This window comes from Mycobacterium sp. NGS27 (assembly GCF_059813005.1).
In genome coordinates, this window is record NZ_JCALDT010000001.1 from 631,798 (window position 1) to 999,520 (window position 367,723).

Annotated in this window: 348 protein-coding genes, 10 pseudogenes and 2 riboswitches (1 of these 360 cut by a window edge); of the genes and pseudogenes, 186 read left to right on the forward strand and 172 right to left on the reverse strand. The window is 67.0% G+C overall.

Features of this window, described 5'->3' with window-relative positions:
* The 8 genes in view from AC5Y30_RS02690 to AC5Y30_RS02725 are tightly spaced (at most 11 nt apart) and all read right to left on the reverse strand, a layout consistent with a single transcriptional unit that may run on beyond the window.
* On the reverse strand, window positions 1-1,086 hold the 5' portion of the coding sequence (locus AC5Y30_RS02690; protein WP_499916061.1) for an MlaD family protein. The gene continues 174 nt to the left of window position 1, outside the view; only the first 1,086 of its 1,260 coding nucleotides appear in the window; the start codon lies at window positions 1,084-1,086; the stop codon falls past the left edge of the window.
* A complete protein-coding gene (locus AC5Y30_RS02695) occupies window positions 1,083-2,312 on the reverse strand; it encodes an MlaD family protein (RefSeq protein ID WP_499916063.1) in 1,230 nt (409 codons plus the stop codon). The genes AC5Y30_RS02690 and AC5Y30_RS02695 overlap by 4 nt, the downstream gene beginning before the upstream one ends.
* On the reverse strand, window positions 2,309-3,424 hold the full coding sequence (locus AC5Y30_RS02700; protein ID WP_499916065.1) for an MCE family protein: 1,116 nt from the start codon (window positions 3,422-3,424) through the stop codon (window positions 2,309-2,311). Before AC5Y30_RS02700 ends, AC5Y30_RS02695 begins: the two co-directional genes overlap by 4 nt.
* Entirely contained in the window at window positions 3,421-4,476 is a 1,056-nt protein-coding gene (locus AC5Y30_RS02705; RefSeq protein ID WP_499916066.1) for an MCE family protein, read from the reverse strand. Before AC5Y30_RS02705 ends, AC5Y30_RS02700 begins: the two co-directional genes overlap by 4 nt.
* Window positions 4,469-5,524, reverse strand: coding sequence for an MlaD family protein (locus tag AC5Y30_RS02710; RefSeq protein ID WP_499916068.1), 1,056 nt, complete (start codon window positions 5,522-5,524; stop codon window positions 4,469-4,471). The genes AC5Y30_RS02705 and AC5Y30_RS02710 overlap by 8 nt, the downstream gene beginning before the upstream one ends.
* The gene (locus tag AC5Y30_RS02715) at window positions 5,521-7,089 is read right to left on the reverse strand and encodes an MlaD family protein (protein ID WP_499916070.1); all 1,569 of its coding nucleotides are present in this window, start codon (window positions 7,087-7,089) and stop codon (window positions 5,521-5,523) included. The genes AC5Y30_RS02710 and AC5Y30_RS02715 overlap by 4 nt, the downstream gene beginning before the upstream one ends.
* Window positions 7,090-7,100: 11 nt before the next feature.
* Window positions 7,101-7,964 carry an ABC transporter permease gene (locus AC5Y30_RS02720; protein ID WP_499916071.1) on the reverse strand — a complete coding sequence of 288 codons (864 nt, stop codon included), beginning with the start codon at window positions 7,962-7,964 and terminating at the stop codon, window positions 7,101-7,103.
* A gap of 1 nt (window position 7,965) precedes the next feature.
* A complete protein-coding gene (locus AC5Y30_RS02725) occupies window positions 7,966-8,808 on the reverse strand; it encodes an MlaE family ABC transporter permease (RefSeq protein WP_499916073.1) in 843 nt (280 codons plus the stop codon).
* Window positions 8,809-9,113: 305 nt separating this feature from the next.
* On the opposite strand from AC5Y30_RS02725, the gene AC5Y30_RS02730 reads away from it, so the two are divergent.
* The 5 genes from AC5Y30_RS02730 (at window position 9,114) to AC5Y30_RS02750 (ending at window position 12,907) form a co-directional block, all read left to right on the forward strand.
* Window positions 9,114-9,743, forward strand: a complete 630-nt coding sequence (locus AC5Y30_RS02730) for a TetR family transcriptional regulator (protein ID WP_499916075.1) — start codon at window positions 9,114-9,116, stop codon at window positions 9,741-9,743.
* Between the two features lie 26 nt (window positions 9,744-9,769).
* Window positions 9,770-10,051 (forward strand): phosphoribosyl-ATP diphosphatase, encoded by a 282-nt coding sequence (locus AC5Y30_RS02735; protein ID WP_499916077.1) that lies wholly within the window; start codon window positions 9,770-9,772, stop codon window positions 10,049-10,051.
* A 2-nt stretch (window positions 10,052-10,053) separates the two neighbouring features.
* A complete protein-coding gene (gene hisG / locus AC5Y30_RS02740; RefSeq protein ID WP_499916079.1) occupies window positions 10,054-10,908 on the forward strand; it encodes an ATP phosphoribosyltransferase in 855 nt (284 codons plus the stop codon).
* A gap of 119 nt (window positions 10,909-11,027) precedes the next feature.
* A complete protein-coding gene (locus tag AC5Y30_RS02745; protein ID WP_499916081.1) occupies window positions 11,028-11,540 on the forward strand; it encodes a DUF4126 domain-containing protein in 513 nt (170 codons plus the stop codon).
* Window positions 11,537-12,907: an FAD-containing oxidoreductase gene (locus tag AC5Y30_RS02750; RefSeq protein WP_499916083.1), complete on the forward strand. Its 1,371-nt coding sequence runs from the start codon at window positions 11,537-11,539 to the stop codon at window positions 12,905-12,907. The genes AC5Y30_RS02745 and AC5Y30_RS02750 overlap by 4 nt, the downstream gene beginning before the upstream one ends.
* 31 nt (window positions 12,908-12,938) lie before the next feature.
* On the opposite strand, the gene AC5Y30_RS02755 is transcribed toward AC5Y30_RS02750, so the two are convergent.
* The gene (locus tag AC5Y30_RS02755) at window positions 12,939-13,835 is read right to left on the reverse strand and encodes a RecB family exonuclease (protein ID WP_499916085.1); all 897 of its coding nucleotides are present in this window, start codon (window positions 13,833-13,835) and stop codon (window positions 12,939-12,941) included.
* A 74-nt stretch (window positions 13,836-13,909) separates the two neighbouring features.
* Between AC5Y30_RS02755 and trmI the strand changes: the two genes are divergently transcribed.
* A complete protein-coding gene (gene trmI, locus AC5Y30_RS02760; protein ID WP_499916086.1) occupies window positions 13,910-14,755 on the forward strand; it encodes a tRNA (adenine(58)-N(1))-methyltransferase TrmI in 846 nt (281 codons plus the stop codon).
* A 162-nt stretch (window positions 14,756-14,917) separates the two neighbouring features.
* On the opposite strand, the gene AC5Y30_RS02765 is transcribed toward trmI, so the two are convergent.
* Window positions 14,918-15,217 (reverse strand): DUF503 domain-containing protein, encoded by a 300-nt coding sequence (locus AC5Y30_RS02765; RefSeq protein WP_007770839.1) that lies wholly within the window; start codon window positions 15,215-15,217, stop codon window positions 14,918-14,920.
* Between the two features lie 137 nt (window positions 15,218-15,354).
* Window positions 15,355-15,960 (reverse strand): annotated as a pseudogene (gene lppK, locus AC5Y30_RS02770) (lipoprotein LppK); the annotation flags it as partial.
* A gap of 306 nt (window positions 15,961-16,266) precedes the next feature.
* Here lppK and arc point away from each other — a divergent pair.
* Complete coding sequence (arc, locus tag AC5Y30_RS02775; RefSeq protein ID WP_499916089.1) at window positions 16,267-18,096, forward strand: proteasome ATPase; 1,830 nt, start codon at window positions 16,267-16,269, stop codon at window positions 18,094-18,096.
* A gap of 161 nt (window positions 18,097-18,257) precedes the next feature.
* Here arc and AC5Y30_RS02780 read toward each other — a convergent pair whose 3' ends face one another.
* Window positions 18,258-18,902: a hypothetical protein gene (locus tag AC5Y30_RS02780; RefSeq protein ID WP_499916091.1), complete on the reverse strand. Its 645-nt coding sequence runs from the start codon at window positions 18,900-18,902 to the stop codon at window positions 18,258-18,260.
* A gap of 215 nt (window positions 18,903-19,117) precedes the next feature.
* Here AC5Y30_RS02780 and dop point away from each other — a divergent pair, with 215 nt between their 5' ends.
* The 11 genes from dop to AC5Y30_RS02835 all read left to right on the forward strand — a co-directional run bounded on the left by dop (window position 19,118) and on the right by AC5Y30_RS02835 (window position 31,335).
* Window positions 19,118-20,626 (forward strand): pup deamidase/depupylase, encoded by a 1,509-nt coding sequence (gene dop, locus AC5Y30_RS02785; RefSeq protein ID WP_499916093.1) that lies wholly within the window; start codon window positions 19,118-19,120, stop codon window positions 20,624-20,626.
* Between the two features lie 118 nt (window positions 20,627-20,744).
* On the forward strand, window positions 20,745-20,939 hold the full coding sequence (locus tag AC5Y30_RS02790; RefSeq protein ID WP_067352126.1) for a ubiquitin-like protein Pup: 195 nt from the start codon (window positions 20,745-20,747) through the stop codon (window positions 20,937-20,939).
* On the forward strand, window positions 20,936-21,826 hold the full coding sequence (prcB, locus tag AC5Y30_RS02795; RefSeq protein WP_499916094.1) for a proteasome subunit beta: 891 nt from the start codon (window positions 20,936-20,938) through the stop codon (window positions 21,824-21,826). Before AC5Y30_RS02790 ends, prcB begins: the two co-directional genes overlap by 4 nt.
* Entirely contained in the window at window positions 21,823-22,593 is a 771-nt protein-coding gene (gene prcA / locus AC5Y30_RS02800; RefSeq protein ID WP_499916096.1) for a proteasome subunit alpha, read from the forward strand. Before prcB ends, prcA begins: the two co-directional genes overlap by 4 nt.
* Before the next feature lie 204 nt (window positions 22,594-22,797).
* Window positions 22,798-24,156 (forward strand): Pup--protein ligase, encoded by a 1,359-nt coding sequence (gene pafA, locus AC5Y30_RS02805; protein WP_156656176.1) that lies wholly within the window; start codon window positions 22,798-22,800, stop codon window positions 24,154-24,156.
* 112 nt (window positions 24,157-24,268) lie between these two features.
* Window positions 24,269-25,309 carry a helix-turn-helix transcriptional regulator gene (locus AC5Y30_RS02810; protein ID WP_499916098.1) on the forward strand — a complete coding sequence of 347 codons (1,041 nt, stop codon included), beginning with the start codon at window positions 24,269-24,271 and terminating at the stop codon, window positions 25,307-25,309.
* Window positions 25,310-25,382: 73 nt separating this feature from the next.
* A complete protein-coding gene (locus AC5Y30_RS02815) occupies window positions 25,383-26,351 on the forward strand; it encodes a helix-turn-helix transcriptional regulator (RefSeq protein WP_499916100.1) in 969 nt (322 codons plus the stop codon).
* Between the two features lie 96 nt (window positions 26,352-26,447).
* Window positions 26,448-26,738 (forward strand): Sec-independent protein translocase subunit TatA, encoded by a 291-nt coding sequence (gene tatA / locus AC5Y30_RS02820; protein WP_499916102.1) that lies wholly within the window; start codon window positions 26,448-26,450, stop codon window positions 26,736-26,738.
* Window positions 26,739-26,782: 44 nt separating this feature from the next.
* Entirely contained in the window at window positions 26,783-27,739 is a 957-nt protein-coding gene (tatC, locus tag AC5Y30_RS02825; RefSeq protein ID WP_499916104.1) for a twin-arginine translocase subunit TatC, read from the forward strand.
* Complete coding sequence (locus AC5Y30_RS02830) at window positions 27,729-30,527, forward strand: DEAD/DEAH box helicase (protein WP_499916106.1); 2,799 nt, start codon at window positions 27,729-27,731, stop codon at window positions 30,525-30,527. The genes tatC and AC5Y30_RS02830 overlap by 11 nt, the downstream gene beginning before the upstream one ends.
* 64 nt (window positions 30,528-30,591) lie before the next feature.
* The gene (locus AC5Y30_RS02835; protein ID WP_499916108.1) at window positions 30,592-31,335 is read left to right on the forward strand and encodes a DUF4333 domain-containing protein; all 744 of its coding nucleotides are present in this window, start codon (window positions 30,592-30,594) and stop codon (window positions 31,333-31,335) included.
* A 12-nt stretch (window positions 31,336-31,347) separates the two neighbouring features.
* On the opposite strand, the gene AC5Y30_RS02840 is transcribed toward AC5Y30_RS02835, so the two are convergent.
* Window positions 31,348-32,301, reverse strand: coding sequence for a 5'-3' exonuclease (locus tag AC5Y30_RS02840; protein ID WP_499916110.1), 954 nt, complete (start codon window positions 32,299-32,301; stop codon window positions 31,348-31,350).
* 60 nt (window positions 32,302-32,361) lie between these two features.
* On the opposite strand from AC5Y30_RS02840, the gene AC5Y30_RS02845 reads away from it, so the two are divergent.
* Together AC5Y30_RS02845 and AC5Y30_RS02850 are read left to right on the forward strand one after the other, a co-directional pair.
* Window positions 32,362-33,489 carry a M24 family metallopeptidase gene (locus AC5Y30_RS02845; protein ID WP_499916112.1) on the forward strand — a complete coding sequence of 376 codons (1,128 nt, stop codon included), beginning with the start codon at window positions 32,362-32,364 and terminating at the stop codon, window positions 33,487-33,489.
* A gap of 36 nt (window positions 33,490-33,525) precedes the next feature.
* Window positions 33,526-35,829 carry an alpha/beta hydrolase-fold protein gene (locus AC5Y30_RS02850; protein ID WP_499916114.1) on the forward strand — a complete coding sequence of 768 codons (2,304 nt, stop codon included), beginning with the start codon at window positions 33,526-33,528 and terminating at the stop codon, window positions 35,827-35,829.
* A 41-nt stretch (window positions 35,830-35,870) separates the two neighbouring features.
* On the opposite strand, the gene AC5Y30_RS02855 is transcribed toward AC5Y30_RS02850, so the two are convergent.
* Entirely contained in the window at window positions 35,871-36,281 is a 411-nt protein-coding gene (locus tag AC5Y30_RS02855; RefSeq protein WP_064954310.1) for a F420-dependent biliverdin reductase, read from the reverse strand.
* Window positions 36,282-36,316: 35 nt separating this feature from the next.
* Between AC5Y30_RS02855 and AC5Y30_RS02860 the strand changes: the two genes are divergently transcribed.
* From AC5Y30_RS02860 to AC5Y30_RS02875, 4 genes are all read left to right on the forward strand, one after another.
* Window positions 36,317-37,066, forward strand: coding sequence for an SDR family NAD(P)-dependent oxidoreductase (locus AC5Y30_RS02860; RefSeq protein WP_499916116.1), 750 nt, complete (start codon window positions 36,317-36,319; stop codon window positions 37,064-37,066).
* A gap of 73 nt (window positions 37,067-37,139) precedes the next feature.
* A complete protein-coding gene (gene cbiE, locus AC5Y30_RS02865; protein ID WP_499916118.1) occupies window positions 37,140-38,306 on the forward strand; it encodes a precorrin-6y C5,15-methyltransferase (decarboxylating) subunit CbiE in 1,167 nt (388 codons plus the stop codon).
* Complete coding sequence (cobM, locus tag AC5Y30_RS02870) at window positions 38,303-39,058, forward strand: precorrin-4 C(11)-methyltransferase (protein WP_499916755.1); 756 nt, start codon at window positions 38,303-38,305, stop codon at window positions 39,056-39,058. The genes cbiE and cobM overlap by 4 nt, the downstream gene beginning before the upstream one ends.
* Entirely contained in the window at window positions 39,058-39,786 is a 729-nt protein-coding gene (locus AC5Y30_RS02875; protein WP_499916120.1) for a cobalt-precorrin-6A reductase, read from the forward strand. The genes cobM and AC5Y30_RS02875 overlap by 1 nt, the downstream gene beginning before the upstream one ends.
* Here AC5Y30_RS02875 and sigC read toward each other — a convergent pair.
* Window positions 39,775-40,329 (reverse strand): RNA polymerase sigma factor SigC, encoded by a 555-nt coding sequence (gene sigC / locus AC5Y30_RS02880; protein ID WP_499916757.1) that lies wholly within the window; start codon window positions 40,327-40,329, stop codon window positions 39,775-39,777. The genes AC5Y30_RS02875 and sigC overlap by 12 nt on opposite strands.
* 114 nt (window positions 40,330-40,443) lie before the next feature.
* A pseudogene (locus AC5Y30_RS02885) lies at window positions 40,444-41,154 on the reverse strand (DUF2275 domain-containing protein); the annotation flags it as partial.
* Between the two features lie 157 nt (window positions 41,155-41,311).
* Here AC5Y30_RS02885 and AC5Y30_RS02890 point away from each other — a divergent pair.
* The gene (locus tag AC5Y30_RS02890; protein ID WP_499916121.1) at window positions 41,312-42,859 is read left to right on the forward strand and encodes a PPE family protein; all 1,548 of its coding nucleotides are present in this window, start codon (window positions 41,312-41,314) and stop codon (window positions 42,857-42,859) included.
* A 1-nt stretch (window position 42,860) separates the two neighbouring features.
* On the opposite strand, the gene AC5Y30_RS02895 is transcribed toward AC5Y30_RS02890, so the two are convergent.
* The 3 genes from AC5Y30_RS02895 to cobG are packed head-to-tail and all read right to left on the reverse strand — an operon-like array spanning window position 42,861 to window position 46,117.
* Window positions 42,861-44,342, reverse strand: a complete 1,482-nt coding sequence (locus tag AC5Y30_RS02895; RefSeq protein WP_499916122.1) for a precorrin-2 C(20)-methyltransferase — start codon at window positions 44,340-44,342, stop codon at window positions 42,861-42,863.
* Window positions 44,339-44,965 (reverse strand): precorrin-8X methylmutase, encoded by a 627-nt coding sequence (locus AC5Y30_RS02900; protein WP_499916124.1) that lies wholly within the window; start codon window positions 44,963-44,965, stop codon window positions 44,339-44,341. Before AC5Y30_RS02900 ends, AC5Y30_RS02895 begins: the two co-directional genes overlap by 4 nt.
* Window positions 44,966-45,010: 45 nt before the next feature.
* Window positions 45,011-46,117 carry a precorrin-3B synthase gene (cobG, locus tag AC5Y30_RS02905; RefSeq protein WP_499916126.1) on the reverse strand — a complete coding sequence of 369 codons (1,107 nt, stop codon included), beginning with the start codon at window positions 46,115-46,117 and terminating at the stop codon, window positions 45,011-45,013.
* Between the two features lie 101 nt (window positions 46,118-46,218).
* Between cobG and AC5Y30_RS02910 the strand changes: the two genes are divergently transcribed.
* Genes AC5Y30_RS02910 through cobN form a run of 5 tightly spaced genes read left to right on the forward strand, consistent with a single transcriptional unit; the run spans window position 46,219 to window position 53,131 of the window.
* Window positions 46,219-47,052 (forward strand): ABC transporter permease, encoded by an 834-nt coding sequence (locus tag AC5Y30_RS02910; RefSeq protein ID WP_499916128.1) that lies wholly within the window; start codon window positions 46,219-46,221, stop codon window positions 47,050-47,052.
* A gap of 12 nt (window positions 47,053-47,064) precedes the next feature.
* Window positions 47,065-47,820, forward strand: a complete 756-nt coding sequence (locus tag AC5Y30_RS02915) for an ABC transporter ATP-binding protein (protein ID WP_499916130.1) — start codon at window positions 47,065-47,067, stop codon at window positions 47,818-47,820.
* Window positions 47,817-48,827 carry an ABC transporter substrate-binding protein gene (locus AC5Y30_RS02920; protein WP_499916132.1) on the forward strand — a complete coding sequence of 337 codons (1,011 nt, stop codon included), beginning with the start codon at window positions 47,817-47,819 and terminating at the stop codon, window positions 48,825-48,827. The genes AC5Y30_RS02915 and AC5Y30_RS02920 overlap by 4 nt, the downstream gene beginning before the upstream one ends.
* A 47-nt stretch (window positions 48,828-48,874) precedes the next feature.
* A complete protein-coding gene (locus tag AC5Y30_RS02925; RefSeq protein WP_499916134.1) occupies window positions 48,875-49,552 on the forward strand; it encodes an alpha/beta hydrolase family protein in 678 nt (225 codons plus the stop codon).
* 3 nt (window positions 49,553-49,555) lie between these two features.
* The gene (gene cobN, locus AC5Y30_RS02930) at window positions 49,556-53,131 is read left to right on the forward strand and encodes a cobaltochelatase subunit CobN (RefSeq protein WP_499916136.1); all 3,576 of its coding nucleotides are present in this window, start codon (window positions 49,556-49,558) and stop codon (window positions 53,129-53,131) included.
* An 81-nt stretch (window positions 53,132-53,212) separates the two neighbouring features.
* Here the strand turns inward: cobN and AC5Y30_RS02935 are convergent, their stop codons facing one another.
* The 4 genes from AC5Y30_RS02935 to AC5Y30_RS02950 are packed head-to-tail and all read right to left on the reverse strand — an operon-like array spanning window position 53,213 to window position 57,009.
* Window positions 53,213-54,016 carry an SDR family NAD(P)-dependent oxidoreductase gene (locus AC5Y30_RS02935; RefSeq protein WP_499916138.1) on the reverse strand — a complete coding sequence of 268 codons (804 nt, stop codon included), beginning with the start codon at window positions 54,014-54,016 and terminating at the stop codon, window positions 53,213-53,215.
* A 2-nt stretch (window positions 54,017-54,018) separates the two neighbouring features.
* Complete coding sequence (locus AC5Y30_RS02940; RefSeq protein ID WP_499916140.1) at window positions 54,019-54,627, reverse strand: TetR/AcrR family transcriptional regulator; 609 nt, start codon at window positions 54,625-54,627, stop codon at window positions 54,019-54,021.
* A gap of 1 nt (window position 54,628) precedes the next feature.
* Window positions 54,629-55,774, reverse strand: a complete 1,146-nt coding sequence (locus AC5Y30_RS02945; protein ID WP_499916142.1) for a sulfotransferase family protein — start codon at window positions 55,772-55,774, stop codon at window positions 54,629-54,631.
* On the reverse strand, window positions 55,771-57,009 hold the full coding sequence (locus tag AC5Y30_RS02950) for a DUF1214 domain-containing protein (protein ID WP_499916144.1): 1,239 nt from the start codon (window positions 57,007-57,009) through the stop codon (window positions 55,771-55,773). Before AC5Y30_RS02950 ends, AC5Y30_RS02945 begins: the two co-directional genes overlap by 4 nt.
* A gap of 127 nt (window positions 57,010-57,136) precedes the next feature.
* On the opposite strand from AC5Y30_RS02950, the gene AC5Y30_RS02955 reads away from it, so the two are divergent.
* Window positions 57,137-57,526, forward strand: coding sequence for a PPOX class F420-dependent oxidoreductase (locus AC5Y30_RS02955; RefSeq protein WP_499916146.1), 390 nt, complete (start codon window positions 57,137-57,139; stop codon window positions 57,524-57,526).
* Between the two features lie 13 nt (window positions 57,527-57,539).
* Entirely contained in the window at window positions 57,540-58,403 is an 864-nt protein-coding gene (locus AC5Y30_RS02960) for a type 1 glutamine amidotransferase domain-containing protein (RefSeq protein ID WP_499916148.1), read from the forward strand.
* A gap of 4 nt (window positions 58,404-58,407) precedes the next feature.
* On the opposite strand, the gene AC5Y30_RS02965 is transcribed toward AC5Y30_RS02960, so the two are convergent.
* Window positions 58,408-59,115: a dienelactone hydrolase family protein gene (locus AC5Y30_RS02965; RefSeq protein ID WP_499916150.1), complete on the reverse strand. Its 708-nt coding sequence runs from the start codon at window positions 59,113-59,115 to the stop codon at window positions 58,408-58,410.
* 73 nt (window positions 59,116-59,188) lie between these two features.
* Here AC5Y30_RS02965 and AC5Y30_RS02970 point away from each other — a divergent pair, with 73 nt between their 5' ends.
* The 4 genes and pseudogenes from AC5Y30_RS02970 to AC5Y30_RS02985 form a co-directional block, all read left to right on the forward strand.
* Window positions 59,189-59,722 (forward strand): FxsA family protein, encoded by a 534-nt coding sequence (locus tag AC5Y30_RS02970; protein WP_499916759.1) that lies wholly within the window; start codon window positions 59,189-59,191, stop codon window positions 59,720-59,722.
* A 142-nt stretch (window positions 59,723-59,864) separates the two neighbouring features.
* Window positions 59,865-61,397: an amidohydrolase gene (locus AC5Y30_RS02975; RefSeq protein WP_499916761.1), complete on the forward strand. Its 1,533-nt coding sequence runs from the start codon at window positions 59,865-59,867 to the stop codon at window positions 61,395-61,397.
* 283 nt (window positions 61,398-61,680) lie between these two features.
* Window positions 61,681-63,405: an apolipoprotein N-acyltransferase gene (gene lnt / locus AC5Y30_RS02980; protein WP_499916763.1), complete on the forward strand. Its 1,725-nt coding sequence runs from the start codon at window positions 61,681-61,683 to the stop codon at window positions 63,403-63,405.
* Window positions 63,406-63,442: 37 nt separating this feature from the next.
* Window positions 63,443-64,264: pseudogene (locus AC5Y30_RS02985) on the forward strand (polyprenol monophosphomannose synthase); the annotation flags it as partial.
* Between the two features lie 28 nt (window positions 64,265-64,292).
* On the opposite strand, the gene AC5Y30_RS02990 reads toward AC5Y30_RS02985, so the two are convergent.
* Window positions 64,293-64,628, reverse strand: coding sequence for an RNA polymerase-binding protein RbpA (locus AC5Y30_RS02990; RefSeq protein WP_007770897.1), 336 nt, complete (start codon window positions 64,626-64,628; stop codon window positions 64,293-64,295).
* Window positions 64,629-64,807: 179 nt separating this feature from the next.
* Between AC5Y30_RS02990 and AC5Y30_RS02995 the strand changes: the two genes are divergently transcribed.
* The 3 genes from AC5Y30_RS02995 (at window position 64,808) to AC5Y30_RS03005 (ending at window position 80,767) form a co-directional block, all read left to right on the forward strand.
* Window positions 64,808-65,158, forward strand: a complete 351-nt coding sequence (locus tag AC5Y30_RS02995; protein ID WP_499916152.1) for a hypothetical protein — start codon at window positions 64,808-64,810, stop codon at window positions 65,156-65,158.
* A 405-nt stretch (window positions 65,159-65,563) separates the two neighbouring features.
* Complete coding sequence (locus AC5Y30_RS03000) at window positions 65,564-78,097, forward strand: type I polyketide synthase (RefSeq protein WP_499916155.1); 12,534 nt, start codon at window positions 65,564-65,566, stop codon at window positions 78,095-78,097.
* Between the two features lie 72 nt (window positions 78,098-78,169).
* Window positions 78,170-80,767 (forward strand): sugar epimerase family protein, encoded by a 2,598-nt coding sequence (locus AC5Y30_RS03005; protein WP_499916156.1) that lies wholly within the window; start codon window positions 78,170-78,172, stop codon window positions 80,765-80,767.
* Here AC5Y30_RS03005 and AC5Y30_RS03010 read toward each other — a convergent pair.
* The 9 genes and pseudogenes from AC5Y30_RS03010 to AC5Y30_RS03050 form a co-directional block, all read right to left on the reverse strand.
* A pseudogene (locus AC5Y30_RS03010) lies at window positions 80,764-81,990 on the reverse strand (cytochrome P450). The gene AC5Y30_RS03005 and the pseudogene AC5Y30_RS03010 sit on opposite strands and share 4 nt — an antisense overlap.
* 11 nt (window positions 81,991-82,001) lie before the next feature.
* Window positions 82,002-82,418 carry a hypothetical protein gene (locus AC5Y30_RS03015; protein ID WP_499916157.1) on the reverse strand — a complete coding sequence of 139 codons (417 nt, stop codon included), beginning with the start codon at window positions 82,416-82,418 and terminating at the stop codon, window positions 82,002-82,004.
* Window positions 82,419-82,428: 10 nt separating this feature from the next.
* Window positions 82,429-82,942, reverse strand: a pseudogene (locus tag AC5Y30_RS03020) (hypothetical protein).
* A 13-nt stretch (window positions 82,943-82,955) separates the two neighbouring features.
* Window positions 82,956-83,375: a hypothetical protein gene (locus tag AC5Y30_RS03025; RefSeq protein WP_499916159.1), complete on the reverse strand. Its 420-nt coding sequence runs from the start codon at window positions 83,373-83,375 to the stop codon at window positions 82,956-82,958.
* Window positions 83,376-83,389: 14 nt separating this feature from the next.
* Window positions 83,390-84,085: a hypothetical protein gene (locus AC5Y30_RS03030; protein WP_499916161.1), complete on the reverse strand. Its 696-nt coding sequence runs from the start codon at window positions 84,083-84,085 to the stop codon at window positions 83,390-83,392.
* Entirely contained in the window at window positions 84,082-84,210 is a 129-nt protein-coding gene (locus tag AC5Y30_RS03035) for a hypothetical protein (RefSeq protein ID WP_011724800.1), read from the reverse strand. The genes AC5Y30_RS03030 and AC5Y30_RS03035 overlap by 4 nt, the downstream gene beginning before the upstream one ends.
* A 15-nt stretch (window positions 84,211-84,225) precedes the next feature.
* Window positions 84,226-85,026 (reverse strand): CbbQ/NirQ/NorQ/GpvN family protein, encoded by an 801-nt coding sequence (locus tag AC5Y30_RS03040; RefSeq protein WP_499916164.1) that lies wholly within the window; start codon window positions 85,024-85,026, stop codon window positions 84,226-84,228.
* A gap of 22 nt (window positions 85,027-85,048) precedes the next feature.
* Window positions 85,049-86,587 (reverse strand): nitric oxide reductase activation protein NorD, encoded by a 1,539-nt coding sequence (locus tag AC5Y30_RS03045; RefSeq protein WP_499916166.1) that lies wholly within the window; start codon window positions 86,585-86,587, stop codon window positions 85,049-85,051.
* A gap of 188 nt (window positions 86,588-86,775) precedes the next feature.
* Window positions 86,776-87,423 (reverse strand): hypothetical protein, encoded by a 648-nt coding sequence (locus tag AC5Y30_RS03050; RefSeq protein WP_499916765.1) that lies wholly within the window; start codon window positions 87,421-87,423, stop codon window positions 86,776-86,778.
* Between the two features lie 308 nt (window positions 87,424-87,731).
* Between AC5Y30_RS03050 and AC5Y30_RS03055 the strand changes: the two genes are divergently transcribed.
* Window positions 87,732-88,832: an NAD(P)H-dependent amine dehydrogenase family protein gene (locus AC5Y30_RS03055; protein ID WP_499916168.1), complete on the forward strand. Its 1,101-nt coding sequence runs from the start codon at window positions 87,732-87,734 to the stop codon at window positions 88,830-88,832.
* 19 nt (window positions 88,833-88,851) lie between these two features.
* Here the strand turns inward: AC5Y30_RS03055 and AC5Y30_RS03060 are convergent, their stop codons facing one another.
* Window positions 88,852-89,451: a TetR family transcriptional regulator gene (locus AC5Y30_RS03060; RefSeq protein ID WP_499916170.1), complete on the reverse strand. Its 600-nt coding sequence runs from the start codon at window positions 89,449-89,451 to the stop codon at window positions 88,852-88,854.
* A gap of 207 nt (window positions 89,452-89,658) precedes the next feature.
* On the opposite strand from AC5Y30_RS03060, the gene AC5Y30_RS03065 reads away from it, so the two are divergent.
* The 4 genes from AC5Y30_RS03065 to AC5Y30_RS03080 all read left to right on the forward strand — a co-directional run bounded on the left by AC5Y30_RS03065 (window position 89,659) and on the right by AC5Y30_RS03080 (window position 93,224).
* A complete protein-coding gene (locus AC5Y30_RS03065; protein ID WP_499916172.1) occupies window positions 89,659-90,447 on the forward strand; it encodes an SDR family NAD(P)-dependent oxidoreductase in 789 nt (262 codons plus the stop codon).
* Window positions 90,448-90,509: 62 nt separating this feature from the next.
* Window positions 90,510-91,592 carry an NAD(P)H-dependent amine dehydrogenase family protein gene (locus tag AC5Y30_RS03070; RefSeq protein ID WP_499916174.1) on the forward strand — a complete coding sequence of 361 codons (1,083 nt, stop codon included), beginning with the start codon at window positions 90,510-90,512 and terminating at the stop codon, window positions 91,590-91,592.
* A 13-nt stretch (window positions 91,593-91,605) separates the two neighbouring features.
* The gene (locus tag AC5Y30_RS03075) at window positions 91,606-92,424 is read left to right on the forward strand and encodes a mycofactocin-coupled SDR family oxidoreductase (protein ID WP_499916176.1); all 819 of its coding nucleotides are present in this window, start codon (window positions 91,606-91,608) and stop codon (window positions 92,422-92,424) included.
* Between the two features lie 173 nt (window positions 92,425-92,597).
* Window positions 92,598-93,224 carry a hypothetical protein gene (locus AC5Y30_RS03080; RefSeq protein ID WP_499916178.1) on the forward strand — a complete coding sequence of 209 codons (627 nt, stop codon included), beginning with the start codon at window positions 92,598-92,600 and terminating at the stop codon, window positions 93,222-93,224.
* 12 nt (window positions 93,225-93,236) lie between these two features.
* On the opposite strand, the gene AC5Y30_RS03085 is transcribed toward AC5Y30_RS03080, so the two are convergent.
* Window positions 93,237-93,866: a TetR/AcrR family transcriptional regulator gene (locus AC5Y30_RS03085; RefSeq protein ID WP_499916180.1), complete on the reverse strand. Its 630-nt coding sequence runs from the start codon at window positions 93,864-93,866 to the stop codon at window positions 93,237-93,239.
* A 93-nt stretch (window positions 93,867-93,959) separates the two neighbouring features.
* On the opposite strand from AC5Y30_RS03085, the gene AC5Y30_RS03090 reads away from it, so the two are divergent.
* Together AC5Y30_RS03090 and AC5Y30_RS03095 are read left to right on the forward strand one after the other, a co-directional pair.
* The gene (locus AC5Y30_RS03090; protein ID WP_499916181.1) at window positions 93,960-95,174 is read left to right on the forward strand and encodes a cytochrome P450; all 1,215 of its coding nucleotides are present in this window, start codon (window positions 93,960-93,962) and stop codon (window positions 95,172-95,174) included.
* Window positions 95,171-96,139, forward strand: a complete 969-nt coding sequence (locus tag AC5Y30_RS03095) for an SDR family NAD(P)-dependent oxidoreductase (protein ID WP_499916183.1) — start codon at window positions 95,171-95,173, stop codon at window positions 96,137-96,139. Before AC5Y30_RS03090 ends, AC5Y30_RS03095 begins: the two co-directional genes overlap by 4 nt.
* On the opposite strand, the gene AC5Y30_RS03100 is transcribed toward AC5Y30_RS03095, so the two are convergent.
* Window positions 96,129-96,797 carry a hypothetical protein gene (locus AC5Y30_RS03100; protein WP_499916185.1) on the reverse strand — a complete coding sequence of 223 codons (669 nt, stop codon included), beginning with the start codon at window positions 96,795-96,797 and terminating at the stop codon, window positions 96,129-96,131. The two genes, AC5Y30_RS03095 and AC5Y30_RS03100, sit on opposite strands and share 11 nt — an antisense overlap.
* Before the next feature lie 79 nt (window positions 96,798-96,876).
* Between AC5Y30_RS03100 and AC5Y30_RS03105 the strand changes: the two genes are divergently transcribed.
* The 5 genes from AC5Y30_RS03105 (at window position 96,877) to AC5Y30_RS03125 (ending at window position 101,988) form a co-directional block, all read left to right on the forward strand.
* Window positions 96,877-98,394, forward strand: coding sequence for a carboxylesterase/lipase family protein (locus tag AC5Y30_RS03105; protein WP_499916187.1), 1,518 nt, complete (start codon window positions 96,877-96,879; stop codon window positions 98,392-98,394).
* Between the two features lie 17 nt (window positions 98,395-98,411).
* Window positions 98,412-100,427, forward strand: a complete 2,016-nt coding sequence (locus AC5Y30_RS03110) for a DUF7064 domain-containing protein (RefSeq protein ID WP_499916189.1) — start codon at window positions 98,412-98,414, stop codon at window positions 100,425-100,427.
* A complete protein-coding gene (locus tag AC5Y30_RS03115) occupies window positions 100,428-100,922 on the forward strand; it encodes a gluconokinase (protein ID WP_499916190.1) in 495 nt (164 codons plus the stop codon). It abuts the gene before it with no gap.
* Window positions 100,923-100,989: 67 nt separating this feature from the next.
* Window positions 100,990-101,379 carry a TA system antitoxin ParD family protein gene (locus AC5Y30_RS03120; RefSeq protein WP_499916767.1) on the forward strand — a complete coding sequence of 130 codons (390 nt, stop codon included), beginning with the start codon at window positions 100,990-100,992 and terminating at the stop codon, window positions 101,377-101,379.
* 30 nt (window positions 101,380-101,409) lie between these two features.
* On the forward strand, window positions 101,410-101,988 hold the full coding sequence (locus AC5Y30_RS03125; RefSeq protein WP_499916192.1) for an ATPase: 579 nt from the start codon (window positions 101,410-101,412) through the stop codon (window positions 101,986-101,988).
* A 21-nt stretch (window positions 101,989-102,009) separates the two neighbouring features.
* Here the strand turns inward: AC5Y30_RS03125 and AC5Y30_RS03130 are convergent, their stop codons facing one another.
* Window positions 102,010-103,065: a DoxX family protein gene (locus tag AC5Y30_RS03130; RefSeq protein ID WP_499916194.1), complete on the reverse strand. Its 1,056-nt coding sequence runs from the start codon at window positions 103,063-103,065 to the stop codon at window positions 102,010-102,012.
* A gap of 101 nt (window positions 103,066-103,166) precedes the next feature.
* Here AC5Y30_RS03130 and pncA point away from each other — a divergent pair, with 101 nt between their 5' ends.
* Together pncA and AC5Y30_RS03140 are read left to right on the forward strand one after the other, a co-directional pair.
* A complete protein-coding gene (gene pncA / locus AC5Y30_RS03135) occupies window positions 103,167-103,727 on the forward strand; it encodes a pyrazinamidase PncA (RefSeq protein ID WP_499916196.1) in 561 nt (186 codons plus the stop codon).
* Window positions 103,727-104,527, forward strand: a complete 801-nt coding sequence (locus tag AC5Y30_RS03140; RefSeq protein ID WP_499916197.1) for a ketosteroid isomerase family protein — start codon at window positions 103,727-103,729, stop codon at window positions 104,525-104,527. Before pncA ends, AC5Y30_RS03140 begins: the two co-directional genes overlap by 1 nt.
* Before the next feature lie 10 nt (window positions 104,528-104,537).
* On the opposite strand, the gene AC5Y30_RS03145 is transcribed toward AC5Y30_RS03140, so the two are convergent.
* Entirely contained in the window at window positions 104,538-104,897 is a 360-nt protein-coding gene (locus AC5Y30_RS03145) for a DoxX family protein (RefSeq protein ID WP_499916198.1), read from the reverse strand.
* A gap of 168 nt (window positions 104,898-105,065) precedes the next feature.
* On the opposite strand from AC5Y30_RS03145, the pseudogene AC5Y30_RS03150 reads away from it, so the two are divergent.
* The 5 genes and pseudogenes from AC5Y30_RS03150 to AC5Y30_RS03170 all read left to right on the forward strand — a co-directional run.
* Window positions 105,066-105,989: pseudogene (locus AC5Y30_RS03150) on the forward strand (sigma-70 family RNA polymerase sigma factor); the annotation flags it as partial.
* Between the two features lie 61 nt (window positions 105,990-106,050).
* Entirely contained in the window at window positions 106,051-107,376 is a 1,326-nt protein-coding gene (locus AC5Y30_RS03155) for an ABC transporter substrate-binding protein (RefSeq protein ID WP_499916200.1), read from the forward strand.
* Between the two features lie 54 nt (window positions 107,377-107,430).
* Window positions 107,431-108,338: pseudogene (locus tag AC5Y30_RS03160) on the forward strand (carbohydrate ABC transporter permease).
* 7 nt (window positions 108,339-108,345) lie between these two features.
* A complete protein-coding gene (locus tag AC5Y30_RS03165; protein WP_499916769.1) occupies window positions 108,346-109,167 on the forward strand; it encodes a carbohydrate ABC transporter permease in 822 nt (273 codons plus the stop codon).
* Between the two features lie 2 nt (window positions 109,168-109,169).
* Complete coding sequence (locus AC5Y30_RS03170; RefSeq protein ID WP_499916203.1) at window positions 109,170-110,240, forward strand: ABC transporter ATP-binding protein; 1,071 nt, start codon at window positions 109,170-109,172, stop codon at window positions 110,238-110,240.
* Between the two features lie 23 nt (window positions 110,241-110,263).
* Here the strand turns inward: AC5Y30_RS03170 and AC5Y30_RS03175 are convergent, their stop codons facing one another.
* Entirely contained in the window at window positions 110,264-110,551 is a 288-nt protein-coding gene (locus tag AC5Y30_RS03175; protein ID WP_499916205.1) for a DUF3349 domain-containing protein, read from the reverse strand.
* A 217-nt stretch (window positions 110,552-110,768) separates the two neighbouring features.
* On the opposite strand from AC5Y30_RS03175, the gene AC5Y30_RS03180 reads away from it, so the two are divergent.
* The 9 genes from AC5Y30_RS03180 (at window position 110,769) to AC5Y30_RS03220 (ending at window position 119,463) form a co-directional block, all read left to right on the forward strand.
* Window positions 110,769-111,602, forward strand: coding sequence for a DUF3097 domain-containing protein (locus tag AC5Y30_RS03180; RefSeq protein WP_499916207.1), 834 nt, complete (start codon window positions 110,769-110,771; stop codon window positions 111,600-111,602).
* A gap of 90 nt (window positions 111,603-111,692) precedes the next feature.
* A complete protein-coding gene (gene efeU, locus AC5Y30_RS03185; protein ID WP_499916209.1) occupies window positions 111,693-113,303 on the forward strand; it encodes an iron uptake transporter permease EfeU in 1,611 nt (536 codons plus the stop codon).
* 37 nt (window positions 113,304-113,340) lie between these two features.
* Window positions 113,341-114,516, forward strand: a complete 1,176-nt coding sequence (efeO, locus tag AC5Y30_RS03190) for an iron uptake system protein EfeO (protein ID WP_499916771.1) — start codon at window positions 113,341-113,343, stop codon at window positions 114,514-114,516.
* A gap of 2 nt (window positions 114,517-114,518) precedes the next feature.
* Window positions 114,519-115,835: an iron uptake transporter deferrochelatase/peroxidase subunit gene (efeB, locus tag AC5Y30_RS03195; RefSeq protein WP_499916210.1), complete on the forward strand. Its 1,317-nt coding sequence runs from the start codon at window positions 114,519-114,521 to the stop codon at window positions 115,833-115,835.
* Between the two features lie 163 nt (window positions 115,836-115,998).
* Entirely contained in the window at window positions 115,999-116,523 is a 525-nt protein-coding gene (locus AC5Y30_RS03200; protein WP_499916212.1) for an OsmC family protein, read from the forward strand.
* 58 nt (window positions 116,524-116,581) lie between these two features.
* Window positions 116,582-117,649 (forward strand): acyl-CoA dehydrogenase family protein, encoded by a 1,068-nt coding sequence (locus AC5Y30_RS03205; protein WP_499916214.1) that lies wholly within the window; start codon window positions 116,582-116,584, stop codon window positions 117,647-117,649.
* Window positions 117,650-117,659: 10 nt separating this feature from the next.
* Window positions 117,660-118,286, forward strand: a complete 627-nt coding sequence (locus tag AC5Y30_RS03210; protein WP_499916216.1) for an RNA polymerase sigma factor — start codon at window positions 117,660-117,662, stop codon at window positions 118,284-118,286.
* Window positions 118,283-118,552, forward strand: a complete 270-nt coding sequence (locus tag AC5Y30_RS03215) for a hypothetical protein (protein WP_499916218.1) — start codon at window positions 118,283-118,285, stop codon at window positions 118,550-118,552. Before AC5Y30_RS03210 ends, AC5Y30_RS03215 begins: the two co-directional genes overlap by 4 nt.
* Complete coding sequence (locus AC5Y30_RS03220) at window positions 118,549-119,463, forward strand: formate/nitrite transporter family protein (RefSeq protein WP_499916220.1); 915 nt, start codon at window positions 118,549-118,551, stop codon at window positions 119,461-119,463. Before AC5Y30_RS03215 ends, AC5Y30_RS03220 begins: the two co-directional genes overlap by 4 nt.
* On the opposite strand, the gene mhpA is transcribed toward AC5Y30_RS03220, so the two are convergent.
* The 3 genes from mhpA to AC5Y30_RS03235 are packed head-to-tail and all read right to left on the reverse strand — an operon-like array spanning window position 119,460 to window position 123,054.
* Complete coding sequence (gene mhpA / locus AC5Y30_RS03225; protein WP_499916222.1) at window positions 119,460-120,992, reverse strand: bifunctional 3-(3-hydroxy-phenyl)propionate/3-hydroxycinnamic acid hydroxylase MhpA; 1,533 nt, start codon at window positions 120,990-120,992, stop codon at window positions 119,460-119,462. The two genes, AC5Y30_RS03220 and mhpA, sit on opposite strands and share 4 nt — an antisense overlap.
* The gene (locus tag AC5Y30_RS03230; RefSeq protein WP_499916224.1) at window positions 120,989-121,927 is read right to left on the reverse strand and encodes a fumarylacetoacetate hydrolase family protein; all 939 of its coding nucleotides are present in this window, start codon (window positions 121,925-121,927) and stop codon (window positions 120,989-120,991) included. Before AC5Y30_RS03230 ends, mhpA begins: the two co-directional genes overlap by 4 nt.
* Complete coding sequence (locus AC5Y30_RS03235) at window positions 121,924-123,054, reverse strand: VOC family protein (protein WP_499916226.1); 1,131 nt, start codon at window positions 123,052-123,054, stop codon at window positions 121,924-121,926. The genes AC5Y30_RS03230 and AC5Y30_RS03235 overlap by 4 nt, the downstream gene beginning before the upstream one ends.
* 98 nt (window positions 123,055-123,152) lie before the next feature.
* On the opposite strand from AC5Y30_RS03235, the gene AC5Y30_RS03240 reads away from it, so the two are divergent.
* Complete coding sequence (locus tag AC5Y30_RS03240; protein WP_499916228.1) at window positions 123,153-123,797, forward strand: TetR/AcrR family transcriptional regulator; 645 nt, start codon at window positions 123,153-123,155, stop codon at window positions 123,795-123,797.
* 11 nt (window positions 123,798-123,808) lie between these two features.
* On the opposite strand, the gene AC5Y30_RS03245 is transcribed toward AC5Y30_RS03240, so the two are convergent.
* A complete protein-coding gene (locus AC5Y30_RS03245; RefSeq protein ID WP_499916230.1) occupies window positions 123,809-125,110 on the reverse strand; it encodes an acyltransferase family protein in 1,302 nt (433 codons plus the stop codon).
* A 93-nt stretch (window positions 125,111-125,203) separates the two neighbouring features.
* On the opposite strand from AC5Y30_RS03245, the gene AC5Y30_RS03250 reads away from it, so the two are divergent.
* On the forward strand, window positions 125,204-126,175 hold the full coding sequence (locus tag AC5Y30_RS03250; RefSeq protein ID WP_499916232.1) for an aldo/keto reductase: 972 nt from the start codon (window positions 125,204-125,206) through the stop codon (window positions 126,173-126,175).
* Between the two features lie 19 nt (window positions 126,176-126,194).
* On the opposite strand, the gene AC5Y30_RS03255 is transcribed toward AC5Y30_RS03250, so the two are convergent.
* From AC5Y30_RS03255 to AC5Y30_RS03265, 3 genes are all read right to left on the reverse strand, one after another.
* A complete protein-coding gene (locus AC5Y30_RS03255; protein WP_499916234.1) occupies window positions 126,195-127,295 on the reverse strand; it encodes an NAD-dependent epimerase/dehydratase family protein in 1,101 nt (366 codons plus the stop codon).
* Window positions 127,296-127,302: 7 nt separating this feature from the next.
* The gene (locus AC5Y30_RS03260; protein ID WP_499916236.1) at window positions 127,303-127,815 is read right to left on the reverse strand and encodes a nuclear transport factor 2 family protein; all 513 of its coding nucleotides are present in this window, start codon (window positions 127,813-127,815) and stop codon (window positions 127,303-127,305) included.
* 62 nt (window positions 127,816-127,877) lie between these two features.
* Window positions 127,878-128,684 carry an acyl-CoA thioesterase gene (locus tag AC5Y30_RS03265; protein WP_499916237.1) on the reverse strand — a complete coding sequence of 269 codons (807 nt, stop codon included), beginning with the start codon at window positions 128,682-128,684 and terminating at the stop codon, window positions 127,878-127,880.
* Between the two features lie 217 nt (window positions 128,685-128,901).
* Here AC5Y30_RS03265 and AC5Y30_RS03270 point away from each other — a divergent pair, with 217 nt between their 5' ends.
* The 4 genes from AC5Y30_RS03270 to AC5Y30_RS03285 all read left to right on the forward strand — a co-directional run bounded on the left by AC5Y30_RS03270 (window position 128,902) and on the right by AC5Y30_RS03285 (window position 132,907).
* Entirely contained in the window at window positions 128,902-130,131 is a 1,230-nt protein-coding gene (locus tag AC5Y30_RS03270) for an acyl-CoA dehydrogenase family protein (protein WP_499916238.1), read from the forward strand.
* 14 nt (window positions 130,132-130,145) lie between these two features.
* Window positions 130,146-131,012: a hypothetical protein gene (locus tag AC5Y30_RS03275; protein WP_499916240.1), complete on the forward strand. Its 867-nt coding sequence runs from the start codon at window positions 130,146-130,148 to the stop codon at window positions 131,010-131,012.
* A gap of 98 nt (window positions 131,013-131,110) precedes the next feature.
* Window positions 131,111-132,034 (forward strand): TIGR03564 family F420-dependent LLM class oxidoreductase, encoded by a 924-nt coding sequence (locus tag AC5Y30_RS03280; protein WP_499916241.1) that lies wholly within the window; start codon window positions 131,111-131,113, stop codon window positions 132,032-132,034.
* Between the two features lie 90 nt (window positions 132,035-132,124).
* Window positions 132,125-132,907: an SDR family oxidoreductase gene (locus tag AC5Y30_RS03285; protein ID WP_499916243.1), complete on the forward strand. Its 783-nt coding sequence runs from the start codon at window positions 132,125-132,127 to the stop codon at window positions 132,905-132,907.
* On the opposite strand, the gene AC5Y30_RS03290 is transcribed toward AC5Y30_RS03285, so the two are convergent.
* The 6 genes from AC5Y30_RS03290 to AC5Y30_RS03315 form a co-directional block, all read right to left on the reverse strand.
* The gene (locus AC5Y30_RS03290; protein WP_499916245.1) at window positions 132,900-135,800 is read right to left on the reverse strand and encodes an MMPL/RND family transporter; all 2,901 of its coding nucleotides are present in this window, start codon (window positions 135,798-135,800) and stop codon (window positions 132,900-132,902) included. The genes AC5Y30_RS03285 and AC5Y30_RS03290 overlap by 8 nt on opposite strands.
* Window positions 135,797-136,231: an MmpS family transport accessory protein gene (locus AC5Y30_RS03295; RefSeq protein ID WP_499916247.1), complete on the reverse strand. Its 435-nt coding sequence runs from the start codon at window positions 136,229-136,231 to the stop codon at window positions 135,797-135,799. Before AC5Y30_RS03295 ends, AC5Y30_RS03290 begins: the two co-directional genes overlap by 4 nt.
* 303 nt (window positions 136,232-136,534) lie before the next feature.
* Window positions 136,535-137,143, reverse strand: a complete 609-nt coding sequence (locus AC5Y30_RS03300; protein ID WP_499916249.1) for a TetR family transcriptional regulator — start codon at window positions 137,141-137,143, stop codon at window positions 136,535-136,537.
* A gap of 210 nt (window positions 137,144-137,353) precedes the next feature.
* Window positions 137,354-138,280 (reverse strand): alpha/beta hydrolase, encoded by a 927-nt coding sequence (locus AC5Y30_RS03305; RefSeq protein ID WP_499916251.1) that lies wholly within the window; start codon window positions 138,278-138,280, stop codon window positions 137,354-137,356.
* A 71-nt stretch (window positions 138,281-138,351) separates the two neighbouring features.
* On the reverse strand, window positions 138,352-139,023 hold the full coding sequence (locus AC5Y30_RS03310; RefSeq protein WP_499916253.1) for an enoyl-CoA hydratase-related protein: 672 nt from the start codon (window positions 139,021-139,023) through the stop codon (window positions 138,352-138,354).
* Window positions 139,020-139,664, reverse strand: coding sequence for a TetR/AcrR family transcriptional regulator (locus AC5Y30_RS03315; RefSeq protein ID WP_499916255.1), 645 nt, complete (start codon window positions 139,662-139,664; stop codon window positions 139,020-139,022). Before AC5Y30_RS03315 ends, AC5Y30_RS03310 begins: the two co-directional genes overlap by 4 nt.
* Window positions 139,665-139,888: 224 nt before the next feature.
* Between AC5Y30_RS03315 and AC5Y30_RS03320 the strand changes: the two genes are divergently transcribed.
* The 3 genes from AC5Y30_RS03320 (at window position 139,889) to AC5Y30_RS03330 (ending at window position 142,291) form a co-directional block, all read left to right on the forward strand.
* Window positions 139,889-140,896 (forward strand): CobW family GTP-binding protein, encoded by a 1,008-nt coding sequence (locus AC5Y30_RS03320; protein WP_499916257.1) that lies wholly within the window; start codon window positions 139,889-139,891, stop codon window positions 140,894-140,896.
* A 27-nt stretch (window positions 140,897-140,923) separates the two neighbouring features.
* The gene (locus tag AC5Y30_RS03325) at window positions 140,924-141,751 is read left to right on the forward strand and encodes an acyl-CoA thioesterase (RefSeq protein ID WP_499916259.1); all 828 of its coding nucleotides are present in this window, start codon (window positions 140,924-140,926) and stop codon (window positions 141,749-141,751) included.
* Between the two features lie 309 nt (window positions 141,752-142,060).
* The gene (locus AC5Y30_RS03330) at window positions 142,061-142,291 is read left to right on the forward strand and encodes a DUF6400 family protein (RefSeq protein ID WP_499916261.1); all 231 of its coding nucleotides are present in this window, start codon (window positions 142,061-142,063) and stop codon (window positions 142,289-142,291) included.
* Between the two features lie 833 nt (window positions 142,292-143,124).
* On the opposite strand, the gene AC5Y30_RS03335 is transcribed toward AC5Y30_RS03330, so the two are convergent.
* From AC5Y30_RS03335 to AC5Y30_RS03350, 4 genes are all read right to left on the reverse strand, one after another.
* Window positions 143,125-143,931, reverse strand: coding sequence for an SDR family NAD(P)-dependent oxidoreductase (locus AC5Y30_RS03335; protein ID WP_499916263.1), 807 nt, complete (start codon window positions 143,929-143,931; stop codon window positions 143,125-143,127).
* A gap of 19 nt (window positions 143,932-143,950) precedes the next feature.
* Complete coding sequence (locus AC5Y30_RS03340) at window positions 143,951-144,580, reverse strand: VOC family protein (protein WP_499916265.1); 630 nt, start codon at window positions 144,578-144,580, stop codon at window positions 143,951-143,953.
* A 78-nt stretch (window positions 144,581-144,658) separates the two neighbouring features.
* Entirely contained in the window at window positions 144,659-145,408 is a 750-nt protein-coding gene (locus AC5Y30_RS03345; RefSeq protein ID WP_499916267.1) for an SDR family NAD(P)-dependent oxidoreductase, read from the reverse strand.
* 110 nt (window positions 145,409-145,518) lie between these two features.
* Entirely contained in the window at window positions 145,519-145,950 is a 432-nt protein-coding gene (locus tag AC5Y30_RS03350) for a nuclear transport factor 2 family protein (protein ID WP_499916268.1), read from the reverse strand.
* Window positions 145,951-146,056: 106 nt separating this feature from the next.
* Here AC5Y30_RS03350 and AC5Y30_RS03355 point away from each other — a divergent pair, with 106 nt between their 5' ends.
* Entirely contained in the window at window positions 146,057-146,695 is a 639-nt protein-coding gene (locus tag AC5Y30_RS03355) for an NAD(P)-dependent oxidoreductase (RefSeq protein WP_499916270.1), read from the forward strand.
* A 184-nt stretch (window positions 146,696-146,879) separates the two neighbouring features.
* Window positions 146,880-147,536 carry a TetR/AcrR family transcriptional regulator gene (locus tag AC5Y30_RS03360; RefSeq protein WP_499916272.1) on the forward strand — a complete coding sequence of 219 codons (657 nt, stop codon included), beginning with the start codon at window positions 146,880-146,882 and terminating at the stop codon, window positions 147,534-147,536.
* Between the two features lie 55 nt (window positions 147,537-147,591).
* On the opposite strand, the gene arr is transcribed toward AC5Y30_RS03360, so the two are convergent.
* Together arr and AC5Y30_RS03370 are read right to left on the reverse strand one after the other, a co-directional pair.
* Window positions 147,592-148,005, reverse strand: a complete 414-nt coding sequence (arr, locus tag AC5Y30_RS03365; protein ID WP_499916274.1) for an NAD(+)--rifampin ADP-ribosyltransferase — start codon at window positions 148,003-148,005, stop codon at window positions 147,592-147,594.
* Window positions 148,006-148,015: 10 nt separating this feature from the next.
* Complete coding sequence (locus tag AC5Y30_RS03370) at window positions 148,016-148,147, reverse strand: hypothetical protein (protein WP_499916801.1); 132 nt, start codon at window positions 148,145-148,147, stop codon at window positions 148,016-148,018.
* Window positions 148,148-148,197: 50 nt separating this feature from the next.
* Between AC5Y30_RS03370 and AC5Y30_RS03375 the strand changes: the two genes are divergently transcribed.
* Together AC5Y30_RS03375 and AC5Y30_RS03380 are read left to right on the forward strand one after the other, a co-directional pair.
* Entirely contained in the window at window positions 148,198-149,883 is a 1,686-nt protein-coding gene (locus AC5Y30_RS03375; RefSeq protein WP_499916275.1) for a GMC family oxidoreductase, read from the forward strand.
* A gap of 130 nt (window positions 149,884-150,013) precedes the next feature.
* Window positions 150,014-150,841 (forward strand): DUF1906 domain-containing protein, encoded by an 828-nt coding sequence (locus AC5Y30_RS03380; RefSeq protein WP_499916277.1) that lies wholly within the window; start codon window positions 150,014-150,016, stop codon window positions 150,839-150,841.
* Window positions 150,842-150,924: 83 nt separating this feature from the next.
* On the opposite strand, the gene AC5Y30_RS03385 is transcribed toward AC5Y30_RS03380, so the two are convergent.
* Together AC5Y30_RS03385 and AC5Y30_RS03390 are read right to left on the reverse strand one after the other, a co-directional pair.
* The gene (locus AC5Y30_RS03385; RefSeq protein ID WP_499916279.1) at window positions 150,925-151,323 is read right to left on the reverse strand and encodes a VOC family protein; all 399 of its coding nucleotides are present in this window, start codon (window positions 151,321-151,323) and stop codon (window positions 150,925-150,927) included.
* Complete coding sequence (locus AC5Y30_RS03390; protein WP_499916281.1) at window positions 151,320-151,706, reverse strand: MerR family transcriptional regulator; 387 nt, start codon at window positions 151,704-151,706, stop codon at window positions 151,320-151,322. Before AC5Y30_RS03390 ends, AC5Y30_RS03385 begins: the two co-directional genes overlap by 4 nt.
* 165 nt (window positions 151,707-151,871) lie before the next feature.
* On the opposite strand from AC5Y30_RS03390, the gene AC5Y30_RS03395 reads away from it, so the two are divergent.
* Entirely contained in the window at window positions 151,872-152,153 is a 282-nt protein-coding gene (locus tag AC5Y30_RS03395) for a hypothetical protein (protein ID WP_499916283.1), read from the forward strand.
* A gap of 43 nt (window positions 152,154-152,196) precedes the next feature.
* On the opposite strand, the gene AC5Y30_RS03400 is transcribed toward AC5Y30_RS03395, so the two are convergent.
* Together AC5Y30_RS03400 and AC5Y30_RS03405 are read right to left on the reverse strand one after the other, a co-directional pair.
* Entirely contained in the window at window positions 152,197-152,352 is a 156-nt protein-coding gene (locus AC5Y30_RS03400) for a hypothetical protein (RefSeq protein WP_499916285.1), read from the reverse strand.
* A 123-nt stretch (window positions 152,353-152,475) separates the two neighbouring features.
* Entirely contained in the window at window positions 152,476-153,078 is a 603-nt protein-coding gene (locus tag AC5Y30_RS03405) for an LGFP repeat-containing protein (RefSeq protein WP_499916287.1), read from the reverse strand.
* A 307-nt stretch (window positions 153,079-153,385) separates the two neighbouring features.
* On the opposite strand from AC5Y30_RS03405, the gene AC5Y30_RS03410 reads away from it, so the two are divergent.
* Window positions 153,386-153,841 carry an MPT63 family protein gene (locus AC5Y30_RS03410; protein ID WP_499916289.1) on the forward strand — a complete coding sequence of 152 codons (456 nt, stop codon included), beginning with the start codon at window positions 153,386-153,388 and terminating at the stop codon, window positions 153,839-153,841.
* 110 nt (window positions 153,842-153,951) lie between these two features.
* Here the strand turns inward: AC5Y30_RS03410 and AC5Y30_RS03415 are convergent, their stop codons facing one another.
* Window positions 153,952-154,752, reverse strand: coding sequence for a PPOX class F420-dependent oxidoreductase (locus tag AC5Y30_RS03415; protein WP_499916292.1), 801 nt, complete (start codon window positions 154,750-154,752; stop codon window positions 153,952-153,954).
* Window positions 154,753-154,886: 134 nt separating this feature from the next.
* On the reverse strand, window positions 154,887-155,468 hold the full coding sequence (locus AC5Y30_RS03420; protein ID WP_499916294.1) for a dihydrofolate reductase family protein: 582 nt from the start codon (window positions 155,466-155,468) through the stop codon (window positions 154,887-154,889).
* Window positions 155,469-155,611: 143 nt separating this feature from the next.
* On the opposite strand from AC5Y30_RS03420, the gene AC5Y30_RS03425 reads away from it, so the two are divergent.
* Window positions 155,612-156,322, forward strand: a complete 711-nt coding sequence (locus AC5Y30_RS03425; RefSeq protein WP_499916773.1) for a cutinase family protein — start codon at window positions 155,612-155,614, stop codon at window positions 156,320-156,322.
* 51 nt (window positions 156,323-156,373) lie between these two features.
* A complete protein-coding gene (locus AC5Y30_RS03430) occupies window positions 156,374-156,823 on the forward strand; it encodes a hypothetical protein (protein ID WP_499916296.1) in 450 nt (149 codons plus the stop codon).
* Here the strand turns inward: AC5Y30_RS03430 and AC5Y30_RS03435 are convergent.
* Complete coding sequence (locus AC5Y30_RS03435) at window positions 156,820-157,056, reverse strand: hypothetical protein (protein WP_499916298.1); 237 nt, start codon at window positions 157,054-157,056, stop codon at window positions 156,820-156,822. The two genes, AC5Y30_RS03430 and AC5Y30_RS03435, sit on opposite strands and share 4 nt — an antisense overlap.
* A 221-nt stretch (window positions 157,057-157,277) precedes the next feature.
* On the opposite strand from AC5Y30_RS03435, the gene AC5Y30_RS03440 reads away from it, so the two are divergent.
* From AC5Y30_RS03440 to AC5Y30_RS03460, 5 genes are all read left to right on the forward strand, one after another.
* Window positions 157,278-158,747 (forward strand): DUF3375 family protein, encoded by a 1,470-nt coding sequence (locus AC5Y30_RS03440; RefSeq protein WP_499916775.1) that lies wholly within the window; start codon window positions 157,278-157,280, stop codon window positions 158,745-158,747.
* Complete coding sequence (locus AC5Y30_RS03445; protein WP_499916300.1) at window positions 158,744-159,478, forward strand: DUF4194 domain-containing protein; 735 nt, start codon at window positions 158,744-158,746, stop codon at window positions 159,476-159,478. The genes AC5Y30_RS03440 and AC5Y30_RS03445 overlap by 4 nt, the downstream gene beginning before the upstream one ends.
* Entirely contained in the window at window positions 159,471-162,833 is a 3,363-nt protein-coding gene (locus AC5Y30_RS03450; RefSeq protein ID WP_499916302.1) for an ATP-binding protein, read from the forward strand. The genes AC5Y30_RS03445 and AC5Y30_RS03450 overlap by 8 nt, the downstream gene beginning before the upstream one ends.
* Window positions 162,834-163,486: 653 nt before the next feature.
* Window positions 163,487-164,194: a DUF899 domain-containing protein gene (locus AC5Y30_RS03455; protein WP_499916304.1), complete on the forward strand. Its 708-nt coding sequence runs from the start codon at window positions 163,487-163,489 to the stop codon at window positions 164,192-164,194.
* Window positions 164,191-164,667, forward strand: a complete 477-nt coding sequence (locus tag AC5Y30_RS03460) for an SRPBCC family protein (protein WP_499916306.1) — start codon at window positions 164,191-164,193, stop codon at window positions 164,665-164,667. The genes AC5Y30_RS03455 and AC5Y30_RS03460 overlap by 4 nt, the downstream gene beginning before the upstream one ends.
* Window positions 164,668-164,672: 5 nt before the next feature.
* Here the strand turns inward: AC5Y30_RS03460 and AC5Y30_RS03465 are convergent, their stop codons facing one another.
* Window positions 164,673-165,104 carry a MarR family winged helix-turn-helix transcriptional regulator gene (locus tag AC5Y30_RS03465; RefSeq protein ID WP_499916308.1) on the reverse strand — a complete coding sequence of 144 codons (432 nt, stop codon included), beginning with the start codon at window positions 165,102-165,104 and terminating at the stop codon, window positions 164,673-164,675.
* A 51-nt stretch (window positions 165,105-165,155) separates the two neighbouring features.
* Here AC5Y30_RS03465 and AC5Y30_RS03470 point away from each other — a divergent pair, with 51 nt between their 5' ends.
* From AC5Y30_RS03470 to AC5Y30_RS03490, 5 genes are all read left to right on the forward strand, one after another.
* Window positions 165,156-165,791 carry a TIGR03086 family metal-binding protein gene (locus tag AC5Y30_RS03470; RefSeq protein WP_499916309.1) on the forward strand — a complete coding sequence of 212 codons (636 nt, stop codon included), beginning with the start codon at window positions 165,156-165,158 and terminating at the stop codon, window positions 165,789-165,791.
* A 193-nt stretch (window positions 165,792-165,984) separates the two neighbouring features.
* Window positions 165,985-167,451 carry a biotin carboxylase gene (locus tag AC5Y30_RS03475; protein ID WP_499916311.1) on the forward strand — a complete coding sequence of 489 codons (1,467 nt, stop codon included), beginning with the start codon at window positions 165,985-165,987 and terminating at the stop codon, window positions 167,449-167,451.
* Complete coding sequence (locus AC5Y30_RS03480) at window positions 167,448-168,614, forward strand: serine hydrolase domain-containing protein (RefSeq protein WP_499916313.1); 1,167 nt, start codon at window positions 167,448-167,450, stop codon at window positions 168,612-168,614. Before AC5Y30_RS03475 ends, AC5Y30_RS03480 begins: the two co-directional genes overlap by 4 nt.
* A gap of 139 nt (window positions 168,615-168,753) precedes the next feature.
* Window positions 168,754-169,107, forward strand: coding sequence for a DUF732 domain-containing protein (locus AC5Y30_RS03485; RefSeq protein WP_499916315.1), 354 nt, complete (start codon window positions 168,754-168,756; stop codon window positions 169,105-169,107).
* Between the two features lie 73 nt (window positions 169,108-169,180).
* Window positions 169,181-169,723, forward strand: a complete 543-nt coding sequence (locus tag AC5Y30_RS03490) for an FKBP-type peptidyl-prolyl cis-trans isomerase (RefSeq protein ID WP_499916776.1) — start codon at window positions 169,181-169,183, stop codon at window positions 169,721-169,723.
* A 29-nt stretch (window positions 169,724-169,752) separates the two neighbouring features.
* Here the strand turns inward: AC5Y30_RS03490 and AC5Y30_RS03495 are convergent, their stop codons facing one another.
* The 3 genes and pseudogenes from AC5Y30_RS03495 to AC5Y30_RS03505 all read right to left on the reverse strand — a co-directional run bounded on the left by AC5Y30_RS03495 (window position 169,753) and on the right by AC5Y30_RS03505 (window position 172,573).
* Window positions 169,753-169,944: a nuclear transport factor 2 family protein gene (locus tag AC5Y30_RS03495; protein WP_499916317.1), complete on the reverse strand. Its 192-nt coding sequence runs from the start codon at window positions 169,942-169,944 to the stop codon at window positions 169,753-169,755.
* Between the two features lie 10 nt (window positions 169,945-169,954).
* Window positions 169,955-170,194: pseudogene (locus tag AC5Y30_RS03500) on the reverse strand (nuclear transport factor 2 family protein); the annotation flags it as partial.
* A 93-nt stretch (window positions 170,195-170,287) separates the two neighbouring features.
* Entirely contained in the window at window positions 170,288-172,573 is a 2,286-nt protein-coding gene (locus tag AC5Y30_RS03505; protein WP_499916319.1) for a SpoIIE family protein phosphatase, read from the reverse strand.
* Between the two features lie 141 nt (window positions 172,574-172,714).
* On the opposite strand from AC5Y30_RS03505, the gene AC5Y30_RS03510 reads away from it, so the two are divergent.
* Window positions 172,715-173,368, forward strand: a complete 654-nt coding sequence (locus AC5Y30_RS03510) for a biliverdin-producing heme oxygenase (RefSeq protein ID WP_499916321.1) — start codon at window positions 172,715-172,717, stop codon at window positions 173,366-173,368.
* Window positions 173,369-173,399: 31 nt separating this feature from the next.
* Here AC5Y30_RS03510 and AC5Y30_RS03515 read toward each other — a convergent pair whose 3' ends face one another.
* Window positions 173,400-174,161, reverse strand: a complete 762-nt coding sequence (locus AC5Y30_RS03515; protein WP_499916323.1) for an SDR family NAD(P)-dependent oxidoreductase — start codon at window positions 174,159-174,161, stop codon at window positions 173,400-173,402.
* A 268-nt stretch (window positions 174,162-174,429) separates the two neighbouring features.
* On the opposite strand from AC5Y30_RS03515, the gene AC5Y30_RS03520 reads away from it, so the two are divergent.
* The gene (locus AC5Y30_RS03520) at window positions 174,430-175,113 is read left to right on the forward strand and encodes a GAP family protein (protein ID WP_499916325.1); all 684 of its coding nucleotides are present in this window, start codon (window positions 174,430-174,432) and stop codon (window positions 175,111-175,113) included.
* A gap of 191 nt (window positions 175,114-175,304) precedes the next feature.
* A complete protein-coding gene (locus tag AC5Y30_RS03525) occupies window positions 175,305-176,552 on the forward strand; it encodes a pentapeptide repeat-containing protein (protein ID WP_499916327.1) in 1,248 nt (415 codons plus the stop codon).
* 148 nt (window positions 176,553-176,700) lie between these two features.
* Here AC5Y30_RS03525 and AC5Y30_RS03530 read toward each other — a convergent pair whose 3' ends face one another.
* Entirely contained in the window at window positions 176,701-177,933 is a 1,233-nt protein-coding gene (locus AC5Y30_RS03530; RefSeq protein WP_499916329.1) for an osmoprotectant NAGGN system M42 family peptidase, read from the reverse strand.
* 115 nt (window positions 177,934-178,048) lie between these two features.
* Window positions 178,049-178,930: an HpcH/HpaI aldolase/citrate lyase family protein gene (locus AC5Y30_RS03535; protein WP_499916778.1), complete on the reverse strand. Its 882-nt coding sequence runs from the start codon at window positions 178,928-178,930 to the stop codon at window positions 178,049-178,051.
* Between the two features lie 118 nt (window positions 178,931-179,048).
* On the opposite strand from AC5Y30_RS03535, the gene AC5Y30_RS03540 reads away from it, so the two are divergent.
* Window positions 179,049-179,972 (forward strand): class I SAM-dependent methyltransferase, encoded by a 924-nt coding sequence (locus AC5Y30_RS03540; RefSeq protein WP_499916780.1) that lies wholly within the window; start codon window positions 179,049-179,051, stop codon window positions 179,970-179,972.
* A 25-nt stretch (window positions 179,973-179,997) separates the two neighbouring features.
* Here AC5Y30_RS03540 and zwf read toward each other — a convergent pair whose 3' ends face one another.
* A complete protein-coding gene (gene zwf, locus AC5Y30_RS03545) occupies window positions 179,998-181,497 on the reverse strand; it encodes a glucose-6-phosphate dehydrogenase (RefSeq protein ID WP_499916331.1) in 1,500 nt (499 codons plus the stop codon).
* 134 nt (window positions 181,498-181,631) lie between these two features.
* On the opposite strand from zwf, the gene AC5Y30_RS03550 reads away from it, so the two are divergent.
* The gene (locus AC5Y30_RS03550; RefSeq protein ID WP_499916333.1) at window positions 181,632-181,814 is read left to right on the forward strand and encodes a hypothetical protein; all 183 of its coding nucleotides are present in this window, start codon (window positions 181,632-181,634) and stop codon (window positions 181,812-181,814) included.
* Window positions 181,815-181,845: 31 nt separating this feature from the next.
* Here AC5Y30_RS03550 and AC5Y30_RS03555 read toward each other — a convergent pair whose 3' ends face one another.
* The 3 genes and pseudogenes from AC5Y30_RS03555 to hrpA form a co-directional block, all read right to left on the reverse strand.
* Window positions 181,846-182,823, reverse strand: a complete 978-nt coding sequence (locus AC5Y30_RS03555) for a DUF1444 domain-containing protein (RefSeq protein WP_499916782.1) — start codon at window positions 182,821-182,823, stop codon at window positions 181,846-181,848.
* Between the two features lie 59 nt (window positions 182,824-182,882).
* Window positions 182,883-183,440 (reverse strand): annotated as a pseudogene (locus tag AC5Y30_RS03560) (aromatic-ring hydroxylase C-terminal domain-containing protein); the annotation flags it as partial.
* Between the two features lie 25 nt (window positions 183,441-183,465).
* The gene (hrpA, locus tag AC5Y30_RS03565) at window positions 183,466-187,392 is read right to left on the reverse strand and encodes an ATP-dependent RNA helicase HrpA (protein WP_499916335.1); all 3,927 of its coding nucleotides are present in this window, start codon (window positions 187,390-187,392) and stop codon (window positions 183,466-183,468) included.
* 119 nt (window positions 187,393-187,511) lie between these two features.
* On the opposite strand from hrpA, the gene AC5Y30_RS03570 reads away from it, so the two are divergent.
* Window positions 187,512-188,534: a YhjD/YihY/BrkB family envelope integrity protein gene (locus tag AC5Y30_RS03570; RefSeq protein WP_499916337.1), complete on the forward strand. Its 1,023-nt coding sequence runs from the start codon at window positions 187,512-187,514 to the stop codon at window positions 188,532-188,534.
* Between the two features lie 60 nt (window positions 188,535-188,594).
* Window positions 188,595-189,368, forward strand: a complete 774-nt coding sequence (locus tag AC5Y30_RS03575; RefSeq protein WP_499916339.1) for an enoyl-CoA hydratase/isomerase family protein — start codon at window positions 188,595-188,597, stop codon at window positions 189,366-189,368.
* A 15-nt stretch (window positions 189,369-189,383) separates the two neighbouring features.
* On the opposite strand, the gene AC5Y30_RS03580 is transcribed toward AC5Y30_RS03575, so the two are convergent.
* A complete protein-coding gene (locus tag AC5Y30_RS03580; RefSeq protein WP_499916341.1) occupies window positions 189,384-190,499 on the reverse strand; it encodes a spore photoproduct lyase family protein in 1,116 nt (371 codons plus the stop codon).
* Here AC5Y30_RS03580 and AC5Y30_RS03585 point away from each other — a divergent pair.
* From AC5Y30_RS03585 to AC5Y30_RS03620, 8 genes are all read left to right on the forward strand, one after another.
* The gene (locus tag AC5Y30_RS03585) at window positions 190,498-190,914 is read left to right on the forward strand and encodes a DUF3253 domain-containing protein (protein ID WP_499916343.1); all 417 of its coding nucleotides are present in this window, start codon (window positions 190,498-190,500) and stop codon (window positions 190,912-190,914) included. The genes AC5Y30_RS03580 and AC5Y30_RS03585 overlap by 2 nt on opposite strands.
* A gap of 61 nt (window positions 190,915-190,975) precedes the next feature.
* On the forward strand, window positions 190,976-191,638 hold the full coding sequence (locus tag AC5Y30_RS03590; protein WP_499916345.1) for a cutinase family protein: 663 nt from the start codon (window positions 190,976-190,978) through the stop codon (window positions 191,636-191,638).
* Window positions 191,639-191,692: 54 nt separating this feature from the next.
* Window positions 191,693-191,947 (forward strand): hypothetical protein, encoded by a 255-nt coding sequence (locus AC5Y30_RS03595; RefSeq protein WP_499916347.1) that lies wholly within the window; start codon window positions 191,693-191,695, stop codon window positions 191,945-191,947.
* Window positions 191,948-192,150: 203 nt separating this feature from the next.
* Window positions 192,151-192,639, forward strand: coding sequence for a hypothetical protein (locus tag AC5Y30_RS03600; RefSeq protein ID WP_499916349.1), 489 nt, complete (start codon window positions 192,151-192,153; stop codon window positions 192,637-192,639).
* Window positions 192,640-192,653: 14 nt separating this feature from the next.
* A complete protein-coding gene (locus AC5Y30_RS03605) occupies window positions 192,654-193,889 on the forward strand; it encodes a zinc-dependent alcohol dehydrogenase (RefSeq protein ID WP_499916351.1) in 1,236 nt (411 codons plus the stop codon).
* Window positions 193,864-194,112, forward strand: a complete 249-nt coding sequence (locus AC5Y30_RS03610) for a DUF6480 family protein (protein WP_499916353.1) — start codon at window positions 193,864-193,866, stop codon at window positions 194,110-194,112. The genes AC5Y30_RS03605 and AC5Y30_RS03610 overlap by 26 nt, the downstream gene beginning before the upstream one ends.
* Before the next feature lie 58 nt (window positions 194,113-194,170).
* The gene (locus tag AC5Y30_RS03615; RefSeq protein WP_499916355.1) at window positions 194,171-194,386 is read left to right on the forward strand and encodes a DUF3072 domain-containing protein; all 216 of its coding nucleotides are present in this window, start codon (window positions 194,171-194,173) and stop codon (window positions 194,384-194,386) included.
* On the forward strand, window positions 194,383-194,634 hold the full coding sequence (locus tag AC5Y30_RS03620; RefSeq protein WP_499916357.1) for a hypothetical protein: 252 nt from the start codon (window positions 194,383-194,385) through the stop codon (window positions 194,632-194,634). Before AC5Y30_RS03615 ends, AC5Y30_RS03620 begins: the two co-directional genes overlap by 4 nt.
* A 30-nt stretch (window positions 194,635-194,664) precedes the next feature.
* On the opposite strand, the gene AC5Y30_RS03625 is transcribed toward AC5Y30_RS03620, so the two are convergent.
* Window positions 194,665-195,507, reverse strand: coding sequence for an MOSC domain-containing protein (locus tag AC5Y30_RS03625; RefSeq protein WP_499916359.1), 843 nt, complete (start codon window positions 195,505-195,507; stop codon window positions 194,665-194,667).
* Window positions 195,508-195,563: 56 nt separating this feature from the next.
* Window positions 195,564-196,955 carry a PPE family protein, SVP subgroup gene (locus tag AC5Y30_RS03630; protein WP_499916361.1) on the reverse strand — a complete coding sequence of 464 codons (1,392 nt, stop codon included), beginning with the start codon at window positions 196,953-196,955 and terminating at the stop codon, window positions 195,564-195,566.
* Between the two features lie 465 nt (window positions 196,956-197,420).
* Here AC5Y30_RS03630 and AC5Y30_RS03635 point away from each other — a divergent pair, with 465 nt between their 5' ends.
* Window positions 197,421-198,608: a glycosyltransferase gene (locus tag AC5Y30_RS03635; protein ID WP_499916363.1), complete on the forward strand. Its 1,188-nt coding sequence runs from the start codon at window positions 197,421-197,423 to the stop codon at window positions 198,606-198,608.
* 70 nt (window positions 198,609-198,678) lie between these two features.
* Complete coding sequence (locus tag AC5Y30_RS03640; protein ID WP_499916364.1) at window positions 198,679-199,722, forward strand: class I SAM-dependent methyltransferase; 1,044 nt, start codon at window positions 198,679-198,681, stop codon at window positions 199,720-199,722.
* A 9-nt stretch (window positions 199,723-199,731) separates the two neighbouring features.
* On the opposite strand, the gene AC5Y30_RS03645 is transcribed toward AC5Y30_RS03640, so the two are convergent.
* A complete protein-coding gene (locus AC5Y30_RS03645) occupies window positions 199,732-201,222 on the reverse strand; it encodes an FAD-dependent oxidoreductase (protein ID WP_499916366.1) in 1,491 nt (496 codons plus the stop codon).
* A 62-nt stretch (window positions 201,223-201,284) separates the two neighbouring features.
* Entirely contained in the window at window positions 201,285-202,064 is a 780-nt protein-coding gene (locus tag AC5Y30_RS03650; protein WP_499916368.1) for a hypothetical protein, read from the reverse strand.
* A 156-nt stretch (window positions 202,065-202,220) separates the two neighbouring features.
* Here AC5Y30_RS03650 and AC5Y30_RS03655 point away from each other — a divergent pair, with 156 nt between their 5' ends.
* From AC5Y30_RS03655 to katG, 3 genes are all read left to right on the forward strand, one after another.
* On the forward strand, window positions 202,221-203,504 hold the full coding sequence (locus tag AC5Y30_RS03655; protein WP_499916370.1) for a L,D-transpeptidase: 1,284 nt from the start codon (window positions 202,221-202,223) through the stop codon (window positions 203,502-203,504).
* A gap of 95 nt (window positions 203,505-203,599) precedes the next feature.
* The gene (locus tag AC5Y30_RS03660; RefSeq protein ID WP_499916372.1) at window positions 203,600-204,040 is read left to right on the forward strand and encodes a Fur family transcriptional regulator; all 441 of its coding nucleotides are present in this window, start codon (window positions 203,600-203,602) and stop codon (window positions 204,038-204,040) included.
* A 50-nt stretch (window positions 204,041-204,090) separates the two neighbouring features.
* Entirely contained in the window at window positions 204,091-206,331 is a 2,241-nt protein-coding gene (gene katG / locus AC5Y30_RS03665) for a catalase/peroxidase HPI (protein WP_499916374.1), read from the forward strand.
* Between the two features lie 161 nt (window positions 206,332-206,492).
* Here the strand turns inward: katG and AC5Y30_RS03670 are convergent, their stop codons facing one another.
* On the reverse strand, window positions 206,493-207,299 hold the full coding sequence (locus tag AC5Y30_RS03670; RefSeq protein WP_499916376.1) for a DUF1906 domain-containing protein: 807 nt from the start codon (window positions 207,297-207,299) through the stop codon (window positions 206,493-206,495).
* Between the two features lie 312 nt (window positions 207,300-207,611).
* On the opposite strand from AC5Y30_RS03670, the gene manT reads away from it, so the two are divergent.
* From manT to mmpH, 3 genes are read left to right on the forward strand one after another with little or no spacing between them, the layout of a single operon-like run.
* Window positions 207,612-208,862 (forward strand): MMP alpha-(1->4)-mannosyltransferase, encoded by a 1,251-nt coding sequence (gene manT / locus AC5Y30_RS03675; protein WP_499916378.1) that lies wholly within the window; start codon window positions 207,612-207,614, stop codon window positions 208,860-208,862.
* Window positions 208,856-209,614 (forward strand): class I SAM-dependent methyltransferase, encoded by a 759-nt coding sequence (locus AC5Y30_RS03680; RefSeq protein ID WP_499916380.1) that lies wholly within the window; start codon window positions 208,856-208,858, stop codon window positions 209,612-209,614. Before manT ends, AC5Y30_RS03680 begins: the two co-directional genes overlap by 7 nt.
* Entirely contained in the window at window positions 209,601-210,677 is a 1,077-nt protein-coding gene (mmpH, locus tag AC5Y30_RS03685) for an MMP endo-(1,4)-3-O-methyl-alpha-D-mannosidase (RefSeq protein WP_499916381.1), read from the forward strand. Before AC5Y30_RS03680 ends, mmpH begins: the two co-directional genes overlap by 14 nt.
* A gap of 4 nt (window positions 210,678-210,681) precedes the next feature.
* Here mmpH and AC5Y30_RS03690 read toward each other — a convergent pair whose 3' ends face one another.
* A complete protein-coding gene (locus tag AC5Y30_RS03690; RefSeq protein ID WP_499916383.1) occupies window positions 210,682-211,344 on the reverse strand; it encodes a class I SAM-dependent methyltransferase in 663 nt (220 codons plus the stop codon).
* A 125-nt stretch (window positions 211,345-211,469) separates the two neighbouring features.
* Here AC5Y30_RS03690 and AC5Y30_RS03695 point away from each other — a divergent pair, with 125 nt between their 5' ends.
* Both AC5Y30_RS03695 and AC5Y30_RS03700 read left to right on the forward strand, forming a co-directional pair.
* A complete protein-coding gene (locus tag AC5Y30_RS03695; RefSeq protein WP_499916385.1) occupies window positions 211,470-212,162 on the forward strand; it encodes a cutinase family protein in 693 nt (230 codons plus the stop codon).
* Window positions 212,163-212,213: 51 nt separating this feature from the next.
* A complete protein-coding gene (locus AC5Y30_RS03700; protein ID WP_499916387.1) occupies window positions 212,214-212,855 on the forward strand; it encodes a carboxymuconolactone decarboxylase family protein in 642 nt (213 codons plus the stop codon).
* A gap of 150 nt (window positions 212,856-213,005) precedes the next feature.
* Here the strand turns inward: AC5Y30_RS03700 and AC5Y30_RS03705 are convergent, their stop codons facing one another.
* Entirely contained in the window at window positions 213,006-213,221 is a 216-nt protein-coding gene (locus AC5Y30_RS03705) for a hypothetical protein (protein WP_499916803.1), read from the reverse strand.
* 249 nt (window positions 213,222-213,470) lie between these two features.
* On the opposite strand from AC5Y30_RS03705, the gene AC5Y30_RS03710 reads away from it, so the two are divergent.
* Entirely contained in the window at window positions 213,471-214,319 is an 849-nt protein-coding gene (locus AC5Y30_RS03710; RefSeq protein ID WP_499916388.1) for a glycoside hydrolase family 16 protein, read from the forward strand.
* A gap of 29 nt (window positions 214,320-214,348) precedes the next feature.
* On the opposite strand, the gene AC5Y30_RS03715 is transcribed toward AC5Y30_RS03710, so the two are convergent.
* Window positions 214,349-215,191: a class I SAM-dependent methyltransferase gene (locus tag AC5Y30_RS03715; protein WP_499916389.1), complete on the reverse strand. Its 843-nt coding sequence runs from the start codon at window positions 215,189-215,191 to the stop codon at window positions 214,349-214,351.
* Between the two features lie 30 nt (window positions 215,192-215,221).
* Window positions 215,222-215,899 carry a hypothetical protein gene (locus AC5Y30_RS03720; protein ID WP_499916391.1) on the reverse strand — a complete coding sequence of 226 codons (678 nt, stop codon included), beginning with the start codon at window positions 215,897-215,899 and terminating at the stop codon, window positions 215,222-215,224.
* A 175-nt stretch (window positions 215,900-216,074) separates the two neighbouring features.
* Between AC5Y30_RS03720 and AC5Y30_RS03725 the strand changes: the two genes are divergently transcribed.
* Window positions 216,075-216,329: a hypothetical protein gene (locus AC5Y30_RS03725; protein WP_499916393.1), complete on the forward strand. Its 255-nt coding sequence runs from the start codon at window positions 216,075-216,077 to the stop codon at window positions 216,327-216,329.
* Between the two features lie 68 nt (window positions 216,330-216,397).
* Here AC5Y30_RS03725 and AC5Y30_RS03730 read toward each other — a convergent pair whose 3' ends face one another.
* From AC5Y30_RS03730 to AC5Y30_RS03740, 3 genes are all read right to left on the reverse strand, one after another.
* Window positions 216,398-217,852, reverse strand: coding sequence for an aldehyde dehydrogenase family protein (locus AC5Y30_RS03730; RefSeq protein ID WP_499916395.1), 1,455 nt, complete (start codon window positions 217,850-217,852; stop codon window positions 216,398-216,400).
* A 174-nt stretch (window positions 217,853-218,026) separates the two neighbouring features.
* The gene (locus AC5Y30_RS03735; RefSeq protein ID WP_499916397.1) at window positions 218,027-218,926 is read right to left on the reverse strand and encodes an NAD-dependent epimerase/dehydratase family protein; all 900 of its coding nucleotides are present in this window, start codon (window positions 218,924-218,926) and stop codon (window positions 218,027-218,029) included.
* A gap of 21 nt (window positions 218,927-218,947) precedes the next feature.
* Window positions 218,948-220,132, reverse strand: coding sequence for an acyl-CoA dehydrogenase family protein (locus tag AC5Y30_RS03740; protein WP_499916399.1), 1,185 nt, complete (start codon window positions 220,130-220,132; stop codon window positions 218,948-218,950).
* A gap of 75 nt (window positions 220,133-220,207) precedes the next feature.
* On the opposite strand from AC5Y30_RS03740, the gene AC5Y30_RS03745 reads away from it, so the two are divergent.
* Together AC5Y30_RS03745 and AC5Y30_RS03750 are read left to right on the forward strand one after the other, a co-directional pair.
* Entirely contained in the window at window positions 220,208-220,588 is a 381-nt protein-coding gene (locus AC5Y30_RS03745; RefSeq protein WP_499916401.1) for an NYN domain-containing protein, read from the forward strand.
* A complete protein-coding gene (locus AC5Y30_RS03750; protein WP_499916403.1) occupies window positions 220,585-221,538 on the forward strand; it encodes an NAD(P)H-dependent flavin oxidoreductase in 954 nt (317 codons plus the stop codon). Before AC5Y30_RS03745 ends, AC5Y30_RS03750 begins: the two co-directional genes overlap by 4 nt.
* Before the next feature lie 21 nt (window positions 221,539-221,559).
* On the opposite strand, the gene tpx is transcribed toward AC5Y30_RS03750, so the two are convergent.
* On the reverse strand, window positions 221,560-222,054 hold the full coding sequence (gene tpx, locus AC5Y30_RS03755) for a thiol peroxidase (RefSeq protein WP_499916405.1): 495 nt from the start codon (window positions 222,052-222,054) through the stop codon (window positions 221,560-221,562).
* 110 nt (window positions 222,055-222,164) lie between these two features.
* On the opposite strand from tpx, the gene AC5Y30_RS03760 reads away from it, so the two are divergent.
* Together AC5Y30_RS03760 and AC5Y30_RS03765 are read left to right on the forward strand one after the other, a co-directional pair.
* Window positions 222,165-223,115, forward strand: a complete 951-nt coding sequence (locus AC5Y30_RS03760; RefSeq protein ID WP_499916407.1) for a GlxA family transcriptional regulator — start codon at window positions 222,165-222,167, stop codon at window positions 223,113-223,115.
* A gap of 17 nt (window positions 223,116-223,132) precedes the next feature.
* Window positions 223,133-223,876, forward strand: coding sequence for a DJ-1/PfpI family protein (locus AC5Y30_RS03765; protein ID WP_499916409.1), 744 nt, complete (start codon window positions 223,133-223,135; stop codon window positions 223,874-223,876).
* A gap of 33 nt (window positions 223,877-223,909) precedes the next feature.
* Here the strand turns inward: AC5Y30_RS03765 and AC5Y30_RS03770 are convergent, their stop codons facing one another.
* A complete protein-coding gene (locus AC5Y30_RS03770; RefSeq protein ID WP_499916411.1) occupies window positions 223,910-224,386 on the reverse strand; it encodes a nuclear transport factor 2 family protein in 477 nt (158 codons plus the stop codon).
* 58 nt (window positions 224,387-224,444) lie between these two features.
* Between AC5Y30_RS03770 and AC5Y30_RS03775 the strand changes: the two genes are divergently transcribed.
* The gene (locus AC5Y30_RS03775) at window positions 224,445-225,215 is read left to right on the forward strand and encodes an SDR family oxidoreductase (RefSeq protein WP_499916413.1); all 771 of its coding nucleotides are present in this window, start codon (window positions 224,445-224,447) and stop codon (window positions 225,213-225,215) included.
* Between the two features lie 17 nt (window positions 225,216-225,232).
* Here AC5Y30_RS03775 and AC5Y30_RS03780 read toward each other — a convergent pair whose 3' ends face one another.
* Together AC5Y30_RS03780 and AC5Y30_RS03785 are read right to left on the reverse strand one after the other, a co-directional pair.
* Entirely contained in the window at window positions 225,233-225,904 is a 672-nt protein-coding gene (locus tag AC5Y30_RS03780; protein WP_499916415.1) for a hypothetical protein, read from the reverse strand.
* A gap of 150 nt (window positions 225,905-226,054) precedes the next feature.
* Window positions 226,055-227,896, reverse strand: coding sequence for a fatty acyl-AMP ligase (locus AC5Y30_RS03785; protein ID WP_499916417.1), 1,842 nt, complete (start codon window positions 227,894-227,896; stop codon window positions 226,055-226,057).
* Between the two features lie 208 nt (window positions 227,897-228,104).
* On the opposite strand from AC5Y30_RS03785, the gene AC5Y30_RS03790 reads away from it, so the two are divergent.
* Complete coding sequence (locus AC5Y30_RS03790) at window positions 228,105-228,572, forward strand: SRPBCC family protein (protein WP_499916419.1); 468 nt, start codon at window positions 228,105-228,107, stop codon at window positions 228,570-228,572.
* 56 nt (window positions 228,573-228,628) lie between these two features.
* On the opposite strand, the gene AC5Y30_RS03795 is transcribed toward AC5Y30_RS03790, so the two are convergent.
* The 5 genes from AC5Y30_RS03795 to AC5Y30_RS03815 form a co-directional block, all read right to left on the reverse strand.
* Window positions 228,629-229,000 (reverse strand): hypothetical protein, encoded by a 372-nt coding sequence (locus AC5Y30_RS03795; protein ID WP_499916421.1) that lies wholly within the window; start codon window positions 228,998-229,000, stop codon window positions 228,629-228,631.
* 80 nt (window positions 229,001-229,080) lie between these two features.
* Window positions 229,081-229,269: a hypothetical protein gene (locus AC5Y30_RS03800; RefSeq protein ID WP_499916423.1), complete on the reverse strand. Its 189-nt coding sequence runs from the start codon at window positions 229,267-229,269 to the stop codon at window positions 229,081-229,083.
* Between the two features lie 186 nt (window positions 229,270-229,455).
* Window positions 229,456-229,746, reverse strand: coding sequence for a GlsB/YeaQ/YmgE family stress response membrane protein (locus AC5Y30_RS03805; protein ID WP_499916425.1), 291 nt, complete (start codon window positions 229,744-229,746; stop codon window positions 229,456-229,458).
* 106 nt (window positions 229,747-229,852) lie between these two features.
* Window positions 229,853-231,016: an LLM class flavin-dependent oxidoreductase gene (locus AC5Y30_RS03810; RefSeq protein ID WP_499916427.1), complete on the reverse strand. Its 1,164-nt coding sequence runs from the start codon at window positions 231,014-231,016 to the stop codon at window positions 229,853-229,855.
* Between the two features lie 164 nt (window positions 231,017-231,180).
* On the reverse strand, window positions 231,181-231,609 hold the full coding sequence (locus AC5Y30_RS03815; RefSeq protein ID WP_499916429.1) for a hypothetical protein: 429 nt from the start codon (window positions 231,607-231,609) through the stop codon (window positions 231,181-231,183).
* A 170-nt stretch (window positions 231,610-231,779) separates the two neighbouring features.
* Between AC5Y30_RS03815 and AC5Y30_RS03820 the strand changes: the two genes are divergently transcribed.
* Complete coding sequence (locus AC5Y30_RS03820; RefSeq protein ID WP_499916431.1) at window positions 231,780-232,040, forward strand: hypothetical protein; 261 nt, start codon at window positions 231,780-231,782, stop codon at window positions 232,038-232,040.
* Window positions 232,041-232,239: 199 nt separating this feature from the next.
* Here the strand turns inward: AC5Y30_RS03820 and aceA are convergent, their stop codons facing one another.
* Together aceA and AC5Y30_RS03830 are read right to left on the reverse strand one after the other, a co-directional pair.
* Entirely contained in the window at window positions 232,240-234,528 is a 2,289-nt protein-coding gene (gene aceA, locus AC5Y30_RS03825) for an isocitrate lyase ICL2 (RefSeq protein WP_499916433.1), read from the reverse strand.
* A gap of 177 nt (window positions 234,529-234,705) precedes the next feature.
* Complete coding sequence (locus AC5Y30_RS03830) at window positions 234,706-235,419, reverse strand: MBL fold metallo-hydrolase (protein WP_499916435.1); 714 nt, start codon at window positions 235,417-235,419, stop codon at window positions 234,706-234,708.
* Between the two features lie 104 nt (window positions 235,420-235,523).
* Between AC5Y30_RS03830 and AC5Y30_RS03835 the strand changes: the two genes are divergently transcribed.
* The 5 genes from AC5Y30_RS03835 to AC5Y30_RS03855 all read left to right on the forward strand — a co-directional run bounded on the left by AC5Y30_RS03835 (window position 235,524) and on the right by AC5Y30_RS03855 (window position 238,285).
* A complete protein-coding gene (locus AC5Y30_RS03835) occupies window positions 235,524-235,838 on the forward strand; it encodes an ArsR/SmtB family transcription factor (RefSeq protein WP_499916437.1) in 315 nt (104 codons plus the stop codon).
* Complete coding sequence (locus tag AC5Y30_RS03840) at window positions 235,835-236,245, forward strand: SRPBCC family protein (protein ID WP_499916439.1); 411 nt, start codon at window positions 235,835-235,837, stop codon at window positions 236,243-236,245. Before AC5Y30_RS03835 ends, AC5Y30_RS03840 begins: the two co-directional genes overlap by 4 nt.
* Window positions 236,246-236,295: 50 nt before the next feature.
* Window positions 236,296-236,742: an SRPBCC family protein gene (locus AC5Y30_RS03845; RefSeq protein WP_499916441.1), complete on the forward strand. Its 447-nt coding sequence runs from the start codon at window positions 236,296-236,298 to the stop codon at window positions 236,740-236,742.
* 65 nt (window positions 236,743-236,807) lie between these two features.
* Window positions 236,808-237,416 (forward strand): YbhB/YbcL family Raf kinase inhibitor-like protein, encoded by a 609-nt coding sequence (locus tag AC5Y30_RS03850; protein ID WP_499916443.1) that lies wholly within the window; start codon window positions 236,808-236,810, stop codon window positions 237,414-237,416.
* A gap of 17 nt (window positions 237,417-237,433) precedes the next feature.
* A complete protein-coding gene (locus AC5Y30_RS03855; RefSeq protein WP_499916445.1) occupies window positions 237,434-238,285 on the forward strand; it encodes an alpha/beta fold hydrolase in 852 nt (283 codons plus the stop codon).
* 1 nt (window position 238,286) lies between these two features.
* On the opposite strand, the gene AC5Y30_RS03860 is transcribed toward AC5Y30_RS03855, so the two are convergent.
* Window positions 238,287-239,855, reverse strand: coding sequence for a phytoene desaturase family protein (locus AC5Y30_RS03860; RefSeq protein ID WP_499916447.1), 1,569 nt, complete (start codon window positions 239,853-239,855; stop codon window positions 238,287-238,289).
* A gap of 111 nt (window positions 239,856-239,966) precedes the next feature.
* On the opposite strand from AC5Y30_RS03860, the gene AC5Y30_RS03865 reads away from it, so the two are divergent.
* A complete protein-coding gene (locus AC5Y30_RS03865) occupies window positions 239,967-240,566 on the forward strand; it encodes a TetR/AcrR family transcriptional regulator (protein ID WP_499916449.1) in 600 nt (199 codons plus the stop codon).
* A 26-nt stretch (window positions 240,567-240,592) separates the two neighbouring features.
* Here the strand turns inward: AC5Y30_RS03865 and AC5Y30_RS03870 are convergent, their stop codons facing one another.
* Complete coding sequence (locus AC5Y30_RS03870; protein WP_499916451.1) at window positions 240,593-241,462, reverse strand: LysR family transcriptional regulator; 870 nt, start codon at window positions 241,460-241,462, stop codon at window positions 240,593-240,595.
* 106 nt (window positions 241,463-241,568) lie between these two features.
* Between AC5Y30_RS03870 and AC5Y30_RS03875 the strand changes: the two genes are divergently transcribed.
* The 7 genes from AC5Y30_RS03875 (at window position 241,569) to AC5Y30_RS03905 (ending at window position 246,476) form a co-directional block, all read left to right on the forward strand.
* Window positions 241,569-241,961: a tautomerase family protein gene (locus AC5Y30_RS03875; protein ID WP_499916453.1), complete on the forward strand. Its 393-nt coding sequence runs from the start codon at window positions 241,569-241,571 to the stop codon at window positions 241,959-241,961.
* Between the two features lie 8 nt (window positions 241,962-241,969).
* The gene (locus tag AC5Y30_RS03880) at window positions 241,970-242,938 is read left to right on the forward strand and encodes an NAD(P)H-dependent flavin oxidoreductase (RefSeq protein WP_499916784.1); all 969 of its coding nucleotides are present in this window, start codon (window positions 241,970-241,972) and stop codon (window positions 242,936-242,938) included.
* A gap of 144 nt (window positions 242,939-243,082) precedes the next feature.
* On the forward strand, window positions 243,083-243,565 hold the full coding sequence (locus AC5Y30_RS03885; protein WP_499916455.1) for a carboxymuconolactone decarboxylase family protein: 483 nt from the start codon (window positions 243,083-243,085) through the stop codon (window positions 243,563-243,565).
* 21 nt (window positions 243,566-243,586) lie between these two features.
* On the forward strand, window positions 243,587-244,228 hold the full coding sequence (locus tag AC5Y30_RS03890) for a nitroreductase family protein (protein ID WP_499916457.1): 642 nt from the start codon (window positions 243,587-243,589) through the stop codon (window positions 244,226-244,228).
* Window positions 244,228-244,722: an SRPBCC family protein gene (locus AC5Y30_RS03895; RefSeq protein ID WP_499916458.1), complete on the forward strand. Its 495-nt coding sequence runs from the start codon at window positions 244,228-244,230 to the stop codon at window positions 244,720-244,722. Before AC5Y30_RS03890 ends, AC5Y30_RS03895 begins: the two co-directional genes overlap by 1 nt.
* Before the next feature lie 68 nt (window positions 244,723-244,790).
* The gene (locus AC5Y30_RS03900) at window positions 244,791-245,450 is read left to right on the forward strand and encodes an Rv1352/Rv1906c domain-containing protein (protein ID WP_499916459.1); all 660 of its coding nucleotides are present in this window, start codon (window positions 244,791-244,793) and stop codon (window positions 245,448-245,450) included.
* 63 nt (window positions 245,451-245,513) lie between these two features.
* Window positions 245,514-246,476, forward strand: coding sequence for an FAD-dependent oxidoreductase (locus AC5Y30_RS03905; protein WP_499916461.1), 963 nt, complete (start codon window positions 245,514-245,516; stop codon window positions 246,474-246,476).
* 2 nt (window positions 246,477-246,478) lie between these two features.
* Here the strand turns inward: AC5Y30_RS03905 and AC5Y30_RS03910 are convergent, their stop codons facing one another.
* Both AC5Y30_RS03910 and AC5Y30_RS03915 read right to left on the reverse strand, forming a co-directional pair.
* Complete coding sequence (locus AC5Y30_RS03910; RefSeq protein WP_499916463.1) at window positions 246,479-246,868, reverse strand: phage holin family protein; 390 nt, start codon at window positions 246,866-246,868, stop codon at window positions 246,479-246,481.
* Window positions 246,869-246,917: 49 nt separating this feature from the next.
* Window positions 246,918-247,985 (reverse strand): amidohydrolase family protein, encoded by a 1,068-nt coding sequence (locus AC5Y30_RS03915; RefSeq protein WP_499916465.1) that lies wholly within the window; start codon window positions 247,983-247,985, stop codon window positions 246,918-246,920.
* Between AC5Y30_RS03915 and AC5Y30_RS03920 the strand changes: the two genes are divergently transcribed.
* Window positions 247,984-249,336: an MFS transporter gene (locus tag AC5Y30_RS03920; protein ID WP_499916467.1), complete on the forward strand. Its 1,353-nt coding sequence runs from the start codon at window positions 247,984-247,986 to the stop codon at window positions 249,334-249,336. The genes AC5Y30_RS03915 and AC5Y30_RS03920 overlap by 2 nt on opposite strands.
* Before the next feature lie 59 nt (window positions 249,337-249,395).
* Here AC5Y30_RS03920 and AC5Y30_RS03925 read toward each other — a convergent pair whose 3' ends face one another.
* From AC5Y30_RS03925 to AC5Y30_RS03935, 3 genes are all read right to left on the reverse strand, one after another.
* Complete coding sequence (locus tag AC5Y30_RS03925) at window positions 249,396-250,385, reverse strand: IS481 family transposase (protein WP_499916786.1); 990 nt, start codon at window positions 250,383-250,385, stop codon at window positions 249,396-249,398.
* A 136-nt stretch (window positions 250,386-250,521) separates the two neighbouring features.
* On the reverse strand, window positions 250,522-251,808 hold the full coding sequence (locus AC5Y30_RS03930) for a competence/damage-inducible protein A (protein WP_499916469.1): 1,287 nt from the start codon (window positions 251,806-251,808) through the stop codon (window positions 250,522-250,524).
* A gap of 103 nt (window positions 251,809-251,911) precedes the next feature.
* A complete protein-coding gene (locus tag AC5Y30_RS03935) occupies window positions 251,912-252,217 on the reverse strand; it encodes an MTH1187 family thiamine-binding protein (protein ID WP_499916471.1) in 306 nt (101 codons plus the stop codon).
* 51 nt (window positions 252,218-252,268) lie between these two features.
* Between AC5Y30_RS03935 and dtd the strand changes: the two genes are divergently transcribed.
* Together dtd and AC5Y30_RS03945 are read left to right on the forward strand one after the other, a co-directional pair.
* The gene (dtd, locus tag AC5Y30_RS03940) at window positions 252,269-252,700 is read left to right on the forward strand and encodes a D-aminoacyl-tRNA deacylase (protein WP_499916473.1); all 432 of its coding nucleotides are present in this window, start codon (window positions 252,269-252,271) and stop codon (window positions 252,698-252,700) included.
* A gap of 63 nt (window positions 252,701-252,763) precedes the next feature.
* Window positions 252,764-253,675 carry a class I SAM-dependent methyltransferase gene (locus tag AC5Y30_RS03945; RefSeq protein ID WP_499916475.1) on the forward strand — a complete coding sequence of 304 codons (912 nt, stop codon included), beginning with the start codon at window positions 252,764-252,766 and terminating at the stop codon, window positions 253,673-253,675.
* A 4-nt stretch (window positions 253,676-253,679) separates the two neighbouring features.
* On the opposite strand, the gene AC5Y30_RS03950 is transcribed toward AC5Y30_RS03945, so the two are convergent.
* The 3 genes from AC5Y30_RS03950 to AC5Y30_RS03960 form a co-directional block, all read right to left on the reverse strand.
* Entirely contained in the window at window positions 253,680-254,705 is a 1,026-nt protein-coding gene (locus AC5Y30_RS03950) for an alcohol dehydrogenase catalytic domain-containing protein (RefSeq protein ID WP_499916477.1), read from the reverse strand.
* Window positions 254,706-254,715: 10 nt separating this feature from the next.
* Window positions 254,716-256,665 (reverse strand): flavin-containing monooxygenase, encoded by a 1,950-nt coding sequence (locus AC5Y30_RS03955; RefSeq protein WP_499916479.1) that lies wholly within the window; start codon window positions 256,663-256,665, stop codon window positions 254,716-254,718.
* 102 nt (window positions 256,666-256,767) lie between these two features.
* Window positions 256,768-258,129, reverse strand: a complete 1,362-nt coding sequence (locus AC5Y30_RS03960) for an HNH endonuclease signature motif containing protein (RefSeq protein WP_499916481.1) — start codon at window positions 258,127-258,129, stop codon at window positions 256,768-256,770.
* 243 nt (window positions 258,130-258,372) lie between these two features.
* On the opposite strand from AC5Y30_RS03960, the gene AC5Y30_RS03965 reads away from it, so the two are divergent.
* Both AC5Y30_RS03965 and AC5Y30_RS03970 read left to right on the forward strand, forming a co-directional pair.
* Entirely contained in the window at window positions 258,373-258,837 is a 465-nt protein-coding gene (locus tag AC5Y30_RS03965) for a hypothetical protein (protein WP_499916483.1), read from the forward strand.
* Window positions 258,838-258,949: 112 nt separating this feature from the next.
* Window positions 258,950-260,080 (forward strand): nitronate monooxygenase, encoded by a 1,131-nt coding sequence (locus AC5Y30_RS03970; RefSeq protein WP_499916485.1) that lies wholly within the window; start codon window positions 258,950-258,952, stop codon window positions 260,078-260,080.
* A 16-nt stretch (window positions 260,081-260,096) separates the two neighbouring features.
* On the opposite strand, the gene AC5Y30_RS03975 is transcribed toward AC5Y30_RS03970, so the two are convergent.
* From AC5Y30_RS03975 to AC5Y30_RS03985, 3 genes are all read right to left on the reverse strand, one after another.
* Complete coding sequence (locus tag AC5Y30_RS03975) at window positions 260,097-260,318, reverse strand: Rv1893 family protein (RefSeq protein WP_499916487.1); 222 nt, start codon at window positions 260,316-260,318, stop codon at window positions 260,097-260,099.
* 77 nt (window positions 260,319-260,395) lie between these two features.
* Window positions 260,396-260,686: a hypothetical protein gene (locus tag AC5Y30_RS03980; protein ID WP_499916489.1), complete on the reverse strand. Its 291-nt coding sequence runs from the start codon at window positions 260,684-260,686 to the stop codon at window positions 260,396-260,398.
* 12 nt (window positions 260,687-260,698) lie between these two features.
* Window positions 260,699-261,097, reverse strand: coding sequence for a hypothetical protein (locus AC5Y30_RS03985; RefSeq protein ID WP_499916491.1), 399 nt, complete (start codon window positions 261,095-261,097; stop codon window positions 260,699-260,701).
* Between the two features lie 248 nt (window positions 261,098-261,345).
* Here AC5Y30_RS03985 and AC5Y30_RS03990 point away from each other — a divergent pair, with 248 nt between their 5' ends.
* Genes AC5Y30_RS03990 through AC5Y30_RS04000 form a run of 3 tightly spaced genes read left to right on the forward strand, consistent with a single transcriptional unit; the run spans window position 261,346 to window position 264,237 of the window.
* The gene (locus AC5Y30_RS03990) at window positions 261,346-262,644 is read left to right on the forward strand and encodes a cytochrome P450 (RefSeq protein WP_499916493.1); all 1,299 of its coding nucleotides are present in this window, start codon (window positions 261,346-261,348) and stop codon (window positions 262,642-262,644) included.
* Window positions 262,645-262,656: 12 nt separating this feature from the next.
* Window positions 262,657-263,670, forward strand: coding sequence for an alcohol dehydrogenase (locus AC5Y30_RS03995; protein ID WP_499916495.1), 1,014 nt, complete (start codon window positions 262,657-262,659; stop codon window positions 263,668-263,670).
* Between the two features lie 6 nt (window positions 263,671-263,676).
* A complete protein-coding gene (locus AC5Y30_RS04000; RefSeq protein WP_499916497.1) occupies window positions 263,677-264,237 on the forward strand; it encodes a YceI family protein in 561 nt (186 codons plus the stop codon).
* Window positions 264,238-264,265: 28 nt separating this feature from the next.
* Here the strand turns inward: AC5Y30_RS04000 and AC5Y30_RS04005 are convergent, their stop codons facing one another.
* Entirely contained in the window at window positions 264,266-265,408 is a 1,143-nt protein-coding gene (locus tag AC5Y30_RS04005; RefSeq protein ID WP_499916499.1) for a DUF7159 family protein, read from the reverse strand.
* 634 nt (window positions 265,409-266,042) lie between these two features.
* Between AC5Y30_RS04005 and ag85B the strand changes: the two genes are divergently transcribed.
* The 8 genes from ag85B to AC5Y30_RS04045 all read left to right on the forward strand — a co-directional run bounded on the left by ag85B (window position 266,043) and on the right by AC5Y30_RS04045 (window position 272,023).
* The gene (gene ag85B, locus AC5Y30_RS04010) at window positions 266,043-267,035 is read left to right on the forward strand and encodes a diacylglycerol acyltransferase/mycolyltransferase Ag85B (RefSeq protein WP_499916501.1); all 993 of its coding nucleotides are present in this window, start codon (window positions 266,043-266,045) and stop codon (window positions 267,033-267,035) included.
* Between the two features lie 158 nt (window positions 267,036-267,193).
* A complete protein-coding gene (locus AC5Y30_RS04015) occupies window positions 267,194-267,766 on the forward strand; it encodes a chorismate mutase (protein ID WP_499916503.1) in 573 nt (190 codons plus the stop codon).
* A 105-nt stretch (window positions 267,767-267,871) separates the two neighbouring features.
* Window positions 267,872-268,309, forward strand: coding sequence for a resuscitation-promoting factor RpfC (rpfC, locus tag AC5Y30_RS04020; RefSeq protein ID WP_499916788.1), 438 nt, complete (start codon window positions 267,872-267,874; stop codon window positions 268,307-268,309).
* 35 nt (window positions 268,310-268,344) lie between these two features.
* On the forward strand, window positions 268,345-268,818 hold the full coding sequence (locus AC5Y30_RS04025) for an SRPBCC family protein (protein WP_499916790.1): 474 nt from the start codon (window positions 268,345-268,347) through the stop codon (window positions 268,816-268,818).
* A gap of 5 nt (window positions 268,819-268,823) precedes the next feature.
* Window positions 268,824-269,657 carry an SDR family oxidoreductase gene (locus AC5Y30_RS04030; RefSeq protein WP_499916505.1) on the forward strand — a complete coding sequence of 278 codons (834 nt, stop codon included), beginning with the start codon at window positions 268,824-268,826 and terminating at the stop codon, window positions 269,655-269,657.
* Window positions 269,658-269,669: 12 nt separating this feature from the next.
* Window positions 269,670-270,092, forward strand: a complete 423-nt coding sequence (locus AC5Y30_RS04035; RefSeq protein WP_499916507.1) for a lipoprotein LpqH — start codon at window positions 269,670-269,672, stop codon at window positions 270,090-270,092.
* Window positions 270,093-270,147: 55 nt separating this feature from the next.
* On the forward strand, window positions 270,148-271,470 hold the full coding sequence (locus AC5Y30_RS04040; protein WP_499916509.1) for a cytochrome P450: 1,323 nt from the start codon (window positions 270,148-270,150) through the stop codon (window positions 271,468-271,470).
* Window positions 271,471-271,579: 109 nt separating this feature from the next.
* Complete coding sequence (locus AC5Y30_RS04045) at window positions 271,580-272,023, forward strand: nuclear transport factor 2 family protein (RefSeq protein WP_499916791.1); 444 nt, start codon at window positions 271,580-271,582, stop codon at window positions 272,021-272,023.
* 15 nt (window positions 272,024-272,038) lie between these two features.
* On the opposite strand, the gene AC5Y30_RS04050 is transcribed toward AC5Y30_RS04045, so the two are convergent.
* From AC5Y30_RS04050 to bfr, 8 genes are all read right to left on the reverse strand, one after another.
* A complete protein-coding gene (locus AC5Y30_RS04050; protein WP_499916511.1) occupies window positions 272,039-272,473 on the reverse strand; it encodes an SRPBCC family protein in 435 nt (144 codons plus the stop codon).
* Window positions 272,473-273,306: a lysophospholipid acyltransferase family protein gene (locus AC5Y30_RS04055; RefSeq protein ID WP_499916513.1), complete on the reverse strand. Its 834-nt coding sequence runs from the start codon at window positions 273,304-273,306 to the stop codon at window positions 272,473-272,475. The genes AC5Y30_RS04050 and AC5Y30_RS04055 overlap by 1 nt, the downstream gene beginning before the upstream one ends.
* Window positions 273,307-273,337: 31 nt before the next feature.
* Window positions 273,338-274,444 carry an amidohydrolase family protein gene (locus AC5Y30_RS04060; protein WP_499916515.1) on the reverse strand — a complete coding sequence of 369 codons (1,107 nt, stop codon included), beginning with the start codon at window positions 274,442-274,444 and terminating at the stop codon, window positions 273,338-273,340.
* A gap of 10 nt (window positions 274,445-274,454) precedes the next feature.
* A complete protein-coding gene (locus AC5Y30_RS04065; RefSeq protein WP_499916517.1) occupies window positions 274,455-275,807 on the reverse strand; it encodes a type I glutamate--ammonia ligase in 1,353 nt (450 codons plus the stop codon).
* A gap of 60 nt (window positions 275,808-275,867) precedes the next feature.
* Window positions 275,868-276,752 (reverse strand): TIGR03854 family LLM class F420-dependent oxidoreductase, encoded by an 885-nt coding sequence (locus AC5Y30_RS04070; protein WP_499916519.1) that lies wholly within the window; start codon window positions 276,750-276,752, stop codon window positions 275,868-275,870.
* Between the two features lie 79 nt (window positions 276,753-276,831).
* The gene (locus AC5Y30_RS04075; protein ID WP_499916521.1) at window positions 276,832-277,326 is read right to left on the reverse strand and encodes a carboxymuconolactone decarboxylase family protein; all 495 of its coding nucleotides are present in this window, start codon (window positions 277,324-277,326) and stop codon (window positions 276,832-276,834) included.
* Window positions 277,327-277,391: 65 nt separating this feature from the next.
* Window positions 277,392-279,464 (reverse strand): MDR family MFS transporter, encoded by a 2,073-nt coding sequence (locus AC5Y30_RS04080; RefSeq protein ID WP_499916523.1) that lies wholly within the window; start codon window positions 279,462-279,464, stop codon window positions 277,392-277,394.
* Window positions 279,465-279,549: 85 nt separating this feature from the next.
* Window positions 279,550-280,029, reverse strand: coding sequence for a bacterioferritin (gene bfr / locus AC5Y30_RS04085; RefSeq protein ID WP_067358580.1), 480 nt, complete (start codon window positions 280,027-280,029; stop codon window positions 279,550-279,552).
* Between the two features lie 327 nt (window positions 280,030-280,356).
* Here bfr and AC5Y30_RS04090 point away from each other — a divergent pair, with 327 nt between their 5' ends.
* On the forward strand, window positions 280,357-280,542 hold the full coding sequence (locus AC5Y30_RS04090; protein WP_499916525.1) for a (2Fe-2S)-binding protein: 186 nt from the start codon (window positions 280,357-280,359) through the stop codon (window positions 280,540-280,542).
* Between the two features lie 8 nt (window positions 280,543-280,550).
* Here AC5Y30_RS04090 and AC5Y30_RS04095 read toward each other — a convergent pair whose 3' ends face one another.
* From AC5Y30_RS04095 to AC5Y30_RS04110, 4 genes are all read right to left on the reverse strand, one after another.
* Window positions 280,551-281,300, reverse strand: a complete 750-nt coding sequence (locus AC5Y30_RS04095) for an enoyl-CoA hydratase/isomerase family protein (RefSeq protein WP_499916527.1) — start codon at window positions 281,298-281,300, stop codon at window positions 280,551-280,553.
* 130 nt (window positions 281,301-281,430) lie between these two features.
* Window positions 281,431-281,874: a PPOX class F420-dependent oxidoreductase gene (locus tag AC5Y30_RS04100; protein ID WP_499916529.1), complete on the reverse strand. Its 444-nt coding sequence runs from the start codon at window positions 281,872-281,874 to the stop codon at window positions 281,431-281,433.
* A gap of 9 nt (window positions 281,875-281,883) precedes the next feature.
* Window positions 281,884-282,585 (reverse strand): EthD domain-containing protein, encoded by a 702-nt coding sequence (locus tag AC5Y30_RS04105; RefSeq protein WP_499916531.1) that lies wholly within the window; start codon window positions 282,583-282,585, stop codon window positions 281,884-281,886.
* A gap of 23 nt (window positions 282,586-282,608) precedes the next feature.
* Window positions 282,609-283,544: a hydrogen peroxide-inducible genes activator gene (locus tag AC5Y30_RS04110; protein WP_499916534.1), complete on the reverse strand. Its 936-nt coding sequence runs from the start codon at window positions 283,542-283,544 to the stop codon at window positions 282,609-282,611.
* A gap of 101 nt (window positions 283,545-283,645) precedes the next feature.
* On the opposite strand from AC5Y30_RS04110, the gene AC5Y30_RS04115 reads away from it, so the two are divergent.
* From AC5Y30_RS04115 to AC5Y30_RS04125, 3 genes and pseudogenes are all read left to right on the forward strand, one after another.
* Window positions 283,646-284,233 carry a peroxiredoxin gene (locus tag AC5Y30_RS04115; RefSeq protein WP_499916535.1) on the forward strand — a complete coding sequence of 196 codons (588 nt, stop codon included), beginning with the start codon at window positions 283,646-283,648 and terminating at the stop codon, window positions 284,231-284,233.
* 40 nt (window positions 284,234-284,273) lie between these two features.
* A complete protein-coding gene (locus AC5Y30_RS04120) occupies window positions 284,274-284,810 on the forward strand; it encodes an alkyl hydroperoxide reductase (protein WP_499916537.1) in 537 nt (178 codons plus the stop codon).
* A gap of 19 nt (window positions 284,811-284,829) precedes the next feature.
* Window positions 284,830-286,150 (forward strand): annotated as a pseudogene (locus AC5Y30_RS04125) (alpha-amylase family protein).
* A gap of 20 nt (window positions 286,151-286,170) precedes the next feature.
* On the opposite strand, the gene AC5Y30_RS04130 reads toward AC5Y30_RS04125, so the two are convergent.
* Entirely contained in the window at window positions 286,171-286,608 is a 438-nt protein-coding gene (locus AC5Y30_RS04130; protein WP_499916539.1) for a DUF1810 domain-containing protein, read from the reverse strand.
* Window positions 286,609-286,626: 18 nt separating this feature from the next.
* Here AC5Y30_RS04130 and AC5Y30_RS04135 point away from each other — a divergent pair, with 18 nt between their 5' ends.
* The 7 genes from AC5Y30_RS04135 (at window position 286,627) to AC5Y30_RS04165 (ending at window position 293,171) form a co-directional block, all read left to right on the forward strand.
* Window positions 286,627-287,868, forward strand: coding sequence for an alpha-hydroxy acid oxidase (locus AC5Y30_RS04135; RefSeq protein WP_499916541.1), 1,242 nt, complete (start codon window positions 286,627-286,629; stop codon window positions 287,866-287,868).
* A 90-nt stretch (window positions 287,869-287,958) separates the two neighbouring features.
* Window positions 287,959-290,280: an endopeptidase La gene (lon, locus tag AC5Y30_RS04140; protein ID WP_499916543.1), complete on the forward strand. Its 2,322-nt coding sequence runs from the start codon at window positions 287,959-287,961 to the stop codon at window positions 290,278-290,280.
* Between the two features lie 217 nt (window positions 290,281-290,497).
* Window positions 290,498-290,938 (forward strand): hypothetical protein, encoded by a 441-nt coding sequence (locus AC5Y30_RS04145; RefSeq protein ID WP_499916545.1) that lies wholly within the window; start codon window positions 290,498-290,500, stop codon window positions 290,936-290,938.
* A gap of 69 nt (window positions 290,939-291,007) precedes the next feature.
* On the forward strand, window positions 291,008-291,397 hold the full coding sequence (locus tag AC5Y30_RS04150; protein WP_499916547.1) for a nitroreductase family deazaflavin-dependent oxidoreductase: 390 nt from the start codon (window positions 291,008-291,010) through the stop codon (window positions 291,395-291,397).
* A 40-nt stretch (window positions 291,398-291,437) separates the two neighbouring features.
* Complete coding sequence (locus AC5Y30_RS04155) at window positions 291,438-291,770, forward strand: TfoX/Sxy family protein (RefSeq protein ID WP_499916549.1); 333 nt, start codon at window positions 291,438-291,440, stop codon at window positions 291,768-291,770.
* A gap of 41 nt (window positions 291,771-291,811) precedes the next feature.
* The gene (locus AC5Y30_RS04160; protein ID WP_499916551.1) at window positions 291,812-292,438 is read left to right on the forward strand and encodes an endonuclease; all 627 of its coding nucleotides are present in this window, start codon (window positions 291,812-291,814) and stop codon (window positions 292,436-292,438) included.
* 7 nt (window positions 292,439-292,445) lie between these two features.
* The gene (locus tag AC5Y30_RS04165; protein WP_499916552.1) at window positions 292,446-293,171 is read left to right on the forward strand and encodes a DUF72 domain-containing protein; all 726 of its coding nucleotides are present in this window, start codon (window positions 292,446-292,448) and stop codon (window positions 293,169-293,171) included.
* A 65-nt stretch (window positions 293,172-293,236) separates the two neighbouring features.
* On the opposite strand, the gene AC5Y30_RS04170 is transcribed toward AC5Y30_RS04165, so the two are convergent.
* The 3 genes from AC5Y30_RS04170 to AC5Y30_RS04180 all read right to left on the reverse strand — a co-directional run bounded on the left by AC5Y30_RS04170 (window position 293,237) and on the right by AC5Y30_RS04180 (window position 299,410).
* Window positions 293,237-295,357: an NAD-dependent epimerase/dehydratase family protein gene (locus AC5Y30_RS04170; RefSeq protein ID WP_499916554.1), complete on the reverse strand. Its 2,121-nt coding sequence runs from the start codon at window positions 295,355-295,357 to the stop codon at window positions 293,237-293,239.
* Between the two features lie 112 nt (window positions 295,358-295,469).
* On the reverse strand, window positions 295,470-296,954 hold the full coding sequence (locus AC5Y30_RS04175) for an acetyl-CoA acetyltransferase (protein WP_499916556.1): 1,485 nt from the start codon (window positions 296,952-296,954) through the stop codon (window positions 295,470-295,472).
* Window positions 296,955-297,007: 53 nt separating this feature from the next.
* Window positions 297,008-299,410 carry a CaiB/BaiF CoA-transferase family protein gene (locus AC5Y30_RS04180; RefSeq protein WP_499916558.1) on the reverse strand — a complete coding sequence of 801 codons (2,403 nt, stop codon included), beginning with the start codon at window positions 299,408-299,410 and terminating at the stop codon, window positions 297,008-297,010.
* Between the two features lie 219 nt (window positions 299,411-299,629).
* Here AC5Y30_RS04180 and AC5Y30_RS04185 point away from each other — a divergent pair, with 219 nt between their 5' ends.
* The 4 genes from AC5Y30_RS04185 to AC5Y30_RS04200 all read left to right on the forward strand — a co-directional run bounded on the left by AC5Y30_RS04185 (window position 299,630) and on the right by AC5Y30_RS04200 (window position 304,827).
* On the forward strand, window positions 299,630-300,547 hold the full coding sequence (locus AC5Y30_RS04185; RefSeq protein ID WP_499916560.1) for an undecaprenyl-diphosphate phosphatase: 918 nt from the start codon (window positions 299,630-299,632) through the stop codon (window positions 300,545-300,547).
* 106 nt (window positions 300,548-300,653) lie between these two features.
* Window positions 300,654-301,514: an SDR family oxidoreductase gene (locus AC5Y30_RS04190; protein WP_499916563.1), complete on the forward strand. Its 861-nt coding sequence runs from the start codon at window positions 300,654-300,656 to the stop codon at window positions 301,512-301,514.
* A gap of 30 nt (window positions 301,515-301,544) precedes the next feature.
* Window positions 301,545-303,926, forward strand: coding sequence for a phosphoketolase family protein (locus AC5Y30_RS04195; protein WP_499916565.1), 2,382 nt, complete (start codon window positions 301,545-301,547; stop codon window positions 303,924-303,926).
* A gap of 145 nt (window positions 303,927-304,071) precedes the next feature.
* Complete coding sequence (locus AC5Y30_RS04200) at window positions 304,072-304,827, forward strand: CPBP family intramembrane glutamic endopeptidase (RefSeq protein ID WP_499916567.1); 756 nt, start codon at window positions 304,072-304,074, stop codon at window positions 304,825-304,827.
* Between the two features lie 7 nt (window positions 304,828-304,834).
* Here AC5Y30_RS04200 and AC5Y30_RS04205 read toward each other — a convergent pair whose 3' ends face one another.
* The 6 genes from AC5Y30_RS04205 to modA form a co-directional block, all read right to left on the reverse strand.
* Window positions 304,835-305,863, reverse strand: a complete 1,029-nt coding sequence (locus AC5Y30_RS04205; protein ID WP_499916569.1) for a zinc-binding alcohol dehydrogenase family protein — start codon at window positions 305,861-305,863, stop codon at window positions 304,835-304,837.
* A 47-nt stretch (window positions 305,864-305,910) separates the two neighbouring features.
* Complete coding sequence (locus AC5Y30_RS04210; RefSeq protein WP_499916571.1) at window positions 305,911-306,210, reverse strand: GlsB/YeaQ/YmgE family stress response membrane protein; 300 nt, start codon at window positions 306,208-306,210, stop codon at window positions 305,911-305,913.
* A 137-nt stretch (window positions 306,211-306,347) separates the two neighbouring features.
* The gene (locus tag AC5Y30_RS04215; protein WP_499916572.1) at window positions 306,348-307,460 is read right to left on the reverse strand and encodes an alanine and proline-rich secreted protein Apa; all 1,113 of its coding nucleotides are present in this window, start codon (window positions 307,458-307,460) and stop codon (window positions 306,348-306,350) included.
* A 121-nt stretch (window positions 307,461-307,581) separates the two neighbouring features.
* Entirely contained in the window at window positions 307,582-308,682 is a 1,101-nt protein-coding gene (locus AC5Y30_RS04220; RefSeq protein WP_499916574.1) for a sulfate/molybdate ABC transporter ATP-binding protein, read from the reverse strand.
* A gap of 2 nt (window positions 308,683-308,684) precedes the next feature.
* Window positions 308,685-309,479 carry an ABC transporter permease gene (locus AC5Y30_RS04225; protein WP_499916576.1) on the reverse strand — a complete coding sequence of 265 codons (795 nt, stop codon included), beginning with the start codon at window positions 309,477-309,479 and terminating at the stop codon, window positions 308,685-308,687.
* An 8-nt stretch (window positions 309,480-309,487) separates the two neighbouring features.
* Window positions 309,488-310,252 carry a molybdate ABC transporter substrate-binding protein gene (gene modA, locus AC5Y30_RS04230; protein ID WP_499916578.1) on the reverse strand — a complete coding sequence of 255 codons (765 nt, stop codon included), beginning with the start codon at window positions 310,250-310,252 and terminating at the stop codon, window positions 309,488-309,490.
* A gap of 183 nt (window positions 310,253-310,435) precedes the next feature.
* On the opposite strand from modA, the gene AC5Y30_RS04235 reads away from it, so the two are divergent.
* The 4 genes from AC5Y30_RS04235 to AC5Y30_RS04250 all read left to right on the forward strand — a co-directional run bounded on the left by AC5Y30_RS04235 (window position 310,436) and on the right by AC5Y30_RS04250 (window position 314,149).
* A complete protein-coding gene (locus AC5Y30_RS04235) occupies window positions 310,436-311,107 on the forward strand; it encodes an SDR family oxidoreductase (protein ID WP_499916580.1) in 672 nt (223 codons plus the stop codon).
* A gap of 52 nt (window positions 311,108-311,159) precedes the next feature.
* Complete coding sequence (locus AC5Y30_RS04240; RefSeq protein ID WP_499916581.1) at window positions 311,160-312,077, forward strand: LLM class F420-dependent oxidoreductase; 918 nt, start codon at window positions 311,160-311,162, stop codon at window positions 312,075-312,077.
* Between the two features lie 113 nt (window positions 312,078-312,190).
* Window positions 312,191-312,571, forward strand: coding sequence for a DUF4189 domain-containing protein (locus AC5Y30_RS04245; protein WP_499916583.1), 381 nt, complete (start codon window positions 312,191-312,193; stop codon window positions 312,569-312,571).
* Window positions 312,572-312,763: 192 nt separating this feature from the next.
* Window positions 312,764-314,149 carry an NAD(P)/FAD-dependent oxidoreductase gene (locus AC5Y30_RS04250; RefSeq protein ID WP_499916585.1) on the forward strand — a complete coding sequence of 462 codons (1,386 nt, stop codon included), beginning with the start codon at window positions 312,764-312,766 and terminating at the stop codon, window positions 314,147-314,149.
* Window positions 314,150-314,220: 71 nt separating this feature from the next.
* On the opposite strand, the gene AC5Y30_RS04255 is transcribed toward AC5Y30_RS04250, so the two are convergent.
* A complete protein-coding gene (locus AC5Y30_RS04255) occupies window positions 314,221-314,649 on the reverse strand; it encodes a PaaI family thioesterase (protein WP_499916587.1) in 429 nt (142 codons plus the stop codon).
* 319 nt (window positions 314,650-314,968) lie between these two features.
* On the opposite strand from AC5Y30_RS04255, the gene AC5Y30_RS04260 reads away from it, so the two are divergent.
* The 8 genes from AC5Y30_RS04260 (at window position 314,969) to AC5Y30_RS04295 (ending at window position 326,796) form a co-directional block, all read left to right on the forward strand.
* Window positions 314,969-315,388, forward strand: coding sequence for a BlaI/MecI/CopY family transcriptional regulator (locus AC5Y30_RS04260; protein ID WP_499916589.1), 420 nt, complete (start codon window positions 314,969-314,971; stop codon window positions 315,386-315,388).
* A gap of 14 nt (window positions 315,389-315,402) precedes the next feature.
* Window positions 315,403-316,353: a M56 family metallopeptidase gene (locus AC5Y30_RS04265; protein ID WP_499916591.1), complete on the forward strand. Its 951-nt coding sequence runs from the start codon at window positions 315,403-315,405 to the stop codon at window positions 316,351-316,353.
* Window positions 316,354-316,454: 101 nt separating this feature from the next.
* Entirely contained in the window at window positions 316,455-317,924 is a 1,470-nt protein-coding gene (gene gnd / locus AC5Y30_RS04270) for an NADP-dependent phosphogluconate dehydrogenase (protein ID WP_499916592.1), read from the forward strand.
* Between the two features lie 53 nt (window positions 317,925-317,977).
* Complete coding sequence (locus AC5Y30_RS04275; RefSeq protein WP_499916594.1) at window positions 317,978-319,414, forward strand: GuaB1 family IMP dehydrogenase-related protein; 1,437 nt, start codon at window positions 317,978-317,980, stop codon at window positions 319,412-319,414.
* 260 nt (window positions 319,415-319,674) lie between these two features.
* The gene (locus tag AC5Y30_RS04280) at window positions 319,675-321,045 is read left to right on the forward strand and encodes a hemolysin family protein (RefSeq protein WP_499916596.1); all 1,371 of its coding nucleotides are present in this window, start codon (window positions 319,675-319,677) and stop codon (window positions 321,043-321,045) included.
* Window positions 321,042-322,082, forward strand: coding sequence for a hemolysin family protein (locus AC5Y30_RS04285; RefSeq protein ID WP_499916598.1), 1,041 nt, complete (start codon window positions 321,042-321,044; stop codon window positions 322,080-322,082). The genes AC5Y30_RS04280 and AC5Y30_RS04285 overlap by 4 nt, the downstream gene beginning before the upstream one ends.
* 291 nt (window positions 322,083-322,373) lie before the next feature.
* A complete protein-coding gene (locus tag AC5Y30_RS04290) occupies window positions 322,374-324,578 on the forward strand; it encodes a malate synthase G (RefSeq protein ID WP_499916600.1) in 2,205 nt (734 codons plus the stop codon).
* Between the two features lie 100 nt (window positions 324,579-324,678).
* Entirely contained in the window at window positions 324,679-326,796 is a 2,118-nt protein-coding gene (locus tag AC5Y30_RS04295) for a substrate-binding domain-containing protein (RefSeq protein WP_499916602.1), read from the forward strand.
* 30 nt (window positions 326,797-326,826) lie between these two features.
* Here AC5Y30_RS04295 and gcvP read toward each other — a convergent pair whose 3' ends face one another.
* The 12 genes from gcvP to AC5Y30_RS04355 all read right to left on the reverse strand — a co-directional run bounded on the left by gcvP (window position 326,827) and on the right by AC5Y30_RS04355 (window position 340,437).
* A complete protein-coding gene (gcvP, locus tag AC5Y30_RS04300; RefSeq protein WP_499916604.1) occupies window positions 326,827-329,652 on the reverse strand; it encodes an aminomethyl-transferring glycine dehydrogenase in 2,826 nt (941 codons plus the stop codon).
* 174 nt (window positions 329,653-329,826) lie between these two features.
* Window positions 329,827-329,924, reverse strand: a riboswitch (glycine riboswitch).
* Window positions 329,925-329,969: 45 nt separating this feature from the next.
* Window positions 329,970-330,599, reverse strand: a complete 630-nt coding sequence (locus tag AC5Y30_RS04305; protein WP_499916605.1) for a MerR family transcriptional regulator — start codon at window positions 330,597-330,599, stop codon at window positions 329,970-329,972.
* 278 nt (window positions 330,600-330,877) lie between these two features.
* Window positions 330,878-331,372 carry a bifunctional nuclease family protein gene (locus AC5Y30_RS04310; RefSeq protein WP_007771374.1) on the reverse strand — a complete coding sequence of 165 codons (495 nt, stop codon included), beginning with the start codon at window positions 331,370-331,372 and terminating at the stop codon, window positions 330,878-330,880.
* A 111-nt stretch (window positions 331,373-331,483) separates the two neighbouring features.
* Complete coding sequence (ftsR, locus tag AC5Y30_RS04315; protein WP_499916608.1) at window positions 331,484-332,236, reverse strand: transcriptional regulator FtsR; 753 nt, start codon at window positions 332,234-332,236, stop codon at window positions 331,484-331,486.
* Entirely contained in the window at window positions 332,236-332,697 is a 462-nt protein-coding gene (garA, locus tag AC5Y30_RS04320; protein WP_007771376.1) for a glycogen accumulation regulator GarA, read from the reverse strand. The genes ftsR and garA overlap by 1 nt, the downstream gene beginning before the upstream one ends.
* Before the next feature lie 294 nt (window positions 332,698-332,991).
* Window positions 332,992-333,390: a glycine cleavage system protein GcvH gene (gcvH, locus tag AC5Y30_RS04325; RefSeq protein WP_499916610.1), complete on the reverse strand. Its 399-nt coding sequence runs from the start codon at window positions 333,388-333,390 to the stop codon at window positions 332,992-332,994.
* A gap of 28 nt (window positions 333,391-333,418) precedes the next feature.
* Entirely contained in the window at window positions 333,419-334,183 is a 765-nt protein-coding gene (locus AC5Y30_RS04330; protein ID WP_499916793.1) for a DUF881 domain-containing protein, read from the reverse strand.
* 253 nt (window positions 334,184-334,436) lie between these two features.
* Window positions 334,437-334,769: a small basic family protein gene (locus tag AC5Y30_RS04335; protein ID WP_499916612.1), complete on the reverse strand. Its 333-nt coding sequence runs from the start codon at window positions 334,767-334,769 to the stop codon at window positions 334,437-334,439.
* 55 nt (window positions 334,770-334,824) lie between these two features.
* Window positions 334,825-335,751, reverse strand: a complete 927-nt coding sequence (locus tag AC5Y30_RS04340; protein ID WP_499916614.1) for a DUF881 domain-containing protein — start codon at window positions 335,749-335,751, stop codon at window positions 334,825-334,827.
* Complete coding sequence (locus AC5Y30_RS04345; RefSeq protein WP_499916616.1) at window positions 335,744-336,373, reverse strand: CDP-alcohol phosphatidyltransferase family protein; 630 nt, start codon at window positions 336,371-336,373, stop codon at window positions 335,744-335,746. The genes AC5Y30_RS04340 and AC5Y30_RS04345 overlap by 8 nt, the downstream gene beginning before the upstream one ends.
* Before the next feature lie 52 nt (window positions 336,374-336,425).
* Entirely contained in the window at window positions 336,426-338,756 is a 2,331-nt protein-coding gene (gene secA2, locus AC5Y30_RS04350) for an accessory Sec system translocase SecA2 (RefSeq protein ID WP_499916618.1), read from the reverse strand.
* Between the two features lie 37 nt (window positions 338,757-338,793).
* Complete coding sequence (locus AC5Y30_RS04355) at window positions 338,794-340,437, reverse strand: acetolactate synthase (RefSeq protein ID WP_499916620.1); 1,644 nt, start codon at window positions 340,435-340,437, stop codon at window positions 338,794-338,796.
* A 71-nt stretch (window positions 340,438-340,508) separates the two neighbouring features.
* Between AC5Y30_RS04355 and bacA the strand changes: the two genes are divergently transcribed.
* On the forward strand, window positions 340,509-342,428 hold the full coding sequence (bacA, locus tag AC5Y30_RS04360; protein ID WP_499916622.1) for a vitamin B12 ABC transporter pemease/ATP-binding protein BacA: 1,920 nt from the start codon (window positions 340,509-340,511) through the stop codon (window positions 342,426-342,428).
* Between the two features lie 117 nt (window positions 342,429-342,545).
* Here bacA and AC5Y30_RS04365 read toward each other — a convergent pair whose 3' ends face one another.
* The 3 genes from AC5Y30_RS04365 to AC5Y30_RS04375 form a co-directional block, all read right to left on the reverse strand.
* Window positions 342,546-344,039: an FAD-binding protein gene (locus AC5Y30_RS04365; RefSeq protein WP_499916624.1), complete on the reverse strand. Its 1,494-nt coding sequence runs from the start codon at window positions 344,037-344,039 to the stop codon at window positions 342,546-342,548.
* A 61-nt stretch (window positions 344,040-344,100) separates the two neighbouring features.
* Entirely contained in the window at window positions 344,101-344,601 is a 501-nt protein-coding gene (locus AC5Y30_RS04370; RefSeq protein WP_499916626.1) for a VOC family protein, read from the reverse strand.
* A gap of 135 nt (window positions 344,602-344,736) precedes the next feature.
* Window positions 344,737-345,420 carry a TetR/AcrR family transcriptional regulator gene (locus AC5Y30_RS04375; RefSeq protein ID WP_499916628.1) on the reverse strand — a complete coding sequence of 228 codons (684 nt, stop codon included), beginning with the start codon at window positions 345,418-345,420 and terminating at the stop codon, window positions 344,737-344,739.
* 122 nt (window positions 345,421-345,542) lie between these two features.
* Here AC5Y30_RS04375 and AC5Y30_RS04380 point away from each other — a divergent pair, with 122 nt between their 5' ends.
* Window positions 345,543-345,998: a nitroreductase/quinone reductase family protein gene (locus AC5Y30_RS04380; RefSeq protein WP_499916630.1), complete on the forward strand. Its 456-nt coding sequence runs from the start codon at window positions 345,543-345,545 to the stop codon at window positions 345,996-345,998.
* A gap of 6 nt (window positions 345,999-346,004) precedes the next feature.
* On the opposite strand, the gene AC5Y30_RS04385 is transcribed toward AC5Y30_RS04380, so the two are convergent.
* The 19 genes from AC5Y30_RS04385 to AC5Y30_RS04475 all read right to left on the reverse strand — a co-directional run bounded on the left by AC5Y30_RS04385 (window position 346,005) and on the right by AC5Y30_RS04475 (window position 367,694).
* Window positions 346,005-346,682: an Rv1815 family serine proteinase gene (locus AC5Y30_RS04385; protein ID WP_499916632.1), complete on the reverse strand. Its 678-nt coding sequence runs from the start codon at window positions 346,680-346,682 to the stop codon at window positions 346,005-346,007.
* Window positions 346,683-346,779: 97 nt separating this feature from the next.
* Window positions 346,780-347,724, reverse strand: coding sequence for a sterol desaturase family protein (locus AC5Y30_RS04390; protein WP_499916634.1), 945 nt, complete (start codon window positions 347,722-347,724; stop codon window positions 346,780-346,782).
* Window positions 347,725-347,763: 39 nt separating this feature from the next.
* The gene (locus AC5Y30_RS04395) at window positions 347,764-348,480 is read right to left on the reverse strand and encodes an MgtC/SapB family protein (protein WP_499916636.1); all 717 of its coding nucleotides are present in this window, start codon (window positions 348,478-348,480) and stop codon (window positions 347,764-347,766) included.
* Between the two features lie 121 nt (window positions 348,481-348,601).
* Window positions 348,602-348,919 (reverse strand): DUF732 domain-containing protein, encoded by a 318-nt coding sequence (locus tag AC5Y30_RS04400; RefSeq protein WP_499916638.1) that lies wholly within the window; start codon window positions 348,917-348,919, stop codon window positions 348,602-348,604.
* A complete protein-coding gene (locus AC5Y30_RS04405; protein ID WP_499916640.1) occupies window positions 348,916-350,313 on the reverse strand; it encodes a PPE family protein in 1,398 nt (465 codons plus the stop codon). The genes AC5Y30_RS04400 and AC5Y30_RS04405 overlap by 4 nt, the downstream gene beginning before the upstream one ends.
* Window positions 350,314-350,493: 180 nt before the next feature.
* Entirely contained in the window at window positions 350,494-351,732 is a 1,239-nt protein-coding gene (locus AC5Y30_RS04410) for a PPE family protein (RefSeq protein ID WP_499916642.1), read from the reverse strand.
* A 283-nt stretch (window positions 351,733-352,015) separates the two neighbouring features.
* Window positions 352,016-352,339 carry a DUF732 domain-containing protein gene (locus tag AC5Y30_RS04415; protein WP_499916644.1) on the reverse strand — a complete coding sequence of 108 codons (324 nt, stop codon included), beginning with the start codon at window positions 352,337-352,339 and terminating at the stop codon, window positions 352,016-352,018.
* A 121-nt stretch (window positions 352,340-352,460) separates the two neighbouring features.
* On the reverse strand, window positions 352,461-352,784 hold the full coding sequence (locus AC5Y30_RS04420) for a DUF732 domain-containing protein (RefSeq protein WP_499916646.1): 324 nt from the start codon (window positions 352,782-352,784) through the stop codon (window positions 352,461-352,463).
* Window positions 352,785-352,839: 55 nt separating this feature from the next.
* Complete coding sequence (locus AC5Y30_RS04425) at window positions 352,840-354,243, reverse strand: PPE family protein (RefSeq protein ID WP_499916648.1); 1,404 nt, start codon at window positions 354,241-354,243, stop codon at window positions 352,840-352,842.
* Between the two features lie 68 nt (window positions 354,244-354,311).
* Window positions 354,312-355,565 carry a PPE family protein gene (locus tag AC5Y30_RS04430; protein ID WP_499916650.1) on the reverse strand — a complete coding sequence of 418 codons (1,254 nt, stop codon included), beginning with the start codon at window positions 355,563-355,565 and terminating at the stop codon, window positions 354,312-354,314.
* A gap of 894 nt (window positions 355,566-356,459) precedes the next feature.
* Window positions 356,460-356,795, reverse strand: a complete 336-nt coding sequence (locus tag AC5Y30_RS04435; RefSeq protein ID WP_499916652.1) for a DUF732 domain-containing protein — start codon at window positions 356,793-356,795, stop codon at window positions 356,460-356,462.
* A gap of 17 nt (window positions 356,796-356,812) precedes the next feature.
* Window positions 356,813-358,021, reverse strand: a complete 1,209-nt coding sequence (locus tag AC5Y30_RS04440; RefSeq protein WP_499916654.1) for a PPE family protein — start codon at window positions 358,019-358,021, stop codon at window positions 356,813-356,815.
* An 18-nt stretch (window positions 358,022-358,039) separates the two neighbouring features.
* The gene (locus AC5Y30_RS04445) at window positions 358,040-359,227 is read right to left on the reverse strand and encodes a PPE family protein (protein WP_499916656.1); all 1,188 of its coding nucleotides are present in this window, start codon (window positions 359,225-359,227) and stop codon (window positions 358,040-358,042) included.
* Window positions 359,228-359,248: 21 nt separating this feature from the next.
* Window positions 359,249-359,548, reverse strand: coding sequence for a PE family protein (locus AC5Y30_RS04450; protein WP_499916658.1), 300 nt, complete (start codon window positions 359,546-359,548; stop codon window positions 359,249-359,251).
* 273 nt (window positions 359,549-359,821) lie between these two features.
* A riboswitch (M-box (ykoK) riboswitch) is annotated at window positions 359,822-359,997 on the reverse strand.
* Between the two features lie 136 nt (window positions 359,998-360,133).
* Window positions 360,134-361,966 carry a type VII secretion system ESX-5 AAA family ATPase EccA5 gene (gene eccA5, locus AC5Y30_RS04455; protein ID WP_499916660.1) on the reverse strand — a complete coding sequence of 611 codons (1,833 nt, stop codon included), beginning with the start codon at window positions 361,964-361,966 and terminating at the stop codon, window positions 360,134-360,136.
* On the reverse strand, window positions 361,963-363,162 hold the full coding sequence (gene eccE, locus AC5Y30_RS04460; protein WP_499916662.1) for a type VII secretion protein EccE: 1,200 nt from the start codon (window positions 363,160-363,162) through the stop codon (window positions 361,963-361,965). The genes eccA5 and eccE overlap by 4 nt, the downstream gene beginning before the upstream one ends.
* A 22-nt stretch (window positions 363,163-363,184) precedes the next feature.
* On the reverse strand, window positions 363,185-365,035 hold the full coding sequence (locus AC5Y30_RS04465; protein ID WP_499916664.1) for a S8 family serine peptidase: 1,851 nt from the start codon (window positions 365,033-365,035) through the stop codon (window positions 363,185-363,187).
* Window positions 365,013-366,524, reverse strand: a complete 1,512-nt coding sequence (gene eccD / locus AC5Y30_RS04470) for a type VII secretion integral membrane protein EccD (protein ID WP_499916666.1) — start codon at window positions 366,522-366,524, stop codon at window positions 365,013-365,015. Before eccD ends, AC5Y30_RS04465 begins: the two co-directional genes overlap by 23 nt.
* Before the next feature lie 267 nt (window positions 366,525-366,791).
* The gene (locus AC5Y30_RS04475; RefSeq protein ID WP_499916668.1) at window positions 366,792-367,694 is read right to left on the reverse strand and encodes an ESX secretion-associated protein EspG; all 903 of its coding nucleotides are present in this window, start codon (window positions 367,692-367,694) and stop codon (window positions 366,792-366,794) included.
* Window positions 367,695-367,723: the final 29 nt, after the last annotated feature.

Consider the following 367,723-nt stretch of genomic DNA (forward strand, 5'->3'; position numbering starts at 1 on the left):
GTCATCATCGCGGCAGTAGGTGTACATGAACGGCTCGTAGTAGTCGGCGGCGGACGGCGCGTGTGACGGCGTCCCGTAGTCGCAGACGTAGCGGGGATAGAGGTCGGCCGTCGCCCAGACGCCGCCGTCGTGAAAGGCGCTTGTCACCGCGTCCAATACCGACCCGCGGTAGTCGGGAAACAGCGCGTTGAGCGCCGGCACCCGCAGATAGAACAGGTGCGACATGGTCGCCATGCTGCCCAGCAACTGCACCATGGTGTCGGAGTTGTCCGAGAACAGATTGTCGACCGCCGAAAGGGCGCGCGGCGTCTGCTGAGTCAACCGGCGGTAGCCGGCCTGCATTCGGGCCACGCCGGTCAGCGTTTGGTTGAGTTCGGTTGCGGTGGCGCCCAATCCGGTGTTCTTGTCGCTGGCCGGGGTGAGAACGACGCGGCTGGTCTTGATGATGCTGGTGGTCTGGGGCAGCACCGAATCCAGCGTCGAAAGCAGGAACGTGCCGCCGTCGACGATGGCGGTCAGCTTCGCCGGGCCCTCCTTGCTCAGGCTCAATTCCTTCTTGATCAGCTCGATCTTGTGCGGGTCGACCTGGGCCAGCATCCCGTCGGCGTCACCGAGCAACTGCGCCAGGCTGACCGGGACGGTCGTGTGGTCCAGGGCGATGCGGCTGCCGTCGTGCAGATACGGCCCGGCATCGTTTGCGGCTTCGAAGTTGATGAACTGCTCACCTGCCGGCGAGAGCGCCGATACGCGCGCGACGCTGTTCGCCGGTATCCGCACGTTCGACGTGATACTGGCGACCGCGTTCACCCCGTCGTCGGTGATCTGCAGCGACTCGATGCGGCCGATGCGCACGCCGCGCAGCGCGACGTCCTGATTGGGCAACAGGCCGCCCGACTCCGTCAATTGCACGGTGACCCGGTAGGAAGAGGCGAAGGGCTTCACGCGCAGCGCGCCGATCAGCAGATAGGCGGTCGCCACGATCAGGATGAGCACCAAGCCGGCCACCGAGAGCCAAACCTGTTGCCGGTGGCCCGTGCGCACCGCGCGGACGACGACATTGGCGGAGTTGGCGACGGCGCGCATCACGGCTGCGGTCCTGGCTGCGGTCCGACAGGCGCTGAGGGCGGAGCCGGCGGTGGCCCGGGGGCGACGTCGATCTGGCCCGGGATGTTCGGGTCGGGGATGACCGGAACCTGCGGCGAATTGGGCCCCCGGCCGACCACGCGTTCCTGCAGGCGCCACAGGGTGTACTTGAGGGTGCCGACGAGCAGGTTCACGTTGTAGTGGTGCGGTCCGTGCAGCCCGATGTCACCGGGGAATCCGATATCGGGCAGCGACCCGAGCATGATCTTGTCCACGCCGACGTTCACCGAAATCGAGTTCCCCGCAGTCGATTTGACCAAGGCGGGGATCAGCCGGTTGATCGACAGCCAGCTGGTATCCGGGCTCATGGCGACGTCGTTGGCGGCCCCGGCGATGGTGTTCAGGTCGCGGATGACGCTGCGGCCGCTGGTGTCGGTGCCGCCGATCGACGGGAACCTGGCCAGCAACCGGGAGGTGTCACCGACCTGTACGGCCAGATTCGAGAGCTGACTGGTGTTGTCGGCCAGGGCCGAAGTAGCCGGTTGAGCGGCCGTCATCAGGTCGCTGATGGCCCGATTCTTGTTGTCGAGTTGGTCTGCCAGCGTTGACAATTGGGTCAGCGCGTGCGAGAGCTGGTCGGACCGGGCATCCAACGTTCCGAGTAGCTCGTTGGACTTGCGGATCATGTCTCCGAACGCCTGGCCCTGGTCGCCGGTCGCCTTGCCGAAACCGTTGATGATGTTGGTGAAATTGCGAACCGCCCCGCCGTTCACCAGAATCGCGGCCGAGCTCAGCACCGACTCGACGGTCGCGGCGGCCGCGGTCGAATCCAGGCCGATGGTGTCGCCGTCGCGCAGCGGCGGTGTGTCCGCGGGATCGTCGGCCGGTGGCTTGAGAGCGACGAACACGTCGCCAAGCGGTGTCGCGGTGCGTAATTCGGCGATGCTTCCCCGCGGCAGTTGCACGCCGTCGCGGATGCGCAGCCGGGTGACCGCGGTGTAGTTGCGTGCGACCATCGATTCGAGCTGCCCGACGTCTGCGCCGGCGAGCTTGACCTTGGCGTTCATCGGCAGGTTCAGCGCGTTGGAGAAGACCGCGTTCAGCGAATAGCCTCCCGAGCCCAGCCCCGGGGCCGGAAGGGGCAGGCTGGCAAGGCCGTTCGTGGCGCAACCCGCTGTGACGATCGCCGCGGCCACCGCAGTCGATATGCCGCGCGCGCCCGTCGTCATTTCTGCCCCATGGCGGCCATGCCGTCGAGCACATAGGTCAGCCCGAAATCGGGGCCGAAGTCCTGGATGGTCCCGGTGCTGCAGCCCAGTTGACGAAGGCCCATCAGGTTGCAGATCTCTTTGGTGTACTGGCTGTCGAAGAGCAAGCGATCCGTGAGGAATCGGGCCCGCACGCTGCCGTTGGCCCGGTCGATCATGTTGTAGGCGTTGTCCGCCACCAGGGGAGCAAGATCCAGCAGCTCGGCCAGGCCGCGCCGCTGGTCGGTCACCGTCTGCAGCGCGTCATTGCCGTGCAGCACGGTCTGCTTGACGCTGTCCCGGTTTTCGTCGAGCAGGTCGCCGGCCCGCTGGATCAGCTGGTCGAGTTTGTGTCCGGTACTGCCGCTGCCAAGGTCCTCGTCGGCCATGATCTGACTGACTTGGTGGATGGTGGAGGCGAATTCGCGCAACTTCGTGTCATTGGCCGCGACGGCCTCGAACAGCGTGCTGATGTTTTTGACGATCGTGGTGATCTGTTCGCGGGTCGCCGCGCCACCGTCGCTGGACAGCCGCAGCGCCTTGGACAGCTCACCGAGGGCCGCCTTGATCTTCTCGCCGTTGCCGTTGACCACCTGGGCGCCGCCGCCCAGCACGTCGGCGATCGGTCCGCCACCGTGGCCGTCACCCTCGAGCGACTTGGTCACCTTGTCCAAAACGTTGAGGACACTGCTGAATTCGACCGGCGTCTTGGTCCGGGGCAGCCCGATGGTGTCGTGGTTCTCCAGCGCCGGTCCGCCGTGATAGGGCGGCGTGAGCTCGATCTGCCGGTCGGTGAGGATGGAGGTCGACACCGTGACGGCCTGCGCGGTGGCGGGCACTTTGACGTGCCGGTCGACGGTGAACTCGACTTCGACGTAGCCGCCCTTGGCGTTGATCTTGGTGATCTTCCCCACCGGCATCCCCAACACCGCGACCTCGTTGCCCTCGTAAAGGCCCGAGGCGCTGTCGAATTGGGCGGTCAGGGTGATCGTGTCCGCGTCGGAACTCAGGGCCCACCAGCCGATGCCGACCGCGGCGGCGATGACAGCGACCGCGGCGACGATGGCCAGCGCCCTGGCGCCAAGCCCCCTCACTTGCAGTCCTTGAAGTACTGGATCATGCCGAACTGCTTGGCGCGGCCGCTGATTGCGCACATCCAGGAGTCGATCAGCGGGACGTTGGGGGCGTTGAAGTTGATCGCGTTGCCGTCGCCGGTGAGGTTCGCGGCCTCGCGGAAGAAGATCGGGCTGGTCTGCAGCATGCTGTGCAGCAGGTCGTCGTGTTGGGACATCAGGTTGGTGAAGTCGCGCATGTCCTTGATCAGCGCGTCCAGCCCCGAGCGATCGTTGACCACGACCTCGTTCATGGTGTCGACCAGGTTGGACAAGGACTGCATCATCGCGTGGAAAACGGCGCGCCGCGCGACGAATTGGCCCAATAGGTCTTGCCCCTGGTCGACCAGGGCGCCGATGCCGGCTTGCTGGCGCCGCAGCGTGTTGGTCACCTGCTCGGTGCTGCGGAGCAGCTGTCCCAGCTGGTCGCGTCGTACCGCGATGATCGATGACAGTGTGTTGATGTTCGTGATCGCTTGCGGCACAACGGCCGGCAAGCCCTCCAGCTGCTTGCCCAGCACCGCCAGCGACTGCGCGAACCTGTCGGAGTCCACCTGCTCGAAGGTGGTGGTGGCGTCCTGCAACGCGGCCTGCAGGTCGTAGGGCACCTCGGTGTGCGCCAGGTCGAAGGTGTCGTGGGGCAGGCGTGCCGGGCCGTTCGGGTCCAGCGCGAGGTAGCGCGAACCCAGGATGGTGGTCACCCTGATCTGCGCTCGGGAGTCCTTGCCCAGCTTGATGTCGTCCCGGACCTTCAGACCCGCCTCGACGTGGTCGCCGACGAGTTTCATGCTGGTGACGTTGCCCACCGGGATCCCGGCGACCACGATCGGATTACCCACCCGCAGCGAGGCCGCCTGCAGGAATTCCGCGGTGTAATGCCGATAGCCTGCGCCGATCGCATGCACCAGCAGCATGACCGCAATCACCACCGCGACCACCGCGACGGCGATGAACCCGAGCCAGGTCTTGTTGTAGCTTTCCAGCGGACGCTTCTTCATCCCCGAAAGCCGTTGCCGTACCGACGCGTCAGCCATCGACCGTGCTCCTGCACCTCGGGGTGTGCCAGGCCCGGTTTCCCGGCGTGGCGGCATTGATGATGATCGGCACCACATCGTTGAGTCCCGGGAAGAACCCCATGAAGTTCACGTCGCACACGTATGCATTGCCGTAGGCGCCCTGATTGCCCACCCGGGTAAGGCCTTTCAACAGCAGCGGAATGTTGTCGCCGAAGAACGCAACCTGCGGCTCGACGTCCATGATGTGTTTGGTGACACCGGGCTGACGATCGATGAATTCACGCAGCGCCGGATAGACGTCCGTCGCCGAGGCCGACAGCCGGTCGGTCACCCGGGCCAGCGAACCGACCGAGGTGACCAGGTCCGGACGCCGCCGGTCGAGATCGCCGACGACGCTGCGGGTCTGCGTGATGACCCCGTCGAGATTGTCGTTCTGCTCAGCGAGGTTGCCCACCACCTTATTGAGATTGGTGATCACGCTGCCGAGCGCCTGATCGCGGCCCGCGAAAGTCTCTGTGAGCGTGGAGGTCTGGCCGACCAGTGTGGTGAGCGATGACGTGTCGCCCTGCAGCGAGGAGATGATGCCCTTGGTGAGGTTGTCGGCGTCATGCGGGTTCAGCAGGCTGAACAACGGTTCGTAGCCGTTGAGCAGGGTGGTCACGTCGAAAGACGGTTCGGTGCGTTCCAGCGGGATCGTGCTGCCGGGGGGGAGCAGCTGCGGACTGCCTTCCCTGCCGATGGACAGTCCGAGGTAGCGCTGCCCGACGATATTCTGATAGGTCACCGACGCGAGCGTGTTTCCGAACAGCCGCTGCTCGGACTGGACGACGAACGAGACCTTCGCCAGTTTTCCGTCGAGCTCGACCTTTTCGACGCGGCCCACCCGAACGCCGGCCATGCGGACGTCGTCGCCTTCGCGAAGCCCGTACACGTCGGTGAACACCGCCGAATAGCTGGCGGTGTTTCCGGCCACGTCACGCCGCAGGCTCACATACACCAGCCAGGTCAGCGTCAACGAGACGATCATGAACAGAGTCAGCGCGATGAGCGGGCCCCGAAATTTCATTTGCCCTCCCCAGGCGGACGCGTCAGCGACACCGTCGTTCCGCGGGCGACCGGACCCAGCAGCAGCTCGGTGGCTTCGGTCGCGGGGGCGCCGGTGATGACCCCGAGCATGTTTCGTTCGTACTGACTCCCAACGGGTCCCACGTTGCCCCCGAAGGAGGCCTTGAAAGACGATTGCGGAATCCAGGGCGCCTTGGGTGCCACCGGCGCGACCCACGGCTGGTGCTCTTGTGGTGTCGCCGGCGCCCCGGGCTTGGGATTGTCGGGATTCGCGCTGCCGGGCACCGGTGGCGACGGCGTAATCCCTGGGGCCAGCGGCGGATTGGGATCGGTCAAGTTGGGAGTGGGGTTGATCAACGGCGGTCCCACCGCGACCAGGTTTCCGTCCGGGCCGATCACGGTGCCGGGCGGCGGGGCCAGATCCTTGGGCGGGTGATAGTTCTGCGGCAGCAGTACCTCGGGCAAATCGGGGCGCACCGGAATCAGCGGTGCGGTAAAGCAGCTGGGTCCCTTGAGCTCCCCGTAGTGGGGACAGTCGGCGCGCGTGTAGGTGGAACTGGGCGTGAAGGTCAGCATCGCTCGCATGTTGCCCAGGTTCGTGCGCGGGTTCCACACCTGTTCCATGAACTGGTTGGCCAAATTGTCCAGCTTGGTGACGGCGGGCACGAAGTTGTTCGACTTCTGCGCCAAGATGCCGAGCACCGGTGTGAAATCGGCGGTGATCTTGATCAGCTGATCGATGTGGTTGTCGAAGGATTGGCGCGTCGTGCCGACGGTGTATTCGGCGCCCGACAGCAGCGAGGCCAACTGCCCGCGGGTTTCGGCGAAGGTCCGCATCGGCTCGACGGCCTGATGCAACGCATCGAGGAGATCGGGTGCGGTCTGCGCGAGCCCGGTGGTCGCGTCGAGCAGCGCCGACACCGTCGAGGGTCCGTTGTCGGTGCTGACAATCGAATTGAGTTGGTCGAGAGCGCGATTCAGTTGCGCACCGGCGTTCAGCAGGGTGACGCGGCGGTGGTCGGTGGCGGCACCCAGTGCGGCCAGGATCCCGACCGACCGGTCGTCGCGGCCGCGCCCCGCGGCGGCGAGCAGGTCACGCAGCTTGCTGACGGTCGTCTGGAACAGAACGGTCGGCAGCCGCTTGTCCTCCGGGATGTGGTCGCCGGGGCGGATTTTCACGCCGGGGCCGTTCCCCACCAACTGGACCGACGATACGGCGAAAACGTTGCTGGGCACCACGCGTGCGGTCACGCTGGCCGGAATCGACTTGGCGTACTCCTCTTTGAGGTCGATGTGGACGTAGTTGGGCTTGCCGTGCGCCGCTGGGACGACGCCGTTGACCATTCCGACGAGCACGCCGTGGTACTTGACGTCGGACTTCTGCGGGAGGCCATCGCCCACGTTGACCAGATCGGCTACCACCCGGACGTAATCGTTGAGTCTGCCAGTGGATTTGACCAACATCGCGGTGGTGACCAGGGCGCTGACCACCATCAGCGCAATGCCGATGCCGAACAGCTGCCGGTCCGAGGGGCCGCGACCGTCCAGCTCAAAGGAATTGGGCATGTTCCACCGACCTAGCCACCGAACCTTGCGCCGGAGTCGACGCCCCACAGCGCCATGGTGAGCAGCATGTTCACGATGATCACCACGGTGATGCTGGCCCGCATACCGTGGCCCGCGGCGACCCCGACGCCCTCGGGCCCGCCGCTGGCGTAGTACCCGTAGTAGCACTGGATCGTGGACGCGATCCACACGAAGACGACGGCCTTGATCAACGAATAGACGATGTCCTGGCCCGCCAACATCAGCGTGAAGTAGTGCAGGTAGGAACCGGTCGAGCCGCCGCTGCCGATTTCCACCACGATCTGTGTGCTCAGGTATCCGATCGCCAGGCATGCTGCGTACAGCGGGACGATCGCCACCACCGAAGCGATCAGCCGGGTGGTGACCAGGTAGGGGATCGGGCGGATGGCGATCGATTCCATCGCGTCGATCTCCTCGGCGATGCGCATGGATCCCAACTGCGCGGTGAAGCGGCAGCCACCCTGCATGGCGAACGCGAGCGAGGCCATCAGGGGAGCCAGCTCGCGGGTGTTGACCAACGACGAGACGAACCCGGTGGCGGGCCCGAGCCCGAGCAGGTCCAGGAAGTTGTAGCCCTCGATGCCGACGAGGGCGCCAACGGTCATGCCCAGCACGACGGCCACACCGGCGGTGCCCCCGCCGACCACGATCGAGCCGTTGCCCCAGGTGATGTTCGACAGCAGCCGCAGGAATTCGGCGCTGTACTGGCGCAAAGCGAGGGGAACGGCGACCAGCGCCCGGACGAAGAAGACCAGCAGATGGCCGAGCCGGATGATCGGCACCTTGCCCCGGCGGTAGAGCCGGGCGAGCGGCATCGAGATCGGTGCGAAGGGCTGATAAGCGGAGGCCGTCACGTCACAGTCCCGTCCTGGGTGACAACATGATGTAGAGCTGGCTGATGGCGACGTTGACGATCATCAACAACAGGATCGCCTCGACCACAGCGGCATTCACGGAGTTCGCGACACCGGTCGGCCCGCCCTTGGTGGACAGGCCTTTCTGGCTCGACACGATGGCTACGATCGCGCCGAACACGATGGCTTTGATCAGCGCCAAGATCATGTCGCCGGTCGTGGCGAACGACGCGAACGTCGACACGAAGCTGCCCGGCGCCCCGTTCTGGAAGTACACGTTGAACATGTAGCTCGCGAAGAATCCGGCGAAGCACACGACGCCGGTGAGGGCCACCCCGATCATCACCGCCGCGGCGAAGCGGGGGACAACCAAGCGACGGATCACCGAGACGCCCATCACCTCCATTGCGTCGGTCTCTTCGCGCATCGTCCGCGAACCCAGGTCGGCGGTGATCGCCGACCCGACCGCCGACGCCATGAGGACCGCGGCCACCAGCGATGCCCCCTGCCGGATAACCGCGAGCCCGCTGGCCGCCCCGGCCAGCGACGTGGCACCGACCTGGCCGGCCAGCAACGCGAACTGGATCGAGAGTGTGACGCTGATCGGCAGCGACACCAGGATCGTCGGCAACACGGCGGTGCCCGCCATGAACGCGCCCTGCCGGACGAACTCCTGCCACTGAAATCGCCCGGTCAGCAGGTCGTAGAAGAAATATTGAACCGTTCGCACACCGAGAACGAACTGTTCGCCTACCGTCGTCAGCGAGGCGACCGGGTGACGTCTGACGTATCCGACGGACCAGTCCCGGATGGCGGTAACGCCATCGAGTTGTGTCGTCGTCATAGCGGCGCGACCCGCGGTGCGTCTAGCAAACCCATTGCGCAGGCCATCGCGTACCGGCTACCGCCTTCATCGGCGCTCTTCCCCAACCCCTATGCCGTGAGTGCCGAACGGAGGCCGAGGCTCACCGTCGGCGCTATCCTTATTAAAATAATGTCAATAAGCGCCGGAACTCCGCAGCTCATAAGTGTGTGCCGCATCACACTAGCTTACTTGATAGGGACTTTCAATAGTGTAGAGTCACTCACCTCAGTTGGTCGCTGGACGACGCCTTGTTGTTCGACTGTGGAATTGAGGAAGGTGGTGACATGCCCTCAGCAAACGTATCGTTGCGAGACCGGCGCCGCGCTGAGCTGCTTTCCCACATCCAACAGACCGCGCACCAACTGTTCGCCGAGCGCGGATTCGAGGCGGTGACGACCGAGGACATCGCCTCGGCCGCCGGGATCTCGATCAGCACGTATTTCCGGTACGCGCCCACCAAGGAAGGCTTGTTGGTCGATCCGGTTCGGGAGGCGGCCTCTGAGATCGTGGGCGCTTACAGCGCGCGGCCGCCCCACGAGTCTCCGGTTGAAGCGCTGATCCAACTGTTCGTCACGCGGGCGATGGATGTCAGCGGCGTTGACAACCTCGAGACCTGGCGCCTTGCTGTCGCGACGGCGCCCCATTTGTTGACCAAATCCATGTTGGTCAGCGAAACCGATCACGGCACCCTGATCGAGCAGGTCGCTGCGCGGATGAACGTCGATGCGGCGGTCGATATTCGGCCCGCGCTGATGGTCCACACCAGTTTGGCCACCGTGCAATTCGTCCTCGACGGATGGTTGACTTCCGACATCGCCGAGAACCCGCCTTTTCACGAGCAGTTGGAGGAAGCGCTGCGAATCACGCTCGCCGGATTCGACGGACAAAGCAGCTCGAAAGCCGGCCAGGGCTAAACCGCCGTGACTTCGCCAGCCACCGCGTGAAACAATCGCTGGCCGTGAAGACGTTCGAGGATCTGTTCGCCGAACTGGGTGAGCGTGCCCGTAGTCGGCCGGCCGGCAGCGCGACGGTCGCCGCACTTGACGGTGGCGTCCACGGGCTGGGCAAGAAAATCCTCGAGGAGGCCGGTGAAGTGTGGCTGGCCGCCGAACACGAATCCGACGACGCGCTGGCCGGAGAGATCAGCCAGTTGCTCTACTGGACGCAGGTGTTGATGGTCGCCCGCGGCCTGACCCTCGACGACGTGTATCGGAAGCTGTGACCATGTTGCGGGTTGCGGTGCCCAACAAGGGCACGCTGAGCGAACCGGCCAGCGAGATCCTCGCGGAGGCGGGCTACCGGCGCCGCACCGACTCCAAAGACCTCACCGTCATCGATCCGGCCAACCAGGTTGAATTCTTCTTCCTGCGGCCCAAAGACATTGCCATCTATGTGGGTTCGGGGGAACTGGATTTCGGCATCACCGGCCGGGATCTGGTAGGCGATTCCGACGCACCGGTGCGCGAACGCTTGGCGCTGGGGTTTGGATCATCGAGCTTTCGCTACGCCGGACCGGCGGGGCGCGACTGGAAAATCGCCGATCTGGCCGGCAGGCGGATCGCTACCGCGTACCCGAATCTGGTCCGAAAGGACTTGGCGGGCCGTGGTATTGAGGCAACCGTCATCAGGCTCGACGGTGCGGTAGAGATTTCGATACAACTCGGGGTCGCCGACGCGATCGCCGACGTGGTGGGTTCCGGGCGCACGCTGAGCCTGCACAACCTCGTGGCCTTCGGCGACCCGCTCTGCGATTCCGAAGCGGTGCTGATCGAGAGCGAGCAGGCCAGCAAGCAGGGGACGCAGGCTGCGCGCGATCAATTGGTGGCGCGGATCCAGGGCGTGGTGTTCGGTCAGCAATATTTGATGCTCGACTACGACTGTCCCCGCTCGGTGCAGGACAAGGCCACCGCGATCACGCCGGGGCTGGAGTCGCCCACCATCGCACCCCTGGCCGACCCGGACTGGGTCGCCATCCGCGCGCTGGTGCCCCGTCGGGGCATCAACGAGATCATGGACGAGTTGGCCGCCATCGGCGCCAAGGCGATCCTGGCGTCCGACATCAGGTTTTGCAGGTTCTGATTGCGCGCGCGGTGCACAAGCCGCGGTTGTGTTAGCGTCCGCCTCGGGGGACAGCCCGGGTTGGCGTGTGGGCCGTCCCCGCATTCGTCGCCGGTGTTCGTCTCCCAGGAAGGTCTTCCGTGACACACGCACTTCTTGTCTTGCTGGCTTTGCTGATTGGCGTCGTGGCCGGGCTGCGCTCGCTGACCGCGCCCGCCGTCGTCGCCTGGGCCGCCTTCATCGGCTGGGTCGATTTGCACGGCACGTGGGCTGGCTGGATGGCCAGCCTCATCGCGGTGATCATCTTCACCGTTCTCGCCGTGGGCGAACTGATCAACGACAAGCTGCCCAAGACGCCGGCGCGCACCGCGCCGCCGATCTTCGCGGCGCGGATCGTCACGGGCGGACTCGCGGGCGCGGCCCTTGGCGCCTGGCCGCACTGGACATTTACCGCGCTCGGCGCCGGCGTCATCGGTGGGGTGCTGGGCACCCTCGGCGGCTACCACGCGCGCAAACGGCTGGTCGCCGCGACGGGCGGCAGGGACCTGCCGATCGCGCTGCTGGAGGACGCCGTCGCGATCGTGGGCGGGTTCGCCATCCTCGCGGCGACGGGTCACCTGCTGACCGAGTACCTGCTGACGGCGGTTAAGTGACGGAACATTTCGATGCGATCATCGTTGGCGCCGGCCAGGCCGGCCCGCCGTTGGCAGGCCGGCTGACCGCAGCCGGGCAGCGCGTGGCGGTGGTGGAGCGCAAGCTGATCGGCGGCACCTGCGTCAACACCGGGTGCATCCCCACCAAAACGCTGGTCGCCTCCGCGCATGCCGCGCATCTGGCGCGCCGCGGTGCCGATTACGGCGTAGGGACCGGACCGGTCAGCGTCGACATGGCGAAGGTCAAGGCCCGCAAGGACGAGATCATGCTCGGCGACCGCAAGGGCGTCGAGGATTGGCTCGAGGGAATGAACGGCTGCACCGTGTTTCGCGGTCACGCCGTTTTCCAGGATCCGCATACGATGCGGGTCGGTGACGATGTGCTGCGCGCCGACCGCATCTTTCTCAATGTCGGCGGGCGTGCCGTGGTGCCCGACATCCCGGGCTTGTCCGACGTCGACTTCCTGACCAACGTATCGGTTCTCGAACTCGACACGGTGCCAACACATCTCGTCATACTCGGCGGTAGTTACATCGCGCTGGAGTTTGCGCAGATGTACCGGCGGTTCGGGGCCCGGGTGACCGTCGTCGAACGGGGGCCGCGATTGGCGTCGCGCGAGGACGAGGATGTCTCGGCCTCCGTCGCAGACATCCTGCGTGCCGAAGGCATCGATATCATCGTCGGTGCCGACGACGTGCGAATAACCAAGACCGGCAACGGGTTCGAGCTGACTCCTCGCGCGGGTGCCGCCCCCGTCGAAGGAAGCCACCTGCTGCTCGCGGTGGGCCGGCGACCGAACACCGACGACCTGGGCCTGGAAGCCGCCGGCGTGCAGACCGACGCCCGCGGCTTCATCGTGGTCGACGACCGCCTCAAGACGAGCGTCGATCACATCTGGGCGATGGGTGACTGCAATGGGAAGGGCGCGTTCACCCACACCTCCTACAACGACTTCGAGATCGTCGCCGCCAATCTGCTGGACGACGACCCCCGCCTGGTTAGCGACCGCATCACCACCTACGCGCTCTACATCGATCCGCCGCTGGGGCGCGCCGGCATGACCGCCGATCAGGTGCGTTCATCGGGGCGCAAGGCGCTGGTCGGCAAGCGGCCGATGACCAAAGTCGGCCGGGCGGTGGAAAAGGGTGAGACACAAGGCTTCATGAAAGTCGTGGTGGACGCAGACACCCACGAGATTCTGGGGGCCGCGATCCTCGGGGTCGGCGGGGACGAGGCCATCCACGGCATTTTGGACGTGATGTCGGCCAAAACGCCCTACACCACGCTGTCGCGCACGATGCACATCCATCCGACGGTCAGCGAGCTGATTCCCACGATGCTGCAAGACCTCTCGCCGCTCGATTAGGGGCGATCGGGACTGCGGCCTAGCCGGTCGTTTAGGCCGCCGGCTCGCTAGCGTGCGAATTCGTCTGCGCGGCAAGAGATTCCGGCCAACCCGGGTACGGCGGTGGGGTTCCGCCGAACAGCGGGCAGTGCTGCCGATGGGGACACCAGTCGCACAACCGCGACTGGGTGGGACGGAAATCGCCCGTCTGCCCGGCCGATTGGATCGCCCGCCAGATCGCCATCAGCGTCTTCTCGAACCGCAGCAGCTCGTCGTGGTCCGGCGTGTAGTCCAGCACCTGGCCGTCGGCCAGATAGATGAGCCGCAGCCGGGTGGGCTGCACACCTCGCGACCGCAACAGCGCCACCGCATAGAACTTCATTTGGAACATCGCCTTGAACTCGGCCAGGGCGCGTGCTTCCGGCGGCGCCTTGCCGGTCTTGTAGTCGACCACACGAAGCTCGCCGGTGGCGGCGACGTCGATCCGGTCGATGAAGCCACGCAACAGCGTGCCGTCCGCGAGCTCTACCTCCACTCGCTGTTCGCAGCACTCCGGGTTGAAGCGGGTGGGGTCCTCGAGCCGGTAATACCCGGCGAGCAGCGCCTGCGCCTCGGCCAACAGCTGGGTGCGCTGCGCCGGATCCAGCTCGGCGGTCACCCCGGGTGTAGCGGCGACGATCTGCTCCCAAGCCGGCTCCACCAGTGACATCGCGGTGCCGGGGCCACGGTGCTCGGCCGGCAGGCCGTAAAGCTGCTGCAGGGCGGCGTGGACCAGGGACCCGCGCAGCTGCGCGGTCGACGGCGCCTCGGGCAACCGGTCGATGGCCCGGAACCGGTACAGCAGCGGGCACTGCTTGAAGTCGGCCGCACGCGACGGCGACAGGGCCGGGCGGTACACCTGCCCCGCCGGGCGCATCTCCGGCTGGGGCGCCTCCGGCTGGACCATCATGTCGGAAGCCTAGGACCGGGCGCCGACAACCCCCAAGCACCTGCGGCGGCGAGTCGGCTGGCACGCTGGACCGCGTGTCCGTAACCGGCCCGTTCACCGAGGGCGAGCGTGTCCAGCTCACCGACGCCAAGGGTCGGCATTACACGGTGGTGCTCACCGCGGGCGCGGAGTTTCATACGCATCGCGGGTCGATTCCGCACGACGCGCTGATCGGGCTGGAGCAGGGCAGCGTGATCAAGTCCAGCAACAACGCCGTGTACCTGGTGATGCGGCCCCTGCTGATCGACTACGTCATGTCGATGCCGCGCGGACCCCAGGTGATCTACCCCAAGGACGCCGCACAGATCGTGCACGAGGGCGACATCTTCCCGGGCGCGCGGGTGTTGGAGGCCGGCGCCGGCTCCGGCGCGCTGACCTGTTCGCTGCTGCGCGCGGTCGGGCCGGAAGGCCGGGTGACCTCCTATGAACAACGCGCCGATCACGCCGAGCACGCCGAGCGCAACGTGGCGGTGTTTCATGGCGGCTGGGCGCCCGCCAATTGGGAACTGATCATCAGCGACGTCTCCGACTCCGAACTGCCGGACGGCTCCTTCGACCGGGCCGTGCTCGACATGCTCGCGCCGTGGGAGGTGCTGGAGTCGGTCGCCCGCCTGTTGATCCCGGGCGGCGTACTGATTATTTACGTAGCCACCGTCACCCAGCTGTCGCGCGCGGTCGAGGCGCTGCGGGCGCAGCAGTGCTGGACGGAGCCCCGGTCCTGGGAGACGCTGCAACGCGGTTGGAACGTCGTCGGTCTCGCGGTCCGGCCCCAGCATTCGATGCGGGGACACACGGCCTTCCTGATCTTCACGCGACGGCTCGCGCCCGGCGTCGTCGCTCCCGTGCCGTTGGGCCGCAAGCGGGAGGGCCGCGACGGCTAGCGGCGATCGCAAGCGCGGCGTGGCCGGGCGCAGCGGGTCGTCGCCATCGGAGCTAGCGGCGATCGCAAGCGCGGCGTGGCCGGGCGCAGCGGGTCGTCGCCATCGGAGCTAGCGGCGATCGCAAGCGCGGCGTGGCCGGGCGCAGCGGGTCGTCGCCATCGGCTAGGCGAGATCCTCGCTGCGCACCAGGGAGCGTCGCACCGACAGCAGCTCGAACTCGGGATGCGCGGCCACCAATCGTTCGGCCGCGTCCAGGACGTCGACGGCATGGCCTCGGTCGCCGGAGACCGTGGCGACGCCAATGCCCGCTCGCCGGTACAGCTCGTGCGAACCCGTCTCGGCCGCCGAGACGCTGAACTTGCGCTGCAACTCCGCGACGACGGGGCGGATGACCGACCGCTTTTGTTTGAGTGATCGAACGTCGCCGAGCAAGACATCGAACTCGAGCCAGCCGATCCACATGCCGCGGGTCAACCCGGCGGGTTTTGCTGATCGGGCGCGGGCTCCGGAGCGGGGGCCGGCTCGGGAGCCGGTGCCGGCGCGGGGGGCGGAGCGGGTGGCGGCGGCGGAGCGGGTGGCGGTGGCGGTGGTGGTGGTGCCGGCGGGGCCGGTGCCGGCGCGGGCTCGGGTGGTGGCGGCGCGGGGGGCGGGCCGGGGGGAGGCGCGGGCGCGGGAGTGGCCGTAGTCGGAGCCGTCGCCGACTTCCCCAAGGCCAACAGCATTTCGGCGGTGTGCCGCGATAGCTGCCAACCGCCCTGGAACGGAGCGAACTCCATTGGGAAGGTGAAGTTCGGGTTGTTGGCCTGAGCGGTGTGAACGGCGACGGTGGCCTTCACGTTCGACGGATTCTTGTCCGACCACGCGATGTCGTTTGCGTTGAAGGTCATTGGTAGATATCCGTTGTCGCGCAGCGCGCCGGTGAACTTGTCCAGGGTGGCCGCGCTTTCGGGCGTCGCACCTTCCACCAGGTTCACCTTGCTCGCGCCCGGAACGTTCGGGTCGGCGAGCCGGGTGAGCACGTCGGTCAGGGCTTCGGGCGGCGGCAGGGGAGCCGTGACCGGCGCGGCCACCTGGCTCGACGAGGCAGGTGGCAACGACGAGGTGGCCGGCGATTCAGTCTTCGGGTGAGGCGACGAACATGCCGCGATGCCGGCCGCCGCCAGGGCGGTGGCGGCGCTCAGCGCTACGCACAGTTGCCGGTTCATCCACTCGGTCGGCCGGCTAGGCGGCTCTGGCCGCTTCGTGGAGGACGAAGATCGCTAAGGTCGGTCCGATGGGGAAAACTGAAGTCACACCGGCGGCGGGGGCTACGGCGGCGACGCGGGCCGAGCCGGTGGCGAGGCTTTTTCCGGTCACGCGGGCCCTTTCGATCATCACGATTAGTGGCCGAGATTACCAGCGTGACGAAAATCTTAACTTTTCGTGGGTATTTGACTACGTACATGAGTCGGCAATGGCCGGTAGCTTTGAAGTATCCGCCGCGCCATTTCGGTGTGGGAAAGGAGCGCAAGATGGGTAGCTCAGAGCGTTCTGAAGCTTTTGGATCCCCCCACGGATCAGACGGGTCCAGCGGCGACGAGGCCGAGTTGGAGCAGCTACGTCGCGAGGCCGCGATGTTGCGCGAGCAGCTCGAGCAGACGGTCGGCTCGCACGGCGGCGCCCGCTCCGCGCGCGATGTCCATCAGCTGGAAGCGCGCATTGACTCCCTTGCGTCGCGGAACTCGAAGTTGATGGAGACCCTCAAAGAGGCCCGCCAGCAACTGCTGGCGCTGCGTGAGGAAGTCGATCGGTTGGGGCAGCCGCCCAGCGGCTACGGCGTTTTGCTCGCCACCCACGAGGACGACACCGTCGACGTGTTCACGTCTGGTCGCAAGATGCGGCTGACCTGCTCGCCGAACATTGAAGTCCCGTTGCTGCGCAAGGGTCAGACGGTGCGCCTCAACGAGGCGCTGACGGTCGTGGAAGCCGGCACGTTCGAATCCGTCGGCGAGATCTCCACACTGCGTGAGCTCTTGGGCGACGGGCACCGGGCCCTGGTCGTCGGGCATGCCGACGAGGAACGCATCGTGTGGCTCGCCGAGCCGCTGGTTGCCGAGAACCTGCCGGATGGCCACCCCGACGCCCTCAACGACGACACCCGGCCGCGCAAGCTGCGCCCCGGCGACTCGTTGCTGGTCGACACCAAGGCCGGGTATGCCTTCGAGCGCATCCCCAAGGCCGAGGTCGAGGATCTGGTGCTGGAAGAGGTGCCCGATGTCAGCTACCTGGACATCGGTGGACTCACTCGCCAGATCGAGCAGATTCGCGACGCGGTGGAGCTGCCGTTCCTGCACAAGGAGCTGTACCGCGAGTACGCGCTGCGCCCACCCAAAGGTGTGCTGCTCTACGGTCCGCCCGGCTGCGGTAAGACGCTGATCGCCAAGGCCGTTGCCAACTCGCTGGCCAAGAAGATGGCCGAGGTGCGCGGCGACGACGCCCGCGAGGCCAAGTCCTACTTCTTGAACATCAAGGGGCCGGAGCTGCTCAACAAGTTCGTCGGCGAGACCGAACGGCACATCCGGCTGATCTTCCAGCGCGCCCGTGAGAAGGCGTCGGAAGGCACACCGGTGATCGTGTTCTTCGACGAAATGGACTCGATCTTCCGCACCCGTGGCACCGGGGTGTCCTCGGACGTCGAGACGACCGTGGTTCCGCAGCTGCTCAGTGAGATCGACGGCGTGGAGGGGCTCGAGAACGTCATCGTGATCGGCGCCTCCAACCGCGAGGACATGATCGACCCCGCCATCCTGCGGCCGGGACGTCTAGACGTGAAGATCAAGATCGAGCGGCCGGATGCCGAAGCGGCGCAAGACATCTTCTCGAAGTACCTGATCGAGTCGCTGCCGCTGCATGCGGACGACCTCGCCGAGTTCGACGGCGACCGCTCGGCATGCATCAAGGCGATGATCGAAAAGGTCGTCGAGCGGATGTACGCCGAGATCGACGACAACCGGTTCTTGGAGGTCACCTACGCCAACGGTGACAAGGAAGTCATGTACTTCAAAGACTTCAACTCCGGGGCGATGATTCAGAACGTCGTCGACCGCGCGAAGAAGAACGCGATCAAGTCCGTGCTGGAGACCGGGCAGCCCGGTCTGCGTATCCAGCACCTGCTGGATTCGATCGTCGACGAGTTCGCCGAGAACGAGGACCTGCCCAACACCACCAACCCCGACGACTGGGCGCGGATTTCGGGCAAGAAGGGTGAGCGGATCGTTTACATCCGCACCCTGGTCACCGGCAAGAGCTCGAGCGCATCGCGGGCCATCGACACCGAATCCAACCTGGGTCAGTACCTGTAGGTGCCTAGGCGCCCTGGTGCTTTGGTGCCTGAAGGCGCCGTGGTGCTTTGAGGCGCCGCCGCGACACTTAAACCACGCACACGACACGCCGGGTGGCGGCGCAACGGTTTAAGTCTCGTGGCGGCTTGGCGGGCAAGTTGGCCCAAGAGTTGGCCCGAAAGTCAGTTGGCCACCAGCGAATAGCTGTTGGTCAGGTTGTCCTGTAACACGTGGGCGGGGCGCTGCGTCGTATCCACCCGCAGTTCGTCGGTGAGCACGCGCGGTTGGTAGGCCCATCCGGCCGGCAGGTCGAGCCGATCGGCAAGGCCCGGTAGGTCGGCCCGCGACAAGGTGCCATCGGCGACCTGGCTCCAGGTTTGCATGATCCAGTGCTGACCCTGCGGATCGATGAGTTCATACACCTCTTGGCCGGCGTTGAAGACGAATACCGTGCGGCGGTTGACCGTGTTGGGGATGTAGGGCGCGGGGTTCATCGACGACAACAGGACGGTGGCCTGCTGGATCATTTCGATCCCGCCGAAGGATTTGGTGATCTGCGGGCCCTGGGCGGTTTTCTCGATGGCGTTCATCAGCCAATACCGGGGACCGTTGAGCAGGGCCGCGGCCGCCCCGTGTTCGGTGGCGATGGCGTGCGCGTCCAGCGCCGACCACAGCTCCTGGGGACAGTCGTTGAGCGGGAAGCTGTTGTACACCGTCGCTTGCGGACCCGCCTCGCCGGGTGTTACGAGCAGCACCTCGCCGTATCGCTTCCCGAACAGGTCGAGTGCGTGCTTACCGACGGCGCGGCCGGATTCGGGGGCGGGCACAGGGTGAAATTAATCACTGGCATCGGTGCCGTCAACACGGCGGACGGTCACCCGGCGGCGCAGTGACAGCGATGAACGCCAGCAAGTCGTGTCCAGCTTCTCGATCAACGGGTCGCGGAACGTGGACGGTATTCCGCGTGGCCGCGGACGCGCTGGGCCGGCCCGCCCGCGCCCCGCCGCGCGGGCCGCTTCGTCTCGCGGCCTACGCTTAGTCCATGCAACGGATTATCGGGACGGAGGTCGAATACGGCATCTCATCGCCATCGGACCCGACAGCCAATCCGATCCTCACATCGACGCAGGCGGTTCTGGCGTACGCGGCCGCAGCGGGCATTCAGCGCGCCAAGCGCACCCGATGGGACTACGAGGTGGAATCGCCGTTGCGGGATGCCCGCGGCTTCGACCTGAGCCGCTCGGCCGGCCCGCCCCCGGTGGTCGACGCCGACGAGGTCGGCGCCGCCAACATGATCTTGACCAACGGCGCGCGGCTCTACGTCGACCACGCGCACCCCGAATACTCCGCGCCCGAGTGCACCGACCCGCTCGACGCGGTGATCTGGGACAAGGCCGGTGAACGGGTGATGGAGGCCGCCGCGCGCCACGTCGCCAGCGTGCCCGGCGCCGCAAAGTTGCAGCTCTACAAGAACAACGTCGACGGCAAGGGGGCGTCCTACGGCTCGCACGAGAACTACCTGATGTCGCGGCAGACGCCGTTCTCGGCGATCATCGCCGGGCTGACCCCGTTCCTGGTCTCCCGGCAGGTGGTCACCGGCTCCGGCCGGGTCGGGATCGGGCCCTCCGGCGACGAGCCCGGCTTTCAGTTGTCTCAGCGCTCGGACTACATCGAGGTCGAGGTCGGGCTGGAGACCACGCTCAAACGCGGCATCATCAATACGCGCGACGAACCACACGCCGACGCCGACCGGTACCGGCGGCTGCACGTGATCATCGGCGACGCCAACCTGGCCGAGACGTCGACGTATCTGAAGCTGGGCACCACGGCGCTGGTGCTGGACCTGATCGAAGATGGCCCGGCGCACGGGATCGATCTGAGCGACCTGGCGCTGGCGCGGCCGGTGCACGCGGTCCACGCGATCAGCCGCGACCCTTCGCTGCGCGCCGCGGTGGCGCTGGCCGACGGCCGCGAGCTGACCGGGCTTGCGCTGCAACGGGTTTACCTCGATCGGGTGGCCAAGCTGGTCGACAGCCGCGACCCCGACCCGCGCGCGTCCGATGTCGTCGAGACCTGGGCGCACGTGCTCGACCAACTCGAGCGCGACCCGATGGAATGCGCCGAAATACTCGACTGGCCGGCCAAACTGCGCCTGCTCGAAGGATTTCGGCAGCGCGAAAACCTGAGCTGGTCGGCGCCGCGGCTGCATCTGGTGGACCTGCAATATTCCGACGTCCGGCTGGACAAGGGCCTGTACAACCGGCTCGTCGCGCGCGGTTCGATGAAGCGTTTGGTGACCGAGCACCAGGTGCTCGAGGCGGTGGACAAACCTCCGACGGACACCCGGGCGTACTTCCGCGGCGAATGCCTGCGCAGGTTCGGCGCCGACATCGCCGCGGCCAGCTGGGACTCGGTGATTTTCGACCTGGGCGGCGATTCTCTGGTCCGCATCCCGACGCTGGAGCCCCTGCGCGGTAGCAAGGCGCACGTCGGGGCGCTGCTGGACTCCGTGGACAGCGCCGCCGAGCTGGTCGAACAACTCACCAGCTAGATGCCGGTTAACCGCAGGATCGTCGGGGTCGACCGGTAGGCTAGGCAGGACGAACGGGCAGTGTGGCTTGATCGGTGAGTAAGCCATTCAAAGGGCCCACACAACGCAGGAGGCGGCGATGGCTCAGGAGCAGACCAAGCGTGGCGGTGGTGGCGGCGACGAAGACGACATCGCCAGCAGCACGGCCGCGGGCCAAGAGCGCCGGGAGAAGCTAGCCGAGGACACCGACGATCTGCTCGACGAGATCGACGACGTCCTCGAGGAAAACGCCGAGGACTTCGTTCGCGCGTATGTCCAAAAGGGCGGACAGTGACCTGGCCTTTCTCAAATCGCCTGTCCACCAACTCCGCACTTCCGGGCCCCGCACTGCCGGGCAATACCGCGATAGACCTCTCGTCGTTTGCTGACCTGTTGCGACGACACGCGCCGGAATTGCTGCCGGCAAGCCTGTCCGGCTCGCAATCGGATGCCGCCACGGGCCAGTTGCCGCACGGCACCACGATCGTCGCGCTGAAGTACCCCGGCGGCGTGGTGCTGGCCGGCGATCGGCGCTCAACGCAGGGCAACATGATCGCCGGGCGCGATGTCAAGAAGGTGTACATCACCGACGACTACACCGCCACCGGCATCGCCGGTACCGCCGCCATCGCCGTGGAGTTCGCCCGTCTGTACGCGGTGGAACTCGAGCACTACGAGAAACTCGAAGGCGTGCCGCTCACGTTCGCCGGCAAGGTGAACCGGCTGGCGATCATGGTCCGCGGCAATCTGGCGGCCGCGATGCAGGGTCTGATCGCCTTGCCGCTGTTGGTGGGCTACGACATCGATGCGCCCGACCCCGAGGGCGCCGGCCGCATCGTGTCGTTCGATGCCGCCGGTGGCTGGAACCTGGAAGAGGAGGGCTACCAGTCGGTGGGGTCGGGCTCGATCTTCGCCAAGTCGTCGATGAAGAAGTTGTACTCGCAGGTCACCGACGCCGATTCAGCGGTGCGTGTCGCGATCGAGGCGCTCTACGACGCGGCCGATGACGACTCCGCCACCGGCGGACCGGATCTGGTGCGAGGCATTTACCCCACCGCGGTCACCATCGGTGCCGACGGAGCGCTCGAAGTGCCGGAGAGCCGCATCGCCGAATTGGCCCGCGAGGTAATCCAAAGCCGTTCGCGCGCTGACACTTTCGGCCCCGATGGTGGTGAGAAGTGAGCTTCCCGTATTTCATCTCGCCCGAGCAGGCGATGCGCGAACGCAGCGAGCTCGCGCGTAAGGGCATCGCGCGTGGCAAGAGTGTGGTCGCCCTGGTCTACGCCGGTGGTGTGCTCTTCGTCGCGGAGAATCCGTCACGGTCGTTGCAGAAGATCAGCGAACTCTACGATCGAGTCGGCTTCGCGGCTGCCGGTAAGTTCAACGAATTCGACAACCTGCGCCGGGGGGGAATTCAATTCGCCGACACCCGGGGCTACGCCTATGACCGTCGCGACGTCACGGGCCGCCAGCTGGCCAACGTTTATGCCCAGACCCTGGGCACCATCTTCACCGAGCAGGCCAAGCCCTACGAGGTGGAATTGTGTGTTGCCGAGGTCGCGCACTACGGCGAGACCAAACCGCCTGAGCTGTACCGGATCACCTATGACGGATCGATCGCCGACGAGCCCCATTTCGTCGTGATGGGTGGGACCACCGAACCGATCACCACGGCGCTCAAGGAGTCCTACGCCGAGAACGCCGATCTGCGTGAGGCCACGCGCATCGCCGTGAAAGCGCTGCGGGCCGGTAGCGAGGCCTCGAATGGCGACCAGTCCACGCTCGAGGTGGGCAGCCTGGAGGTCGCCATCCTGGATGTCAACCGGCCGCGACGGGCCTTCCGGCGGATCAATCGCGCCACGCTGGAGAATTTGCTGCGCGAGCTCGACTCCAACGGCTCGGGCGGCGACGGTGAGCCGTCCGATTCCAACGGAGCGCCCTCCGACTAAGCCCGGACGGCGGCGCGGCTTTCCCTAAGGGCTTATGGTCCGAAAGGTGCTGGTGAGCCAGCGAGGACGCGCCGCGCCGGGACGGGTCGATCCACCGGTACGGCCGCCCCGCGTGGCCACCCGGCAGGTCGATGAAACAGTTCGTCGAAGCGATCCGCGCGGCATGCTCACCGTCCAGGTCGGACAACCAGTACCCTCGATTACGTGCAGAGGCGAATCATGGGCATCGAGACCGAGTTCGGGGTCACCTGCACATTCCACGGCCATCGTCGGCTCAGCCCGGACGAGGTGGCCCGCTACCTGTTCCGCCGCGTCGTGTCTTGGGGCCGAAGCTCCAACGTCTTCCTGCGCAACGGCGCCCGGCTGTACCTCGACGTCGGAAGCCACCCGGAGTACGCCACCGCCGAATGCGACAGCCTGGTGCAGCTGGTCACCCACGACCGCGCCGGGGAATGGGTGCTGGAAGACCTGTTGGTCGACGCCGAACAGCGCCTGGCCGACGAGGGCATCGGCGGCGACATCTACCTGTTCAAGAACAACACCGACTCGGCGGGCAACTCCTACGGCTGCCACGAGAACTACCTGATCGTGCGCGCCGGCGAGTTCTCCCGGATCTCGGACGTTTTGCTCCCCTTCCTGGTCACCCGCCAGTTGATCTGCGGCGCAGGCAAGGTGCTGCAGACCCCGAAGGCCGCGACGTTCTGCCTTTCCCAACGCGCCGAGCACATTTGGGAGGGCGTCTCCTCGGCCACGACTCGCAGCCGGCCGATCATCAACACCCGCGACGAGCCGCACGCCGACGCCGAGAAGTACCGGCGCCTGCACGTGATCGTCGGTGACTCCAACATGTGCGAGACCACCACCATGCTCAAGGTCGGCACCGCCGCGCTGGTGTTGGAGATGATCGAGGCCGGCGTTCCGTTCCGGGACTTCTCGCTGGACAACCCCATCCGCGCCATTCGCGAGGTCAGCCACGACACCACCGGCCGCCGGCCGGTGCGGCTGGCGGGCGGACGTCAGGCCAGCGCGCTCGACATCCAGCGCGAGTACTACAGCCGCGCCGTCGAGCACCTGCAGACCCGGGAACCCAACGCCCAGATCGAGCAGATCGTCGACCTGTGGGGCCGCCAGCTCGATGCGGTCGAGAGCCAGGACTTCGCCAAAGTCGACACCGAGATCGACTGGGTGATCAAGCGCAAGCTCTTCCAGCGCTACCAGGACCGCTACAGCATGGAGCTGTCCGACCCGAAGATCGCCCAGCTGGACCTGGCCTACCACGACATCAAGCGCGGGCGCGGTGTCTTCGACCTGCTGCAGCGCAAAGGCCTGGCCGCGCGGGTCACCACCGACGAGGACATCGCCGAGGCGGTCGACAACCCGCCGCAGACCACCCGGGCGCGGCTGCGTGGGGAGTTCATCAGCGCGGCCCAGGCCGCGGGCCGCGACTTCACCGTCGACTGGGTGCACCTCAAGCTCAACGACCAGGCTCAGCGCACCGTGTTGTGCAAGGACCCCTTCCGGGCCGTCGACGAGCGGGTCAAACGCCTGATCGCGAGCATGTAGCCGCGCGTCGGCTCGTCTTCTTCGACTCGACGCCCAAGCGCCGGCAGCAACTAGCGCGACGCGGAGGGCCGGTGGAAGCGCCAGGCGAGGTGCATCGAATAATCTGGAGCCGATGGCGACGTCAAAAGTCGAGCGGCTGGTAAATCTGGTCATCGCCCTGCTGTCCACCCGCGGCTACATCTCGGCGGAGAAGATCAGGTCGAGCGTGGCGGGTTATTCGGACAGCCCCAGCGCCGAGGCCTTCTCCCGCATGTTCGAGCGGGACAAGAACGAGCTGCGCGACCTCGGCATCCCGCTCGAGGTCGGCCGCGCGTCGGCCTGGGACCCCACCGAGGGCTACCGGATCAACCGCGACGCCTACTCGCTCGCACCGGTCGACCTGACCGCCGACGAGGCCGCCGCGGTAGCCGTGGCGACACAGCTGTGGGAGTCGCCCGAACTCATCACCGCGACCCAGGGCGCGTTGCTCAAACTGCGCGCGGCCGGGGTCGACGTCGATCCGGACGCTCCGGTCGCCATCGCGTCGCCGGCCGGAGTTCCGGGCCTGCGCGGCTCGGAAGACGTCCTCGGAATCCTGTTGTCCGCCATCGACTCCCGGCAGGCGGTGCAGTTTCCGCACCGGCCGTCGCGAGCCGAGCCGTACGCCATCCGCACCGTCGAGCCCTGGGGCGTGGTCACCGAGAAGGGCCGCTGGTATTTAGTGGGCCACGACCGCGATCGCGACGCCACCCGCACCTTCCGGCTCTCCCGGATCGGTTCGGAGGTCACGCCGATCGGTCCGCCGGGCGCCGTCGCCGTGCCGAAAGACGTTGACCTGCGCAAGATCGTGGCCCAGACCGTCACCGAGGTTTCGGCGACGCCGACCGTCGGGCAGGCGAGAGTATGGGTGGCCGACGGTCGGGCCACGGCACTGCGGCGCGCCGGCAGGCGCGTGGACGCGCGCCAACTCGGGGGTCGCGACGGCGAGGTGATCGAACTCGACATCTCCTTCGCCGACCAGCTGGCACGTGACATCGCCGGGTACGGCGCCGACGCTCTGGTGCTCGAGCCACAGTCGTTGCGCGACGACGTGCTCGCCCGGCTGCGCGCGCATGCCGGCGCGGACGCGGTCACCGCCGGACAACCGCCCGGCCGCGGCGGAGTGTCCGCATGACGCGCGCCAGCGACGATGCAGAGCGCAGGGATGTGGGGGCACCTCCCGCTTGCGGGGGAGAGGAGTGGCGCCAATGACTCCGATCTCCACCCGCCTGATCCGGCTGCTGAACATGGTGCCGTATTTCCAGGCCAATCCCCGGGTGACCCGGGTCAAGGCCGCTGCCGACCTCGGGGTATCGGCCAAGCAGCTGGAAGAAGACCTCAACCAGCTGTGGATGTGCGGTCTGCCCGGTTACTTTCCGGGCGACCTCATCGATTTCGAGTTCTCCGGGGACACCATCGAGGTGACGTTCTCCGCGGGGATCGACCGCCCGCTCAAGCTCACCTCGCCCGAGGCCACCGGCCTGCTGGTGGCGTTGCGGGCGCTGGCCGACATCCCCGGAGTCGTCGACCCGGAAGCCGCGCGCAGCGCCATCGCCAAGATCGAGGATGCCGCGGGGGCCGTCGGGCAGGACGCCTCAACGGCGGCGTCGGCCGTCGACGAGCCCGCACCGGTGGAGAACCGGGCCGCCGCCGCGGTGCGCGCGGCCGTCCAGTCCAGGCACGCGCTGGCCATCGACTACTACTCCGCCTCGCACGACACCCTGACCAGCCGGGTCGTCGACCCCATCCGGGTCCTGCTGATCGGCGGCCACAGCTACCTGGAGGGCTGGTCGCGCGAGGCCGAGGGCGTGCGGTTGTTCCGCTTCGACCGGATCGTGGACGCCACCGAGCTCGACGAGCCGGCCGCCCCGCCGGAGCCGGCGCTGCATGCGCCGCCGGACACGTCGCTGTTCGACGGCGATCCGTCGCTGCCGTCGGCCAGGCTGCGGGTGGCGCCCGCGGCGTCCTGGATGTTCGAGTACTACCCGATGCGCGACGTGCGCGAATTGCCCGACGGATCCTGCGAGGCGGTGATGACGTACGCCTCCGAAGATTGGATGACGCGCCTGGTGCTGGGCTTCGGGCACGATGTTCAGGTGCTACAACCTGCGTCCCTGGCGCAGCGGATACGGGATGCCGCGACGGCCGCCGTGACGGCGTATGAAGCCCTGAGCTGATAAAAGTCCAGGCGAAATGGGGCGTGGGGCGGCGCGCGCCCGGCACTGCACGGCGCCACTGCGGTAGCATCGGGGGAACGTCTGGAGGTAATCAAAGTGGGCAGTCTTAGTCCGTGGCACTGGGCGATCCTCGCGGTCGTGGTGATCTTGCTGTTCGGTGCCAAGAAGCTCCCCGATGCGGCGCGTTCGTTGGGCAAGTCGATGCGGATCTTCAAGTCCGAGATCCGCGAAATGCAGACGGAGAACAAAGCGGAAACGTCGGCCCTGGGAACGAACACCGCAAGCCAAAGCGAGGCCTCCGCGGCGAACCCCACGCCCGTGCAGTCGCAGCGGGTCGACGCGCCGGCGCCCAGCGAGCAGGGGCACAGCGAAGCACGTCCGGCGTAGCCGCCATCGCCGTCGCGCTGCCCGAGCGCCACTGACCGAGCATCGTGAAAGTCTTCAAGGTTTCAGCGCGCACTTCCGGCCTGCTGAGGCGCCTCAACCCTCGTAACCGGCGCAGCCGAACCAACCCGGATGCGACCATGTCGCTGGTCGACCATCTGACCGAGCTGCGCACGCGGCTGCTGATCTCCCTGGCCGCCATCCTGCTGACCACGATCTTCGGGTTCGTCTGGTACTCGCATTCGATCTTCGGGCTGGAAAGCCTCGGCGAGTGGCTGCGCCATCCCTACTGTTCGCTGCCCCGGTCGGCGCGCGCCGAGATCAGCCCTAACGGCCAGTGCCGGCTGCTGGCCACCGCGCCGTTCGACCAGTTCATGCTGCGACTCAAGGTCGGGCTGACCGCGGGAGTGGTGCTCGCTTGCCCGGTGTGGTTCTACCAGCTGTGGGCGTTCATCACCCCCGGGTTGTATCGGAAGGAACGCCGCTTCGCGGTCGCGTTCGTGATCCCCGCCGTGGTGCTGTTCGTCGTCGGCGCGGTGCTGGCCTACTTCGTGCTGGCCAAGGCGCTGGGCTTCCTGCTGACCGTCGGCAGCGACGTACAGGTGACCGCGCTGTCCGGCGACCGGTATTTCGGCTTCCTGATCAACCTGCTCATAGTTTTCGGCGTCAGCTTCGAATTTCCGCTGCTCATCGTCATGTTGAACGCCATCGGCATCCTGCCCTACGAGCGGCTCAAGGCGTGGCGGCGCGGACTGATCTTCGCGATGTTCGCGTTCGCGGCGATCTTCACCCCCGGATCCGACCCGTTTTCGATGACCGCGCTCGGGTTGGCGTTGTCGGTCCTCTTGGAGTTCGCCATCCAGATCTCCCGGCTGCACGACCGACGGAAGGCCAAGCGTGAAGCCCAGGCCGTGATTCCCGACGACGAAGCGTCCGTCATCGAACCGCCCACCGCGATACCGGAGCCGTCGTTCACCGCCGGGCAACACGACGATGTCACCTGATCCGTCGCCGCCTCAGGACGTCGCCGAGCTTGTTGAGCTCACCAGGTTCACCACCGAACTTCCCTTCGCGCTCGACGGCTTCCAGCGTCGGGCATGCGCGGCGCTCGAACGGGGCCACGGCGTGCTGGTGTGTGCGCCGACCGGCGCGGGCAAGACGGTGGTCGGCGAATTCGCCGTGCACCTGGCGCTGGCGTCGGGCGGCAAGTGTTTCTACACCACGCCGCTCAAAGCGCTGAGCAACCAGAAGCACACCGACCTCACGGCGCGCTACGGCCGCGACCGCATCGGCCTGCTCACGGGCGACATGTCCGTCAACGCCGACGCGCCCGTGGTGGTCATGACCACCGAGGTGCTGCGCAACATGCTCTACGCGGATTCGCCTGCGCTGCATGGACTTTCGTATGTGGTGATGGATGAGGTGCATTTCCTCGCCGACCGGATGCGGGGTCCGGTGTGGGAGGAGGTGATCCTGCACCTGCCCGACGAGGTCCGGGTGGTCAGCCTCTCGGCGACGGTGAGCAACGCCGAGGAATTCGGCGGCTGGATCCAGACCGTGCGCGGCGACACGACGGTGGTCGTCGACGAGCACCGGCCGGTTCCGCTGTGGCAACACGTCTTGGTGGGCAAGCGCCTGCTGGACCTGTTCGATTACGACAACCACCAGCCGGCCGCCGATCGTCAGCCGCGCGTCAATCCCGAACTGCTGCGCCACATCGCGCACCGCCGCGAGGCGGACCGCATGACCGACTGGCAGCCCCGGCGCCGGGGCAACGCGGGGCGGTCGTCGCGTCCCCGCTTCTACCGGACGCCGTCGCGGCCGGACGTGATTGCCAGTTTGGACGCCGAGGGACTGCTGCCCGCGATCACGTTCGTGTTCTCCCGGGCCGGCTGCGACGCCGCCGTCCAGCAATGCCTGCGCTCATCCCTGCAGTTGACCACCCAGGAGGAGCGCGCACAGATTGCCGAGGTGATCGAGCACCGGTGCGGCGATCTCGCCGACGCCGACCTGAGCGTGCTCGGCTACTACGAATGGCGCGAGGGATTGCTGCGCGGCTTGGCGGCCCACCACGCCGGCATGCTGCCCGTCTTCCGCCACACGGTCGAAGAGCTGTTCACCGCCGGACTCGTCCGAGCGGTGTTCGCCACCGAGACCCTGGCGCTCGGGATCAACATGCCCGCACGCACGGTGGTTCTCGAGCGGTTGGTGAAGTTCAACGGCGAACAGCACGTGCCGCTGACACCGGGGGAGTACACGCAGCTCACCGGGCGCGCCGGGCGGCGCGGCATCGACGTCGAGGGCCACGCGGTGGTGCTGTGGAATCCCACCGAGGAAACCACCGAGCCGTCCGCGGTGGCCGGGCTGGCCTCCACCCGCACCTTCCCGCTGCGCAGCTCGTTCGCCCCGTCGTACAACATGACCATCAACCTGGTCCAGCAGATGGGGCCCGAGCAGGCGCATCGGTTGTTGGAGCAGTCATTCGCGCAGTATCAGGCCGACCGTTCGGTGGTCGGGCTGGTTCGCGGCATCGAGCGGGGCGCCGGGTTGCTCGACGAGATCGCCGGCGAGATAGGCGGACGCAAGGCCCCGATCCTCGAATACGCCCGGATGCGCGCCCGCATAACCGAGATGGAGCGCGCGCAGTCCCGCGCGTCCCGACTGCAGCGACGCCAGGCCGCCAGCGACGCGCTGGCCGCGCTGCGCCGGGGCGACATCATCAACATCACCCACGGCCGGCGCGGTGGTCTGGCCGTGGTGCTGGAATCCGCGCGCGATAGCTCCGACCCGCGACCGCTGGTGCTCACCGAAAACCGTTGGGCGGGCAGGATTTCGTCGGCCGACTATTCGGGTTCCTCCGCACGCGTCGGTTCGATGTCACTGCCCAAACGGGTCGAACACCGTCAGCCGCGGGTCCGGCGCGATCTGGCGTCGGCGCTGCGATCGGCTGCCGCCGGGCTGACCGTCCCGGCCCGGCATCGCGGCGGCCGCGGTGACTCCGACGGCGCCTACGAAGCTTTCCATGACCCGGAGCTGGCGTCGCTGCGCGAACAGCTGCGCCGGCACCCGTCGCACCACACGCCCGGCCTGGAAGAGCAGGTCCGGCAGGCCGAGCGGTACTTGCGGATCGAGCGCGACAACGCGCAGTTGGAGAAAAAGGTTGCGGCCGCCACCAATTCGCTGGCACGGACCTTCGACCGAATCGTCGGCCTGCTCACCGAGCGCGGCTTCATCGAAGGACGCGACGGCGATCCCCGCGTGACCGACGACGGCCGGTTGCTGGCGCGCATCTACAGCGAAAGCGATCTGCTGGTCGCTGAATGTCTGCGCACCGGCGCGTGGTCGGGGTTGAAGCCGGCCGAGCTGGCCGCGGTGGTCTCGGCGGTGCTGTACGAAACCCGGGGTGGCGAGGGGCCGGGCGCGGCCTTTGCGGCCGACGCGCCCACCCAGCAAGTGCGGCAGGCGTTGCAGCAGACGTCGCGGCTGTCGATGGCGCTGCGCGCCGACGAGCAAACGCACCGGATCGCCCCGAGCCGCGAGCCCGACGACGGCTTCGTCAATGTGATCTACCGCTGGGCCAGAACCGGAGATCTGGCCGCCGCACTGGCGGCCGCCGACCCGGCCGGCACCGGATCACCCCTGCTCGCGGGGGATTTCGTGCGCTGGTGCCGCCAGGTTCTCGACCTGCTGGACCAGGTCCGTAACGCCGCTCCGGATTCCGAATTACGGGCCACCGCCAAGCGCGCCATCAATGACATTCGGCGCGGCGTCGTCGCAGTTGACGCCGGGTAGGCTAGGCCGGAGCTACCGTTAAGCGCCGATAGCATGCCAAGAAAACACAGGCTGAGGGAGAGAGATGAGCGGACCGCAGGGATCGGACCAGCAGTGGCAGCCGCCCGGCCAAGGTCAAGGCAGCGACCACTCGTCAGACCCGACCCAGGTGGGACCGACCTGGCAGGAGCAATCGAATCAGGAGACGTCGTGGCAGGCCCCGGCGTACACGCCGCCCGCCGACTACCCGCAGTACCAACAGCCGACTGAGCAGGCCTACCCGCAGCAGTACCCCCAGCAGCAGCCGGGCTACGCGCAGCCCGGCCAATACGGCCAGCCCGGCCAATACGGCCAGCCGGGGCAGTACGGCCAGCCGGGGCAGTATGGCCAGCCGGGGCAGTACCCGCAGCCCGGGCAATACCCCCAGCCCGGCCAGTACGGCCAGCCGGGCCAGTACCCGCAATACCCGGGTTACGAGCAACCGGGCAAGAAGCGGCCGGTCGGGCTCATCGCAGGCGTGGGCGGCGCGATCGCGTTTCTGCTCATCGCGGTCGTGCTGGTGCTGGGCTTCTGGCAGCCCGGATTCTTCGTCACCACCAAGCTGGACGTCAATAAGGCGCAGGCCGGGGTCCAGCAGGTCCTCAGCGACGAAACCAACGGCTACGGCGCCAAGAACGTCCAGAACGTCAAGTGCAACCACGGCCAGAACCCAACGGTCAAGAAGGGCGCCACATTCGACTGCGACGTCAGCATCGACGGCGCGCCCAAGCACGTGACCGTGACGTTCCAGGACAACAAGGGCACCTACGAGGTCGGCCGGCCGCAGTAGCCCGCGGCCCGGTCAGTTCGGCAGGCCGTCCAGCGCCTTTTGCAGGCGGGCGACCGACGAGCCCACACCCAGCTCGGTCGCCAGTTCGGCGGTGCGGCGCGGATGGGCGGCGACCAACGGTATTTCGTCGGTGGCCGTCGACAAGGTGACGGGCGCGTCGGTGGCCACCCGTACCACCTTGCCGGCCGCCTCGATGTAGTCCAGCGCTCCCAGCAGCTTCGTGCGGATACCCTTGGCCATTTTGGACTTCGGGTCGTGGGCGGCGGCCAGGATCCGCTGCAGCGAGCCGTGCTGGGCCAGCAGCGTCGCCGCGGTCTTCTCGCCGACGCCTGGGACGCCGGGCAGGCCGTCGGACGGATCGCCACGCAGCAGCGCGAGTTCGGCGTAGGCGGGGCCGGCCCTATCCGCCGGCACGCCATAGTGCTCGGCCACCTCGGCGGGCCCGAACAACGTGGCCTTGCTCAGCCCGCGGCCGAGGTAGAGCACCCGAACCGGCACGGGGTCGTCCGACACCACCTGCAACAGGTCGCGGTCGCCGCTGACCACCACCACCGGGTCCTTGCGTTCCCGGGCCGCCAGGGTGCCCAGCACGTCGTCGGCCTCGTAGCCCACGGCGCCGGCCGTCGGAATCCCGTATGCGTCAAGGAGTTCGGCGATCATGTCGATCTGGGGTGTCAGGTCGTCCGGGACTTCCTCGACGTCCGGCTCGTCCTGCGGATCCAGCACGGCCACCCGGTGGGCCTTGTAGGACGGGACGAGGTCCACCCGGAACTGGGGACGCCAGTCGAGGTCCAGGCAGACGGCCAGCCGGCTGGGCCGCTGCCGGGTGATCACCACTGCCATGGCGTCGATGAACCCCCGAACGGCGTTGACGGGCCGGCCGTCGGGAGCGGTGATCGAGGACGGCACCCCGAAATACGAGCGGAACCACATGCTGGCGCCGTCGAGCAGGACCAGTGGTCGCATGCCGGTTATCGTCTCACGCCGCCGCGAGGCGATGCGCAATCGAGCACTAGCCTGGCTGCCATGCAGTCTCACCGCTTCGACGCAGCAGTGTACGAACGCCGGCTGGCGACCGCCGCCGCGGCGGCCGGTGACGCAGGCCTGGCCGGGCTGGTCATCACCCCGGGATATGACCTGCGCTACCTAGTCGGGTCGCGCGCACAGACCCTGGAGCGGTTCACCGCGCTGGTGTTGCCCGCCTCGGGCGAGCCGACGGTGGTGGTGCCGCGCCTCGAGCTGGCCTCGCTGAAGGGGTCGGCCATCGCCGAACTCGGCCTGGCGGTGCGGGATTGGGTCGACGGCGACCATCCCTACGATCTGGTGGGTTCCGCGCTGGGCGGCGTCCCCGCCGCGACCGCCGTCACCGATGCCATGCCGGCGTTGCACCTGCTGCCGCTGGCCGAAGTGCTCGGGGTGTTGCCGGTGCTGGCCACCGACGTGTTGCGCACGCTGCGGATGGTCAAGGAGGAATGCGAGGTTGACGCGCTGCGCAAAGCAGGGGCGGCCATCGATCGGGTGCACGCCCGGGTGCCGCAGTTCCTGGTCCCGGGCCGCACCGAGGCCGACGTCGCCGCCGACATCGCGGATGCCATTGTGGCCGAAGGGCATTCGGAGGTGGCGTTCATCATCGTCGGATCCGGGCCACATGGCGCCGACCCGCATCACGGATATTCGGATCGCGAACTGCAGGTCGGAGACATCGTCGTCGTCGACATCGGCGGCTGTTATGAACCCGGCTACAATTCCGACTCCACCCGCACCTACAGCATCGGTGATCCGAATCCGGAAGTGGCTGAACAGTATTCGGTGCTACAACGCGCCCAGCGTGCCGCGTATGACGCGGTACGCCCGGGGGTGACGGCCGAACAGGTCGACGCCGCCGCCCGCGACGTGCTGGCCGCCGAAGGACTCGCCGAGAATTTTGTGCACCGCACAGGACACGGCATCGGGCTGTCGGTGCACGAAGAGCCCTACATCGTCGCCGGAAACGATCTGCCGCTGGCCGAGGGCATGGCCTTTTCGATCGAGCCGGGCATCTACTTCCCGGGCCGGTGGGGTGCGCGCATCGAGGACATCGTCGTCGTCACGCCCGATGGCGCCCTGGCCGTCAACAACCGGCCGCACGAACTGATCGTGGTTCCGGTGGCCTGACCGATGTGTCACCGGGTCCGCGTAGGTTGGGGCGTGATGTCAATCCTGGATCTCCCGCTGCTTCCGATTCGCATCGCCCGCCACGTCCTCGACGCGGTGTTGCGCTCCGACGCACCGGCACCGGCGTCAGCACCGGCATCGGCACCGGCGCCGCCTGCTGAGCTCATCGTGGTCGACGGCATGCCCGAGGGGGTGCCGCCGGCGGCGCGGCGAGCCGAGCCCCAGCTACCCGCGCCTGCGGGATGGCCGTTCGGCGAACAGTTTCCACGCACATGCGGCGCCGGTCGAGTGGCCGACGGTGCCCTGTTCTGGACCGACTTTCTCTACGACGACCATGGCGCGACGGGCATCCCGATCGGTGACCTGAAGATTCAGGCACCGCCGCGCGGAACCTACGTCTATCCCGACGGCCCGGCGGCCGGCAACGGCGCCGACATCTTCCGCGTCGCCATCGGGCTCACCGACACCCACACCTGGTGGCGGGTCGACTGGAATACCCTGCTGGACGCCTCGGTGCCCATCGCGCTGTTCACCTTCGACACCGACCCCGCCCGAACGGCCGACGAGCAGTGGCCCGCCGGAGCCGGCATCCGTTCGAAGGGCATCGACACGGCGCTGCTGATCTCGAAGAGCGGCGCCGCGCTGATCGACCTGACGACCCAGGGCAGGATGCCGGTCGAGCACAGCGTCGACATGCAGTCGCGGTCGTTCGTGGCAAAGATCCCGCGGTCGCTGGCCGAACCCACGCGGAGCTGGACGGTCCGCCTGGCCGCCGGGTTGGCCAACGCGGGCGGGGACGGGTTCGCCGACGTGCCCGCCCTGCACGGTGCGCTGCCCGGCCAGGCCAACGTCTACAACGTGGCATTCCGCACCAACGAGCAGGAACCGCCGCACCTGAATTTCTGGTCGGATGCCGCGCAGGCCGCCGCCTTGACGCATGGCGACGTCTCCGAGTTCGCGCTGACTGTGCCGTGGGCTCAGCTTGCGGCGCGCGAAACCGCTCCCGAGCCGGTGATCACCGGTCCATCCACCCGCTGGTACGTGTCGTCGATCGAACTCGGCCAAGGCCTGCAACAAGGTTGGGCCGCCAACGACATCTTGAGCACCAAGCCCCAATTCCTCGGCCGGGTGCAGCCGTATTCGATCTGTTTGCCGTCGAGCTACGCACCGGGTCGCGCGTTGCCGCTGACCCTGCTGCTGCACTCCCTTTCACTTGGGCAGAGCCAGTTCGCCGCGATCGACCCGCGACTGCTGCACCAGGTGTGCGAGGGCCGCGACTCCGTGGTGGTCACGCCGCTGGCCCGGGGGCCATCGACTTGGTACTTCGACAGCGGCGAACTCGATGTCTGGGAGGTGTGGGCGCGAGTTGCCGAACAATTGGGCACCGATCCCAATCGCACTGTGATCTCGGGCTATTCGATGGGTGGGTATGCGACCTACAAGCTGGGGCTGAGTTACCCGCAGGTGTTCTCGCAAGCGGTGGTGCTGGCGGGGCCGCCGACGTGCGGGGTGCGGCTGCTGCCCCACGTCGACATTCCCGCCGACCTCGACCTGGACTCGTCCTGTGCCCGTGAGGGCGACACGTGGAAGCTGCTGGTGAACGCCCGATGGCTGCCGTACGTCATCGCCCATGGGCTGCTCGACGAACTGGTGCCGTTCGCCTCGGCCGCCGAGCAGGTGCTGGAGCTCGACCGGCTGGGTTACCGCCACCGGTTCGATGTCTACCCGCTCGAAGATCACCTCGCCTGGGTGTTGCAGGACAAGTTCGAGGATCCGATTTCCCACATGGGAACCGCGCTGCGCCAAGCGGATCCGGGACACATCACGTTCGCCTGGTATCCGCAATTGGTGCGCGCCGATCTGGGCATCGGGCCGCACCAGGCGTGGTGGCTGTCGGAACTGGCCGCGGCTCCCGAGGTGACCGCGCGGCGCGGGGCCGTGGCGGAGGTCGACGCGCGCTCCTACGCGCGGCCGGACCCCACCCATACCGTCCGGCACCACCGCGGATTCATCCCACATTTCGAGCCGACGCCCGGGCTGTACAGCGAGCTGGACTGGCAAGCGGGACGGCCCGTCGGCCCGCTGCCGTATCTGACGTTGCGCCTCAACGGCGTTGCCAGTCTGAGGGTCGATGTCGAACGTGCCGGGCTGGCCGCATTGCCGGCGTCGACCATCGCGGTAGCCACCGATGGCCCCGCCCAGATCACGCTCGGTGGCTTGCCCGCCGCGGTTGACGTGCGGCTCGATGGGGAACCGGCCGGGCCGGCGGTCACGGTGTCGCCCGGGCGACACCGGATCACGTTGACCGCGGGCGGGGAGGTGAATGAGTTGTCGCGCTAGGTGATCGGGCCTAGGTTGGCGAAGCGATCACGGGGTGGTATTTACTCGCCGCGGTCCAGAAGATCAGACGACCCCAGCACCCGCTCGATCTGAACCTCGATCACCACGCGTCGCGGATTGGGGCGTGGCGTGCGGTAGCGCTGGGCGTACCGCAGCTCGGCGTCGCGCACCGCGTCGACGTCGTTGTTGACCTTGGACCGGCCCTCCAGCGACAACCATCGCGCGCCGTCGACCTGGCTGAGCACGGCCAGCCCGCCGCGATCGGCATTGACCGCCTTCTGCGAACCCCCGGTGGTGATGACCCGCGCAATATGCGTCTTCGGGTCGAAGGTGAAACCGACCGCCACCACGTGCGGGGAATTGTCGGCTCGCAGCGTGGTCAGCATGGCCAGGTGGCGCTCCGACAGAAACGCCAGTGCGTCGTCGGTGAGCCGGGTAGTGGTATTCGCCATCACCGCCCACGCTAGCGCAGGTGATAATCGCAGCCGTGGATGACACGGGCGCTGGTCCAGTACTGATCCTGGGCGGCCGCAGCGAGATCGGGATCGAGCTGGCGCGACTCCTCGCGCCGGGTGCGACGGTCGTGCTGGCCGCCCGCCAGGCCGATCGACTCGCCGAGCAGGTCAACGCGCTCAAAGCCGCGGGTGCCGCGGCGGTCGACACTCGGGAATTCGATGCCGACGACCTAACCTCGCACGGGCCGCTGGTCGCCTCGATCGTCGCCGACCACGGTCCCATCGGCACCGCGGTGCTGGCGTTCGGCATCCTGGGCGACCAAACCCGCGCCGAAACCGACGCAGCGCACGCGGTCGCCGTCGTGCACACCGATTACGTCGCCCAGGTCAGCCTGCTCACCCATCTGGCCACCGCCATGCGCGAGGCCGGTCGAGGCCGGCTGGTGGTGTTCTCCTCGATCGCCGGAGCACGCGTGCGCCGCGCGAACTACGTCTACGGCTCGGCCAAGGCCGGCCCGGACGGCTTCGCCAGCGGCCTGGCCGACGCGCTGCACGGCACCGGGGTCCGGCTGCTGATCGCCCGGCCGGGATTCGTCATCGGTCGCATGACCGAGGGCATGACGGCCGCGCCGCTGCCGAGCACGCCCGAGCAGGTGGCCGCCGCGACCGCGCGGGCGCTCGCGAAGGGCCGCCGCACCGTGTGGATTCCGTGGGCGCTGGGCCCGGCGGCGGCGGTGATGCGATTGCTGCCGCAGTTCGTCTGGCGCAGGATGCCGCGATGATCCGCACCGCGAGCGTTGCAGTGGGGGCACCTCCCGCTTGCGGGGGACGAAGCGATGCGGAGGAGCGGCGCTCATGATCATCGTGATCGGCATCGGCGCCGACGGCATGGCCGGGCTCGGTGAGGTATCGCGCGCCGAACTCCGAAGGGCCGCAGTCATTTACGGTTCCAAGCGACAACTCGACCTGCTCGACGACACGGTGCGCGCGCCCCGGCGGCAGTGGCCGTCACCGATGTTGCCGGCGCTGGAGACGTTGCTCGACGAGAACACGGGCGACGTGCACGTCGTGGCCAGCGGCGATCCTCTGCTGCACGGCATCGGTGGCACGCTGATCCGCCTGCACGGCCGTGACAACGTCAGGGTTCTCCCGCACGTCTCGTCGGTGACGCTGGCGTGCGCGCGGATGGGCTGGAACGTCCACGACACCGAGGTGATCAGTCTGGTCACCGCGCGGCCGCACACGGCGGTCCGCCGCGGCGGCCAGGCGATCGTACTGTCGCAGAACAGTTCGACCCCACCCGAACTCGCCACGCTTCTCACCACGCACGGCCGCGGCGATTCCGAGTTCACCGTTCTCGAACGACTCGGCGCCCCAGACGAGCGCCGCCGCGACGGCACCGCCCGCGACTGGGCCGGCGACCGAGACCTCGACGACCTGAACGTGGTCGCCGTGCGCTACCTGCCCGACGACCGCGTGTCACCCCTGCCCGACGACGCGTTCACCCACGACGGGCAGATCACCAAGCAGGGCATCCGCGCGGTGACACTGGCGGCCCTGGCGCCACGGCCGGGGGAGCGGTTGTGGGACGTCGGCGCCGGCTCGGGCAGCATCAGTGTCCAATGGTGCCTCAGCGGGCCCGGTTGCAGCGCAGTGGTATTCGAACGCAACCAAGAGCGGCGGGGCAACCTGGAAGCCAACGCCGCGGCTTTCGGCGTCGGCATCGAGGTGCGTGGCGACGCCCCCGAGGCGTTCGACGGCGCCGAGCCACCGTCGGCGATCTTCATCGGCGGCGGACTGACCCAGCCCGGCCTGCTCGACGCCTGCTGGGATAACCTGCCCTCCGGTGGCAGACTGGTCGTCAACGTGGTCACGACCGAGTCGGAAGCCGTTCTGACGCAAGCTCATCAGCGCCTGGGTGGCCAGCTGCACCGCTTCCAGCACTACCACGGCGAACCGCTGGGCGCGTTCACCGGCTGGCGCCCGCAGTATCCGGTCACCCAATGGGCGGTGACCAAGTGACGGTGTATTTCATCGGGGCCGGCCCGGGCGCCGCCGACCTCATCACGGTGCGCGGCCAGCGACTCCTGCAAACGTGCCGGGTTTGCCTGTATGCCGGATCGATCATGCCCGACGATCTGTTGGCGTTGTGCCCGCCGGGCGCGAAAGTCGTTGACACCGGCCCCCTGGCGTTGGAGCAGATAGTCACCGAGATCAGCGAGGCGCACGCCGCCGGCCTGGATGTGGCGCGGCTGCATTCCGGTGATCCGTCGCTGTACAGCGCGCTGGCCGAGCAGTGTCGGCGGCTCGACGCCCTGGGCATCGACTACGAAATCGTGCCCGGGGTGCCGGCATTCGCCGCCGCGGCGGCCGCGCTGAAGCGCGAGCTCACCGTCCCGGGGGTGGCGCAGACGGTGACGCTGACCCGGGTGGCGACCCTGTCGACGGCCATGCCGCCCGGGGAAGACCTGGTGACCCTGGCCCAGTCCGGCGCGACCCTGGTCCTGCACTTGGCCGCCGCCCAGATCGACGCCATCGTCCCGCAGCTTCTCGACGGCGGCTATCGGCCCGAAACACCGGCCGCCGTCGTGGCTTTCGCGAGCTGGCCGCAAGAAGCGGTGTTGCGCGGCACGCTCGCCGACATCGCCGGGCAGATGCATCGGGCCGACATCACCAAGACCGCCGTCATCATCGTCGGCGACGCGTTGACCGCCGGCGGATTCACCGACAGCTACCTGTACTCGACCGGACGCGCCCGGGGGAGCAGGCATTGATGCGCATCCTGCTGCTCGGCGGCACCGGCGAAGCGCGCGCCCTGGCGAAAGCTTTGCACCCGCACATCGAGATCATCAGCTCCCTGGCCGGACGCGTTCCGGATCCCGCGCTGCCGGTCGGCCCCGTGCGCATCGGCGGCTTCGGCGGCCTCGACGGGTTACGACGCTGGCTGCGCGACGAACACATCGGCGCCGTCGTGGATGCCACCCACCCGTTCGCGGCGACCATGACGGCGCATGCCGCCGCCGCATGCGGCGAACTGCGGATCCCGCATCTGATCCTGGCCCGCCCGGCCTGGGATCCCGGCAACGCCATGGTCGTCGAGTCGGACACTGCCGCCGCGCAAACCGTTGCCCAGCAAGGCTATTCGCGGATCTTCCTCACCACCGGGCGCTCGGGCGTGCGGGCCTTCGTCGGCAACGACGCATGGTTTCTCATCCGAGCGGTCACCGACCCGGACGCGACTACACTGCCCCGTCATCACCGGGTGGTGCTCTCCCGCGGACCGTATCGCTACCACGAAGAGTTGGCGCTGTTGCGCGCCCACCGCATCGACGCACTGGTCACCAAGAACAGCGGCGGTGATATGACCCGCGCCAAGCTGGATGCCGCTGCGGCGCTGAATGTTCCGGTGGTGATGGTGGCGCGGCCACCGCTGCCCGCCGGGGTGTTGACCGCCCGCACCGTGCATGAGGCCGCCGAATGGGTTGGGGCGCTAGCCGGTTAGGTGGCTGCTCTCACTGTCGGCCAGCAGCGCATCGCGGGCGCGGGCAACGCGGGAGCGGATGGTGCCCACCGGGCAGCCGCAGACGGCGGCCGCGTCAGCGTAGGGCAGGCCGAGCAGCTGGGTGAGCAGAAGCGCTTCGCGCTGTTCGGCGTTGAGGGTGGCGATCATCGCGGTCACCTCGACCAGGTCCTCGAATCCGCGGGCGTGATGGTTTGCGCGCGCCACGTGTTCAGGATCGGCACCCAGCGCGGCGCGCGGCCGCGACTGAAGGTGGCGAATGTGGTCGGCCACCACCCGGCGTGCGATCGAGAGCAGCCAGGTGCGCGCACTGGAGCGTCCGGAGAACCGCTCGATGGCGCCGATCGCGCGCAGGAAAGTCTCTTGAGTCAGATCGTCGGCGTTGCCGGTATCTGACAGATAGGCGACGAACCGCCACACGTCTTGCTGGGTGGCTTTGATGAAGGACTCGAGCGCTCGCGAGTTTCCGCGTGCGGCTGACAACGCAAGTTCGGTTACGGCCTCGTCGTCACTCGGCGCGGTCATGCCCAACCACCTTCGTTGTGCGGGTTGTCCGATTCTACGACGGCTTGTCGTAGAGGATGCCGTCGGGGCCATGGCCGCGCGATTGATGGGTCTCAGGTGACCGCGCCGCCGAGCGCCGGGTGCGTCCGCCGCCCACGCCGGGACGTCGGCGTCGTCTGAAGCGTCGTTGCCGTGCCGTCGGTGCGAGCCCACCCGTTCCCGCGCCACCAGCAATGCGAACGCCAGGCCCAGCAGCAGGGGCATGTGGCTGGTGATGCGGGTGGCGGTGACCTCGCCGTCGAACGCGTCGACGATCACGTAACTCAGCAGCGCAAGGGAATAGACACCGGTGATCGCCGCGACGCCCGACGCGGAGGCGGGCCAGACGCCGGCGGCGACCATGGCCAGGCCCAACGCCAGCAACCATGCCGTCGACTCGTGCATCAGGTGTTCGCCGGACATCGCGCCGTGCATGTGACCGGACACCATGCCGAAATCGATGCCGCTGATCTGGGCGGCGGCGATCGCGACCTGGAAAAGGCCGACGGCGATCAGGCCCCACCGCCGGTAGTGCGTTCGAAGCCACCGCATCCGCGCCTGGTGTCCGGTCGGTTGGTCGCCGATGCTGGCCATGATTTTGTCGACCAGGTCCGGCCCGTCGCCGGGGGTCACCTTGGCCAGCCGGCGCGTCTGCACTGCCGCACCGATCAGCCAGGAGCGGCAGCCGCGGCAGGATTCGAGGTGGGCGTCGATTTGCTGCGCGAGCACCTGGGGACGCTCGCCGTCCAATCGAGCCGACAGCGCTTCGCGCGCAATCTCACACCGCATCCCTGCATCGTTGCGCATGGCACGGCCGCGCGCAAAGACTCAACCGATTTAGCGTCGGAACGAAATCGTGGGGAACTAACCGGCGCCGGCAACCGACCTCTGCTCGTAAGCATCGCCAGCCCATCCGCATGATTCACCGAGAGGTATTCGTGTCCTTGCCTGAAGGCCCCCGACGATGACCGCCCCGATCTGGATCGCGTTTCCCCCCGAAGTGCACTCGACGTTGCTCAGCAGCGGTCCGGGGCCTGGGCCGCTGCTCGCGGCCGCCGCGACGTGGTCTTCGCTGGGCACCCAGTACGCCGAGGCGGCGGAGGAGCTCAGCGCTCTGTTGGGCGCCACGCAGGGTGGCGCGTGGGACGGGCCGAGCGCCGAGCAGTACGTGGCGGCGCATGCCCCCTATCTGAGCTGGTTACTGGAGAGCTCCACCAAGAGCACGGCCGCCGCGGCGCTGCATGAGACGGCAGCGGGCGCGTACACGGCGGCGCTGGCCGCGATGCCGACGATCCCCGAGCTCGTCGCCAATCACGCGACACACGCGGTGCTGGTCGCGACGAACTTCTTCGGAATCAACACCATCCCCATCGCCGTCAATGAGGCCGATTACGCCCGCATGTGGGTGCAGGCGGCCACGACGATGACCACCTACCAGGCGGTCAGCGGATCAGCGCTGGCGGCGGTTCCGGCGACGACGCCCGCTCCGCAGATAGTCGCGCCGGGCGGCGAAGTCCAGGCGGCGGCAACGAATACCGCTTCCGAGACTCCTACCGCCACCTCATGGCAGGACCAGCTAGCGAAGGCGCTCTCGGACTTCACCCAAAACGTCCTCTGGCCGCTCGGGAAGGAGATATACCCCGACGGCTGGCCCATTGACGCGGTTCCGTTCGCCAACGCGGTGTCCTCTTTCTTCATGCAAATTCCCGGCATGAGCCCCGCGCTGGCCACAGCGTTGGGTTGGTTCATCTTTCACTCGTTGATGCTCGTCTGGCCCCTGGTGCAAGCGGCTCAGCTGGGGGTCATGGTGGCTCCATTCATGATCGCGGCTGTTTCCGCCGCCGCCGCCGCAGGCGTGGCCGCGGCAGTCGCCGGCGCTGTGGGTGCCACCGCCGCCGCTGCCGCCCCGGCGGTGAGCGTGCCGGTGGCAACGGCACCGCCGGCGCCGATGGCTACCACGCCGGCTCCCGCGCCGACCATGACCGCCGGCACCCCGGCACACGCCGGCAGCGCAACGGCTTCCAGCCCGGCGCCGAGTGTGGCCACGGCGTCCGGCGGCGGACCGGTCGGCGGCGGTCCGGGCGTCGGTTTCGGTCCGGGCCTCACGGATGGCATCGGCACCGGCATGACCGACATCCAGTACGCGGTCGGCCTCGCGGGGTTGTCGTCGAGCAGCAGCGCCAGCAGTCGCGCGCGCAAAAAGTCCCAGGAGCCCGGGCTCGACGAGGCCGACGAACCGGCCGCCGCCGCGGCGTCGGCCCCTGCCCGGTTGCGCAGTCGTCGACGTCGCGGGGCCGAAGCCAAAGATCACGCCTACCGCTACGAGTACCTGGACCTCGACTCTGACGAATCCCTTCTGGCGTCCGAGGCGGGTGCCGGGCCGCTCGGATTCGCCGGTGCCGCAACCAAATTCGGTGCCGCGCAAGCCGCCGGCTTGGCGACGCTGGCGCGGGACGGATTGAGCGATGGACCCACCGTGCCGATGATGCCGAGCACCTGGGACCGCGACTGACTCAGGCCCGGTACCGCCGCGGGGTGAAGACGCGGTCGGTGGAATCGTGTGAGTACCACTGGGTTTGCGACGACCCGACGATCAGCAGGCAGCGCATGTCGATCTCGGCGGCGTCCAGGTCAGCCAGCCTGACCACGCGGACGTCCTCGTCGGGGCCGGACACGTTGCGGCCGATCACCACGGGAGTGCCGGGTTCGCGGTGGGCCAGCAAGATGTCACGCATCGCGCCGACCTGCCACGTTCGCGTCTTGGAAGCCGGGTTGTAGATCGCCAGCACCAGGTCGGCGGCGGCGGCGGCCTGCAGTCGCGCGCAGATCACTTCCCACGGCTTGAGGCGATCGGACAGCGAGATCACCGCGTAATCGTGCCCCAGCGGGGCGCCGACCCGGCTGGCCACCGCCTGGGCGGCGGTCATCGCCGGGATGACGCGGACCTGCACACCCGGCCATTCTTTGGCCTCTTCGAGCACCGCGGTCGCCATGGCGAACACGCCCGGGTCACCCGACGACACCACCGCCACGGCACGGCCCCGCTCGGCCAGCGCGCACGCCAACCGGGCCCGTTCGGGCTCGTCGCGGTTGTCGCTGGGGTGGCGCCGCTGGCCGTATTGGACCGGCACGCGGTTCAAGTAGCCGCCGTAGCCGATCAAATCCGTCGCCGCGGCAAGCTCTCGCCGGGTCTGCGGCGTCATCCAGTCCATGTCGCCGGGGCCCAGCCCCACCACCGTGACGCTGCCGGCGGCGGGTGTGCGCCGTCCACGCTGCCCGCCCGGCAATATCGCCAGCGAAAAATACGGAACGCCGGCCTCGTCGACCTCGGCGGCGGGCAGTATGCGTTGCGTGGCGGTGCTGGCCCGCTCCACATAGAACGCCTCCTCGAGCTGTCCGGATGCCGAAAGCGCTTCGCGCACAGCGTGATACGAGCGTCCGAGTTTGAGCACGACGGCGGCGTCGGCGTCGGCGAGGCGACGGGTCAGCTCCTCGACCGGCAGCGTGCCCGGCAGCACCGACAGCACCTCGTCGCCGGCCACCAACGGTGTCGCGATGGCCGCCGAGGCCGCGCTCACCGAGGTCACGCCGGGCACGATGACCGCGTCGAACCGTGCGGTCAGCCGGGTGTGCAGATGCATGTAGGAGCTGTAGAACAGCGGATCGCCCTCGGCCAGCAGGGCCACATTGCGACCGGCGTCGAGGTGCGCCGCGATGCGCTCGGTGGCCTCGATGTAGAAGTCCTCGATGGCACCGGCATAGCCGCCGGGATGGTCGGTGGTCTCGGTAGTGACGGGGTACACCAGGTGCTCTTCGATCTGCCCCGGCCGCAGATACGGTTCGGCGATCCCGCGGGCGATGCTGCGGCCGTGCCGGGCGCTGTGATAAGCCACCACGTCGGCCTCGCCGATCACCCGCGCGGCCTTGACCGTCACCAATTCCGGGTCCCCGGGCCCCAGCCCGACGCCCCACAACGTGCCCCTGTGGGTGCTCATTCGCGCTCGCTGGCAATCGCGTTGACGGCGGCGGCGGCCATCGCGCTGCCCCCGCGACGTCCCCGCACCACCAGATACGACGTTCCGCGCGGGTTGTCGATGAGCTCCTGTTTGGACTGCGCCGATCCCACGAAACCCACCGGCCCGCCGAGCACCCCGGCCGGCGGGGCGACTCCGTCGTCGATCAACTCGAGCAGCCGAAACAGCGCGGTCGGGGCGTTGCCGATCGCCAGCACCGCTCCGGGCAGCCGGTCCGCCCACAGCTCCACGCCGGCCGCCGAGCGAGTGGTCTGCCGGCGTGCGGCCAGCTCGGCAGCCCGCGGATCGGCCACCAGGGACACCACCTGGTTGTCGGCCGGCAGTCGCGCGGCGGTGATCCCGGCGGCCACCATCGACGAATCGCACAGCACCGGAGCGCCGCTGAGCAGGGCTGTGCGGACTCGTTCGACGACGTCGTCCGTGAAGGCGACATGCTCGGCGACGTCGACCTGGCCGCAGGTGTGGATCAACCGGACCACCACTTGTGCCACGTCGGCGGGGAAGCGGGCCAGGTCGGCTTCGGCGCGGATCGTCGCGAACGACTGGCGATAGATCTCCGCCGCGTCGCGAATGTAGTCGAGCACTCGCCCACCCTAAAGCTTGGTGGAGTGACGACCCGCTGCGCCCGGTTACAGCCTGCGGTATCCGTCTGGCGTGGCCATCAGCACCTCACCGGCGAGCGGACTGCCGCAGGCCCGGTCGCAGCCGACGAAGTGCCGGTGCACCGTCGAGGCGGCATCCAGGGATTGCGCCGCGTCGGCCCGCACGTCGGCGGCCGAGCGCGCGCAGCCGGGGCTGCCGGTGCACGCGCTGACGGTCAACCAGGGCGAGTTCTCGTCGAACACCAGGCCCAGGGGCGCCAGTACCCGCAGGGCGGTGTCGGCCACCTCTTCGCTCAGATCACACACCAGCACCGAGCGCCACGGCGTGATCACCAACGGCGCCTCGATCGCGGCCAGGTACTCCGCAACGCGTGCCGGCAGCACCCCCAGCGGCACCGCGGCGCCTAGCGTCACCCGACCTTGCTGACCGGGGCAGTCCTGGCCGATCCAGCCCACCGGCGCCGTGGTGACGGCCGGAAAGGACGTGGCGCGCGGGGCGGCGTCGGGTAGCAGTTGCCGAACGTCATCCAATTCCTGGACGCGCCAAGCCGTTCCGCGGATGTCGACGAACCGTAGGGCCAGGGTCGCCAACGTTTTGACCACTTCGCCGGCCGCCAGCCGGACGCCGGTGTCGCGTCCGGCAAGCAACAACGCACACTCGTCGGCGAATGCGTGGACGCCGATGTCGGCGCGCAGCCCCGATACGTCGGCACGCCCGTCGTCCAGGCCGAACCAGAACCGGCCACCCAGCCCGGCGAGCCTGGGCTCGCGGCAGATCGCGGCGTCCAGCTCTTTGACCCACGGCCGCGCGTCGAGGTTGCCGCCGCAGCGTCCCGACAACGGTGACGCCACGATGTTGCGGACCCGCTCATGCGTCATCGACGGCAACAGGCCCGCGGCAGCCAGCGCCTCGGCGACCGCGGTCACGTCGGTCAGCCCGCGCAACTGCACGTTGCCCCGGGCGGTCAGCTCGAGCGTGCCCGAACCCAACTGGCTGCTTACGGTTGCCAACGCGGCCAGCTGGGCGGCCGTGATCATGCCGCCGGGCAGCCGGACCCGGGCCAGGGCGCCATCGGCCGCCTGGTGCACCTGCAGCGCACCCGGGCATGCGTCCGTGTCGCGCGTCCTGGCCACCCGTCCACGGTACGGCCCGCGCCGAGGGCGACGGCCGGGATTGCCTTCAGCCAGACGTAAACCCTTACTCAAGCCCCTGGTCGCGCCATAGCGTCCGCACGGTGAGCATTGCCACCGCACTCGACGCTGCGTCGAGGTCGAGCAACCCGGGCAGCGCACCAGCCGGTGGGCCGAGCGGAGTATGGGCGCGTCGCAAATGGGAAGTCGTGCGCGTCGTGTCGCCGCTGATGCTGTTGGCGTTGTGGCAGCTGGGCAGCGCGCTCGGTGTGATTCCCGCAGATGTCCTTCCGGCCCCGTCCTTGATCGTCGAGGCCGGCGTGGAGTTGACCCGCAATGGTCAGCTCGCCGACGCGCTGCACATTTCCACCGTCCGGGTTGTCGAGGGGCTGCTGCTGGGCGGGATCATCGGGCTTGTGGCGGGCGCGGCGGTCGGGTTGTCGCGCTGGGTCGAATCGACCTTGGACCCACCGATGCAGATGATCCGGGCACTGCCCCACCTCGGGCTGATCCCGCTGTTCATCCTCTGGTTCGGCATCGGCGAGCTGCCCAAGGTGTTGCTCGTTGCCCTTGGTGTGGTCTTCCCCCTGTACCTGAACACGTTTTCGGCGATCCGGCAGGTCGACCCGAAGATGCTGGAAACCGCTCAGGTGCTGGGTTTTTCGTTTTTTCAGCGGTTCACCCGGATCATCGTGCCCAGCACGGCGCCGCAGGTGCTGGTGGGTTTCCGGCAGTCGCTGGCCATCGCGTGGCTGACGCTGATCGTCGCCGAGCAGATCAACGCCGACAAGGGAATCGGCTTCCTGATCAACAACGCCCGAGATTTCTTGCGCATCGACATCATCATCTTCGGGCTGACCATCTATGCGCTGCTGGGCATCGTCACCGATGCGGTCGTCCGGCTCATCGAGCGTCGCACCCTGCGCTACCGACACTGAAAGGTCCGGGCTTTGACACTCATCGCGGAATCGGACGCCGCTACTCGCGGGGCGACCGGCATCGCCGGGGAACTGCGCCACGTCGGCAAGTGGTACGGCAATCGGCAAGTGCTGAACGACGTTTCGGTGCGGGTGCGTCGCGGTGAGATCGTCGCGCTGATCGGGCGCAGCGGCTCGGGCAAATCGACTGTGCTGCGGGTGCTCGCCGGTCTGTCCGATGACCACAGCGGGCAGCGTGTGGTTGCCGGCGCCCCGGCCCTCGCGTTCCAGGAGCCGCGCCTGTTTCCATGGCGCGACGTGCGGACGAACGCCGGTTACGGCCTGGCCCGCAGCCGCCTGCCGCGGGCGCAAGTCCGGGCTCGCGCCGACCGGGCGCTGGCCGACGTCGGGCTGTCCGACCACGCCGGCGCGTGGCCGCTGACCCTGTCCGGCGGTCAGGCGCAACGGGTTTCGCTGGCCCGGGCGCTGGTCGCCGAACCGCAACTGCTGTTGCTCGACGAGCCGTTCGGCGCGCTGGACGCGCTGACCCGGTTGACCATGCACACGCTGCTGCTGGATCTGTGGCGCCGGCATCGCTTCGGGCTGTTGCTGATCACCCATGATGTCGACGAAGCCGTGGCGCTGGCCGACCGCGTGCTGGTGCTCGAGGAAGGCCGCGTCATCCACACGCTGTCCATCGACGAGCCTCGCCGCGCACCCGGCGATCCGGGTGCCCACAACGACCAGCATCGCGTCGAGCTGCTGGATCGTCTTGGCGTGCGGCTTTGATGCGCGGATTCATCGCGCTGGTGCTTGCGCTCGCACTGCTGTTGACCGGATGCGTTTCGCGCAGCGCCAGTCTGGGGCCCAAGCCGCCGCCGGCCGCGGTGCCCGTCTCGGAGTTGTCGGGTCTCACGCTGCAGGTGGGGGATCAGAAGGGCGGTACCGAAGCGCTGCTGCGCGCCGCCGGGCAGTTGGAAAACCTGCCCTATCGGGTCGCGTTCTCGACGTTCACCTCCGGGCCGCCACAAGTCGAGGCCGCCACCGCGGGCAAGATCGACTTCGCGATCACCGGTAACACGCCGCCGATCTTCGGGGCCGCCAGCAACGCGAAGATCAAGGCGGTCTCCGCATACGGTGGCGGTGGTGTGGGCAATCGTGTTCTGGTGCACGCGGATTCGCCGATCACGTCGGTCTCCGAGTTGCGCGGTAAGGCAGTCGCCGTCGCCAAGGGCAGCTCGTCGCACGCCAACCTGCTGGCCCAGCTGGACAAGGCCGGGCTCAAACCCGCCGAGGTGAAATTCGTATTCCTGCAGCCCGCCGATGCGCTGTCCGCGTTCAGTCAGCACCAGGCCGACGCGTGGGCCATCTGGGATCCGTACACGGCCCAGGCCGAGCAGCAGATCCCGGTGCGCAGCATCGCCGAGGCGCAGGGCGTCACCAATGGCGACTGGGTCGGTGTCGCGTCCGACCAGGCGCTGGACGACCCGAGACGCAACACCGCGCTGTCCGACCTGCTGGTGCGTTTCGAGAAGGCCGTGCAGTGGGCCAGGGCTCATCCGCAGGAATGGGCTCAAAGCTATTCCGCAGCAGTGGGTTTGGATCCAAAGGTGGCGACGGTCGCGGCGACGCGCAGCCTGCGGCTGCCGACCGAACTCGGTGACGACGTGGTCGCCTCCGAGCAGAAACTGGCCGACTTGTTCGCGGCCGCCGGCCAGCTCGCATCGTCACCCAGGTTCGCCAACTGGGTCGACCGCCGATTCAACGAGGCGCTGCGGCCCGGCCTCGCCAGCTGATCAGCCCGTGGGGTTGAAAAGGCCCCGGCGCGGGCATCCTCGTGGCCGTGAGAACGGTGGAATATGCCCCGGGCCGCATGGCCGACGTCTTCGGCGAGCCTGCGCCGTTCACGATCTTGCTGTGGCATGGCGCGCAAACCGATGCCCGTGCCGCCGTCGGCCCACTGGCCGGGATGCTGGCCGAGCGTGGCGCCGCGGTGGTCGCCCCGGACTGGAACTCCCATGCCCAGGACGGCGGGCGGGCAGATCTGCTGGCGTCGCTGACGTTCGCCCGCAACCTCGCCACCGACGCCGAGCGCATCCTGCTGGTCGGATGGTCGATGGGCGGTGCCGCGGCGGCGGGTGCCACGTTGCACGCGGGGCGGCTCGACTTCGCTCCCGCACACACGGTCTGCCTGGCCGGAGCTTTCATGGTCCCCGATCCCATCTTCGGTGCGGCGCTGACCGACGGGCTCAGCGGTGCCGATATCGGTTCGCCGTTCACCTTGCTGCACGGCCTCGACGACGACGTCGTCCCCGTGCACGCGAGCAGAGACTTCGCCGCCCGCCTGGAACGCGTCGGCTGGCCGGTGGAGGTGGTCGAACTGGCCGCCGATCACGGCTCGATCGCCGGCGCCGACTACGACGCCCTCGCCGACCGCTACGAACCGGGCACGAGCAAGGAGGCGCTGCGGGGGGCCGAGGAGGTCGCCGCTCGGATCGCGGCGACACTGCGGTACGAATGATGGGTGGCTGAGCCGACCATCCTGCTGCTGTCGACATCCGACACGGACCTGATCAGCGCCCGATCCAGCGGGAAGAACTTTCGGTGGGCCAACCCGTCGCGGCTCTCGGAAGACGAATTGCCCGACCTGCTGGCCGGCGCCGCCATCGTGGTGGTGCGGATCCTCGGCGGCTATCGGGCCTGGCAAAGCGGCATCGACACGGTGATCGCCAGCGGGGTGCCGGCGGTCTTGGTCAGCGGCGAGCAGGCCGCCGACGCCGAACTGACCGGTCTGTCCACGCTGGCCGCCGGGATCGCGGTGCAGGCGCACATCTATCTGGCCCACGGCGGCGTGGACAACCTGCGTCAGCTGCACGCCTTCCTCTCGGACACCGTGCTGATGACCGGGTTCGGGTTCACCCCGCCGGTCGTGACGCCGACGTGGGGAGAGCTGCCGACGCCGAACGTCGCCGATACGGACGGCCCGACGATTGCGGTGCTGTACTACCGCGCGCAGCACCTGGCCGGCAACACCGGCTACGTCGAGGCGTTGTGCCGGGCCATCGAGGACGCCGGCGCGCGGCCGATGCCGGTCTACTGCGCGTCGCTGCGCACCGCCGAACCCGAGCTGCTGCGACGACTCGGCGACGCCGACGCCATGGTGGTGACCGTGCTGGCGGCCGGGGGACTGAAGCCGGCCACGGTCTCCGCCGGCGGCGACGACGACAGCTGGAACGTCGAACATCTTGCCGCCCTGGATATCCCGATCCTGCAAGGGCTGTGCCTGACCAGCCCGCGGGCCCAATGGCGCGCGAACGATGACGGCCTGAATCCGCTCGACGTGGCCAGCCAGGTGGCGGTGCCCGAGTTCGACGGCCGCATCATCACGGTCCCGTTCTCCTTCAAAGAGATCGACTCCGACGGGCTGATCTCCTATGTCGCCGACCCGGAACGCTGCGCCCGGGTCGCCGGACTGGCGGTGCGCCACGCGCGGCTGCGCCACGTCGCACCGGCGGATAAGCGGGTGGCCCTGGTGTTCTCGGCCTATCCCACCAAGCACGCCCGCATCGGCAACGCGGTCGGATTGGACACGCCGGCAAGCGCCATCGCGCTGCTGCAGGCGATGCGCGCTCACGGCTACCGGGTGGGTGAACTGCCGGGCGTCGAGGCCGGCGACGGTGACGCCCTGATCCACGCTCTGATCGAACGGGGCGGCCAGGACCCCGACTGGCTCACCGAAGGCCAGCTCGCCGGCAACCCGATCCGGGTGTCCGCCAAGGATTACCGCGAATGGTTCGCCACCCTGCCCCCCGAATTCACCGACGCGGTGACGGAGCACTGGGGCCCGGCGCCCGGAAATCTCTTCGTGGACCGCAGCCGCGATCCCGACGGCGAAATCGTCATCGCCGCAATGCAATCCGAGAACCTGGTGCTGATGGTGCAGCCGCCCCGCGGGTTCGGCGAAAACCCGGTCGCGATCTACCACGACCCGGATCTGCCGCCCAGCCACCACTACCTGGCCGCGTATCACTGGCTGGACGCCGGCTTCGGGTCGCACGCGGTGGTGCATCTGGGCAAGCACGGCAACCTGGAATGGTTGCCCGGCAAGACGCTGGGCATGTCGGCGGCCTGCGGCCCGGATGCCGCGCTGGGCGATCTGCCGATGATCTACCCGTTCCTGGTCAACGATCCCGGTGAGGGCACACAGGCCAAAAGGCGCGCGCACGCCGTTCTGGTCGACCACCTCATCCCGCCGATGGCGCGCGCCGAAACCTACGGTGACATCGCCCGTTTGGAGCAGTTGCTCGACGAGCACGCCAACGTCGCCGCCCTGGATCCGGGCAAGCTACCCGCGATCCGCCAGCAGATCTGGACGCTGATGCGGGCCGCGAAGATGGACCACGACCTGGGTCTGACCGAGCGGCCCGAAGAAGACTCATTCGACGACATGCTGCTGCACGTCGACGGGTGGCTGTGCGAGATCAAGGATGTCCAGATTCGCGACGGCTTGCACATCCTGGGGCAAAAGCCAACGGGCGACGCCGAACTGGACCTGGTGCTGGCGATCCTGCGGGCACGCCAACTGTTCGGCGGCGAGCACACCCTGCCCGGATTGCGTCAGGCGCTGGGCCTGGCCGAGGACGGCACCGACGACCGGACCACGGTCGATCGAACAGAGGCGGCGGCCCGCGAGCTCGTCGCCGCTTTACAGGCGACGGGCTGGGATGCCGATGCGGCCGAACGGATCACCGACAACGCCGACGTCGCGGCGGTGCTGCGATTCGCGGCCACCGAAGTGGTGCCACGGCTCGCCGGCACCGCCGCCGAGATCGAGCAGGTGCTGCGCGCCCTCAATGGCCGATTCATCCCGGCCGGCCCGTCCGGCTCGCCGCTGCGCGGCCTGGTCAACGTGCTGCCCACCGGTCGCAACTTCTACTCCGTCGACCCCAAGGCCGTGCCATCTCGCCTGGCCTGGGAAGCCGGTGTCGCGCTTGCCGATTCACTGTTGACCCGGTACCGCGACGACCACGGGCGATGGCCGCAATCCGTCGGGCTCTCGGTGTGGGGCACCTCGGCCATGCGCACCGCCGGTGACGACATCGCCGAAGTCCTTGCGCTGCTCGGTGTCCGGCCGGCGTGGGACGACGCCTCGCGGCGGGTCGTCGACCTGGCGCCGATCCCGCTCGCTGAGCTTGGCCGTCCGCGCATCGACGTGACGGTCCGCATCTCCGGTTTCTTCCGGGATGCCTTCCCGCACGTCGTGACGATGCTCGACGACGCTGTGCGGCTGGTCGCCGACCTCGACGAACCCGCCGAGCAGAACTACGTCCGCGCGCACGCCCAGGCCGACCTGGCTCAGCACGGCGATCAACGCCGCTCCACCACAAGGATTTTCGGATCCAAGCCGGGCACCTATGGCGCCGGCCTGTTGCAGCTCATCGACAGCCGCAACTGGCGTGACGACGCCGACCTCGCCGCCGTGTACACCGCCTGGGGTGGCTTCGCCTACGGCCGCGACCTGGACGGCCGCGAGGCCGTCGACGACATGAACCGGCAGTACCGGCGTATCGCGGTGGCCGCCAAGAACACCGATACCCGCGAACACGACATCGCCGACTCCGACGACTATTTTCAGTACCACGGCGGCATGGTGGCCACGGTGCGCGCGCTGACCGGGCAGGCCCCGGCCGCCTACATCGGCGACAACACCCGCCCCGATGCCATACGCACCCGCACGCTGTCGGAGGAGACCACCCGGGTGTTCCGCGCGCGCGTCGTCAATCCGCGCTGGATGTCGGCGATGCGGCGGCATGGATACAAGGGCGCGTTCGAGATGGCGGCGACCGTGGACTACCTGTTCGGCTACGACGCGACGGCCGGGGTGATGGCCGACTGGATGTACGAACAGCTCACCGAGCGCTACGTGCTGGACCCGGAGAACCGCAAGTTCATGTCGGAATCGAATCCCTGGGCGCTGCACGGCATGGCCGAACGGCTCCTGGAGGCCGCGGGCCGCGGCATGTGGGCGCAGCCGCAACCGGAAACGCTCGACGGGCTGCGCCAGGCGCTGCTGGAAACCGAAGGCGATCTCGAGGGCTAATTTTTTCTGCCGCGAGCAGACGCGAAAGTGCCAAAATCCTCGGCGTGTCGGGCACTTTCGCGTCTGCTCGCCGAACCACAGCTACACAAAATCGGAGCCGCCGTCCACGTTGACGGTGGCCCCGGTGACATAGCCGTTGCGCCGCGACGCCAGGTAGGCGGTCAGGGAGGCGACCTCTTCGGGCAGCCCGGCGCGGCCGAGGTCGCAGGGTTGGTGAAAGTTGTTGTCGATCCAGGTCATGACGTCGACGGGATTGGTCGCGTCCAGGCCGTCGGCGGCGAGAATGTCCTTGAGGTTCTCGGTGAAGCTGGCGGTGACGATGGTTCCCGGGCACACGCAGTTGACCAGAATGCCATCGGTGGCAAGGCTTTTCGATAAATTCTTGGTGACGCTGGCCAACGCCGCCTTGGACGCCGTGTACGCGACGATCCGCGGGTTTTGCCGCTGGATCGAGTGTGCCGCAAAGGTGACGATGCGGGCCCATTCCGCCGCGCGCAGCAGCGGTAACGCCCCGCGGATCGCCCGCACCCCTGACATGGTGCCGAGCGCGAACGTGTCGTCCCACCCCGCGTCGTCGAGCTGCTCGAAATAGCCGTCGCCCGGCCCGATCGTGTGGACCAGCGCGTTGAGCCGCCCCCAACGCTCGGCCACCGCGGCGAATCCGTCGGCGATCGACTGTGCGTCGGTCATGTCGACGCTGATCCCGACGGCGTCCGGCGCGCCGGCCTCGCGCAACGCCGTCACGGCGGCGTCGAGGGCTGCACGGCCACGGGCCATCACCGCCACGCTGGCGCCTTCGGCGGCAAGGGTTTCGGCGATCGCCAGCCCCATGCCCTTGCTGCCGCCGGTGACCACGGCCGTCGATCCACCGAAACCGAGATCCATCGCTAGTCTCCTTTCAGCCCGCGCAGACAAAAACGCAATATGCGTTCGCGCAACACGTTGCGGTCGCAGTCACCCGTCGCCCACTGCTCGTTGATGCCCGCCCACACCACGCCGTGGACGAACTGGGCGTCGCTGACCGGGTCGATGTCGCGGAACACCCCGGCCTGCTGTCCACGCGCGAGCGCATCGCGCAGCGGCTTGAGCATCTCGGCGTAGGCGGGCTGCACCAGGCCGGGGGACTGCGATTGAGCTTCCAGCGACAGGCGGCGCAGATCGGATCCAATGCCGTCGTCGAATGCCAGGTCCAGTCGGCCGTCGATCCACGCGATCACCGACTCGATGTCCGTTGTGGCAGCGGCCATCCGGCGGCGTAGCCGTCGCGTTTCTCCCCGCGCGCTCTCCAGAAAGACCGCGGCGACGAGTTCTTCCTTGGAGCCGAAATGGCGATAGAACGCGCGGGTGCTCAGTCCGGCCCGCTCAAGCACCGCCGCGATGCCGAGTCCGCCAACGCCCTGCTCGCGCAACACGGTTGACGCGGCGGCGAGGATCTCGCGGCCCACCGCCGCGTCCGGGCCGAGTTTTTCGCGTCGCCGCGTGCGGGGTGCTTTCACGTCAGGCCGTCGCATCGTAGGCGGCGAGATAGTTCGCAAACCGCTCGCGAACGCCTTCGGGCGTTAGGCCGTAGTCGGCCAGGTCATAGTCATGCGCGCCGCGGGAGCCGGGCCGGTGATCCGCGGCCCAACGCGTGACCGCGCCGAGGCTGTCATCGGTGAAGGTCAAGCCCAAGGCGGCGTAGCTGGATTGCAGCGTGCCGACCGGATCCGTCTGAAGGTCCGCGAACGAGACGTCGGCGAATCGGTCGTCGCCCATCCGGCCGCGGAAATCCATTGCCCGCCGGATGCCTTCGACCCAGCTGTCGACCTGCTCGGCGCCGAGTTCCCTGGCGTCGTCCCGGTCGCTGCTCCAGCTGCGCACATACCGGATCAGGCTGCAGACCGAACCCATCACTTTGGCCGGATCGCGGTGACTCCACAGGAATTTGGCGCCGGGATATGCCTCGACGAGCGCGTCGAGGGCGAACATGTGCACGGGTGTCTTGAGGTGCCACAGCACCGGGGGGCAGTGCCATTGCAACAACCGGAGAACTCGCCGATGAAAGACGTAGGTTTCGCGCATGTCGCAACCCATCAGCCACGCGAGATACCCGGGCGCGCGCACGGCGCCGTCAAAGTGGAAGGTGCGGAAGCTCATTCCCATCAGGTCCTGGCATTCGGTCGGCGCCGTGGCCTCGGAGTTGTACAAGGTTTTCATCAGCGGGAACATCTCGTCGAGCATCTTCAGGCCGGCCTCGGCCTGCGCGATCCGCGGGTCGTTGTGTTCGGTGGCGGCCTCCGGCGGCGGGGTGGGCGCTTGCGATTCCCACATGCGCAGCGATCGGAATTGGGGATCGGCGGCCACCAGCTGACTCAGCGCGGTGGTTCCGGTGCGGGGCAGGCCGATGACGAAGACGGGGCCCCCGACCGCCTGGTCGTCGATCTCGGGATGCTGCCGGTAGGCGTCCTCGACCTTCAGGCGTTGGATGAGGGCGTTGCTGATGGTGGCGTGCTGGATGACCCGCCCGATGTCATTGAGGTCCGCCTCGTGGTTCAGCGCGTCGACGATGCGTTCGAGTCCCTCGCGGTAGTAGGGCGATCCGAAATCGTCGAGGCCGGTTGCGGTTCGGGCACCATCCTCTAACTCGTCAGCATCGAAGGTCACCGCCCGAACCTTTCGTGCACCGCGCGGCGCCGGGCCGCGAGGATTCCTGCGCGCTCTTCGGGGGTGACTTGCGCTGTGCCCGAGGGCAACTCGGTGTGGACATCGTCGAACGGCACCACTCGTGTCGTCGGCGTCGGCGCCGTTTCGGTGCGCACGCAGCGCAGGATGATCGGACCGTTGCTGTGGCCCGCGGTGTCGAGCCAGTTGGCGATGCCGGGGTCGCGATCGCACAACACCACGCGGACCAATCCATCGGAATCCACTGCGGCCTGATGGGCATTCAGGCTGGACTGGTGGCGGCCGTAATGGATCGTCTCCCACCACGGGTTGCCGATCGAAAAGCTCCAATAAATGCCCTGTGGTGGCTCCACTTCGACGATGAGGGCCTCGCCCGGGCGCAGTTCGAACCGGCCGATCACCGGCCGGTTCTCCGCGGCGGCCCCTATGTCGGTGCGATCGATCGGGGGTAGGAAGCCGTTGGGTGGTGCGGCGGACCCGAACTGCAAAAAGAACGCCAGGTTGTCCGCGACGAAGTCGCCGAGCGCCGCCAGTTGCCTGGTCACCGCCGAGTGGGGGTGGACCGCACCGGGGGTGGCCCGGGCCGGGTCGCCGAGTCGCTCGATGCGCAGCGACGATGCCACCTCGGCATCCCAGTCGTAGAAGAAGTGCCGCACCGTCAACGTGGGATGCTCACCTTCGATTCGCATCCAATTGCCCTCTTGCCCAGGCTGTTTCGAGGACGACAGCACCACCTCGAAGTTGCCGTCGGGATCCGTTTCGAGCTCGTCGACCAGCTCGTTGGCGGTGGCGGTGATGCCGTTCATCGTCTGCAGCCCGACGTAGCGGGCGGTGCCGCGGTTGCCGTACAGCCGATAGCTCTGCCCGCCGCGCAGCGCGGCGCGGGTGTAGAGGCAGTCCGGGCATTCCATTCCCCAGGTCACGATGTCATCGGTGCTGGTGCGTTGGACACGCAATGCCGGATCCGGATCGAACCGCAGCGCCTCGTCGATACCCGCGGCGAGCAGCACCAGCAGGTGCCGGATTCCGGCGGCGGCGTCGGTCCGGTTGCGGCTCGCCGGCTCGGATTCGACCCTCCGCGCGGCTTCGCCGAGCCGGCTCAAGAGCTGTGACCACGCCGCAAACAGGTCGGTATCGCTCGTCTCGCCCGACGATGCCAAGGCCGCCTCGGCGATCGTGAACGGCAACCACGCCAGCGGCGTTTTCGGATCGCTCATGATGCCCACTTCGATCGGTGCTCTGCGGCCTTAATTGAAAATAGCGTTTTCAGTTAAGCTGTCATGACTATCGCAGCCGAGCGCCGAGAATGTCAACGCCCCCACCGCGCGGCGGTACGTTGTCCTGGTGACACCGACCTTCGCCGATCTCGCCAAGGCGCAATACATCCTGCTGACCACGTTCACCAAGGACGGCAAGCCCAAGCCGACGCCCATCTGGGCCGCCCTGGACAAACAGCGTGGGGACCGGCTGCTGGTCATCACCCAGGAGAAGTCGTGGAAGGTCAAGCGAATCCGCAATACCCCGCGCGTCACGCTGGCCACCTGCACCATGAACGGCCGCCCGACCAGCGAGGCCGTCGAGGGAACGGCGGCCATTCTCGACAAGTCGGCGACGGCCTCCGTTTACGACGCCATCGGAGAGCGCTACGGGGTGCTGGGCAAGGTGTTCAACTTCTTCAGCAAGCTGCGCGGCGGCATGGACAACAACGTCGGCCTCGAACTGAAAGTGGCCTGACCGCCGAGGCGCCGTGGGCACCGTTCTCATCCCGATCCCGGACCGCGACTTCGACCCGACCGAGGTCGCCGTCAGTTGGTCGGTGTTGACGCGAAACGGCCACCGGGTGGTCTTCGCGACCGAAAGCGGCACGCCCGGGGCGGCCGACGACATCATGCTGACGGGCCGTGGACTGGACGCCTGGTCCGTGCTGCCGCTGCTGGGCGCCATCCCGCTGATCGGACTGACGCTGCGCGCGAACAAGACCGGGCGTCGTGCGTATCGGGATATGGTGCGCTCCAACGAATTTCAGCATCCGGTCAGCTGGGAGGACGCCACCCTGGACGGCGTGGACGGGCTGCTGTTGCCGGGCGGGCACCGCGCCCGAGGAATGCGCGGCTACATCGACAGTGACATCCTGCACCGGCTGGTCGTGGACGCCTTCGCGCACGAGCTGGTAGTCGCCGCCATCTGTCACGGGGTGCTCCTGGCCGCGCGCAGCACCGATCCCACGACCGGCCGGTCCATCCTCTACGGCCGCAAGACCACGGCGTTGACGTGGGCCATGGAGCGGTTGGCCTGGCGCCTCACCCGATTCACCCGGTTCTGGGATCGCGACTACTACCGGACCTATACCGAGGGACCCGGCCAACCCGGCGGGTACATGTCGGTGCAGTCGGAAGTCACCCGCGCGCTTGAAGGTCCAGCGGATTTCCGCGACGTCGCCCGGGGATCGCCGCACTGGCGACTGAAAACCTCGGGAATGGCGCGCGATACGCCGACCGACTCGAGGCCCGCCTTCGTCGTCGACGACGGCGGCTACGTGTCGGCGCGCTGGCCCGGCGACACCCACACTTTCGCAACGGTGTTGTCGCAGAAGCTGAACGCCGCGCACTAACCCGCTACGTCGCGGAGCCCGTTCCCAGATGCTCGCCGAAGAACGCGAACACCCGCCGCCACGCATCCTCGGTGGCGTTCGCGTCGTAGCCGAAACCCGCTATGCGAAGCAGCGGCTGGGCCGGCAGCTCGTTGGCGAAGCTGTGCCCGACGCCCGGATAGGTCTTCACATCGGCGGTGATGTTCTTGGCCGCGATGGTCTTGTTCAGCTTCTCGGGCGCGCCACGGCCCAGCGGGTCGCGGGCGCCGAAGCTGGCCACCACCGGGCACGCGCCGTCGAGCGTTTTGTCGAGGTTGCGGGGCAGCGGAGCGCCATAGAACGGCGCGGAGGCGTCAAAGCCTTTGGGCGACATGACAAGAGCGAACTGACCGCCCATGCAGAAGCCCGCGATGCCGACCTGGCCGTTGCATTCCGGCATGGCCTTCAGGTGATCGCGCGCGGCCAGGATGTCGTCGAGGGCGCGGCCACGCTGCGTTTGCAGCTCCTTCATGACGCGGGTGATGCAGCGGATGCGGCCGCCGCGGGCATACATGTTCGGGGTTATCGCCAGATAGCCTGCCGCCGCGATGCGGTCATTGATCGACTGCTTGTCCCGGCCGTAACCGAATGCATCGTGGATCACCACCACACCCGGCCACGGACCCTGTCCGGGCGGGGTGCTCAGTAACGCATCGATCGGTCCGTCGGGGGTATCGATGTGAATCGTCGTCATAGCGTCATCTAACTGCAACCACGCCGGCGAGCACCACGGGAACTCAGGTGTGGTCCGCGGGCGTTGGTCTGGCATGGTGTCGCGGCTGTTGCTGATCTACGCCGTCGTCGAACTCGCGGTGATCTTCGCGTTGGTGTCGACGATCGGATGGGGCTGGACCCTGCTGGCGCTGTTGGCCACCTTCCTGCTCGGCTGGGGGATCGTGGCCCCGCTGGCGGGTTCGCACCTGATCCGCCGTATCGGGCAGCTGCGCTCGGGCCTGGCCGCACGACGCGCCGCGGCCGGTGACGGCGCGCTGGTCAGCCTGGCGATGCTGCTCGTCCTCGTGCCCGGCCTGGCCAGCACGGCGGTGGGCTTGTTGCTGCTCATCCCGCCGGTACGATCGGCCGTCGGCCCCGGGCTGACCGCGGTAGCGATGCGCAAGTTGCAGCGGCGGACGCGGGGACTCAGTTACGCGGGCGCGTTCGGCGGCGATCCGTACCCGGCCTCGTACGCCGGCGGGGCCTACCCGGACGCTGGCGGCCACGGCGACTACATCGACGGCGAGGTCATTGATGTCCGCGACGTCGATGCGCCGGCGCGGCCGCAACGATTCGACGGCCGCTGACACGGCGCTGTGACCGTCTGAGCATCGTTATCGCCATTCGGACCGGTGCACGTAGTTTTGGGCTGTGACCGCTAGATCCGCCCCGGTAACCCTGCTGGTCAACGGTCGCGTGCACAGCCCGGCCCAGCCCGACGCGACCGCGATGGCGGTCCGCGACGGCCTCGTGGCATGGCTGGGCGCCGACGCGGTCGGCCGACGCATGTTTCCGGACACCGATGTCGAAGACCTTCAGGGCGGTTTCGTGGCGCCGGGATTCGTGGACAGCCACATCCACCTCACCGCGACCGGGCTCACGCTCAGCGGGCTGGACCTGCGGTCGGCAGCCTCCTTCGCCCAGTGCCTGCAGATGGTCGCCGACTATGCCGCCGCGCACCCTGGCCAGCCGGTGTGGGGGCACGGCTGGGATGAAACGTCGTGGCCGGAGAACGCCCCGCCGGCCACCGGCGACCTGGACGCCGTTGTCGGTGACCGGCCCGCCTACCTGGCGCGCGTGGACGTGCATTCCGCGCTCGCGTCGACGGGCCTGCGGCGGCTGGTCGGCGACCTTCCGGCGGCGGCGGGTTTCAGCGCCGAGGGGCCGCTGGTCGGCGACGCGCACCACCTGGTGCGGGCCGCTGCGCGGGACCGGCTGACCGCCGACCAGCTCGCCGAAGCCCGTGCCGCGGCCCTGCGTGCCGCCGCCGCGGCGGGCATCGTCGCGGTGCACGAATGCGCCGGGCCCGAGATCGGCGGGATCGACGACTGGCTGCAATTGCGGGCCCTCGACCATGGCGTTGAGGTGATCGGTTATTGGGGTGAGCCGGTGAGCAGCCCCGCCCAGGCGCTCGAGCTGATGGCGGCGACCGGAGCCCGCGGGCTGGCCGGCGACCTGTTCGTCGACGGGGCATTGGGGTCGCGCACCGCCTGGCTGCGCGAGCCGTACGCGGATGCGTCGCATCGCACCGGAACCTGCTATCTCGATTGCGATGCCGTCGAGAAACACCTGCGGGCATGCACCCAGGCCGAAGTCACCGCGGGGTTCCACGTCATCGGGGACGCCGCGGTCGAGACGGTGGTGAGTGCGCTCGAGCGCGTCGTCGCCGACCTCGGGCCGGTCGCGGTCGCACGCTGCGGACACCGCCTCGAGCATGTCGAGATGGTCAGCGCCGATCAGGCCGCCAAGCTGGGCCAGTGGGGTGTCATCGCCAGCGTGCAGCCCAATTTCGATGCGCTGTGGGGCGGCGCCGACGGCATGTACGCGCGGCGGCTCGGCCCCCAGCGAGCCAGTCGGCTCAACCCTTTTGCGCTGTTAGCATCCCAAGGCGTGCCCCTCGCGCTAGGTTCCGACGCTCCGGTCACCGATTTCGACCCGTGGGTGAGCGTGCGCGCAGCTGTCAACCACCGCACCCCGGGCAGCGGGATCTCGGCGCGGGCGGCGTTCGCGGCCGCCACCCGGGGCGGCTGGCGGGCGGCCGGCGTCCGCGACGGCAACGCGGGCACCCTGGTGCCGGGGGCGGCGGCCTCATATGCCATCTGGGATGCCGGAGACCTGGCGGTGCACGCCCCGCAAGACGCCGTCCAGCGCTGGTCGACCGACCCGCGTTCCCGCGTGCCCGCGCTGCCACGATTAGGCCCGGGCGACGCCCTACCGCGCTGCCGGCGAACGGTGCATCGGGGCGCTGTGATCCATGGCTAGGGATCGGTCGGGCGGCGACCAACCCGCGGACCGAACCGATGCGCTGGACACGAACCTGCCGCAGCCGCCGGATTCCGACCCGATCAGCGATGAGGCCGAGTCGGACCGCGACGATCAGCCCGTCGACGTCCACGCCGAGCCCGACCCGCACGACCGGGACGAGGACGCCGCACCGGCCGAGGAACGCGCGCCGGCGGCCGGTCGGCGGGGGACCGCCGCGCGGGGCGCGGTAACGGGGTTGCTCGCCGCGGTGACCGCGCGGCTGCCCGCCGCCCAGGCCGCGATGCTGCCCCGCCTGACCCGGCTGAGTTGCGCCGTGGTGGGCGGCCTGCTGTTCTGCGCCAGTTTCCCGTCCCTCAACTGGTGGTGGGGCGCCGTTGTGGCCGCCGCGCTGCTGGCGTGGGTGTTGACGCATCCCGCGACTACGCCGGCGGGCGGCCTGGGTTACGGCTTCCTTTTCGGGCTGGCGTTCTACCTGCCACTACTGCCGTGGGTCGGGCTCCTGGTCGGCCCCATCCCGTGGATCGCGCTCGCCACCGTGTCGGCGCTGTTTCCCGCGCTGTTCGGCCTTTGCGCCGTCATCGTGCGCCGGCTGCCCGGCTGGCCCCTCTGGTTCGCGTTGCTGTGGGCGGCCCAGGAGTGGCTCAAGTCGATCGGTCCGTTTGGCGGCTTTCCCTGGGGATCGGCAGCATTCGGCCAGACCCAGGGCCCGTTCCTGCCCCTGGCCCAGCTCGGCGGTGTCGCGCTGCTGTCGATGGCGATCATGCTGGTGGGCTTCAGCGCGACGGCCATCGCGCTCGAGATCGTGAAATGGTGGCACTCGGGTCATCCGGCGACCCGGGCGGCCGACGACGGACGCCCTGACGACCCAGATCAGGCGCCGCCCGCGGTGGTGCTGCCCGGCGTGTGCATCTGCCTGGTGCTGTTCGCGTCGCTCATCGTCTGGCCGCAGGTGCGCCACGCCGGCACCGGATCGGGTGGCGAGCCGTCGGTCACCGTGGCGGCCATCCAGGGCAATGTGCCGAGGCTGGGCTTCGAGTTCAACGAACAGCGGCGCGCGGTGCTGGACAACCACGTCCAGGAAACCCTGCGGCTGGCGGAGGACGTGCGTTCGGGCGCCGCCCCGCAACCGCAATTCGTGATCTGGCCGGAAGACTCGTCGGACATCGACCCGCTGGTCAACAATGACGCGGCGCTGGAGATCTCGCAGGCCGCGGCGGCCATCGGCGCTCCGATCCTGATCGGCAGCGTGCTCGACGTGCCGGGGCGCCCGCCGCAGGATCCGAACTACACCAACACCATGATCGTGTGGAATCCGGCCACCGGCCCGGCCGATCGCCACGACAAGGAGATCGTGCAGCCCTTCGGCGAATACCTGCCGATGCCGTGGCTGTTCAAGCACCTGTCCGGGTACGCCGACCGCGCCGGAAGCTTTGTGCCCCGACCGGGCTCCGACGTGGTGCATATCGCGGGGGTGCCCGTCGGCGTCGCCACCTGCTGGGAAGTGATCTTCGACCGGGTGCCGAGGAAAGCGGTGCTCGGCGGCGCCCAGCTGCTGGCCGTGCCGGCCAACAACGCGACGTTCAACAAGAGGATGAGCGAGCAGCAGCTTGCCTTCGCCAAGGTCCGGGCGGTCGAGCACGACCGGTACGTGGTGGTGGCCGGCACCACGGGGATCAGCGCGGTGGTGGCCCCCGATGGCGGCGAGCTGGCCCGCACCGAGTTCTTCCAGCCCGCCTATCTGGATATGCAGGTGCGCCTCAAGACCAGGCTGACCCCTGCGACGCGATGGGGGCCGCTGCTGCAATGGGTCATGGTCCTGGCGGCCGGAGCGGTGATCCTGGCCGGGATACGGCACAATGGATGGTTCCCGCGTTCGATACGTCTGCCGTCCACACGCCAATCGAAAGGGGCCGGTGCAACACCCGGCAAGCCCCGTCCGACGAGCACGACTGAAGACACCGCGCCCGACCCCCGGGACCGCACGCCGGCAGACGACGGCGACTGACCACGCCCCGTCCGACCAGGACGGGGTGGCACCGCATCGATTTCGGGCGACACAGAGGAGCTACATGACCACCGGCCAGCCGGCGCCCCAAACCCCCGGCAATCGTCCCAGCCAGCGCGTCTTGGTGATCATCCCTACCTACAACGAGCTGGAGAACCTCCCGGTCATCCACCGGCGGCTCAAGGACGCTTGCCCGCACGTGCACCTGCTCGTCGTGGACGACAGCAGCCCCGACGGCACCGGCCGGCTCGCCGACGAGCTTGCGGTGGCCGACGCCGGCCGCACGCACGTCATGCACCGCACCGCCAAGGACGGCCTGGGCGCGGCGTACCTGGCCGGTTTCGCGTGGGGGTTGAGCCGTGACTACTCGGTGCTGGTCGAAATGGACGCCGACGGCAGCCACGCGCCCGAACAGCTGAACCGCCTCCTGGACGCCGTGGACGCCGGGGCCGATCTGGCCATCGGGTCGCGCTACGTCGAGGGCGGCACGGTTCGCAACTGGCCGAAGCGGCGCTGGGCCCTGTCCTGGACGGCCAACACCTACGCCCGGCTGGCGCTGGGCATCGGTGTGCACGACATCACCGCCGGCTACCGCGCGTATCGCCGCGAAGTGCTCGAAGCGATCGATCTCGCCGGGGTGGATTCCAAGGGCTACTGCTTCCAGATCGATCTGACCTGGCGCACGATCTGCAACGGGTTCACCATCGCCGAGGTGCCCATCACCTTCACAGAGCGCGAACTCGGCGTGTCCAAGATGAGCGGATCCAACATCCGCGAGGCCCTGGTCAAGGTCACCCGCTGGGGTATCCAGGGCCGGCGGTCGGGTGCCAGGGCCACCAGGGCCGACAACCGCACCTAGGTGCGGCCGCCCCGGCTCGGTCCGCGGGTCAGCCCCGCCGGCGGGTCTTGATGATCTCGAGGCGCTCCTTGAGCAGCTCCTCGAGCTCCTCGACCGAGCGGCGCTCCAGCAACATGTCCCAGTGCGTGCGCGGCGGCTTCACCTTCTTCGGCTCGGGCAGGTCGCCCTCGATCAGGGTGCCTTCCAGTCCGTTGCGGCACAGCCAGGTGCCAGGAATCTCGGCGTCGTCGGCGAAGGGGACCTCGAACTCCTCGCCGTTCTCCGTCCGGTACTTCGCGAGCTGGCGCGGCGCAAGGTCGTGGTTGCGGTCCGTCTCGTAGCTCACGGCTCCGAGGCGACTGCCTCTCAGTACACGATCAGCCATGGCTGCTACTCCTTCAGGTCTTCTCGGAGCTCCGCGGCTCCTAAGTCTTCATTGAGAATAAGTCTTCACTGAGCAAACGCTGCGGCCGTCTGCGCAGTTCCCCGGCCGGAGCCGGCGTACGCGACGCGACCATCAATGATACCGGGATCACCGAGAAAACCCGACTAAAGTCGGCAAGCGTGAGCCGCCGTACCCACCCGCAGCCCTGTCGCTGGTGCGGCCGAGACGTCACCGATGCGGGGATGGGGCGCCGCCGCCAGTACTGCCGGCAGTCGTGCCGGCAACGCGCTTACGAACAGCGGGCCTCGCTGAACCGCCACGGCGCGACAGCGGTGGCCGACGACGCGGTGGTGCTGTCGGCCGAGGATGCCGCAGACCTGTCGGATCGCGTCTACCAGGTGCGGTGCGCGGCCGAGGACGTCGCCACGGCGGTCGAGGAAGGCGCCGGGGCCACCGAGCTACGCCAGTTATGTGATGCGCTGATCCAAGCCGCCCGGGCCGCCGACGGATGGCGCCGAGCGGGTGTGTGACCGCGTCGTTCGCTTCTCGCCGGCGGCCTCGAGGCTGCGCGACATGTGCCTGACCACCGGCTATGGTCAGCCGGGTACAGTCGCGCCATGGACGTCGGGCCATGTCTACAGCGCACCGCGGTCCAGCGGACACACCGGGCACCCGGAGTGACACTTTCTTTGCGCGGCGCGGCGCACCTGTCCAGGCCGGTCCTCCCGTAGTAGGCGGGAGCAGCGGACGTTTTGAAATTCGGTCGGAGTTGGACATACTCACCAGCAATATTCTTGGGTCGGAGAGCAGCACGGCGCTGGTCGAACGGGAAACGGCGTCGCCTCGTGCAGCAAATTTCCGTCACTCGGCGAAAACCGCATCCGGCGGTGAAAGACGGCCGCATGTCGTTAGGTGAGGGTTAGGCGAGGTTTGTGATGGTTGATCAACTCCAGCACGCGACCGAAGCGCTCCGTAAAGCGCTGGTCCAGGTTGAGCGCCTGAAGCGCACCAACCGTGCGCTGCTGGAGCGGTCCAACGAGCCGATCGCGATCGTCGGTATGTCGTGCCGCTTCCCGGGTGGCGTGGACAGCCCGGAGGCGCTGTGGCAGATGGTGGCCGACGGCCGCGATGTGATCTCGGAGTTTCCCACCGACCGTGGCTGGGACGTCGCCAGCCTGTACGACCCCGACCCCGACGCGCGGCACAAGTGCTACGTGAACACCGGGGGCTTCGTCGACGGCGTGGCGGACTTCGACCCGGCCTTCTTCGGCATCGCGCCGAGCGAGGCGCTGGCGATGGATCCGCAGCATCGAATGCTGCTCGAGCTGTCGTGGGAAGCGTTGGAGCGGGCCGGGATTGACCCCAGCGGGTTGCGCGGCAGCGCCACCGGCGTGTTCGCCGGGCTCATCGTTCAGGGTTACGGCATGCTCGCCGAGGAGATCGAGGGCTACCGGTTGACGGGGATGACCTCCAGCGTCGCCTCGGGGCGGGTGTCCTACGTGCTGGGGCTGGAGGGCCCGGCCGTTTCGGTGGACACGGCCTGTTCGTCGTCGCTGGTGGCCTTGCACATGGCCGTGCAGTCGCTGCGCTCGGGGGAGTGCGACCTTGCCCTGGCCGGCGGCGCGACGGTGAACGCCACGCCGACGGTCTTCGTCGAGTTCAGCCGGCACCGCGGATTGGCGCCGGACGGACGATGCAAGGCCTACGCGGGCGCGGCCGACGGCGTCGGCTGGTCCGAGGGCGGCGCCATGCTGGTGGTGGAGCGCTTGTCGGACGCGCAGCGGCTGGGGCATCCGGTGTTGGCCGTGGTGCGCGGCTCGGCGGTCAATCAGGACGGCGCCTCCAACGGGCTGACCGCGCCCAACGGTCCCTCGCAACAGCGGGTGGTGCGTGCGGCGCTGGCCAACGCCGGGCTGTCCCCTGCCGACGTGGACGTCGTCGAGGGCCACGGCACCGGAACCACATTGGGCGACCCCATCGAGGCGCAGGCCCTGCTGGCCACCTACGGGCAGGATCGCAGCGAGCCGCTGTGGCTGGGGTCGATCAAGTCGAACATGGGTCACACGCAGGCCGCCGCCGGGGCGGCCGGCGTCATCAAGATGGTGCAGGCGATGCGCCACGAGACGTTGCCGGCGACGCTGCACGTGGACGCTCCGAGTCCGCACGTCGACTGGTCGGCGGGCTCGGTGTCGTTGCTGACCGACGCGCAGGCCTGGCCCGGCGACCGTCCGCGTCGGGCGGGCGTGTCGTCCTTCGGCATCAGCGGCACCAACGCGCACGTCATCGTCGAAGCCGCTCCCGCCGAGCCTGCGCGTGCGGCCGGACCGGTGCGGGCGGTGGTTCCGTGGGCGGTGTCGGCGAAATCGCCGTCGGCGTTGGCGGCGCAGGCGGCGCGGTTGGCCGAATACGTTCGCGCGCACAGTGATCTCGACATCGCCGATGTCGGGTGGTCGTTGGCGGGCCGCGCGACGTTTGAGCACCGGGCGGTCGTCGTCGGCGATGACCGCGACCGGCTGCTGGCCGGGTTGGACGAGTTGGCCAACGACGATCCCACCGGATCGGTCATCCGGGGCATCGCGACGCCAACGGGCAAAACCGTGTTCGTCTTCCCCGGCCAGGGCTCCCAATGGCTGGGCATGGCCATCGAATTGCTGGACACCGCACCGGTATTCGCGCAACAGATCCGGGACTGCGAAGACGCCTTCGCCGAGTTCGTCGAGTGGTCGCTGATCGATGTGTTGCGCGGCGCACCCGATGCGCCGGGACTGGACCGGGTCGATGTCGTGCAGCCGGTGCTCTTCGCCGTGATGGTGTCACTGGCCGAGCTGTGGAAGTCGGTCGGGGTGAACCCGGATGCGGTGATCGGCCATTCGCAGGGTGAAATCGCCGCCGCTTACGTCGCCGGCGCGCTGTCGTTACACGACGCGGCCCGGGTGGTCACACTGCGCAGCAAGCTGCTGACGGCGCTGGCCGGCCCCGGCGGGATGCTGTCCATCGCCTGCAGCACCGAACGGGCCCGGGAGTTGTTGGCGCCCTACGGCAATCGAGCCGGCATCGCCGCGGTCAACGGCCGCTCGGCCGTCGTGGTGTCGGGCGAGGTGGCCGCGCTCGACGAGCTCGTCGGCTTCTGCGCCGACCTCGAGCTGCGGACCCGGCGGATCGACGTGGACTACGCCTCGCACTCGGTCGAGGTCGAGGCGATCCGCGCGGATCTCGCGGAGGTGCTGTCCGGCATCGAGCCGCGCTCCTCGCGCATTGCGTTCTTCTCCACGGTGACCGGAACCCGTTTGGACACAGCCGGATTGGACGCCGACTACTGGTATCGCAACATCCGGCAGACCGTGCAGTTCGACCAGGCGGTGCGCAGCGCCTGCGAGCACGGGTACCGGACCTTCATCGAATCCAGTCCGCACCCGGCGCTGGTCGCCGGCATCGAGGACACCGCCAGCGACAGCCTGCCGGGCGACACCGAGGCCGCTGACGTCACAGTCATCCCCACCCTGGGCCGCGACGACGGCGGACTCGACAGATTTCTGACGTCGGCCGCAACCGCGTTCGTCGCCGGGGCGAGCGTGCGCTGGCGCGGTGCGCTGGACGGCGCCGGCTTCGTCGAGTTGCCGACGTATGCCTTTGACCGGCGCCGGTTTTGGCTGTCCGGGGAGGGCATCGCGGCGGACGCCTCGGGACTGGGCCTGGGCACCAGCGAGCACCCGCTGCTGAGCGCGGTCGTCGAGCTCCCGGCTTCGGGCGGGGTGGTGCTGACCGGCCGCCTGTCGCCGAGCCTGCAGGGCTGGCTGACCGATCACGCCGTGTCCGGCACGGCCGTGTTCCCCGGATCCGGCTTCGTGGAGCTGGCGATCCGCGCCGGCGACGAGGTCGGTTGCTCGACGGTCGACGAACTGACGCTGCAGGCGCCGTTGATGTTGCCGGCCAAGGATTCCGGGTCGGCGTGGGTCGCCGTGCAAGTGGTGGTCGGCTCCGCCGAAGACTCCGGCCAACGCCCGGTGTCGATATTCTCGCGCCCCGACACCGGTTCCGGCTGGGTGTGCCACGCCGAAGGAACGTTGAGTCCCGGCCCGGTCGAGCCGGGAGCGGATCTGTCCGCCTGGCCGCCGGCGGGAGCCGTCAAGGTCGACGCGGCCGACGGCTACGAGCAGTTGGCGGCACGAGGCTACGGCTACGGCCCGGCGTTCCAGGGCCTGACCGCGGCGTGGGTGCGCGACGACGAGGTGTTCGCCGAGGTGCGGCTGCCCGACGCCGCCGGCGGCGTCAACGGTTTCGGGGTGCACCCGGCCTTGCTGGATGCGGCCATGCACGCGCTGATCGTCAGCCAGCACGTCGCCGGCCAGCCCGACGAGGTCGTGTTGCCGTTCTCGTGGCAGGGCGTGTCGTTGCACGCGGCGGGCGCGTCGGCGGTACGTGTGCGCATCGCGCCGGCATCGACGTCGGCGGGCGCCGCGGCGTCCAGGGCGGTGTCGATCGAGCTGGCCGACGGACTCGGGTTGCCGGTGCTGTCGGTGCGCGCGATGGTGGCGCGCCCGGTGAGCGAGCGGCAGCTGCGCGCGGCGATGTCGGCTTCGGGTCCCGACCGGCTGTTCGAGGTGGTCTGGTCACCCGTTACGGCGACGGCCGGTGATGCCGAGCCGCCGGTACACGAGGTCTTCGAATCCATTGCGGCCGGCGAAGATCCGGTGTCTGGAACCTACGAGCGGACGCATCGTGCGCTGGCGGCCGTGCAGGCGTGGCTCACCGAACACGACTCCGGGGTGCTGATCGTCGCGACCCGCGGCGCGATGGGGTTGGCGGGGGAGGACGTCCCCGATCTGGCCGGCGCGGCGGTATGGGGGCTGGTGCGGTCGGCGCAGACCGAGCACCCCGGCCGCATAGTCCTGGTGGATTCCGATGCGGCGCTTGACGATAGCGCGATCGCGACCGTTCTGGCGGTCGGCGAGCCCGCGGTGTTGCTGCGCGGCGGCACGGCCTACATCGCGCGGGTGCACGGCAGCCGCGCCGTCGACGGCATCATGACGCCTCCGGCGGACGGTCCATGGCGGCTCGGCATCAGCAGTGCGGGCACCTTCGAAAACCTGCAACTGGAGCCGGTTCCCAACGCCGGTGCCGCCCTGGAACCGGGGCAGGTTCGGGTGGCGCTGCGCGCCATCGCCACCAACTTCCGCGACGTCATGATCACCCTGGGCATGTTCACCCACGACGCCCTGCTCGGTGGTGAAGGCGCGGGCGTGGTGGTCGAAGTCGGGCCGGGGGTCACCGAGTTCGCGGTCGGCGATTCGGTGTACGGCTTCTTCCCCGACGGCAGCGGCACGCTGGTGCCCGGCGACGTCCGCCTGCTGCAGCGCAAGCCCGCCGACTGGTCTTATGCCGAAGCGGCCGGCATTTCAGCGGTTTTCACCACCGCCTACATGGCATTCATCCACCTGGCCGACGTCAAGCCCGGGCAGCGGGTGCTGGTGCACGCCGCCGCCGGCGGTGTGGGCATGGCCGCGGTGCAGCTGGGCAGGCACCTGGGCCTGGAGGTGTTCGCGACCGCGAGCCGCGGCAAGTGGGACACGTTGCGGGCCATGGGCTTCGACGATGATCACATCTCGGACTCGCGCAGCCTGGAGTTCGAGGAGAAGTTCCGCTCGGCCACCGGCGGCCGGGGCATGGATGTGGTGCTGGACTCGCTGGCCGGCGAATTCGTCGACGCCTCACTGCGGCTCGTCGCCCCCGGCGGCGTGTTCCTGGAGATGGGTAAGACCGACATCCGCGACCCGGGCGTGGTGGCCCAGGAGTACCCGGGTGTCCGCTACCGCGCCTTCGACCTGTTCGAGCCGGGCCGTCCGCGGATGCATCAGTGGATGCAGGAGCTCGCCGGCCTGTTCGACGCCGGCGTACTGGAACCGTTGCCCGTCACCACCTTTGACGTGCGGCGCGCGCGCACCGCGCTGCGGTATCTGAGCCAGGCGAAGCACATCGGCAAGGTCGTCATGACTTTGCCTTCCGCCCTGGCCTCGGGCACGGTGCTGATCACCGGTGGGACGGGCATGGCGGGGTCCACGCTGGCCCGTCACCTGGTGGCGCACCACGGTGTCGAGGACTTGGTGTTGCTGAGCCGGCGCGGTCCGGACGCACCCGGGTCCGCCGAGTTGATGGCCGAGTTGCAAACCGCGGGTGCCCGGGCGCGCGTGGTGGCGTGCGACGCGGCCGACCGGGCAGCACTGGCGCAGGTGATCGACGACATTGCGGCGCAGCGGCCGCTGTCGGGCGTGATCCACGCGACGGGCGTGCTGGACGACGCGATGGTCACCTCGCTGACGCCCGAGCGTGTCGACGCCGTGTTGCGGGCCAAGGTGGACGCCGCGTGGAACCTGCACGAGTTGACCCGCGAGATGAATCTGTCCGCCTTCGTGATGTTTTCGTCGATGGCCGGGCTGGTCGGCTCGTCGGGCCAGGGCAACTACGGGGCGGCGAACTCGTTCCTGGACGGGCTGGCCGCGCACCGACGATCGCACTGCTTGCCGGCGATCTCACTGGCCTGGGGGCTGTGGGACCAGGCCAGCGCCATGACCGGCGGGCTGGACGCCGCCGACCTGGCCCGGCTGGGCCGCGACGGGATCTTGGCGCTGTCCTCCGACGAGGCGATGGAACTCTTCGACACCGCGCTGATCATCGACCAACCATTCCTGGCGCCCGCCCGCATCGATCTCGGCGCCCTGCGCGCGCACGCGGTCGCGGTGCCACCGATGTTCACCGACCTGGTCAACGCCCCGACACGCCGCCGGGTCGACGATTCGCTGGCGGCGGCGAAATCGAAATCGGCGCTCGCGCATCGCCTGGAGGGGCTGTCGGAACCCGAGCAGCACGCCGTGCTCCTGGATCTGGTGCGTTCGCACATCGCCACGGTGCTGGGGAACGCGACCGCCGAGGCCATCGACCCGGACAAGGCGTTCCAGGAGTTGGGCTTCGACTCGCTGACCGCGGTCGAGATGCGCAACCGGCTCAAAACCGCTACCGGACTGGCGCTTTCGCCCACCCTGATCTTCGACTACCCGACGCCCAACGGCCTGGCCGGCTACATTCGCACCCAGCTCGCCGGAGTGCCGCAAGAGATCAAGCACGCTCCGGTCGCTCGCGCCACCGACGACGATCCGATCGTGATCGTCGGCATGGCGTGCCGCTATCCGGGCGGGGTGAATTCCCCCGACGACCTGTGGGAGATGCTGACCGAGGGCCGCGACGTGCTCTCCGAGTTCCCGACCGATCGCGGCTGGGACCTGGCCGGTGTCTACAACCCGGACCCCGATGTGCCTGGCACCTGCTACACCCGCACCGGCGGCTTCGTGGACGGTGTGGCAGATTTCGACCCGGCCTTCTTCGGCATCGCGCCCAGCGAGGCGCTGTCCATGGACCCCCAGCAGCGCATGTTCCTCGAGCTGTCCTGGGAAGCGTTGGAGCGGGCGGGAATTGAGCCCGGCAAGTTGCGCGGCAGCGCCACCGGCATGTTCGCCGGGGTGTACACGCAGGGCTACGGCATGGGCGCGGCGCCGACCGCGGAGGGCTTCCGGCTGACCGGACAGTCGTCGAGTGTGGCCTCGGGCCGGGTGTCCTACGTGCTGGGGCTGGAGGGCCCGGCGGTGTCGGTGGACACGGCGTGTTCGTCGTCGCTGGTGGCGTTGCACATGGCCGTGCAGTCGCTGCGGTCGGGGGAGTGCGACCTGGCCCTCGCCGGCGGCGTCACCGTGAACGCCACGCCAGACATCTTCGTGGAGTTCAGCCGCATGCGCGGGCTGTCCGAGGACGGCCGGTGCAAGGCGTACGCCGGCGCGGCCGATGGCACCGGATTCTCCGAGGGCGGCGGCATGCTGGTGGTGGAGCGCCTGTCGGACGCGCAGCGGCTGGGGCATCCGGTGTTGGCCGTGGTGCGCGGCTCGGCGGTCAATCAGGACGGCGCCTCCAACGGGCTGACCGCGCCCAACGGTCCCTCCCAGCAGCGGGTGGTGCGGGCCGCATTGGCCAGCGCCGGATTGACGGCGTCGGAGGTGGACGTCGTCGAGGGCCACGGCACCGGAACCACATTGGGCGACCCGATCGAGGCGCAGGCCCTGCTGGCCACCTACGGGCAGGATCGCAGCGAGCCGCTGTGGTTGGGGTCGATCAAGTCGAACATGGGTCACACGCAGGCCGCCGCCGGGGTGGCCGGCGTGATCAAGATGGTCCTGGCGATGCGCCACGAGATGTTGCCCGCGACACTGCATGTCGACGAGCCCAGTCCGCACGTCGACTGGTCGGCGGGCTCGGTGTCGTTGCTCACCGAGGCGCGGGCCTGGCCCGGCGACCGTCCGCGTCGGGCGGGCGTGTCGTCGTTCGGCATCAGCGGCACCAACGCACACGTCATCGTCGAGGCGCTGCCGGCCGAGGCGCCGCGCATCGTGGATGGTCCGAAGGCCCCCGTGGTGCCGTGGCCGGTCTCGGCGAAATCGCTGTCGGCGTTGAACTCTCAGGCCGCGCGGCTGGCGGCCCACCTGCGCGCCCACCCGGACCTGGACATCGCCGACGTGGGATGGTCGCTGGCGGGCCGGTCGGCCTTCGAACAGCGGGCCGTCGTCGTCGGCAGCGACCGCGACCGGCTGTTGGCCGGGTTGGACGAGCTAGCCGGTGACGACCTGGGCGGCTCGGTCATTCGCGGCGCGGTGACCGCCGGCAAGACGGTCTTCGTGTTCCCGGGCCAGGGCTCCCAGATATTGGGCATGGGAATGGGATTGCACGCCGGCTACCCGGTGTTCGCCGAGGCGTTCAACACCGTCGTCGCCGAACTGGACCGGCACCTGCTTCGTCCGCTGCGCGAGGTGATGTGGGGGCACGACGAAAACCTGTTGAACAACACCGAATTCGCCCAACCGACGCTGTTCGCGGTGGAAGTCGCGCTGTTCCGGCTGCTCGAATCCTGGGGCGTGCGGCCCGACTTCGTCATGGGCCACTCGATCGGGGAGTTGGCGGCCGCCCACGTCGCCGGTGTGCTGTCCCTGGAGAACGCCGCGGTGCTGGTGGCGGCCCGCGGTCGATTCATGCAGGCGCTGCCCGAGGGCGGCGCGATGGTCGCGGTCCAGGCCACCGAAGAACAGGTGCGGCCGTTGCTGGCGCCCTCCGAGCAGGCCGGCGTGGACATCGCCGCGGTCAATGCGCCGACGTCGGTGGTGATTTCGGGTGCACGAGAAGCAGTGGCCGCGGTGGCCGATCAGCTCCGCGCCGACGGCCACCGCGTGCATCAGCTTTCCGTGTCGCACGCCTTCCACTCCCCGTTGATGGATCCGATGATCGACGAATTCGGCACCGTCGCCGCCGGACTGGCCGTCGGCAAGCCCAGCATTCCGATCGTGTCCAACGTGACCGGACAGCTGGCCGGAGCTGACTTCGCCTCGGCGGCGTACTGGAAGCGCCACGTACGAGAGGCGGTGCGATTCGCCGACAGCGTGCGTTTCGTGCACTCGGCCGGCGGCAACCGCTTCCTCGAAGTCGGCCCGGGCAGCGGCCTGACCGCATCGATCGAAGAAACACTGGCTTCCGATCCGACGGCGGCCCCGGTGACCACCATGTCCGCGCTGCGCAAGGACCGCCCCGAGCCGCTCGCCTTGCTCAGCGCCGTCGCGCAGGGATACGTCGCCGGGATGGAAGTGGACTGGCGCGGTGCCCTCGGCGACGCGGGCCTGGTCGAGTTGCCGACGTATGCCTTTGACCGGCGGCGCTTTTGGCTCGCCGCCGACGGCGCCCCGGCGGACGCCGCGGGACTAGGCCTGGCCGCCGGTGAACACGCCCTGTTAGGCGCGGTGGTGGAATTGCCGGCCACCGGCGGAGTGGTGCTGACCGGCCGGTTGTCGCCCGCCAGCCAGGGCTGGTTGACGGACCACGCCGTCGGGGGTGTGGTGCTGTTCCCCGGCGCGGGATTCGTCGAGTTGGCGATTCGCGCGGGCGACGAGGTGGGCTGCGGAGTCGTCGACGAACTGAATCTGGCGGCGCCGCTGGTGTTGTCGGCCGGTGGGTCGGTCGCCATCCAGGTTGTGGTCGGCGGTCCCGACGATTCGGGTGGCCGTGCGGTGTCGGTGTTTTCGCGGGCCGAAGCGGGCTCGGGCTGGTCGCTGCATGCCGAAGGTGTGCTGCGGGCGGGATCGGTGCAGCCGAGCGCGGATCTGTCGGCATGGCCGCCGGTGGGTGCGGTCCCGGTGGACGTGGGCGACGGTTACGAGCATTTGGCGCAGCGCGGTTACGGCTACGGCCCCGCGTTCCGCGGCCTGACGTCGATGTGGCGCCGCGGCGACGAAGTTTTCGCCGAGGTGTCGTTGCCCACCGACGCCGGGGTATCGCCGGCCGGGTTCGGCGTCCACCCGGCGATGCTCGACGCGGCACTGCACGCGGTCATGCTGTCCTCCGACCGCGAGGAACTGCCCGAAGGCTCGATGCTGGTGCCGTTCTCCTGGCAGCAGGTGTCGTTGCACGCCGCGGGGGCGGTCGCGGTGCGCGCGCGGATCGTGCCGGTCGGCTCGTCCGCGGTGTCCATCGAATTGGCCGACGGGCTGGGGTTGCCGGTGCTCTCGGTGGCATCGATGGTGGCGCGCCCGGTGACCGACAAGCAGCTGCTGGCCGCGGTGTCGAATTCGGGACCGGACCGGCTCTTCGAGGTCGTCTGGTCGGCGCAGCCGCCGGCGGCGGTGCAGCCCGTCTCGCTATCCGCCTGGGGCGCACCGGAATTGAACGACGCCGAGGCCGACCGGCCGGCGGTGCTGTTCGAATCGCAGCCGGTGGCCGGCGACGTGATCACCGAGGTGTATGCGGCGACGCGGGCGGTGCTGCCCGTGCTGCAGTCGTGGTTGTCCCGCGACGGCGCCGGGACCCTGGTGGTGGCGACCCGGGGCGCGATGACGCTGCCGGGCGAGGACGTCACCGATTTGGCCGGTGCGGCGGTCTGGGGGCTGGTGCGGTCGGCGCAGACCGAGCATCCCGGACGAATCGTGCTCGTCGACGCGGATGAGCCCCTGGAATCCGAGGCGGTGGCTGCGGTTCTGGCGCTCAGCGAGCCGCAGGCGATAGTGCGCAAGGGAACGGTCTACACCGCGCGAGTCCTCGGTAGCCGCGCCGTCGGTTCTCTGTTGCTGCCACCCGACGAGGGACCATGGCGACTCGGCATGAGCAGCTACGGGACGATCGAGAATCTGCGCGTAGAGCGGATTCCCGACGCCGACGCGCCGTTGGGTCCCGGCCAGGTGCGGGTCGAGCTGTCGGCCATCGCGGCCAATTTCCGGGACGTCATGATCGCGTTGGGCCTCTATCCCGACCCCGAGGCGATCATGGGCATCGAGGCCGCAGGCGTGGTCGTCGAAACTGGCCCCGAAACCGCCTCGCGCGATGGGCGTTTCGAGGTCGGCGACCGAGTGATGGGGCTGTTCCCGGACGGCACCGGAACCGTCGCCAAGACCGACGAGCGCCTGCTCGTCAAGGTGCCGGCCGGCTGGTCACATACCGCAGCCGCGACGGCGTCGGTCGTGTTCGCGACGGCAAACTACGCGCTGGTGGACCTGGCCGGCGCCAAGCCGGGTCAGCGCGTGCTGGTGCACGCGGCGGCCGGTGGGGTCGGGATGGCCGCGGTCCAGTTGGCCCGCCACATCGGCCTGGAAGTGTTCGCGACCGCCAGCCGCGGCAAGTGGGACACCCTGCGGGACATGGGCTTTGACGACGATCACATCGCCGACTCGCGCAGCCTCGACTTCGAGGAGAAGTTTCGGGCGGTCACCGGCGGGCGCGGCGTGGACATCGTCCTGGACTCGCTGTCCGGCGATTTCGTCGACGCTTCATTGCGCCTCATGACACCCGGGGGAGTCTTCCTGGAGATGGGCAAGACCGACATCCGCGACCCCGAGGTGGTCGCACGGGACCACTCGGGTGTGCGCTACCGCGCCTTCGATCTCTTCGAAGCCGGTCCGGACCGCATCGCGCAGATGCTCGACGAGCTGGCCGGCATGTTCGGCGAAGACGTGTTGCGGCCGTTGCCGGTCACCAGGTTCGACGTGCGACGCGCACCCGCCGCGCTGCGCTACCTGAGCCAGGCCCGCCACGTCGGCAAGATCGTGATGACCATGCCCGGCGCGTGGACGGCCGGCACGGTGCTGATCACCGGTGCCACCGGCATGGCGGGCTCGGCGGTCGCCCGACACGTGGTGACCCGCCACGGCGCACGCAACCTGGTGCTGGTCAGCCGCCGCGGCCTGGACGCACCGGGCGCGGCCGAGCTGGTCGCCGAGCTGAGCGCGGCCGGTGCAACCGTGGAGGCGGTGGCCTGCGATGCCGCCGATCGCGAGGCCCTGGCCAAGGTGATCGCCGAAATCCCGATGCAGCGCCCGCTGACCGGGGTGATTCACGCCGCCGGGGTCTTGCACGACGCGGTGGTGACGTCCTTGACCCCCGACCGGATCGAATCCGTGTTGCGGTCCAAGGTCGACGCGGCGTGGAACCTGCACGAATTGACCCGCGATCTGGACGTGTCGGCGTTCGTGATGTTCTCGTCGATCGCCGGGCTCGCGGGTGCGTCGGGTCAGGCCAACTACGCGGCCGGCAACTCGTTCCTGGATGGTTTGGCCGCGCACCGACGGGCGCATGGGCTGCCGGCGATTTCGCTGGGCTGGGGACTGTGGGATCAGGCTAGCGCCATGACCGGTGGATTGGGCGCCGCCGACCGTGCCCGGTTCGGCCGGGACGGGATCGTCGCAATGTCCTCGGACCAGGCGCTGGAACTGATGGACACCGCGCTGATCGTCGACGAGCCGTTCATGCTGCCCGCCCACATCGACCTCGCCGCATTGCGGGTGAAGTTCGACGCGGGCACGTTGCCGCCGATGTTCGTCGATCTGATCAATGCGCCGACGCGGCGTCAGGTCGATGACTCACTGGCCGCTGCTAAGTCGAAATCTGCTCTGCTGCAACGCCTCGAAGGGCTGCCCGAGGACGAGCAGCAGGCGGTCTTGCTGGACTTGGTGCGAGCGAACATCGCCACCGTGCTGGGCAGCTCCAGCCCGGAGGCGATCCATCCGGATCGGGCGTTCCAGGAGCTCGGGTTCGACTCGCTGACGGCCGTCGAGATGCGCAACCGGCTCAAAGCCGCGACTGGGCTGGCCCTTTCGCCGACGCTGATCTTCGACTACCCGAACTCCGCCGCGCTGGCCGGCTACATGTATCGCGAATTGGTCGGATCGTCGGACCAGCCCGCGGCGGCAGCCGCACCGGGCGAAGCCGAGATACAACGCGTCGTCGGATCCATCCCCGTCAAGCGCCTTCGCCAGGCCGGCGTGCTGGAGTTGCTGCTGGCCTTGGCCAACGAATCGTCCAGCGAGAACGCGCCGTCCGCGGTATCCACGGAGAAGGACATCGCCGACATGGACCTCGACGACCTGGTCAACGCCGCGCTGCTGGACGACGACGAATAGCCATGAGCCGCGCCGTCGACGATGCAGAGCGCAGCGATGAGGAGGAGCGGCGCAATTGAGTGAGGGCGTTTTGTGAGAATCGCGGTCACCGGGGCCAGCGGAGTACTCGGCCGCGGCCTCGCCACGCGGCTGCTCAGCCAGGGCCACGATGTCGCGGGGATCGCCCGACATCGTCCCGAAAGCTGGCCGAGCGCAGCGAATTTCGTCGCGGCCGACATCCGTGACGCCGGCGCTGTCCGACGCGCCGTGGCCGGCGCGGATGTGGTCGCGCACTGCGCGTGGGCGAATGGTTCCGGGTACGACGACCAGGTCAATATCGGCGGCACCCGCAACGTGCTCGACGCGATGGCCGAGACCGGCTCCAGGAGAATCGTTTTCGCGTCGTCGGCCCATGTGTACGGTGGGATGGACGCGCCGAGGGCCGAACACGAGGTACCGACTCCGGCCAGTGCCGAAGGCCGGTTCAAAGCCAGGGCCGAACAGCTGCTTGCGGAATCGGGTGCGGAATGGGTAGCGATCCGTTCGGCGCTGATTTTGGGACGAAGCGTCGATAATTGGGTGCGCCGCGCACTGGCATTGCCGGTGTTCCCCGGCGGGTCGGGAGATGGCCACATCCAAGTCGTCCACCTCGACGACGCGCTTGGGCTGTTCAACCGCGCCATCGTGGAGGCCGAAATCGCCGGCGGCCCGGTGAATCTCGCCGCGCCGGGCGAACTGACCTTCCGGCAAATCGCCGCTGCGCTGCGCCGCCCACTCGTGCGCCTGGGCCCCGAGCCGGCGGAGCTGCGCCTGGTGCGGGGGGCTGCGCTGATGGACACCTCGCGGCTGCAAGAAGAATGGGCTTTCCGGCCGGCGTGGGAATCCGGCGAATGTGTCCAGGATTTCGCGCTGGCGGTGCGTGGCCGGGTGACCGTGGGCAAACGGGTGGTATCGCTGCCGTGGCGGCTGGCCAACATCCAAGATCTACCTTCGGTCGACGCGCCGAGCGACGATGGCGTCAAGCCCGTTTGGGCAGGCGCGGCGGGGGATAACGGGGAATTCGACACGCCGCTCGATCCGCGTTTTCCCACCTTCCTGGCCACGAATCTGTCCGAGGCGCTGCCCGGTCCCTTTTCGCCGGCGTCGGCATCGGCGACGGTTCGCGGGCTGCGGGCCAGCGCCGTGTGCGTCGCCGAGCGGCTGCGGCCCGGCGGCACGATCCAGCGCGAGATCGCGATGCGCATGGTCGCGGTGTTCGCCCACCGGCTGTACGGCGCGATCACGACCGCGCACTTCATGGCCGAGACGGTGCCGTTCGTGAAACCCACAACGGTGGTGAGCAACAGCGGTTTCTTCGGCCCCAGCATGGCCGCCCTGCCGATCTTCGGTGAGGATCATCCGCATTCGGACACCGGCCGGATTCGCAAGCAGCTGCGGACCGTCCGCAACATCGGGGTCTTCGGCGTCAACCTGATCGGCCTGTCGGCCGGCGCGCCGTTGGACACCCGCGAGTTCGTCGCCGACGTGGATCGCCTGGAACGCTTGACCGACGGCGACCTCGCCGCGCTCGACGATCGTCGGTTGTTGAGTCTGATCTCGCTGGCCCGCGACCAGGTGGTGCACGGGTGGGTGCTGGCGGCGGGCTCGTTCCTGCTGTGCGCGGCGTTCAACGTGCTGCTGCGTGGGTTGTGCGGGCGAGACATCGCCGCGCCCGGTGGGCCGGAATTGGTCAGCGCGCGTTCGGTCGAGGCGATGCAGCGGTTGGTGGTTGCCGCCCAGCGCGATCCGAAGGTGATGGCGCTGCTGGCCGAACCGGGGGACCGGCTGGACAAGCTCGCCGTCGAGGCACCGGAATTCCATGCCGCGCTGCGCGACGAGCTGGCGCTCATCGGGCACCGCGGTCCGGCCGAGCTCGAGATGCGCTCCACCAGCTATGCCGACGATCCCGAGCTGCTGGTCCGGATGGTGACCAAAGCGATGAGCGCGCCACCGGCGCCGCAGGCCCGGCGGCCCCGGATTCCGTTGCACGCCAAGCCCATCGCGGCCATGGCTACCCAGCAACTTCGTGACCGCGAGGTCCGCCGCGACAAGGTGGTGCGGGCTAACTGGTTGCTACGCACGCTACTTCGCGAGTATGGGCGCAGGTCGGTCGAGGCGGGGATCTTTGCCGCCGCCGATGATGTCTTCTATCTGCTTGTCGATGAACTCGACGCGCTCCCTGCGGATGTGGGCGCGCTGGTGGCCCGGCGCCGGGCCGAACAACGCCGGCTGGTCGCGGTGGCGCCGCCGACGGTCTTCAGCGGAAGCTGGCAGCCCACCGCCAGCTCGTCGGACGCGCTGGCCAGCGGGGACACCCTGCGTGGTGTCGGCGTGTGCGGGGGGCGGGTGCGCGGCCGGGTACGGATCGTGCGGCCCGAGACGATCGACGACCTGCAACCCGGCGAGATCCTTGTCGCGGAGGTCACCGACGTCGGGTACACAGCGGCGTTCTGCTACGCCGCCGCCGTCGTGACCGAACTCGGCGGTCCGATGTCGCACGCCGCGGTGGTGGCCCGCGAATTCGGGTTTCCTTGTGTCGTCGACGTTCAGGGCGCGACCAAGGCGCTGAAGCAGGGAGCGATGGTGGAGGTCGACGGTGCCACCGGCGAGATCCGGGTGCTCGAGCTCGCCGCGGACGACGCGCTGAGTTAGCCGAACTCCATCTCCAGCGCGGCCGGCCCGCTCAAGCCCAGCATCGGCTTCCACCGCGCCGTCGCAACGCGACGCGGGTTGGTCATGCGCCGGGCGAGGACCTTGAGGGCTCCGGCGAGCTCCGTTCGGGCGAGGTTCGCGCCAGGCAATAGTGCGCGCCACCGCCGAACGTCAAGATGGGCGGCGGGTCCTCGCGGGTGATGTCGAACCGGTCCGGGTGCGCATAGACCTCTGGATCACAGTTTGCGGCAAAGGTATTCACCGAGATGAAGGTTCCCGCCGGAAAGCCGTAGCCGGCGAAGGTGACGTCGTCGAGGACGGTGCGCAGGGTGGTGCAGACCGCCGGCGAATGGCGCATGCATTCCTCGACGGCCGACATCGCGAGGCCGGGATTGTCGCGGAGCATCGTCAGTTGAGCGGGGTGATCACACAGGGCGTGCATGCACGCGGCCAGTTGATTGCGGGTGGTGTCGGTGCCGGCGGACAGGATGCTGAACGCCAGCATGCGCATCTCCGCGTTGCTCAGCCGGTCACCGTCGTCCTGGGCGCGGATCAGTTCGGAGATCAAGTCGTCGGTCAACCGGGTTCGCCGCTCGGCGATCATGTCGTCGATGTAGGCGTCGAACTCGTCCCACGCCCGCATCACGATGTGCTGCTCGTTCGCCAGGTCGGAGTCGAGCCGCACGATCTTGAAAATGTCCTCGGCCCAGAGGGAGAACTGCTCCCAGTCCTGGGAAGGCGCGCCCAGCAGCGCGCAGATGATCGGGATCGGGTAGGGCCGGGCGATGTCGGCGACGAAATCGCATCGTCCGGCGCCGACGACCCGGTCGATCAGCTCGTTGATCACCGCGTCGATGGTGTCTTCCATGCGCGCGGACGCCCGCGGCGTGAACGCCTTGGACACCAGACCGCGCAGCCTTCGATGTTCCTCGCCTTCCATGCCCAGGATGGTGCCGAGCACCCGGTCATACAGCGGGCCGGACGTTATCCCGCGGGCCGTCATGTGCATGCCGGGCGGGAAAACGAAACCGGGGGTCGCAAAGTATCCCGCGGGCGAGTTCGTAGCCGAGTACCTCGGGTCCCAGTGGCCCGATGGCGATCGGCGACCGCTTGCGCACCTCGTGAATCCGTGGGGCGACGTCGTGCACGGTGTCGGTGATGTCGTAGTCCAGCGTCGGGAGGTCGGCGTCGAAAACGCTTGGCATCGCCACGTTTACGGTCATGTCGTCTCCGGTCACGGAATGTTGGTCGCGAGTAATGTCAGCGGCAGGCCCAGGATCGACACGTCGTTTTCGTCGAGGTAGGTGCCCTCACCCTCCATGTGTTGGCGGAATCGTGTTGTCGCGCCGTAACGTTCGGCGACGGCGTCGCCGGCGGCGGCGTCCGGGACTCCGATGACCACGGTGAACACGCCGTCGCCGTGCCGCTCTAGGAACTCGGTCACCGAAGCGGCGACTTCGCCGGTGGATCCCGGAATCGGGCTGATCAGCTCGATGCCCCGGGTCCAGTCCAGGTGGATGTCGAGGCCGAGCTCGGCCAGCTGCAAGGGCTCGAAGACGAATCCGAGATCGCCGAACATCTGCGCCGCGGCGGCATGTCGTTCCGGCGCGACGGCGAACACTACGTGGTGGAGCGAGGGTTCTTCGGGCATCGGGGTCTTCCTATCGTGAATCGGCGCGTAGCACGCCGCGCGGCAGCAGCAGCGGCAGGTCGTTGTAGGTGACGATGCCGGGAGGGGCAGCGACGACGGCGGGTATCGCGGTGATCGCCGGCATCGCGGTGATGGTGAGCCCCAGCATGATGTAGTCGTCCAGCGTCTGGCCCGCAAAGTTCGGCGGCGGAAGGAAACTCAGCGTGGTTTTGATCGTCGGCTGCCCCTGCACCTCGATGGTGTAACCCATGTCCAACGGCCAGTCCGGATCCAGCGACTGACCCTTGCGCCAGCGTCCGCGGATCTCGATGACCTCCCGGCTTCAGCGCGAGCAGCATGTCAACGTCGTTGCTGGCCTTGATATCCAGCGGTTCGATCCCGCACAGCTCGCCGAAATCGCGCCCGGCCTTCTCCGGCGACCAGGCATAGCATCCGACCAGCTCCAGCGTCGGGTTCGCAACGATCGCTTTCACCGAGCTTTTGCCGACGTTACCCGTCGTCCACTGGACGACCCGATACGTCAAGGCGCCAAACCGATCATGGGTGCGACGCCGCGTGCTGGCGGGCCAGTCGCTCGTTGTGAATCTTGACGAGTTCGCGGAATCCCAGCCGGTGATACTTCGGTATCGGCTGGATGCCCCACACATCCTGCGCGGTCGCCTTGCCCTCGGCTCCCTCGGGCGGACCGAACGGCGGGTAGGGGTACTTGCACTCCAGCGTGTCGTTGGAGTACCGGATCTTGAGCAGCTCGCTGCAAATCTGGGTGAGGCTCAGCGTTGGGTATCCGTAATAGACGGCCATGAACGGCAACGTGAAGGCGCCCTCGATCACCAGGGCCACCAGGCACACCAATACGGCGCGCTTGATCCATTTGTGCATGCGGGCGTAGTACGGCGTGGTGCCGGGCTCGAGACCGGCGGCCGGGTCTTTGTCGTCGGTGGTAGACGGTGCGGTCATGGCACGGCTCCTTGCTAGTCGGAGAAGATTTCGCGATTGACGGTGTGCAGGTAGGGGATGGCGAGGAAGGGGGTGATGTAGAAGATGTCGTAGAGCCACCAGCCGATGACGGGGAAGACGACACCGGCATATCGCACGTCGGCGAACATGGTCATGTTGAACACGTAGGCCGACCAGATCACCACGCCCATCCAGCACGTGACGACCATCCACTGGTGACCCCAGCGCTTCATCTGTAAGAAGCCGATCGCCGCGGCTACCCGCATCGAGAAGACCGTCAGGATCAGACCGGCGACATAGGCCTTCTCGCCCGGCCCCGCGGCGCCCCCGACCCACAATTCGTTGTAATGCCAGAAATAGCCGGCGTCGAACATGTTGCCCCACCCGACCATCAGCACGCGGTTGATCAGCGTGTGGTTGGCCACCAGGTCCAGGGCCCAGCCGAGGCTGTTGAGCATGCCGTCGATGAGTACCAGGTAACCGATCAGCGTGACGATCATGGGCCGGACCGACAGGCCCGCGCGCAACGCCTGGCGCTGCAGCCACACTCCGCGCATGAAAATGGGGAATCCGATCAAGCCGGGCGCCCACATGCCCATCAGCGCGGCGCCGACGATCATCCACTTGTCGGCGTGCCGCTGGGCGCGGCGGGATTCGTCGTGGTGATCGTCGAGGCCGACCGAACTCGCCTGCGCGGCATCAAGAGTCACAGATCCCACCACCCGCGGGCGAACGACATGTACAGCTGGACGCCGAACATCGCCAGCAGGTAGCCGTAGATGAAGATCTGAAAGACGATGAGCGCCCTCTTGCGCTTCTGCTCCTGTCGGTCCATGCCGGTTGCTCCTTTCTAACGACTGCTGGAGGCATTCGAGGGGGCCAGGCTGGCCGCCGCGACTTCACGTAGACCGTCGGTGATCGCGCCGTCGGTACTCAGCGGCGCGAGTATGCACGCGTTGACCGCGTCCAATTCGGTTGCGCCGGCGGCGATCAACTGTGCGGCCGTGACCAGCACCCTGGTCGACGGCGGTTCGAAGTGAAAGGCCTCGTCGGCGGTGCGGATTGCGACCGCGCATCCGACCAGCCGCGTCGCGGCCGTCAGGGGGATTCCGGATTCGGCGACGATCACCTCGGCCTCGCGGTCAGGCGGCAGATAGTTCATCGCCAGCGTGGCGAACCGCTGGCGGAACGAGGGTTTGAGCTCTTTGAGTGAGCTGCGGTATGCCGGGTTGTACGAGCACACCAGCATGAATTCCCCCGGCGCCTTCACCACCTCGCCGGCTCGGTCGAGGTAGAGCGAGCGCCGGTGATCGGTGAGCGAATGCAGGATCGCCAGTGAGTCGTGCCGGGCTTCGACGACCTCGTCCAGGTAGCAGATCGCGCCGGCCTTGACAGCCCGGGTCAGCGGGCCGTCGGTCCACACCACGTCGCCGCCGGTCACCATGAAACGGCCGACCAGATCGGAGCTGGTGAGGTCGTCGTGGCAGCTGATGGTGACCACGGGTCGTTGCAGCAGTGAGCCCATGTGTTCGACGAAGCGCGTTTTTCCACACCCGGTCGGGCCCGTGAGCATCACCGGAATCCGTTGACGGAAGGCCTGTTCGAACAACTGGACTTCGTTGCCGTTTGCGAAATACGTCTCGGTGGTCATCTCTTCCTCACCAGGCCGGCGCTCACGCGGCGACCAGTTCACGGTGGACATGGGCCAGTACCCGGGGCAGCTCCTCGATACGCCGGATGCGTTGCGACCGACGCGGACCGAACACCTCCGGCAGGGGATCGACGCGGGTGGGACCCACCCCCACGTAGTAGATCGACACCCCGGCATCGTTGGCCTCCTCGACGGCGTGCGCGGCGTCGGCCCAGGCGTAACGACCCTCGTAACCTTCGTCGGAGATCAGGCCGTCGCCGATGACGATCAGCAGCCGCCGCTCGGAGGCCTGGGCCAGCAGCCGGCTCGTCAAATGACGTAGTGGCGCACCGAGTCTGGTGTATCCCCGGGTTGAGAGCCCCAGCCGGCTGGGCGGGACGAACCGGCGGTCTTCGAAGTCCTTCAGGCATCGCACTTCGACGCGATGACGGGTGTTGCCGGTGAAGACAAAAACGCCGTGACGTTCGCGCGCCAGCGTCATGGCACGCGAAAGCGCGTCAGCGCAGGCCAATTCGAGCTGGAACACGCGGCCGCCATGCACCCCCAGCGACGAGCTGCCGTCGAGCAGCAGCGCGGTGGTCACATCGCGGCTGCTGGGCAGCAGGTCGCGGAATACCCTCGGCTCCTTGGCCGCACCGGCGGACAGGTCGATGTAGTGGTTGACGTATTGGTCGACGTCCAGGTCGGAGCCGTCCTCGAGGCGGTTGGTCATCGCGCGGTGGGTGTGCTCTTCGAACCACTTGCGTACGTCGACGGCCACCGGAACGGCCCGGCGGGTCCGCGGGCCGTCAGCATGCTCGGCGCGCTCAATCAGGGCGACGTGGTCGCGCATGAATCGCTGCGTCCACATGTTCCATTCGGGATAGGGAATCCCGGGCCGGTGTTCCGGCGTGATGTCGAGATCGTTGTCCTGCGGGCGGTTCGGTGGCGGCAGGTTCGGGTTGCGGACGCCGCCGTCGCCGCCGACGGGAACCGAGTACGGCCGCGGAATTCGCTTCTGTGTTGTGGTCCAGGGCATCCTGCCGAAGCTGCGCCGCAGCTTGTCTGCCAGCCCGTGCGGGGCGGTGTATGCCACGGGCAACGAGCCCAGCAGCGGATGAATCGGCAATGGCTGGCCGCTGGCCGCCAATGCTATTGCCCGATTGAGCATCTCGGCGCCGTCGAGGTCGCCGGCCTCGGCGTGCAGGTCGGGGAGGAGCCGTTGAATATCGGGGAGCAGGCCGGGCCATCGCGACGCTATCCAGCCCAGCGCCACGCCGGCCTCGATCAGCGTGAGGGCACACAGCTCGCGGGCGGCCAGCTCGTTGAGGCGGTAGCCGGTGACGCGTTCCTTCGATGGTGAACATTGCAGGGCCACACCGCAGGTCAGCACCCGGCGTGTCCAGTCGGGCGGCACGGAATAGGGGACGTGGACGAAGGTGAGCGCCGCGTTCAAACCGAAGCTGCGCCGCTGGCCCGTGACGAGCCGGGCGCCTTCGCGACGCTGCTCGCTCAGCGCGACCGCCGTTACGGCGCAACTACGTTCCAGCGCCATCGCGTGCGCATCGGATTGGTCAGCCATTGCAAGAATCCCGTGCGTCCCGCCTAGCCGGCCCCCCGCTCAGAACGTGCCGATGTTGGAGAACAGCCAGTACCAGAACCAGATGATCAGGCCGGTGCCACCCCACGCGGCGACGTAGCGAAGGATCTCCCACAGATAACCCATGATGTGACTTCCTCTGTAACGTAGTGGATTTCGGCTCGCGCATTTCAGTCGGAGAAGAGCTCGCGGTTGACGGTGTGCAGGTAGGGGATGGCGAGGAAGGGGGTGATGTAGAAGATGTCGTAGAGCCACCAGCCGACGACCGGCAGCACGACGCCGGCGAAGCGCACGTCGGCGAACATGGTCATGTTGAAGACGTAGGTGATCCAGATGACCACGCCCATCCAGCAGGTGATGACCATCCACTGGTGCCCCCAGCGCTTCATCTGCAGGAAACCGATGGCCGCGGCGATGCGCATCGTGAAGACGGTCAGGATCAGGCCGACTTCCAAGGCCTTCTCACCCGGGCCGGCCGCACCGCCGACCCACAGCTCGTTGTAGTGCCAGAAGTAGCCGGCATCGAACATGTTGCCCCAGCCGTTGAGCAGCACGCGGGCCAGGATGGTGTGATTCGCCACCAGGTCGAGCGCCCATCCGACGGTGTTGATCGCTGCGTCGATGATCACGAGGTAGCCGAGCAACGTGACCAGCATGGGCCGCACCGAGAGGCCTTCGCGTTGGGCGCGGCGCAGCAACCGCACTCCCCAGAGGAACAGCGGTAGGCCGAAGATGCCGAGGGCCGCGGTGCCGATCAGCAGACTGCCGGAGATCAGCCATCTGTCGGCCCGGCGCTGCGCGAGTTGCGAGCGCTCCATGTGCTCGTCGATGGTCGGGGCCGTCTGCGCGGCGCGGGTTGACTCGAGCTTCGGCAGATTCACGAACCCTCCGGTGATTGGATCGGCGTGTGCACTATAACAGGCTGACTGTAGTCAGCAGAAGATTGCGGGCAAGCCCGCGCCCACTGCTTGATGCGACATTGGCAGCACTGTCCAACCCCGCAGCAAAGGTCGCTGCTGTGGGCGCCTTCTGCTGACAAAAGTCAGCTCTGGATCGTTGACATGGAGTTCCGGCGATGCCTACGCTCAGCGAGCGCTGAGCCCTTCCGGTCCCCGAAGGAGTAGCAATGAAGCTCGAATCGCCGGCTGACAAGAAGTATCGCGTGATCCAGTGGGGCGTAGGCAATGTCGGGACGATCGCACTGCGCCATTTTGCGCACAACCCCGCCTACGAGGTGGTCGGGGTCCTCTGCAACCGCCCGGAGAAGGTGGGCAAGGACGCCGGCGAGCTGGTCGGTGTCGCGCCCATCGGGGTGCTCGCCACCACCGACAAGGCGGAAATCGAAGCGCTCGACGCCGATTGCGTGTTCTACGCGCCCTTGTGGTCGGATCCCGACGAGGTCTGCCGCCTGCTGCGCTCGGGCAAAAACGTCGTCGCGTCCGGGGGCGCCTGGTGGTTTCGCACCGAGCACAGCCAGGCCGACATCGACAAGATCGATGCGGCGTGCCACGAGGGCGGGACGTCTTTCCACGCAGGGGGAGTCAACCCGGGTTTTGCCGGTGACCTACTGGTTCTGACGCTGGCTCGCATCGTGAGCCGAATCGACTCCATCCACATCTACGAGGTGGTGAACTTCGGCAAGGACACGCTGAAGTATCTGCACGAGATGGGGATGGGGAGTACCCCCGAAGAGTTCAGGGCGGGACCGAATCTGTTGGGCAACGCGTGGCCGCTCTTCGCGCAATCGATGGCCATGGTGGTTTGCGGCCTAGGGAAGACGGTCGACAAATACACGACGGACGTCGAACTGGGAACGGCGATTCGCGACATCCCGTATGAGGGCGGGCCGTCCAGCGACATGCCGGGCTTCAAGGGCACGATCAAGAAAGGCACCGTCGCCTCGCAACATCACCAGTGGACGACGTGGGTCGACAACAAGCCCCTCATCACCTTCCACGAGATGTACACCATGGACTCTTACGACGCCATCGAACCGCGGCCGGATTGGGGCGGGCACTACCACTACCGCATCGTGATCGAGGGCGACGAACCCACCGAGCTGATCCTGCAGGCGCCGGCCGACCCACAGGGCAACTACCCCAAGCCGGGCTACACGTGGACCGCGATGGGTCCGGCGAACACGGTTCCCGCCGTCTGCGATGCCGCGCCGGGCTTTCTCACCCACAAGGAACTCGGCCTCGTGCCGTTGCTCGGCGTGGTGCGCTAAACACGAAAGGCGTTGCGGGTCAGGGCTTCAAGCTGCGCAATGTCCTCGCCACGTAGTCTTCCAGCAGGGCGTGGCCCGTCGGCCAGTGGTTGGTGGTGATCAACAGGGCGTAGAGACCCAACAAAAAGAACACCGCACTGTTCATGGGGTTCACATCCGGATACGTCTCGCCGCGCTCCTGGGCCTGCGCGATCTCCTGCGCGACCAGCACGATCAGCGGGTGATCCCGGCCGTCTTCGGTCTGCGGTCGGGTCTGGGAGAAATGCAGCGCGAGAAAGTCATTGAAGAGCCGATCGCCCAGTCTGCGTTCCAACCCGACCACCAGGCGGACCGCCTCATTCAACGCGGAAGCCAGATCGTGCTTGGACTTCAAGGATTGTGCGAACTGCTTGGCAATGCGGTCCTCTTCGCGACGCTCCAGCGCGAGCAGCACATGTTCCTTGGTGGGGAAGTGAAAGAAAAAGGTTCCGTGGGCGACGCCCGCCGCGGCCACGATCGCGGCCACGTCGGCTTCGGCCATGCCGGCGCGCGCGAACTCCGCGATCGCGGCGCCCATCAAACGCTCCCGGGTCTGCAGGCGCTTAGCTTCCCGCGCCGACAGCCGATCCGTCACAGCCATTTCTTTCCTCACGGTTGACCTGGCTCATGTAAGAGCTTTGAGGCTAACTCGACCAGTATGCCGTGTCTCGGCCAGAAAGGCTTGCACAACTTGAGCATTCTCGGACCGTCGTGACGGTAACAGATGTCTGGCAACGGCTGATCATTGACTTTAGTCAGCAAGCTTCATAAATTGAACGGCGCACACATCTGATCGAGGGAGCCCGGCATGGCATTGGAGCAATTCCGGCTCGACGGGCAAGTCGCGATCGTCACGGGCGCCGGCAAGGGTGTCGGAGCGGGCATCGCGCGCGTGTTGGCGGAGGCGGGCGCCACCATCGTCGGGACCGCGCGTACCGAGGCGGATATCGTTGGCACGATTGAGGGTATCGAGACCGCGGGCGGCAAGGGTCTGGCGCTCGTAGCGGATGCGATGAGCCGTCCGGATTCGGAGCGCGTGGTGAACAGCGCCATGGATCGGTTCGGCCGCATCGACATCCTGGTCAACAATGTCGGTGGTGCCACCTACGCGCGATTCCTGGATATCACCGACGAAGATTTCCGCCATACGTTCGACTGGTGCGTGACGTCGGCCTTCATCATGAGTCAGCTCGCGGCCCCGCACATGCTCAGTGCGGGGCACGGCTCCATCATCAACATCTCGTCGGGATCGGCGCGGTTCGGCATCCGGGCATTGGCCGCATATTGCGTCGCGAAGGGCGGCCTCGAGGCGCTCACCCGCGCCATGGCGCAAGAACTCGCGCCCAAGATCCGCGTCAACGCCATTGCTTTGGGTTCTTTCGCCACCGACGGTCTGAAGGGCAGCCTGGACCTGATGCCGGGGTCGCTGGAGAAGATGCAAGAGGCCACACCGTTGCATCGGCTGGGCGACGTCGAGGACCTCGGACGGCTCGCGGTATATCTGTGCACCCGCGACTGCTACGCGACCAACGCGACTTTTCACGTCGACGGCGGCATCGACTCGAACAATTCTCCGCTGCCGATACCCGACTACTGATCTGCGCTTTTCAGTGAACGCGCCATGATGGGTCGTCACCCACCGCCGGAAGGACGAGGGTAATGCGCAGAGTCATTCAATTCTCCACCGGAAACGTCGGCCGGCATTCGTTGCGAGCCGTCATCGGCAGACCAGACCTCGAACTGGTCGGAGTGCACGCCTCCAGCGCGGCGAAGGTCGGTCAGGACGCGGCGCAGTTGTGCGGCCTGGACGAACCGACCGGCATCGTCGCCACCGACGACATCGATGCGTTGGTAGGCCTGGGCGCCGACTGCGTGGTTTACACCTCGCAGGGCGAAACGCGCCCGATGGAAGCCATCGAGCAGATGGCCAAGTTCCTCGCGGCGGGCACGAATGTGGTCGGTACATCGATGGTCTGGCTGGTCACGCCCCGCCACTGCGACGATTGGTTACGCGAGCCCCTGGAGCGTGCCTGCGCGGCCGGCAACGCCTCGCTGTATGTCAACGGCATCGACCCCGGATTCTCCGGCGATACGCTGGTGCACTCCGCGGTCAGCCTGACCACCCGGGTGTCATCGATCACCGTGCAGGAGATCTTCGACTACGGCAACTACGACGATGCCGAATTCACCGGCGCCGCAATGGGATTCGGCACCACCCCGGATGACGACTCGCCGATGATGTTCTTGCCCGGGGTGATCGTGTCGATGTGGGGCGGTCAGGTCCGCAGTCTGGCGGACAACCTCGACATCAAGCTCGACGACGTGCGCCAGCGCGTCGAACCTTGGTACACCCGGGAGCGCATCGAGTGCTCCATGATGACGGTGCAGCCGGGGCAGATGGCCGCCGTCCGGTTCGCCACGGAAGGCGTCCGCGACGGTGAGCCGGTCATCACCCTCGAGCACGTCACCAGGCTCACCCAGGCCGCCGCGCCCGACTGGGAATTTCCGCCCCAGGGTCATACCGGTGTGCATCGCGTCGTCGTGGAAGGCGAACCCCGGGTCGAAATCAACACCCACGTTTCCCATCCTATGTTCGATTCCACTGATGCCGGCTGCATTTCGACGGCCGGCCGCGTCGTCAACGCGATCGACTGGGTGTGCCGTGCGCCCCAGGGGCTCATCGGTGTCGAGGACATCCCGCTGTCCGCGACGATGCGCGGGCTGATGTGGACCGAACGGTAGCCGGATCCCTGGTATGTCGACATCGCCCTCGGGACGCGTTGTAGGAAAACGCATTCTGATCACCGGCGCCGCCCGCGGCATGGGGCGCAGCCACGCACTGCGGCTTGCGCAAGAGGGCGCCGATCTGATCTTGGTCGACATCTGCCGATCCCTGCCGCAGATCGAATATCCGCTGGCCACAAAGGAAGATCTCGCCGAAACGGTACAGCTGGTGAGGGGATTGGGCCGGCGGTGCGTAAGTCATATCGTCGACGTCCGCGACGATGTCGCGTTGCGCAAGGCCGTCGATGATGGCGTCAGCGAATTGGGCGGCCTGGACGGCGCGGTGGCCAACGCCGGTGTGTTGACCGTCGGGCCTTGGAACACCACAACTCTCGACGACTGGCGCACGGTCGTCGATGTCAACCTGATCGGAACCTGGAACACGTGTGCGGCGGCGATCCCGCATGTGCTCGACCAAGGTGGCGGCAGCCTGGTGAATATCAGCTCCGCGGGCGCCATCAAAGGCTTTCCACTGCAGCATCCTTACACCGCTGCCAAGCACGGTGTCGTGGGCCTGACGTTGGCGTTGGCCAACGAGTTGGCCGCGAAGAGCGTGCGCGTCAATTCCGTGCACCCCACCGGGTGCCCGACCGGCATGATCCCCCCGTCGATCGGAGCCGTCTTCTCCGAGGAACGACCCGACCTGATTCCCACCTTTGTCAACGCGATGCCCACACCGGCCATCGAACCGGTGGACGTCAGCCACGCGGTGCTGTTCCTGCTGTCGGATGAGTCCAGGTACGTAACGGGCCTGCAGTTCAAAATCGACGCGGGCGTGACCATCAGCTAGGACTCCGAACAACGAAGTCACGCCGCTGGCAAACGCGTGCGCTTACCCCAGCTCGCGTCATGCCCATAGGCTGGGCTGCAGATGACATTCGTTCGTCGAAGGAATTTCGTGTGTCGCGCTGATTACGCGTCCGGTAAGGGATACAAATAGCTGACTTCTCAAAGGAGAGCCTTATGAATACGGTGCGGGCGTCCGCCCTTGGCATGACGGCTACCGCGGTGTTGATCAGCGCGACGGTGGTGGGCTGCGGCGGGGACAAGAACACCACGGCACCATCGGGTTCGGCCTCGTCGCCGGCCACCTCGTTCAGCTCCTCGGCGAGCGCGCCGGCATCGCCGGGAGCGCCGGCGGACTACAGCCACCTGCTGATCAAGCCCAGCGACATCGGCCCCAACGCCACGGCCGACGGGCCGCCGAGCCAGAATCCCAGCGGCATCACCGGCGTGGGACAGGTTTTCAAAAACCCCGACGGCAAGCGCACCATCATCGACACCATCGCGGTTTTTCCCGACGCGGGCACGGCCAACCAGACGGCGGCGAACATGCGCGATGTCGTCGGCAAGAAGGTCAACGGGGAGCAGCAGCCGATCGACGTCGGCACCAAGGGGTTTTTGGTGATCGGCCAGGGGACCGACCCGGCCAACCCGATGGAGATCTCCGAGGCGGTCTTCGTCGTGGGCCGGGCCATGGTCGACCTGGAGTCCGACTGCGTCATCGGCAATCCCACACCGGCCGATGTCATGCTCGATCTCGCGCGCAAGCAAGAGGCCGCGGTCAAAGCGGGCTTGCCGGCCGGCTGAGCTCCCGACCGGTTACAGGGGCCAACTGTCCGGCCGCACCTCATAACGCAGGGCGGCGGCGGGAGGCAGCGGCCGCCGATCGTTGACCGATATCGCGTCGATGACGAGCGCGACATACCGTCGCCAACCGTCGCTGTCCGCATCCATGGTCGACAGCACGCTGAAGAGCATCGCGACCAGGCGGGGCAGATCGTCGGTGACGAGGTCGCCGCGGACGCTGCCGGCTCGCTGGCCCGCTCGGGCGAGCTCGCCGAGAGCGGCGTTGAGCGACACCGAGATGTCGGACGTGAGTGACCCGGCCCGGCGCGCGGCGGTCAGCAGGTGGTGTTCGCGCGCCCCCAGCGAGATCGCCGCTTCGATCAGTCGGGTCAGACCCAGCAGCGGGTCCTTGGCGAGGCGGGCGCTGTCGATCACCGGGGTGAGGTCCTCGGCGATGCTCTGATCCAGGGCGGCGCGGACCAGGTCGGCCTTTGCCGGAAATCTGCGGTAGAGGGTCCGCTCACCTACGCCGGCGCGACGCGCGACGGCCTCGACCGGCGCGTCGGGTCCCAACTCTGCGTACACCTCGCGTGCCGCACGCAGGATGCGCTCGACGTTGCGCGCCGCGTCGGCCCGCAACGGCCGATCCTCAACCGCGGTCATGGTGCCCAGCGTAACTGACGGTTGACTGCCAACTAGGCTGGCTTTACGCTCGATAACTGGCAGTCAGGTGACACTTAAGAGGAAATGCGGTTCATGTCAACAACTTCGGAAGTGTGCCCCGACGCCGGCCTACCCGCACTGCCCATCCCGCGGCCAGCGACCTGCCCGCTCGCGCCCCCGCCCGAGTTCCAGGAATGGCGAGACGGTCCCGGGCTACGACGGGCGATGTTCCAGGGAAACCCGGTGTGGGTGGTCAGCCGCTACCGGGACATCAGGGCGGCGCTTGTCGATCCTCGCCTGTCCGCGAAGACCATTCCGGACTCGATCATGCCGAAGGACGACGACAACAAGGTCCCGGTGATGTTCGCGCGGACCGACGATCCCGAGCATCACCGACTGCGGCGCATGATGACCAGCAACTTCACCTTCCGGCGTTGCGAGTCGATGCGGCCGCAGATCCAGGAATGGGTCGACCACTACCTCGGCCAGATGATTGAGCATGGCGCCCCGGCCGACCTGGTGCGCGAATTCGCCTTACCGGTCCCGTCGATGGTGATCGCGCTGCTGCTGGGAGTACCACCGGAAGATCTTGAACTCTTCCAGTTCAACACCACGAAGGGGCTCGACCAGAGGTCCACCGATGCGGAAAAGGGACAGGCCTTCGGCGCCATGTACGCCTACATCGAGGAGTTGGTGGAACGTAAGGCCCGCGAACCTGGCGACGACCTGATCAGCCGCCTGGTCACCGAATACGTGGCGACGGGTCAGCTCAACCGCGCCACCACGGCCATGACCGGCGTGATCATGATGCAGGCCGGCCACGAGACCACCGCCAACATGATCTCGCTGGGAACGGTTGCGCTGCTGGAACATCCCGATGTCTTCGAGCGCCTGGGCCACACCGAGGACCCTGCCGTCATCGCGAACGTCGTCGAAGAGCTCATGCGCTACCTGTCCATCGTGCACAGCCAGGTCGATCGGGTGGCGACCGAAGACCTGATGATCGGCGGTCAGCTGATTCGCGCCGGGGAGTATGTGATGATGAGCTTGCTCGCCGGGAACTGGGACGCGGAGTTCGTCGCCAATCCCGAATCCTTCGACGCCGACCGAAACACCCGCGGGCACTTGGGCTTCGGCTACGGCGTCCATCAGTGCATCGGAGCGAATCTCGCCCGCGTCGAAATGCAGGTCGCGTTCGCGACGCTGGCACGCCGACTGCCCGGCCTCGAACTGGCGGTGGCGCCGGAGCGGTTGAGCTTCAAAGACGCCAACATCTATGGCATGAAAGAACTTCCGGTGCGCTGGTGAGCGGCGAACTGCGGTTTGACGACCAGGTCGCCGTCATCACCGGCGCAGGTGGCGGTCTGGGCAGGCAATACGCCCTGCTGCTTGCCTCGCGGGGCGCGCGCGTCGTCGTCAACGATATCGGCGGCTCGGTGACCGGGCAGGGATCCGACGCCGCGGCGGCGGGCGCCGTGGTCGACGAGATCCGCAACCGGGGCGGCGCGGCCGTCGCCGACAACCACAGCGTCACCAATCCCGAAGGCGGTCAGGCGATCGTCGACACCGCCCTGAGCGCATGGGGACGAATCGACATCGTGATCAACAACGCCGGAATCGTGCGGGACGCGCCCTTCGAGGACATGACCGCCGACCGCTTCGAACCGCTATTGGATGTGCATCTGAAGGGCGCCTGCTACGTGACGAGGCCAGCGTGGAAAGCGATGTGCGAGCAAGGTTATGGCCGCATTCTCAACACCTGTTCGGCTGCCGGAATCTTGGGGGCCGCCGGTATGAGCAACTACGGCTCGGCGAAGGCCGGATTGATCGGCCTGACCCGAGTACTGGCCGCCGAAGCCGCCGGTCGCGACATCAAGGTCAACGCCATCGCCCCGATCGCCCACACGCGGATGCTGGTGCACTCCCTGGACGGTGCCGCGCAGCCCGACGGTCCCGCCGCGCAAGCGGTACTGGATGACCTGGTGGGTCCATACCTACGGCGACTGGATCCCGCGTCGGTGGCTCCCGTGGCGGCCTACCTGACCCACCGGGATTGTGCGGTGTCGGGAGAGATCTATACCGTTGGGGCAGGCCAAGTTTCACGGTTCTTCATCGGCAGGACCAAGGGTTTCTACCGCCCCGGATTGTCCATCGAGGACGTGCGCGACCATCTCGACGAGATCCGCGACGAAGCCGGCTACACCGTGCCGGGCGGAGCCGCCGACGAGATGAGCGAGCTCTTCGCGACCTTGACGGCCGGCTTCAGCAGCTGAACGCGGTGCCGACACCATCCGGTGGTGGCGCCGACTTCAGACAGCCGAACGGCTCGATGCCGGCGGGGCTGAATTTGACCGCCGACTGGTGCGCGTAGTTGACGCAGTACAGGCCCGCTTGGTCGGCGCGGCACCGGTAATCACCGAAGGACAGCGAATCTCCGTTCGCCAGTTCCGGTCCGTTGCCGTTGATGAATGGACCGGGATCGGCTCGCGCGGATCCGACTTGCAGGTTCATCCCGTCGAAGCCGATCCAACCGCCCTGCCATTGGCCATACGCCGTCGCGGGAGCCGGTGGCGGATTGGTCAGACTCACCAGGCAGGCCAGCGCACCACCGGTGTGTTTCGCATCGGTCATGCAGGAGACCTTGCCCGCCATCGCCGTCAGTGCGATGTCGTTGCCCAGCGGCGTGGTGACCCCGTCGCGGGTGGCCGCGTGGAAACGGCTCGGATCGGCGGCGTGACCGGCCTCGACCCAGGCGATGACGTCGGAGATCGCCGCACCCGCGGCCGGCGCGGCGGATGGGCCCGGTGAGGTGTTCCCCGGCGCCCCGGTGGATGACTTGTCGGTGCTTCCGGTGGGCCCCGAATGGCCGCCCGTGCCGTGTGTGCATCCGGCGACCAGTAATGCCGCGGCGATCATCGCAGCTATCCGCATTCAGTCAGGCTAACCGCCGCGCCGGGCAAATAAGGCGCTGTGCGCGCGTTACGGCCGTCATGTCGGTTACCGTCGGGTTATGCATCACCGCACTGTCCGCGCACGCACGGCCATCGGCACGGTCGAGGGCTTCACCCGCGACGGGGTCACTCGGTGGCGGTCGATCCCTTATGCCCGTCCACCCGTGGGAAGCCTGCGGTTTCGGGCGCCGCAGCCGGCCCAGCCGTGGTCGGGTGTCCGGCACTGCCACGGCTTCGGCAATTGCGCGCCCCAACAGCGCCGCTACACCCTGCTCGGCATGTCGCGGTTGGGCGGGCGCTATCAGCCGATGAGCGAGGACTGCCTCACCCTCAACGTCGTGGCCCCCGAGCGCGCTGCCGAGGGACCGCTGCCCGTCATGGTGTTCATCCACGGTGGCGGCTATTTCATGGGCAGCTCGGCGACACCGTTGTACGACGGGGCGGCCCTGGCACGCCGGGGATGCGTGTACGTATCCGTGAACTACCGGCTGGGCGCGCTGGGGTGCGTGGACTTTTCGTCGCTGTCGACGCCGGAGATCACCATCGACAGCAACCTGTATCTGCGCGACCTGGTGCTGGCGCTGCAGTGGATTCGCGACAACATCGCGGGCTTCGGCGGCGACCCGGACAACGTCACCATCTTCGGCGAGAGCGCGGGCGCGTGCATCACCGCCTCACTGCTGGCGGTGCCCGCCGCCGAGGGATTGTTCGCGCGGGCGATCTCGGAAAGCCCGGCCTCGGGCCTGGTGCGGTCGAAAGAGGTTGCGGCAGAGTTCGCGAATCGCTTCGCCAACCTGCTCGGGGTGCGCAGACAGGATGCCGCCGACGCACTGATGCAAGTATCCGCGGCCCAGCTGGTGGAAACCCAGCACCGATTGATCGACGAAGGCATGCAAGACAGGCTGGGCGCCTTTCCGATCGGCCCCGTCTTCGGTGACGACATCCTGCCGATGGACCCGGTCGAGGCGATGCGGCGGGGCGCGGCCCACAAGGTTCCTTTGATTGTGGGCACGAATGCCGAAGAGGGCCGATTGTTCACCCGGTTCCTGACGATGCTGCCGACCAACGAAACGATGGTCGAAGAGCTGCTGGCCGAGGCGGAACCCGCTATCCGCGAACGCATTACCGCTGCATATCCCGACTATCCCGGCCGGAATGCCTGCATCCAGCTCGGCGGTGACTTCGCCTTCGCCTCGGCGGCATGGCAGATCGCCGAGGCCCACAGCGGCCATGCCCCGACGTACCTCTACCGGTATGACTACGCCCCGCGCACGCTGCGCTGGTCCGGTTTCGGTGCCACCCACGCCACGGAGTTGCTCGCGGTCTTCGACGTCTACCGGACCAGGTTCGGCGCGTTGTTGACCGCGGCGGCGGACCAGCGGGCCGCGTTGCGGGTCAGCAACCAGGTGCAGCGCCGGTGGCGCGCGTTCAGCCGCACCGGGGTGCCGGGGGAGGGCTGGCCCCTCTACACCGCCGAAGACCGCGCCGTGATGGTGTTCGACCGCAAGTCCCGCGTCGAGTTCGATCCACACCCACATCGCCGAATGGCATGGGACGGCTTCTCATTGGCCCGGTGAACTGGCACCCTGACCCCATGCACGCCGAGACCGAGCAAGTCATCGAACGACCCAGTGATCTCACCGCCTCCTGGCTGGCCGCGGTCATCGGCACCGGACCGATCGCCGATTTCTCGGTGGAGCGCATCGGTACCGGCCAGATGAGCGAGTGCTATCGCGTCCGGCTCAGTTATGCCGAAAGATCCGCGGAGGGGCCCGAGTCGGTGGTGCTGAAGGTCGCGGCCACCGATCCGGTCAGCCGGCAGACCGGCCTGGCGCTTGGGCTCTACGAGCGGGAGGTGCGCTTCTACGGCGAGATCGCGCCTCGTCTGGGCGGACCCGTCGCGCCCTGCTATCACGCCGCGGTCGACACCTCGACAGGCGTGTTCGATCTGTTGCTGGCGGACGCCGGCCCGGCGGTCGTGGGCGACGAAATCGCCGGCGCCACAGTGGAACAGGCCCACCTCGGGGCCGTCGAACTGGGTCGGCTGCACGGGCCGCTGCTCGGCGACGTCTCGCTGGCCGACGCGCCGTGGCTCAACCGCGCGGCTCCGCTGAACCAGGCCATGATCACCCCGTTGTATGCGGGTTTCGTCGACCGCTACGGCGACCAGATCGCGCCGGAGCACCGCGTGGTGTGCGAGCGCCTGATTGCCGCGTTCGACGGCTACCTGGCCTTGGAAAAGGAGGGCGCGGCGGAGGCGTCCGGGCGCGGGCGCGTCCAGGGCCTGGTGCACGGCGACTACCGCCTGGACAACATGCTGTTCGGCGCCGACCGCGCACTGACGGTGGTCGACTGGCAGACCGTGTCCTGGGGCCCGGCCCTGACCGACCTCGCCTACTTCCTCGGTTGCGCGCTGCCCACCGAGGACCGCCGACAGCACTACGACACGCTGCTGCGGGCCTACCACGAGGCGCTCGGTCCGCGGGCGCCACTCAGCCTGGCCGACGTCGCCGACGGTGTACGGCGGCAGAGCTTCTTCGGGGTGATGATGGCGATCGTCTCGTCGATGCTGGTCGAGCGCACCGACCGCGGCGACCAGATGTTCATGACGATGCTGCGCCGGCACTGCGACCACGTCCTCGACATCGATGCGCTGTCGACGCTGCCCGAAGCGGTAGCGCCCGAGCCGTTGCGGCCGTCGGCCGCGGACGAACTCGCCCACGATCCCACCGCCGAACCGCTGTGGAGTGAGAGCTGGTACGCCGATTTCGCCGATGCGGCACAGGGATTGGGCGGCTGGTTCCGGCTCGGCAGGGTGGCCAACGAGCACACCGCGTGGGTGCACGTGCTGTTGTGCGGACCCGACATGCCCACCGTCGCCGTCGACGCGCAAGTGCCGCTGCCGTCGGACCCATGGACCCTGCGCACCGACGACCTCGAGCTCGGCCACTCCGCCGACGTGCCCCTGCAGAGCTACCGCGTCGACGTGCGGGCGCGGGCCCAGTCCTATGCGGATCCGTCGGCGTTGTTGCGGGGCGAGCCCGGAACCCCGGCCGAGCTGACCATGAGCCTGGTCTGGGCCACCGACGGCACGCCGTACAAGTACGGCCTGACCACGCGTTACGAAATCCCGTGCACCGTCTCGGGTGGCGTCACGATCGACGACCGCCACTACCGCGTGGAATCCGTTGCGGGCCAACGTGATCACTCGTGGGGGGTGCGCGATTGGTGGGGCATGGATTGGCTGTGGAGCGCGCTGCACCTGGACGACGGCACCCACCTGCACGGCGTGAATATCCGGATCCCCGGGGCGCCCGCGTTCAGCATCGGCTACACCCAGGGTGCCGACGGCAAGGTCACCGAATTGCAGACCGTCGACTCACGGGAGTCGTTCGCCGACAACGGATTACCGCTGGACGCGACACTGGCGCTGGAGCCGGGGCAGATCACCGCGACCGTGGACGTGCGCGGTCAGGCCCCGGTCCGGCTCGTCGCGACGGACGGGCGGGCCAGCCAGTTTCCGCGCGTCTGGGCGACGATCAGCACCGCCGACGGGCGTAGCGGTGTCGGCTGGCTGGAGTGGAACCGCAACCTCGGCGAGCAGACTTAAGTGAGCGAACCGGCTCCCGTTGTGGTGATGGGCGTTTCCGGATCGGGCAAATCGACGGTGGGCGCGGCGCTCGCGCGGCGCCTGCGGGTCCCGTTCGTCGACGCGGACACCCTGCATCCGCCGGCCAACATCGCCAAGATGACGGCCGGCGAACCGCTCGACGACGACGACCGCTATCCCTGGTTGGAGCGGGTCGGCGACTGGTTGGCCGCCCACCGCGACGGCGGCGTGGCCAGTTGTTCAGCGCTGAAAAGGGCATATCGCGACCAGCTGCGCGCGCACTGCCCAGGGGTAACGTTCCTGCACCTTTCCGGTTCGGCGGAACTGATCGGCGGCCGGCTGGCCGCCCGCACCGCCCACTTCATGCCGGCCGCGCTACTGCGCTCCCAACTGGACACCCTGGAACCCCTCGGTCCCGACGAGGCCGGCATGATCCTCGACATCGGCCCCGACGTCGACGCGATCGTGGATATCGTGGTGAAGCGTCGCGACTAGCTGGGGCGGAGCCGTCCGTGTAGCATTATGCTACAGCTTGTCGCAAAATGTTGCATTGGAGGACGTCATGGCCGGGGCCGTCGATCGTGTGACGCGGGTTGCGTCCGACCTGATGGACAGCGCGGCGGCCGAGGGTGCCCGCCAAAGCCGCTCGGCAAAGCAGCAACTCGACCACTGGGCGCGGGTCGGGCGAGCGGTGTCCAGCCAGCACACCGCGTCGCGGCGACGGGTCGAAGCCGCACTCGCCGGCCACCTGGCGACCAGCGAACTCACGGTCGAGGAGGGCGTGGTGTTCAACGCCGAGGTCTCCGCGGCCATCGAAGAAAGCCTGGGGCGCGCCGACTACGGGGCGACGCTTGCCGGGCAGGGGGTGACCACCGTGGCCCTCAACGACGACGGCGAGATCGTCGAGCACCGCCCGGACGGCGCCGCGGTGGTGCTCGTGGCCGGGCGCTGACCCGGCGTTCGTCGGCGGTCCGGCGGTCCGATGGATCGACTTGATCTGGTGGTCGGGCCGAACGGCGCCGGTAAGTCCACGTTCATCGCGTTCACCCTGGCCCCACTGTTGCCCGGAAGCCTCGTGGTCAACGCCGACGAGATCGCGAGGCAACGCTGGCCGAACGATCCGGCGTCGCACGCCTACGAGGCCGCGCGCATCGCCGCGGACACCCGGACAAAGCTGATCGAACTGGGCCGGTCCTTCATCGCCGAAACGGTGTTTTCCCATCCGTCCAAGCTGGACCTCATCCACGAAGCCCGCGGCGCGGGCTTCACCGTCGCGCTGCATGTGCTGCTCATCCCGGAAGGCCTTGCAGTGGAACGCGTCCGGCACCGCGTGGCGGCGGGCGGACACGACGTGCCGGAAGCCAAGATTCGGCAGCGCCATCGCCGGCTGTGGATACCGGTCGCCGAGGCTATCGCCCTGTCCGACCTCGCCACGGTCTACGACAACAGCAGACTTCGCGGCCCGCGTATCGTGGCGCGACTCAACGGCGGCCTTACTGCCGGCGCGCCCCAATGGCCCACGTGGGCGCCGGAGAATCTGCGGGCGCGCTGGCCCGACTAACCGGCCTGCCCGCTCCGGTGGCTACCAGGACAGCTTGCGGCGGCCGGTGTCTACCTGACTGCCGACCCGCTCGCGAGCGCTGTCGGCCAGGTCGGTGCCGCGCTGACGGGCGGTTTCGGCTAACTCCTCGCCGCGCGCTCGCGCCGTGCCGGCCAGCTTCTCGCTGCGCTTGCGGGCCTTCTTGGCCAGTTTCTCGCTGCGTTTGCGGGCCTTCTTGGCCAGCGGCGCGGCGCGGTCGGCGGCGTCATCGGCGAGGTCTTCGCCGCGCTTACGCGCCTTCTCCGCCAGATATGCGGCGCGGTCGGCGGCCTCGTCGGCCCATTGCTCCCCGCGCTTGCGGGCCTTCTTCGCCAACGGCCTGCCGCGTTCCGCCGCGGTGCTGGCCAGTTCTCGGCCGCGTTCGAGTGCGGCTTCGGCGTAGGGCGCGCCGCGTTCCGCCGCGGTGCTGGCCAGTTCACGGCCGCGTTCGAGTGCGGCTTCGGCGTAGGGCGCGCCGCGCTCTGCGGCGGTGCTGGCCAGTTCGCGGCCCCGTTCGGCGCCGACCTGCAAGCCGTGGGCGATCCGATCACCCAGCTCGGAGAAATCGGCGTCGTCGGAACCGGGCCACGCCGACGACACCCGCTCCGAGAGCCGTTCGGCCGCTCGCCGGCCACGCCAGCCGAGCGAGGGCTTGCCAGCGGTGTCGGCGGAGGCGATCAACAGTCCCCCCACCAGGCTGAGGTCGGTGAGGAACTGCTGGCGTTTCTGGGCTTTGGCCACCGGGTCACTTTCGTTCCAGAACGAATGCGTCCCGAGGTTGGCGGGCAACACCGTCACCGCGAGCGCCGCCGACGCGATGCGGGGGAGTTTGCCGGTGGCAAGCAGCAGGCCGCCGCCGATCTGAACGGCCGCGGTGATCTGCGCGACCGTCTCCGGGTCGCTGGGGATGCTGCTGCTCACCGAATCCGGCAGCGCCTGAAGGCCGTCCACTGCCGGCGCGGCGGCCTCCGCCGCCGATTTGGGATTGAGCAGCGAATTGACTCCTTGCCCGATGAATGCCACTGATAACAGGGGTCGCGCGATTCTCCTGAGCACCATGGCCCGTGTATTACCCGGCTGTCTGTCGAGCAAACCGCGGCGGCAATATCCCCAGCTAGACCCGCATCGACATCACGGTGCACACCGATAGGGTGGAGCGCGTGCGAGCGTTGATCATCGTCGACGTGCAAAACGATTTCTGCGAGGGCGGCTCGGTGCCGACGGCCCGCGGCGCCGAGTTGGCGCCGGCGATCAACACCTATCTTTCCGGTGACCCGGGCTACCACTACGTCGTGGCGACCCAGGACTTCCACATCGACCCGGGTGATCATTTCTCCGAACACCCGGACTATTCATCCTCCTGGCCCGTGCACTGCGTCGCCGGAAGCGCGGGCGCGGATCTTCGCCCGGACCTCGACATCCGCCACCTCGACGCAGTCTTTCGCAAGGGCGCTCACGCCGCTGCCTACAGCGGTTTCGAGGGCGTCGACGAGCACGGGACGACACTGCTGAGGTGGTTGCGGCGGCGGGGGGTCGACGAGGTCGACGTCGTCGGCATCGCCACCGACTTCTGCGTGCGACGGACCGCCGAGGACGCGGCGGCGGCAGGCCTGACCACCAGGGTGCTGCTGGACCTGACCGCGGCCGCCGCCGCGGACTCGGCTGCCGAGGCGCTGGCAGAAATGCGCTCCGCCGGCATCGAGCTGGTTGGGGGACCCTAATGGTGGTGCCGCTGGATCGGCAAGGTCTGCTCGCCGCCGTGGAGCGTTCGCCGCAGGCGGCCGCCGCGCACGATCGCGCCGGGTGGGTGGGACTGTTCACCGGTGACGGCCGGATCGAGGACCCGGTGGGCTCGCGACCGCATGTGGGGCACGAGCAGATCGGGCGCTTCTACGACACCTTCATCGGTCCGCGTGACATCAAGTTCCATCGCGATCTCGACATCGTCGTGGGCACGACGGTGCTGCGCGACCTCGAGCTCGAGGTGGCGATGGGTTCGGCCGTGACGATGTACATTCCCGCCTTCCTGCGCTACGACCTCCGAGAAGCCAACGGCGAGTGGAAGATTGGCGAATTGCGCGCCTACTGGGAGCTTCCCGCCATGATGTTGCAGTTCCTGCGCACGGGTTCGGGTGCCCTGCGGCCCGCCCTGAACCTGTCCAAGGGGCTGTTGAGCAATCAAGGCTGGCGTGGCACCGCGGGTTTCGCGGCCGGATTCCGGCGGGTGGGAGCGCGCCACCAGCGGCTGCTGACGACGTTCCTCGACGCAGTCGCGCGGAAAGACAGCTTCTCCGCGGCGCGAGTGCTGTCCTCGGATGCCGCAATAACTTTGGGCGATCGTGACCCGCTCGAGCTGGCCGAACTGATGGAGCAACTGGACGGGGTCGGCGCAACCAAGATGAACAGCGCCGGCCCCACCGTGGCCGTCTCACTCAACTCGGGTCACGGGCGCGCCATCGTGTTCGCCGACATGGCTTGGCGCGGCAACGCCATCAACCGGATCAGGTATTTTCCCGCCTGATCCACCGGTTTCAGGCTTGTCGCACGACCACCATCAACGCCAGCGATGCCGCGGACAGGCACAGGTACGCGCCCGGAAACGCGATGTTGTACAGGACGTGCGCCCTCAGGTGGGTCGCCACCGCCCCGACGAAAAATGCAACGAGGCCCGCGGCGGCCGCCACGCCCAACTGCCACGGACCCACGAGGCCGACAACGATGCCGGCGGCTCCGGCCAACTTCGCCGCGCCAAGCGCCGGTAACCACGACCGCGGCACCCCGACCTCGGCAGAGTTCGCGAGCACGAATCGCGCCGGAACGAAGTCGGCGATGGCGATCGCGGCGGTGATCGCGGCGGTGATCAGCGTGATCACGACAAGTGCGGTGTTCATCTGGGCCAATCCTTTGTCGCGCAGCAAATTCCGCACCGGCGGGTCGGGTGCGCACGCTGCGCGCCACGGCGCACAATCGGTAAGGTCATGGTGCTTGTCTCCTTTGCCACAGGAAGTCCGTTGGACGCGGTCACCTTCTTGACGGCTTTCGCGCGGAAAAGGTGACCCATGAGCGCAACAAGGGATTTGGCGGATCTGGCGGCGCGTTTCGACGCCGACCGACGACATCTGAGGTCGGTCGCGTTCCAGCTGCTGGGCTCGGTGGCCGACGCCGAGGACGCCGTGCAGTCGGCGTGGCTCAAGGCTAGTCGTGCCGACTTCGACGCCGTGGAGAATCTCACGGGCTGGTTCACGACGATCACCGCGCGCGAGGCGTTCGACCACCTTCGGGTGCGCAAGCGTCGCGCCGAACAACCCCTCGCCGGGCCCGACGAACTGGACCGGCTGGCCCAGACGGCGTCGGCGCCGGCCGACGAGGACGCGCTGCTGACGGAGTCGGTGAGCAGCGCGCTGCTCGTCGTGCTCGACCGGCTGTCCCCGGCGCAGCGTGTCGCCTTCGTGCTGCACGACGTTTTCGCGATGCCGTTCGAACAGATCGCCGCGGTGATGCATCGGTCACCGGACGCAGCCAAGAAGCTGGCCAGCAGGGCGCGCGGCCGGGTGCACGCGCGGCCGGCCGCCCCTGCGCGCCGCACGGCCCACCACCTCGAGGTGGTGGAGGCGTTCCTGGCGGCCTCCCGCGGCGGTGATATCGCCGGCCTGCTCGAACTGCTGGCTCCCGAGGTGGTGCGCACGGTTGATCCGGCCCTCGTCCCGGCCGACGTGCCAACGACGTTGCGCGGTGCCCCCGAGGTCGCCAACGAGACTCGCCGGTTCGCGCAGCGGGCGCGCGCTGGTGCTGTCATGCTCATCGACGGGGCACCGGGCATCGTGCTCGCGGCCCACGGGCACGCGCAGGTCCTGCTGGTGATCGGCATCGGCGCCGACGGTCGCATCCACACGATCGACATCACCGGCAATGCCGAGCGGATCCGTCGGACCGCGCTGACGCTGCCCCGGTGGCCGATCCACGAACGTCACGATCTGATCGGGTAATAAGGACGTCAGACACAGCCGGCCGGGAAGCCGGGCGCGGGGCAAGACCGGGAGAGTCATGCTCGATAGGCCGTTCGGACGGCGCAACCTGCTGCGGGGCGCCGGCGCGCTTTCTGCCGCCGCGCTGGCACCGTGGCCGGCCGGGTGCGCCCCCGAAGACGACGCCCTCACCTTCTTCTTCGCGGCCAACCCGGACGAGCGCGACGCCAGGATGCGCATCGTCGACGAATTCACGCGCCGTCATCCCGATATCAAGGTTCGGGCGGTGCAATCCGGTCCCGGCGTCATGCAACAGCTTTCAACGTTTTGCGTCGGCGGCAGATGCCCCGACGTGCTCATGGCGTGGGAACTGACCTACGCCGAACTCGCCGACCGCGGTGTGCTGCTGGACATGAACACGCTGTTGGCGCGGGACAAGGCGTTCGCCGACCAGCTCAAGGCGGACAGCATCCCGGCGCTGTACGAAACCTTCACATTCAACGAAAAGCAGTACGCGCTGCCCGAACAGTGGTCGGGCAACTACATGTTCTACAACAAGCGGCTCTTCGCCGAGGCCGGGGTGCCGGCGCCGCCCAAGACGTGGGAGCAGCCTTGGGATTTCACCGAATTCCTGGACACGGCGCGCGCCCTGACCAAGCGTGACGCCGCCGGGCGGGCGTCGCAATACGGTTTCGTCAACACCTGGGGTTCTTACTATTCAGCCGGCCTTTTCGCGATGAACAACGGCGTCGCCTGGTCCAGCCCGCGGCTCAATCCGCCCCACCTCAACTTCGACGACGCGGCGTTTCAAGAAGCGGTGCAGTTCTACGCCGATCTGGCTAACACATACCGGGTTGCGCCCAACGCGTCTGAGACGCAGTCGATGTCGACACCCAATCTTTTCGCGGTCGGACGGGCGGCGATCGCGCTCGGCGGGCATTGGCGCTACCAGACCTACATCCGGGCCGAGGATCTGGATTTCGATGTCGCGCCGTTGCCGGTAGGCCCGGCGCTGGGAAAGGGTCACGCCGCGTGTTCCGATATCGGCGCCACCGGACTGGCCATCTCGGCGAGCAGCCCCCGCAAAGAGCAGGCGTGGGAATTCGTGAAGTTCGCGACCGGTCCCGTCGGGCAAGCGTTGATCGGTGAATCCCTTTTGTTTGTTCCCGTGCTGCGCTCAGCGCTGCAGTCGGACGGATTCGCCGAGGCTCATCGACGGCTCGGCAATCTCGGTGTGCTCACCGAAGGGCCGGCGTTTTCACAGGGCCTGCCGATCACACCGGCGTGGGAGAAGGTCAATGCCTTGATGGACCGCAACTTCGGGCCCGTCCTGCGCGGCAACCGGCCGGCCACGTCGTTGAGCGGATTGTCCCGCTCCGTAGACGAAGTGCTGCGCAGCCCATGACCTCGACGGGCGCACCTGGCGCGACAGCTCCGGCCGGCCGGGCGAAAACGACGCATAAGGACCCGAGCCCGTGGCGCCGGCACGCGTGGGCGGGCCGGTTGTTGGTGGCACCCAACATGGCGGCGGTCGCCGTGTTCATGCTCTTTCCGCTGGGTTTCTCGCTGTACATGAGCTTGCAGCAGTGGGATGTGTTCACCCCACCGAAATTCGTGGGCCTGAAGAACTTCGGAGAGCTGTTCACCTCCGATCCTCTCTTCGTGATCGCGATCCGCAACACGGTGATCTTCACCCTCGGAACGGTCGGGCCGACGGTCCTCATCAGCCTGGCCGTCGCCGGGGTGCTCAACCAGAAGGTCAGGGGCATCGGCGTCTTCCGCACGATCGTCTTCCTGCCGCTGGCTATTTCATCGGTCGTGATGGCGGTGGTGTGGCAGTTCGTTTTCAATACCGACAACGGCTTGCTCAACATCATGCTCGGCTGGGTCGGGCTTGGTCCGGTCCCGTGGTTGGTGGATCCCCATTGGGCCATGGCCTCACTGTGCATCGTCAGCGTCTGGCGCAGCGTGCCCTTCGCCACCGTCGTCTTGCTGGCGGCGATGCAAGGCGTTCCGGGAACGGTCTACGAGGCGGCCAAGATCGACGGCGCCGGCGAGATAAGGCAATTCGTCTCCATTACCGTCCCGTTGATCCGGGGGTCGATCTCGTTCGTGATCATCATCTCGGTGATCCACGCCTTCCAGGCGTTTGACATGGTCTATGTCCTCAACGGACCCAGCGGCGGGCCGGAATCGGCGACCTACGTCCTGGGCATCATGCTGTTCCAGCACGCGTTCTCCTTCCTCGAATTCGGATACGCCTCCGCGCTGGCGTGGGTGATGTTCGCCGTCTTGCTGGTGCTGACCGTGGTGCAGCTGCGCGTCAGCCATCGACGATCTTTGGAGACTTCGCGTGGGCTTAAGTGAGGGTGTCATCAGGCGCACCGTGGTGCGCGGCGGCATCGTGTATGGCGCGTTGCTCGCCGTCGCCTGGTGCGCGCTGTTCCCGATCGCGTGGGCGGTGTCGGGCTCGCTGAAAACCGAAGGCGAGGTCAGCGAGCCCACGCTGTTGCCGGCTCACCCGCGGTGGTCCAACTACACCGAGGTGTTCACGCTGATGCCGTTCGGACGAATGTTTTTCAACACCGTGCTGTACGCGGGCTGCGTCACCGCGGGACACGTCTTCTTTTGCTCGCTGGCCGGATATGCCTTCGCGCGGCTGGATTTCCGTGGCCGCGACGCGCTGTTCGTCGTGTATCTCGGCACGTTGATGGTGCCCCTGACGGTCACCGTGATCCCGCAGTTTCTGGTGATGCGAACCCTGGGCTGGGTCGATACGCCGTGGGCCATGATCGTGCCGGGTTTCTTCGGCAGCGCATTCGGCACGTACCTGATGCGGCAGTTCTTTCGCACCCTGCCCACCGATCTGGAGGAGGCGGCGATACTCGACGGTTGTTCGCCATGGCAGGTCTACTGGCGGGTCCTGCTGCCCCACGCGCGCCCGGCGGTGATGGTGCTCGCCGTGCTCACGTGGGTCAACGTCTGGAACGACTTCCTGTGGCCGCTGCTGATGATTCAGCGCGACAGCCTGGCCACCCTGACCCTGGGCCTGGTCCGGATGAAGGGCGAGTATGTTGCCCGGTGGCCGGTCCTGATGGCAACCTCGATGCTCATCATGCTGCCCCTGGTCGCCATCTACGCGGTGGCGCAACGCTCCTTCGTCCGGGGAATCGCCGTCACCGGGATGGGCGGCTAGCCATGGCCTCGGTGACATTCGAGCAAGCGACCCGGCGCTACCCGGGAGCGGACCGGCCCGCCCTGGACAACCTCGACCTCGTCGTCGACGACGGCGAATTCGTCGTCCTGGTAGGGCCGTCCGGGTGCGGCAAGACGACGTCGCTGCGAATGGTGGCCGGGCTGGAAGCCGTGGACTCCGGGCATATCCGGATCGGCGGGCGAGACGTCACCAACGTCGATCCCAAGGATCGCGACGTTGCGATGGTTTTTCAGAACTATGCCCTCTACCCACACATGACGGTGGCCCAGAACATGGGCTTTGCCATGAAGATCGCTAAGACGCCGAAGGGCGAGACTCGTCAGCGGGTGCTGGACGCGGCGAAATTGCTTGACCTGCAACCCTATCTGGATCGCAAGCCGAAGGACCTGTCCGGCGGCCAACGCCAGCGAGTGGCGATGGGCCGCGCGATCGTCCGCCGGCCCCGGGTGTTCCTGATGGACGAACCGCTGTCCAACCTCGACGCCAAACTCCGGGTGCAGACCCGTAACCAGATCGCCGCATTGCAACGGCGGTTGGGCACTACCACCGTCTACGTCACCCACGACCAGGTCGAGGCCATGACCATGGGCGATCGTGTAGCCGTCCTGCGCGACGGCGTGCTGCAGCAGTTCGCACCACCCCGCGAGCTCTACCGAAACCCGGACAACGTCTTCGTGGCGGGTTTCATCGGATCGCCGGCAATGAACCTGTTCACCCTTCCCATCGTGGATTCCACTGTGGCGTTGGGCGATTGGCCCATAACCCTGCCCCGGGACATCGCCAGCGCCGCAGGCGAGGTCGTGGTCGGGGTTCGTCCCGAACATTTCGAGCTGGGTGGTCTCGGCGTCGAGATGGAGGTCGACGTGGTGGAGGAACTGGGGGCGGATGCCTACCTGTATGGGCGAATCACCGGGTCCGGCAAGGTAATCGATGCGCCTATCGTCGCGCGGGTCGACGGACGCAACCCACCACAGAAGGGCAGCAGGGTGCGTCTGCACCCGGAGCCCGGGCACCTGCACTTCTTCGGTGTGGATGGCCGCCGAATCCGTTGATCCACTGGGTTGGGTCGAGGTACCTACCCGCGGGAGCAGCGGAGTGCATGAACGCGACGCTGGACGCGCGCGACGTCGTCGGGGGAGGGCAGCTGGTTGGTGATGCGGGTGATCTCCACGCCGATGTCGATGGAGCTTATGGGCCAGAGCCGGCGCGCGATGAGATCCCTTGCGATGGTGGTGATGTCGTCACCGCAGACCCGTCGGCGCGTCAACGCCACCAATGGCACATGCCGGGCGGCCGGCATGCCCGAGGGATAGCCGGCCCGCACGAAAGCCACGATGCTCGTCACCCAATGGGACAGGTCCATGTGTCCACCTCGCTAACCGCCGCAAGTTGCGCGTGAGCGGCAGTGCTTGCTTGTAGCAACGTACCATCGGCAATGTCATCAGCTGAGTAACGCCACACAGTTAAACGCATTTTTTATGGCCGGGGAAATTGGCGCATCGAGAGTGACTTCGGTGACGATTCGCCGAACGTGGCGCGCCGTAACGGTCTTTGGCCGCAAGGCTTTCTAGTATTGCCGCGTGGTGGATCGCTATGGAACCGATGTCCTCGCCGCGGGACGACGTAAGCCTCGCTCGACCGAGCATCCTGCCGAACCGGGCCTGGTGGTCGAGGACGTGGCGACGGGATACGTCGGCGCGGTGGTGCGGGTCGAATACGGGCGAGTGGACCTCGAAGACCGGCGTGGTCACGTGCGTGGGTTCCCTTTGGGCCCTGGGTATTTGCTTGAGGGGCGGCCCGTCATCCTCACCGAGCCGCGCCGGCCGGGACCGACCGCCGCGGGCAGGACCGCTTCGGGTTCGGTCGCCGTGTCCGGTGTCCGCGCGCGCGTCGCCCGGGCCAGCCGCATCTACGTTGAAGGTCGCCACGACGCCGAGCTCATCGCGCAGGTGTGGGGTGAGGACTTGCGAATCGAAGGCGTCGTCGTCGAGCAACTCGGTGGCGTCGACGACCTGGAGGAGATCGTCGCCGAGTTCGCCCCGGGGCCGGGGCGCCGGCTGGGGGTACTCGTCGATCACCTTGTCGCGGGTTCCAAGGAGGCGCGCATCGCCGATGCGGTGCGGCGGGGCCCGGGCGGCACCGACACCCTGGTCGTCGGTCATCCCTACGTCGATATCTGGCAGGCCGTGAAACCGCAGCGGCTGGGTCTGGACGCCTGGCCCACTGTGCCGCGGCAGGTGGAGTGGAAGCACGGCGTGTGCCAGGCGCTCGGTCTGCCGCACAACGGTCAGGCGGACATCGCCAGGGCCTGGCGGCACATCCGTTCGCGGGTGCGCGACTGGAACGATCTCGAGCCGGCACTGATCAGCCGGGTCGAAGAACTCATCGACTTCGTCACGGCGCCGGTCGCCTGATACCGCGGCCGGCGGACCACGGCTGAAGCCCGTCGGGCTAGTTAGGCTACGCTGGCCGATGTCCCGACCGGCGGGACGGAAACAGGGCGTATGCAGGGCATTTTCGGCGTATTCATCGGCACATTCCTCATCGGTCTTCGTGAAGGCCTAGAGGCGTCGCTCATCGTGAGCATCGTCGCTGCCTTCCTCAAGCGGAACGGCTCGACGGTCCGGCCGATGTTTGCCGGTGTCGCCGTGGCGGTGCTGCTGAGCGTCGGCGTGGGCGTCGGCCTCGACCTGTTCGCCGCCAGCCTGCCGCAGCCCCAGCAAGAGATGATGGAAACCGTCATCAACGCCATCGCGGTGGTGTTCGTGACGTCGATGATCATCTGGATGAACGGCAACGCCGCGCAGCTCAAGGGGGAACTCGAGCGCGAGGCCCGTCAGGCGGTCAACCGCGGTGGCGCGTTCGCCCTGGCTGCGATGGCGTTCCTTGCCGTCCTCAAGGAGGGCTTCGAGACGTCGGTGTTCTTGCTGGCCGCCGCCGAGACGTCGCATGGCAATCGGTGGTTCGCCGTGCTGGGCGGCGCCGTGGGCATCCTGACCTCGGTCGGGCTCGGCGTGGGCCTGTATTACGGCGGCTTGCGGATCAACCTCGGCCGGTTCTTCCGGGTCACCGGGGTGTTTCTGGTGCTGATCGCCGCCGGGCTGGTGCTCGGCGCGCTGCGCACCGCGCACGAGGCCGGTTGGGTGAGCATCGGCCAGCAACAGGTGCTCGACCTGTCCGGCTTGATACCCAGCAATTCGGTGCTGGGTGCGGCGACGACCGGGGTGTTCGGCATCCCCGCCGACCCACGGCTCATCGAGGTGCTGGGCTGGCTGCTGTATGCCGTGCCCGTTCTGGTCGTTTTCCTCTGGCCCACCCGGCTCGCGGCCGCGCCGCGAGCCCGCGCCCGGCTGTTGGCGGCGACGTCGGCGGTGCTACTCGTGGTCGGGGCGGTGCTGGTGATCATGACGCCGGCCGCCGCCTCGCCGCCGACGCCGGGGGCGCGCACCGTCACCGACCGCTCCGGCCACGCCGCCGCGGTGTCGATAGTCACGGGACCGCACGGCCGCGAGCTGAGCGTCGTCCCCCAGGGCACCTCGACCGTCCACAACATCGTGCTCGTCCCGGCAGACGCCCAGACGGTGGACGGCGTGCCGGTACAGGTATGGCAGGTTTCCGAGGCCGCCGGGGCCGACGGTGCGCCGGAAGTCACGCTGGATCAGTTGCTGACCATGACGGGGGGCCGGCTGCCGGTCGGCCTCGCGGCGGGACGCACCCCGGGGCCGTTTCAGGGTCAGTGGTCGACGACCACGGTCTATACCGTGTTCGCGCGAGGCGATTCCGTGGTCAGTGCGCACGCGACGAGCAACCGCACGGCGCTGTTGACCGGCGGAGGGTTGACGGGCGCCAAAACCGTCAGCCTTGGCGGGCTGGCGACCGACTGGTCCACGTCCGCTGCCGAAGACCACTCGACACTCGCCGAGATCGTGGCCAGCGAGCGTCGTCACGGCGAGCGGCAGCTCTGGAATGTGTGGCTTCCACTGGTATTGGCGGGTTTTGCGTTGGCTTGCGCACTGGCGGCGGTAGCCTCGCTGCGCGCGGACCGCCGGCAAGATTATGAGAGGAAATCGGTTGATGGTGAGTCGCATCGCCTGGGCAGCGTCCCGGTCTCGTGAATACTGGTTGACTGCAACGGCTCTTGTTGCGGTGGCGGTGTTGCCGGTGACCGCATGCAGCCACTTGGGCGACAACTCGAGTCATGCCCAGCCGGCGAAGCCGGGGGCTACCAACGCGGTCAAGGTCACGATGGCGAACAACGGTGGTCAGGACGGCTGCACGCTGGACACTACCAGCGTGCCCGCCGGGCCGGTGACCTTCACCGTCGCCAACACGAACGCACCCGGAATCAACGAGGTCGAATTGCTCAGGGACCAGCGCATTGTGGGCGAGAAGGAGAACCTTGCACCCGGCCTGGACCCGGTGTCGTTCACGGTCTCGCTGGACGGCGGCGCCTACCAGCTGTACTGCCCGGGGGCGAGCACCGAATACCAGACCCTGACGGTGTCGGGCAAAGCGCCGGCGACGCCGACGGGCACCGTGGCCAGCGTCCTCGGGCAGGGCACCAAGGATTACGCGGCCTACATCGTCAACCAGATCGGCCAGCTCAACGACGGCGTGAAGGCGCTCGATGCCGCCGTGCAGTCGGGCAACGTCGACGCGGCGAAGGCGGCCTACGCCAAGGCCCGGTTGTTCTGGGAGCGTTCGGAATCCACGGTGGAGGGTTTCGTGCTGCCGGGCTTCGCGGTCGGCGACAACGCCGGCAACCTGGATTATCTGATCGACATGCGTGAGTCGACGCCGGTCGACGCCAAGGTTGGCTGGAAAGGCTTTCACGCCGTCGAGCGCGATCTGTGGCAGGGCGGCGCTATCACGCCCGGAACGAAGGCGCTCAGCACCGAATTGGTCGGCAACGTCGGCAAATTGAACGGCATTGTGGCGAGCCTGCAGTACAAACCCGAAGACCTGGCCAACGGTGCCAGCGACCTGATCGAAGAGATCCAGAACACCAAGATCACCGGAGAGGAAGAGGCCTTCAGTCACATTGACTTGGTGGACTTCTCGGGCAACGTCGAAGGCGCCCAGCAGGCGTACGCCTCGTTACGGCCGGGCCTGGAGAAGATCGACGCCAACCTGGTTCACCAGATCGATCAGCAGTTCCAGACCGTGCTCGCCACCTTGGACGGGTATCGCGACCCAGCCGCGCTCGGCGGCTACAAGACCTATACCCCGGCGCTGAAGGCCAGCGACGCTCCCAAGTTGACCGCGGTGATCCAGCCGCTGCACCAGAGCCTGTCCACCGTCGCCCAAAAAGTCGTCACGGCAGGCTGATCATGACCGACGACATCACCAAACCCTCCGACGGCGACCCGAAAGACGCTGGGGCACCGGCGGACTCCACAGCGGTGTCGCGCCGGCGCGCGCTGGGCGGTGCCATGCTGGCCGGCCTCGGCGGCGCCGCCATCGGTGCCATCGGCGGCGGGTTCGCCGGTCACGCCATGGCCGCGGAACAACGTGGCGACGACGACGACACCGTCGATCTGCGCCGCAGTTACCCCTTCTACGGGCAGCCCCACCAGGGCGGAATCGAAACGCCCCCACAGCGTTACGCCATGTTCATGTCGTTCTCGCTGGCCGGCGGAGCGGGCCGGACCGAGCTGCAGACGCTCTTGGCGCGCTGGTCGGCCGCCGCCGCGATCCTGCAGCAGGGTAAGCCGGTCGGGACGGTGCAACCCCAGGTCGAGGTGCAGCCTCCCGCCGACACCGGGGAGGCGTACGGGTTGAGCCCCGCCAGCCTCACCGTCACGATCGGGCTGGGCCCGTCGCTGTTCGGCGATCGCTTCGGGCTGGCGGCCCGGCGACCGGCCGTATTCACCGACCTGCCGCCGCTGAATGGGGACAATTTGGATCCGCGTTTGCATGGTGGCGACCTGTCCGTGCAGGCGTGCGCCGACGATCCCCAGGTGTGCTACCACGCGGTGCGCAACCTGGCCCGCCTCGGCCGCAACATCGTCTCGCCGTTCTGGGCGGTGCTCGGGTTCGGCCGGGCCTCCGCCGGCCCGGGCCAGCACACGCCACGAAACCTGTTGGGATTCAAGGACGGAACCCGCAATATCGCCACCGATGCGGAGTACGAAAAGTATGTCTGGGTCACCAACGGCGACCAGCCCTGGATGAACGGGGGGACTTACCAAGTCGTCCGCAAGATCCGGATGTTGATGGAGACGTGGGATGTCGACCGGATCGGCAATCAGCAAAAGATCTTCGGGCGTACCAAAGAGGAAGGGGCGCCGCTGAGCGGCAAGCACGAATTCGATACGCCGGACTTCGCGGCCAAAGGCGCCGACGGCGACCCGCTCATCGATCCGAAGTCGCACGTCGGCCTTGCCGCCCGGGAAAACAATGACGGCATCATGATCCGCCGACGGTCGTATAACTACACCGACGGCCTGGACGCCAACGGCCAACTCAACGCCGGTCTGCTTTTCGTCTCGTATCAAAAAGATCCCCAAGATTTTATTCGTCTGCAGAACCGCCTGGGCGCCCACGACCTGCTCAACGAATACATCCGGCACATCGGATCAGCTATCTTCGCGGTGCCGCCGGCGCCCGCTGAAGGCCACTACATCGCTCAGAGCCTGTTCAGCTGAGCAAATCTCGTCGCCGGGCAGCGGTCCGGCTGGGGCGCCGCGTTTCGCGCCCGTGAAGTCTTGTGTCGGACCGGTGAATCAAGCGCACCCGCCGTCACGCATCGCCGCCCGGCGCGCACTAACTCCGTGAACCCGCACAATCAGCGAGAAACGGAGAAGTCACATGACCGACGCGCTCGTCATCGACGCCGAAGGCCTGGACCGGCTGTCGTGTAACGCCAAGAGCCAGCCCGAAACGGGCAGGAAGACGCTCAAAGCGAAGACCGTGTGCCACACGGGCTTCCGCAACCTGACCTACGTCCGGGATCTGGCGCCGATGCTGGTGGGCGAGCCGCCCGCGCTGCTGGGCGACGACTCGGCGCCCAATCCCTCAGAGACCGCGTTGGCTGCGCTGGGTTCGTGCGTCTCGGTGGGTCTGCTGGCCAACGCGACGCATCGCGGCGTGACGCTGACCAAGATCGAGGTCGAGATGCAGGGCGACATCGACATTTCCGCGGTGTGGGGCGTCGGGGACACCCCGGAGGGCAAGTACCTGGGGTTCAGCGCCGTTCGCTGCACGGTGAGCCTGGCCGGCGACGCCGACGAAGCCACGCTCAAGGAGATCCACGACAACGCCATCGCCTGGTCGCCGGTGGTGAACACGTTTCGCAACCCGGTGACCGTCGACTCCACTCTGGTCACCGAATGAGCACCGTAGCGCAAAACCGAACCGGAGCACGAAGACCGACCAACACGAAGGCGGCGAGATGACGACGACCACGGACGCAGTGGCCGGCCAGGTGGAGGTCGAACTGCTGGAGGACATTCGGGGTCACGCCGCGGCGTTGGACCGCGGCGAGGGCCACTCCCGTCGCAGCTTCGCCGCCCTGGGAAAGGCGGGCCTACTGGGCATTGGCGCCCCGGGCAACGTCGACGGCCGGCTCCCAGTGATGGCCGAGGTGATCCGATCGATTTCCGGAGCCTGCATGAGCACGGGGTTCTCGTTGTGGGCGCATCGCATGACGGTCGAGTATCTGCTCACCGCCGCAACCGGATTCAGCAGCGCAGCGGTCGAGCCGCTCCTAGCGGGAGCGGTGCCGGGCGTCACCGGCATGGCCGCGGCGTTCAAGGAGGCGGCGGGCTGCGGCAGCGTGGAGTTGACGGCCACATCCGTGCCCGGCGGTTACCGGGTGTCCGGTCCGATCAGGTGGGCCAGCAACCTGTATCCCGACTCCACGATGGTGACCGCTGTGCGCACCGATACCGGCGAGAAGCTGATCGTCGCGCTGCCGCTGAACACGCCCGGGGTGAACGTGGGTGAGCATTTCGATCTGCTGGCCATGGCAAGCACCGCCTCGTCCTACCTGAACCTGGATGACGCGCACGTTCCTGCCGGGCAGGTGCTGTCGCGCGACTTCGAGGGCTTCCTGCAGTCGGTGCGCCCGACATTCCTTGTCCTGCAGTCGGCGATGTGCCTGGGACTGGCCCGGACGGCCCTGGACCAGGCTCGCGAGGGGCTCGGCGGCGTCAACGCCGTGTTCGCCGACGACGTCGACCGGGTCGCGGACCGGCTGGTTGCCGCCGAGGCCACACTGGTGAACCTGGCCGCGGCCGTCGGAGGAGCCGAGCCGCCGACCAAGGAGGCGTTGCTGTCGCTGCGCCTCACCGCCGCCGAGTTGTCAAGCGCCAGCGCCGACTTGGAGGTGCGGACCGCAGGCGGAAAAGGGTATGCGAGCCGAACACCGGCAAGCCGGCGCTATCGAGAGGCGGCGTTCATCCCCGTCCAGTCGCCGTCCGAAGGGCAGCTGCGCTGGGAACTGGCCAGATGCGTCTGAGCGCGGATCGATGGTGACGCCGGTGGCGGTGCCGCCGGAGGGCACCGAATCCGAATACCTGGTCGGCGGGGTTCCGCTGGCCAGCTTGGTGCGTGACTTTCACGCGCCGATGGTGAAATTCGCTCGCACCATGGTGGATTCGGCGACGGTCGCCGAAGAAGCCGTGCAAGAGGCGTGGGTACAGGTGCTGCAGTCCTCGGATTCGTTTCAGGGGCGCTCGTCGGTGAGCACCTGGCTGTTCGGCATCGTCAAACACACCGCCTCCCGGCACCGGCGCCGGGAATCGCGGATCCGCCACCACGAGGTGCTGGCCGCCGACGCCGAAGGCGACGGCCCGCTGTCGGGTCGCATGCACCCCGTCGGTCACCCCGACGCAGGCCACTGGAGCCTCCCGCCGTCGCGTCGATTTCTCCCCGAAGACCAGACGGTCGAAAGCGAACTGCTCGGCTACGTGCGGTCGGCGCTGGACGCGTTGCCCGAACGCCAACGGCAACTGGTCATCCTGCGCGACATCGTCGGAACATCGGCCGACGAGGCGGCCGAGCTTCTCGAACTGTCCGCCGAGGCGCAGCGGGCACTGCTCTACCGCGCCAGGGGAAACCTCAGAACAGAATTGGAAAAGCGGTATCAACGATGACCGTTCATGACAACGCAGTCCCCGCCATCGATTGCGTCGACTTCGTCCGCCTCGTCGACGATCTCGTCGACTCCGACCCGCAGCAGTGGGGACCGATCGTGGCCAAGCACCTCGACGAATGCCCGCCGTGTCTGGTCTATCTGCAACAGATGCTCGACCTCAAGCTCCTGCTCAGCCACGTCTTCGACGGTCAGCAGCTCAGCGAGGACGACGTTGCGGGTGTCATCAACGCGATCAACACCATGAGGAAGGACGAACCACGATGACGATCAACGCTGAAGCGCCGCAGCTTCGAAGCGATGCTGTGGTTGCGGACAACGTGACCGTGTTGCCCTCTTGCGTCAGGGCCGGCGCCGTGCCCGAGGATCCGTTCGAACCACTGTCGGTGGGCGCCATGGTGGATCGGGTAGCGGCCATGGCAGTGGAAAAGGCCGCGCATCCGTGGGCATTCCTGATGCGATCCCTGGTAGGCGGTGTGATGGTGGCCTTCGGCGCGCTACTGGCCCTGGTGGTGAGCACCGGGGTCAAAACACCCGGTGTGGCAAGCCTTTTGATGGGCTTGGCCTTCGGCATGTCCTTCGTCTTGATCCTGGTGTCGGGCATGTCTTTGATCACCGCGGACATGGCCGCGGGCTTTCTCGCCGTGCTCAAGCGCACGCTGAGCCTGCGCGGCTATGTCGCGTTGGTGACCGTCGGACTCATCGGCAACATCGTCGGCGCGCTGGTGTTCGTCACGGTGTGCGCTGCGGCGGGCGGGCCTTACCTCGGCGCGTTCGCCGAGCGAGCGGCCGCCGTCGGCACGCTGAAGGCCGGCCAGCCCTTCTGGACGGCACTGCTGCTGGCCGTGGTGTGCACGTGGTTCCTGCAGACCTCGATGTGCATGTTCTTCAAGGCCCGCAGCGACGTAGCACGGATGGCGTTCGCGTTCTACGGACCGTTCGCGTTCGTCATCGGGGGCACCCAGCACGTGATCGCCAATGTCGGATTTCTGGGGCTTCCCTTGCTGCTCAACCTCTTCCACCCGGTGGCGCCGCGCGGCGCGATCGGCTGGGGCTTCGGCCAGCACGGGCTGCTCACCAACATCGGCATCACCTCCGTGGGAAACCTTGTCGGTGGCACGGTATTCGTGGCGTTGCCGTTCTGGATCATCGCGCAACTGCAGCGGCGCAAGGTCTAGGCGGGGGGCTCACGCAGTATTCCGGTCGTCCAGGCGCACAGCGCCGCGACGTCGCGTCCGGCCCGGCCGACGGTCCGGTCGGGGCGCACGACAGCGGCGTTGGCGCGTCCCCGACGCAACCACGTCGCCAGGGCATCGTCGGGTTGGGGGATCAGGACGACGACACCGCGGCGCCGCAGGGCTGCTTCGTCGGTGGCCGTCGGGCGAACCGTCGTGATCAGTGCGAAGCCAGTGCCGAGCACATTATCGAGGCGTTGACCATCACGCAGCGTGGGATTCGGGCAGAGCCTCCCGCCGAGCCGGCGCGGCAGTCGCGAATTGCGCACGAGCGCAGACGAATGCAGTGCCGGCGTGGTGGAGTCGACGATCCTGCGGCGCAGACCGGGGAGGAAGCGCAGCCGCGGCAGCACCAACCTACGTGCGGCATCGCCCGCGCGGCCGCCGCCGGTCATGGCCCGTCCGACACCCAGCGCCAGCCGGATCATCTGCCGGGTATGCGGCGCGCGTTCCTGTTCGTAGCTGTCCAGTACACCCTTCGCCATGGCCCCGCGATGGACCGCGGCGATCTTCCACGCCAAGTTGGCTGCGTCCCGAATCCCTGCCCCCATGCCCTGGCCGATGAACGGGGGAGTCAGGTGTGCCGCGTCGCCGAGAATAAACACGCTGCCGCGTCGCCATCGGTCGGCGATCTGAGCGCGGAAGGTGTACTCGGCGACGCGCAGCAGGGTCAGCTCGCTGTCGGCGACCGTTCCCACCCAGGGCCCGATCAACGGTCGCAGTGCGGCCAACGTGCCGAAGTCCTCGGTGGTTTCGCCGGCCAACAGCTGGAATTCCCATCGGTAGCGGGCTTCTCCGATGCGCATGTAGGTTCCGGCACGCACCGGGTGGCATACCTGGTGGACGCCGTCCCACTGGCTCAGGGCGGCATCGGTGGCGACGTCGACGACCAGCCAGCGTTGCTGAAAGTTCAAGTCCCGCATCGCGGAACCGATGTGGGCGCGCACTATGCTGTTGGCGCCGTCGCATCCCAGGACATAATCAGCGTCTACGTGGTGGGCGTGGCCGTCGGAGCGGTCGGTGAACGTGACGCGGGCGCTCTCGGCGCCGTTGGTGATTTCGGTGACCTCGGCGTTCCCGCGCAATTGTGCGGTGGGGTAGCGCTTGAGGTTGGAGCGCAGCAGCGTCTCCAGCTCCGGCTGGTCAAACATGTTGGCCTGCGGAAAGCCGTTCGCGTCGCGCGTCTGGCCTCGGTCGAACTGGGCGAGGACCCCGAAATCGGCGCCCAGCAATCGCAAACCCAGCGTGGGCCTGGAGATCGACGCGAACTCGTCGGCGATGCCCATGCGGGCGATGATGCGGTAGATCTCGTCGTCGAGGTGCACGGCGCGTGGCTGGCGGTACACGGCGGACCAGCGGTCGAGCACCAGGCAATCCACGTCGTATTGCGCCAGCAGGGTGGCGGCGGTGATGCCGGTCGGTCCGGCGCCGACTACGACAACCGAACGACGTGGAATGCCCTCGCTATTCACGAGAATCGCACTGTGGCGCGCTGTGTTCCGAGATCGATGGCGCCGTCGTCGGTGCCGATCGACGCCTCGACGATGTCGCCGTCTTGCAGGTAGTTCGTGTTGTCGGCCTGGCGCGAGAAGAAGACCTTCCATTTCAGGGTGGGGGGCAACAGGTTTCCGATGACCTGCAGCGGCTTCGGCGGAGCGCTCAAGGCGGTGCCGGCCGGGGTTCCGGTGAGCACCAAATCGCCGGGCGCGAGTTCCTGGAATTGGGTGAGTGACTGCAGCGCCTGCAGCGGACGATAGAGCATGTCGCGATCGACGAGCGCGTTCTGGCGCTCGTCGCCGTTGACGCTCAACCGCAGCCGCAGATCGCCGAACCGCTTGAGTTCGTCCGCGTTGAGCAGCACCAGCTCCGGGCCGACCGGGGTGAACGTCGGATAGGACTTGGCCTCGTAGAACTGGGTTTGGGGAAGCTGGACGTCGCGCGCCGAGACGTCGTTGGTGACGACCAGCCCGGCGATGAGGTCGCCGAGGTTCGCTTCGGAAATACTGGTGCCGACCGGGATCGTGCTCCCGATGACCAGACCGATCTCCACCTCGTAGTCGAGGAGTTTGACGTGTGGCGGTTTGACGATGTCGTCGAACGGGCCGTTGATCGATGCCGACGCCTTGCGGAAGAACGTCAGTGGCACCGACGACGGGTCCATACCGGCGTCTTTGACGTGCGATTCGAAGTTGGTCATCTGGGCTATCACCCGGCAAGGCCTGGTCACCGGCGAGACGAATCGCAAACCGTCCAGTTCCACGGTGTCGGTATTGTCGGCGGCCGCTTCAATGGCGGCCCGGTCGGCCAGCAGTTCCGCGGTGCTGGTGGCGGCGGTGTCGATCTTCGCGGCGCCCCGCGCGGTTTTGAGCCACCAGGCGTCGGCGGTGTGCAGGACGGAAACAGTCATGAGGTAGGCACTTTCAGTAGTCCGGCTAGGCGGCCGATATCGAATTCGTTATGTCTGCGCAGGGCGGTAGTGATCGAAAACAGTTCATGGCGGGCGGATTTGAGGTCGGTGCCGAGGAAGTCCCTGCTCGCCGGTGGTCCCCATTGGGCCAATCCGGATGCGGTGAACGGCGCCCATCCCGGTTCGAGCGTGTTGTCGAACAGGTCGCCGTCGGCGAAGTGCTCGAACAAGTACCCGTCGGGATCGCGCCAGTAGTCGAAAATCTGGCTGCCCTGAATGTGTCTGCCGATTCCCCAGGAGCGGAAATAGCCACGCTCGCGCAGGTATTCGCCGCCGGCGGCCAGGGCGTCGAGGTCACTGACCTGATACGCCGAGTGGACGTAGCGGTTGGCCGGACCCAGTGCGAGCGCTAGCGTGTGGTGGTCGGTCGGGGTCAGGCCGCGATCGCAGCGGATGAAACTCATCGCCGGTCCTCGGTCGCGCTGGCCGGGAAAGTACAAGAAATCGCTGACGATCATCCCCAGGTTGTCCAGGTACCAGTTCAGCGTTTCGACGTACTTCGTCGACTGCATGACCAGATGTCCCAGCCGCTGCACACGCGCGGGCGCGCGCCGAGGACGCTGGGTTTCGTTGATGCGCCGCGGGTCGGCTCCGAAATTGAGCGGAAGCGGTTGCTGCGCCGGAAGTTCCGGTAATTCGGTCATACCGGCGACCACGCGTACCGGCATGCGACTGGGGTCGACCAGCTCGACCGAGAGGCCGCCGAGGCCATCGGGCAGCGGGCGCGTCGGCGCGCCTTGCGCACCGGCCAACCTCAGCACGTCCGCCTCGTCGCACGCCCGGAACGCCGCACCGGCGAATCGTCGCCTCGGCCCGCGGCGCAGGATAACGCACGGTCCGCCGGGCAGGGTGCCGCGCAACCGCACTTCATCCGGACCTTTGCGGGCCGTCTGAAATCCGAAGGCCCGCGCGAACGCCTCGGCGCGCGTCAGGTCCGGTCGCTCAAACTCCAGCCAGGCGAGATCGACGACCTTGATCACCGGATTGCGTGATCGGCCGGTGTGCTCGCCGGGTAGCGCGCCGTGCGGACTGTGTCCGTCCCGCTGGGCGCCCTTAGTCATGTCCATGGCCATCTCCGTCACTAACTGACGAAATCGTCACATGCGAGTCAACGTTCAGTCAAGCTTTCTGACGGAATCCTCATAACTGATGCATACTGCTGAAGATGAGCGCGATGCCCGATAGTCAGACGCCCAACCGCTTGGAGCGGCGCAAACGGCGCACCCGAGCTGCTCTGATTGGCGCCGCACAGCGGCTGATCGCCGAGGGCAAGGTCAACGTGCCCGTCCTGGAGATCACCCAAGCGGCCGACGTCGGGATGGGTTCTTTCTACAACCACTTCGACAGCAAGGAGCAACTGTTCGATGCGGCCGTCGCCGACGTACTCGACGCGTATGGGGCGATGCTGGACAGGCTCACCGAATCGATCGAGGACCCGGCGGAGACGTTCGCCACCAGCTTCCGGCTGACCGGCCGGCTGTTCCGGCGCCGCCCGCGGGAGAGCCAGATTCTGCTTGCGAACGGGCTGGCGCTGTTGTCGTCGCCCAACGGTCTGGCACCGCGCGCATTGCGCGACATCAAGGCCGGTGTCGAGGCCGGCAGGTTCACGGTGGAAGACCCTGAACTTGCCCTCGCCATGGCCGGGGGCGCGCTGCTGGGGCTGGGCAACCTATTGCGGGATCACCCGGACCGCGACGACGCGCATGCCGCCGACACGGTCACCGAGAGCGTTCTGCGGTTGTTTGGGCTCAGCGCCGCCGAGGCGGGCGCGATATGCCGCCGTCCGTTGCCCGACAGCGCCTTTGACTAGGCGGGGCAGCGTTACACCCTTTCCGCGTGCTGCCGAGCGGGGCGAAACGCGGCCAGCAGCGCTCCGGCGGCGAAGATCGCTGCGGTCAGCCACGGAAATCGCCCGTCGGGGGCGAAGCCCTCGGCGGCGATCAGCGACAGAGCATAAGCCGCCATCGCGGCGCCGGCGAGCATCGCGGTTTCCGCCCAGCGCTCCGTGAGCGGGACGCCGAGCAGGGGCAGGGGGGCAGCGAAAAGTCTTCGCGCCCAGAACAGCAGCGCTATTTCCACCGCGGTCACGACGCCGAGGACGGCCACCCATTCCAGCCGGGCCAGCCACCACTCCGCGCTCCCTTCGGGCGGCTGCGGCAAGAGCCCGGCCGGGTAGCCGACGATCGCCACGATCACGACGGGAATCATGTGCCACAAGTAAAGAGCCATGATGTTGTTGTTGGCGATGGACAGTGCGCGCTCGACGCGCACGGCGCGCAGCGCACGGTTGAGCGCGGGGGCCACTGCTATGGCGATTCCGGCTTGCGCACAGCCGAACGCCAACAGGGCCACGGTCGGTGGCGTCGTGTTGTCGATGGTCTGTCCGGGAACTCCGATCATGCTGACCGGATAAATGTTCAGCCAAACCAGCACCGCCAGCGCTACCGCAGAAACGCCGGCCAGCAGCCAAGGCCTGTGGCCGCCCAATGACCGCCCGTGCCAAGCGATTCCGAGCTGATACAGAGTGCCCCAACCCAACAGATAATTCACCCAGTTGAGGTAGGGCACGTGCCCGGCGAGCCGGGCGGCATCTACCACCGCGACCGCCAGCGCCAGGACAAGCGGCACCAGCAGCCCCCAACGGCGTTGTGCGGCAACAGCAATCGGCGTCATCGACACGACCACCAGATACACCGCCAGGAACCAGAGGTGCATCGCGACCGCCCAGCCTGCGTACTCGAGGATCGAGCCGGCCACACCGCAGGCAGCCAGGACCACCACGGCCACCGACACCAGCCCGGCGTAGACCGCCGTTGGCCCAAGTACCCGGGCCACCCGACGCTGCACCCAGGTTCGACGCGAAACTCCGCCGGTGTCGTGGTGATGGGTCCAGGACACGGCCGCGGCGTAGCCGGCAACCAGGAAGAACGCCGGGACGGCCTGGAAGGGCCAGGTCAGCCATTGGGTCCAGGGCAGGTCGACGAGCGGGTTCTGCCGGCCGAACTGTCCGTCGCGATAGGTCACCGATCCGGCCAGCCAGTGGCCCAGCACGATCAGCACCACACCCGATACCCGGTAGTAGTCGACCGCCAGATTGCGTTGCGGGTTGTTTGCGCGGTCCATCAGTTCGGGGGAAGCTCGACGCGGTACACAGCGCCACGCTACCGTTCAGCACTCAGCGGGGTCTCGCTCAACCGTAGGACAGGAGACATCCCCATGAAACAGGCACAACTCGGCGAGCTACAGGTCGGTCGCCTCGGGCTGGGTGCGATGGGGATGTCGGTGGCCTATGCCGGTGCTGGCAGTGACGATGCGGAATCGATCCGCACCGTTCATCGCGCCATCGACGTGGGTGTCACGCTGATCGACACCGCCGAGGTGTACGGCCCGTACGTCAACGAGGAACTTCTGGCCCGTGCGTTGCAGGGCCGACGCGATCAAGTGGTCCTGGCAACAAAATTCGGCCTGATCTCGCACACTGGCCGCGAGGGTCTCGACAGCAGCCCCGCCAACATTCGGATCGCCGTGGACGGTTCGCTGCAACGGTTGGCGACCGATCACATCGACCTGTACTACCAACACCGACTCGACCGCCAGACCCCGATCGAAGACACGATCGGCGCGCTGGCCGAGCTGGTCGCCGCCGGGAAAATCCGGCACGTCGGTCTGTCCGAAGTCGGCGTGGACACCATTCGTCGCGCCCACGCCGTACACCCCATCACGGCGGTCCAATCCGAGTACTCGCTGTGGACGCGCGATCAGGAAGACGAAATCCTGCCGCTGCTACGCGAATTGGGCATCGGATTCGTCGCCTACTCGCCCTTGGGCCGTGGCTTCCTCACCGGGGCCATCCGCTCCGCACAGGAGTTGCCCGACACCGACTACCGCAAGACGAACCCGCGGTTCTTCGAGGGCAACTTCGAGCACAACCTGCGGTGCGCGGACGAGGTCCGCGACATCAGCTCGGACGTCGGTGCCACGCCGGCTCAGGTCGCCTTGGCCTGGCTGCTGGCGAAAGGTCCTGACATCGTGCCCATTCCGGGAACCAAACGCGTCACCCGCCTGGAAGAAAACGTCGGTGCGGACGCGGTAGAACTGACGGCCGACCAGCTCGCCAGGCTCGACAGCCTCACCCCTCCCGTGGGAGGGCATCACGCCGAGGCGCAAATGGCCTGGATCGACCGCTAGCGGCTGGTGCGGGTACGCGCTAGTCGACGCTGGCCAAAGCCGCTGTGCCATATTTCTTTTCGATCAGCGACCACGGGTCGGCGTAGGGACCGCGCCCCTCGAGCCGGCGCTGAACGAAAAAAATGGCGCGCAGCGCCGGCCGTAACAGTGGCGCAAGCAGCCGCACCACGATGCGCACGCGGCCCTGCGATTCGGCGATCCACTCCAGCGTCTGATTCCAGTCGTGCTCTTGAAAGTCCAGCAGCGCCTGCGCTTCGGTCGTGTCGTACCAGCCGGTGAAACTCCAGCCGCGGTCGTCGGCCGGGTCGCCGGGCAGGCCAGCCGACGGGCCGAGCCGGCCCAGCCCGGCGGCGCTCATCAGGTCGTCCTGCAGGTTGTGCTGCAGCAGCACGTACGTTTCGTTGCCGCCGATGAGCACGACCTTGCCGGAAATCGATGCCGCGCGATCGACGCCGTTGGCGAACGCCAGCGCCACGTCGCGCGCGTCCACCGCGTGTATGCGATTGTCGCTGGGCATCGAACGCATCAGGACGAGGTAGTCGCCGTTGATACTGGCCTGCGTGTCCGGCGAGATGACCCCCGCGAGGCGAAAAAGCGCATAGGGCAAGCCACTACCCCGGATCGCCGCCTCGGCGAGCACCTTGTCCTGACCGTATTGATCGATGGGGTTCACCGGGGTGTCCGGCGTGATCCGCTCGGGCTGACGGTAGGGGTTGCGCGATCCGTACACCGCCGCGCTGGAGGCGATAAGAAATAGCGGCGGGTGGGGGAGCGCCGAGCAGGCCGTCAAGAGGTTCTCGGTGCCACCGACGTTGACGCGCCGGGCCAGTCCGGGGTTGCGGTATGACGGCGGGGACACGATGGCGGCCAGGTGGACGATGGCCCCGGGCTGATGGGCGGCGATGAGCTCGCTCACCGCCTCGGCATCCAACAGATCGGTGTACGCCGGAATCAACGTCCCCGGGTGCCCACCGCCGGAGAGTTGCCTTTCGACGGCGACGGTGTTGTCGTTGCGCAGATCCATCGCGACGACGGTTCGTCCCCGTTCCAGCAGTATCTGCGTGCAGCGCTTACCGACCTGTCCAAATGCGCCGGTGACCAATACGGTGTCGACGGTCATGGCCGCCTCACTGCTCCATCAGCCGGCCGGCGATCTTGCCGATCGCGGTGCGGACTCGGGCAGAGACATAGATCGAGAAGAACGGCGTCACGATGTCCTCGCGGAGCCGAGTTAGTTTGGAGCTCTTGATAAACCACTGGCCGGCGACGCTCTGGTAGGTCTCGTGGTAGTGGCCATAGCCGACCAGGGTGACGCCGGGCCCGAATCGGACAACGTCTTGCAGAGCCCATATCCCGCGCGCGGTCGTCGACGAGGTGATCTCGATTTCGGGGGTGTGGACCTGGTGGGCGGTGGGTTGCGTCGGGCGGCCAAGGGCGCGACGGGTGAAGGCCACGAAGTCGTCGGCGCCGGAGATCACCTTGCCACCGGCTTCGGACGTGTCGCTGACGAAGTCGTCGGTGAAGAGGGTCCGCCAGGCCGCCCAGTCCTTGGTGTCCAGGTAGCGGCAGTAGCGGGCCTTGAGTTGCTTGATCGATTCGATCGCCGGCAGCGTGTCGTCGATCAGGCCTTCCGGCGTCATTGCGGCTCGATTCTTTCGGTACGCGTCCTCGCGTGACGTTTCACTGGCGAAGTGTAAACCCGTCACCCTTTGAAGTAGACGATCTGATGTGTGGTGGCCAGCAGCCCGCCGTCGCGCGCCCACACTTTGGCGCTCTGGTCGAAATAGCCGCGGGAGAAGCGGTTGGCGTGGGCGGTGGCCAGCACGAAGTCGCTCGCGACCGCGTCGAGTTGGGACTGATCGGCATGAAAATACGTGGTCAACGAGATGGTGCCGGACGGGAGGAAGCCGCCGCGACGCAGGAACACCCGCGGATAGAAGATGTCACACAGCGCCGCGAGGGCCGGATAGTCGACCGGGCGCCCCGCGCCGTCACGGACCCACAGCGTGGAGGTCGACGACGCGCTGGGCTCCGCGCCTTTCGGCGGCATCGCACCTTCGACGTAGCGCATGTCGTAGAGGCTGGTCCATCGGACGAGGCCCGGATCGACCGCAGGCACCTGTTCGGGGCCCGGCGCGCTGGGCGGGTGGCCCTCGGTGTCGGCCCAACTCTCGCGCCCGAGCGCGAAGATCGCGGTCGCCGTCGTCTTGACCACATCGTCCTGGCTGAGCTCGACGATCCAGTGCTGATTGGTGCGGTTGGTCCGCGCCGCCCGCACGGTGACGTCGAAATCACCCTCGGCGATGGGGGCCGCGTAGTTGACGGTCAGGGCCAGCGGGTCCCCGATGCGGTCGGGGTGTCCCTCGACGGCCCGCAGCATGACGGCGGCGGTGATCCCACCGAACGGGCCGACCATGTTGGCCCACTCCGGGTGGGTGCGGCCGCGGCAGACGCCCGCGCCGATCGCGTCGAGCTCGAGGGCTTCGTCGAAGGGATGTGCGCCGGTCATAGTGATCGACCGCAGATTACTGGCGGGCGGCCTCACTGCCGAACACGGGGTCGTGACATGTGGTCCGCAGCGACCTCCATCGGTTGATTCACTCTGACGGCGCTCATTCGCGCGGCGGTGAAGTTGGGCGGCTCTAAAGGCGCCGACCTATACACCCGCAAGGCGGTGCTGTACAGTCGCCCAGCACAAGGTCGACGCTCGAATGAGAGGCCAGCCGGTGACTGCCGAGTCGATCGAGGAATTTCGGAGCCGGGCCAGGGCCTGGCTGGCCGCGACCATGCCGCGACTCGACCCGGCCAAGGCGGCGCTGCTGGAGCGCGATGAGCTGCCGTCGTGGCACCGGGCTCGAGAATTGCAAAAGCTGCTGTGGCAAGGCGGATTCGCCGGGATCTGTTTTCCGCGCGAGTATGGCGGCCTCGGCCTGAGCTACGAATACAAGAAGGCGTTCGACATCGAGTCGCAGGCGTATGAGACTCCGCTGCTGCTCAACGTCCCATCGTTCGCCATCTGCTGCGCAACCATTCTCGACATGGGCAGCGAACAGCAGAAGCGCGCGCACATTGCGGCCGCGCTGCGCGGCGACGAGGTGCTGGTGCAGCTGCTGTCGGAGCCCAACGGGGGATCGGACCTGGCGGGCGTCATCACGCGCGCCGAGCGCAGGGGCGGACGGTGGATCATCAACGGCGCCAAGACCTGGAGCACGTGGGCGTTCGCCGCCGACTACGGTCTGTGCCTGGCCCGCACCAACTGGGAAGTCCCCAAACACGACGGGCTGACCATGTTTCTGGTGCCGCTGCACCATCCCGGCGTCACCATCAACCGGATCAAGCAGGTCAACGGCTCCATCGAATTCTGCGAAGAATTCTTCGACGACGTCGATGTGGGCGACGACGCCGTGATCGGTGAACCGGGCAAAGGATGGGACGTCGCATCCCGGCAGCTGTACCACGAGCGGCGCACGATGGGCGACGGCTCGGAATATACCAGCGGCCCGGGAATCGCTGAGGCCCATGATGTTTCGGTGGATCTGATGTCGCTGCTCGAAAAGACGAACCAGGCTGGGAACCAACGGCTTCAGCAGATGGTAGGCCGGGCGCTGGTGCACCGGGCGGTGCATGGCCAACTCAGCGAGCACGTCTTCCACGCCGTGGCCGGCGGGTCCCTCCCGCCCGCCGCGGGATCCATCATCCGCCTCGATATGGCCGAGGTGCACGACGTCGAGACCGATACCGCGCTGGCGGTTGCGGGTTCGGCGGCCGTGGTGGACGACGGCGGCGGGTTGGTCGACATCGGGACGCGCTATCTGGGCCGTCAGACCGCCAGCATCGGTGGCGGCACCACCGAGATGGCGCGCAACGTGATCGGCGAACGGGTGCTGAACTTCCCGCGCGAGCGCGCCGACGACCGGGGCGTGCCGTTCAACCAGGTGCGACGCGGCAAAAGTTAAGGAGGCGAGCGGAATTGAGCGGTCAGCTTCGTGACATCCGAGAGTTGATGGGAGACTCCGACGCCTACCGGGACGAACTGTACCGGCGTTGGACGGGCCTGCTGAGCTACCGCTACATCGGCCGCAAACACTCGGCGATGAACCTGGGGGAGACCGACGACACCGTCACCATCCGCCGTGACATGCGCAACGAAGCGGGCGGGATCATGGTGGCGCCGTTGGCGATTTCCTCACCGGAGGGCTGTCAGACCGACATGGTCGCCGTGCCCAATCCGGTCATCGCTTCGGTGCAGATCGTCGATCCGGGCTACGACGTCAACAGGATCGAGATCGTCGGTTCGGGCATCGTGCACCAGGGCCGCACCATGGGCTACGGGCGGTGCACCATCGTCGACGCCGACCACCCGAGCCGGGTCATCGCCTTCAACGAAGGTCAGGGCGCGATCATCGGCATCCCGCCGGAAGGCCTGGACCGCATGGATGTTTCGGGCACCGAGCTGGTGATCGAGGACTCTCCCGATCTGCCCCCGCTGTGGCAGGCGTTCGGCGCCAGCCGCCGGGGCGACGGTCACTGGATACTGCCCGAGTTGAGCACCGAACTCGCGTCGCCGGATGCCGCGCTACACATCGGACCCCAGCACGTCGTCCTCGAGACCGCGGCGATCGACCTCGCCGCCGAAGTCGCCGGGACAAAAAAGCTGCAGGTCGTCAGCTGGCATGTCATGTTCATGTCGCGGGGCAAGGTGGGGCCGTTCCGGGTCGAGGGCTCCGCGCATCCGGGCAGCACCGGACGCGTCGGCGTGCGCATGCTGCTGCACGACGAGGGCAACGCCGACAAGGCGGTCACCTCCGCCGCGGCCGTCTTCGACATCGTCGGCTGAGCACGGTTCCCAACCCGCCTGCGGGCATAGTTGCCAACGGCCGGGCGGTTGGCGATAACGTTTCCACCGCGGGGGCGATGCGAAGGAGCGTGACGGTCATGCAGGTTTCTATGTTCGGGCAACTCAGCGGATCGGGCAGCCAATCGCCGATCGACGCGACGATCGCCAACCTCACGACGCTTCGCGATGAAGGCTTCACGCGAGTGTGGATGAGCCAATTGCCTTACGAGCCAGACCTTCTCATGATCCTGGCCATCGCTTTGCACGAGGTCGACACGGTCGAGGTGGCCAGCGGTGTTGTGCCCATCCAAAATCAGCATCCGATGCAGATGGCGCAACGTGCCCTCACGCTGAGCCTCGCCTCCGGTGGCCGGTTCACGCTCGGGCTCGGTATGACCCACCAGGCCGTCACCGAGGGGATGTGGGGCATCCCGTGGGACAAGCCGGTGCGCAGGCTGAACGAATACCTCGACGGGCTTTTGCCCCTGCTGGCCGGTGAACGTGCCGACGCGACCGGGCAGACGGTGACCACTCGCGGCGCGCTGATGATCTCGGGCGCGCCGCGGCCCGACGTCTACATCGCGGCGCTGGGTCCGCAGATGCTCAAGCTCGCCGGGCGGCGCACGTCGGGCACCTGCACCTGGATGACCGGACCCAAAACGCTGGCCGACCACGTCGGGCCGACGCTGCGCCAGGCCGCCGCCGACGCCGGCCGCGAGGACGGGGTGCGCGTCGCCGCGTCGCTGCCCGTCAGCGTCACCGATGACGTCGACGCCGCCCGCAAGCAAGCGGCCGAACAGTTCGCCATCTACGGCCAGCTGCCGTCGTACCGCGCGATGCTCGACCGCGAGGGCTACGCGGGGCCGCAGGATGCCGCCATCATCGGCGACGAGGACACTGTCCGCGGTCGGCTCGACGAACTGCGCGCCGCGGGCGTCGACGAGTACGTCGCCGCGGCATTCGACCCGTCGCCGGAGGGCCGGGCACGCACGAGGGCGCTGCTGCGCGCGTACGACTCCTGACCACATCGCGCCCGGTCATTTGGCTATGGCCATACATAGCCAACGGTACGTATGGTGCATAGACGAACCCACCCGAGGAGGAGAAGCGCAGTGGCAGAACGGTTGGCGGGGAAGGTCGCCCTCATCAGCGGGGGCGCAAGGGGGATGGGTGCATCGCACGTGCGGTCGCTGGTCGCCGAGGGAGCAAAGGTGGTCTTCGGTGACATTCTCGACGACGAGGGCAAGGCGGTGGCGGCGGAGGTCGGTGACTCGGTCCGGTACCTACACCTGGACGTGACCAAGCCCGAGGATTGGGATGCGGCAGTGGCGACCGCGCTGGCGGAGTTCGGCCGCATCGACGTGCTGGTCAACAACGCGGGCATCATCAACATCGGTACTTTGGAGGATTACGCGCTGTCGGAGTGGCAGCGAATCCTCGACATCAATTTGACCGGTGTATTTCTCGGTATCCGCGCCGTGGTCAAACCGATGAAGGAAGCGGGCCGGGGGTCGATCATCAACATTTCGTCGATCGAGGGCATGGCCGGCACGATCGCCTGCCACGGCTACACCGCAACCAAATTCGCCGTGCGCGGACTGACCAAGTCGGCCGCGCTCGAACTGGGCCCGAGCGGAATCCGGGTCAACTCAATCCATCCCGGCCTGATCAAGACGCCGATGACCGACTGGGTTCCCGAGGACATCTTCCAGACCGCGCTGGGCCGCGTGGCCCAACCGGTCGAGGTATCCAACCTCGTGGTCTACCTGGCCAGCGACGAGTCCAGCTACTCCACCGGCTCGGAGTTCGTCGTCGACGGCGGCACCACGGCCGGCCTAGGACACAAGGACTTCTCCAACGTCGAGACCGACGCGCAGCCGGACTGGGTTACGTAGCGGCGCTTACCGATTCGGGTTGCTTGTCCGGCTGGGGCCAGGGCGACGGAACCGGGCGCTGGCGAACCCGTTGCGGCCACCAGAACCACTTGCCCAGCAGCGCGGCGATGGACGGTGTCATCAGCGACCGCACGATCAAGGTGTCGAACAGCAGACCCAATCCGATCGTGGTGCCGACCTGACCGATGACCGTCAGCTCGCTGACCGCCATCGTCATCATCGTGAAGGCGAATACCAGCCCCGCCGACGTCACCACCGAACCGGTGCCGCCCATCGAACGGATGATGCCGGTGTTCAGGCCGGCGTGGATCTCTTCTTTGAACCGCGCCACCAGCAACAGGTTGTAGTCGGCGCCCACGGCCAGCAGGATGATGACCGACATCGCCAGCACCATCCAGTGCAGCTCGATGCCGATCAGGTGCTGCCAGATCAGCACCGAGAGCCCGAAGGACGCGCCCAGCGAAAGCAAAACCGTCCCCACGATCACCGCCGATGCCACCACGCCTCGCGTGATGATCAGCATGATGATGAAAATCAGGCACAGCGAAGAGATCCCGGCGATCAGCAGGTCATAGGTGTTGCCGTCGCTGAGGTCTTTGTAGATCGACGCGGTACCGGCCAGATAGATCTTCGAGCCCTCCAGCGGCGTGCCCTTCAACGCTTCGTAGGCGGCCTTCTTGATCAGCGGAATGTGCGAAATGCCTTCCTGCGACATCGGATCGCCGTCATGGCTGATGATGAACCGCACGGCGTGCCCGTCGGGGGAGATGAAGTTCTTCATGCCCTTCTTGAACTCGGCATTGTTGAACGTCTCCGGCGGCAGGTAGAACGAGTCGTCGTTCTTTGAGGCGTCGAACGCCTTGCCCATGGCGTTGGAGTTCTTCTGCGCCTCGTTCTGCTGGTCCTGCAGACCCTTCTGGGTCGAATACATGGTCAGCATCGTGGTTTTCATCGCCTTCATGTTTTCGATCATGGACGGCATCAGCGCCACCATCTGGGGCATCAGCGTGTCTAGGTGATCCATGATCGGCAACAGGCTCTCGATGTCGTCGGTCATCGTGTCGATGCCGTCCAGGCCGTCGAAGACCGAGCGCAGCGACCAGCACACCGGAATGTCGTAGCAGTGCTTCTCCCAGTACAGGTAGCTGCGGATCGGGCGGAAGAAGTCCTCGAAATCGGCCATGTGGTCGCGCAATTCGTTGATGTCGATCGTCATGTCGTGCATCTTCTTGACCATCTGATGCATGTCATTGGTCATTTGCGCCGTGATGCTCTGCATCTTCTGCATGCTGTCGATGGTCGTCTGCATCATGTCGGCCTGGTGCAGCATGTCGGCCATCTGGTCTTCTTGGTACTTCTGATTCATCTGCTGGGTGACGCCCTGCATGCTGATCTGGAACGGGATCGAGGTGTGCTCGATCGGGGTGCCCTGCGGGCGGGTGATGGCTTGCACGCGACCGATTCCAGGCACCCGGAAGACGGTCTTGGCGATTTTGTCGATGACCAGGAAGTCCGCGGAGTTCCGCAGGTCGTGATCGCTTTCGATCATCAACACTTCCGGATTCATTCGCGCTTGCGAGAAGTGCCGGTCGGCGGCCGCGTAACCCTCGTTCGCGGGCAGATCGGCGGGCAGGTAATTGCGGTCGTTGTAGTTGGTGCGGTAGCCCGGCAGGGTCAGCAAGCCCACCAGCGCGATCCCGATCGTCATAACCAGGATCGGACCGGGCCAGCGGACGACCAGGGCGCCGATCTTGCGCCACCCGCGAATCCGTTGGGTGCGTTTGGGTTCGAGGGTCTTGCCGAACCGCGTGGCCACCGCGATGACGGCGGCACCGAGCGTCAACGCCGCTGCGACCACGACCACCATGCCGATGGCCAGCGGAATACCCAACGTCTGAAAATACGGCAGGTTGGTGAAGTGCAGGCAGAAGGTCGCGCCGGCGATGGTCATGCCGGACCCGAGCACCACGTGGGCGGTGCCCTTGTACATGGTGTAATACGCCTCTTCGCGGGTCTCGCCGAGAGCGCGGGCTTCCTGATACCGGCCGATCAAGAAGATCGCGTAGTCGGTGGCGGCCGCGATTCCCAACGTGACCAACAGGTTCGTGGCGAAGGTCGAAAGCCCAATGAGCTTGAAGTAACCGAGGAAAGCCACCATGCCGCGCGCGGCCGATAGCTCGAGCACCACCATCACCAGCGTCAGCAGCACGGTGATGACCGAGCGATACACCAACAGCAGCATGCCGATGATCACGGTGAAGGTGGCCAATGTGATGAGCTGCAAGCTGCGGTCGCCGGCCTCGTTCTGGTCCGCCGACAACGCCGCGGGGCCGGTGACGTAGGCCTTGACGCCCTTGGGTGGCTGCACGCTCTTGACAATGTTCTGGACGGATTCCACCGACTCGTTGGCCAGCGCCTCGCCCTGGTTGCCGGCGAGGTAGACCTGGACGTAGGCGGCCTTGCCGTCGTTGCTCTGCGCGCCGGCCCCGGTCAGTGGATCGCTCCACATATCCTGAACGTGCTCAACGTGTTTGGTGTCGGCGTCGAGCTTCTTGACCATCTGGTCGTAGTAGGCGTGCGAGTCGGCGCCGAGGGGATTCTGACCCTCGAGGACGATCATCACCGAGCTGTTGGACTTGTACTCGTTGAAAATCGCACCCATGCGCTTGGTAGCGACCACCGATTGCGCGTCGTCGGGCGCCATCGACACCGAACGCATCTTGCCGACCTCGTCCAGCTGGGGGACGACGACGTTGAGCACCGCGATGATGGCGATCCAGCCCAGGATGATCGGTACGGCGAGCGTGCGGATGATGCGCGGGATCTTGTCGTGCACGGGTTCTTTGACGACGGGGATGGCGTCGGTGCGGGTGTCGTCGATCGTTGTGCTCATGCGGATTTCACCAAGCAGAAGGTCAGGGCGTGCACGCCTTGGGTCATGTTCTCGGCCTTGACTTCGTCGTCGATGGTGATGCGGCAGCCGAGGGAATTGCCGTCGCTCTGCGCCGAAAGATTCGGGAAGACCGACGGGGCGGTGGTGCTGAGAACCAACGTCCACGGCAGCGGCGCTCCGTCGATACGTCTCGGATCGGCCGACAAGTCCAGATAATTCACGTTGGCCTGGCTGGCCGAGCCAAAGACCTCGTACTTGACGACCTTGGGCTTGAACGGCTTCGAATCATCGAGCCGCGGGCTGCTCATGATTCCGGTGTCGTGGGCGCCGAAAAACGATTTGACCCGAACGACCGCGAAGCCGCCGACCACCACGACCGCCGCGATCAACAGCGGCAGCCAGGCGTTGCGCACAAGTCTCGATATCTGCACCTAGGTGGTCCCTTCCCCATCACGCGGTCGCGACGCGGATCAGCGTTTGCGCGACCGGAGGGCGTGGACGGGTGAGCGCCCACAAAGTCGCATTGCTCAACAGCGAAGTACGTCGATTGCTACGGTTCGCCCGCGCTGGGCCATCAAGCGCGGTGAATGCTGCCCACCCACACCGGCTGACGTCCCCGGCATCGGCACCCGGCTCGCCTTGTTGCTGAAGCCTTACCGGGTACCGCCACCAGCGCATAGTACATGATGTGCATATCTTGCAGTGCATGCAACATTTGCTGCTGGTGTTTCAGGTCACTTTGTGAAAATGCTGTTCACCAGCGCCGCGGCACGCTCAACATAGGGCATCGGCGTGTCGGCGGTGTCACTCGCCGCGCCGCCGGCCCACTTCTCGATGCCGGACCGCACCGCCGTCAGCGCCAGCGCGGAGATCAGCGCCGCCATCTCGTCGTCGGGCTGCATCGCCTGTCGACGCACGATGATGTCGGTCAACTGCTTTTGAAACCGCTCCAAGTCGGCGAGGAACGCCGCCAGCACGGCGGGCGAGGTCTTGGCGAGTTCCAGCATGTGGGCCGCGTGTTCGCGCTGCGGCGGCACGTCGCGGAGGTGGTGGGCGGCCAGGGTGATCAGCTCCGCCAGCACCACCGAGTAGGGGGCCGGCCCAGCGGCGACGAAATCGGCCACCAGCTCGGGTGGTATGTCCGAGGGGCCGTAGGCGAGGGCGGATTCCTTGTTGGGGAAGTAGTTGAAGAACGTACGCGTGGCGATTCCGGCCTCGGCGCAGATCTCGTCGACCGTGACCTTGTCGAATCCGCGTTCCAGCGTGAGGCGCACCGCGGCGTCGCGGATGTCGGCGCTCGTCTGGCGGCGACGGCGCTCTCGTAGCCCTACCGGATTGGCCATACCCATATAGTTGCACGTTGTGCACACTTTGCAGTCAAAAGTGCCGCGTTCGAGGTCGAGGGGCGATATGCGTCGTGTTCCTCAGCAAATGTGTCCGATCAAGCTGAAGTAAGCATGGCGCTGTGCAGATTGCGAACGTCGCGGGGATACGACATTCCTTCACAACGTGATTCGATCATCCGTGACGAATGACGCGCCGGTTGGTGGCGGTCATCCGCTGGCCGCCAGCGCACACCGCAAATAGTCACATTGGCTTTCGAAGAACTTGCTCGATATCGCCGCCTTGTCGGCGATCTGATCGAACGCATGGAACGCGCCCGGGACGATTTCCTCGTGCACCGGCACGCCCGCCGCACGCAGGCGCCGCGCGTATTCGAGGCTCTCCTCATAGAAGAGGTCCAGCGTTCCGACCCCGATCCAGGCGGGCGGCAGGCCCGACAAATCCGCTCGGCGGGCCGGTGCGGCTTCTTGGGGATCGGCCCCGTTGAGATACCACTGCCAGGCGAGCTGATTGTCGGATTCGGTCCACATGATGCGCCTGGGGCCGTCGCGCTTGGCGCCGGTGCGATCGTCGAGCATCGGATAGACCAGCATTTGGAAGGTGATGTGGACGTCGTTGCGGTCGTGTGCCCGCTGGGCGACCGCGGCCGCGAAATGCCCTCCGGCACTGGCCCCGCCGATGGCGACTCGACGCGGGTCCACCCACGGCTGCCGGGCCAGCCAGAGCAGGGCCGCGTAACAATCCTCGACAGGTATCGGATAGGGATGTTCGGGAGCCAAGCGGTGCTCTACCGCGGCGATTGCGAACCCGGTGCGGTCGGACAACTTGCGCAAGAACTTATCGTCCTGGGCGGCGTGCCCCATGATGGTTCCGCCGCCGTGGATCCACAGCAGCGCGGGTGCGCGGTCGGGAAGGCCGGCCGGCCGATGCAGACGGACACTGACGTATTCGTTGACGGCGGCGACTGGCACGGTGCGGATACGTCCCGCATTGCCCATCAGATTCATGACGGCGCGCTGAAACTTCAGGCCCCGGTGCAAGGCGTAGCCGCGAGGCACGAATCGCGCTGCCTTGCGAAGGCCGGGATCCAATATCTGGGGAGAAGTGAAGGCGTTGTCGGGGAGCCTGTTCGCCATCCGATGCCCTCTGTTCTTACGCCGGCAGACATCGCTGACCATACAGGAACCGACTCAGTGTCCATGAGCAGTTATTGCGACCCGCCCTGCTGATCGACTAGCGCGCGGACAGCGTTTTCGAACATGGTCTGTTTGATCGCGCCGAGCGTGCCCGAATCTTTGCCCTGCAGCGGGCGCAGCATGTCGATCGCGGTGTCGGTGACCGCACCCTCGGCGCAGGTGGCGTCCACGATGCCGAACTGTTCTGCCTCGGGACCGCTGAAGCGTCGGCCGGTGGTCATCGAGGCGATGGCGGCGCGCGGCGTGAGTTTGGACTGGATGAGCGCCGCCATACCGGGATTGAACGGGATGCGGATGTCTACCTCGGGAAAGCAGAAGTACCCGCGGTCGGCGCGCATCACGCGAAAGTCATGCGCGATGGCCAGCATCGCTCCGGCGCCGAATGCGTGGCCCACCACCGCGGCGGCGGTGGGGACGGGCAGGGTCAGCACGCGTGCCAGCAGCTGGTGCACCCGGCCGATGTACCACTGCCCCTGATCGGTGTGGGCGCCCAACCATTCCAGATCCAGGCCGTTGGAGTAGAACTTTCCGGCGGCCGTTGTGATCAGCCCTTGGGCGCCAGCTGAGACGGCTTGGCTGAGCGCATCATCGATGTCATCCAGAAACGCAGGGGAGAAACGGTTCTCGTCCTCGCCCAGGCGGACGATGGCGATTTTGTCGGCGTAGTCCAATGTGACTGTCATGTGTCTCCTCGTGAGTTGGGCTTGTAGTTGCGAAGTTTCGCGGTCGCGGGTCCTACGGCCAGCACGGCGCGTACGGCCGCGTGCAACTGCGCGCGTGCCGTGGCACTTCCAAGCCGGCCACGGCGCAGCAGGAGAGCGGTGGGCAGGTCAACGACGCAGCTGGTTATCGCGTCGACCGCCGCCGCGTCCTTGCGGTCCCAGACCGCGATGGCAAGCCGCACCATCAAGGCGACGAGCAGCTTGTCGAGTTGTCGTAAGTCATTGGCAACAACGTCGGGAACGTCGTCGGCGAGTACTTCCTCGCGACGCACGCGCAGCACGAGCGCTGACGACCCGGGATACTGCTCAGTGAACGCCACCGCCGCGTTGGCGGCGGCCACCACGGCCTCGGTCGGGCCGTCGCTGGCCAGTGCTTCGTCGACCAGCGAAGTCTGCACGGCCAAGAATCGCTGACCCGCCCGCAGCCAGGCTTGGCCCATCAGGCCGCCCCGCGATGTAAACGTGTGGTACACAGCGCCGTTGGACACGCCGACCGCGGCCCTGATGGCTCGGATGGTCACCGCGGTCGGGCCGGATTGCGCCACCAGGTGCTCGACGGCATCGAGTACGGCGTCGGGATCATGCATGCGTGGACGAGGCACCAGGCAACTATAACGGAGCGAGTGCTCTGTTATAGTTCCGGCCGCTGGGCTGGTGTCCGGCCGGTTTGGCGAGCGCGGACCGAAGGTGGTGCACTGGTCGGCGCCGGGGGACTGACGCGACTAAGACGCGGCCTCGATCGAATACGGCCCTGTCAACCAGACGCAGAGGTCAACGCCGCGGCGGCTAGGATCGGATGTCCGGACGTCGACGTGGAAGGCAAAGCTTGGCTGCAATACCCGTCATCGCACTCACGGGCCATCTCGGAGCCGGCAAGACGACGCTCCTCAACCATCTATTGCGCCATCCCGGTACACGAATCGGTGTGATAGTCAACGACTTCGGCGACGTCAACATCGACGCCGGCTTGGTGGCGGGCCAGGTCGACGAGCCGGCCTCGATCGCCGGGGGCTGCATCTGCTGCCTGCCCGACGGCGGCGGCCTTGAGGAGGCACTGGTCAAGCTCGCCGACCCGGCTCGCCGCCTCGATGCCATCGTCGTCGAGGCGAGCGGCCTGGCCGACCCGGTGGCGATCGCGCGGATCATCGGCTTCAGTGACATCCGCGGCGTCCGGGCGGGTGGGCTTGTCGACGTCGTCGATGCGGTGAACCACTTCGATACCATCGACCGCGGCAGTGTGCCGCCGGTGCGCTATGGTGCGGCGTCACTGATTGTGGTCAACAAGCTGGACCAGGTGCCCGAGGCGGAACGGTCGGCTGTGGTGCAACGCGTCACAGAGCGTGCGGCCCAACGCAACCCGCGGATACACGTCGTGGGCACGACGGCCGGCCGGATAGACCCAAAGCTGCTCTTCGACGCGTCCGCCACCTCCGGACGGGTGGGGCAACTCTCGTTTCTGGACTTGGCGCCCGAGCACGACCACGACCACGTCCACGCCGATGCCGTCACCGTAGGTAGCTCTGGTTGCATCGACCCCGATGCCCTGCTCGATCTTCTCGAAGACCCACCGCCGCAGGTGTTCCGGCTGAAAGGCGTTGTGGCAGTGCGGCATCGCAGGATCGCGCACGACTATGTCGTCAACCTGGTCGGCGGCGCAATCCACATCCGGAAGGCGCCGCCCGGGGCCACCGCCAACTGCCTGGTGGCGATCGGCATGCATCTGGACACCCGCACCGTCCGTGCAAGGCTCGACCACGCGCTGCAGCCGGCATCGGGGCCGGCGTCGGCGCACGCGCTGCGGCGGCTACAGGTATACCGGCGCAGCAGCGCGTGAGACGCGATCCGGCAAGATACGTCGGTGATGTCATCTTCGCTTGGCGACGTGCTCGCCACCCTGGAGCTCGAGAGGGTCGACCCGTGGCTCTTCGTCGGGCAGCAACTGCCTGCGCCCGCCAACCATATTCTGGGCGGACATATCTCGGCGCAGGCTTTGTTGGCGGCCAGCCACACCGCGCCGGGTCGGTCACCGCACAGCGTCCATACGTACTTTCTTCGGCCTGGCGATTCGCGTCGGCCGGTCGATTTCGAAGTGGTCGACCTCCAAGAAGGCCGGACGTTTTCCGCGCGACGGGTCACGGCGCGCCAAGACGGCAAGATTTTGATGGAGGCGATGTCCTCGTTCAAAGTCGCCGATCCCGCATCCGCTCAGGTCGTCTACCAACCACCCATGCCCGAGGCTGCGAGCCCGGCGTCCCTGCCATGGGTCGCGCCGCACCTGGCGGAGTCCGACGAGAGCACCCGCGGGCAGTGGTCGAGCCTGCGCTGGTTCGAGCGCCGAACAATCGACACCCAGGACGCTCCACCAGCCCGGGCGCTGATGTGGTGGCGACCCGACGGCGAGGTTCCCGACGATCCAGTGCTGACCGCGAGCCTGGTGGCCTACCTGTCGGCGGTGACGTTGACCGAACCGGCATATGTCGCACGCGGTGGTGCCGGGGCATCAGCGCAGCGTGACCATTCGGTGTGGTTCCACGCACCGGCGGACTTGTCGGATTGGCTTCTTTACGACAGGTCGTCACCGAGCGGCGCCGGTTCGCTGGCGCTGGCGAGTGGGACGATGTTCGATCGCAACGGCGAACTGGTGTGCACGGTAAAGCAAGAGATGTACTTCCCGCCGCGCCCGGTTTGAGGCCGGGTCCGCCGTGTCGACGTTAAACGCCTGCGGTGCAAGGATATTCGTCACAGTGACGGATTGCGGGCGACGGGCGAGAAGGGGAAAGGGGAGGGGCCTCGGGCCGGTGTGGCGGCGTGCGGCATCCCGCGATCGCGCCGTCGCCGTCATCTCGACGTGCGGTGAACCGGCCGTCGGTGGCGCTGGTGCCCGCGCGGACTGTGACGAACCTCAACTAAGACAAGTGACGCAAGTCATAGCGTGACAGGCGTCGGTTAGGGAATCCTAACCGTTCGTTTGCATATCTATCTAACGGCTGGGAGCGAGATGGCCGACCTCGAGTTTGCCTATGACCTGACCCTCGACGAGGCGCGTAGGCGCAGCGCCGTGCTCGAAGCAATCGGCGATGACTGGGACCCCATCGCAGTGCTCGCCGAGGAGCAGAAGGCCTACGACATGCTTTACTCCGATCTGGACGACGAGCAGCAGCGGGTCTATGACGAGTTGGTCCGCGCGGGTGTGCTTCCAGAACGGACGACTGCTCGTGTTTCCGATTGATCCGACTGCCGACCGCAGCCGCCGCGCATGGCTGCCGTGCCCGTGCTGCGATCACGGCACCAAATGTGTTGAATGCCGAAGCAGCCGAAACTGCGACACGCACTGGCAGTATCTGCTGAGCAACCGGGGCACGCTGGTGCACCTGCAGTGCGCGGATTGCGGCTACCTCTGGTCAACCGACACGCATCGCCGCGCGCGCTCCAAGCGGTAGGGGCACACGCCGGACCAACACCCGGCGGCCTCGTGTTCCAATCTCCGTGCCCTGCAGGGCTATTCGTCACAGTGACGTATGGGCGGCGATGGGCAGGGAGGGGGCAGCAGGGCTCGGAGGGGTCTTCATCGCCCGCCGGCCCGCGTCATCGCCTCGTATGTCGTCAGCGGATCGTGAAGCTCGGCGTACTTGATGACAAGCGTGCCGAAAGGACGCACGGGCCAATGTAATTCGTCACTGTGACATATTGAGGTCGTTGCGGCGCCGGGAAGGCGGAAGGGGTAAACGGCCTCTTGCTTGCACGTGCGCGGCGGTGGAATGGCGAGTCCGCTCGGGCGCGCATCGCTAGTTTGTAACCAGCTTGGGCTTTGCAGCCGAGGGTGTACGGCGCGCCGAGCCGCGCGGCGTCAGCGAGCCGAGGCCATGCTTTCCTGAACTCTCAGCTATGACCTTTTACCGATAAGCGACATTATGTCAACTAATGTCGGTCCCGCTGACATGCTCTGACCATGACGACGACTCGTCCTGATCTGGAGTTGATTCGCTGCTCTCCCACCTACGGGTGCGGTCAACTCAAACCGCGCAGTCGGATGGCGTGAAGTGCTTCCAATCGGCGGGGTGGTCAGTGTGCCGCGCCGCCATCGAGAATCAGCGTCGCTCCCGTGAGGTAGCCCCCGTCGTTGCCCGCGAGGTAGACCACCAGGCCGCCTGCGTCGCGTTCGGGGTCGCCGAGCCGGCCCATCGGCAGGCTTTGCACCAGTGTTTCCAGATGGTCTTTCTCGTGGTGGGCCAACGCTTCGGTGAGGATGGCCGGCAAGATGCAGTTCACGGTGATCTGGTGGGGAGCCAGTTCATGAGCTGCGGTCAAGGTGAGGCTCCGGATCGCTTCTTTGGTCACGTTGTAAGGAGCCAACAACGGCTGCGCCGATAAGGCGACAGGCGATCCGAAGTTGATGATCCGTCCGCTTCGTTGCCGTTTCATGTGCGGCAGCGCCGCTTTCATGGCATACAGGGTTCCGTAGAACCCTGACCGGAAGGTCAGGTCCCATTCCGCGGCGGTGACATCCTCGAAGGGCGTCTTGGGCGGCGAGATGGATTTGATGTCCGGCCTGCCCCAGGACTGGGCGGCGTTGACGAGGATGTCGACCGTCCCAAACGTCTCTACGGTCTGCTCCACCGCAGCGTTAACCTGTTCTTCCTCGGCGACATCGAGGGTGGCGCCGATCGCCGTGCCACCCTGCCCCGTGATCTCGGCAACGACGTCGCGCACGGTACTTTCGGTTCTCGACGCGACCATGACATGCGCTCCCTCCTTGGCAAGCCGCACAGCAATACCGCGGCCAATTCCGCGGCCCGCGCCCGTCACGATCGCTACTTTTCCGCTCAACGCTGTCATGAGATCACCTATCGTGGAATCGATTTCGGCCATGCCGTGGTCAACGCGATTGCTAGTACAAGGCCAGTGGGTTGGGCGGTTGCGCCGGTGCGAATTCGCCTCGCCACGCTCGCTCGTGAATGTCCCAAGGGGTTGCCCCCGCCTCGCGTGCTTGCACCAAAAGTGCCGGGTCGACGAACTGGCCCAGTGGACGATCAGCGAATTCGGGTGAGTGCTGTAAGTGTTCGCTGGCCGTGAGGTTACTGCCGTAGTTGTTGACGTTGAGTTCGACACTGTTTCCGTCGGGGTCGAGGTAGTAAAACGCTGTTTGAAGGCCTTCGTCGGCGGCAAGGACCGGGGTGATTCCAGCGTCGGACAGTCGTACCCATGAGCCGAGTAGTTCGTCGAGGGTCTGGTATTCGAATGCGAAGTGTTGCACGCGCGGGTGTGCGGACCGTTGCGGGTCGTCGCTGAGTCCGGGCAGGCTCAGGATGGCCATCCGGTGGTGGATTTCGTCATTGGTGAGCCAGATGGCAACGACACCGGGGTTGTGGGCGTGGTCGGCCCCAGTGGGATTCTCGTTGCGGTGCATCAGGCGCATTCCCAACACGGTGCGGTACCACGCGACCATCTCGTCAGGCCGAGAGGATGTGAGTGCGATGTGCTGAAGACGGGGATGAACGATGGTTTTGGTGTTCAGCATGTGAAGCCTCCTAAGAGTGTTAGTTCAAAGTTCAATGGAGTCTCGGCATGGCCGAGCACTTTTGTGCCTGGTGGCCGGTTATGCCTGACCTTGCGCGCCGTCAACGAATAGTTCACCGCCGGAGACGAAGCTAGCCCGGTCGGAGGCAAGGAACACCATTGCTTCGGCAACCTCGTTCGGTTGCCCAATGCGCCCGAGCGGCACACGAGCGGCCTCAGCCTCGAGCACGCGTTGAACGTCTTCAGGGCCGGCTGCCTGCTTCTTGAGCGCTGCGGTCTCGATCGGACCGGGATTGACTGTGTTGACGCGAATCCCGCGTGGCCCCAGTTCCACGGCCCACACCCGGACGAACTGCCGCAGCGCGGCTTTGGACGCCGAATACGCGCCGAAGGATGCCGTTCCCCGGGTCGTCGCGGTCGAACCGGTCACAATAATCGAGGCGCCCTTGTTCATGAGCGGCAGTGACTTCTGGACGGCAAAAACGATGCCACGTAGGTAGCCGACGAACGTTTCCTCAAAATGTTCCAGCGTCAGATCTTGCAACGGTGCCAACGAGCCGCCGACCGCGGTGGTCACCACGACGTCCAGCCCGGCCTGCCGCGCGCGGATCGCGTCGAATACTCCATCGAGCTCTTCGACGTTGGTGACATCATTGCGAATCGCGGTAACCGCATCGCCGTATTTCGCAGCGAGCGCGTCCAATTCAGCCTGTCGGCGACCAGTGACAAAAACATGGGCCCCTTCGGCGACGAACCGCTCCGCCGTCTGCCGCCCGATGCCTGAAGTCGCCCCGATCACCAACGCCGTCTTGCCGGCGAGTTCATTCATAGTTTCGTCTCCATCTCCATGCGTAGGCCACTGTTGGCGCCTACCGAATCGGTTTGCTGTGATTGGGCGCGTCCTCCCCTGGGCTACGCGGCGTCATCATGTGATGTCCGCTAGACCATCGAAGTTCCGTCCATCGTTGCCGCCGGGATCTTCTGCGCTACGTCCCAGTGCTCCACGATGCGGCCATGCTCCAGGCGAACGATGTCCACGAGCGCGTATCGCGAGTGTCCATGATGGGCTGAGTTCGCTGCAATGTTCTCGGTGCCGTCCAGGGTGAGACTGACCCCGCTCAGTTCGGAATGGACGATAACGTAATCGCCCTCGGCGAAGGCACGTTTGATATCGAGGCGCATGTCCGGGAACTGGGCGAACAACGTTGCGATAGTGGCTTTGAGCGCCTCGGGACCATTCGCGACCGCGGCGTTGTGCTGCACGTAATCGCTGGCCTGGTAACGGTTCACCGCCTCGTCGATGCGTCGTTGGTTGAACAGCAGCTCGAAGTACTCCACCACGATTTGCTTGTTCTCCTCCGGGGTCGACATCTGATTCCTCACTTCCACAACTGGAGCCCGCTTTCCACTTAGCGTACAGTAAGTGGAAAGGCCTTTCCAGTTAACCTGGTGATGCACGGATGAAGGAGTCAGGTCGATGAGATGTACGGTGTTCGGCGCGACCGGAGGTATCGGTCGCCTGGTCGTCGACCAGTTGTTGGCGGCAGGGCATGACGTGACGGCCTATGCTCGGGCCCCGCAGAAGCTGGGAATCACCCACGAAAGGTTGACCGTGTTGGGCGGTGAATTGTCTGACCACGCGGCGGTTACCAAGGCGATTGCCGGCGCCGACGTCGTGATCAGCGCCCTCGGCCCTTCCCTGGATCGCCGTGTCGGCGGATCAGAATTGTCTGAGGGCACCCGGGCCATCGTCGCGGCCATGCGCGCCGCCGAGGCGCGCCGACTGATCGCGCTGGCCACCCCCTCGGTGACCGATCCGCGCGACCGTCCGACATTTCGGGGCCGGATCATCCCGGCAATCGCCCGTGTGTTGTTTCCGAACGGGTTCGCCGAGATCGTTTCGATGACCCAGGCCATCACCGGTTCGGATCTGGATTGGACTGTCGCGCGTATCATCCGCCCGACCGACAAAGCGGTCAAAGGGACGGCCCGCTCGGGTTTCCTCGGCGTCGACCAGGTGGGCTGGACGATGACCCGGGCAGACATCGCGGCATTCATGGTCGCCCAGATCGCCGACAGACGCTATGTGCGAGCCCTTCCGGCCATCAGCAACTAAACACGCTGTGCAACAACGCAACACATTCGCGAACAGGAAAGTACCGTGATATGCCAGCGCTGCTACCGCCGGCGACGACAGTATTCGAGACAGGACTAGGAATGACTACTGAGATCTCGGCGCCGATTCGCGTATCGCCCTCGACGACGCCAGCCACCGCAGAGTACTGCCTTAAGGTGAGGCCGTGACAACCTTGCCCGGCCCGACCGAGTCGCCGAACCTGCGACGCGACGCCGCCCGCAACCGTGGCGCCGTCCTGCTTGCCGCTCGGCGGGTTTTCGCCGAACAAGGTCTTGATGTCGCGATGGCCGAGATCGCCCGGCAAGCCGGAGTCGGTATCGCCACCCTCTTTCGCCACTTCCCGACCCGCGATGACCTGATTACCGCCGTGTTCGACGAGAAGATGGCGGCGTACCTCGATGCAGTGAAGACGGCATTGCGCGACCCCGACCCATGGCACGGATTCTGCGGTTTCGTCGAGCAGGTGTGTGCAATGCAATGCCAGGACCGTGGATTCAACCACGTGCTGACAATGACGTTCCCCAACGCATGCGCGTTCGAGGCCACACGGTCAGCCGCCTATCGAGGGTTCAAAACCCTCATCTCCAAAGCCAAATCGACCGGACGCCTGCGCAATGACTTCCGACATCAGGACCTCGTGGTCTTCCTGATGGCCAATGCAGGAGTCGTCTCCAGCACCTACGAGCTCGCCCCCGTGGCCTCGGCGCGGCTGGTCAGCTATCTGATCGCCGCCTGCGACACCACCCACCACCACACTCTCGCACCGGCCCCCAACGCTAACGCTGTCCAAGAAGCTATGCGGCGCAACATCTCTCATTGAGCTGATCAATAACCGCGCTGCAGCCCAACGGGTTCTCGCCTATCGCCACGGCTCGTCAGTTGATGATCTCGCCTCGTTCGTCGGCGCGGATCGAGGCAAGCCGGTCGGTCCACATTTGTAATGCCTGCGGCGTCAGCCGCGTCCAGTCGGTCACTTCGCGCACCACACGAAGCGGAGCTTCGCTCCGGAACGACCGTGTGGGGTTGCCCGGAAACTTCTTATCCGTGACGTTCGGATCGTTCTCGAAGGGTCCGGTGGGCACGACTTCGTAGACGTGTGGTGTGGAGCCGTCCAACGCTGCGATCTCGGCCGCGAGTCCAGCCCCGTCGCGCAGAGCAGTGAAATAGATGTGATTCATGACGATCTCGGGCCGGTAGTTCGAGTTGAATCCGGCTGTCAGTAGGTCGCCGGGACGCAACGCTGCCTTGGTGCCATGAAAGAACGGGCCCTCGTCAAGCACTTCACCCACGGCCGCGACTCTACCGATCGTGCCGCCACAACTCGGACGGTACAACCTTGCCTTCGACCGTCGCCTGCATCTCCCCGGCCTTGTTGTTTTGGATCTTGCCGTGCTCGAAGGTGGACACGAACAGATCGCCGACGCCGTTCACATCGCGCACACTAGGAACGCATCCGATGCCATGGAAGGACTAACGCCGGAATGAGTCCGATTGCCGAATTCGACTTCATCATCGTCGGAGCAGGCAGCGCAGGCTGCCTGCTCGCCAACCGGCTCACTGCGGACCCTGATCGTCGCGTGCTCTTGATTGAGGCCGGCGGCAATGATGATTGGTTCTGGATCAAGGTGCCGGTCGGCTATCTGTACACGATCGCCAACCCCCGCACCGACTGGTGCTTCACAACCGAGCCCGACCCCGGCCTCGCCGGCCGCAGCATTCACTACGCGCGGGGCCGGGTGATCGGCGGCTGCTCGTCGATCAACGCCATGATCCACATGCGCGGGCAAGCAAGCGATTACGAGCTCTGGGCGCAGGCCACCGGTGACGAGCGCTGGCTCTGGGGTGGCCCGGACAGTCCCGGCGAGACACTGGCGATCTATAGGAAGTTGGAAAACTACTTCGGCGGAGCCGACGACTGGCACGGCGCCGGTGGTGAGATCCGCGTCGAGCTACCGCGGGTGCGCTGGAAGATCCTGGACGCCTGGCAGGCCGCCGCCGCCCAGGTGGGCATCTCCACGATCGAGGAATTCAACCAGGGCGACAACGCGGGCTGTGCATATTTCCACGTCAACCAACGGCGCGGCCGCCGCTGGTCGATGGCCGATGCCTTCTTACATCCCATCGCTCGTCGGCCGAATCTCACCGTCTACACGCAAACTCAGGCCTTGCGGCTTCTGATGGACGACGAGGTCTACGAGGATCAGCGTCGCGGCGCCTGGACCACGGCGCAGCTCCGCGTCGCCGGTGTGCGCCTGCTCAAAGGCGGCCACATCGTTGACGTCCGGGCACGCCAGGAGGTGATCCTGAGCGCCGGAGCTATCGGGTCGCCGCACCTGATGCAGGTCTCTGGTCTGGGCCCCGCGGGCCTGCTGAACCAGCATCAGGTGCCGGTGGCCGTCGATCTGCCGGGAGTGGGTGAAAATCTGCAAGACCACTTGCAGATCCGAACGATCTACCGGATCCGCGGCGCCCCAACCGTCAATACGCTGTACCGGAATTGGATCAGCCGTGCGGGCATGGGACTGCAGTACCTGCTGTTTCGATCGGGGCCCATGACCATGCCGCCGTCCACGCTCGGGGCTTTCACCAAAAGTGACCCCGCGCTGGCCAGTTCGGATTTGGAGTGGCATGTGCAGCCTCTGTCGTTGCCCAAGTTCGGCGAACCCCTGCACCCGTTCGGAGCGATCACTCCCTCGGTGTGCAATCTGCGACCCACCTCGCGTGGCCATGTGCGCATGGCCAGTGCGGATCCACTGACCTACCCAAAGATCTCTTGCAATTACCTGTCGACTGACGCCGATCGTCAAATCGCCGTGCGAGGCCTCCGGATGACCCGGCAGATCATGGCGGCGCCGGCACTCGCCCGCTACCGTCCGCAGGAGTTGCTTCCCGGCCCGCAACTGGTGAGCGACAGCGAACTGCAGAAGGCGGCCGGCGAACTGGGTACGACGATTTTCCACCCGGTGGGTACCTGCGCGATGGGCGCCTTCGACGCCCACGGTCGGCCGCGAGCGTCCACCACGGTGCTCGACACCGATTGCCGCGTCTATCGCGTCGCCGGCCTGCGAGTCGTCGATGCGTCGGCCATACCCACCATCATTTCCGGCAACACCAACGCGCCGACCATGCTCATCGCCGAGCGCGCGGCGCAGGCGATCGTGGGGTAAGCCGTTCCCTCGCATGTCCTTTCGTAGTCATAGCCGAACGGTAACCGTTCGGTATCCATTTGGGGATGCAACCGCGTTTCGGCTAGCGCAGGCCTATCGGGAACAACAGTCACATCGTTAACATCGCGCGATGCACTGTGCGCTTCCCCTGGCCGGCGATGCGCGGCTGCCAGCGGTCTCCCGCCGCAACGCGCTGCGCTACGCTGCTGCGCTGGCCGGTCTGGGCGCCGCATCAGTGGCCTGCGGCATGCCCACGGCGGCCGCCGTCGCTCCTCCCCAACTGATCGACTTCGCCGCGCGCCAGATTCCTGCGCAGCAGATCCGAGCCGCCGGCTATAGCGGGGTGGTCAATTACGTTTCGGAGTCGCGTCCTGGGTCATCGTTTGGCGCCAAGCCGATCACTCGGCCTTACGCCGACTCATTGAAAGCCGCGGGCCTGGTGATCGTCAGTAACTACCAATACGGCAAGCCGGGTGGGTCAGTCCCGTCGGACTTCACGCGGGGTTACGCCGGCGGTATCGCGGACGCACGCACCGCCTGGCAGCTGCACACCGCCGCGGGCGGCGGCCAGGGTGCGCCGATCTTCTTCACCATCGACGAGGACATCAATCGCGACACCTGGAATCACACTGCGCTGCAGTGGTTTCGCGGAATCAACTCGATTCTTGGGGTGCAACGCACGGGGGTCTATGGAGGCCTCAGGGTGTGCCAATGGGCCGCGGCCGACGGCGTTGTCGGGTCTTCGAGCACGCCTGGCCGTCGCTGGGTCTGGCAAACTCGAGCCTGGTCCGGCAATCAGGTCCACCCCGCCGCTGTTCTCTACCAGCGCGTCGTGAGCACCTCGTCCAATCCCGGGCCGAAGGTCGGTGGACTCGAAGTCGACGTCAACGACGTCCTGGCTTCCGATTGCGGCCAGTGGAATCTCCATGTCGGCCAGCCAAGTCGCGATGTGCGGTAGTGAATCAGTCGCTCCTGCGCTGCGTCCGATCCCGCCGGTGGACTGCGCGATGTTTCGCGCGCCGCTTCGGGGTCGTCCGCTCACTACTGCAGCGGTGAGTGGAAGTACCAGAGCTGGCCTTCCAAGTCTCGGGCACCCCATTCCCGGACTCCGTAGGGCTGATTTATCGGCTCCTCGATAACGTCGGCGCCCGCCGCTTGGCATCGGCGGTAGTGGGCATCAGCATCATCGACGTTGATGACGGTCATCCCGGTCGCAGCCCCCACGGTCTTGGGCGACAGGTGATCCGACCCCGGGGGGTGCAACCAGATCACATGGCTACCTGCACTGACCTCCCCGTGAAAGTACCGGTTCTGCTCGTCGTGATGCAGTGGCCCGGGGGTAAGCCCGAACACGCGCACCAAGTAGCCATGCGCGGTCGGCAAATCGTCGTAGACGAGCAGGGCCGTAGTGCCGCGAACGGTGGGCTCCAACTTCGTCATCTCCTCAATTGTTGCGAACAATTCATTGGCGGTTGGCAGGTCGTCGACAACCGGGTAGCCAGCTCGGCCGCTGACGCCGCCCTCCGGCGGGTGTCCTCCAGATGCCGCTGCATCGTTTGCTTGATCTGCCATTGCGGGTCGTCGAGAACATCAGCGACCTGCTCCAGCGAGAACCCCAGTCGCCGCAGCACACAGATCCGGTACAGCCTCGCGACATCGGTGCCGTCATAGAGCCGGTGACCCGACCTCGACCGCCGCGACGGCACCAGCAGGCCGATGTGATCGTAATGATGCAACGCCCGCACCGTCAGCCCGGTCAACTCCGCAACAGCACCGACTTTCCACACCTGATCGCCCGGTCCCGCGCGTTCGAAATCATCCACAAATCAAAACGTTAGAACCTCACCTGGCGTCAGGATCAATCCCTGCACGCGATCTCGACTCGAGCCGCCTCCCTGGACTCCATCCAAATTGACATTCGCAATGGCCCCGTGGTGGTCAGGGCTTTACAGATCGTGGAAAGAGGGCATTGGCCTAGCATTCTCACAATGAGCGACGAAAAAGATGAGCTAGCAGCAGTTCTGCAATATCTCGAAGAAGACGAGCGAACAGCCCGCGAGAATGGACGCGACGACCTGGCGGACCGGATCGCCGCCCAACGAGGCAAGCTCGCCGGTCCACCGCCGACTGATCTGGCTCAACTGTTCAACGACATTGCCGACGGGCTGGAAACAAGCATCAAAGCAGCTGGGGTCGATGACATTCTCACCGGCGACACAATCACCTTCATCCGCAAAACCGCCGAGGAGATCGACCGCCACGACCGATGACGCCAGCGCTTAGCTCACTGAAAGCCACGCGACACGACGCGCGTCAAAACCACACTTTGCGGCCAGCGACGGGGCGCCCCACCGCGCCCAGGATCCACAAGATAATGCCGACGACGACGAGAATCCCGCCAATCGTGTACAGGATGCTGAGCCCGGTGAAATAGCCGATAACGAGAAGGATGATGCCGAGGACAATCACGGTCGCTCCGATCTACGGGTTACCGCGGCAGATGCCACTCCCCTGCGCATACCCGTCGTGCCACTCCTCGAATCCTCGACTCGCCTCATCTGCCGCGCCGCCGATTCAAGCGCCCCGTTCGGGCTACAGCCCGGACGGCACGGCCTTGCCGTTCACGGTCACCTCGACTTGGCCGGTCTTCGGGTTGTATTCGATCTTGCCGTGCTCGAAGTTCGACACCAGCAGATCGCCGACGGCGTTCTGGTCGGTGACCGGTAAGCCCAACGGCCCAGCCGAGCCGTTAGAGCCGGTGACTGCAGGCGCGCCGGCCGGGTCGCGTGGGACGTTCCAGGCCTCCCGGATCTTGCCCAGGACGATATATGCGGGCGTGCCAGCCGCGTCGTTCTTGGCGACGATCGCGCCGCCCTGGAACTGCTGGAATACCACGCCGCTCTCCCGCTTTCCCGCGTTGCGGTCACCCGTCAGGGGCTTGGCGAGCGCCTTCTTCTGTTCTTCGGTTGCCGAGGAATATTTGACGGCGATCGGGCCGGTCAGGGTCACCTCCACGTCGCGTTCCCCAATGAGCTTCACCTCGGTGGGCTGCGCTGGGGTTGTAGACGTGGTGTTCATCCCGGCCTGAGGCGGTGCGGACGCATCCACACGCTTGCCATTGCTGCAGCCGGCGGTTATCAGCGCGACGGCGGCCAGGCCGACGGCTGCCGCGCGGCGGTATGCGATCGTTCTCATGGGCTTCTCTCGCGCCTTCCTGTGGTGTGCGTCAAGCCGCAGCCGACTCAGCGCCTGGCCCGGGACGATAACCGAACCATTGAGTGCGCAGGCGATCGCGGTCTTCGTAGCCCGAGTGAACTTACAACGCGGTCGTAGCCGGCGAGCCCGGTACCTCCCTTGAGGATCACCGGTGCCCGATTGAGCGCCCGCTCAGAATCGGCCAGTCTTATTCAGCAAACATGAGGTTTGAAACTCCCAGCCGTGGATACACCTTCGAGCTAACTGCCGCGCCTGAACGGTCGGCACATGACGAAGGGAGCCCGAAATGGCGTTCTCACACATCGCATCGAAAACGACGGCAGCAACCGCTGCACTGGCGGCGGCCGGACTCTTCGCGGCGACACCGGCGTTCGCCGATCCGCAAGTGCTGCAGTTCGGCCAGATGGCCGAGATTTCCAGTATGGGCGGCACCATCGACTACACGGTGAGCAATTTGCAGCCCAGCGGCCACAACGACGGCGTGTGGTACTCCGACGTCACGGCAAAAGGCGTGAGCGGGAACGCAACCCCGAACATTGCCGACTTCAACGCTAGGGCCGTCAACAGCTCCACGTTCGCGGTGATGAAGGGCAACCAGACCGACGGCCTTCCCGAGGGGCCACTCCCCTTGGGAAGCCCTGTGACAGGGCGCATTTACTTCGACGTTCGCAACGGGACGAACCCCGACAGCGTCGTCTACCGGGACGCCGGCGGCACGGACAAGGTCGTCTGGAAAGGCTAGCAGCTCTCGCCTTTTCGTCGCTGGCGCGCCGTTCGTGCGCTACCCACGGGGTCTAACCGATCGCAACGGGCGGCCAGATCACCGATCTGATTCGGATGTGCTGCGGCTCGTCACGATAACGGATTCAGCTCGGCGTGGACCGTGCGACCGAATTTCGTGCGCATGAGCCGGTGCGCCGACGGCACCAATACGCCATGCAGAAACGGATATTTCTGCCGCAGCAGGCGTGCGGCTTTCAGATTTTCAGGGCCCTCTAACAGGCGCACGCGGCCGGATTGGGTATATCCCGTTGGTTTGCCCGATGCCGTGGCGGGGCCGAATTCGACCATGGGATTACGCCGCATTCGGCGCACTTTGACCGCCTGCTCGAAACTCCGAAAGTATGCGCGGTCTCCGTCCACAACGATGCTCACCGGGCTAGAACCTGGCCTGCCATCCTTACGAAAGGTGGTGAGGCTGATGGTTTTTTGCCGCACGAACGGCGCCAGCGCCGAATTGGTCGCCGTGCCAACGGCGCCCACAACATAGCCGAGTTGGCGCAAGCGCAGCATGAACGCCAGTGACAGCGCAACCGACACCGCTCCGAGAACCCACGCTTGCGCGGCCGAGCCCCCCTCGTCGAGGTCCACAATGTGGTTCACCGTGTGCACGGTGTTGGCCACGATGAAGCCGGCGAGCGCGGTGGCCAGCGCATCACCCCAAACCAGTGCGAGCAGCAGGATGACGCCGAGGCCGAGCTGGAACGCTCCGACGTCATGCAGGAAGTGCCGGTGTGCGCCAAATCCGACGGCAGCGGCGAATGAAGACGGGTCAATCAGGCACCAGATTCCGATCCCGGCGGTGGCCCCTCCCACACCCGATGTCATCGCGACCAGGTACAGCCGCGCTAGCGTATTCCAGCGATTCATCATGCCGCCCTTCCGACAGAGGTCTTGTTCTCTTAGTCGCTAGACGGAGTGTGTTGTCGATATGTGACGTCAGGCTCGACGCCATTGGCCTCCCCACGCCGCAGCCGATTCATGCCGGCTGGTGTGCGTGGACGGGCTCAGACATGCAGGGTGGGCCGGTAGACGAGCTCTTGGATATTGCCGTCGAGCGTTCGGCTTTCGATCAGCTCGAGGTCGAAGTCGGCCGCGCCCCGGAATATCGGGTCATCACCGGTCTGACCGGTGATCACGGGAAAGAGCGTCACCTGGACCCGGTCGACCAGGCCGGCGGCCATCAGCGCCCGGTTCATCGACAGGCTGCCGTGCGAGCGCAGCGGGACCTCGGACTCCTTTTTGAGTCGGGCGACGACATCGACGGCGTCGCCGCTCACAACGGCCGCGTCAGGCCAGTCCAGAGGCCCATCCAGGGTGGTTGACACCACCGTCGCCGGCAGCTGCCTCATCCGCGTGACCCACGGGTCACGCACGTCGGAATCCTCGGAGCTATCGGCCAGCATTTGCGTGAACAGCCGATATGTGTTGGCGCCGAAGACCATTCGCTGCTTACCGCCATACAGCGCGAGGCGGCGGTCGAGTAATTCGGGGCCCTGCTTGCCCCAATAACCGCCCCAGTCGCCGCCGTTCATGCCGCCGAAGCCGTCGAGGCTGGAAAAGACGTCGAAGGTATAGGTGGCAGTCATTGCTGGTCTCCTCGAGTGCGATCGATGGCGTTTGGCGATACAGACTGAAAGCCATGGCGAAACTAATCGCGTCCAGCTGGTCGCGGTCCCTGCTGCAAGGCAGGCCCTGGTTTCGGCGGAATCATGTGCGGGCATTCGCAGGCATGAGCTCGCTACGATCCATCTGGTCTCTCGCTGCCGCCGTCGTAACGGCCTGGGCGGGGATGATCTGCGCACCCGCCCCCGCGGCCTCCGCCGAGCCATGTCCCAACGTCGAAGTGGTGTTTGCCCGCGGTACCGGCGAGCCGCCTGGGGTTGGCGGGATCGGGCAGGCGTTCGTCGATGCGCTCGGGTCGCGAGTGGGCGGCAAATCGGTCGGGGTCTATCCGGTCAATTACCAGGCCAGTAGCGACTTCAACGGCGGCCTAGCTTTCGCCAGAACCGTTGTGGACGGGATCAGGGACGCCGGCACTCATATCGAGTCCACGGCGTCGAGCTGCCCGAACACCAAAGTGGTGCTTGGCGGGTATTCGCAGGGCGCTGCCGTGGCGGGCTTCGTCACTTCGGCCGCAGTGCCCAAGGAAGTGCCGCAGGAGTTCGCGTCCTATGTACCGCAACCGCTGCCTCCCTCGGTGGCTGATCATGTGGCCGCGGTCGTCCTTTTCGGGACACCTTCCAACGAGTTCCTGCGCGGCGGCGGCGCACCGCCCATCACGATCGGCCCCCTGTACGCCAGCAAGACGATCAAGCTGTGCGCCGCCGATGACAACATCTGTGATGGCGCACCTCCGGGGCCGCCGGGACTGGCGCACACCCTCTACGCGGCGAACGGCATGGTTGATCAGGGCGCGGATTTCGCTGCGCAACGTCTGTAGCGCGCGTCGTTTCCCACCCGAGTCGGGCGCCGGTCATCGTAGGCTTTGGCAATGCGTTCGTATCGTCGCGCCGCCGGGTTGATCGTCAGCATCGTTCTGGTCGGCGTCGCCCCGACGGCGTGCACCAAGAGCACTACCGGACAAGCGGTACATACCACTAGCGGCGGGGGTACCACCCCACCGATCGCGACGTCGTCACCACCGGGGTCAACGTCCACGGCGCCTACCGGCCAGCCGGTCGGCACGGCGGTCATGAAGGTCAGCGGCGGCAGCGCGCCGGTGACCATTCGTTACCGGATCAACGGAGGTCCAGAGCAGACCGAGTCCAATGTGCCACTGCCGTGGGAAAAGCAGTACCCCGTCTACAACGAGGTCGAGTCACAGGTTAGCGCCGACGGCGGTGACGCCGCCCTGACCTGCACGATAATCATGGATGGCGGCAAGCTCGTGTCCCTGAAGAGTGAGCCGCGGCCCACCTGTAGCTTCGCCTACTGGGGTTAGCCGGCAACGCTATCGGGCTGCTCGCCGTCAGCAGGCCGCTCGTGGGCGGTTGACGGCGGCGGCGGAACCGGTGGCAGTCCGCCCTGATATATATCGAGATACGGTGCGGCGTAAGGGTTTTTCCATGGCTGCACGCCGGCTCGACGTCTTCGCACGTAAGTCACCGTCAGTGCGACGCAGGCCACGATGAGAAAGCCGAGCAGTAACGCCTTGGCGACCAGCAGCGCAGTCATGGAGCGAATCCTAGCCTTCGGCGGGCGCACGCGGTCTGCCGCCGCGACGCATCAGTGAGGCAATGTGCAGCGACCACTGAGGCTCGAGAGATGCCTGAGACCACTGTGACCGACTAACCCAAACCATCCCGCGACACCCCGCCCACTGAACGCCGGTTGTCTCCCCCGTGCCATATCTTGGATCGTCGCGAGACGCGATCGATCGAGACGGAGGGCATGTGCTGGACGACGACACCACGCTGTCGCCTGCCGACCTGCTCGAACTCAATCGTGGCCTTCAGGGCTCGCCGACGGTCCGCCTGCTGGCCGCGCTGAACCTCAACCTCTACGCCACCCTGATGGAGCGCCAGCTCAGCGGCGGCGTGGTCGCCGAGACCGACCTCGTCGTCCGCCTCGAACGCGACCTCGCCGAGATCGATCCGGCCGGCGAGCAGTCCGGCCTGGCCCTGATCAAGTCCTGGGCCAGCCAGGGCTGGCTGCACCGGGTCGCCGACCAGCGCTCCGGCGTCGAACGCAACCTGTGTTACCTGACTCAGGAGGCGCGCCGGGCACTCGACTTCCTCCGGGGCATGCGCCGGCAGGACACCATCGCGACCGGCGGCTCGATCAACGGCATCGCCGCCCGCCTCAAGCAGGTCGCATTGCGGGTCGGAAATGACCGCGACCGCATCCGCGCCGGCGTCGAGGCCGAAATCGCCGCGCTACAAACCGAACTCGACGCGCTCGACGACGCCGGCCCGACGGACGACCATGATGTCGACCTCACCGACGCCTATGACGAAGCCCACGCCATCGCGTTGCAGATGGAACGTCTGATCACCGACATCGGCCAGTACGGGACGATGATCGAACGCGCCACCGCGGCCCTCGACGAGCCGATCGACAGCAACGCCGAGTACCGCGACCGGCAGCGCCGCATGTACGCCGACTACGAGGCCGCCTGGGACTCCCAGGGCCGTGACTCGCACCGCGCCTTCCTGCGCATGATCAACGATCCCGATCAGCGTGCGGAGTTCGAGGCCGACGTCGCCGCGGTCGCCGCGGCTCTCCCCGCCCTCGACCCGGCGCTGCGCAAGGTGATGGCCGGCTTCTTCGAACTTGTCGGTCACCAGATCGACGAAGTGGAACGCATTCAACAGCGCTGCGCGCAGCGCGTCAAACGGTTCACCGCGTTCGGCACCCTCGAACAGAGCCGCGGCGTGGCCCGTCAGCTCAACGAAGCCATCGGCGCCGCCCGCAACCTGCTCAAGACATCGCTGACCGATTCCCGGCTGGACATCGAACTCCCGCTGGCTCGCCACGCGTTCAGTTCGGTTGGCGCACTGAGCTTTCGAATCGGCGACCTGTCCAACCCCAAACCTGCCCACATCGCCGAGGGCGACGTCGACCTGAGCAGTTTCGCCGCGTTGACCACCCAAGTCGACGCCCCGGCGATGTCCGAGATGATCAACGCCGCGATCAGCTCCGGGACGAGACTATCCTTGCCCGACGCGGTCGCGATGCTCGATTCCGCCTACCTCGGGCACGTCATCGTGCTGTGGTCCTGGGCGCTCAAACAACCGGAGTCCGGACAGGTCTCCGAGTCGGTCACGGTCCGCTTTCAGTCCTTGGACGGACGAGACCGCGAAATGGAGGTTCCGTACTTGAGTTTCACCGAACCGGTCTCCAGCCTGATGGAAGCAACCGCGTGACCGTCGAAGAGGCCTTTCAAGACATCGCGGGCTACAGCGGGTTCTCCGCACTCCCCCAGGTCGACCAGACCGCCCGGCCGCCGCACCAACGCCGGCCCCGATTCGACGGCGACGTGTCCGAGCTGCCCGATCGGGCCTGCTGGGCGCTGCAACAGCTGCTGACCCGCCGCTACATCAGCGCCGAGACCGACCGCGACATCTACACCTGGGTGCTCGAATACCGCGCCCAGCTGTCGGTCAGACTGTCCGAACTGGACCTGTTGCTGCGGGTCGTCGAGGGCGCCTTCGAGACTGACGGGGTCGCGTTCGTCGAACAGGCCCGCTACGAATCCGCCCGGGGCGTAAAGCTTTTGCGCCGTGAACCACTCGGCACCTACGACTCGATCCTGGCGCTACACCTGGCTCAGATGATGCGCGCCTCGGGCGATCAGGCCGTCGTGATCAGCCGCGACGAGATGCACGGGCTGTTCTCCGGTGTCCTCAACGATGTCGACCGCGACGCCGTCACGTTCACCGCACGCATCGACGGCGCGGTCGCCCGGTTGGCGTCGTTGGAGATCCTGCGCAAGACCCGCGACGACGAGGACAGCTACACCGTCAGCCCGGTCATCAACGCCGTCATGACAGCCTCGGTAATCACCGAGCTGCAGCAGCAATTCGAAATCCTCCTGCGCGGCGGCGCTGCCCAAGAACAAGTCGCAGCCGACGAGGAGGACCGCCGGGATGACTGAACAGTTCCACTTGTCGCGCCTGCAGGTCATCAACTGGGGTGTCTTCGACGGGTATCACTCCATCGGATTCAGCGAGGGTGGCGCACTTATAGCCGGCGCCTCTGGCAGCGGCAAATCCTCACTGCTGGATGCTATTTCGCTGGGCTTCCTGCCGTTCAACCGGCGTAACTTCAACGCCTCCGGTGACACCACCGCCGCCGGGTCGAGCGCGGGCCGGCGGACCGTCGACAAATACGTTCGCGGCGCTTGGGGACAGCGCAGCGATGGCGGCACCAGCAAGGTCATGTACCTGCGCGGTGACGGCACCGCCTGGTCGGCGATCGCGGTCACCTACCGCAGCAACGCGGGCCGCACCGTCACCGGCCTGGTACTCAAATGGCTCACCGGCGAATCGCGGTCGGATTCCTCGAGCCGGTTCGTGCTCGCCGATGGTGACCGCGACATCGAGAGCGTCTGCAACCGCTGGGCCGCCGGCCGCTTCGACGCGGCCGTGTTCAAAGACGACTGGCGATTCTCCACCAAGGTGGAATCGCAGTACCTCGCCCAGCTGTACGCGACCATCGGCATCCGTGCGTCCGACGCCGCGCAGCAGCTGCTCGGCAAGGCAAAATCGCTGAAAAGCGTTGGTGGGCTTGAGCAATTCGTCCGGGAGTTCATGCTCGATGAGCCCAGCAGCCTCACCCGGCTGCCCGAGGCGCTCAAGCAGATCGACCCGCTGGTCGACGCTCGCGAACTGCTGGCCGTCGCGCAACGCAAACGCAAGATCCTGGGCGACATCGAGAAGCTCCAGCAGCGCTACACCTCGGAGTCCTCCGACTTGGGCATCATCGATCTCGTCGACCAACCGATGGTGCGCGCCTACACCGATCACGTTCGGCTCGCACAATGCCCGGCGCAGATCGAATCGCTCGACGCCACCATCGATCAGCTGGGCAACGAATACGAAGACGTCACCCGCCAGCTCAATCTCGCCAAGGCCGAGGGCGATTCGCTCAACGCGCAGATCAGCGGATCCAGCACCAGCTTGGGCCCGCTGCAATCACAGGTAGCCGGCGCCGAGGCGCACGCCGAGCAGGTATCGCGCCGGCGCACCGCCTACGAAGCGATGCTCAACACGCACGGCCTCGAAATCCCGGACACCGCCGAGGAATTCTGGAATCTGCGCGAGGAACTCAGCACGCGGGCCACCCAGCTGTTGGCCAAACTGGACCGCGGGCGAGAAGCGTCGACCGATGCCGAGTACGCCCAAAAAGTCGCCCGCATCGCCCGCGACGATGCCGCCAGGGAACTCAAACGGGTCGAGCGCGTCGGCTCGGCGCTTCCGGAGTTCGCGCTCACCATGCGCGAACGCATCTGCGCCGCTGTGGGTATCGACCCCCGTCAGCTGCCATACATAGCCGAGCTGATGGATTTGCGGCCAGACCAGAGCCGGTGGCGCGTCGCAGTTGAAAAGGTGCTGCGCGGTGTGGGTCTGCGCCTGCTCGTGCCGGACAGTCAGTACGCGGCGGTGCTGCGGTTCGTCAACGAGACCAACATGGGTGGCCGGCTGCAGCTGCATCACGTCCGCGCCAGGTTCGTCGGCGCTGAGGTCACCGAGGCGGACCCGAACACGTTGGCCGGCAAGCTGTTCGTCGTCGACCCGACCCATGACTGCGCTGCCGAGGCCGCGGACGTCGTCGCCGCCGCCGGTGATCACATCTGCGTCGACACCCCCGACGTGTTTCCTCGCTTCCGCCGCGCCGTCACCGACACCGGCCTGTACAAGGATTCCGAGCGGCTGGCCGTCAAGGACGATCGCCGGCCGCTCAAGCAGGCCGACTACATCTACCAGGGCGACGTCGCCGCCAAAGTCGACGCGCTGACCGTTGATTTGGCCAACGCCGAAGAAGCGTTTCGCCGGGCCCGCAGCGTCGCCGACGATATCGCCGCCGAACGCCAGCAGTGGCGGGACCGGGCCGCGGCGTTCAAGGCGATCTGCGATCAGTTCGAGCAGTGGACGCACGTCGACACCGACACCGCCGACGGGCACGCCGACCGGCTGCGCGAGCAGTTCGAGATGCTGCTGGCCGACAACCCCGATGTCGAGGCGCTCACCGCCCGCGCCGAGGAGTGCTGGGAACAGATCCAAACCCTGATGACCCGTCGCGGCGCCATCCAGACCCGCCGCGACGACCTCGACGGCCGTCGCACTCGGCTGCTCGAGCTGCAGGAACGGCTCGCCCCGGCATTCGTGTCCGAACCGCTGACCGACCTGTTGAACCGGTACGCCGCCGACGTGCCGGTTCCGCTGGACATGCTCAACCCCGAACCCCACCGCGACGCGGTGTTCACCGCGATCCGGCGCGAACGCGAACAACTGCGCGAAAGCCGCAGGCGCTCTTACGATGAACTCGCGCGCATCCTGAACACATTCGACACCGCGTTCCCCGACGCGATCCCCAACGACAGCGACGTGTTCGACGAACGCGTGCACGATTACGTCGCGTTGTGCCGCCATATCGACGAGCGGGAACTGCCCGAGGCCTACGAGCGCATGATGCGACTGGTCACCGAGCAGGCGCCCGACGCCATCCTCACCCTGCACCGGGTCGCCGAGCAGGAGGCGCGGCGGATCAGCGAGCAGATCGAACGGGTCAACACCGGCCTGGGCGCGGTCGAGTTCAACCGCGGTACCCGGCTGACACTGCGTGCCACCCCGCGCAGCCTGACCGCGGTTGCCGAACTCACCGAGATCGTCCGGGCCATCTCACGGCGCATCGCCGAAGTCGGACTCGGCGACAAGCAGGCAATTTTGGACCAGTACGCCGACATCCTGCGCCTGCGCAATCGACTTGCGTCGACGGCACCCGAAGACAAGGCCTGGACCCGGGACGCCCTCGATGTCCGCAACCGGTTCACGTTCGACTGCGCCGAGTGGGATGTCGGCGGCGATGAGCTGATTCGCACACACAGCAACGCCGGCGACAACTCCGGTGGTGAGCAGGAGAAGCTGATGGCCTTCTGTCTGGCCGGCGCGTTGAGCTTCAACCTTGCGAACCCCGAAAGTGCTGACAACAGACCGGTTTTCGCCCAGTTGATGTTGGATGAAGCGTTCTCCAAGTCCGACCCGCAGTTCGCTCAGCAGGCTTTGCAGGCGTTCCGAAAATTCGGCTTCCAGCTCGTCATCGTGGCCACCGTGCAGAACGCCACCACCATCCAGCCCTACATCGACAGTGTGGTGATGGTGTCCAAGCGCGAAGCCACCGGCCGCAACGCCCGCCCGGTGGCGACGGTGAGCACCAAGACGATCACGGATTTCACCGCGCTGCGCCACGAGATGCGGACCTCTGCCGCACTGGTCCCGGCCGGGGTGTGAGGCTACCCGCCGCGAACGCATCTTGGGATCGGTAGCCGGGCCAAAACGCAAAACTTTCGCAAGCTTTCGGCGTTGAATAGCAGAGCGAGAGGACAATGCCATGGGCACGACCAGAACCCTGAAGAAAGTAGTGGCCGCGACCGCATTGTCGGGCGGCCTCGCTGTACCCGGAATGTGGCTCGCCGTGGGTAGTGCCGAGGCGCAGCCCGGCCCGGTGGCGCAAACCCACGGCTTAGTTTCAGAAGACGGGCCGGTACCACCCGGCGCGAGCGGGCCATACACCTGTTGCCCGGAAGACCAGAAGACCGGGCTTCATCCACAGACCGGCCGCGGATGTCCGGGGACGGAAGTCAACTGGGACGCGAGTCAGTGCCACACCTGGTACGGCGTCTATTGGGGCCATGGAAACGCCGCCCCCGGGATTTGGGAGGGTGGTCCGCCTCCGCCGGAGGCGTTGCAGAAGCCGTGGTGCGGTTTTCCTTTCATGTGTTCAGGAACCCCGTGACCTGACGCAGACAGTCGTTCGGGTCCTCAATGCGCGGGAGACGAGCACTTGCGCGCTCGAGCGCACCGGTTCGGCCAGCTGCCGATGATTTTCGGGCGGTCCACGAGTCAGACTGTCAAACGGGCAAATCGAGAGCGAAGGTGGTGCCATGTCGCCCCGAATCACGGCCCTGCCGCCGGTGGTAGATCACCAAACCTGGCGGGCAGCGCTCGACGAATTACGCAAGCGCGAGAAGGCCGCCACCCGCGAACTGGATGCGATCGCCGCCCAGCGGCGGCGGTTACCGATGGTCGAAGTGGCTGATTACACCCTGGTCGGCGCCGACGGTCCAATCCGCCTGGCCGACGTTTTCGGCGGCCGATCGCAGCTGATCGTCTATCACCACATGTGGTCCGACGGCGCGGAGTGGCAGTGCGGCGGTTGCACAGGCTTTACCTCGCAATTCACCCGACTGGAGTTCCTCGACAATTACGATGCCCGGTTCGTCATCGTCACCAACGGACCGATCGAGGAAGCGCTCGCCTACAAGGACAAAGTCGGCAATCGGATGGACTGGTATTCGTCATCGCAGAGCACGTTTGGCGCCGACATGGACGCGCCGCCGGGCGGTAGTTTCGGTGTCAACGTGTTCCTGCGCGCCGGCCAGACGGTGTACCGCACATGGCATACGAACGGGCGGGGCACCGAGCAACTCAGTCACTCGTTCGGGTTGATCGACACTTTGCCGTGGGGTCGTCAAGAAGAGTGGCTCGATTCGCCAGAAGGCTGGCCCTCGCGGCCAACCTACTCGGGGTGGCTCGACTCCCCCGCTATTGCCGCGGCTTACGGACCCACCGGGAACGAGGACAACCCATGAGCGCCAACCCCGAACGCTACGTCATCACCCGCACCATCGCCGCCGCCCCCGGCGAGATTTTCGCCGTCCTCGCCGACCCGTCCCGCCACAGGAACACCGAGCCCACCGATTGGGTCCGCGACGCGGTGGACACCGTACCGATCACCGCCGCGGGACAGATGTTCGCGATGAACATGTACCTGACCCGAGCGGGCGGCGATTACATCACGCACAACCTGGTCAATGTGTTCGAGCCGGACCGCGCCATCGGCTGGATGCCGGGGGTGCTCGATGACACGGGCAACCACTCTGCGGGCGGCTGGTTCTGGCGTTACGACCTCGCCCCGAAAGGTGATCGGACCGACGTCACCCTCACGTACGACTGGAGCGGCACGCCGCAGGCGTTTCGTGATCGCGTCGGCGAGATGCCCATCTTCGGCGAGGACTACCTCGTCGCGTCGCTGACCGAGCTGGAGCGCTCGATCGCGAGCTGAACACGTCATTCGGCGTCGGCACCGCTGAGGCGTTGGAGCGCGCGAAGGAAGACATTGCGTTCGTCGGCCGTCAATTGGGACAGCCAACGTTCCTCGCCGCGTTGAATCTCGACCTGCACCAGGTTCTTGACTTTGCGTCCGGCCGGCGTGATCTCGAGTAGTCGGACCCGGCGGTCTTCGGGGTCGGGACGACGCTCGATGAATCCCCGGTGTTGAAGCTCGTCGAGTGTGCCGATGATTCTTGTCTTATCGGCGCCAATGGCTTCGGCGAGAGCGGCTTGCGTCCGCATCGGCGATTTGTCCAACGCGTTGAGGACGACGTATCCCCACATGCTCACGTCGTGAGCGGCAAGGATCGGCAGTTCGGCCGTTACGAGGTCTCTGAGTAGCGGATGCAACATCGCCGCAAGGTCGTCCCGCCGGGGCTTCGGTGGCATCTCGTCATGGTAAGCGTTGCAATAACATAAACGCGTACATATGATAAGTGTATGTATACGAATTTTCCCGACGTGCGGCCCTTCCATCGGATCGCCGTGCTGAACTCCATCGCCCTCGTCAACGCCGTCCAGGTTGCCGATCTCCACGCACCCACGCCTTGCGTGGGCTGGAACCTGGCCGAACTGCTCGCTCACATGACCGCCCAGCATCGTGGCTTCGCCGCCGCTGCAAGGGGATTCGGAGCGCGATCCGACGTGTGGCGAGCCGACGCCGTGGCGGGTGCGATCACTGTCGACCCCGGCGGCACGTACGCGGAGGCGGCCCGCGACGTCCTGGCCGCCTTCGCCGACGACGGGATACTCGAGGCGTCGTTTGCGCTTCCCGAATTCGGGCCGAACGCGACGTTCCCCGGAGCCCTCGCCATCGGTTTCCACTTCGTCGACTACGTAGTACATGGCTGGGACGTCGCCGAAGCGCTGGGCGTGGCCTACAGCCTCCCCGATGACGTGGTCGAGGCCGCGTTGCCCCTGGCCCTTGCCGTACCTGAGGGCGACTACCGCGAGACAACCGACGCACCGTTTGCGCATGCCGTTGATGCGCCCAGCTCGACGAATCTCGACCGCATTCTGCACCATCTCGGCCGCACTCCCGAATGGCTTCAGGCGCGGTCGCGGCTTGCGAACTAGGGTGAACTCCTCAGGCCTGTGGATGTAGAACTCGCTCACCACCGCGCCACGGCTATCGTTGTCCAGCGGCGAAGCCGACCTAATCTACTGGCGAGCAATGCAATAGGCATTTCGTGGTTCCGTCGGGCGGTGCCGGGGTACAGACTGGTGCAATGGATGAAAGTGTCCAGGAATCGACGTGTAGGGGGCAGACGTGACGGCGCCCGAAACGCGCCGGACGTTGAACGGCCTCTCGGACATCCGCGCGTTCTTTCACACGAACAAGGTGCCGCTCTACTTCATCTCGCCCACCCCGTTCAACCTGCTCGGCGTTGACCGCTGGATACGAAACTTCTTCTACCTGACCTACTTTGACTCTTTCGAGGGCACCCACTCGCGGGTGTTCGTGCCGCGGCGGCGCGACCGTCGTGACTTCGAGTCGATGGACGAGGTGTGCAGCCACCTGCTGTCCGATCCCGAAACGGTCGAGTTCATCGCCGGTAAAGGACCGGGCGGCAAGTGCTGCTTTGTGATGCTCAACGAGGAAATCCAGGCTCTGGCGCGGTCGGCGGGCCTCGAGGTGATGCATCCGCCGATCGAGGTGCGTCAGCGCTTGGGCTCCAAGATCGTCATGACGCGCCTGGCCAACGAGGCGGGTATACCGAGCGTGCCACACACGATCGGACGGGCCGGCTCCTACGACGTGCTTCTGCAGCTCGCGCAGAGCGCCGGATTAGGCGATGACCTGGTCATCTCGGTGGCCTACGGCAACGCCGGCAGCGGGACCTTCTTTGTGCACGGTCAGCGCGACTGGGATCAGCACGCCGGTGACCTGACCTCGCAGCAGGAAATCAAGGTCATGAAGCGCATACGCAACGTCGAAGTGTGCCTCGAGGGCGCCGTGACCCGCCACGGTACGGTCGTCGGTCCCGCCATGACGAGCCTCGTCGGTTATTCGGAACTGACCCCGAGCCGGGGTAGCTGGTGTGGAAACGACATCTGGCGTGAGGTGTTGCCGCCCGCCCAGACTCACGCCGCCCGAGAGATGGTGGCAAAGCTGGGTGACGTGATGCGCCGCGAGGGTTACCGCGGCTACTTCGAGGTGGACCTTCTGCACGACCTCGACTCCGACCAGCTCTACCTCGGCGAGGTGAACCCGCGCCTGAGCGGGGCCAGCCCGATGACGAACTTGACCACCGAGGCGTACGCGGACATGCCGTTGTTCCTCTTTCATCTGCTCGAGTACATGGACGTGGACTACGAGCTCGATATCGATGAGATCAACTCCCGCTGGGAGCGGGGTTACGGCGAAGACGAGGTCTGGGGTCAGGTGATCATCACGGAGACTTCGCCGGACATCGAGCTGTTCACCGCGACGCCACGCACCGGCGTGTGGCGCATCGACGACGACGGTCGGGTCTCCTTTTCGCGGACCGCCAACGACTGGGCCACGCTGCTCGACGGCTCTGAGGCCTTTTACATGCGGGTCGCGGCGCCCGGCGACTTGCGTTCGCAGGGCGCCCAACTCGGCGTGCTCGTCACTCGCTCACACCTGCAGACGGACGACTACCGGCTCAGCGAGCGCTGCCAGCGCTGGGTCAAGGGTATGAAGGCGAAGTTCGTCTCGACTCCCCTGACACCGGCCGCGCCGATCGTTTCCCGGCTCGTCGCACGAGCGTGAAAGGCGCCCCGGCCGGTCTCGCCTTGGACAACTGGCTCTCGGCGCCCTACGCGCATTGGTCCTTCCAGCACGTCGAGGACTTCGTGCCCACCGAGGTGATCTCGCGCGGGACCGGACCGGTCGCGGCGTTGCCGGCAGCCACATCTCCGGTGTCCGCCATCCCCGTGACTGGCACCGGTGGCGCGGCGACCACGGTGGGGGCGGTGATGGCCGGCACCGCCACCGACGGATGGGCCGTCGCCCACCGCGGTCAGATGGTGGCTGAGGAGTATTCCGGTGGCATGGGACCGCAGACCCGGCACCTGCTGTTCTCGGTGAGCAAGTCGCTGGTGGGAGCGGTGGTCGGCGCGCTGCACGGGGCCGGCGCGATCGCACTCGATGCGCCGGTGACGGATTACGTTCCCGCACTGGCGAAGTGCGGCTATGCGGGCGCGACGGTGCGTCATCTGCTGGACATGAGGTCGGGCGTCGCCTTTTCGGAGAGCTACGACGACCGGGCCGCGGAGATACATCTGCTCGACCAGGCGATGGGCTGGGCACCCAAGCGCAGTGCGGATGCTCCCGCCACGCTGCAAGAGTTCCTGTTGACTCTGCGCCAGAAGTCCGCTCATGGCGGCCCGTTCGAATACCGTTCGTGTGAAACCGATGTACTGGGCTGGATCTGCGAAGTCGCCGGCGGCCGGCGAATGCCCCAGCTGATGTCGGAATTGCTGTGGAGCCGCATCGGGGCCCAACGAGACGCGACGATCGGTGTAGATCCTTGCGGCACAGGGTTTTTCGATGGTGGTATCAGCGCGTGTCTCACCGACATGATCCGGTTCGGTTCGCTGTTCCTGCGCGACGGTGTCTCGATGACCGGCCAACAAGTCGTGCCGACGACGTGGATCGCGGACACTCTGGACGGCGGTCCCGACTCGCGTCAGGCGTTCGCCGCCAGCCCCGACGACAACGAAACGCCCGGCGGGATGTACCGCAACCAGATGTGGATTCCCTATCCCGGCAAGGACGTCGTGCTGTGCCAGGGCATGTGCGGTCAGATGATCTACGTCAATCGCCGCGCGGAGCTGGTCGCCGCCAAGTTGTCCACCCACATGGCCTCTCATGAGCAGCACATGTTCGACACGTTGCTCGCATTCGATGCGGTGGCACGCGACTTGGCGTGAATCACGGGCCAGTGTGCCGGCGCATGCGGAGAATTCGGCGAACCGCTTTTCAACCTTGGGCTATTCTGCTGTCTGTCTTGCTTTGCAGCGGCACAGTTTTGACGGCTCTCTCGCGCCGCAGGGATGGGAAGGGAATCAGATGCCTTCACCTCGCAGGCTGGCGACAATCGCGGCCCCGGTCATCGTTGCCGCGGCAGTTGTGGGCAGCCCAGGCAATGCGGCCGCGACCCCCCAAGACGACGCGTACCTCGCGCAGTTGCGCGCCGTCGGCCTCACGTGGCCGCCGAAGACGGAAGAGGCTTTGATCGCGGAGGCGCACGACGTCTGCTACGACCTCACTTGGGGCTGGACGCCGCAACAGATCGCCGACGACCTGCACGCCCGCTTGGACACGAAGGGCGTGTCGTTGCTCGACGTCGGAAGCCTGGTCAACGCCGCTCACTCGGTTTATTGCCCCGGCAATGTGTGCGACGCCCCCAGCCTGTGCACCTGAGAAGCCAGGGCAGGACCTATCGGTGGGCAATGCCAGAACTGGCTGTAGCGTGTCGGCCGTGAAGTCCTTCCGGATGTATTTCTCCGTCGCGCTTGCGGCTTCTGTCGCAGCAACCGCCATGACGCTCGCTGCCGCGGGACCGGCCACCGCGGCCGGCTCCTGCCCTACCACGGCACCGCAGAACGGCGGAACGCCCGACTGGACGCTGAGCGGCACCACGGGCAGCGTTGCGGTCACCGGGTCCACGGATACGACCGCTCCGCTGGTGAACGTCACCGCACCGTTCAGCGTGAGCCAAACCCAGGTGCACACACTGCATGCCGGAGATGGGCCGGTGGTCTCCAGCACCGCGCGGGTCTCCGTCTGCTACATGGGCGTCAACGGACGTGACGGGTCCGTCTTCGACAGCAGCTATCAGCGCGGCGCACCGGTCGACTTCCCGCTCACCGGAGTCGTGCCGGGCTTCCAGAAGGCCATCGCGGGGCAAAAAGTCGGGTCCACGGTCGCCGTCGCGATGGTCCCCGCCGATGGCTACCCCGAAGGTCAGCCCAGCGCCGGGATCCAGCCCGGCGACTCGCTTGTGTTTGCCATCAAGATCCTCAACGCCGCGGGATAACGCCGCCGTCAAACCCGTTGTGCCGTAGCTCATTCGCTCAACGGCGCGAACATGAGCGCGGGATCTATCCCGAGTTGTTGCGCGACGTGAGTGGTGTCCCAATACTCGCGCCAGTGCGTGATCGCGCCGTCGCGAAGCTCGAACAGCGCTGTGACGTGGAATGTGACCGCGACGCCGTTCATGGCGTTCACGTCCATGCTCGACGATGACGGTGTCGTCATCGGACACGATCGTGCGGATCTCACTCCCCTCGATCATGCCCGTCGACAGGGTGTTGTGCTTCTCGAGTTCGGCTCGCGCCGCGTCGCGTCCACGAACTACCGGTGATAGTGGCACGTGAAGTCGCCAGACGAAGTCGTCGGCCATGAGTGCGGTCATGGCGTCGATGTCCATGCTCTGGCCGTAAGCGGCATGTATGAAATCGACGACAATCTTCTCGTTGTCGTTTTTGGGCGCAACACTTTTCGCCATCTCACGTCCTTGGTGGTTGCGGTTCGCTAGGTTTCGAACTGTAGATGACCGCGACCGGTTTGGGCACCGATACACGAAGCGCTTAACGAGAGCTCAGGGGCGGCGCAGCGTGATGATGGTGACGTCGTCGTCGGTATGGCCCGATGCCATCGCCGTCCAGATCTGGGTCGCCGCCGAATCATGCGCGCGGCCGAGGATTTCGGCCAGAAGATCGAGCCCGTCGTCGATCGATTCGCCCCGGCGTTCCACGAGTCCGTCGGAGAACAGGACCAAGCCGTGTCCGGGTTCGATGGTGAAAGCGCTGGGGGCGTAGCTGACACCTTTGACGCCGATGGGCGGCGAGAGCTTGATCGGTGCCGGGACCGCCGGCGCGCGGGAGTTCGTCAGGTAAGGCATCAGGTGACCGGCGGACGCCGCCTCCACCCGACCCGAGCCGAGATCGACCCGCGCGGCAATGACGGTGGCGAAGGCTCCGCGCAGCATGTGCACGCAGAAGTCGTTGAGCTGTTGTAGCGCCTCGGCAGGTGTGGCGCCGGCGAACAACTGGGCGCGTAGGGCGTTGCGCAGCGCCGCCATGGTGCCGGCCGCGGCGATGCCATGCCCTGCCACGTCGCCGATCAACACGATCAGCCGGCCGTCGCGCAGCTCGAACGCGTCGTACCAGTCGCCCCCGACGTTGTCCCCTGAGGCGGGCTCGTAGTGGGCGGACAGTTCCCAATTTTCGAGTGCCGGGATGGACTCGGGCAGCAGGCTGCGCTGCAGCGTCTCGGCCACGCGCAGCGCTCCCCGCGTGCGGCGGTACAGCGACTCGACCAGGTGGCGCCGCAACGACACCGCGGAATCGGTCTCGCTCTGCGACCACGGCTCGCTGCGCTGGTGGACGATCTCGCGCCAGCGGTCGAACGATTTGCGCGGGCTGAGCCGAAGTTGGTCATCCTCGCTGCCCGCGATCGCCTTGTTGTATGGGTCGCCGCCCCAATCGACCGAGCGCAGCACTTCCCGCCGGAACCAGATGGCGTATTGCCCGTCAGGCAGGTTGAGCACCAGCGCCCCGGCGGCCACCTGGGGATCGAGATCGAGTTCGGGCAGCGCGCCCGACAGGCACTCGCTGCTCGCGATGTCGTCGTCCACGTCACGCGCCCAGGCGGCGACGGCCGCCACGATGTCCGGTGGTGGAACCGAGCCACGCATCCGCAGATCGCCCCCGATGTCGATGACCACGCCGTCGGCGGGCACGAGGTCGAGCAGGTCGGGCGCGCCGAGCAGCGCCTCCGACAGCGGTTCGCCATCGTCCAGCGTGGCGGCGAGGAGCTTGGCGACGACGGCCTGCGCGGCCAGCCGCTTGTGTAGTTGTTCGTCCTCGAATCGGTCGACGAGTCGCAGCGACAGGGTCGAGCCGAGGAACTCGGCCGCCACCCGCGTGCCGAACGGCGGCAGGTGCGGACCTGCGTAATGGTGACAGGCGATCAGCCCCCACAGCCGCCCCTGCCGCAGCAACGAGATCGACATCGATGCGTGCACGCCCATGTTCTGCAGATACTCGATGTGAATAGGCGAAACGCTGCGCAACGTGGCATACGTCAGGTCCAGCGGCGCGTCGGTCACCGGGTCGACGCTCGGCACCAGCGGTGCCGGCGTGTAGCCGACGTCGGAAATCAGCCGTATCCAGTTCTTCTCGTACAGTGCGCGCGCCTGCGCCGGAATATCGGTCGACGGGTAGTGCAGGCCGAGGAAGGAGTTGAGGTCGTCGCGCTTGGACTCGGCCACGACCTCGCCGTTGTTCTCCTCGTCATAGCGGTAGACCATCACCCGGTCGAAGCCGGTCAGGTCGCGGACGGCGCGCGCGGCGGTGGCGTACAGCTCGGTCAGCGTGGCGGCCCGATTCAACTCCTCCACCGCACCGCGGACCGCCTGATACGTGTTCGGGAACGAGAACGGCCGCTCCCCGTAAGCGATCTCGAGTTCCACCAACAGCACGCCGCCCGGCTCACGGTGCAGGATCGCGTCGAAGGCCCGCGACTCCCCGGCGACCTCGATCGTCAACTCGTGCGGGTTGTGCTGGCGCAGACTGCCGAAGGTCGCCGCGGCCTGCTCGACGCGGGCCGCTTGCTCGGAACCGATCAGTTCGGACAGGTGCCGGCCCAGCACGGTCTCGACGGGACGGCCGAGCAGGTCGACGACGTTGGCGCTGACCTGACGCACCTCGAACGCCGGCTCGTGCACCACCGCGAGCACACCGCGCGGCTGGATGCTGCCGGGGATGTGGATCGGCTCACGCGCACAGTTGTCCAGGTCGATCGGGGTGCCGACCGGCACGAGACCCTCGATCGGCTGATTCGCGGGCACCGATGGCCGGACGAGCCGCTCGTCGCTGGTCACGCGAGCGGCTTGATCGGATTTGCGAGGGGTGGCAGCCAGACCTCCACGCTATCAATGTGTGTCGCGATTGTGGCGCGCGCCGATTCGCATCCGCCGCTGTAACCGCCGCCGCCGCGATCACCAATGTAATCTGGGCAGGTCATGCGCTCGATCGCCGTCCCAACAAGCCGCCGCCTGTCGGTCGCGATGAAGGAGGGCTCGGCGGCCGAACACGACGCCGCCGAGCAGAGCCCGTTCATGTCCGAACTACTCGCCGGCCGGATCGCCGCGGCGGGATATTCCGACTACTTGCTGCGATTGCGCGTGGTGTACGCGGCCCTGGAGGAAGCCGTGCGGGCCCGCCGCGAGGATTCCATGGTGGCCGCCGTGTACGACCCGGCCTTGGAGCGCCTGACGGCTCTCGATGCCGACCTCGAACACTGGCTGCCCCAAGGTGCCGAACAGGAAGTCGACTCGCCCGCTGCGGTGGCCTACGCCGAGCGGCTCGGTGCTCTCACGTGGGGCGGTGCGCTGGTCGCACACCACTACACGCGCTATCTCGGGGACCTCTCCGGAGGCCGGGGTATCGGCAAAATCCTGGACCGGACGTTCGGGCTGCGCGGCGCCGGCCTGGCGTTCTACGAATTTCCGGTGCGGCCCAAACCGTATAAGGACGCTTACCGGGCTCGCCTCGACGCACTCAGCACCGACGCCGCCGAAATCGATCGCATCGTCGCCGAGGTGAAGTTCGCCTTCGGCCTGAACCAGGCGCTCTTCGATGAATTGGCCGGCGCCATCGTGGACCATCAGCGCTGACGCACGTCGATGCGCGAGCCCAGCGGACGCATCAAACTTGATTGAACCCGCCGTCGGCGGTCACGGTTGATCCAGTGCTGAAGCTGGACAGATCGCTGGCCAAAAACACTGCGGCATTGGCGATCTCGGTCGGATCGGCGAAGCGGCCCAGCGGAATCGTGGCGATGCGCCCGGCGCGGAATTCTTCGACCGACGCCTCGGGATCGGTCTGCGCTGCCAGTGCGTCGCTTCCGGGGGTGGCGGTGGACCCGGCCACGATGACGTTGACCCGGATGCTGCGGTCGGCGAGTTCGTTGGCCCAGGCACGCGCCAGTGACCGCACGGCCGCCTTCGTGGCGGCGTAGATACTCAGTCCGGCGCGGCCGCGATCGGCGGTGGTAGAGCCGGTCAGGATGACGGAGGCGCCGTCGTTGAGCAGTGGCAGCGCCTTCTGGACGGTGTAGACGACTCCCTTGACGTTGGTGGTCAACAGCGCGTCGAGGTCGTCGTCGGTGATCTCCCCCAGCCGCGCCACCCTCGTCGAACCGGCGTTGGCCATCACGATGTCGAGGCCCTTACCGGCGGCCGCAACCTCGGCGTACAGCCGATCGAGATCTTCCGGCGATCCGACATCACCGGTCACTGCGGTGGCGCGCGGCCCCAATTGCTTTGCCGCATCATTGAGTTCGGGCTCGCGTCGGCCCGTGATGAAAACCCGATCGGCGCCTTCGGCGAGAAACCGCCGAGCGGTGGCCAGGCCGATGCCCGAGTTGGCACCGGTGATGACCGCGGTCTTGTGGTCGAGCAATCCCATTCAGTTCTCCTGAGCTCGGCGCGACGGGCGGCGTTCGGTCATCCGAAGCCTGCTTACTTTACTTACCCGCCAGGCTATTTGGCCGGCTTCGCGCGCCCGCGCCCCGCCATCTTGTGATGTCACCGCTTGACTGCGAACGGGCAGCCTCAGCGGGCGACTCCTCACTCGAACTAGAGTCTGCACCATGATCGCCGCTTCGATCTCGTGGTCAGCGAGCGGCCGGTTGCCGGCCGCCGGGGAATCCGCAGGCTAGGGCCGGTACAGACGCGTGGCGGCTCTGGCATTGGCACTTGCCGGATTGGCGCTTCTCGACTCGCTGAACGTGCTCAACCTGGGAGTGGTCTCGGCCGTCATCTTCGACAGCCGACTGGGTCGTCGGTCACCAATTCCCGGCGCCCTGAGTTACATCGCGGGCGTGTTCGCGGTGACGACCGCGTTCGGCATGTGCACCGTGCTGGGCATCGGCTTCATCACCGAGATGCTTGACTTTCACCTGACACCGGCGATTCGCTTCCGTGGCGAACTGCTGCTGGGGATCGTGTTGATCGGATTGGCCTATTTCCCGCTGACCGCCCAATCCTCGGCACCGGGGTGGGCGCTGGCCGCAATGCGGCAACGGCCGTGGCTGCTGGGATTTTTGGGGTTAGCGGTGGGTAGCGGCCAAGCACCGACCGCGGTGCCCTACCTCACCGGGCTGGCAATGATCGCCGCGCTGCACCCCAGACCGCCGCTCTGGCCGCTGGTCGTCATCGCCTATTGGGCGATCGCCTTATCGCCGCCGCTGCTGATCCTCATCCTGTCGATGAGAAAAACCATGCGAGCCAAGCGTATTCAGCGCGCGATCGTGCGTGGCCTCACCCGCTATGGCCCGATGTCGGTGCGGCTGTTGTTCCTGGTGTTCGGAACCGGGCTCATCGCCGATGCGCTGGTCAATCACAGCGCGCTCTGGTGACGCACGGCGACTTCTGATGTCTCACAGAGCGATTCTTCTTCCGCCGTAAACCCGATCAAGCTCCACTTCGGGATGACAGGCAAGTTCCTCTGAGGCGAGTCATAGCGCTCCAACACCTCTTCTGGTCCTGCACGCTGTCAAGTAGTGCGATGATGCACCGAGGCCAAGAGCGCGCGGGAGGTGGATGTGTCGTGGCGGTCGATGTTGGAGGTGCAGTCTCGACGGCTTCGGTCGTTGTCGCCGCAGCGGTGGCCGTGCTCGGCGTGGTCGGTTACCAGAACCGTAGGGCGAAGCTGTCGGCCATCCGTTCTGCGTTCACTCACGTCATCGGTCTTCTCGCTGCCCAGGATGCAGAGCGCCGACTTGCCGGTGCCATTTTCCTACGCCGGTTCTTGGACCCGTCGAGCGAATTCGGTATCCGGGACGGCCTGTTCCGGCGCCGCGCACCGTACGCCAGGGAGGCCCAGAACGTCATGGCGGCGGTCCTTCGCGGTGTCCCACGAGGCAATCTGCAGAAGCTCCTAGCCGATGGGCTGGCCCACGCCAAAACGCTCGATGAGGAGGACTTACAGCGGACGAACCTGCAAGATGCATACCTGGGAGAGGGCGGCCCTCTTAAGCCAAAGGGACACGGCGGCTCACTCAAGGGGGCAGACTTTTACCGTGCTGATCTCAGCGAAGCATCGCTGAGGGGCGTTAAGGCCCAAGGCGCCAAGTTTTATCAGGCGCGGCTTCAAGGAACCGTGCTTCGGGACGCGGAGCTTCAAGGCGCGACCTTTTTCGAAGCGGACCTTTTTGGCGCGAATTTCAAGGGTGCTTTACTGCACGGTGCATCTTTTGCCGGTGCCCGCAACATCCCCGAAGAGCTGATGCCTTACCTCGCAAACGAAGAAACGAAATTCGACTCGAAGGAACCGGCACCAGCGCCTGCAAAACCCGCAGCCAAGCGTCCGCATGTTTTTCTTAGCGCGCCATCGGACCGAAACCCGGCGCAAGTTTCGGTGTGCGAGCGCCTCGCCGAGCTATTCGCCCGCGAGGGTCTGCTCCTCGAGGCCCTGCCACGTCACGACTACCCACCGTCGTCAGCCCTAGCCGAGATCGCCCGCCGCTTGGATGGGTGCGCCGGCATGGTGGTGCTTGGACTCCGGCACAGTGGCGCCGATCCTGATGGGGCATCAGCGGGCACCACCCCATGGACACACGTGGAAGCGGGTATGGCTTACGGCAAGGGATTGCCGCTCCTGCTGCTACGCGAACCTGGTGTTAGCACAGGTGTATTCGACCATGCGGTCGACGGCCATCACACTCACGTCGTCGATCTTGAGGATCGCTGGAGCGAGGAGAGCATGCGGAGCGCATTGCGGCCGTGGATCTTTGAGGTTTCGAAATCCCTGGATCCCGACCGTCCCAACGACTCAGGCCTTCTTGAGGCTGACTAAGTTTGGCGAAGCTGCAATTCCTAGCGCTCGATGACGAGTCACCACGGCATAGGCGAGATGTGATCCAAAGTTGCGATCATGGTCGCCGGCAACGTCGGCAACTCGACGTACCTGCGGACGAGAATCGTCTGGGCGCAGATGTGCCGCCTCAGGCCTGCGGTCCCTCCGGCGGCCAGTGTGTCCCGGGCGAAGCGTCGCCGGGGCTCTCGAAATCGCCGCGGGACAGCGGCACCCACCGCTCGCTGGGTGCGGGCTGTTCTGACGAGGGGAAGTCGCGCAGGCTGCCGCTGGGCTTGGCGTCCCACTTGGCGAACGTCAACGGGGTCTGCAGCCACGCATGCAGCAGGTGGTACGCCGCCTCCAGCGAATCGATGTGGGTCCGTTCCCAACCATGGCTGCCGTCGACGCCGAAGCCCACCAGCGCGGCCCGGGTATTGGCCCCGGCCTCGATAGCCGCCGCGGCGTCGGACCGGTAGTAGCGAAAAACGTCGCGGGCGAACGGAATTCCCCGCTCATGTGCGAGCCGGCAGAGTTTTCGGGTCAGGTGATAGTCGAACGGGCCGTGCATGTCGGCCATCGGGATCGTCACGCCGTCCTCAAGCGAGTGCTGGCCGGGCGCGCACACCGCGTTGTCCACCGAGACGAGCTCGGCGACATCCGCGGGCAGGCCGTGGCTGGCTCCGTGACCGACCTCTTCGGTGATGGTGACCATGATCGTGGTGCGGTGCGGCAGCACCACTTTGTTCTCGGAGAAGTTCTTGGCCAAGGCGAGCGCGATCGCGACGCCCGCCTTCCCGTCGAGGTGGCGAGAGACGATGAAGCCGTCGGCGGTGAGCTCGGGGCTGGTGATCAGCGCCACGAAGTCACCGATTTGCAGGCCGAGCCGAACCAGATCTTCGCGCGTGGACACCTTGCGGTCGATACGGACCTCGACGTGCTCCCAGTTCGTGGGTTGCGTGTCGATCTCGTCGCCGAACGCATGCCCACTCGCCTTGAGCGGCAGGACCGTGCCGGTGATGAACTCGTCGGGGTCGTCGATGAAGATGCGCACCCGGGCGCCGGCGGCGAAGCGCGCCGAAAAGGTGCCGACCGGGACCAATTCGAGGCGGCCGTTGTCCTTGAGCTCGCTGACCATGCAGCCGATGGTGTCGGAGTGCACGACGAGTGCCCGGTCGATCGTCGCCGACTCGCCCGGCAGTTCGGCGGTCAGTGCGCCGCGCCGGGTCAGCGTGAACGGCACCCCGAAGTCATCGAAGATGTCGCCGATCACCTGCATCACCGCGTCCGTGCGTCCCGCGGGACTCGGGGTCTGCAGTAGCGCGAGCAGCGTGTCGATCATCCACGCGCGGTCGGCCTCGGCCATGGCCACGGACTGGCCCACGTCATCTCCTCTCGAGTCGTCGGGACGCGTTCAACCTACCGTGTGGCCGGCCCCGAATGCCCGTCGCGGGCTGCCGTCACCCACCCGTAGTGACGCATCCGACATGTGCATCGCGCTAGGAGGCGGCTTCCAGCTCGGAGATCAGATCCGCGAGGGTGAGGATTCGCTGGGCGTCGCGCACGTGCAGGCTCTCGATCATGCGGCCATCCACCGTGATCACGCTCGTTCCGGCGGCCTGCGCCTGCTCGTAGGCCGAGACGACCTTGCGGGCGTCGCCCACCTCCGTAGCGGACGGACCGAAGAGCTCGTTGGCGGGGCCGATCTGCGACGGGTGGATCAGGGTCTTGCCGTCGAATCCCATCTCGCGCCCCTGCCGGGCCTCGGCCCGGAATGCGGCCTCGTCGGTGATGTCGTTGAACACCCCGTCCAGGATCACCTTTCGGGCCGCCCTGGCTCCCAACAAGGCCAGGCCGAGGGCGGGCACGGCGGGAGCGCGCCCGGGGACGTGCAGGCCGTGCAGCTCGTTGACCAGGTCGTTGGTGCCCACCACCAATCCGGCCAGGCGATCGCTGGCCGACGCGACCTCCTCGGCCCGCAGAAAGGCCCGGGGTGTTTCGATCATCACCCACAGCTGCAACGACTTCCGCGCCCCCAGGGCGTCGAGCGCATCAGCCAGCACTTGAACCTGTTGACCTGTCTCGACTTTCGGCACCAGCACGCCGTCGGCCGTCGACGCGGCCACGGCGGCCAGGTCGTCGTCATGCCAATCGGTGTCCAAGGCGTTGATACGCACGAGGACCTCGCGGGGCCGGTAGCTCTCCGACGAGATCGCCTCGCACACCGTTGTCCGCGACTCGGCTTTCGCGTCTGGTCCCACCGCGTCCTCGAGGTCGAAGATCAGCACGTCCGCCGGCAGCGATCTGCCCTTCTCCAGCGCGCGGGGCTTGTTGCCGGGCAGGTACAGGGCGGATCGGCGCGGGCGCAGGGTAGGTGTCATTGGTGCGCGTGGCATAGCCAGAAAGTACCCTTCGGTACCGGTGGTGTAGTTGCCGGTGGTGAGCGGCGTCGAGGGCGAATTGGTCGACGCGGCGGGTGAATTGCGGAAGGGGAAGCGGATGTCATCGTTTGGCTCGGCGCGCAGCGAGGGCGACAGCTGGGACCTGGCCTCCAGCGTGGGGGCGACCGCGACGATGGTGGCGGCCTCCCGGGCGCTGGCGTCCCGAGAGCCGGACGCCCTGCTTGACGACCGGTTCGCCGAGCCGTTGGTGCGGGCGGTCGGGCATCCGTTCTTCACCCGCATGCTGGATGGCCAGATCCCGCTCGACACCGACGACATGCCGATGACGCTGCAGCAGCGACGCGAGCAGATTACGGTGCGGACCAGATTCTTCGATGACTTCTTCGGCGCCGCCACCGCCGCCGGAATCCGGCAGGCCGTCATTTTGGCCGCCGGGCTGGACGCGCGGGCCTATCGGTTGCCATGGCCTTCCGGCACCGTGGTGTTCGAGGTAGACCAGCCCGAGGTCATCGCCTTCAAGTCCGACACACTTGCCCAGATCGGTGCCGAACCGACCGCCGAGCGCCGGACCGTCGCTGTCGATCTTCGCGATGACTGGCCAACGGCGCTGCGCGACAGCGGCTTTGACGCCAACACCCCTACCGCCTGGATCGCCGAGGGCTTGCTGCCCTATTTGCCGCCCGAAGCCCAGGACCGCTTGCTGGACAACATCACCGCGCTCAGTGCCCCGGGCAGCCGGCTGGCCACCGAGAACATCACCGACATGAGCGTCTTCACCGACGAACGAGCACGGGCGATGCGCAGCGCCTGGCGGCAGCACGGACTGGACATCGACGTCGCCGAGCTCGTCTGGCTCGGGGAGCGCCGCCCGGCCGCTGAGCACCTGGCCGCCACCGGCTGGAACGTCACGCGCCGACCGACCGAACAGGTGTACGCCGACTACGGATTCGTGTTGCCCGACAACGAAATCCTGAAGCGATTCCGTCACGCGATCAGTTACCTCAGCGCCGAATCAGCCTGAGGCCGCGGGTCGTCGAGCGCTTTCGCTACGACTTGGCTTCGCGCCACTCGCGCTCGAACGGCAGCCGCCACGCGTTGGGTGCGATCAATTGGTGAATGGCGTTCGGACCCCAGGTACCCGGCTGATACAGCTTGGCCGGCGGCGGGTCGGTGAGCAGATCTTCCGAACGCTCCCACAATGATTCGATGCCTTCCGCGGTGTTGAACAGCGTGTGGTCGCCCCGCATCGCATCGAGAATCAAACGCTCGTAGGCCTCCAGCACGTCCGCGACCGTGTCGATCTCCTGCGAAGAAAACTGCATGGACAGCTTGTCCAGTTTCATGCCCGGCCCGGGCCGCTTGCCATAGAAGGACAGCGAAACCTTCGAGTTGTCGGCAAGGTCGAACGTGAGGTGATCGGGGCCCTGGGTGCCCACGCCGGATCCGGGCGGGAACATCGTTCGCGGGGCCTCCTTGAACGCGATCGAAACGACGCGGATGCCCTCTGCCATCTTCTTGCCGGTGCGCAAGTAGATGGGCACTCCGGCCCATCGCCAGTTGTCGATCCCCACCTTGAGCGCGATGAACGTCTCGGTGTCGGAATCCTTTGCCACGCCGTCCTCGTCGCGGTAACCGCTGTACTGACCGCGCACCACGTTGGAGGGCTTGACCGGCAGCATCGACCGAAAGACCTTGTTCTTCTCCTCGCTGATGGCGAACGGTTCGAGCGCCGTCGGCGGCTCCATCACGGTGAACGCCATCACCTGGAACAGGTGGGTCACCACCATGTCCTTATAGGCGCCGGTCTCTTCGTAAAAGTTCGCCCGCTGATCCAAACCCAGGGCCTCGGGAATGTCGATTTGAATGTGGTCGATGAAGTTGCGGTTCCAGATCGGCTCGAACAGGCCGTTGGCGAAGCGGAACGCCAGAATGTTCTGCGCGGCTTCCTTGCCCAAGAAGTGGTCGATACGGAAGATCTGGGATTCTTCGAATGTCTCGTGGACGAAGTCGTTCAGCGCCACCGCGCTGGCCAGGTCGGTGCCGAAGGGCTTCTCCATCACCACCCGGGAGCGTTCGACGAGCTTGGCGTCGCGCAGCATGGTGATCACGTCGCGCGCCGCTTTGGGGGGGACCGACAAGTAGTGCAGCCGCCGCACATCGTGGCCCAGATTGTCTTCGGCTTCGGCGACCGCCTCGGCGAGGGCTTCCGGTCCCGCGCCCTGCGGCACGTAACAGATGATCTTTGCGAAGCTGGCCCACTGCTCAGACGTGAGCTTGTGCGTGCCGAACTCGTCAATCGCGTTCTTGGCGAGCTCGCGGAATTCGTCGCTGCTGATGTCTTCAAGCGACGTCGCGATGATTTGGATGTCGGGCGCCAACTCGGATTGATTCAGGTAGGCCAGCCCGGGGATCAGCTTTCGCTTCGCCAGATCGCCCGTCGCACCGAAAAGGACAATGACGTGCGGGTCGAGCCGATCGGGCTGGTGACGACGTTTGCGGGCGTCGGCAGCGGGATAAGCGATGGTCTGAGGTTTCTCGGTAGCCACTCTTGCGATGATTCCACCGCGGCGGCGCTGTGTCTCGTATGTTCTGACTGCTCCCGCATCTGGTTAGCGAACGCGTGATCGGGTATGGAATAGCGGGGGCGCCCGGCGCCGGAGCCCATCCCCCACCCAGGCCAATGGAAAGCGACATGACCAAACCCGACAAAGACCCGCTGAGCCGCGCTCAGGAGCTGGAAAACATCGTCGATGAGCTCGAGGAGAAGGTTACCGAGGAAAGCGAAGCCGAAGGTGTTCCCGGCAACCGCAGCGACCGGGAACAAGCGGCTACCCACGGCACCACCAGCGAGCCGCCGGACTAGCGGGTCGCAGACCCGGCTCCCATGCACATCGTCATTCGCTCGCTCGGTCGATGGCGTGGGCCTTCAGCGTCGCCAGCATCTCGGCCTTCGGCCATTCGTCGGCCCGGTAGCGGACCGGGTTGATTCCCGCGACGGGAAGAATGCCCACTGCATCGACCACGGTCGGGAACGGCACGGTGAACTTGTCGGACACATTCGACGGGTCACCGACCAAAAACGTCACGTAATCGGTTTGCGGCAGCTCCCACGGAATGCCCTGGCCCCACACCGCCGTGGTGCGCCGGCCCCACGCCGTCTCGATGATCTGCGCGTCGCCGACGTACCGCGGGAACAACTCGCGCTCATAATGCTCCCGCAAGAACTCGGTCTGGTGGTTGTATTCCTTTGCGGCCAAGAGGGTTCGAGCTCTCAACGCCAGATCGCGCAACGGGTGCGGGCCGGCCTGGTCGAATGGCGCGATGACGCTGCCCTCGATCGTGTAGCCCTGCGGCGAGATGGGCTGCTCGGCGTCGAGGTACATCTGCTCGGCGACCTCGAAGAGATCCGCGGCATTGTCGGGCGCGTCGGTGCCCAGTATCAACACGCCGTCGCCCGGGAAAAAGACCAGTGGACGGGGGCCGTCCGCCACCGCGAGTGACGCCAGCCAACCGGTCGCCAGGATCATCGAATCGACATACGTGCCGCCGTCGGCGTCTTTCAACAGGAACTTCTCGCCCGGCTGCAAGGCCTGCCGATGCGCGGAAAGGTTCTCCCTGGCCGCCGCGAAGGCCTGATCGCCGCTGATGCCCCACGCGTCCGTCTCCGCCGGGGTCACCATGGCCCGCACCGTAGGCAGGTCGACCACGACCATCTCGTTGATGAAGGGGAACACAGGCCGGACCCAGGGCAGCGCCCCGGTGTTGACCAAATGGTTGACGTAGCTTTGCGGACGCAGTACCGGCCGCAGCAAGGGACCGGCCTCGGCCCAATCCATGGGCGGGGTCGGCGGTTGGTCGGTTGCCATGTTCAGCTGCTTCCTGATCTCGAACAGCGAACACGCACGTTACACGCTGCGTCGGCCGATACAAGTCACCGTTTCCGCTGTGAAAGTTGGCCATGCGTCGGGGCGCCTGCCCCGACCCAGGTGGCAAGCGCGTCGCGCAGCGGCGGGTCGGTGTCGGCGCCGACCCAGGCGACGTGGCCGTCCGGCCGGATCAACACGGCGGGCGGCTCGCTGACCGCGCCAAGCACCGGAAGCACGTATGGGGCAATGCTTTTCGCGGATACGACCCGGATCCGGTCGCCCCAGGGCTCGATGTCGATGCCGTCGGTGTTCCCGAAGTCCAGCAGCAGCGCGCGGGCGTCTCGCAGCAGCTCGAATACGCGCAGCGGCCCGTCGGCGGTGACCAGGTCCAGGTCGGGCATCCTGCGGCCCACCAGTGGGTGTCCCCCACCCAGGTCGTAAGCGATATCCAGGCCGGACATCATCGCGGCGAAGCATGCGCGCGGTTCGTCCATGCCGAGAAGGTCGGACACGGTGTCGCGCAGTGCCTTGGTGCGTTCGTCGGGGCGAAGAAGCGTCATCTGCGCCAACGCATTGCGCAGCACGCGCTGGGCAACCGGGTGCCGTTCGGCGTGGTAGCTGTCCGGTTGAAAGTGGCGGGGAAAACAATCACCAACGGTCGCGCACCGCGTCGATTGCGCGGTGAATCCGCTGCTCGCTGACCGGACGCGGCGTGCCCAGTTGCTGGGCCCACAGGCTCACCCGGAGTTCCTCGATCTGCCGGGCGATATCGCGAACATCTGCGGCAGCCTTCGCCGGTTGCGGCAACTCCCGCACCAGTTCGTCGTAGGCGACCTGCACGGCGTGCACCCGTTGCATGCGCTCCCGATCGGCCCCGAGGGCGTGGGGCAGCCCCTCGAGGCGGCGACGGATCCCAAGTAGGTAGCGGTGGAGGTCGGCGAGGTGCGCGGGCCCCGTGGCGGTGACGAAACCGGCCGGCAACAGCCGATCCAGCTGCGCACGGATGTCGGCGACCGCGTCGATCTGGGCGGGCGAAGGATTCGCGGGCATCAACAGTTGCACCTCCTGAGCGGCGGCGAGCACCTTTTCGACGCGGCCCACGATCTCGAGGGTGGTGGGCAGCAGGGACTTTCCGGCCCGCTGCTGCAGCGCGACGAACTCCGCGCGCGTCCACACCGGCGCCGAGACGATAGCGTCGGTCGCCGCGTCGGCGCAGTCGTCCAACAGCGCGGACAGGTCACCATCCGGATTGCCGCCGAGAGCCAGCCGGGTACGTGGATCAAGCTGCCGCGCAATGGCTTTCACCGGTGAGGCGACGCTGAGCCGCATCAGCCGCCGGATGCCGGGTCCCATCGCCTCGTCCTGCTCGGCCGGCGTGGCGAACACGCGAAGGTCGACGGCGCCGCCCACGTCGACGAATGCGGGATAGCCCCGCACGGTGCGTCCGTCAATCGAGCGTTCGACGACGCGGGGAAGTTCGTCGACGTCGTCGGGCCAGCCGCGCACGCCCGCCCGCTCCAGCTCGCCCGCGACCGCGTGCGCGACGGCTCGGCGGGTCGGGGCGGTGAGCCGTTCCTGCAGCGCCCGCAGATCCTTGCCGCGGGCCACCTCGGTGCCGTCCCCGGCCTCGATCGCGAACGTCACCCGCAGGTGCGGCGGCAGCTTGTCCAGTTCGAAGGCGTCGGTCGGCACCAGAATTCCACTGCGACGGCGCAATTCGCGTTGCAGTGCCGGCAGCACCGGCTCACCGGTCGGGTCGATTGCCGCCAGCACCGCACGGGCAGTGTCGGGTGCGGGAACGAAGTTGCGGCGCAAGTCTTTCGGCAGTGACCGGATGAGCGCGGTGACCAGCTCCTCGCGCAGCGCCGGCACCTGCCAGGCGAACTCGTCGCCGCCCAACCGCGCCAGCACGTCGATCGGCACGTGGACCGTGACCCCGTCGTCGGCGGCACCGGGCTCAAACCGGTAGGTCAGGGGCAGCGCGACATCGCCCGTTCGCCACGTGTTCGGTCGATCCCTGCCTGCGGTGTCGTCGGTACGCAGCAAGTCGGCACGGGTGAAGGTCAGCAGGTCTGGTGTCTTGTGTCGCTGCTTTTTCCACCACGCGTCGAAGTGCCGGGTGGAAACGACATCGGCGGGAATGCGGGCGTCATAGAGCGCGTAAACCTCGTCGTCGCCGATCAGCAGGTCGCGGCGGCGGGCTCGCTCCTCCAACTCCTCGAGTTCGGCCCGCAGCCTCGCGTTGTCGCGAAAGAAATGGTGGCGGGTCTGCCAGTCGCCCTCGACGAGCGCGTGCCTGATGAACAGGTCGCGCGCCACCGCCGGTTCGACTCGGGCGTATCCCACCCGGCGACGCGCGACCAGCGGCAGCCCGTACAGCGTCACCCGCTCGTAGGCCAGCACCTCGCCGCGTTTGGCGTCCCAGTGCGGTTCGCTGTAGGTGCGCTGCACCAACTCGCCGGCGACCCGCTCGACGACCTCGGGCTGAATGCGGGCGGCGGTTCGCCCGTACAGCCGGCTGGTCTCGACCAGCTCCGCCACAACTACCCAGCGAGGCGGCCGTTTGGTGAGAACCGAGCCGGGCGCCAGCACGAAATGCGAGTTGCGCGCGCCGAGATACTCGCGGGTGTCTTCGCGGCGCATGCCGACATGCGACAAGAGCCCGGCGAGTACTGCCGCGTGCACCCGACCGGGATCCGCCGGCTCCTTCGACGCGGCGTCTTCGACGATGCCCAAGTCACGCGCGACGCTGCGCAGCTGCCCCACCAGATCCTGCCATTCGCGGATCCGCAGATAGTGCAGGAATTCAGAACGGCACATCCTGCGAAAGGCATTGCCGGACAGCGACTTGCGCTGCTCGCGCAGATAACGCCATAGATTGAGGTAGGACATGAAATCGGAGTGCTCGTCGGCGAACCGGGCGTGCTTGGCGCGCGCCGCCTCCTCGCGGTCGCTGGGCCGTTCCCTCGGGTCTGGAATCGTCAGCGCCGCGGCCAACACCAGCATCTCGCGCACGCACCCTTCGGCCTGGGCCTGCAGAATCATCCGGCCCAGCCTCGGGTCGACGGGCAGCCGCGCCAGGCGACGGCCCAGGTCGGTGATGGCGCCATGCCGGTCGAACGCGCCGAGTTCGACCAGCAGCTGGACGCCGTCGCGGACGTTGCGGCGGTCCGGCGGGTCGAGGAACGGGAACTCCTCGATGTCACCCAGCTGCAGGGCCGCCATCTGCAACAGGACGGCGGCCAGGTTCGTCCGCAGGATCTCGGGCTCGGTGTAGCGCGGACGCGCCGCGAAATCCTGTTCGGAGTAGAGCCGGATGCACACGCCGGGCGCGACTCGGCCGCACCGGCCGGCGCGCTGCGCGGCCGACGCCTGCGAGATGGGCTCGATCGGCAGCCGCTGCACCTTCAGGCGCCGGCTGTAGCGGGATATGCGGGCGTTGCCAGGGTCGATGACGTAGCGGATCCCGGGCACCGTCAGCGACGTTTCGGCGACGTTGGTCGCCAGCACGACGCGGCGCCCGGCATGAGGCGCGAACACCTTCTGCTGCTTCGCGGTGGGTAGCCGCGCGTACAGCGGGAGCACCTCGGTGTGCTCGAGCCCACCCAAAGCCTCTGCGGTATCGCGGATTTCGCGTTCCCCCGACAGGAAGACGAGGACGTCGCCCGGCGGCTCGGCCTCGAGTTCGGCGATGGCGTCGACGATCGCCTCGACCTCGTCGCGGGTCTCGGTCCGCACGATCTCGTGGTCCGGGTCGTCGGGGTCGTCATCGGCGGCCGAAAGCACGACAACCTCCAGCGGCCGATAGCGCACCTCGACCGGATACGTCCGCCCGGACACCTCGATGATCGGAGCGTTGCAGAAGTGCGCCGCGAAGCGCTGCGGCTCGATCGTCGCCGAGGTGATGATCACCTTCAAATCGGGGCGTCGAGGCAGCAACTCCCGCAGGTAGCCGAGCAGGAAGTCGATGTTGAGACTGCGCTCGTGGGCCTCGTCGAGGATCAGCGTGTCGTAGCGCAGCAGGCGGCGGTCGCGCTGGATCTCGGCGAGCAGGATGCCGTCGGTCATCAGCTTGATCAGCGTGCGGTCGCTGACCTGATCGGTGAACCGCACGGCATAGCCGACTATGTCGCCCAGCGGGGCGCCCAGCTCGTCGGCGATGCGCTGGGCCACCGTGCGGGCGGCCAGCCGCCGGGGCTGGGTATGCCCGATGGTTCCGCGGATCCCGCGGCCGGCCTCGAGACAGATCTTGGGCAGCTGGGTGGTCTTTCCCGAACCGGTTTCCCCGGCGATCACCACCACCTGATGCGCCCGTATCGCCTCGGCGATTTCCTGCCGCCGTTCGCTGACCGGCAGGTCGGGATAGCTGATGGTCGGCACGGCGGCTTGACGGGCGGCGACCACGTCCTGCGCCGCGGCGATCTGGTCGGCCAGCAGCCGCAGTTTCTCGGGTGAGGCGCCTCGCAGGTTCTTCAGGCGCCGGCCGAATCGGGCGGCATCGCGCAGCGTCACTCCGTCGAGCTGTGTGCGCAACTGCGCCGCAGACGGTTCGGCCACTCCGCACAGAATAGGCATCCACTCGGCCGTATACCGCAACGCGTCGCCTCACGGGCCGGGTTGATGGCAGCCGAATACGGGTATCAGGTGGCGAGTGCATCGAATTGGATGCCGGCTTGCGGGGGAAGTGATCGGCGATGGTCGGTTGGCTGGACAGGCTGCAGCGACGGAATCGAGTCGTCGGCGTGATCGTCGGTGTCGTCTACAAATACAACGACGATCAGGGCGGTTACCTCGCCGCCCTGATCACCTACTACGGGCTGGTGTCGCTGTTTCCGCTGTTGCTGCTGTTGACCACCGGTTTGGGGGTGGTGCTGGCCGGCCGGCCGGATCTGCAGGCACAGGTGCTGCGCAGCACCCTGAGTCAGTTCCCGGTAATCGGCGACCAGCTGCACCACCCCCAGGGCCTCAGCGGCGGAGTGGTGGGCGTGGCCGTGGGCCTACTCGGCGCGCTCTACGGCGGTCTGGGCGTCGGACAGGCGGTGCAAAACGCGATGGACACGGTGTGGGCGGTGCCGAAGCACAAGCGCCCCAACCCTATTCGATCCCGGTTGCGCAGCCTGCTGTTGCTGCTGGTGCTGGGCTCGGCCGCGATCGCGGCGACCGTGTTGGCTGCGGCGGGCCACGCCACCACAGCGCTGGGAGTCTTCAGCAAGATCGGCCTGGTATTGGCCGCGGTGGCGATCAACGCAGTGATCTGCCTCGTTGCCTTCCGCGTGACGACCGCGCGCGCCCTGACGTACCGGCAAGTGCTGCCGGGAGCGGTTGCCGCAGCGCTCATTTGGCAGATGCTGCAGTGGTTCGGGGCCGGCTATGTGGCGCACACCGTGAAAAGGGCCAGCGCCACCAACAGTGTGTTCGCACTGGTGTTGGGGGCGTTGGCGTTCCTGTTCCTCGCGTCGGTGGCGCTGGTGATGTGCGCCGAGGTCAATGTCGTCTTGGTGGAGCGGCTCTACCCGCGCGCGCTGCTCGGGGCGTTCAGCGACGACGCGGATCTGACGACGGCGGATCGGCGGACCTACACCAAAAAGGTCAAAGCCGAGCGCGTCAAAGCCTTCGAGCGGGTCAGCGTGCGGTTCGACGATATCAGGCGGGTGCCCGCGAAAACCGTTGAGCGCCTTGAGGCATTCCACGACTCTCACCGCCCCCGCACACCCTGAGAACGGGTTTTTCACCGGCTTACGGAGTAGGCCGTGGGCACGGCGCAATAGTCTGCAGTGATGAGTCTGGTCACCTATGAGCTGCAAGACCACGTTGCCACCATCACCCTGAACCGCCCCGAGGCGCGCAACGCCATCAACGGCGCGCTTCGCCAAGACCTGAACGCCGCCTGGGATCGCTTCCGCGACGACCTGGACGCGTGGGTGGGGATCCTGACGGCCAACGGCGGCGTCTTCTGTGCCGGCGGTGACCTCAAGGACGGCGAAGGATCGGTTGGCACGTTCGGCGGCACCTTTTGGGAGAAGCCGACCATCAACTCCTTCGAATCCGGCATGGAGCTGTTCAAGCCGACCATCGCCGCCGTGCACGGTCCGTGCATCGGCTACGGAGTGACCGGGGTGCTGTTCTGCGACTTCGTCATCGCCAGCACCGAGGCCACGTTCTGCTTCCCCGAGGTATCGATCGGGGTGCCCACCATCGTCGGAGCCATCCGTCTGCCGCGTCGGGTGGGCTGGGCCAACGCCATGGAGTTGCTGCTGACCGGAAAGCCCATGAGCGCCGAACGGGCCAAGGAAATCGGTCTGGTGTGGAAGCTGGTCGAGCCCGACCAACTGCAGGGCGAAGCCCAAGCGTGGGCCCGCACCCTCACCGAGGCCGCACCGCTGGCGCAGCGGGCGACCAAAGAAGTGGCGTGGCGAACCGCCGACATGGGCTGGATCGAATCCGTGCGCTTCGGCGAGACCATGCGCAAGGTCGCCGGCGCGACCGAAGACGTCGCCGAGGGGCTTCGGGCCTGGGCCGAGAAGCGCAAACCGCAATGGCGCGGCCGGTGACGGCCGATCGGAGTGTCAGAACGCGTAGCGCAGCCGGCAGCCCGGCAGCGTGACCGCGAGCAGGTCGGTCAGGTCCTGCACCCAGCGGCCCTTCCACGGGCTCTTGTAGCGCACGTTCCACTGTCCGCTCTGGCTTCGCTTGAGCTGTTGCAGATCCGGCCGCCAGAGCAACTCCTCCCCCTTCGGGTGCCAGCCGAGGTTCACGTCGTGCAGGCCCTGGTTGTGCGTCAGGAAGATGACCTCGGCCGCGAGTTGCCGCTTGGTGCGCTCGCTGGTGTTGTCGGCCACCTGCTGCAGCAGCTCGGCCCAGTCGTCGCGCCAGCCGTCGTAGACGATGACCGGGCTGAGGTTCAGATGCACTTCGTAGCCGGCCTCGACGAAGTCGTCGATGGCGGCGATGCGGTCGGCGACCTTGGAGGTGCGGATGTCGACCAGCCGCGACGCCTCCGCCGGCATCAGGCTGAAGCGCACGCGAGTGCCGCCCTGCGGGTCGTAGTTCAGCAGGTCGCGGTTGACCAGCTTGGTCGCGAAGCTGGCCTTGGCATTGGGGATGCGTGCGAACAGCTCGACGAGGTCGCGCACGTTGTCGGACACCATCGCATCGACCGAGCAATCGCTGTTCTCGCCGATGTCGTAGACCCAGTCGACCGGGTCGCACTGATTGGGTTCGGTTTTGACCCCCTGTCGGGCGGCGTGCCGTTCGAGGTATCCGGTGATCTTCTCGATGTTCGCGAACACGGTGATCGGGTTGGCGTAGCCCTTACGGCGCGGCACATAGCAGTAAGAGCACGCCATCGCGCAGCCGTTGGCCGTCGACGGCGCGATCCAATCGCTGGACCGCTCGTTGCGTCGCGCCGAGAGACTCTTCTTCTCACCCAGGACGAGCACTTCCCGTTTGATGCGAACCCAGTCCTCCACGTTTCCCTCGTTGCCGTACAGGCCAGGTATCGCCTGGTGCGAGGCGACCTGGATGCGTTCGGCGTCGGGGAATCGGTCCAGCACCTGACGCGCGCGGGCAAACCGGTCGATGTCGGGCTCGTGGTAGATCCGCTTGATGTCGAGGAGCCGATCGGCGAGATCGGCCGGCACTCGGTGCGCCGGATGCGCGTCATTTGCAAGAGTGGGCGGCATGCTCATTCAACGACTGCGCGCCGGGCGCGGTTCCAAGTGGCGAACCGGCGACGCCGTGGCCTTCACTGGTGGGGTGGGCGAACGATTGCGTGCCGAGTTGGGGCGGGTGTCAAGCGGTGGCGGCCGAGGCGCCGAGCATGCCGAGATCGCCCTCGGCGACGGGCCGATGAGACAGCGGCTCGAGTCGTCGATCCGCGCGCTGGTCGAGCATCGTGGCCCGAAGAGCAGCATCTGCCCGTCGGACGCCGCCCGTGCGGTAGGCGGCGACAATTGGCGCGAACTGATGGACGACGCGCGGCAGGCCGCCCGCCGGCTCGCCCGATCGGGCGACGTGGAGATCACGCAACGCGGCAACGTCGTCGACCCCGACGGCGAATGGACTGGCGCCATTCGCATCCGGCGCGCCGGGCCTTGACTATGACTGGTTGCGCCAACCGCCGGGACCGCCGCCGCCGACGATATGACAGGATCTCGGCATGAGTGCACGCAGATTTGCTCGCTGGGTTGGTATGTCGGTTGCGACGACGTGGGCGCTGCTGAGTGCACCCTTCGCGATCCCCACCGCCGTCGCCGATGGGTGCTCGGACGTCTCGGTGGTTTTCGCCCGCGGCACCCATCAGGAGCCCGGCCTCGGCAACATCGGACAGGCGTTCGTCGACTCGCTGACGTCGCAACTCCCCGGTAAGTCCGTCGATGTGTACGCGGTCAACTACCCCGCCAACGACGACTACCACAACAGCGCCAACGCCGGGTCCGCCGACGCGAGCGCGCACATCCAGAACGTCGTGGCCACCTGCCCGAATTCGCGAATCGTGCTCGGCGGCTACTCGCAGGGCTCGACGGTGATCGACCTGGCCACCAACGCGATGCCGCCCTCGGTGGCCGATCATGTCGCCGCCGTCGCCCTCTTCGGAGAGCCGACCAGCCAGTTCTCCAGCATGCTCTGGGGCGGCCAGCCGCTGCCGACGATCAACCCGGCCTATGGCGCCAAGGTCACCAGCGTGTGCGCCCCCGACGATCCGATCTGCTCGGGCGGCGGCAACATCATCGCGCATGTGACTTACATCGACACCGGGATGACCGCGCAGGCCGCGACATTTGCGGCCGACAAGGTCAACCAGGGTGCGCCGCGCGCCTGACAGCGCTCGCTCCTCTCGCCGTTGCCGCTCTCCCCTTCGGCTAACGTCGACCGTATGTCCAAAGCCTCCGGCAATGACCCGATCGACGACGTCGCCCCCGGCGACATCATTTCCGTGGACCGCGGCTTCGGTGAACGGCCCTACAAAGTCGTCTTCAAGGATCCCAGCGACGCGGGGTATCTCATCACGTTCGAGACCGACGGCGGCGAGACCTTTCAGCTCGAGCTGGCGGCCGGTACCCCGGTGAAACGATCACTCGAGGCGAAGTGGGAATCTGCGCAAAGCCCTACGCCGAACTCGGAGAACTAGCGGCGCCGCCGTAGGCGCCGAGCCGGAAGTCGTTGACGCACAACGCTTTCGATGGCCAGCGCATCCGTCGCCCCGAACAGACCCCGGCGAACCGGTTGCTGACACCGCTGATTCCGCGAATGGCGACGTCAACCTCCTTGCCCAGCTGCCGTTTGGGTGGCATGTAGGCGGGTACCGCAATGCTCCAACGGAGGGAGCGTGCGGTGAGCTATGTGAAGACCGCGAAGAACCAAGTGCTGGGCGTGGTGAACAAGATCATCGACATGCCGCCCCGCAACGTCGGGGCACAAACGGTGACCATCGCTTGTCCTTTGGAGCGGATCGAGCAGTTCTGGCGCGATCCCGGCCAGCTATCCGTGGTCCTCGGTGACATCGCGAAAATCGACGCCGACGGACGCGGCCGCTATCGCTGGCGGCTATCGGCGGAACCCGATGTGGCCTGGGACTCGACGTTGGTCGCAGAGGCCGACGGGGTTCGCTTCGTCGGCGACGGCAACGAAATCGTCGTCCGCTATCGGCCCGCTCCGCACGACCTCGGCACCGAGGTCACCCTGTGCCTGAAATCGCCCGCGCCCGCGCTGTTGTCCGGCGCGGCGGCCTTCAAGATCCTTTACCGGTCACGCGCCCTGCTGCAAACCGGCGAGGTTCCGACCATCCAGTCCAACCCGAGCGCGCGGAATTCCGCGCGGTAAGCGAAAGGCCGAGCATGCGCGCACTGTGCTGGAACGGCGTCAACGACCTCTCCATGGAAACCGTCGACGACCCCAAGATCCTCAATCCGCACGACGTCATCGTCGAAGTCCGGCTCACCACCACCTGCGGCTCGGACTTGCACTTCATCGACGGGTATTTGCCCGGCATGCGGGCCGGTGATGTGTTCGGCCACGAATTCATGGGTGTGGTAGCGGAGACGGGTCCGCAGGTGCGGGAGATCCACGCCGGCGACCGAGTCGTGGTGCCGTCCTTCATCGCCTGCGACCGGTGCTGGTATTGCGACCATGAGTTGTACTCGTGCTGCGACACAACGAATCCCAACGCCGAATTGCAACAACCGTTGTTGGGATATCCGTCCGGCGGTATCTACGGTTATACGCATCCGTTCGGTGGCTACGCGGGTTCGCACGCCCAATACGTTCGGGTGCCCTTCGCCGACACGAATTGCTTTGTGATTCCGGGTGATATCACCGATGAGCAGGCACTGTTCTTATCCGACGCGGTGCCCACCGGCTTCATGGGCGCCGATTTCTGCGACATCGCCGGCGGCGACACGGTCGCGGTCTGGGGGGCCGGCGGTGTCGGGTTGATGGCCGCGCGCAGCGCCCTGCTGCTTGGCGCCGAGCGGGCCATTGTCATCGACCGCATACCGGAGCGGTTGGCGTTGGCGCGCAATGAGTTCGGACTGGAAACGATCGACTACAAGGCCGTCGACAGCGTGCACGAGTCGCTCCGGGAGATGACCGGCGGGCGGGGGCCCGACGCCTGCATCGACGCGGTCGGCATGGAGGGCCACGGCACCGGAGTGCAGCAACTCTACGACCGGGCCAAGCAACTGCTGCGAATGGAGACAGATCGCGCCACCGCGCTACGACAGGCGATTCTGGCTTGCCGCAAGGGCGGAGTGGTGTCGGTGCTCGGGGTGTACGGCTTGACCGACAAGTTCCCGACTGGCGTATTGACCAACAAGGGTTTGACCCTGAAAACGGCTCAGCAACACGGACAACGCTACATAACGCGGCTCTTCGACTACGTCCAGCAGGGCGACCTCGATCCCGCCAAGTTGATCACCCACGATGTGTCCCTCGAGGAGGGAGTGCGGGCCTACGACCTATTCAAGAACAAGAAGGACGACTGCATCCGGGTGGCGATGCGACCGAATGCTTCCACCGTCGCCCGCGACGAACAGGCCGGTGTCAATTATGACCGCGCAACCTCCCGATCCTGATCCGTTACAAACTCCCGGGCTGGAGCCCGGAGGAGGTGCCGCACCGGGCACCACTCCCCCGGCCGCGCCCCAAACCTCCGGTGTGTCTGAGCCACAACCGCCGAATACTCGGCGGTTCACTCCCAGTTCCGCCCTCACGGTCCTCGCGGTGTGCATTTTCGCCGTCGCGTTCATCGCGGTGGCAGTCCTATTGGTGATGAAGATCGTCGGGGTGGGTGGCTGACATGCCGGAACCATCACTTGCTGATTATGTTGGCTCGGTTGTGGGCATAGCCACATGCATGGTCGACGATGCCGCGCAGGCGCCACAGGAGAATCCGGAGAAGGACACGTCGCAGTGGATTACGGGCGACGAGCCCATGACCGGCCCGCAGCGTAGCTACCTGAACACGCTGGCGCAGGAAGCGGGCCAGGAGATCCCGGAGAATCTGACGAAGGCCCAGGCCTCCCGGCTAATCGATGAGTTACAACAACGAACCGGGCGGGGTGGCTCGTGACCATCGGCGCCGAGGACGTGCGACAGTTGCTGGCCAGCCCGGAGCCGGACGCGGCGCTGGTGGTGATTCAGGGGCGCGCCGCGGTCGTCACGCCGGCGGATCTGGACTCAGACGAATACCGAGGCGCCCTGCAGCTCGCGACCCGCCAGGAATTGGTGCAGCGGGTTGGACATGCGGAGTTGTCCGACCGCGAGTTGGCCGAGCAAGCGGAAGACCTCGACACGGCGGTGCGCAATCTGGGTGGGTGACGCTGCTTCGATGCGTTGCCGCGGAAGCGGTTACGGTCCGACGGTGACCTGGTCACCGACCCGGATGACGCCCTTGGTGACCACCGCGAGGTAGACGCCGGCGCAGGGTTGCGCACCGTGACCGCCTGTGTTCAAGCGGTTTTCGGCCGCCGGTATGCGAAGGGCCTGGGGAGCCCGCGGCAGCGGGCCATGTTCGAGGGTGGGAACCACGCAGCGTGACGTCGCCGTGAGGACGCGCAGCCGCGTCTCACCGATGACGAGTTCGCCGCCCACCCAATCGTTTTCGGCATACGGGGGGTGGCCGGGTGGTGTCGTGATCACCAGATTCGGCCGGTACCGCAGCGCCTCCACGCCGATGTGCTCCAGGGTGGCCGTCGTGATCGCGTGCAATGGAGCTTCGTCGGTGAACGAGTCGCCGGGGGTGGCCGCAGCGATCCGCAGAATGCGACCGTCCACCTCGGTGTCCAGACCCAATTCCAGCAGCTTCTCCGGATCGGGACGCACCAGTGTCGCCCCCTCGGGGCGTTGAGTGACCAACCTGACCCGTCGACCGGTCAGCCGCGACATCAGCTCGTCGACGCCGGGATCATCGGCGGCCACGTCGGCTCCGTCGGGCATGCTGATCCGCACCCCCTGGGCATCGGCGTGGGCGGTGCAGGTCAACAGGTAGCGCCACAGCCGGGGATTCTTGGCGCTGGCCACGTGCCCGGTTTCAGCGTCGAGGAGCGCGAGCCGCCGGTCGCCCTCGGCGCCGCGCTCGTCGACCGGCAGGCGATCGAGGGTTTCGCCGAGCATCGACTTCACCGGATAGCGAAGCAGCGCCTGCACCCGCATCGGCACGGGCGCGGGAGTATGGGCGATCGAGTTGTCCATGCGGCGCCTTCACTGCAGAGTTCGTCAATAAGTGTGCCCTGTCGAGCCCACACGGATCAGCTTGGCAGCAGGCGCTTCTTCTGCTCTTCGAATTCCTGCTGCGTCAGAATTCCGGCGTCGCGCAGCGACGCCAGTTCGCGCAGCTCGGCGGCGATGCTCGTGATCGGCCCACCCGCGGCGACCTGCGGCGGTGTCGCCGGCTCTTTCGTCGGCTCCTTCGGCGCCTCGCGCGTCGCCTTCTCGATCTCGCCGGCCCGGGCGCGCTCGCGCCCCAAGGCGCCACCGGTGCCGGCCATCGCGCGCCCCGCCATGCTCGCCACGGCCATCTCGCCGAACAGACTCCCGGAGCCGCTGGGAGCGGCGGCGGCCGCGGCCGCGGCGACTTCGGCGCCCGCCCCCGCGCTGGTGGCCGGCAGCACCAAGGCGGCCGGGCGGATCGCCGGAGCGGCCGCCGCCCATCCCGGCGGCACCGATAAGCCACCCACGGTGTTCGCTTGACCCAGCCCCGCCGACAGCAGGGGTCCGAATCCCCCCGCCGGGTTGGTGATCACCGGGAATGGCGAGGGCGGCACCGCGCCGGTGCCCGGCCAGGACTGCACCCCGGCCCAACCGCTGACGATGTCGTCGGTGTGGAAACCGGTCAGCGCGCCGGCGATGTCGAAGGGAAGGGCGATCGAGGCCGAAGGCGAGTCGACGGTGAGGCCGGCGATGCTGGCCGGCGCGTCGAGGAAGATGGCGATGAGGTCGCTCTCCAGGCCCAGAAGGTCCGTCAACGACGTCGGATCGGCGGCCGCGGCCGGGTTCACCGCCGCATTGGTCAGCAGGTTGGGTACCGCCGATAACGGTTGCTGGGCCACGGTGTTGCGCGTGCTTCCGGCGGCGGTAGCGGCGGCCTTCGCCACCGATTCGGATTGACCGGCGTCGGAGGTGGTGGTCGGGTCGGGCTGGGTGAACGGTGTCACCCGGGTGGCCGAGGCCGTCGCACCGGCGTAGCCGATCATGGCCGCGGTGTCTCGCGCCCACATCTCGGCGTACTCCGCCTCGGTGGTGGCGATCGCCGGCGTGTTCTGCCCGAGGATGTTGGTCGCGACAAGCGTCGCCAGCAGGGTGCGGTTGGCCGTGACCACCGGCGGCGGCACCGTCTCGGCGAACGCCGTCTCGTAGGCGAACGCGGCGGCCCTGGCCTTGTTGGCCGTTTCTTCAGCCTGGGCGCCGGTCGTCCTCATCCATTCCAAGTAAGGGGTGATCGCTGCGACCATGGACGCCGACGACGGCCCAACCCACGGACCGGAAGTCAAGGCCGTGATCTCGCCCTGGTACGAGGTCGCCGTCGATTGCAACGCGGCGGCCAACTCGTCCCAGGCCATCGCGGCGGCCAGCATCGGTCCCGACCCCGGACCGGCGTACATCCGCGCGGAGTTGATCTCCGGCGGCAGTGCGAAGTCCATGTCGTTCTCCTCCGATCGCGTTTCAGGGCCGCGAGGGCATCGACGGCCCCGATGCGCGTGGTGTGGGGGTAGCCAACCGAGCAGCAAACAAATCGCATTCCCTCCGGTGCCGCCAGTGCCGCGGAAGTAGACAGCCGAATAGGGCCGTCCCCAGTGCTAGCGGACCGGTCTCCACGTTTGCAGGTGCTCCCACGTCAACCAATACAGCGAAATTGTTGCCGAGGGTTAACGATAGGTTACCTGCACATGACGAGGGAAACTCGCAAGGGTTAGGCGCGTATTGCGCAAATCACCCTCAGCCCGCTCTCAACGGGGCGCAACGCGCATTGCTCGACTTCCCCGGTCCGATTTCCAGTCGCCTGGCACCGGCAAAGGCCAGGTCAGCTCGATGAGATGGCTTCCCAGCGGGTCGCGCGACGTCCGTTCTGCTTGGATTTGTGGGATCCCTGCGAATGAGGTCTGCTGATGAAAATCGTGCTGGTCGCCTACGGGGGCCGCGGCGACGTCGAGCCTTGCGCCGCGGTCGGCCGCGCGCTGATGAACCGAGGGCACCAGGTGAGCCTGGCGGTCCCCCCCAACCTGACCGCCTTCGTCGAGTCGACGGGGCTCGCCGCCGTCGGGTACGGGCCGGATACGCAACGTGGGATGACTGCGGCTCAGGAATTGCTTGGATCGCTCCAGTCCGGCGTCAGCGGACTGTCGCACGTTGTCGAGCGCGTGACGCGGATCTGGATGGATAAAAGCGCGACGTTGTCGTCCTTGGCAACGGGCGCCGATCTGCTGGTGGCGCACATGAACGATCAGGCGCTGGCCGGCAATGTCGCCGAACAGCAAGGCATCCCGCTCGCCGCGTTACACGTTTTCCCGGCACGGATCATGCCGTCGAGCGCCCTGTATTCGGGCATGACGAAGGATGCCGAAGCCGTCCAACGTCGCGCGCTTGGCTTGCCCGAAACCGAGTCGACGGCGCGTCCGGCGAGTGAGGTGTTGGAAATCCAGACTTACGACGAGCTCTGCCTGCCCGGGCCCGCCGCCGAATGGCTGGAACCGGGTGGCCGGCGTCCTTTTGTCGGTTCGCTGACGCTGGAGTTGCCGACTGACAGCGACGACGAGGTCTTGTCCTGGATAGCGGGTGGGACGCCCCCCATCTACTTCGGGTTCGGCAGCACGCCCGTCAGCTCTCCCGCCGAGACTGTCGCGGTGATCAGCGCGGCCTGCGGGCGGTTGGGTGAGCGGGCGTTGATTTGCAGCGGTGCCAATGACTTCACCGATGTCCCGCCGTTCGACCACGTCAAAGTGGTGAGGTCGATGAATTATGCGGCCGTCTTCCCGGCCTGCCGGGCCGTGGTCCACCACGGTGGATCGGGCACCACCGCCGCGGGCCTGCGCGCCGGAGTCCCCACCCTCATCCTGTGGACGGTATGGGACCAGCCGATGTGGGCGGCCGCCGTCGAACAAATGAAAGTTGGTTCGGGACGCGCCTTTTCGGAAAGTACTTTGGACTCGCTGGTCGCCGATCTACGCACCATCCTCACTCCGCAATGCGCCGCTCGCGCCCACGAGGTCGCCGCGCAGATGAGTAAACCCGCCGACAGCGTTGCCTACGCCGCCGATCTCCTCGAAGAGGCTGCCCGCACGGCACGCTCGGTTTGATCGGGCGCGCGAACCGCCCGTCCCCTGCGCGGCGGTGGTGCAAACTCCGCCGGTCGTGTAGAAGGTTCTGGTGCAGGATCCGCCGAATAGATCGTTCGAGCCGTCGATGCTGCGCGAAGCGATGATCAGGCGGTTGTACCGTCGATTGTCGGCCGAGGGTCAGATCAGGGTGCCGGCGGTGCCGGCCCTGATCGACGAGTACGTCCTGTTGTGCGGCAACGTCTGCGCCACCCTGGGTGTCTGGTACACCCCCGAACAGTCCGCACACCTGCGGGCCGCGCTGGAAGTGGAGCTGGCGAAGGCTTTCCGGGCATCCCATCGTTCCGACGTCCTCATCTCGTATCACGCTCCTTTCGGGGAGGGCGTGAATTTCCGCGTCCAGGCCGACTGGCGCACGGTTGAGGCCGACTACCAGCAGTGGATGGACATCCGCCCGCCGCCGCTGTTCGGCACCGAGCCGGACGCACGCGTGCTGGCGCTGGCCGCCGAGGCGGACGACCCTTCGACCTATCGGGTGCTGGACGTCGGCGCGGGAACAGGGCGTAATGCGCTGGCGCTGGCGCGCCGCGGACATCCGGTCGATGCGGTCGAGCTGACCGCGAAGTTCGCCGAGGTGATGGTTTCGGAAGCCACCGGGGAATCGTTGCGCGTGAACGTCATTCAAGACGACGTCTTCACCGCGATGGAGGACGTACGCGAGCAGTACCAGCTGATGGTGCTTTCGGAAGTGGTGTCCGACTTCCGCACGACGCACGAGTTGCGCGGCATGTTCGACCTCGCCACCGATTGCCTGGCGCCCGGTGGGCGTTTGGTGTTCAACACCTTCCTGGCGCGCGACGGCTACGTTCCCGACGACGTCGCGGTGCAACTGAGCCAGCAGTGCAACAGTATGATCTTCACCCGCGACGAGGTGACGGCCGCCGCGGCCGGCCTACCTCTCGAGCAAATCGCCGACGACCCCGCCTACGAGTACGAGAAGGCGCGGGTCCCGGCGGAGGCCTGGCCGCCGACGGGTTGGTTCGAAGGTTGGGCCGGCGGCCTCGATGTGTTCGATCTCGAGCGCGACGATTCCCCAATAGAGCTGCGCTGGCTCGTGTTTCAAAAGGCCGGCTGACCCGCAGGTCTAGGCGGTGAGGTCGCGGGTGGCCGGCCCTTCCAGCAGGGTGCCGTCGGGCGCGAACCGTGACCCGTGCAGCGGACACTCCCACGCGTTGTCGGCGTCGTTCCAGTTGACGATCCCGCCCAGGTGCGGGCAGACAGGTGAGACGCGGTGCTCGGTCCCGTCGACGCGGCAGCGGGCCTCCAGACGCCACGGCGGGCCACTCACCACCCCGCCTTCGCCGTCGACCGGGCTGCGGCGGTGCGTGCGGATCGCCGGCGTGATCCACCCTTTCGTCAGGTTGAAGCCGACCTCGAGGTTGGCCTGCAAGGCCGTCGTCAGGCCCGTCAGCTCGTGCGGACTCCAGCTGGCGAACGCGCGGGCCCAATCCATCCGCCCACCCAGGATGCGACTCGACAGCGCCAACGCCGCAGCGGGACCGTTGGTCATCCCCCACTTGTTGAAACCCGTTGCGATGAAGATGCTTTCGTTGTTCGGCAGGATGGGGCCCACATAGGGCAGATGGTCGATGGGCGTGTAGTCCTGCGCCGACCAGAAATGGGTCTGCACCGCACCCGGGTAATGCTTGCGGGTCCACGTCGACAGCTCGTTCAGCGCCTGGGACGGACTCTTCTCCCGGCCCACGGTGTGGCCGGCGCCGCCCACGATCAGCCGCTCCCCGTCCGCGACCGGCGCGTAGCGCACCGAACGCGTCGGCGAGTCGGTGGAGATCATCATCGGCCGGGTGATGTTGCCCGGAACCTTGAACGCCAAGCAGTAGGACCGGCTCGGCTTCACCCGCGCGAAATAGCCGCCGCGATCCAGGATCGGGATGCCCGTCGCGAGCACCAGCTGGCCGGCCTGAAGTTCGACGTCTCGCTGGGCGGCGTCGTTGACGTGCACGCGCACCTTCTTGCCGCGCCAAGAGACCCGCCGCACCCGCGTGTGCTCGATTAGCCGCCCACCGCGACCGAGCAGCTCGACGACCAACGAGTCGAGGAATGACATCGGGTCGAACTGCGCCTGGTCGGCCAGCCGCACACCGCCGTGATAGGCGAACGGCACGTCGGCATCGTCGTCCCACACCGCCGGCAGACCGACCGCTTGACACGCCGCGAGTTCGGCTCGCGCCCTCGGGACTCCCCGCACCGACTGGGCGTAGGTGTAGGCATCCTCGCGCTGCACGGCCACGCCGTTCGCCTCGCAGTGGTCCAGCAACCACTCCTGGCCCTCACGATTGCCGTCGACGTATGCGCGTGCCACGTCCTTGCCATGCCGCGGCAGCACCTTGGAGAGCTGGCTGCCCTGCAGCAGGCTGATCTTGGCGGTGGTGTTGCCGGTCGCGCACGCCCCCACCGTGCGCGCCTCCAGCACCAGCACGTCCTTGCCCGCGCGGGCCAGCAGGACCGCTGTCATCAGGCCGGTGATGCCGGCGCCCACGACGATGACATCGGCGGACCCGGACTCTTGGTCAAGCTGGCTTGAGGCCCAAGGCTGTTCGGTTCGTTCGGTCATCCATAAAGAAGTCACGGCTTTGCTGATACCCCGGCCGGGCGCGGGGAAACGCTCCGCCGGATTCAGGCCCGTTTCAATCGGTTCGTTGCCTCGGTCACAGCTTTCGTAGCGGCCCGACGGGCTTGCTGGGCCTTGGCATAGTCCCTTTCGGCACCCTTGAGGTCCTGCTCGGCCGCCCGCAGTGCCCTTGCCGCGGCGTCGCGGCGCTGTTGGGCGGAATCCCGCTCGGCTTGTCGCTCGGCCACCAGGTCGTCGGCCTCTGCTTTGGCGCGCTCCGCGGTGGCAAGGGCCGCGCTCAGTTTTTCGCGCCGTCGCTGCCCCGGCGTGATCCGCCGCTTCGCCGGTTCGCTGGATGAGTCCCCCGCTTCCGGCGCCGCGTCGCCGAAGGCGCCGAAGCCCGACCACTGCTCGGGCCGGGTCAGCCTCCCGAGCCGTTCGCCGATCCGCGGGTCGGCGATGGCGGCTTGCAGCGTGCCGGTCAGGCCTTCGCGCACGGTCGCCGACGGTTGCGTCAGGTCGGCCGCCTGCAGCGCCTTGCGGGTGAGTTCGTCGATGAGCTTGTGTTGCTCGGCTGACAAGTCCCGGATGCGGCCGCCGTCCATCGCCGAGTGCGCGGCGCGCAATCGCTTACCGAGATCGGCCAGCCGCTGCCGAGTGTCGGCGTGCCGCAGAGCCAGCCGGTTGATGACCCACGCCGCCGTCGTCGGCTTGTTAATGCCGGAAATCCGTTTGGCGGCCGCGTCGTCGCCGCGTTCCTTCGCCGCGGCGGCCAACCGGGCGCGTTCCGCGGTGAACTCCTTCGGCGGCACGTCATAGAGGCCGTCGAGTTCCTCATCGACCATGCAGCCATGATCTCTCGCGGAAGCCGGTTGCAGGCCCGCGTCATCCCGGGCGGTTTGAAAACCGCATGTCGCGGGATACCTCATCTACAACATCGACTTCGCCGGGGCAGGATTCTCAGGCCTGCGAGAACCAGAAAGCAGGGATTCGGCAGCTTCATGATGTCCAAGAACAGCGATCAGCTCGCCGGCCGAATCCTGCGGGTCAGTCGGCCTCGCCGACTCTTGCTTGCGGTCTGCGTGATCGTCGCTGCGGTGGCCGCGATATACGTTGCGACCTCACATTGCCTGGGCGGTCACTGCGGGCAGGGCGGCGCGCCCGCGAAAACCGCTGGGCCAGCCCAAATAACGATCACTCCTAGCGCCGACGCGCATGACGTCGACCCGGTCGCCCCGGTCACGGTCAAAGCCGACAACGGGACGCTGACAAGCGTCGACATGGTCAACGAGAGCGGCAAACCGATCGAGGGCGTCATGACGCCGGACAACGCGGTGTGGAAGCCCACCGTCCCACTGGGCTACGGGCGCACCTACACGCTGACGATCACCAGCAGCGGTGTCGGCGGTGTTGCGGCCAAACAGGTTTCGTCGTTCTCCACGCTGAAACCGTCCAACCAGACCAAGGTGTCGTTCACCACCACGTCGGAAGCCGCGTTGCGCGACGGCGGCACCTACGGTGTCGGAACGGTGATCGTGGCGCACTTCGATGAGAAGATCGCCGATCGTGCCGCCGCCGAGCGGCAGCTGTCGGTGACCACCGACCCCAAAGTAGAGGGTTCCTGGTATTGGGTCGACGATCAGAACGCGCACTGGCGGCCCGAGCATTACTACGCGCCGGGCACAAACGTCACCGCCGAGGCGAAGATCTACGGAATAGCCCTGGGCGATGGCCTATTCGGGCAAGACGACACCAAGGTGTCGTTCCGTATCGGCGATGCGCACGTCTCGATCGCCGACGACGCGACCCATCAGGTCAGCGTCTTCAGCAACGGGAACCTGCAACGCACGATGCCTACGTCCATGGGAATGGGCGGCACCGAAAACGTCGGCGGCAAGGCGATCTCGCTGTGGACCCCCTCCGGGATCTACACCGTTTTGGACAAGGGCAATCCCGTCATCATGGACTCCTCGACCTTCGGCCTGCCCAAGAATTCCAGACTCGGATACCGCGAGACCATCAACTGGGCCACCAAGATCAGCAGCGACGGCATATATCTGCACGAGCTCGACGCGACGGTATGGGCTCAGGGACACCGCGACACGTCGCACGGCTGCCTGAACCTCAATGCCGACAACGCGAAATGGTTCTTCGACTTTTCGGTACCCGGGGACGTCGTCGAGGTTCGCAACAGCGGCGGACCTCCTCTGACGTTGGCGCAGAACGGCGACTGGACGCTCAGCTGGGACCAGTGGCGCAAAGGCAGCGCGCTGAAGCCGACCTGACGTTCGCGTGAGCTAGCTCATTCGTAACCCGAAGTTGTGCCCCACTTCACAATAAAGTCTTGACTCGTTCCAGATAAGTGCGTCATATTGGTGGCGTGTCGTCGACGGCCGATTACGCGGATAGGTTGCGGATGGCCGATTTGCGGGTGACGCGGCCCAGGGTTGCCGTGCTGGAAGTCGTCGACGCCAATCCGCACGCCGACACCGAAACGATCTTTTCGGCCGTCAGAGTCGGCCTCCCCGAGGTCTCGCGCCAAGCCGTCTATGACGTTCTCAACGCGCTGACCACCGTGGGCCTGGTTCGGCGCATCCAGCCCCTGGGCATGGTGGCGCGCTACGAATCGCGCGTCGGCGACAACCACCACCACGTCGTCTGCCGCTCCTGCGGGATCATCGCCGACATCGACTGCGCCGTCGGCGACGCTCCGTGTCTGACGCCCTCGGACGACGACAACGTTCTTGATGGCTTCGTACTCGACGAGGCCGAAGTCATCTACTGGGGCCTGTGTGCCGACTGCTCGGCCACAGGTTCTTAGATCACAGCCCGTGATCGCAGCCCGATTCACCCACCCTCGAAAGGAATGCTGTGTCATCTGATACATCCGCAAGCCGCCCACCAAACCCCGACGCCGGGTCGGCAAGCACGAGCGAAAGCGAAAACCCAGCAATCCCTTCGCCGCAACCGAAGTCGAACGCTCCACGGACGAACCAGGACTGGTGGCCCAACCAGGTCGACGTGTCACGCCTGCATCCGCATGTCGCGCAGTCCAATCCTCTCGGTGAGGACTTCGACTATGCCGAGGAGTTCGCCAAGCTCGATGTCGAGGCGCTCAAGGCCGACATGATCAAGCTGCTGACGACCTCGCAGGATTGGTGGCCCGCCGACTACGGCCACTACGGCGGCCTGTTCATCCGGATGAGCTGGCACGCCGCCGGCACCTACCGCATCTATGACGGTCGCGGTGGTGGCGGCCAGGGCATGCAGCGCTTCGCCCCGCTCAACAGCTGGCCCGACAACGCGAGCCTGGATAAGGCGCGCAGGCTTCTGTGGCCGTTGAAGAAGAAGTACGGCAACAAGATCTCCTGGGCGGATCTGCTGCTCTTCGCGGGAAACACGGCGCTGGAATCGATGGGATTCAAGACGTTTGGCTTCGCCTTCGGCCGCGAAGACGTGTGGGAGCCCGAAGAGATCCTCTTCGGTGAAGAGGAAGAATGGTTGGGCACCGACAAGCGTTACTCGGGCGAACGCGACCTCGCGCAGCCCTACGGTGCCACCACCATGGGTCTGATCTACGTGAATCCCGAAGGCCCCGAAGGCAAGCCGGACCCGATCGCGGCCGCGATCGACATCCGCGAGACCTTTGGCCGGATGGCGATGAACGACGAGGAGACCGCCGCTCTTATCGTCGGCGGCCACAGCTTCGGCAAGACCCACGGCGCCGGTGACGCCGACCTGGTCGGCCCCGAGCCGGAAGCCGCCCCGATCGAACAGCAGGGGCTGGGCTGGAAGAGCTCGTTCGGAAGCGGCAAGGGCAAGGACGCCATCACCAGCGGCCTCGAGGTCGTCTGGACGCCGACGCCTACCAAGTGGGACAACTCCTTCTTGGAGACGCTGTACGGCTACGAGTGGGAGCTGACCAAGAGCCCCGCCGGGGCCTGGCAGTTCACCGCCAAGGACGGCGCCGGCGCGGGGACCATCCCCGACCCATTCGGTGGGCCGGGGCGCGCCCCGACGATGCTGGTCACCGACATCTCGTTGCGGGAGAGCCCGATTTACCGCGACATCACCCGGCGCTGGCTCGACCACCCCGAGGAGCTGGCCGACGCCTTCGCCAAGGCGTGGTACAAGCTGCTGCATCGCGACATGGGGCCGGTCTCCCGCTTCCTGGGGCCCTGGATTCCCGAGCCGCAGCTGTGGCAGGACCCGGTGCCGGCCGTCGAGCACGCGCTCGTCGACGAGAAGGACATCGCCGACCTGAAGAGCAAGGTGCTCGCGTCCGGTCTCTCCATCCCACAGCTGGTCAAGACGTCCTGGTCCGCGGCGATCAGCTACCGCAACACCGACAAGCGTGGCGGTCCCAACGGCGGGCGGCTTCGCCTCGAGCCGCAGCGGAGCTGGGAGGTCAACGAGCCGTCCGAACTGGACAAGGTGCTGCCCGTCCTGGAGCAGATCCAGCAGGACTTCAACGCCTCGGCTTCCGACGGCAAGAAGATCTCGATCGCCGACCTGATCGTGCTGGCGGGTTCCGCGGCGGTCGAGAAGGCCGCCAAGGACGCGGGCTACGAGATCGCGGTGCACTTCGCCCCCGGGCGAACCGACGCGTCTCAGGAGGCCACCGACGTGGAAGCCGCCGCGGTGCTCGAACCACGGGCCGACGGGTTCCGCAACTACGCGCGGCCGGGTGAAAAGGCCCCGCTCGAGCAGCTGTTGCTGGACCGGGCGTACCTGTTGGGTGTGACCGGCCCCGAGTTGACGGTGCTGGTCGGCGGGCTGCGTGCCCTGGGCGCCAACCACGGCGGCAGCAAGCACGGTGTGTTCACCGACCGGCCGGGCGCGTTGACGAACGACTTCTTCGTCAACCTGCTCGACATGAACACCGAGTGGAAGGCGTCGGAGACCGCGGAGAACGTCTACGAAGGGCACGACCGGGCCTCCGGGGCGCTCAAGTGGACCGCGACCCCGACTGATCTTGTCTTCGGCTCGAACTCGGTGTTGCGCGCATTGGCCGAGGTCTATGCCCAGGACGACGCGCACGGCAAGTTCGTCGAGGACTTCGTCGCCGCGTGGGTGAAGGTCATGAACAACGACCGGTTCGACCTCAAGTAATTTCCCGGATACCGAACGACGCCCCGCGGGTCATCGGCCCCGCGGGGCGTCGCTTCTTTGGTGATGCTTCGTTCGGTGATCTCGCGACACTTAAACCACGCACACGACACGCCGCAATCGGTCGCAGTGGTTTATTTCTCGTGTAGAAGAGGGACGTCGGGTCAGCGGGCGAGATCCCACTGGCCGAAGTCGGCGGCGAGGACGTCGTCGACATCGACATTGATGCCACCCAGCAGCGGGCCCGGATTCCCCGGGCTGTTGACGACCGTTTGGTAGAGCACCGCCGCGGGTTCGCGATCGCCGTGCGACCAGGCCCTCGTCTGCCACGCCCATTGGTGTCCGGCGCTCGTGGACGGGCCGATGACGCCGTCTCTGATCGCCCACCCGCACACCTGGGCATCCCCGTAGATGCCGGTGCGGCCCACGCCCAACACCGAGTTGATTCCCCGAAACCATTGCACCGCAAGCGTATTCCACGTGTTGGAGTCGATGGCGTCATCGACGCTGAAAAAGATAGGGGCCGAATTCGGGCCTCCCGCCGCGGAGTGCAACTGCATGGCGCTATGGGCGTCGGCCACGCCGCCGTCGTACCCGCGCGTGAGATCCGACGGGTCCGGCCAGCCGGGCTTGCCGTACTGAAAGTTGCTGACGATCTGCAGCCCCGCCGCGCGCAGCGCGTCGGCGTAGTCCTTTGTCAGCGGTTTGGCCTCGAAGTTGGCGCCCGGCCGCGACAGCGACACGTAATTCACCACGCCGTCGTAGCCTGCCGACTTGATCTCGTCCGGGGCGATCCTGCGCTCGGCGAAATCGATCAGCTGCATGCCCGCGGCTGACGCCGTAGGGGCGCCGGGGCCTTGGACCAGCGCGCCCAGGCTCACCAGGGCCGGGGTCAAGGCGGCGTATCTGAGGACGTCGCGCCGCGAAGGCGATCGCTGATCGCCCCCGACCCGTCCGGCCGAATCCCGCACCGCGCGATGGTAACAAAAGCCCGCAGCGTCTTTAGGCCGATCTTCGCCGGTCAACCCGCCGGCACCGCGCGTTCGAAGCCGACCGGCCGAGAAGAAAGCGGCCGCTGACCAGTGGCATGATCTTTGCGTGTCGGACATCCCGAAGGTCGCCTGCGCACGGGACGGCGGATCTCGGCCTCGTTGCGCTCGATTAGGTGATCGAACTATAGTCTGGACACATGTCCAATTTGCTGTCACGGAGTTCGGGAGCCCGTTGACCGCGATGTATTCGGCGCCAATCCGCGGTCATTTTCCAGCAAAGAAGAGTTGAGTATGCGAATTGCCCTGCTGTCCTACCGTAGTAAGACCCATTGCGGCGGACAGGGCGTCTACGTGCGCCATCTCAGCCACGGCCTGGTCGAACTCGGTCACGACGTCGAGGTGTTTTCCGGGCAGCCGTATCCTGACCTGCTCGATCCGCGGGTCCGGCTCACCGAGGTGCCGAGCCTTGATCTGTACCGGGAACCGGACCCTTTCCGGGTGCCGCGGCCCAGCGAGATTAGAGACTCCATCGACCTCCTGGAATTGCTCACCACCTGGACCGCGGGATTTCCCGAACCGCGGACGTTCACGATGCGGGCCGCGCGGTTACTTGCCCAGCGGACAACGGATTTCGACGTCGTACACGACAATCAGAGCCTGGGCACCGGACTGCTCAGCATCGCCGAGGCGGAGCTTCCCGTCGTCGCCACCGTGCACCACCCGATCACCCGGGATCGGGTGCTGGACCTGGCCGCCGCACGATGGTGGCGAAAGCCGTTGGTGCGCCGCTGGTATGGGTTCTTGGACATGCAGCAGGAGGTCGCCCGGCACATCCCCGACCTGTTGACCGTCTCGTCATCGTCGGCCGCGGACATCATCGCCGACTTCGGCGTCGAACCGGAGCAACTCCATGTCGTCCCGCTGGGGGTCAACACCGAGCTGTTCAAACCGGGTTCCGGTCCCCGCGAGCCCGGGCGCATCATCGCGATCGCCAGCGCGGATACCCCGCTGAAGGGCGTCCGCACCCTGCTGCAGGCGGTCGCCCGGTTGCGCACTGTCCGGGACCTCGAGTTGCGGTTGGTCGCCAAGGTGGAGCCGAATGGCCCGACCCACAAACTCATCGCCGAACTCGGGATCTCCGACATCGTGCACATCACCAGCGGGCTGTCCGACGCCGAGTTGGCCGCTTTGTTCGCGTCCGCGGAAGTGGCCTGCATTCCCTCGCTTTACGAAGGGTTTTCGCTGCCCGCGGTGGAAGCCATGGCCAGTGGCACCCCGATCGTCGCCAGCCGGGTCGGAGCGCTGCCGGAAGTCCTTGGGACGGACGGTGCCTGCGCCGAACTGGTTCCGCCCGCCGACGTGGATGCGCTGACCAGCGCGCTCGGTGAACTGCTCGACTCCCCGGAAAAGCGCCGCAGCCTCGGCAAGGCGGGCCGCGCTCGTGCCGTCAACGTCTTCAGCTGGGAAGCCGTGGCCGCTCAGACCGTGCGGGTGTACGAGCGGGCGATCGCACGCAGCGCGCAGAGCGGAGCGTCATGCTGACCGTCGATTTCGACCGGCTCGGAATCGGACCGTCGACCAAGGTCATCGACGTCGGATGCGGTGCCGGCCGGCATGCCTTCGAGGCGTATCGGCGTGGCGCCGACGTCGTCGCCTTCGATCATGACGAGGCCGAATTGCGTTCGGTCGAGACCATCTTGCGCGCGATGGCCGAAACCGGCGAGGCACCCGCTGGGGCGTCTGCGACGGTGGTCGTCGGTGACGCGCTGAAGTTGCCCTACGCCGACCAGACGTTCGACTGCGTCATCGCGTCGGAGATCCTGGAGCACATTCCTCAGGACGACGTGGCGATCGCCGAGCTCATCAGGGTGCTCAAAGTCGGTGGCACGCTGGCCGTCAGCGTACCGCGGTGGCTGCCAGAGCAGGTGTGCTGGATGCTGTCCGACGAGTACCACAGCAACGAGGGCGGCCACGTACGCATCTACCGGGCCAGTGAATTGCGCGGCAAGATCTCCGACTGCGGAATGGAATTGACGCACACCCACCACGCCCACGCGCTGCACTCCCCCTTCTGGTGGCTCAAATGCGCTGTCGGTGTGCAAAACGCCGACCACCGTGCGGTCACCGCCTACCACAAGCTGCTGGTGTGGGACCTGATGCAGCGGCCAAAGGTCACCCAGTTGGCGGAGTCGCTACTCAATCCGCTGGTGGGCAAGAGCGTAGCCATGTACTTCGTCAAACGGCAGGAGGCGAAAAGCCAAGTGACTGAAGAGTATTCAGTTGCATCGGTCTAACCCGCCCGCAGTTCCGGGTGTCCTGACTCCCGAACAATGCCGACAGACCGCGCGTTCTATCGCCGCCGCACAAGAACCATCGGGCGCCATTCCCTGGTTCGATGGCGGGCACACCGATCCATGGGACCACATCGAGTGCGCCATGGCGCTCACTACCGCCGGACTGCTTGAGCCGGCGCGCGCGGCCTTCGAGTGGAGCCGCCACACGCAGCGTCCCGATGGCTCGTGGCCCATCCAGTTTCGCGCCGGCGCCGTCGAAGACGCCAACAGCGACAGCAACTTCTGCGCGTACATCGGCGCCGGTGTGTGGCATCACGTGCTGGTTACCGGTGATGAGTCGTTCGGCATCGAGATGTGGCCGGTGGTGCACAAAGCGATCGACTTCGTCATCGACATGCAAGTCGGCTATGGCGAGATCGGTTGGGCGCGCAGCGAATCCGGTGTGCTGCCGGAAGCGTTGCTGACCGGATGCTCCAGCATTTTCCACAGCATCCGATGCGCGCTTGCCTTGGCAGCTCTGGTCGGAGATCCGCAGCCGGAGTGGGAGTTGGCGCTGGGCCGCCTGGGTCATGCCATCTCCGCGCACCCCGAGGCGTTCACCGAAAAGGACCGCTACTCGATGGACTGGTACTACCCCATCCTCGGTAGCGCACTGCGCGGGCCGGCGGCGGCCGCGCGCATCAGGCAGCGGTGGGAAGCGTTCGTGGTCGACGGCCTGGGCATCCGGTGTGTCGGCGATCGTCCGTGGGTGACCGGTGCCGAAACCTGCGAGCTGGTGATGGCGCTGGACGCGATCGGACACCACGCAGATGCGCACCGGCAGTTCGCCGCGATGCAGCATCTTCGCGAAGGCGACGGATCGTATTGGACGGGACTGGTTTTCGCCGACGGCAAGCGCTGGCCCGAGGAGCGCACCACCTGGACTGGCGCGGCGATGATCCTGGCGGCGGACGCCCTGTCGAACACGACTGGCGGCGCGGGAATCTTCCGCGGCGACGAGCTGCCGTTGGGCCTGCAGACCGACTTCGATTGCGAATGCGTCGGCACCGGCCCAGGCCGGTGACTCGCTAGACCTGTCCCCCCGGCCGGCCGCTGACACGTTCGAGCAACCTCAGCGATCCCGTCGCTGATACCTCCCGGAACTGCCCGGAATCGAGTGCGCGACAGTAGATGTAATACGGTGGCCGCCCGCCGTCCTTCGGGTCGGGAAACACGTCGTGGATGACCAGTGCCCCACCGGTGTCGACCCACTTGGCCCAGCCGTCGAAGTCCTGGTTCGCGGCCGCTTCGCTGTGGCCGCCGTCGATGAACAGAAACTGCAGCGGTGCGCGCCATGCCCGCGCCACCAGCGGTGACTTGCCGACGATCGCGACGACGTGGTCGTCCAGTCGGGCGGTGTCGAGCGCACGACGAAACGTCGGCAACGTGTCGAACAATCCCGTCACGTCGTCCACCATCGACGCGTCGTGATATTCCCACCCGGCCTGGTGCTCCTCGGAGCCGTGATGGTGGTCGACCGTGTAGAGCACGCTGCCGGTTTGTTGCGCCGCTGCGCCCAGCAAAAGGGTGGATTTGCCGCAGTACGTGCCGATCTCGACGCCGATTCCGCCCCCGAGGTACTGCAGCGCCGCGTCGTACAGCGCCCGCCCCTCGTCGGCCGGCATGAAACCTTGGACCTGTTCGGCCAGCGCGAACAAGCGCTCGGGCGCATTCGCGTCGACGTGACTCATCAGCTGAACCTATCGTCTCGCTGGACACCGCCGGCGCCGTGGTCGGTGTTCGCGGTGAGCGATCACCTGCGGTCTGTGCACCGGCTCCCCAGCGCGCGGAGAAGGTTCGCTCTACCATCATCTGCGTGCGCGCCTTGCTTCTCCGCAACTTTGCAGGTGTTGGCCTCGCCGCGGTCACGGCCGCGGCCGCCCTGATGCTGCCCGCCGCGGTGCTTCCCCCCGGGGTGCCGGGGCCGGTCCCATCGGCCGCGGCCGCCAACTGCCCGCCGGTCCAGATCGTGTTCGCCCGCGGCCGTAACGAATCACCCGGCCCAGGCGTGCTGGGGAACGCGTTCATCAGCGATGTGCGCAACAAGGTGAACCGGACCGTTGGCGTGTACGCCGTGCAGTATCCGGCCGACACCGAGGTCGCCCAGGGCGCCAACAACATGAGCCACCACGTCCAGGACATGATCAACAGTTGCCCCGACACCCGCCTGGTGTTGGGCGGATACTCGCTGGGCGCGGCGGTCACCGACGTCGTGCTGGCGGCGCCCATCGGCGCGTTCGGGTTCGACAGCCCGTTGCCGCCCGGCGCCGATCAGCACATCGCCGCCGTCGCGCTGTTCGGCAACGGAAGCCAGTGGGTCGGTCCGATCACCAACTTCAACCCGACCTACAACGACCGGACCATCGAGTTGTGCCACGGCGCGGATCCCGTCTGCAACCCGGCCGACCCGAACACCTGGAAGGAAAACTGGCCACAGCACCTCGCGGGCGCCTACATCGACGCGGGCATGGCCAACCAGGCGGCGGACTTCGTCGCCAGCAAGCTCTGAGCGAGTTGGGCAACGCTTGCACGATCTCGCCGCCAGCCGAGAGGAGACGCAATGCCGCGTCTGAAGCCGATCCCGCGGAGTGACGTCGGCGACGAATTCACGCTGAAGATGTATGACTTCATGTTCGGCGATCGTGATCCGGTGGCCGAGCCGGGCACCATCGGTGGCACCCCCGGCAATTGGTGGACGGTGATGGCGCAGTCACCCGCCGCCCTGCGCCATGCCGTCCGCGGCTTCCGCCTCTATCGCGAAGAGGTCTCCATCCGGGCCGATCACCGGGAATTGGGCCAGATCCGGGCGGGCTGGGTGGTCGGCAGTCAATTCGTGTTCTCGCAGCACTGCAAAGCGTGCCGGTCGGCGGGATTGTCCGAGGAGAAAATTGCGGCAATACCGTCGTGGGAGACCGCCGACTGTTTCGATCACACCGAGAGGTTATTGCTGGCGTACGCGGATTGCCTTGCGGGCCAACATGGTCGGGTACCCGAGCGGTTGTTCGCTCAGTTACGTGAGGTCTTCACCGACACCGAGATACTCGAATTCACTTACACCACCACCATGTACGTAATGCACGCCATCATGTCCCGCGCATTGCGGCTGGAATTCGACGATGTCGACGACCCGGTCGTCGAAATCGACGACCCGAATGGCGGCGGTGTCCTTGACATCGGCGCCGCGACATCCGGAAGTGACTGACATGGGCGGGTCGGCCGCCGTGCGGAGCTGACACAGCTCGACATCGAGCCCGCTAGATATTCGAGGCCTATCCGGCCGGCGATCCGTTGATTGCTCGCGAGTGGGGGTAAGTGCGGCGGGATTGTGGACCGCCGCAATTTAGTGGCGAATTCAGGCGGGCGTATTGCCGCTGGAGTAAAGCTTCAAATTGCGGACCATCGGAACGACCGGGTTACCAGAGGCTGCGGCGCGCTGACGGGCGCGAAATGAAGGATGACGCCGCACTGCGTCATTACGTTCGCGTTCCCGCCGCTGCGCGGCGATCCAGGCCGGATGGGAGTGAAGGAATATAACCGTGCCTTCTGGTGTATTTGCCACGATCGTCACTCCTCTCAGTACCACCCGCAAAAGCTACAACAGTGTGGTTATCGGATCGTGATTCCAGAATGCCCGCCATATCCTGAGACCAAACCATCTGTCAAGATGAGAATTGGCCGTGAATTTGCGAGCGTAATCCGTTGCCACTGCCGTGCTGTCGTCCCTGCTGGTCCGACCGCAATCAGAACCATAGCGACGGGCACCGACAGAATTCCCGTTTTAACCTCAGGCAGGGTGGGCTGCTAGGGTCCCTTGCTTATGCCGGAGATCGATCGCCGCCGCATGATCCTGACAACCGGGATCGGAGTGCTGGCGGCCGCGCTGCCAGGGCCGAAGGCCTGGGCCTACCCGTCCCGACAGGATGAGCCTGCCGGGCGGATACCGCCCCCCGCCGCCCCCAGCGGCCAGGCCGGGTCCTACATCTTTTCCGACGAGTTCGACGGTCCGGCCGGCTCGGCGCCCGACGCTTCCAAGTGGGCGGTGGCCAAAGCCCGCGAGACGATCAAAGATCCCACCTACTGGGAGCTGCCAGAGCACATCGGGCAGTACCGCGACGATCGCCGCAACGTGTTCCTGGACGGCAATTCCAACCTCGTCCTGCGCGCGGCCAAGGATGGCCCCACCTACTTCAGCGGCAAGGTGCAGAGCCTGTGGCGCGGCGGCGTCGGCCACACCTGGGAAACCCGGATCAAGCTGAACTGCCTCACCGCCGGCGCGTGGCCGGCCTACTGGCTGGGCAATGACGATCAGGGCGAGATCGACGTCATGGAGTGGTACGGCAACGGCAGTTGGCCGTCGGCAACCACCGTGCACGCCAAAGCCAACGGCGGCGAGTGGAAGACCCACAACATCGCGGTGGACAGTGCCTGGCACACCTGGCGCTGCCAATGGGATCAGGCCGGCATCCGCTTCTGGAAGGACTATGTCGACGGCGCCGCGCCCTACTTCGACGTGCCGGCGAGCTCGCTGCCGGATTGGCCCTTCAACGGAGCGGGCTACACGGTGTACCCGGTGTTCAACTTGGCGGTGGCCGGTTCCGGCGGCGGCGATCCCGGGTCGGGCAGCTACCCCGCCGACATGCTCGTTGACTGGATCCGCGTCTGGTAGGTATCGCTGCGGGGTAAGCGCTTGAGCCTCTAGTGGGTCAGCAGGGCGACCGCAGACGTGGGTTTGCGGCCTGGCCGGCGCAAATCCGATCGTCGCCACGTGAGTGGCCGCATCAAGACGGGTAAGCGGTGGAGCTTGTTGGCGGTCTCGAGCACCGATTCGGCTTCGACGGTCCGCCAGCCCAGGTCTTCGAAGAAGGCCAGCCCGTTCTCGGGAGCGAATTTGAACGGCGCGTTCTGCGAAATTCCCGCGACGTTCTTGTTGATTCTCCTTTTCAGCCCGGGAAAGGCGAAATCGAGCATCCACCAGGCGACCTCGGGTCGCTGGATCGCACCCGAAAGCGCCGCGACGTCGGAGGTCTCCAGATACATCGACAATCCCTCGGTCAGCACGAAGGCCTTCGTCGCGCCGTCCAGCGCGTCGTTGAGAAACGCGTCTCGGGCCTGCGGGTCGGCGAGGTCGACGGCAGTCCGGGTCAGTCGGCAGTGGGGGGTTTGGTCGGTGAGCGCTTGCGTCTTCTCCGCGAGCAGCTTGGGCAGATCGGCCTCGATCCAGGTGAGCTCGGACGGGAGCTCTAGGCGGTAGGGCCTGGTGTCCAGGCCGGCGGCCAAATTCAGCACGCGATCGCAGCCGTGCGCGAGAGCGTCGGCGATGGCGTCGTCGATCAGCTTGGTGCGTGCGACCAGCCACCAGCCGTTGCGATCGGATCGGGGAAAGTTGTCGACGATCGCGCGGCCGTGTTCACCGGCGAGGCGTTCCGCGAGCGGGTCACGGAACAGCGCATCGGGGCGGGCCGATTCGGTTGCCCTGTGTAACGCCGTCCACCGGGCCGTATCGGAAACATGGGTAATGGTGTGCGATGGACCAGACATACGTTGCGTTATAGCAGTACCGGCGCCGCCCTACTGCCCGGCCCTGCCTCCGGCGAACCAGGCGGCCGTTACCGCGCGGGTTGCAGGCGGTGCAAGGACGGCGTCGGGCGCGCCCAGGCGACCGACTTTGACGGTCCACACCGGCGATGAGCGGTCGATGCAGGTTCCTGCGCCCTGGCTGGGCAGCCACAACACGGCAGGGTCGCTCCCGCCGCTGCCGCCGCAACCGTAGACGCCGACGTATCCGTCGGCGCGCCCACCCCACGCGCCGCCGTTGCGCAGCAGGCAGTGCGTCCCGTCGTCGAGGGCGAGCGCGAACGGGTCCGGATTGGCCGTCGAATGCACGGGCGGAAGCTGGCCGTCGAACATCACCCGGTGCATCCGCAGGTCCCACGGATCATCAACGCACAGAAGAGATCCCGGGGTTGAGGGCCAGCAGGTGCCGGCTCCGGCCGCGCTCGGCGAACAGTAGTAGACGTTGTCTTCAACCGCCGACGGCGACGGTTGCGAGCAGTTGTCGGCCCGCCCGACGTTGCCCGGTCCGGATGCGACCTTGTAGCCGTTCATCGCTTCGCCGCCAGGCCCGACGGCCATCACGGTGATCACCTCGGTGGACGGCGGGTCGGCGCCCGCGGGGCCGCCCGACGGGGTTGCGATCAGCGCAGTCAGCAGGGCGACCCAGATTAGGGCCACGCGGGGCATGTTCATCGAGGCAACCCTTCTCCAGGCCTCCTGTGCAGCGTAGAGCGCACGCGAGGGTTGCGGCGCGGAATCGGCGGTGCGGTCGGCGGCAGCCGATTGGGATCGGTAGCCGCCTTGCGGCTCTGTACTTACCGCAACGACGCCGCCACTCAAGGCGGCGCCCCAGGAAAGGAAGACAGCAATGAACATCGTGCCGACCAGCATCCAAGAACAGATCAACCGCGTCGATCGCCAACGGAGCCTGTACATCGGGATCAGCACCGGCCTACTGGCGGTCTGGAGCTTTTACCGGGTGATCTGGATGCTTTATATCGGAATGACTTTCGGCTGGTTTTTCGGCGCGATGGCCTTCCAGCTGGTGCTGTGGGCCGTGATCGGCACCGTCGCCGCGGTGGCCGCCGTCGGGTTCCTCACTCGCTACCGCAAGGGATCTTGACACGTCCGACGGGCATCGGAGCAGTCCCGGACCTGGTCGGTCCGGGACTTCCTTGTGCGACAACAGGTTTAGAGCTGGGCCCACACCGACTTCGTCTTCAGGTAGATCTCGAGGCCCTCTTTACCGAACTCGTGACCCCAGCCGGACTGCTTATACCCGCCGAACGGCACATCGTGGTCGAAGACCAGCTGGCAGTTGACCTGGACGCTGCCGGCCTGCAGTCGCCGCATGATGCGGTGGGCCCGGCCGAGGTTCTCCGTCCATGCGGTGGCGGCCAGGCCGTAGGTGGTGTCGTTGGCCAGCGCCACGGCCTCGTCCTCGTCGTCGAACGGCAGGATGGTGACCACCGGACCGAAGATCTCCTGTTGGTACAGCCGCATGCTGGTGTCGACGTTGGTAAGCACCGTCGGGTGGACGAAGTAGCCCTTGCGGTCCAGCCGGTGGCCGCCGGTGACCACCTCCACGCCGTCTTTCATGCCCTCGTCGATGAAGCCCATGACCCGGGTCAGCTGCTTCTGACTGATCAGCGGCCCGCTGACGCAGCCCTCCTCGCTGGGGGCGCCCAGCTTGAACGAATTCGCCATCATCGCAATGCCTTCCACGACCCGGTCGTAGACGCCGCGCTGGGCGAAGATGCGCGACCCGCACACGCAGCCCTGGCCGGAGTGCACGAAGATGCCCAGCGACGCCATCATGATGGCGTTGTCCAGGTTCGCGTCGTCGAAGATCAGCACCGGCGATTTCCCGCCGAGTTCGAGCGTGACCTTCTTCAGGTTGTCCGCCGAGGCCCGCACGATCTCCTTGCCGACCTCGGTCGAGCCGGTGAAGGCGACCTTCTGCACATCGGGGTGTGCGGTGATCGCGGCGCCCGCGGTGTGGCCGTAGCCGGTCAACAGGTTGACCACCCCCTCGGGCACGCCGGCCTCGTGGACGAGTCGGTCCAACAGCAGCGCCGACAGCGGCGTCTCCTCGGCCGGTTTGACGAGCAGGCTGCCGCCCGCGGCCAGTGCCGGGGCAAGCTTCGCGCTGGCGTTGAAGATCGGGCCGTTCCACGGGAAGATCAGGCCCACCACGCTGTACGGCTCTTTGAGCGTGTAGGCGTGCATGTTGACGTAGTTGTCGGTCGCGATGCCGTCGGTCTTGACGTCGTACGCGACACCGTTGATCTTCGAACACCAGCCGGCGTAGTAGCGGAAGAACTCCGAACAGGTCGACATCTGCAACTGTGCCTGCAGCAGCGGCATGCCGGTGTTGAGCGAGTCGAGCTGGGCGAACTCCTCGGCGTGTTCGTCGATCAACTCCCCGATCCGCCACAGGATCTTGGCTCGCTCGCGGCCCGGAAGCTCTGACCAGATCCCCGACTCGAACGTCGCCTTCGCCCGCGCGGCGGCCTCGTCAACCGCCTCTTGCCCGCAGTCGGTGAATTCGGTGATGGTCTCCTCGGTGGCGGGATCGATGACCGCGATGACGTCACCCGTTCCGGGGCGCTTGCGAATGTCGTCCAGTACCGCCTGCACCGTCATCTGATCCCTTTCGTATTGCCAGTCGTGGCGCCCCGGCGCCCCATGCGCTCAGTGCTGAGCACTTGCTTAGCATTGTGCACACGGCTGGTCAAGCACGATCGGCTCGGCCGCCGAACGTCGAGTCGTCGGGGACTACTTCAAGAAATCGGCACCACAAGTCGATGGTCGGCGCGTCTATGCGACGAGCTCCGGGTGAAATTTCGCCGCCATGCGGCGGATTCCGTCGCGCCAGTCGACCGAGGTGCCGCCGATGAGTTCGTGCATGCGGTCGATCGTGGTGGGGTTGCCGCGCAGCGCTTGTTCGCTCGCCTCGAAGATCGGCTCCTTGCCGACGAGTGAGCCGAGGTAGTCGCACCACTCCTGCAGGCTGACCGTCTGGTCGCCGCACCAATTGACCGTGGTCGCTGGAACGGACGCGACCTCGAGCAGCTTGGGAATGGTCGCGATGATGTCGTCCTCGTGAATCGGGTTGTAGCGGGCGGGCTCACCGGGTGGAACGGGAATCGGGATGTCGCCCAGCATCATCTCCATGTGATAGAACGGCCATCCGCCGTTGTCGCCGTAGGGGACGTTGAGCCGGGCGATCGTGGTGGGCACGCCGACGATGCGCGCCACCGATCGCGCGACCACCTCCCCGGCGATCTTGGAGATCGAGTAGGTGGGAAACAGCGGCTTGTGGTTGTCGCCGAGGGCGGACCGCTCGCTGCGGGGGTCGTCGCCCGGCGGGTCGTACACGGCGGCCGACGAGCAATGCAGGAAGGCTTTTGCGTTGCGGCAGTGGGCCATCAGCAGGCCGACCGACTCGGCGTTGGCCGCCAGGTCTTTGTCCCAGCTTCCGCTCTTGGCCACCGCCAAGTTGAGGACATAGTCGAAATCCGTTGGCAGGGCCGTGAAGTCGCCGGCCGCGAGATTCACCTTCTCGCAGCGAATCCCGGCCTTTTCGAGGCCTTCCCGCGCGGCGGGGTCGGTGAAACGAGCGATTCCCCAGACCTCGTTGTCGGCGGCGAGCGCCCGGGCGATGGGGGTGGCGATTTGACCGGTCGGGCCGGTGATCAGGATTTTTGAGCCACGCATGCGCGCAATGGTAGCCAGTACCTACAGCCCGGGCTGGTCTTCGATGATGCCCAGCCAGATCTGCGCGACGTCGATGGCGACTTTCTCGCTGATGAAGGCGTGCTGGGTTCCGGTGTAGATGTCCCGGAAGGCGCGTTCCAGCCGGCTGCCTTCGCGGATCGAACTGGTCCCGGCGGCCAGATGCGCCCACTCGGCACAGCCACGGGCCGTGTCGGTGGCGTAGACGGCGGCCACCCGCATGTCCGCACGCAGCGCCGGTGTCAGCTCCTCCCCCGACTCCACCGCGGCCTCGGCGGTGGTGAACGCGTCGAGGACCAGGAGCCGAGCCGCGCGCCAGGCGGCGCGGTGATGCGCCAAGCCCTTCTGGAAGGTCGGGCGGCTGGCCAGCGACGCCATGTCGCTCATGCGGAACTTCGTCGCGGCCAACTCTTGGACGTCGTCGAGCATGCTCTTGGCCACGCCCAGCGCCCACGACGCGTGCCCGGCGGCGGTCACCGGCATCAGCCCCATCCGGGTAGCCGGCGACGTCCCCCGGTAGGGCTGACGCACGAACAGTTCGAACGTGCGGCTCTCGGGAACGAACACCTCCTGCGCGCTGTAGTCATAGGAACCGGTTCCCTTCAGCCCCTGCACGAACCAGCCGTCGTTGAAACTGATCTCGGCCCGCGGAATCACGGCCACCCGCATCTCGGGGAAACCCTCGCTGATCCAGCGCATCTGGCCGTCGTCCATCGGCATGAAGCCGGCCGCAACGTATTCGGAGTGACCGATGCCCGAACCGAAGTTCCACGCGCCGGTCACCAGGTAGCCGCCGTCGACGGCCGCGCCTTGTCCGTTGGGGAAGAACTGGCCGCCCATCGTGACCCGGTTGTCGTGCGCGGTGAACACTTCGGCGAAGCCCTCGTCGGGCAGATACGCCGCCGCGGCGAAGGACGACGGCAGATTGGCGATCCCTATCCAGCCGAACGACCCGTCCTGCCAAGCCATTTCGATCCAGGTCTCGATCATCTCGGTGAACGACGGCTCGACACCCCCGGCCACGACCGGGTTGAACGCCGACATCAGCCCGCTGGACCACATCGCATCGACGATCGCCGGCGTGAGGGTGCGCATCCGCTCGGATTGGGCGGCTTCGGCGCGCACCAGCTCTCGCATACCGCGGGCCAGCGCGACAACCCGGTCTGCGGTGTCGGCGATCGAGGTCATGAGGGTGACCGTATCAACCACCGACGGCTTTAAGAATGGGAATCACCTGCCGCGCGCGTCGTTTACGGTGTGGTGGTGCGGTGGATTGTCGACGGCATGAATGTGATCGGAAGTCGTCCCGATGGCTGGTGGAAGGACCGCAACGGTGCCATGGTCGCATTGGTGGAAAGACTGGATCGATGGGCGTCGGGCCAAGGAGAAACCGTGACAGTGGTTTTTGAGCGACCCCCGTCGACGGCCATCACTTCATCGGTGGTCGAGGTCGCGCACGCACCCCGGGCGGCCGCGAATTCGGCCGACGACGAGATCGTCCGCCTCGTGGCGGCCGACGCTGCGCCGCACGACATTCGGGTCGTGACATCCGACAGAGCGTTGACCGAACGGGTGCGAAGTTTCGGCGCATCCGTCCACCCGTCGGAAAGCTTCCGCGACCTCATCGATCCGCGGCACCGATGACCGCCGGCAACCTGAGTGGCGCACCCAACCGGGTCTGCGCGCTTGCACAGATCGACATCCCGATCATCCAGGCGCCGATGACGTATATCGCCGGGGCCCGGCTGGCCGCTGCGGTGTCGAACGCCGGTGCGTTGGGCGTCATCGAGACCACCTCGGACCAGGGGCGAGCCGACCTGCGGCGGGTGCGCGAGCTGACCGACGGGGCGGTCGGCGCGAACATCGCCTTGCTGTTCAACCGTGACCCGGCAATGGTGGAATTGCTTGTCGCGAACGGCATTCGGTTCGTGACCACGTCGGCGGGCAGCCCGTCGGTGTTCACCGAGCGGCTCCACGACGCGGGCATCACGGTGTTTCACGTGGTGGGCACCCTGGCCGCGGCCAAGAAGGCCGTCGACGCCGGCGTGGACGGGCTGGTGGTCGAGGGCGTCGAAGGAGGCGGGTTCAAGAACCGGTTCGGGGCGTCCACCATGGTGCTGCTGCCGTTGGTGGCGGCCCACGTCGACATCCCGATCGTGGCCGCCGGAGGGATCTGCGACGCGCGGTCCATGGCGGCCGCTTTTGTTCTCGGCGCCGAAGCGGTGCAGATGGGCACCCGGCTCCTCGCGTCGGCGGACTCGCCGGTGCACGGCAACCTCAAGCAGGCGGTCGTCGACGCCGACGAGACCGGCACGGTGATGCTCCCCCTCGACGGCACCCGGATGATGCGCGTCATCCGCACGCCCGCCGCCGAGCGGCTTGACGCCGCGACGTCTGCCGCAGAGGGCGCCGCGGCACTACAACGCGTGCAGCGGCTCTACTTCGACGGCGACCTGGACGCCAGCGTCGCCAACACCGGTCAGGTGGCCGGCCGCATTCGAGATCTGCCGCCGGCCGCCGACATCATCAAGGAGATGTGGACCGGCTGCCGCGAGGTGCTGGCGGCCACCTCAAAGCGAGTGGGCCAGCCCTAGCTCAGGCCGCCCAGGGGGCGATCAGCTCGCCGCCGCCAGCGCCGCGTCGTAGTTGGGCTCCTGCGCGATCTCGGGCACCAGTTCGGTGTAGGAGACATTGCCGTCGGCGCCGATCACCACGATGGCCCGGGCGAGCAAGCCCGCCATCGGACCGTCCGTGATGGTGACCCCGTAGTCCTCGCCGAAGCTGTCGCGGAATGCCGAACCGCTCTTGACGTTCTCGATGCCCTCGGCGCCACAGAAGCGCGCCTGCGCGAACGGCAGGTCCTTCGAGACGTTCACCACGGTCGCCCCGCCACCCGCGGCGCGCTCGTTGAAGGTGCGCACGCTGGTGGCGCACACCGGTGTGTCGATAGACGGAAAGATGTTGAGCACCAAGGGCTTACCGCCGAATTGCTCGCTGCTCACCGGGGCCAGATCGCCGCCGACCAGACTGAAGGCCGGGGCTTTGGATCCGACGGCAGGCAGCTCGCCGACAGTGTTGATCGGGTTTCCACGCAACGTTATCTGTGCCATGGGCAACAGTCTGCCAAGGCCGCCGCGGCCGCGGTGGGGCAGGTCCCATGTCCTAATTAGTGGGATACATGGCGTAGACGACGCACCCCGGCGTGCCCAACACTGAATCCATGGCGCGCAAAGTGGTGATCGTCGGCTTTCCCGGCGTGCAGGCGCTCGACGTGGTGGGACCTTATGACGTCTTCACGGGCGCATCGCTGCTGACGGGCGGCGGCTACGAGGTCGTGATGGCGTCGGTCGCCGGGCAGCCGGTGCGGACGGCCACCGGCCTGTCCTTCGTGGCCTCCCCGTTACCGGAGCCGGACGACCGGATCGACACGGTCGTGCTGCCCGGGGGCGCCGGTGTCGACGCCGCCCGTGCCGACGCCGAGCTGGTCGCCTGGATCAAGACCGTCGCCACACACGCCCGGCGCATCGTGACGGTATGCACCGGCGCGTTTCTCGCGGCCGAGGCGGGCCTGTTGGACGGGCAACGGGTGACCACCCACTGGGCCTTCGCCGACCGGTTGGCCGATGAATTCCCCGCCATCGACGTCGATGCCGATCCGATCTTCGTGCGCAGTTCGGAGACCGTATGGACCGCCGCGGGCGTCACCGCGGGCATCGACCTCACGCTCGCGCTGATCGAGGACGATCATGGCACCGAGCTCGCGCAGACGGTCGCGCGCTGGCTCGTGCTGTATCTGCGCCGGCCGGGCGGGCAGACGCAGTTCGCGGCGCCGGTCTGGATGCCGCGGGCCAGGAGGGACTCGATCCGCGACGTGCAGGAGACCATCGAGGCCGAGCCGGGCGGCCCGCACAGCGTCGAGGATCTGGCTCGCCGTGCCGCGATGAGCCCGCGCCACTTCACCCGGGTGTTCACCGCCGAAATCGGCGAGGCGCCCGGCCAATACGTCGAACGCATCCGCACCGAAGCCGCCCGCCGGCAACTCGAGGAGACCGACGACACCGTCGTCGCGATCGCGGCCCGGTGTGGCTTCGGCACGGCGGAAACCATGCGACGCAATTTCCTTCGCCGCGTAGGCATCTCGCCCGACCAATACCGCAAGGCCTTCGCCTGACACCGAAAGGACTCTCAATGACCCAAATCGCCATCGTGGCCTATCCGGGATTCACCGCGCTGGACATGATCGGTCCGTACGAGGTGCTGCGCAATTTGCCCGGTGCCGACGTGCGCTTCGTGTGGCACGAAGCGGGGCCGATCACCGCCGACTCCGGTGTGCTGGTCATCGGCGCGACGCACTCACTGGCCGAAACCCCTTCCCCCGACGTGATTCTCGTCCCAGGGGGTCCATCGACGCCGGTTCACGCCCGCGACGAGGCGCTGCTCGACTGGTTGCGGCGGGCCCACCAGGGCGCGAGCTGGACGACGTCCGTGTGCTCGGGATCGGTGATTCTCGCGGCGGCCGGCCTGCTCGAGGGCCGCCGTGCGACGTCGCACTGGCTGACCGTTCCCGCGCTGAAGGCATTCGGCGCGGTTCCCGTGGCCGACGAGCGGATCGTGCATCAGGACGACATCGTCACCTGTGCGGGCGTGTCCGCCGGGCTCGACCTCGCGCTGTGGCTGGCCGCACGGATCGGCGGCGAATCCCGCGCGAAGGCGATTCAACTCGCGCTCGAATACGACCCGCAGCCGCCGTTCGACTCGGGTCACACGTCGAAGGCCTCGGCGACCACGAAGGCCGCCGCGACGGCGCTGCTCTCCCGCGACAGTGTGAAACCCGCCAACGTGAAAGCCACGACCCTGCTCGCCTGGGAGCAGGCGCTGGGCAAGGTCCGATCGCGGCGGACGCGCGCGCGTGTCGCTGCCCGCACACCGTAGGTAGTCAGCAGAGCGCTATCGCCGCCAGAGGCGTCAAGCGCCGGGCTGCAGGATCTCCGTCGTGGCGAGCTGCCCGCCGGCCTGCATCCAGGCCGCAACGACGCCGGGAGCGTCGCGGTCGGGGTTGTAGATGTCTTCCTCGCTGGAGAACAGCCCGTCGCCCGCATAAACCAGCCGGGTCCAATTCGGGAACCAGAACGGTTGACCCTTCGGGTCGGTCGGGTGGTCCAGGAGGTTCTTGATCATGACGACGACGGCGTCGTTGTCGTCGTCATGGGCGACCCAGTCATTGGGAAAACGCATGTGCGGGAACGGCGCCATCACCGCGACGATCCAGTCGCGGACCGCTTCGCGCCCGTGAAAGACGCCGTAGTGGTGCTCGGTGTAGACGACGTCCTCGGTGAACAGATCCGCAAACGGTCGCCAGTCGCCCGAGGCGCTGCACCCTTCGACGACTTTGGTGTAGTTATCGACGGCGTTATCGATTTCTGCCCTGCTGAATTTGCCCATAGCGGACACACTAGAACGTGTTTCGGTTTTGGGTCGCTCGTATGAATGGGGATCTCGGATGAACGTCATGGACTTGTTCAGCCTGCGCGGTAAGCGGGCGTTGGTCACCGGGGCGTCCAGCGGTATCGGCAGGAAGGTGGCCCAGGCCTACGCCCAAGCCGGCGCCGATGTGGCCATCGCGGCCCGCAATGTCGGGGCCCTGCACGACGTCGCCGACGGGCTGGCGGCGGACGGTGCCGGCAAGGTGGTGCCGATCCGATGCGACGTGACCCGGCCCGAACAGGTGAGCAGCATGGTGGATCGGGTGGTCGCTGAGCTGGGCGGCATCGACGTCGCGGTGTGCAACGCCGGCATCATCACGGTCGCGCCGATGCTGGAGATGTCGCCCGGGGAATTCCAGCGCATCCAAGACACCAACGTGACCGGCGTGTTCCTGACCGCGCAGGCGGCGGGCCGGGCGATGGTGGCCCAGGGCCGCGGCGGTGTCATCATCAATACCGCCTCGATGTCGGGCAGCATCGTCAACGTGCCACAACAGGTCGGCCACTACTGCACGTCCAAGGCGGCCGTCATCCACATGACCAAGGCGATGGCAGTCGAGTTGGCGCCGCACAACATTCGGGTCAACAGCGTCAGCCCCGGCTACATCCTGACCGAGCTCGTCGAGCCGTTGACGGAGTATCACCGCCAATGGGAGCCGAAGATACCGCTGGGCCGCATCGGCCGACCCGAAGAGCTCATCGGCTTGTACGTCTATCTGGCCAGCGAGGCGTCCAGCTATATGACGGGTTCTGACGTCGTGATCGACGGCGGATACACCTGCCCGTAGCTCACGCCCTGCGTCGCCTATCGCTCCAGCTCGCCGGAGATCCCGCGCTCGAGGTTCGCCTGCGTCGCGGACGGCAGCACCAGCAGGCCGTCGAGTTCGTTGCGGGCCACATCGTATGCGCGCTGGCGTTCGTGCGCCGCCGCCGCGGGGTCGGCCGCGACTCGTAACAGGCTCTGCGCCCGCGCGATTCGCTGCTGATCCGCCCGGGAGAAATCGTTGCGGCGCCTGCGGATCGCTTCGGCCTCGGCGGCGTCGAATGCCGTGACGTAGTCCTCGACAGCGGCCATGTATTGCGCAGCACCGTCACGGTCGTCGAGCAGATCCTCGGCCTTGACGGGGCGCAGGAAATCGGCCCGCAGCTTGGCTTTGTGGAACGCGATGGTGTTTGCGTCGCGCATGTCGGTCATCAACGGAAAGTCCAGCAGCTTGGCGACGTCGAGCTCGTATTCGAGCCAGCGTGCATCGGTGCGGCCGTGCTCGTCGAGCACTCGTCGGACCGAGCGCCACTGGGACGCCTGACTGACACCGGCACCGTCGGGGGCGGGCGGGTTGGGTGGTCGTGGTCGGCTGACCTCCTGCGGTTGCCCGTCGGTGCGCCGTCGGCCGAATGCGCGCACGGCGGCGACGATCGCGCCCGTCAGCGGTAGGAGCACGATCAACAGCTCCGCCAACCGGAATAGCAAGCCCACACGGCCAGGATGCCACCAAGCATCGCGGGCGTTCGGTCAACTCTGCGGGCGTCCCCCGAGCCCATCGCGAAACAAAGCCTGCCGCAAGGCCTGTTCGCGCGGATCGCTCCAGAGGCGAAAGCCGAGCCGGTTCATCGTTCGGCTTGCCGATCAGCGGACGCCCAGGGCGCCGCCGAGGTATTCCGCTCGGCAGGCCCGGCGGGCGAGCTTGCCGCTGGTGGTCCGTGGGATGGCACCGGCGGGCAGGAGGCGCACGTCTGACACGGTCAGACCGTGCCGCTGTGCGACCGCCGCGCGGATTGAGTCGATCGCCGGCTGTGGATCCTGACGGCTGGTGCCCGCGGCGCGTTCGGCGACGACGACGAGCCGGGCGGCATCCGGCGCATCGCCGTCCGGCACGGCGAACGCCGTGACGTATCCGCGCCGCACGATCTCGGACGCTTCGGCGACGGTGGCCTCGATGTGTTGCGGGTAGTGGTTGCGGCCGTCGATCGTCACCAGGTCCGCGAGCCGGCCGGTCACGTACAGCTCACCGTCGAGATACACGCCCAAGTCGCCGGTGCGCAGCCAGGCGCGGTCGGGTCCGGCGGCTTCCGCATGGCTGCCGTCGGCGAGCCGCGATCGCAGCACGGCGCCGAATGCCCGCCGCGTTTCGTCCGGCAGACCCCAGTAGCCGCGGCCGACGTTGTTGCCCTGCAACCAGATTTCGCCGACCTCGCCGTCCGGCAATTCCGATCCGCTGGCGGCGTCGACGATGACGGCCCATTCGCTGCGCGCGACCTGGCCGCACGACACCTGTGCCACGGCGTTGGGGGAATCCGCGTCGACGGGCACCGCGTGCCCAGCGCCCAGCCGTTCCGAGTCGAAGTACACGGCCGTCGCCTCGGCGGTGGGGGCGATGGTCGCGACGAACAACGTTGCCTCGGCGATCCCGTATGAGGGTTTGAACGCGGTCTTGGGCAACCCGTACGGTTCAAATGCCTTGTTGAAGGTCCTGATCGCGTCGATGCTGACGGGTTCGGAGCCGATGATCATCACCACGTTGCGCAGATCGATGTCGTCACCGCGGCTGGGCAGGCCGCGCTGCGCGGCCCACTCGTAAGCGAAGTTCGGCGCGGCGGTGACGACGTTGCCCTGCCGCGACCCATCGGACAGGGCCTGGATCCATCGCTGCGGCCGGCGAACGAACGCGGTCGGCGACATCAGCGTGGAGTGGCCGCCGTAGACGGCCGGGAAGCCGATCATCGACAGACCCATGTCGTGGTAGAGCGGAAGCCAGCTGACGCCGTGGGTGTTTCGGTCCAGCAGGTCGATGGACAGGATCATCTGCACCAGATTGGTGCCCACCGCGCGGTGGGTGATTTCAACACCGACCGGCGGCCGGGTCGAGCCTGACGTGTACTGCAGATGCGAGACGTCGTCCATGCCGAGCTCGGCAGGCACGAACGACTGCCCGGCCGAGTCGGGTATCGCGTCGATCTCGATCACGCGCGGCCGGCGCAGGTGCGGGTGGCCGTCCAGAAACTTCTGCACCGCCTCTCGCGCGGTTGTCGTCGTGAGTACGAGGGTGGGCGCGGAATCGCGCAGCGCGGTATCGAGCCGTTCGGCGTGCCCGGGCAGCTCAGGAGCGAATAACGGGACCGCGATGGTTCCGGCCTTGATCGCCGCGTAGAAGCCGGCGACGTAGTCGATGCCCTGCGGCGCGAGGACCGCAACGCGCTCACCACGACTGGCGGCTTGCTGGATGCGCGCACCAATGGCTTCCAGCCGGACACCGAACCGGCTCCACGTCACCTCTTCGGCATCTCCGCCGGCCGAACGGCTGTAGTCGAGATAGCGATACGCCACGGTGTCACCGACGTTCGCGATGTTGCGGTCGATCAGCGATATCAGGTTGACCCCGGGCGGCAGCACGATCCGGCCCGCCGCGTCCAGGCAGTCCTCGATCCGAAGTAGGCCATCCGGGCCGTCGTGCCGGGAATCGCGATCCATAACTGCAGTCTAGGCAGGCCGATGGGACCGTCTCGCTGCGGCGAATCGGCAAATGTCAAGAGCGGCGGGCGCATTCGACGATTCCGTCAGACGTTCGATCAGCCCGGGATGGCGGCGCTTCACCCGGCCCCGCCGACGCCCAGCCCGGGCGGTACCCTACCGGCGAGCGGCGTCCAGGGCCGTCCGTCCGCTACTACCAGGAGTTGTCATGCCGGGCCGCAACTATTCCTTTGAAGTCAACCGCACCAGCAGCGCGCCACCCGCGACGGTGTTCCGGTTGGTGGCCGACGGCGCCAACTGGTCGCAGTGGGCCAAGCCGATCGTCATGCACTCGAGTTGGGCCCGCCAGGGCGATCCCGCGCCGGGCGGCGTCGGGGCGATCCGCAAGGTGGGCATGTGGCCGGTCTACGTGCGGGAGGAGACGCTCGAGTACGAGCCGGACCGTCGCCACGCCTACAAGCTGGTGGGGCCCTCAGCTCCGGTCAAGGACTACACCGGCGAGGTGGTCCTTACGCCTAACGCGACGGGCGGAACCGACATCCGCTGGACCGGCGCGTTCACCGAAGGCGCTCGCGGGACGGGCCCGCTGATGCGCGCCGCCATGGGCGGAGCGGTTCGGTTCTTCGCGAGCCGGCTGGTGAAGGCGGCCGAGCGCGAATCCCAAGGCGGGCGATAGCTTTCCGGCAGGGCGCATGACGGCCGCGCCGAGCGGCCGCCACGCTTCGATCACGCTTACGGGTTGTTGAACTGGTTCTCGTAGGTATGTTGCTGCTGCATGTCCCGATTGAACTGCTGCTCGGCCTCGTCGTTTTGTTCTTGGGCTTGCTGCATGGACTGCTGCAACTGCTGCTGATTGAGCTGCTGCTGCAGCTGGGCTTGATCGTTGTCGCCATCGGCCGCGAAGCCCCCGGTGCGATCCGGCTGGGGTGAAAGGGCCATGTCCGTCAGCCGCACCGATCCCGATGCCACCGAGGTCTCGGCGGCCAGGGGCTGCGCCACGTACCAAGCCGGCAGGGCCACGGTCGCGGCAGCCGCGAGAATGAGGCACGGCGACAGCCGACGCCGCACGCCGCCGATCGTGGAATGAGGGAGGTCGGTGGTCACCCTTCAGGTATGCGCCACGTCCTTAGCTACCCGCTGGGCGCTGGCTGTCGCCTCGATATGAAGCCGCCGGCGATGTCGATTCAGGCGGGCACCTGAAGGAGAAATTCCCAACCGGAGTGCGCCGACAGATGTTCACCCCGCGCGACATTTGCAACGCCGGCGGGTGGCAACGGATCGCACCGCTGCCGCTCTTGAGCTCGAGCCGCGCGGCGAAGAGCCGCCAGGCGGATGGCCGCCACCGCCTGCAGATCCTTGTCGATGTCACGCATCGCGTGTTGCCTTAACATGAGGCCGGTCCCTCCAGAGCGATGGTCGCCACGCTTTCTCGGGTTTACCCAGCTGGAATGGTTCTTAAGCGCACGGAGCACCGGAATCACCGCAGCGATCCTTTTACGCGCCAACCACATGGTCAAGCGTGGCGTCTCGAGCGCCGGTCCCCTTGACCCCTCAGCCGGTTACCGGCGAAGCAACCCGGCACGGCGGGCGCGGCGGCCGCGCACGGTTTCCCAGAGCGCGATGAGGACGATGGCAGCACCGATCCCGATCAGAAATGGAACCCAAGCGATTCCGCCGTTGGCGTTGTGGTAGCCGAACTGGCTGGCCACCCATGAACCGATCAGGCCACCGAGGGCGCCGAGCGCGATGGTCATGATCATGCCGATGTCTTGCTTGCCCGGCATGAGGAGACGCGCAATCAAGCCGATGAGCGCACCCACAACGATGGCGAGAACTATTGACCCGATCATTGCTGGAACTCCTGTCGTAACGGTGCCCGGTGTAGGCCCCACCTTCGACTAGGGGTTCCCTGAACCGGACGACATATAACACACAGGTTGAACGGGCCGGACTTCGTTACTGGGACGCTTTTTCGCTTTCATACTTCTCGGTCATGTGCGCCACGGCGTCTAACTGCGACTGGGCCAAGGCATCCCGAGCCTGACCGGCACGGGCGGCGGCATCCAGCGTCGGCTGCGCCTGGCCCTGGAAATGTGGCATGACTTCGGCGGCGAACAGTTCGGCCGACCGTCGGGTGGCGGCGGGGTTAGCCCACTCGTGGCCCATCTGCAGCATGCAGCCGAAGCCGCCGGACTGATCCCACAACCGCTGCACCTGTTCGCGCGCTCGCTCCGGCGTACCGATGACGCCCGCCCCGTTCTCATTGATGACGTCGATCATTTCGTCGAGCTGGTCTCCGGGCATCGTCATCTGCGGGAAGGCCGCCACCTTCTGGAAGTAGCGAAACCACGGCTCGATGCCGAACTTGACCTCTTCGCGCGCCTGCTTCTCGGTCTCGGCGAGGTGGAACAAACCGACCAGGCTCCAATTGTTGCGGTCGACCTGCGTGCCGAAGGCCGCGGCGCGCTCCTCGACGATGCCCCAGTGGTAGGACAGCGCATTGAATCCTTCGACGGTCAGGGTCGCCCCGATGGACAGCAGGCCGATGCCGTGCTTGCCGGCCAGCCGCGCACCCGTCGGTGACGCGACCGCGGCGACCGACAGCGGGATCCCGCCGTCGGAGTATGGCGCAAGCTGCAGCTTGGCGTCGAAGAGCTGATGGGTGGCGGTTTTGGCGCTGACCGTCTCGCCGGCCAGCAACCGCACGACGATGTCGAGGTTGGTTTCCAGGAGCTCGCGGGTGTCGGTCGGGGTCAGGCCGATCATGGACGAGTCGCTGGGCAGCGAGCCTGGCCCCACACCGCCGATAATGCGGCCGTGCGTCAGGTGATCCAGCAACATCAGCCGGTCGGCGACCCAGAGCGGATTGTGATACGACAGCGAAATGACCCCGGTGCCGAACCGGATGCGTTCTGCCCGTTCCGCGGCGGCAGCTATGAAAACCTCTGGGGAACTGATGATTTCGCTACCGGCCGAATGGTGTTCACCCAACCAGACTTCGTCGAAACCCAGGGCGTCGAGGTGCTCGATGAACTGCAGATCCCGCTGCAAGGCCAGCGTCGGGTTGGTGCCCGCGCGGTGGAACGGGGCGATGAAGTATCCGAATCTGAGCTTCGACATTGACGTCCCCTTGCATCCGAGTTGCGGAGAACCATAACTCGGATAACGGGTTGGGCCCTAGGCCCAGACAAGGGTTCAGCCGATGGGGCCAGGTGATCCCGGCCCCACCGGCTATTCGAACAAGTCTTGAGGTCTTCTAGTGATGCGAGACGCGGTTCGCCCGATCAGTAACCGCCGCAGACGTTGCCGATGCATCCGCCGCCGCCGCCCGGTCCGCCGCCACCGCCGCCGACGCCGGGAATGCTGCCGCCGCCACCGCCGGGGCCACCGCCACCGGTCGGGCCGCCGGGAATGCTGCCGCCGCCACCGCCGGGGCCACCGCCACCGGTCGGGCCGCCCGGAATGCTGCCGCCGCCACCGTTGGGTCCCCCACCACCGTTCGCGCCGCCGGGTTGACCACCGCCGCCGTTCGGGCCGCCCGGTTGACCACCGCCGCCGGGCGCAGTGGAGGGCGCGACGCTGGACGACGGGGTGGTGGTCGGAGTGGTCGTGGTGCTCGGGCCACCTTTATTGCCGCCGCCGCAGGCAACCGACAACACGAGCATCGCCGCACCGCCGAATAGCGCGACCGTCGTCCTCGGTCCTGATCTCATCGGATCCCCCAATCTCCACATGCGCCACTTCGCGCCGCCCACCTTTTCTTACCCCACGGCGCGACCGCGCAAACAGATTGAGGAGCCAAGACCGCGGCAGACAAGATGGCCCATTGCGCGGATGCGATGGGCCATTGCGAACGGTCCTTGGCTAGCAATTCGCTCCGGGAATGCAGCCGGTGAGCGTGGCGACGTGCACGCCCGGCGCTGGCGCGCCAGTCTGCATCGTCGCGACGCCGGAGGATGAATGCGTCGCCGGCGTCGAGGCGGCGCCCGTCGGGCTAACGCCGGTGACACCGAATCCGACCGTCAAACCAACCGCCGCCGCCCCGCCGAACACGGCTAACGCGTTCCTGATTGTGGTCCTCATCAGGCGCTCTTCTCTGTTCGGGGCGTTTGTTAAATCTAAACGCAAGTTTGTTACAAGCTAAATCCTACACTTAAGCAACTATCCGCTAGGTAAATTTTTGGCATCGCGTGTGGAAGCGAACCGAAGCAGGGCGAGCACCCAGCCACAGGCGTGGTCGAATCAGGGGCATGGCGACGTGCCGATGCACGGCGACGCCGGGTTCTAGGACCGCTCAGTGGCGGCCACGCCGGTCGACGGGGCCGGCGCGACCGAGCCGCTGGCTAATCTTCTTTGTTGATCAGCTTGCGCAGCGCGACCCGGTCGGACTGCAGCAGTTCGGCAATGCGGGGCCGGTTCACCTCGGCGACGATGATCTCACCGACCTCCTGATAGACCTCGCTGAAGATGCCGTGCGATTTCATCTTCGCGGTCTGATACTGGTTGTCCTCGGTCGGCGTCACATAGATCACCGCGTCGGCCTTGAAGCGGTGCACCAGCCACAGGTGGATCAGCGTCATCAGCCGCTTCTGTCGTAACTTCTCGGCGAAGGTGTTCTGGTCGCGCACCTGGAGGATGCTGCGACCGTGCCGGTCCTTGATCGGGTCGACGATGACGTTCGCCAGCTGCTCGTCGTCGTTGCCGTAGATGCCGAGTTCGAGCACGTCCGAGCCGGCCCGGCGCGGCCGCAGTTGGACGCGGAGTTTCTCGTCGAGCTTGTAGTTCTCGCTCCACATCGCCAGCCACTCCTCGAGCAGCTTTTTCGGCACCTCGGTCTGCACCAGGTGCTGGTGCTGAGTCGAGCCCTCGCCCATCGCCTTGGTGGTCGCGGTGCGGCCCGAGGAGGCAGTCAACGCCGCATCGCTGCGCGGGCCGCCGACCAGCGTTTGTGGTGTGCGGTAAGGCGATTCGACCAGGCGCATCTTGCGCTGCAGGCGGGCCAGCGCGAGCATGCCGTCCTGTTGCAGCGAGGTCGCGAACTCCTCGGCCGCGACGCCGTCGATCTGGTGCCCGCCGTAGGTGATGAAGTTGAAGACGAAGCCCATCTTGCCCAGTTCCTCAGGGAACTGTTTCATCTGCTCGTCGGTCATGCCGGTGGTGTCCCAGTTGAACGACGGCGACAGGTTGTAGGCCAGCATCTGGTCGGGGAACTCGGCGTGGATGGCGTCGGCGAACTGCTTGGCGTCGGCCAGGTCGGCGGTCTTGGTCTCCATCCACAGGATGTCGGCGAACGGCGCGGCCGCCAGTGATTTCGCGATCGCGTACGGGATGCCGCCGCGGATCTGGTAGTAGCCCTCGGGCGTCTTGGACAGCTCGCAGTCCCAGCCCGGGTCCACACCCAATTCTTTCGCCTTGGCCTTGGCGGAGTACAGGGACGCACGCGCCGCGAAGGCTCGCCATTCGTCGACGCTCATATCGGCCGGCTCGCCCTCGCTGGCATCGAACTCGAGCACCTCGGCGACGGCCTCGCCGTAGGTCATCAGCCCCGCGTCGTCCTCCCAGGCCGCGACGAACCGGGACTCGACCTGGTCGAACAGGTCATCGATCGAGTGTTGCCCGTTTTTGCGCCAGGCATCGACCGCGTCGGAGATGACGCCGTGGATGCCCTGCCGCTCGAGCCAGGCCCCGGCCTCGGCGTACTCCCCCTCGGGCAGCGCATAGAGAAGGTGGCCGTTGAGGTCTTTGACGCCCAGTTCGTAGAAGCGGCGCACCATCGCCAGGAAGCATGACTTGTACGACGGGATGTTGAGGTTGGTGGCGCCGAGCAGGAACGGCTGGTCGCGCTCGTCGGCCCGGCTGTCGAGCAGGTTGGCCGCCTCGGCATCGGTACGGGCGACGATGATGCCGGGCACCTTCATGATGTCAAGCTGGAAGCGAGCGGCGTTGAGCCGTTTGATCTGCTCATCCGACGGCACCAGCACCTTGCCGCCCTGGTGGCCACACTTCTTGGTACCGGGGCGCTGGTCCTCGATGTGGTACCCCGGCACGCCGACCTCGACGAACCGACGGATCAGGTTGCGCACGTGGGGATCGCCACCGTGGCCGGTGTCCGCGTCGGCGATGATGAACGGCCGGTAGTCGTACTGCGTGGCGGTCGCCCGCTGCTGCTCGCTCATGTTCAGGCGCTGGTATTGCTGGTTGCGGTCGGCAGTCAGCAGGGCGCGCACCAGCACGGCGGCGTCGTCGGGCACCTGACTCAGCGGGTAGCTGGCGAGGTCGGGTCCCGGGTCCTCGGTGGTGGAGCCCTTGGCCGACGTCGCCCAGCCGCCCAGGTAGATCCCCTCGATACCCATGCGCTTCATCGCGACGGCCTGGCCGGGCGAATACGGGCCGAACGTGGTGATGCTCTTCTTCTCGGCGAACAGCTCGCGCAGCCGTTCGTAGAACGCGGCCGCCGCGTTGCGGGCGACGGTGTAGTCGGTGGGGATCGTGCCGCGCTGTTCCGCTACCTGGCGGGCGGTGAAGAGGCGCGTGATGCGGGAAAAGCGCGGGTCGTCGAAGTATTGCTGCGTGGCAGCGACCTCGTCGTCGAACGACGGCCGGACCTGTGTGTCCTTGTCAATGATCGCCATGCCTTACGCTCCTCTTCGCACACGATTCCAATGAATGTGAGTCTATCCCCGGCAACGGCAGTTCAATCAGGGGTCGAAGCACTCGAGCCAAAACCTTCGGCGCATCCGGTTGCCGGGGCGCGGGGTCGCATGTGGCGTCAACACCTTGGGGCACAAGGCTTTTCGATACGGCATCGATCACGGGGCGGTAGCACGACGGGCCAGCCAGTCCCGCTGGCGACGGACGAACCCCGCATCGACGGCCTTACCATGGCCGGGGACGTAGATCGCGTCGGGGCCCCCTGCCGCCAGCAGCCGATCCAAAGTCGCGGGCCAGGCCGCGACATCGGAGTCGGCGTCGATCGCGGGATCGGCGGACTCTTCCACCAAGTCGCCGGTGAACACCACGGTCCGCTCGCCTTGATCGGTCCCGGGTGCGACCACCACCAGGTCGGAGGCGGTATGGCCATTCCCGAGGTAGGCGATCTGGACCGCCCGGTTGCCCAGGTCGACGACGGCGTCGTAAGCGCCGCGGCGCGGAGGCCGCAGTGCCGCGATCGCCGCGTCCACCTCGGCGGGGTCGGCGCCGTGACGCAACGCGTCCTCGCGGAGTTGATCGGTGGCACAGGACAGGTGTTCGGCCACCTCGGGGGCGCAGTGTATTTGCGCCCCGGTGAACGCCGACGAACCCAGCACATGGTCGAAGTGCTTGTGCGTCAAGACGATATGGCTCACCGAGCGCCTGGCAAGCAGCCGGGCGTCGGCGTCGATCGCGGCGGCCTCGCGCAAGGTGCTCCCCGTGTCGACGAGCAACGCGCCGGTACGGCCCCCCACCAGCCCGATGGTCACGTCGCAGAACGGGAGCCGGCAGCGGTGCACGGTGCCGGTGAGCCGTTCCCAGGCGAGATGCACACCAGGAACGTAGCCACCCGGGCTTCCGCTCGGCGCGCATTTCTCCGCCATGATACGTCGGAAATGGTTGACATGTCGGGAAGATCCGACATATCTTGCCGGATGTGGGTAGCGTCGATCGCGTCTTTCTCGCCTTGGCCAACCCGGTGCGGCGCGAACTGCTGGAGATCCTGTTCGACCAACCGCTCTCGGCGGGGGAACTCAGTGAACGGTTCGAGCTCAGCCGGCCCGCGGTCGCCGAGCACCTCAAAGTGCTACGCGACGCCGGGCTGGTGGCCGACCAGCCGAAGGGGCGTCATCGCATCTATCGCTTGACCGCGGAGCCGTTGGCGGAACTCGGCGACTGGTTGCATCCCTTCGAAAAGTTCTGGCGCGCCCGACTGGCCGCGCTCGCCGATGTAGCCGAGGAGCTCAAATGACCGAACGGTTCGCGACGATCCGGGTGGATCAATTCGTGGCTGCGCCACCGGCTGCGGTGTGGCGATCACTGACCGAACCCGCGCTGCTGAGGCAGTGGTGGGCCGAGGGTGAAGTGGCCGCGGTGGTGGGCCACCGGTTCACCCTCGACATGCCGGGCTTTGGCAAGCAGCCGTGCACGGTGCTCGAGGTCGACCCGCCGCACCTGTTCGCCTACACGTTCACCGCCGCCTGGACGCTGACCTGGCGGCTGGAAGCCGAGGGAAATGGCACGCGAGTGTTCTTGGAACACAGCGGGTTTGACCTCGACGACCATCGCATGACGCGGGCGTTCGAGCGCATGGGGCCGGGATGGCGCGACGTCGTCCTCCCCCGCCTTGCGGCGCTTGGTGCTCGACCGACTCCCTGACGCGCGGCGCGCCGGGTTTCGGTGCGCATCGCACCGGCTATCTCCCCGGGATGGCTATCACCGATTCCCGCGAAGTCGTCATCGAGGCGACGCCCGACCAAATCATGGACGTGCTGTTCGACATCGAGACGTTGCCCGCGTGGTCGTCGGCGCACAAGGAGGTCGAAGTGCTCGAACGCGACGATCAGAACCACCCGACCCGATCCAGGCAGGTCGTCAAGCTCGTCGGCGTCAGCGATGAACAGGAACTGGCATACACCGTCTACGACGACGGCGTCGGCTGGACCCTGGTCAGCTCCAAACAGCAACGCGCGCAAGAGGGTCGCTACACGCTGACCCCCGAGGGGGACTCCACCAAGGTCCACTTTGAACTGACCGTCGATCTAGTGGTGCCGGTTCCGGGATTCCTGGTCAAGAAGGGCGCCAAAAGCCTGATGGACACCGCCACCGAGGGACTGCGCAAGCGGGTGCTCGAGGTCGAAAAGCGCGGCAGGTAGCGCGCCCCGAATCGCGGTGAAATCGGGACCTTCCCGACCGCGGGCGCGCGAGTCAGACTGTTCTTATGAATTCGACTTGGGCGGGCACATATCACGGGGGCGCGGCGGTGCTGGGTGCGCTGGCGCTGCTGGGGGCCCTGGTCGGCTGCGGCGGCGACGGGCATAGCCACCCGACGACCTCGTCGGCTCCGAAGGTGACGACCCTCGGGAGAACGGCGCCGAACGCGCCTGCGGACGGACCGTTGGCGATCAGCAGCCCGGCTTTCGCCGACGGTGCGCCGATTCCGGTGCAATACACCTGCAGAGGCGCCGACATCGCGCCGCCATTGGCGTGGTCGGCACCGTCGGGTGGCGCCCTCGTCGTCGACGACCCCGATGCCGTTAACGGCCTGTACGTGCACTGGGTCGTCATCGGAATCGCACCGGGCGGCGGCAGCACGGCCGACGGACAGGCTCCGGCGGGGGCGACCGTCCTGCCGAATACGGCCGGCCAGGCCGGGTACAAAGGCCCCTGTCCCCCAGCGGGAACCGGCACGCATCATTACCGGTTCACCCTCTACCAGCTGCCCAACGACTATCAGCTGCCCGGCGGCCTGGCCGGTGTTCAGGCAGCGCAGACCATCGGGGGTGCCGCGACCGCGCAAGCGCAGCTCACCGGAACCTTCGGCGGCTGAACCGGAGCGGGCCCGCCATGCCAACGCAACCGACGGTAAACGTCACGCAGGCAATACAATTCGCCCAGCTCGTCAATGCCACGTACGCGACGCCGCCCGGCGATCTGACGAACAAGGCGGGTCAGGCGCTGAGCGCCGGCGGCGTCGACTACACCGTGGTCACCACGATCTACGCCAACGATCTGGCGACCGACATGGATCCGAGTCGAGCCGACGACGAAGTATCCATCGGGCTGATCTGCCGGGAGAACACAACGGGCGACGTCGCGATCGCGATTCGCGGCACGGAAGGATGGCTGGAATGGATTCACGACGCCGACTTTCTCCAGGTGCCGTGCCCGTTCCTGGCCGGCGCCGGCAACACCGAAGACGGCTTCACCGCCATGTACGAATCCCTGAGGACCGGAGCCACGCCGGGCGCACCGACGGTGGTCGACGCGCTCGCGAAACTTCCGTCCCCGCAACCCGGCTCCGTGACGATCTGCGGGCACAGCCTCGGCGGGGCCCTCGCGACACTGCTCGCCCTTGACGTCGCCGCCAACACAACTTTCATCGACCCGGTCGTTTACACCTACGGCAGCCCACGCACCGGCGACTCCCTGTTTGCGGCCACCTTCGACCAGGTGGTCAAAGACTCCTGGCGCGTCGCAAACCGCCTGGACATCGTCCCTGCGCTGCCCCCGCCGCTGGACTACGAGCATGTGCTCAATCCGGTCGAGCTCATCCCCGTCCGCTTGGTTCCGTGGCCGCCGAAGACATTGGTCAAATACACGGTGTCATGCGAACATTCGCTCGCGACCTACCTGTACCTGCTGTCCCTGCAATCCGGCGGCCCCGAGCTTCCCCTCGAAGCCGCCTGCAAACCCTGACTCAGGCCATGTCGTCGAGCGCCTGATAGGCGGCGTTGTAGCCGGGAGTGAAGGTGATGCCCGGTCCGCCATGGCATCCGGCGCCGGCGAGATAAAGGCCGTCGATCCCGATGGGCATATCAAGGAAGCCCTTCGGGCCGGGCCGGTTGGGGCCCATCAGGTCGGGGTGCAGCAACCCGTGGCAGAAGTCGCCCGAGGGCGCGCCGAACATGGTGTTCATGTGATACGGCGCGAACGTGATGTGGCGTATCACGATGTCCTTGAAGTTCGGCGCCAGTCGAGTGATCTTGTCGATAACCCGTTGCGCCATTTCATTTTTGAGATGCCCGTGCTGATCTCGGTTGACCTCGACCGGGAAGGCGTAGGCAAAGACGCTCGCCGCGTGCTTGCCGGGCGGCGCCAGGGCGGGATCGTGCACCGATGGGATCTGCATTCCCATCGACGGGTTGTCCGGAACGATGCCCCGCCGGCAGTTCTCCCAGTGCAGCTGTTGGGATTCGGGTGACCCGAAGATTCCCACCGACTGTTGCATGCCCTCGTCGTTGAGGAACTCGTACGGCGGAGCGAATTCGGGCAGCCCGTCGAGGGCGAAGTGAATCTGGACGAACGATGCCCGGTGGTCGCGGCCGGAGATCCGCGAGATTACCTGCGCTGAAACGTGTTCGGGTGCGATCAGTTCGGCGAGCGTGATATCGGGCGACAGATTGGACACCACGATCGGCGCCGAGATCGTCGACCCGTCTCGCAGCCGCACTCCGGTCACCTTGTCGCGCACGACGAGGATCTCCTCCGCCTTGGTCCGGAACCGGATCTCGCCCCCGTGGGCGATGAAGAGCTCACGCAGATGTTCGGTGAGCGCGCCGATGCCCCCCTTGAGCTTGGTCATCATCGCGGTGCTGCCGTCGGGTACCGCCAACGCAAACGCCAAACAGGTTGCGCTGCCCGGCGTGTACGGCCCGCGGTAAGTCGAGTTCACGGCCAGGAAAGCCAGCATCCCGCGCATCACTGCGTGCTTGTCTTTGTCGGGCAGGTAGCGGTCGATCACGTCCATGGCCGAGCCGAACAGCATCTCGTGGATCGCCCGGCGTTCCTCGTCGTTGGCCGCGCAGGCATACATCTCGTCGAGAGTCTTGGGCGGCCGGCGGACGTCGAAGCGGCCCAGCGCTTTTGCCGGTCCCTGACTCCAGCCGATCAGTTCGGCCATGCCGGTGACCGCTTCCAGCCCGTGCTTTTCGCTCAGGTGTGTCATCAGCCGCATCGGGTCGCGGTAGAAGATCATCGGCTCTTCGCCATGCTCGCCGATGTTGGTTGACATCACGTCGGGCTCCACCGCCGGTAGCGTGTCCAGTCCGAGGTCCTTGCTGAGTCGGCTCGCCATCGGAAACTGCACCGAACCGGCGATCTCGTACCGGAAGCCGTCGATCAATTCGACCGTCGCGGCCATGCCGCCCGCGTAGCTGTTGGCTTCCAGGCACACGGTGCGCAGGCCCGCGCGTTGCAGAATCGCCGCGGCGGTCAGCCCGTTGTGTCCGGCGCCCACCACGATGGCGTCGTAATCGGTATCGCCCATGATCTTGACCCTCGCCTCAATCGGGTACCCGCGAGCCAAGGATATGTCAGTACTGACGCAATTGGAAGACGTCAGTCGTGCCCACCCACCTGGGATACGATCACCGCTGAGATGAGGGCCCCGGGCAACCGTCATGAACAGCGACGACGATCGACGCATGAGGCACTTCGCCGAGCGGCGCTGAAGAGCTTCGCCCACAAGGGGTTTGCCAACGTCACCGTCACGGAGCTGGCCCGGGAGGCCGGTGTCACCGAGCGCACGTTCTTCCGGCATTTCCCGACCAAGGAAGCCGTGCTTTTTCAGGACTACGAGACGCAATTGGAATGGCTCACCGAGGCGCTTGCCCACCGACCGGCCTCGGAATCGCTGTTCGATGCGGTGCTGGCAGCCGTTGCCGCCTTCCCGCACGACCTCGAAGTGGTGCGCCAAGCCGCGACCGCTCGCGCCGAGCTGATCAGCGCCGAGCGGATCGCCGGTCACCTGCGGGTGGTGCAGTCCTCGTTCGCCCGCGTGCTCACCGATTTCGTCAGAGGACGGAATCCGGATATGGCGAACATCGATCTAGCCGCCGAGGTCGCAGGCTCTGTGGTCGCCGCGGCTCTCGTTGCCGCAGTGGAGAATTGGGGCCGTGGCGGTTGTTCGGGCGACTTGGGCGCAGACGTGACCGCGAGTCTGGATCTGGTGCGCTCCGGTCTGGCGCCGCTCGCCTGACGGCGTGCGCGTCTCGCGCGAGTACATCACAGGCCGGTGGCGGTGTCGACGGCCGCGCCGATGAAGCGGCGAAGTACGGGACTGTTGGCCCGCTTCAGAAACACCAGGACAACGGGAATGTCGGGAGCGCCCCGCAGCGCGACGAATCGCACGCCCGGGTGGATGCTGCGCCTGATGGCGACGTCTGGGATGACTCCGACACCCCGGTCGGCCGCGACGGATTCGATCCATTCATCGAAATTGGTTGTCTCGACGATGGTTTCGGGGCCAGCGCCCGCGGGCCACGACCAGGGGCCGGTAGTGCCGCTGGTGGTGTTGACGACGAGCGGCCAGCGTGGCACCTCGGACCAGTCGAGCTCTGCCCGCTTCGCAAGGGGTGAATGAACGGAACACACCGCCACTCGTGGCTCGTCGAAAAGGTGCACGATTCGGACGGCGGTCGACGTCACGTGCCCGCGCACCACGGCGACGTCGACCCTCCCCTGCTGGACCGCACCGAGCGCGTCGTCGGTGCGGATCAGGTTGACGGTAGTCCGGGCGGCACGTTCGAATGCCGCGACGGTGTCCTGCGCCCATGGGTCGGGCAACAGCCAGCTGAACCCCAGGCGGATGCTCGCCTGTTGCCGGACGGCGTCGACACCGCTGCCCAACTCGGCGAGCACCCGTTCGACGTACCCGAGGAAAACCCGGCCGGCCTGTGTGGTCGCCACGTGCCGCGAGCTGCGGTCCAGCAGCGTCGCCTCGAGCGCCTTCTCGAGCTGCTGGACGGTGCGACTCAGCGCGGGCTGGGTGATGCTCAGTTCCTTGGCGGCTTGCGTGAATGATGCGAGGCGTGCCACCGCTTCGAATGCGCGCAGATGACGCAACTCGACCCGGCCCGCCTGCACCACGTCCATGCCTGATGAGCATAAATGCTTCACAGAAGGCATTTCACGCGGGATTCCCGCGGGCCTGGCGTCGGTTGCAATGGGGGCGCAACCCGCGCTGTACCTAGGAGGAAAGATGCCGCTGTTGTATGTCGACCTCATCGAGGGTCGTACACCGGTCGAGGTTCGCGCTCTGCTGGACGCGATCCACGAGGCGGTTGTCGAAGCGTTCGGCGTTCCGGAGCGGGACCGCTATCAAGTGGTGCGCACCCACCCGGCCCACGAGATCGTCACGCTGGATACCGGTCTCGGCATCGAGCGCTCAGCCCGCCAGGTGGTCTTGCACATGGTGAGCCGGCGACGTCCGCGCGAACTCAAGCAGAAATTCTATGAACTGCTGGCCTTCCGCCTCGCCGACCGGTGCCGGCTCGACCCGGCCGACCTGATCGTTTCGGTCACCGAGAACGACGACGAGGACTGGTCTTTCGGCCACGGTAGGGCGCAGTTCCTGACCGGTGAGCTCACGTGAGCGCCGCGATGGGTTTGACGACACGCCTCACCGAACTGTTCGGGATCGAGCAGCCGATTCTGCTCGCACCGATGGCGTTGATCTCCGGGGGCCGGCTCGCGGCGGCGGTGACGCAGGCGGGCGGCCTGGGCCTCATCGGCGGGGGCTATCCCGACGCCGAATGGCTGCGATCCCAGATCGACCGGGCTCAGGGCGCCCGAGTCGGATACGGCTTCATTACCTGGAGCCTCGCCCAAAACCCAGGGGTCCTCGACATCGCACTGGACCAGCGGCCGGCGGCGGTGATGCTGTCGTTCGGCGAATTGCAGCCGTTCGCCGACCGCATCCACGCTGCCGGCGTTCCGCTTATCGCGCAGGTGCAAACCCTCGATCAGGCGCGCGGCGCCTTGGCTGCCGGGGCGGAGGTCATCGTCGCGCAGGGCGGCGAGGCAGGCGGCCACGGAATGAGCGTGCGGTCGACCTTCACCTTGGTGCCCGAGGTCGTCGACTTCGTCACCGAACGTTCGCCCGACACGTTGGTGGTAGCGGCAGGCGGCGTCGGCGACGGTCGTGGGTTGGCGGCTGCGCTGGCGCTGGGCGCCGACGGCGTGGTCGTGGGAACCAGGTTCTGGGCGTCGCCGGAAGCGCTGGTGTCACCGCGGGCGCAGGATCGCGCAGTGGCGGCAGGCGGAGACGACACCGTGCGTACCCGCGTCTATGACCTTGTGCGCCGCCTCGATTGGCCCGCCGGATACAACGCGCGGGCGCTGGAAAACGCCTTCCTGGACACGTGGCAGGGCAACGAGGCCGAGCTGTCCGCGCGGCTGCCCGAAGCCATCGCTTCCTACGAGAAGGCCGTCGCCGCAGAGGATTTCGACACCGCTGCGATATTGGTCGGCGAAGGGGTGGGACGCGTACGCGAAGTCCGTCCCGCCGCTGACATCGTCGCCGACATGGTCAGCGAAGCGGCGCACATCCTGAATCGGGCGCGACGCTGAGTTGGTGAAGGGAATGTTCCGCGGTGCGCAACAACTGGCTTTCCCATTGATCGCGAAACTTCCGCGCCTCGAACATGTAGCTGCGTGGCGCCGGATCTGGTTTGCTCAGCTCAGTACGTCTCTTCACCCGGCAGGAGTTCGCTGATGGCCCGTCTCAATGTGCCGGACGGCCCGGGCGGCGAAGCCGCCATGATCTGGATGCTACGGCCGCAACTCGGTGACATGGTCGAACGCATGATCCGCGGCGCGTACCAGCAGAGCATCCTGCCCGTCGACGAGCGTGAGCTGGCCAGGATGCGCATCGCTCAGATCAACGATTGCGTTGCGTGCTCGGATTTCCGCGCCCGATCTGTGCTCGATGCCGGGGTGGCGTCAGAGCTCTACGACAACGTCGCCGCGTACGCCACCTACCCGGGATACAGTCCGCGCCAACGCCTTTGCATCGAGTACGCCGAACGCTTCGCCACCGATCACGCCTCCCTCAACGACGAGTTCTTTCAACGACTTCGGCGGGAATTCACGGACGAGGAGATCCTGGATCTCACGCTGTGCGTCGCGGTCTTCCTTGGCCTCGGGCGCTCGTTGAGCGTGCTGGGCGTCGACCAGTCGTGCGCCATCGACCTCTGATCATCCATCCGGAAGGAACACATGGACATCGCCACCGTCGACGAACTGTTGAGCACGACGCGCTCGGTTCGCAAACGCCTCGATCTGACCCGCCCGGTGGGTCGCGAGGTGATCGTGGAGTGCATTCAGCTGGCGATGCAAGCCCCGACGGCCAGCAATACCCAGGACTGGCGGTGGCTGGTGATCACCGATGCGGACAAGCGGGCCGCCATCGCCGAGATCTACCGCAGCATCGGCGCGCAATACCTGGCGTACGCGGCCGACAACGCGACCGACGCGCAGACGAAGCGGGTGTACCAGAGCGCGATGAGCCTGACCGAGACGCTGGCCGACGTGCCTGTGCACGTCATCCCTTGCCTCAATCAGCGCATCGACACGGCCGAACCCGGCATCGCCGCGGCGGCCTGGGCGTCGATCATCCCGGCGGGCTGGAGCTTTCTGCTGGCGTTGCGCTCCCGCGGCCTGGGATCGGTGTGGACGACGATGCATCTGTTCAAGGAGCGAGAGGTCGCCGAACTGCTCGGCATTCCGCCGACCGTCACGCAGGCCGCGCTCTTTCCGGTCGCGTACACCATCGGCACCGACTTCCGGCCGGCCAAGCGGCCGCCCGCGGAGACCATCACGTTCTGGAACAGTTGGGTACCGGCTGACGGAGAAAGCTGATGCAGTCCTACACCGTGCGATTCCACGTCGATGCGCCGCCGAAACGGGTCTGGCGGGTGCTGCATCCGCCGGTGCCGCCGGACGCGCCCAGGCCGCGGGTTCTCGAGTGGCCGACGGGCAGCATGAAAATCCTCAACGAGGGCAACGAAGCCGGCGAGGGTCTGGTCCGCACCTGCGTCTTTCCGGTCCCTAAGTACCTGCTGTCCGGCGGCAGGGCGCGCTCGTGGGAGACGGTGACCGAGGCCGAGCTCAACAAGCTGTCGCGGTACACCGCGGTCGGTGCCCCGCTGTGGTCCCGCGCCGAGGGCTATCACCAGCTCGAAGAGCAACCCGACGGCACCACGGTGCTGACGTTCCACGAGACCTATCACGCCTACAACCCGGTGCTGCGCTTCTTCCTGGAACGCCCCGTGCACGCGAAGATTTCCCGGGACAATCTCGAGACCTACGAGCACGCGCTCAGTCATGCGGGCAGGGTGCGGCGGCTCCCCTAGGCCTTCTTTGCGGCTCGGCGATGTCGCAACGGTGAATTAGGTGCATGATCCCGGTACCCTCGATCTCTATGGGTGGAGTACCTACCGCGGCACGGTTGGTTGCTGCGAGCCTGATGGTCGCGGGCTGGATCGCGTCCACGGTGGTTGCCAGCGCCGATCCGGACGACACACCGGGACCGGCACCCGGGCCGGGCCCGGGGTCACCGGCACCGGCCGCTGCGCCGTCCCCGGGGGCGCCGCCGCCTGCGCCGGCAGGGCCGAAAACGTCCATCGACAAGGACGGCATCTACGCGGTGGGTAGTGACATCGCGCCCGGCATCTACAGCTCTGGCGGCCCCGCCGGCGATGGCACCTGCTACTGGAAGCGGACCAATCCGGACGGCGGCATCATCGACAACGCCATGTCCAAAAAACCGCAGGTCGTCCAGATCGATCCGGGTGACAAAGCGTTCAAGACTTCCGGCTGCCAGCCCTGGCAGCTGACGCCGGGTGCCGCTCTGCCCGCGACCTCACCGCCCGCGGGTGTGCAGGGCACGCTCGGAATCCTCAATAGTTTGCTTGGTGGGGGCGCCCAGCGGGCACCATCGGCCTCTCCGGCTCCGCAGGCGCCGGCGGTGTCTCCGGCTCCGCAGGCGCCGGCGGTGTCTCCGGCTCCGCAGGCGCCGGCTGGGTCTCGGGCGCCGCAAGCGCCGACCGCTCCTGCGACCTCGCAAGCGGCACATTCCTGACCGTCCTCGCTGACGGTCGACGCCGACGACCCGCGGCGGGCCTGTTTTCGCTACCGTGGCGCCGTGGCACATGCGCGGACAATTGTCGTCGTCGGTGCCGGCGTCAGCGGATTGACGTCGGCCATCTGTCTGGCCGAGGCGGGTCGGCCGGTGCGGGTCTGGGCGGCCGCGACGCTGAAGCAGACCACCTCGGCGGTGGCCGGCGCTGTCTGGGCTCCCCCACGGCCGGCCGAGCGCGCGGCCGAAACGCTGGGCTGGACCGAACACTCGCTGCGAGTGTTCACCGATCTCGCCGCGGACCCAGACTCCGGAGTGCAGCTGGCACCCGCGCTGGCCGTCGGTGAGCTGACCGCGAGCGAGGCGATGTCTTCGGCGGCGTCGCTGATCCCCGATCTGCGGCCGGCCGATCAGGCCGACATTCCCGACGGCTTTGATACCGGGTTTCGCGCGACCGTGCCGATGATCGACATGCCGCGCTACCTCGACTACCTGACTCGGCGGCTCGCAGCGGCCGGCTGCGAAGTCGAGGAGCGTCCGGTGCAATCGCTGTCCGAGGCCGCCGACGCCGCTGAAATCGTCGTCAATTGCGCCGGCCTCGCCGCGGGCGCGCTGAGCGGTGACGACACCGTGCGGCCGCTGTTCGGCCAACACGTGGTGCTCACCAATCCCGGTCTGCGGCAACTGTTTCTGGAACTCAACACCGGGCCGCAATGGACCTGTTACTTCCCCCATCCGCAGCGGGTGGTCTGCGGCGGCATCAGCATTCCCGGCCGCTGGGACACCACCGCCGAACCCGAGGTCACCGAGCGAATCCTGCAGCGCTGCCGTCGCATCGAGCCGCGACTCAATGACGCCGAGGTGATCGAGGTCATCACCGGACTGCGCCCCGACCGGCCGTCGGTACGGGTGGAAGCCGAACCGCTGGGGCGATCGCGGTGCATCCACAATTACGGCCACGGCGGCAACGGCGTCACGTTGTCCTGGGGTTGCGCGCGCGACGTGGTGCGCCTGGTTGACGGCGCCTGACGTCAGGCGCCGGTACGCCGAATCACCAAGGACAGCAACCAACTAACGATCGACAGCACGATCGCGGCCCAGATCGCGGTCCACCAGAAGTGATCGATGTGCAGTCCCCAATGCGTGGTGTGTTCGGTGATCCGCGCGGTGATCCAGAGCATCAGCGCGTTGACGACGACGTGGAACAGGCCGAGCGTCAGAATGTAGAGCGGGATCGACAAGATCTGGACGATCGGCTTGATGAACGCGTTGACCAAACCGAAGATCACCGCGACGACGAAGATGATGCCGACCCGCTCCAGCTTCGTGTCGCCGCCCACGAAGCTCAGGCCGTGCACGAACAGAGTGACGATCCACAGCGCGAGTCCGGTCAATGCGGCGCGCAACAGAAAAGGGCCCATGTCCTCAGATCCTGCCAGCCGGCAGTCCGAGGCGTAAGCGGAAGCTCGCTCAGTTCAGGTTGTAGAAGCGCTGTGCGTTCAAGCCGCCGATCTTCTCCCTGGAGGCCTCGCTGATATCGCTTCTCGTACGCAGGTGCTTGGTGCTCTCCGGCCACTCACCGTCCCAGTGCGGGTAATCACTGGCGAACATGATGAAGTCGTCGCCCAGCACGTCGATCACCCCCGGCAGGATCGGTTCCTCCGGCTCGCACGTCACCCAGATGTTGCCCGCGGCCAGATAGTCGTGCGGATCGCGACGCCAGCCGCCCTGGACCCAGTCGCCGCGCTTCTCGTAATGCTCGTGCAGCCGATCCATGAAGAACGGCACCCAACCCGCGCCCGCCTCGAGGAACGCGACTCGCAACTGCGGGTGCCGCTCGAAGACGCCGCCGGAGACCATCGCGGTCATCGCCGTCATCTGGTCGAACGGAAAGCTGATGCAGTGCACCTGGATGTAATTCGTGAAGCGATCCACACCGATCTTGGGCAGATGGATGCCGGGGGCGCCGTGCACGCCCAACGGCATGCCGAGTTCGACGGCGGCGGCGTAGAAGGGGTCGAGATCGGGATGGTCGAGGTTGCGGTCCTTGAGGGCCGGCGGCACCAAAGTCGCAATCAGCCCAAGCTCTTTGGCTTCGGCCATCACGTCGATAGCCGCTTGGCCGTGCTCGATCGGTGTCACGGCGACGCCGCGCAATCGCCCTCCCGCCGAGGCGCAGTAGTCCGCGATCCACTGGTTGTACAGGCGCGAGAATCCCGCGGCGAATTCCGGATCCTCGAGACTGGGCGCGCACAGCCCCATGCTCGGATAGAGGACCATCGTGTCGATGTGATCGCGATCCGCGTCGCCCAGCACGCCCTCGGGTGAACGGCAATTGATATCGGGCGCCTTGCTGATCCCGTGCTCGGGCGGGCAACCCGCACCCGGGCCGGTGTCCTCGGGGTAGTTGCGGCCTTCGAGCGTCAATCCCGGCCGCCCGTCCGTGCTGAACTTGACGTGCTGCGGCCATCGCTTGATCGCTTCGATTGCCAGCGAGGAATTCTCGGCTACGTGTCCGTCGGCGTCGATGATCCGCATGTATCCGGAACTTACTCCCGGAGTCCACATGGTGGAACAAGTCGCGTTATCGCACCGCGTAAGCCACGATGCTGACGTGACCACACAACGTCCCCGAACGAAGTTGACCGCCGATCAGCGGAACTCCTTCATCGCGGCACTATTGGGCTGGACGATGGACGCCTTCGACTACTTCATCGTGGTGCTCGTCTACGCCGACATCGCCAAGACGTTCCACCACAGCAAGGCCGAAGTCGCGTTCGTCACGACGGCCACCCTGATCATGCGTCCCGTCGGCGCGCTGCTTTTCGGGCTGTGGGCCGACCGCGTCGGCAGGCGGCTGCCCCTGATGGTTGATGTCATGTTCTATTCCGTGGTGGGTTTCCTGTGCGCCTTCGCACCGAACTTCACCGTGCTGGTCATCCTGCGGCTGCTGTACGGCATCGGGATGGGCGGCGAGTGGGGGCTGGGCGCCGCGCTCGCCATGGAAAAGGTCCCGGTGGAGCGACGCGGGTTCTTCTCCGGACTGCTGCAGGAGGGTTACGCATTCGGCTACCTGCTGGCGAGCGTCGCCTCGCTGGTGGTGATCGACTGGCTGGGGTTGTCGTGGCGGTGGCTGTTCGGCCTGAGCATCGTGCCCGCCCTGATCAGCCTGGTCATCCGCTACCGGGTGCAGGAGTCCGAGGTGTGGGAGGCCGCGCAGGATCAGATGAAGCTCACCAGCACCCGAATCCGCGACGTCCTGCGCAACGGCGCGATCATCCGGCGGTTCGTCTACCTGGCGTTGCTGATGACCGCCTTCAACTGGATGAGCCATGGCACGCAGGACGTCTACCCCACCTTCCTGGGCGCGCACGCCAACCACGGCGCCAACCTGGCCAGCACGACGGTCAAGTGGATCGTGGTGGTCTACAACGTCGGCGCCATCGTCGGCGGCCTGGTCTTCGGCACGCTGTCGCAGCGATTCAGCCGCCGCTACACCGTCGTCTTCTGCGCGGTCCTGGCGCTGCCGATCATCCCGCTCTTCGCGTATTCGCGCAGCGCGGCGATGCTGTGCCTGGGCTCGTTTTTGATGCAGTTGTTCGTGCAGGGCGCGTGGGGCGTGATTCCCGCCCACCTCACCGAGATGTCCCCGGATGCCATCCGCGGCCTCTACCCCGGGGTGACCTATCAACTCGGAAACTTGTTGGCGGCATTCAATTTGCCGATCCAGGAACGCCTCGCCGAATCACACGGCTACCCGTTCGCGCTGGCGGCGACGATCGTACCGGTGCTCATCACGGTCGCGGTGCTGACGCTGATCGGCAAGGACGCCACCGGGGTGCGTTTCGGCACGACCGAAAGCGCCTTCCTGGCAAGCGAAGTGACGTGAGCTGGTCCCCTGCGTTGCCGAGCGTCACGCCAGCGTGGCTCCCGGCCGCCGCCGCCACGCTAGCTGTAATGCCCAGGCAGGTTGGTCAACCGTGTGATGGGTGGGACCTTGCCTATTGCTGAGTGTTGCCGGTGGTGATTGTAGGCGTGGAGCCATGCGGGTAGGGCTGATCGGCGAGTGAGTTCATTGGGGTAATGGCGTGCAAATGCCCATTCGGCTGCCATTGAGCGGTGGAATCGTTCGATCTTGCCGTTGGTCTGGGGACGATATGGCCGGGTCCGCTTGTGCTTGATCTGCAGTTGGGCGCATGCCTCGCGCCAGGCGCGAGATTTGTAGCAGCCGCCGTCGTCTGAGAGCACGCGTTCGACGTCGATGCCTCGCGCGTTAAACCAGCTCACCGCACGTTGCAGGACCCCAATGGCGATGTCGGCGGTTTCGTTGTCGTGAATTTCGGCGTAGGCCACCCGCGAGTAGTCATCGATGACGGTGTGGACGAATGCGTGCCCAAGATGGGGTTGGCGGCGACGGTGTGTGATGCCGGGAGTGACCATTCGATTCTTGCGGCCTTGAGCGCGGCCCACGAAGCGCCACCCACCTCCTGTGGGGATGTTGCCTAACTTTTTGACGTCCACATGCAATAACGCACCGGGACGGTCATGTTCGTACCGCCGAATTTGTTCGCCGGTGCGGATGTCAATGTGCGACAACCGATTCAATCGACACCGCACCAGCACAGCGTGCACCGTGGAGGCCGGTATCGACAGGCGCGAGGCGATCGCCAACGGTGACAGCCGATGCCGCCATCGCAACACCACGATGCGGCGCACCATGGCTGGATGCGTGCGATGAGGAATGCGGTGGGGCCGGCTTGATCGGTCCGTCATACCGACCGCACCCATCGCGGCATAGCGCGATGCCCACCGCTTGGCCGTTGGCCAGGAGACATGGAAGTGCTCGGCCGCACGCGCAATCGGCCAACCTTCATCAACGACACGACGGGCCAACAGCAACCGGCCCCGGGGAGTCAAAACAGCATTAGCGTGGACCACGAAGGCCTCCTGATCGATGCAGTGAAGTGGTAGCAGCTCCACTCCACGTCAGGAGGCCTTCACCCACCAACGACCGCTACAGCGTGTCGTCACACTCCCTCAACCAACCTGCCTGGGCATTACAGCTAGCGTGACGCTATTCGGTGTTGCCTAGTAGGCGGCGCAACAGGTGCATGGCCACGGTGGTCGAGCGCTCCCGGATATCCGAGCGGTTGCCGGGAAGCCGCAGCGTGCGGGTATCGGAGCGGCCGTCGGCCGTGACGCTGAAACAGACTGTGCCCACCGGCTTTTCCTCCGTCCCCCCGCCCGGGCCGGCGATCCCGGTGATCGCGACCGCAGTGTCGGCCCCGAAGCGCTGCAGCGCCCCCGCGGCCATCGCCTCGGCCACCGGTTCGGACACCGCGCCGTGCTCTTCGATCAGCGCCGGGTCAACGCCGAGCAGCTCCGCCTTCGCCTCGTTCGAGTAGGACACGACACCCCCGGCCACATAGTCCGACGAGCCGGGCCGGTCGGTCAGCCGCGCCGCGAGCAGGCCCGCGGTGCAGGACTCGGCCGTCGCGATCCGGTGGCCGGCCAGAAGCTGCGCGACCAGATCGTCGACGCGCGAACCGTCCTCGGAATACAACTGATGCCCGTGCCTCTCCCGAAGCAGCTTGACCAGCCGCGCATACGCGTCGGCGGCCTCCGGCTCATAACGGGTGACCATCTCGATCTCCCCGCGCCGCAGGCAGGTGGTGATCTCGAGTTGCCCGAAGCCGGGCACGGCCTGTCCCGCCTCGCGAAGCGTTTCGGCCAGCCCCGACTCCGGCAACCCGAACATCCGCAGCATCTCCTGCCGGTAAACGGTCCGGCCGGCGATCGCGTCCTGCGCCGCGGGCGTCTCGATGGCCGTATGCCACATCGGCTGCAACTCGCGCGGCGGACCGGGCAACACGATCACCGCCGGATTGCCCGGCACGACGACGCCGGGAGCGGTCCCCACCGGGTCGAGCACCTGCGCTCCGGCCGGCACCATGGCCTGCTTGCGATTGGCGGCCCGCAGCGACTCGAAAGTGCCGGGGTCCAAAGCGGATTGGAATGCGGGGTTGCGCGCCATCAACTTCTTGAGGATGTTGGCGATCTTCTCCTCGACCTCGGCGTCCAACACCAACTCGCGTTCGCAGAACCGGGCCACCACCTCGACGGTCATGTCGTCGGCTGTCGGACCCAAGCCGCCGCTGGTGACGATCAGGTCCACACCCTGATCGGCGAGGAACCGAAGCTGCGCTTCGATGTCCGCGGGCCGGTCGCCGCAGATCGTGATGTGAGCCAACTCTACGCCCAGCTCCAGGAGGCGGTCGGCGATCCAGGGGCCGTTCGCATCCTGGACCCGTCCGGTGAGGACCTCTGTTCCGGTGACAACGATGCCTGCGCGTGCGCTCACCGCCCCGAGCCTACTGGCAGTGTCACCCTTGCCGGGCCGCCTCCCCAGCCGGTTGAAGCCGCGATTTCAGCGACGCCCAGCCGTTTCGATCGGCGCTGCGAAGCTAGCTCTCGGCGAGGTAGCGCTCGACGGTGGCGACCTTCTGCGTCATCGCGTCGCTGGTTCCGGCGCGCCAATCCGCCTTGATCACCGTGCTGACCCTGGGCGCGCGGGCGGCCACCGCCTCGACCGCGCGCTGCACCACGGCCATCACCTCCGCCCAGGTTTCGCCCTCGATCACGGTGAACATCGCATCCGTCTTGTTGGGCAGCCCGGAATCGCGAACCACTCGGACCGCTTCGGCGACAATCTCGCCGACGCCGTCGCCCACCCCCATCGGGGTGACGGAAAACGCGACGAGCACGGACACCCAACGAGCGTACCCAACCTCGACAGCGCCAATCTGGCACCATCGACGCCCATGCGGGTATTGGTGCAGCGGGTCTCGTCGGCAACGGTCTCGGTCGCGGGCGCTGTGGTCGGCGCCATCCGTCCCGAAGGCCAGGGGCTGGTGGCATTTGTCGGCGTCACCCACAGCGACGATCGCGAAAAGGCGCAACGGATCGCCGAAAAGCTCTGGCAGTTAAGAATTCTCGCCGATGAGCGCTCCGCTTCCGATGTCAATGCTCCCGTTCTGGTCGTCAGTCAGTTCACGTTGTACGCCGACACCGCCAAGGGCCGCCGCCCATCATGGAATGCGGCCGCGCCAGGCGGGGTCGCCGAGCCTCTGGTGGCGGAGTTCGCCGAGGCGCTGCGGCAACTCGGCGCCGAAGTGCAGACCGGTGTGTTCGGCGCGAACATGCAAGTCGAATTGGTGAACGACGGCCCGGTCACGGTTCTGCTGGAGCTCTGAAATCAACTCGGCGGGTACCGTGGAAAGGTCGGCTTCAGCTCCGAGTCGCCGGGAGGGGCAACCATGAACACGACACCCGAATTCGGGTCGCTCCGTTCCGACGACGACACCTGGGACATCGTCAGCAGCGTCGGATATACCGCGCTGCTGGTGGCGGGATGGCGTGCGCTGCATGCCGTGAGCCCGCAGCCATTGGTGCGGGACGAATACGCGAAAGTGTTCATCGAAGCGTCGCGGGACCCGTATTTGGCGGGGGTGCTTGCCAATCCGGGTACCACCGACGACGAGACGGCGTTTCCCCGCCTGTACGGCGTTCAGACCCGCTTCTTCGACGACTTCTTCGACACCGCGGGTGCGGCGGGCATCCGGCAGGCGGTGATCGTGGCCGCCGGGCTGGATTCGCGGGCGTATCGGCTTGCGTGGCCAGATGGCACAAGGGTCTTCGAGGTCGATCTTCCGAAGGTCCTGGAATTCAAGGGTCGGGTCCTCGCAGAACACGGCGCTAACCCTAAGGCCCACCGGATCGAGGTCGGCGCCGATTTGCGCACCGACTGGTCGCGGCCCTTGGAAGCGGCCGGGTTCGACGTGGAGAGTCCGAGCGCCTGGTCGGTGGAAGGGGTGCTGCCCTACCTGACCGACGAGGCACAACACGCGCTCTTCACCCGGATCAGCGGGCTCAGCGCACCCGGCAGCCGGATCGCCATCGGTGCGCTGGGATCGCGACTCGACCACGACCAGCTCAACGCTTTGGAGACGAATCACCCAGGGGTCAATATGTCGGGCAACGTGGACTTTTCGGCGCTGACATACGAACCGCGGTCGGATCCGGCGGAGTGGCTCACGGCCCATGCGTGGGCCGTCGAACCCGTGCGCAACACGCTCGATCTGCAAGCCGGGTACGGCATGACGCCGCCGGAGGTCGATGTGAAGATCGACAGTTTCATGCGGTCGCAATACATCACGGCGACCAGTTGACGGGCTAGGGCTTCAGCAGAATCTTCACATCGTCGCCGGATCGTGACTCCGCGGTGGCGTAGCCCTTGGCCGCTTCGTCCAAAGGCATTGCGGTGGTGAAGATGCCGTCGACGTCGAGGCGGCCCGACTGCAGTAGCGGAATCAATTCCGGCCACGTGCGCTGCACCGGCGCAGTGGTGAATCGCATCGTCGTGCTGCGGATCAGGCAGCCCAGCGCGTTGAGCGGGAACGGATTCATGTCGTGCACACCGACGACCGAGACGGTGCCGCCGGGCCGTACCGCGTTGAGCGCCTCGGTCAGGGAGGCATTTGTGGCGACGGCGTCGATGACCGCGTCCGCGCCACGGCCACCGGTGGCGGCGAGAATGGCCTCGAGCGCCGGGGCTTTCAGGGGTGTCGCACCCCATTTGGCGGCGCGCTCCAGCCGGCCATCGACCTGGTCGACGGCGAAAACCGTTGCCGCGCCGTGGAACAGCGCGCTGCGCAGTGAGCACAGGCCAACCGCGCCCAGGCCGATCACGGCCACTGTGCCGCCGAATGGGATATCGGCCCGCTGCGCCGCGGCCCAGCCGGTGGCCAGGTTGTCGGTGAGCAGCAGCGCCTGCTCGGTGCTGATTCCCTCGGGCATCTTGCGCAGCTGGAAATCCGCGGCGGGCACCGCGAGCAGGTCGGCCTGCGCGCCGCCGAGCACACCGCCGCCGAAGATCTGGAAGCCGGAGTGGCACATCACCGGATCGCGGGTCGCGCATCCGGCGCATGCGCCGCAGCCGGTCACCGACGACACCAGGACCTCGTCGCCGACTTTGACGTTGCGCACTTCCGGCCCGGCTTCGACGACGGTGCCGATGGCTTCGTGGCCGAGCGCGATCGGGTCGGGCATCGGAAAGTCGGCCTCGTAGAAGTGCAGGTCGGATCCGCAGATACCGGCGGCGGTCACCGCGACGACCGCCCCATTGGGTCCGGGCAGGGCCGGATCGGCGCGGGTGTCGACCCGGACGTTGCGCGGCCCATCGACGACTACAGTCCGCATTTCGGTTTGCTCACTTCCCTTGTCGCGCTGAATCTTTCGTTCGCACTACGAACTGTGACCAATCGGGCTCGCGCACCGCGGACCAGTATTCGTTGAGACGCCATGGGCTCACGGTGTGGATCTCCCCGTCGGCATTCTTGAAATACGAGTGCTTGACGGCCGGATGTGACCACACCATCTTCTTGATCTGCGTCTGGGTCCGCCGGTGCCACTCGGTGGCGGCTTCCGGCTTGGGTTCGAGGGAATGCACGTTGGTTTCGGCCAGTCGCGCCAGGCACTGGTCGACATAGCGCATCTGCAGTTCGGACTGGAAGATGAGGCTGCCGCCGTGGGCCAGGTGTGTTCCCGGCCCGTAGACGATGAAGAAGTTCGGGAATTCCGGGACGGTGATCCCGAGGTAGGCATACGGCCTGCTCCCCCACATCTCGTGCAGGTCGGTGCCGTTTCGTCCGGTGACTTTCAGCGGCCACAGCACGTCGGTGTGCCGAAACCCGGTGGCATACACGATGACGTCGACGTCATGGGTCACGCCGTCAACGGTGGCGATGCCCTGCGGCGTGATCTTCTCGATGGCCGTGCGCACCAAATCGACATTGTCGCGCTGCAGCGTTTGTAGCCAGCTGCCGTTGTCCTGCAGCGTTCGTTTGCCGCACGCGGGATAGTCGGGCATCACCTTGGCCAACAGGTCGGCATCTTCGGTGACCTGGCTGGTGATCCATCGCGAAAACATCAGGTGCGCGGCGGCATTGATGTCGCTGACGGCGTGATCCTGGTCGGCGTAGCCGGGGTCCCCTTCGGCGGCGTCCAGACCTTTGTCCGAGCCGGGCCACAGCACCAGGAAGCGGTACCACCTGCCATAGAACGGAAGGTGGCGCATCGCCCAGCGCACACCGTCGGCGACCTCGTCGTGATACATCGGGTTGGGAAACATCCACTGCGCGGTCCGCTGGAACACCGTGAGGTGCTCGACCTCATCGGCGATCGCCGGAGCGATTTGGAAACCACTGGCGCCCGCGCCGACAAGTGCGACCCGCTTGCCTTTCAGGTCTACCGAATGATCCCAGGCAGCCGAGTGAAAAGCCGGTCCCTGGAAGGTGTCGGCTCCGTCAAAACCGGGAAGGTTGGGACGGTTCAGTTGGCCCACCGCGGTGATGAGCGCGCGGGCCTGCACGACGGTCGTTTGGCCGTCGGCAGAGCGCAGCGAAACACTCCACGTACCGGCGTCGTCGTTCCATTCGGCAGCGAGAACCTCGGTGCGCCAACGCATGTGCCCAGCCAGGCCGTGTTTGTCGATGACCTTGGTGAAATAGTCCTGCAGCTCGTATTGCTCGGCGAAGAAGTGCGTCCAGTCGTTGTTGGGTTCGAAGCTGTAGCAGTAGAAGTGGTTGGCCACATCCACCCGTGCGCCGGGATACGTGTTCTCCCACCAAGTTCCGCCGGGGCCCGCGTTCTTCTCCACGATGGTGAAGGGAATGTTGGCCTGCTTGAGACGGACGCCGGCCAGGATGCCGGATTCGCCACACCCGACGACCAGGACCGGAAGCTCAGCGGCGCGCTCGGGCGGCAACGCGACGGGGCGCCGCAGGTCGACGCCGCCCAGGTCCAGCTCTTCGATGACCAGCGACAGATAGTCGTCCGGAACGTGCTCGCACGCCGCCCAATCCATCATTTCCCTGATGAGTTCGGGGCTCAGCGGCTGCGGTTCGGGGCAACCGCGGTCCCGGTACTCGACGATGGCCGATAGGGCCTCGCTGCGGGCCCGCGCCTTGTCCTCCTCCGACATGAACCCCTGGACCTCGTTGAGGAAGATGCCCATTTGCTTGAAGTCGCGGATGAACCGTGGGTCGCCGGTGATATGGACAAGCGAGAGCAACAGCGTGGGGATGCTGACATCCTCGAGCGCGGCGGCGATCTCGGCGGTGGATGTGGTGAAGGGATCGCCGGCGTAACGGCTGCGCATCTGATCCTCTCGGTGGCTTGTACCCAATTACGCTACGCATCGTTTCGTAATTGGCAGCACTACGCTACCCGCTGGCGCGGCAGCGGATCAAGGGATCCGACGCTACGGGCCGTCGTCGTCCTCGTCCGCCAATAGCTTTTCGGGGTGGTGGAAGGTGTTCACACGGGGCTGACCGCGGTCGAGGTGTGCGGGTGGGATCCATTCGGTGTCGCCGTTCGCGCGTTGTCGGGTGGTCCAGCCCTTCTCGAGCAGCCGGTGGTGGGGCCCGCAGGCCATGGCGAGTTGGTCGATGTCGGTGCGGTACGTCCTGGCCCAATCTTCGACATGGTGAATCTCGCAGTTATAGCCGGAGACGTCGCAGCCGGGATGCGTACAGCCACGGTCCTTGGCGTACAGAACAATTCGTTGCCCCGGCGACGCGAGGCGCTTGGTGTGATACAGCGCTAACGCCTTGCCCTTGTCGAAGATCGCCAGATAGTGATGTGCGTGGCGGGCCAGCCGGATGACGTCGGACATCGGCAGGGTGGTGCCACCGCCGGTCAAACCCTTTCCGGCCGCGGCTTCGAGCTCGGCGAGGGTGGTGGTCACGATGATGCTGGCCGGTAAGCCGTTGTGCTGACCGAGGTTTCCGCTGGCGAGGACGGCGCGTAGGGCGGCGTTGAGGCCGTCGTGGTTGCGCTGCCCGGTGCTGCGGGTGTCGCGCTGAATCGCATCTACCGAGGGGGTGCCGTCGACGACGGGTGTGTCGCCGCCGGGGTTGCACATGCCGGGCGCGGCCAGCTTGGCCAGCACCGCCTCCCAACTGGCGCGTGCCTCCGGCGTCAGCCATCCACTCAGGCGCGACATGCCGTCGGCCTGTTGATTGCCGAGCACCACACCCCGCATCCGGGCCCGGTCTTCATCGGTGTAGCTGCCGTCGGGGTTGAGGCAATCCATCAGGCGCCGGGCGAGTTTGGCGAGCTGATCGGGGCGGAATTCGGTGGCCTTGACCGCCAGCTGCTTTTCGGCATGCACACAAGTCTCGAGGTCGACGGACTCGGGCACCTGGTGGAAGAACCGCCGGATCACCGACACGTGGTCGGCACCGATTGCCCCGTCGCGCTGGGCCGCCGCGGTCGCGGGCAACACCGGAGCCAACGGCTCCCCGGTCAACGCCCGGCGCGGACCCAGATCCGCCGCCTCGGCGATGCGCCGTCCGGCCTCGGCGCGAGTGATGTGCAGCCGGTCGGCCAACACCCAGGACAGCTTGCCGCCGAACTCCGCTGAATCCCCTTGCTCACCAAGCTGATTGATGAGCCGATGACTCGGCGTCTGCAGTTTGCGTACCACGCATTCGAATTTCCCCAAGAGAGCCAGGCGTTCCGGGTTGGTCAGCGCCTCATAGCAATGCTCCCGCAAGCGGGAGGCCACAGTGCACAACGCATCAACGTCGCCCTGGATCTGCTCACGGTCCACGAAAGTCACGCGCGCCGCCTCTGAATCACTTTCCAACTTATCGAACGCATGTTCGAATACTACGTTCGCCCGCCGACAGAATCCGCCCAGATGAGAACACCGGGACATAAGTGGCACAAGTGATTTCAGCCCCGGCCACCGCGCCAGCCCTCGTCGGCCTGCCGCCTCTTGCGCTGCCGAGAACAATGGGTCCAAGCGGCCACCGCGCTGCGGCGCGGTTCCCTGGGATGGATCAAGAGGTGGGTGAGCGCCATGGCCTCGTTGCTCATGGCCTGCGGCGGGTTCCTCCTCGCCGTCTTGTGGATGGACTTGATTTTCGACGTTCAAGTTCTTCGATACCGGAAGGCCACGGCCGAACTCCCCGAGGCCGTGCTGGCTTCCCTCGCGGCGTACTACCACCGCGCGGCCACGACGTCTCGGCCGATGAACCGTTTGATCGTGCTCGTGATGCTCGCCCTGTTGGGCACGCTGGTGGTGCAGGCGGCCCGCGGATGCGATCCGGGCTGGCTGCTGGTGACCTCTGCCCCGCTAGCGGGCATCCCGATCATGTTGGCCTTGACGCACACGGTCCCGGATGCGGTGCGACTCGGGCATCGCGCCGACAGTCCGTCCGAGCAGACGCGGCTGGCTCGCTCGGTCTGCCGGGACCATCTGCTCTGCGCCGCCTCCATGCTCGTGTTCCTCATCCTGTGGGTGGCGAACAGCATCGCGGCCTGACGGCAGTGACGGGTCGTAGTAATCACATCCAAATCAGGACCCGCTGGCCACGTCAGTGAGCTCCGTACTAAACTAGAACACGTTTCAATTCGGCGAGCTCCCAGGAGTTGTAATGCACACCCCTATCTGCGACGAACTCGGCATCGAGTTCCCGATTTTCGCCTTCACCCACTGCCGCGACGTCGTCGTGGCGGTCAGCAAGGCCGGGGGGTTCGGCGTGCTCGGAGCGGTCGGCTTCACGCCCGAGCAGCTGGAGATCGAGCTGAAGTGGATCGACGAGAACATCGGCGACCACCCCTATGGCGTCGACATCGTGATCCCGAACAAATACGAGGGCATGGACTCCCACCTGTCCGCGGAGGAGCTGGCCGACACGCTGCGCAAGATGGTGCCGCAAGAGCACCTCGACTTCGGCAAGAAGATCCTCGCCGACCACGGCGTGCCGGTCGAGGACAGCGACGGCGACACCCTACAACTGCTCGGTTGGACCGAGGCCACGGCCACGCCCCAGGTCGAGGTCGCGCTCAAGCACCCCAAGGTCAAGATGATCGCCAACGCCCTCGGCACCCCGCCGGCGGAAATGATCAAGCACATTCACGAGGCCGGACTCAAGGTGGCGGCGCTGTGCGGTTCGCCGTCGCAGGCTCGCAAGCATGCCGACGCGGGTGTCGACATCATCATCGCCCAGGGTGGCGAGGCCGGTGGGCACTGCGGCGAGGTCGGTTCGATCGTGCTGTGGCCCCAGGTCGTCAAGGAGGTCGCGCCGGTTCCGGTGCTGGCCGCCGGCGGCATCGGCAGCGGTGAGCAGATCGCGGCCGCGCTGGCGCTCGGCGCACAAGGTGCCTGGACCGGCTCGCAATGGCTGATGGTCGAGGAGTCCTCGAACACCCCGGTTCAGCAGGAGGCCTACGTCAAGGCGGGAAGCCGCGACACCGTGCGAAGCCGCTCGTTCACCGGTAAGCCCGCGCGCATGCTGCGCAACGACTGGACCGAGGCATGGGAGGCGCCCGAAAACCCGAAGCCGCTAGGAATGCCGTTGCAGTACATGGTGTCCGGCATGGCCGTGCGGGCAACCAACCGCTACCCCAACGAGTCCGTCGACGTGGCGTTCAACCCGGTTGGTCAAGTGGTCGGGCAGTTCACCAAGGTGGAGAAGACCTCAACGGTCATCGAACGCTGGGTGCAGGAGTACCTGGAAGCCACCAACCGGCTCGACGAGCTCAACGAGGCCGCCTCCGTTTAACGCGAAGGGCTCGCGCCTAGACGTCGTCGACTTCGTCGTGGCCGGTGAACGCTTCCTTTGTGCGGTCCAGCGCGTACGTTCCGATGTCGATCGAGTTCCGGACGATGCCGCTGGCGCCGCCGGCGACGTCGCCGCGGAGGATGTCGCTGGCGTGTTCGACGATGTCGGACGCTTTCTCGACGGCGTTGGTCGCGATGTCCCTCGCCGCGTCGACTGCATCTCTGGGATTGAAGGCCATCTGGAATCTCCTTTGTCGCAGGACGGTTGCTACGACTCTAGACGGGGCCGGGCGCCGTTTCTCGTCGGCATTGCGTCTCAGTAATGCACCAGCGTGCGCCAGTAATCTTCGGGAATCTCGGCCCCGGAGCGCATTATTCGGGCCAGCCCGACGGCCATCGCAATGCCCAGCAGCCCAAGCCAAAGCCCGGTCACTGCGATGACGACCCACAGCACGGCGGTGACTGCGGGCCAGGGTGAGAGCACGGCGAGCACGGGGGCGAAGAAAAACCCGGCGCCGATGTACCACGCCGACCCGGCGCGATCGGAGGCCAGCACGAAACGCAGCCAGCGCGGCACGACCAGTTGGCCCGGCTCACTACGGTTCATGGCTGCACCAAGTTATCCGCTGGGCGGGAAAAATCCTGCCCCGGTGAACCATCCGGGCTGCCACCCCTGATCTCCCAGGCACAGCATGGGGAGTCCGTCCGGCGTCTGCGCCGCAGCCTGCGAGCCCGGGCATTTCGCGCCGGTCTGCTGGACTCCGTAGAGGGGGTAGGAAATCACCCAGTATCCGGTGGTCGCTGCGGGGAACTGATTCGGAGGCGGGAAATGACAGGCCTCGGCCTGGCCGCTGGTGCCGCGCCCGAAGATGAAGCGCTCGTAGTTGTCGCATGGCGCGCCCAGCGAAGCCTGGTAGTTCATCCCCGGTACGTCGCCGTCGTAACCGGCGGCCGCGCACGGGGCCAAGCCGATGGTGATGCCCGCTATCGAAGCGGCGCTCAGCAGTTCCCGAATCATGTCCTACCCCGCCTGTCGTCGCCGGTGACCTGCACCAAAGCATATCGGTCCGACAGTCGGCCACAAGACCGATTCGGCGTGCGACCGCGATCGCCGGGCGTGGACCCACCGCTAGGCGGCGAACCGCCGGTGAAGAACACGTTCCAATTCGCACCCGGCGATCTTGCGTCAATGCTTCACAACCAAGGTGTGGCAGTGGTTTCCTTGCACAAAGACGACTAGACCACTTCGTCATCGAGGAGCGGGCAATGCCAACCGTCGAGCCAACCGCCAAGCCGGTCCCCAATCTGCCCCCCGGGTTCGACTTCACCGACCCGGACATCCACGCCGAGCGACTGCCCGTGGAAGAACTGGCAGAGCTGCGCCGGACCGCGCCGATCTGGTGGAACGAACAGCCCAACGGCGTGGGCGGCTTCGATGACGGCGGCTTCTGGGTGGTGTCCAAGCACAAGGACGTCAAAGAGATTTCGCGGCGCAGCGACGTGTTCTCCAGCCTGGAGAACACCGCGCTGCCCCGCTACAAAGAGGGCACCGTGCAAGAGCAGCGCGATACCGGCAAGTTCGTGCTGCTCAACATGGACGCCCCGCAGCACACCCACCTGCGCAAGATCATCTCCCGCGGTTTCACCCCGCGCGCCGTCGAGCGGCTACGCGACGACCTGAACGAGCGCGCCCGGAAGATCGTCGAAAATGCGGCTGCCGCGGGCGCGGGCGACTTCGTCGAGCAGGTTTCCTGCGAGCTGCCGTTGCAGGCCATCGCCGGTTTGCTCGGAGTGCCCCAGGAAGACCGCATGAAGCTCTTTCACTGGTCGAATGAAATGGTGGGCGACCAGGATCCCGAGTTCGCGCGCAACGACGCGATGGGCGCCTCGGTCGAATTGATCACCTACGCCATGCAGATGGCCGCCGACCGGGCGAAGAATCCCGGCGAAGACATCGTCACCAAGTTGGTCGAGGCCGACGTCGACGGGCACAAGCTGTCCGACGACGAGTTCGGTTTCTTCGTCATCCTGCTGGCCGTGGCCGGCAACGAGACCACCCGCAACTCGATCACCCAGGGCATGATGGCCTTCACCGACTTCCCCGATCAGTGGGAGCTCTACAAGCGCGAGCGTCCGGTCACGACGGCCGACGAGATCGTCCGCTGGGCCACCCCGGTCACTTCGTTCCAGCGGACCGCCCTGCAAGATTACGAGCTGTCCGGCGTTCAGATCAAAAAGGGTCAGCGCGTCGTAATGGTCTACCGCTCCGCCAATTTCGATGAGGAAGTGTTCGACGACCCGTTCACCTTCAACATCCTGCGTGATCCCAACCCCCACGTGGGGTTCGGCGGCACCGGCGCGCACTACTGCATCGGGGCCAACCTGGCGCGGATGACCATCGACCTGATGTTCAACGCGATCGCCGATGCCATGCCCGATCTGGAATCGGTCGGCAAGCCCGAACGCCTCCGATCGGGCTGGCTCAACGGAATCAAGCACTGGCAGGTCGACTACCACACCAACGGGGCCGGGAAATGCCCTGTCGCGCATCAGGCCCAGGGGTGACAAGCTAGGGGCATGCCCACTCATCGAGCCGTTCATGTCCCATCCGCAGGTGCAGCTTTGGAGCTGGTCGACGCCGAAACCACACCGCCGGGGCGCGACGAGGTACGCCTGACGGTCACCGCCTGCGGCATCTGCGGCACCGACGCGCACTTCGTCAACGGCGGGTTCCCCGGGATATCGTGGCCGCTGACTCCGGGACATGAAATCGCCGGCAGAATCGCCGAAATCGGCGACGGCGTACAGGGTTTCGCGGTCGGTGACCGCGTCGCGGTCGGCTGGTTCGGCGGATGCTGCTACCACTGCGACCAATGCCGTAAGGGCCTGTTCATCCACTGCGAGAACGGCAAGGTGCCGAGTTGGCAGTATCCCGGCGGCTACGCGGAGTCGGCGACCGTGCCGGTGAGCGCCCTGGCCCGAATCCCGGACGAGCTCTCCGACGCCGAAGCCGCCCCGATGGGTTGTGCGGGCGTGACTACCTATAACGCCTTGAGGCACACCAAGGCGCTGCCCGGCGATCGCGTCGCGATTCTCGGTGTCGGCGGACTGGGCCATCTCGGAGTGCAGTTCGCGCGGGCGATGGGATTCGAGACGATCGCGATCAATCGCGGCACCGGTAAGGCTGACGATGCCCGGAAATTGGGCGCCCATCACTACATCGACTCCACGGCCAACGACCCCGCCGAGGCGCTGAAGGATCTTGGCGGCGCGACGGTTGTCCTGGCCACCGCGGGCAACTCCAAGGCGATGGCGGCCACGGTCGGCGGCATACTCCCCCAGGGTGAACTGGTCACCATCGGCGTCACGCCGGAGCCGCTGCCGATCAGCCCGGTTCAGCTGATCACGCCGGGCGTCAGCATCGTCGGCCATCCCTCCGGGACGGCGAAGGAAGTCGAAGACACAATGCAATTCGCGGTCCTGTCCGGCGTGCGGGCGTGGATCGAGGAATTGCCGTTGGAGCAAGCCGCGGAGGGCTACGCGGCCCTCGAAGAGGGCCGGGCGCACTATCGCACCGTTTTGACTATGTGACGGCCCGTGACTTTAGACAAAGACGCCGTGTGGACGATCGGCCCGGCTGACGGTGAATTGTTGCTGCACACCGGTGTTGCCGGCAGGGCCGCTCGCATGGGCCATCGTCTCACCATCGCGATGACAACCTGGCGGGCCACTGTCCGCTGGGCCGAGTCTCGACCCGTCAGCGCGGAGCTTACGGTCGAGACCGATTCACTCGAAGTGCTGCGCGGAGACGGCGGTGTCAAGGGCCTGTCCGGGGCCGAGAAGGCGCTGGCGCGGTCCAACGCCCTGAAGTCGTTGTCGGCCAGCCGATTCCCGCAGATTCGCTATGTCGCAGACGCCATCGAGAAGACCGACGACGGCTACCGCCTCACCGGCGCGCTGCACATCGGGGGAAAGTCGCGCGACCACGTAATCGAGCTGTGCACAGAAGATCTCGAGGACTCGTGGCGAATGTCGGCAGAATCCACCATCCGCCAATCCGACTACGGTATCAAGCCCTACTCGCTGCTGATGGGTTCCGTCCAGGTCGCGGACGAGGTGTCGTTGACCTTCTGCGCGGTTCGCGCCCAAGGCGATTGAGCACAACCGCCCGAGCAGTCGCGGCGGATCAGGGCTGCGAGTCGGTCGCGGCGCGAGGGGCTGAATCAACCGCCGCATCGCCGGTGTCGCCGGGTATGTGCTCCAGCACCCTGGTCAAGTAGGGCTGCCTGCTCCCGCCTTCCAACTGTCGTGCGCCATCGGTCCCGGGTTGATCTTCCGGAGCCGGCTCCGACACCGGTTGCCCCGCAGGAGGCTTGGCCGCAGGAGCCACCTTGGGCTGTGGGGCCGCCGGAAGCGGCGCGACGGCGGGCGCCGCCTCGACGATTTGCGGTGGGGGCGAATGCGTCAGGTGCGTGGGCGGTGCGGCCGCGCTGGCCGGGCCGACGTGGATCCCCACCGCCAGCGATACGGACCCGACGAAGGTGATGGCACCGGCCGCCAGCGCGGTGACGGCTCCGGCGTAGGACAACTGGCGTTTCTGAATGGGCGCTGGAACGAGTTCGCCGAGGTGCTCCACCAGCTGGTCGTCGGTGAATTCGGTGCTACGCGCCGCGGACAGCGCCGCTCCGCGCGCGATGGTCACCTGTGCCATCGATTGCACGAAAACTGGTACCGGCAAAGTTCTTTCGAGTTGCCAGGAGAGCCCGTCGATGTCGTCGTCGGAGCCGACCACGACAACACCCCCCGGCCGCCAGCCGTTGCGGTCGAACATGCCGGTCAGCCAGCGGGACAGACCGTCGAAGCCGCCGCGCACCTGCTTGGTCGCAATCTGGGCTTCCCCGTCGTGCGTGTCGACCATGACGACGGTTGCCCAGCCATCGTCGAGAACGCAGACCGCCGTCTGCTCATAGCCGATGACGGGCCCGATGGCCTGAGCCAACGTCTCGATGGCCTCCAGAAACCGGATCGGCACGACGTTGTCGAATCCCGCGTCGGTCAACGCCTCCAACACGAGCGCCGCCTGGGCGGATGCTTCGTCGTTCCACGTCACTCCGATGACCCGCAGGCGGTGATCGCTCGCGGCCGCCGCCGATTCGACCCGCGACACCTCTGCCACTACCTGCTCGGCGGTACCCGCGGCGTGCAGGCCGGCAGCTGCGTGCACCGCCAGCTCCCGGTGATCCAGGATGGTGCCGTCCGCGCCATGTCCTTCAGCGAGGACCCAGCCAACGGTGGATCGCGTCACTGACAGGCCAAGAACCGTGTCCAAATCTATGCCCCAATCGGTCCCGCGTCTCCGATGCCCTCAGCCACACCGACGCGCACCATGAAGCCGCAGGTGCGGTGATTCGTGAGGGCCGGAACAGACCCGGGATAGCGTGGTCTTCATCGGCTTGCTTCGAGAGAGCCTACGCGGTCGGCGAAAGTCCGGCCGCCCCGGTCAGGCCCCGCCCGGGAATCGCCAGATGAACGAGGCGGCGCCGCTCACCACGGCTGGTCCGCCGCTCCCGGACGGTCGGAGCGGCGACCGAGCCGTCGTAGCCCAGGCGCCGATTTCGGCGGTGGTCCCTCGACCACGCAAGCCATAATCGCGATTTATCGGGCGAGAAAATAATTGCGGGCCCAGTCTGGGGGTTTGCCTTACGTGGCGAATCGGATGGGCACCGCGCCCTCGTGGCGCCCAAGGGGGGTCCTGCCTGGCCTTTTCGCACCCCACGGATTGGGTTGTCGCGGAGTGGGTATGCCTCGCCTGTCGCCGCCCTGCCGTGCCGGGTGGCGAAATTATGAAGCGAAAAGCGATGCCAAAAGGAGACGCGTTCGCGTCCTAATCGACATTTGACGGACTCACACGGTAAATTCCTGTGAGATCACGATCACACTGACCACAGCGACAAGGGGCAGGTATGACAGTTCTGAGCGAGAAGATCCGGGCCTGGAGGCGCCGGCTTTTGGTCGGCACAGCGGCGGCAGCCACGCTGCCGGGCCTGATCGGTCTTGCCGGCGGTGCCCCGACGGCGAATGCGTTTTCGCGGCCGGGTCTGCCCGTCGAATACCTGCAGGTGCCGTCCGCCGGCATGGGCCGCAACATCAAGGTCCAGTTCCAGAGCGGCGGCAGCGGATCTCCCGCGGTGTACTTGCTGGACGGTCTGCGGGCTCAAGATGACTACAACGGCTGGGACATCAACACCCCGGCGTTCGAGTGGTACTACCAGTCGGGCCTGTCGGTCGTCATGCCGGTCGGTGGCCAATCCAGCTTCTACAGCGACTGGTACAACCAGGCCTGCGGTAAGGCCGGCTGCCAGACGTACAAATGGGAGACCTTCCTCACCAGCGAGCTGCCGCAGTACCTGCAGTCCAACAAGAGTGTGAAGCCCAACGGAAGCGCCGCGGTCGGCATCTCGATGGCCGGTTCCTCGGCGATGATCCTTGCCGCCTACCACCCCGCGCAGTTCATCTACGCCGGCTCGCTGTCTGCCCTGCTGGACCCGTCGCAGGGAATGGGGCCGAGCCTGATCGGCCTGGCGATGGGCGACGCGGGTGGCTATAAGGCCAACGACATGTGGGGGCCGTCGAGCGACCCGGCGTGGGCGCGCAACGACCCGAGCATCCAGATCCCGAAGCTGGTCGGCAACAACACCCGGCTCTGGGTGTACTGCGGCAATGGCACGCCGTCCGAGCTCGGTGGGGCGAACATGCCGGCCGAATTCCTGGAGAACTTCGTGCGCAGCAGCAACCTGAAGTTCCGGGACGCCTACAACGGCGCCGGCGGGCACAACGCGGTGTTCAACTTCGACGCCAACGGCACCCACAGCTGGGAGTACTGGGGAGCGCAGCTCAACGCGATGAAGCCCGACCTGCAGGGCGCCCTCGGCGCCACTCAGGGCGGCGGCGGATAAGCAGCGCCTCGCACGTTCGGTCACTACTGCGCCTGACGACTCCGTCAGGCGCAGTAGTGCGTCCAGGGGCGATCGTTCGGCGACAACGATGGCTGTGGAGACATCTCGTCGGGGCGCTCTGGCCGGCGCGAGGCCACGGACGCGCCAGAATTGTCGTCATGCACCGCTGGGTCCCGTCGTTAGCCATGGTCTCCTGTGTCGTGGTCGGCGGCCTGGCGGTGCTCGTGGCGCCGGCTCGGGCCGACTCCACTAGTCCGCTAACCGCTTTGGTCGACGCCGCCGCCCAGCGGCTGCAGGTTGCGGAGCCGGTCGCTGCCTACAAATGGACCAAGCACGGCGCCGTTGACGACCCGGCCCGAGTGCAGCAGGAGCTGACGAAGCTGGGCGACGAAGCCGTCGCCGGACAGGTCGACCGCGACTACGTCGTCCGGGTGTTCGGTGACCAGATCAATGCCACTGAGGCCATCGAATACAGCCGGTTCGCGAATTGGAAGCTGAATCCGGCGGGCGCTCCGGGTGATTCGCCGGAGCTGTCGGCGTCGCGATCAACGATCGACACCCTGAACCAGACGATGCTGACTCAGATTTTCAGCAATTGGGGCCTGCTGCACTCGCCGGACTGTGGCGCGCAGCTCGACGCCGCGAGGGGCGGCGTCGCCCAAGGTCGGCAGCTCGACGACCTCTACCGGCAGGCCCTGTTATCAGCGACGCAGTCCTATTGCCAGCAATAGCTTAATTTTTCCTCACCAATTTCTAACGGTCCCATTGTGGCCGTCAAAAAGGCGATTTCCGCAGATAGATGGCATATCTCGCGCCATTTTCGAATAGGTAACGCTTTGGCTACACGTGCCGAAATCCCGGGCATGAGAAATCTCTGCAAGCCTCTCGTTAAGGCCGTAATGGTCGGCGGGTTCGTTGCAGCGTCGATGACCTCGTCCACAGGTGTGGCGAACGCGGCCCCGACCCCCAACTGGGACGCGATCGCGCAATGCGAATCCGGTGGCAACTGGCACGCCAACACCGGCAACGGCGAATACGGTGGACTGCAATTCAAACCGGGCACCTGGGCCCAGTACGGTGGCGTCGGCAACCCCGCGGCCGCATCCAGGGAGCAGCAAATCGCTGTGGCCAACCGGGTTTTCGCCGAAGAGGGAGTGGAGCCCTGGCCAAAGTGTGGCGCCAACTCGGGCCTGCCGATCGGTTGGTACTCGCACCCCGCCCAGGGCATCAAGCAGATCATCAATGGGCTGATCCAGGCGGCCGTCCCGCGTTGATGAAACGCGACTGCGGTCTATGACCCAGCGCCGGGCTGTGTTTGGATCAGCCCATGGAAGGTTCGGCGACTGTTCACATGGCGGCTCCTGCGGCCAAGATCTGGGATTTGATCGCAGACGTCCGCAACACGGGGAAATTCTCCCCGGAAGTATTCGAAGCCGAGTGGCTCGGTGATTCGACCGGCCCGGCCCTCGGCGCGAAATTCCGCGGTCACGTCAAGCGCAACGAGATGGGGCCGGTGTACTGGACGACATGCAAGGTCACCGCTTGTGAACCTGGGCGCGAATTCGGCTTTGCGGTGCTCCTCGGTGACCGCGCGGTCAACAACTGGCATTACCGGTTGGCGCCCAGCGGAAGTGGGACCGACGTCACCGAGTCGTTTCGGCTCAACCCGGCACCGTGGCTCGGCGTGTACTGGCTGTTCGGCGGTTTTCTGCGCAAGCGCCGCAACATCCGCGACATGACCAAGACGCTCAACCGCATCAAAGACGTGGTCGAGGCGGGCTGACGCTCGTGAAATCGGTCTTCATCACCGGTGCGGGCAGTGGCATGGGTCGCGAGGGCGCAAAGCTGTTTCACGGCAAGGGATGGCGTGTCGGCGCCGTCGACCGCAACGATGCCGGCCTGGCGACGCTGAACGACGAACTCGGCGGCGACCGACTGTGGACCCGCGCCGTCGATGTGACGGACAAGGCGGCCCTCGACCGCGCCCTGGCCGATTTCTGCGCCGGCAACGCCGGCGGCGGGCTCGACATGATGTGGAACAACGCCGGGATCGGCGAGTCCGGCTGGTTCGAAGACGTGCCGTATGAGGCCGCGATGCGCGTCGTCGACATCAACTTCAAGGCGGTATTGACCGGCGCATACGCGTCACTGCCGTACCTCAAGAAGACCCCCGGCAGTCTCATGTTCTCGACGTCGTCGTCCTCGGGCACGTATGGCATGCCCCGCTTGGCCGTCTACTCGTCCACCAAGCACGCGGTCAAGGGTCTGACCGAAGCGCTGAGCGTGGAGTGGCAGCGGCACGGGGTGCGCGTCGCCGACGTGCTCCCCGGTCTGATCGACACCGCCATCCTCACGACGACGACCAACCACTCCGACGACGGCGGCGCGCCGATGACGGCTGAGCAACTGCGGGCCACCGCACCCAAGAAGGGCATGTTCCGGTTGATGCCGGCAGCCAGCGTGGCCGAGACGGCGTGGCAGGCCTACCACAATCAGAAGCGGTTGCACTGGTATGTACCGAGGAGCATCCGCCTGATTGACTTGTTCAAGGGTCTGAGTCCGGAATTCGTGCGACGCAGCATCGTCAAGTCCCTACCGGCCCTCGTGCCGAAGCGGCAGTAAGGAGGTCGGCTGATGCACAACCGTTTGCCCGCAGTCGCTGTGGCCCTGGCGGCTGTCGTCGTCAGCGCCGCCGGGTGCGGCTCGTCGCAGACGACGCCTCGCCGGGCCGCCCGCCTGACCATCGACGGCGCGACTCATACGACGCGGCCCCCGGCGTGCAGTCAGGATCAGATGTATCGCACCATCGACATCCCCGACCACGACGGCGGCGTCGAGGCGGTGGTGCTGCTCAGTGGTTACCGGGCGATGCCGCAGTGGGTGAAGATTCGCAACGTCGACGGCTTCACCGGCAGCTTCTGGCAAGGGGGCGTGGGAGACGCGCATGCTGACCTCGCCAACGACGCTTACACCATCACGGGCAGCGCGTATGGCATCAACAGCGGCAACCCCAACAAAGTGGTGACCACCGACTTCAAAATCGTCGCGCAGTGCTGATTCGAGAAGTGACGGGGGCCCAGACGCGAAACCGCAGCCGGGCGAGGGACGGCCAGTGAAGGAAAGAGTGCACTGGTTCGCGATGCACGGCTTCATCCGCGGCGCCGCATCGCTCGGGGCGCGCAGGGGCGACGTACAGGCCAGACTGATCGCCGATCCGGCGGTCGCCGCCGACCCGGTGCGGTACTACGACCAGGTCCGCGCCCAGGGCAGGCTGGTGAAGGGCCGCGTCGCCTATTTGACGGCCGATCACGCGCTCGCCCATGAACTGCTGCGGTCCGATGACTTCCGGGTGCTGATCTTCGGATCGAATCTGCCGGCGCCGTTGCGATGGCTGGAACGCCGCACCCGCGACGATGCGCTACACCCGCTGCGTGCACCGTCGCTGCTGGCCGTCGAGCCGCCCGACCACACCCGCTACCGCAAGACCGTGTCGGCGGTGTTCACCCCGAGGGCCGTTGCCGCGCTGCGAGATCGCGTAGAGCGGACCGCCGCCGAGCTGCTGGATCGACTGGCCGGCGAGTCGGGTGTGGTGGACATCGTCGAGCGGTACTGCTCGCAACTTCCGGTTTCGATCATCAGCGACATCCTCGGCGTGCCCGAGGCGGAGCGACCGCGCGTCCTTGAATTCGGTGAACTGGCCGCCCCGAGCCTGGACATCGGATTGCCTTGGCGGCAGTACCGCCGAGTGCAGGAAGGGATCTGCGGCTTCAGCTCCTGGCTCGACGAGCATCTGCGGCAGTTGCGGGTGGAACCCAGCGACAATCTGATGAGCCAACTGATTCAGATTTCCGAAAGTGGTTCTGCCGAAACATATCTCAATGACAAGGAGCTGCAGGCGATCGCCGGGCTGGTGTTGGCCGCCGGTTTCGAGACCACGGTCAATCTGCTGGGCAACGGGATTCGCATGCTGTTGGACACCCCCCAGCACCTCGACACCCTGAGACGGCGCCCCGAGCTGTGGCCCAACGCCGTCGAGGAGATCCTGCGGCTGGAATCGCCGGTGCAGCTGACCGCGCGGATCGCGCTCAATGACGTCGAGATAGCCGGTCGGCGATTACAGCGTGGCAACCTGGTGCTGGTGTATCTGGCCGCCGCCAACCGGGATCCGGCCGTGTTCCCCGACCCGCATCGCTTCGACATCGAAAGGCAAAACGCCGGAAGGCATCTCGCCTTCTCCGGCGGCCGGCACTTCTGCCTCGGCGCGGCCCTTGCCCGCGCCGAGGGCGAAGTCGGATTGCGGACATTTTTCGACCGCTTCCCCGAGGTGCGCGCGGCGGGCGCCGGGAGCAGGCGCGAAACCCGCGTGTTGCGCGGATGGTCGTCGTTGCCGGTGAACCTGGGGCCGGCCCGTTCGATGGCCGCGGTGGACGGTTGAAGCGTCGCGCGGTGCTGTAGCACGTGCTTTGGTACGCGGGCGAGCATGACCCGAGTGGTTGACACCGGGGCTGTGACAGAGTTTATTTGCCGCTATGACAGAGGTATCTATGATCGCGGTCGAGGATGTGGTCCGTGGGCTGTGGCAGGCGCTTTCGCGGCGAGATTGGGAGGCGATCAAGACCTTCCTGTCCGACGACTGCCTCTATGTCGACATGCCGGTCCCCGCGTTGGCGGCCCGTGGTCCGGACGACATCGTCAAACGCCTCAAGATGGGGCTCGAGCAGTTGGCCGGCTACGAGAACCACACCGGCGTGCTGGTGTCGAACGGCTCCGATGTGCTCTACGAGCACTCCGAGACGTGGACCTTCGCCACCGGCGAACAGGGAGTGCTGCGCTTCGTGACGGTCCACAAGGTCGTGGACGGCAAAGTGACTGTCTGGAAAGACTATTGGGACATGAACAGTTTGGTTGCCTTCGCTCCCCCGAACCACTTCGAGGGCCTGGCCGCTGGCGATGTCAGCTGGGTCTTCGACGCTTCGGCCCTGGTCTGACGATCCCTGTTCAGGCTACGACTCGGCCAATTTCCGGAGGCGTTTCAACGTATCCGCCAGGGTGCGTCCCACCTGACGCACGGCGATCCGGTCGGCGATGTAGCCGAGTATTCCGCCGGGAGCCTGATACGACAGCCGGAACGTCACCTTCGTGCAGCCGTCGCCTCTGTCGCGCAACCGCATCCGCCCGCGCAGCGTAACCCCGGTGATGCCCACCCAGGCGAGATCGCGGCCTTCGTCGAACTCGACCACCTCGATCAGGCCACCCACCGGCACGGAGCCGATCTTCCAGTGCACGGTGTAGCGCGCGCCGACACCGGCGGGAATCTCGTTCGACGACTCCCATCGCTCGAGGTTCGTCATGAACGAGGGGTAGCAATCCGGGTCGCTGACGATTTTCCAGACCGCGTCGCGGTCGGCGTTGATGATGCAGCGGCGTTCGACGCGCATCAGCCGATCACCGGGAATCGTCGTTCGGCGGCCAGCCGGTCGACGCCACCCTGCAGGGAGGCCATCACCTTGTCGTGCACCGCTTGATCGTCGCCGTCGACCTCGATCGGGTCCTGGACCTCGATCACGATCTTGGTGGGCAACGGAATGTGGCCCGCCAGATCGCTGATGTTGATGCCCCAAGGCAGCGCCAGTGATATCGGGATGCTCTTGAGCCGGAGCAACTTGTCCGCCATCAGCAGCTTGGCCAGCCACTGCCCCCGGTTGAGGAACAGCGCGCTTTCCTGGCCGCCCACACTGGCGACGGGGACGATCGGCACGCCGGTTTCGCGGGCCAACCGTACGTAGCCCATGCGGCCGCCGAAGTCGACCTTGTGGCGTTCCCACGTGGGGCGAAAGACCTCGTAGTCGCCGCCGGGGTAGACCAGCAGGGCAGCCCCGGATTCCAGTGCGAGGCGGGCGTTTTCGGGATTGGCCGCGACGGTTCCGAATTTGCGCAGCGAGCCGAGCGGTGGCGCGGAGACGACGAGGTCGTGCGCCAACTGGTAGAAGGGCCTCTCGACGCCGAAGTAGGAGCAAAAAGCGAGCGTGAAGACGAACGTGTCGGGCGGCACGTTGCCGCCGCTGTGGTTGCCGACCAGCAACACCGGGCCCTCGGCCGGGATCCGATGCAGGCTGCGCACGTCGGCCCTGAAGTACAGCGACGCCAGCAACCAGGTACCCGGCAGCTGGTCGCGGATGTAATCCGGATCCCGCTGATCGAGGTCGGCTTTGGGCACCCACGACACCACCTTGTCGCGGGCCCAGCCGAAGACGCCCTTCGCGGTCGCCATGACCGGAGGTGTACCCCGGGGCAACCGGGGGTCAAACGCGGCAGATGCGCGTGGCGTTCTGCCGGGCGATGAGATCGACCACCCGCATGGCGTCCGCCTCGCTCCAATCACCGCGGTCCACAAATTCCCGCAGCACGCGGTCAATGCCCCTGCGCCACAAGATCGCGCCGAGGAAATGCAGCTCCGGCGGACCGAATCCGTCCGACGAATACAGGATCTTGGAGAACGGCGCCATCTCCAGCAGACGCGCGAGGAACGCGGGTGACCGCGCCCCGAGGTGGTTCACGCTCAACCCGCCGTCGAGATAGACGTTGTGGAACGCCTGCGCCAGGTAGCCCGCCTCACGCTCGTAGGGATAGCAGTGCAGCAGCACGATCGGGACGTCCGCCGCGTGTCGTAGAAAGTCAACCAGGAGAAGAGGATTCGCGTTGGACAGCTCGGAATCGCGGTCGCCGAACCCGACGTGGAATTGCAGCGGCTTGCCCAGCCGCAGCGCCTGGTGCAGTCCGAACCGCAAGAGGATCCGATCCCGCAACCGAGCACCGCCGCGATCGCGCCACCGGCTGGCCGCATCGGCGACCTCCGTCGCCGATGGCTCACTGAGATCGCCGCCGAATCCGCCGCGGTAGGCCAGGATCGATTTGGTCCCGACCGCGCCGTCCGCACGCCGGCGCAGGATCTCCTCGAAGGCCGCCGCATAGTCACCCGGCGATTGCGCGGCCTGCTCGGCTACCTCTTCGAGGCGAACGATCTCGTGCGCGTGGTTGCCGGACAGCTCGGCCATGCTGGCCACCCCGGCGACCTCGTCGCTGCCGATTCCGGTGTCCACCAGCCAGTCGCTCACCCCGGCGACCGGTAAGAACAGGCGGGCCAGTCCGTCCTCGCTGAATTGGCTCCGGCGCTCCCAATAGGTGTGCGGATCACTGTGTTTGGGCAGCCCCAGAACCGGGGCGCAATGAGCCCGCACCGCGAACCCGAGCTGTGAGTCGAAACCCGGATACCTGATGGGCTCGGTGTCGGCCTCGTTGAGCGCGTTCTCGAATCGAGACCGGTCTCCCAGCGTCAGCCAGCAGCCGTGGACATGCTGGTCGATCAGCGCAACTTCGTCGATGTGTCGGGTCAGAGTGTCGGAGACCATAACCGGCGCGTCACAGGCTCCAGGCCATGCGGAACTTGTCCGCAAGCTGCTCGGGCCCCAGGTCGCCGTAGCGCTCCTGCTCCATGCGCCGGACCGCGACCACCATGTCGACCACCGGATCGCCCAGGATGCGGCGCATCGCTTCCGAGCCGTCGAGTGCCGCAATGGCTTCGGCCTGCGAGTCGGTCAGGCGCAGGATGCCGTCTTGCTCACGGTCGGGATCGGAAAGTTGGGCCGGGTCGACGGTGACCTCGGGCGGAATTGCCAACTGGCACTTGATCCCGTCGAGGGCCAGGCCGAGGATGGCCGCCGACGCAAGGTACGGGTTCGCCGACGGGTCGACGATCTTCACCTCGACATTGCCGCCCCGGGGACTTCCCGGCCCGCCGGAGACGAATCGCACCGCGGCCTCGCGATTTTCGGTGCCCCAGCACGCATAGGCACCGGCCCAGTTGCCGGGCCGCATCCGCAGGGCGGAGACGATCGACCCGCACAGCACGCCTTGGGCCTCCGGCAGGCCGCGAACGACGCCCGCTATCGCGCTCTCCCCCGTCGTCGTCATGCCCCGGGATTCGGGGCCGTCGGAGAACAACGGCACGTCGGACGCCGATAGCGAAAAGTGTTGGTGCGCGCCGGATCCGACGCCGTCGGCGAAGGGTGCGGGTGACAGGCTGATGCGCAGCCCATGGCGACGGGCCGCGCGGCCGATGATGAGCCGCATCAGTATCAGCTGATCGGCGGCGGCAACCGGGGGCTGTGGGGACAGCGAGATCTCGAACTGGTTGGCGCCGTACTCCGGGTGAAACTGTTCGATCGAAATGCCGGCTCCCGTGGCCGATCCGATCACGTCCCGCACGAACTCCTCGTGCTCGAGCACACCGGCCAGGCCATATTGCGCCCACAAGGTCGACGGGAGCCGCTCGCCGTTCGGTCCGACCAGGAGGAATTCGATTTCGTGCCCGATCGAGGCCTCGACGCCGGCTTCGGTGAGCGCGGCCTCGATGCGACGCAACGTTCCCCGGCCACACGTGGGAACGGGGGTGCCGTCCTGTTCGAAAAACGCGGCGGGCGCCCAGGCCAGACCGTCACCGACGATGCGTAACGCGGACAAGTCGATACGGAGGCGCTGGTCCCCCACCACGCCGACGTCGGGGGTGAAGGCGATGCCGGTCTGATCGATGGCGAACGCGTGCCAGGACGGGCTGGCCCCCAGCCCCGGATCCGCGAATGTGTTCGTACGCCGAATCGGAACGGTCTTGGCCAGGGTCAGCCCGGCGGGATTCACCACCGTGCCGATGACCGTGTCGACGCCCTCGGCCTCCAGCTGGGCAATGGCCGCGGCGGCGAGCGGTGTGCCGGTCATGCGAGCCATTCTCCCAATCCCGGACCGCTCCGGCACGGCAAACGGCGTCAGCGGTGTCGCTCAGTTCTGCCGGGCGACGAGTTCGGTGACGAACCGATCCAAAAAGCCATCCACCGGCGCTTTGCCCACCGGCCGGATGACGAACTTCGTCAATCCCGCCTCGATGTAGGCGTCGAGTTGCCGGTGCAGCTGATCCCACCCGGCGGCGATCAGTTCGCCGGGGTCTCGGTCCGGGCGGCGCCGGCGCACCGCCGCGGCCAATTCCGCGGGCAATACTCCGTCCTCCGCAACGGCCAATGAGATGCCGAAGTGGTCGGGGTCGATGCTGCGCCCTGCTTGCGCCGCCGCCCGCTCGATCGCTTCTCGCCCGTCCCGCGCCTCCGCCGGGGTAAGGAAGCTGCCCAGCCAGCCGTCGCCCAGCGCGCCGATGCGCCGAAACGCCGCCTCCGCCGATCCGCCAACCCAAATGTCCAGCGGCGGTGTCGGTCTCGGGGCAACGGCAACATCGGTGACGCTGAAATACCGGCCGGCGAACGTCGCCGACTCCTCGACGAGTGCCGCTCGCAGCAACCGCAGCGACTCGTCGAACACCGCCGCGCGCTCGCCGTCGGGGACCACGAAGACTTCGCGTTCGGCCGGTATGGCCGAGCGGAGACCGAAGACGGGGAGGACCCGCTTCGGCGCGACCGCCGCCAGGGACGCCAATTGCTTTGCCACCAGCACCGGGTGCCGGCCCGGCAGCACCGCCACCGACGTCCCCACCTTCAACCGGGTCGTCCGCGCGAGTGCATACGCCATGCCGACCACCGGATCGACCGCCGGGGAATACACCAGCTCGGAAAACCACAGCGAGTCCGCCCCGGCGGCCTCGAGGTGATCGACGATGGCCGCCAGCTGATCCGGGGCGGTGTCGGCGCCGAGCCCAACGCCGAATCGAATCTTCACGGCTTCACCCTCCATGCCCGTCGTTGCGTTCGTATCGCAACACGGCGGCGGCGCCGTTTGTGCCCGCGAACGTGGGCGACTATGCGCGGGAGGGGATGGTGAGCTTGCAGGCCTGGCCGATGTCGAGGGTCCGCAGCACTCGGCCCATGCCGACCCACAGCGCGCAGGACAGGGCGAGGTCAGCTAGCAACTCATCGGAGAAGTGTTCGGCGCAACGGCTCCAGAAGTCTTCGTCGTCGCGGAGCGCCGTGTGGTCGGTGGCGAAGCGGTCCGCGAATTCGGCGGCCAGCCGCTCCTGTTCGCTGTACCCGGGCCAGGTGCGCCACTCGGGGGCGTGGTCGTAGAGCTCCTCGTCGACGCCTGCGGCGGGTCCGTCCTCGTCTCGGGTGTTGACGCAGACGACGCATTCGTTGCGGTGGGCGATCACGGCGCGGGCAAGTTCGCGCGTGCGCAACGGCAACCGGTTCTTGGTGTAGACCGCCTGGCTGAAGCCGCCGAGCGCGCCGCCGATGTCCGGAGACTTCGCAAACCAGCCGGCCAGGTCGTCGTCAGCAAATGTTCCGATTCGGCTCATGGCGTGATGGTACGCCCGGGTCGGACCTAGGGGCGGGGATGTCGGCGAATGGGTATGGACACCGGTTAGTGAGCGGCCGCCGGGATCGCCATCGTCGGTTGTTCATCCTGCCAATCACGTTGCGCCAGAAGACGATGCGCAACGCGGTCCAGCGCCGCTTCCACGGCGCGGCGGTCCGGGCGACCTTGGAAGTCGGGCGACCGGGACAGCTTGTCGACCAGCCAGGCCAACAGCAGCGAGTGCACGTAGGCGACTTGTTGCCCCCCGGCCGGCGTGAGCCAGATCTGCTCGCCGTCGCGCTGCGCATAACCCGCGGAGACCAAGTGCGCGAAGGTCGGCTCGAGAACCTCGAACGGTACCCGTAGGTAGTCCGCCATATCGGTGACCCGGGCGGTGCCGTACATCTGTGTGTAGCGGTTGATTCGCAGGACTCCCCAGAGCCCGGCGACGTCGAGTCGGCAATCGGGTCGCATCGCGATGCTGCGCAATCGCATGCCGGGAACGCCACGCATCGTCCGTGCGATCGCATTCTCCAGCATCTGGTCCGGTGTCTCGCTGGTCGGCATCCCGAACGCGTCGCCGAGATCGACTGTGCTGTCGTGGAATTCCCGAAGAGGGACCTGTTTGAGGAACAACGCCAGCACGAAACCCACCAGCGCTACCGGAACCGCCCATCCGAACACGTGGGTGAGCGACTCGGCGTAGGCGGCGACGATCGGGGCGGCCGCCTCGTGTGGCAGCCGGTGCAACGCCTCCGGCGACGCGGCGGCCGCGGCGGGCGCGCGGCTTGCCGCCATCGCCGGGCCGATCCGGCTGTGCAGAAAGTTGGTGAACAGCGAACCGAAGATGGCCGCTCCGAACGAGCTGCCGATCGTGCGGAAGAAGGTGACGCCGGAGGTCGCGACGCCGAGATCGTCGAAGCTCGAGGTGTTCTGCACGATCAGGACCAGGGTCTGCATGCACATCCCGATCCCGGCGCCGAGGATGACGAGGAACAACGACTGGACCAAAGTGGATGTCGACGGGTCCATGCGCGACATCAGAAAGAACGCCACCGCCATGACGGCGGTGCCGGCGACGGGAAAGACCTTGTATCTGCCCGTGCGGCCGACGATGACACCGCTGCCCATCGAGGTCGTCAGCATCCCGATCACCATCGGCAAAGTGCGCAGGCCCGACGTGGTGGCCGAGACACCGTCGACGAACTGCATGTACGTCGGCAGGAACGTCAGGGCGCCCAGCATCGCGAACCCGACCACGAAAGACAGCACACAGCAGACGGTGAACACCGAACTCCCGAACAACCGGATCGGCAGGATCGGCTCGGGGGCGCGGCTCTCCACCCAGGCGAAGACGCACAACGCGATGACCGAACCGACGAACAGGCCGATGATCGTGGGCGATCCCCACGGATAGGTGGTCCCGCCCCAACTGGTGGCCAGCGTCAGGCCGGTCGCGCCCAGGCCGACGAACACGATTCCGGTGTAGTCGATGACCGGTTTGGTCCGGTTGGTCAGCGCCGGTATGGCGGCGGCGGCCACGAAGAAGACCACGACGGAGATCGGCACGTTGATCCAGAACGCCCACCGCCAGGTGAAGTGGTCGGTGAAGTAGCCGCCGAGCAGCGGACCGATCACGGTGGTGACGCCGAACACCGCTCCCATCGCCCCTTGGTAGCGGCCGCGGTCCCGCAGCGGGATCACCTCGCCGATGAGGGCCATGGCGGTCACCATGAGCCCGCCGCCGCCGACGCCCTGCAGCGCCCGCGACGCAACGAGCATGCCCATCGAACTGGAGAGGCCGCACAGCACCGATCCGGTGACGAAGAACACGACCGCCGACTGAAACACCCGCTTGCGGCCGAAGAGGTCACCGAACTTGCCGACGAGGGCGGTGATGATGGTCGAGGCGAGGAGGTAACTGGTGACGACCCACGATTGATGGCCTGCGCCACCGAGATTGGCGACGATAGTCGGCAACGCGGTCGCCACGATCGTCTGGTCCAGTGCGGCCATCAGCATGCCCAGCAGGATCGCCACGAAGATGAAGTTGCGACGCTGCGGGTCGACCGCGACATTGCCGGGCTGCGAATCCGGAGCGTGGCCGGCCGGAGCCGCTGTTGGTGTCGCCCTCGTCATGCCTGCCTTCCCACGGCGTTCGATGGTAATGAGTGCCCACGGTCAACCGGTGGCAACCAAAACCCCGCGGGGCGGCGCCCGAGAGTCAGCTGGGTGGCCGCGACACGCACTGCGCCGAGTACAACTCCACGCCCAACTTGTCCATCAACTCCAGCTGGGTCTCGAGGTAGTCGATGTGCTTTTCCTCGTCGGCCACGATGTCCTCGAAAAGGTTCGCCGTGGTGGAGTCCTGCTTTTCCCGGCACAGGATGATGGCCGGCTTGAGCCGCTCCATCACCTCGTATTCGATGGCCAGGTCGGCCTCGAACTGCTCGCGTAGCGTCTGGCCGATGCGCAGTGAGAACAGCCGCTGGTAGTTCGGTAAGCCGTCGAGCAACAGGATGCGGTCGGTGATCGCCTCGGCGTGGCGCATCTCGTCGAAAGACTCGGCCCGGGTGTGCTCAGCTAACTCGGTGAACCCCCAGTTGTCCTGCATCTTGGAGTGCAGGAAGTATTGGTTGATCGCGGTGAGCTCGCTGGTCAACTGTTCGTTGAGCAGACGCAAAACTTCCGGATCCCCTTGCATTGTCACTCCTACGGTGTGAGCGGCTGTCGTGTGTGGCCGCGGCGGGTGCGCTGGGCTGTCGCGCACAAACCCGGGCGCTAGCAGCACTTTGCCACGGCCCCTGGGAATGTTCCAGCAAGGTTTGGCTGCACTCAGTGACGTGCCGGTTGAAGTAAGTCGCGCCTTGGTTAGGTTAGACTGGGCTTACGAACTTAGGTTAGACTCCACTAATAAGCGGCACGCGTATTCGGCCTCATCACCATGGTGCTCGATGCCTCGGCGTCGGGGACGAATCGCAGACGCTCGACCGAACGACGAAGGGGACGCGGACGTGCAGGAGGTGCGCTGATGTACGTGTGCCTCTGTGTTGGGGCCACCAACCAGACCGTGTGCGACGCCGTCGCTCAGGGCGCATCGACCTCCAAAGAGATAGCCGCCGCATGTGGGGCCGGCGGTGACTGCGGCCGCTGCCGGCGCACGCTGCGTGCCATCCTGGCCGACGCGGCCAGATTGCAAACGGCGCAGTCGGTTTAGGCGCCGCCTCAGCGTTTGTTGAAGTCGGCCAGGGCCGCCGCATTGGCTTGCGCACCCATGAGTTCGGCGAAGTGCGCGTTTTCCCGACCGGTGGCCGCCACGATCTCCGGGCGGACCGGTTCCATCATCGTGTGCTTGACGGCCATCAGGCTCGAAATCGGCCGGGAGGCAAGGATTTCGGCGTGCCGGCGGGCCTGGGCCAACAGCTCGTCGGGCTCGCAGACACGCCACACGAGGCCCATGCGCAACGCCTCGTCGGCGCCGACCCATTCCGACGACATCAGCAGCCAGGCCGCGTTCTGCCGGCCGACCAGCTGGGGCAACAGATATGACGAAGCCGCTTCGGGCGCCACGCCCAGGCTGGTGAACGGGCACTTCAGGCGCGCGGTCGACGACATGAACGCCAGATCGGCGTAGCCGAGGATGGTGGCGCCGATCCCGACGCCCACGCCGTTCACCGCGCAGATCAGCGGCTTGGGAAACGCGCTGAGCGCGTTGATCAGTCCGATGAAGCCGTGCTTACCGGGCGTGAAGCCGGGATCGACGATGCGAGCCTGCATCTCGGCCAGGTCGGTGCCGGCGCTGAAGCCACGACCCGCGCCGGTCAGCAGCACGACGGCGACCTCGGGGTCTTCGGCGGCGGCGAGCAGCGCCTCGGCGGTGGCGTCGTAGAGGGCTTCGTTGAACGCGTTGAGCGCCTCGGGCCGGTTCAGCGTGAGGGTGCGCACCCGGTTCTCGTCATCGATCTGCAGCGTCACGCCAGCAGCCTAGTGGGGATCGCAAGCGCGGCGCAGCCGGGCGCAGCGGGTCACCACGCCAGCAGCCTAGTGGGGATCGCAAGCGCGGCGCAGCCGGGCGCAGCGGGTCACCACGCCAGCAGCCCCGAGGCTAGCCGTTGCTGTAGACCCGGGTTGGGGCGATCAGCACGACGGCGCGCCCCTCGGACGCCATCACCCGGTCGTACTCGTCCCAGTCGTCGTGGCTGCCGCCCGCGGCGGTGAACACATCGCGGAGCAGCAACCGCAGCTGATCCGCTCCCGTCAGCCAGGGCTGGCGATCGTCGGGGCCGATTAGTTCGGCGCGGCCCTCGACGGTCGCCCACTGCCATCCGTTGCGGAAAGTCACGGCCAGCTGCGGCCGGGCGCGCAGGTTGGCCAGCTTGACCTTGCCGTAGGTGGTGAAGCCGAGGACTTGCTCGCCGGTCGACGGGTGCGCCAGCAGGCCCACGTTGACCAGCGAAGCCTGCACCGTCCCGTCGGCGCGAACGGTGGAGATCACCGCCAGCCCGCTTTCCCCCTTGGCCAGGGTCACTGCCTCGTCGAGTGATGTCATGATCGGACCTCAATCCCGGAACGGTGTCGCGAATACGTAGCGGCTGGTCGGCACGGTGTCGATGTTCTCGTTGGCACCGAATGCCGTTGTGCTGGCGACCATTCGGCCCAATCGGTCCTGCAGGTCGTCATCATCGACGGCTCCGAAGAAAGCCTTGAGGTCGGTGATGGCCTCCGGTGGGAACAACTCCTCGACGATGCCCGCGATTCCCGGTGCATCGGGGGTAAGCGCCCGCACCACCCAATTCTGGGTGTAGCCGAACGTCGACTGCGTTTCGATGGCCACCGACGTGTGATCACGCTGCCAACGGTGCAGCCAGGTCGCCTCGTCCATGCCGTCAGGACGGCGCAGCAGCGCGATGTTGGCCAAACCTGGTGTGCGAGTGCCGGGTTCGGATGGTGGAGCGACCATCGGGACCGACTCGGTCACCAGGTACGCGGCCAGCTGCTCACATTCCTGGCCGAGAAATTTGAGTGCCGCTGTCGTCTGGTCGCCGTAGCACTGCTGGGTCCACATGCTCACCACCGCTGCCACGGGCGGCTTCAAGGTCGTCAGTGTCATCAGCGAATGACGCACGGTGCTGTCACGAACGTTCATTTGCAGCCCGGCGACGCCCAGTTGCAGCAGCGCATCGGCGACGTGTCCGCGTTGCCGGGCGCACCACGCGTCGTCCGGCTCGGGACGCCTGAGCACTGCGATGACCTTCTCCATACGCAGAACCTACAGGCGATCGCCTACTTCACCATCCGCACTTGATGCTGGCTGCTGATCAGTTCGCCGATGAGCCCGGCCAGCCGGCGGTAGGACTCGTCGCGCCCGCTCGACGAGCGGAAAACCAAACCGATCCGCCGGCCGGGGCGAGGCGCCGCGAACTGCGCGAGGCCCAGGCGGCTTCGGGACGCCTCGACCGGCACCGCGCTCTGGGGAATGAGCGTCACGCCCAGGCCGCCGGTCACACATTGCACCGCGGTCGCCAGCGACGCGGCCCGGGTATTGGCCAGTTCCGCTCGTACGCCCGCCTTGTGGCAGACGTCGAGCGCCTGATCACGCAGGCAGTGGCCCTCGTCCAGCAGCAGCAGCGGCAGGTCGGCCAGGGCGGTGGCCGGCACCCGGCGCTTACCTGCCAGCGGATGGCCCGGCGGCAGGGCTAGTACGAAATCCTCGTCGTAGATCGGGATAGCGGTCAGGCCGGCACCCTCGGCAGGCAGGGCGATGAGGGCCGCGTCCAACGCGCCCTCCCGCAAGACCGCCAACAGCCGTTCGGTTTGGTCTTCGGTCACCCGCAGCGTCAGCTCCGGCAGTTGCTCGGCAACACCGGCCAGCACCGTCGGCAGCACGTAGGGGGCCACGGTGGGTATCAGGCCCAGGCGCATGTCTGCCCTCAGCGGGTCCGACGAACCCGCCGCCGCTGCGCTGAACGCGTCCGCCGCCTCGACGACGGCCTGGGCGCGTGGCAGCAGCTGCCTGCCCTCCGGTGTCAAGAAGACACGCCGGGTAGAGCGCTCAACCAGCTGGGTGCCCAACCCGGCTTCCAGTGCCGCCAGCGCCTGCGACAGCGTCGACTGGCTAAGACCGAGAGCCGTTGCCGCACTGCTGAATTGCCGCTTCTCGGCGACCGCGACGAATGCGCGTAGGCCGGCGATCGTGGGTTGATAACTCTTATCGGACATACCTATAACTCTAGTGGGAAATATCACCTTTACTTCAATTAGCGTACCCGGCACTATTGGGAAGGAAAGCTAATCTTGATTAAATCCAGACAAGGAGCGATATGCCTCTGCTGACCATCGGCGACCAGTTCCCCGCCTACGAGCTCACTGCGTTGATCGCGGGCGATCTGTCCAAGGTCGACGCCAAGCAGCCTGGGGACTACTTCACCACCATCACCAGCGAGGACCACGCCGGCAAGTGGCGCGTGGTGTTCTTCTGGCCGAAGGACTTCACGTTCGTGTGCCCGACCGAGATCGCCGCGTTCGGCAAGCTCAACGACGAATTCGAGGACCGCGACGCGCAGGTGCTCGGCGTATCGATCGACAGCGAGTTCGTGCACTTCAACTGGCGTGCGCAGCACGAGGACCTGAAGAAGCTGCCCTTCCCCATGCTCTCGGACATCAAGCGGGAGCTGAGCTTGGGCACCGGCGTGCTGAACGCCGACGGCGTGGCGGACCGGGCGACCTTCCTCGTCGACCCGAACAATGAGATCCAGTTCGTCTCGGTCACCGCGGGCTCCGTGGGCCGCAACGTCGAAGAAGTGCTGCGGGTGCTGGACGCACTGCAGTCCGACGAGCTGTGCGCCTGCAACTGGCGCAAGGGTGACCCGACGCTGGACGCCACCGAGCTGCTCAAGCAGTCGGCTTAAGTCGGGCCCGGACGGGTACAAGGCCTGATTAGGAGGCGAGATGAGCGTCGACAACCTCAAAGAAGCGCTACCGGAGTACGCCAAGGATCTCAAGCTCAACCTGGGCTCGATAACCCGCACGACCGAGCTCAATGAGGAGCAGCTGTGGGGCACGCTGCTGGCCAGCGCCGCGGCGACCCGAAACACCCAGGTGCTCACCGAGATCGGGGCCGAGGCGGCCGACATCCTGTCCGCGGAGGCATACAACGCGGCGCTGGGAGCCGCGTCGATCATGGGCATGAACAACGTGTTCTACCGTGGCCGCGGCTTCCTGGACGGCAAGTACGACGACCTGCGCGCGGGATTGCGGATGAACATCATCGCCAATCCCGGCGTGGAGAAGGTCAACTTCGAACTGTGGTCGTTCGCCGTGTCGTCGATCAACGGCTGCCCGGATTGCGTGGCCGCTCACGAGCACACGCTGCGCGAGGCCGGTGTCAGCCGGGAAACGATCCAGGAGGCGTTGAAGGCCGCGGCGATCATTTCCGGTGTGGCACAAGCGATCGTCACCGCCCAAACGCTGGCAGCGGTCGGCTGACCGCGCCGTCGTGACCGCCGTGACCGAGCCCGCCTGGGTCCAGCACGCGATCTGGTGGCAGATCTACCCCCTGGGGTTCGTGGGAGCATTCCCCACGCCGCAGTCAAACGAGCCGCGGGGCGCAACCGGAGCAACACCGGTTGCGGCGGCTCGTCGACTGGTTGGACCACGCCATCGAACTCGGCGCATCGGGCATTGCGCTCGGTCCCATCTTCGCCTCGCGCACACACGGTTACGACACCACCGACCACTACCGCATCGATCCCCGACTGGGTGATGACACCGACTTCGACCACCTGGTCGCCGAGGCGCATCGCCGCGGGCTGCGCGTGCTTCTCGACGGCGTGTTCAATCACGTCGGGCAGGATTTCGCGCGCTACCGGCAGGCTGCCGACGACGACGGCGCCGCGCGCTGGTTTCGCGGACGTCCCGGCCGTTTCCACACCTTCGAAGGCCACTCCGGGCTGATCACCCTCAACCACGACAACCCCGACATCGCCGACTACACCGTCGACGTGATGGCGCACTGGCTGGGGCGCGGCGCCGACGGTTGGCGTCTCGATGCCGCTTACGCGGTGCCACAACACTTCTGGGCCGCAACGCTGCCGCGGGTGCGCGAGCGCTACCCGGACGCATGGTTCGTCGGCGAACTCATTCACGGCGACTACGCCGCTTACGTCCGGGCCGCCACCTTCGACTCGGCCACGCAATACGAGCTGTGGAAGGCGATCTGGAGCAGCCTCAACGACGGCAACTTCTTCGAACTCGACTGGGCGATGCAGCGCCACAACGATTTCCTGACCGCCTTCTCACCGCTGACGTTCATCGGCAACCACGACGTCACGCGCATCGCCAGCCGGCTGGACACACCCGAACACGTGGCCCACGCGCTGGTGCTGTTGCTGACCATCGGCGGGGTGCCCAGCGTGTATGCCGGCGACGAACTCGGGTTTGCCGGGGTCAAGGAAGAACGGTACGGCGGTGACGACGCGGTACGGCCCGAGTTCGGTTCTCCCCCACTGCAACTGGATGAATTCGGGGTCAAGACCTGGCGGTTGCACCAGTATCTGGTCGGGCTGCGGCGCCGCTACCCCTGGCTGCACGCGGCAGCTACCACGGCACGGCTGCTGAAAAACCGGCAGTACGTGTACGAGGCGCGCAACGGTGACGATGCGCTGCTGGTGGTGCTCAATATCGACGACGAGCCGCTGCGCGTCTCGCTACCGGAGCTCGGCACGCGGCGCGCACAGGTGATCGGCGGATCGGCGGCCCCGCCGCCCGACGTCGTCGACTCCGTCGAGGTCGAGGCGCGGGGCTGGCGGATCCTGAGCCCCACCTAGGGCGGGATTCATTGCGCCGCCTACGGCGCGCCCAGCCGTTCCAGCGTCAGCCGGTCTTGGTGGCCGTCGTAATACTTGTCGAGCACCGCGACGAAGTCCTGGTTGTCCTCGGTGGCGTGGGCGAACAGCGTCATCGACGAGCGCAGTTTGAGATCGTCCGGCGAGCCGAAAATCTGGCCGATCGATCGCCCCTGCACCGCGGTGACCAGCCGAGAACACTCGTGCAACCGCGGCCCCAGCAACTCATGGCGCAGGTAGGCGCCGGCTTCGTCGAGCGAGGCGATGCCAAACCGGGCCGCCATGGCGCTGCCGCCCAGCCCGCGCAACTGGGGGAAGACGAACCACATCCAGTGACTGCGTTTGCGTCCGGCGCGCAGCTCGTCAACGACATCGCCGTACACCGGCTCCTGGGCGTCCACGAAGCGTTTGAGATCGAAGGGGTCGCCTGCCGATGCCATTTGACTACGGTTGCACACATGGCAGTCCGACGACGAGTGCCCAAAGTGCGCGACCTGGCACCGCTGATGCAATTCAAGCGGCCCCGGTTCAACCCGACCAGGCGCCGTCTCGACGCCGCGTACACCATCGAGGATCTGCGAGCCGTCGCCAAACGCCGCACCCCCAAGGCCGCGTTCGACTACACCGACGGCGCCGCCGAAGACGAGCTGTCGATCGAACGTGCTCGACAAGCGTTCCGCGACATCGAATTTCATCCGACCATCCTGCGCGACGTCTCCCAAGTCACCGCGGGCTGGGACGTACTGGGCCGGCCGGTGGTGTTGCCATTCGCGATCGCGCCCACCGGTTTCACCCGTTTGATGCACACCGAGGGCGAGATCGCCGGCGCGCAAGCGGCGGCCCGCGCGGGCATCCCGTTCTCGCTGTCCACCCTGGGCACCTGCGCGATCGAAGATCTGGTCACCGCCGTCCCGCAGGGCCGAAAGTGGTTCCAGCTCTACATGTGGCGCGATCGCGAGCGCTCGATGGCGCTGGTGCGGCGCGCCGCCGCCGCGGGATTCGACACCCTGCTGGCGACCGTCGACGTTCCGGTCTCCGGTGCGCGGCTGCGGGACAACCGCAACGGCATGACGATCCCGCCCACGCTGACACTGCGCACGGTGCTCGACGCGGTGCCGCACCCGAAATGGTGGTTCGATCTGCTGACCACCGAGCCGCTGGCCTTCGCCTCGCTGGATCGCTGGCCGGGCACCGTCTCCGAATACCTGAGCACCATGTTCGACCCGAGCCTCACCTTCGACGACCTGGAATGGATCAAGGAGCAGTGGCCCGGCAAGCTCGTCGTGAAGGGGATTCAGACGCTCGAGGATGCGCGCGCCGTCGTCGACCGCGGCGTCGACGGCCTGGTGTTGTCGAACCATGGTGGGCGCCAACTGGACCGGGCCCCGGTGCCCTTCCACCTGCTGCCCGTCGTCGCGCGCGAGCTTGGGAAACACACCGAGATCCTGGTGGACACCGGCATCATGTCGGGCGCCGATATCGTCGCCGCGATCGCGCTGGGGGCCCGCTGCACGCTGGTGGGGCGGGCCTACCTGTACGGCCTGATGGCCGGCGGCGAGGCGGGCGTCGCGCGGGCGATCGACATCCTTGCCGGCGGGATTGTGCGGACCATGGCGCTGCTCGGCGTCACCTGCCTGGAAGAGCTGTCGCCGAAGCACGTCACGCAGCTCAAACGGCTGGGTCCCATGTCGCCGCGGTGAGCGGCCTCACGCTCACGGCGAAACCTGATTCGGGAACAATCCGGCGGCGTGCTGGGTTAAGCGCATCAGACTCAACTTTTGGAGGATTTGATGGCTGAAGCCAAGTCGGTGCCGGTGCTGTTTGTCACTGACACCATCGTGTTGCCCGGAATGGTGGTGCCGATCGCGCTGGACGAGGCCGCGCGCGCGGCGATCGACGCCGCACAGGCGAGCGACTCCGGGCAGCTGTTGATAGCCCCCCGGCTCGAGGACAGGTATCCGTCGCACGGCGTGATAGCGAAGATCTTGCAGGTCGGACGCATCGCCGGCGGCGGCACCGCCGCGGTGGTGCGCGGTGAGCGCAGGGCCCAGATCGGGGCTGGAGCATCCGGACCGGGTGCGGCGCTGTGGGTCGAGGTGACCGAGGTCCCCGAGACCGAGACGACGGACGAGATCAAAGCCATGACGGCGGAGTACAAGAAGCTGCTGCTGGCCATGCTGCAACGGCGCGAGGCCTGGGAGATCATCGACTACGTCAACAGGTTGACCGACCCGTCGGCGCTGGCGGACACCTCCGGCTACGCGTCCTACCTGACCAATGCCCAGAAGCGGCAGCTGCTGGAGACCGTCGACGTCGCCGAGCGGTTGCGCGTGCTGATCGATTGGACCAGCTCGCATCTGGCCGAGGTCGAGGTGAGCGACAAGATCGCCGAGGACGTGCGCGAGGGCATGGAGAAGACGCAGAAGGAGTTCTTGCTGCGTCAACAATTGGCGGCCATCCGCAAGGAATTGGGCGAGGGCGAGCCCGATGGATCCGACGACTACCGGGCCCGCGTCGAGGCCGCCGAGCTGCCCGAAAAGGTGCGCGAGGCCGCGCTTCGCGAGGTCGGCAAGCTGGAACGTTCCAGCGACCAGAGCCCGGAAAGCGGCTGGATCCGCACCTGGCTGGACACGGTGCTCGACCTGCCCTGGAACGCGCGCACCGAGGACTCCACCGACCTCAAGGCCGCACGCGAAGTTTTGGACGCCGACCACCACGGGCTGGACGACGTCAAGGACCGCATTGTCGAGTACCTGGCCGTGCGGGCCCGCCGCGCGCAGCGCGGACTGCAGGTCGTCGGCGGACGCGGCTCCGGCGCGGTGATGGTGCTGGCCGGTCCTCCCGGCGTCGGCAAGACGTCCCTGGGCGAAAGCGTGGCCAGGGCGTTGGGTCGCAAGTTCGTGCGCGTCGCCCTGGGCGGTGTGCGCGACGAGGCCGAAATCCGTGGGCACCGTCGCACCTACGTGGGGGCACTGCCGGGCCGGATCGTGAGGGCGATCGGTGAGGCGGGATCGATGAATCCCGTTGTGCTGCTGGACGAAATCGACAAGGTCGGTTCCGACTATCGCGGCGACCCGAGTGCGGCGTTGCTCGAGGTGCTCGACCCCGCCCAGAACCACACCTTCCGCGACCACTACCTGGATTTGGACCTGGACCTGTCCGACGTCGTGTTCCTGGCCACCGCCAACGTCATCGAGAACATCCCGTCGGCGCTGCTGGACCGCATGGAGTTGGTGCAGATCGACGGTTACACCGAAGACGACAAGGTCGCCATCGCGCGCGACTACCTGCTGCCCCGGCAGCGCGAGCGCGCGGCGCTGACCGAGGAGGAGGTCGCGGTGACCGACGATGCGCTGCGCAAGATCGCCGCCGACTACACCCGCGAGCCGGGGGTGCGGCAGTTCGAACGGCTGCTGGCCAAGGCGTTGCGCAAGGTGACCACCAAGCTGGCCGAGGGTCCGGCCGCGCTGACCATCGACGAGCCGGATCTGGTTGATTACCTTGGCCGCCCGCGGTTTATGCCGGAGTCGGCCGAGCGCACGGCGGTGCCCGGCGTGGCCACCGGCCTGGCCGTGACAGGCCTGGGCGGCGACGTGCTCTACATCGAAGCGGGCGCCACCGACGGCGAGCCGGGTTTGCAGTTGACCGGTCAGTTGGGCGATGTGATGAAGGAGTCGGCGCAGATCGCGCTGTCCTACGTGCGTTCCCACGCCGCCGAGCTGGGCGTCGACCCCAAGGCGCTGGACCGGCGCATCCACGTGCACGTGCCGGCTGGCGCGGTGCCCAAGGACGGGCCGTCGGCCGGCGTCACCATGGTGACCGCGCTGGTGTCGATGGCCACCGGACGCCAGGTGCGCTCCGACGTCGGCATGACCGGCGAGGTCACGCTGAATGGGCGGGTGCTGCCGATCGGCGGCGTGAAGCAGAAGCTGCTGGCGGCCCAGCGTGCCGGCTTGTCAACGGTTTTCATCCCGTCGCGCAACGAGCCGGACCTGGACGACGTCCCGGCGGAGGTGCTCGACGCGCTGGACGTGCGGCCGATGACCGACGTCGCCCAGATCGTGGCCCAGGCGCTGGAACCAGCGGCGCAGACGGCCACCGTGGCCGCCTGAGGATCTGTCAAACGCCGGTCTGATGAGCCGTCGAAGTGGTGCCCGGGGATTGCCAAGGGTTTTGGCTTCCCCGGGCCGGGGGTAACCACGGGGACAGAGGCAAAGCCAGCCGAGGGGGGTTTGACCTCCACCCGACGTCAAAGGACGCGGGTGACGAACAACAAATCATGTCGCGAAGCCGCCGAACGGCGGTGAGCGGCCGGACAAGGAGTTCATCGTGAGGTTGAACAGAATAGCTGCTAGCGCCGCGATCGCGGGCGCGTTGACGTCGGGCGCGCTCGGAGTTGGCGTGGGGTTCGCACAGGCCGACCCCAATGGCCCCAACGTGCCGGGGCCCGGACCGAACGTTCCGGGGCCAAACGTGCCGGGTCCGAACGTTCCCGACCGGAATGGACCGGGACAGGGGCCGTGGGCGCCGCAGCCGATTTGTAACGGCGGTCCTGGTGTCAACTGCAACGGTCCGGGCACACCGCTGCCGCCCGGGCAGCACGGCTTCCCGCCGCCCGGACACTACAACGACCCGGGCAGCTATGGGTATCCGGCCCGCTGGGCGCCGATGGGCCAGCCGGGCGACTATCCGGTCGTGTTCAACCCGGCGGTAAACCAGTGGGGCGTTTTCTTGCCCGACGGTAACTTCGTTGCGGCGCCGCCGGTCTAAACAGCGCGTCAGAGGCAGCCGCCACCAGCATGGTGGCGGCTGTTCTCGTCTACGGCAGAATCGCAGGCTATGAGCGACTTGCGCGACCTTAAACGGCGAGTGGTCCACCGCGTTCAACGGCTGTTGGTCAATCCGGTGGGCCGTCAGTTGCCGATGACGATGCTCGAAACCACTGGACGCAAGAGCGGACAGGCGCGGCGTACCGCGGTGGGCGGGCGCGTCGTCGACAACCAGTTCTGGATGGTTTCCGAACACGGCGAGCACTCGGACTATGTGCGCAACATCAAGGCAAATCCCGCTGTCCGGGTGCGGGTCGGCGGACGGTGGCGCAACGGCACCGCGCACCTGCTGCCCGACGACGATGCCCTGCAGCGGCTGGGCAACCTGCCGCGAATGAACAGCGCGATGGTGCGGCTGATGGGCAGCGACCTGCTGACCATCCGCGTCGATCTGGACTGACGCCTCCGCATCTGTCGGTCGCCGGGATTAGGGTCGGCCCATGGCCTACGACGAAGACCTGGCCAACCGGATCCGGGAACTCCTCGGCTCCGAGCGCGGCGTCGAGGAGAAACGCATGTTCGGCGGTCTGGCATTCCTGATCAACGGCAACATGTCCGTGGCCGCCAGCGGCCAGGGCGGGCTCTTGGTGCGGGTGCCGCCGGAGGACACCGACAAGCTCGCTGAGCGCGCCCATGTGAGCCCGATGGTGATGGCCGGCCGGGAAGCCCGGGGCTGGCTACGCGTCGACGCCGCCGGTGTGCGAAATAAACGCCAGCTTCAGGGCTGGGTGAACCACGGAGTCGGCTACGCCCGCAGCCTGCCTCCCAAGTAGCGCCCGTTTTGCTGGCCCGGGGCGCGGGTACGCGGGTGCCTATGGACAAGCGGGTGCGTCGACTGCTCGACGTCGCGGGCACGACGTACGCCTCGCAGGCGCGTATTACCTTGAGAGACAAGCCGATGCCGCTGTTTCAGCTCCTGGTGCTGTGCATGCTGGCCAGCAAGCCGATCGACGCGGGCATAGCCATGGCCGCCGCGCGCGAACTGTTCAAGGCCGGTCTGCGGACACCGAAAGCCGTGCAAGCCGCCGACCGGCGGACCATGATCGAGGCGTTCGGCCGCGCGCACTACGTGCGCTACGACGAGAGCTCTGCGACCCGCCTCGTCGAAATGGCCGACCGCGTTCGTCACGACTACGCCGGTGATCTACGCCGGCTGGCCGATCGCAGTCGGCGCGACGCGCCCACGGCCAAACGAATGCTCAAGGAGTTCAAGGGAATCGGCGATACGGGCGCAGACATCTACCTGCGCGAAGTTCAGGACGTCTGGACCTGGGTGCGTCCATACTTCGACGACCGCACCACCGGAACCGCCAAGCAATTGAACCTGCCCGCCGCGCCTGAACAGCTCGGATCGCTTGCGCCGCAAGCCAATGCGCGGCTCGCCGCCGCGCTGGTCAGGGCGTCGCTCGACGACGATGTGCGTCGGCGGGTGACCGGCTGAGCGAATAGTGACCATACGCATCGGTACCTCGGGGTGGTCATACAACCACTGGGTGGACGTGCTGTATCCGACCGGAACGCCCTCGGCGCGCCGGCTCGCCCGCTACATCGAAGTATTCGATACCGTCGAGCTGAACGCGAGTTTCTACCGCTGGCCCCAGGATTCGACCTTCACGGGCTGGCGCCGGCAGCTGCCGGAGGGCTTCACCATGTCGGTCAAGGCCCACCGCGGATTGACGCACTACCGCCGGCTGGCCTCACCCGAGCCGTGGATCGAACGGTTCGAACGTTGTTGGCGTCTGCTGGGTGATCGGCACGGGGTCTTGCTCGTGCAATTACACCCCGAGCAGCACCGCGACGACGCGCGCCTGGATGCGTTCTTGGCCCTCGTGCCCGAGACGATCCGCGTCGCCGTCGAATTGCGTCACCCATCGTGGAACGACCCCGCCGTATTCGAAATACTGGAACACCGTCGCGCCGCCTACGTCGTGATGAGCGGGCTCGGGCTCGAGTGCATCCCCCGGGCGACCACCGACCTGGTGTACATCCGGATGCACGGCCCGGATCCCGAAGCCAACTACGCCGGCTCGTATTCCGACCACGACTTGCGGAGATGGGCCGATCGCATCGCCGAGTGGGACGGCGACGGCAGGGACGTGTGGATGTATTTCAACAACGACCTGGGTGGCCACGCGGTCCGCAATGCGGTGGCCCTGCGCGAACTCCTGGGGTGAGCGCTGACGGGCAGGCCGCACACCCGGTCGACATCGACATCTGCGCGCTGGCCGTCTCGCGACCGTCAGCTGACAGCTTGCCCGGCGCTGGGGTTGTCAGCGCTGCGCCGCACCGGGGTCCACGTTCCGTCGATGACGTCAGGTGGGCATTGCACCTGCAACCGTTCCCGTTCGGTGCGGCGGCGTTTGATCCGCAACCGCGCATCTCCGGGCAGGGTGACCAGTTCATTGCAGGTCAAGTAGTACATGTCCTCGACGTCGTCGATCAGGTCCGCCTCGACGCGCAGGAATCCCAAGGCGCGCAACGTCATCCGGAGCTCATGCGTGAAGCGCATGGTGGCGTCGTGGGCCAGCGCCCGCGAGCCGCGGGCGGCCGACCGTTCGTCCTGCGTCAGCACCGGGGCGGGCTGCGCGGCGGCGGCAGCCGCGGCGATCAGCAGCATCGTCGGGTCGTCGGCGAAGGTCGCGCTGGCCAGCTCGGCCTCCCCCGGGCCGCGGTGCCCGATCCGCGCGACAGCGGCATCCACGGCGGCCGCGGTCGCCGGCGACAAGGCGCGAATGCTCGCGAGGTTGCCCTCCTCCGCCAGTGCACACAACGGCGGGTCGGCCCGCAGCGTGGCCGCCAACTCGGCGATCTCCGTGGTGACCAGATCGCTGTCGGCGATCATGCCCACCCCGGGGACACCGCGGCGCGCCTGACTACGCACCGGCGCCGCGGCGCTGATGCCGGCCTCGATCAACCACAGCGCGTTGAGGATCCAGCCCTGATGAATGCGGTCGCGCAACAGCCGCAGCCGAACTTCCAGCGCCGCCTCCGGGAGCAACCGCAGCCGGCCGGCATCGAGGTGTTCGGCGGCCGCGGCCGCGCCGTAGGCCCGGGTGTCGGCCCGCAGATGGCGCAATGCCGCCACCGACCGTCCGGCAGCAAGCGCCTTGGCGACCGAGCCCAGCGCTCCGCCCGCCAGGGCCGGCTCACCGAACGGCAGTGGGTCCCCGACGTGGGGCTGGCCGACCAGGGCGTCGCGGACGATGGCCTCCTGGTCCCAACCGGGCAGCTGGGAGGCGGCGATCATGTTGACCGACACCCCGACGTAGGGGCGATGGCCGAACACCGCGATGGCCCTGTTGCCCCATTCCTCGTCGACCGCGCCGCCGAGCGCGAGCACCTGACCCAGGACCCGGTTCGCGGCGCGCAGCCCGCTCAACTGCACGTCGAGCGTGATCGGCGTGAGCGGTCCAGGGAGCGCCTCGTTGAGGGCAGAGCCGCTGAAGACCGGAAACCGCGGGTCGATCTGGTCGTCGAATTCGCCCTCGGTGCCCTCGGGTGCCGCGCTGTGGGCTTCGACGGCCTTCCGCCGGGGGTGTGCCAGCACCTCGACCGGCAGGGCCAGTCGTCCGCCGTGGTTGATCGCGCCCGCGGTGTCGAGCCGGCGGCCGACGAGTCCGCGGGCGGTGTCGGCGACCGCGTCCAGCGCGTGCCAGCCGAATTCGAATAACCAATCCTCTTGTGCGGCAGAGACATTCAATTGCGGCATCAGTTGTGACCAGCTACGCACCCGATGCAGCCGGGACCGCGGGTCGGTCGACCGCAACACCCGCCACGCGGTGATCAGATTGACGGTGTCGGGGCTGGCGAGGTCCACGACACCGGTGCGGTCGGTGTTCAACGCCCGAACCAGAAAGCGCATCAGGTCGTCGAGATGCAGCACATGCATGGGCTCGGCCGAGACCTTGGCGCGCAACAGCGTGGCCACGGTACGGCACACCATCCAGTCCAGCTGGCGACCGACCGGTGGTGCGATCCGGACCACAACCGTCGGGCCCCAGCTCGAGGCCACCAGGTCCTCGGCGGGCCGATATAACTCCGGCCGGCCGGCGGCCTGCGACACGAACAGCAGCCGGGAGCCTGCGCGGGCGGCCGCATCGGTCACCCTGGCAAGCCCGTCCATGTCGGCGCTGCCGGGGACGGACGGATCGATGGGCGCCAGGTGGATCACCGCGTCGGCTTCGTCGGTCAGCTCCCGAAGGACCCGGTCCCGCAGCGAAGCGCAAACAAATTCGACGTTGCGGTCCAGGCATGGATGGAAAAGCTCAGCAATGCCGGTGACCGTGTGTCCGGCAGCGATCAGCTGTCCAGCGACCAGCCGCCCGAGTGCGCCGGTGGCGTCGGTAACCAGGATGTGCACCTGGGCTCACCTCCCCCAACCCTCAGTACTCAACAATAGGCAAGCAGGCATGGGCTACGCGACCGTTAGTCCGGTAACGGTTCGGCCACCTCGCGTGATGGGGGCGGCCGGGTTAGTGCAGCGTCGCGCTGCCGTCCGCGGCGACGGCAACCTTGGCGCCACCGATATCGTCACGCACCGATGCCTGCGCCGCGGCGCGATCGGTGACCACGGCCAGCGCACGCGACCCGTCGGGCGTACGCACGGCCAGGAATGCCTTCTCGGGCCGGCCGTCACGGTCGAACGGCGTCGTCCAGGCCTCGACGATGCCGACGCCTTCCCACTCGACCACCGCGTCGGTGGTTGGCTCCCGGTCGACGGCCGGTTGCGTGTCTTCCCAACGGAATTCGGCAGGCGGCTCGGTGCCGTAGACCCCGAAGCTGTGTTTGGTCAGGTAGCCGCCGTTGGCGGTGATCAGGCCACGCCGGCCCGGATTGGCCACCAGCAACTCCGCCATGGTCGCAATGGAGTGCATCACGTAGTTGCTCCACGGTCCGCCCGCGAACGTCAGCCCGCCGGTGACCGTCAGCGGACGGGCGGGGTCGTCGACGCGCAACCCGAGCTCGGACGCGGCGACCTGAACCGCGGAGGGAAAGCAGGAGTACAAGTCGACGTAGTCGATGTCGTCGATCCCCACGCCGGCCAGTTCGAGCGCCCGGGCACCGGCGATCCGGATCGCCGTCGAGCGGTGCAGTTCGTGGCGCTCGGCGATGGACGGGGTGTCGTGGGCGTCGGTACCCGCGTGCGGGAACACCCACCGCTCGGCGGGGACCTTCAGCCGCGTCGCCTCCCCAACCGAGGTCAGCACGAGCGCGGCGCCCTGGTCGACCATGTTGTTGGAGTTCATCAGCTTGGTGTAGGGCCAACTGATCATCCGGTTGTGCGGGCCCGGCTGGCTGATGTCGTCGGCGCTTGACGGCTTGCGGATCCAGGCGTTCGGGTTGTCCACCGCCACAGCGTTGAACCGTGCCCACAGCGCTGCGATGCGCTCGAGGTGATCGTCGATCGACTCGCCGTTCGCGATCCGAAGCGCCTCCTCGAACATCGGGTAGACGTAGGCGGGCCGATCGAGGGAGATCCTGATCTCGGCGTCACCGGCCATCGGGACGTCGTCGCCGCTGACCTCGGCCATCGGGACCGATTGGTCCTGCTCGGTCCATACCAGCTTGGCGCCCTTGGCCCGCAGACCGCGCCTGGTGCGCCACGTTTCGGCGCCGGCCAGCAGCACCACCTTGGCGTGGCCCCGCTGGATGTCCAGGCAGGCCTGGTTGACCAGCGACTGCGGCACGTTGCCGCCGACGGGGCTGTACAGCGTGGTGAAGTCGGAAGCACCGATTCGCTGGCCGAGCAACAGGCCCGGGTCGCGGTACTGCGCCGACAGGATGTTCACAATGCGGATGGAATCCACCGCCTCGATCACCGCGGGACCGGCCGCTTGCCGGGCCGCCGCCACCATCAGGTCCATCGGCTCGACCGAGCGGGTCGCCGGGTCGATCTCGTCGCGATGATTGACCTGGCCGTAGCCGATCAGCACCGGGGTCCTGGGGTCGACGCTCATGCGAACGAATTTAGCGTGGCTATGGATCCGGCCGCCCCGCCGGCCCTCGACCGCTAAGCGGTGTCGGCCGGGATCGACAGCACGCCGTCGTCGATCAGCCGCTGGATGTCCGCGGGGTTCATGCCCAGCAGGCTTCGGCAGATCTCCACGGTGTCCTGGCCCGGCAGCGGCGCCGGGGCCTGCCGGGCCGCCGGGATGTGCCGAAACGGCGCCGGGCCCGTCTCGGCCGGCAACGGGCTTTCGATCAGCGGATGCACCATGGGGCTGTAGACGTGTCGCGCGGTCAGCTGCGGGTCCTCGAGCACGTCCGGCGGACGATTCATCGGCCCGGCCGGGACGCCGGCCGACTGCAGCAGCTCGGCCGCCCGCAGCGGCGTCCGCGTGCGGGTCCAGCCGGAGACCAGCTCCACCAGCTCACCGCGATGGGCCAGCCGCCCTTCGCCGGTGGCGAAGCGGGGATCGTCGGCCCACCCCGCGTGGTCGAAAACCGCAGTGGCCCTGCGCCATTCATCGTCGGATCGAATCGAGATGACGCACCACTCGTCGTCACCCGCGCAGGGGTAGACCGCATGCAGGGCGGTATCCTCGCGGATCTGAGCGACGCCCGCGGCCCGCGCGGCCTCGGTGACATACAGCGTGTCGAGCTGGTTGACCACGACTTCGGCCTGTGAGACATGCACATGGGCTCCGCGGCCCGTCCGGTCGCGGTGGATCAGCGCGGCCAGCGCCGCGATCGCGGTGACCCGGCCCACCACATGGTCGGGAAAGACGGTCGTCGCGTCGTAGAACCCGTGCCTGCCCGGGCCGGCCTGGCCCTCGGCGCCGTCGGACGTCCAGAGCCGGGTGACCCCCGTGGTGGCGCGGACCAGCGGGCCGTAGCCCAACCGCGCGCTCCACGGCCCCGTGTCGCCGAACGCGCTGCTTTCGGCCAGCACAATCCGCGAGTTGATGGCGCGCAACTCGTCGTAGGAAAAGCCCAGTGCCGCAAGCGTTCCCGGCTTGAAGTTGGCGAACACCGCGTCGGCCTCGGCCACCAGGCGCCCGAAGATCTTCTTGCCTTCGGCGCTGCGCAGATCCAGTCCCAGCCCCCGGTTGTTGCGGTGCGTCCAGGCGAACGACTCGCTCATGGCGTCGCCGATCCGGGCCTGCCGCAACCCGTCCGGATAATCAACGCTTTCGACCTTGATGACATCGGCGCCCAGGTCGCCGAACAGGCGACTCAACTCGCCTCCGGCGACGATGATGCCCAGGTCGAGGATCCGCAGCCCGGCAAACGGATACTCGCCGAGCCGGCCCGACGACGACGGCACCACCGAAGGGCTTCCGCGCCAATAGGGTTCGTCGGATCCCGCGGCCGGCACCGGCGTCCGAAAACCCGCACGCCGACCGTCGACGACGAAATATCCGGTCGGCACGCTGGTGCGCACGCCTGGGACGAGTTCGGCGTCGGTGATGGCGCCCACCGCCCGGAAGTGTTCGCTCTCCAGGATCCGCGCGGGTGTCAGCACCGCGGCGATCGGCACCCCGTGCGCCTGGCCGGCGGCCACCAGGTCCTTCATGGTCTGTCCGGCGAACAACTCCTCGATCAGCCGGCTGATCTGCGGCCAGGCCGCGAACCGCGCGCCGATCGCGTCGTACTTGGGGTCCTGAAACTCCGCCGGCTCCCCCAGCCAGCGCCGCAGGCCACGCCATTGCCGCGGCGCCATCACACACAGCCGTACGTAACCGTCCTGGCACGGATAGATCGGGTAGGCGTCCTGGTTCTTCGGCCGGCCCCGCCACCGCCCGCTGCGGCGGACGCCTGCGGCCGCCTGTCCGTGCGCGCCGAATGCGGGATCGAGGGCCATGACGACGGCGTCGAACCAGGAGAAGTCGATGTAATCGCCTGTGCCACAGCGTAATCGGTTGTAGTACGCCGCGAGCGCCGCCCATGCCGCCTGGGCAGCGGCGGTCGCCGACGCGATACCGTCCGGCGGCAGCACCGGGGTGCCGGTGGTGGGGCCCGACCGCGACAGCGCGCCGCACATCGCGTACAACACGGGATCGGCGGCGCGCCATGACGACCGCGAACCCGTCGCGCCGAAGTCGGTGATCGACAACACCACCAGGTGCGCGTAGCGGGCCGCCAGCTCCTCGCCCGAGGTCCCGAACATGGCCCCGCGCTCGTCGGCGCCGGTGTCCACGACGATGTCGGCCTCGGCGGCCAGGTCCAGAAAGCGGGCGCAATCCTCGTCGTCGAACGGGTCGAGCACCGCACTGCGCTTGTTGGCGTTGTGCACGGCGAACGGAATGCTGGTTCCGCGCAGCGTGGGTGCGGCGTCGCGGCCAAGGCAACCGCCTGGCGGCTCCACCTTGAGGACGTCGGCCCCCAGGTCGGCGAACAGCCGGGTCACCGCGTCCGCATCGCCGCTCGACAAGTCGAGAACGCGCACGGCGTCGAGCAACCCGTCGGCCATCTGCACACCGTACCTGCCTGGTCAGGCCGCTGCGCGACGACCTTTCCCTTCGTCGGCCGACCACCGCGACGGCCAAATTGCCAGGCAGGCAAGCCGATTCGGCGAACGCACCGTCGGCCCTGAAGCAACGCTCAGTCGAAGGTCCGCGCCGGCGCGGCGTCGGCTATCGTCACAGGCCGATCCGCCAGGCCCTACCCGTCGTCTCATGGAGGCTTCCCTATGACCGCGCACCTGAGCTACGTCGAGGCCGTCGTGGTCGGCGCGTTCCAAGGTGTCACCGAGTTGTTCCCGGTCTCCAGCCTGGGGCATGCGGTGCTCGTGCCGGCGCTGGTCGGCGGTCGATGGGCCCAGGACCTCAGCGTGTCCGCCCCCAAATCGCCCTACCTCGCGTTCATCGTGGGCCTGCATGTGGCCACCGCCGCCGCGCTGCTGGTGTTCTTCTGGCGCGACTGGGTGCGCATCCTGACGGGGTTCTTCACGTCGCTGCGTCATCGGCGGATCGAGACGCCCGACGAACGGCTGGCGTGGCTGATCGTGGCGGGCACCATCCCGGTGGGTCTGGCCGGGCTGGCACTCGAACAGCTGTTCCGCACCACGCTGGGCAAGCCCGTCCCTGCGGCGGCCTTCCTGTTACTCAACGGCATCGCGCTCTACGTCGGCGAGGTGCTGCGCCGGCGCATCGCGCCGGCACCGGATGAGGCCGCGATGGGCGGGGTGGAACTCGAACATGGTGACGAGGCCTCCGACCACCGACTCGCCCAGCTCCCCCTGCCCCGCGGCCTGGTGATCGGTGCGGCGCAAATCCTGGCGCTGCTGCCCGGCATCAGCCGCTCGGGGATCACCATCGTGGCCGGCCTGTGGCGCGGCTTGTCACACGAAGACGCCGCCCGGTTCTCCTTTCTGCTTGCGACACCGATCATCCTGGCGGCGGGGGTGTACAAGATCCCGGAACTGTTCGGGCCGCTCGGCGCCGGAATCGGTGGCCAGGTGCTGGCCGGCAGTGTCGCCTCGTTCGTGTGCGCCTACCTCGCCGTGCGCTTCCTGACGCGGTATTTCGAAACTCGCACCTTGACGCCGTTCGCGGTCTACTGCGCCCTGGCCGGCGCGGCCAGCCTGGTCTGGTTTGCCGTGAGCTGAACCGTCGAGCGCCGGTCACCGGCGATTGTTGCGCGGCGCGCCTCCGAGTGCTGTGCTTAGCCGGTCGTCTGAGTTGACACCCGTCAAGAATTTGGAGGGGACCGGCATGGCAGACACGGCTGCGATTGGCCTGAAGGGTGAGGGCCGGCTGAAAGGCAAGGTCGTGGTGATCACCGGTGGGGCCCGGGGAATCGGGCTGGCCACCGCGACCGCGCTGCACAAACTGGGTGCCAAGGTCGCCATCGGCGATGTCGACGAGGCCACGGTCAAGGAATCGGGCGCCGACCTGGGCCTCGAGGTGTACGGCAAACTCGATGTCACCGACCACAATTCGTTCTCGGATTTCCTGGATCGGGTCGAACGCCAACTCGGCCCGATCGACGTGCTGATCAACAACGCCGGCATCATGCCCGTCGGCAGGATCGTCGACGAGCCGGACGCGGTTACCCGTCGCATTCTGGACATCAACGTCTACGGCGTGATCCTGGGCAGCAAGCTGGCCGCCCAGCGCATGGTGCCGCGCGGCAAGGGGCACGTCATCAACGTCGCCTCGCTGGCCGGTGAGCTCTACATCGTCGGCCTGGCCACCTACTGCGCCAGCAAGCACGCGGTGGTCGCGTTCACCGACTCGGCCCGGCTCGAATACCGGTCGGCCGGGGTCAAGTTCTCCACCGTGTTGCCGACGTTCGTCAACACGGAGCTGGTCGCCGGGACTCCGGGGATGAAGGGGTTCCGCAACGCCGAGCCCGGCGAGATCGCCGACGCGATCGTCAACCTGGTGGCACACCCCAAGCCGCGGGTGCGGGTCACCAAAGCCGCGGGCGCAATGGTGGTGTCGCAGAGGTTCTGGCCGCGCCGGCTCGCCGAGGCGCTCAACCGGATGCTCGGCGGTGATCACGTCTTCACCGACGACGTCGACGTCGCCAAGCGCCGGGCGTATGAAGCCCGCGCCCGCGGCGAGGAGTAGCAAGACGGATCGGTGGGAACAATCGGTGAGATGACCGACGCAACCGCGCTCTCCGACGACGAACTCGCCCTGATCGACAAGTACTGGCGCGCCGCCAATTACTTGTCGGTCGGCCAGATCTATCTGCTGGACAACCCCCTGCTTCGCGAGCCGCTGGCCACCGAGCACGTCAAACCGCGCTTGCTGGGGCACTGGGGCACGACGCCCGGGCTCAACCTCGTCTATGCCCATCTCAACCGGATCATCCGCAACCGCGACGCCGACGTCATCTACGTGACCGGCCCGGGCCACGGCGGCCCCGGGCTGGTGGCCAACGCCTACCTAGAGGGCACCTACAGCGAGGTGTACACCGGCATCGAGGAGGACGCCGAGGGCCTGCGCAAGCTGTTCCGTCAATTCTCTTTCCCCGGCGGCATCCCCAGCCACGTGGCGGCCCAGACGCCGGGATCCATCCACGAGGGCGGTGAGCTCGGCTACGCGCTGGTGCACGCCTACGGCGCCGCCCTGGACAACCCCTACCTGGTGGTCGCGTGCGTCGTCGGCGACGGCGAGGCCGAGACCGGGCCGCTGGCCGCCAGCTGGCATTCCAACAAGTTCCTCAACCCGGTGACCGACGGCGCGGTGCTGCCCATCCTGGCGCTCAACGGCTACAAGATCGCCAACCCGACGGTGCTGGCCCGCATCCCGCACGACGAGCTGGAATCGCTGCTGCGCGGCTACGGCTACCGGCCGATCACGGTCGCCGGGGACGATCCGGCCGACGTGCACCGGCAACTGGCAGCCGCGCTCGACGACGCCTTCGACGACATCGCGGCCATCCAGGCCGCGGCCCGCGGCGGCGATCAGGCGCAGCGACCGGTGTGGCCGATGATCGTGCTGCGCACGCCCAAGGGCTGGACCGGGCCCGAGGTGGTGGACGGCAAGAAGGTCGAGGGCACCTGGCGTTCGCATCAGGTGCCGCTGTCCGAGACGCACGACAATCCCGAGCACCGCGCCCAGCTCGAGCAGTGGCTGCGCAGCTACTCCCCCGAGCAGCTCTTCGACGAAAACGGCAGGCTGCGTGACGAATTGCGGGCGCTCGCACCCACCGGAGATCGCCGGATGAGCGCCAACCCGCACGCCAACGGCGGCCTGTTGCTGCACGACCTGGACCTGCCGGACTTTCGCGACTACGCCGTCGCCGTCGAGCGGCCGGCGGCCACCGCGCATGAGGCCACCCGGGTGCTCGGCGCGTTCCTGCGCGACGTGATCGCCCGCAACTCCGACCGCTTCCGGCTGATGGGGCCCGACGAGACGGCGTCGAATCGGCTCGACGCCGTCTACGGATCGACCGACAAGGTGTGGCTCTCGGAGGTCGAGCCCGACGACGAGCACCTCGCGCCCGACGGCCGGGTGATGGAGGTGCTCTCCGAGCACCTGTGCCAGGGCTGGCTGGAGGGCTACCTGCTGACCGGCCGTCACGGGTTGTTCAACTGCTACGAGGCATTCGTGCACATCGTCGACTCGATGCTCAACCAGCACGCGAAATGGCTTGCCACCAGCCGCGAATTGCCGTGGCGCCGCCCGATCGCGTCGCTCAACTACCTGCTGAGCTCGCACGTCTGGCGCCAGGACCACAACGGCGCGTCCCACCAGGATCCGGGCTTCATCGACCTCGTCGCCAACAAGCGTCCCGAGCTGACCCGCGTCTACCTGCCGCCGGACGGCAACACGCTGCTCTCGGTGGCCGATCACTGCCTGCGCAGCCGCGACTACATCAACGTCATCGTGGCCGGCAAGCAGCCCGCGCTGACCTACCTGGACATGGACGACGCGGTCGCGCACTGCACCCGCGGCCTGGGCATCTGGGATTGGGCGAGTACGGCCGCCGACGAACCCGACGTGGTGCTGGCCTGCGCCGGCGACATCCCCACCCTTGAGACGCTGGCCGCCGCCGACATCCTGCGCCGCGAGCTGCCGGAGCTGGGCGTCCGGGTGATCAACGTCGTCGATTTGATGCGGCTGCAGCCGGATTCCGAGCACCCGCACGGTCTGCCGGACCGCGAGTTCGACGCGCTGTTCACCCGCGACAAGCCGGTCATCTTCGCCTACCACGGCTATCCCTGGCTGATCCACCGGCTCACCTACAGCCGCGCCAACCACGCCCACCTGCACGTGCGCGGCTTCAAAGAACGCGGCACCACGACCACGCCCTTTGACATGGTGATGCTCAACGATCTGGACCGCTTCCACCTGGTGATGGACGTCATCGACCGGGTGGACGGGTTGGCCAGTCGCGCGGCCATGCTGCGTCAGCGCATGGTCGACGCCCGCCTCGCGGCGCGGATGTACACCCGCGAGCACGGCGAGGACGACCCGAAGATCGCCGGCTGGACCTGGGAGTCGAGCGAGCAGAACGAACGCAGTGAGTGATGGGAGCGAGACGACCCATCGGACCTGGACGGCCGAGTGAGCAGACGCCGAGTTTGCCGTGATGGCTGCGCTCAGGGCGCCGACCACAACCGTGATGGCAATCTCGTTGGGCTGTCGGGCCGTCGGCCGCCGGTAAACTGGTCGGATGCTTGACGCCACCGCGACAGCCGACATTCGGATGTCCGAGCTCTCGGCGTTGCACCGCTACCGGATCCACCTCGACATCGCCGTCGTCGTAGTCGTGCTGGTGGTGACCAACCTGGTCGCCCACTTCACCACCCCGTGGGCGAGCATCGCCACGGTCCCGGCAGCGGCTGTCGGGCTGGTCATCTTGATGCGTTGGCGGGGCTTGGGCTGGGCGGACCTCGGCCTGGGTCGCGAGCACTGGAGGCCTGGCGTCGGTTACGCGCTGGCCGCCGTGGCCGTCGTGGCGTCGGTGATCGCGCTGGGCGTGCTGCTGCCGGAGACCCGGCCGATGTTCATGAACAACCGCTACGCGACGATCTCCGGCGCGATGGTCGCCTCGATGGTGGTCATCCCGCTGCAGACCGTCATCCCCGAGGAGCTGGCCTTTCGGGGTGCCCTGCACGGCGCACTCAATCGGGCCTGGGGCTTTCGCGGCGTCGCGCTGGCGGGTTCGTTGTTGTTCGGGTTGTGGCATGTCGCGACGTCGTTCGGGCTGACCAGCAGCAATGTGGGTTTCACCCGGCTGTTCGGCGGCGGGCTGGTGGGCATGATGATCGGCGTGACGGGAGCCGTCCTCGCGACAGGGGCCGCCGGATTCGTCTTCAGCTGGCTGCGCCGGCGCAGCGGCAGCCTGATCGCGCCCATCGCGTTGCACTGGTCGCTGAACGGGCTCGGTGCGCTGGCCGCCGCGTTGGTCTGGCACCTGTCCACCTGACGCCGAATCAGACCAGCAGCACCGCTGCACCCGCGATACGGCCGGCGCTCAGATCGGCCAGCGCCCGATCCGCCTGTCCGAGTGGATATTCCGGCGTCGTCACCTCGATGTGGTGAGTGCTCGCGAAGTCGAGGAAGGCCCGCGCGTCGGCCCGGGTGTTGGACGTGACCGACCGGACCTGGCGTTCCTGGAACAGGTGACGCTGGTAGTTCAGGACCGGGATGTCGGACAGGTGGATCCCGGCGATCGCCAGGGTGCCGCCGCGATCCAGCGCTTCCAGCGCGGGCAGCACCAGATCGCCCACGGGTGCAAACAGGATGGCGGCATCCAGCGGCGCCGGGGGCGGATCGGCGGCGCCTTGTGCCGACGCCGCGCCGAGCTGCAACGCCAGTTCTTGCGCCCGGGATCCGCGGGTCATCACGTGCACCTCGGCGCCTTGCGCCAGCGCCACCTGGGCGGTGATGTGCGCGCTGCCGCCGAAGCCGTACAGGCCCAGGCGCCCGCCGGGCGGCAGCTCGGCGCGCAGCAGCGAGCGATAGCCGATGATGCCCGCGCACAACAACGGGGCCAGCTCGCTATCGCTGTAGCCGCTGGGCAGGGGGTGCGCGAAAGCGGCCGGGACAGTGGTGAATTCGGCGTAGCCGCCGTCGGCGTCCCAACCGGTGTAACGGGAGTGCGGGCATAGGTTCTCGTCACCACGGCGGCAGTATTTGCACACGCCGCAGGTGTGGCGCAGCCAGGCGATGCCCACCCGGTCCCCCACCTGGAATTCGCCACCGGCCTCAGAACCCATCTGGATGACCTCACCGACCACTTCATGGCCCGGGGTGACCCGGTCCCGGTGGACCGGAAGGTCACCTTCGGTGACGTGCAGGTCGGTGCGGCAGACGCCGCAAGCGCGCACGGCCACAAGGAGTTCGGAGGGTCCTGGGCGTGGCACCTCTGCGGTGACTTGCTCCAGCGGGCCGCTGTTCATCGGCCCGGGGCGACGTACGCGCCACGCGCGCATTGCCGTGGTGGTCACCGGCGGAGGCATCAATCCATCATGCCGCTAACCACCACGGCCGCAACGGGATAAGCCGGTTACGTCCTGCGCACCATCCCGACGACCCAGAGCAGCAGCAGGGCGCCGAGCAGCGCAGTGAAGAACGTGAAGATGATGCCGCCACCAGCGGTGTTGACGAAGAAGCTCAGGATGAAGCCACCGATCAGGGCGCCGATGATCCCGATGATTATGTCCATCACGATGCCGGCGCCGCTGCCCCTGATGATCCTGCTGGCGAGGGCTCCGGCGAGCCCGCCGATGATGATGTAACCGATCCAGCCGACGCTGGTCAAAGTGCTGGAGCGGGCAAGAAATTCAGTAGCTGCCATGACGGTCATGAAAGTCTCCTCGCAATCACTGGCAAAGCCCAGCTGTTTGCTGGGCCGTCATTCCGGTATACCCGGCTTGGGTCACGAAACGAGTGCCGAATTGGAGACGGTTGACCAGTCGGTTTCGCGTCCCTCGAGCCGCTCGGTCAGGTCGAGAGCGTCTGCTGCGGTGTCGGTGTGGGGGGCGGGCTGACCTCGGAGGCCGGCGCGCCCGGAACCGGCGCGGGTGCGCCCGGTGCCGCGGGCGCTCCCGGTGCCGCAGGCGCTCCCGGTGCCGCGGGTGCTCCCGGTGCCGCGGGTGCTCCCGGTGCCGCGGGTGCGCCAGGAGCCGGCGCACCGGGGGCCGCCGGCGCTCCCGGCGCGGCGGGTGCTCCCGGAGCGGCGGGGCCGCCTGGAGCCGCAGCCGGTGTCCACGCCTGGATCGATTCGGCGAGCGCCTTGGCCGCGCCCCTGTCCACCGGGTCGTTCGAGGTTCCGAGCCACACCACGAACCAGCGTTGGGCGGTCCCGCCGTTAGCCGAACCGATGACGCCCGTCCAGATCTGGCCGTTCGGCTTGGACGCGTCGCTGAACTTCACTTCGTAGTACGACGCGCTCCCGGTGCTTCCGTTACTTCCGTTGAGCGGGGTCGCGTCCTGGTTGATCCGGGTGCCGGGATAGGGCATGAAGAACTCGCCCATGTCCGACCCCAGCCGCACCGCGGCCTTGGCATTATTGGCTTCCGCACTGGCGTACAGCTTCTGGTCCAGGCGGCCCATCACGATGCGCGTGTCGTTGGCGACCGCTGGCGGCTGATCGGGCGCCGGCGCCGGGCCGGTGACCTTGCTCAGCAGCGCCGAGCCGTAGTCGAGGTGCGACGCGTCCGACTCCACCCAGCCGGCCGGCAGGACATAGCTGAATCCGCCGACCGCGTTGGTGACCCGCCCGGCGTTAGGGTCGGCCGGCGGTGGTGGCGGTGCATTCGGGTCGACGGGCGGTGGCGGCGCCCCGTTGGGGTTGAGCGGCGGCGGCGGGACCGCGTTGGGATCACCCGGCGCCGGTTGCGCATTCGGCGCCGGAGCGGCCGGCGGAGCGTTGGTAGCCGGCGCCCCCGGCGGCGCCGTGGCCGTGCTCGGCGGCACCGGCGTGGGCACCTCGGGATCGGCGTTGGAAGCCGCCGGCAACGCGATGGCGAATGCGCTGGCACCGGTCACCGTGGTGATCGCCAGCGTCGTCCACAGTCCTTTGCGACGGGTCGAGGTCGGGTCCACCTGTTCCATGGCGACGAACCTACCGTGTTACCGCTGTGACGCAAGGGTGATTGCGGACTATTGCTGCGTGGATTTACCGATGTTGCCAGTGAGCAATGTCGAAAGCCCGAGACGCGTTGCGCCCGGCGCCTCAGCGGGCGGAGGGATGCAGCGACACCTCATGCGCCTTGACCGAGAACCACACGCGATCCCCCGGCACAAGTTGGAGCTCTGACGCGGCGTCGACGGTGATCTCCGCGGCGAGGCCCGGAGCGCCGTCGGGTTGCTGCGCGCAACGCACCCACACCGCCGGTCCGCGGACATCCAACTCCGCGACGGTGACCTCAACGGTGTTGCGGGGGCTACCGTGCGGGCGCTCGCGATAGACGGCCACCGCCGTCGGTGGAAAGACCACGATCGCATGCTGCTCCGGCGACAACGCGCCACTCGCCGCAGCGGCCGCGTACCACCGGTCGCCGGAGTCCGCGCGCAGCGAGCCGTCACCGGCAACGGTTCCATTCACCAAGTTGATGCCCGCGATCCGGGCCGCGAAATGGCTGCGCGGTGTGCTGAGAACCTCGGCTACCGGGCCGATTTCGGCGACCTTGCCGGACTCCAGCACCAGGACGCGGTCGGCCAGGGTGAATACGTCCAGCAGGTCGTGGGTGACCAGGATCGCCGCACACCCGATGCGGGTGATGACGTTGCGCAGCACCGCCCGGATCGCGGCGGCCGCGGCGACGTCGAGGCCGGCCAGCGGTTCGTCGAGGAGCAAGACGTCGGGCTCGGCCGCCAGCGCCCGGGCGATCGCGACTCGCTGGGCCTGTCCGCCGGACAGCTGTCGCGGTTTCCGGTCGGCGAAGCGCTCGGCATCCACCTCGCGCAGCCAGCGCAGCGCCGTCGCCGTCTGGGCGGCGCGCGCCGAGCGCAACCTCCCGCGCCGGCTATGCGGTCCGAACGCGACGTTCGCGGCAACACTCATGTGCGGAAACAGCAATGCGTCTTGCAGCAACAGCCCGACCCGACGGTCGTGGGTCGCCACGTCGATGCCGGCCGCAGGGTTGAACAACTCTCGGCTCCCCAGCCGCACCACGCCGTCGTCGGGACGAAGGAGCCCCGCGATGACATGCAGCACGGTCGATTTGCCCGCGCCATTGGGTCCTAGCACGGCGAGCACCTCGCCCGCGGCGACGGAGAACTCCACGTCCACATGTCGGTCCGCGACGACCGCGCGCAGGTGCAGATCGCTCATGGTCACCCGATGCCGGATCCGGTCAGCCGGCGAGCGCCAAGGCCCAATACCACCAGGGCCGCCACCACCACCAGCAAGATCGACAGCGCCACAGCGGCATTGGCGTCGGTGACCCGTTGCAGGTAGATCTCCAACGGCAGCGTGCGGGTCACCCCCTGCCGGGATCCGGCGAACGTCAGCGTCGCGCCGAACTCGCCGAGCGAGCGAGCAAAAGCCAGCACCGCCCCGGACACCACGCCCGGCAACAGCAGTGGCAGGGTGACCCGCCACCAGACGACGCTCGGACGCGCGCCCAGCGTCGCGGCCACCGCCTCGAACTCGGCGCCGGCGGCGCGCGCCGCGCCCTCCAGGGAAATCACCAGGAACGGCAGCGAGACGAAGGTCTGTGCGAGTACCACGGCGGTGGTGCTGAACGCGATGCTGACGCCGGCGGCTTCCAGGTAGCGACCGAGCAATCCGAGTCGGCCGAACGCGTACAGCAGCGCGATTCCGCCCACCACCGGCGGCAGCACCAACGGCAGCAGAATCAGGGGCCGAAGCAACCGGATCGGCCGGGCCCTGCCGCGTGCCAGCACCAGCGCCATCGGCACTCCCAGCGCCACACACAGCACCGTGCTGGCGGCGGCGGTCTTGAGGCTCAGCAACAACGCCGTACCCGACGATGAGCTGGTGATCAGCGACCAGAAGTGCGGCCAATCGACCTTGACTGCGATGGCCACCAACGGCAGCACCACGAAGAGCGTCCCCACCGCCGCGGGAACGTACACCCACCGGGGCAGATCCGTCGGCCGGTGCATCCGCGGTCTCAGGGCTTCGCGAAGCCGGCCTGGGCCAGGATCTGCTCCCCGGCCGGTGACGTCACCAGGTCGACGAACTTCTCCGCCGGCGCGGCCAGCGGCGCCTTCTTCAGCACACCGATGGGATAGACGTTCACCGCGCCGGCGGCCTCCGGGAAGTTCACCGTCGCGACCTTGTTGCCGGCGGACTTGGCGTCGGTGACGTAGACCAGCGCGGCATCGGCCTGACCGCTGGTGACCTTGTTGAGGGCATCGGTGACGCTGAGTTCCTCGCTGACCGGGCGCAGCCGCACCCCGGTGCTGTCTTCGACTCGCTGGGTCGCTGCGCCGCACGGCACCGGTTGCTGGCAGATCACCACGTTGAGTCCGGGCTCGGCCAGATCGGCGAAGGAAGTGATGGCCTTCGGATTGCCCGGGGCGGTGACGATGACCAGGGTGTTCGCCGCGAAGTTCGCCGGGTTGCCGGTCAGCAGGCCGGACCTGCTGACCTTGTCCATCTGGGCGGTGTCGGCCGAGGCGAACACGTCCGCGGTGGCGCCCTGCGTCAACTGCGTGGCCAGGTCGGACGAGCCGGCGAACTCGAACTCGACGCCGATGCCCGGATTCTGGTCCGTGAACCGCTGGCCGATCTGGGTGAACGCCGGCTTGAGCGACGCCGCGGCGAACACCATCACCTTGCCGGCCGGCGGCGAGCCCGCCTTCGACCCGCACCCGATCAGGCCCGCCAGAAGTACGGTCGAAACCGCAGCGGCCAGGATCCCGATCCGACGCATGGATGAACCCTAGCCCGCCGATGATGCGGCCGCTTGGCGGTTGAATCGCCGCAAGAAAGTAGCGGCCAAATAGTTACAGAAACGATCCGCGCGTCGCGCCGGGTGAAGTTTCGCCGACTAGCTACTGTCCAGTAACATGTCTGGGACCGATGCCATAACGCGTGAACACGAGGAGGTCATGGCATGGAGGTGCTGGTTACCGGCGGAGACACGGACCTAGGGCGCACGGTAGCCGAGGGCTTCCGCGATGACGGCCACAAAGTGACCCTCGTGGGCGCACGCAAGAGCGAGCTGGAGATCGCCGCCAAGGAGCTCGAGGTCGACGCGATCGTCTGCGACACCACCGACCCGGCCAGCCTTGAAGAGGCCCGCGCGCTGTTCCCGCATCATCTGGACACCATCGTCAACGTGCCGTCGCCCTCCTGGGACGGCGGCGACCCACGCACCTATTCGATCGCCGATACGGCCAACGCCTGGCGTCACGCCCTTGACGCCACGGTGCTTTCGGCGGTGTTGACCCTGCAGGCCGTGGGCGACCACCTTCGCTCGGGCGGCTCCATCATCAGTGTGGTGCCCGAGAACCCGCCGGCCGGCAGCGCCGACGCCGCCATCAAGGCGACGCTGTCGAACTGGACCGCGGGCCAGGCAAGCATTTTCGGCACCCGCGGCATCACGGTCAACGTCGTCGCGAGTGGACGCAGCGCCGAGCCCGGCTATGACGGACTCTCCCGCACGCCGGCACCCGTGGCCGCCGAGGCCGCGCGGTTGGCGCTGTTCTTGACCACGCCGGCGGCTCGCCACATCACCGGCCAGACCCTGCACGTGAGCCACGGCGCGCTCGCCAGTTTCGCCTGAGGCGTAGCGCGCACCCTTCTCCCGCCAGAGGCCGATCGCTACGGTAAGTGTCGTGGCTATTCGACTCGGTTTGCAGATTCCCAACTTCTCCTACGGCACCGGGGTAGAGCAACTCTTTCCCACCGTCATCGCCCAGGCCCGCGAAGCCGAATCCGCTGGATTCGATTCGGTTTTCGTGATGGACCACTTCTACCAACTGCCGATGTTGGGATCGCCCGATCAGCCGATGCTGGAGGCCTACACGGCCCTGGGAGCCCTGGCCACCGCAACCGAGCGGGTGCAGCTGGGCACCTTGGTGACCGGCAATTCGTACCGAAATCCGAGTCTGCTCGCCAAGACCATCACCACACTGGACGTGGTCAGCCAGGGCCGCGCGATTTTGGGGATCGGTACCGGATGGTTTCAGCTCGAGCACGACCAGCTGGGCTTCGAATTCGGCACCTTCACCGACAGATTCAATCGGCTCGACGAGGCCCTGGAGATCATCCTGCCGATGATCAAGGGCGAACGGGCCACCTTCTCGGGCAAGTGGTACCAAACCAGCGAGGCGTTCGCCAATCCTCGCTTCCGCGACCACATTCCGCTGATGATCGGCGGCAGCGGAGAAAAGAAGACGATCCCGCTCGCGGCAAGGCATTTCGACCACCTCAACGTGATCGCGGGTTTCGACGAGCTGCCGCGCAAGTTGGACGCGGTGCGCCGGTCCTGCGAGGAGGTGGGCCGCGACCCCGTCACCCTGGAAACCAGCACGCTGACCACCGTGATGATCGACGAGAACGCGAGCCTGGACCAGATTCCCGCCGAGATGACGCAGCGGATGGTGGTCGGCACGCCGGATTCGGTCGCCGATCAGATCAAGACCAAGGTGATCGATGCGGGCGTCGACGGCGTGATCATCAATCTGCCCTTCTACACACCCGGCGTCATCGAGGCGGCCGGGAAAGCGCTGCGCCCGCTCGTTGGCCTGTAGACGGTGGCGGCCGTGTGGAGTCGCGAAACGGCCATGGCGCGGTAATACTTCGGTGTAGCAGCGTTCACCTGTGCCACGGCGGCGCAGCGCAGAAGCGAAGGGCCGGAACCGCCATGAAGATTCGAGCCCTGGTGGCGATCGCGGTCGGCGTGGCGTTCGCCCCGATTCCGAATGCGCTCGCCGACAACAATTGGATCGCCATGGCGATATCGGACTCCACCGGCCACATCAACATCGCCGACGGAGCCTCCAGCCAGGGCGCGGCAGAGAAGGCTGTGATGGACACGTGCCGCAAGAGCATCAGCGACTGTCGTCTGCTGGCCAGCGGCCAGGGTGGCTGCATGGCGCTCGTCTTGAACGCGGCGAAGTCCCGATACTTCGGGGGTTGGGGTCCGACGCGCGAAGAGGCGGAAGCTGCGGCGCTGGGGCGCGCCCCCGGCGGAACGATTCAGGACGGCCACGACCACTGTGCGGGAGAAGGCTCCACTGGGTGACGACGGCTTCGGTTGGCTAGGCTGATATCTACGCCACAATCGCGGTCGCTCACCAGGTATTTCACTTCCGCACACCGTTAGTGTTGCAAACAACACATGCGTATCGGCTAGGTCCCGGGGTATCCGCATTACTAGCGTGGTGGCTAAATGCAGTCGCGCGTCCAGGAGCCCCCCGTCAGGAGCAGCGGAAACATGAGCCCCCAGCCAGAAACCCCAGCTGGATCGGAGCGCCGTCATCAGGTCGTCATCATCGGCTCGGGATTCGGTGGACTGAACGCGGCAAAGAAACTGAAGCACGCGAACGTCGACATCAAACTGATCGCCCGTACCACCCATCACCTGTTCCAGCCACTGCTGTACCAAGTGGCGACGGGCATTGTGTCCGAAGGCGATATCGCGCCGCCCACCCGTGTGGTCCTGCGCCGCCAGCGCAATGTTCAGGTGCTGCTCGGCGACGTCACCCACATCGATCTGGAGGGCAAGTTCGTGGTGTCCGACTTGCTCGGGCACACCTATGACACGCCCTACGACAGCTTGATCATCGCCGCCGGCGCCGGCCAATCGTATTTCGGCAACGACCATTTCGCCGAGTTCGCCCCGGGCATGAAGTCGATCGACGACGCGCTCGAGGTGCGGGGCCGGATCCTGAGCGCGTTCGAACAGGCCGAGCGGTCTCGCGACCCGGAGCGACGCGCCAAGTTGCTGACGTTCACCGTGATCGGGGCCGGGCCCACCGGCGTCGAAATGGCCGGGCAGATCGCGGAATTGGCGTCCTACACGCTGAAGGGCTCCTTTCGGCACATCGACTCGACGCGGGCGCGGGTGATCCTGCTCGACGCCGCGCCCGCCGTGCTACCGCCGTTCGGCGACAAGCTGGGTCAGCGCGCGGCGGCCCGGCTGGAGAAGATGGGCGTGGAGATCCAACTGGGCGCGATGGTGACCGACGTCGACCGCAACGGCATCACTGTCAAGGATTCCGACGGTACCGTCCGGCGTATCGAATCGGCCTGCAAGGTCTGGTCCGCCGGGGTGTCAGCCAGCCCGCTGGGCCGCGACCTTGCCGATCAGTCGTCCGTCGAGCTGGACCGGGCCGGCCGGGTCAAGGTGCTGCCGGACCTGTCGGTGCCCGGCCACCCGAACGTGTTCGTCATCGGAGATTTGGCTGCCGTCGAAGGCGTGCCGGGCGTGGCGCAGGGAGCCATCCAGGGTGCCAAGTACGTCGCGAGCACCATCAAGGCCGAGCTCGGGGGCGCCAACCCGGCCGAGCGGGAGCCGTTCCAGTACTTCGACAAGGGCTCGATGGCCACGGTGTCGCGGTTCTCCGCGGTCGCCAAGATCGGGCCTGTCGAGTTCAGCGGCCTGTTCGCTTGGTTCGCGTGGCTGGTGCTACACCTGGTCTACCTGGTCGGTTTCAAGACCAAGATCAGCACGCTGCTGTCCTGGACGGTGACGTTCCTGAGCACCCGGCGCGGCCAGCTCACCATCACCGAGCAGCAGGCGTTCGCCCGCACCCGCCTCGAACAGTTGGCCGTGCTCGCTGCCGAGACCAAACGGCCGGCGGCCAGGCGGGCCAGCTAGCCGCCCGTTGTACCCTCCTCCAAAGAGGTTGCCGGACAGCGCATTTCACTGATAGCAGCCGTCGCTGTTGATCAGCCTTGGCGAATCTCGAGATTCTGCAGTCGCACCTGGCCGCGGGCGACGATCCGGTCGTCGGCGTCGGTGATGGTGACCAACCACAGTTGCTGGCTTCGCCCCCGGTGAATGGGCTCGGCGGTGCCGTACACCATGCCCGAGCCGATGGAGCGCAGGAAGTCGGTGTTGTTGTTGACCCCCACCACATTTCCGCCGCCGCGGGTCGCCAACCAGGTGTAGGCGGCCACACTGGCCATGCTCTCGATGATCGAGCAATAAACGCCGCCGTGAACCAAACCCATCGGCTGCAACAGCTTGGGCGTCACCTCTAGCTGTGCGCGCGCACCGTCGGGGCTGAGTTCGGTGAATTGCAGCCCGATCTCGCGGTCGAAGGGTGCGGCGAAGTCCGGCGGGAGGATCGTTTTCTGCGGCTCTGGCACGTCCATGTGTCTACACCATGGCCGCGGCACGCACGCTCGCGGCGGAATGGCGGCCCCGAAAACGGCTGAGCCCCGGGCCTTTTAGGCACGGGGCTCGCCGATCGAGTAGACCGGGGGTCGCTGCAGCCCTCAGGACGCTCACACGGTCCGTATCGCTCGACCACATCAGCATAGGCAAGGCTGCCCTAACTTGGCAAGCGGTATGGTTCTTCTTGTTCGCGGCTTGGGACGCGGCGGCCGACACAGTAATTTGTCAGGCTTCCGTACGACCGACGGTAGTAAGCCGGAGTAGTCTTGATTCGACGCTCAGGAGATGAACGAAACTATGGCCAAACTGACACGGCTGGGGGATCTAGAACGGGCCGTCATGGACCATCTGTGGTCCACGCCCGAGCCTCAGACCGTTCGCCAGGTCCATGAGGCGTTGTCGGCACAGCGCGACCTGGCCTACACCACGATCATGACCGTGCTGCAGCGGCTGGCCAAGAAGAACCTGGTCTCCCAGATCCGCGACGACCGGGCACACCGCTACGCACCGGTGCACGGCCGGGACGAACTGGTCGCCGGGCTCATGGTGGACGCGTTGGCCCAGGCCGAAGATCCGGGTGGCAGAAAGGCCGCACTGGTGCATTTCGTCGAGCGTGTCGGCGCCGACGAGGCCGAGGCGCTGCGGCGCGCGCTCGCCGAACTGGAAGCCAATCAACGCAAGAACCCGACATCTGCTGGCGCTGGGCCGGAGGGCTGAGGGACACTGACAGTGTGTCCGCGCTGGCTTTCACCATCATCGCGGTGCTACTGACCGGCCCGGTGCCGGCGATGTTGGCACGCGCGCGCTGGCCGCTGCGCGCTCCCCGCGCCGCAATGGTGCTCTGGCAAGCCGTTGCGCTGGCCGCGGTCCTGTCGGCGTTCAGCGCCGGCATCGCGATCGCCACCCGATTGCTGATGCCCGGCCGCGACGGCCGGCCCACGACCAGTATTGTCGGCGCCGCCGACCGCCTCGGCTGGCCGCTGTGGACGCTCTACGTCAGTGTTTTCGCCCTGACCCTGCTGGTCGGCGCTCGGCTTATGGTCGCGGTCATCCGGGTGGCCATCGCCAACCGGAAGCGTCGGGCCCACCACCGGATGGTGGTCGACCTGGTCGGGGTCGGCCACGGCGCCGCGAAGTCCCAGCCCTGCGCCCGCACGCGCGACCTTCGCGTCCTGGACGTCCCGCAACCGCTCGCCTACTGCCTGCCCGGCGTGCGCAGCCGGGTGGTCGTCAGCGAGGGAACACTGAGCACGCTCGCGGACCCCGAGGTCGAGGCGATCCTCACCCACGAGCGCGCCCATCTGCGGGCGCGCCACGACCTGGTGCTGGAGGCGTTCACCGCCGTGCACGCGGCCTTCCCGCGGCTGGTCCGCAGCGCCAATGCGCTCGGCGCGGTCCAGCTTCTGGTCGAGCTGCTCGCCGACGACGCGGCGGTCCGCGCCGCGGGGCGCGCTCCCCTGGCCCGGGCGCTGGTCGCATGCGCTTCGGGGCGGGCCCCGTCGGGGGCACTCGCGGCCAGCGGCCCCAGCACGGTGCTCAGGGTGCGCCGGCTGGGCGGACGCGGTAACAGCCCGCTGTTGTCGGCGGCCGCATACCTGGCCGCGGCGGCCGTATTCGTGGTGCCCACGATTGCGCTGGCCGTCCCGTGGCTCACCGAGCTGGAACGCCTGCTCAACCTCTGAGGCCGCCGATCACCGATCACCCCGGACGCCCGAGTGTTCGCTGTGCCACAGTGTCACCGAAGGCTTTTGCCGAAAGGTTCTCCTAATCGAGAGGCGAAAACATGAGTTCGTCGGATGCCCACTCCGATTCCACGACCGGCACCGCGCAGATCGGCGTCACGGGCCTGGCCGTGATGGGTTCCAACATCGCCCGTAACTTCGCCCGGCACGGCTACACCGTGGCGCTGCACAACCGGTCGATCGCCAAAACCGATGCGCTGCTCAAGGAGCACGGCGATGAGGGCACGTTCGTGCGTTCGGAGACCATCGCGGAATTCCTGGACGCGCTGGAGAAGCCGCGCCGGGTGCTGATCATGGTCAAGGCCGGCGACCCCACCGACGCCGTCATCGACGAGCTCGCCGACGCCATGGAAGAAGGCGACATCATCATCGACGGCGGCAACGCCCTCTACACCGACACAATCCGCCGGGAGAAGGCGATGCGCGAACGCGGCCTGCACTTCGTCGGCGCCGGCATCTCCGGCGGCGAGGAGGGCGCGCTCAACGGGCCGTCGATCATGCCGGGCGGCCCCGCCGAGTCCTACAAGTCGCTGGGCCCGCTGCTCGAGGAGATCTCTGCCCACGTCGACGGCGTGCCCTGCTGCACCCACATCGGCCCCGACGGCGCCGGGCACTTCGTCAAGATGGTGCACAACGGCATCGAGTACTCCGACATGCAGCTCATCGGCGAGGCCTACCAGTTGCTGCGCGACGGGCTGGGCAAGACCGCCCCCGAGATCGCCGACGTGTTCGCCGAGTGGAACAAGGGCGACCTGGACAGCTTCCTGATCGAGATCACCGCGCAGGTGCTGCGCCAGACCGACGCCAAGACCTCCAAACCGCTGGTCGACCTCATCCTCGACGAGGCCGAGCAGAAGGGCACCGGACGCTGGACGGTGAAGTCGGCGCTCGATCTCGGTGTGCCCGTGACGGGCATCGCCGAGGCGGTGTTCGCCCGTGCGCTGTCCGGCTCGGTCGCCCAGCGCAAGGCCACCACCGGCCTGGCCTCTGGTAAGCTCGGCGAGAAGCCAAGCGACGCAACACAGTTCATCGACGACGTGAGCAAGGCGCTGTACGCGTCGAAGATCATCGCCTACGCCCAGGGCTTCAACCAGATCCAGGCGGGCAGCGCCGAATACGACTGGGACATCACGCCCGGCGACATGGCGACCATCTGGCGCGGGGGCTGCATCATCCGCGCGAAGTTCCTCAACCGGATCAAGGAGGCGTTCGACTCCGACGCCGACCTGCCGACCCTGATCGTCGCGCCCTACTTCCGCAGCGCCATCGAGGAATCCATCGACAGCTGGCGCCGGGTCGTGGTGAAGGCCACCGAACTGGGCATCCCGATCCCCGGTTTCGCCTCGGCGCTGTCCTACTACGACGCGCTGCGCACCGAGCGGCTGCCCGCCGCGCTCACCCAGGGGCTGCGGGACTTCTTCGGCGCACACACCTACGGCCGGATCGACGACGACCCGGACAAGCGCTTCCACACACTGTGGAGCGCAGATCGCACCGAGGTGCCCGCGTAGCGGGGCTAGATCACCAGGGCGTGAAGGGGGCTTGAGTTGGCGGGGCTACTGCGATGAGGTTTCTCGACGGGCACAGGCCCGCATACGATTTGACCTACAACGACGTGTTCGTGATGCCGAACCGCTCGGAGGTCGCGTCCCGCTTTGACGTCGACCTGTCCACCGATGACGGCTCGGGCACGACGATCCCGGTCATCGTCGCCAACATGACCGCGGTGGCGGGGCGCCGGATGGCCGAAACGATCGCGCGGCGCGGCGGACTCGTGATCCTGCCGCAGGATCTCCCGATCACCGCGGTGCAGCAGACGGTGGAGTTCGTCAAGAGCCGCGACCCGGTGCTCGACACCCCGGTGGTGCTCGAGCCCGACGACTCGGTGTCCGACGCGACGGCGCTGATCCACAAGCGTGCGCACGGGATCGCCGTGGTCACCTTCGAGGGCCGCCCCCTCGGTCTGGTGAGCGAATCGTCGTGCCTGGGCGTGGATCGCTTCACCCGGGTGCGCGACGTCGCGATCACTGACTTCGTCACCGCCCCGGTGGGAACCGAGCCACGCAAGGTGTTCGACCTGCTCGAGCAGTCGGCGATCGGCGTCGCCGTCGTGACCAACGCCGATGGAACGCTGGCGGGTGTGCTGACCCGCACCGGCGCCATCCGCGCCGGCCTGTACACCCCGGCCGTGGATGCGCGGGGCCGCCTGCGGGTGGGCGCGGCCGTCGGAATCAACGGCGACGTCGGCGCCAAGGCGCGGTCGCTGGTCGAGGCGGGCATCGATCTGTTGGTCATCGACACGGCGCACGGGCATCAGGTGAAGACGATCGAGGCGATCCGGACGGTCGCGGCGCTGCAGCTGGGTGTGCCGCTGGCCGCCGGGAACGTGGTCTCGGCGGAGGGCACCCGCGACCTGCTGGGCGCCGGGGCGAACATCGTCAAGGTCGGTGTCGGCCCTGGAGCGATGTGCACCACCCGGATGATGACCGGCGTCGGCCGTCCCCAATTCTCTGCCGTTATCGAATGCGCTTCGGCGGCAAGAGAATTGGGCGGACATGTGTGGGCCGACGGCGGCATCCGGCATCCGCGGGACGTGGCGCTGGCGCTGGCCGCCGGGGCGTCCAACGTGATGATCGGGTCGTGGTTCGCCGGCACCTACGAGTCGCCCGGGGACCTGATGCGCGACCGCGACGACCAGCCGTACAAGGAGAGCTACGGGATGGCCTCCAAACGGGCGGTGGTGGCGCGCAGCGGCGCGGACACCGCCTTCGACCGGGCCCGCAAAGCGCTGTTCGAGGAAGGCATTTCGACGTCCCGAATGGGGCTCGATCCGGCCCGCGGCGGCGTCGAGGATTTGCTCGATCACATCACCTCGGGCGTGCGCAGCACCTGCACCTATGTCGGCGCCGCCAACCTGGCGCAGCTCCATGAACGGGTCGTGATCGGAGTGCAGTCGACGGCGGGCTTCGCCGAGGGACATCCGCTGCCGCAGGGTTGGTGACGCGGCAGGCGCGACCGGCGTGGCCCGCACTGGGCGCCGCCGCGCGGGCGCGACGCGGGCTAGCATAAGACAGCAAAGACGGAAGCAACCGCGACCGCTCCGCCACCAGGCAGCGAAAGGATCGACGTGCCGCAGGCACCCGTGCCAGCCATCGGCTCGCGGGCGCACGGGCCGTCGGACGAAATGCCCGATGGGGAGCCCCCTCCGGGGCCGTCACCGCTCGTCGGGCCTGACCCCTTCGCCGGATGGCGGCGCAGGCCATGAACGTCACCGTCACCGTAGTGAGCGTTGTGGCGATCGCGGTGCTCATCTTCGGCAACGCCGTCTTCGTCGCCGCGGAGTTCTCCCTGACCACCCTGGACCGCAGCGCCGTCGAGGCGAACGCGCGCGGCGGCGGCCGCCGCGACCGATGGATCCGCCGCGCGCACCACCGGCTGTCGTTCCAACTGTCGGGCGCCCAGTTGGGCATCTCGGTCACTACGCTGGCGGCCGGTTACCTGACCGATCCGATGGTGGAAGACCTGCCCCACCCGTGGCTGGATGCGATCGGCATACCCGACAGGGTCGGCGACGCCGTCATGGCGTTTGTGGTGCTGGTGATCGTGACGTCGGTGTCGATGGTGTTCGGCGAGCTGGTGCCCAAATACCTGGCGGTGGCGCGTCCGCTGTCGACGGCCCGCGCCGTCGTGAGCGCCCAGCTGTTGTTCTCGCTGCTGCTCACCCCGGCGATCCGGCTGACCAACGGGGCGGCGAACTGGATCGTGCGCCGGCTCGGCGTCGAACCGGCCGAAGAGCTGCGGTCGGCTCGATCCCCGCAAGAGCTGCTGTCGCTGGTGCGTTCGTCGGCGCGCAGCGGCGCCCTGGACGCCGCCACGGCGGCCCTGGTGCGGCGATCGCTGCAGTTCGGCGCCCTCAGCGCCGAGGAGCTGATGACACCCCGGTCCAAGATCGTGGCGCTGCAGACCGACGATACGGTCGCGGACCTGGTGACCACGGCCGCCGAGTCCGGGTTCTCCCGCTTCCCCATCGTCGACGGCGACCTCGACGAGACGGTCGGGATCGTGCACGTCAAGCAGGTTTTCGCCATCCCGCGGAACGAACGCCGCCGCACGCGGCTGATCACGGTGGCACAACCCGTTCCCAAGGTGCCGTCGACCCTGGACGGCGACGCGGTGATGGCCGAGATTCGGGCCAACAGCCTGCAAACCGCGCTGGTCGTCGACGAATACGGCGGCACTGCCGGCATGGTGACCGTCGAGGACCTGATCGAGGAAATCGTCGGCGACGTCCGCGACGAGCACGACGACGCGACCCCGGACGTGGTGCCAGCCGGCACCGGCTGGCGGGTATCGGGTTTGCTGCGCATCGACGAGGTGGCGGCCGCCATCGGTTTCCGGGCGCCCGAAGGCCCCTACGAGACCATCGGCGGATTGGTGCTGCGCGAGATCGGTCACATTCCGGTGGCCGGCGACACGGTGAAGCTGCCCGCGTTGGACGCGGACGGTTTGCTGGCCCCGGTGACGCGTTGGCAGGCAACGGTTATCCGGATGGACGGACGCCGGATCGACCTGCTCGAACTCGTCGAGCTGAGCAGTCAGGGTGAAGTCCCCGCGGCAGGGGCGCGCCGATGAGCGACGCCCTGGGCCTGTTGCTGGCCTGCCTGCTGATCGGGGTGAACGCGTTTTTCGTCGGCGCGGAGTTCTCGCTGATCTCGGCGCGGCGCGACCGCCTGGAGGCGCTGGCCGAGCAGGGCAGGGCGGCCGCAGTCACGGTGATCCGCGCCGGGGAGCAACTGCCGTCCATGCTGGCCGGTGCCCAGTTGGGCATCACGGCCGCGTCGCTGCTACTCGGGCGGATCGGCGAGTCGGCGGTGTCCAATCTGCTGCGGACGGCGTTGGGGCTCACCACAATTCACCCGGCGCTGTTGCACACGCTGTCGTTCGCGATCGCGCTGGCCATCGTGGTGACGCTGCACGTCCTGTTGGGCGAGATGGTGCCCAAGAACATCGCGCTGGCCGGCCCCGAGCGCACCGCGATGCTGCTCGTCCCGCCGTACCTGGCCTACGTGCGGGCCGCCCGGCCGTTCATCGTGTTCTACAACAAGTGCGCCAACGCGGTGGTGCGCGCGTTCGGCGTCGAACCCAAGGACGAGTTGGAGATCACAGTCTCCCCCGTCGAGCTCAGCGAGATGATCGCCGAATCGGAGTCCGAAGGCTTGCTGGACTCCGAGGAACGCACCCGACTCACCCGGGCGCTGCAAATTCGCCACCGCGTCGTCGGCGACGTGGCCGTCCCGCTCGCCGACGTGCACGCCGTGCCGGTCGCCGCGGCCGGCTCGGGTCCGACCGTCGGGGCCGTCGAGCAAGCCCTGGCCCAGACCGGATACTCCCGGTTCCCGGTGGCCAGCGTCGGCGGCGCCTTCCTGGGATATCTGCACATCAAGGACGTGCTGACGCTCGGCGACGATCCGCACGCAGTGATCGATCTGGCGATGGTGCGGCCGCTGCCGCGGCTGTCGCGATCGCTGCCCCTGGCCGACGCCCTGTCGCGGATGCGGCGAAGCAACAGCCACCTGGCCTTGGTGACCGACGAAGGCGGGGGCGTGGTGGCCATGGTGGCGATGGAAGACCTGGTTGAAGACCTGGTCGGCACCATGCGGGACGCGTAGTGACACTGGCCGGCCGGGGCGACTGCGCGCAGCCCGTATGATCTTCACGGCTACCAGTTAAGAAACTGCTGGACGGCGCAGCGCCGTTCGCGCGCGGAACATGCGTTGCTGGAAACACATCCCGGTGCTCGCCCGCAGCGTCGTTCTTGGGGCTGTCAGCGCGGCCTGACCTGCTGTGGCGGATCGTGCGGATAACGCTCAGCAGGCTGCGCTCGGTAGGCTTATGACATTGCCAATCGGGGCCTGTCCGGCCCACGGACGGTCCGGTGCGGCCCATGATGGAGGAGAATCATGACTGATCGCGTGTCGGCGGGGAACTTGCGCGTCGCCCGAGTGCTCTACGACTTCGTGAACAACGAGGCCTTGCCCGGCACCGACATCGACCCCGACAGTTTCTGGGCGGGCGTCGACAAGGTGGTCACCGACCTCACCCCCAAGAATCAGGACTTGCTGCGCCGGCGTGACGAGCTGCAGGCACAGATCGACAAGTGGCACCGCCAGCGCGTCATCGAGCCGCTCGACATCGAGGCGTACCGCAAGTTCCTCACCGAGATCGGTTATCTGCTGCCCGAACCCGAGGACTTCACCATCACGACGTCCGGCGTCGACGACGAGATCACCACGACCGCCGGCCCGCAGCTGGTGGTTCCGGTGCTCAACGCGCGGTTCGCGCTCAACGCCGCCAACGCCCGCTGGGGCTCGCTCTACGACGCCCTCTACGGCACCGACGTCATCCCCGAGGACGACGGCGCCGAAAAGGGCACGAGCTACAACAAGGTCCGCGGCGACAAGGTGATCGCCTACGCGCGCAAGTTCCTCGACGAGGCCGTGCCGCTGGAATCCGGCTCCTGGGCCGACGCGACGGGTCTGTCCGTCGACGACGCCCAGCTGAAGGTGGCGACCGCCGAGGGCTCCGTCGGCCTGGCCGACGCGAAGCAGTTCGCCGGCTACACCGGCGAACTCGGCTCCCCCAGCTGGTCGGTGTTGCTGGCCAACCACGGTCTGCACATCGAGATCCTGATCGACCCGGAGTCGCCGATCGGCAAGACCGACGCCGCGGGCATCAAGGACGTGGTCCTGGAATCGGCGATCACCACGATCATGGACTTCGAGGACTCGGTGGCCGCCGTCGACGCCGACGACAAGGTGCTCGGATACCGCAACTGGCTCGGGCTGAACAAGGGCGACCTGTCCGAAGAGGTCAAGAAGGACGGCAAGACCTTCACCCGGGTGCTCAACGAGGACCGCACCTACAGCACGCCCGACGGCGAGGGCGAGCTGACGCTGCCGGGCCGCAGCCTGCTGTTCGTCCGCAACGTCGGTCACCTGATGACCAACGACGCGATCGTCAGGAGCGAAGGCGACGAAGAAGAAGAGGTCTTCGAGGGCATCATGGACGCGCTGTTCACCGGCCTGACCGCCATCCACGGCCTCAAAACCGGCGACGCGAACGGGCCGCTGGCCAACAGCCGCACCGGGTCCATCTACATCGTCAAGCCCAAGATGCACGGGCCCGACGAGGTCGCCTACACCTGCGAGCTGTTCAGCCGCGTCGAGGATGTCCTCGGACTGCCCCAGGGCACCCTCAAGGTCGGCATCATGGACGAGGAACGGCGCACCACGGTGAACCTCAAGGCCTGCATCAAGGCCGCGGCCGACCGCGTCGTGTTCATCAACACCGGCTTCCTGGACCGCACCGGTGACGAGATCCACACCTCGATGGAGGCCGGGCCGATGATCCGCAAGGGTGCGATGAAGAGCACCGCGTGGATCAAGGCCTACGAGGACGCCAACGTCGACATCGGCCTGGCGGCCGGCTTCAAGGGCAAGGCGCAGATCGGCAAGGGCATGTGGGCGATGACCGAGCTGATGGCCGACATGGTCGAGCAGAAGATCGGCCAGCCGAAGGCGGGCGCGACCACCGCGTGGGTGCCGTCGCCGACGGCGGCCACCCTGCACGCGATGCACTACCACTACGTCGACGTGGGCGCGGTGCAGGAGGAGCTCGCCGGCAAGAAGCGCACCAAGATCGAAGAGCTGCTGACCATCCCGCTGGCCAAGGAACTGGCCTGGGCTCCCGAGGAGATCCGCGAAGAGGTCGACAACAACTGCCAGTCCATCCTCGGCTACGTGGTGCGCTGGGTCGCCCAGGGCGTCGGCTGCTCGAAGGTGCCCGACATCCACGACGTGGCGCTCATGGAAGACCGTGCCACGCTGCGGATTTCGAGCCAGCTGCTGGCGAACTGGCTGCGGCACGGCGTGATCACCGAGGAGGACGTGCGCGCCAGCCTGGAGCGGATGGCCCCACTGGTCGACGAGCAGAACGCCAAGGACGCGGCGTACCAGCCGATGGCGCCCAACTTCGACGACAGCCTGGCCTTCCTGGCCGCCCAGGATCTGATCCTGACGGGCACGCAGCAACCCAACGGATACACCGAGCCGATCCTGCATCGCCGTCGGCGGGAAGCCAAGGCACACGCCGCGCAGTCGAATTGAGCCTGCGCTCGAATCGGGTGCGAACGTGTAATAGTGCCGGCGATGACTAAAATCGGCGCCGAGTCAACGATGGATCGAAGGAAAGGCCGCGGGCACTGCTATGGGTAGGCACAGTGCGCCCGACCCTGACGACTTCCTCGACGAACCTTCTCGCGACGACGTCGTCGACGAGCCGTCTCGAGGTGACGAGGCAGGACGACGCCACCGGAATGCCGGTGACGAGGAAGCCGACCTCTACGCGGACGAGGATGACTATTCCGACGAGGGTGATTACTCGGAGGGGGATTACTACCCGGACGAGCGTCGCCATCCCGACGAGGGTTTCGCGGCCGACGACGACGATCTCTATGCCGCCGAGGATTCTTACGTCGAAGGCACCGCCGATGACTATCCGGAGTTTCGGTCCCGGCCGGCGCCGCCGTCGAGCCCGGAGCCGCCGGCCGCACCGCCCTCGCTATTCGGGGGCGGCCATCGCGGACTGGCCGACCGGCTGGGTGGCCATCGCAGTGAGGGAGGCCGTCGCGGCGTCAGCATCGGCGTGATCGTGGCGCTGGTCGCGGTCGTCGTCGTGGTGGGATCGGTGATCCTGTGGAGCTTCTTCGGTGACGCGTTGTCCAAGCGCTCGCACACGGCCGCTGGACGCTGCGCGGGGGGCCAGGAGACAGTGCCGGTCGTCGCCGACCCGTCCATCGCCGATTCCGTTCAGCAATTGGCGGAAAGCTACAACAAATCCGCCGGGCCGGTCGGTGACCACTGCATGGTGGTGAGCGTCAAGCCGGCCAATTCCGACGCCGTGCTCAACGGCTTCATCGGCAAGTGGCCCGCGGAATTGGGCGGCCAGCCGGCGCTGTGGATTCCGGGCAGCTCGATCTCGGCCGCGCGGCTCGCCGGGGCCACGGCGCAAAAGACCGTCACCGAGAGCCATTCGCTGGTCACGTCCCCGGTGGTGCTGGCCATCCGCCCCCAACTCGCGCCCGCCCTGTCCAACCAGAACTGGGCGGCGCTGCCGGGCCTGCAGACCAACCCGAATGCGTTGGCGGGGTTGAACTTACCCGGGTGGGGTTCGCTGCGTTTGGCCCTGCCGATGACCGGCAACGGGGACGCGTCGTTTCTGGCCGGCGAGGCGGTGGCGGCCGCCTCGGTACCGCCCGGCGCCCCGGTGACGCAAGGCACCGGCGCCGTGCGCAGCCTGTTGAGCGCACAACCCAAACTGGCGAACAGCTCGCTGACCGAGGCGATGGACGTGCTGCTCGGACCCCCTGACGCGGCGACCGCACAGGTACACGCGGTCGTCACCACCGAGCAACAGCTGTTCCAACGCGGCCAATCGCTGCCAAACGCCAAGGACACCTTGGGATTCTGGCTTCCACCAGGTTCTGCGGCGGTGGCCGACTACCCCACCGTGCTGCTCAGCGGTTCGTGGCTGAGCCGAGAACAGGCGTCTGCGGCCAGCGAGTTCTCGCGCTTCATGCACAAGCCAGACCAGCTGGCCAAGCTGGCGAAGGCCGGCTTCCGCGTCAACGGCGTGACATCGCCCAGCAGTCCGGTCACCAGCTTCCCGGCGCTGCCCGCCGCGCTGTCGGTGGGAGACGAGCCGATGCGGGCCACCCTCGCCGAGGCGATGGCGAGCCCGTCGAGCGGGCAGGCCACGACCATCATGCTCGACCAGTCGATGCCCGCACAGGAAGGCGGGAAATCCCGGCTGGCCAACGTGGTCGGTGCCCTTCAGGACAAGATCAAAGCGCTGCCCCCCACCGCGGTGGTCGGCCTGTGGACGTTCGACGGACACGAAGGCCGCTCGGAGGTGGCGAGCGGGCCGCTGTCCGACGCCGTGAGCGGCCAGCCGCGTTCGGCTGCGCTGGCCGCCGCCCTGGACAAGCAGTACTCGTCGGGCGGCGGCGCGGTGTCCTTCACCACGCTACGGATGCTCTACCAGGACATGCAGACGAATTATCATGCGGGCCAAACGAACTCGATCTTGCTGATCACCGCGGGGCCGCACACCGACCAGACGTTGGACGGGCCGGGGCTGCAGGACTTCATCCGTAAGAGCGCTGATCCCGCCAAGCCCATCGCGGTGAACGTCATCGACTTCGGAGCCGACCCGGACCGGGCGACCTGGGAAGCGGTCTCCCAACTCAGTGGCGGTAGCTATCAGAACCTAGCGACGTCGGCGTCCCCGGACCTCGCTTCGGCGGTGAACACCTTTCTGAGCTGAACGCCCTGAGCCGAGGCGGAAAGAGGACCGTCAGGCGAACGCCTCCACCGGCGGGCACGAGCAGACCAGGTTGCGGTCGCCGTAGGCGCCGTCGATGCGACGCACCGGCGGCCACACCTTGGGCCGGAACTCCTTACCCAGCGGATAGGCGGCCTGCTCCCGGGTGTAGGGGTGATCCCAGTCGCCCACCACCAGGCACTCGGCCGTATGCGGCGCGCCCCGCAACGGGTTGTCGTCGGCGGGCCACTCCCCCGCGCCCACCCGGTCGATCTCGCCGCGAATGGCGATCATGGCGTCGCAGAACGCGTCGACTTCGGTCAGCGTCTCGCTCTCGGTGGGCTCCACCATCAGCGTGCCGGCCACCGGGAAACTCATGGTGGGGGCGTGAAAACCGTAGTCCGCCAACCGCTTTGCCACGTCGTCGACGGTAACGCCGGTGGACTTCGTGATCCCCCGAAGGTCCAGAATGCATTCGTGGGCAACCATCCCGTTCTCGCCGGTGTAGAGCACCGGGAAGTACTCGTCGAGGCGCCGGGCGATGTAGTTGGCCGAGGCGATCGCGGTCAGCGACGCCGCGCGCAATCCCTCGGCGCCCATCATCCTGATGTAGGCCCAGCTGATCGGCAGGATCGAGGCCGACCCGTAGGGCGCCGCCGACACCGGATGTCCGTGGGGCAACTCGGGTGCGTGCGGGTGCCCCGGCAAAAACGGCGCCAGGTGCGAACGCACCGCCACCGGCCCGACGCCGGGTCCGCCGCCACCGTGCGGAATGCAGAACGTCTTGTGCAGGTTCAGGTGGCTGACATCGCCGCCGAACCTGCCCGGCCGCGCCAGTCCCACCAGGGCGTTGAGGTTGGCGCCGTCGACGTAGACCTGCCCCCCGGCGTCGTGCACGGCCGCACAGATCTCGGCGATGTCGTGCTCGTAGACGCCGTGCGTGGACGGGTAGGTGATCATCAGCGTCGACAGCCGGTCGCGGTGCTCACTGACTTTGGCGCGCAGGTCGTCGAGGTCCACGTCGCCATTGGTGTGGCAGGCCACCACGACGACCCGCATTCCGGCCAGCGCCGCCGACGCCGCGTTGGTGCCGTGCGCACTGGACGGGATGAGGCAGATGTCGCGGTGCGGTTCCCCACGGCTGGCGTGGTATTCGTGAATCGCCAGCAGCCCGGCGTACTCGCCCTGCGAGCCGGCGTTGGGCTGCAGCGAGACGGCGTCGTAACCGGTGATCTGCACCAGCCAGGTCTCCAGGTCGGCGATCAGACGCCGCAGGCCGGCGGTGTCCGACGCCGGCGCGAATGGGTGCTGACGGGCGAATTCCGGCCAGGTGATCGGCTCCATCTCCGCGGCGGCGTTCAGCTTCATGGTGCAGGACCCGAGCGGAATCATGCTGCGGTCCAAGGCGATATCTTTGTCGGCCAGCGTGCGCAGGTAGCGCATCATCGCCGTCTCGGTGCGGTACTGCGTGAACGCCGGATGGGTGAGGAATTCCGATGTGCGGGTGACGATGCCGGCGCACCTCGGCTGGGCGGCCTGGACGCCGAACGCCTCGAGCACGGCGGCGACATGCTTCTCGGTGGTGACCTCGTCGCAGGCCACCGATACGTGGTCGTCGTCGACTTGCCACAGGTTGATGCCGTTGGCCTTGGCCGCGGCGGTCACCTCGGCGGCGCGTCCGGGCACCCGCGCCAGCACGGTGTCGAAGTACTTGTCGTGCACCAACGCATCGCCGAGGGCGGCGGCGATCGCCTCGGCGTGACCGTGTACGCGGCGCGCCAGCGCGGTCAGCCCCTCGGCGCCGTGGTAGCTGGCGTACATCGCGGCCATCACGGCCAGCAGCACCTGCGCGGTACAGATGTTGCTGGTCGCCTTGTCGCGGCGGATGTGCTGCTCGCGGGTCTGCAACGCGAGCCGGTAGGCCGGCGACCCGTCGGCATCCAGCGACACACCGACCAGCCGGCCCGGCAGCTGGCGGGCGTGACGGGCGTGCACCGCCAGGTAGCCGGCGTGTGGCCCACCGAATCCCATTGGCACGCCGAATCTTTGGGTGGTCCCGAAGGCGACGTCGGCGCCGATCTCGCCGGGCGGCGTGATGAGCGTCATGGCGAGCAGGTCGGCGCCGATGGCGATCAGTGCTCCCCGGTCGTGCGCCTGCTCCACCAGGCCCGACCAGTCGGTGACCCGGCCGCTGGCCCCGGGTAGCTGGGCGATGACGCCGAAGAAGTCCCCGTCGGGAAGACCGTTGCGCAGGTCGGCGGTGACGATCTCGATGCCCAGCGGCCTGGCCCGGGTCGCCAGAATGGCCGCGGTCTGGGCGAAGACGTCGGCGTCGACCGCCAGGCGGTTGGCTTTACCGCGCGCCGCGCGCTGCATCAACGTCATGGCCTCGGCCGCCGCCGTGCCCTCGTCGAGCATCGAGGCGTTGGCGACCTCGAGGCCGGTGAGGTCGGCGACCATCGTCTGGAAGTTCAGGAGCGCCTCGAGCCGGCCCTGGCTGATCTCCGGCTGGTACGGCGTGTAGGCGGTGTACCAGGCGGGGTTCTCCAAGATGTTGCGCAGCAACACCGGAGGCGTGAGCGTGTCGTAGTAGCCCTGCCCGATCATGGACACGGCCACGGTGTTGGCCTCGGCCAACGACCGCAGCTCGGCGAGCGCCCCGGCCTCGCTGGCGGGGGGTGGCAGCCGGTCGAGGCCGGGCGCGGTGCCACCGTCGGTCAACCGGTCCAGGATGCCGTCCGGAACCGCCTTGGCGGCGAGCTCGTCCAGTGAGTCCACGCCGATGACGGCGAGCATGGCGGCGACGGCCTGGCTGTCAGGGCCGATGTGCCGAGCAGCGAAAGTGAATTGGTCGGACACTGGAACTCCTGAGTAAGCGGACGAAGACATATCACGGCAGAGGACTAACGGCCCTCTCCCTCTGTCTTCACCCGTTCACCGGGCGCCTGAGAGATTCGGCGCCGATGCTGCCTGCGCGCCTTTCCCCATCGGCGGGTGCGGACCGCAGGCCCACGCCGCTTTCCAGAGGCATCGAGATTTCGTGCGGTCCGGGTGCCTGAGAGGTTGACGGAGAGGTGTTGCTCCTTCGGCGTCCGTGGCTGGCAGCCACGAAACTCTCCCGCTCGAATGCGATGCGCAGCCCAGTTTACCCGGCCGCTCAAGTCACGGGCGCGCCGTCAGCCGATCTTGCGGTCGCGGTGCTTGCGCCGGGACGCCAGTTCGTCCTCGGGCTCGGCGATCGACTCGCCCCCGTCGGCCCGCTCGCCGGGAAAGTCCGCGATGACGCCGGTGAGCTCGCGCATGGCGCCCGACACGGCGATGCCGAAGACGCCCTGCCCGCCCTGCAGCAAGTCGACGACCTCTTCGGCCGACGTGCACTCGTAAACGGTGGTGCCGTCGGAGAACAGGGTGATGTTGGCCAGATCCTGGACACCACGCTGACGCAGATGGTCGACCGCGACGCGGATGTTGTGCAACGAAATCCCGGTATCGAGCAGCCGCTTGACGATCTTGAGGACCAGGATGTCCTTGAAGGAATAGAGGCGCTGGCTGCCGGAGCCCGCCGCGCTGCGGATCGACGGGACCACAAGCGAGGTGCGCGCCCAGTAGTCCAGCTGTCGATACGTGATGCCGGCGATCTGGCAGGCACTCGGACCGCGGTAGCCGACCAGCTCGTCGGGCACGGAGTCGTCCGGGAAGAGTCCGGGCTGCACGGGTGCGCTGGCTACGGTGACGCTGCGGTCACTGGTCGCCGGGCTGCCGCTCTCAGCTAGGTTGAGCTGCTCTTGGCGTGGCTGCTCGCTCACGGTGGTTCCTTCCCGCGATCGCGCTCTCGTCGTTAGCTGCGTCCCTGGCTGCAGCGCAGCCACGTTTGCTCAGGCCCGAGTGCTAGTAGAGCTTACGCTTTCCGATAGCCACCGCGCCTGTAGTCGCGAACAAAGTATGGCCGCCGCGAGGCCAAGTGGGCGGGCTATCCACCAGCGTGTCGACATCTCGGTGTGGTTCGAGACGGATCCGTGATGTCGCATTCCAGGCTAAACCAGCCGCCCCGCCGTTCCCAAGTGCTGGTGGTAGCAGGTTTGCGCTAGGTGGCTTTGAAATCGTCCGGAGATACGCTATCGAGAAATTCTTTGAACTTCTCCACCTCGTCCTCCCGGACGGCGGTGCCGCCTTCCTCGTCGCTCTCGTCGGGGATCAGCAGCCCGGCCTGGGCGAGCACGCCTTCTTCGACGTAGATCGGAACGCCGACCCGCAGCGCGATCGCCACCGAGTCGGACGGACGGGCCGACACGGTGATGTTGCGGTCGAACACCAGGTCGGCGTAGAAGGTGCCCTCTTGCAGATCGACGATCCGGACCTCTTTCAGCGAATGCCCAAGCGCGGCAATGACATCCCTGATCAGATCGTGCGTCAACGGGCGTGGCGGCTCAACGCCTTGCTGCTCGAGCGCGATGGCGGCGGCCTCCGACTGACCGATCCAGATCGGAAGGTAGCGGTCACCGTTCGTTTCGCGCAGTAACAGCACCGGCTGATTTTGCGGCTGCTCGACGCGAATGCCGACAACACGAACTTCACCCATTTGTGTCTGCCCTCCGCATAGTGGCGCCGGTTGGATTGGTGATCGCCAGCGACGGCGAGGTCAAAGTCCGCCCTACTGCCGAAAACCAAGCTGTCGACCGAAGTCTAGTCCTCAGCGATCCAGAACGTCGCGAACGGCGGCTTTGATCAACGAGGTGTGCAACGTGATGGCGAGCGCCGCGACTTCGCGCGCCAAATCGTCGGCGCGATCGCGCGCGCCGGCCTTGCCGGCTTTGACTACCGGACCGGCAATCTGCGCGATCAGGTCCGACTGCCGATCGGCGGCCGAGCGGAACGCGCGCAAATGTCGTGGCTCGACACCGTAATCCGACAGCGCCTGCGCGCACTGCAGGATGACCACCGCGTGCTCGTCGAAGAAGCCGGCGGGTCCGGTGGTGATGACTCCGGCTTTGAGTAGCGCGGTGAGGAGGTCGTCTCCTACGCCCGCGCGGTTCAGCAGTTCTTCGCGGCTCAGCCGGACATGGGTGGGGGCCACCGCCGAGGTGTCGGAGCCCGAGTCCGCCCCGGCGGCCTCCCCGGTTCCGGCCACGGACACCAGGCGCGGGGCGGAATAAGTCGTTCGTTCGGGCGGCAGCTCGCCGTCGGGTTGGGCGTCCAGTTGCGCCCTGATGACCTTCAGCGGCAGATAGTGATCACGTTGCGCGGTAAGGATGAACCGCAACCGCGCGCAGTCGTACGCGGTGAACCTTCGATACCCCGACGCGGCCCGCTGCGGTGTCACCAGACCCTCGGCCTCCAGGAAGCGGATCTTGGAGATGGTGACATCGGGGAAGTCCGGCCTCAGCAGTTCCAGGACCGCCCCAATCGACATCCCGGCGAGTGCCGAGCTATCGGGCGCGCTCACTAGCCTGAAGATCCTCCATCCTCACCCTGCTTGGGTCCGGTCAGAAACACCAAGCGGAACTTGCCGATCTGCACTTCGTCTCCGTTGGCGAGCACCGCGGAGTCCACGGGCTCACGGTTGACGTAAGTGCCGTTGAGACTACCAACGTCGACCACGCTGAATTCGTTGTTTTCCAACCTGAATTCGGCGTGCCGACGACTGACGGTTACGTCGTCGAGAAAAATGTCGCTGTCGGGGTGCCGACCGGCGGACGTGGTGGGCTGGTCCAGCAAAAAGCGAGAACCGGCGTTCGGTCCCCGCTTGACGACCAGCAACGCCGAGCCCGCGGGGAGTCCCTCGACTCCGGATACCGCACTCTCGGTGCCCGCTTGTGCGGGAGCGTCCAGCTCGTTGAGGAAGTCGGCACGGAAGACGGAAGTCGTCTCTACCGTGACTTCGTCCGAATTCTGGTCGTTGTCCATGTCCGTCACGCGCTGCTCCTCACTGGCTGCTGTGGCGTTGTCTGTCCGGGCCGCTCGGCCGGCTTTCGCACCAGGTTTGGTTGCCCGGTATGCCGATTACTGCCGTCTTCTACTTGCAAGTGTCTTTCACGTGTCTCTCAGCGATCTCCGAAGGTCTTCAAAGGTCGATGTGTCGACGGTACCGCGCACCCGCCTGCAATGCGCCCACCACCTGACGATCCGAAACTTCGACTCCCCCGTACCCCGGCTGCACCGCACGCTCGCTGTGCGGGGCTGCAGGGACATTAGCAATCGTCATTCGGTCAGCGTTCCGCGGTAGGCCTCAGCGTCCAGCAGCGAAGAAATGGCCGACTCCAATGCGCCGACTTCGGGAACCTGCACATCCAGCAACCAGCCGGCTCCGTACGGGTCGGAGTTCACCAGTTGCGGACTGCCGTCCAGATCGGTGTTGACCGCCGACACTTTGCCCGACACCGGGGCGTACAAGTCCGACACCGATTTCGTCGACTCGACCTCGCCGAAGGATTCGCCCGCGGTGACTTCGGTGCCCACGTCGGGCAACTGAACGAAAACGACATCGCCCAACGCCGATTGCGCAAAATCGGTGACGCCCACTCGCACGGTGTCATCCCCGCTTCGGCGAACCCATTCATGTTCGGCGGTGTAGCGCAGGTCGGGCGGAATATCGCTCACGGGTGATCCTGTTCTGTTCGGGCGGCGCTCACTTGACGGGCTGAGCGTATTGGTGCGGTTTTGGTTGCCGCAAGGTGGTCACGTCCACGCGGTCGGCCTGCTGGACCGACATTCGCGCACCGACGCGCTTCACCGTGTCCTGCGCGCCGCCGGGAATGTTCATGGCGGCGGCGAGGGTAGGTGGATCGCCAATCGCCAGAATCGAATACGACGGAGACAGCGTTTTGGAGTCGATGATCAGCGACCCCGGCGTACCCACCACCCACGTGTCGACACCCACTCGCACCGATTGGTGGGCGTCGTTGACTTCGATCGCCTCGGCGCCGGCGGCCCGCAACTCATTGATCACGTCGAGCATCGCCTCGGGCGACACCCCGGGTGCGGGGTCGTCGATGGTGACGGTGACGCCGGGCCCGGTGGCCCCGACCGCCCCGACCAGAATGGACAGCGCCGCCAGCCTGGACTGTGCGGACTGGATGGCCGCCTGGTCGTTGTTTCCGGACGCCTGCAAGGCATTCAGCGTGTTCTGAAGCTCGTTCACCTCGGTGTTGAGTGTGCCTTCGCGCTGTCGCAACGAATCGAGCAGCACCAGAAGGTCTGCGGGACGGGCCGTCTCGAGCGAGTCGCCGGACTCGGTCTGGCGGACCTGGGTGACGATGGCCAGGCCCAGGAGCAGGCACAGCATGGCGGCCAACGTCCCGAAGACCATCCGGGACCGACCGCCGCGCACCAGGCCGGACAGCCCGGTGTCGTGCACCGGGCCGATCTCGGGCCGCGGGCTTTTCGCGGCCAGTTCGTGGCGGCCGCGCGACGCACCCGGCTCTGCCGTCGCATCGGCGCCGGAGCCACCGGGCTTGGTTGGCCCGTCACCACTTTGGCCGCCGGCGGCGCGTTGGCCGGCGGCGTGGTCTGGCGGATCCTGGCTCACGTTGACCTCAACTGCGTTATTGCGCCGCTTCTCGCCCCCGCAGGCGGGTGGGGGTACCTCCCACTCGTGGGGGCGTGCCCCCACATCGCTTTTCTGCTCTGCATCGTCGCCGGCGCGGTTACGCCCCGAACAGCCTACGGCGCAGGGCGGCGGCATTGCCGAAGATGCGGATACCCAGCACGACGATGATGGCGGTGGACAACTGCGTGCCCACGCCCAATTGATCGCCGACATAGACGATCAGCGCGGCCACGAAGACGTTGAACACGAACGAAACCACGAAGACCTTCGGGTCGAAAATCCGTTCCAGGTAAGCACGTAACCCGCCGAACACCGCATCCATCGCCGCGACCACCGCGATCGGCAGGTAGGGCTGGACGACCTCGGGTACCGCGGGATGAAAAACCAGCCCGAGCACGATGCCGATTGCCAGCGCTGCGATACCGATCATGCTTGGTTTCCCGTCCGCGTCTCACCCAGGCGAACGTGTCTGATGGGGGCGTTTCTCACTGTGGCCCAATCTGCTTGGCGAACTTGACATCCCGGATCGACCCGGCAGGAAGCGTGAGACCGTCTGCGGAGTCCACCGTAACCACGACGCCGTAGGAGATCTGCAACAGCCTCAGTCGCTGCATGCCGGCACTGTTGTCGAAGACGTCGCGCATCGCCCGCGGCGGCCCGATGGCCAGGATCGTGTACGGACTGGTGGTCGGGTTGTTGTCGACCAGGATCGCGCCGCCGGCTTGCCGGATCGTCACATTCGGCCCGATCCGCACACCGCCGACCGAAATGGCCTCGGCGCCGCTCGCCCACAGCGAGTTGACCAGCAGCTGCAGATCGCGGTCCAGGATGATCTGCCTGCTGCCGCTGACCCGCTGCTTGGACACGTCGGAAAGGTTCGGGCCGGCACCGGGATCGGTGACGGTCACCTTCAGGCCCGGTCCGATGATCGCCGTGCTCGCGGCCGCCAGGCTGAGGGCGTCAAGCCGTTTCAGCAGCCGCTGCCCCTCGGCGTTCTCGGCCAGGGCGTGGCGCTGCACATCGTCGACGCGCGTCGCCAGCTCGCTGCGGCGCTGGTTCAGCTTGGCCGCGGAGCCTTCCGTCGACCTCACGTTGCCCAACAGCAGCTGCTGGGCCGAACGCACCCCGGGCGCCACCGAGCGGGCCTGCGCGACCGCGGCGGCGAAGACGGTCGCGATCAGCAGCGCCGCGGCGGCCTGCCAGAGCCAACCGAACACGCGCTGGCGCCGGCTGCGGGGTGCGTCGGCGGTGCCGCGTTTGGCCGCCGCCGCGGCGTAGCCCGGATCGAGGTGCTCGGACAGCAGCGCGCGCAGCAGCGACGGCACCGGGATCAGCTTGGGCCGCGATGCCACGTGCGCGCCGCGACCGGCATTGGGGTCGTAACCGCCGAGCAGACGGTCCGCGTCAGCCATGGTCAGCCACCCTTGCCGCGGCCGACGGGCGAGAGTCGCGGTCGACCTTGGGCATCCGGCGCAGCACGAGAATCATCTGCACCGCATACTGCACGAACGCCCACAGGTACGCATACAAGCCCCAGATCAAAAAAGCCCAGCCGCAGGCCCCGATCACGCGGCTCCACAGCGCATCCCAGGTGCCCAGCAACACCAATGGAAAGCCGGACATCAGTGCGAACGTCGCGGCCTTGCCGATGTAGGTCACCGGCAAGGCCGACAGGCCCCGACTCCACAGCGCCGGCAGCGTCGTCGCCAACAGACCGTCGCGCGCGAGCAGGACGATGACGAACCACCACGGCACGATGCCGCCGACGGCGAGCACGATGGGCACCGCAACCATGTAGAGCCTGTCGACCGCCGGGTCGAGCAGGACACCCAGGCGCGAGGACTGATTGAGCAGCCGGGCGATCTTGCCGTCCGCCCAGTCCGAGGCGCCGCTGAACATCAGAATCGCGACCGCCCATCCGTTGGCGTGCGCGACCACCAGGGCGTAGACGAACACCGGGATCAGCGCCAGGCGGACAGCGCTGAGCACGTTGGGCACCGTCAGCACCCGATTGGGCGGAAGCACCGGCTCCATGAGCCGTGACCTTAGCCCAACGGCGAGCGCGCGGCTGGGCGCGCACCAGGCGTCAGCGGAAGACCCCGGGCAGGCTCAGGGTGGACAGCGTGTCGTCCGACAGCGGGTTGTCGTTGACCATGTAGGTCCAGGTCGACGTCGGCCGCGCCAGCTTGGACAGGTCCAGTCCGGGCTCTTCGTCTAGCACGTTCGCGGTTTCGAACGTCTGCTGGGCCGCCTCGATCGCGTCCGCGGCCAGCGACGCGAACGCGTCGACCGCCAGCCGGTGGAACTCGTCCAACGGGTTCTGCCGGCCCAGCGCCCGCAGGTGGATGCTCTCCCGGATGTCGGCCAGGTACGCCAGATGGTCGGCCCAGCCGCGGTCGAGGTGATAGAGCATGATCTGCCGGCAGATCGTCTCCAGGCGCTGTTCGGAGATTCCGTCGGTCTCGGCCAGCTCCTTGTAGCGCTTGGGCGCCAGCTCGGCGAGTTCCTCACGCGCGGTTGGGGTGCGCAGCAACGTATTACGCCGATCGACGATGATGGCGCGCTGCTGGGCGATCAACTGGTTGTAGCGCCAGGTGTTCGCGTGCACATCCAGCATCCGGCCCTCCGCCACCCGCTGTGCGTGGTCGAGCAGGCCCGCCGCCTTGGGGCTGACGATCTTGCCGTCCTCGTCGGTGTCCGTCGGCAGCTTGTTGTGGTCGAGGTTGGCGGCCACCACGTCGTCTTCCCAACTCGAGAAGAACACCGACGACCCCGGATCGCCCTGCCGCCCGGCGCGCCCACGCAGCTGGTTGTCCAGACGCTGGGTGTGGTGCCGCCCGGTCCCGACGACGTGCAGCCCGCCCAGCTCGGCGACCCGGTCGTGGTCGGCTTCGTCGGAGCCGCCGAGGCGGATGTCGGTACCGCGCCCGGCCATCTGCGTCGAGACGGTGACGACGCCGAACTTGCCGGCCTCGGCGATCACCTGGGCTTCTTCGGCGTCGTTTTTGGCGTTCAGCACCACCGCGGGTACCCCGCGGCGCAGCAGCCGCTCGTGCAGCTCCTCGGATTCGGCCACGTCGCGGGTGCCCACCAGCACCGGCTGACCGGTCTCGTTCACCTCGGCGATGTGTGCGACGATCGCGTCGTTCTTGGCCGCGGCGGTGATGTAGACGCGGTCGGACTCGTCTTCACGAATGTTGGGCTCATTCGGCGGAATTGGGGACACCCCGAGCTTGTAGAACTGGCGCAGCTGCTCACCGGCGGCCAGCGCCGTGCCCGTCATGCCGCACACCGTCGTGTAGCGGTTGATCAGCGCCTGCACGGTGATGGTGTCCAGCACCTCGCCCGTTTCGGTGGTCTCGATGCCCTCCTTGGCCTCGACGGCGGCCTGCAGACCGTCGGGCCAGCGCTGCAGTTGCGCGATGCGCCCGCGCGCGGCATTGATCAGGTGCACCGCGTCGTCGCGGACGATGTAGTGCACGTCGCGCTGCAGCAGCACGTGCGCGTGCAGCGCGACGTTGATCTCGGTCAGGGTGGTGACGACGTGTTCCTCGGAGTACAGGTCGATCCCGCCGAGCGCCTTTTCGACCTTGCGGGCGCCGACCTCGGTCAGGTGGACATTGCGGCTGTCGGCGTCGGTGTCGTAGTCGGTGCCCGCCTCCAACTGGCCGGCCAGCTCGATGATCTCCAGCCGCGGCGTCTCCCGGTGAGTGGTCCCGGCCAGCACGAGCGGCACCAGCGCCTCGTCGACCAGCACCGAGTCGGCCTCATCGATCAGGGCCACGTCGGGGTTGGGCGACACCAGATCGGCGACGTCGGTGACCAGCTGATCGCGCAGCACGTCGAAGCCGATCTCGTTGACCGAGGCGTAGGTGACGTCGCAGCCGTAGGCGGCCCGGCGTTCGTCGCTGGTCGACTCGGCGGTGATCCAGCCGACCGTCAGACCCATCGCCTCGATGACGGGGCCCATCCATTCCGCGTCACGACGGGCCAGGTAGTCGTTGATGGTCACGACGTGTACGTGCCGCCCGGCCAGCGCGTACCCGGCCGCGGCGATCGCGCCCGCCAGCGTCTTGCCCTCGCCGGTGGCCATCTCGATGACGTCGCCCGCCAGCATGCGCAACGCGCCCAACAGCTGAACGTCGAACGGCCGCAACCCGCTCGCCCGCTCGCCCGCCTCGCGGGCGATGGCAAGGAACTGCGGGATGTCGTCGGAATTCGCCAGGTCATCGAGGTTGAGCAGCCCAGCCGCTTTGCGTAGCTGCTCGTCGCTCAGCCCGGCGGCCTCGTCGTCATACTCCGACGAGTCGTTGACCTGGGTGAGAGAGCGGCTGCGGTCCTTTTCGGTGCTGGCGCCGAGCAGCTTCCAAAAGCGGCTGCTCAGCCGGCCGGGTTGAGCGCGGGTCGTCTTAGGCACAGGTCAACGGTACGCGGTGGCCCACCGCGCGGATTCATCACGCGAGGTTGGAGCGGCGTGGATAGGCGACGTCGGGATCGGTGAGCACATTGACGACGGCGGGCAGCCCGCTGCCGAAAGCGCGTTCCAGCGCCGGCCGCAGCTCGCCGGGCGCGGCGACCAGTTCGCCGTGGCCGCCCAGAGCCCGCGCCACCTCGTCGTAACGCGTCCCCGGGCGCAGCTCCGCCACCACCGAATAGCCGTACAAAGCCTCCATGGGGTGCTTTTCCAGACCCCAGATGCCGTTGTTGCCGACCACGGACACCACCGGCACGTTGTGCCGAACCAGGGTGTCCCATTCCATGCCGCTGAAACCGAATGCGCCGTCGCCCTGCAGCAACACCACCTGGCGGTCGGGGCAGGCCAGCTTGGCGGCCAGTGCGTAGCCGGGGCCCGAACCCAGGCACCCGAAGGGCCCGCTGTCCAGCCAGCAACCCGGTCGATAGCTGTCGATCACCCGCCCGGCGTACGACCCGAAATCACCGGCGTCGATGACGACGATCGCGTCCCGATCCAGCATGGGTGCCAGTTCCGCATACACCCGCATCGGGTGTAGCGGACTGCGGTCGTCGGCCAGCTCGGCCTGCTCCTTGGCGCGCGCCGCGGTCTCGGCGGTTCGCAGTTCGCCGATCCAGTCCTGATGGTCGGTCCCCGTGGCCGGGGCCAGCGCCGCGAGAATCGTCAACAGGTCGCCGTAGAGCTCGGCCTCCACCGGGCGCGGATGGCGCCGTTCGGGTTCGGCCCGGTCCGCGACGATGAGCTTTGTCTGCGCGCCGAACACCGCGCCGAATCCGAGCCGGAAATCCATGGGAACGCCGACGATCAACGCAACGTCGGCCTCCCCCAACGCTTTTCCGCGAACACGGGAGAACGCCAACGGGTGATCGGCGGGAACCGCGCCGCGGGCCATGCCGTTCATCAGCACCGGGATCTGGAGTTCTTCGGCGAGGCGCAGCAGGGCCGCTTCGCCGCGCCCCCACCAGACGTTGGTGCCCGCCATGATTACCGGCCGCTTCGCCCCGGACAGCAAGGCGGCCGCCCGGCTAAGCGAGTCACCGTCGGGTGCGGGCCCCGGTGGCAGGTCGACGAGGACGCCAGGCCGGCCGTCATCGTCGGACATGGAAAACGCGTGGTCCATCGGGAAATCCACGAAAGCCACGCCCGACGGGGCACCGACCGCCGCGCGCAGCGCGTCGTCGACGAGCCGCCCCGCCTCGTCGGCCGACTGTGCGGTGGCGGCGAAGCGGGCCAGCGGCGCCACGAACGGCACGTGGTCGATCTCCTGTAGCGAGCCCATGCCCCAGCGCTGCGCCGGGGCCCGGCCGCCCAGCACCACTAGCGGCGAGGCGTTCTGCTGCGCCGCCGCCATCGCGCTCATCCCGTTGGTGACGCCCGGCCCCGCGGTCAGCGCGGCCACGCCCGGCGATCTCGTCACTTTCGACCAGCCCTCGGCGGCGAACGTCGCGGTCTGCTCATGGCGCGTGTCGATCAGCCGGATGCCCTCGTCGCGGCATCCGTCGTAGACGGAGAACAGGTGACCGCCCGATAGCGTGAAGACGGTGTCGACGCCGCTGGCTTTGAGCCGGCGCGCGATGAGTCGGCCGGCATGTACGGTCTGGCTGGACGGAGCGTCGATGCTCATCTGCGCAGCCTATTCGACAACCGCTCGGGTAGCTTGCGGGGAAGTGCCGACCGCAGAAGGAGACGCCGAAATTGGACTCGAAGCTGTTCAAATCGTCCATCGATTGGTCGTCGGCATTTCAGGATTCCCTGCGGTGGCTCGCCATCGCGTGGGTCATCGGTGCCGTCTGTCTGCTGGCCGCGCTGGTCGCCGCCAGGTATCTGACCCCGTGGGGCCGCCAATTCTGGCGGATCACACGCGGCTACTTCGTCGGGCCGACCAGCATCAAGGCGTGGCTGGGGCTCGGTGTGCTGCTGCTGCTCGTGCTCTTCTCGGTCCGGCTCAACGTGCTGTTCAGCTATCAGAGCAACGACATGTACACGGCGTTGCAGGTGGCGTTGAAAGGCCTCGCCACAGGAAACAACGAGGTCAAACAGTCCGGGATCCACAATTTTTGGGTCTCGCTCGGGATTTTCATCCTGCTGGCGGCCATCTTCATCGCCCGGGTGATCCTCGACATCTACCTGACGCAGCGGTTCATCATCGCCTGGCGCATGTGGCTGACCGGCCATCTCACCGACGACTGGCTCGCGGGCCGGGCCTACTACCGGGATCTGTTCATCGACAACACCATTGACAACCCCGACCAGCGCATCCAACAGGATGTCGACATCTTCACCGCGGGAGTGGGCGGCACCCCGAACATCCCCTCCAACGGGACGACCAACACCCTGCTGTTCGGTGCCGTCAACGCGGTGGCATCGGTGATCTCGTTCGCCGCGATCCTGTGGAATTTGTCCGGGGACTTCGATCTTTTCGGAGTGACCGTGCCGCGTGCGATGTTCTGGACCGTCCTGATCTATGTGTTGATCGTGACGGTGGTCGCGATTTGGCTTGGGCGCCCGTTGATTTGGCTGAGCTTCAACAACGAGAAACTCAACGCCGCGTTCCGCTACGCCCTGGTGCGGTTGCGCGACGCCGCGGAGGCGGTGGGCTTCTACCGCGGTGAGCGCGTCGAACGTACCCAATTGTGGCGGCGGTTCACGCCGGTCATCGACAACTACCGCAGGTTCGTCCGCCGGACCATCATCTTCAACGGATGGAACTGGTCGGCGACGCAGACGATCATTCCGCTGCCGTTGGCGATTCAGGCGCCCCGCCTGTTCGCCGGGGAGATCGCGTTCGGCGATGTCACCCAGACCGCTCAGGCTTTCGGCAACATCAACGACTCACTGTCGTTCTTTCGCAACAACTATGACGCGTTCGCGGCCTTCCGGGCGGCGATCATCCGTCTGCACGGCCTCGTCGACGCCAACAGCAAGGGCCGCGCGTTGCCGGCAATTCTCGTCAAGCCCAGTGAAGAGGCGGCCGTCGAACTTCGGGGTATCGAGGTGCGCACGCCGGAGGGCGATCAGTTGGTCGACTCCCTGGACATCCAACTCGACCAGGGCGACACCCTGGTGATCACCGGCCGCTCGGGGGCGGGCAAGACGACGCTGCTGCGCAGCCTGGCCGAACTGTGGCCGTACGCCTCGGGAACTCTGTGCCGCCCGGATGGTGACAACGAGACGATGTTCTTGTCGCAGTTGCCGTATGTGCCGCTCGGTACGTTGCGCACCGTGGTGGCCTATCCGAACTCACCGGACGGCATGTCCGACGAGCAGCTGCACGACGTGCTCACCAAGGTTGCCCTGGCACCGCTGATCAACCGGCTGGACGAGGAGCACGATTGGGCCAAGGTGCTTTCCCCCGGCGAGCAGCAACGGGTCGCCTTCGCGCGCATCTTGCTCACCAAACCGAAGGCCGTCTTCCTCGACGAGGCCACCTCCGCGCTGGATGAGGGCCTGGAATTCGCGCTGTATCAATTGGTTCGGGGCGAGCTGCCGGAGTGCGTCATGGTCAGCGTGAGCCACCGGCCCACCGTCGAGCAGCACCACTCCCAGCAGCTGCACCTGCTCGGCGGCGGCCCATGGCAGCTGGGCCCCGTCGACAAAGAACCCGCGCAGGTCTAGCGCGCCTGCGCTCCCCCGGCCCGTGCGGCCGCGTGCGCTCCGGCGCTGTGCCGTTGCGCGCCTACGCTCCCCCGGCCCGTGCGGCCGCGTGCGCTCCGGCGCTGTGCCGTTGCGCGCCTACGCTCCCCCGGCCCGTGCGGCCGCGTGCGCTCCGGCGCGGCGCCCGAAGAACGACCCTTCGCCCAGCTGCGTTCCGCTCGCGTAGCCCTTGCCGTCCTGGGCGAGGTTGGATGCGCAGGCGCCCGCGGCATACAAACCGGGCACCACGGTGCCGTCGGCGCGCTGCACCTCGCCATCGAGCGTCACCGCCAGGCCGCCGATGGTGAATCCCGAATACATCGCCCGTCCGAGCGACAGATCGAACACGGCCCAGGGCCCGTTGTCCTGTGGCGCAAGGAATTCCGGCTGCTTGTGGAAGTCCGGGTCCTCACCGGCAGCGGCGTGCTTGTTGTAGCGATCCAGCGTGGCCGCGAGGTTGCCCGCCGGAATGCCAAGCGCGGCTTCCATTTCCGCGACCGTCTCGTAGCCGTCGAGGAAGCGGATCAGCGGCATGGCCGGCATCTCGGTGTGCGCCTCGTCGACGATCAGGTATGCCGTCTGGTCGGGCTGTTCCAGCACGAAGGCAGAAGTGCGCGAATGATAGGAGTCCTCGGTGACAAAACGCCGGCCCTCCTTGTTGACGATCACACCGGTCAGCAAGACCTCGGGCGGATAGGCCGCGGCGGTGATGAACAGCTCGTCCATGTTCTTGGTCGCGCCGCCCGCCGAGACGCCCATCCGGATGCCCAAACCGTCGTCGTTGGGGTTGCCCAGGATGTAGGGCGCCACCACGCCGTGATGCTTGGTGCGTCGCTCCTGACCCAGCGCTGGCGTGTGCTCGGCAACCATCTCCGGGTTCATCGCGAATCCGCCCGCCGCGATGATGACCGACTTGGCCCGGATCGCACCGGTGTCGGTGAAGTGCTTCCACGCGACGCCGACCACCGCCCCGTCGTCGTTCAGGACCAGGTTGGTGGCCCCGGTTTCGTAGCGGATCTGCACGCCCAGCGCGTCGGCGCGTTTGAGCAGCAGGTCGACAACCATGCTGGCGCCGCCCAATTCGCCGGGCACCGGCACCGAGTGACCGCGCGGCGCCGGCTTGGCCCGCTCGCAGAAGGGCCAGACCTTTTCATTGCCGGTGTAGCTGAGCCCCTCGGTGCCCGGCGGGACGACGACCTTGCCCGGGTAGTAGCTGCGCTCGAACTGAAAACCCAAGTCTTCCAGCCAATTGAAGTGCTCGACGCTGCCCTCGCAGTAGGCGCGGATCTTGTCGAGCTCGGGTTCGCGCGACACCTCGACCAGATACTTGTACATCTCCTCGACCGAGTCCTCTTGACCCGTCGCCTGCTGGACCGCGGTCCCGCCACCGAGGTAAAAGTGGCCCCCCGCAAGCGAAGTGGTGCCGCCGGCGGCGGCGGCGCGTTCGAGCACCAGCACCCGCGCGCCGGCGGCTGCGGCGCTGACCGCAGCGCAACCGCCCGCGATGCCAAACCCGATCACCAGGACGTCGACGTCATCCGACCACGTGGTCACCTCGCCCGCACTGACTGTTGCCGGTATCTCCGTGCTCACTGGCGCCACTCCTCCTCGTCGCAAACCTGGGGTGCCCCCGCTGCCTCATCGCTGACGGGACTCACCGCTGCTCCTGTTTGATGTAGTCGTAAAACGCCCTCATCTCGGGCGAAACGTATGCGAGCTCGAGATACGGCACGCCCGCCTGCGGCGCTGAGAGGTAGACGAATTGGATGCCGCCGGGCATCACGCCTCGCTGAACGACCGTGGCGCCCTGCTCGGCGCCCTCGGTCACCGCCGTTTCGAGGTGCTCGGGGCTTTCGACCTCCGTGCAGATGTGGTGCAGACCCGGGCCACCATCGGCCAAAAAGTCACTATAGATGTTCTCGCCGCGAAGCGGTTCGATCAGTTCCAATTGCATGTCGCCGAGGTAGCTCAGCGAGATGCTGGCAAAGAAGTCGGCGGGCCGGCCATGGTAGCTACACGCGTCCGGAGCAAAGTGCACATCGGGTATGCGAATCCACTTCCGCACGCCTAACAGGCCGGTGAGGGCCGTTTCGGTGGCATCGAGGTCGGGGGTGACCCAGGCGATCTGCGTCGGTGATTGAACGGGAAGCGTCATCGTCTCGCAGGATAGTCCAGTCACGGCCCCCGCCAGAAAGGGCCTATCCGACTTTGCCGTGGCGAGCCCGTACGGCCGGGATGTCGGCGGGTGAACACGTTCTAATTCTGGGTTGCCCGTGACCATCGCAAGCCGTCAATGCCGGCTCAGGACGTCGACCAGCAGCCGCAGCTGGGCCTCGAAGACGGATTCCGGATCGGTCAGGGTGTCGGCGCCGTATTGGCCGAACACCTCGAGGCTGATGGCGCCCAGCACGCCCGCCCACAGCAGGAAGCACTTGGCCAGGACCTGGTCATCACCGGGAAACCCGAATTCGTGGCGGATCCGTTCGAAGTCGGACGACATCGGTTGGGGGGCAGGATCATTCGTCAGCCGGATATCGCCTGTGGCGATTCCGGCCGCCACCGCGTCGAACAGCACCGCAACAACCCGGGTGCCCACCGCGACCGTTCGTTCTGGGGGTGCGTGATATCCGGGAACGGGGCTGCCATACAACAGGGCCCAGCCGGCCGGGTTCGCGATGGCCCATCCCCGGGCCGCCCGCGCGATGGCGACGACATCGTCGCTCCACAGGTCCCCGACTGTCTCGCGGGCACGATCCACGGTGTCGGCGAGGTCGGAATAGGCGTCGACCAGCAGCAAGGTCAGCAGTTCATCGCGGCTGGACACGTAGCGGTATACCGCCGACGACACCATGCCCAGGTCGCGGGCGATGGCCCGTACCGACAGTCCGGCCGCGCCGCGCTCGACCAGCTGGCGGCGACCGAGTTCGATGATGCGCGCCTCGATCTGCTCACGCGATTCCTGGCGTTTGCCCACGCCGTCAGTCTGGCACAACCGAGAACACCGCTCTTGCCCTCCGTGGCGGGTTGTGGCAGCGTGTTCACAAAGGAGAGCACCGCTCTCAAATGCTCGACCAGGATTCGCTGAGGGGCCGCGTCATGTCCACCCGATACGACAAACCGAACCGGGCCGCCCGCGCGGCGAACGGGGTCATCCGCTGGCTCGCCGAGGCGGGGATCAGCATCGCCGGAACCCGGGCGCTGCGCGTCCGCGGCCGCAAAACGGGAAAGCAACGCGCGGTGGTGGTCAACCTACTGACCGTCGACGGCGTCGACTACCTGGTATCCCCGCGCGGCAACACCCAGTGGGCGCGCAATGTCCGGGCCGCGTCCGTCGTGGAGGTGGGTCCGCGCTGGCGGCGGCGGCGCATGCGGGCGGGCGTGCTCGACGACGCGGCTAAGCCCGAGTTGCTCCAGCGCTATCTGGCCAGGTGGTATTGGCAGGTCAAGGGTCATGTCGCCGGGTTGACCCCGGACAGCACCATCGAGCAATTCCGCGCCGCCGCGCCGTCGATTCCGGTGTTCGTGCTGACCCCGGCGGGCCCCGCGGGCTGACCGCCCCTAATGCGCGTTGTCGCGCGCTCCCAAGTCCTCGCGAGCCTCCTGGGTCGTGGCCCCCCACGACACTGCGGCCGGAAAATCGCCCCACACGCTGTTGAAGATTCCGACGAGCTGTCCGGGGCCTCCGCTGGGCGCCAGGTAGACCGGTCCACCCGAATCGCCGTTGTGGCTCTGCACGCCGTGCGACATGGTGAACCAGCCGTTGTTCACGCTCTCCACCGTCCCGCAGGTTTCCCCGGTGATCACGCCGAAATGGCAGACGGGCTGACCCGGCGCGAGCGCGAGACCCGGGTCCGAGAGCAGCGGACGACCGCCCGGCAGGATGTTGTTCGCCATGACGCTGTTGTCCAGCACGATCGCTTCGTAATCGCTGATCGTCTGGCTCGTGGACACGGTAGTTCCGGACGGGGTGTTGTCCCGGAAGGCCGCCATCTGGCCGATGACCGCGCCGCCGCGGTCGGTCACCACTCCGCTGCCGCCCCGGCAGTGTCCCGCGGTGAAGGCGACCTTCAGGGCGGGATCGACATATCCCAGCGTGCACACGCGGTTGCCCTGGCGTATCTCCATGCCCGGGTACACGACGACGTCGGCATGCGCCGGCACACCTGGCAGCAAGGAGGCCAGCGCTGCGACAGCTGTCGACGCCGCGAATGCGCGCCTTGCCAGACGACGATGCACCCTGAACTCCGATCCATCGGGCCGATACCGACGGGAGGCCGAGATTACGGCGTAGCCGTCCTCCCCGCTCAGCTTTTCGCGACGGCCTGCGCGAATGTTACAGCGAGGTCACGACCGGGCTGGTGGCAGCGGTTTGGCGGGCCGCCCGCGGCAGCCAGCCGGGCGGGCCGAGCACGTAACCCAACCGGTCACGCAGGCGCCGTGCGGATCGCCAGTCGCGGGCGATCGCGACGTATTCCCGGGTCTGCAACGTCCAGATGTTGAACGTATCCACGCGTTTGGTGAGGCCATAATGCGGCCGGAACAGCTCGGCCTGGAAGGTTCCGAATAGCCGGTCCCAGACGATGAAGATGCCGCCGTAGTTCTTGTCGAGATACTCCTTGTCCATTCCGTGGTGCACCCGGTGATGCGACGGCGTATTGAACAGGAACTCGAATGGCCGCGGCAGCTTGTCGATCCGCTCGGTGTGGATCCAGAACTGGTAGATCAAGTTCAGGGAGAAGCTGAAGAACACCATCCACGGTGGAATTCCCAACAGCGGCAACGGGATCCACATCAGAATCTCGCCGCTGTTGTTCCACTTCTGGCGCAGCGCCGTGGCGAAGTTGTAGTACTCACTGGAGTGGTGGGCTTGGTGCGTCGCCCAGATCAATCGGACCCGGTGCGCGATCCGGTGATACGCGTAATACAGCAGGTCCACACCGAGAATCGCGATCACCCAGGTGTACCAATGCGTCGCCGATAGGTGCCAGGGCGCCAGGTACGCGTAGATCGCGGCGTAGCCCAGCAGCGCCAGGGTCTTCCAGCCGGCGGTGGTCGCGACCGACACCAGTCCCATCGAAATGCTGGCCACCGAGTCGCGGGCGAAGTGCGCCCCCGACGGCGGTCGCGCCGGGTCGGCGGCCTCGGCCGCCAGGTGTTCCAGCTTTCGGGCCGCGGTCCATTCGAGGGTCAACAGCAGCAGGAAGAACGGGATGGCGAACAGCACGGGATCGCGCATCTGCGGCGGCAGCGCGGACAGGAAGCCGGACATGGCACTCACACCGGTAAGACTACGACGCGCCCGGGGGCCTTTTCGCCCTCAGCGCCGATCGTCGGACTGCGCTTCGTCTCCGGCATACCACTGCACGGCGCGGACGCCCGGGAGCAGCGACAGCTCGGCCACCAACCGCTCCAGACGGGCCGGGGCGTCGCCGTTCATCAGCAGGTGAGCGGTCAGGGTGACCTCGTCGCCGGCCGGGGTGCCGGTATGGATTCCGCGAAGCGTGATGTCGTTGCTGCCGGCGTGCTGGACGATCTGGGCCCGCGCATACTTCTCGTGTTTGGCGCGGCAGACGACCTGCACGAGGTAGGGCAACAGGCTTTCGTCTTCTTCGGCACTGTTGTCGCGGTCGATCAGCCGGCCCAGCGGGCGCCCCAGCAGATGGATGCCGATGACGGTGCCGGTGCCGATGAGCGCGAACACCAGGTGACCGGACGCCGCGAGCACGCCGATCGCCGCGGAGCACCACAGGGTGGCGGCGGTGTTGAGGCCCCGGACGTTGACGCCCTCTCGCAGGATCACCCCGCCGCCGAGGAACCCGATGCCGGACACGACGTAGGACGCGACCCGGGTGGGGCTGGTGTCGGAGGTGGCCGCCGCGTAGAGGACGAACAGCGTCGCCCCGCCGGCGACCAGCGCGTTGGTGCGCAGGCCGGCCCGCCGGGCGCGCCATTGCCGTTCCAGGCCGATCAGCGCGCCGCAGCCCACGCCGACCCCCAGCCGGAGCACGAAATCGAGGGCGCTCAGCGTCTCCAAAGGCTCGCTCCTTCCCGGGTGCAGACGGCGAAGGGAGCTAACCAAATGTGGGTTAACGGCAGGTGGAGCCCGACCGAACCGCCGGCGTCGGGGGCATCCCCGGCGCACGGCGAGTACCTGGCTAACCGGTTTTGGGCGTCAGGTGGTGGGGGCAGTAGGCGCTCGATGCGAGCGCCGCGAATTGGGCCGCGCCGTCCATCGTCATGCCGGGGTTTTGCTCCTTGATGTCACTGACAACCTGCAAACCCGTTTCGCCCCTGCCCATTAACCCGCACACGGCTTTGGCTGAAGCGATGACTTGGCTGGGGCTGCTGTAGGTGATGCCGGAATTGCTGAGGTTGGCCAGGAACGCCGCGTCGTCGCCGTCTGGCTCGGCGTGCGCGAGCGCCGCGCAACCGCACACGCCGAAAGCGCCGAGCAGCGCAACTAGGCGCTTCATACCGGCCCCGCCTTTCCATGCTGGGCGTCGGGCAGGGTCACCGAGGGCTTGTCTCGGCTGGACACGTGCACCGCATGGATGCCGGGCTTTTTCGACAGTCGGTCGAGTAGAGCGTCGAGTCCGGCCTTGTCGACATTCCAGTGCTGCACGGCTTCGGGCTGCTTTTGCAGCTTCGCGATCACGTCGTCGAGTTTGACGGGCGCCGCGGCCTTTACGGCACCGCCGGCGCGGACGCGGGCACCTCTGCCGCCCAGGACTTCCGGCGTGACGGCGCCGACGGCGCCTCCGGTCAGGCTTCCCAGCGCCATCTGACCGAGCAGGCTTCCCGGGATCGCCGCCGAGGGGGCCGCGGCCAGACTGGCGGTCGGCAGGCTACTGGCCAGCCGGATTGCCGGCGTCGCCGACGCCCACGTCGGCGGCACCGAGAACTTGCCCACCACGTTCGCCTCGCCCACGCCCGCCGATACCGCGCTGGTCAAGCCCGCGCCGGCGGAACGCACGCCGAGCCCGGCACCCAGCGCGGATTTCGGGATGTCCAACCCCTCGACCGGGAGCTTGTAGAACATCTTGAACTCGGTCATGGCGAGGTTGATCGGGCTCATGCTGTCGTTCGCGACCGTGCTGAACCGGCCGATGTCGGCGAGGATCCCGAAGGTGTTCTGCCACGTCGCCCCGGCCAACGGCGAACCGGTGATGCTGTTGAGCACCCCGTCCCAGAACTCCATGTAACCGCGGGAAGCGTTGCCCAGGGCCTCGAGCAGCTCGCTGATGCCTGACGTCGGAGCCGCGGCCGCCGCGGCGCCACCGGTACCGCTGGCCAGGGCGCTGGCCTGGCCCAGCGCCGCCGACTGGGCGGCGATTCCGGTTGCATTGGTGGTCTGGGGCGGCTCGGCGAAGGGGACTAGTCGCGTCGCGGCCGCAGACGCGCTGGCGTAGCCGAACATCGCGGCGGCGTCCTGCGCCCACATTTCGCCGTACTCGGCCTCGGTGGCGGCGATCGCGGCGGCGTTCTGCCCGAAAGCATTGGTGGTCAACAGCATTTCCAGCCGTATGCGGTTCGTCGCGATCGCGGCCGGCGGCACCACCGCCGCGAAGGCGCTCTCGTATGCATTGGCGGCCGCGGCGGCTTGGGCACCCGCGTTCTTGGCCTGCGCCGAGGTCGCCGACAGCCATGCCACGTAGGGCGCGGCCGCGGCGGCCATGGCGAGCGCCGACGGGCCGGCCCACGCCTCGTTGGCCAGGTCCTCGACGATCGTGTGGTAGGACGCCGCCGCGGACTGCAATTCGGCGGCCAGCGCGTCCCACGCGGCGGCGGCCGTCAACATCGGTCCCGCCCCCGGGCCCAGGTACATCCGGCCCGAGATCATTTCGGGCGGCTGCAGTGCGAAGTTCATCGTCATGCCCTCCCCGCGCCGCCGGAGCCGGTGGTCGCCTCAGGCGACCGGGCGGCGCTCGCCAGGATCCCGGCGATCGCCCCGTGCGGTGCCGGCGGTTGCGCCTGTGCGGTCACAGAAAGCACGGGTGGTCCGGTCGGTTGGCTCAATGCCGCTTGAGGTCTCATGCCCAACACCCGCTCAATCCGCCGGCACCACGATGATCGTGGCCGTGGTGGCGACGCCATCGGCCGCCGCCGCGGCGATTCCGGTGGTGCCATTGCTGACGGGGCGCACACCGGCGCCCGCCAAAGTACGTCCGGCCAGACTCGCGGCGGCCATCTCGCCGAACATGACCCCCTGCGACGTCGCCGGAATCGGCTGTACGGCACCCAGACTCGTGCCCGGCAGCACCGAGGCGACGGTCCTCAGCACAGGTGCGGCGGTGGCCCAGCCCTGCGGGACCGACAGCGATCCGACCATTGTCGCGCGGCCCATCGATCCCGTCACGCCTCCTATCTCGGGTGTCACCGCCGAGATGTAGCCGCCCCGCAACGGCGCCAGCGGCGACAGCCCTCCGGCGATGGCCTTTCCGCCTCCGAGCAGTTCGGCGACGCCCGGCGCGTTCTGAGCCAGACCCAGGGCCTGCAGGGACAGCAGCCACCAGCCGCCGGGCAGGATGATCGCCCCGATGGGGCTGTAAGCGCCGGTAAGCGCGGCGAAAAATGGCCGGAGGGCGGCCGTGATCGGGTAGATGGCCTCGATGATCGATGCCGCCGGCGTCGCCGCCGAGGGGGTCGTTGCCAGGGCTTGCAGCATCGTGGGCGCTGCGTTGATCAGCGTCGACAGCTGGGCTGGGAGCTCCGATGCTGCGCTTTGTGCCACCGCTGCGGATTGTCGTGCCATCCCGAACGGATCGGTGGTCTGCGGCGGCTCCGTAAAGGGCGTCAGCTGCGTGGCCGCTGCCGACGCGGCCGCGTAGGCATACATCGCCGCGGCGTCCTGGGCCCACATCTCGGCATACTCGGCTTCGGCGGCCGCGATGGCCGCGGTGTTCTGGCCAAGGAAGTTGGTGGCGATCAGCGTCATCAACAGGCTGCGGTTGGCGGCGATCACCGGCGGGGGCACCGTCGCCGCGAACGCCGTCTCGTAAGCTGCGGCAGCGAGTTTGGCCTGCATCGCCGCCTGCTCCGCCTGCGCAGCCGACGCGGTCGCCCACGCCAGGTACGGGGTGACCGCGGCACTCATCGACGTCGCCGCCGGTCCTGACCACGACCCAGCGGTCATGCCCAGGATCGTCGAGCTGTAGGCCGCCGCGTAGGAATGCAGTTCGGCTCCCAGCGCATCCCATGCCGCGGCCGCGGCAAGCAAGGGCCCCGCTCCGGCGCCCACGTACATCCGTCCTGAATTGACCTCTGGTGGCAGCGCCCCGAAGTCCACCGTCGCCTCCGTCCTCCTCTGGCGCCAGGGTAGGGGCGTATCTGCGACCAGCCCGCAAATGAGCTGCGGCTCAAATGAAATTCATGAGATCTGTCAAGCGGACATATGTATGTTTCATGTGCTCGCTGACAGTGCGGCTTAGCGTCGTTCGGCGGAGAGCTGCCCGGAATCACGTTTGCATCGCCTTTTGGCGGCGACACCGGCGCGCCCTCTTCTCACCGGGTAGCGCGGCCGCACCGGGTTCCTGCGCAGCGAATCCGGCCCGTGTGCAACAACTCTGGGGCTAGCGGCTGTTAAGTTGCTGCGGGCAATAGAATTTCGCCGCGATCGCCAAGAAGGATGTCGCGTGCTCGTTGGTGAGTCCGGGGTTTTGATTCTTCAGTTCGTCGACCATTTGAGGGCCGAATTCGCCGTCGCTCATGGATACGCACACCGATTTGGCGAACGTGATCGCCGCCTCGGGGGTCGAGTAGGTGATGCCCGCGCTCCGTAGCGAGGCAAGGAAACCGGCCTCGTCGCCGCCGGGTGTCACCGGGTCGGCCTGCGCGAGCGGAGCCATTCCGATCGCGGCCGAAATGCCAACACTGAGCGCCAGCAGGAGTCTCATGACTCGTGAGCGTGCCATGTTCCGGCGTGGTTCGCAGCGTGGGGCGGTCCTTGGCAGTTACCTTCAGCGGCAGAGCGTTCGAGCTCAGCGGTGTCCGCGATCTGCACCCGCAGGCCGCGGCTCACGCCTTGGAGAGCTGTTGAGGGCAGTAGTACTTCGCGGAAAGCACAGCGAAGTTCGACGCCATCTCCATGTCCATTCCGGGATTGTGCGATTTCACGTCGTGCACCAATTCCAGGCCGGACTCGCCGTTGTTCAGGCAGGAGCACACCGCCCTTCCGGCGGCGACGGCCGAACCTGCGCTGTTGAAGCTGAAACCGGCCTGCTGCAGTGCGGCGACAAAGCCTCCGTCGTCGCCGTTCGGCGCAGGCGGAGGGTCGGCGTGTGCCGGTGCGGCGAGGCCGGCCACCGCCAACACGCCAAGTGACGCCAGTAGTCGTTTCATCTTTACCCTTTCCGTTGTGCGCTGGGTGCGGGGATGGACTGGTTTGCGTTGTCGCTCAACCTATCTGGGTGTTGGTCGGGACGACCTTCGATTTCTCGCCCTTCTTCAGGTGCACCGCGTGGATGCCCGGCTTCTTGGCAAGCTGCTCGAGGAGTGCGTCGAGATTCTCTTGATCGACGTTGTGATGCTGTACGGTGTCGGGCTTCTCCGAGATCTGTGCGACAAGGCGTTTCAGCTGTTCCGGCGATTGCTTGTCTTTGAGGTCTTTGATCGGAGTCATCCGGTTACGCACACCCGCGCGCGCCACGGTCGGACCGCCGGAGCCCACGGCGCTGCCCAGCATCCCGGCCAGTCCCATCGAACTGAACAGGCTCCCCTGGCCCAGCGCGGCCGCGGGCACCGCCTCCGGCCCGGCCGCCGACAGCGCGGCCGCGACGGTCCTGATGGCTGGGGTGGACGTGGCCCAGCTCGGCGGGATCGACAGCTTGCCGACCAGGGTGCCGGCGTTGCCCATTCCGGCGATCGGGCTGATCGAGCCGTACAAGGTGCCGCGGCCGAAACCCAGCGCACCCAGCCCCGCGCCCAGCGCGTCTTTCGGCAGCGCCCCGTAGCCGACGGGCGGGGCGAACTTGAGCCATTGTGACAACGGGAAGTTGATCAGCAACCCGATGTCGTTGAACTGCGTCGTCAGGCCTAGCGGCACCTTCACGGCGTTGTACATGGCGGTGTAGAAGCCGGCCCCGCCGGGGACGGTGTTGAACAGATCCGTCATGAACGTCTGGTAGAGGTAGGCCAAGTTCGCCGGCGTGGAAAAGGGCCCGCTGTACGGCAGGGTGGTGGTCGCCGCCGATGCGGCGGTGTTGGCGACATTGGCGGCCGGGGTGCTTGCCGCCGAACTCACCGCGGCTGCTTGCATCGGCTCTGCGGAGTCATTGGTGGTCTTGGGTGCCGGGCTGAATTCGGTCAGATTGTTGGATGCGGTCGCCGACGAGGCGAAGTACGTGTCCATCGCCGTGGCATCCTGAGCCCAGAACTCGCTGTATTGGGCCTCGTTCGCGGCTATCGCGGAAGTGTTCTGCCCGAACAGGTTTGTCGCCACCAGCTGCGCGAGCAGCGCGCGATTCTCCGCGATCACCGCGGGCGGCACGTGCGCGGCGAATGCCGTCTCGTAGGCGGTGGCCGCATCGATGGCCTGGGCGGCGGACTGTGCGGCCTGCGCGGCGGTCTGCTGCATCCACGCCACGTACGGCGCGGCCGCGCTCACCATCGCAATCGAAGACGGGCCCAGCCAGGGCCCGGCCGTCAGGCCCGACAGCACCGACGAGTACGACGTTGCGGTGGACTGCAATTCGGTGGCCAGGTTCTGCCATGCCGTCGCCGCAGCCACCAAGGATCCCGCTCCCGGTCCGCTGTACATCCGGCCCGAGTTGAATTCCGGCGGAAAGGCTCCGTAAAACATCTGTGGTACCCCCTACCTGGCTGCCTGGGTCGACAGCGCTTGGCTGCCATACGGTTTGGTCATCGCGGTCACTCCTCGACGTAAGGGATCACGATGATGGTGGCCGCGGCGGGGTCAGCCTCGGCGGCCACGCCGCCCAGCTGGCCCGCCGTAAAGGCGGCGCCACCGACGGGCCGAGTTGCGGCGGCCGCGACGGCGCGTCCGGCCAGGCTGGACAAGACCATCTGGCTGAACGCCCCCTCTTCACCGGCCATCGCGGCGGCCGCCGCCGTGCTGGACGGTAGCGCTTGCGAGAGCGTTCGGATCGCCGGGGCGGCTTCGGTCCAGCCCTGCGGCACCGACATGCTGCCCACCACAGCGGCTTTGCCCATCGACCCCGACACCTGCCCTGCCCCCACCGCGGAGCTGAGCATGGGCTTGGCGGCGTTGGCGCCACTGGTCAGCGGCGCCAGCGCCCCGGAAATGGCTTTCGGCCCAGCCAGATACGCGGCCGCGCCCTGACCGTTCTGTCCCCAGGCATACGCCTGGCCGAACGACAGGAACGGGCCGCCTGGGATGGTGCTCCACGACTGGGGCGAGAAGGGCCCGGTCAGCACCGACCAGAATTCGTTCCAGTTGGTGATGAAACTCGGCACGGTGAGTCCGCTGCCCGATGAGGGATCGGCCGCCGTTGTCGCGGCTTGTACCGCCGGCTGCGCGGTGGTGCTCAGTTGTGACAGGTGGCTGACGGTATTCCCGCTGGACTGTCCGGTGCTCTGGGCGACCGCGGCCGCTTGCGAAGGAGCGGCCGAGTCGTTGGTGGTCCGCGGTGGTTCGGCGAACGGGGTCAGCTGCGAGGCACTCGCCGACGACGCGGCGTACGAATACATCGCGGCGGCGTCCTGCGCCCACATCTCCATGTAGTGGGCTTCGGTGGCGGCGATCGCCGGGGTGTTCTGGCCGAGGATGTTGGTGGCGACCAACATCGCGAGCAACGCGCGGTTGGCGGCGATGACCGGCGGCGGAACGGTGGCCGCGAACGCGGCCTCATAGGCGCCTGCCGCGAGTTTGGCCTGAGCACCCGCCTGCTCGGCTTGCGCGCCGGTGGCGTGGATCCACGCCACATACGGTGCCGCCGCGGCCGCCATTGCGATGGATGAGGGGCCCGTCCACGGACCCGTCACCAGGGTGTCGATCGTCGAGCTGTAAGAGGCCCCGGTGCTTTGCAGCTCCGCTGCCAATTCGTCCCAGGCCGCGGCCGCGGCCAGCAGCGGCCCGGATCCCGCTCCGACGTACATCCGGCCGGAGTTGAATTCCGGCGGAAAAGCCCCGAAATCCAACATCTAAGGCCTCCGGTCCCAGTTCTGGCCGCCGCGCTGGGCACGGGTCGCCGGCCCCGGCATCGACACGGACGCACAATTCATCGAATGTGTCACCGGATACATGCGTGGATTCCGTGTGTTGCAGATAACAAAGCCATGCCGCTCCTAGCTCTGAATCGGCGCCTAAATGGCGTGCGAACGACTAGTCAAGCCACGCTGCTGTTGTTCCGATAATCGTGCAGGCCGCTTATTCAGCCAACGTTCCCGCCAGGTAAACCTTTGTAAAACAAATGTGTTCGCGAGCCCTTGACCCGTGTGAGTCCGTTGAACACTGCCCCTGAGGTAATGGCGTGAATCACGTCGTAAACGGCAGGTGAGCAGCTTCCAGCGCCGGATCCACACAAATTAATTCTCGGATCCGGAAATTCGGCGGTTCTTCATACGAGTCGGCGACTCAGCCGACTCGATAAGTTAGATCAGTACTAAAAGCTCTCGTATCCGCTGGCGAATCGTGGAAACCTCCTATACCGGCGCAAGAAAATGACTAAGGCGTATATTTATTGGAATCGCATTTCGTGGCCGCTGCGATTTCACCGGTAGCTTTTCGGCGCTGCCGCAGAAACTGTTGAACCTTCAGTCCAGCAGTCGGTCTGCTCGCAGATCGCCCGGATATTCTTCAGCCGACGTATCGACATCGCCGAGCACGTATTTGATCGTCATACCGGTCTCCTCGGGTTCACCTATACGAGTAGACGCGGCCAGTCTGGCGTAGCACTGATTAGCTACTGGCAGTTTCCTGGAAGGCCATTTTCGCAGATCAACTCCCCTTTGCGGGTGGACTCCGCCGCCGGCAATCGGGCTTCGAGACGTTGCCGCATCGCGGCCATCCGAGGGCCGGAGCTGCCGATGTCCCGGTTAGCTCTTGTTTTGGGAGTTCGTCCCGCCATCGCTGCTGGCTAGTCGGTCGGGACAGTAGGCGCTGGCGGCGGCTTGGACGAAAAGAGCGGCTTTACCCATCGTGACCGCCGGGTTGAACTCGTGCAGATCCTTGATGATGTCGGCCTCTGAGGTGCCGGAGTTTGCCAAGTCGCATACCTTTTGGCCCGCTTTTATCGCGCGGTCGGGGTTTTGATAGCTGATGCCAGCCTTGTTGAGCGCGGTGAGGAACGCGTCGTCGTCGGGATCGGCGTGCGCCGGTATTGCGATGCCGACCAGCGCAAGGCCGCTGGCGAAAAACGGGAGAAACCTCATGTCGTGAGCTCGCTTCCTTAACCGGCCGCGGGTGGCCGGCCCATGATGCGGGGGCGGAATCCGTACATCGGCTCGGAGAACTCGTCCTCATGCCCACCGGGGAGGCCGGCCAGTGGCATGCCCGGCATGCCGACAGCCCCAGCCTCTTCCATCACCATCGGGGTGGCGGAGCCGAAGCTGTGGTATGCCCCCAGGCCGACCTGAGTCGTCGTCGACAGCGGTGTGATCGCCGCTCCGGTGGCGCCCCAGGCCGGCGGAACCGACAGGGCGCCAACCACACTCGCCTGGCCTACGCCCGCCACCGCTGCCGCACCGGGCGCGGTCACCGACGCCAGGTTCGCGGTACCACCAAGACCGGCGGCCAGGACCCCCAGGCCCGACGTGGTCGAGTCGACTGCGTTCAGGGCATTGATGGAGTTCAAGTTGACCGCCGAATCGACGAATGTCGTCGGGTTCAGCAGCCCACTGGTGGTGAAGGCGTTGGACAAGTTGGCGACCGAGGCGTTGTTGAGGAAGCTTCCGAACACGTTCCCGTCGGAACCATCCAAAAAGTTCATGAGTCCCGCGAGCCCGGGCTGGCCGGGTCCGTTGGTATCGGGGGCGAGTCCTAGCCACGAAAGCAGTCCGCCCGACGGGTCGCTCGAGGCGTCATTGGCGGCGTTGACAACCGCGGCGGTCTGTTTGGCGGTTCCGTCGACGGTGGTGTCAGATTGCGGTTGTTGGAACGGTGTCATCTGGGTCGCCGCGCGCGAGGCGACGTTGTAGTTGGTCATCGCGGCTGCGTCTTGAGCCCACATCTCGCCGTATTGGGCCTCGTTGGCCGCGATAAGTCCGGTGTTCTGACCGAAAAGGTTGCCGGCCACCAAGTGCTTCAGCTGGACGCGATTGGCCGCGACGACGGCAGGGGGCACGGTCGCGGCAAACGCGGCCTCGTATGCGGCTGCGGCGGCGTTGGCCTGTGCGCCAGCCTGCTCGGCCTGGGCGGCGGTGGTGCTGAGCCACTCGACGAAAGGAGCGATCGCAGAAGACATTGCGGCCGAAGACGGACCAAACCAGCCCTCGCCCACAAGTGACCTGATAACCGCATCGTAATTAGTTGCAGCGGAACGCATTTCACCAGATATGGCGTTCCACGCCGCCGCGGCGGTCAGCATGGATTCTGAGCCCGGCCCGGAATACATTCTGGCCGAGTTGATTTCCGGCGGCAATCCCGCATAAAGCGACATGACATCTTCTCCAGGTTCTCAGCCGGCGGCCGGCGGACGTGGCATGACGACGGGTCGAAACCCGTATTTGGGGATGGCGCGGCGTAGCCGCCTGCCGGTGGCACCCATCGGGCCCGCGACGCCTCCAGGCCCGCCTGCCGCCGGGGCGGGCCCCGCGTCCGTGAGACCGGTGACGCCGGTGGCCTGCACGGCCGTTTGACCGGGGGCGATATTGCCCGCCGACGTCCAGGTTTGCGGCACCGACAGCGAACCCACCAGACGCGCGTTGCCTACCTCGGCAGTTGCGCCGTCTAGGCTGGCCGGTCTCGCGCTAGACGTCAGGTCCGCAGCAGCGACGCCTTCGGCGTCGGCGTCGAAATCTGCTAGGCCCCCCAGTGTCGTTGCATGCTGCGCTGCCAGGACGCCCTGCGCCGACGCAATGATGAACTGCGGGTTGAACGGGCCACCGGCGAGGGCACCGTTGACCACCGCGGTGGAAAAGAAGTTGCCGTTCGTGAACGTCCCGAAGGCCGAATTGCTTTTCCCGCTCAACAGGTCGGCCAGCCACGATGACAAAGAACCCGTCGACGAAGATGTCGCGGGATCTGCGGCCGCCGAAGCCAGTGTCGACTGCACCGTTCCCGCCGGTGCTTGAGCCGCATTGATCACCGAATTGGCTTGGGCCGCGAGTGCGTCGGTATTGGTATTCGGCTGCGGCGCCGTCATAGGTGTCAATCGGGCCGCGGCCGTTGACGCGCCCGCATAGCCGTTCATCGCGCCCGCGTCTTGCGCCCACATTTCGGCATACTGCGCTTCTGTCGCCGCGATCGCCGGGGTGTTCTGGCCGAAGACGTTGGTCGCCACCAGGATCGCCAGCTGAGCGCGGTTGGTCGCGATCACCGGCGGGGGCACCGTCATGGCAAAGGCAGACTCGAAGGCGGAAGCCGCCAAGAACGCCTGACTACTGGCCTGCTCGGCCTGGGTGGCGGTGCCATTCAGCCACGCCAGGTAGGGCGCGGCCGCGGCCAGCATCGACATCGACGAAGGGCCCAGCCAACCCGAACCCGTCAATTCGTTCACCACCGCCCCGTAAGAGGCCGCAGCGGAGCGCATCTCGGCGGCCATCGTGTTCCATGCGGCGGCGGCGGCCAGCATCGGTCCCGATCCGGGCCCGGCATACATTCTGGCCGAGTTGATTTCGGGTGGCAGCGCCGCAAAATCCAGCATCGTCGGTTCCCCCAGGACTTCTCAGCGCGCCGAGACTGCGTTGATGGCCTCGGTGGCCGCGTATGACCCGGCACTGGTCTGCAAGGTGTTCACGAAGTTCTCATGCACCGCGGCGGCCTGGGCGCTCAGCGCCTGGAACATCTGGCCGTGCTGCGCGAATCGCGCCGCCGTCAGCAGCGACACGACATCCGCGGCGGCAGGCACCACGCCGGTCATCGGGACGGCGGTGGCCGAGTTCTGGGCGGTCAGCGCAGAGCCGATCTCTTGCAGCAGTCCGGCTGCCACCGACAACGAGTCTGGTTGTGCCATAACAAAGTTCATCACGAAATCTCCCCACGAAAAGGTCGGCACGCCAGGGTCTGGCCATGCCGCGGGCGCGCAACGACGCGATGGCGGTGCGCATGCTACGAAAACTGGCTAATTACAAGCCAATTCAGGCAAAAATGAAGCTGAGGCCGGATCGAAGCGAAATGGTCAGCGATCTGGCGTACGGACTGTCACCGGGACTAATTCGCTCTCACCTCCTCAAAGCCAGGGCGCGCGAGGGCGCCGCACAGTCACACGGGGAGGAACAACCAGGCGAAAAGGCCGGTCGCGGCACCCCTCTCGTCAGAGCTTCGGCACCACACGGCGTATCCGGCTAATCAAAGCCGGAAGCCACTTGGGCTCAACCCTTAATCCGGGAGGAGCTGTCCTGACCCTGGGCGTCTTTCGACGTTCGAGGTCAGTGGCCTGTGTCCGTGCAGACGCCTCACCTAGCGAGGTGCTTGCATTGGCAATGGTGGCACTCGGCCAGGGTTGAGTCAAGCTGACGTACAACACAATCCCTGAGGTTCACTCCGAGGTCACCTGGGATGCATCCGGCCGGCGCCCGCTGCGAGGGCTCGCTGACCCGAGGATGACGGGTCAGTCCGGCTTCTTCTCGGCGACGGCCGCGCTGAGGCCCTCGGCGAGATCCTCCTCGGTCAATTCCTTGAAACGCAGCAGTTGCCGCTCGCTGAACTCGGTCACATCGCTGGCCAGCACCGCGTCCAGGTCCTCGTCGTCCAGGCGGAAACTACGGTGATCGCGGGCCTTTTCCACCACGTTGCGCACGAAACCCGCATTGCCGAGCGTATCGATGCCGCGGATGAGATCGCCGTCCTCCGAATAGCTTTCGTCGAGATAGAACTTCGTGTACGACGGCAGCAACGCCTGTGCCGATTCGTCGGTGATCACGTCTTCGTTCTCCTGGCCCATCAACCGGGTCAGCGCGACCAACTCGTCCGGGGTGTAGCTGAAGAACTCGATGACGGTCGAAAAACGCCGTCGCAGACCCTGATTCACCTCGAGCATCTTGTCCATGGCCTTGGCGTAGCCCGCGCCGAAGACAACCAGCTCGTCGCGATGATTCTCCATGTACAACAGCAAGGTGTTGATGATCGCGTTGCCGTACGGGTCGCCCTGCTGATAGCCCTTCTCGTGCAGCGTGTGCATCTCGTCGAAGAAGACCGCGCCGCCCAGCGCACCCTCCAAGAGCTCCTCGGTGTTCTTCTCCGCGTCCGCCATGTAGCGCCCCAAAAGCTTGGTGCGGCTGGTTTCGACCACCACGGGCTTGCGCAGCACGGTCAACCCGCACAGCTGCTTGCTGAAAGCCCTTGCCACCGAGGTCTTTCCGGTGCCCGGCGGACCGAGCAACAACGTGTGGCGGGACGTGACCGGCACTGGCAGCCCCATCTTGGCGCGCGCCAGGTTCACCTTTGTCGTCGACTTGATGAGCTTGATTTCGCGCTTGGCGCGTTCCATGCCGAGCATGGCGTTGAGCTCTGCGTCGCCTTCGGCCAGGTACTTCGCCGCCTCTTCGGCGTGGCGAGCGGCCTCGGCCTCGGCTCGGGTCGGTGCGCTGTCCGGGTCCCACGGGTCGGTACGGGCCTCGATGGTTTCGGGATCGGTCAGGACCAGGCGGAAGTTTGGGTTGTCCAGCGCTTCGCGGGCCGGCGTGAACTTCGGGTCCCGCGAGTACACGCGCCGCAGCAGCTCGACGGCCTCGTCCTCACGGCCCAGGTGCCGCAAGCACATGCCCTGGGTGTACAGCGCGATGTTGGCCGCGCCCGGCACCCGGTCGCCTTCGATGGCCTCCTGGCCGCGGCGCAAGGCCTCCTCGAAGACGCCCAGCGAAGCCAGCGCCGTGGTGGCCATCGCTGCGCCCGCGGCCTTGAGTTCGGGTTGCCGCCAGGTCTTCCCCTCGGCGAACTGGTTCAGCACATCCGGCCACCGGGCCGTCCGGAAGTACAGCACGCCGCGCACGTAGCTGACCAGTTCCTCGTCGACGGGTTGGCGGGGTTCGACGCCGTCGATGAGTTTCGCGGCTTCCTCGTAGCGTTTGGCCTCAGCGAGAACAGCGGCGTACGCGCATGCCAGCGTCTCCACGCTGGTGACCGCCAGCCGCAGGAACAGCCCGTCGGAAACCTCTGGGCGGAATTGCAATTCGGTCACCCCGAGGCGGCGAGTCTCCCAGCCGAAGGTCCGGATCGCGGACCACGCACCGGAAAGCACATCGATGCTCTGCTCCCCCGCCAGGATCCGCGCCAGCCAGGCGTCACACATCGCTGGATCCAGGTTGGTCGCCGTGGTGAACATCTGCGACGCCACCTGCGGATTGTGGCTGGGCTGCAGACCATTGACGGAGACGCCGGAGGCCAACAGGCCGGCGACCATCGCGTTACGCGCGCCTTCGGCGGTTGATTGCGGCCTTGTCATTGCGCCACAGGGACGCCCGTCGCGCTCGCCGGCAGGCGGTGGACGGATAGCGCGAGGTCGTCATCGTCGGCGCGCATCGGACGGCTCGGCACGACCAGAAGGGGGCGCGCCGTCGGGGCGGGCAGGCTGGCCCGCACCGCGGCGAGCTGGCGGCCGGTGAGCCGGTTGAGGCCCGACGAGACGTTGCGGCGCAACCGCTTCTCGGTGTGGTACCGCACCCATGCCGATACCTGCGGCCGGCCGCCGCGCGAGGTGAGCCGGATGGTCAGCACCGTGGCGACGGTTTGGTCCGCCCACAGCTCATCCAGCTTGTCGGTGGTGATGTCGGACGGCGACAACCAAAAGCTGGTGACGAACCCGTTGAAGTGCTTGAGACGACGCCAGCCGGGGCGGCTCCAGGTCGGTTCCAGATCGGCCAGCACCGCGCGGTCGACTTCCGCGAGCTCCTGCGCGGTCAAGGGCCGGGCCGCGCAGGTCAGCCCGTCAAGGTCTTGGGCGAGCCGCTCGGTGGCGGCCACCAGGGTCGACGCCAGCGAGTCGCGGGCGGCGACGGCGGCAACGTTGCGCTGCGGGTTCATCCGCAACACCAGCCAGGTGCGGCGAATGTAGGAGGTGGGTGCGTCGTCGGCCACCTCCCGCTCCTGGGGGCCCCGGTCGTCCAGCTTCGACAGCTCGGCGCCACTGCCGACCCCGCCGACCTTCACCGACACGATGTCGATGTCGTCGAGGTGGATGTCGAACTGGCGCAGGCCGGAGGCGACGGCCGACACCAGCAGCGTCGGCGCCGAGTGCCGGTGACGAAGGCGCGAGGCCGAGTCGTCGTCACCGCCGCTGATGCCGATCACCGTGACCAATTGGCCTTCGTACTGCCGCACGCCGACCTTGTCGCGCCCGTACTTGCGCTGATAATCGAGGACCGGGGTGCAACCGGCGGACAGTGCGGAGCCCGGGTCGGCGGACCAGTCCCACAGCCACGTCGCCAACCCCGTCGTCACGGTGAGGCCGTGGTAGGTCACCAGCGACAGCAGCGTCACCAACAAGGCCAGGCCGACACCCACCCAGAACGCGATGCGATAGGTGCCCTGCCAGGATTCGGGGCAGTGGCTGGCCACCAGCATGATCACGACGTCGATCAAGAACACGGTGGTCAGCCGCGGCCATGCTAAGGACAACCCAAACCTGCGCTGACGCTTCATGAAAGCTGCTCCGCCCCTACTGCTATTTCCGTGATCGCTTCATCAGCGTCGCCGTACCGAACACTCCGCCGCCGATCAGTAGCGCTCCTAGCAACCCTCCGGCTGCCACCCACACTGGCACCATATCCCGGCGCGGGGCGGGTGTCGGAATGTTCAGCGGTGCCGATAGTTGCTGCGGCGGTTTCACCGGACCGTCGGGTACATCCCAGGTCAGTGCGGCAACCGGGTCGACGACACCGTGACCGACCTGGTTATCCACGCCGCGCGCGGGCGCACGGGCGGTGCGGGTCAGGCGGTTGATGACCTGATACGCCGACAGCTGCGGATACTTGGCCCGCACGAGTGCCGCGACGCCGGACACAATCGCCGCGGAGAAGCTGGTGCCCGACGGGACCAGCAAGGTGTTGTCCGGCCCGTCGATCGCGTTGATCAGGCCGTCGTCGCGCGGCGAGAGTCCGACGACGTCCGTCCCGGGCGCGGCGATCCCGACCCACGGCCCGGCCACGCTCGTCGACGCCTGGCCCTGGTTGCCCTGGCTCTGCGGGCGGCCTTCGGTGTCGACCGCGCCGACCGTGAGGACGAAGTCGCTGAACCAGGACGGCGTCACGACCGTCGTGACCGCGTTCCAGTTGCGAGGATCGTTGGGCTGCAACGGATCATGCGGCGGGTTCTGCTTGCAGTCCTTTTTGCTGGTGTCGCCGGCGGCAGCCACGATCACGGCGTTCTTGTCGACCGCCGCGTAGCGAACGGCCGCGCCCAGCGACCGCTGGTCGATGATGTTGCGCGCGCTCATGCAGGTCACATCGGAGATGTTGATGACCTGAGCACCAAGGTTGGCGGCGTGCACGATCGCGCGCGCCATCGTTTGAACGTTGTCGATCTTGGCCGAGGTCTGCGGGTCCTCGTCACCGGTGTAGGCGTCCTTCAGGCCGAACGCCTGGCTGGACTGCCGGATCGCGATGATGTCGACATCCGGGGCAACTCCGCTGAACGCGTCCGGACCGCCCTTGGGCGGTGGCGGGGGTGGCGGTGGCGGTGGCGGGTCGAGTGGGCGCGGGCCGCGCAGGTTGTCCACGTTGGCCACGTGCCCGCCACCGGCATAGCCGGGAATGGTCACCGTGCCGCCGCCGTGACCGGCCGCCGGCGCTTGCCCATTGGGGCCCGGTCCACCTTGCGATGGTCCGGGGGGCGGGCCCGCGGGCGCTGGAGCCGCCGGAGCCGCCGGCGCCGGCGCCCCGAATGGACCCTGGGGCGGCGCTTGTTCCTGAGACTGGGGCGGCGGCGGGACCATCGTCACCGTCTGAGGCAGCGGCGACAGGGTCACCGTCTGCGGCGGTGGCGCTTTGGGCGGTGGCTCCGTAGTGGGGATGGTGACCGGCTTGCGCGGTGCCGCCGGCGGCACTCCCGCCCCGTTGGCCGGCGCCGCACCGATCATCGACGCCACGATGGTGCCGTGCGCGTCGCAGTCGGACAACCCGTCCCCGGCCATGATGTAGTCACCGCCGGGAATCAGGTGCGGAAACCTCGGGTGCGGCGTCACGCCGGTGTCGATGACGGCCACCTTCACCCCGGCACCCCGACCGAACTGCCACGCCTCCTGCAGATTCAGCATGTCCATGTACTTCGGCTGCAGCCGGAAATCCGTCCCCGGCAGGACACCGACCTCGGTGCAGTACGAGTTCTGCTTCATCGGCGCCCCGGGCCCCGGCGGACCGTCCGGCGGGACCGCGGCGGCGTCGATCGTCGGGGGCGAAATGGCGTAGGCGGGCGGTAGGCCGGCTAATGCGCCCGACGCCAGTAAGGCGGCGGCAACGGTCGCGGCGGACGCGCGACTACGCCACACCCTGCCCCTAGCGATAGCGGATTGCTGCATAGACATTCATCAACCACAATGCCAGCGGGAAAATTGGCATCAGGCAGAGGTATTCAATCCATTCCACGAATTTGCGGAATAGCGGGCTGTACACGGTGTTCGGCACCACGGCCGCCGATGTCAGTCCCGCGGCCGGCAGCAGCACCAGGATCGCCACGCTGATCGACACCGCGAGCGGGCTCTGCAGTACCAGCGCGTAGCGCAACACGACGGCACCGACGATCAGCACCGCGGTTCCGGCCAGGGTGATCGCCTGCCAGCGGTCGACGTAGGAGCGGCCGCGCAGCATCAGGAACCCCGCGCTGAATCCGGCCAGCAAGAGCGGCAGCCAGCGCTGTCCCGTATGCGGATCCGACAGTGCGGTCAGGGACACGATCATCAGCACGCCGAGCCCGATCAGCAAACCCGACAGGAACGAGCGGGCGCGTTCGGCCTGGGTCAACACGTCGCGGACCGACGCGGGGCCCTCCAGGACCGGAGGCCCGCCGTCGGAGCGCACCACGGTGGTGGGCAGGTCGGGCCGGGCCTCGAACACCCACCGGCTGGTCGCCGATGGAAAGACGGGCAACCGGATGCCCGCCAGCCGCCGCGAGATCGCCGGTGCGCTTTGGTAGATCATGACCGACACCAGCACGGTGCAGGTGAAGAGCGTCACGGCGCTCGTCATGGCGACCATGCGGGCGAGCGCGGCCACCGTCGTGATCAGGCCGACGGTGACGATGGCGGTGTAGATCGCCAGTCGGCGACCGGTGAACCGCAAGGCGAGGATCGCGCCGACGCTGAGCACGCTGAAGCCCAGAACCGCGTGCGGCGATCCAACACCACCGGGCGGCGCCGCCGCCGCCGCGATCGACACCGGTGCGAGGCTGCTCAACAGCATGGTGTCGGCGACGCGACGCTCCTGCTGCGAACGGGCCCGCATCAGCAGCATCAGCGAAACACCCAGCACCACGGCGCCGATCACGCCCGCGTACACGGTCGGAAGCCACGAGTTGTGGTGCCAACGCCACCAGCCGAGCAGGCCGGCCGCGGTCGTCACCCCGATGGCCACCATCGACGCCCCGACCTGCACCGCGATCACCGGGTCGATGGCGGCGAAACGCTTGCTCAGGTCCGCCGCGACCGCGGTGGAGATGTGCTCGATGACCTGCGAGCGGTGCTCGGTGTCCGGGATGAACCGGATCCACAACCGGTCGCCGTCGTAGACGTCCTGCTCGCTCAGCGATTGGGTGGCCCGCAGCGGCGAACCGTCCACCAGGCACAGCGCCCAGCGGCCCCGGCCCGACGCCTCCAGCGGAGTCTCGCCGAGCTCTCGCAACCGGCTGTTGACCACCTTCAGCAACGGTTCGGTCATCACCGAGACCGGGGCGTTGGCGTCCAGCAGGACACCGATCTGGACACCCGCGCCGGCCATCACGCCGACGACGACTGCCTGAGGCTGCGAGATTCCCTCAACGTCAGGCTGTGGTACTTCAACTACCGCAGTCATCGTCTTGCACTCCTTGTGATGAATGTGTCAAAAGCCCATGCCGCCAGCCGCGCGCGGGCGTGCGCCGGCGCACTCGTCGAGGTGCTGCGGCCCCCCGCAAAGTGCATTCCGACCAATTGGAATTCCATCTGCCTCGCCTTGCGATTAAGAGTTGTCGTTGACACCGGTTCGAGATTTGCTGATGCGCTGACAGAAGTATGCCGTGTTCGCAGCTCAACCGCATGTTGAGCGCGACGACATTGATGAAATCTTTGTTTCGCGCGAACCTCACACCCTGCTGTGGGTTTTCCACTCGCCGTAGGGAAGTGTGTCCAGCACAGTCTTGACGCCCACCTGCACCAACTGCGGGGTCGCCGGGCAGATGGCAAGCCACGCCTCCCCCGAACCCGCGGTGCGAGCCTGCTGGTAGAGCGCGATGCGGCCTCCGGAGCCGTCTTTCAGCGACAGCACCGACGCGCTTGGGCCCTTGGCGTCGTCCTGGTACTGGCGGGCGTACACCGCAACCTCGGCGGCCGGGTCGGACAGCGCCTGACCCAGGGCGGCCACGGTGGCGGCGCTGATTCCCATCCGGCGCAGGTCTCCCCCCGAAAACACGTTGAAGCCCGACTCCTGCCACGACTTCGTCGCTTCCAGCATTTCCTCCAGCGGGACGTTGACCGCGTTGATTGCTGCGGGCTCCGCGTGGTGGATGGACTCCAGCGCGTCGATCACCAGGGAGGCGATCGAGGCGCTGTCCGCGACGGCGACGTCGTCGACGGTGATCTCGCCGCCCACCCGAACGGCCGACACCCAGTGCTGGCCGCGGCGGGCCAGCACCACCCGAAATTCGTTGTCGGGGATATCGCGAGAGCCCGGGGGCTGATTCTCGTCATCGAGCACGCCGTAGGCCAGCTTGCCTCGGGACAACAGAGCGACCACCTCGAGGTCGGGCGCCGCGAGCACCCGCATCCGCGCGGTGACGTGCTCGTTCACCTCGTCGTTCTCGACGATCCCCTGCTCGCGCATCACCGCCATTCCGGGATGCTCGTTGAGCCAGTCGCTCGAGTCGGTCGACACATATGGCCGGCACCGCAGCTCCGGCGCGACGTGCCGGATGTCCAGGAGCGCCTGAAGCATCCAGAAACCGTCGACGTTGACAGTGATGTCGGTGCGGGTGCTCTGTTGGTCCATCAAATCCCCACTTGGTCCCTAATACTTCA

What these genes read in the sequence shown, in the direction of transcription:
- AC5Y30_RS02695 (WP_499916063.1), bottom strand. Translation starts at nt 2,312, where the DNA reads ATGACGACGGGCGCGCGCGGCATATCGACTGCGGTGGCCGCGGCGATC.
- AC5Y30_RS02705 (WP_499916066.1), bottom strand. Translation starts at nt 4,476, where the DNA reads ATGGCTGACGCGTCGGTACGGCAACGGCTTTCGGGGATGAAGAAGCGT.
- AC5Y30_RS02710 (WP_499916068.1), bottom strand. Translation starts at nt 5,524, where the DNA reads ATGAAATTTCGGGGCCCGCTCATCGCGCTGACTCTGTTCATGATCGTC.
- AC5Y30_RS02715 (WP_499916070.1), bottom strand. Translation starts at nt 7,089, where the DNA reads ATGCCCAATTCCTTTGAGCTGGACGGTCGCGGCCCCTCGGACCGGCAG.
- AC5Y30_RS02725 (WP_499916073.1), bottom strand. Translation starts at nt 8,808, where the DNA reads ATGACGACGACACAACTCGATGGCGTTACCGCCATCCGGGACTGGTCC.
- AC5Y30_RS02730 (WP_499916075.1), top strand. Translation starts at nt 9,114, where the DNA reads ATGCCCTCAGCAAACGTATCGTTGCGAGACCGGCGCCGCGCTGAGCTG.
- hisG (WP_499916079.1), top strand. Translation starts at nt 10,054, where the DNA reads ATGTTGCGGGTTGCGGTGCCCAACAAGGGCACGCTGAGCGAACCGGCC.
- AC5Y30_RS02755 (WP_499916085.1), bottom strand. Translation starts at nt 13,835, where the DNA reads ATGATGGTCCAGCCGGAGGCGCCCCAGCCGGAGATGCGCCCGGCGGGG.
- AC5Y30_RS02765 (WP_007770839.1), bottom strand. Translation starts at nt 15,217, where the DNA reads ATGTGGATCGGCTGGCTCGAGTTCGATGTCTTGCTCGGCGACGTTCGA.
- arc (WP_499916089.1), top strand. Translation starts at nt 16,267, where the DNA reads ATGGGTAGCTCAGAGCGTTCTGAAGCTTTTGGATCCCCCCACGGATCA.
- dop (WP_499916093.1), top strand. Translation starts at nt 19,118, where the DNA reads ATGCAACGGATTATCGGGACGGAGGTCGAATACGGCATCTCATCGCCA.
- AC5Y30_RS02790 (WP_067352126.1), top strand. Translation starts at nt 20,745, where the DNA reads ATGGCTCAGGAGCAGACCAAGCGTGGCGGTGGTGGCGGCGACGAAGAC.
- AC5Y30_RS02810 (WP_499916098.1), top strand. Translation starts at nt 24,269, where the DNA reads ATGGCGACGTCAAAAGTCGAGCGGCTGGTAAATCTGGTCATCGCCCTG.
- AC5Y30_RS02815 (WP_499916100.1), top strand. Translation starts at nt 25,383, where the DNA reads ATGACTCCGATCTCCACCCGCCTGATCCGGCTGCTGAACATGGTGCCG.
- AC5Y30_RS02830 (WP_499916106.1), top strand. Translation starts at nt 27,729, where the DNA reads ATGTCACCTGATCCGTCGCCGCCTCAGGACGTCGCCGAGCTTGTTGAG.
- AC5Y30_RS02835 (WP_499916108.1), top strand. Translation starts at nt 30,592, where the DNA reads ATGAGCGGACCGCAGGGATCGGACCAGCAGTGGCAGCCGCCCGGCCAA.
- AC5Y30_RS02840 (WP_499916110.1), bottom strand. Translation starts at nt 32,301, where the DNA reads ATGCGACCACTGGTCCTGCTCGACGGCGCCAGCATGTGGTTCCGCTCG.
- AC5Y30_RS02845 (WP_499916112.1), top strand. Translation starts at nt 32,362, where the DNA reads ATGCAGTCTCACCGCTTCGACGCAGCAGTGTACGAACGCCGGCTGGCG.
- AC5Y30_RS02850 (WP_499916114.1), top strand. Translation starts at nt 33,526, where the DNA reads ATGTCAATCCTGGATCTCCCGCTGCTTCCGATTCGCATCGCCCGCCAC.
- AC5Y30_RS02855 (WP_064954310.1), bottom strand. Translation starts at nt 36,281, where the DNA reads ATGGCGAATACCACTACCCGGCTCACCGACGACGCACTGGCGTTTCTG.
- cbiE (WP_499916118.1), top strand. Translation starts at nt 37,140, where the DNA reads ATGATCATCGTGATCGGCATCGGCGCCGACGGCATGGCCGGGCTCGGT.
- AC5Y30_RS02875 (WP_499916120.1), top strand. Translation starts at nt 39,058, where the DNA reads ATGCGCATCCTGCTGCTCGGCGGCACCGGCGAAGCGCGCGCCCTGGCG.
- sigC (WP_499916757.1), bottom strand. Translation starts at nt 40,329, where the DNA reads ATGACCGCGCCGAGTGACGACGAGGCCGTAACCGAACTTGCGTTGTCA.
- AC5Y30_RS02890 (WP_499916121.1), top strand. Translation starts at nt 41,312, where the DNA reads ATGACCGCCCCGATCTGGATCGCGTTTCCCCCCGAAGTGCACTCGACG.
- AC5Y30_RS02895 (WP_499916122.1), bottom strand. Translation starts at nt 44,342, where the DNA reads ATGAGCACCCACAGGGGCACGTTGTGGGGCGTCGGGCTGGGGCCCGGG.
- AC5Y30_RS02935 (WP_499916138.1), bottom strand. Translation starts at nt 54,016, where the DNA reads ATGGATCTCGGTTTCGGTGGATCGACGGCCGTGGTCACCGGCGGCAGC.
- AC5Y30_RS02950 (WP_499916144.1), bottom strand. Translation starts at nt 57,009, where the DNA reads ATGAGCGATCCGAAAACGCCGCTGGCGTGGTTGCCGTTCACGATCGCC.
- AC5Y30_RS02965 (WP_499916150.1), bottom strand. Translation starts at nt 59,115, where the DNA reads ATGACGACGATTCACATCGATACCCCCGACGGACCGATCGATGCGTTA.
- AC5Y30_RS02970 (WP_499916759.1), top strand. Translation starts at nt 59,189, where the DNA reads ATGGTGTCGCGGCTGTTGCTGATCTACGCCGTCGTCGAACTCGCGGTG.
- AC5Y30_RS02975 (WP_499916761.1), top strand. Translation starts at nt 59,865, where the DNA reads ATGGCGGTCCGCGACGGCCTCGTGGCATGGCTGGGCGCCGACGCGGTC.
- lnt (WP_499916763.1), top strand. Translation starts at nt 61,681, where the DNA reads ATGCTGCCCCGCCTGACCCGGCTGAGTTGCGCCGTGGTGGGCGGCCTG.
- AC5Y30_RS02990 (WP_007770897.1), bottom strand. Translation starts at nt 64,628, where the DNA reads ATGGCTGATCGTGTACTGAGAGGCAGTCGCCTCGGAGCCGTGAGCTAC.
- AC5Y30_RS03000 (WP_499916155.1), top strand. Translation starts at nt 65,564, where the DNA reads ATGGTTGATCAACTCCAGCACGCGACCGAAGCGCTCCGTAAAGCGCTG.
- AC5Y30_RS03015 (WP_499916157.1), bottom strand. Translation starts at nt 82,418, where the DNA reads ATGCCCGAAGAACCCTCGCTCCACCACGTAGTGTTCGCCGTCGCGCCG.
- AC5Y30_RS03025 (WP_499916159.1), bottom strand. Translation starts at nt 83,375, where the DNA reads ATGACCGCACCGTCTACCACCGACGACAAAGACCCGGCCGCCGGTCTC.
- AC5Y30_RS03035 (WP_011724800.1), bottom strand. Translation starts at nt 84,210, where the DNA reads ATGGACCGACAGGAGCAGAAGCGCAAGAGGGCGCTCATCGTCTTTCAG.
- AC5Y30_RS03040 (WP_499916164.1), bottom strand. Translation starts at nt 85,026, where the DNA reads ATGACCACCGAGACGTATTTCGCAAACGGCAACGAAGTCCAGTTGTTC.
- AC5Y30_RS03045 (WP_499916166.1), bottom strand. Translation starts at nt 86,587, where the DNA reads ATGGCTGACCAATCCGATGCGCACGCGATGGCGCTGGAACGTAGTTGC.
- AC5Y30_RS03050 (WP_499916765.1), bottom strand. Translation starts at nt 87,423, where the DNA reads ATGGAGCGCTCGCAACTCGCGCAGCGCCGGGCCGACAGATGGCTGATC.
- AC5Y30_RS03055 (WP_499916168.1), top strand. Translation starts at nt 87,732, where the DNA reads ATGAAGCTCGAATCGCCGGCTGACAAGAAGTATCGCGTGATCCAGTGG.
- AC5Y30_RS03060 (WP_499916170.1), bottom strand. Translation starts at nt 89,451, where the DNA reads ATGGCTGTGACGGATCGGCTGTCGGCGCGGGAAGCTAAGCGCCTGCAG.
- AC5Y30_RS03065 (WP_499916172.1), top strand. Translation starts at nt 89,659, where the DNA reads ATGGCATTGGAGCAATTCCGGCTCGACGGGCAAGTCGCGATCGTCACG.
- AC5Y30_RS03070 (WP_499916174.1), top strand. Translation starts at nt 90,510, where the DNA reads ATGCGCAGAGTCATTCAATTCTCCACCGGAAACGTCGGCCGGCATTCG.
- AC5Y30_RS03075 (WP_499916176.1), top strand. Translation starts at nt 91,606, where the DNA reads ATGTCGACATCGCCCTCGGGACGCGTTGTAGGAAAACGCATTCTGATC.
- AC5Y30_RS03080 (WP_499916178.1), top strand. Translation starts at nt 92,598, where the DNA reads ATGAATACGGTGCGGGCGTCCGCCCTTGGCATGACGGCTACCGCGGTG.
- AC5Y30_RS03085 (WP_499916180.1), bottom strand. Translation starts at nt 93,866, where the DNA reads ATGACCGCGGTTGAGGATCGGCCGTTGCGGGCCGACGCGGCGCGCAAC.
- AC5Y30_RS03090 (WP_499916181.1), top strand. Translation starts at nt 93,960, where the DNA reads ATGTCAACAACTTCGGAAGTGTGCCCCGACGCCGGCCTACCCGCACTG.
- AC5Y30_RS03100 (WP_499916185.1), bottom strand. Translation starts at nt 96,797, where the DNA reads ATGCGGATAGCTGCGATGATCGCCGCGGCATTACTGGTCGCCGGATGC.
- AC5Y30_RS03105 (WP_499916187.1), top strand. Translation starts at nt 96,877, where the DNA reads ATGCATCACCGCACTGTCCGCGCACGCACGGCCATCGGCACGGTCGAG.
- AC5Y30_RS03110 (WP_499916189.1), top strand. Translation starts at nt 98,412, where the DNA reads ATGCACGCCGAGACCGAGCAAGTCATCGAACGACCCAGTGATCTCACC.
- AC5Y30_RS03120 (WP_499916767.1), top strand. Translation starts at nt 100,990, where the DNA reads ATGGCCGGGGCCGTCGATCGTGTGACGCGGGTTGCGTCCGACCTGATG.
- AC5Y30_RS03125 (WP_499916192.1), top strand. Translation starts at nt 101,410, where the DNA reads ATGGATCGACTTGATCTGGTGGTCGGGCCGAACGGCGCCGGTAAGTCC.
- AC5Y30_RS03130 (WP_499916194.1), bottom strand. Translation starts at nt 103,065, where the DNA reads ATGGTGCTCAGGAGAATCGCGCGACCCCTGTTATCAGTGGCATTCATC.
- AC5Y30_RS03140 (WP_499916197.1), top strand. Translation starts at nt 103,727, where the DNA reads ATGGTGGTGCCGCTGGATCGGCAAGGTCTGCTCGCCGCCGTGGAGCGT.
- AC5Y30_RS03145 (WP_499916198.1), bottom strand. Translation starts at nt 104,897, where the DNA reads ATGAACACCGCACTTGTCGTGATCACGCTGATCACCGCCGCGATCACC.
- AC5Y30_RS03155 (WP_499916200.1), top strand. Translation starts at nt 106,051, where the DNA reads ATGCTCGATAGGCCGTTCGGACGGCGCAACCTGCTGCGGGGCGCCGGC.
- AC5Y30_RS03170 (WP_499916203.1), top strand. Translation starts at nt 109,170, where the DNA reads ATGGCCTCGGTGACATTCGAGCAAGCGACCCGGCGCTACCCGGGAGCG.
- AC5Y30_RS03175 (WP_499916205.1), bottom strand. Translation starts at nt 110,551, where the DNA reads ATGGACCTGTCCCATTGGGTGACGAGCATCGTGGCTTTCGTGCGGGCC.
- efeU (WP_499916209.1), top strand. Translation starts at nt 111,693, where the DNA reads ATGCAGGGCATTTTCGGCGTATTCATCGGCACATTCCTCATCGGTCTT.
- efeB (WP_499916210.1), top strand. Translation starts at nt 114,519, where the DNA reads ATGACCGACGACATCACCAAACCCTCCGACGGCGACCCGAAAGACGCT.
- AC5Y30_RS03200 (WP_499916212.1), top strand. Translation starts at nt 115,999, where the DNA reads ATGACCGACGCGCTCGTCATCGACGCCGAAGGCCTGGACCGGCTGTCG.
- AC5Y30_RS03205 (WP_499916214.1), top strand. Translation starts at nt 116,582, where the DNA reads ATGACGACGACCACGGACGCAGTGGCCGGCCAGGTGGAGGTCGAACTG.
- AC5Y30_RS03210 (WP_499916216.1), top strand. Translation starts at nt 117,660, where the DNA reads ATGGTGACGCCGGTGGCGGTGCCGCCGGAGGGCACCGAATCCGAATAC.
- AC5Y30_RS03215 (WP_499916218.1), top strand. Translation starts at nt 118,283, where the DNA reads ATGACCGTTCATGACAACGCAGTCCCCGCCATCGATTGCGTCGACTTC.
- AC5Y30_RS03220 (WP_499916220.1), top strand. Translation starts at nt 118,549, where the DNA reads ATGACGATCAACGCTGAAGCGCCGCAGCTTCGAAGCGATGCTGTGGTT.
- AC5Y30_RS03230 (WP_499916224.1), bottom strand. Translation starts at nt 121,927, where the DNA reads ATGACTGTTTCCGTCCTGCACACCGCCGACGCCTGGTGGCTCAAAACC.
- AC5Y30_RS03235 (WP_499916226.1), bottom strand. Translation starts at nt 123,054, where the DNA reads ATGGACATGACTAAGGGCGCCCAGCGGGACGGACACAGTCCGCACGGC.
- AC5Y30_RS03240 (WP_499916228.1), top strand. Translation starts at nt 123,153, where the DNA reads ATGAGCGCGATGCCCGATAGTCAGACGCCCAACCGCTTGGAGCGGCGC.
- AC5Y30_RS03245 (WP_499916230.1), bottom strand. Translation starts at nt 125,110, where the DNA reads ATGGACCGCGCAAACAACCCGCAACGCAATCTGGCGGTCGACTACTAC.
- AC5Y30_RS03250 (WP_499916232.1), top strand. Translation starts at nt 125,204, where the DNA reads ATGAAACAGGCACAACTCGGCGAGCTACAGGTCGGTCGCCTCGGGCTG.
- AC5Y30_RS03255 (WP_499916234.1), bottom strand. Translation starts at nt 127,295, where the DNA reads ATGACCGTCGACACCGTATTGGTCACCGGCGCATTTGGACAGGTCGGT.
- AC5Y30_RS03260 (WP_499916236.1), bottom strand. Translation starts at nt 127,815, where the DNA reads ATGACGCCGGAAGGCCTGATCGACGACACGCTGCCGGCGATCGAATCG.
- AC5Y30_RS03265 (WP_499916237.1), bottom strand. Translation starts at nt 128,684, where the DNA reads ATGACCGGCGCACATCCCTTCGACGAAGCCCTCGAGCTCGACGCGATC.
- AC5Y30_RS03280 (WP_499916241.1), top strand. Translation starts at nt 131,111, where the DNA reads ATGCAGGTTTCTATGTTCGGGCAACTCAGCGGATCGGGCAGCCAATCG.
- AC5Y30_RS03290 (WP_499916245.1), bottom strand. Translation starts at nt 135,800, where the DNA reads ATGAGCACAACGATCGACGACACCCGCACCGACGCCATCCCCGTCGTC.
- AC5Y30_RS03300 (WP_499916249.1), bottom strand. Translation starts at nt 137,143, where the DNA reads ATGGCCAATCCGGTAGGGCTACGAGAGCGCCGTCGCCGCCAGACGAGC.
- AC5Y30_RS03305 (WP_499916251.1), bottom strand. Translation starts at nt 138,280, where the DNA reads ATGGCGAACAGGCTCCCCGACAACGCCTTCACTTCTCCCCAGATATTG.
- AC5Y30_RS03310 (WP_499916253.1), bottom strand. Translation starts at nt 139,023, where the DNA reads ATGACAGTCACATTGGACTACGCCGACAAAATCGCCATCGTCCGCCTG.
- AC5Y30_RS03325 (WP_499916259.1), top strand. Translation starts at nt 140,924, where the DNA reads ATGTCATCTTCGCTTGGCGACGTGCTCGCCACCCTGGAGCTCGAGAGG.
- AC5Y30_RS03330 (WP_499916261.1), top strand. Translation starts at nt 142,061, where the DNA reads ATGGCCGACCTCGAGTTTGCCTATGACCTGACCCTCGACGAGGCGCGT.
- AC5Y30_RS03335 (WP_499916263.1), bottom strand. Translation starts at nt 143,931, where the DNA reads ATGGCCGAAATCGATTCCACGATAGGTGATCTCATGACAGCGTTGAGC.
- AC5Y30_RS03340 (WP_499916265.1), bottom strand. Translation starts at nt 144,580, where the DNA reads ATGCTGAACACCAAAACCATCGTTCATCCCCGTCTTCAGCACATCGCA.
- AC5Y30_RS03345 (WP_499916267.1), bottom strand. Translation starts at nt 145,408, where the DNA reads ATGAATGAACTCGCCGGCAAGACGGCGTTGGTGATCGGGGCGACTTCA.
- AC5Y30_RS03350 (WP_499916268.1), bottom strand. Translation starts at nt 145,950, where the DNA reads ATGTCGACCCCGGAGGAGAACAAGCAAATCGTGGTGGAGTACTTCGAG.
- AC5Y30_RS03355 (WP_499916270.1), top strand. Translation starts at nt 146,057, where the DNA reads ATGAGATGTACGGTGTTCGGCGCGACCGGAGGTATCGGTCGCCTGGTC.
- AC5Y30_RS03375 (WP_499916275.1), top strand. Translation starts at nt 148,198, where the DNA reads ATGAGTCCGATTGCCGAATTCGACTTCATCATCGTCGGAGCAGGCAGC.
- AC5Y30_RS03380 (WP_499916277.1), top strand. Translation starts at nt 150,014, where the DNA reads ATGCACTGTGCGCTTCCCCTGGCCGGCGATGCGCGGCTGCCAGCGGTC.
- AC5Y30_RS03385 (WP_499916279.1), bottom strand. Translation starts at nt 151,323, where the DNA reads ATGACGAAGTTGGAGCCCACCGTTCGCGGCACTACGGCCCTGCTCGTC.
- AC5Y30_RS03395 (WP_499916283.1), top strand. Translation starts at nt 151,872, where the DNA reads ATGAGCGACGAAAAAGATGAGCTAGCAGCAGTTCTGCAATATCTCGAA.
- AC5Y30_RS03405 (WP_499916287.1), bottom strand. Translation starts at nt 153,078, where the DNA reads ATGAGAACGATCGCATACCGCCGCGCGGCAGCCGTCGGCCTGGCCGCC.
- AC5Y30_RS03410 (WP_499916289.1), top strand. Translation starts at nt 153,386, where the DNA reads ATGGCGTTCTCACACATCGCATCGAAAACGACGGCAGCAACCGCTGCA.
- AC5Y30_RS03415 (WP_499916292.1), bottom strand. Translation starts at nt 154,752, where the DNA reads ATGATGAATCGCTGGAATACGCTAGCGCGGCTGTACCTGGTCGCGATG.
- AC5Y30_RS03420 (WP_499916294.1), bottom strand. Translation starts at nt 155,468, where the DNA reads ATGACTGCCACCTATACCTTCGACGTCTTTTCCAGCCTCGACGGCTTC.
- AC5Y30_RS03425 (WP_499916773.1), top strand. Translation starts at nt 155,612, where the DNA reads ATGAGCTCGCTACGATCCATCTGGTCTCTCGCTGCCGCCGTCGTAACG.
- AC5Y30_RS03430 (WP_499916296.1), top strand. Translation starts at nt 156,374, where the DNA reads ATGCGTTCGTATCGTCGCGCCGCCGGGTTGATCGTCAGCATCGTTCTG.
- AC5Y30_RS03435 (WP_499916298.1), bottom strand. Translation starts at nt 157,056, where the DNA reads ATGACTGCGCTGCTGGTCGCCAAGGCGTTACTGCTCGGCTTTCTCATC.
- AC5Y30_RS03450 (WP_499916302.1), top strand. Translation starts at nt 159,471, where the DNA reads ATGACTGAACAGTTCCACTTGTCGCGCCTGCAGGTCATCAACTGGGGT.
- AC5Y30_RS03455 (WP_499916304.1), top strand. Translation starts at nt 163,487, where the DNA reads ATGTCGCCCCGAATCACGGCCCTGCCGCCGGTGGTAGATCACCAAACC.
- AC5Y30_RS03460 (WP_499916306.1), top strand. Translation starts at nt 164,191, where the DNA reads ATGAGCGCCAACCCCGAACGCTACGTCATCACCCGCACCATCGCCGCC.
- AC5Y30_RS03465 (WP_499916308.1), bottom strand. Translation starts at nt 165,104, where the DNA reads ATGCCACCGAAGCCCCGGCGGGACGACCTTGCGGCGATGTTGCATCCG.
- AC5Y30_RS03470 (WP_499916309.1), top strand. Translation starts at nt 165,156, where the DNA reads ATGTATACGAATTTTCCCGACGTGCGGCCCTTCCATCGGATCGCCGTG.
- AC5Y30_RS03485 (WP_499916315.1), top strand. Translation starts at nt 168,754, where the DNA reads ATGCCTTCACCTCGCAGGCTGGCGACAATCGCGGCCCCGGTCATCGTT.
- AC5Y30_RS03490 (WP_499916776.1), top strand. Translation starts at nt 169,181, where the DNA reads ATGTATTTCTCCGTCGCGCTTGCGGCTTCTGTCGCAGCAACCGCCATG.
- AC5Y30_RS03495 (WP_499916317.1), bottom strand. Translation starts at nt 169,944, where the DNA reads ATGACGACACCGTCATCGTCGAGCATGGACGTGAACGCCATGAACGGC.
- AC5Y30_RS03510 (WP_499916321.1), top strand. Translation starts at nt 172,715, where the DNA reads ATGCGCTCGATCGCCGTCCCAACAAGCCGCCGCCTGTCGGTCGCGATG.
- AC5Y30_RS03515 (WP_499916323.1), bottom strand. Translation starts at nt 174,161, where the DNA reads ATGGGATTGCTCGACCACAAGACCGCGGTCATCACCGGTGCCAACTCG.
- AC5Y30_RS03535 (WP_499916778.1), bottom strand. Translation starts at nt 178,930, where the DNA reads ATGACACCTACCCTGCGCCCGCGCCGATCCGCCCTGTACCTGCCCGGC.
- AC5Y30_RS03540 (WP_499916780.1), top strand. Translation starts at nt 179,049, where the DNA reads ATGTCATCGTTTGGCTCGGCGCGCAGCGAGGGCGACAGCTGGGACCTG.
- AC5Y30_RS03550 (WP_499916333.1), top strand. Translation starts at nt 181,632, where the DNA reads ATGGAAAGCGACATGACCAAACCCGACAAAGACCCGCTGAGCCGCGCT.
- hrpA (WP_499916335.1), bottom strand. Translation starts at nt 187,392, where the DNA reads ATGCCTATTCTGTGCGGAGTGGCCGAACCGTCTGCGGCGCAGTTGCGC.
- AC5Y30_RS03570 (WP_499916337.1), top strand. Translation starts at nt 187,512, where the DNA reads ATGGTCGGTTGGCTGGACAGGCTGCAGCGACGGAATCGAGTCGTCGGC.
- AC5Y30_RS03575 (WP_499916339.1), top strand. Translation starts at nt 188,595, where the DNA reads ATGAGTCTGGTCACCTATGAGCTGCAAGACCACGTTGCCACCATCACC.
- AC5Y30_RS03585 (WP_499916343.1), top strand. Translation starts at nt 190,498, where the DNA reads ATGCTCATTCAACGACTGCGCGCCGGGCGCGGTTCCAAGTGGCGAACC.
- AC5Y30_RS03580 (WP_499916341.1), bottom strand. Translation starts at nt 190,499, where the DNA reads ATGCCGCCCACTCTTGCAAATGACGCGCATCCGGCGCACCGAGTGCCG.
- AC5Y30_RS03590 (WP_499916345.1), top strand. Translation starts at nt 190,976, where the DNA reads ATGAGTGCACGCAGATTTGCTCGCTGGGTTGGTATGTCGGTTGCGACG.
- AC5Y30_RS03595 (WP_499916347.1), top strand. Translation starts at nt 191,693, where the DNA reads ATGTCCAAAGCCTCCGGCAATGACCCGATCGACGACGTCGCCCCCGGC.
- AC5Y30_RS03605 (WP_499916351.1), top strand. Translation starts at nt 192,654, where the DNA reads ATGCGCGCACTGTGCTGGAACGGCGTCAACGACCTCTCCATGGAAACC.
- AC5Y30_RS03610 (WP_499916353.1), top strand. Translation starts at nt 193,864, where the DNA reads ATGACCGCGCAACCTCCCGATCCTGATCCGTTACAAACTCCCGGGCTG.
- AC5Y30_RS03615 (WP_499916355.1), top strand. Translation starts at nt 194,171, where the DNA reads ATGGTCGACGATGCCGCGCAGGCGCCACAGGAGAATCCGGAGAAGGAC.
- AC5Y30_RS03625 (WP_499916359.1), bottom strand. Translation starts at nt 195,507, where the DNA reads ATGGACAACTCGATCGCCCATACTCCCGCGCCCGTGCCGATGCGGGTG.
- AC5Y30_RS03630 (WP_499916361.1), bottom strand. Translation starts at nt 196,955, where the DNA reads ATGGACTTCGCACTGCCGCCGGAGATCAACTCCGCGCGGATGTACGCC.
- AC5Y30_RS03635 (WP_499916363.1), top strand. Translation starts at nt 197,421, where the DNA reads ATGAAAATCGTGCTGGTCGCCTACGGGGGCCGCGGCGACGTCGAGCCT.
- AC5Y30_RS03645 (WP_499916366.1), bottom strand. Translation starts at nt 201,222, where the DNA reads ATGACCGAACGAACCGAACAGCCTTGGGCCTCAAGCCAGCTTGACCAA.
- AC5Y30_RS03650 (WP_499916368.1), bottom strand. Translation starts at nt 202,064, where the DNA reads ATGGTCGATGAGGAACTCGACGGCCTCTATGACGTGCCGCCGAAGGAG.
- AC5Y30_RS03655 (WP_499916370.1), top strand. Translation starts at nt 202,221, where the DNA reads ATGATGTCCAAGAACAGCGATCAGCTCGCCGGCCGAATCCTGCGGGTC.
- manT (WP_499916378.1), top strand. Translation starts at nt 207,612, where the DNA reads ATGCGAATTGCCCTGCTGTCCTACCGTAGTAAGACCCATTGCGGCGGA.
- AC5Y30_RS03680 (WP_499916380.1), top strand. Translation starts at nt 208,856, where the DNA reads ATGCTGACCGTCGATTTCGACCGGCTCGGAATCGGACCGTCGACCAAG.
- AC5Y30_RS03690 (WP_499916383.1), bottom strand. Translation starts at nt 211,344, where the DNA reads ATGAGTCACGTCGACGCGAATGCGCCCGAGCGCTTGTTCGCGCTGGCC.
- AC5Y30_RS03700 (WP_499916387.1), top strand. Translation starts at nt 212,214, where the DNA reads ATGCCGCGTCTGAAGCCGATCCCGCGGAGTGACGTCGGCGACGAATTC.
- AC5Y30_RS03710 (WP_499916388.1), top strand. Translation starts at nt 213,471, where the DNA reads ATGCCGGAGATCGATCGCCGCCGCATGATCCTGACAACCGGGATCGGA.
- AC5Y30_RS03715 (WP_499916389.1), bottom strand. Translation starts at nt 215,191, where the DNA reads ATGTCTGGTCCATCGCACACCATTACCCATGTTTCCGATACGGCCCGG.
- AC5Y30_RS03720 (WP_499916391.1), bottom strand. Translation starts at nt 215,899, where the DNA reads ATGAACATGCCCCGCGTGGCCCTAATCTGGGTCGCCCTGCTGACTGCG.
- AC5Y30_RS03725 (WP_499916393.1), top strand. Translation starts at nt 216,075, where the DNA reads ATGAACATCGTGCCGACCAGCATCCAAGAACAGATCAACCGCGTCGAT.
- AC5Y30_RS03730 (WP_499916395.1), bottom strand. Translation starts at nt 217,852, where the DNA reads ATGACGGTGCAGGCGGTACTGGACGACATTCGCAAGCGCCCCGGAACG.
- AC5Y30_RS03735 (WP_499916397.1), bottom strand. Translation starts at nt 218,926, where the DNA reads ATGCGTGGCTCAAAAATCCTGATCACCGGCCCGACCGGTCAAATCGCC.
- AC5Y30_RS03740 (WP_499916399.1), bottom strand. Translation starts at nt 220,132, where the DNA reads ATGACCTCGATCGCCGACACCGCAGACCGGGTTGTCGCGCTGGCCCGC.
- AC5Y30_RS03750 (WP_499916403.1), top strand. Translation starts at nt 220,585, where the DNA reads ATGACCGCCGGCAACCTGAGTGGCGCACCCAACCGGGTCTGCGCGCTT.
- tpx (WP_499916405.1), bottom strand. Translation starts at nt 222,054, where the DNA reads ATGGCACAGATAACGTTGCGTGGAAACCCGATCAACACTGTCGGCGAG.
- AC5Y30_RS03760 (WP_499916407.1), top strand. Translation starts at nt 222,165, where the DNA reads ATGGCGCGCAAAGTGGTGATCGTCGGCTTTCCCGGCGTGCAGGCGCTC.
- AC5Y30_RS03765 (WP_499916409.1), top strand. Translation starts at nt 223,133, where the DNA reads ATGACCCAAATCGCCATCGTGGCCTATCCGGGATTCACCGCGCTGGAC.
- AC5Y30_RS03770 (WP_499916411.1), bottom strand. Translation starts at nt 224,386, where the DNA reads ATGGGCAAATTCAGCAGGGCAGAAATCGATAACGCCGTCGATAACTAC.
- AC5Y30_RS03775 (WP_499916413.1), top strand. Translation starts at nt 224,445, where the DNA reads ATGAACGTCATGGACTTGTTCAGCCTGCGCGGTAAGCGGGCGTTGGTC.
- AC5Y30_RS03785 (WP_499916417.1), bottom strand. Translation starts at nt 227,896, where the DNA reads ATGGATCGCGATTCCCGGCACGACGGCCCGGATGGCCTACTTCGGATC.
- AC5Y30_RS03790 (WP_499916419.1), top strand. Translation starts at nt 228,105, where the DNA reads ATGCCGGGCCGCAACTATTCCTTTGAAGTCAACCGCACCAGCAGCGCG.
- AC5Y30_RS03800 (WP_499916423.1), bottom strand. Translation starts at nt 229,269, where the DNA reads ATGCGTGACATCGACAAGGATCTGCAGGCGGTGGCGGCCATCCGCCTG.
- AC5Y30_RS03805 (WP_499916425.1), bottom strand. Translation starts at nt 229,746, where the DNA reads ATGATCGGGTCAATAGTTCTCGCCATCGTTGTGGGTGCGCTCATCGGC.
- AC5Y30_RS03810 (WP_499916427.1), bottom strand. Translation starts at nt 231,016, where the DNA reads ATGTCGAAGCTCAGATTCGGATACTTCATCGCCCCGTTCCACCGCGCG.
- AC5Y30_RS03815 (WP_499916429.1), bottom strand. Translation starts at nt 231,609, where the DNA reads ATGAGATCAGGACCGAGGACGACGGTCGCGCTATTCGGCGGTGCGGCG.
- AC5Y30_RS03820 (WP_499916431.1), top strand. Translation starts at nt 231,780, where the DNA reads ATGCAGCCGGTGAGCGTGGCGACGTGCACGCCCGGCGCTGGCGCGCCA.
- aceA (WP_499916433.1), bottom strand. Translation starts at nt 234,528, where the DNA reads ATGGCGATCATTGACAAGGACACACAGGTCCGGCCGTCGTTCGACGAC.
- AC5Y30_RS03840 (WP_499916439.1), top strand. Translation starts at nt 235,835, where the DNA reads ATGACCGAACGGTTCGCGACGATCCGGGTGGATCAATTCGTGGCTGCG.
- AC5Y30_RS03845 (WP_499916441.1), top strand. Translation starts at nt 236,296, where the DNA reads ATGGCTATCACCGATTCCCGCGAAGTCGTCATCGAGGCGACGCCCGAC.
- AC5Y30_RS03850 (WP_499916443.1), top strand. Translation starts at nt 236,808, where the DNA reads ATGAATTCGACTTGGGCGGGCACATATCACGGGGGCGCGGCGGTGCTG.
- AC5Y30_RS03855 (WP_499916445.1), top strand. Translation starts at nt 237,434, where the DNA reads ATGCCAACGCAACCGACGGTAAACGTCACGCAGGCAATACAATTCGCC.
- AC5Y30_RS03860 (WP_499916447.1), bottom strand. Translation starts at nt 239,855, where the DNA reads ATGGGCGATACCGATTACGACGCCATCGTGGTGGGCGCCGGACACAAC.
- AC5Y30_RS03865 (WP_499916449.1), top strand. Translation starts at nt 239,967, where the DNA reads ATGAGGGCCCCGGGCAACCGTCATGAACAGCGACGACGATCGACGCAT.
- AC5Y30_RS03870 (WP_499916451.1), bottom strand. Translation starts at nt 241,462, where the DNA reads ATGGACGTGGTGCAGGCGGGCCGGGTCGAGTTGCGTCATCTGCGCGCA.
- AC5Y30_RS03875 (WP_499916453.1), top strand. Translation starts at nt 241,569, where the DNA reads ATGCCGCTGTTGTATGTCGACCTCATCGAGGGTCGTACACCGGTCGAG.
- AC5Y30_RS03880 (WP_499916784.1), top strand. Translation starts at nt 241,970, where the DNA reads ATGGGTTTGACGACACGCCTCACCGAACTGTTCGGGATCGAGCAGCCG.
- AC5Y30_RS03885 (WP_499916455.1), top strand. Translation starts at nt 243,083, where the DNA reads ATGGCCCGTCTCAATGTGCCGGACGGCCCGGGCGGCGAAGCCGCCATG.
- AC5Y30_RS03890 (WP_499916457.1), top strand. Translation starts at nt 243,587, where the DNA reads ATGGACATCGCCACCGTCGACGAACTGTTGAGCACGACGCGCTCGGTT.
- AC5Y30_RS03895 (WP_499916458.1), top strand. Translation starts at nt 244,228, where the DNA reads ATGCAGTCCTACACCGTGCGATTCCACGTCGATGCGCCGCCGAAACGG.
- AC5Y30_RS03900 (WP_499916459.1), top strand. Translation starts at nt 244,791, where the DNA reads ATGGGTGGAGTACCTACCGCGGCACGGTTGGTTGCTGCGAGCCTGATG.
- AC5Y30_RS03910 (WP_499916463.1), bottom strand. Translation starts at nt 246,868, where the DNA reads ATGGGCCCTTTTCTGTTGCGCGCCGCATTGACCGGACTCGCGCTGTGG.
- AC5Y30_RS03920 (WP_499916467.1), top strand. Translation starts at nt 247,984, where the DNA reads ATGTATCCGGAACTTACTCCCGGAGTCCACATGGTGGAACAAGTCGCG.
- AC5Y30_RS03915 (WP_499916465.1), bottom strand. Translation starts at nt 247,985, where the DNA reads ATGCGGATCATCGACGCCGACGGACACGTAGCCGAGAATTCCTCGCTG.
- dtd (WP_499916473.1), top strand. Translation starts at nt 252,269, where the DNA reads ATGCGGGTATTGGTGCAGCGGGTCTCGTCGGCAACGGTCTCGGTCGCG.
- AC5Y30_RS03945 (WP_499916475.1), top strand. Translation starts at nt 252,764, where the DNA reads ATGAACACGACACCCGAATTCGGGTCGCTCCGTTCCGACGACGACACC.
- AC5Y30_RS03950 (WP_499916477.1), bottom strand. Translation starts at nt 254,705, where the DNA reads ATGCGGACTGTAGTCGTCGATGGGCCGCGCAACGTCCGGGTCGACACC.
- AC5Y30_RS03955 (WP_499916479.1), bottom strand. Translation starts at nt 256,665, where the DNA reads ATGCGCAGCCGTTACGCCGGCGATCCCTTCACCACATCCACCGCCGAG.
- AC5Y30_RS03965 (WP_499916483.1), top strand. Translation starts at nt 258,373, where the DNA reads ATGGCCTCGTTGCTCATGGCCTGCGGCGGGTTCCTCCTCGCCGTCTTG.
- AC5Y30_RS03970 (WP_499916485.1), top strand. Translation starts at nt 258,950, where the DNA reads ATGCACACCCCTATCTGCGACGAACTCGGCATCGAGTTCCCGATTTTC.
- AC5Y30_RS03975 (WP_499916487.1), bottom strand. Translation starts at nt 260,318, where the DNA reads ATGGCCTTCAATCCCAGAGATGCAGTCGACGCGGCGAGGGACATCGCG.
- AC5Y30_RS03980 (WP_499916489.1), bottom strand. Translation starts at nt 260,686, where the DNA reads ATGAACCGTAGTGAGCCGGGCCAACTGGTCGTGCCGCGCTGGCTGCGT.
- AC5Y30_RS03985 (WP_499916491.1), bottom strand. Translation starts at nt 261,097, where the DNA reads ATGATTCGGGAACTGCTGAGCGCCGCTTCGATAGCGGGCATCACCATC.
- AC5Y30_RS03990 (WP_499916493.1), top strand. Translation starts at nt 261,346, where the DNA reads ATGCCAACCGTCGAGCCAACCGCCAAGCCGGTCCCCAATCTGCCCCCC.
- AC5Y30_RS03995 (WP_499916495.1), top strand. Translation starts at nt 262,657, where the DNA reads ATGCCCACTCATCGAGCCGTTCATGTCCCATCCGCAGGTGCAGCTTTG.
- ag85B (WP_499916501.1), top strand. Translation starts at nt 266,043, where the DNA reads ATGACAGTTCTGAGCGAGAAGATCCGGGCCTGGAGGCGCCGGCTTTTG.
- AC5Y30_RS04015 (WP_499916503.1), top strand. Translation starts at nt 267,194, where the DNA reads ATGCACCGCTGGGTCCCGTCGTTAGCCATGGTCTCCTGTGTCGTGGTC.
- AC5Y30_RS04035 (WP_499916507.1), top strand. Translation starts at nt 269,670, where the DNA reads ATGCACAACCGTTTGCCCGCAGTCGCTGTGGCCCTGGCGGCTGTCGTC.
- AC5Y30_RS04045 (WP_499916791.1), top strand. Translation starts at nt 271,580, where the DNA reads ATGATCGCGGTCGAGGATGTGGTCCGTGGGCTGTGGCAGGCGCTTTCG.
- AC5Y30_RS04050 (WP_499916511.1), bottom strand. Translation starts at nt 272,473, where the DNA reads ATGCGCGTCGAACGCCGCTGCATCATCAACGCCGACCGCGACGCGGTC.
- AC5Y30_RS04055 (WP_499916513.1), bottom strand. Translation starts at nt 273,306, where the DNA reads ATGGCGACCGCGAAGGGCGTCTTCGGCTGGGCCCGCGACAAGGTGGTG.
- AC5Y30_RS04060 (WP_499916515.1), bottom strand. Translation starts at nt 274,444, where the DNA reads ATGGTCTCCGACACTCTGACCCGACACATCGACGAAGTTGCGCTGATC.
- AC5Y30_RS04065 (WP_499916517.1), bottom strand. Translation starts at nt 275,807, where the DNA reads ATGACCGGCACACCGCTCGCCGCCGCGGCCATTGCCCAGCTGGAGGCC.
- AC5Y30_RS04075 (WP_499916521.1), bottom strand. Translation starts at nt 277,326, where the DNA reads ATGAGCCGAATCGGAACATTTGCTGACGACGACCTGGCCGGCTGGTTT.
- AC5Y30_RS04080 (WP_499916523.1), bottom strand. Translation starts at nt 279,464, where the DNA reads ATGACGAGGGCGACACCAACAGCGGCTCCGGCCGGCCACGCTCCGGAT.
- bfr (WP_067358580.1), bottom strand. Translation starts at nt 280,029, where the DNA reads ATGCAAGGGGATCCGGAAGTTTTGCGTCTGCTCAACGAACAGTTGACC.
- AC5Y30_RS04090 (WP_499916525.1), top strand. Translation starts at nt 280,357, where the DNA reads ATGTACGTGTGCCTCTGTGTTGGGGCCACCAACCAGACCGTGTGCGAC.
- AC5Y30_RS04100 (WP_499916529.1), bottom strand. Translation starts at nt 281,874, where the DNA reads ATGACATCACTCGACGAGGCAGTGACCCTGGCCAAGGGGGAAAGCGGG.
- AC5Y30_RS04105 (WP_499916531.1), bottom strand. Translation starts at nt 282,585, where the DNA reads ATGGAGAAGGTCATCGCAGTGCTCAGGCGTCCCGAGCCGGACGACGCG.
- AC5Y30_RS04110 (WP_499916534.1), bottom strand. Translation starts at nt 283,544, where the DNA reads ATGTCCGATAAGAGTTATCAACCCACGATCGCCGGCCTACGCGCATTC.
- AC5Y30_RS04115 (WP_499916535.1), top strand. Translation starts at nt 283,646, where the DNA reads ATGCCTCTGCTGACCATCGGCGACCAGTTCCCCGCCTACGAGCTCACT.
- AC5Y30_RS04120 (WP_499916537.1), top strand. Translation starts at nt 284,274, where the DNA reads ATGAGCGTCGACAACCTCAAAGAAGCGCTACCGGAGTACGCCAAGGAT.
- AC5Y30_RS04130 (WP_499916539.1), bottom strand. Translation starts at nt 286,608, where the DNA reads ATGGCATCGGCAGGCGACCCCTTCGATCTCAAACGCTTCGTGGACGCC.
- AC5Y30_RS04135 (WP_499916541.1), top strand. Translation starts at nt 286,627, where the DNA reads ATGGCAGTCCGACGACGAGTGCCCAAAGTGCGCGACCTGGCACCGCTG.
- lon (WP_499916543.1), top strand. Translation starts at nt 287,959, where the DNA reads ATGGCTGAAGCCAAGTCGGTGCCGGTGCTGTTTGTCACTGACACCATC.
- AC5Y30_RS04150 (WP_499916547.1), top strand. Translation starts at nt 291,008, where the DNA reads ATGAGCGACTTGCGCGACCTTAAACGGCGAGTGGTCCACCGCGTTCAA.
- AC5Y30_RS04155 (WP_499916549.1), top strand. Translation starts at nt 291,438, where the DNA reads ATGGCCTACGACGAAGACCTGGCCAACCGGATCCGGGAACTCCTCGGC.
- AC5Y30_RS04160 (WP_499916551.1), top strand. Translation starts at nt 291,812, where the DNA reads ATGGACAAGCGGGTGCGTCGACTGCTCGACGTCGCGGGCACGACGTAC.
- AC5Y30_RS04175 (WP_499916556.1), bottom strand. Translation starts at nt 296,954, where the DNA reads ATGAGCGTCGACCCCAGGACCCCGGTGCTGATCGGCTACGGCCAGGTC.
- AC5Y30_RS04180 (WP_499916558.1), bottom strand. Translation starts at nt 299,410, where the DNA reads ATGGCCGACGGGTTGCTCGACGCCGTGCGCGTTCTCGACTTGTCGAGC.
- AC5Y30_RS04185 (WP_499916560.1), top strand. Translation starts at nt 299,630, where the DNA reads ATGACCGCGCACCTGAGCTACGTCGAGGCCGTCGTGGTCGGCGCGTTC.
- AC5Y30_RS04190 (WP_499916563.1), top strand. Translation starts at nt 300,654, where the DNA reads ATGGCAGACACGGCTGCGATTGGCCTGAAGGGTGAGGGCCGGCTGAAA.
- AC5Y30_RS04195 (WP_499916565.1), top strand. Translation starts at nt 301,545, where the DNA reads ATGACCGACGCAACCGCGCTCTCCGACGACGAACTCGCCCTGATCGAC.
- AC5Y30_RS04200 (WP_499916567.1), top strand. Translation starts at nt 304,072, where the DNA reads ATGCTTGACGCCACCGCGACAGCCGACATTCGGATGTCCGAGCTCTCG.
- AC5Y30_RS04205 (WP_499916569.1), bottom strand. Translation starts at nt 305,863, where the DNA reads ATGCCTCCGCCGGTGACCACCACGGCAATGCGCGCGTGGCGCGTACGT.
- AC5Y30_RS04210 (WP_499916571.1), bottom strand. Translation starts at nt 306,210, where the DNA reads ATGACCGTCATGGCAGCTACTGAATTTCTTGCCCGCTCCAGCACTTTG.
- AC5Y30_RS04215 (WP_499916572.1), bottom strand. Translation starts at nt 307,460, where the DNA reads ATGGAACAGGTGGACCCGACCTCGACCCGTCGCAAAGGACTGTGGACG.
- AC5Y30_RS04220 (WP_499916574.1), bottom strand. Translation starts at nt 308,682, where the DNA reads ATGAGCGATCTGCACCTGCGCGCGGTCGTCGCGGACCGACATGTGGAC.
- AC5Y30_RS04225 (WP_499916576.1), bottom strand. Translation starts at nt 309,479, where the DNA reads ATGCACCGGCCGACGGATCTGCCCCGGTGGGTGTACGTTCCCGCGGCG.
- modA (WP_499916578.1), bottom strand. Translation starts at nt 310,252, where the DNA reads ATGCGTCGGATCGGGATCCTGGCCGCTGCGGTTTCGACCGTACTTCTG.
- AC5Y30_RS04235 (WP_499916580.1), top strand. Translation starts at nt 310,436, where the DNA reads ATGGAGGTGCTGGTTACCGGCGGAGACACGGACCTAGGGCGCACGGTA.
- AC5Y30_RS04245 (WP_499916583.1), top strand. Translation starts at nt 312,191, where the DNA reads ATGAAGATTCGAGCCCTGGTGGCGATCGCGGTCGGCGTGGCGTTCGCC.
- AC5Y30_RS04250 (WP_499916585.1), top strand. Translation starts at nt 312,764, where the DNA reads ATGAGCCCCCAGCCAGAAACCCCAGCTGGATCGGAGCGCCGTCATCAG.
- AC5Y30_RS04255 (WP_499916587.1), bottom strand. Translation starts at nt 314,649, where the DNA reads ATGGACGTGCCAGAGCCGCAGAAAACGATCCTCCCGCCGGACTTCGCC.
- AC5Y30_RS04260 (WP_499916589.1), top strand. Translation starts at nt 314,969, where the DNA reads ATGGCCAAACTGACACGGCTGGGGGATCTAGAACGGGCCGTCATGGAC.
- gnd (WP_499916592.1), top strand. Translation starts at nt 316,455, where the DNA reads ATGAGTTCGTCGGATGCCCACTCCGATTCCACGACCGGCACCGCGCAG.
- AC5Y30_RS04275 (WP_499916594.1), top strand. Translation starts at nt 317,978, where the DNA reads ATGAGGTTTCTCGACGGGCACAGGCCCGCATACGATTTGACCTACAAC.
- AC5Y30_RS04280 (WP_499916596.1), top strand. Translation starts at nt 319,675, where the DNA reads ATGAACGTCACCGTCACCGTAGTGAGCGTTGTGGCGATCGCGGTGCTC.
- AC5Y30_RS04285 (WP_499916598.1), top strand. Translation starts at nt 321,042, where the DNA reads ATGAGCGACGCCCTGGGCCTGTTGCTGGCCTGCCTGCTGATCGGGGTG.
- AC5Y30_RS04290 (WP_499916600.1), top strand. Translation starts at nt 322,374, where the DNA reads ATGACTGATCGCGTGTCGGCGGGGAACTTGCGCGTCGCCCGAGTGCTC.
- AC5Y30_RS04295 (WP_499916602.1), top strand. Translation starts at nt 324,679, where the DNA reads ATGGGTAGGCACAGTGCGCCCGACCCTGACGACTTCCTCGACGAACCT.
- AC5Y30_RS04310 (WP_007771374.1), bottom strand. Translation starts at nt 331,372, where the DNA reads ATGGGTGAAGTTCGTGTTGTCGGCATTCGCGTCGAGCAGCCGCAAAAT.
- garA (WP_007771376.1), bottom strand. Translation starts at nt 332,697, where the DNA reads ATGGACAACGACCAGAATTCGGACGAAGTCACGGTAGAGACGACTTCC.
- AC5Y30_RS04335 (WP_499916612.1), bottom strand. Translation starts at nt 334,769, where the DNA reads ATGATCGGTATCGCAGCGCTGGCAATCGGCATCGTGCTCGGGCTGGTT.
- AC5Y30_RS04340 (WP_499916614.1), bottom strand. Translation starts at nt 335,751, where the DNA reads ATGGCTGACGCGGACCGTCTGCTCGGCGGTTACGACCCCAATGCCGGT.
- AC5Y30_RS04345 (WP_499916616.1), bottom strand. Translation starts at nt 336,373, where the DNA reads ATGGAGCCGGTGCTTCCGCCCAATCGGGTGCTGACGGTGCCCAACGTG.
- AC5Y30_RS04355 (WP_499916620.1), bottom strand. Translation starts at nt 340,437, where the DNA reads ATGAGCATCGACGCTCCGTCCAGCCAGACCGTACATGCCGGCCGACTC.
- AC5Y30_RS04370 (WP_499916626.1), bottom strand. Translation starts at nt 344,601, where the DNA reads ATGACGCTTCCCGTTCAATCACCGACGCAGATCGCCTGGGTCACCCCC.
- AC5Y30_RS04380 (WP_499916630.1), top strand. Translation starts at nt 345,543, where the DNA reads ATGTCCACCCGATACGACAAACCGAACCGGGCCGCCCGCGCGGCGAAC.
- AC5Y30_RS04400 (WP_499916638.1), bottom strand. Translation starts at nt 348,919, where the DNA reads ATGAAGCGCCTAGTTGCGCTGCTCGGCGCTTTCGGCGTGTGCGGTTGC.
- AC5Y30_RS04405 (WP_499916640.1), bottom strand. Translation starts at nt 350,313, where the DNA reads ATGAACTTCGCACTGCAGCCGCCCGAAATGATCTCGGGCCGGATGTAC.
- AC5Y30_RS04415 (WP_499916644.1), bottom strand. Translation starts at nt 352,339, where the DNA reads ATGAGACTCCTGCTGGCGCTCAGTGTTGGCATTTCGGCCGCGATCGGA.
- AC5Y30_RS04420 (WP_499916646.1), bottom strand. Translation starts at nt 352,784, where the DNA reads ATGAAACGACTACTGGCGTCACTTGGCGTGTTGGCGGTGGCCGGCCTC.
- AC5Y30_RS04425 (WP_499916648.1), bottom strand. Translation starts at nt 354,243, where the DNA reads ATGTTTTACGGAGCCTTTCCGCCGGAATTCAACTCGGGCCGGATGTAC.
- AC5Y30_RS04430 (WP_499916650.1), bottom strand. Translation starts at nt 355,565, where the DNA reads ATGTTGGATTTCGGGGCTTTTCCGCCGGAATTCAACTCCGGCCGGATG.
- AC5Y30_RS04435 (WP_499916652.1), bottom strand. Translation starts at nt 356,795, where the DNA reads ATGAGGTTTCTCCCGTTTTTCGCCAGCGGCCTTGCGCTGGTCGGCATC.
- AC5Y30_RS04440 (WP_499916654.1), bottom strand. Translation starts at nt 358,021, where the DNA reads ATGTCGCTTTATGCGGGATTGCCGCCGGAAATCAACTCGGCCAGAATG.
- AC5Y30_RS04445 (WP_499916656.1), bottom strand. Translation starts at nt 359,227, where the DNA reads ATGCTGGATTTTGCGGCGCTGCCACCCGAAATCAACTCGGCCAGAATG.
- AC5Y30_RS04450 (WP_499916658.1), bottom strand. Translation starts at nt 359,548, where the DNA reads ATGAACTTTGTTATGGCACAACCAGACTCGTTGTCGGTGGCAGCCGGA.
- eccA5 (WP_499916660.1), bottom strand. Translation starts at nt 361,966, where the DNA reads ATGACAAGGCCGCAATCAACCGCCGAAGGCGCGCGTAACGCGATGGTC.
- eccE (WP_499916662.1), bottom strand. Translation starts at nt 363,162, where the DNA reads ATGAAGCGTCAGCGCAGGTTTGGGTTGTCCTTAGCATGGCCGCGGCTG.
- AC5Y30_RS04465 (WP_499916664.1), bottom strand. Translation starts at nt 365,035, where the DNA reads ATGCAGCAATCCGCTATCGCTAGGGGCAGGGTGTGGCGTAGTCGCGCG.
- eccD (WP_499916666.1), bottom strand. Translation starts at nt 366,524, where the DNA reads ATGACTGCGGTAGTTGAAGTACCACAGCCTGACGTTGAGGGAATCTCG.
- AC5Y30_RS04475 (WP_499916668.1), bottom strand. Translation starts at nt 367,694, where the DNA reads ATGGACCAACAGAGCACCCGCACCGACATCACTGTCAACGTCGACGGT.